Here is a 461,373-nt window from a genome sequence, read left to right as displayed (position 1 = left end):
CGCCGACAACGTGATGGATCTGTCGACCGGCAAGCACATCCACGAAACGCGCGAATGGATCGTGCGTAACAGCCCGGTACCGATCGGCACGGTGCCGATCTACCAGGCGCTGGAAAAGGTCGACGGCAAGGCCGAAGACCTGACCTGGGAAATCTACCGCGACACCCTCATCGAACAGGCCGAGCAGGGCGTGGATTACTTCACCATCCACGCCGGTGTGCGCCTCGCGTATGTGCCGATGACGGCCAAGCGCCTGACCGGCATCGTGTCGCGCGGCGGCTCGATCATGGCCAAATGGTGCCTGGCCCATCACAAGGAATCCTTCCTCTACACGCATTTCGAAGAGATCTGCGCCATCATGAAACAGTACGACGTCGCCTTCAGCCTGGGCGACGGGCTGCGCCCAGGCTCGATCTACGATGCCAACGATGAAGCCCAGCTGGCCGAGCTGGCCACCCTCGGCGAGCTGACGCAGATCGCGTGGAAGCACGACGTGCAGACCATGATCGAGGGCCCGGGCCACGTGCCGCTGCACCTGATCGAGGAAAACATGCGCCTGCAGCTGGAGAGCTGCCGGGAAGCGCCGTTCTACACCCTGGGCCCGCTCACCACCGACATCGCGCCCGGCTACGACCACATCACCTCCGGCATTGGCGCGGCCCACATCGGCTGGTACGGCACCGCCATGCTGTGCTACGTGACGCCGAAAGAGCACCTCGGCCTGCCCGACAAGGCGGACGTCAAGGACGGGATCATCACCTACAAGATCGCCGCGCACGCGGCCGACCTGGCCAAGGGCCACCCTGGCGCCCAGATCCGCGACAACGCGCTGTCGAAAGCACGCTTCGAGTTCCGCTGGGAAGACCAGTTCAACCTCGGCCTCGACCCGGACAAGGCGCGCGCCTTCCACGACGAGACCCTGCCCAAGGAGTCGGCCAAGGTGGCCCACTTCTGCTCGATGTGCGGCCCCCATTTCTGCTCGATGAAGATTACCCAGGAAGTGCGTGCCTACGCCGCCGCCAAGGGCATCGGCGAGGACGGCGCGCTGGCCCGGGGCATGGAGGAAAAGGCAATCGAATTCGTACGCGGCGGCGCCAAGCTGTACCGCGAGCTATGAACATGCTCGACATCGACCTGAATGGCGAGCCCTATCGCCTGCCGCAAGGGCAGACCCTGGACGACCTGGTGCGCGCCCTCGGCATCGGGGGGCAGGCGGTGGCGCTGGCCGTGAACCGCCAGGTGGTGCCGCGCCGGCTATGGGGAGAACGTCCGCTCGCGCAGCAGGATCGGGTGGACATCGTGCGCGCCATCGGCGGCGGCTGAGGAGGAGAACCTATGAACGAAGACCTATTGACCATCGCAGGCAAGAGCTACCATTCGCGACTGCTGGTCGGCAGCGGCAAGTACCGCGACCTGAACGAAACGCGCGAGGCCACGCTCGCGGCCGAAGCCGAGATCGTGACGGTGGCGATCCGGCGCGTGAACATCGGCCAGGACGCGAATGCCCCGAACCTGCTCGACGTGCTGCCGCCGAACCGCTTCACCATCCTGCCCAACAGCGCGGGCTGCTACAACGCGCAGGACGCCGTCTACACGCTGCAGATGGCGCGCGAGCTGCTCGACGGGCACCGGCTCGTCAAGCTGGAGGTGCTGGGCGACGAGAAGACCCTGTTCCCGCACATGCCGGAGACGATCAAGGCGCTGGATATCCTGGTGCGCGACGGCTTCGACGTGATGGTCTACTGCAGCGACGACCCGGTGCAGGCGCGCATCCTGCAGGAGATCGGCGCGGTGGCGGTGATGCCGCTCGCTTCCCTGATCGGCTCGGGCATGGGCATCCTCAACCCCTGGAACCTGGGGCTGATCATCGAGGAGGCGACGGTGCCGGTGCTGGTCGATGCCGGCGTCGGCACCGCGTCGGATGCGGCCATCGCCATGGAACTCGGCTGCGACGGCGTGCTGATGAACACGGCGATCGCGAATGCGCGGAAGCCCGTGCTGATGGCGCAGGCGATGAAGCTGGCGGTGCAGGCCGGGCGCGCAGCCTACCTGGCCGGGCGCATGCCCAGGCGCTTCGCCGCCTCGCCGTCCTCGCCGCTCGAGGGGCACATCGCGTGAACCCGCCCTGCGTGCTGGTCTTCGCCGGACTCGACCCCGGCGGCGGGGCGGGCCTGGCGGCCGACGTGCAGGCGATCGCCGCGCAGGGCGCGCACGCGCTGCCGGTGGCGACCGCGCTCACGGTGCAGGACAACGAGCGCGTACACGCGGTGCAGCCGGTCGACGCCGGTTTCGTGCTGCGCCAGGCCGAAGCGGTGGCGGCCGTGTGCGCCATTGGCGCCGTCAAGATCGGCATTCCCGGCAGCCGCGCGAACGCGCGCGCGATCGCCGGCCTGCTGCGCCGCCTGCGCGCGCACAACCCAGGACTGCCGATCGTGCTCGACCCGGTGCTCTCGAGCGGCCGCGGCGACGCGCTGGGCACGGACGACCCGGTCGAGAGCGTGGCCGAACTGCTGGCGCTGGCCACCATCGCGCTGCCGAACGAGCCGGAGGCCTGCAGTATCGGCGACCTCATCAGCGACTCAGTTTGTGCCCAGCTCCTGGTCACGGGCGGCCATGGCGAGGGCCAGTTCGTCACCAACCGCTGGTACCGCGACGGCGCCCTGGTGCAGCGCTGGCGCTGGCCGCGCCTGCCTGCGCAGTACCACGGCAGCGGCTGCACGCTGGCCGCGGCGCTGGCGGCGCGCCTGGCGCTGGGCGAGGGCATGCTCGACGCCCTCGGCGCGGCCCAGGCCTACTGCCATGCGGCGCTCGCGCAGGCCTATGCGATCGCCCCCGGGCAGCGCATTCCGCGCCGCTTTCTTCAACCGTCCTCTTAAGGAGCCCCCATGCGCGGCCTCTACCTCGTCACCCCCAACTGGAGCGATACCGACCGCCTGCTGGCCGCCACCGAAGCGGCCCTGCGCGGCGGCGCCGCCCTGGTGCAATACCGGAACAAGGACGCCGACGGCAGCCTGCGCCTGGAACAGGCCACGGCGCTGCTGGCGCTGTGCCGGCGCCACCGGCGCCGCCTCGTCGTCAATGATCACCTCGACCTGTGCATGCGCATCGACGCCGACGGCGTGCATCTAGGCGCCCTCGACGGCGCGCCGACAGCGGCGCGGCGGGCACTGGGGCAGGACAGGATCGTCGGCGTCTCCTGTTACGGCGAGCTGGCGCTGGCGCACGCGGCCGAGCGCGACGGCGCCAGCTATGCCGCCTTCGGCGGCTTTTATCCGTCGCCGGTGAAGCGTTATGATTTCGTCACGCCGCCGGCCCTGCTCGATACGGCGCGCGCACAGCTGGCGCTGCCGCTGGTCGTCATCGGCGGCATGACGGCGCAGAACGCGGCGCCGCTGGTGGCGCGCGGGGCGGACATGGTGGCGGCAATCACGGCTGTCTATGGCGACTCCGAACCGGAAGCGGCGGCGCGGCGCATGGCGGCCTTGTTCGATAAGCCAGAGATCGGGTGACTTCTCGTTGCAAGGGAGAGACAAATCGGGGTGGCGATGCACGCCGTTGTTTATTGCCTTGCGGCAAAAATATATAATCCCGGTATTCTTTTCTCTCCTACCCCCTCATTATCATGGACAACACGTTGATGAACGATGGCGTGCTCGAAGCGCTCGCCTTTAAACTCGGCAACGAGGAATACGGCATCAAGATCCTGAAAGTTCAGGAAATCCGCGGCTACGAATCGGTGACGCGCATCGCCAGCGCGCCGGAACACGTCAAGGGCGTGGTCAACCTGCGCGGCACCATCGTGCCGATCGTCGACATGCGCATCAAGTTCAAGCTGGGCGAGCCGACCTACAACCAGTTCACCGTCGTGATCATCCTGAACATCCAGGATCGCGTGGTGGGCATGGTGGTCGATTCGGTCTCGGACGTGATCTCGCTGACCGCCGACCAGATCAAGCCGGCACCCGACATGGGCGGCGCGCTGAACACCGACTACCTGGTCGGCCTCGGCACCGTCGACGAGCGCATGATCATCCTGGTCGACATCGACCGCCTGATGTCGTCGGAAGAGATGGGCGTCATCGACACCGTCGCCGCGTAAGGCACAGCCGCTTCGCACGAAACCCGTCCCCGAGGCGGGTTTTTTCATGCCCGAATTTATACCTCGATCGAGCGTGCCGCACCCGGCTTGCGCTTGTGCCTACAATGGCGCCATCGACTATTTTCCATAAAAAACCGATGCGCCTTCTCCGCCTGATCGTCCGTACCCGCCGCCACCCGTCCGCCATCCTGCTGCTGTCCCAGCTGCTGGGCATGGTGCTGTATCCCTTCCTCGAACAGACGCGTTACGGCCACGTTGCCTTCAACGCCTTCGGCATCGTGATCCTCGCCTTCACCATCCGCATGGTGCGCCGCACGCCCGGCGAAACCTGGTTCTGCGTCGCGATGTCGGTGCCGATCATCGCGCTCCTGACGGCGCAGATGCTGTTCGAGCTGCCTTACCTGCAAGCCTGGTCGTCGGCCCTGGAAGCCTTGTTCTATTTCTATGCCGCCGGCAGCCTGATCGCCTACATGATGGCCGACCGCCACGTCACCACCGACGAGCTGTTCGCCGCCGGCGCGACCTTTACTTTGCTGGCCTGGGGTTTCACCCACCTCTACCTGGTGGTGCAGGCGCTGGCGCCCGGGTCGTTCGCCGCCGCCGTCAATGCCGACCTCCCGCGCACCTGGACGGAGCTGAATTACCTCAGCTTCGCGCTGCTGTCCTCGACGGGTATCGGCGACGTCATTCCCCTGACGGTGCACGCGCGTGCGCTGGCCAGCATCGAGATGTTCGTCGGCTTGATGTATTTGGCATCCGTCGTGGCGCGTTTGATCGGGTTGACGATGCAGCCGTCGAGCAAACAATAAGACGCTGCCGGTTTGCCGAGGGCAAACGCATGGGCACCCGTGCCCACGCGTTTCACCGCATGAAACCACGCGACGTAAAAAAAGGACGCCGAAGCGTCCTTTTTTACGGTGGGCCTACAACCAAATTACATCCCGCAGCCCAGCGACTTGATCCGGTCGTAGGCAGCCTTCGCCTGCACCAGACCGAAGCCGTACTTGGTGTCGCGGCCAGCGGTGCCCAGGTCGAGCGCGCTCTTGCCCAGCGAAGCGCGGATCTGGGTGGCGGTGCAGGTCGGGAAGTAGCTCCACACCAGGGCGGCGACGGCCGAAACGTGCGGCGTTGCCATCGAGGTGCCGTCGAAGTAGGCGTAGTTCGATGCCTTGATACCGACGGTGGCGCTCTGGCCCAGCTGCGCTTTCATCGCAGTGCCGGCCGCGTCGGTGGCGGTGACCGACGGGATGCTGGTCACGACCGTGCCCAGCGTGCCGCCGAAGGCGCCTGCCACGTTGTTGTACACGACTGCGCCGACGCCGCCGCTGTTCTGGCAGTTCTGCACCTTGACCGCGAAGTCGACCGTGCCGCGCTGGATCAGGCAGACCTTGCCCGAAACGGCGGTGTTGACCTTGTCGCCGATGCCGAAATCGGCCAGCGGCGCGGTCGCGGTTTTCACCGGCGAGCCTTCCATCGCGCCCGGTGCATAGCTCGACGAACCGACCGTCAGCACGGCTTCCTGGCCGGAGCCCATCGGCACGGTCGACAGCACGCCGACGCCTGGGCCGGCCAGTTCGACCTTGCTGTTGTACTGCGAGAAGCTAGCCCAGGCCTTGTTCTCGTCGACCGCGCCGACCGAGACCACGCTGGCGTAGCCGGCAGGGTAGGAGGCACGGGTGTTGCCGTCGTTGCCGGCGGCGGCGATCGAGAGGATGCCGGCCGCTTCCAGCGAGGCGAAGGTGTTCTTCTCGGTGTTGTTCGAGACCGAGCCGCCCAGCGACATCGAGATCACGTTCGCACCCGCGGCCTTGCACTTGTTGGCGGCCGAGGCCAGGCTCGACGAATAGGCCCAGGCGTCCGCGCCGAACACTTTGACGATGTGCAGTTTGAGCTGCTTGTTGGCGTTGACGCCGACTACGCCGGTGCCGCTGTTGTTGATCGCGGCGATGGTGCCGGCGACGTGGGTGCCGTGGTGGTTCTCGTCGGTGTACCACCAGCCGGTGCCGCTGTCGTATTCGCCGGTGACGACGTTGGCCGACAGGTCTTCGTGGTTGCGGTCGTAGCCGGAGTCGATGATGCAGACCTTGCGATTGGCGGCGGCGGCATCGCTCAGCAGGTCGGCCTGCACCATCTTGATTCCGTATGGCACCAGCTGGCCGGCGGCGTAAGGGGTGCCGGTCGATGGCGAGGTCAGCGCCAGCGGATAACGCTTCGCATCTTCCTCGATGTATTCGACGTTCGGGTTGTTTTCCAGGCCTTTCAGCGCGGCGCGCGGCACTTCGACGGCCATCGCGTCCTCATTGAAGATTTCGTGCTTGACCTTGCCTTTGAGGTTGCCGACCAGGCCTTTCAGGAGGGCTTTCTGGCCTTTCTTGAACTTGACGATGACGCGGGTGGTGTCGCCGTCAACCTCGGCGGCGCTGGCGGTATTGCAGAGCATCCCGACCGCGGCTGCGACCAGGCACAGGCTGAAAGTCTTTTTCGTAAAACGAGTCGAACGTTGAATCATGTTTACTTCTCCGTATAAAAGCCTATCGAAATGCCGCGATTCTTTGCTCGCGTGCACGTTTCTATAAAACGTTTTGTTTGCCGTAAATAAAACAACTGCTGCGGCTGAGGCCAGTGTAGGCACGGGTTGTATGTATGTGCAATTGACAAATCAATCGTGCTCAGCCGTGTTGCAATGTTGCACACTCGCACGATTGAAAACGGTATGAATGATTTATTTGATGCTATATTTTTGGCCCTTGCTATTGTGCAAGTGCAGCATTTTTGCAGGGTGCATAGGCGACGTTGTTTTCCGGTGCTTGGTATGATGGCAAACCCCTCTACCTACCAAGTCACAGGAATATTCATGAAAACCAAGGCAGCGATTGCATGGAAAGCGGGTCAGCCGCTCACGATCGAAGAAGTCGAGCTCGACGGCCCACGCGCCGGCGAGGTACTGGTCGAAGTCAAGGCCACCGGGATTTGCCACACCGATTACTACACCCTCTCGGGCGCCGACCCGGAAGGCCTGTTTCCGGCCATCCTCGGCCATGAAGGCGCCGGCGTCGTGGTCGACGTCGGCCCGGGCGTGACCAGCCTGAAGAAGGACGATCACGTCATCCCCCTGTACACGCCGGAATGCCGCCAGTGCAAGTTCTGCCTGTCGCAGAAGACCAACCTGTGCCAGGCGATCCGCTCCACGCAAGGCCGCGGCCTGATGCCGGATGCGACGTCCCGCTTCTCGCTCGACGGCAAGCCGATCTTCCACTACATGGGTACCTCGACCTTCTCGAACTACATCGTGGTGCCGGAAATCGCGCTGGCCAAGGTGCGCAATGACGCCCCGTTCGACAAGATCTGCTACATCGGCTGCGGCGTCACCACCGGTATCGGCGCCGTGATCTTCACGGCCAAGGTGGAGGCGGGCGCCAACGTCGTCGTCTTCGGCCTGGGCGGCATCGGCCTGAACGTGATCCAGGCGGCGAAGATGGTCGGCGCGGACAAGATCATCGGCGTCGACATCAATCCGGCACGCGAGGAGATGGCGCGCAAGTTCGGCATGACCCATTTCGTCAATCCGACCCAGGTCGAGAACGTTGTGGACACGATTGTCCAGATCACCGACGGCGGCGCCGACTACTCCTTCGAGTGCATCGGCAACGTGAAGACCATGCGCCAGGCGCTGGAGTGCTGCCACAAGGGCTGGGGCCAGTCGATCATCATCGGCGTGGCCGAGGCGGGCGCGGAAATCTCGACCCGTCCGTTCCAGCTGGTGACCGGGCGCGAATGGAAGGGTTCCGCTTTCGGCGGCGCGCGCGGCCGCACCGACGTGCCGAAGATCGTCGACTGGTACATGGAAAACAAGATCAACATCGACGACCTGATCACCCATCACCTGCCGCTCGAGCGCATCAACGAAGGCTTCGACTTGATGAAGTCGGGCGAGTCGATTCGTTCGGTGGTCGTGTACTAAGCTTAAAATTGAGAGCGTCCGACAGGGCGCCCAAGGCAAGGCGCATTGTCGAAGACAGTACGCTAGTACGGCGAGACGATGCAACATGGCCATGGGTGTTCTGTCGGACGCTCTCGCTGCCTGTTCCGCAAAGGCGGCATTCTGTCGCACGGCGCGGGCGGGCGGCATGCGGTTCTCCTACAGTGGCTCCATCGTCAATCGACCTGGAGACCACCATGCAAGCACGCCACTCGTTCACTTCCCGCTTCAAACACGCACTCCTGCTGGGCGCCACGGCTGCCGCCTGCGCCGCGCCGCTGCTGAGCGTACAAGCCGCGCCGCCGTCCGACGGCGTGCACAAGGTACGCGCCATCCACCGCGGCGAAGGCGGCGAACCCTATGCGCTGGTGCGCGAAGGCACCCGCATCGACATGACCGGCGACCACGTCTCCGGCGCCGACATCAAGGCCCTCAAGCGCAACGTGCAGGGCGACTTCTTCTGGTTCCGCAAGGACGGCAAGGACTTCATCGTGCAGGACGTGGCTACCCTCGAGCGCGTGCGCCAGGCCTGGGCGTCGATGGAAAAAACCGGCGCCGAGATGGAAAGGCACGGCGAGGAAATGGGCCGCCACGGCAAGGCCATGGGCGACTACGGTAACCAGATGGCGATGGCCGCCGTCACCCTGAACAAGACGAAGATGGAAGCCATCGGCAAGAAGATGGAAGACGCCGGCAAGCCGATGGAAGCGCTCGGCAAGAAGATGGAAGTGCTGGGCGAGCAGATGGAAGCGCAACAAAAGGACGCCGACCGCGCCACGCGCGGCATCATCAGCGAGGCCGTCGCCAGCGGCAAGGCGCGTCCGGCCCCGCAACGCGGTTAAAAATACGTTGGCAATGGCGTACCGTAGGGTGGGCTCTCCGAGCCCACGCGTTACGGGCGTCTCCTTTTGCCGTTGGCGCCGATGCTTTATTCCCGGCCTTCTAAAAAACGCACGAGCGCGGTAACCATCCTTGCAAACGTCGGTGGGCGAGACTTCCCGGTTCCGGGCCACGGGACGCGTGCGTAACGCGTGGGCTCGGAGAGCCCACCCTACGGTGCACCGCCGCCAACGATTGAATTATTTTCCCTGCGCCGGCACGAACTCTTCCATCACCGCCTTGCGCAGCAGGCTTGGCGGCACCAGACCCTGGGCCAGCACGAAGTCGTTGAACTTCTGGCGATCGAACTTGCCGCGCAGCGCCACCTCGGCGGCCTGGCGGGTTTCCATCAGGCGCTGGTAGCCGTAGAAGTAGGAGGTGGCCTGGCCTGGCGCGCGGAAGGTGTAGCGCTGCATTTCCTGGGTTGCCATGCCTTCCGACAGGCCGACGTCGCGCATCAGGAAGCTTTTCACGCCGTCGGGCGTGATCTCGCCCAGGTTCACCATCGGGTCGAGGAAGGCGCGGGCGGCGCGCTGGGCGCGGGCCTGCAGCGCGAACAGCTGGCCGTCGAGCGGCTCGTAGGGCTGCATCTCGGCTTCCGCATACAGGGCCCAGCCTTCGACGTTGACGCTGTTGAAGGCGAACACGGCGCGCGCGGTGGAGACGCCGGTTTCGATCATCTTCGCAAATTGCAGCTCGTGGCCGGGACGCGCCTCGTGCGCCGTGAGCGACCAGGTGCCTGCCTGGTGGGTGAAGTCGTCGAAGATCAGGCGCTTGCCGCTGGCGTCCGGCGGCATGCCGGTGGTGAGCACGAATTCGCCGTATTCGCCGGTGTTGCCGATCAGGCGCGGAGGGCTCATGTGCGGCGCCGGCTGGGCCGCGTTCTCGGCCATTGAAGCCAGGCGGATCACAGCCTTGCGGCTCGGGAGCGTCACCACGCGCTGCTCGCGCACCGCCGCTTCCAGCGCGGCCAGGCGCTCGGCGTAGAGCGGCATCACCTTGTCCGCCGGGATCTGCTGCTTTTTCAGCTCGAGCATGACGGCGCGGTAGTCGCTGTCCTTGAAGCCGCGTTCCTTCGCGATCAGGTTGGCCGTGATCTGCATCTGGTTGCGGATCTCGGCGAACGAGGTCAGGGCCTTGGCGATCAGTTCCTGCGGCTTGATGTCGACGCCGAAGTTTTTCAGGTTGTCGGCATAGACCTCCGGCGGCAGTTTATGGTCGGTGCGGGCGCGCGGCAGCATCTCGGTTTTCAGGCGCGCGTTGTAGGCGGTGAGCTGCTTTTCCAGCGCGTCGAAGCGGCTCTCCCAGCCTTTCAGTTCGCTCTTGACGAGCAGTTCGCGCATGCCCTTCAGCAGGGTCGGGCCGTCATTGAGCGCCTGCTCGATCTCGCCCTTGTACGGGCCGAGCAGGTTCTTGTTGGCCTTCAGGCGTTCCTGCAGGCGTTCGTGCGCCAGCTCGGTGACCGGCCGGTAGCCCTTGGCCAGGCCGGCGTACTTGTCCAGCCGTACCAGTAGGGCTTGCTGGCGCGCCTTCGGGATGCGGGGATCGAGCGTGCCGCGCACGACGCCGAAGATCATGCCGGTGAGGTCGTCGAAGGGCATGAAGTACTTGCGCTGCAAGGTATTGGAGGTGATCTGGTCTTGCGCCTTGTCGATCAGGATCTGCAAGTCCTGCTTCACCTTCGAATCGGTCTCGGCCTTCATGCGCTTTTGCAGATCCGCGATGGCGGCGCGCAGATCCTTGTTGTTGGCCTCGAACTGGTCGCGCGACATGTCGGTGATCTGCTCGTCGTAGCCGTCCACGCCCAGCGAGCTCGCGCTTTCAGGCGAATACTTCGCCAGCACGTTCAGTAGCACCTTGGCGTTCTCGTTGCTCTTCGTGACCCAGGCGGGTTCGGCGGCAAACGCGGGCAACGACAGGGAGGTGGCCAGCAGCGTGGAGAGAACGGTCTTGACGAGGGGACGGGAAGTCGGCATTGCATTCCTTTGTGGTCGTGGACGAAAGCGCGGGCGCGAGCATTCCGGGCCGGTGTCGCGCGGGCGGGACGATTTTACCTTGCACCCGTGTAAAAAATTGCAAAGATTTTCCCGGCCCGCTGCGTGGGAACGAGGGAGCGCACGCCTCTGGAAACAAGCCGTTACCAAAAGGTCAGGATTGGAAGAATTTTTGTCTATGCAAGCATGCGACAATTGCAGCTGATCATATTCCGCAATACACGCCATCTTTCACCTTCATGCCTGCCAAATACCTCAGCGATTCCTCCGCATTTGCCGTTCCTCTCCGTCACCCCGCCAAAACGGCGATCGCGCTCGCTGCGCTGCTCGCCAGCGTCTCGGCCGCCGCCCAGCAGGCGACGCCCGCGCCGGCAACCACCGCGCCCGCGGCCACCGCGCCCGCGCCTGCGCCGGCGCCCGTGACCGAACAAAACCAGGCCACGGCAGACGCGCCGGCCACCGTCTCGGTCACCACCCGGCGCAACGCGAACCGTATCGACCGCCAGGTCTATGACGTGAAAGCCGATCCGGCCAGCTCGAACGACAGCGTGGCCGACACCCTGAACAAGGTGCCGTCGGTCGCCGTCGATGCGGACGGCGCGGTGAGCCTGCGCGGCAAGAGCAATGTGCAGATCTACGTCGACGGCAAGCCGTCGGCCATGATGCAGGGCGAGAACCGCGCCGCGGCCATCAGCGCGATCCCGGCGGCCGATCTCGATTCGGTCGAGGTCATCAACAATCCCGGCGCGCAGTTCGGCAACGAGGGCGGCGGCGGGCCGATCCTGAACCTGGTGATGCGGCGCGAGCGCACGCCGGGCGGCTTCGGCTCGGTAAGCGCGAACGCCGGCAGCAAGGGCCGCTTCAACGGGAATACCTTCGGCAGCTACACGACCGGGCGCATCAGTGCGCAGGGCGGCGTGTTCGGCCGCCACGACGAGCGCAACTCGACCGGCGAGACGGTGCGCGAACGCATCGACCCGGCCACCGGCGCCGTGGCGCGCAGCACGCAGGTGTCGAACAGCCAGACCGACACCAATTTCGTTGGCGTGAACGGCACGGTCAGCTACAACTTGGGAGAGAAGGACGTGGTCGCCGCCTCGCTGATGGCTGGCGGCAGCGACAACGAAGCCGTCTCCAGCGAACGCTACCAGGGCGCGAACTTCGCCGGCGTGCCCGACAGCGATTACCTGCGCACGGGCCGCCGCGAAGGCAGCACGCGCAACTACAACTTCTCCACCCGCTACGACCACAAGGGCGATGCGCAGGGCGAGCTGTTCAAGCTGGATCTGCGCCTGTCCGGCGCGAAGAACGAAGGCGACAGCCGCAACGCCACCGACTACACGGTGCGCCCGCCGAATGCCCAGGCCGCCAACACGCGCCAGGACAACCTGAACCAGAACCGCATCGCCGACTTCACCGGCGACTACGAGCTGCCGGGCGCGCACGGCACCTTCCGCACGGGCTTCAAGCTGGCGCGCACCAGCAGCGTGTTCGACAACGCCTATCTCGACGTCGACGCCGCCACCCTGGCCGAGCGCATCAACACCAACCGCACCAACCGCTTCGAGCTCGACGAGACGACGGCGGCGCTGTACACCTCCTACCAGTGGCGCATCAACAGCGCGTGGAGCGTGCAGGGCGGCCTGCGCGCCGAGTACACCGATGTCGACATGTTCCAGGTCACCACCAATGTCCGCGCCAGCAATAACTACCTGGACGCGATTCCGAGCGCCTTCGTCACCTACGGCTGGTCGGACGACACCACGATCCGCCTGAACTACGCGCACCGTATCCGCCGTCCGGGCGCGGGCGACCTGAATCCCTTCGTCATCTACGTCGACGAATTCAACGTCTCCTCGGGCAACCCGAACCTGCGCCCGAGCGATTCCGACTCGCTCGAACTGGGCATGGAAACCAAGCTGGGCAAGGTGGATACGACCCTGCGCTTGTACGCGCGCCGGGATACCGACCTGATCTCCGAGCGCCGCTTCTTCCTGGACAATAACGTCCTGCTGACGACGCGCGAAAACGCCGGCAGCAACAACTCGGGCGGCCTCGAGTTTTCCTTCGGCGGCAAAGTGACCGAGAAGCTGAGCCTGAACGCCAGCGGCAACCTCGGCTATGCCGAGCAGACCATCCTCGGCAGCGCCAGCGGCGACAAGCGCACGGCGACTTCGATCAACGGCCGCGCCCGCATCGGCTACCAGCTCGACCGCGAAAACCAGTTCCAGCTGATGATCAACGCGCAAGGCAAAACCCTGCTCGGCGAGGGTTACCGCGAGCCCTCGACCACAGCCGATTTCAACTACCGCCGCCAGCTGAGCCCGGCGCTGTCGCTGGTCGTCAACGTCAACGACATCTTCGATTCGCAGAAGATGGACGTGATCACCGAAACCGACCGCCTGCGCCAGACCAGCACCCGCCGCTTCGACGGCCGCACTTTCTCGGTCGGCCTGAACTACCGCTTCGGTGGCCCCGGCCAGCGTCCGGGCGGGCCAGGCATGCGCGGCCCGGGTGGCCCGGGCATGGCGCCGGGCGGCTTCGGCGGCCCTGGCCGCTGAGCTGGCTAAGCCGGCGCCTTCGCAAGCGCTCCTGTGCCAGACTGGAGGCAATCAATCCATGGCAAGGAGCGCAGCATGAATACCGAAAAACCTACCCCTGATCCGCAGGAAAACCAGGCCGGCCAGCCGGCCGCGCAGCAGCCCGCTGCGCAGTCGCCGGCCGATGCCTTCGACGGCCTGAAGGACAAGAAACCGGAAGAGCTGACGCCGGAAGAACTGCGCCTGATGGCCGATACCATGCCGGGGGAGGGGCCGGGCGACTGAATGAATTAGCCGGTGTACGCATGCGTCGCACGCGACCCGCCTAGCGCGGCTGCAGCGCAATGACCGCCATCCCCGCCAGCGCCAGCGCCGCGCCGGCAGCATCCCAGCGCGTCAGGCCGACGCCGTCCACAAAACGCAGCCACAGCAGCGCCACTGCGATGTACATGCCGCCATAGGCCGCGTAGGTGCGGCCGGCAGCGGTCGGGTGCAGGGTCAGCAGCCAGGCGAACAGGGCCAGCGACACGGCCGCCGGAACCAGCAGCCAGGGGGATTTGTCCTGTTTCAGCACCAGCCCGGGCAGGTAGCAGCCGACGATTTCGGCAAGGGCGGTAAAGGCGAAGAGGGCGGCGAGCTTGATCAGTTCCGGCATCGCGTGCTGCCTCAATGCCCGGCGAAGATGAGGTGCAGCGGATACATCGCGTACAGCATCAGCAGGACGACGCAGAGCGAACCCAGGCTGACGCGCCAGGCGCGGTTCCTGTCCGCTAGCCGGGCCCAGGCCAGCAGCAGCCACACGATGCAGGCGCCGGGCACATACAGCCAGTGCCACTGCAGCGAAAACGCCAGTGACGACCACATCGGCAGCCGGCCGTGGATGGCCATCAGCACGTCCACGAATGAGCGCGTGCCGCCGCCCCAGACCCAGTAGGCGGCGATGAGGGCCTGCAAGGCGGCGAACAGGGCGATCAGGAAAAAGGGCGTGGCGCGCATGCGGGTTCAGTGGGCGATATAAACCTGGCAAGTCTAGAGGGAATGTGTCTTGGTTGCAACTCACCGGCCTTCCATGCGCGATATTGCTTTAGCAATATTTGTATGTCAGCATGCGGGATCATTTTCCGGAACCACATCCATGCACCACCTCACCCGTCTTGCCGTCGCCGGCGCGCTCGCCTGCGCCGCCAGCCTTTCCATTGCCCAGACCTCCCAGCCGGAACGCCCGGCCACGACCTTCCCCTATACGCCCGGCCTGGACGTAACGGCGATGGACAAGCAGGCCGATCCCTGCGTCGACTTCTATCAGTACGCCTGCGGCGGCTGGATGAAGAACAATCCGGTGCCGAGCGACCAGGCGCGCTGGTCGGTCTACAGCAAGCTGGCGCAGGACAACCAGCGCTACCTGTGGGGCATCCTCGACGGCCTGGCGAAACAGAAGGACGGCCGCAGCGCCACCCAGCAGAAGATCGGCGATTACTTCGGCGCCTGCATGGACGAGGGCGCGATCGCAGGGCGCGGCGCGGCGCCGCTGCAACCCTGGCTCGACCAGATCGATGCCTTGTCCAGCAAGCGCGACCTGCCGCGCCTGCTGGCGGCGCTCCAGTTGACCTTGTCGAGCACGGACTTCTTCTTCGGCTTTTCCGCCAACCAGGACTTTGGCGACTCGACCCGCGTGATTGCGTTTGCCGACGCCGGCGGCCTGGGTTTGCCGGATCGCGACTATTACCTGAAAACCGATGCGCGCTCGAAGCGTCTGCGCGCCGCCTACCTAACGCATATGGCCACTATGTTCGGGCTGATCGGCCAGCCGCCGGCCGTGGCGAAACGCTCGGCGGCGACGGTCATGCGCATCGAGACGGCACTGGCGAAGGCCTCGCTGACGCGCGTCGAGCAACGCGACCCGTATAAACTGTTCAACAAGGCCGACCGCAAGGCCCTGCAGCGCATGACGCCAGGCTTCGACTGGGAGACCTATCTTGCCGAGGTCGGCCAGCCCGGCCTGGATACCTTCAACGTGACGCAGCCGAAATTCTTCCGCGCCTTCGGCAAGCAGCTGCGCACGAGCGAACTCGCCGCCATCAAGACCTACCTGCGCTGGCATGTGCTGCAAGCCATGGCGCCGGCCCTGTCGCCGCAGTTCGACGAGCCGCATTTCGCTTTCTTCAGCAAGACCCTGCGCGGCGTCGAGAAACAGCAGCCGCGCTGGAAGCGCTGCGTGCAGCTGGTCGACGCCCAACTGGGCGAGGCGCTGGGGCAGGAATTCGTCAGCCGCGCCTTCTCCCCGGAACTGAAGGCGAAGTCGCTGCACATGACGCGCCAGGTGGAAGAAGCGATGGCGAAGGACATCGAGTCGCTGGCCTGGATGAGCCCGGAGACCAAGAAGCGCGCCCGCGAAAAACTGGACGCCATCGTCAACAAGATCGGCTACCCGGACACCTGGCGCGACTATTCGGCCTACGAGGTGCAGCCGAACGACTTTGCCGCCAACGTCGTGCGCGGCACGCTGTTCGAGAACCGGCGCCAGCTGGCCAAGATCGGCAAGCCGCTCGACCGCAGCGAATGGCTGATGACGCCGCCGACGGTGAACGCCTATTTCAATCCGCAGATGAACGACATCAATTTCCCGGCCGGCGTGCTGCAGCCGCCGCTGTTCGATCCGAAGATGGATGACGCGCCGGGCTACGGCAACACGGGCGGCACCATCGGCCACGAGCTGACCCATGCCTTCGACGACGAGGGCCGCCAGTTCGATGCCAAGGGGAATCTGAAGGACTGGTGGACGAAAAAGGACGCCAAGGAATTCACGGAACGGGCGCAGTGCATCGTCGACCAGTACGCCCGCTACACCGTGGTGGACGACATCAAGATCAACAGCAAGCTGACGCTGGGCGAAGACGTGGCGGATCTTGGCGGCCTGATCCTCGGCTGGATGGCCTGGCAGTCGCAGATGGCCAGCATGCCGCAGCAGGCCCAGCCTTTGCGTGACGGCTTGACGCCGCAGCAGCGCTTCTTTGTCGGCTACGCACAATGGGCCTGCGAAAACGACCGTCCGGAAAACCTGCGCGTGACGGCGGTGACCGATCCTCACTCGCCGGGCAAGTACCGGGTGAATGGGGTCGTGGTCAACATGCCGGAGTTCGAGAAGGCATTCGCGTGCAAGCCGGGGCAGCCGATGGCGCCGGTGAAGCGGTGCAGGGTGTGGTGATGGCGCGATCGTTCGACATGTAGTTGGAGCGCAGTCGACACGGCAAAAAAAGCCCGCGCGCCAAATCGGCCTGCGGGCTTTTTGCTGCTAACAATACGTATCAATGCTGGTTAATCTTCCCACGCCATGCGCCCGTTTCGGCGCCGCGCTTCTCCAGCATTTCCTTGTAGTTCGACAGGTTGGCACGGGTTTCCATGCGCACTGCGCCCAGGGCGTCGCCGATGGCTTCGAGCACGCCGTCCGGCTGGTAGTCCATCTGTAGGGTCACACGGGTGACGTCGTCGGAAATCTTGTGGAAGGTCACCACGCCGGCATTGTGCACGCCGCCGATGCTGCGCCAGGCGATGCGCTTGTCGGGGATCTGCTCGGTGATTTCCGCATCCCATTCCTTGTCTTCGCCGGCGATGTTCGCCTTCCAGTGCAGGCGCTTGTCGTCGAGCTGGCGGATTTCCTTCACGCTCTTCATGAACTGAGGGAAATCTTCAAACTGGGTGAACTGGTTGTAGGCGGTACGCACAGGCACGTTGACCTCGATGGCTTCGATGATCGACGAGTCGCCGTTCTGGGTGCGGTTCTTTTTCATTTGCTTCGACAGCATCATTCCACCGACGGCAAGGGCGGCAACAGTCACGACTCGGTTCAGCATAAGTTTCTCCTTTAGCAATAACTCGGCTTGCGCGCGACAACAAGCATGGGGGCCCGACCTGAAGCGCGCACAAGCCTCCGTTGGGCTCGAAATGGTTGGGTCGTCATGGGCCACGCGACAATTCGCGTATTTGTCGTTAAGTTAAGCGAATTTCTGAACAGGGGGCGCGCGGGAGACTTATCTACGGATACTGCTGAGTTAAAAGCAGTTGCCTGCACATCGGGCAAGGTTGGCAATTTTTATGAGGAAATTGGCCGATATTCAGGCTGCATGGAATTGACGATTCCGCCGAGTTCCGAAGCGAAGAGTTTATGCCTAGCGGATTTTGGAGTGAAAGAATATTTCACCGATGCGCCGTTTATGAAATTCAATTCCAGTGCCGAACAGTTTCTAAGCGAGACTGGATGGGCATACAGTAGATCGCGGCGGTATAATGGCCGCATGAATCTCCTTCACAATCTCAATCCCGAACAATTGGCCGCGGTCACGCTGCCCTCCCAAAGCGCGCTGATCCTTGCTGGCGCCGGTTCGGGCAAGACCCGCGTGTTAACCACCCGTATCGCCTGGCTGCTCTCGACCGGACAAGTCTCGCCGGCCGGCATCATAGCGGTGACCTTTACCAACAAGGCGGCGAAGGAGATGCTGACCCGCCTGTCGACCATGCTGCCGGTGAACACGCGCGGCATGTGGATCGGCACCTTCCACGGCCTGTGCAACCGCCTGCTGCGCACGCACTACAAGGACGCCGCGCTGCCGCAATCCTTCCAGATCCTCGACTCGCAAGACCAGCTGTCGATGATCAAGCGCCTGTTAAAAGCGGCGAACGTCGACGATGAAAAATATCCGGCCAAGAACCTGATGTACTTCATCAACAATGCCAAGGATCAGGGCCTGCGCGCCGGGCAGGTGGAAGCCTACGACCCGATCGAACGCAAGATGGTCGAGCTGTACGAACTCTATGACCAGCAATGCCAGAAAGAAGGCGTGGTCGATTTCGCCGAGCTGCTGCTGCGCGCCTATGAGCTGCTGTCGCGTAACGGTCCGCTGCGCCAGCACTACCAGATGCGTTTCAAGCATGTGCTGGTCGACGAGTTCCAGGATACCAACGACCTCCAATACAACCTGCTGAAACTGCTGGCCGGCCACGGCGAGCAGGTCGGCGGCGCGATCTTCGCCGTCGGCGATGACGACCAGAGCATCTACGCCTTCCGCGGCGCGAACGTCGGCAACATGCAGGCCTTCGAGCGCGATTTCCAGGTCAAGAACCTGATCAAGCTGGAGCAGAACTACCGCTCGCACGGCAACATCCTCGACAGCGCCAACTACCTGATCGCGAACAACACCAAGCGCCTCGGTAAAAACCTGCGCACGGACGCGGGGCAGGGCGAGCCGGTGCGCATCTACGAAGCCTCGTCCGATCTCGAAGAGGCGCAGTGGATCATCGAGGAAGCCAAGAGCCTGATGGCCGAGGGCCTGGAGCGCAAGGAGATTGCCATCCTCTACCGCTCGAACGCGCAGAGCCGGGTGATCGAGCACGCGCTGTTCGCGGCCGGCATCCCCTATACGGTGTACGGCGGCCTGCGCTACTTCCAGCGCGCCGAGGTCAAGCACGCGATCGCCTACCTGCAGCTGATGGACAATCCGCACAACGATTCGGCCTTCTTGCGCGTGGTGAATTTCCCGACGCGCGGTATCGGCGTGCGTTCGATCGAGCAGCTGCAGATAGCGGCCGATACCTACGGCATTTCGCTGTACGCGGCCGTGCCCTACATGACGGGCAAGGCCGGCACCTCGCTGGGCGGGTTCGTGAAGCTGATCGAGGGCGCGCGCTTCGAGACCCAGCAGCTGGCGCTGCCGGAAATGGTGCGCGTCGTGCTCGAGCGCAGCAACTTGCTGACGCATTACGGCAACGAAAAGGAAAGCGCCGACCGCATCGAAAACCTGGAGCAGATGGTCAACGCGGCGACCCAGTTCGTGCAGGAAGAAGGGTTCGGACAGTTCGCCCCGGCCCACCTGGGCCCGCCGGCGCAGGCGCAGGCCGGCGACGCCGTCGTCTACCAGGACGGCATCGAGATCATGGATGCCGACACGCCGCTGCCGCAGGTCATGTCGCCGCTGTCCGCCTTCCTGGCCCACGCTTCGCTGGAAGCGGGCGACGCCCAGGCCCAGGCCGGCCAGGACGCCATGCAGCTGATGACCGTGCACTCGGCCAAGGGCCTGGAATTCGACGCCGTGTTCATCACCGGCCTGGAGGAGGGCCTGTTCCCGCACGAGACCAGCGCCCGCGAGGCCGATGGGGTCGATGAGGAACGGCGCCTGATGTACGTCGCGATCACGCGTGCGCGCAAGCGTCTGTACATGAGCTTTACCCAGCAGCGCATGCTGCACGGCCAGACCCGTTTTAATATGAAATCGCGCTTCTTCGACGAGCTGCCCGAAGAAGCCCTGAAATGGCTGTCGCCGCGCGTGCAGAGCCACTGGTTCGCCAAGAACAAGGCGCCGAACGCCTGGGACGACGCCGCCTTCCGCAATGCCGGCAGCGACAACAAGATCGCCCAGCAGATCACGCAGAAGTCGAGCGGCGGCTCGGGCTGGCGCATCGGCGAAGCGGTGGCCCACGCCAAGTTCGGCGAGGGTGTGATCGTGAACATCGAAGGCGGCGCCGGCGCCGCGCGCGCGCAGATCAATTTCGGCGCGGCCGGGATGAAGGTGCTGGATCTGTCCGTGGCGAAGCTGGAGCGCGTCAGCCGCTGATCATCATGGTCAACGGCTGATCGTAGGGTGGGCGCCCCGTGCCCTGCCTTATCAGGCAGGGCGCTTCGTGGGCGGGCAGCATGCTGCCCGAATTCCCCACTACGCCCCCACGCGGTACTGAGCGTGCATGCCAGGACGCCGCGTTCGGCTACGTGCTGCGATGTTCACAAGCATTGCGGTGTGCATCGGTACGACCGCGTGGCACGGGGCGCCCGGTGAAACCGTAGGCGAGGTCATTGGCCTCGCCCACCCCTATGAACTACTCCTCCGCCGCGGCCTTCCGGCTCCTCAACCAGCCCCCCAGCGCCAGCACGAGCGCGCTGAAGGCCGCCAGCCCACCACTCACGAAGCGCTGCTCGCTGTCGCTCAACGCGCTGAACAGATCGAGCAGCGCATTGCCGCCATACACGGCTGCGTACAGCCCACCAGCAGTCAGCACCAGGGCAAGGCTGACAATGAGGAAGCGCATGATGTCCCCTTACTTGTTGAGATTGACGCGCCCGGCCACCGTATCGATCGGCTTGCCGAAAATCTGCCGGTATCCCGCATACATCGCGCATTGCAGCAGCAGCACGAACAGGAAGATCAGCCACATGATCGCCACCCGCGCCAGGCTCGAGCCGCCGAGTACCAGGGCGACGACGAAGCAGACGCCGAAGAAGATCGCGAACCACGCCATCAGCAGCACGATGAACACGCGCGCGTTTTTCAGGACGGCGAAGAAGCTGTAGAAGGTCGCCTTGCCCAGGCTCATCTGCTGCCAGTAGGTGAGCGGCGCGGCAAAGGCGAGCGCGATCAGGACGGCGACGTCGAGCACGAAAATGCCGAGCATGGCCAGCAGATCGGACGCGTGCACCTGCGGCGGGTTGGCCGGGTCGACCGGCTGCGAGACCTGCTGCCAGAAGCTGGCGTCGATCGCCACCTTGGTCAGCAGGGTCAGCAGCAGCGAGGCGCCCAGATAGATCAGGCCGACCTTGCACAGGGCGGGCAACACGGGCTTCTTGAAACCGGTCAGCAGCACGGCGGGCGTGACGCGTTCGCCGTTCTCGATCATCAGGCAAGCCTTCATGAATGCCATCGAGAACGAGGGGATCAGGACGACCGCCACCATCTTGCCCAGCAGGGGCACGGCGCTGACCAGGAGGCTGAACAGGATATTCGCGAACAGCAGGGTGGTCAGTGCGGCAGGCTGTTTGCGGAACAGGCCGGTACCTTCTTTCAGCCAGTTCCAGCCGGTAATTGCGGGCATGTTATTCATTCGTTGTGGGCCAACTTGGTTGCCAACTCGGGTGCGGGCGTGGCGATGCGTTCGCGCAGGATGCGCTCGAAATGGGTGGGATCGTGCGGCGTCAGCATCTCGGCTGCGCGGGGCACGTGGTAATCGTACAGGCGCGACAGCCAGAAGCGCAGGGCCGCGGCGCGCAGCATCGGCTGCCAGGCGGCGTCTTCGTCATCTGTGAAGGGCCGCACGGCGCGGTAGCTCGCCAGCAGCGCATTCACGCGCGCCGTGTCGAGCCTGCCACTGGCGAGGTCGATGCACCAGTCGTTGACGGTCACGGCCAGGTCGAACAGCCAGGTGTCGACGCCGGCAAAATAGAAGTCGAAGCAGCCCGTCAGGCGTTCGCCGACGAACATCACGTTGTTGCGGAACAGGTCGGCGTGGACGGGGCCGCGCTGCAGGCGCGCGTACGTGCTGCTCGCGGCAAACTCGGTCTGGAAGGCGACTTCGTCCCGCAGCAGGCGCGCATTCTCGGGCGACAGGTAGGGCAGCACCTGCGGCATGGTCGCCTGCCACCAGTCGAGCGCGCGCAGGTTCGGCTGCTGCAGCGGAAAGTCGCGCGCCGCCAGGTGCATGCGCGCCAGCATCGCGCCCACTTCGGCGCAGTGGATCGGCTGCGGATCCATCTGCGAGCTGCCCTCGAGTTTGCTGACGATGGCGGCCGGCTTGCCGTGCAGGGCGACGACCAGCTCGCCTGCATGGTTGGCCACCGGCGCCGGCACTGGAATGCCGCGCTCGGCCAGGTGGCGCATCAGCTGCACGTAGAAGGTCAGTTGCTCGAAACTCAGGTTCTCGAACACGGTCAGCACGAACTCGCCGCGCTCGGTCGTCAGGAAGAAATTGCTGTTTTCGATGCCGGATGCGATGCCCTGGAGCGCCGTTGCCTGGCCGAGGGGAAACTGCTCCATCCACTGGGTGAGTTCATCCAGTGTGACTGCGGTGAAAACTGCCATTATGCGAAGGTGGGTTGAGAAGATGAGTCTGGGTGTGCGGACGCGCTGCGCCCGCCTGGCGGCTTGGTGGGCGGTTTGTTCAGCGGGTCGGTCAACGGCTCGCCGGCAGCGGTGGCGGCGGTGGAATGTCGGCCGGCTTCGTCATCGGGACGGTGGCCGCCGGTACATTGCCTGCGGGCGCCCGGGTGGCCGAGGCATTCGCCGCGGCTTTCGTCGTCGCCGGGGTGGCAGCACCGGCCGCCGCTGCGGCAGCTGCCGCTTCGGCATCCGCGGCCGCTTTCTTCTTCGCGTTCAGGTCGAATTCCATCACCTGCCATTGCGGCGCCCGGAAGGCGCTGCTCTGGGCGTCGCCCGGTACCGCATTGCCGGCCGGCTGGTTCGGTTTCAGCACGTAGCGGCTGCGGCCGCTCTGGACTTCGACCTCGGTGACTTGTCCGTTGTTGCGCTTCTCGCGGATCTGGGTGCCGCGGCGCGGTTCGATGTTGGTGGCCGGGGTTTCGCTTTCCGGCTCGATACGTTCGGTGGCCGGCGGCTGGCCGGTGCTCGTCGTCGGCGTGGCCGACGCCGGCGCCGGCGAGGTCTGTCCGGTTGCGGCCGTTTGCGCGCTCACTGCGCCGGCGCAGGCGAGCAGGGCGATCGACAGGGTCAGGCGGGGAATTGAGCGCGGCATGATGGTCACCTTGTATCGTTTGAACCATTGTAACAAACACAGTGACTCGCTGTGAAAAGTGTGCTGGTCATCGGCGCCGCCGCCCCCATATTGTCCGGGTGCACGGCTTCCCTGTTGTGCTTTGACCATGCCGGATTCTGCGATAATGAACGCCACTCTGGCTCTCATGTGGCTATTCTCGGCTTCACCCATATTCCCATGCAAAATACCCTCCTGCTCGTCGACGGTTCCAGCTACCTGTATCGCGCCTTCCACGCACTGCCCGATCTGCGCGGCCCCGACGGTCACCCGACCGGCGCCATGCACGGCATGGTCAACATGCTGCGCCGCCTGCGCGCCGACTATCCGGCCGCCTACATCGCCTGCGTGTTCGATGCGAAGGGTAAAACCTTCCGCGATGACATGTATCCGGAGTACAAGGCGACCCGCGCCTCGATGCCGCCCGATCTGTCCAAGCAGATCGAGCCGATCCACGAGGTGGTGCGCCACATGGGCTGGCCGATCCTGATGGTGGAAGGGGTGGAGGCTGACGACGTGATCGGCACCCTGGCCGTGCAGGCCGCCGCCAAGGGCATGAACACCATCGTCTCCACCGGCGACAAGGACTTGGCGCAGCTGGTCAACGACAAGGTCATGCTCATCAATACGATGAGCAACGAAAAGCTCGACGAAGCCGGCGTGCTGGCCAAGTTCGGCGTGGCGCCGAACCGCATCATCGACTACCTGACCCTGATCGGCGACACGGTCGACAACGTGCCGGGCGTAAACAAGTGCGGCCCGAAGACGGCCCTCAAATGGCTGGCCCTGCACGGCTCGCTCGACGGCGTGATCGAAAACGCCCACAGCATCGGCGGCGCCGTCGGCGAAAACCTGCGCACGGCGCTGGAATGGCTGCCGCGCGGCCGCGAGCTGATCACCGTGAAGACCGACTGCAACCTGATGGGCCATGTGGTCACCATCGAGGAAAGCCTGGTCGCCCGCCCGGAAGACACGGACGCGCTGCGCGATTTCTTCCAGCGCTACGGCTTCAAGACCATGCTGCGCGAACTGCAGCAGGGCAGTGCGCCGACCGGCCCGGCCCTGAATTCGCCGGAAGGCGCCCAGCGCTCGGACGATACGCTGCCCGGCATGCCGATCATCAAGGGCGAATACGAACTGGTCACTACCTGGGAGCAGCTCGACCGCTGGCTGGCCCTGGCGAACGCGGCCGAACTGACCTCGGTCGATACCGAAACCACCTCGCTCGACCCGATGACGGCGCAGATGGTCGGCATCTCGCTGTCGACGGAAGCGGGCAAGGGCGCCTACATCCCGGTGGCGCACCGCTACGCCGGCGTGCCGGAGCAATTGCCGCGCGAAGAGGTGCTGGAGCGCATGCGTTACTGGCTGGAAGATCCGAGCAAGCCCAAGCTCGGCCAGAACCTGAAGTACGACATGCACATCTTCAACAACCATGGCGTGAGCTTGCAGGGCATCGTGCACGACACGCTGCTGCAATCCTACGTGTTCGAATCGCATAAGCCGCACGACATGGACACGATGGCGATGCGCCACCTCGGCTATACGACGATTCCTTTCGTCGACGTGTGCGGCAAGGGCGCGAACATGATCTGCTTCGACCAGGTCGAGCTGAACCGCGCGACCGAATACGCGGCCGAGGACTCCGACATCACGCTGCGTCTGCACCAGACCATGCTGCCGCACGTGCTGGCCGACAAGGGCCTGGAATTCATCTATAAAAACATCGAGCTGCCGACCCAGATCGTGCTGCAGAAGATCGAGCGCAACGGCGTGCTGATCGACGCCGAAAAGCTTGAAGCGCAGTCGCGCGAACTGGGTGCCCGCCTGGTCGAGCTCGAAGCCAAGGCTTACGAGATGGCCGGCGGCCCCTTCAACCTGGGTTCGCCGAAACAGATCGGCGAGATCTTCTTCGTCAAGCTCGGCCTGCCGGTCATCAAGAAGACGGCCACCGGCGCGCCTTCGACGGATGAGGAAGTGCTGCAAAAGCTGGCAGAAGACTTCCCGCTGCCGAAGGTGCTGCTGGAACACCGCAGCCTGTCGAAGTTGAAGTCGACCTATACCGACAAGCTCCCGAAAATGGTGAACCCGAACACGGGCCGCGTGCATACGAACTATGCGCAGGCCGTGGCGATCACCGGGCGCCTGGCCTCGAACGATCCGAATTTGCAGAACATTCCGGTGCGTACCGGCGAAGGGCGCCGCATCCGCGAAGCGTTTGTGGCGCCGCCGGGCAGCGTGATCGTCTCGGCCGACTATTCGCAGATCGAGCTGCGCATCATGGCGCACATCTCAGGCGACGAAGCGATGCTGCGCGCCTTTGCCGAAGGCGTGGACATCCACCGCGCAACCGCCGCCGAGATCTTCGGCGTCGCGCCGGACGAAGTCGATTCCGAACAGCGCCGCTACGCCAAGGTCATCAACTTCGGCCTGATCTACGGCATGAGCGCGTTTGGTCTGGCCGCCAACCTGCAGATCGAGCGCGCCGCCGCTGCCAATTACATCGACCGCTATTTCGCGCGCTTCTCGGGCGTCAAGCAGTACATGGACGAAACCCGCGTCGCCGCCAAGGCCAAGGGTTATGTCGAAACCGTGTTCGGCCGCCGCCTCTGGCTCCCCGAGATCAACTCCCCGAACGGCCCGCGCCGCGCCGGCGCCGAACGCGCCGCCATCAATGCGCCGATGCAGGGCACGGCCGCCGACCTGATCAAGCTGGCGATGATCGCGGTGCAGGGCTGGCTGGAGGAGGAAAAACTGGCCACGCGCATGGTCATGCAGGTGCACGACGAACTAGTGCTGGAAGTGCCGGAAGCCGAGCTGGAACTGGTCAAGGCCAGGCTGCCCGAACTCATGGCCGGCGTGGCCGAGCTGAAGGTGCCACTGGTGGCCGAGACGGGCGTGGGCGCGAGCTGGGAAGCGGCGCACTAAGTCCGATCGTCGCATCGGGCCGTGTAAGGGGCTGCAAGCGCGTCCCGGAAAACGGACTCAGCAGGCTGGACGGGGCGTCGGTGCAATCCGGCCCGTATCGGCGACGACGACACCGCGTACGCCATTGCGGCCGTCCTTCTTGACTGCATACAGTTGTTCGTCCGCTGCCGCGATGAGCGCCTCGGACGAAATCGCCTGTTCGCTGTCCTGTGCCAGGATCGTGGCAATGCCGAAACTGGCCGTCGAGTGGACGATACCGCCCTCCGCAGTGGGGCTGGCGGTATTGGAAAAGGCCAGGCGGATGCGGTGGGCCATGGCATGCGCGCCGGCCGCGTCGGTCTGCGGGAGCACGACCAGGAATTCTTCGCCGCCGTAGCGGATTACCCGGTCGACCTTTTCGCGGGTCGTGCCCAACAGGATGGTGGCGAAATCGGCCAACACCTGGTCGCCGGTCGCATGGCCATGGGTGTCGTTGACGCGCTTGAAATGGTCGATGTCGCACAGGATGACCGATAGGGCGCTGTTGTAGCGCCGCGCGCGGTTCAGTTCGGCGTCTAGCATGCCTTTCTGCAGCACCCGGCGGTTGTAGCAATCCGTCAGCGGATCGCGGTCGGCGATCTGTTGCAGCAATACGGCCGCCCGGAACTGCCTGCGCTGCGCGATGTGGATGCGGCTGGATGCGATGTAGCCGAGGGCATTGGTGAGGACAAGCAGCAAGGCCAGGGTGAGCATGTCATCCGGGCCCAGTTGCCCCTGCAGCATCAGCAGCAGACCGAACACGATGCTCGAGACGATGCCGATCGCGACCGAGTACACGAAGCGGTTCGGAAAATAAATATAGGCTGCCATCACGATCAGTGCTTGTGACATCGTATTCCAGGCAAGCGCACCGGGCTGGTACCAGCACAGCACCATGAAGACAGCGAGCGCCACCACCAGGAGCGAGCAGGCCGCTGCATACGAAACGCGCGCCGATTCAGGCCGGCGCGCCACGGCGGCCCGTCCACCGAGTGCGACGATTGCGACCACGAGGCGCAATGCGACCAGTTCCCAGGCTATCCCCGTCGCGCCGAGCTCGGCGATATCGGTGGCGCCGAACAGCACGTAAAAAACAGCGGCAAACAGCAGGCTTGCCCGCAGCTGCCTGTTACGTTCGGGTAGCGCGTGCTCGACGAACCTGCGCTCGGTTTCGGGATGCGCAAATTCCGCGCGCCGGCGATCGAGCGCCAGGCGCGACGAAGGGATGTCGGAAGGGAATGGCATGGACAGCAGTGGTCAAGCGGGATGTCCCAGCTGCAGCCGCTGTGCGCCTTCTTCGAGCTGGAAAATACTCACGGTTGCACTTAGCTGGGCAGCCTGCTTGCGCAAGGACTCGGCCGCAGCGGCGCCTTCCTCGACCAGCGAGGTGTTTTCCAAGGTCATCTTATCGAGACGGGCGATGGCGCTGTCCACCTGCTCGATGTCCGAACGCTGCGAACTGGTCGCGCTGCTGATGTGACCCATGATATCCGTTACACGGTGTACCCCATCGACCACCTTGCGAATGGTTTCGCCGGCATTCGCCACGAGCACGGTACCGGTATCGACCTTGGAGACCGAGTCCTCGATCAACGCCTTGATTTCCTTGGCCGCTGCCGCGGAGCGCTGGGCGAGGTTGCGTACTTCGCCGGCCACGACCGCGAAGCCGCGTCCCTGCTCGCCCGCGCGGGCAGCCTCGACAGCCGCATTGAGCGCCAGGATGTTGGTCTGGAAGGCGATGCCGTCGATCACCGAGATGATGTCGACGATTTTCTTCGACGATTCATGAATCAGCGTCATGGTCGCCACCACTTCGTTGACGGCCTCTCCTCCTTCCACCGAGACAGACGCTGCGGTGCCGGCCAGGGTGGTTGCCTGCGCAGCGTATGCAGCATTCTGCTGTACGGCTTCCACCAGGTGCTTCATCGAGTTCGCTACCTGCGCAAGGGCGGCGGCCTGGGTTTCGGTACGGTTCGACAGCTCGACGTTGCCGACGGCGATTCCGGTCGATGCGGATTCGATCGCAGCCGTTCCATGGCGCACCTCGGTGACGATCTCCACCAGCGAGCGCCGCATCGTGGCCATTGCATGGATCATGCTCGCGGGGGCTGCGCGGGTGGCATCCACCGCGTGGTAGAGTTGTCCGCTGGCGATGGCATGGGCGATGCGGGTGGCCTGCACGGGTTCGCCGCCCAGTTGTCCCAGCAGGCTGCGCATGATGACCAGGCCGACGACCACACACAGCAACGCGGCGATGGCGCTCAGGCCGACGATCCAGACATGGGCCTGGGCAGCTTCGGCATTGGCGCGCGCAGTCGTCGCCGCATTGCGTTCCTGGAGCGCCTTCACCAGAACATCGATGTCGGCGACGATCTGCCTGCGCAAGGGGCTGCATTCTTCGACCAGGAAACGGCCGAATGCCTCCATGTCGTTGGCCGTGCGATAGGCACGCGGACGCTCGAGCGCCGCTGCCATTGTCAGCATGCCTTCCTTGACCTTGGCATACCGGGGATCGGCGCCGAGTTTCTGGTCGAGCGCGCGCAGGCTGGCCAGGTAATCGGCCTTAAACCGATCGACCAGGTCGAGTTCACGGCCGGCCGCGGCCTCGTCCTTGAAAATATAGGCGTTGCGCGCCGCGATACCGGTTTGGGCAAGCATTTCGCGAGCCGCATAAATCGGTTCGAGTTCCTCGTTGCGCACACTGTTCGCTGTCTGCAGCGCACCCTGGATGGTCGTGATGCGTGTCGCCGCAAACGTGGCCAGGAACAGCGTGATCGCCAGGACGAGTCCGAAAGCGAGGTAAAGTTGGGTAACGAGCTTGAGACGGTGTAAGGCGCGCATGGCAATTTCGAGAGTTGCTATCCAAGCCTCAATTTAATCATATTTTTCGAATAAATTTCCACAAGGGAATAAAAAATGATGATTATGTCGGTCTTGTTGTATTTACGTAACTTTACGTCCTTATTGACGCATCGGTGCACGGATGGCTAGCCGATCCCAATTGCCATGACATCGGCTCATCCGGAGTCCGGCCAGGCGTATGAGGACATTGCCGACTGGTTCGATCGGCATCGCACCCGGACGCTGATGGAACAACCCTATCTCGACCTGCTCCTGCAGCACCTGGAGCGGGGTGCCGCCATTCTCGATCTCGGCTGCGGGACGGGAGAACCGATACTGCGCTATCTGCTGGAGCGATCGTGCGCGGTCACGGGCGTGGACGCGAGCGCCGCCATGCTCGCCATCGCCGGCAAGCGTTTTCCTGGCACGCCATTCGTTCATGCGGACATGCGGTCATTGCCGTTCGGCCGCGGCTTCGACGCCATCGTCGCCTGGCACAGCCTGTTCCACCTGCCGCACGACGGCCAGCGCGCGATGTTCGCAAGGTTCGCGCGTCATTTGCACCCGTGTGGCATCCTGATGTTCACGTCCGGCAGCGCACAGGGCGAGACCTGGAGCGATAATGGTGGCGCGCTGCTATACCACGCTTCGCTGAACAGTGCCGAGTACCGCGGCCTGCTGGAAGCGAACGGCTTTCGTGTCCTGCGGCATACGCAAGACGATGCGGCCTGCGGCGGCGCCACCGTATGGATCGCGCAGTACCGACCAGGAGAGTCAGATGAAACCGCGCCGCGACTATGACACCGCCAAACTGATCGACGCCTCGATCGCTGCCTTGCGCGCGCACGGCATGTACGTGGCCGCGCGCATGCTGTGCGAACAGGGCGTGCCTTTCGAAACCGCGCACCGCGTGCTGCAGCAGCCCGACCAGCGCCGCACCTACGGCGACGCCGTCATCCACTGATCAGCGCAGATCGGCGCACAAAGCGCTTCCGTACGGCCTCAACATCGCTCAAATCCCCGCCCTGCGCATTTCATCACGTGTTTCCTGCACTTCGTCGCACGTCGATGGAGAAGGGCGAAGGCGCTTGCTAAAGTACTCCCATCGAAAGCCCGAACGCAGACGCGACAAGGGCCAATCATCCAACCGAAGGGAGCCTGAAATGAACGTCCTCAAACACATGGAAACGCTGTTCCTGGTCGCCGCCCTCGCCGTCGTCGGCACCACCTACGCCAGCGCCGAAAGCTACAAGTCGCAAGTGCGCGCCGATGCCATGGTGTCGGTGGGCAGCGAGAAGATGGCTGTGGTGAAGGTCGTCGGCAAGCGCGTGGCGCCTGCCGTGAAGGTGGCCTGAGGCGTCGAACGGGCAAGCCAAACAGCGGCAGCGAGGTGCCTGCGAAGCGGGGCAGCCTTGACCATCACCTCGTCCGTCGTCCTTGGGCCGAACGTGGCGGCGGGCGGGGTGTGAAGGTGTTGACCAGCTTCGATGCGGATCACAGGTGCTCGACGGCGTGGAGGTCGGTAACGTTCCTAGAGCTTACGTGCCGCGTTCACAGCGCGAGACGGTTGTGTAACGTAGGGTGGGCTCACCGAGCCCACGCGTTACGGGCGTGTCACACAGCCCGTAACGCAGATGTGAAAAAATAACGACGTAGATAGCGAGAGCTTAAGAAAGCCGCGAGGCGATCTTTCACCGCCAATGCAGAGTGGTAAGGTGCGTAACGCGTGGGCACGGAGTGCCCACCCTACGTGATGCGACCGCCGCAACGGACGCAGACCGGAACCTTACGTCACACATGGGCAGAAAACCCGTCCACCCTAACTCAAACGTCCTTGTACTCGTAATACGTCAACCGTGCCCAGTTCCCGCTCCAGGAACTCCACACACACCCGCAGCCTGGCCGACCCCGCCAGGCGCTGCGGGTACACCGCCCACACGTTCGCCTCCTGCGTGTACTCGGGCAGCACCGTCGCCAGCGCGCCGCTGTCGAGATAGGGCTGGGCATCCCAGCGCGAGCGCAGCACGATGCCGGCGCCGTCGAGCGCCCAGCGCAGGGCGATCTCGCCGTGGTTGGTCGAGAGCGCGCCCGACACCTTGACCGTCTCTTCCCCGGTTTTGCCGCGCAGGCGCCAGACGCCGAAGGGATGGTCGCGCTCCTTGATCGGCAGGCACTGGTGGCCGGCCAGTTCCTGCAGCGTCTTCGGCGTGCCGTGGCGCGCCAGGTAGGCGGGCGCCGCGCACAGGATGCGGCGGTTGTCCATCAGGCGCCGCGCGATCAGGTGCGGCGCGATCTCGTCGCCCACGCGCACGTCGAGATCGAAACCTTCGGCCACCGGGTCGACGAGGCGGTCGAAGACCTCGAAGCGGATCTGCAGGCCGGGATAGGCGGCGACCAGCTTGGCCACCGCCGGCGCCACCAGCTTGCGTCCGAAGCCGAAGCTGCTGCAGATGCGCACCCGGCCGCTCGGCCCGCGGCGCCGCTCGGAGACCTCGTCGACCAGTTCGTCCAGATTGTCGAGAATGGCCTGGGCGCGCGCATACACCTGCTCGCCTTCGTCGGTGATGACGATGCGGCGCGTGGTGCGCCCGAACAGGCGCACGCCGAGCGCGCCCTCCAGCACGCCGATGCGCTTGCTGACATAGGCAGGCGACATGCCGAGCGCCTCGGCGGCAGCGGCGAAGCTCGTCTTGCGTACCACGGTGACGAACACGCGCAGGTCTTCGTTCTCGATCGGATTGTTCATGAATCGTGTTCCTTGACACCACACTTTGCCCGATTATAAACGGTGCGTATTCGGTTATCCTGATGCCATCATTGTGAAAGGACTGGCCATGAAAACGCATAAAATCGCCGTCATCGCAGGCGACGGCATCGGCAAGGAAGTCATGCCCGAAGGGCTGCGCGTCGTGCGGGCAGCGGCAGAGCGCTTCGGCATCGCGCTCGAATTCACCACCTTCGCCTGGGCCGACTGCGATTACTACGCCAAGCACGGCCAGATGATGTCGGACGACTGGAAGGCGCAGCTCTCGGGCTTCGAGGCCATCTATTTCGGCGCCGTCGGCTGGCCCGACACGGTGCCCGACCACATCTCGCTCTGGGGCTCGCTTCTGAAATTCCGCCGCGAGTTCGACCAGTACGTGAACCTGCGTCCGGTGCGCCTGATGCCCGGCGTGCCGTGCCCGCTGGCGAACAAGAAGCCGGGCGACATCGATTTCTATGTGGTGCGCGAGAACACCGAAGGCGAATACTCCTCGGTCGGCGGGCGCATGTTCGAAGGTACCGAGCGCGAGCTGGTGCTGCAGGAAGCCATCTTCACCCGCCACGGCACCGACCGCATCCTGAAATATGCGTTCGAGTTCGCCCAGCGCCGCCCGAAGAAGCACCTGACCGCCGCCACCAAGTCGAACGGCATCGCCATCTCGATGCCTTACTGGGACGAACGCGTCGCCGCCATGGGGGAGCAATACGGCGACGTCAAATGGGACAAGTACCACGTCGACATCCTGGCCGCGCGCTTCGTGCTCTCGCCCGAGCGCTTCGACGTCGTGGTCGCCTCGAACCTGTTCGGCGACATCCTGTCCGACCTCGGTCCGGCCTGCGCCGGCACCATCGGCATCGCACCGTCGGCCAACCTGAACCCGGAGCGCACGTTCCCCTCGCTGTTCGAACCCGTGCACGGCTCCGCGCCCGATATCTACGGCCGCAACATCGCCAATCCGATCGCCATGATCTGGTCGGGCGCGATGATGTTCGAGTTCCTGGGGCAGGGCGACGCCACGTACACGGCGGCCCACGACGCCATCGTGCAGGCGATGGAAACCTGCCTCACGCAGGGGCCGCGCACGCCCGACATGGGCGGCCAGGCCAGCACGACGCAAGTGGGCGAGGCGATCGCAGGCTACCTGCGCGGCTGAACAAAGGTCTAGAGCATCGCCGGAGCGCAGCGCATCCGGCGAATCGTGCAGTCCGTCGCAAAATGAGCGCCGGCGCGGGCGCTTCGCCCTACGATGATCCTACTTCTTAACGAACCAAGGAATACATCATGCGCCGTCTCGCCCTCGTCCTCGCTCTCTCCGTCATCGCCGCCGGCGCCGCCCAGGCCGCCGACCAGGTGCGCGCCGCCGCGCCCTTTACCTCGATCCGGGTGCAGGGCCCGATCAGCGTGACGGTGGACGCCGGCAGCGCGCCGCAGTCGGTGCTGGTACGCGGCAGCGACAAGTTCATCAAGGGCCTGAGCAGCGAAGTCGTCAACGGCGAACTGCGCCTGCGCATGGAGGAAAAAAACCTCACCACCACCCACGAGGACCAGCGCATCGTGATCCGGATGGCGCAGTTGCGCGCCTTCGATGCCGAGGGTGCGGGCGAAATCAAGCTGAACAACGTGCGCGGCGAGCGCCTCGACGTCAGCTACCGCGGCGCCGGCAGCATGTCGGTCAACGGCCAAGTCAAGACGTTCAAAATGACGGCCGAAGGCGTGGGCGAGGTCGACACCAAGGCCCTGATCGCCAACGACGTCGACATCCGCTTCCAGGGCATCGGCGACGTCAAGGTGTATGCCAAGGACAAGCTCGACGTCAAGGTGCAGGGCATGGGCAGCCTGAGCTACTACGGCCGGCCGCGCACGGTGAACAGGTCGGTGGCGGGCCTGGGATCGGTCAGCGCGGGCGACTGAAACGCCTGCCGTTCAGTCCGGCGTTTCCTCGTCGACCGGGAAGCCGTAGTGCGGGGGCTGGTCGGTGGGTATCCAGGGCCAGTGCGCGCGCTTTGCGATACCCTCGCGTGCTGACCGGAACTGCTCGTCGGTCAGGAAGATGCCGGACAGGTCGTTGCCGCCGTAGAGCGCATAAAAACGGTGATCCGAGCCGGCCAGCCCGGCATTGACGATCTCGAAAAAGGCCACCGTGGCCAATGCCCACGCGGCGTCTTCGTCCTCCTTGTCCCAGATGTCATAGCGTTTGCCGTCGGCGAACACCGTGTAGCTCGGTTCGTCGGAATCGATCTCCTCGGCGATATCGATGGGTACGGCGTCGTACTGCCGCAACTGGGGATGCAGTTGTTCGTAGGCCTCCAGGATGCCGCCCTCGGCCAGGTCTTCGGCATCGAGAAGAATGACTTCCTCGTAATCGAGCGCATCGTCGTCGAGCGGATCGGCGCCGCCGCCGTCGGCGGAGCTGAATAAGTGCTTGAAGCGTTCAAACATGGCGGGCCATTCGGATTCCTGCTGCTGTAGATATATAAAAGATATGCTGCCGCCCGATTTTCAGGCCATCGCCGGGTCTTGGCAACTGAAATCCTCCCGCCGCGCTGTAGGCGTCCGCCTGCCCATGCATAAGCCCCCATGTCACGGTAATATAGACAGATTGACCACCACCGACGAAAGGGATGCACATGAAGGATCTCGTACAAGACGGCGACAGCCTGGTTGGCGCCAGCACGCTGGAGGACGGCGTCGACCGCCGCGTATTCCTGAAGGCTGCCCTGGGGACGGGCTTTGCGGCCGCGGTGCTGCCGGTCGAGGCGCAGACCCTGGTCAAGACCGACGTCACGGGCTTGTCCGCCGGCGACCACCTCATCGTCATCAACGGCCAGGAAGTGCCGGTCTACCGTGCCCAGCCCGAAGGCAAGACCAATCCGCCGGTGATTCTCGTGATCTCCGAGATCTTCGGCGTGCACGAACACATCAAGGACGTGGCGCGCCGCTTCGCCAAGCAGGGCTATATGGCGGTCGCGCCGGATCTGTTCGTGCGTGCGGGCGACGCCAGTAAGGTGCCGAACATCGCCGACCTGATGCGCGACATCGTCGGCAAGACCCCGGATGCGCAGGTCATGCTTGACCTCGACACCGTCGTCAACTGGGCCAGGCAGCGCGGCGGCGACACCGATAAACTCGGCATCACCGGCTTCTGCTGGGGCGGGCGCATCACCTGGCTGTACGCGGCGCACAACCCGAAGGTCAAGGCCGGCGTGGCCTGGTACGGGCGCCTGGTGGGCGAGCCGACCGCCAATTCGCCGAAGCACCCGATCGACATCGCGCAGAACCTGAAAACCCCGGTGCTCGGCCTGTACGGCGCCAAGGACACCGGCATTCCGCTCGAATCGGTGGAGCGCATGCGCGCCGCGCTCGACAAGGGCAACAGCGGCTCGACCTTCCATGTCTATGCGAATTCGGGCCACGCCTTCCACGCCGACTACCGCCCGAGTTTCAACGAAGCCGACGCGAAGGATGGCTGGCGGCGCGCGCTGGACTGGTTCCGCACGCACGGCGTGGTCTGAGTCGGGCATAAGCAGGCCGGGCACTGTACAATGCCCGGCTTGCCACGCCCAGCAAGTCCAGAACAAGAGGCTTCACATCGACCCGATTCTTTCCTCCATCCTGCTGGCGACCCTGATCGCCGGCGTCGTCAGCATTTCGGCCGCCGCAATCTTTTCGTTCACGCTGCTCTCCAAAATGGTGGAGCGGCTGGTGAGCCTGTCGGTCGGCATCATGCTCTCGACCTCGCTGCTGCACGCGCTGCCCGAGGCTTTCGAATCGGGCGCGAGCACCCATAAATTGTTCGGCACGCTGCTGGCGGGCCTGCTCGTCTTCTTCCTGCTCGAGAAGCTGGCGCTGCTGCGCCACTCGCACCACCACGAGGGCGACGGCCACCACCACGGCCACGGCCACGACGCGCGCGAGGCGGGTAAGTCGGGCTGGATGATCCTGATCGGCGACGGCATGCACAACTTCGTCGATGGCATCCTGATCGCGGCCGCCTTCCTCGCCAATCCGGAGCTGGGCATCGTCACCGCGCTGGCCATCGTCGCCCACGAGATCCCGACCGAGATCGGCGACTTCATCGTCCTGCTCAATGCCGGCTTCTCGCGCATGCGCGCCTACGTGTTCAATCTGCTGTGCAGCCTGCTGTCGGTGGCCGGCGGCCTGCTCGGCTACTACACGCTGGATCGCGCCAGCGGCCTGATTCCCTACGTGCTGGTGTTCGCCTCGTCGGGCTTCATCTATATTGCGGTGAGCGACCTGATGCCGCAGATGCAGAGGAGGGCGACGGTGAAGGAATCGGTGCCGCAGGTGCTTCTCATTGGCCTTGGCGTTATCATCGTCCTGTTCCTGACCGGGCGTTGATTCCTACGGCAGCGCCGGTCGTGTCGACGAACGGAGCCTGCCATGACCATCCGCCGCTGGATTCCCGAGCTTGGGGCCGGACTCGAACACCTGGTCGTCCACCATCACGAGGGCGCGGTCACAGCCCATGGCCTCGTGATCGGCGACGACGAGGGCGCCCGCTTCGGCGCCAGCTACACCATCGAATGCGACAGCGCCTGGCATGTGCGCCGCGTCGTGGTCGATGTCGCCGGCGGCGCCCATCTGACCCTTGTCGCCGACGGCGCCGGCAACTGGTACGACGAAGCCGGCGCGCCGCTCGCCGCGCTAGCCGGCTGCATCGACATCGACCTGACGGCCAGCTGTTTTACGAATACCCTCCCGCTGCGCCGCCTGGCGCATGTCCTGGATCGGCGCCAGGCGATCGATGTCGCCTGGGTCGCCGTTCCCGCGCTCAGCGTTGTCAAGGCGTCCCAGGCATATACCCGTCTCGATGCCGAGCGGGTGCTGTTCGAGAGCGTCGGCACCGGCTTCCAGGCCGAGCTGACGGTCGACGCCGGCGGTTTCATCCTGCGTTATCCCGGCCTGTTCCTGCGCACCGAGTAAGTGCCGCGCTCGCACAAAACCGTTCTTGAGCATTTAATGATAATGGCTTATCATTACCAAAAAGCGAGAGATGGGCCGCGGCCCGCCTCCGCGCCGCCATTTACCGACAAGGACGCCACATGCCTCTCCCGACCTGCACCCCGACTCCCCTCGCACTGGCGCTGCTGTGCGCTTTCGGCGCACCGCTCGCCCATGCCCAATCGGCCAACGCCGAAAGCGGCCGCCCGCACACCGACCCCGACAGCATCCCGACGGTCGTGATCTCGGCCAGCGCCCTCGGCCTGCTGGGCGACGACATGATCACGCCTGTGACTTCGCTCTCCGGTGGAGAGCTGGTGCGCGCCCGCGAGTCGACCCTGGGCGAGACCCTGAACAACCAGCCCGGCATCACCTCCAGCCACTTCGGCGCCGGCGCCAGCCGTCCCGTCATCCGCGGCATGGACGGCCCGCGCGTGAAAATCCTGTCCGACGGCGCCGAGATCCAGGACGCCTCGACCATCAGCCCCGACCACGCGATCGCCTTCGAGCCCGTGCTGGCCGAGCGCATCGAGGTGCTGCGCGGCCCGTCGGCACTGGCCTACGGCGGCGGCGCGGTGGGCGGTGTCGTCAACGTCATCGACCGCAAGATCCCGACCCAACTGCCCGAGGGCGGCTTCGAAGGCAGCATGGAGCTGCGCGCCAATTCGGCCGCGCGCGAGAAGACGGGCGCCGCGGAAGTCACGGGCGCGCTCGGCCGCAATCTCGCCATTCATGCGGAAGGCGTCAAGCGCGACGCCGACCCGTATCGCGTCGGCGAGGGCTGGGAAGAGGGACGCCGCGTCGGCGGCAGTTTCAAGAAGTCGGACTCGGGCAGCGTCGGCGTGTCCTGGGTGGGCGAGCGCGGCTACCTGGGCGCGGCCTTTACCAAGGAGCGCACCGAATACGGCATCCCCGGCCACAACCATGAATTCGGCAGCTGCCATCCGCATGGCGACCACCTGCATTGCGGCGGCCACGAGGGGCACGACCATGAGGGCGAAGAGCACGAGCATGAACACGAGCACGGCGCGGAAGAAGTCCCGGTCGTGAAGCTCGACAGCGAGCGCTGGGATCTGCGCGGCGAGCTGCGCAACCCGGTGGCCGGCATCACCGCCGCGCGCCTACGTGCCTCCTTTACCGACTACCGCCACGACGAGCTGGAAGAGGGCGTCATCGCCACCAGCTTCTTCAACAAGGGCCGCGACGCGCGCGTCGAATTCGAACACGCGCCGCTGGGCGGCTGGCGCGGCGTCTTCGGCGCCCAGACCTCGCGCCGCGATTTCGATACGCAGGGCGAGGAAGCCTATGTGCCGCCGACGGTCACGCACAAGCACGCCGTCTTCCTCACCGAGGAATACAAGCTGGGCGACTGGCGCTTCGAGGCCGGCGCGCGCCACGAGTGGCAGAAGATCGCCGTCGACGCCGCGCTGCCGGACACGAAAGCACGCGGCACCTCGCTGGCGCTGGGCGCGGTCTGGAAGTTCCGCCCCGAGTATTCGCTGCGCGCCTCGGTGGCGCGCAGCCACCGCCTGGCAACCGCCGAGGAGCTGTACGCGGATGGCGCCCACCTGGCCACCAGCACCTGGGAGCTCGGCAACCCGAACCTGGACAAGGAAACCTCGAACAATCTCGACCTCACGCTGCGCAAGTTCGCCGGCGCCACGACCTTCTCGCTGAGCGCCTTCCACAACCGGATGGGCGACTACATCTACGCCAACACGCTCGACAACCACGAAGGCTTCCAGCTGGTCGAGTACGCCCAGCGCGACGCCACTTTCACCGGCCTGGAAGGGGAGCTGCGCCACAAGTTCTCGTCCAGCCTGGACGCGACGCTGTTCGGCGACTACGTGCGCGCGAGGTTTGACAACCGCGTCGACAATGACAGCACCGCCGGCAGCCGCAACATCCCGCGCATCGCCCCGCACCGCATCGGCGCGCGCGTGAATGCGCACTGGCAGGCCTGGCACGGCATGGTCGAGTTCTACCGGGTCGGCACCCAGGATGACGTCGCCGCCTTCGAGACGCCGACGGCGGGCTACAACATGCTCAACCTCGGCACCCATTACACGACGCGCATCGGCGGCGTGCCGGCCCAGCTCTACGCGCGCATCAACAACCTGACCGACGAACTGGCCTTCAGCCACACCTCGTTCATCAAGCGCGCGGCGCCGCTGACCGGGCGTAACCTGACGGCCGGCGTGCGCTTCCTGTTCTGATGAGACAGTTGATCCGGTTCGCCGACTATGCCGGCATGGCGGCTTCCAGCCTGTGCCTGGTGCACTGCCTGGCGATGCCGCTGGTGCTGGCCGCCTTCCCATTGCTCGGGCTCGGGGGCGAGCACCATGCCCTGCACGACCTGCTGCTCGCCGGCGTCACCGTGCCGGTGCTGCTGGCGCTGATTCCCGGCTACCTGGCGCATCGGGACAAAGGGCCGCTGATGCTGGGCAGCGCCGGACTGGCGCTGTTCCTGCTGGCGGTGCTGGTGGCCGGCCCGACATGGGGACAGGCGGCCGAGACGGCGCTCGCCGTGGCCAGCAGCGTGTTGCTGCTGATGGCGCACCGGCGCAACCACGTGTTTTGCCGGCGCTGTCCGGCGTCGTAGGGTGGGCGGATCTTCCGCCCACGCGTTCAAATCACGGTGCTGCAGCCCGTGCGGCTATTCACATCACAACTAGCACCGCGTGGGCGGGATAACAGTCCCCCGGAATGTTATCCCCCGCCCACCCTACAATTTATGCTTTGGTGCGGCAGGCGCTGCACAAACCGTACAAGGTCAGCTCATGCGACTCAAGCACGAAGCCATCCGGCGCCAGCTTCTGCATGTCGCCCGGACAGGCGTGCACTTCATAGACGCGGTCGCAGGAGCGGCAGTGGAAGTGGTGGTGATGGCCGTGGCCGGCCAGTTCGTAGCGGTCGCCGCCGCCCGGCAGCGACACCGTCGTGATGTCGCCCGCTTCGAGCATGGCCTTGATGTTGCGGTAGATGGTCGCCATGCCGATGCCGGGCACGGCGCCTTGCGCGTGTTCGAGAATCTCTTGCGGGGAGAGCGGGCGCCCCGCATCGGCGAGGCAGTGCTGGATGGCGGTGCGTTGCTTGGTATTGCGTTCCATGAATCTGTCTCTCGTTCAGGCGGCGCCTGTGGCCACCGGCCGCGCCGGATCGCTGCTCCACTCGCTCCACGAGCCCGGATACAGGGCCGCGCCCGGCATCCCCGCCACTTCGAGCGCCAGCAGGTTGTGGCAGGCCGTCACGCCCGAGCCGCACTGCATGATCGCCTGCGACGGGTCGCCGATCAGGGCGCCGAATTCCTCGCGCAGCCGCTCCGGCGCCTTGAAGCGGCCGTCATTGTGGAGGTTGTCCTTGAAGAAGCGGTTCTTCGCGCCGGGGATATGCCCGCCCACCGGATCGATGGTCTCGTTCTCGCCGCGGAAGCGGTCGGCCGCGCGCGCGTCGACCACGGTGCGGCCTGCGCTCTCGATATTCTCCAGCACCTCGGCCACCGTCACGGTCGGCACGAAGGGCGCGCGCACGGCGATGTTGCCGGCGCTGCGCGGCTCCGGCGGATCCGACGACAGGGGCAGGTCAAGCGCCTGCCAGGCCGGCAGCCCGCCATCCAGGACGGCGGCGGCCTCGTGCCCGATCCAGCGCAGCAGCCACCACAGGCGCGCCGCGTACATGCCGCCGTGGGCGTCGTAGGCGACGACTTGCGTGGCGTCGTTCACGCCCCAGCGGCGCAAGGTGGCGGCGAGCGCCTCCTTTTCCGGCAGCGGATGGCGGCCGCGGAAGGCGCCGTCCGCGCCATGCTTGGCGCCCGACAGCTCGGTCTCCATGTCGGCGAAGACGGCATGCAGCAGGTGGCCGGCCGCATAGGCTTCGCGTCCAGAGGCGAGGTTGACGAGGTCGTGGCGGCAGTCGACGACGACCAGTTGCGGATCGTCGATGTGCCGGGCCAGGTCGGCGGCGGAAATCAGGGTCGTGTACATGGCGTCGGGCTCCTCACAATTCGCTGGCGATCGGATCGGTCTTCTTGATGGCGGCGCCTTTCGGCGTGCTCTTCGTATTGTAGAACGTCGCCGCGATGCCGGAGGCCAGGATCACGCCGATGCCGAGCCACACGTGCCAGTCGAAGCGGTCGCCCCACAGGGCCAGGCCCCACAGACTGGAAAACACGATGCCGGTGTACTGCAGGTTCGCCACCACCAGCACCTTGCCGACGCGGTAGGCGCGCGTCATGGCCATCTGCGCCATCAGCGCGGCCGCGCCGATCCCGAGCAGCAGCACGGCGCCGCCCGTGGTGTGGCCGTGGAAAGGCATGCCGCCCGGCTTGCCGTCGCCGGCCAGCACGCCGATCAGGCCGGCGATCGCCGTCGTCAGCGAAAAATAGAACACGACCCGGTACTCGGGTTCGCCCATCTGCCCCAGTTTGCGCACCTGCATATAGGCCATCGCCGAGATCACCGACGAGCACACGCCCGCCAGGCCGCCCAGCCACTGATTGCTTTCGACCGCCGGCTGCAGCACCAGGATCACGCCGAAAAAGCTGGCGCCGACGGCCAGTACCAGCGGCCACTCCGCCGCGCTTTCGCCCGATTCCGTGCGCGACCACCAGCCGGCCAGGAACAGGCCGGCCGCGATCCAGATCGGCGCCATGTAGTTCAGCGTCATGGCCGTGGCCAGCGGCAGTTTGCCGATCGCGAAGAACCACAGCCAGAGCGAGGTCACGCCGACCACGCTGCGCCACAGGTGGGCTTTCGGGAAGGGCGTATCGAAGCTGCCGCCCTGGTGGCGCACGATGGCGAACAGGATCACGGAGCCGATCAGGCCGCGGTAGAACAGCAGTTCGGAGGTGGTGTAGAACTCGGAGGCGAGCTTCACGCCGGCGCCCATGGCGGCAAACGCGAAGCTGGCGAACAGCATCCAAAGTGAAGGCATTACATTCCTGGCAAGACGAAAACTAGGTAGACGATACAGCAGCTTGCGGCGGTGCGCAGAAGAGGGGCCGAAAGTGGGAGCCGAAAAGCAGCGTGGCCCCGGTCGGGGCCACGCATCGGCTTAGCGCCTAGAGCTCGATCTTGCTGCGATACCACTCATGGAAATGCTGCATCCCGTCTTCCATCGGCGACTGGTAAGGGCCAACTTCGTTGACGCCGCGCTCGACCAGGATCTTGCGGCCGGCGTCCATGCGCTGGGCGATCTCGTCGTCCTCGACGCAGGTTTCCATGTAGGCCGCGCGTTCGGCTTCGACCAGTTCGCGCTCGAACAGGGCGATCTCTTCCGGGTAGTAGAACTCGACCACGTTGCGCGTCTTTTGCGGGCCCAGGGGCCACAGGGTCGACACCACCAGCACGTTCGGATACCACTCGACCATGATGTTCGGGTACAGGGTCAGCCAGATCGCGCCCTGTTTCGGCTCCTGGCCGCCGTTGAACTTGAGTACCTGTTCCTGCCACTTCTTATAGGTCGGCGAACCGGCCTTCTGCAGGCCGCGGTTGACGCCCACGGTCTGCACACTGAAATCGCGGCCGAACTCCCACTTCAGGTCTTCGCAGGAGACGAAGTTGCCCAGGCCCGGGTGGAAGGGCTCGACGTGGTAGTCCTCCAGGTAGACTTCGATGAAGGTCTTCCAGTTGTAGTCGACGTCGTGGATCTCGACGTGGTCGAACAGGTAGCCGGAAAAATCGAGATCCTTCGAGACCGACATCGACTTGAGCTTGTCCATCACGTCGTAGCCGTTCTGCTCGAACAGCAGGCCGTTCCAGCTTTGCAGCGTCGACTTGGCCAGGTTCAGGCAGGGCGTTTCCGCAAAATGCGGGGCGCCGATCAGCTCCCCCTTGAGGTCGTAGGTCCAGCGGTGCAGCGGGCAGACGATGGTGTTGGCGTTGCCGCGGCCGTTGAACATCAACGCCTGGCGATGACGGCAGACGTTGGACAGCACCTCGATGCCGTTGGCATTACGCACGAGCATACGGCCTTCGTTTTCGGAAGGAAGGGTGGCGAAATCGCCGGTTTCCGGCACCATCAGTTCATGGCCGACGTAGCGCGGGCCTTTCTTGAACAGCTGTTCGATTTCGCGCTGCAGCAGCGCATTGTCAAAATAAACATTTACCGGAAGCTGAGCGCAGGAGCGCGCCAGCTTGGCGTGGGTAGCCAGATCGGACATCCCAACCCCCCTTATAGAAGCATCGACCCAAAGAAGAGAAAGAATCCAAAGACCAGTATTTTTTAGCAGGAAATACGGTATTTCGGACAGAACCTGAAATTATAGCGCGTTACGAGCTCTGCCGTCCGGGGCCGTCGCGAGATTGTGGGGCTGAATGACACAGAAAGTGCCAGAAGGGCATTGTTTTCATAAAAGACGCTTGCTTGGGGCGACAAGGCTCTAGATGAGTTTCCCTAGAAAGGCGCTCGGCAATCGCGCAGGCCACCCCAAGGGTGTGGTTTGTTTTAAAATACGCGATTAGATTCCCGCGCGGCGCACCCAAGGCGCATGACGGGATCGCCGGCCCAACAGAATAAGACACTATGGCAGAGATTACTAACGCGGGAACGACCACGGCCCCGGCCTCGTTCGAACAGGCGATGGCCGAACTGGCCCAGCTCGTCGCCCAGATGGAAGGCGGCCAGTTGCCGCTGGAAGCCTCGGTCGCCGCTTATGCGCGCGGCTCGGAGCTGGTGAAGTATTGCGCGGCCCAGCTCGAGAAAGTCGAAGCCCAGGTCAAGGTGCTTGAGGGCGACATGCTCAAACCATTCAGCGCCGACGGCGCAGGCGAGGGCGGCTGATGGCCGATACGACCGAAGCCTTGCCATTCGCGGCCTGGATGGCGGGCGTCCAGGCCGAAGTCGAGGACGCCCTGTCCGACTTCCTGCCGGCCGCCCATCTGGTGCCGACCAAGCTGCATGAAGCGATGCGCTACACCGTCCTCGGCGGCGGCAAGCGCGTGCGTCCGCTGCTGGTGTACGCCAGCGGCGCGCTGTTCGGCGCCGACAGCCAGGCGCTGGCGCGCGCCGCCTGCGCGCTGGAGATGATCCATGCGTATTCGCTGGTGCACGACGACATGCCCTGCATGGACAACGACGAACTGCGCCGCGGCAAACCGACGGTGCATGTCGCCTACGACGAAGCGACCGCGCTGCTGGTGGGCGACGCGCTGCAGGCGCAGGCCTTCGAGGTGCTCGCTTCGAACGACACGCTGCCGGCAAACCGCCAGGTCGCCATGCTGCGCCTGCTGGCCGAGGCCGCGGGTTCGGGCGGCATGTGCGGCGGCCAGGCGATCGACCTCGACAGCGTCGGCATCGCCCTGAGCCTGGAACAGCTCGAGCGCATGCACCAGCTGAAAACCGGGGCGCTGCTGCGCGCCTCCGTCCTGCTTGGCGCCCTGTGCGGCAAGGATTTGAGCGCCACCGAACTCGAAGCCCTGAAGGCCTATTCGAAGGCGGTGGGCCTGGCCTTCCAGGTGGTCGACGACATCCTGGATGCGACCGCCGATTCGGCCACGCTTGGTAAAACCGCCGGCAAGGATGCGGCCGACAACAAACCGACCTATGTGTCCATCCTCGGCCTGGAACAATCGAAGGAACTGGCGCAGCAATTGCGGCGCGACGCGCATGATGCGCTGGCGCCATTTGGAGAACAAGCACTGCGGCTGCGCGAACTCGCGGATCTGATCGTGCAGCGGAAGGCCTAAATGAAACTGCTAGAAACCATCAACGACCCGTCCGACCTGCGCCAGCTCCCGCGCACGCAGCTGACGCCCCTGGCCAACGAACTGCGCCAGTTCCTGCTCGACTCGGTGTCGAAAACGGGCGGCCACCTGTCCTCGAACCTGGGCACGGTCGAACTCACCATCGCCCTGCATTACGTGTTCGAGACGCCGCACGACCGCATCGTCTGGGACGTGGGCCACCAGACCTATTCGCACAAGATCCTGACCGGCCGCCGCGAGCGCATGCCGACGCTGCGCCAGCTGAACGGCCTGTCGGGCTTCCCGAAGCGCGACGAAAGCGAATACGACACCTTCGGCACCGCCCACTCGTCGACCTCGATCTCGGCCGCGCTGGGCATGGCCGCCGCCGCCAAGCTGAAAGGCGAGCAGCGCCACGCGATCGCCGTGATCGGCGACGGCTCGATGACGGCCGGCATGGCCTTCGAGGCCTTGAACAATGCCGGCGTCGAGGAAGACTGCAACCTGCTGGTCGTCCTGAACGACAACGACATGTCGATCTCGCCGCCGGTCGGCGCGCTGAACCGCTACCTGGCGCGTCTGATGTCCGGCCAGTTCTACGCCGCCGCCAAGAACGTGGGCAAGAGCGTGCTGCCTGGCCCCGTGCTCGACCTGGCGCGCAAGATCGAGGAACACGCCAAGGGCATGGTGGTGCCGGCCACGATGTTCGAGGAATTCGGTTTCAACTACATCGGCCCGATCGACGGCCACGACCTCGACTCGCTGATTCCGACCCTGGAAAACATCAAGAAGCTCAAGGGCCCGCAGTTCCTGCACGTGGTGACGAAAAAAGGGCAGGGCTACAAGCTGGCCGAAGCCGAACCGATCCTGTACCACGGCACCGGCAAGTTCAATCCGACCGAAGGCATCATCCCGGCCACGGCGCCTTCCAAAATCACCTACACCGAAGTCTTCGGCAACTGGCTGTGCGACATGGCAGCGGCCGACTCGCGCCTGGTCGGCATCACGCCGGCGATGCGCGAGGGCTCGGGCATGGTGCGCTTCCACCAGCAGTACCCGGAGCGCTATTTCGACGTCGGCATCGCCGAGCAGCACTCGGTGACCTTCGGCGCCGGCCTCGCGACCGAAGGGCTGAAACCCGTGGTCGCGATCTATTCTACTTTTCTCCAGCGCGGCTACGACCAGCTGATCCACGACGTGGCGCTGCAGAACCTGGACGTGACCTTCGCGCTCGACCGCGCCGGCCTGGTCGGCGCCGACGGCGCCACCCACGCCGGCAACTACGACCTGCCGTATTTGCGCTGCATCCCGAACATGGTCGTCATGGCGCCGTCGAACGAGAACGAGTGCCGCCAGATGCTGACGACGGCTTACCACTACCCCGGCCCGGCTGCGGTGCGCTATCCGCGCGGCGCCGGCGTCGGCACGCCGATCGTCGAAGCGCTGACCTCGATCGAGATCGGCAAGGGCGAGATCAAGCGCCAGGGCAAGGACATCGCCATCCTCGCCTTCGGTTCGATGGTCGCCCCGAGCCTGGGTGCGGCGAACGAGCTGAACGCGACGGTCGCCAACATGCGCTTCGTGAAGCCGCTGGACGTCGAACTGCTGAAACAGCTGGCTGCCGACCACGCCTGCCTGGTGACGGTGGAAGAGGGCGCCACCATGGGCGGCGCCGGCAGCGCGGTGGCCGAAGCGATGGCGGCCGCCGGCATCGTCAAGCCTCTCCTGATCCTGGGCCTGCCTGACAAGTTCATCGACCAGGGCGACCCGGCGGCACTGCTGGCCTCCGTCGGCCTCGATGCGAAAGGCATCGCCGCCTCGATCCGCGCCCGCTTCGGCGCGGCGGGGGAGCCAAGGCTGGTGGTGAACAACACCTGAAGTGTTGAATGAAAAAGCGGTGCTCGATGCGCCGCTTTTTATTTCGTGAACGGTGGCCGTTAAATGCGTGGGCACGGGGCGCCCACCCTACACCCGCGCCAACGTCCGAGACTCCGATCTTGTAGGATGGGCGCCCCGTGCCCATGCGAACTGCGGCATCATGTTTGCGCTTGGGGCGGAACGATCACCCCGCCTTCCCAAACAACTCCTCCGCCCGCCTGAACAGAATCCACGAGGTCGCAATATATTTATCGCCGCTGACCGGCACATGCCCCTTGTGCGTATGCGTGAACCCCGCCGGCGCGATGATCAGGCGCCCCTTGCGCGCCTCCACCTTGCGCGCCTGGTACAGGAATTCGGTCTCGCCGCCTTGCGCCACATCGTTCAGGTAAAACTGGAACAGCAGCACCCGGTGCAGCGTCTCGCAGCTCGCATTCTGCGGATAGATCTCCGAATGCCAGTGGTGGTAGCCGCCGGTTCCCTGCAGATACTTCTGCAGGTTGATCGCTCCGCAGCGGTACATCGACTGCAGCAGGGCAGGCAGGTGCGGGCGGCCGCACTCGTCGAAATTCTCCAGCGACAGCGCCACCGGCGCACCAGTGGCCGGGTGCGCCACCATCGGCGCCAGCGCGCCCAACACGAGCGCCCGGTACTGGTCGATGTAGGCGGCGAGATGCTGCGCCACCGCCGCCATCATCAGGTTGCCGACGTCATGCCACTCCTTGTGCGGCCCGATGGTCAGATCCCAGCTGTCCTTCTTGCTGGTGTCGACCCCGTTCCCGGTACGCCCGCGCACGACCTTGTCGCTGCTGTCGAAACGCGCGAGGATGGCGTCGCATTGCTGGGGCGTGAGGGCGTTGTCGTAGATGCCGATGAAGTCGTTCAAGGTCGATCCTGTTGGCTGAGGTTAGGCTACTTGAGCTGCGGACGCCAGTGTAGCTCAGCCGGGACGCTTTCCAGCCGCTTTACCGTCCCCGGCAAACAAACCCATATTCGGTCACGCGGCAATCCCGCTTGACGCATTGCGCGGCGTGATAGCCGTGTTCGCGGCAGGCCTTCAAGGTGGCTTCCATCGAGGTGTCGAGGCCGGCTGGCTTCCCTGTCGCGACGGCCGCTGCGCGTGCGGCCTGGCGCACGGGCGGGCGCTCCACCGGTTTGGTCACGCGCTTGCGTTCCACGTCGGACGGCTTGCGCACTATGCGTTCCGTTCGCTTTGGTAAGGGAGGGGCCGGCTTCTGCTGCACAACCGGTTCCGCCTTCGCCGGCGGCTCGGGTTCCGCCGAATCCACTGCGGGAGGGGAGGGCGGCTCGGGCTTCGCGGCGGCAGGCGGATCGGGTTTCAGCATCACCAGAGGCGGCACGCTAGAGGCAGGACGGCTCGCCGGTTCAGGTGGCGTTACAGCCGCCTCGGCTTCCGCTCTCGGCGTCGACGTCCTTGCAGCAATCGCCGGCGCCTTCACCGTCTGCTGCGCCTCGTTGGCGATGAGCGCGAGCGAGCCGCTATCGTTGCGTTCCTGATATAGCCAATGGCCGCCCAGGGCGAGCAGCGCGACGGCAAGCGCGGACGCGCCCCAGATGGCATAGCGCCGCGACCGCGCAGGTGCAGCCGGGGCGCGCGTGAACGGATTGGCCGCCCGCTCAGGCGCCTGCGACGGCGGCAAGGGCTCCGTGAAGTCGAACAAGGGGTCGCGCGGCACCGTCGCATCCTGCGCGAACATGGGTGGCGGCGTGGGCTCGGCCGGAGGAAGGTCAGGCGCAGGGAGGGGCGCTTCCGAGGGCGTGGCGAGCACGTGTTCAAGCTCGGCCGGAACAACGGCAGGCGCCTGCTGCGCGCCTGGCGGTACATACTGCGCTTCCAGGGCTGCAAGTTCCTCTAGGACGCTTTGCAACTCGACCGGTGTCGGCTGCGGCTCTGGCTGTGGCGACGTTGGAATCACAGGCGCTGCCGCACTCTTTTTCCGCCAGACGCCCGCCGCGGTGCGCTGTCGCGCCGGCGTCGTGTTGCCTTCGGGCGCAGGCTGGTGTACCTCCTTGCGTGCTGTCGCAGGTGCGACGGGCTGAGAAGGCGTAGGCAATGATTCCGCGCTTTGGCCTATGTCTTCGAGCAATTGCGTTTTCATGATGTGCTACGACTTCCAGGTTCGGCGAAGGTAGAGCTTAACGCTTTTTACAATCCGGGCTAGCGCGCTTTGTAAGGAAATGTGAGCTGCGCGTCAGGGGCGTACTACACGGTGACCGGCGCCGGCACTGGTCTCGATTACCAGAGGTAACGTGCGGCTCGACCACAAATCACAATGCTAAGCTGGCTTTCCATGCCTGCCGCAGCGCTGGCGTGGCCTCGTTCAACCAGCGAAAGGACACCGATGAAAGCCGTCGTATTCCACGACATCGGCGATATCCGCCTCGATGACGTCCCCGAACCGAAGATCGAACAGCCCATGGACGCCATCGTCCGCATCACCACCAGCGCCATCTGCGGCACCGACCTGCACTTCGTGCGCGGCACCTTCAGCGGCATGAAGCAGGGCACCATCCTCGGCCACGAGGCCGTCGGCATCGTCGAGCAGCTCGGCGGCGGCGTACGCAACCTGTCGGTCGGCGACCGCGTGGTGATCCCGTCGACCATCGCCTGCGGCTATTGCTCCTACTGCCGCGCCGGCTACTATGCCCAGTGCGACAACGCCAATCCGGGCGGCCCGACCGCCGGCACCGCCTTCTTCGGCGGCCCGGAGGCGGCCGGCGGCTTCAACGGCTTGCAGGCGGAAAAGGCGCGGGTTCCCTTCGCCAACGTCAACCTGGTCAAGCTGCCGGACGAGGTCACGGACGACCAGGCGATCCTGCTGTCGGACATCTTCCCGACCGGTTATTTTGGCGCCGACATGGCCAACATCAAGCACGGCCATACGGTGGCCGTGTTCGGCTGCGGCCCGGTCGGCCAGTTCGCCATCGCTTCGGCCAAGCTGATGGGCGCCGGGCGGGTGCTCGCCGTCGACCATCTTCCCGACCGCCTGGACATGGCGCGCCGCCAGGGCGCCGAGGTCATCAACTTCGACGAGGAAGACCCGGTCAAGATCATCATGGAGCTGACCGGCGGCGTCGGCGTGGACTGCGCGATCGATGCGGTCGGCGTCGATGCGCAATGCCCGCACCACGGCCCTGCGGCGAAAGAGGCGGCCGGGAAAAAGGAGCAGTTCCAGCAGGAGGTCGAGAAGGTCGCGCCGGTACAGCACCCCGACGGCGACAACTGGGTGCCCGGCGACGCGCCGTCCCAGGCCCTGCAATGGGCGGTGCAGGCGCTGGCCAAGGCCGGCACCTTGTCGATCATCGGCGTCTATCCGCCCGCCGACGACAGCTTCCCGATCGGCGCCGCGATGAACAAGAACCTCACCATCCGCATGGGCAACTGCAACCATCGCAAATACATACCCGATCTGGTCGAGCTGGTGCGCATCGGCGCCATCGATCCAACCGCCATCGTCACCAGGCGCGAAGAGATGGATTCGGTGATCGACGCCTACAAGGAATTCGACCTGCGCCGTCCGGGCTGGCTGAAGGTCGAACTGATCGAATCGCGCGAAGGCCGCGTCGGCTGAGGAGGGCGGCATGGCGCAAGAAGCGAGCAAGCAGACGGTCGGCGAATTCCTGGTCGAGCGCCTTGGCGCCTGGGGCGTACGGCGCATCTTCGGCTATCCGGGCGACGGCATCAACGGCATCCTGGCGGCGCTGCACAAGCAAGCGGACAAGCCCGATCGCATCGCCTTCGTGCAGGCGCGCCATGAAGAGATGGCCGCCTTCATGGCTTGCGCCCATGCCAAGTTCACCGACGAGGTCGGCGTCTGCCTGGCAACCTCGGGCCCCGGCGCGATCCACCTGCTCAACGGCCTGTACGATGCCAGGCTGGATCACCAGCCGGTGGTCGCCATCGTCGGCCAGCAAAAGCGCGCCTCGCTGGGCGGCGACTACCAGCAGGAAGTCGACCTGGTAAGCCTGTTCAAGGACGTGGCCGGCGCCTTCGTGCAGATGGCGTCCAGCCCGGAACAGATACGCCACCTGGTCGACCGCGCCTTCCACATCGCCAGAAGCGAGCGCCGTCCCACCTGCGTGATCGTGCCGAGCGATCTGCAGACCGAAGACGCGGTGCCCAGGCCGCCGCGCGAGCACGGCAGCGTCCTGTCGGGCATCGGCATGGTCGGGCGCAGCATGGCGCCGCAGCCGGAGGCGCTGCAGGCCGCGGCCGATATCCTGAATGCCGGCGCCAAGGTCGCGATCCTGGCGGGCGCGGGCGCCCACGGCGCCGCCGCGGAGTTGATCCAGGTGGCCGACCTGCTCGGCGCCGGCGTGGCCAAGGCGCTGCTGGGCAAGATGGTGCTGCCGGACGACCTGCCGTTCGTCACCGGTTCGATCGGCGTGATCGGCACGCAGGCCAGCTTCCGGATGATGAACGAATGCGACACCCTCCTGATGGTCGGTTCCAGTTTTCCGTACTCGGAATTCCTGCCGCCGGAAGGGCAGGCGCGTGGCGTGCAGATCGACATCGACGGCAAGATGGTCAGTCTGCGCTACCCGATGGAATGCAGCCTCGTGGGCGACAGCAAGGCGACGCTGCAGGCCCTCATCCCACTGCTGCGGCGCAAGGACGAGCGCAGCTGGCGCACGCGCATCGAAGCGGCCGTGAAGGAGAGCTGGGCGCTGCTCGAGCGCAAGGCCATGAACCCGGAGGCGCCCCCGGTCAATCCGCAGCGCGTGTTCTGGGAGCTGTCGGAACGCCTGCCGGACGATGCGGTGCTCGCCGTCGATTCGGGCTCGGTGGCTTCCTGGTACGCGCTCGACATCAAGGCGAAACCCGGCATGCTCGGTTCCCTGTCCGGCGGGCTGGCCACCATGGGCTCGGCCGTGCCCTATGCCTATGCAGCCAAGCTGGCCCATCCCGGCCGTCTGGTGGTTGCCCTGGCCGGCAACGGCGCGATGCAGATGAACGGCATGAACGGCCTCATCACGATGGCGCGCGACTACAAGGCCTGGGCCGATCCGCGCATCGTGATCGTGGTACTGAACAATCGCGACCTCAGTTTCGTGACCTGGGAACAGCGCGGCATGGCCGGCGAGCCGAAGGTGGAAGAATCGCAGCCGCTGCCGGACGTCGCCTATGCCGATTACGCCAAATTGCTGGGCCTGGATGGCATGCGGGTCGAACGGCCGGAGCAGATCGCCACGGCGCTGGACGCGGCCTTGCGCGCCGACCGCCCGTTCGTGATCGACGTGATGAGCGACCCCGACATGCCGCCGCTGCCGCCCCACATCACGCGCTCGCAGGCCGAACAGTACTTCAAGGCGATCGAGGCGGGAGACGCCGACGCCGATGCGGTGCGGCGGGCGCTGGAGCTGCAGGGCGGAGATTAATGCGCAAATTGGCGTGCGCCTTGGCCGCTGCCGAGCCTTGTCCGCAAGCCAGGCCTATCCCCGTTCCTCTCGCGCTTCCATGGCAGGCACGGCGCCAGCCTCTCCGGCGGCAAGGAAGGATCGCAACGCCGCCGTCACCTGATCCGCGCCGCTGTACTGCACGGCATGGCCCCAGTAGCCGATCACGACCGGGGGCGGCGCACCCAGCAGCGTGGCCGCCTGATCGAGCCAGACCTGGGGCGCGATGAGGTCGTGTTCGCCCCGCACCAGCAGGGCCGGCGCCTGAACTTGCGGCAGCTTCGCTTCCATGGGGTAGGCCAGCATGTGGCGAAACTCCGGCAGGAAGCGCCGGCCCATGCGCAAATAATCCTTGAGCACATGCGGAATGAGCGAGGGCCGTTCGAAGACGCCGCCGATGGCCAGGCGGCCCACCTGCTGCAAGGCGTTGCGCGCCGCCGGATCCGGCACCGGGGCGATCAGCACCAGGCGGTCGATACGCTCTGGGTAGCGCAGTGCGGTCTCGACGGCGACCTGGCAGCCCATCGAGTGGCCCACCAGCGCAACCCTGGCGAGGCCGGCGGCATCCATCCAGTCGACCAGGGCCTGCACGAGTCCGGGGATATCGGGCTGGACATCGGGGCTCTGGCTGCGCCCATGCCCGGGAAGGTCGGGAACGTGGACGTCGAACTGCGTGGCCAGCCGCTCCGCCGCCGGCACGAAATAGGAACCGGAGACGCCCAGGCCATGGATCAGCACCAGCGGCAGCGTCGAGCGTGCGGGGGCGGTCGCGGCGCGGACATGCATGTGCTGCCCATCGATCCTCCACCACTGGCTATGCAGTTCACGGATCCCGCCACGCCGTAATTGGCGCTGCCTGCGCTGCCGTACATGGGCGGCGTCCAGCGCCAGCGCGGCGGCCGTGCCAAGCAAAGCATAAACCAGCCAGCGGCCGTGCCTGGCTGTCGTCATTCCCGTTCCTGTCCGGGCGGCGCCGGGCGATCCGAGTCGATCTTCGCCGCGCCGTCGTACGCGATGCCGCACGAGCGCATGAAGGCGACGCGATGCGGGTGCATCGCATCGTTCGGGTCGATCGCGTAACAGACCGTCGCCACGCCCGTGCAGCCGTGCGGCTCGTGGCGCAGCTGCTCGAACACCCTGCGGTCGTCGCCGTCGCCGGCGGCGTATGCGGCGCACGACCACAGGTGCACCACGTGCAGCAATTGCAGCTTGTCGATGGCGAGCGCGCTCGGCCGCACGAAGCCGCCGAGGCGCTGCGCAAACACGCCGCGGCCGACGCCCACGCTTTCGATCTCGTCCACGCACCACTCGCGCCCGGTATTACCGTCGGCGTAGATCGAATAGGTGTAGGCCCATTTGCGGCCTTCGATGGCGCGCAGGAGGCGTGCGCAGTGCTCTTCCTTGAACCAGTCATCATCGTCGAGATAGGCGACCACGCGCGCATCGGCCAGCATCGTCAGCGCCGAGCGCAGCGACCCGCCGTAGAACGAGGAATGCAGGCCGCCGTGGCGCTGCGAAGTCGAATAGCCGAGGTCGATCAGCGTGAGCGCCACGTTGGGCGGACATTCCGGCGCCACCGCGGCGAGCAGTTCCTGCAGGCGCCCCTGCGGATCGCAATCGACGCCGAGCAGCACCTGGATGCTGCCCTCGACTTCCCGCTGGCGAAACACCGAGCGCAGCGCCCGCGTCAGCGACGCGCGGCAGGCGGTGACGATCACCACCGCGATGGCATGGCGCGCGGCGCTCATCCGCGTGCCTCGCCGGACGCTTCTTCCCGTTCCTCTTCTTCGATCACTTTCTCTTCGATACGCCGATCCGGAATCAGCCACATCACGGCCACGCCAACATAGACCAGGAAACCCAGCCAGGCGGCGAACCAGGACAGGGCGATGCCGGCCAGGTACAGCACGAGGGAGATCTTGCCCTTGCGGTCTTCGCCGACGGCGTCCGCCAGGGTCGTGTTCTTGTCGTGATGGGCGATCAGGCGCCGCACCAGCAGCGAATACGCCGCCGCGCTCATGAACAGCACGATGCCATAGGCAATGGTCGGCCCCGTCTCAAAATGGTTCTCCCCCATCCAGGCGGTGACGAAGGGAATGAGCGACAGCCAGAACAGCAGATGCAGGTTTGCCCACAGCACGCCGCCCTCGACCTCCTCGACGGCGTGCAGGAGGTGATGGTGATTGTTCCAGTAAATGCCGATGTAGATAAAGCTGAGCACATAGCTCATGAAGACCGGCCACAAGGGCAGCAGGGCGTGAAAATCCGGGGTGTGCGGCACCTTCAGCTCCAGCACCATGATGGTGATGAGGATGGCGATGACGCCGTCACTGAAGGCTTCCAGCCTGTTCTTGCCCATGCGCGCCCCTTGCGTCGCTTATTGCGGCGGCTGTCCGTTCGAGGCCAGCAGCCCGGCATCGACCGGCAGGTTGACGCCGGTGATGAGGCGCGCGTCCTCGCTCGCGAGGAAGGCCATCGCGGCGGCGACGCCCTCCGCATCCTCGGGCGCGCCGAGCGGCATGCGCTCCTTGAACTTCGCAACCAGTTCCGGATCGCTCATCATGTCTTGCGTCATGCCGGTGTCCGTGAAGCTCGGATTGACGGCATTCACGCGTACCCCGTCCTTTGCGGCATCCATCGCCATCGCGCGCACCATGTTGCTGACGGCGCCTTTCGAGGTGTTATAGGCGAACAGGTTCCAGTCGCCGCCCAGGCCCGAGACGGAGGAGGTCATCACGATCGAGCCGCGGGTTTTGACGAGTTCGGGCATCGCCGCCTTGGCCATGTGGAAGTAACCGCCGACATTCACCGCCATGACGCGTTCGAAATCTTCCTCGCTCGTCTGCGTGATGTCGCCCTCGGTCGCCATGCCGGCGTTGTTGATCAGGATGTGCAGGCCGCCGAAGCGATCGACAGCCGTCTTGACGGCGGTTTTCGCACTCGCTTTGTCGGCCGTATCGCCGGCCAGGACGGCGATCCGATCCTGCGGCAATTCGACGGCCGCTTTCTTCAGCTTGGTTTCGTCGATATCGAGCATGACGACGCGTGCGCCTTCATCGAGAAAGCGGCGGGCGCATGCCAGGCCGATGCCGGACGCGGCGCCGGTCACCAGTACGACTTTTTCATTGAAACGGTTCATGCTTTGTCCTTCGAAATAGGCCATCGGCGCCACGGCGCGATGCGTTATCAGAATTGGAACACGACGATAGCATAGGCGTGCAATGGGAGCTGTTCGGTGCTGGCAGGCAAGCATTATGGATGCGTGTCATGATGGTAACTGTGCCGTAAACTGGGCCGTTTTGAATGTCCGTTATCGGCCAAAAGCGGACGTTGTTTGATACAAATTAGGGGGTAAGGTGGAAGGTCCAATTGATTTCGATGTTTGCTGCCGAATCGATCCAACTGCTCAAAAAGAAGCGGCCGCGTGGACTGCACACCTTTTTTCTATAAGTCTCGTGGAGGCCTATAAGGTCGCTAGTAAAGCGTCCAAGTCAGATGCCTACATGCAAATCTTTGTGGGCTGTGGCTGGGATGACGTCGCTATGCTCCGTATGAAATTGCCCAGTTTTGCGCAAGCAGACTCTGTAACGATCACGGAATCGACGTATCCTCCATCAAGTTGCACGAGTTACTGTGAAGTTCATCTGTTGAGACATGTTCAGAAATCCTGTCCCGTCTGCAAAGGCAACTACATAAGCCGCGTTGTCGAAGGGAAAAAGATCGCTTATTGCAAGAGTTGAATAGTACGAACAGCTGTACGGCCGGAGATAAATGCCACTTACATCAACGATGCCTTCTTGATGAACGGCTGCTTTGGGTCGTAAGCGGACGCTACAATACGTCTGCAACCGGCCAAGATCGGACATTGGATGGAGTCAGAATGAAGAAGCTATTGTGCGGAGTTGTTTTTGCCTCACCAGATGATGAGGAGTACGACCGCATGGCTCATGTTTGGATACGTGATGCCGAAACTGCTTACTGGTTTTCGCTATCTCGCGGGGTCAACTCTGATGTTATTGAAGTGATGGCCTCGGACCAGCGCAGCCAGACGAGCGGCGGTCTTGGCGTAATACTTTCGCCAACTGGCATTCTCGTCAGGGTGAACCATGATTTAGCGCGCGCACTCGATGGTTACTCGGAATACGCTACCGAGTTCCATCCTGAAAGTCAGGACGTGGGCTCAATTCGTGAAACACTGGAAGTCATCTTCCGGGGTAAATCAGGGCTCCTGACGAGCACTTGATGACTGATTCGGCCATGTCTGCTTTGGGTCGTAAGCGGACGTCGAGCTCGTCGGGGCGAGCTGCCAACACTTTCCCCTTTGGCAACAGTTAGGGTAGACTTATCGCTTCATTAGCGTCTGCAATCGGTTAGGAGCGTACGTGTTCCGCAGCACAAAAAAGAGGTAGCCTTGCTGTCTAGACGAAAATTTGCCCTAGCTAGTGCAATTCTTGCAACTGGAGGAATTGCTGTCGCTACTGAACGGCCGGGACTCGTGATTCTTGTCCAGTATGTTGTTAGCGAAAGGTCTGCTGGACGTGTGGAAAATGCTCTAACGACTCCGATCGAACGAACTCTGCGTGGGCTTTCGCGAGTCGTCAGTATGGCATCTGTTACGACTGGCATTTTTAGAGGCGTTGCTATGAATCTTGAGATTCATTTCGAAGGCGGGGCGACCAGCAAAGACTTACTAGCGGTCTTAAGCGAAATTGCGCAGTTAGAGATAAGTAAGGACGTCGAGCCAACTTCTGTTTCTGTACAAATTGGGCAACCGCGCATAGATGAGGAAACCGCTTTACTGTTGCGCTAAGCAATTGTCCCGAACAGGTAGATCGAATATCTCCAAAGGGGTGGTAGCGGTCGTCACCCTAATGATAGTAAAAGGATGTTACGCAGTGGCTCAGCAAACCGACTGTACGAGTATTGGCGCCCATCTTAACGAGTTGGCCCGTGCGGATCAACAAATCCGGCAAGATTGGAACTTGCTTGAGCAAGACGCCAAAACGACTGCTGCCCAGAGAGATGACTTACAACAGCGATGGCGCACTGTCGATAGTGAGAATCTTACGCAGCTCAAACAAATCGTTACGGCCTGCGGCTGGCCCAAAACAAGCAAAGACAGCCATAGTGCGTGGTTGTTGGCTCAGCATGCGGATAGCGACATTGCATTCCAACGCTTCGCAAAAGGACTTCTCGAAGTCTCTGTTAAAGCCGGTATCGCGGCGGCGCGAGATCTTGCCTATCTTGCTGACCGCATCGCTGCCAATGAGGGTCGTCCACAAGAATACGGAACTCAGGTTTCGCAAACGGATCGCTGTCATTTGGTAATAAAGCCGGTTGACGATCGACAGCTGGTAAATCGTCGACGTTTGGCTATTGGCCTGCAAAGTCTTGAGGAATATGAGGCCGAAGGGCGCCGGCGGTTTATCCCCCCTGATTGTGCAAATTCTGCAATCGAGCGGAAAATTCAATGACTGCTTCGGGTCGTTAGCGAACGATGCAATATGTTTGCAACCGGCCAGAAGCTGACAACTCAAACCGGCTTTCCACTCATGCGTCTATACACTGTTCAGCCCCTCTCGATCTATGACACGCTCTGCCGCTCAGGTATTTTCTTGTCTGAGCCGTGGAAAGATCCGGAAGAATGGATATGCTCGGATGCGCCTGCAATTAAATTGGCCTACGACTGGCTTTGCAATGAGATGATGGAGCGAGGCCTGCGCCGTCCGGCGCCTTCGATTTATCCGATTTGGGCATGGTATCGATACATGGGTGAAAAGAAGCCCAAACCAGATCTACGACACAGTGCGTATAAGAATTGTCGGCTTGACGAGCCACAGGTATTGCTAACGCTCGACGTGCCAGACAACGACGTGCTACTACACGACTATGAGGCTTGGCACTACCCGCTCAACTATTTCCACCTTGCAGCACGACGCGTGAGCGACCGCTTCGAACGCCATTGCAAAGCTGCCGGTTTTCCGTTGTACAGCGAAGTGCCCTTAAAAAATCATGCGTTGCATGCCGAAGTTCAGCGGTCTTGGCACACGATTTTCGACCTGGCTGCGTGTCGCCGGTTGTTCAAGCGTTCACGAGCCGAGCAAGCAGTTCAAGCAACGTTTTGGAGTCTCTATGCAGAGCATGTGACCGAAGCTGTAGCGTTCGGAGGCTTGCAAAAACGTTGCACGTTGCCATTGCCAGGCGCACGCAGTACGATCTGACCGCTAGCGGCCAAGAGCAGACATGGGGAAGCCCCGAAGCCGCCGCTTGTTTGACGTTACCGTACCTTATTGCGAGCGCTGTTTGAAACGGAGTTGCCCGCACTATTGCTAAGCGAGCGCCGTGTGTCTCGTGCCTGTAGCAGCGTGACCAGGGCGAGCACGATAGCGCAGGCGATCCAAGCCGACCATAGGGTATGGGTCAGAAAGTGTGCGCCGCGCATCTGCTGCATCCATCCCAACACCAGCCCCGGCGCCAGCGCGAGGCCCCATATGAGAGACGACCGTCCTGCCGGTCCAGGCAAGGACAACGTCACTAACGATACCAGCCACAGCGCGCTTGACGCGTGTCCTGCCGGCAAACAGTGACTAGGCAGAACGCCAGGTGGTAATGCTTCGAACAATCTGACATATGGTTCAGTGCCACCGTAATGCGCTAGATCCCAGGGACAATGCGCATCACTCGCCTGTTTCAGTAGACTAATCGCTATCGGTACCAGTACGGCGGATCATGCAATTACATGTAGCCGCAGCCGATTTAACGGTTTGGCCAGAGCTGTTTGCGGCCAGACAGAGTTGGCGACAGTTACTGTGAGAACCAAGACTGCGAGCACAAGCAGAACCGACTTGACAATGCTGTGGCCAAAAGTCGTTGTCAGTCAAGCTTCGCGCCAGGGGAAAGTTTTGGCGCCGCGGTCGAATAGAAGGTCAGCCAGCATTAGGTCGACGTCTGTAAATCGTCCCAGCACATAGATGAGCGGTGCTGCCACTGCGAGCGTAGCACCAAGTCGCACGCAGGCCTGTGCAGACATGAGACGTGGGATGAATTGGGGGCGTCCTTCAGCCGACACAACTTCACTGGTTTCTGCGGATTCGCACTCGCTTTTCGTATGAGTTGGGGTGCTAACTGCGTACGCAGGCATTGAACAGATCCAGTTTTGGGTTCAACACGGCGGTTTCGACGTTGAGCATGCCGAGCACCGAGTGGAACACATTGTCGTGTGAGAGCGCCTGGTCGCGACGCGCCTGCAGGCAAGTGCGGTCTATGTGGAAGCGCTGGCTGAAGCCTTCCGACATCCACAGCATCATCGGCACGTGGCTCTGCTCTTCGGGGGCCAACATGTAGGGCGCACCGTGGAGGTACATGTTTCTCTCGCCTAATGACTCGCCATGATCCGAGAAGTACAGCATTGAGGTATCGACATTTGCTTCCAACGCGGTTTTGCGCAGTAAATCGATGGTTTCGGCAAGAAAGGTGTCGGTGTAGAGGATTGTATTATCGTACGCCGCGGTGATTGAGCCGCGGCTGCAGGATTCGAATTCGCTACTTTCGCAAACCGGGCCGAACTGGCCGAAGCCAGCCGGATAGCGCCGGGAATAGGCTGGACCGTGGCTGCCTTTCTGGTGCAGCACGATGACGAGGTCTTTCGTGGAAGCGCGGATCAGCTCAGGCAGGCCATCCAGTAACTCCAGGTCGTAGCATTCATCGCCGGAACAATGCCCCTTGCTCGCGCTCGAATTCGAGACGTCGTCGAATTCGACGCGGTCGCACACGCCTTTGCAGCCAGAATTGTTGTCGCGCCAATGGACGCGGAATCCGGCGTGCTTGAGTACGTCCAGCAGTCCTTCCTGATGCGCGGCGACGCTGTCATCGTACTGTTCGCGTCCCATTGCCGAGAACACACAGGGCACCGATACAGCGGTCGCCGTGCCACAGGATCGGACTTGCGTAAAGTTGATGAGGCCATCCTCGCGCACCAGGCGCGGATTGGTGTCGCGGGCATAGCCGTTGAGCGAGAAGTTGGCGGCGCGTGCAGTCTCTCCGACTACGATCACCGTTACCGTGCGGCGCTCCTGACCTGCCCAGCGATTGCCTCTGACCGCGTCGTAGCCGATGGGTTGCAACGGTATGGAAGTGCGCCAGCGATTGCGCAGGTAGCCATTTAGGGCCTGCACCGCATTGGTTGGCGTGAGCAGGTAGCGCAGTTCGCGGTGTTCGCGAACGGTCGGTGCCAGAGTCTTGAACAGCAGGACTGTCAGCAGCGTGGCGCCTGCCAACGCAGCCGCGACTATCCCGGCGCGCTGCAGCATGCCGCGGGCGCCAGCAGGAAAGCTAACGGCAGCGCGAGCCACATACAGCGACGGCAACCCGCCCGTGAGGGCAATGAAAGCAACCAGGCGCCAGTTCAGCAGCTCTGTGGCTTCATGTAGGTCGGTCTCGAAAATGCTTTGAATGATGGCTTTGTCGATTACTACCCCATATTCATTGATGAACCACGCCGAGGCCGAGGCGGTCAGGATGAGGGCAATCAGGACCGGCTTGGCAACGAAGCGGAAGCTGAAGGGAATGAGGGAGGCATAGAACAACAGCAGGACGATCGCAAAGCTGCCTGCTAGCAGCGGTACCCGCGTTAGTGAGAGACCGCCAATGGCACGGATGAAATCTGACCAGAAGTTTAGATTAGCAAATATGGTCAGTAAAAGAGCAACGGAAAAGACAAGCAGGTTAGCGCTGATGCGCCGAGTCGGGAATTTTTGCACTTTGGTATCACTTCAGGCGCGCAACCGAAATGGCTGCGATACCATTCAAAGATACAACGTACCGCGTGAGCAACAGATCAAGAGGCAGTTAAGTTCGTGTGAATAGCATGGACTACACGGCCGGGAAGCTCAAGATGAAGCGGCTGCCGCCACCGGGGCGCGGTTCATAGGTAAAGCCGGCTCCCAAAAAATCACAGATGCGTCGGGCTAGCGCAAGACCGAGCCCCGTACCACCCGATCCACTTGACGGCGCGCCGCCGCTGCCCAAGGTAGCGACCACTGCTGGGGGCAAGCCAGGTCCGGTATCCTCGACAACGACCTGCCCCTCCAGCAGATGCACCACTACCTTGCCATGATCAGTATATTGGCAGGCGTTGCGCACCAGGTTACCAATGGCCGCGGCGCATAGTTCGCGCGGGGCGCGAACCGTTAACGGGGGGCCGTCTAGAAAGCTTAGGGTAATTGGTTTAGAGGCAACAAGAACACGGTATTTTTCGACTTCGTCTTCTGCCACAGCGTGGATGTCGACCGGCGGTAGCGTGCTCAGGGCAGGAGCACGTGCTAGAAGCAGAAGTACAGTGACGGATTCTGCAGCTTCGTGCGCTGCACGATAGATACGCTCGGCTGGGCCGCGAATAGCCGGTGCGCTTTCCTGTATCAGAATCTCCGCAGCGCCCATAATCACTGTAAGCGGGCTGCGCAACTCGTGGCTGACGTCGCCAGTAAAGTAACGTTCTCGGTCGAGGAAGGTGCGCAGTTCCGCGGTATGCGCTTCGAGCGCGCGAGCGAGCACGCCGAGCTCATCCTTGCGTCCGCTGAGCGTGGGAGGTACGTTGTCGTTGCGAACAGACTGTGCCAGCTCACTAATCGGCGTAACCACGCGCGTACCCAGAAACCCCCCGAGGAGAGAGGCCAGCAAAAGGAAGCCGACGAACACCGCAGCAAACATCGAATACACTACGAGCTCGATCTTGTCGTAATCGCTTTCATGGTCGACCAGCACCCATTGGCCTCGAGAATCCTGCCCAGCTAGCACATGTAGGCGAGTAGCGCCGACGTCGACTTTATGTACTCCCACGGACAAACCGCGTAGGGGGGCTGGGATCGCCTCGTTGCGGTGAAAACGTAGACCAGCAGGCATGTCGACGTCCAAGCCCGCGGCGTGCCGCGGCGCGGCCCAGGCCACGGTTGCTTCCAGACGCTTATCAACCAGTTGTACCTCGATGCCCTCCACCGCAATCGCTGCGATGATTGCGAAGAAGGCCGAGGCAACTAGTCCAAACAGAACGAAGGCAACAACGATGCGTCGCTTTAGGGAATCAGCGGGATGCATTATGTTGAAGGGGGACGCTTGGGATCGGTCTGGACCAGCTTATAGCCAACACCAGCTATCGTTTGCAGCATCGGTATCGCGAAGGGCTTGTCAATTGCCTGGCGCAACGCATGGATATGCGTGCGTAGCGCGTCGCTGTCTGGGCGGTCTTCACCCCATACAGCTTGTTCGAGAGTCTCGCGGGTAACGATGCGGGGCGCACTGGCGAGAAGGCAGCGCAGCAATGTATAGCCAGTCTTTGTCAGTTGTATCGGAACGCCGGCACGCGAGGCTTCCTGTGTGTCAGGGTCGTAGCTGAGCTCTCCGTAACGCATAGTCGCAGGCACTGCATGGGCAGCTCCAGAACGCCTGACCAGCGCCTTGAGCCGCACTTCCAATTCCACTAGTGAAAATGGTTTGACAAGGTAGTCATCGGCGCCGCTGTCGAAGCCCGCGACTTTGTCCGGAAGGCTGTCGCGCGCGGTAAGCATTAAGACTGGGGTAGCCTTGCCGAGTTCTGTTCGGAGCTTCTGGCACAGCTCCAAGCCGTTTAAACCAGGCAACATGATGTCGAGGACGATGACGTCGTAGTCATGCTCAGAAGCGAGCGCAAGTCCGCCGTAACCATTACGGGCAGAGTCAAGCTGGTGGCCTCTCGGTTCGAGAAAACCGTAGAGATTAGCCAAAATGTCAGGGTGGTCTTCAACGATGAGAATACGCATTGGGCTATTCTAGAGCACAGGCGAAACGGTTAGTTATTAGTCGATGTACGAGCAAGGTAGTTAGAGGCAAACTCTATCGACAAGACGCTCATGGGAACAGGCAGTTAAGGAGTCGGAGACCACAACTACTTTGCCAGTCCGTACTGCTGTTCCCTGTAGAGTAGCGAGGGCAACATGACATGTGCCATTGCTCGTTTTACAAGTCGCTCATCGGCCGCTGTTGAGTCAAGTGTCAGTTGTCTAGTGCCCGCATGATAACGGCCAGGCAACGGAGCCTGTCCGGGACGCAAGATAGTAGCCGAGGAGCCTTCAAGCCAAGCAAAGTAGTTATTAAACTGCAGCATTGCTCTACCCGGCGAAGTACTGTCGCGAACCAGGTCGCGGCCAATCATCGGATGCTGGCTAGAGACTCCAAGCAGGGAAAGCAAAGTCGGGCCGAGGTCAATCTGACTGGCCATCGTCGAAATCCGTCGCGGTTTTATGTCGGCACCGAGAATCAAACCCGGGATATGAAACTTCTTGATTGGAATCAGACTATCTCCGTACACTCGGTTATCGTGGTCAGCCACAATGAGGAACACGGTATCGCGCCAGTAATCCTGTTGCTTCGCTGCGCGGATAAATTTTCCTAGCGCATAATCCGCATACTTGACGGCATTATTGACGCTCTGTTTAGCAGGGTCATGCAGAGCAATTTTGCCGTCTGGGAATTCGAACGGCTCGTGGTTGGAAGATGTAAAGATCAGGCTGAAGAACGGTTTTTTCTCGGCATGCAGGTGGTGCAGCCGTTGCAGTGCCTTGTCGAACAGGTCTTCGTCCGAGGCACCCCAGCTACCCACGAAGCGTGGCTGCATGCTTTGCCGGTCGACTACATTTTGGAAGCCGTTGCCAGTGAAAAAAGAGCGCATGTTATCGAAGTGTGCTTCGCCCCCGTAAACGAATTCCGTCTGATAGCCCTGCTTGCCCAAACCGAGTGCCAGTGTATAAAAATTGTTCTGTGCTAGAGAGAGTTTGACCACACTCCTTGCAGGTGTCGGGGGATAACCGGCTACTACAGCCTCGATGCCGCGCACAGAGCGTGTACCGGTTGCGTACAATTGCTCGAACCACCAGCCTTCGTGCTTGAGCTTCTCTAACTCAGGCGTGACAGGAAGCCCTCCCAATGATTGCACGAAGGTTGCGCCCAAGCTTTCTTCTAACACAATGACCAGATTAAGAGGCCGATCGCGAGTGATAGCCGCTTGCTGGTGATGAAGGGTCGGACGTTCCGTTATCGGATACCGATAGTCTCGAAGCCACGGCGCGGCAGCAACTTCCGCCAGGATCTCTGCGCGGGCCATCTTGCCATAGATTTCCGATGAGTTAGCTTCCTTGCGAAGTGAGCTAATTGCATCAAGCACGGACCAGGCGGAATTGATGACCAGCGAGTTAACTAAAGCATCGCCGCTTAGCGCAAAGAGTGCAGTGTTCGCCGGCCGGTGTGCAGTTGTCGAACGAATTTGCATCAATACCAGCAGCATCAAAACAGGCCAGGTAAGCAGCAGCTTTTTAGTCGGCCATATCGTCATGCGCGTTGACAGCCGTATGAGCACGCTGTGCAATGCCCAAGCGAGCATGAGAGTGCCGGTAACTGTTGTTAGCAACACAGCTCTGTAACCGTTCCATAGCGTCCCGAAGACCTCGGCGGGGTACGAAAGGTATTCAATAAAAAGGCGATTGGGACGCACATCGTACTGTAGGATGAACTGAGGTGAAGCCAGTTCCAGGAATCCGACAAAGACAAGCGCGCCCGTTGTCCACCAGAACGTCAATTTGGCCCACAGTTGCGCCGTGTGCCTGCGTGCAAGAAATGGCGCGAGTGCCAGCGGTATGATGATGAAGTAGCCGAGCAAAATTAAGTCAGCTCGAATGCCTTGCACAAATATTTCGCTGATCATGCCGGTAGCTCGAACCCGATCGCGCTGCCAGAAAACAAGTGCGACACGCGATATGGACAGAATAAGCAATCCGAAAAACAAGAGGAAAAACAAGTTGAAGTAAGGACCAAGCCGACCCCATCCATATGCGTAAGGCTGCATGGAAGGCAACTCATCCATTACTTCGTGAACATTTCTGTGATTCATATCGTCAAGGTGCCTTGAGCAGTGACTGCGTCCAACCGACGCGCCAAACTGCAAAGCTTAACAAGACTTGAATCTCGACACTGTTAAGTTGACGTTAGGTTTCCGTTAAAGTAACCAACCACGGAATCTTGTTGGCTAAAATTTGCTGATGGCTAGTAGTCGCAACTTACAACGCCATCCCATCAACCAAAAGCAAGCGCCCTATCGATTACCAGACAGTCTGGCATACATAGCGATGTCTGCAATGGGTCGTTAGCGGACGCTAATGCAGTCAGCAATTTGCCAGAAGCAGATATTTTCCTGCAAGCGCAGACGAGCCGACATGATCGCGCCATGTCTGACTAACAGACAGCCTGCAACTCATGCAGGCAGAACGATAGGACGCCCTTTGCTCTCAAGACGAAAGTTTGCCGCTGCCATGATCGCCCTTATGAGCGCCGGTACGACCGTGGCCGATGAATTGCCCCGTGTTGTACTAGTGCAGTACGTCGTGAGCGAAAGCTCAGCGACACGCGTGGACGAACTGCTGACAGGCTCGGTAGAACGAGCACTGCACACGCTGCCGCGGGTGAGCAATATCGAATCGAACACACGTGCTGGAGTAGGTAAGGTTGCAGCCGATATCGAGATCCACTTCGAAGGCGGTGCGACCAAGCAGGATATGGCTTTAGTACTGAGCCGAATCGCCCAGGCAGAGCTCGGCAACGACGTTCAGGTGACCTCTGTCGCCGTCCATCTTCGTGTTGCCCGCTATCGGCCAAAAGCGGACGCTAGTACAGCTGCCAGCTGTAACATGCTCAACTCAGAATCAGCTTGCAAACTATGAAGAATTTTTTGATTACCGTGTCGGGGACTGCGATTGGCACACTTCTCTACACTGGCTTCTTGAGCAGTGCACATGAACCTGACTGGGAACGTGCCGCATTCGTGGGTGTCTTCTGCGGCATCTGCTCCGCCCTATGGCCTAAGAAAAAGCGAGAGCGATAGGCTGGACAGTTCAACGCCTGAGGCCAGTACCTGGAACAGGTGCGGCAGTACGAGACCGGATGAACGCATTCACTGCTGCGCATGGAACGACAATGCCTGGCGTAAGCCGGGCATTGCTCATGTGCGCCGCGCTGGCAATACTCGCGCGGGGAGCCGGTTCTTAGAACTGGTAGGCGAGGCCGATGCTTACGTTCTGGGAGTCGCTGGACGGCTTCTGGAATTCCAGACGGGCCGAGATGGCCGGGTTGAAGGCGTAGCCAACACCGACGCCGACAATGCCGTTCGAGTCCGACGTCTTCACGCGCCTGCCGAGAACTTTGTCTTCCGCTTCTACACGGCTGTAGCCGAGGCGTCCCAGCAGGCTGAAGCCGTTGCTCAGTGGTAGGGTTCCCACAGCCGACAGCGACACCTGATTCAGGTCAATGTCGCCGTTAATGCCGGGCACTGCCGTGTATTCAAGGCTGGCCAGGCGGCGATAACCGGCTTCGATGGCGATATTCGAGAGGACGTTGTAGCCGACAAAGACGCCAGCGCTGGTGCCACGCCCGCTAATATCGTCTATCTTGGTGCGGCCAAGGTCAACGCCTGCGTAGAAGCTGTTTGGCTCGGCGGCAAACCCAGTGGACGAAGTGATGACTAGGATAGCCGTGGCTGCGATTTTTTTGAACATGATTGCCTTTGTTGTAGTGGGGCGCTGGGCTAAATCCCGAGCGCAGCGCGATTATTGCTTAAATAAAAACATTGAGCCACAGTGATTCTTCGAATTATTGTTTGAAGATGTAACAATATATGCATATTTTATTTGCCAAGCACCCGCTGATTCGGTTTCAATGCCTTGCCGTTGGCGCGCTTGCCTGCATGCGTCAATTATCCAGCGCAAGCGTTTTAGTAGTTAGCAAGTGCATGGCATCAAACATCAATGTGTTGCCGAAATCGGTTCAGCTATTAGGCGGGTACCCCATATGGTTCAACCTAACGTGCCCTCGGCGATTCCTCACGGATTGCTTATGAAATTCAAAGTTATTGCAATTTTCCTAGGGCTTCTGTGTTCTAGCTCTTTTGCCACGCCGCCGCCAGCGCCGAATATTTCGCCTTGATTAAAGCAAGCATTATGAAATTTGGATTTTAATTATTCATGATGAACACCGATGGAAGGCGATATCGGCAGGAGTGAAGCGGATTTAATGGAACGTGGTCTACTCTAAGTGAGAAGCAGACGTCGAAGCGCGCTGTTTAAATTGCAATGACAACGACTCAATTTGACTGATCGCCTAATTGTCCGCAATCGGCCAGGAACCGCCATTAGAACGCATGACTAATCGGAAAAGAGATGGATGACATAAAGCCGCACTTTCAATGTGCGAGTTGTCTCCGTGGCGTCCTGAACAGGAGCGCAGAGAAATGCTTATTCTGCGGCGCTATCCTTCCTCCAGGAGTGCGGCTAAGTGCGCAAGAAATTGCATCGCGCAAGGCAATTGACGCGTTGGCGCGGGAGAAAGCGCGACGGGATTGGCTTCAGCCCTATCCACAATCGACATCGAGGAATCTCGATGGACTCGGAGACGTCATCGATTTTTTAGGGGACATATAGACCCGTCGGATCGTTACCGAAGGGGGATGCATACGAAATATGAACGTCCCCGTCAAGTCGAGAACGGACGCTCAGGTCGGTCTACAAGCATCCAGGAGCGGGCCTACCCGCTCCTGGCAGTTTCGCTGTTTATTTCTTCGGCGTCAGCATCAGAAGCCGGCCGCGCGAACCGTCCTCCAGCAGCCAGAGCGCGCCGTCCGGCCCGGTGCGCACGGCGCGGATGCGTTCGCCCATGTCCCAATGGTCTACCTTGCTCGCATTCTCACCGTCGAGGGCGATGCGATCCAGCGACTTGCCCGAGAGGCCGGTAATGAAGAGGGAATTTTTCCACTTCGGGAACAGATCCGCATCGTAATAGGCGAGGCCGCCTGGCGAAATGGCTGGATTCCAGGACACTTTCGGGGCTTCGAAGCCGTCGCCGGGCGCATGGTCGGGGATGTCGCGGCCGTCGTAGTGGCTGCCGTTCGATGCTTTCGGCCAGCCATAGTTGAGGGCCGGCTTGATCAGGTTGATCTCGTCGCCATGGCGCGGCCCCATCTCCATTTCCCACAGGCGCCCCTGCCGGTCGAAGGCGATGCCCAGCAGATTGCGGTGGCCATACGACCAGACGCCGGCATGGAAGCCCTTGGCTGCGAGCGGGTTGCCGGCAGCCGGTGTGCCGTCGAGGTTCAGGCGCAGCACCTTGCCCAGCGTCGACTTGGGATCCTGCGCCGGATCGAACAGTTGGCGGTCGCCGCTGGTGAAGAAGAGATATTTTCCATCGGGCGAAAAGGCGATACGGCCCGAATAGTGCCCGCCGGTCGACGCGTCGTTGCCGCGGAAAATCACCTTCGTGTCCTTGAGCGCGCCGCCTGCCTGATCGAATGTCGCAGTGGCGAGCACGACCCGGGTATCGGCGCCGGAAGCCGCTTCGGAGTAGCTGAAGTAGAGCAACTTGCTGGCCGCGAAATCGGGCGCGGGCACGACGTCCATGAGCGCGCCCTGGCCCTTGCTGCTGACGGCGGGTGTGCCGGACACCGTCCGCCTGCTACCGCTTGCGGGATCGAACAGGATCAGCGTCCCTTCCTTTTGCGTCACCAGCATGTTGCCGTTGGGCAGGAATGCCATGGCCCATGGGCTATTGAACGTGCCGACCGGCTTGACTTCGAAAGGCAGGCCCTTGGTTGCGCTTGCATTGGCCTGCGCGTTCGCGGGCGCCGGGGCGGCGACGGATGCAAGCAGCGTGAGCGAAAAAGTGGTGGCGAGGCCGAGCATGTTCACATTCATGTTTTGCAGATCTCCATTCGCGGATTGTTGCCAGGTTGTCGAGGCGGTGCGCACCCGTTGCCGCGCGCCGCGAAGGATGCGTCGGCGCTGGCGGTGCACGGTGGCGGTAGGAAGTGTAGAGCAAAACGCCCGTTGCAGCCGCTGCGCTGTCGGGGGCGGCGCGTTGCGACGCAATTGTTCCGGAAAGTGGAAGGTCGAGGGCGGCATGTTCGCCGACAAATCACGGGAACGAATGAGCAAGATGCCGAATGCCAGTATATTGCGGCATAGCCCTTGTGTCGCCGCAGGCCGGGCGCCAACCTCAATCAGGAACTTCATGCTAGCCCTCGACAAGAAAACCGGCCAAGCTGCCACTGTCCCTTTTACCGGCTACCAGAAGTTCGTGGCCGGCCTGCTCGCTTTCCTGCAATTTGCCGTGATCCTCGACTTCATGGTGATGGCGCCGCTCGGCGCCGTGATCATGCCCTCGCTCGGCATTTCGCCGACGCGCTTCGGCATCGTGGTGTCGGCTTACGCGTTCAGTGCCGGCCTGTCCGGCTTGCTCGCAGCCGGATTTGCCGACCGTTTCGACCGCAAGAAACTGCTGTTGTTCTTCTATACTGGTTTTATCTGCGGCACGCTGTGGTGCGGCCTGGCGCGTTCATTCGAATCCATGCTCGCCGCGCGCATCGTCACCGGTATCTTTGGCGGCGTGATCGGCTCGGTCTTGCTGGCCATCGCGACCGACCTGTTCGCGCCAAATCTGCGCGGCCGGGTGATGGGCATCATTCAGACCGCATTCGCCGCAAGCCAGGTACTGGGGATCCCTGTGGCGCTGTATTTGTCGAACCATTTCAACTGGCATGCACCGTTCTTTCTCATCGTCGGCATCGGTGCGATCGGCGGCGTCGTGCTTGCCTGGCGCCTGGAACCGGTCGACGCCCACCTGAAAGGGCAAGCACGCTCGAACGCATTGCAGCACCTGATCGCCACCGTGACCGACCGGCGCCACCTGCCTGCGCTGGCCACCACCTGTCTGCTCGCCACCGGCGGCTTCATGCTGATGCCCTTCAGTAGCGTGTTTACCGTCAATAACCTCGGCATCGGCCTGGATCGCCTGCCGACGATTTATCTCATTACGGGGCTATGCACGATTTTCGCAGGGCCGCTCATTGGCAAAATGGCCGATCGGTTCGGCAAGATGCCCGTGTTTTATTTCGGTACCGCGGTCACGATCCTGATGGTGTTGACCTACACGCACCTGCCGCCTGTGCCATTGCCGGTCGTTATCGTCATCAATGTGGTCATGTTCGTCGGCATTTTCTCGCGCATGATTCCGTACCAGGCCTTGGCGGCGTCGGTTCCCGAGCAGCATATGCGCGGCTCGTTCAATGCCATCAGCTCGTCGCTGCAACAATTGTCCGGCGGCTTGGCCGCAATCGTCGCCGGTCACCTCGTCAGCACCGGCGCGGATGGCAAGCTGCAAGGCTTTCCGAATGTCGGCTACGTGGTCGTCGGTACCACCATCGTCGCCGCGTTCCTGGTCACGCAAGTGAACAAGGAGCTCCAGGCGCGCTCGGCCGCGGCAGCATGAGCTTGGCGCTAAGGGGCGCTGTATTCCGTCCCAAGAACGCGATTGCGCCCACTGCGCTTGGCCGCATACAACTGCTCGTCGGCGCGCGCGATCAGGGCCTGGCCGGGGACGCCCGGCAACCGGGACGAATAGTGTGCGCTGACGACGCCGAAGCTCGCCGTGGCGCGGATCGGCACCTCCCCGTGCCGGATGCTCGCTTCGGCAAGGCGTAGACGCATCCGCTCGGCGAGGGCGTGGCCGTCGGCCAGGCTGGTATTGGGCAGGATCAGCAGGAATTCTTCGCCGCCGTAGCGCACGACCGTGTCGGCGCCGTCGCGGGTCATCGACAGTAGCAAGCCGGCGAATTCCTGCAACAGGGTGTCCCCGGCCTGGTGGCCGTGGGTGTCGTTGATGGCCTTGAAACTGTCCAGGTCGCACATCACGACCGTCAGCGGGGCTTCCTCGCGGCGGGCGCGCTCGATCGCATGCTCGAGCAGGCCGGCGTTCAGGTGGCGCCGGTTGAAGGCGCCCGTGAGCGGATCGCGGACGGACTGGTTGATCAGCGTTTGCTGGGTCCAGTATTGCCGGCGCGACGCACGGGCGTCGCGGAGGGCGGCAATGGCGCCGAACAGGTTCGCGAGCAGCAGAAGCATCGTCATGGTCGACAGATGGCGCGCGCTGACCGTGCCGGAGAGGTAGACGAGCGCCAGGAATCCCGCACTCGCGGCCAGTGCGACGATGCTTGCGTTGACGAGACGGTTTGGAATGAACAGATAGACGATGATCAGCATGATGGCCATCGACATGCCATGCAGGAGCGGCTCGCCCCGCGAATAGGCAACCACCAGGAAGGACAGCATCGAGAGGGTCGAAAATGCGGTGGCTGCGCGGTAGGCGGTGCGCCCTGGATCGGCGCTGCGGCGGGTCAGCACGATGCTGGCCAGGGCCACGCCCGCGATGGCAAGGCGCGCCACGAACAAGGCGAGTGTCCGGCTGCTCTGGCCAAGGTGGGCGATATCGGCAAGGGCGAAGCCGAGGTAGAAAATTGCACAGAATGTGAGCGAGCGCGTCAGTTCGTGGCGGATGATGCCGCCCTGGTCGCGCAGGAAAGCCGATTCGGTAGCGGCGGACGTGAATTCACCGCGCCAGCGTGCGATGGCGCCGGGGGACTGCAGATTGGACATGGGGAGGGCAGGAACGAGGAAGAGCCCGACTGTAAAGACTAATTGGATTGCTGTAAAGAAATTTAACTAGTGGTCAGTACAATCTTGCATCGATGTCACTTGGGTTCATCGCGCACGCCCTATTTGATTCTCGAGGTGCTGTCGCTCGGCACGCAGATGGCCGATAGGGCATAGGAGGGCCGGGGCGCCGACCGGTCGGACTTCGCGTCCGCCGCAAGCATGTCGGCCTTCCAGGCGGCCGCGGCCTTGCGGCAGGCCGGTTCGTCCCGGAACTCGAGCGTCTGCATCGAGGAAGACGGGTTGCCGCCGCCGGCGTCCTGTCGCCAGAGGGCCATCGTCAGGATCAGGTAGTACATCCATTCTCTCCCGGCGGCCGCCATTTTTCGAAAACAGGGTTTCGATATTTCGGAGACTGCTTGTAACGAAAAAGTTCCGTCCACTGGAGGTGGACGGACAAAACCTTGAAAAGGACATTGGAGTGAGCGCACTTTAATTCGTCAACATGTCAGGCTGATGACAGCGACGTCTGGACGAGCGGCCGCGCCCGGCCGTGGCAAGCCGGGTCGCCGCGCTCTTCACCGCGAGCGCGTACAAAACCACACCGCCGCCCCCGTCGCCGCAAAGCCCGCCAGCGTCAGCGCATTCAGGGTCTCGCCCAGCACCGCGAAGGCCATCAGCGCCGTCACGCCCGGGATCAGGTAGAACAGGCTCGCCACCTTGCCCGCTTCGCCCTTGCGCATCAGGACTAAGAGCAGGCTGGTGGCGCCGATCGAGTTCACGATCGAGAGCCAGCCGGAGGCGAACACCATGGTCGGCGTCCAGCGCACATCGAAACTTTCCAGGCCGAGCGCGAGGGGCAGCGCGACCAGCGTGGCGACGAACAGCTGCACGAAGCCGCCGGTGCGCAGATCCATCCCGGCGCAGTATTTTTTCTGGTACAGCGTGCCGAGCGCGATGCCGGCCAGCGCCACCACGGCGCAGGCATAGGCGCCGATGCCCGCCGTGCCGGTGCCGAGCTTGTGCCAGACCACCAGCAGCACGCCGAGCACGCCGCCGGCCATACCCAGCCACTGTTTGCCGCCCGTGCGTTCACCCAGCATCAGCGCCGCGCCCAATGCCGTCAACACCGGCATGGTGCCGACGATGAGCGCCGATTCGCCGGCCGACACGCCCCATTTGAGGGCCGTGTACAGGCCGGAGAATTGCAGCGCCTGGATCAGGAGGCCCACCACGACCAGATGGCCGAGCGCGCGCCATGTCGGCGGCCAGGGCGCGCGCGTCGCCAGCGCGATCAGGAGCAGCAGTGCCGCGCCGAGGCCGAAGCGCAGCGTCAGCAGCGTGAACGGCGCGGCATAGGGCACGGCGAGCTTGCCGACCACATAGCCCGAACTCCACATCGCAATGAACAGCAGGGGCAGGGCGATGCCGCCCACGCTGGTGAGTGCTGGTGCTGGAAGCCTGATCGTCGTCGTCATCGCTGTCTCCGGTAAATGGTTAGGCCAGCTTAGGCCGAACACACCTGCGCTACAATCCACCAAAACGATGACTGATTGTTTCCGAAAGCGATACGATGAGCGAGATGCAGCCACGCGATTTCACCGATGTCTGGGCCTTCGTCCGGGTCGTCGAAACCGGTTCCTTTTCCGAGGCGGCGCGCCAGATGGGCACGACCAAGGCCAACATCAGCAAGGCGGTAGCGCGCCTGGAAAAGACGCTGCGCGCCAGGCTGCTGAACCGCTCCACGCGCAAGCTCGGGCTGACGGAAGCGGGCACCGCCATCTTCCAGAACGCGCTGCGCATGCTGGAAGAAGCGCGTGCACTGGAAGCCACGGCGGCCGGGCTGCAGGCGGGGCCGAGCGGCATGCTGCGCGTGAGTGCCTCGCTCGCCTTCGGCAACACCTGGCTGGCTGGCCTGCTGCCGGAATTCATGGCGCGCTATCCGGAGATCCGCGTCGTCCTCAGCATGACCGACCGCTATGTCGACCTGGTCGAGGAAAACATCGACGTCGCGCTGCGCATGGCGCCGCGCGTGGACATGCTCAGTGCGGTGGCGCGGCCGATCGCGCCGATTCGATACGTGCTCGCCGCATCGCCGGCCTACCTGGAACGGCACGGCACGCCGACGCGCATCGAGGAACTGGCGACGCACCGCTGCCTGGTCTTCGGCAGCGGCGCGCCAGTCAGCTGGGAATTCGAGCGGGCGGATGCGGAGGACAGCGTCAAGCCGAACATGGTCATGAGCGCCAACAGCAGTCCGGCGCTGCGCCTGGCGATGCTGCGCGGCGGCGGCATCGCGCTACTGCCGACTTATGTGGTGGGTGAGGATCTGCGCCGCGGCGAGGCCGTGCGCGTGCTGCCGGACTGGGTGCCGCACGGCGCCCACGGCGACCGGCTGTTCGCGGTCTACCTGGAGAACCGCTTCCTGCCGCCGAAGGTACGCGTGTTCATCGATTACCTGGTCGAGACCATCGGCGAGCAGCCAGAATGGGACGCCCCGCGCTAACGCAGATGGGCGTCGACGTCGCGCGGGTCGGTCAGGGTGAGCAGGCCCTTCGAGATGGTCAGCACGATCAGGATGCCGGCGATATCGCCGACCATCATCACCAGCAGCGCCGCCCAGTCCAGCGTCCCGGTATGCACCCAGACGAAGGCGTGGTTCAACACGGGACTCACCACGCCGCACAGCAGCCCGGTGAACAGCAGCCGCCCCAGGGTCAGGTTGCGCAGGCGCGGCCCCAGGTCGAACCAGTGTTTCGCGAACAGGTAGGCGAGATAGGGGCCGGCCGCCGCCGCGACGGCGCCGCTCAAGGCACGCACCTCCTGGAAGGCGAAATGGTGGAAGTTCAGGTAGAGGCTGGCCAGCAGCAGGCCGATGAAGCCGGCGAAGCCGAACAGCAGGGTCGCCAGCAGGCGGATGCCGGCTGGGAGAAACACCCAGTTGACGCCGCTGCCGTGCTCGAACCGGAGGAAGAAGGCCTCGTTAATCCAGTTCAACCCGATGAACGCGACGATGGTGATGGCGACGTAGCCGAGCTGCTGTTTCGCGTGTTCTGTCAGGCCGGTCATAAGGGTTGCGAAACATCCGCTGGATTGCGTGTCGTTGCATTTTAGTAATGATGCATTGTAACCGCAAGGATGCCGGCCACGCTCAGCCTTCCCGATCCATGGAGCCGGAGGGGATGCTCAAGCTGGTGCGCGGAGCCCGTTCAGGCACCAGCCACAGCAGCGCCAGCAACACATGCACCACCGCCCCCAGCGGCGGATGCATCAGCGACAGTCCGATCGCCAGCGCGTACAGCACGATCGACACCCGGTTCTTGCGGCTGCCCCATGCGGCTACGTGGTCAGGGTCGGTCTCTCGTTGCAGGCGCCAGGACAGCAGCATGAAGGAGACGGAGCACAGCAGCAGCAGCACGCCATACAGCGCCACCGGCACCGGCGCCATCGGGTTCTCGCCGGCCCAGGCGGTCACCCAGGGGATCAGCGACATCCAGAACAGCAGGTGGAGGTTGGCCCACAACAGCGCGCCGTCGACCTTCGCCACGCGCTCGACCAGGGCGTGATGGTTGACCCAGTAGATCCCCACGTAGACGAAGCTCAGTGCATAGCGCAGCCAGCCGGGCAGTACCTGCGTCAGATCGGCGAGCGCCGTGCCCTGGGGCGGCTTCAGTTCCAGCACCATGATCGTGATGATGATCGCGATTACGCCGTCGCTGAAGGCCTCGAGCCGGCCCTTGCCCATCACCGCGTTCACTGCGCCGCCTGCGGTTCGGACAGGAACAGGTGCCAGACCAGGATCGCGTTCGGTACGGCCAGGGCGAAGAAACCGAAGGCGCGGTAGGCGAATGCGGAGGCCACGCAGCCCAGGGCAAAGGCGAACACGGGCCAGAAGAACTTGGCGCAGCGGGCGCGGGTGGCTTCGTCGGCGGCGCCGCGCAGGCGGTCGACGGTGTCGATCACGAGCTGGGTGACGTTCCCGGTCATCATCGAGGTCGGCGCCAGGTTCGTCAGCAGGAGTTTGCTGGCCGCGCTGTGCGCACCCATCGCGGCCGCACCCAGCAGGCCGGCGGCAAAGGCGAACGATCCGGCCGTATTTCCGACCGGTTCGTCCAGCATGCCGCACACCATGAAGCCCAGCAGCAGCACCAGTTGCAGCAGGTAGACCGGGCGCGTGGCCCCCGTCTCGCGCCCTTCGTAGCGCGCCACCACCAGCCGCGCCGCCGCCACGCCCAGGATAAAGGCGGGGAAGGCGAGCAGCTTCAGCAGCGATGGCGTCTGCGCCGGGTCGGCCAGCGCCGCCGCGATCAGCACGAAGTTGCCGGTGACGTGGGCGGTGAACAGGCCGAACAGGGCGATGAAGCCGAGGGTGTCGACATAGCCGGCCAGGAAGCCCATGCTGGCGCCTTGCAGACGCTGGAAGTGTGCGTTCTTCATGTGCGTCTCCCGTTCAGAAGGCGAAGCAGCTGCAGCCGAGGGCGCCCCAGAAGCCGCCGAAGTTCGACACCGGCACGCTCGATTGACGGGCGCGGTCGTGGCTGTGGGCGTGCACGCCGCAGGGACCGCTGCACTGGTGGGGCAGGGCGATTTGCTGCTGTGGCTGCGGCGCGGCCTTGCGCCAGTGTCCCGGCACCTTGGCGACCGGCGACCATTCCGGCAGCACCGGGATCGGCGGCGGCCCCAGACTCGTGAACTCGGCGGCGCCGTAGACCACGTTCCCGCCGACCACCGTCAGCACCGATTCGATCGATTTAATGGCTTCTTCCTCGACCGTGAAGAAGTCCTGCGACAGGACGGCGAGGTCGGCCAGCATGCCTGCGCGGATCTGGCCCTTGCGGCCCTGTTCGTTCGAGAACCAGGCGCTGCCCGACGTCCACAATTCCAGCGCCGTAGTGCGCGGCAGCAGGCCGTTGTCGCCGTACAGCGGCAGGCCGCCGACGGTGCGGCCGGACACCAGCCAGTACAGCGCCGTCCACGGGTTGTAGCTGGCGACGCGGGTGGCGTCGGTGCCGGCGCCGACCGGCACGCCGGTCTCCAGCATGCGCTTCACCGGCGGCGTGGCGCTCGCGGCCACCTTGCCGTAGCGGTCGACGAAGTACTCGCCCTGGAAGGCCATGCGGTGCTGGATCGCGATGCCGCCGCCCAGCGCTTTCACGCGCTCGATATTGCGCTCGCTGATGGTCTCGCAGTGGTCGAACATCCAGTGCAGGCCGTTGAAGGGGATGTCGCGGTCGACCTTCTCGAACACGTCGAGCATGCGTGTGATCGATTCGTCGTAGGTGGCGTGCAGGCGGAACGGCCAGCGGTTCTCGATTAGGTGGCGCACCACTTTTTCGAGTTCGTCCTCCATGCCGGCGGCGAGCTCCGGACGTGGCTCGAGGAAGTCCTCGAAGTCGGCCGCCGAGAACACCAGCATCTCGCCGGCGCCGTTGTGGCGATAGTAATCGCTGCCTTCGCCCGGTTTGACCATGCCCGTCCAGCGCTGGAAGTCTTCCAGTTCCTGGCCCTTGTTCTGGGTGAACAGGTTGTAGGCGATGCGGATCGTCAGCTGTTTATTCCGGTCGAGTTCCTCGATGACCGCGTAGTCGTCCGGGTAGTTCTGGAAGCCGCCGCCGGCGTCGATCGCGCTGGTCAATCCGAGCCGGTTCAGTTCGCGCATGAACTGGCGCGTCGAATTCACCTGCAGGTCGTAGGGCAGCGTTGGGCCCTTGGCCAGGGTGGCGTACAGGATCATCGCGTTCGGACGGGCGATCAGCATGCCGGTCGGGTTCCCTAGCGCGTCGCGCTGGATCTCGCCGCCCGGCGGATTCGGCGTGTCCTTGCTGTAGCCGACGGCGCGCAGCGCGGCGCGGTTCAAGAGGGCGCGGTCGTACAGGTGCAGGATGAAGACGGGCGTGTCGGGCGCGGCGGCGTTGATCTCTTCCAGCGTCGGCATGCGCTTTTCCGCGAACTGGAATTCGTTCCAGCCGCCGACCACGCGCACCCACTGCGGGTGCGGGGTGCGGTCGGCCTGGTCTTTCAGCATGCGCAGCGCGTCGGCAAGGGAGGGCACGCCTTCCCAGCGCAGTTCCAGGTTGTAGTTCAGGCCGCCGCGGATCAGGTGGATGTGCGAATCGTTCAGGCCGGGGATCACGGTGCGGCCGTTCAGGTCGATGACCTCGGTGGCGGCGTCGCGGTGGCGCATCACGTCTTCCAGGGCGCCGACGGCGAGGAAGCGGCCGTCGCGGATGGCGACCGCACTGGCCTGCGGCTGTTCGCGGTCGAGGGTGGCGAAGTTGCCGTTGGTGAGGATGAGCGTCGCGCCCTGGCTGGCCTGTGCTTGCATGGTGTTCTCCTGGTTGTTCCGATTCGCCCGGCGGCGTTGGTGATGGTGGGCGATCCGCCGTGGCGGCGGATCGCGGGGACGCTTTAACGGATCGGCGCAGAAACGGGAGCGAGCACCTCGTTCTGCCCCCCGTTGCGGGCGGCCGCCTTGTGCACCATCGTGTAGGCGTAGTCGACACCCATGCCGTAGGCGCCGGAGTGCTCGGTGACGATCTTCATGACGGCGTCGTAGGTCTCGCGGTTCTTCCAGTCGCGCTGCCATTCGAGCAGCACCTGCTGCCAGGTGACGGGCACCACGCCGGCCTGCACCATGCGCTGCATCGCGAAATCGTGCGCATCTTTCGACGTGCCGCCCGAGGCGTCGGCCACCATGTAGATCTCGTACTCGCCTTCGAGCATGGCGCACAGGGCGAAGGTGGTGTTGCAGACTTCCGTCCACAGACCGGCGACGATCACCTTTTTCTTGCCGTTCTTCGCCAGGGCGTCGCGCACTTTCTGGTCGTCCCAGGAATTCATCGAGGTGCGCTCGAGGATCGGGTGATCCGGGAACACGTCCAGGATTTCCGGGTAGGTTTTACCGGAGAAGGAATCCGTCTCGACGGTGGTGATGATGGTCGGGATGCCGAAGGCTTTCGCCGCCTTGGCCAGGCCCACCACGTTGTTTTTGAGGGTCTGGCGATCGATCGACTGCACGCCGAAGGCCATCTGCGGCTGGTGGTCGATGATGATCAGCTGCGAGTTTTGCGGGGTCAGGACTTCGAGTTTGGCGTTGTTCATGGTGTTCTCCTCTGTCGTTGGTTCAGGTTGGGTTGGCGTTCACTGCACGGATCATCGAATGTATCGAAGCTTCAGCTCGGCCCTTTGCTGTCGGGCTTGCCTTGTTGTCGATGCGATGGAGCCATTATGCGTGGCTCGGAAGCAGATGAAAAACGGAATATTTACGGATTAACAATCGAAATTTTCGATCGTCTATCGAGAAAGGAGGGTATATAAGGCGGGATGCCGGCCTAGCAGCCTGGTGGCCGGCCTTGGGCTTCTAGAGAGCGTCGGGCGAGGAGCTCGCCACGGCGTGGCGCAAGTTCAGGCGCGCCTGCCGATCGAAACGGGCATGCAGTGCCGGCGTCGTGTAGAGCGCGGGCCGATTCAGGAAGGAGAGCAGCACCGCACGGCGCTTTTGCCGGTACACGTCGAGCGGAACGGCGGCGTACTCGGCGCGTACCTGCTGGTCGTACTTCGCAAAGCGCGCCGGCGCGGCCCCGAGGATGGCCAGGTCGATGTCGACGACGAGATGCGCGTCGCCGTCCGGCGGCGCGCCGTGGTGGCAGGTGGCCATGATCAGCGTCTCCACCCGCGCAACGACCGCCGGATCGGCGCCGGCCGCGCGCAGCGCCTCGCGCGCCCATTGCGCACTGCGCGCCTCGTTGTCGCGCGCCGTCGGGACATAGACCGCGTCGTGAAACCACAGGGCGAGGGCGACTTCGCCGGGATGCGCGGCCAGATGCTCTACCTGCGCACAGAGTTCCAGGCATTCGGCCAGGTGCTGCAGCGTATAGTAGTGGCGCCCGGGTTCGGCATAGCTTGCGAGCAGGCGGTCGCGCCAGGCGGCGTCTGCGTGCAGGCCGAGGCGGGCCCAGTCTGCAGTCCAGCGCTGCACGAAGTCGATCATGGTGCTACTTGTGCTGCTCCGGCAAATGAATCGACCGCGCCAGCAAATGCCCGGCCAGCCAGCCGCCCACTAGCCCGCCAATATGCGCCGCATTGTCGGTGTGCGGATACACGAAGCCCATCCACAGGCTGAACAGCAGGAAGGGAATCAGGGAGGCGCGCAGTTCGCTCACCACGGTCGGCGGCACGCCGCTGTTGGCGCGGCCGAGGAAGGCGAGCAGGCCGCCGATGATGCCGAAGATGGCGCCAGAGGCGCCGACGCTGTTGACGTGCGGGTTCCACAGCACGCTGGCGACGCTGCCGCAGATGCCGGCGATGAAGTACAAGGCGACGAAGCGCGTGCTGCCGAAGATGCGTTCGGTAAGCCGCCCGACCTGCCACAGCGCCAGCATGTTGAAGACCAGGTGCAGCAGGCTCCCGTGCAGGAACATCGAGCTGACCAGGCGCCACCACTGTCCGCCGCGCGTCAGGCGGCCGACGTTCGAGCCCCATTCGACCAGCTGCTGCGCGTGCAGCATCGCCTCGGCCTGCGGCTGCAGCGCGAACAGCAGGCGCAGCGGCCCCACCAGCTGGGACTGGAAGTGTTTGATGGCCAGCCACATCAGCGCGAAGATGCCGATATTCGCCGCCAGCAGGCCCCAGATCACCGGCGTCGACGGGCTCCAGTAGTCGATCCGGTCGTGGAAGACCTCGTTCTCTTCGTGCTCGCGCGTAAAGGCTTCGGTCTGGCGCGTCGGCAGCAGGGCGACGATGCGCGCCGCCGTCTCGCGGTCAAGCGCCGAGAAACCCACCGTCACCGTTTCCTTGACGCCGATGACGTCGAAGCGGACGTCCTGGCCGCTGGCATAGGCATTGACGATGTCGACGCGGCGCAGCGTATGCTCCTCGCGGCGCGGCATGCGGAAGGAGCGCTGGCTGCTGCCGCGCACGATGACGAAATCGGCCTGCACCTCGAGCGTGCCCGGGCCGCGCAGGCGGAACGGGTTGCCCGGCCACTTGCCGCCGGCCGTGTAGAAACGGACGTCGAACAGCGTACTGCCTGTCATGGTGTCCTTAGCCGCGCTGGCGTTCGTGGTTCCAGAGCACGTCGCTGCCGCCCGCGAAGCGGTTCAGCACGCGCGCCAGCACGAACATCAGGTCCGACAGGCGGTTCACGTATTGACGCGGCTGCGGATTGATCGTGTCCTCTTTCGAGAGGGCGACGATGGCGCGCTCGGCGCGGCGGCAGACGGTGCGGCAGACGTGGGCCGTGGAAGCCGCGCGCGAGCCGGCCGGCAGGATGAACTCCTTCAGGATCGGCAGGTCGGCATTGTATTTTTCGAGCAGGCCGTCCAGGCGCGCGACGTGTTCGTCCTTGATCATCTGGTAGCCGGGGATGCACAGCTCGCCGCCCAGGTCGAACAGATCGTGCTGGATCGAGACCAGTTCCTCGCGCAGGTCTGGCGGCATGTCTTCGCACAGCAGCAGGCCGACGAAGGAATTGAGTTCGTCGACTTCGCCCAGGGCGTGAATGCGGGCGCTGTCCTTGCCGGTGCGGCTGCCGTCGCCGAGGCCCGTGCTGCCGTCGTCCCCGGTACGCGTGGCGATTTTGGAAAGTCGATTACCCATGATGATGCCCAGCCCATAAAAAAAGATAGCCCGAGGATACGACAAATCGATGTGATTGTGGCTACAATCGACGCCATGTCCGCCCCTCTCCACGTCTCTCCAGAGCGCCGCCAGCAGGTCGCCGCCGCCTTGCGCGCGAAGCTTCCCGATGGCGCCGTCCTGTCCGATCCGGAAGACACCCGGCCCTACGAATGCGACGGCCTGGCCGCCTACCGCCAGCTGCCGATGATCGTCACCCTGCCCGTGAACGAGGAGCAGGTGCTGGCGATCCTGAACGTCTGCCGCGAATTGCAGGTGCCGATCGTGCCGCGCGGCGCCGGCACCGGCCTGTCGGGCGGGGCGCTGCCGATCCATGACGGCGTGGTGCTGTCGACTGCCAGGTTGAACCGCATCGTCCGCGTCGACGACTACGCGCGCACGGCCGTCGTTCAGCCGGGCGTGCGCAACCTCGCCATTTCGGAGGCGGCGGCCCGGTACGGCCTGTATTACGCGCCCGATCCGTCCTCGCAGATCGCCTGCACCATCGGCGGCAACGTGGCCGAGAACTCGGGCGGCGTGCACTGCCTCAAATACGGCCTCACCGTGCACAACGTGCTGCGCGTGCGCGTGGCCACCATCGAGGGCGAGATCATCGAGCTGGGCGGCGAGGCGCTGGACGCGCCGGGCCTGGATCTGCTGGCCGTCTTCATCGGCTCGGAAGGCATGCTCGGCATCGTCACGGAGGTGACCGTCAAGCTGGTGCCGAAGCCGGCCGTGGCCCAGGTGATCATGGCCAGTTTCGACGACGTCGTCCTTGGGGGCAATGCGGTGGCCAGCGTGATCGCGGCCGGCATCATCCCGGCCGGCCTGGAGATGATGGATCGCACTTCGGCGCGCATGGTCGAACCTTTCGTGCACGCCGGCTACGACACCGACGCTGCCGCGATCCTGCTGTGCGAGGCCGATGGCACGCCGCTGGAGGTAGCCGAAGAAATCGAGCGCATGACGCAGGTGCTGCAAGGGGCCGGCGCCAGCGCGATCGCGGTCTCGCAGAACGAGGCGGAGCGGATGAAGTTCTGGTCGGGCCGCAAGAATGCCTTCCCGGCGGCGGGGCGCATTTCGCCCGATTACTACTGCATGGACGGCACCATCCCGCGCAAGCAGCTGGCTCACGTGCTGAGCAGCATCGAGGCGATGGAAAGCACCTACGGACTGCGCTGCGCCAACGTGTTCCACGCCGGCGACGGCAACATGCACCCGCTGATCCTGTTCGATGCGAACACGCCGGGCGAATTCGAGCGTGCCGAAGCCTTTGGCGCTGCCATCCTGGCGCTGTGCGTGGAAGTGGGCGGCACGATCACGGGCGAGCACGGCGTCGGCATGGAGAAGATCAATTCGATGTGCGTGCAGTTCGCGCGTGCCGAACTCGACGCCTTCTTCGCCGTCAAACGGGCGTTTGACGCGCCAATGCTGCTCAATCCGGACAAGGCGATCCCGACGCCGCACCGCTGCGCCGAATTCGGCAAGCTGCACGTGCATCACGGCCAGGTGCCGTTCCCCGAACTCCCGCGCTTTTAAAGATAACGATGATCGAACACTTCAGGGAGCAGATCCGCGCGGCCGCAGCTCGCCAACAGCCGCTGCGCATCCGCGGCGGCGGCAGCAAGGACTGGTACGGCGGCGCGCTGCTAGGAGACATCCTCGACACGCGCGGCCACAGCGGCGTCGTCGACTACGAGCCGACGGAACTCGTGATCACGGCGCGCTGCGGCACGCCGCTGGCCGAGATCGAGGCCGTGCTGGCCGCGCAGAACCAGATGCTGGCCTTCGAGCCGCCGCATTTCGGCGAGGGCGCAACCTTCGGGGGCGCGGTCGCGAGCGGCCTGTCCGGCCCGCGCCGCGCCAACAGCGGCGCCGTGCGCGATTTCGTGCTGGGCGCCCAGCTGATGGACGGAAAGGGCGATGTCCTGAACTTCGGCGGCCAGGTCATGAAGAACGTGGCCGGCTACGACGTCTCGCGCCTGCTGGCGGGCTCGATGGGCACGCTCGGCCTGATGCTGCAACTATCGGTCAAGGTGCTGCCGCGCACGGTGGCGGAGACGACGCTCGTGTTCGAGACGGGCGAGATCGAGGCGATCCGCATGCTCAACGTCTGGGGCGGCCAGCCGCTGCCGGTCTCGGGCAGCTGCTGGCATGCGGGCAGGCTGGCGCTGCGCCTGTCCGGTGCGCGCGCGGCGGTGGACGCGGCGGTGAGGACGCTGGGCGGGCAGGAACTGCCTGACGCATCGAGCTTCTGGACGGAGCTGCGCGAGCAGCGCCATGCCTTTTTCGCGGGCGACATGCCGCTCTGGCGCCTGTCGGTGCCGCCGACCACGGGCGCCATCGTCCTGCACGGCGAGCAGCTGATCGAGTGGGGCGGGGCGCAGCGCTGGCTGCGCGCGGCCGCGAGCGACGCCGCCACGATCCGCAGCGCCGTGCGCGCGGTCGGCGGCCATGCGACCCTGTTCCGCGGCGGCGACAAGGGTGTCGGCGTGTTCCAGCCGCTGGCACCAGGCGTCGCGCGCATCCACGAGCGCCTCAAGTCGGCCTTCGACCCTGCGCAGATTTTCAACCCCGGACGACTGTTCTAGCATGCAAACCAACCTGGCCGATTTCATCAAGGGCACCGCCGAGGGCGAGGAGGCCGAAGCGATCCTGCGCGCCTGCGTCCACTGCGGCTTCTGCACCGCCACCTGCCCGACCTATCAGCTCTTGGGCGACGAACTCGATGGCCCACGCGGGCGCATCTACCTGATCAAGCAGGTGCTGGAAGGCGCCGAGCCGACCCGCAAGACCCAGCTGCACCTGGATCGCTGCCTCACCTGCCGCAACTGCGAATCGACTTGTCCTTCGGGCGTGAAATACGGACGCTTGGTCGATATCGGCCGCCGCGTGGTCGAGGAGCGCGTGCCGCGTCCCGCCGCCGATCGCGTCAAGCGCACGCTGCTCAAGGAATTCCTGCCGAGGACGCACCTGTTCAAGCCGGCGTATGGCCTCGGCACGGCCCTGCGCCCGCTGCTGTCGAAAGAAATGCAGGACAAGGTGCAGCGTCCGCGCGCAGCCGGCCACTGGCCGACGCGCACGCACGCGCGCAAGATGCTGGTGCTGGACGGCTGCGTGCAGCCGGCGATGGCGCCCAACATCAACGCGGCGACCGCGCGCGTGCTCGACGCCCTGGGCGTGCAGTTGGTTGTGGCGCCGAAAGCCGGCTGCTGCGGCGCCGTACGCTACCACCTGAACGACCAGGCCGCGGGCCTGGACGACATGCGCCGCAACATCGACGCCTGGTGGCCCTATGTCGAGCGCGAGGAAGTCGAGGCGATCGTGATGACGGCGTCCGGCTGCGGCGTCACGGTCAAGGAGTACGGCCACCTGCTGGCCCACGACCCGGAATACGCCGCGAAAGCGGGGCGCATTGCGATGCTCACGCGCGACCTGTCGGAGATCCTGCCGGCTTTCGAGGAGCAGTTGGCCGCCCGCCTGCGCGGCAAGATCACTGAGCGCGTTGCCTTCCATCCCCCTTGCACGCTGCAGCACGGCCAGCAGATCCGTGGCAAGGTCGAGGGGGTACTGCGCGCGGCCGGCGTCGATGTCGTGCTGTGCGCCGACAGCCACCTGTGCTGCGGTTCGGCCGGCACCTATTCCGTGCTGCATCCGCAGATCGCCCACGAACTGCGCGACCGCAAACTGGCCACGCTGGAAGCGACCGGCGCCCGCGAGATCGTCTCGGCCAACATCGGCTGCATGACCCACCTGCAGTCGGGCACCGCCACCCCGGTCACCCACTGGATCGAACTGCTGGATCGGGCATTGGCAGCCCCCTGAGCAGGCCGCCCACGGCGGCGCTTTCATACCCTGGGCGCCCATGAGGGCGCATTCTCTTTTTACGGCAAAGGCAGTGCGTTCATCCGCAGCTGCCAGGCCGGCGTATATGCATGTCGTGAGCAATAATTGAGTTTTAGAAACAGAGGTTCGATGAATATTGTTCAGCCGTGTTGTCTAGTGGTAACAAAATGTATCTAATTTACGACGGAAGTCACACTATTTAACGAGTTGGTAATTTTTTTCTGTTCTGAACTTTGCTAGGCATCAATGTTGTGTAACAGTATTTATGCACGTTGTCTGTATGGGTCGTCGATCGATCCTCATCAAGACGACGCGAGTTGTCAAAATAAACATACCATTCGGGAGTCGTTGTGAAGCACAAGAGTACTTTGAATAAAAGCGCCATTGCACTGGCAGTAACCCTGGCCTACCCGGCCTTCGCCCTGGCACAACAGCAGCCGACCGAGCCAGCTGTCAAGATGCAACGCGTGGAAGTGACCGGTTCCAGCATCAAGCGTACCGAGGCTGAAAACGCCGGCGCGCTGCAGGTGCTGACCCGCGACGACATCGAACGTACCGGCCAAACGACGGTTCTCGGCGTTCTCCTGAGCACGGCTTCGATCGACACCAACCTGAACGTGGCAACCGCCAGCTCGGGCAGCTTCGCTACCGGCGCGTCGGGCATCACCATGCGCGGTCTGGGCAAGGTCGGCACCCTGGTGCTGGTCAACGGCCGCCGCATCGCGTCCTACGGCCTGGCCGACGGCGCGCAGGAAAACTTCACCAACGTCGACGCCATCGCCAGCGATGCGGTCGAGCGTATCGAAATCCTGAAAGACGGCGCATCGGCAATTTATGGCTCCGACGCCATCGCCGGCGTGGTCAACATCATCCTGCGCAGCAACTTCCAGGGCGCGCGCGTGCGTACCCACTACTCGGAAAAGCAGAATTTCTCGGAAGACCGTACCCGTAACGTGTCGGCGATCGTCGGCTTTGGCGACATCGAAGAGAACGGCTACAACACCTACCTGACCGCCGAAGCCTACAAGCGCGACGGTTACACGACCGGCGACCTGGCCCGTCACTACCCGGCATGGCACCGCCAGTCGCCAGGCCGTTCGACCTGGGATGCGAAGAGCACCTTCTCGCCGACCGGTAACTACTTCATCAACAACCAGCTGGTGCGCGCACCTGGCTGCCCGGCCGCCGACATCGATCCGACCGACAACCTGTGCAAATGGGATGTCCTGCCGTACAGCGGCGTGACCACCGACAACCAGCGTTACGCGGTTGCCAGCGTCACCAACTTCAAGATCGGCCAGTCGGTCAACGCCAAGTTCGAGATCACCCACGCTGCCGCGGAAAGCGATTACATCGTCGCTCCGTTCAACGTCAGTAACGGCAGCTCGACCACCGCGGCCAGCATCTGGTACAACGCCCGCGAAGGCAAGCTGGTCGGTCCGTTCACCTACCCACGCCTGCCGGTCGGCCACCCGAACAATCCATACACCGTGCCGGTCGAACTGCGTGCCCGTATGATGGACACCGGCAACGGCTTCAACTTCAACACCACCGAATCCGACCAGCAGCGCGTCATGCTGTCGCTGGAAGGCAGCCTCGGCGCCTACGACTGGCGCTCGGCCGTCGGCGTGCTGCGTTCGTCGGCAGTGAAGGCCACCCGCGCCGTCCACGCGACCAACTACACCAACGCGATCCGCAACGCCACCTACAAGTTCGGCCAGCAGAACGACGCGGCCCTGCTCGAGTCGATGTTCCCGGTGCGTACCACCGAAGGCGAATCGGACGTCAAGTTCTTCGACGCCACCCTGAGCGGCACCGTGATGCAACTGCCGGCCGGCCCGCTGCGCTTCGCAGTCGGCACCGACATCCGCAGCAACAGCTACTGGATGTCGAGCTCGGAAAACGTCCTGCGCGGCGAACTGGTGGGCGTGTTCGGCCTGCAGGTCGACGACAAGGTCAACCAGTACGCGCTGTTCACCGAAGCCTACTTGCCTGTCACGAAGAGCATCGACGTGGAAGCCGCCGTGCGCGCCGACCAGACTTCCGGTTTCGATGCCCACATCTCGCCGAAACTGGGCGTGAAGTGGCGCGCCATGGACAACCTGCTGCTGCGCGCTACGGCAGCCGGCGGTTTCCGCGCACCGAACATCGTCGAAACGGGTAACGGCCTGGGCCGTAGCTCGGTTGCAACCAGCGTCAACGACGTGCGCCGCTGCCCGACCGCCAACGCGCTCAACGCCCTGGTGCAGAACGCTCCTGGCGCGACGACCTCGGACAAGGCCCTGGCCAACTCCTTCCGTAACTCGGACTGCCTGGCCAACCTGCCAAGCTTCGTGTCGGCCAACAAGGATCTGGAACCGGAAACCTCGCGTACCTTCACGGGCGGTATCGTGTTCCAGCCGACCAAGAACTGGTCGATGGCCCTGGACTACTACTTCATCGAGCGTCGCAATGAAATCGGTACCCGTGCGGTCACCGACATCCTGCGCGGCGAAGCCTCGCTGCCGGCCGGTCAGCTGATCCGTGTCGACAGCACCGCCAACGACAACGAGTTCCTGGCACTGGTGCGCAAGTACGCGCCGAACAACACCGTCAACTACGGTGGCGTCGGCCAGCTGGGCCTGGTGTACAACCCGTACGTCAACAGCGGCCGCACCCGCGTGTCGGGTCTGGACTTCGATGCGAACGGCCGCTTCAAGGTCGGCAGCTACGACGTGCGCGTCAAGCTGGACGGCAGCTATGTCCTGAAATACCAGGACTACAGCGTCGCCAACCAGGCTTACCTGGACAACATCGTCGGTACCTACGACTTTGGCCCACGCATGCAAGCCAAGCTGCGCACCTACGTCAAGCAGGGCGACTTCGACCACGGCGTGACCGTGAACTGGAGCAGCGGCTACAGCAACCTGAGCCTGTCGTCGCCGAACTACTGCACGACTTCGGCTGTGAAGCCGGAATTCATGGCGACCTGCGAACACACCGGCAGCAACACCACGGTGGACTACAACCTGTCGTACTCGGGCTTCGACAAGATCAAGCTGAGCCTGTACGTCGACAACGTCTTCCAGCAGGAAGCGCCGATCGACTGGCGTTCGGGCTTCAGCTCGCAGTTCCGCCGTTTCGGCGTGGCCGCAAGCTACACGTTCTAAGCTGAACGCTTGAAGCACTAAGGCTGTAACGAAAGACCAGGCTTCGGCCTGGTCTTTTTTTTTCGTCCGCAGGAGCCCTCTGCAGGGCCGGTAAGGCCGTGATAGCATCCTCTGCTTTCGAAAACCTGCAAGAGACAACCATGAGTTTCGTATTCCGCCTCGTGCGCGAGGAGGGCGGGCCGGAGCCCGTCGTCGTGTTCGAGGATTCGACCAGCCCCGGCTTCGTGCCGTTGTGGGAAGAGGTAGGGGTCTATGATGCGCTGTACAACAGCGACGGCAAGACCGGGCGCGAGGTCTCGCGCCTTACCGCCTATGGGCTCGACCGCGTGAGCGAGGACAGCGCGCTGGCGCGCCTGATCCCGTCTTCGCTGTCGCAGGGCGAAGCGATCCGCTTCCTGGAGAACGTCAACCGCGCCTGCGTGGTGCACGCCACGGCCCAGGTCGAGACGCGCTGAGCATGGCGCGTCCCACCTTCACCATTAGCGGCGAGCGCATCGACCGCGCCCGCATGGAAGCGCTGTTGCAGGGCGGCGCCATGCTCGTCTTCGAGGACTGCGATTTTTCCGGGGCCGACCTGTCCCGCCTCGACCTGCAGGAAACCGGCTTTCGCAACTGCGCGCTGCCGGGCACCGTGTTCTATGCGGCCAATCTCTCGCGCACGCGCTGGCAGCGCTGCCGCGCCGGTCACGCCGATTTCGAATCCGCCGACCTGGTCGACGCCCGATTCGATGCCTCGGATCTGAACAACACAGGCTGGCGGCGCGCCAAGCTGGCCTCGTGCAGCTTCCGCAGCTGCAAGCTCACCGGCGCCGCCTTCGAGGAGGTGAGCTATCTCGGCCTGGCTTTCGAGGACTGCCTGCTGATCGGCGCCGACTTGCGCCGCATGTCGTTCCGCAAGATGACGCTCGCCGGGCTCGATTTCGCCGACGCCGATTTGTCAGGCTGCGATTTTCGCGAGGCCGTGTTCGAAGGCGGCAGCCTGCGCGACGCCCATATGAAGGACACGCGCTTCGACGGCGCCGACCTGCGCGAGGCCGATCTTGGCGGACTGAAGCTGATCAATGCGAAGCTGTTCGCAGGCGCGACGATCTCGCCGCGCCAGGCGGCCGAAATCGTGCGCGCGATGGGCCTGAATGTGGCCTAGTGTGTGACGGAGGCGGCGGGCGCCAGTCCCGCGAAGGCCTCCGGCTCGCCCTTGAACCAGCGGACTAAACGCGCGAGGAAGGGCTTCAGCTCCGACCCACCCGGCGTTCCCAGGCCGTGATTGGCTCCTGCGAATTCGAAGAAGCGGAAGTCGGCCTGCGGACGCGCGGCGAAGTAATCCCGCAGCAGGCGCCCCGATTCGATCGGCACACTGTCGTCCTTTTCTCCCATCGCCACCACGATCGGGATGTTCAGTTTTGCGTACGAGGCCAGCGGGTCGTAGGACAGGCGCGCACCCCAGAACGCATGGCTGTGGCCGAAAAAATGCTTGTCGAGCGCCGTGGGATGCCTGGCGATGTCCGCCAATATCTCCTCGTTGACGAGCTGGGCATACGGCTGCACGCCGCGCGCGGCGAACAGCAGGAACTCGTCGCGCTGCCGCATGCCGCCAGCGCCGATCACCGCCAGCCATCCGATCTTGCGGCTCGCAGCGGCCACCTGGGGCGCAACGGCGCCGCCGTCCGAAAAGCCGAGCAGGGCGATCGAACGCGCGCCGGCGGCTTTCAGGCGCGGCTCCCGCTCGAGAAACTGGACGATGTCGGCCACCCGCTTGTCGAGGCGGTCGGCACCTTCGAACGCGGCGGAGCAGCGCTGCGGCTGGGCCGGGGCATCCGGCGCGACATGGGGTTTTTCCAGGAAATACAGATCGAGCTTGCCGCCATAGGCCTCGAAAAAGCTTGGCAGGCGCGTGCTGAACTTGCCGCAGCCGGAGCCGTCGATCAAAACGATGAGGGGGCCGTCGTTCGCGGCGGCGCCGTCGTGCAGGTGGAAATAGCGGCGGCGTTCGCCGTCGATGTCGATGCTGCCCTCGTCGAGCACGCGTGCCGCGAAGGCCGGCTGCACCAACGCGGCGAGGATGAGAAGGGCGGTGGACAACCTGGATAGAAGGCGCATGGACGGGCAGGGCTGTTGTGTTACCCGCCATGGTAACTGCCGCTGCCGCCTTATGAAATATTCATTTCCTTACTTGTAAGCAAATGCCAGGAATGTAAGCGATTGTTAAGTTCGTCAACAGGATGGTTTCGCGCGCCGTTGATGGTTCAGTGACATGCAGAATGTGCACTAAAGACAACCACTGAGACACCAAACCGAGGAGCTGCACCATGAAGAAAATCACCGCCACCCTGATCGCCGGCCTGTTCGCTACCGCTGCCTTCGCACAAACTTCGGCGACGCCAGCCACCCCTGCCACCCCTGCCACCCCGGCGACCCCTGCCGCGCAGGCGGATGCAAAAACCGGCGTCCTGGTGGATAACAAGGATCTGAAAGCCGGCGCAACCGCTGACGGCAAGGTCGTCCGCGAAGCCACCAAGGCCGACACCAAGGCAGCGAAAGCCGCCGCCAAGGACGTCAAGGCCGCAGCGAAAACCGATGCCAAAGCCGACGGCAAGGATGCCACGGGCGCCGTCAAGTCGGACGTCAAGGCCTCTACCGACAACCACGGCGCGCACGTCTCGACGACCGCGACCACCAAATAATCACGCAAGTAACTGTTTCGGAAGCCCGTGCACCGCGCGGGCTTTTTTCATTGGGCGAGCAGGGCTTCGATGTCGCTCGCGATGGCTTCGGGCTTGGTCTGCGGCGCGTAGCGTTTTACGACCTGCCCGTCGCGCCCGACCAGGAATTTGGTGAAGTTCCACTTGATGCGCTGGGTGCCGAGCAGGCCGGGCGCCTCGCGTTTCAAATGCTGGAACAGCGGATGGGCGCTCTCTCCGTTGACCTCGATCTTGGCGAAGAGCGGAAAGCTGACGCCGTAGTTCTTTTCGCAAAAGGCGCCGATCTCGGCCTCGCTGCCGGACTCCTGCTGGCCGAACTGGTTGCAGGGGAAGCCGAGCACTTCCACGCCGCGCTCGCGGAACTGGCCGTACACCGCTTCCAGCCCCTTGTATTGCGGCGTGAAGCCGCAGGCGCTGGCCGTGTTGACGATCAGGAGTACCTTGCCGCGGTAGCGCGACAGGTCGATGGGAGCGCCGTCGAGGGCGGTGGCGGAGAAGTCGAATACGTTCATGGGGCCGATGATACCAAAAGAGCAACGGGCATCTCAATGAACAAATCCTTGTGCCACATCAAACGTGATCCTTGACGCGGGCAAGCTGCCGCAAAAACGACATAAGCTGGATCGGTGATGGCCGTCCGTCCGGACGGCTGCGCGTCATCTGTCACGGCGTCAATTCGCACAGCGGCCAGTATGGCTGGACGGCGGGCCAGCTGACGGCTAAAGGCTGCGCCGTGTATGCCCTTGATCTGCGCCGACGAGCGCCTGGAGAAGGAATTCCAGCTCATTACGCTGCCGGTCTTCGTCATGCACGGCACGGTCGACCGCGACAGTACCGGCCGGCAGCCAGTTCTTCTACGACACCGTCGGCTCGCGCGACAAGACCCTGAAACTCTACGAAGGGCATTACCACGACCTGTTCAACGACTACGGCAAGGACGAGGTGATGGCCGATACGACGGCCTGGATCAACCGCCACCTGCCCGCGGCCGGGATGGCGCCACGGGCATAAGCGCGGCTCAGATCAGCCCAAGGTGCTCGGTGCCGCTCGAGAAATCGCGGTCCTTCGCGTTCTTGCTGTTGAGTTTGATGTTCAGGCGCAGGTCGTTGACCGAGTCGGCATTGCGCAGCGCGTCCTCGTAGCTGATCGCATTGCGCTCGTACAGGTCGAACAGGGCCTGGTCGAAGGTCTGCATGCCGAGTTCGCGCGACTTCTTCATGATCTCCTTGATCTCGTGGACTTCGCCCTTGAAGATCAGGTCGGAAATGAGCGGCGAGTTGAGCATGATCTCCATCGCCACCACGCGGCCCTTGTCTTCCTTTTTCGGGATCAGGCGCTGCGAAATCAGGCCGCGCAGGTTCAGCGACAGATCCATCAGCAGCTGCTGGCGGCGCTCCTCGGGGAAGAAGTTGATGATGCGGTCGAGCGCCTGGTTGGCGCTGTTCGCGTGCAGCGTGGCCAGGCACAGGTGGCCGGTCTCGGCGAAGGCGATCGCGTGTTCCATCGTTTCGCGGTCGCGGATCTCGCCGATCTGGATCACGTCCGGCGCCTGGCGCAGCGAGTTCTTGAGGGCCGCCTCGAAGCTGTCGGTATCGACCCCCACTTCGCGCTGCGTGATCACGCAGTTGCGGTGCGGGTGGACGAATTCGACGGGATCCTCGATCGTGATGATGTGCCCGTAGCTGTTCTCGTTGCGGTAGCCGACCATGGCCGCCAGCGTGGTCGACTTACCGGAGCCGGTGGCGCCGACCATGATCACCAGGCCACGCTTGGACATGACCACGTCCTTCAGCACGTTCGGCAGCGCCAGGTCTTCGAACTTCGGGATCTGCGTCGTGATCGTGCGCAGCACCATGCCGACGCTGCTCATCTGGACAAAAGCCGAGACGCGGAAGCGTCCCAGGTCGCCCGGGCTGATCGCGAAGTTCGCTTCGCGCGTGGTCTCGAAGCCGGCGGTCTGCTTGTCGTTCATGATCGAACGCGCCAGGTCGGCCGTGTGCGCGGCGGTGAGCGGCTGGCTCGACACCGGCGTCATGCGGCCGTCGATCTTGATCGCCGGCGGGAAGCCGGCCGTAATGAAGAGATCCGAGCCGCCCTTGCTGACCATCAGGCGCAGCAGGTCGAACATGAATTTGGAGGCCTGGTCGCGTTCCATGTCCTGTCCTTAACCCGGGAAGTTTTCGGGAATTTTCGCCGCCGAACGAGCGGCCGCACTCGAAATGACGTTGCGGCGGACGAGATCCGTCAGGTTCTGATCCAGCGTCTGCATGCCGACATTGCTGCCGGTCTGGATCGCCGAATACATCTGCGCGATCTTCGCTTCGCGGATCAGGTTGCGGATTGCCGGGGTGCCGAGCATGATCTCGTGCGCGGCCACGCGGCCCGAACCATCCTTTGTCTTCAAGAGCGTCTGCGAGATGACGGCCTGCAGCGACTCGGACAGCATCGCGCGCACCATCTCCTTTTCTTCGGCCGGGAACACGTCGACGATACGGTCGATGGTCTTCGCCGCCGACGAGGTATGCAGGGTGCCGAACACGAGGTGACCGGTTTCGGCGGCGGAGAGGGCGAGACGGATGGTCTCGAGGTCGCGCAGTTCGCCGACCAGGATCGCGTCCGGGTCTTCGCGCAGCGCCGAACGCAGCGAATTACTGAAGGAGAGCGTATGCGGGCCGACTTCGCGCTGGTTGATCAGGCATTTCTTCGAGTCGTGCACGAATTCGATCGGGTCTTCGATCGTCAGGATGTGGCCGTACTCGCTCTCGTTGAGGTGATTGATCATCGCCGCCAGCGTGGTCGACTTGCCGGAGCCGGTCGGGCCGGTCACCAGCACCAGGCCGCGCGGTTTCAGGGCCAGTTCGCCGAAGATCTTCGGGGCGTTCAGTTCTTCCAGCGACAGGATCTTCGAGGGAATCGTGCGCAGCACGGCCGCGGCGCCGCGCTCCTGGTTGAAGGCGTTGACGCGGAAACGGGCGAGACCGGGAATCGCGAACGAGAAGTCGCATTCGAGCATCTCTTCGTACTGCTTGCGCTGGCCGTCGTTCATGATGTCATAGATCATGGCGTGCACGTCCTTGTGCTCGAGCGGCGGCAGGTTAATCCGGCGCACGTCGCCATGCACGCGGATCATCGGCGGCAGGCCGGCCGAGAGGTGCAGGTCGGAGGCTTTGTTCTTTACCGAGAAGGCGAGTAATTCCGAGATGTCCATCTATAATCCTTAAGCCGTGAAAGAGAAGCGCCGGCATGCATTGCGCATCACTCGAATATTTCCCATAGAAAACGATTATGTCCACAATCGCCGCCAACTTGCAAGCTGTCGAAGCGACAATCGCCGCCGCCGCGCAGGCCGCGAACCGGCCTGTTTCGAGCGTGCGTTTGCTGGCCGTGTCGAAGACCTTCCCGATGGAAGACGTGCTCGAAGCGATGGCCGCCGGGCAGCGCGCCTTCGGTGAAAACTACCTGCAGGAAGGCGTCGAAAAGATCGCCGCCGTGGCGCGCGCGCAACCGGATACTGCAGTCGAATGGCATTTCATCGGCCCGATCCAGAGCAACAAGACACGCCCCATCGCCGCTAACTTCGCCTGGGTGCACACGGTCGAACGCCTGAAGATCGCCCAGCGCCTGTCCGAACAGCGCCCGCCGGAAATGGGCCCCCTGAACATCTGCCTGCAGGTGAACATCAGCGGCGAAGCCACCAAGAGCGGCGCCACCCCAAGCGAACTGCCCGAGCTGGCGCGCCAGGTGGCGGCGCTGCCGAACCTGGCCCTGCGCGGCCTGATGGCGATTCCCGAAGCGCAAACCGATCCGGCGCTGCAGCGCGCGGCGTTTGCGAAGCTGCGCACGCTGGCCGACAGCCTGCGCGCGGCCGGCCTGCCGATCGATACCCTGTCGATGGGCATGTCGGGCGACATGGCGGCCGCGATCCTCGAAGGCGCGACCATCGTGCGCGTCGGCAGCGCCATTTTCGGCGCCCGCAACTACGACTAGACGACGATAAGGACAACATGAAGATCGCATTCATCGGCGGCGGCAATATGGCCACCGCCCTCATCGCAGGCCTGGTCAAGGATGGCGGCGCCAGCGTGCAGGTACACGTGGTCGATCCGAACCCGGATGCGCTGGAGCGCATGGTGACGCAGTACGGCGCCAGCACGTCCACCGTCATCGATGCGGCCGTGGCCGAGGTCGACGTGATCGTGCTGGCGGTGAAGCCGCAGCAGATGCGCGAGGTGGCAACCACCTTGGCGACCGCGCTGGCGCCGCACCTGGCCGCCGGCCCGCTGGTGCTGTCGATCGCGGCCGGCATCCGCGGCGCGGATCTTTCGCGCTGGCTGGGCGGCTACGGCGCCATTGTGCGCACCATGCCGAACACGCCGGCCCTGATCGGCATGGGCATCACCGGGATGGTGGCATTGGAGGGCGTGAGCGAGAGCCAGCGCGCCGCGGCCGACAATGTGCTGCGCGCGGTTGGGCAGACCGTGTGGCTGATTGATGAGGCGCTGATCGATCCGGTGACGGCGGTGTCGGGCAGCGGGCCCGCTTACGTGTTCTATTTTCTCGAAGCGATGCAGGCCGCGGCGGTGGAGATGGGGCTCAGTGAAGAGCAGGGCAAGCAGCTGGCGCTAGCCACCTTTGCCGGGGCGACGGAGCTGGCGGCGCAGTCGGGCGATTCGCTTGCCGTATTACGCCAGCGCGTGACTTCGAAGGGTGGGACGACGCATGCGGCGATCAGCAGCATGGAAACGGCTGGTGTGAAGGCGGCGATCGGAGAAGCCATGAAAGCGGCCGCAGCGCGCGGGCGCGCGTTGGGGGATGAGTTAGGGGCCGATTAGGGTGTGCGTGTCCGAGCGATGCGCAGTAAGCGCGTGGGCACGGGGCGCCCACCCTACCGTAGGGTGGGCGCCCCGTGCCCACGCGGTACGAACGTCAATCCAGGCCGGCGACGGAAAACAATCGCCCGCCACCCATCCGCAGTCCGCTACTCCAGATGCCCCTGCAAGCGCGCCCGCACGATTGGCAGCACACGCTGCACCGCCGGCATCATCCGCTGTACCAGCGGCAGCGCGCGCTGCCCGAGCTGCCAGAGCGAAGCCCCCGCCGCGAGCACGGCCAGCACCGGCTTAGGACGCGCGATCAGCACGCCCAGCGCGACGCCGGCGCCGGCCAGCACCGACTTGCGGTGTTCACGTAAAAAATCCGCCGCGCCGTTGACGCGTTCGACCGGCGCCTTCAGCAGATTCAGCTGATCGGCCATGTCGCCGCGCTGGCGCGCGCATTCAGCGACCAGGTGGGCGCGCCGCACCGCCAGCGGTGTCTTTTCACTGTTCATGCTGCGCTCCCGTGCCCTTGATGAAGGCGATGTCCTTGCCCAGTTCGGCGCGCGTGGCGGCCAGCATCGGGGCGCGGGCGGCGAAGCCGGCGCGTACCTTCGCCAGGATGGCCGCGGCGGCAAGCAGCAACACGCCGGCCATGGCGCCGATGGCGGTCAAGCGGTGCTCGTCCCAGAACAACACGATGACGAACAGGGCGGCCAGCATGAAGGCGAAGGCGCCGAGGAAGGCCGCCAGCAGCGTCCAGGCGGCGTAGCCCAGGATCGCCTGCGTTTCCTCGCGCGCCTCGACGGCTGCCAGTTCCAGGCGCGTGCGCGCCATGGAGACCAGGTTGGTGCCGATGCGGCCGATTGTCTCGGTGATGACCATTCGCGCCGCGATCAGCGACGGTTGATCAGCATGCCCAGCACGACGCCGACGGCGGCGCCGATGCCAACCGCCTTCCAGGGATTGTCCTTGACATAGGTGTCGGTGGCTTTCGCGGCCGCTTTCGACTTCTCGATGACTTCCAGGTTCGCCAGACCCTCTTTGGCGCCGGCGATGGCGCCTTCGAACTTGGCCTTCGCCTTGGTCAGCTCTTCGCCGGTCAGCGAGCTGCCGTGGCGCAGCCAGGCTTCGGCGTCCTGGATGACGGTTTTCAGGTCGGCCAGCAGCTGGTCACGGGCGCCGGTCTGGGTCGGGATTTTTTCCATCATGGGGAGTCCTCTTCATGTAAGTGTGAGATGCGACCGCGTCCATGCAAGGAACACTGCATGACGGGTCGTGCATTTCGGACAATATTATCCTAATGCATAGTCTAACGCGACACCGGCAAAAAGTGCCGCACCCAACCAATTGTTGTGGCGGAAGGCGGCGAAGCAGCGCATCCGGTCGCGTTCGCGGATCAGGGTGTAGTGGTAGAGGGCGATGCCGGCGGCCACCGCCACGCCGCCCACGAACCACCAGCGCAGGCCCAGCATCCAGCCGCAGACCAGGTCGATGCCGAGGGCCACGCCGTAGCACAGCATGACCGCGGCGACGTCGAAGCGGCCGAAGGTGATGGCCGAAGTGCGGATGCCGATTTTCAGGTCGTCGTCGCGGTCGACCATCGCGTATTCGGTGTCGTAGGCCACGGCCCAGAACACGTTCGCCACCAGCAGCCACCAGGCCACGGAAGGCACGGTGTCCTGGACGGCGGCAAAGGCCATCGGAATGCCGAAGCCGAAGGCGATGCCCAGATAGGCCTGGGGAATGGCGAAGAAGCGCTTGAAATAGGGATAGGTGCCGGCCACGATCACGGCCAGCACCGACAGCTGCTTGGTGAGCGTGTTGAGCGGCAGGATCAGCAGGAAGGAGACGATGGCCAGCACCGCCGCCACCATCAGCGCTTCCCAGCCCTTGATCCGGCCGCTCGTCAGGGGCCGGTCGACGGTGCGCTTGACGTGCTTGTCGAAGTCGCGGTCGGCATAGTCGTTGATGGCGCAGCCGGCCGAGCGCATCAGCGCGGTGCCGAGCACGAAGATGAGGACGATGACGGGATCGGGCTCCCCGCCGGACGCCATCCACAACGCCCACAGGGTCGGCCACAACAGAAGGAGGATGCCGATCGGCTTGTCAGCGCGGATCAGCCGGAAATAGAGCGCCAGCTTGGTCATGGTTCGCTTCTTGTCGCGCAAGAATTATTGTGTGCAAGACAGCGATTTTACCGGGTTTGCGTAGGGTGGACGGGTTCTCCCGTCCACGCGTTCAACCGGCGGATGCGAATCGATTCGTGACCGTCAATGCGAACGTGCGTTGCACGCGTGGACGGCGGAACCGTCCACGCACCATCACGCGGCCTTGTCGAGCGCGAGCATGTCGACGCCCGGCAAATCGCACTGCGCCACTGCATTGCACACCGCCTCGATCGCCGCGCGCCGCGTAAAACTCTTGCGCCAGACGATCACCACGCGGCGCGAGGGCGACGGGTTGGTGAAGGGGACGAAGGAGAGCATGCCGTTCGGGTCCTCCATGTCGCGCACCGAAGCGCGCGGCAAGACTGTCAGGCCGATGCCGCTGGCCACCATATGGCGGATCGTTTCCAGCGACGAGCCTTCGAAGGTGCGTTGCATGCCGTTGCCTGGCGAGGAAAAACGCGCCATTTCCGGGCAGACTTCCAGCACCTGGTCGCGGAAGCAGTGGCCGCTGCCCAGCAGCAGCATGGTTTCCGCCTTCAGATCGTCGGCCGGGATTTCGCGGCGCTTCGACCAGGGATGGGTACGCGGGGTGGCGACGACGAAGGGTTCGTCGTACAGGGTCTGCATCAGCATGCCGTGGTCGGGCAGCGGCAGCGCCATGATGGCGGCGTCGAGCTCGCCCTGGCGCAGCAATTCCAGCAGCTTGACCGTGAAATTTTCCTGCAACACGAGCGGCATCTGCGGCACGTTGTCGATCAGGTTTTTCACCAGGGGCGGCAGCAGATACGGCCCGATCGTGTAGATCACGCCCAGGCGCAGCGGGCCGGCCAGCGGATCCTTGTTCTGTTTCGCCAGTTCCTTGATCGCGGCGGTCTGTTCCAGCACCCGTTCGGCCTGGGCCACGATCTGGGCGCCGACCGGCGTGACCGAGACTTCCGAGCCGCCGCGTTCGAACAGGGTGACGCCGAGCTCGTCTTCGAGCTTCTTGATGGCGACCGACAGGGTGGGCTGGGCGACGAAGCAGGATTCGGCGGCGTGGCCGAAGTGTTTGGCACGCGCGACGGCGACGATGTATTTCAGCTCGGTGAGTGTCATAGGAAAATGGTCAGTCGAATTGCACTGATGCAATAATAAAGCTGCCATGGCCCGGCATGGCTGGCCGAGAAATAGTATTTACCCGAGAATCTTAGTCGATATAATTGCCCGGCGGGCGATATCGGCAGTGAATAATTGTCCGGCAACCGCACCAAGACACTCGAAAGGCACGCATGTCCACCACGTTTGGCCCGGCCGAAGCGCTGGCCTATATCCAGAAGCTGCTCACCGTGATGCACCAGCAGGGCGGCTCGGATCTGTTCATTTCCGCCGATTTCCCTCCCAGCATGAAGCACCAGGGCGCCATGAAACCGATGAGCCAGCAGCGCCTGACGGGCGAAGTCACGCGCGCGCTCGCCCTGTCGCTGATGAATGAGCGCCAGCGCGCCGAGTTCGAAGCGCAGATGGAATGCAATTTCGCGATCTCGCTGCCGAACGTGTGCCGCTTCCGCGTGAACGTCTTCGTGCAGCAGCAGAGCGTGAGCATGGTGGTGCGCACGATCGCGTCCGAAATCCCGAACTTCGAAAAGCTCGAGTTGCCTGAGGTGCTGAAGGAGGTCGTCATGACCAAGCGCGGCCTGGTGCTGGTGGTCGGCGGCACCGGCTCCGGCAAGTCCACCACGCTGGCGGCGATGATCGACTACCGCAACAGCCATTCGGCCGGCCACATCATCACGGTGGAAGACCCGGTCGAATACGTCCACAAGAACAAGAACTGCCTGGTCACGCACAGGGAGGTCGGCGTCGACACCCATTCCTGGCACAACGCCCTGAAAAACACGCTGCGCCAGGCGCCGGACGTGATCCTGATCGGCGAGATCCGCGACACCGAGACGATGGAACACGCCATCGCCTTCGCCGAGACCGGCCACCTGTGCCTGGGCACCCTGCACGCGAACAACGCGAACCAGACGATGGATCGCATCATCAACTTCTTCCCGGAAGAGCGCCGCAGCCAGCTGCTGATGGATCTATCGGCCAATCTGCGCGCCATCGTCTCGCAGCGCCTGGTGCGCACCGAGGACGGCAAGGGCCGCAAGGCCGCCATCGAAATCCTGCTGAATACCCCGACCATCGGCGAGATGATCCTGAAAGGGAACTTCCACAGCATCAAGGAGATCATGCACAAGTCGCGCGAGCTGGGCATGTGCACCTTCGACCAGGCGCTGTACGAGCTCTATAACAACGGCCACATCAGCTACGACGAGGCGATCCGCAACGCCGACTCGGCCAACGGCCTGCGCCTGCAGATCAAGCTCTCGGGCGAGCGGCGCGAAGCAGACGAGGGCGGCGGCAAGGCCTCGCCGCTGTCGATGATGCTGGAAGAAGAACCGCAAGACCCCACTCCACAATAAAACCATGCCGAATTTCGAAACCAAGATCTGCTCGCGCGCCGAGCTCAAGGCGCGCGTCGCCGCCCTCCCGAAACCCGTGGTACTGACCAACGGCGTGTTCGACATCCTGCACCGCGGCCACGTCACCTATCTGGCGCAGGCGCGCGAACTGGGCGCCTCGCTGGTGGTCGCCGCGAACACCGACGCCTCGGTAAAGCGCCTGGGCAAGGGCGACGACCGCCCCCTGAACACCCTGACCGACCGCATGGCCGTTCTGGCCGCGCTGGAATCGGTGAGCCTGGTGGTCGAGTTCGATGAAGACACGGCGCTGGAAACCGTGCTCGAAGCGCGTCCCGAGATCTACGCCAAAGGCGGAGATTATGCCATGAGCGCGATTCCCGAAGGACAGGCCGTGCTGGCCTACGGCGGCCAGGCGGTCGCCATCGACTTCGAGCACGACCGCTCGACGACCAAGCTGCTGACGAAAGTACGTGCCGGCTGAGGCGCCGGGCGCTGGCAGGGCATGCAGAAAACTCTGGGCTTCCTGCTGGTGCTGGTACTCGTCCTTTACCTGGGCGCCTGCCTCGCCCTGTTCCTCGTCCAGCGCTCGCTGATCTACTTCCCGCCGGCCCAGGCCGCGATCGCGGCGCCCAAAGTCTCGACCCTGAGCGTGCCGGACGCCATGGTCAAAGTGTCTGAACGTCCCCATCCGGGGAGGCAGGCGCTGATCTACCTCGGCGGCAACGGCGAGGACGTCAGCATGAGCCTGCCCCAGCTCGACGCGGCTTTTCCGGAGCACGCGCTGTACCTGCTGCACTACCGCGGCTACACGGGCAGCACGGGCAAACCGAGCGAGGCGGCGCTGGTGGCGGACGCCTTGTCCCTGTTCGACCGCGTCGCCGCCGGGCATCTGGAAATAGTGCTGGTCGGGCGCAGCCTCGGCACCGGCATCGCGCTGCAGGTGGCGAGCCGGCGACCGGCGCAGAAGCTGGTGCTGGTCACGCCCTACGACAGCCTGGCGGCGCTGGCCGCCGGCCAGTTCCCGTTGTTCCCGGTGCGCTGGCTGCTGCGCGACCGCTACGAATCCCTGCGCCATGCACCGCAGGTAAAGGCGCCGACGCTCGTCATCCGGGCCCAGCACGACGAAGTCATTCCCGCGGCGAGCACGGCGCGGCTGTTGGCCTCGTTCGCTGACGGCGTCGCTGCCGAGGTCGTGATCGCCGGGGCCGGCCACAACACGATTTCGGAGAGCCCCGGCTACCTGCAGGCGTTGGCGTGGGCACGACAGTAGGCGTTATGCACCGCATTCATAATCCAGAGCCGGATTACTTATTTCATGCATAACGCATCAGCCCGACAGTTGTTGCCCGCCCACGCATTCGTTCAAGAGACTATTTCCTAACGGAATGAACTGATAAACTCCTCTGATTCACGCCCAATCAAAAGATGTGTTGATTTAAATTAAACACACAGTGGGCAGGCGCCACAACCAGGCGTCGTATGTCCACATAAAACAATCAGGGGAAAGCATGTCCAACCGCCAGGTTCGGTCGAACCATTTGTCGTTGGCGGTTGCCGTCGCGGGATTCGCCTGGAGCGCCGCCGCGCCGGCGCAGGAAGCAGACGCCGCCGGCCAGCTCCAGGAAGTCGTCGTCACCGCCCAGCGCACCAGCAGTGCCGAATCGAAGACGCCGGTCTCGGTGGCCGTCGTCGACGGCGCCGCGCTGGCCGCCGCCGGACTCGAACGCCCGTCGGACATCGGCGCGCGCCTGCCCGGCATCGCGCTTGGCGGCGCGGCCGACGGCCTGAGGATCACGATCCGCGGCGTCTCGAATGCCGACGCCACCGACAAGGGCGAGGGATCAAGCGCCTTCATGCTCGACGGCGTGTACATCGCGCGCCCGCACGGCCAGAACCTGGACTTCCTCGACGTCGAACGCATCGAAGTGCTGCGCGGCCCGCAGGGCACGCTCTACGGACGCAACACGACGGCCGGCGTCGTCAACGTGATTTCGCGGGCGCCGACGGCGCGCTTCGAGGGCGAAGCCGGCGCCGAGATGGGCAAGCACGGCAGCCGCAAGCTCGACGCCATGCTCAACGTGCCGGTGAACGAGGCCCTGGCCCTGCGCGCCGCCGTCTCGGCCAGCGGCCGCGACAGCCTGCTGCGCAACGAACAGGGCACGCCGCATACGCTCGGCCTGGATCGCGACAACCGCTCGGCGCGCCTGTCGGCCAGGCTGGCGCTGGGCTCGGCCAAGGCGCTGCTGCGCTTCGACCGCAGCGTCCAGCGCGACAACAACGACGTCATCGTCCCCGACACGAATTTCTATCGCGGCATCGAGACCGGTACCCCGGCCCCGTTCGACGCCGGCACGAGCGCGCGCCTGACCAACGGCTTCATTGCGCCCAACGGCGTGCCGGAGCAGGGCCACAGCCGCCGCGCCAGCACCGGGCTCGGTCTCGATCTGGCCTGGGATCTGGGCCCGGCCACGCTGCACTATCTGGGTTCGCGCCGCCGCTTCGACCACGATTTCCTGGTCAACTACTATTACCGCATCATGCCGGGCTTCGCGCTGGGCGTGCGCCAGGACTTCGACGGCGCCTACACCCAGGACTCGCACGAGCTGCGCCTGGCGACCAAGGGCAGCGGCCCGGTCTCGGGCCAGGCCGGCGTCTACTGGTTCCGCGAGGAGATGGAACAGCTGGCGGTCTTCCGCGACCTCGAGCCGATCGGGCTGCCGCCGTATTACGTGTTCCCCTTGAACCCGGCCGTCTCCAGCAGCCGCGCCGTCTTCGGCCAGCTGACCTGGCGCGCTGTCGACCACCTGCGCCTGACCGTGGGCGCGCGCCGCACCGAGGACCGCAAGTCGCGCTACGGCGCCACCAACCTGCAGGGGGAAGCCGTCTTCAATCCCGCCACCGACCTGACGCTGCCGAACGCAGCGACGCTGGCGACCAGCAAGACCACCTGGCGCCTCGGCGCCGAGTTCGATCTCGCGCCGTCGACCCTGCTGTATGCCACCGTCTCGACCGGCTACAAGGCGGGCGGCTTCAACGACGGCTGCCTGGCCGGCACCAGCGCACTCGGCGTCGCCTGCCCGGACATGCTGGCCGTGCCCGAGTCGACCCTGGTCTACCGTCCCGAAACCCTGACCGCCCACGAAGTCGGCCTGAAAAGCCGCTTCTGGCACAACCGCGCCAGTTTGAACCTCAGCGCCTTCCGCTACGCCTACGACAATTTGCAGCTGTCGGGCGTGGCCATCATGCAGGGCGTGCCGCGCTTCTTCACCAGCAATGCCGGCGCCGCCAGCGTCAAGGGGCTGGAGATCGAAGCGGCCTTCAAGCCGACGACGAACGGGCGCCTGGACGCCACGCTGGCCCTGCTTGACGCGCACTACCTGGCCTACAGCCCGGACGGCGTGCATTCCTGGGCCGGCTACCAGCTCGATCGCGCGCCGCGTACCGTGCTCACCCTCGGCTACGAGCATGGCTTCATCCTGCGCGACGGCCGCCTGAGCGCCGGCGCCTTTACGCGCATCGGCAGCGACTGGACGCTCGGCGTGCCGAACCAGCTGCTGCGCTACCGCATCCCGGGACGCAGCGAGACGGAATTGAAACTCGGCTACCAGCCATCGAACTCGCCCTGGAGCGTGCTGCTGCGCGTGAAAAACCTGGAGAACAAGGTCGAGCCGGTGAACATCGACAGCTTCGGCATGACCGTGCCGAGCGAGCCGCGCGCGCTGGCGCTGCGCGTCGATTACCGGTTCTGAGGGCGGGGACATCAGCGACATGCGCGAGCTTTCTAAAGACATCATCGATCCCGCCGCCGCCGATCCGCGCCTGCGCGCCGATCCGCTGGCCGACCTGGCGATCAGCCGCATCCTGGGCGCGTGGCGCGACGGCACACCGTCCGTGACGCGCTGGGAAGCGGTCGCCCTCGTCGAACGTGCGCTGGCGGGCTGGGACAGCAACGGCGCCTTGGCAAGCTGGCGTGCCGATGCGGCGACGCCGGCGCCGATCGCCGCGGCGCTGGAAGACTACGTGCGCGCAGCGCGCCAATTGCCGGCCTGGCTGGACGCCGGCAAGATCGGCTGCGCCGAAGGCGTGTTCGCGGAGGCGGGCATGCTCGCGCCCACGCTGCTGGCCTGCGCCATCCTGCCGGAACTGGATGCGGCGGTCGATCCGCTGGCGCAGCCGGCCGACGAACGCCTGCGTGCGGCCGCAAGCCTGCTGTTCGCGGCGCTGCTGCCGGGCGGCCTGCTGGAACCCGGCGGCGCCGGCCTGGCGCAGCTGCTGCGGCTGCGCCTCACGCATGCGCTGATCCGCCACCTGGTCGTGCGCGGCAACCCGGCCGAGGCCCTGGCGCACGGCGCCGCGGTGCCGGCCCTGCGCCCCGAGGGTGACGAGCGCTACCGCACTTTGTTCGCGCGCGGCTGGGACGTGCGCGCCAACGGCCTACCGCGCAACCAGGAAGAGCTGGCCTACTGGCTGCTGACCTGGCAGCACGTCTTCCCGCACGGCCTGCGCCGCCTCGGCGCTCCTCTCGCCAGGCAGGAAGCGGGCGCCTGGCTGCATGCCTGGAACGTGATCGGCTACCTGCTCGGCATCGAAGAGGCCTTGCTGACGGCATCGGCCAAGGAAGCGGCGGCGAGCTTCGCGCGCATGCAACAGGTGGCGCGTGCCGGCGCCGAGGCCCGCTATGCGGGGCCCGCGCGCAAGGGCACGGCGCCCGCCTTCGGAAAAGCGATCGACCCGCGTCCGGCGATGGGCGCGGCCCTGGAGCGCATGCTGCAGGACGAGCGCGGCTCGGCTGCCTTCCCGCTGCTGCTGGCGCGGCGCCTGTGCACGCCCGCGAGCCTGCGCGCCCTGGGCCTGGACGGCCGCCCGCCGCTGCGTGCGCGCCTGCTGTTCGCGTTGGCGCGCGCTGCCGACACGGTGACAAGGCCGCTCTCGCGCCGCTGGTCGCTCCTGCGTCTGGGCGCACGCGTCCTCGGCCATCGGCTAGCGCAGCGCTTCCTTGCCGACCCGGCCCGGCCGCTCGATCTGCCGGAGGCGCAGCGGCGCCAGCTCGACGACACCGTGAACGACTGGGAGCGCGATGCCCAGGCGCCGCGCTGGCTGCACGCCATCGAACGGCGCTGGAGAATGCGGCGCTCCGGACGCGGCGGTGAGGCGCGCGCATGATGCTATCGCTCCGCTCCGGCTTATGTGCAAGCGCGCGCGCGGCCTGCCTCCTGGCCGTGCTGGCGCTGCTGCTCGTCTGGATGCCGCGTGCCGGAGCGGCCGGAGCGGATGGAGCGGCGCCGCTGCTGCTCGACGAGCGCAGCGGCAGCATCGAGGCCTGGCCTGTACTCACCATGCTGGCCGACCCCGGCGGCAAACTCGACATCGGCGGCAAACTCGACATCGGCGCCGTGCTGGCGGCGCCCGGGCGCTTCGCGGCGCCGGCATCCGGCCACGCGACGCTCGGCGTGCGCAGCGAGCCGGTCTGGCTGCGCATCCCGGTCAGTGTTCCGGCCGACAGCAAGGCAACCTGGATCCTCGAGATCGACTATGCGGTGCTGAACAAGGTGGAGCTGTTCGTCGTCCAGGATGGGCGGGTGCGCCAGCATGCGCTGGCCGGCAACCTGCAGCCGGTGGCGGCGGGCGCGCAACGGGTGCGCACGCCGGCCATGCTGCTGGATCTCGCGCCGGGCGGGCGCCACGACCTCTACCTGCGCGTCGAGAACATCGGCGCCCTGGTGCTGCCGATCCGCTTCTCGCTGCCCTCCGTCTTCCATGCGCATTCCGTCGACGAGCAGATGCTGCAAGGCCTGCTGCTCGGCCTGTCCCTGTGCCTGCTGCTTTACAGCCTGGCCCAGGCCGTACACCTGCGCGAGCCGCTGTTCGCCAAGTACGCGCTGATGATCCTCGGCACCACGCTGTTCTCGGCCGAATTCTTCGGCATCGGCAGCCAGTATGTGTGGGGCGCCAACGCCTGGATGAACATCCACGCCGGCGGCCTGTTCGCGCTGATGTCCTCTTGCGGCGCCTACCTGTTCGTCGAGCAGGCGCTGGCCCGGCCCGGCCAGGATCGCGTCTTCAGCCGGCTGATGAAAATCGGCGCGGCGCTCGCGGCCCTCGCGGCTTTTGCGTTTGCGCTCGACCTGATCGGCGTCGGCCAGCTGGTGCTGGTCGTCAGCACGCTCGGCGTCCTGCCGATGCTGCTCGGCCTGCCGGGTGCTTTCCTGCGCGCGCGCCGCGGCGACGTGGTGGGCGTGTACTTCCTGCTCGGCTGGGCGCTCAGCTTCGCCGGTTCCATCGTGCTGAGCCAGATGATCGGCGGGAAGGTCGGCGCCAATTTCTGGACGATGCACGCGCTCCAGTTCACCAACGCGGTCGACATGGTGATCTTCATGCGTGTGCTGGGCCTGCGCACCGGCGCCATCCGCGACGCCATGCTGCGCGCCGAAGCAGCCACGCGCCTGAAAAGCGACTTCCTAGCCAACATGAGCCACGAGATCCGCACGCCGATGAATGCCATCATCGGCATGAGCCGCCTGGCCCTCATGGCCGACCCGGCGCCGCGCCTGCGCAATTACCTGGGCAAGATCCAGGGCGCGGGCGAGCACCTGCTCGGCATCGTCAACGACATCCTGGACGTCTCGAAGATCGAGGCCGGCCAGCTGACGCTGGAACGCGTGGAATTCGGCCTCGACGAGGTGCTGGAACACGTCGCCGATCTCACCGCCATCAAACTCGATGCGCGCCGCGTGAACCTCGCGCTGCGCGTCGCGCCCGGCGTGCCGCCGCGCCTGGTCGGCGATCCGCTGCGCCTGGGCCAGGTGCTGATCAACCTGGCCGGGAACGCGGTCAAGTTCACCGAGCGCGGCGAGATCGTCGTTGCGGTCGAGGCAGTGAAACAGACTGCGAACGGCGTCAAGCTGCGCTTCGAGGTCACCGACACCGGCATCGGCATGGACGAAGCCCAGCTGGCGCGCCTGTTCCAGTCCTTCAGCCAGGGCGACGATTCGATCACCCGCAAGTACGGCGGCACGGGCCTGGGCCTGACGATCACCAAGCAGCTGGTCGAACTGATGGGCGGCACGATCGTCGTTACCAGCACGCCGGGCGCCGGCAGCAGCTTCGCCTTTGCGGTCGAACTGGGGCAGGGCAGTGCATCCCCGATGCCGCCCGCGCCGCGCCCGAGCGCACCGAATGCGCGCGGTCTGGAGCGCCTGCGCGGCGCGCGCATCCTGCTGGTCGAGGACAACGCCAACAACCGCGAAGTGGCGCTCGACTTCCTGGCCGCCGCGCCGGTGCGGGTCGACGTCGCCCTCCATGGCGGCGAAGCCGTCGAGATGGTGCGGGACGGCGACTATGACCTGGTGCTGATGGACGTGCAGATGCGCGAGGTCGACGGCTTGACGGCGACGCGCCGCATCCGCGCCCTTGACGGCATGGGGGCGCTGCCGATCGTCGCGATGACGGCCTATGCGATGGCGGGCGACCGCGAGCGCTGCCTGGCCGCCGGCATGAACGACCACATCGCCAAGCCGATCGATCCGGACGTGCTGCTGCGCACGCTGCTGGCCTGGATCGATCCGGTGCGCCTGGCTGGCCGCGCTGCGCCGGAGGTATCGCAGCAGGCGCCGTCCACCGCGGCGGTGCTGCTGCCGGCGGTTGCCGGCATCGACTGGGAAGCGGCGCTGGTGCGCGTGAACCACGAGCATGCGCGCCTGGTGAAACTGGTGCGCGGCTTCGCGCGCGAGTACGGCGCCGCGCCGCGCGCGCTGGCCGCGGCGCTGGCGGCGGGCGACGACGCGCCGCTGCAGAAATTCACCCATAACCTGAAGTCGAGCGCGGCCTATATCGGCGCGCACGCACTGGCCGCCAGCGCGCGCCAGGTCGAAGACGCGCTGCGGGCCGGCGAACCTGCGCGGGCAGCCGCCCTGGCGCCGGCGCTAATTGCCGCGCTCGAGGCGGTGTTGGCGGGCATCGCGCCGCTGGCGAATGCCGGCGTTGATCCCGCGCCGCTGCCGGAAGCGCTGCCGGCGTTGGTCGAACGCCTGGCCGCCTACCTGGCCGCGGATGACGCCCGCGCGCGCGACACGCTGGCGCAACTGCAGGCGCTGCTGCAAGAGTCCGGGTATGCCGCGCCGCTGGCCGCGATCGCGCAGGCGGTCGACGAGCTGGAATACGAGGCCGGCCTGGCGCCGCTGAAGGCGCTGGCGCGCCAGCTCGGCCTGAACATGGAGGAAGTGGCATGACGCCCGCCGAACCACAAAAAGTCCTGATCGCCGACGACGATGCGATCAACCGCGACGTGCTGTGCGAGCTGCTGCAGCCCGAGTACACGGTGCTGCTGGCAAAGAACGGCGCCCAGGCCGTGGAACGGGCCACGCGCCACGTGCCCGACCTGATCCTGCTCGACGTGATGATGCCCGACATGAGCGGCTTCGACGTGCTGCGCCGGTTGCGCGCGGCGCCCCAGACCGAGCACATCGCGGTGATCTTCATCTCGGGCCTGAACCGGCCGGAAGACGAGGCGGCCGGCCTGAAAATGGGCGCCGCCGACTACATCACCAAGCCCTTCAACGCGACCGTGGTGCTGGCGCGCGTGGCGCTGCACCTGCAGCTGGTGCGCCAGCGCCGCCTGCTCGAACACCTGGCCCACGTCGATGGCCTGACCGAACTGGCCAACCGGCGCCGCTTCGACGAGGTCTACGACCTCGAATGGCAGCGCGCACGCCGAGGCGGGCGGCCGCTGTCGCTGGCCCTGCTCGATATCGACTCCTTCAAGCAGTTCAACGATTTATATGGCCACCCGGCCGGCGATCGCGCGCTGCGCGCCGTGGCCCGCCTGGCCAGCGCCCACATGCGCCGCCCGGCCGACCTGGCGGCGCGCTACGGCGGCGAGGAACTGGTACTGCTGATGCCGGAGACCGATGCCGACCAGGCGCTGCGCATCGCCCAGGCCCTGCGCGAAGAGATCGCCTACCTGAACATCGCCCACGCCGGTTCCGCGGCGGCTTCCTGCGTCACCGCCAGCATCGGCGGCGCGACCCTCGATCCGGCGCGCTCGGAAAGCTCGGCGGCGCTGTTCGAGGCGGCCGACGTGCAGCTGTACCGGGCCAAGCAGGGCGGGCGCAATCGGGTGATGTGGAGAAACGAGGCAGACTAGTTGCCGCACCTTGCCGCGCGGTTTGAATCTTTCGGGATGTAGGGTGGGCTCTCGAGCCCACGCGGTACGGTGCATGCAGGTTAAAGCGTAACACGCGGTCTTAAGCTTTTAATAAGCGTAAAGGTAGGCAAGCGCATGACCGCGTGGGCTCGAGAGCCCACCCTACGTACTCGTATCAGGCATTCCCGCGTTTGGCGGGCTTCGATTCAAGCCCCGCCCGCGTAGCCGTTCTGGCGCCAGGCCTCGTACACCACCACCGCCACCGTGTTCGACAGGTTCAGGCTGCGGTTGTCCGGCATCATCGGCAGACGGATGCGCTGATTCGGCGGGAAGGTCTCGCGGAAGGCGGGGGCCAGGCCGCGCGATTCGGGGCCGAAGACGAAGACGTCGCCCGGCTGGAAGGCGGCATTCGCGAAGGGCGCCGAGCCGTGCGTCGTCAGCGCGAACATGCGCGCCGGATCGGGCCGGGTATCGGCCATGAAAGCCTCCCAGTTCTTGTGCACCTTCATCGTCGCGTAATCGTGGTAATCGAGGCCGGCACGGCGCATCTTGGCGTCGTCGAGCGGAAAGCCGAGCGGCTCGATCAGGTGCAGCTGCACGCCGGTATTGGCGCACAGGCGGATGACGTTGCCGGTGTTCGGCGGGATTTCGGGTTCGACCAGTACGACGTGAAACATCAATTCTCCTTAAGGAACCCGATTAGCCTACTGCGCGTCGGATTGTTGGCCTGCGATGCTCGCTGTACCTCCGTACAGCTGCGCTTCTCGGTCAACACTCCTTCCGCTCGCTACGGCTTCTCGGGCTCCTAATTAATGTGGTGGCGTGCGTGCGAATACGAGATTCGAGACGCGCGCCGCGCCCGCCGCCTTTAGCGTGGCGGCCAGTTCGTTCAGGGTGTGCCCACTGGTCATGACGTCGTCGACGACGCCGACATGCCGTCCTTCGACCAGCGGCACCATTTCCGCTTCGATCGCGAAGGCGCCGCGGATGTTACCCGCACGTTCGCGCGGGGCCACGCCCGACTGCGCCGCCGTCTCCAACGTCCGTCTTGCCAGACGCGGCTGCAGGGCGACGCCGAGCATGGCGGCCAGCGGCCGGGCGATCTCGAGGGCCTGATTGAAGCCGCGCTCACGCAGGCGGGCCGGTCCCAGCGGCACAGGGCAGAGCAGATTGGGCAGGGGCCAGCCCGGCTGCGCCAGTACGGCGTCGCGCATGCGGGCCGCGAACCAGGGCGCCAGCGGCAGGCGCCCGCCGAATTTCAGTCCCAGCACGAGGCCGTCGAGCGGCGCCGCATAGTCGCTCGCGGCCAGCGTGGCGTCGTAGGCGGGGGCGCCGGCCAGGCAGGCGGCGCAGGTTTGCCCCGCCGTCTCGCCGGCGCCGAGCGGGTTGGCGCAGCAGGGGCAGCGCGCGCCGTCCAGCCCCGCGTAGCCGAGCGTGCAGTGCGCGCAGACCGGCTCGGCGGCCAGTTCGCCGCACAGCGCGCAAGAGCAGGGCAGCAGCGCATGCACCAGTCCACGCGCCAGGCCACGCGGCCGGCGCAGCGACAACAACCCCATGCGTTCGACCAGCGATGCGCTCATCTGCTCCCTCATCTGCTCCAGCGTCCGCAACCATGTACACTCCCGCCATTATCTCATTTGAACGCAACAGAATCATGGCTTCTCCCTCGTCCCCATCGAAAATGAGCGCACCGATTGACGCGGAGCGCGTGCGTGCGCTGTTCGCGGAACCGCAGCGCGTGGCGCCTGCCGACTTCCTGCGCCGCGAGATCGCCGCGCGCATGCACGAACGGCTCAGCCTGGTCAAAATCGTGCCCCAGCGCGTGATCGACGCCGGCTGCGGCGCCGGGCCCGACCTCGGCACCCTGCAAAAGACCTATCCGGCGGCCCAGATCGTCGGCATCGACGCCTCCCCGGCCATGCTGGAAGGCGCCAAGGCGCCGGCGGCCCCCATGCGTTCGCTCAACGGCATGCTCAGCCGTCTGATGCCGGCCAAGGCCGGCGTCGATCTTCTTTGCGGCGACTTCGGTAGCCTGCCATTCGGCCCGAACTCGGTCGACCTGGTGTGGTCGAACCTGGCGCTGCACTGGCATCCCCAACCCGACCGCGTGTTCGCCGAATGGCGCCGCGTGCTGCGCGTGGACGGACTGCTGATGTTCTCGAATTTCGGCCCCGATACCTTCAAGGAGCTGCGCACCGCTTTTGCCGCGCTCGACGAGACGCCGCATACATTACCGTTCGTGGACATGCACGACTTCGGCGACCAGCTCGTCGAAGCGGGTTTCTCGACGCCGGTGATGGATGCCGAACGCATCACGGTCACCTATGGCACGGTGGCGGCGCTGCTGGCCGACGTGCGCGCGATCGGCGGCAATCCGCTGGCCACGCGCCGGCGCGGGCTGATCGGGCGCGCGGCCTGGCGGCGCATGGTCGATGCGCTGGAAGCCATGCGCGGTGCGGACGGCAAGATCGGGCTGAGCTTCGAGGTGATTTACGGCCATGCGTTCCGGCCGGTGCCGAAGACGACGGCGGCGGGGGAGGCGATCGTGCAGTTCCGGCCGCGCAAACCGTGATGTGAAAAGCGGTAACGTCACGGCGGTTGCGTAACGTAGGGTCGGCATGCCCACGCTCGTACCGGAAGCAACCCGAGCGCTAGCATGAACCACTCCCAGCAGCAAGCCCCAAGCGGCAAGAATTGATGCTTTAATGCACGAAATAACACAGCCTTAGCGGCAATTTTCCTTGAATAAAAATTAGCGATTTGAGTATAATCAATGACTATTTTTTCGCCCAGCGCCTCGTAAACGTTGAAAAACGGGAGGGAATGGGAGAAGAATTAGAAAATTGAAAAAGCAGCATCCGCAAGTTTCGCGCCCGTCAGTGTGTTTTGCAGTTGCTGGTGGACGCGTATGGTTCAAGCCGTTATGCGTCTACACGCCATGCCGCCGGGAACCGACTTGCAACTGGTTTCGGAGCGGCGGCGGTTCGTTCATGGAATTGCTGACCGTTTAAAAATATTCTTATTTTGGGTGGTTGGGGACAATTCATGACATATGCAAAGCGACTTCACGCCATGGTGCTCGGTCTCGCAGTATGGACCAGTATCCCGGCACTGGCTGCGCCGGAGATCACGGGGCGGCCGGTGGAACACCAGTTGAACATGCAACCTCCGGTGACTGGGATCGGCGCTGACATCTACAGCTTGCACAACTGGATGATGCTGATCTGCCTCATCATCTTCATCGGCGTCTTCGGCGTCATGTTCTATTCGGTGTTCAAGCACCGCAAATCCCTCGGCCACAAACCGGCCACCTTCCACGAATCGACCGCTGTCGAAATCGCCTGGACCGTCGTTCCCTTCCTGATCGTCATCGGCATGGCGCTGCCCGCCACCAAGACCGTCGTCGACCTGAAAGACACCTCGAACGCCGACATCACCATCAAGGCGACCGGTATGCAGTGGAAATGGGGCTACGACTACCTGAAGGGCGAGGGCGAAGGCATCAGCTTCCTGTCGAACCTGTCCACCCCGCGCAGCCAGATCGGCGAGCCGGGCGTCGCCAACACCGAGCCGCGCGGCGAAAACTACCTGCTCGAAGTCGACAACGAAATGGTCGTCCCGGTCGGCAAGAAGATCCGCATGGTGCTGACCGCCAACGACGTGATCCACGCCTGGACGATTCCCGCCTTCGCCATCAAGCAGGATGCGATTCCCGGCTTCGTGCGCGACGGCTGGTTCAAGGCCGACAAGATCGGCGTCTACCGCGGCAACTGCGTCGAACTGTGCGGCAAGGATCACGCCTTCATGCCGATCGTGGTGCGCGTGGTCTCGGCCGAGGATTACACGGCCTGGGTCGCCGGCGAGAAGAAGAAAATGGCCGCCCTGGCCGACGATCCGACCAAGGTCTGGACCATCGACGAACTGAAGACCAAGGGCGAAGCCGTCTACGCCGCCAACTGCGTGGCCTGCCACCAGGCCAACGGCAAGGGCGTGCCGAACGCCTTCGCGCCGCTCGACGGTTCGCAGGTGGTCAACGGCGCCAAGGCGCACCAGATCGACGTGCTGCTCAACGGCCAGGACACCCCGGCCTACGCCTCGGCCATGCCGGGCTGGAAGCAGCTGTCGGACTCGGACATCGCAGCCGTCATCACCTACACCCGCAATACCTGGTCGAACAAGGCCGCGGAAAACATCGTTCAACCGGCCGAGGTTCTGGCTGCGCGCAGCAAGTAACGTAGTAAAGTTTTCAGGACACTGACATGACTACCAGCACTCTCGACCATACGCACGACGACCACCACGGCCATGACCACGCGCACGACATGCCGACCGGCGCCCGCCGCTGGCTGTTCGCCACCAACCACAAGGACATCGGTACCCTGTACCTGTGGTTCTCGTTCATCATGCTGCTCTCGGGCGGCGTGCTGGCGCTGATGATCCGCACCGAGCTGTTCCAGCCCGGCCTGCAGTTCTTCCGCCCCGAGTTCTTCAACCAGCTGACCACCATGCACGGCTTGGTGATGGTGTTCGGCGCGATCATGCCGGCCTTCGTCGGCTTCGCCAACTGGATGATCCCGCTGCAGGTGGGCGCGTCCGACATGGCGTTCGCGCGCATGAACAACTTCTCGTTCTGGCTGCTGCCGCCGGCGGCCTTGCTGCTGGCCGGTTCCTTCTTCTCGCCGGGCGGCGCCACCGCCGCCGGCTGGACGCTGTATGCGCCGCTGTCGACCCAGATGGGCCCTGGCATGGACATGGCGATTTTTGCCATGCACATCATGGGCGCCTCGTCGATCATGGGTTCCATCAACATCATCGTCACCATCCTCAACATGCGCGCGCCCGGCATGACCCTGATGAAGATGCCGATGTTCTGCTGGACCTGGCTGATCACCGCCTTCCTGCTGATCGCCGTGATGCCGGTGCTCGCCGGCGCCATCACCATGACCCTGACCGACCGCCACTTCGGCACCTCGTTCTTCAACGCCGCCGGCGGCGGCGACCCGGTCATGTACCAGCACATCTTCTGGTTCTTCGGCCACCCCGAGGTCTATATCATGATTCTGCCGGCCTTCGGCATCGTCTCGCAGATCCTGCCGGCCTTTGCCCGCAAACCGCTGTTCGGCTACGCCTCGATGGTCTACGCGACCGCCTCGATCGCCGTGCTGTCCTTCATCGTCTGGGCGCACCACATGTTCACCACCGGCATGCCGGTGACCTCGCAGCTGTTCTTCATGTACGCCACCATGCTGATCGCGGTGCCGACCGGCGTGAAGGTGTTCAACTGGGTCGCCACCATGTGGAAGGGCTCGATGACCTTCGAGACGCCGATGCTGTTCGCCGTCGGCTTCATCTTCGTGTTCACCATGGGCGGCTTCACCGGCCTGATCCTGGCCGTGACCCCGATCGACATCCAGGTGCACGACACCTATTACGTGGTGGCGCACTTCCACTACGTGCTGGTGGCCGGTTCGCTGTTCGCGCTGTTCGCCGGCTTCTATTACTGGGCGCCGAAGTGGACGGGCCACATGTATCCGGAAGGCCGCGGCAAGATGCACTTCTGGCTGTCGCTGATCACCTTTAATATCACCTTCTTCCCGATGCACTTCCTGGGCCTGGCCGGCATGCCGCGCCGCTATGCGGACTATGCTGTCCAGTTCACCGACTTCAACATGATCGTCTCGGTGGGCGCCTTCGGCTTCGGCCTGTCGCAGGTGTACTTCCTGTTCGCCGTCGTGCTGCCGACCATCAAGGGCGGCCCGAAAGCCGATGCGAAGCCATGGGAAGGCGCGGAAGGCCTGGAGTGGACCGTGCCGAGCCCGGCGCCGTTCCACACCTTCGAGAACCCGCCGCTGGTGAAGTAAATGAATACCCGTAAGAAGCCGAACAACGGCAAGACGGCCCTGATCCTGTGCGTGATCGCGGCCTTCTTCTTCGCGGCGGTGATCGTCAAGCGCATGTGGTTCATGTAAATGAGTTACACGGCTAAAGAGCGCCTGCGCCTGAACCGCTCCACCCTCGGCAAGCTGGTGGTGGTGGCGGTGGCGATGTTCGGCTTCGGCTATGCGCTGGTGCCGGTGTATCGCCAGATGTGCGAGGTACTCGGCATCAACGTGCTGACCCAGCAGGACGGCACGGTCGAGCGGCCGGAAAACACGCAGGTCGACAAGACGCGCCTGATCACGGTGGAACTCGACGGGAATGCGCAGGGGCCGTGGCGCTTCCGCCCGACCACGCGTTCGATCCAGGTGCATCCGGGCGAACTGGCCACCGTCGTGTACGAGGTCGTGAACACGCAAGGGCGGGCGGTCAAGGCCCAGGCGATTCCGAGCTACGCGCCGCAGGTGGCGACGCCGCATTTCAAGAAGGTGGAATGCTTCTGCTTCCGCGAGCAGCTCATGAAGCCGAACGAGGCGCGCCAGATGCCGGTGGTATTCTTCATCGATCCAAAGCTGCCGAAGGAAGTGAAGAACATCACGCTGTCGTACACCTTCTTCGAAATATCCGGCGCGGTGGCGGCGAACTGATGGAACCGGGTTGATGGAACCGACCCAGCGCAGCAGGAAGGCCTCGTTTTTGGCCTCGATGAAGGCGGTGTTCTGGTCCTTCTTCGGGGTGCGCAAGCGGCGCGATTATGAGGACGACGCGGTGAACCTGAACCCCTTCCACGTGATCGTGGCGGCGCTGCTGGGCTTGGCGATATTTATCGGTGTGCTGTTGCTGCTGGTGAGGATGGCAGTCTCATAGAAACAAGTTTCAGGCATTTCAATTCAACGCATTAGAACAACGATCCAGGAGATGAAGATGAGTGTGTCAAAGACCGCGCCGCATTATTTCGTGCCGGGCCCCTCGATGTGGCCGATGGCCGGCGGCATCTCGATGCTGGTGACCATGCTGGGCGCGTCCGGCTGGGTCAACAGCGCCTCCTGGGGGCCGGCCGTCTGCCTGGCCGGCATCGTCGCGATGCTGACCGTCCTGTACTTCTGGTTCGGCGACGCCATCAAGGAGTCGGAATCGGGCCAGTACAGCCGCAACATCGACCTGTCCTTCCGTTGGTCGATGAGCTGGTTCATCTTCTCCGAAGTGATGTTCTTTGCCGCCTTCTTCGGCGCGCTGTTCTATGCGCGCGCGATCTCGATGCCCTGGCTGGCCGACCTCGACCACAAGGTGCTGTGGCCCGACTTCGCCGGCAACTGGGGCAACACCGGCCCGGCCGGCACGGTCGACGCCTTCAACACCATGGGCCCGTTCCCGATCCCGACCATCAACACGGCCTTGCTGCTGCTCTCGGGCGTGACGCTGACGATCTCGCACCACGCGCTGCGCGCCGGCCACCGCCGCAACACCGCGGTCTGGCTGTTCGCCACCATCCTGTTGGGCGCGGTCTTCATGGGCTTCCAGGTCTATGAATACATGCACGCCTACCAGGAACTGAACCTGAAGCTGACCTCGGGCATCTACGGCTCGACCTTCTTCATGCTGACCGGTTTCCACGGCTTCCACGTGACGATGGGCGCGATCATGCTGTCGGTGGTGCTGTACCGCGTGCTGCGCGGCCACTTCACGGCCGATCACCACTTCGGTTTCGAAGGCGCGGCCTGGTACTGGCACTTCGTCGACGTGGTCTGGCTCGGCCTCTACGTCGTGGTGTACTGGCTGTAACCAGTCGGCAGGCTGGCATAAGGGGGACAGCCTGACCGGCTGTCCCTTGTCACATCTACGGCCGAGCTCAGCGGATGCCGGTGGGCTGGATCCAGCCCATCTTGTAGGAAGCGAGCAGGATCAGGAAGAGGGTGATCGACAGGCCCACGCGCATCGCCAGTGCCTGCACCGTGCGGTTGCTGCGGCCCTTGTCCTTCATCAGGAAGAACAGCGCCGAGCCGAGGCTGGCGATGATGAGGATGAAGGCGATGGCGACAAAGATTTTCATGTGCAGGCCGGCGGTATCGAGTAAGGGTTCATTGTAATGCGTTTGGCGTTCCGGTTTAGGGTCATTCCGTTCGTGGCAACGGTGGTGCTGGTGGTGCTCGGGATCGTGCTGGGCAATTGGCAGACGCGGCGGGCGGAGGAGAAGCTTGGCGTTGCTGCGAAGCTGGCCGAGCGTGGTGCGGCCGCGCCTCTGGTGCTTGGGGACGGTGGTAGTGTGCTTGGGCACGAACGCGTGGGCACGGGTGCCCACCCTACGGTGCGCGGCGAGACAGGCAGCGTGCCGGCGCCCGGGGATATCGAATACCGGCGGGTGCGTGTCACCGGGCAGTGGGTGGCGGAGTGGCCGCTGTTTCTCGATAACCGGCCGCTGAACGGGCGGGCCGGATTCATCCTGGCGATGCCGTTTAAAATAGCGGGTTCGGAACAACATGTGCTGGTGCTGCGCGGGTGGTTGCCGCGCGATGCGCAGGATTATGCGCGCTTGCCGGCATTTCAAACGCCGCCGGGCACGGTGACGATCGAGGGCGTGGCCACGCTCAGCGCCGGCAAGCTGATGCAGCTCGGCGGCGCTGCCGATCCGAAGCCGGGCACGCGCGTGCAGAACCTCGACATCGAGACGGTGGCGCGCGCCAGCGGCGTGGCGCTGCAGCCCTTCTTCGTGCAACAGGCGGGAGCAGGGCAGGACGAGGGCCTGGTGCGCGAGTGGCCGGCGCCGGACTTCGGCGTCGACAAGCACCGCGGCTACGCATTCCAGTGGTATGCATTGGCGGCCATGGCGGCCCTATTTTTCGTGATGACAGGATTTCGAAGTGGAACAAAACAAGCAGTCTGAAGTCGCCGCAAGGGAGGCAAACAAGGCCCGCTGGAATGGCCGCCTGAAGCTGATCGTACTGTTGCTGGTGTGCGCCGCGCCGATCATCGCCTCGTATGTCACCTATTACATCATCAAGCCGGAAGGGCGCACGAACTACGGCGCCTTCATCGACCAGCGCGCGCACCCGATGCCGAAACTCGCCAGCACGACCCTCGACGGCCGTCCGGAGACGCTCGAGCAACTCGCCGGCAAGTGGATCATGGTGAAGGTCGGCGGCGGCGCCTGCCTTGACGCCTGCCAGAAGCAGCTGTTCGCGATGCGCCAGCTGCGCACCATGCAGGGCAAGAACATGAGCCGCGTCGAGCGCGTCTGGCTGATCACCGACGACGCGCCGATCGACACCATGCTGATCCGCCAGTACGACGACGTGCACATGCTGCGGGTGCCGCGCGAGCAGCTCTCGCGCTGGCTGCCGGTCGAGATCGGGACGACGCTCGACGACCACATCTTCCTGATCGACCCGCGCAGCAACGTCATGATGCGCTTCCCGAAAGACCCGGATCCGCGCAAGGTACACAAGGATCTGGCCAAGCTCCTGAAGGCCTCGGCGATCGGATGACGGGATCGAGCAAGCAATGAACATGAACGCATCGACCCTGTTCCAGCTGGCCCTGATGGGCATCTTCATCGCCAGCATCCCGCTGACCATGGTCTGGCTGTCCTCCGACGCCAACAAGTACCGCAAGCTGGTCTGGGTGATGGCCTTTCTCACCTTCGACCTGATCGTCTTCGGCGGCTTCACCCGGCTCACCGATTCCGGTCTGGGCTGCCCGGACTGGCCGGGCTGCTACGGCGCCGCCAATCCCTTTATCGCGCACGAGCAGATCGCCGCGGCCGAGGCCCTCATGCCGACCGGGCCGGTCACCAAAGTCAAAGCATGGATCGAGATGATCCACCGCTACCTGGCGATGGGCATCGGCGTGCTGATCATGGCGCTGATGTTCCAGTCGATCCGCCAGTGGCGCAAAACGCACCAGCAGGCGTTTGCCCCGGCGCTGCCGGTGGCGCTGTTCGTCTTCGTCTGCATCCAGGGCGCCTTCGGCGCCTGGACGGTGACCCTGAAACTGCAGCCGGTCATCGTCACCATCCACCTGCTGCTCGGCATGGGCTTGCTGGCGATGCTGGCCTGGCTGGGCGGACGCGAGGATTTCCTTTTAAAGCCGCCGGCGCCGAGCCGCGACCTGGCCGGCCTGCGCGCGCTGCGCACGCTGGCGCTGGTGGCGGCCGTGGTGCTGGTGGTGCAGATCGCGCTCGGCGGGTGGGTGAGCACTAACTACGCGACCCTGGCCTGCGACGAATTCCCGCTCTGCGACGGCAAACTGGTGCCAGAAATGGACTTCGAGCATGGCTTTACCCTGTGGCGCGAACTGGGCAAGACGGCGGCCGGGCACTATTTGCAATTCTCGGCGCTGGTGGCGATCCATTGGGTGCACCGCAATTTCGCCATTGTCGTGACCCTGGTGCTGGGCCTGACCGCATGGCACGCGGCGCGCCAGCCGGCGCTGCGCCGCACGGGTCAACTCATCGGCGCGGTACTGCTGGCCCAGCTGTTCACGGGCGTGGCGACGGTGTTTTTCGACTTCCCGCTGGCCATTGCTGTGTTGCATAACGCAGGGGCGGCACTCCTCGTCCTGCTGGTGACCATGTTAAACTACAAGGTGGAGCACCTGCTCGACGTGTCGCAGCGCACCCCCGCGAATGCCGACGTTCCTGCGAACTCGTATCGATGACCACCCAGACCGCCCTCCGACCCACCAGCCGCATCTCCCAATACTGGACGCTGACCAAGCCCCGGGTAACCCAGCTCGCCGTTTTCTGCGCCATCATCGGCATGTTCCTGGCCACCGACGGCTTTCCCGGCTGGCGCGTGCTGATCGCCGGGACTGCCGGCATCTGGCTGCTGGCCGGCGCCGCTTTCGCCGTCAACTGCCTGATCGAAGCCGAGATCGACGCGCGCATGGCCCGCACCGCCCGCCGCGCCACCGCGCGCGGCGAACTGACGCGCAACCAGACCATGGTCTTTTCCGCGATCATCGGCGGTCTCGGCATGTGGGTGCTGTACGCCTTCGTCAACGCGCTCACCATGTGGCTGACCTTCGTCACCTTCGTCGGCTACGCCGTGATCTACACCATCTACCTGAAGCCGGCGACGCCGCAGAACATCGTCATCGGCGGCCTGTCGGGCGCGATGCCGCCGGCGCTGGGCTGGGCGGCCGTGGCCAACGAAGTACCGATGCAGGCCTGGTTGCTGGTGTTGATCATTTTCGTGTGGACGCCGCCGCATTTCTGGGCGCTGGCCATGTACCGGCGCGAGGACTATGCCCGCTCCGGCCTGCCGATGCTGCCGATCACCCACGGCATGGCCTATACCGGCCAGCAGGTCTGGCTGTATTCGCTGGCGCTGGCCGCGACCACCTTGCTGCCCTACGCCGTGCGCATGAGCGGCCTGATCTACCTGGCGGCGGCGATCGTCCTGAATGCCCTGTTCCTGCGCCACGCCTGGCGCGTGCACAAGCACTACAGCGACCAGACGGCGCGCCGCGCCTTTGCCTACTCGATCCTGTACCTGTCGCTGCTGTTCGCGGCGCTGCTGGTCGATCACTATTTTAAGTTCTGACATGAAAAGACTGATCACCGCGGCCATGGTCGCCGTCGCCTTGCTGAGCGCCGGCTGCGACAAGCTGTCCTCGAAACCGGCCGCCTTCCAGAACACGGATCTGACCGGGCTCGATTATGCCAAGGGCTTTTCGCTGACCGACCACACGGGCAAGGCGCGTACCCTGGCCGACTTCCGCGGCAAGCTGGTGGTGCTGTTCTTCGGCTATACCCAGTGCCCGGACGTGTGCCCGACCACGATGGCCGAGATGGCCGCGGTGATGAAGGAACTCGGGCCCTCGGCCAATGACGTGCAGGTGCTGTTCGTCACCCTCGATCCGGAGCGCGATACCCAGGAACTGCTCGCGTCCTACGTGCCGGCCTTCGACACGCGCTTCCTCGGCCTGCGCGGCACGCCGGAGCAGACCGCGCAGACGGCCAAGGAATTCAAGGTCTTCGTCTCGAAAGTGCCGGGCAAGGAGCCGGGCAGCTACACGGTGGATCACACGGCCGGCAGCTATGTGTTCGACAAGGAAGGGCGGGTGCGCCTGTTCCTGCGCCACGGCCAGGGCCCGGCGCCGATCGCCCACGACCTGCGCCAACTGTTGTAGATGGAAGCCTGATAAACCTACTGCGCGTCGTAGCTTAGGCCTGCGATGCTCGCTGTACAATTGTACAGCTGCGCGTCTCAGCCAAACCTCTTCCGCTCGCTACGGTTTCTCAGGCTTCTGTTACGTTGACGGGGACACATGGAAAAGCCAATCGGCAGAAACTACACCCGCATCGCCACGGTCGTCCTGCTCACGCTGGGCTGCCTGTTCGTCCTCAAGCCCTTCCTGCCGGCGATCCTGTTCGCGGTCGCCGTCGTCATCTCGTCCTGGCCCTTGTACCTGCGCCTGCTGGCCGCCATGCACGGGCGGCGCACGCTGGCCGCGCTGACGATGACGCTGTCGCTGACCCTGCTCGTCATCATCCCGCTTGCCACCGTCGCCTACAACCTGGCCGACGACGTCGCCACTACCTTCGGCCAGATGCGCTACGCGCTCGAGCATGGCGAACTGCTGCCGCCGCAATGGATCCGCGAGCTGCCCTTCCTCGGCGAAGTCATCGACAATTACCTGCGCCAGCTGGTCGCCAGCCGCGAGCAGATGCTGGCCCTGGCCCAGCGCATGGTCGAGCCGGCGCGGCGCTACCTGATGGCGGGCGGGCTGATGCTCGGCACCGGCGTCGTGCAGATGAGCCTGGCCGCCTTTGTCAGCTTCTTCGTCTACCGCGACGGCCATGCGCTGATCGCCGTCACGGGCAGCATGATGAACAAGGTGATGGGGGAGGGCGCCGAATCAGTTACCGACATCATCAGCCAGACCACGCGCGGCGTCATGTACGGCCTGCTGGGCACGGCGCTGGCGCAGGCGCTGGTGGCGGCGATCGGCTTTTCGATGGCCGGGGTGCCGGCCGTGCCGCTGCTGTCGATCCTGGTCTTCGTCATCTCGCTCGTGCCTTTCGGCCCGCCGCTGATCTGGGGCGGGGCGGCGATCTGGCTGTTCGCCCAGGGCAGCACGGGCTGGGGCATCTTCATGGTGATCTGGGGGACGGTGCTCATCAGCGGCGTCGACAACGTCGTGCGCCCGATGCTGATCAGCCGCGGCACCAGCCTGCCCTTCCTGCTCACCCTGCTCGGCGTACTGGGCGGGGTGATCGCCTTCGGCGTGGTCGGCATGTTCATCGGGCCGGTGCTGCTGGCGGTCGGCTATTCGCTGGTGAGCGAGTGGACGGGGACGCGCGATCCGATCGTCAGGCAGAAGGGGGACTGAGCCGGATTTAATTATGCGACGGCATTGTCGATAACTCGATATGCTTTCGATAATAAAATCCATTGATAAGGCCTTCCATGTCTTCTGTGTCCACGGCCACCCCGGCCTATCGCAGCCCGCCAGGGCCGCTCCATACGATCCTGCTTGCAGGAACGGTGCCCCTGTTCCTGGGTACCTTGCTGAGCGATATCGCCTACCACAATACCTACCAGATCCAGTGGAGCAATTTCGCCTCCTGGCTGCTGGCGGGTGGTTTGCTCTTCTCCGGGCTCGCCTTGCTGTTCGCCTTGGTCGCGCTGCTGCGGGCGCCGCGCAAGTCGGGCCAGCCGCTGATGTACTTCGTGCTGCTCCTGGCAACCTGGGTGCTGGGCCTGGGGAACGCCTTCCAGCACGCAAAGGACGCCTGGGCCGTCATGCCAGCCGGCCTGGTGCTGTCGATCATCGTCACCATCATGATCCTGGTGACGGCCTGGATCGCACTGAAGCCACGCGTGGGAGGTGTGCAATGAAACGCGCGAACACATTGGCATTGCTGGGAATGGCGCTGCTGCTGGGCGCCTGCAGCGACGAGGGAAGCAAGACCCTGGCGCACGGCCCCGATCCGAAGCTGCCCGCGCCCCAGCGCGGCCTGCTGCCCGACATGAAGATCGCCGAGCCGGAAGCCTGGGGCGAGCGCAAGCCGGTCGTGCCGCAGGGGTACACCATCACGGCAATCGCAACCGACCTGCAGATTCCGCGCCAGACCCTGGTGCTGCCGAATGGCGATATCCTGGTGGCCGAAGGCCGCGGCGGCAGCGCGGCCAAGCTGAAGCCGAAGGACGTCATCGCCGGCTATATCAAGGCCAAGGGCAATACCAAGGTCAAGAGCGGCAACCGCCTGACCCTGCTGCGCGACGCCGACAAGGACGGCCGCTACGAGCTCAAGACCGTGTTCGCCGACAAGCTGAACGCCCCTTACGGCCTGGGCTTCGCCAACGGCAAGCTGTATGTCGCCAACCAGGATGCCCTGGTCAGCTTCGATTACCAGGAAGGGCAGACCACGGCCGCGGGCGCGCCGAAGACGATCACGCAACTGCCGTCCGAGATCAACCACCACTGGACAAAGGCGATGACCATGAGTCCCGACGGGCGTTTCGCCTATGTCGGGATCGGCTCGAACAGCAACATCACCGAGCGCGGCATGGAAGCGGAAGTCGACCGCGCGATGGTGTGGCAGATCGACGTCAACACGGGCGCCTATAAACCCTTCGCGACCGGCCTGCGCAATCCGACGGCACTGGCGATCCAGCCGGAGACCGGGCAGCTGTGGGCGGTGGTCAACGAACGCGACGAGATCGGGCCGGATCTGGTGCCCGACTACCTGACCTCGGTGCGCGAGGGCGGCTTCTATGGCTGGCCGTACAGCTACTGGGGCCAGAACGTCGACACGCGGGTCAAGCCCGGCAATCCGGAAAAGGTCGCCGCCGCCATCAAGCCCGATTACAGCCTGGGTGCGCACGTCGCGGCGCTGGGCGTGGCCTTCTCGTCGCCGGTGATGGGCGACGCCTTTGCCAGGGGCGTCTTCGTCGGCGAGCACGGCAGCTGGAACACGAAGAATCCGGTCGGTTACAAGGTGGTCTTCGTGCCGTTCGCAAACGGGCGTCCGGCCGGTGCGCCGGTCGATTTCGTCAGCGGCTTCCGCGATGCGGATGGCAAGACGCGCGGGCGGCCGGTCGGCGTGACCGTCGATCCGCGCGGGGCGCTCATCGTGGCGGATGATTTGGCGAATACGGTGTGGCGGGTGACGCGCAATCCGTGAGCGAGGGCGGGACGGGGCCGAATGCCGGCCCTGGCCCTGTTTGCGCAGTACTGCGTGGAGTCAGGACTCCACCCTACAATCAGCGCGGTTCGTAGGGTGGAGTCCTGACTCCACGCATTTTCAGCACCGTAGGGTGGGCTCCCCGAGCCCACGCGTTCCAACATGTGCGTTGCCGCGGCCTCACGCCCCCGCCAACAACGCTCGCAACTTGTCGAAATCAATCGGCTTCGTCAGATGATGATCGAAGCCCGCATCGAAGGCCAGCCGCTTGTCCGACTCCTGGCCCCAGCCGGTGGCCGCCACCAGCAGCATGTCCGCGCCGCCGGGCAGCAGGCGCACGCGGCGGGCGAGTTCGTAGCCATTCATGTCGGGCAGGCCAATGTCGAACAGGGCCACTTGCGGCGTGAACCCTTCCAGCACGCCGAGCGCCTCGCCCGCCGAGTGCGCGACGCGCGCCTGGCAGCCGGAGAGTTCCAGGAACATGAGCAGGGTCTCGGCGGCGTCGACGTTGTCGTCCACCACCAGCACGCTGGCCGGCTGGACGGCATCGGGCGCGGACTGGATCGAGGCCGGCGTCGCCTGCACCGGCGCCAGCGGCAGGCGCACGGTGAAGGTGCTGCCGCGGTTCTCTCCCTCGCTGTCGGCCCGGATGCTGCCGCCGTGCAGGGCCAGGATGCCGCGCACCAGGGCCAGGCCGATACCGAGGCCGCCCTTCGAGCGATCCAGGGCCGGCTTCAGTTGCGAGAACATGTCGAATACGCTGCCGAGGGCGTGGGCCGGGATGCCGATGCCGGAATCGCGCACGGCGATCACGGCTTCCTGGCCTTCGGCCGACAGGGTCAGGCTGATGGCGCCGCCGTTGGGGGTGTATTTGCAGGCGTTCGTCAGCAGGTTGACCACGACCTGGAACAGGCGCGTCGGGTCGGCATCGACCACCGCGTGCGGCGCCGCGATGGCGACCGAGAACGTGTGTCCGGCCTCGCGCACCATGGCCGCGACGTCGTCCGCCGCGTCCTGCACGATGTCGGCCAGCACGACCTGTTCGCAGCGCAGTTCCATGCGGCCCTGGGTGATGCGCGAGACTTCCATCAGGTCGTCCACCAGGTGCGTCAGGTGGTGCAGCTGGCGGTCGAACACGTCGAGCAGGGGCCGCTTCTCGGGACTTCCGCCGGCGGCGTGTTCGAGCTTCAGGATCTCAAGGGCGCTGCGCATCGGCGCCAGCGGGTTGCGCAGCTCGTGCGAGAGCGTGGCAAGGAATTCGTCCTTGCGGCGGTCGGCGTCGGAGAGGGCGTCGTTCAGGGAGCGCAGCTGGGTCTCGGCCTCGAGCCGGGCCTCGAGCGCGTGCTCTGCGCTCTTGCGCGCCGCCACCAGCTCGCGTTCGTAGGAGCGCCGTTCGTTCACGGCGAACATGGCCCACTCGTCGAACACCTCGCCGTCGACCGTGCGCCGCACGATGTTGACCAGCACCGGCACCCGCTGCCCGGCGCTGTCGCGGATATCGACCTGCATCTGCGCCACCGAACCCTGCACCTGCAGCAGGGGCAGGCAATGGGTCTGGTGGAACAGCCGCGCGCCGACGGGAAAGCGGTCGAGGATGCGCACCTTGCCGATCAGCGCGGTGGCCGAACAGCCCAGCCAGCGGCACAGGGTCGCATTCACGCGCAGGATCAGCCCGGCGGCGTCGGTCAGCAGGAGGCCGCAGGCGGCGTGCTGGTACAACGCATCGTCGCCAGGCAGGCGGGTCACGCGGGCTGCCCCAGGCTGGCGAGGAATTCCTTGGTGAAGTGCACGCATTCCTCCGGCGCGCTCATGTGGGGGCAGTGGCCCACATTGCGTACCCGGCGCAGCACGCTGCCGGCCAGTCTGCGATGCAGGTAGTCGCCCACTTCAGCGGGGGCGATCAGGTCGTCGCTGCATTGCAGGATCAGCGTCGGCACGGTGGCATGTTCGAGGTCGGCGCGGTGATCGGCGAGGAAGGTCACGCGCCCGAAGTGCTTGGCGATGTCGGGATCGTTGCGGCAGAAATTATTCGTCAGCTCGACGCCCAGCTGCGGCCGATTGGGCGCGCCCATGATCACCGGGCCCATGCTGCTCGACCAGCCGAGGTAGTTCGCATCCATGGTCTCGAGCAGCTCCTCGATGTCGCCGCGGCTGAACCCGCCGTGGTAGCCGGCATCGTCGACGAAGCAGGGGGAGGGCGCGATCATCACCTGGGCCAGGAAGCGCGCGGGCGCCTTGATGCCGGCCAGCAGGCCGATCATCGTGCTGACCGAATGGCCGACGTACACGACCGGGCCGCCGCCGAGATCGTCGATGATCTCCAGCAGGTCGTCGGCATAGGCGTGCAGGCTGGCGTAGCGCTCGCGGTCGTAGGCGGTCAGGTCGGAGTTGCCGCTGCCGACCAGGTCGAAGACCACGACGCGGTAGCGCGCTTCGAAGGCGGGCGCCATGAAGCGCCACACGACCTGGTCGCAGCCGAAACCGTGGGCGAAGACGATGGTGGTGGGCCCGGAACCGGAGACGGTGACGTTGTTACGCAGACGCACGCTCATGGGGGCCTCACTGTGAACTATGGGAATTTCCAAAGAAACATTATACCCATGCAAACAGAAAACCGGTTTCCCGGTTTGTAACACCAATATAGCCCGATAACTCAGCCGTTATCGTCGTGATCTTCACCGCGTTCCAACTGCGGAATCACCTTGACCAAGAGGATACGCGGCCCGTTGGTCTTCTTGACGACCACGTCGAACTTCGGAAACTCGATGCGCTGCCCCTGCTTCGGGATGTCGCCCAGCTTCGCCATCAGGAGCCCGCCGACGGATTCGACGTCGTCCAGGCCCATCTCCTCGTTGTCGATGTCGATCCCGAGCAGGCGTTCGAGCGAATAGATCGGCAGCGACGCCTTGCCGATATAGGTGCCGTCCGACTGCGGCAGCCAGTCGTTTTCGTTCATCCGGAATTCGTCGCGGATCTCGCCGACCATCGCACCCAGCAGATTGTCGAGCGTAATAAAACCGACCGGGCGCTTGCCCTTTTCGCCGATCAGGGCGAAGTGCGGGGCGCCGGTACGGAAGCGGCGGAAGATGTCCTGGGCCGGCGTGCGCGCCGAGATCGTCTCGACCGGGCGCAGGTATTGCGACAGGTCGCTGATGTCCTTGCCCGACTGCTGGGCGAAGAACAGATCCTTCAGGTGGATCACGCCCAGCACCTCTTCGCCTTCCTCGTCGAAATACGGGTAGCGCGAGAAGCGGTTGCGGCGCACCGTATCCAGGTTTTCCTCGATCGACAGGTCTTCGTGCAGCGCGATCACTTCGTTAATCGGACGCATCAGGTCGGACACGGCCATCTCCGAAAACTCGAGCGACTGCGCCAGGATGTGGCGCTCGTCGTGCGTGAATTTTTCTTTCCCGGTGCTGGTATTCGTGCGCAGGATCAGCTTCAGCTCGTCGGTCGAATAATGGGTGTCGTGGCTGCCGGCCCCGGCCAGGCCCGCCAGGCGCAGCACGCCATTCGCGCTCTTGTTCAGCAGCCAGATCGCCGGGTACATGGCCCAGTAGAAACCATAGAGGGGCAGGGCGCACCACAGCGCGACGACTTCGGGAATGCGGATCGCCAGCGATTTCGGCGCCAGTTCGCCGACCACGATGTGGAGGAAGGAGATGACGCTGAAGGCGACCACGAAGGAGACGCCGTGGATGATTTGCGGCGAGGTGACGCCGACCAGGGCAAACAGCGGTTCGAGCAGGCTGGCGAACGCCGGTTCGCCGACCCAGCCCAGGCCGAGCGAGGCGAGGGTGATGCCGAGCTGGCAGGCCGACAGGTATTCGTCGAGCTGGCCGTGCACCTTGGCCAGGATGCGCCCGCGCAGGCCGGTGGTTTTCGCGATGGCGCGCACGCGGGTCTTGCGCAACGTGACGATGCCGAATTCGGCCGCCACGAAGAAGCCGTTCAGGGCAACGAGGAAGAGTGCCAGAACGACAAATAAAATATTTTCCATATAAAAGCTGAGTTGATAAGAGGCACAACGATGAGCATTGTACAAGCTGGCCGGGCTCAACCGCCGCCGAGCATGCCGTGGTGCACCGATGCGAGGATCGCCTCGACCGCCGGATGCTGGATCTTGCGCTCGTTCGAGATCGCATAAAACTGTTCGCGCACCTCGGACACCCGGCCCACCAGCACCGCCTGCAATTGTTCAGCCAGGTCGGTCGCCAGCGCCGCCGGCGCAAAGAACAGCCCCAGGCCGCGCCGGCCGAAGGTGTTGAGCAAGGCGTTATCCTCGAACTCGCCGACCACGTCCGGATGCACGCCCTGCAATTCGAACCATTCGTCGATTTTCACGCGCAAGGCATTATTGCGTGTCGGTAGCAGGAAAGGCGCGCCATTCAGTCTCTGCGGGAAGTCCTGCGCGTATTGGGTGGCAAGTGCCGCCGTGCCGACCACCGTCATCTCGCTCTCGAACAGCATATGGCTGAACACGCGCAGGGTGCTGCCTGAGGGCAAGGCGCGGTCGGTCAGCACGACGTCAAGCTTGTGCAGGGCGAGGTCGGCCAGCAGGGCCTCGTAGGAATCCTCGGAGCACACCAGGCGCACCGGCGTACTCAAGCGCGTGGTCGCCTCCAGTAGGCGGTAGGCGGTCAGTTTCGGCAGCGAGTCGGAAATGCCGACCGACAAGCGGGTGCGCAAGGTGGAACTCTGGTCAAGCGCGTCCTGCATCTGCTCGCCCAGCAGAAAGATCTGGTCAGCATAGGTGAGCGCCAGGCGGCCCGCCTCGCTCAGCACGAGGCGACGGCCCTGCTGGGTGAACAGGGATTTGCCGACGGCCTGCTCGAGCAGGGTGATCTGGCTGCTGACGGTCTGTACGGCAAGTCCCAAACGCTCGGCGGCGCGTGTAATACTTCCCTCTTTGGCAACGACCCAAAAATAATACAGGTGGCGGAAATTGGTGCCTGCGTTTTTCATCTCTTCTGTTTTTTCGAAGTAATGCTTCGATTATCTTCGCTTTTTCAATAGTCTGCACAGCCGTACACTGCGTTCCATCAATTCAACATTGAGAGGGATTTAAGATGAAACAAATTTTCTATAAGGGGAAACCAACATGAAGCACTTCCGAGGATCATTCCTCGTCACGATCATCTGTCTGGCATTGGCGGGATGGTGGGGTTACGAGCATGGCGGCGTCTCCGGCGCGCTGACGGCAATCGGTATCGCGACCATCCTGTCGGTGATGGAAGTCTCGCTGTCCTTCGACAACGCCGTGGTGAACGCCTCGGTGCTCAAGGGCTGGGACGAGTTCTGGCTGAAGCTGTTCCTGGGCCTCGGCATGATCATCGCCGTGTTCGGTATGCGTCTGGTGTTCCCGATCGTCATCGTCGCGGTGGCGGCCGACCTGGGCCTGACCGAAGTCTGGAATCTGGCCATCAACGATCCGAAATCGTTCTCCGGCCACCTGACGGCGCACCATGCGGAAGTGGCGGCCTTCGGTGGTATGTTCCTGCTGCTGGTCTTCCTGAACTTCCTGCTGGACGATGAGAAGGAAACCCACTGGCTGGGCAATTTCGAGAAGAAGCTCGGTTCGCTGGGCAAGGTCTCCTCGATCTCGGTGATGATCTCGCTGGCGGCCCTGCTGTTCGCATCGACCTTCGTTGCGGATGCTCAAAGGATGATCGTTCTGGTCGCAGGTATCTACGGCATTCTGGTCTACGTCGGCGTGGACATGATCAGCAGCCTGCTCGAGAAGAGCGAGTCGGATGAAAACAGCAACGTGGGCGACATGGTCAAGCGCGGCGGTATCGGCGGCTTCCTGTATCTCGAAGTGCTGGACGCATCCTTCTCCTTCGACGGCGTGATCGGCGCATTCGCGATCACCTCGGATGTCGTGATCATCATGCTGGGCCTGGCGATCGGCGCGATGTTCGTGCGTTCGATGACGGTCTACCTGGTCAAGAAGGGCACGCTGGACGAGTTCGTGTACCTGGAACACGGCGCGCACTACGCGATCGGTATCCTGGCGGTGATCATGCTGGCAAGTATGCATGTCCACGTGCCTGAGCTGGTGACGGGTCTGACCGGTGTGGCCTTCATTGCGGCTTCGCTGTGGTCGTCGATCCAGTACAAGAAGAAGCATGCCGCTCTGGAAGGGCATGGCGCCAAGGAATTGGCGTAAGCAGGACGGGCGGTGGCGGTAGGTTGCCACCGTCCCGGATGCGGGAACGTTGCAAACGCGGGCATGCCCGCCCTACGTTACGCAACCGCCAACGGTGCATGATCTTGCTACGCACGGTTGTGCACCGTATGGGGTCATTGAGGCCAATGGCCTCAATGACAGGTTCACCGGGCACCCATGCCCACGCGTTACAAGGCAAGCACAGCAGCACAGGATTTCGCGCAGCGCCCATCAACGCTGCGCAGCACGAACCGCACGGCGAGCGGCAGAACACCAGCTCGCTGCGCGTGGTAAAACCCGGTGTTCAAAAAAGTAGTCCATCCACTAAGGAGATACACATCATGGCAATCAGTCTGCAAAAAGGCGGTAACGTCAACCTGTCGAAAGAAGCCCCTGGCCTGACCAACCTGAAGGTCGGCCTCGGCTGGGATACCCGCGCCACCGACGGCGCCGCCTTCGACCTCGACGGCGCAGTGTTCATGCTGAACTCGTCCGGCAAAGTCCGCTCCGACGCCGACTTCATCTTCTACAACAACCTGAAGTCGGCCGACGGTTCGGTCGTTCACTCGGGCGACAACAAGACCGGCGAAGGCGCGGGCGACGACGAAGTCGTCTCCGTCGACCTGACCAAGGTGCCGGCCGACGTCGACAAGATCGTGCTGGCCGTGACCATCCACGACGCCGACACCCGCCGCCAGAACTTCGGCATGGTCGGCAAGGCCTTCATCCGCTGCATCAACGCCAACGGCGATGCGGAAATCGCCCGCTACGACCTGTCGGAAGACGGCTCGACGGAAGCTGCGATGATCTTCGGCGAGGTGTATCGTAACGGCGCCGACTGGAAATTCCGCGCCATTGGCCAGGGCTTCCAGGGCGGCCTCGGGCCACTCGCCAAGAACTACGGCGTCAACGTCTAACTAACAGGTACGCGGTCTCCGCGCAGGAGACCGCTCTCAACTAGGAAGCCAAAACAAATGCCAACTTTTACCGTGACCGGGGATGTCGATCCCTTCCTGCATGTGTCGATGCGTCAGGGCGAAACCATCTATTGCGAATCCGACGCGATGGTGATGATGGAATCGACCCTCGACCTGAAGGGCAAGATGCGGGGCGGGCTCGGCAGTGCACTGATGCGCACCTTCGCCAACGGCGAATCGTTCTTCCAGCAGCACATCGAAGCGACGCGCGGGAACGGCGACTGCCTGCTCTCGCCGACGCTGCCGGGGGCGATGCAGATCGTCGACTGCGGCCCGAACCAGTACATCATCAGCGACGGCGCCTTCGTCGCCGCCAGCTCCGGCGTCGAACTGAAAGTGCGCACCCAGAACCTCGGCAATGCGCTCTTCGCCAACAGCGGCGGCTTCTTCGTCACCGAGACGGGCGGCCAGGGGCAAGTGGTGGTGTCGGGCTTCGGATCGATGTCGATGCTGGACGTCGAGCCGGGCAAGGACGCGATCATCGACAACTCGCACGTCGTGTGCTGGGACAGCACGCTGCGCTACGAGATCTCGATCACGACCGGCACCAGCGGCGGCTTCCTGGGCAACCTGATCAACAGCCAAACCAGCGGCGAGGGCATGGTGCTGCGCTTTTCGGGCAAGGGCAAGGTCTACGTGTGTTCGCGTAACCGCGCCGCTTTCAAGGCCTGGATGCAGGCACCGGCCCGCTAAGCGTCGCTTCCCGCGACGCCCACAACTAGGAGTAACGCAATGTCAGTCAGTCTGCAAAAAGGCCAGAAAATCTCGCTCTCGAAAGAGGGCGGCGGCGCACTCACCCGTGTCACCATGGGCCTGGGCTGGGACGCCATCAAGACCAAGGGCTTCCTCGGCTTCGGCGCCAAGACCGAAAGCGTCGACCTCGACGCCTCGGTCGTCATGTTCGACGAGTCGAACCGCCCGGTCGACGTGGTCTGGTTCCGCCAGCTGAAAAGCAAGGACGGCAGCATTGTCCACACCGGTGACAACCGCACCGGCGCCGGCGACGGCGACGACGAGCAGATCAACGTCGATCTCTCCGCCGTGCCAGGCACCGTGAAATCGCTCGTGTTCACCGTGAACAGCTTCACCGGCCAGAACTTCTCGCAAGTGCAGAACGCCTACTGCCGCCTGCTCGACGCCTCCGGCAACAAGGAAGTGGCGCGCTACGACCTGTCGGTGCAGGGCGCCCACACCGCCCAGGTGATGGCCAAGCTGTACCGCCACAACGGCGAGTGGAAGATGCACGCCATCGGCGAAAACGCCAGCGGCCGCACCTTCGATGACCTGATGCCGTCGATTACGCCGCACCTGTAATCGCAGCGCTTGTCGGTGTTCGATGAAAACCGGGGACACGTCCCCGGTTTTTTTTCGTCGGTCGTAGGGTGAAGGGCTTTGCCGGCCACAGCGATCCATGTTCTGCAACCAGCCACGCTGCTATGATGCAATTCACGATCAATGCTTATCCAGAACCGCGCGATGAACGCTTCAATGTGCGCCAGGCTACTCGCCACCACGCTCGCCTTGTCATGCACCGTCTTTGGGACGGCGGCCCAGCCCGTGCAGAACACGGCACACCGATCCGACATCGAGGCAAGCCTGGTACGGGTCGAGCGTCAGCGTGCCAACGCGATCCTCAACCGGAATACGTCGGCGCTGCGCATGCTGATGGATCGTTATTATCGTCACGTGGAAAGCCGGGGCCGGGTGCGCAGCAAGACCGAGCTGATCACCGCACTGGAACGGGGCGACTTCCGTTTCGAGCTGTACGAGAACGAATCGACCGAAATCCAGGTGCTCGACGGCGGCAAAACCGCAGTCGTGGCGGGCGTTTTCAAAAGCCGCCAGCCGGGGAGCAAACTGTTCCGCGGCCGGTTCGTGCGCGTCTGGGTGAAGACACCGGAAGGATGGAAGAATACTTTCCATCAGGGGACGGAGATCAAAACCGACAAGACCGATTGCGAGTGCAACTGATGCAGCTTGTCCAAGCCAGCTAGACCAATAAGCGAAGGAAAAACAGTTGAAACCCATTCTGCCGGCAATGCTCGCCCTGGCGCTGAGCGCCATCTCTTACGAGGCCGCGGCACAGGCAGCGGCCAGCGCGCAGTGGTCGCGCACCGCCGACGCCACCATCGCGCGGCAGGAGATCTATCCCGCCGTGCTCGGCGACAGGATCATCGTGGCAGGCGGCGTGCTCTCGCAGGCGCCGGGCTTTACCGAGCATGTCGAAGCTTATGACGTGAAAACCGGCCGCTGGGCCACGCTCGCGCCCTTGCCGGAAGGGCGGCACCATATCGCCCTGGCCGAGGCCGGCGGCAGGATCTACGGCATCGGCGGCTTCTCCGGCGCGATTCCCGACTGGCGCGCGCATGCGACGGTGTTCGTCTACGACGCCGGGGCGAACCGCTGGTCGCCCGGCCCGGCGCTGCCGCAGGCGCGGGCCGAAGGCGTGGTCGCCTCGGTCAAGGGGAAGATCTACTTCATCGGCGGGCGCGTCCCGAACAGCGCCACTGCGGCGCACATCAGCCAGCACACGGATACCGCACGCGGCGAGGCGCTCGATCCGCGTTCCGGCCGCTGGGAGCCCATCGCCGACGCGCCCACCGCACGCAACAGCGCCGCCGCGGCTGTCATCGACGGCAAGATCTACGTGGTCGGCGGCCGCCAGATGGTGACGCAGGCCGACGGCCGGCAGCGCCCGGTCAACCTGGCGACCCTGGAAGTCTACGACCCCGCCGCCAACCGCTGGGAGACGAAGACGGCGCTGCCCCAGGCCCAGGGCGGCCTGGCCGCGGCTGCCCATGACGGCAAGCTGTACGCCTTCGGCGGCGAGCAGTTCGTCCCGAGCAGCAAGGTGTTCGCCGATGCCTGGGTCTACGATCCGAAGACCGACCGCTGGTCGGCCCTGCCGCCGATGCCGACGCCACGGCATGGACACGGTGCTGCCGCGGTCGGCAAGCGCATCTTCCTGATGGGGGGCGGCGAAAAGGTGGGGGTGGCTGCGAGCCGGGTGCAGGAAGTGCTGGAAATCCCGGGCAACTAGCTGTCGAGAATCCATTGATTCCGGCCTGAGAAAATAAAGGAACACACATGGTCACCCGCGCATGAGTACGACACACGCCATGACGGAAGCACGCGTAGCAGTCCTGGTCGACTGCGACAACGCCAGCCCGGACATCCTGGATTTTGCGCTGCGCATGTCGTCCCAGTTCGGCCGCGTCGTCCTTCGCCGCGGATACGGCAACCACGCCACGCTGGCGAGAACCTGGCAGGACGCGCTCGTCGAGCGCGCGTTCACGCCATGCCTGCAGTTCCAGTACGCGGCTGGAAAAAACACCTCGGATATCGCACTGGCCCTCGATGCGCTCGAAGCGATGTTCGACGGCCGCGCGGAGAAGTTTTGCATCGTCACCAGCGACTCCGACTTCGCCTATCTCTGCCGCAAGCTGCGCGAACGTGGCGCGAGCGTCGCGATCGTGGGCGAGTCGAAGACACCCAACGCGCTGCGCCATGCAAGCGACCAGTTCTTCGAGTGGATTCCGGAGCAGGCGACGCCGGCAAACGAGGACAGCAGCAAGCCCTTGCCGGAGAAATCCGGAACGTCAGCGGTCAAGCGGCGGCCAAGGTTCGTGGTCGAGGCCGTTTCGCTACTGGCGGGTGCCAGTACCGACGGCCAGGTTCATTTGAGCGGGCTGGGCCAGTATCTCAAGCGAACCGACCCCGCGTTCACACCTGCCATTTACGGACACTCCGGCTTGTTGGACATGTTGAAAACCTACGACCTTCTCGTACTGACGAAGGCGGAGAAAGGGCACTATACGGTCGGGCTCGCGTCTGGTGGTCTTTAAGAGCGTTTGACAAGGCTGCGTGATTGCCCTGATGGCGACAAGCTCCGACACTGAGCCCTACGAACCGTTCCCTTTCGGCCGGGAGCGGACGCAGCGGGCTTCAGGTCGAAACCGGAAGCGCCCGGCCCGGACGGCCGATGGAGCGATGGTCTCGAAATGGATAGGAAAACACAGGTCGAGAATGACGCTTGGACGGTGATTGCTATAGGGACGATATGAAATATCGATGGATTGGCCTGGTCTGCATACCCCTCGCTATCAATTCAGCAAGGGCAATTGATATACCAATGAACCGTAACCTTGCAATGGACAGACTGGATTCAAAGACTTGCTATGGCACAGTCATGAGCAGGGGACACCTCACAGGATACGAGTTAGCCGCGGGCCTCATTGTCTCTTCGTCCGGGAAATTGATTGAACTCAAACCAGTGGGCGGCAGCAGTGTCAGCACGGGCAAACCCCGGCGTTACATCGGCCATGGAATAGGAATAAAAATTATTCCTCAGAAAGTGATGAGTCATGAGGATGAGGGAGCACCTCTCTCTATCGTCTTGGAAGAAGGCTTCGCCATTGTCAACGACAATGGTAGACGGAAGCGGCTCCCAATCAAGGTTCGAGAAGTCTGTACGTCGTAAACGCTTGAACCATCACACTAGAAAATTTCCTAATGACGAGGGCGAAAAGCCCAGGGCGGCCGCCAGCCTGATGCTCGAAGTACTGGAACGCGAAGCCCGAGAACGCTCGCCTTGAAAGCAATAATTCGATAGTTTCTGCGCGGAATAAACTGTTATCGTATTGTATTTAGTACCGCGCTAGTTCCATGTTCAAAACAGTTCTCCGGTCGGCCGCCGACAACGCCAAGCGGTTCATGATCGTCTGGCTGCTTATCCTGATCGCCAATCAAGTATTCGTATTCGGGGCATGCTTCGCGCCCTATTGCCTGGCGGCGGCCTTGCCGCATACGCTGGTACTTGCCTTGCTCATGAATACCTTCGGCTTCAAGCGCGAGGAAAGCGAGAAGGACGTTTCAACCCCGGCACAGCCGAAACCACCCAGATCCGGCGCCCCGTATGCAGCCCTGTTGGCGCTGATACCGGTTGGGATCATCGTGGCGATTACCCTGGCATTGTCCGGACGTAGTTCGGAGCCCGCTTCCCCGACGATCGCGCACGTCGAGGCGTCGGTCGATGAAGAGCGCTTCTCCGCTGAAGACGCCGGTGAACGCTCGGCTGACCTGGACGATGATGATGAATTCGATGTCAACGACATCGAAACCTACGAACGAGTCACCGGGACAAGCTACGACGGACGCACAAGGTACAGCAAGCTTGAAGCCGCCAGGGAAGCCGACGCCATCGAACAAGCCGAAGCGCTCGAAAGACTTCCATTCGCACACAGAAAAGCGGGCGGGGCTCCTGGCCGTCCCCCACAAGGAGCGCCGGCGCAACAGGCCTATCAATGCGCGAATTCATCCGGCAAACCCGGCACCGGCACCGGAAGACCATCGCAGGAAAGCGAATATTCACCCTTCCTGGGAAAAACGGTACGGGCAGGGGAGTTCGTGGTTTTCCGGTACGGCGGCGCCGGCAAAGAATACTGGTTCAAGATGTCGAACTGCGTTCGTCTCGGCTGACTCTTCCTGCGCACTACCCCAGCTTCGCCTTGAAGAACGCCACCGTGCGCCCCCAGGCCAGCTTTGCCGCCGCCTCGTCGTAGCGCGGCGTCGTGTCGTTGTTGAAGCCGTGCTCGGCGCCTTCGTAGACGAAGTGCTGGTAGTCGATTTTGTGTTCCTTGAGCGCCGCCTCGTAGGCTGGCCAGCCGGCCAGAATGCGCGCATCCTTGGCGGCGTCGTGGATCATCAACGGCGCGCGGATCTTCGGCACCTCGGCGGCGTTCGGCTGGCTGCCGTAGAAGGGTACCGCCGCGCCCAGGTCGGGCAGGACGGTCGCCAGGTAGTTGGCAATCGCTCCGCCGTAGCAGAAGCCGACCACGCCGACCTTGCCGGTCGATTGAGGCAGTCCCTTCAGGGCGCCCGCCGCGGCGACGAAGTCGGCCCGCGACTTGCCCTGATCGAGCGTCTGGAACAGGGTGCGCGCCTTGTCTTCGTCGCCCGGATAGCCGCCCAGCGGATGCAGCGCGTCGGGCGCGAAGGCGATAAACCCTTCGAGCGCCAGGCGGCGCGTGACGTCTTCGATGTGCGGGTTGAGGCCGCGGTTTTCGTGGACGACCAGGATCGCGGGCAGCTTGCCCTTGGCGTTGGCGGGAACGGCCAGGTAGCCGCGCACCGTGCCGTAGCCTTGCGGAGAAGGGAAGTCCTGGTAGCGCGTTGTCAGGCGGCTGTCGGACGCGGGCACCAGGGGCGCGGCAAACGACGGCGACAGCTGCGCCAGCAGGCCCGCCGCCGTCATGCCGCCGGCCGCATAACGCGAGGCGCGGGACAAGAATTCGCGGCGCGACAGGCGCCCGTGCACGTAGCCGTCGAACAGCTGCAGTACTTCGGGATCGAAATCGTTTGCCGTCAGTCGGGTCATGGTCGTCTCTCGGAGTAGTTTGCGCCATAGCATACGCCTGATGGGCTGTATCAAGAACGGATTTTCTTGTTGACATCGCCACACATTGTGTCTACTGTATTAATCAACTAATACACTAGACGCCATGGCCACCCACACCGCCCAGCTGTTTTCGATCACCACCGGCTCTCCCGAGCCGATCTACCGCCAGCTCGTCGAGCAGGTGCGGCGCCTGATCGCCGCCGGCCAGATGGCGCCCGGCGACGGCATGCCTTCCGTGCGCGAAGTGGCGCAGGCGCTGGCGCTGAACCCGATGACCGTCTCCAAGGCTTACAGCCTGCTCGAGATGGAAGGCCTGCTCACCCGCAAGCGCGGCATGGGCATGAGCGTGGCCGAACGCGCGCCCAGCGGCCACAGCGCCGCCGAGCGCGCCGAACTGCTGCGGCCCACGCTCGAACGCGCGGCCCTGGAAGCGCGCCAGCTCGAACTCGATCCCGACACCGTCCTCAACCTCTTCACCCTCATCCTGAAGGAACAAGCATGAACACCCCGATCGTCCAGCTTTCGTCGATCAGCAAGAAGTTCGACAGCGCGCCCGTATTGAATGGCCTCGACTGGCAGGTGATGCCGGGGCAGGTGATCGGCCTGTTGGGGCGCAACGGCGCCGGCAAGTCGACCCTGCTCGAATGCCTGCTCGGGGTGCGCGAACTGGACGCCGGCAGCGTGCATATCTACGGCGAGGAGGTGCGCAACCTGTCGGATGCCACCCGCGCCCGCATCGGCTACGTGCCGCAGAAATCCGACCTGTTCGACTGGATGACGCCGCGCCAGATGCTGGCCTACTTCAAGGCTCTGTACCCGCGCTGGAACGACGCCAAGGTGAACGGCCTGCTCGAGCGCTGGGGCTTCGACCAGCTCATGCAGAACAAGGCGATCGCCAAGCTTTCCGGCGGCGAGCAGCAGCGCCTGTCGATCATTCGCGCGCTCGGGCCCGATCCGGAACTGCTGGTGCTCGACGAGCCGGTCTCCGCGCTCGATCCGGTCGGCCGCCGCGACTTCCTGCGCGAGCTGATCGACGGCGTCATCGAATACGGCACCACGGTGGTGTTCTCGACCCATATCCTGTCCGACCTCGAACGTGTGGCGCTGGACGTCGCCTTCCTCAAGGATGGCAAGATCGCGCTGCAGGGCCAGCTCGACGAACTGCTGGAAGGCGCGCGCCGCGTAGTCGGCCCCGGCGCCGTGCTCGACGGCATGAAGCTGGCCGGTGAACTGCGCCGCCAGCGCTCGCGTGACGGCTCGGTCAGCGTGGTCACGCAGGGCGCGGCGCTCGGCACGATCGGCGCCCAGCCCGGCGTGCGTGTGGAGAGCCTGAGCCTGGAAGACCTGTTCATCGAGGTGACGCAATGAAGCCCGTACTGCGCGATTTCGCCATGCTGTGGCGCGCGGGGCTGACCATCCGCCCGGGACGCGTGCACCTCGTGCTGGCCGGCCTGACGCTGCTGGCCATGCTCGTCTTCGGCTTGCTGGCCTGGGTCAAGACCTCCGATCCGTTCGAAGTGCTCGCCAATTGCCTGCGCGCTGCCTTCGCCGTACCGGCCATCGGTTATCTAGGATATTTCGTGCCGACCGCCGTCCGGCTCAACACCCCGGCGAATGCGGCCCTGGTGCCGCGCATGCGCCGCCGCCTGATCCAGCTGACGGCGCTGGCATGGCTGGTGACGGCGGCAGTGAGCGCCTTGCTGGCCGCGGGCACCACGCTGCCGATGCGCTGGCCTTTCCTGTTTGTCGGCTTCTGGCTGATCGCGGTCGGCCTGATCGCGAGCGGCCATCGTGCCGGCATGGTGCTCCTGTTCGGCTTCCCGATGCTCTCCGTGTTTAACCGGGCGATTCCCGATGCGTGGCTGGCGCTGCTCGCCACGACGCCGGGCCTTGTGGTTGCCACCTTGCTGCTGCTGGCCGTGGCCGCCTGGACGCTCGAGACCATGTTCCCGCCTGGCGGCGACCGCCATTTCAAACTGCGCGCGGCGCAGAAGCGGGCGCTGGAGCGGCGCACCATGGGCGGGCAGGCGCGCCAGCCGGGTATCCAGGAGATGGCGCGCTCGGTGTACAACGTGGTCTTGCGCCGCGCCAGCGCCCGGCGCGACAGCGGCGCGCTGATGATGCACGTGCTGGGCCCGGTCGCCCATCCGATGCAGCTTGCCGTGCAGGTACCGCTGATCCTCGCCGGCGCGGCCGTCGTGATGTTCCTGCTGCGCCACCAGGCGAACGCCGATATCCTCGAGGCCGTCGCGCAAGGCAGCTGGACCGGCGTGTCGTGGGCGCAGCTGCTCCTGCTGTTCTATCAGGAACGCCGCCTGGCGCGGCTCGACACCACCCGCGGCGAACAAAGCCTGGTGAAGCTGGCGCCCGCACTGCCTGGCGGCGCCGCTGCGTTCAACCGCCTGTTCAACCGCCGCCTGCTGGGCGCGGTCATGGGCGAATGGATCGCCATCTCGGCGCTGATGCTGGGCATCCTCGTCATCACCGGCGCCTCGGCGGACATCTTCTGGCGTCAGCTCTGCTTCTGCTGCCTGAGCTTGCCGGTGCTGGCATCGGCCCTGCGCGACCACGCCCGCCGCAGCGTCAGTGCCATCAGTAGCGGCGTGCGGCTGTTCCTGGGGCTGGCAGCGTCGACGGCCGTTTCCTTCGCGGCGGCCTTCGTCGCCAGCCGCGTCCTCGGCACGCCGCTGCTGCCGACGGCCGCGCTAGTATCGGTGCTGCTGGCCGTGCTGGCGACGGGCTGGCGCTGGCGCGCCCTGGCCGATGCGCCGCACGCCTTTCCGGTGGGGCGCCTGGCTTGAACCCAAACGCGCTCAGTGCGCGCGTTTCTGCACCAGCGCGCTGCCGACCCCGTGACGCCGGCCTTCGCTCACCGCCGTCACGGTGCCGTCGGGATTGAAGACGATCGCATTCGCCGCGCCGATCTCCTCGGGCGGCGTTTCCCATCCGTGGCCGAATCCTTCCAGCGCCTTGGACTGGCCTGAACCGGCAAACCCCGGTTCGACCGAGGTAAGGGCGCCGTTACGCTGCGACAGGCGCGGCGCATTGATCGCCGCATCCATCGGCATGCCGAAGTCGACGTGGTTGACGATGGTTTGCAGCACGGTGGTGATGATGGTCGAACCGCCCGGACTGCCGATGGTGAAGGCCGGCTTGCCGTTCCTGAGGACGATGGTCGGCGCCATGCTGCTGCGTGGGCGCTTGCCGGCTTCCGGCACGTTCGGGCGCGGACCCGAGAAATCGAAATCGGTCATCTCGTTGTTGAGCAGGAAGCCGTAGCCCGGCACCACGATGCCGCTGCCGCCCCAGGACTCGATGGTGAAGGTGTAGGAGACTACATTGCCGTCCTTGTCGGAGACGGTGAAGTGGGTCGTGTGCGCGCTCTCCTTGCCCAGCGCCCGTTGCGGACGCGCTTGCGGGCGCAGCGGGATACTCGGATCCTGCTGGAAGGCGTAGGGGTCGCCGGCGGCCACCTCCATCGCCGCGCGTTTAGTATCGATCTGGCTGCGGCGCTGGGCCGCGAATTGCTTCGACAGCAGGCCCGCCACCGGCGCATCGACGTATTCCGGATCGGCCAGATAGGCATTGCGGTCGGCAAAGGCGAGGCGGCTCGCTTCCAGGTAGAGGTGCTCGGCGTTCGCACGCGGCATCGCTTTCAAATCGTAGCCTTCGAGGATGTTCAGCGCTTCGGCGACGGTGACGCCGCCGCTGCTCGGCAGCGGCATGCCATACAGTTCATAACCGCGGTAGGTGCTGACGACCGGCTGGCGGATGCGCGCCTCGTAGTTGGCGAGGTCGGCCAGCATCATGCTCCCGCCGCGTACGCTGCTGCCCGCGGCCACCGGCGGGCGCTGGACGGCGTCGACGATGGCACGCGCCATCGGCCCTTCATAAAAGGCGCGCTGGCCGCGGGCGGCGATTTCGCGGTAGGCCTTGGCCATGTCCGGATTGCGCAGCAGGGTGCCGGGTTTGACCGCCTTGCCGTCCCGCAGATACAGCGCGCTGGTGGTCGCGAACTGCTGGAATTTCCTTTCATTTTCGCGCGTCAGTTGAGAAAAAATTCCACTGACCTTGAAACCCTTGTTGGCGACGTCGATGGCGGGCGCCAGCACCTGTTTGAAATGCATGGTGCCGTAGCGCTCCAGCGCCTCGTGCCAGCCGCGCACCGTCCCCGGCACGCCGACGGCCGCGCCGCTCGCCACCGCTTTCTCGAAATCGATCTCCTTGCCGTTCTCCAGGAAGGCCGCCGGCGTGACGGCGGCCGGCGCCGTTTCGCGGTGGTCGATCGTGATCACGCGCTTGTCCTTGGCCAGATAAATCACCATGAAGCCGCCGCCGCCGATGCCGCAGCTGAATGGGTCGGTCACGCCCAGCGTGGCCGCGGCGGCGACGGCGGCGTCGATGGCATTGCCGCCCTTGTTCAGGATGCTCATGGCCGATTGCGAGGCCTGTTCGCTGATGGTGGCGACGGCGCCGCCGCTGCCGGTGGCGACCGGCGTCTTGGCAAGCGCGAGCGGCGCGTGGAGGATGATGGTGAGGGAGAGGGTGAGGGCGGTCGCGGTGCGGGTCATGGAGTTTTGGGCGGGGTGGAAGAATCGGGCGCGGTGAGGGTGAGGGTGAGGATGGCGCGGTGGCGCGCGCTCTTGCCTTCGGCGGCGGGCGCGGAAATGGCATCAGCGTCGAGCACGATACGGCGCCCGTTCAGCGCCTTCGGTGCAGCCTCGGGCTGTGCCGGCGAGAGGGTGAACTCCTCGAGGGCGGCGCCGTCCTGGCGGATGCTGAAGCGGTAGACCAGCTTGCCGGCCCAGACGCAGCGCACGCCGGGCGGGCAGCGGCTGTCGTCGGCGGCGTCGAAGCTGAGCGTGAGGCCGGGCATGACCTCGGCCGACCCGCCCGGTTCGAGCGTGAACGGCCCCGCCGAGGGCAGCACGCCGGGCGCGCCAGCGCAGGCGGCGAGGGTAATGCAGGCGACGGGGATGAGGAGCAGGTGGCGCATCGCAAATCAGAGGTGTCGGTGTGCGCAGCATAGCAAGTTTGCCCGGCCGCGGGCGCGTGGTACGGCGTCAAACGGCGTCAAACGGCGTCATACAGCCGTCATATTCGCTGGCTAGACTGCCCGCATCACTTACCCACCCTGAGCTAGAAAAAATGAAAATCAAGCACATGTTCAAAACGATGATCGCCGGTGCCGCTGCTGCGATGGTGATGTCCTCTTCCTTCGCCGCCGATGTGACCGGCGCCGGCGCGACCTTCCCGTACCCGATCTACGCCAAGTGGGCCGAGATGTACAAGGCCGCCACCGGCACCGGCATGAACTACCAGTCGGTCGGCTCGGGCGCCGGCATCAAGCAGATCAAGGCCAAGACCGTCGACTTCGGCGCCTCGGACATGCCGCTGAAAGCCGCTGAACTGGAAGAAGCCGGCCTGATGCAGTTCCCGGCGATCATGGGCGGCGTAGTCGCCGTCGTCAACGTCGAGGGCGTTGCCCCGGGCCAGCTGAAGATGACCGGCCCGGTGCTGGCCGACATCTACCTCGGCAAGATCACCAAGTGGAACGCGCCCGAGATCGCGGCCTTGAACCCGGGCGTCAAGCTGCCGGCCGACGACATCACCGTCGTCCACCGCGCCGACAGCTCGGGCACCTCCTTCCTGTTCACCGACTACCTGTCGAAGGTGAACCCTGAATTCCAGAGCAAGATCGGCGCCGGCACGGCCGTGAAATGGGCGACCGGCGTGGGCGGCAAGGGCAACGAAGGCGTCGCCGCGAACGTCCAGCGCATCAAGGGCTCGATCGGCTATGTCGAGTGGGCCTACGCCAAGAAGAACAAGCTCTCGCACACCCAGCTGAAGAACAAGGACGGCCAGTTCCTGCAGCCGGACGACGAGAACTTCAAGGCTGCTGCCGCCAGCGCCGAATGGACGAAGACCCCGGGCTTTGCCGTCGTCCTGACCGACACCGCCGGCAAGAACAGCTGGCCGATCACCGGCGTGTCCTACATCCTGATGCACAAGGCCCAGGCTGACGCCGCCAAGGGCAAAGAGGTCGTGAAGTTCTTCGACTACGCCTACAAGAACGGCACCGCCGCCGCCGCCGAGCTGGACTATGTGCCGATGCCGGCATCGGTCGTCAAGCTGGTGCAGGGCGCATGGAAGGTGCAGCTGAAGGACGCGTCGGGCGCGGCGATTTATTGATATGACGCGGGCACGAGGCCTGCGCAAGCTGGAGTAGGGTTAGCGGCGGTCTTCACAGGGATCGCCGCTTTTTTTATGCGTGTGTTTCGCAGCTGTCTCGTTATTAATACATTCACCACGTTTTCCCCACACCGGCGGTGACGGATGATATTGTTGCCAGAATAAAACTAATTCTGCCAACCCCGTGAAACGCAAATTCCTCTACTACGTCGCCGGCGTCGCCGCCCTGGCCGGCGCCGCCGCCGGCAGCCTGATCGTCGGCACCCGCTCGCCCGCACCTGCTTCCGCACCCGCGCCCGCGCCAGTCCCCGCCAATGTCGCCGCGAAGCCCGCTACCGACACCAGCGCCGTCACAGCCGACATGCGCGCGCTGCTGGACGCCTACCGCAAGATCATCGTGCTGACCCAGGACGAAGCGACGCTCTCGAGCGAGGAAAAGGCGCAAGCCAACCGCGTTGGCCAGCAGCTGTTCCACGAAAACCAGGCGCGCATCGGCCAGCTCGACGAGGCGCTGGCGCGGCTGCTGGCCGTGAACGATCCGGGGCGCTTCGAGGCCATCGGCACGGTGCTCGATTACGTCGAATCGGGCGAGGGCCTGTACGACGCCGACCGTCTGGTCTTCCGCGAAGTGATGAGTTCCCTCCTTGGCCACGTGGCGAAGGATTCCTCGCTGCCGGCGATCAAGCTGCACAAGCGGATATCGGAAGACCTCGATGCACTGGCCGAGATCGAACGCAATTACGAAAAGGAGATCCGCGCCGTGTTCGGCCGCTTCGAGTCGCGCGCGATCACGCTCAAGCGCGAGAAGTGGGACAGCTATGTCGCCTACCTGAAGACGATCTACCAGCGCGAGCGCATCCTCAAGGATTACGGCGTGGTGCTGCCTTATCCTTCCAAGCCCGAGGCCGCGCAGCCGCCGGCGCAGGCCGGCCGCGAGGAAGAGGAGATCTTCGGCCGCACGCTGCCGAAGAAGACCATCGTGCTGACCTTCGACGACGGCCCGCACCGCCGCTACACCGACGAGATCGCCGCCATCCTCAAGCAGTACAACGCGCCGGCGATCTTCTTCAGCGTGGGCCGCAATATCGGCGCGCTCGACGCCCAGGGCAAGACGACCCTGAACGGCGGCGCCCAGGTCAGCCGGCGCCTGAAGCAGGCCGGCTATGTGCTGGCCAACCACAGCTTCTCGCACGTGCAGCTCTCCAAGCAGACGGGCGAAGGACTGAAGGCGGAGATCCTGCATACCGACGCCTTGCTGAAAGCGGTCGACCCGGAACGGTCGCCGCTGTTTCGCTTCCCCTACGGCGCGCGCAACAAGGAGGGCATGCAGGCGCTGGAGAACGCCCACCTGAAGTCGGTCATGTGGAACATCGATTCACTCGATTGGGCCGATCCGGTGCCGTCCTCGATCGCCGAGCGCGTGCTGCGCACGGTCGACAAGGAAGGACGCGGCATCGTCCTGTTCCATGACATCCACGAGCGTACCGTGAAGGCGCTGCCGGCCATTCTCGACCGCTTGACGGCCGAGGGCTATCAGTTCGCCGGCTGGGACGGCCAGTCCTTCAAGACGGCGGGCAGCGCCGCGCCGGCCGCCGTACCGCGCGCGGCCGCCACCGGCTATGCCAATTCGTGGGCGATCGTGGTCGGCATCGACAAGTACCAGAAATGGCCGCAGCTGCAGTATGCCGTGCGCGATGCCGAAGGTGTAGGCCAGATGCTGGTGCAGAAGTTCGGCTTTGCGCCCGAGCGCGTGCTCACCCTGAAGAACGAGCAGGCCACCCGCAACGGCATCCTGGCCGCCTTCCACGACCGCCTGGCGCACAGCAAGCTGCAGCCGAACGACCGCCTCTTCGTCTTCTTCGCCGGCCATGGCGCGACGCGCAAACTCAGTTCCGGACGCGACCTCGGCTACATCGTCCCGGTCGACGCCGATCCGGACAAACTCGCCACCGACGCGATCCCGATGACCGAAATCCAGAACATCGCCGAGAGCCTGCCGGCCAAGCACGCGCTGTTCGTGATGGACGCCTGCTACAGCGGCCTGGGGCTGACGCGCGGCGCTGCCAATGGCGCCTTCCTGCGCGATAACGCGCGCCGCCTGGGCCGGCAGATGCTGACCGCCGGCGGCACCGACCAGCTCGTGTCCGACGGCGGCCCGAACGGCCACTCGGTGTTCACCTGGACGCTGCTGCAGGCGCTCGGCGGCAAGGGCGATTTGAACGGCGACGGCCTGATCACGGGCACCGAACTGGCGGCCTATGTGGCGCCGGCGGTGTCGAGCGTGTCGCAGCAGACGCCCGCCTTCGGCAGCCTGCCGGGGTCGGAGGGCGGCGAGTTCGTGTTCGAACTGCCGGAGGAAAGCGAGTTCCTGAATACCGCCACGACGCAGTTGTCGAACGATGCGATCGCGCTGAACACCAAGCTCGATGCGCAGGCCTCGGCGCCTGTCGTCGTCGTCAAGGATCTGCAGGGCGGCGAGACCCGGCTCACCGCACCGGCCGCGATTCCCGTGTCGGATCGCCGGAAAGCGCAGCGGGCCAACGACCAGGGGCTGCTGCTGTACAAGGAAAAGCAGTACGCGCAGGCGGAGGCGCAGTTCACCGAAGCGCTGAAGCTGCGGCCGAACTTCGCGCTGGCGGCGAACAATCTCGGCTTCGTGTTCTACAAACAGGAGAAGTATGCCGAGGCGGCGCGCTGGTTCGAGAATGCCGTCAAGATGGATCCGTCGCGCGCGATCGCGTACATGAACCTGGGGGATGCGTATTTCAGGGCGGGGAACAAGGAGAAGGCGAGGGGGGCGTACAAGACCTATCTGGAGTTGACGCCGAATGGGGCGGGGGCGGGGTATGCGCGGGAGCAGATGGGGAAGACGTAATTATTGCGGCGGCCGCGGGGGGGGGGGACGAGCGTTCGTAACGCGTGGGCTCGGGGAGCCCACCCTACGTTACGCATCTGCCGAGACAAAACAGCGATAACGATGGTCGACCGACGTAACGCGGGCATGCCCGCCCTACGGTACACCGCCGTCGCAAGTTCCATCGTTGGCCGTTGTGTAACGTAGGGTGGGCTCTCCCGAGCCCACGCGTTGCGGCATTAAGTCAGCCCACGGCCAACGATAGAACACCGTAGGGCGGGCATGCCCGCGTCAACCCGTCGCCACCACGCGGCCCAATTCACGTGCCATTCAAATTCAACACATTCCCATCCGGATCCTTCAACCACGCCGCCTTCATCCCGTCGGCAACATGAATATCGCCCTCCAGGCGCATCCCCGGCATGTCGTAATGCTCGAAGCGCACCCCCTTGGCGGCGAGCGCGGCGACGACGGCGGCGAGATCGCTGCCGAGATCCCAGGTAATCGCCGTCGCCTTGTTGGTTCCCGCATAGTCCGACTGATACACCTGCACCCGCGTGGCGCCGCTACGGTAGGTAAGGAAATCAGGGTAGCTGCTGCGCTCGCTATCTTCCCGCAGCGCCAGCACCTCGCCGTAGAATGTGCGTGCAGCAGCCATATCGCGTACGCCGACCGTCGCGATCGCATCCGTGTTTGCCAGCATGTCCGCCTCCATGAAGTAGAGATCCCACGCTACGCCCACTCTGCCGCGTGCAGCGCGCGCTTGCCGCACAAAAAAAAGCGGCCCTCGCGGGGCCGCTGTGTACTGCTAGAAACGCCTGGCTGCTTACACGTAGGCCGCCAGCGCGCCCTTCATTTTCTTCAAGGCCGCCGACTCGATCTGGCGGATGCGCTCGGCCGACACGCCGAACTCCTCGGCCAGCGTGTGCAGGGTCGCACCCGAACCGTCGTCGTTCGCCAGCCAGCGCGCTTCGACGATGCGGCGCGAACGCGGGTCGAGCTTGCCCAGCGCCGTTTCCAGGCCTTCGGACTGCAGGCGCGTGACCTGCTCGGCCTCGAGCACGCGGGTCGGCTCCTGCTGGTCGGACGACAGGTAGGCGATCGGTGAGAACTTATCGTCCTCGTCGTCGGTCGGCGCTTCCAGGGCGATATCGCGGCCCGAGAGGCGGGTTTCCATCTCGATGACTTCCTCGCGCTTCACGTCCAGCAGTTTTGCCAGGTCGTCGACCTGGGTCGGGGTCATCGCGTCCAGCCCTACTTTATTGCTACGCAGGTTGAAGAACAGCTTGCGCTGGGCCTTGGTAGTGGCGACCTTGACCAGGCGCCAGTTCTTGAGGATGTACTCATGCATCTCGGCCTTGATCCAGTGCATTGCGTACGACACCAGGCGCACGCCCTGGTTCGGGTCGAAACGCTTCACGGCCTTCATCAGGCCGATATTGCCTTCCTGGATCAGGTCGGCGTGCGGCAGGCCGTAGCCGAGATAGCCGCGCGCAATCGACACCACCAGGCGCAGGTGCGAGAGCACCAGCTTTTGCGCGGCGTCGAGATCGTTCGCTTCCCGCAGCCGCTTTGCCAGCGAGACCTCTTCCTCGTGGGTCAACATCGGCAGGCGATTGACGGCGGAAATGTACGCGTCGATATTGCCGAGATTGCCGGTGAAACCGAGGTTCAGGGCACGATTGCTAGCAGGAACCAATGCGGATTGTGCGGACATCATATTTTTCCCCGTAGAGTAACTTGCTACACCGTCAAGCCGCCGGGACATCCCGGAGGCTGCTGCACGCCGACTGCGTACAGGATGCGATCAGACCTTGTTTACCTTCACTTGAGAACATATATTAGCACTCCCCATGTGAGAGTGCCAGCGACCCTCCCATTCCGGCAAGGCGTTTAAGTTTCATCAAAGTATTTCTAAAAAGAATCAAAAAACGGCTGATTTACTGTAGAGCAGAATCTTGCATAATTGTTGAGATAACTCAACGATGCTGGGCTTGCGGTAGCGATCAGAAGGCCAGATTACGGGCAGCGAACTACCGTTTTCTGTTAATTGGCGCACGAAAGAACGGCTTCAAAGCCCACATGCGCCGATATCCGGCGTGGCGGCGGCATGCATGCCTACAAGCCAAGGCGTGAAAAATCGCAGGGCGGCGCCATATCGTGCAACTCTTGCAAGACAAGGCGATGTACCGGTGACCCAAGCAAAAACGGGTGACAGGGCCTGGCCCTGTCACCCGTTTCGTTTCCCTGGATAAAACTCAGCGCAGGCGCGCCAGGTGCCGCTGTACCGACAGCATGGCCCCGATCAGGCCCAGCCCGGCGCTGATCGCCAGCAGGCCGCCGGCTTCCAGCACGCCGAGCGGCGCCAGCTGGAATTCCGAGGCATACAGCCGCGCAAACTCGGCAATCGCCGCGTTCAAAGGATTGAGCGCCAGCAGCACCGCACCCAGAGCCACCCCGCCCGCACACAGGCCGAGCAGGGCGCCCGTGTAATAAAACGGGCGGTGGATGAAATTGTCGGTCGCGCCCAGCAGCTTGGAGACGGCGATCTCCTCGCGCTGGGTCAGCACCTGCAGGCGGATCGTGTTGAACACCACCGCGATCACGACCACGCCAAGGGTGATCGCCAGCAGCAGCAGCGCCAGGCGCAGGATGCCGAGCAGGGCGGCCAGGCGCTTCACCCAGGCCGAGTCCACCTGCACCGTGTCCACCTGCGGCAGGGCCCCCATCTGCTCGACGATGCCGTCGATGCGGTTGGCGTCGAGCGCACTGGAAAAGCCCTGCAGCTTCATCACATAGCTGTCCGGCAGCGGATTGTCGCCCAGCGTGTCGAGCGCGTCGGACAGGCCGCTGCGCTCCTTCAGCTCTTCCAGTGCCCGTTCGCGCGGCACGAAATCGATGCGGGCCTGGCTGCCCTGCAGGATCTGGCGCAGCTGCGGTTCGAGCGCCTGCGCGTCCTCGCGCGTGGCGGTCGGCTTGACGAACAGGCTCACCTCGGGCTCGACCGAGAGCTGCTCGGACATCGGCCGCACGTTGTCGAGCAGGGTGATGCCGGCGAAGGGCAGGGCCAGCGCGACCGCCACCACCAGCACGTTGAACAGGAAACTGCCCGGCGCCTTGCGCAGGGTCGAGAGCGCCGAGCCGAGCGCGAAGCGGTGCTCGCGGATCCACGGGCTCATGCTGCACCTCCCGTACGATCCGAAGAAACAAGTTGACCGTTCTCCAGCCGGATCACGCGCGCCGCGCCGTCGAGCACCTGCTCGTCGTGGGTCGAGATCAGGCAGGTCACGCCGACCGAGTGGAAGGCGCGCAGGGCATCCAGAACCTTGTCGGCCGCGACGCGGTCGAGGTTGGCCGTCGGTTCGTCGGCCAGGATGATCTGCGGGCGGTTGACGATGGCGCGGGCAATGGCCACGCGCTGCTGCTCGCCGCCGGACAATTCCAGCGGCAGGGCCGCGGCGCGTTCCAGCAGGCCGACCTTGTCGAGCGCGGCGCGGGCGCGCTGCTCGGCGCCGGCCCGGGGCGCACCCGTGACCAGCAGCGGCAGCATCGTATTGGCCAGGATATTCCGGTCGTTCAGCAGGCGCTGGTGCTGGAAGATCAGGCCGAGCTTGCGGCGCAGGAAAGGCACGCCCGCTTTACCGAGCTTGCCGATGTCCTGCCCGAACACGACCACGCGGCCGCTGCTCGGACGCTCGATGGCGGCGATCATCTTCATCAGGGTCGACTTGCCGGCGCCCGACGGCCCGGCCAGGTAGACCAGTTCGCCCTTGTTGATGTTCAGGGACACCTCGCGCAGGGCGGTGGCGTCGACGGAATACTTCTTGGAGACGGAGTGGAATTCGATCATCGCGGGTCGGTTTCTCGTTTAACCCAGCAGCGCTTCGACAAACTCTTCGGCATCGAAGGGCTGCAGATCGTCGAGCTTCTCGCCGACGCCGATGAAGTACACCGGCACCGGACGCGTACGCGCGATCGCGGCCAGCACGCCGCCCTTCGCCGTGCCGTCGAGCTTGGTGATCACCAGGCCCGTCAACTGCAGCGCGTCGTCGAAGGCTTTCACCTGCGCCAGCGCGTTCTGGCCGGTATTGCCGTCGATGACGAGCAGGGTTTCGTGCGGCGCGCCGTCCATGCCCTTGCCGATCACGCGCTTGATCTTCTTCAGTTCTTCCATCAGGTGCAGCTGGGTCGGCAGGCGGCCGGCCGTATCGACCATGACGACGTCGACGCCGCGCGCCTTGCCCGACTGGACGGCGTCGAAGGCCACCGCGGCCGGGTCGCCCGAGGCTTGCGAGATCACGGTGACGTTGTTGCGCTGGCCCCAGACCATCAACTGCTCGCGCGCGGCGGCGCGGAAGGTGTCGCCGGCGGCCAGCAGCACGGACTGATCCGAGCGCTGCATGTGCTTGGCGAGCTTGCCGATGGTGGTGGTCTTGCCGGCGCCATTGACGCCCGCGATCATCATCACCAGCGGCTCGTGGCGGCCCAGTTCCAGCGGCTTTTGCAGCGGCGCCAGCATCTCGATCATCAGCACCTTCAGCGCCGCTTTCACGGCGGCGGCGTCGAGCAGCTTGTCTTCCTTGACCTTGCGGCGCAGGGCGTCGAGCAGGAACTGCGTCGCGTCCATGCCGGCGTCCGACATCAGCAGCGCGGACTCGAGTTCCTCGTACAGGTCTTCGTCGATGCGCGCGCCGACGAACAGCAGCGAGAGGTTGCTGGAGGTTTTCGACAGGCCGGCTTTTAGGCGCGTCATCCAGGATTTTTTCTTTTCCGCTTCCGTAGTCGGGCGCTCGGCGGTTTCCTCGATGAAGAGATCGGCTTCGGCGAGGACTGGCGGGGCCGCGGGCGTCAAGATCGGCGCAGGGGCGGGAGCCGGGGCCGGTTCGGGGATCTGGGTGGCGGGGGCCGGCGCAAGCTCGTTCGGCGCCGGCGTGTCAGGAGCGGCTTTTTTTCTTTTGAAGAAACTAAACATGGGTTCAGTAAAGGAGGGTAGTGCATGCACATGCCGGCTTGCTGCACCGGCACGACGAAAAGGGTCGCGCGTATTTTACCAGAGGGACGTACTGACGAATCGGCAACGAACTGGGCCGGGTGCGACCGTGCCGGCGTGCGCAAACGCGACAGTTCGGCGGCAGGGTGCGGGCATGGTTCGACAGCCTGAAACGGGCAAAACCTGGGCCAGGCGTGCGCACTGGCGAGCATGCCTGCGCAGGGCTAGAGTAAGGCGAATTGCTGACCTGAGCCAGGAGAAGACCGATGAATGTCCGGAAGCTGATCCAGCGGCTGCGCGCAAGCGGCTATGTCCCTGGTTCCGCGGCCACGCTGCGGCAGGCCATCGCCTGGGCTTTCATCGCGCTGGTCGCGCTCTTCCTCACGCATCCGGCGGCCGAGCAGCGGGGCGCGTCCGATGCGCCGCTGCCGGCCGAACGCACCCCGCAGCCTGCGGCGCGGTAGATCGTGCCGCGCTTATCGTCCTTGCCGCTCTTTGTCCTTGCCGCTTATTGTCCCTGTCGATTACGAGCCCACCAGTTGCCCTTCTTTTCCGGCGCCACCGGCGTCAGGCGCCAGGCGCCGTAGGGATTGTTGAACAGCGAGCCTTCGCCGTAGTCGATCGCCTCGACCCGTTCGACCCGGTACACCGGCTTGCCTTCGCTGACCGAGAACGTGTGGCCGTCGGCCAGCTCCGGCGCGTGTTCCAGCAGGTAGCGCGTGAAGAAGCGCAGCATGTCGGCCGCCTGCGCCTTGTCGCCGCCGCTCGTGATCGCTTCGGGCAGGCCGAAGTTGTGCATGCCGCAGGAGTAGACGTCGTTGCCGGCCACGTACACCACCAGGGCGCGGTGCGCGGTCAGCTGCTCGAGCTGATCGCTCATGTCCGTCCAGTAGGCCGGCGCATGGGCGATGCCGGTGCTGTCGACCTTCACGCCGAGCCCGCCCGCATCGATCAGGGCCGTCCCGGCGCGCATCATCGCATCGGCCGCCGCGCGCGAGCCGCCCGGCCCGATCAGGTAGGCCACCGTCCGGTGCAGGTCGATGTCGGCCATGGCCTCGGTCTTCGCCCAGTGCGGGCCGGCCTTGGCGAAATCGGCCACCAGTTCCGGGTCGGCCCCCTGCAGCACGAGTTCGCAGGCGAAGCCGGTGTCGGGTTCGCGCAGCAGCTTGCCGTCCAGGACATAGCCGGTGCCGCTGGCGGCGATCTCGTCGCGCAGGACGCTGCTGTTTTCCCATGGGCCGGGAATGCACAGTACCAGTTCTGGGGTGATGCTCACGTTGCTCGGTCTCCTCGTCTTGTTATGGGGCCTCGCGCAGGCAGTGCACGATGGCCTGCGCTGGACAGTCCCTCAGTCGGACAGCATAGCCTGTTCGGGACAATGCTGCGTTTCGCAAGCGAAACAAGCGTGCATGGGTACGCGCGGCGGGTAGGCACAGCTCCGCCATCGGCAGGCGGGTAGTTACGGCGGTAGTTACGGCGGTAGTTACGGCGGTAGTTACGGCGGTAGTTACAGCTATACTTTGATGATGGAAACGACCACGCGCAAGCGATCCGCAGTCACCCGCCTGCTCCTCTGGTGCGTGTTCTTGTCCGCGCTGGCCGGCCGCGGCGTACAAGCCGGCGACGGCATGCCGTCGGTCAGCCTGCACCCCGTCGGCCATCCACAACTCGCCGCCGCGGTGGTCTGGAACAGGGGGGAGGACCACGACGGGCTGATTCGCCTCGACCGGGAGTCGGGGCTGTTCGAGGCCGCCGCCACTGACGGCTCGTCGCCGCTGCTGTTGCACGTGCGTGCGCAGCCGGGCGCGCGGGTGGCGGTGCGGCAGCGCTCCGTCACTTACCTGAACGTGGGTGACGAAGGCCCGCATGTCGACGTGCCCGGCACCGAACAGCGCGGCGCCTGGTCGCCCTTGGACGCGGCGGCCCATGGCGTGTTCCGGGTGCGGGAGCCGGTCACCCAGCCGCTCGCCATGCGGCGCGCGCATATCGCCAAGGCGCTGGCCGATGATGCGCGCTGGCGCGATCTCGCGGCGGCCTGCCCGGGGCCGGACGCGGGCGCCTGCTATACCGTGACCGATCCCGAATTCGAGATCACGTTTACTGCCCCGACTGGCACGGTGCGGCGCGCGATCGTGCGCGTCTTTTTTCCGAACGGGTGCTGAGGGCGGGATCGGTTGCCCATAAAAAAAGCCCCTGCAAGACAGGGGCTCGTTTCCCAGCCGCTGACGCTCAGCCCGCCTTGGCCGCCTGCGCCGCCTCGCGCATCGCCTCCAGGGTCAGGTTCGGCGTGATCAGATTGCCGTCGTAGCGCAGTTCGATCAGGGCCGGCAGGTTCTTGCCGTTCGCGTGCTCCAGCGCGCGCGCCAGGGCCGGTGCGAAGTCCGCCGTCTTCTCGACGATCTCGCCATGCGCGCCGTAGGCCTGGGCCAGCGCCGCGAAGTCTGGATTGTGCAGGGTGGTGCCCGAGACGCGCCCCGGATAGGTTTTCTCCTGGTGCATGCGGATGGTGCCGAACATGCTGTTGTTGAAGACGACGATGACGACGCCGGCCTGGTACTGCACGGCGGTGGCCAGCTCCTGGCCGGTCATCATGAATTCGCCGTCCCCGGCAAAGGTGACGACGCTGCGCTCTGGATGGACGATCTTCGCCGCCACGCCCGAAGGAACGCCGTAGCCCATCGCCCCATTCGTCGGCGCCAGCTGGGTGCGCATGCCGCCGTAGCGGTAGAAACGGTGCGCCCAGGAGGCGTAATTGCCGGCGCCGTTGGTGATGATGGCATCGCGCGGCAGCACGGCCATCATGTCCTGCACCACCTGCCACAGGTCGAGCGGCGCCAGGCCGTCCTTGAAAATCGGCGGCTGCTGCTGGAAAGCGGCCAGTTCGGCTTTCGCTTCTTCGACCGTATGGCGCCAGGCGCCGGCATCGACCGGTTCCATCGCGGCCAGCATGCTGGTGATGTGCGGCGCGCCGCTGGCGATCATCAGTTCGGCCTGGTAGACGCTGCCCAGTTCTTCCGGATCGGCATGGATGTGGATCAGGCGCTGGCTCGGCACCGGCGAAGCGAGCAGGGTGTAGCCGCCGGTCGTCATCTCGCCCAGGCGCGGGCCGATGGCGATGATCAGGTCGGCGTTCTTTACGCGCGCGGCCAGCTTCGGATTGATGCCGATGCCGACGTCGCCGATGTAGTTCGGATGCGCGTTATCGAGCAGATCCTGGAAGCGGAAGGTGCAGGCCACCGGCAGCGCGTTCGCTTCGGCAAAAGCCTGCAGGTCGGCGCAGGCCTGCGCGTTCCAGGTGCCGCCGCCGAGCAGCACGACTGGGCGCTGTGCTTCAGCCAGCATCGTGCGCAGGGTGGCGATCTGCGCGGCGGAGGGCGCTGCCTGCACCGGCTGGTAGCGGCGGGTATCAGGCACTTGCGCGGTCTCGACCAGCATGTCTTCCGGCAGCGCCAGCACCACCGGGCCCGGACGGCCGCTGGTGGCGACCTGGAAGGCGCGCGCGATGTATTCGGGGATGCGGTCGGCGCGGTCGATTTGCGCCACCCATTTCGCCATCTCGCCGTACATGCGGCGGTAGTCGATTTCCTGGAAGGCTTCGCGGTCGATGAAGTCGTTGCCGACCTGGCCGATGAACAGGATCATCGGCGTGGAATCCTGGTAGGCCGTGTGCACGCCGATCGAGGCATTGGTGGCGCCCGGGCCGCGCGTGACGAAACAGATGCCGGGCTTGCCGGTCAGTTTGCCGTAGGCCTCGGCCATGAAGGCCGCGCCCCCTTCCTGGCGGTTGATGACGAAGCGGATGCTTGAGTCGTGCAGCGCGTCGAGCACGTCGAGATAGCTTTCGCCAGGCACGCCGAAGGCGGTGTCGACGCCGTGGACATGCAGTGCATCGACCAGGATCTGGCCGCCGGTGCGAAGAGGGTGCGTCATGTGTCGGTCATCCGTTTAGTTGGGCATCGTGGCATTCTATGCAATCGACCGACCTCGGGCTTTTGAAATGGCGACACCGATTTTCAGAAATGACGGCACCCAGACTATCGTAGGTTACAATGCTGCCCGTGAAGCAGGCCAGACAGCCGCTGGCTGGTATCGCAAGGTACCGGCGGGAGGAAGGTCCGGACTCCACAGAGCGGGGTGACGGTTAACGGCCGTCCGCCGAAAGCCAGGCGCAAGCCTGGTATAAGGCGAGGAATAGGGCCACAGAGACGAGCGTATTCAGTTACGGTGAAACGCGGTAACCTCCACTCGGAGCAATTCCAAATAGGCACGCGTTGATGTTGCTCGCGGAGCGTGCGGGTAGGAAGCTTGAGCGCCGGAGTAATTCGGCGCCTAGAGGAATGGCTGTCATAGGGGCGTCCCGCAAGGGAGACCACTACACAGAATCCGGCCTATCGGCCTGCTTTACACTGAATTTTCAATCCGCTGCCTTGGTTCCGGGACGGAGGTGCAACTTGCACACTGCCGACGCACAAAGCACGTCAATGGGCTGCGGACTGAATGGAAGCGCCTGCATCTGCCAGGCGCCGTCGTCGACCTTGAACTCGATGGCGTCGGCGCGCGAACGCAAGCCGATCATGATCGGGCTGCCCACTTCGAAGCCGCCTGCCATCGGCACACTCGACATCAGTGCCTTGCCTTTGTACAGATTCCTTTTGACCTGTAGTTCTGTGCCGTCGGCGTGACGCCGTTCAACGTAAATGCAGGCGTGATGATCCGAAGCGCCGCTGCTCACGCATACGCCGCCGCGCGGTCCAAATCGTGGGTGCGTGTTGATTCGCTTGATCGTCAGTTCAACAGTCATGTCAAGCGGGGCATCGATGGTGTCGGTCTTAAATTGATGAAAGGCACCACCTGGAGCATTGATCAAGAGGACTGTATCGTCGGGTGCTGGAATAGCGAGAAAGGTCGAGTCACGGACATACTCGGAAAGCGTCGTTGCGCCGCTGGCTTCCAGCTGTTGACGGGTAACGATCGCAACCGGCCGCGCTCCGGTCGTTTCTTGCGGCGCTGCGGGGCTGATTGGCGTGCTCCCGCAGCCAGTGAGCGACAACAGCAGAATACAGGACAAGGTAAGACGTAGACCCATGGTAATCTGACAAGTCGCAAATGGCGCATTGTAAGGTTTTATTGCCATAAAGAAAACAACCGCCTGAAAAAATAGACTCTGGCTACAATGCATCGGCGCCAGTAGCCGGCAGGCGCCCATGCAGGCTTCTTGCGGAGACATCGATGCCCCAATACGTCCTCGCCCTGGATCAGGGAACGACCAGTTCCCGCGCCATCCTGTTCGACCGCCAGGGGCAGGTGTTCGCCTGCGCCCAGCAGGAGTATCCCCAGCATTTCCCGCAGCCCGGATGGGTCGAGCACGATGCCCTCGACATCTGGAACAGCCAGCTCGCCTGCGCGCGCAAGGTCATCTCCGACAGCCGCGTGCCGGCATCGCAGATCGCCGCTATCGGCATCGCCAACCAGCGCGAGACCACCGTCGTCTGGGATCGCGCGACCGGAGCACCCATCGCGCGCGCCATCGTCTGGCAGGATCGGCGCACCGCCGGCGCCTGCGACCGCCTGCGCGAAGCGGGCCATGCACGCCAGATCGCGCGCAGCACCGGGCTCGAGCTGGACGCCTATTTTTCCGCCACCAAGCTGCAATGGCTGCTGGAGAACGTGCCCGGCGCGCGCGAACGGGCCGAGCGCGGCGAATTGTGCTTCGGCACCATCGACAGCTGGCTCGCCTTTAAACTTTGCGGGCGCCATGTCACCGACGTGAGCAATGCGTCGCGCACGATGCTCTACAACATCCATACGATGCGCTGGGATCCGGCGCTGCTCGAGCTGTTCGGCGTGCCCGAGGCGATGCTGCCGGAAGTCGTGCGCAGTTCGGGCCAGGTGGGCAAAGTCCATAGCGAATGGTTCGGCGCGCCGATTCCCCTGTCCGGCATCGCCGGCGACCAGCAGGCGGCGACCTTCGGCCAGGCCTGCTACGACAAGGGCATGGTCAAGAACACTTATGGCACCGGCTGCTTCATGCTGATGCATTCGGGTTATGTGCCGCCGGTCTCGCGCAACCGCCTGCTGGCCACCATCGGCTGGAAGGTCGACGGCCGCACCGACTACATGCTCGAGGGCAGCGTCTTCATGGGCGGCGCCACGGTGCAATGGCTGCGCGACGGTCTCGGCATCATCAAGGACTCGAGCGAGGTCGAGGCGCTGGCCACCTCGGTGCCGGATGCCGGCGGCGTGATGCTGGTGCCGGCCTTTGTCGGCCTGGGCGCGCCGCACTGGGATGCGTATGCGCGCGGCACTATCGTCGGCATGACCCGCGGCACCACCGCCGCCCACATCGCGCGCGCGGCGGTGGAAGCCATCGCTTACCAGAGCGCGGAACTGCTGGCGGCGATGCAGAAGGACGCGGCCTGTCCGGTGATGGAAGTGCGCGCCGACGGCGGCGCCGCACGCAACGATTTATTGATGCAGTTCCAGGCCAATCTGTTGGGCGTGCCGGTGGTGCGCCCGCTCGTCACCGAGACGACGGCGCTGGGCGCGGCCTACCTGGCCGGGCTGGCCGAAGGCTTCTGGCGTTCGCGCGAAGAGATCCAGGCCCTGTGGTGCGCCGAGCGCCGCTTCGAGCCCGACATGCCGGCCGAACTGCGCGCCGAGTTGCGCGCACGCTGGGCGCGGGCGGTCGAGCATGCCAAGGGCTGGGTCGAGCATTGAACGGCGCCACTACCTTTGCGGTTCCCGCAGTGGCCGACCTCGTGTACTGGACGGTGTTCGCCATTGCCGTGTCGGTGGTGGCCGCGCCGCTGCTGGTGCGGCGCCGCGATGGCCCCGCGCTTACCCTGCGCAATATCGGCCTGGCGACGATCCTGATCGTGCCCCTGACGGCGGCGCTCGCCTTCACGATGTCGGACAACGAACTGCGCCTCGACGGCGACCGGATCGTGCTGCACGCGGCGCACTTCTACCAGGCGGAGCGGCCGCTGGCGGAGTTCGACCTGGCACGGGCGCGCAGCGGCCGCTACGACGCGATTCCCGAAGCCCGGCTTGGCGTGCGCACCAACGGCATCGGCCTGCCTGGGTATGCGGCGGGCTGGTACACCGCACGCGATGGCGGCGCCATCGTGGTGTTGCTGACCGACCGCGAGCGCGTCGTCTACCTGCCTGCGCGCAGCGGCCCGGCGCTGCTGATCAGCGTCGAGCAGCCGGAGCGATTTCTGGCGGCCCTGCGGGCGGCGCAGACGGGGCGCTAGGCCGGTCAAAAGGGCGCATGCGCCCCTGCGTGCTTACTTCTCGACGATCTCAAGATCGAACTCGTCGACCCCCGCCACTTCGCCATGCACCCGGTCGCCCGGCTGCAGGGCGCCGACGCCGCCCGGCGTGCCCGTGAAGATCAGGTCGCCCGGCGCCAGCGTCACCAGGCGCGACAGGTGGCTGATGATGTCGGCGATCGGCCAGATCATCTCGTCCAGGCAGCCGTCCTGGCGCACTTCGCCGTTGACCAGCATGCGGATGCAGGCATTCTCGGTGGGATGGCCGAAGGCGCTGACCGGACGCAGCGGCGTGCAGGGCGCGGAGGCGTCGAAGCCTTTCGCCATGTCCCACGGGCGGCCCGCTTCCTTGGCCACCGCCTGCAGGTCGCGCCGGGTCAGGTCGATGCCGACGCCATAGCCCCACACCTTGCTCAATGCCTCGTCGGCCGGAATGTCGGCGCCGCCGGCGCGCAGGGCGACGACCAGTTCGATCTCGTGGTGCAGGTCGCGCGTTGCCGGCGGATAGGGCAGGGCGCCTTCGGCCGGCACCACGGCGTCGGCCGGCTTGGTGAAGAAGAAGGGCGGCTCGCGATCCGGATCGCTGCCCATCTCGCGCGCATGGGTCGCATAGTTGCGGCCGACGCAGAAGACGCGGCGGATCGGGAAGCGGGCGCTGCTGCCGAAGATGGCGAGCGAAGGCGTGGCGGGCGGAGTGAAGGCGAACTCGGTCATGGGGCTCTCTGGTTGAAGTGATGGCTTCATTCTAGCGCTGCGTGGTGTTTGGTGGCTGACGCTCACGGGCGCGATCGGGTGGGGACGCGTATCGCCGCGTGGGCTGCGCTCGCTTTTCGATGATTTTTCCTGTACGGGTGGAGCAGCCCGGTGAAACCGTCATCGCGGCCATTGGCCACGATGACCCCTACGGTATCAGGGGTTTTCGAATCGAGATAAGCGTAGGGTGGGCGGCTCCATCGTGGAGAAAGCGTCAGCGAAAAGCGTGCGCCGCCCACGCGGTGATACGCGCCGCCCGAGAACCAATGAACGCTCCCGCACCCAGCGGCTAAAACCCGATCCGCGCCCGCCCCGGCAGCGGCCGCAGCCGCACGTCTTCAGGCGTCACGTGCCCGCGCCCATCGGCCACCGCATACCCCAGGCTGTCGAGCAGGACTTTGCGCAGGTCGCGCGGGGCGACACCGGCCAGCTTGTCGAGCACCGCATCCGCCAGGCGCGCGTCGAAGCCGGACAAATTCAATTCCACCAGCAGCGCCGCAACCATGCGCTGGGCGATGCCGGCGGCCTGCTCGGGCGTCGGCGCCGGCACTTCGTAGACGGCCATCCGGTTCAGCAGCGGCGCCGGGATGCCCTCGGTCGAATTCGCCGTCAGCACCCAGAAGATCTGGCTGGCGTCGATCTCGACGTCGATGAACTCGTCGCGGAAGGCGCGCGCCGTTTCCGGTTCCAGCAGCTGGTAGAGGGCGGCCAGCGGATCGGACTGCGAGGAGCCGCTTGCCTTTTCCACTTCGTCGAGCACGACGACGGGATTGGCATACTGGCCGCGCACCAGGCGCTCGGCCACCTTGCCGCATTTGGCGCCGCGCCAGCTGGCCGAGCTTCCGGTGATGACGAAGCCGGCCGAGAGCGCGTTCATGCTGATCAGCTCGCAGTCGGTGCCCATCACGCGCGCCAGGCGCTTGGCGAAATGGGTCTTGCCCACGCCCGGCCCGCCCAGCAGCAGGATCGGCATGACATTGAAGCCCTTGTTGCCGGCATGGGCCAGGCGCAGGTAGCGCGCCAGGTCGTCCAGCACGCTGTCGAAATTCGGGCATTCCTCGAACAGCGGATCAAGTGCGTCGGTCGAGGCGGGGGTGGTGACGAAACGTTCGGGCCCGGCCCCCAGCATGCGTTCGTAGAAGGCTTCGAGCTCGGGCGAGCGGCCGCGGCTGCGATCGAGGGCATCCTGGACGTCGAGCAGGTCGTAGACGGTGCGGGTGCGGGCGATGGTCAGGCTCAGGTGGAGGCTCAAGTTCATCTCCTTGCGATTACGACAACATCAACGCCCGGGTTCGCCGAACTGCCGGGCGCTGAGAAATCCTAATCCTTCCCGCATGAATCTGCAATTTCCTGCTGTGCAGTGTGGGTTGTAGCTGCGCATAAGAGAAGAGCCGTCTTTACAGAAAAATTTTCTATAAAGCAACGGTGTAAGCAACCTGTCTAGATGAGGTAAGACTTTCACACTTTAAGCTAAGTGCTTAATTTTCCGAGAGATTTTGTCTTGACACTGCTTGAGCGTTACGCGCTAAGTCCTTCATTTCATTAACAAAATCCGGATTTTTCCTACCGGAATTCGCTTGACCAGTAACAACGCTTCCTCTAAAGTGGGAAACGGTGTGAAAAAGTGCAGTTTTGTGGGAGAAAATGAATTCTCCCGGCGCGCAAAACAACTAAACTGAAAACTCTCCAAGCTAGGTATTTACGTGTTTCAAGGCGCGTCAGCGATCAATCTCGATGCGAAGGGCCGGATGTCGATTCCGGCAAAGCATCGTGACGCCCTCGCGCTGCAATGCGAAGGCCGCCTCACGCTCACCCGCCACCCGCACGGCTGCCTGTTGTTTTTCCCCCGTCCCGTCTGGGAAACCCACCGCGACCAGATCGCCGCCTGGCCCATGTCGGCGCGCGCCTGGCAGCGCATTTTCCTTGGTAACGCCTGCGATGTCGAGATGGACAGCGCCGGCCGCGTCCTGATCTCGCCCGAACTGCGCGCTGCCGTCGGCCTGGAAAAAGAAGTGATGATGCTTGGCATGGGCACCCATTTCGAAATCTGGGACGCCGCCAAGCTGGCCGCCGATGAAGCATCCGCCGTCGCCGGCGGCATGCCCGATGTACTTTCCAATTTCTCTTTCTGAGGCACGGATGACGATTGCCACTCCGGTGCCCGAATTGCAGCATCGCACGGTGCTGCTTGACGAAGCGGTCGATGCGCTCGACCTGGCCGGCGTTCGCGCCGACGGCATCTATATAGACGGCACGTTCGGCCGTGGCGGCCACAGCCGCCTGATCCTGTCGCGCCTGGGGCCGAACGGCCGCCTGGTCGCCTTCGACAAGGATCCGATGGCGATCGCCACCGCCGAGCAGATCCACGACCCACGATTCTCGATCGTCCACGACAGCTTCGCCACCATGGGCTCGGCCTTGGCCGCCCGGGGCGTGGCGCAGGTGGACGGCATCCTGCTCGACCTGGGCATCTCTTCGCCCCAGGTCGACGACGCCACACGCGGATTCAGCTTCCGCAACGACGGCCCGCTCGACATGCGGATGGACACGACACGCGGACTTTCGGCCGCCGAATGGGTAGCCACGGCGACCGAACAACAACTGGAAAAGGTTATACGTGATTATGGGGAAGAACGGTTTGCTTTTCAGATTGCAAAGGCGGTTGTTGCTCGCCGGGCAATCGAGCCAATTTCAAGCACACGCCAGCTTGCCGCAATCGTGGCAGACGCGGTCAAGACTAGGGAAAAAGGCAAGGATCCGGCCACCCGTACCTTTCAGGCTATCCGGATTTTCATCAATAAAGAGCTTGAGGACCTCGAGGCAGGGCTGACGGCTGCCTACGCCATGCTCGCGCCAGGCGCGCGCATGTCGGTGATCAGCTTCCACTCGCTCGAAGACCGCATGGTCAAGCAATTCCTGGCCAGCAAAGCCAAGGTGGCGCAGCCGGACCGCCGCCTGCCGATCCGTGCCGTCGACCTGCCGCAGCCGCAGATGAAGCTGATCGCCAAGATCAAGCCGTCCGATGCGGAAGTCGACGCCAACCCGCGCGCCCGCTCGGCGGTGCTGCGCGTGGCCGAACGCCTCGACGACGTGGCGAAGGGCACGGCGAAATGAGCAACAAGCTCAACATCGTGCTGGCGGCCGGCCTGATCGCCTGCGGCCTGACGCTCGTGAACGCGCGCTACCAGGCGCGCCACCTGTTCATCGAGCTCGAGCGCCTGCAGCAGACGGGACGCCAGCTCGACATCGACTGGGCCCAGCTGCAGCTGGACCAATCGACGCTGGGTAAAAGCGAACGCATCGAACAGATTGCCCGGACCGAATTGAATATGACTCCGCTGACCCCGGCCCGCACCCAGTACCTGACGGCGGAGGGCGCGCAATGAAGCGCGACAAGCCGTTTACGTCCAGCCGCACGGGGCGCGTCGCCGCCGCCAAGGGCATGGCCTTCTCGAAGAGCCCGGTGCTGGCCGTGCGCCTGCCCGACTGGCGCTCGCGCGTCGTGCTGTTCGTGCTGTTCGCAGCCTTTGCCGCGCTCGGCCTGCGCGCACTGTGGCTGCAGGCCATGTCGACCCAGTTCCTGCAAAAGCAGGGCAAGAGCCGCTACGAGCGCACGCTCGAACTGCCTGCCACGCGCGGCAAGATCATGGATCGCCACGGCCAGGTGCTGGCATCCTCGCTGCCGGTGAAAGCCGTGTGGGCGATCCCCGAAGACGTGCTGGCCTCGCCGCCGGAAAAGCTGGCGGAACTGGCGCGCCTGCTCGAGATGCCGGAATCCGAACTGCGCAAGAAGCTCGATTCCGACCGCACCTTCGTCTACCTGAAGCGCCAGGTCGAGATGGACGTCATCGCCAAGATCGACAAGCTGAAAATCAGCGGCCTCGACACCCGCAAGGAATACAAGCGCTTCTACCCGCAGGGCGAAGTCATGACCCACATGGTCGGCTTCACCAACGTCGAAGACGTGGGCCAGGAAGGCATGGAGCTGGCGCAGCAGAAGTCGCTGGTCGGCGTGCCGGGCAGCCGCAAGGTGATCAAGGACCGCCTGGGCCGCATCGTCGAAGACCTGGGCCTGTCGCGCGAGCCGCATGACGGCAAGGATTTGACCCTGTCGGTCGATTCCAAGCTCCAGTACATCGCCTTCACCAGCATCAAGAACGCGGTCGAGAAGTTCAACGCCAAGGCCGGCGCCGCCGTCGTGCTCGACGTGCACACGGGCGAGGTGCTGGCGCTGGCCAACTACCCGACCTACAACCCGAACGACCGCAAGAAGCTCACCGGCGAACAGCTGCGCAACCGCGTCATCACCGACACCTATGAGCCGGGTTCGATCATCAAGCCGTTCACGGTGGCGCTCGGCCTGGAAAAGAAGATCATCACCCCGAACACCGTGTTCGACACCGGCTCCGGCCGCATCACGGTGGGCGGGCGCACCATGCGCGACTCGCACCCAAAGCCGATGCTGACCACCAGCGGCATCATCCAGAAGTCGTCGAACGTCGGTGTGGTCAAGATCTCTCAGATGATCCCGCCGCAGGAAATGTGGGAGCTGTACACCAAACTCGGCTACGGCCAGGCGCCGCGCTTCGGCTTCCCGGGCCCGGCCGCCGGCCGCGTGCGTCCATGGAAATCCTGGCGTCCGGTCGAATACGCGAACATGTCCTTCGGCCACGGCCTCTCGGTCTCGCTCTTGCAGATGGCGCGTTCCTACATGGTCTTCGCCCGCAATGGCGACATGATCCCGCTCTCGTTCGTGAAGCTCAACGAAGAGCCGGTCGGCCAGCAGATCATCTCGCCGAAGACCGCGGCCCAGGTGCGCACCATGCTCGAATCCGTCGTGAGCCCGGAAGGCACGGCTTCGCGCGCCCAGGTCGCCGGCTACCGCGTCGGCGGCAAGACCGGCACAGCGCAGAAGATCGTCGACGGCCGCTATTCGCATACGAGCTATGTCGGTTCCTTTGTCGGCATCGCGCCGATGTCGAAGCCGCGCTTCGTGATCGCCGTGATGGTCGACGATCCGAAAGGGGCCGTCCACACCGGCGGCGGCGTTGCGGCGCCTACTTTCGCCGACCTGGCAGCGAGCGCGCTCAGGGCGGACAACATTCCACCGGATTCGTCGGTCACCGACATCATCATTCCGGAAATGCCACTCGAGGAGAGCGTGGATGGCGCTTAGCATGAACGAGATCTGCAAGTGGATCGTTGCCGCCGCACCGGGCGGCAAACTCGTTTCCGACTCGCGCCAGGTGACGCCGGGCGACGTGTTCTTCGCCTATCCGGGCGAAACCGCGGACGGCCGCCGCTTCATCGCGCAGGCCGTGGCCAATGGCGCCGCCGCCGTCGTCTTCGAGGAACGCGATTTCGCCTGGGACGACGCGCTCGCCGTGCCGCACCTGGCCGTGCCCGGCCTGAAACCGCAGGCCGGCCTGATCGCGCACGCCGTCCTCGGCCAGCCCGACGCCGACATGTTCACCGTCGGCGTGACCGGCACCAACGGCAAGACTTCCTGCGCCGTCTGGCTCGGCCAGGCCTTCGCCAAGCTGGGCGAGACCGCCGCCGTGATCGGCACCCTGGGCGTGGCCATGTACAGGAAAGGCAGCGAACCCGAGTTCGCCGTCACCGGCTACACCACGCCGGACGCCGTGCTGCTCGCCAGCCGCCTGTCCGCCGTGCGCGAAGCGCGGGCGCGTTCGCTGGCGATCGAAGTGTCCTCGATCGGCCTGGTGGAAGGGCGCCTGGCCGGCCTGCATTTCGACGTCGCCATCTTTACGAACCTGACGCGCGACCACCTCGACTACCACGGCACGATGGAAGCCTACGAGGCGGCCAAGATCCAGCTCTTCGAATGGCCCGGCCTGCAAACCGCCGTGATCAATCTGGACGATCCGGCCGGCCAGCGCCTGGTGGCGCACCTGCGCGCGACCCGGCCCCAACTCGCCATCACCGGCTACACGCTGGACGATGAGGCGGCGCAGCCGGCCATCGAAGGCGTGGCTATCCTGCGCGCCTCGAACAAACGCAGCCGCCCGCAAGGCAGCGAATTCCAGTTGACGGCGCCGCAAGGCGGCGCGCTGGTGAAGACGCAGCTGGTCGGCCACTTCAACATCAGCAATGCGCTGGCGGTGCTGGGCGCGCTGCTGGCCAAGGGTGTCGAATTGCCGCGTGCGGTCGAGGCGATCGAAGCGCTGCTGCCGGCCCCGGGCCGCATGCAGCAGGTCGGCGGTCAGGACGCACCGCTGGTCGTGATCGACTACGCGCACACGCCGGACGCGCTGGAAAAAACCTTGCAGGCGCTGCGCCAGGTGGCGAACGAGCGCGGCGGCCAGCTGTGGTGCGTGTTCGGCTGCGGCGGCGACCGCGACCCGGGCAAGCGTCCGCAGATGGGCGCCGTCGCCCAGATGGCCGACCAGGCCATCGTCACCAGCGACAATCCGCGCAGCGAGGAACCCGGCGCGATCATCGCCCAGATCCTGGCCGGCATGAATCAAGAAGGCGTGCAGGCGATCGAGGATCGGGCCACTGCGATCCTGGCCGCCGTCAAGCAGGCTAACAAGCAGGACGTGATCCTGCTGGCGGGGAAGGGCCACGAGCCCTACCAGGAAATCAAGGGCAAGAAGCTGCCGTTTTCCGACGCCGACCACGCCGCGCTGGCCTTGAGCGCGCGGCTCACCATGATGAGGACTCACTAGCATGCGCGGTACGCTCGCAACTTTGATTGCGTCGATGCCCGGCGCGCAGCTCACCGCTGACGCGCCTTTCGACAAGGTCTCGACCGACAGCCGTACGGCGAATGCCGGCACGCTGTTCGTCGCATTGCGCGGCGACATCCACGACGCCCACGACTTCCTGCCGCAGGTGGCCGCCAACGGCGCCGCCGCGGTCATCGCCGAGCGCCTGCCCGCAGGCTGGACGCTGCCGGCCATCCTCGTGCCGAACACCTTGACGGCCCTCGGCCAGATCGCCAACCACTGGCGCCGCCAATACGCGATTCCCCTGATCGGCGTCACCGGCAGCAACGGCAAGACGACGGTCAAGGAAATGATCGCGTCCATTCTGGCCGCCGCCTTCGGCGAACAGGCGCGCCTGGCCACGCAGGGCAACCTGAACAACGAGATCGGCGTGCCGCTGACGCTGATGCGCCTGGAAGCGTCGCACCGCGCCGCCGTCGTCGAACTGGGCATGAACCATCCGGGCGAGATCGCACGCCTGGCCGCGATCGCGCAGCCGACGGTCGCCATGGTCAACAACGCCCAGCGCGAGCACCAGGAATTCATGCACACGGTGGAAGCGGTGGCGCAGGAAAACGGCTCCGTGTTCGCCGCGCTGCCGGGCGACGGCGTGGCCGTCTATCCGGGCGACGACACCTATACGGCGCTCTGGCAGGGCTTGGCCGCACATTGCCGCAGCCTGACCTTTGGCATGCTGGACACCTGCGACGTGCACGCGTCCTATGCCAGCAACGGATTCGGTAACAAATTGAAAGTAACGGCGCCGGGCGCCACGTTTGAACTGACACTGGCGGCCGCGGGCGAGCACAATGTGCGCAACGCGCTGGCCGCGATCGCCTGCGCGCTGGCCGCCGGCATCGGGCACGACGTGATCGTGCGCGGCCTGGAAGCCTTTGCGCCGGTGGGCGGCCGCCTGCAGCGCAAGCAGGCCGCCAACGGGGCGCTCGTCATCGACGACACCTACAACGCGAACCCGGATTCGATGCGCGCCGCGATCGACGTGCTGGCCAGCTATCCGGCGCCGCGCATCCTGGTGGTCGGCGACATGGGCGAAGTCGGCACGCAGGGACGCGAGTTCCACGAAGAGATCGGCGCTTACGCGCACAACCGCGGCATCGAGACGGTGCTGGCGACGGGGGAACTTTCGCGGCACATGGCCGCATATGGCACCCGACATTTTGAGCAGTTTGAGGATGTTTTGGCAGCACTGGACAAGCAACTGGGCGGCAATTCTGATGCAACTGTGTTGGTGAAAGGCTCGCGCTTCATGAAGATGGAGCGCGTCGTCAATCACCTGATCGGATCCACACACACTGGCAAGGACGCCCACTAATGCTTCTCTGGCTTGCACAATACCTGCAGGACTATATCGGTCCGATGCGTGTCTTTAACTTCATCACCTTCCGTGCGGTGTTCGCCGCGATCACCGCGATCGCGCTCGGCCTGATCACCGGGCCGGCCGTGATCCGCAAGCTGACCGAGATGAAGGTCGGGCAGGCGGTGCGCACGCAAGGCCCGCAGACCCACCTGAAGAAACACGGCACCCCGACCATGGGCGGCGTGCTGATCCTGATCGCGATCGCGATTTCCACGCTGCTGTGGTGCGACCTGTCGAACCGCCTGATCTGGCCGGTGCTGATCGTCACGCTAGGCTTCGGCGCCGTCGGCTGGGTGGACGATTACCGCAAGGTGGTCTACCAGGATCCGGAAGGCATGCGCTCGCGCGAAAAATACTTCTGGATGTCGCTGGTCGGCCTGGCCGCTTCGCTGTATCTGGCGTTTTCGGTGTCCGAGAAGACCCCGTGGGGCGTGGCCCAGCTGTTCTGGGCCTGGGTGCAGTCCGGCTTCTCGCTCGACCTGCCGCCCAAGGCCGACCTGATCGTCCCCTTCTTCAAGACCATCAGCTATCCGCTGGGCGTCTGGGGCTTCATCGCGCTGACCTATTGCGTGATCGTCGGCACCTCGAACGCGGTCAATTTCACCGACGGCCTCGACGGCCTGGCCATCATGCCGACCGTGATGGTGGGCGGGGCGCTGGGCCTGTTCGCTTACCTCACCGGTAACGTCACGTATGCGAAATACCTGTTCATTCCGCACATCGAGGGCGCCGGCGAGCTGCTGATCTTCTGCGGCGCGATGGCGGGCGCGGGCCTGGCCTTCCTCTGGTATAACGCGCACCCGGCGCAGATGTTCATGGGCGACGTCGGCGCGCTGGCGCTGGGCGGCGCGCTTGGGACGATTGCCGTCATCGTGCGCCAGGAAATCGTCCTGTTCATCATGGGCGGCGTGTTCGTGGCCGAAACGCTGTCGGTGATCATCCAGGTGACCTGGTTCAAGTACACCAAGAAGCGCTACGGCACCGGCCGCCGCGTCTTCCTGATGGCGCCGCTGCACCACCATTTCGAACAGAAGGGCTGGAAGGAGACCAAGGTCGTGGTGCGCTTCTGGATCGTGACGATGGTGCTCGTCCTCGTCGGTCTCTCTACACTGAAACTTCGTTAAAGCTGCACTGATGAACTACGACGGCAAACTCGCCCTAATACTGGGGCTCGGCGAATCCGGGCTCGCGATGGCGCAATGGCTCGCCCGCTGCGGTGCGCGCGTGCGCGTGGCCGATACGCGCGCGCAGCCGCAGCGCCTGCCCGCGCTGCGCGAAGCGGTACCTTCCGCGGAATTCGTCGCCGGTGAATTCGCGGCCAGCCTGGTCGAGGGCGTCGACTTCGTGGCCGTCAGCCCGGGCCTGGCGCCGAACAAGGAACTGGCCGCCATCGCGCCGGCCGCGTTTGACAAGAACATCCCCGTCTGGGGCGAGATCGAACTGTTCGCGCAAGCCCTGGCCGCCCTGAAGGCGGAGCGCGGCTATGCGCCGAAGGTCATCGCGATCACCGGCACCAACGGCAAGACCACGGTGACGAGCCTGACCGGCCTGCTGTGCCGCCGCGCCGGCTTCGACACGCGCGTGGCCGGCAACATCAGCCCGGCGGCACTGGACGTGCTGCGCGAAGCCATTAATGAGGACAAGCTGCCGCAGGCCTGGGTGCTGGAACTGTCCAGCTTCCAGCTGCACACCACCTTCAGCCTGAATGCCGATGCCGCCACGGTGCTCAACATCACCCAGGATCACCTCGACTGGCATGGCGACATGGCCGCCTACGCGGCGGACAAGGCGCGCATCTTCGGGGCCGATACGACGCGCGTGCTGAACCGCGACGACGCCATCGTCATGGGGATGGCGGCGCCCGGCATCCCGCAGCTGAGCTTCGGCACAGGCGAACCGCAGGAAGCGGGCAGCTTCGGCATCGTCAACGAACGCGGCGTGCTGTGGCTGGCGAATGCCGTCGCCGGCGAAGCGAGCGAAAAGAAACTCAGGAAAGGCGAAGTCGCCGAGCCGGTCGAGGTGATCGTCAACCGTCTGATGCCGGCCGACGCCCTGAAAATCCGCGGCCTGCACAATGCGTCGAACGCGCTGGCCGCGCTGGCCCTGTGCCGCGCCGCCGGCCTGCCGCTGGCGCCGCTGCTGCACGGCCTGCGCGAATACGCGGGCGAGCCGCACCGCGTGGAACTGGTCGGCAGCATCGAGGGCATCGATTACTACGACGACAGCAAGGGCACGAACGTCGGCGCCACCGTCGCCGCGCTGCTCGGCCTCGGCAAAGCCTTCACGGGCGAAGACCAGCAAATCCTCCTGATCGCCGGCGGCGACGGCAAGGGCCAGGACTTCACGCCGCTGGCCGAGCCGGTGTCGCGCTATGTGCGCGCGGTGCTGCTGATCGGGAAGGATGCGCCGGCGGTCAAGGCCGCGCTGGAACCGTCCGGCGTGCCGTGCTTCGACCTCGACGACCTGCCGCAGGCGGTGCGCCGCGCCGCCGGCCTGGCGCGCGCGGGCGACAGCGTGCTGCTGTCCCCGGCCTGCGCCAGCCTCGACATGTTCACCAACTACGCGCACCGCGCGCAGGTGTTCGTCGATACGGTGCGCGAGATCGCACTGGACAAGGGAATGGAGATCTGATGGCCTTCCAGCTTCCCTTCAAGTTCTCCGGTTCGAGCAGCGATGCCGCCATCGCCGAGCGTTCGCGTCCCTCGAAGATGATGGACTACGACCAGCCGCTGGTCTGGATCACCCTGATCCTGATGCTGTTCGGGATGGTGATGGTGTATTCCGCCTCGATCGCGCTGCCGGACTCGCCCAAGTTCGCCTACCTGGAAGGGCGCCACGAATACTTCCTGTACCGCCAGATGTTCTTCATCGTGGCCGCGATCATCGCCGCCTGGATCACCTTCCGCATCCCGGTCGCCGTGCTGCAGAAGCTGGCGCCGATGATGTTCGTGGCCACCCTGGTGCTCTTGATGCTGGTGCTGATCCCCGGCGTCGGCGTGGTGGTGAACGGCGCGCGGCGCTGGCTGTCGCTGAAAGTGTTCAACCTGCAGCCGTCGGAGATGATGAAGATCGTCGCCGTGCTCTACGCCGCCGACTTCACGGTGCGCAAGCAGCAGTACATGCACAAGCTGACCAAGGGTTTCATGCCGATGGCGGCCGCGATCGGCGTGGTCGGCCTGCTGCTCCTGCTCGAGCCGGATCTGGGCGCCTTCGGCGTCATCGTCTGCATCGCCATGGGCATCCTGTTCCTGGGCGGCTTCAACATGATCTGGTTCGGCGGCATCGGCGCCATCCTGGTCGTGATCTTCACGTCGATCATCGCGCTGTCGCCGTTCCGCCGCGCGCGCATGTTCGCCTACCTCGACCCGTGGCAGGAAGACAATGCACTCGACAAGGCCTACCAGCTGACCCATTCCTTGATCGCTTTCGGGCGCGGCGAGATCGGCGGCGTCGGCCTCGGCAACAGCGTCGAGAAGCTGCACTACCTGCCGGAAGCGCATACCGACTTCATCATGGCCGTGATCGGCGAGGAACTCGGCTTGGTCGGCGTGCTGGTCACGCTGGCGATGTTCTACTGGCTGGTAAAGCGCGCCTTCGACATCGGCCGCCAGGCCATCGCGCTCGACCAGTTCTTCGCCGGCCTGACCGCGAAGGGCATCGGCATCTGGATCGGCGTGCAGACCTTCATCAACATGGGCGTGAACCTGGGCCTGCTGCCGACGAAAGGCCTGACCTTGCCGCTGATGAGCTATGGCGGTTCGGGCGTCGTCATCAACTGCGTGGGCCTGGCGATCCTGCTGCGCATCGACTACGAGAATCGGGTCTTGATGCGAGGAGGGCGGCTATGAATAAGCCTGTGAAACGCTTGATGATCATGGCCGCCGGCACCGGCGGCCACATCTTCCCCGGCGTGGCCATCGCCCAGACCATGCGCGCGCGCGGCTGGAGCGTCACCTGGCTCGGCACCGCGCACGGAATGGAACGCGAGTTCGTGCCGAAGCACGGCATCGAGATGGACACCATCGACTTCGCCGGCCTGCGCGGCAAGGGCATCAAGCACACGGTGACGGGCGCCTTCAAGATGGCCGCCAGTTTCGGCGCCTGCCTGCGTTATCTCGGCCAGCGCAAGCCCGACGTCGTGCTCGGCATGGGCGGCTACGTGACGGTGCCGGGCGGCCTGATGGCGCGCACGCGCGGCATTCCGCTGGCGCTGGTGAATGCCGACGCGGCCCTGCTGCTGTCGAACAAGACCCTGACCCCGCTCGCCAGCCGCGTGCTGTTCGGCTTCCCGGCCGACTTCGGCAATGCCGCGGGCAAGGCGGTCGTCACCGGCAACCCGGTGCGCCAGGCGATCCTCGACCTGCCGGCGCCCGCCGCGCGTTTCCTCGGGCGCAGCGGCCCGCTGCGCGTGCTGGTCGTGGGCGGCAGCCTGGGCGCCAAGGTGCTGAACGACAGCGTGCCGGCCGCGCTGGCGCGCATCGACGCGAATGTGCGTCCGCTCGTAACCCACCAGTCGGGCAAGAAGAACATCGACGCGCTGCGCGCGGCATACAAACAGGCAGGCGTGGAAGCGGACGTGGTCGACTTCATCGACGACATGGCGGCCGCGTACGCGCAGGCCGATCTCGTGATCTGCCGCGCCGGCGCCATCACCGTGTCGGAATTGACGGCGGCGGGCGTGGCCAGCGTGCTGGTGCCCTTCGTGGCCAGCACCACCAGCCACCAGCGCGACAACGCGGTCTGGATGGCGGGGCAGAAAGCGGCGGTTCACCTGGCGCAGGGCGAGCTGTCGGCCGAGCGCGTGGCGCAACTGTTGATGTCGACGAGCCGCGCCGATTGCCTGGCGATGGCCGAGGCGGCGCACGCCGTGGGGAAGCGCAATGCGAATGAAGCGATTGCAGACGTGCTGGAACAGCTGGCCAACAAGAACAAATAAGACAAAGAAGAACAATGAAACACAAGATCAAACACATTCACTTCGTCGGCATCGGTGGCAGCGGCATGAGCGGCATTGCCGAAGTGCTGCTCAACCTCGGTTATAAAGTGTCGGGCTCGGATCTGGGCAGCAATGCGGCCAGCAACCGCCTGAAGGATCTGGGTGCGCGCGTCTATCTCGGCCACGCGGCCGACAACATCCTCGGCGCCGATGCGGTGGTCACCTCGACCGCCGTCGTTGAGACCAATCCGGAAGTCATGGCCGCGCGCAGCGCCCAGATCCCGGTGGTGCCGCGCGCGATCATGCTGGGCGAACTGATGCGCCTGAAGCGCGGCATCGCCATTGCCGGCACCCACGGCAAGACGACGACGACCAGCCTGGTCGCCTCGGTGCTGGCCCAGGGCGGCCTCGATCCTACTTTTGTGATCGGCGGACGCCTGAACAGCGCCGGCGCGAACGCCAAGCTCGGCACCGGCGACTACATCGTGGCCGAGGCCGACGAATCGGACGCCTCCTTCCTGAACCTGACGCCGATGATCGAAGTGATCACGAACATCGACGCCGACCACATGGAAACCTACGAGCACGACTTCGAGAAGCTGAAGGCCGCGTTCGTCAACTTCACCCACCGCCTGCCGTTCTACGGCCGCGTGATGATGTGCATCGACGATAAGCACGTGCGCTCGATCCTGCCGCAGGTGACCAAGCCGGTGACGACCTACGGCTTCGCGGAAGACGCGCAAGTGCGCGCGCTCGACGCCTATGCCGACGGCGTGCACATGCATTTCACGGTGCGCCAGGACGGCTACCCGGACACCAAATTCGTGCTGAACCAGCCGGGCATGCACAACGTCCTCAACGCCTGCTCGGCCATTGCGATCGCGCGCGAGATCGGCATCGACGACGCTGCCACCGCCCAGGGCCTGCTGGAATTCCGTGGCGTCGGCCGCCGCTTCACGCGCTATGGCGAAGTGAAGCTGGAGGGGGGCGGCAGCTTCACCCTGGTCGACGATTTCGGCCACCACCCGGTCGAGACCGAGGTGACCCTGGCTGCCGCGCGCGCCGCCTACCCGGGCCGGCGTCTGGTGCTGGCCTTCCAGCCGCACCGCTACAGCCGCACGCGCGACCTGTTCGAGGACTTCGTCAAGGTGCTGTCGACGCCGGACGTGCTGTTGCTGGCGGACGTGTATCCGGCTGGCGAAGCGCCGATCGTCGCGGCCGACGGCCGTGCGCTGGCGCGCTCGCTGCGCGCCGGCGGCAAGATCGAACCGATTTTCGTGGAAACGATTGCCGAGATGCCGGCCGCGATCCTCCAGGCGGTACGCGACGGGGACGTCGTGCTGACCATGGGCGCGGGCTCGATCAGCGGCATCCCGGCGCAATTAACCGAGCAACTCACCACTCAAAAGGCTGCATCGTGAGCGACGCAAATACCAACATCGTTACCAATTTCGGCAAGGTCGGCGTCCTGTTCGGCGGCCGTTCGGCCGAGCGCGACGTGTCCATCATGTCCGGCACCGGCGTGCTGCAGGCGCTGCAAAGCCGCGGCATCGACGCCCATGGCTTCGATCCGGCCGAGCGCACGCTGGCCGAACTGGCCGCGGAAAAATTCGACTGCGTCTTCATCGCGCTGCACGGCCGCTACGGCGAGGACGGCAGTCTGCAGGGCGCGCTCGAACAGCTGGGCATTCCCTACACCGGCAGCGGCGTCATGGCCTCGTCGGTCGGCATGGACAAGATCACGACCAAGATCATCTGGCTGTCGAAAAACATCCCGACCCCGCGCTACGCCACCGTGGTGCCGGGCGACGACCTCGACGCCATCGTGGCCGACCTCGGCCTGCCGCTGATCGTCAAGCCGCCGCTCGAAGGCTCGACCATCGGCATCACCAAGGTGGAGAAGGCCGAGGAATTCGAGGCTGCCGTCGCGCTGGCGACGGGCTTCGACGAGATTGTGCTGGCCGAGGAATTCGTCACCGGCCGCGAGTTTACCGTCGCCGTGCTCGGCAGCGGCAAGCATGCGCGCGCGCTGCCGATCGTCGAGATCGTCGCGCCCGAAGGCAATTACGACTACCAGAACAAGTATTTTACGGACGACACCCAGTACCACTGCCCGGCAGACCTGCCGGCCGAACTGACGGCCGAGATCCAGAAGCACGCCGTGGACGCCTACCGCGCGCTCGGCTGCGAGGGCTGGGGCCGGGTCGACGTGCTGGTGCGCGAGAGCGACATGCGCCCCTTCCTGCTCGAGGTGAACACCTCGCCGGGCATGACGGGCCACTCGCTGGTGCCGATGGCGGCGCGCGCGGTCGGCATCGGTTATGAAGACCTGTGCATCGAGATCCTGCGTTCGGCGCGCTGCAAGATGGTGAAGGCACAAGGCTGAATGTATGTGGCATGACGTACGCGCCCTCAACGCCACCGCCAGCACGCTGCTGGCGGCGACGCTGCTCGCCGGTATCGCGAGCGGCGTGTGGTGGCTGTCGCAGCGTCCGATGTTCACCTTGCGCGAGGTACGGGTCGAAAGCATGTATCGGCTCGACCTCAAGCACGTGAACGAACTGACGGTGCGCAACAGCGTGTTGGGGAAAATCCGCGGCAACTTCTTCACGACCGACCTGGAGCAGGTGCGCAGCACCTTCGAGGCCGTGCCCTGGGTGCGCCGCGCAACGGTCAGGCGCGAGTGGCCCAACGGCCTGATCGTGGAAGTGGAAGAGCACGAGGCGCTCGGTACCTGGGGCGAGGGACGCCTGCTGTCGGTGAAGGGCGATGTCTTCACCGCCAACCTCGCCGAGGCCGACGACGACCACGAGCTGCCTGCTTTCGTGGGGCCGGCCGGCAGCGAGAAGGACGTGCTGGCGCGCTTCTCGGAACTGCGTTCGTGGTTCGCGCCGGTGAAACTGGTGCCGCAACAGCTGTCGCTGTCTTCGCGTTACGCATGGACGGTCAGGCTGGACAACGGCATGAGCGTGGAGCTCGGCCGCGAGCAGGACAAGAACACCGTCAAGGCGCGCGTGCAGCGCCTGGTCGGGGTCTACCCGCAGCTGGTCGCCCGGCTGCAGGAAGGCCGCATCGATACGATCGACATGCGCTATCCGAACGGGCTGGCGCTGTCTTCCGCGGCGCTGACGGTGCCGGCGGATGCCACCAAGCCTGTGAAGGCCGCGGCGAAGAAGAAAACAAAAACTCCGACTAACAAGACAACAAAGAACATCTAAGCAGGCGAGCAATGACAAAAGACGCGAAAAACCTGATCGTCGGCCTCGACATCGGCACCTCGAAGGTGGTGGCGGTGGTGGCCGAAGTGATGTCCGACGGACGCCACGAGGTCATCGGCCTCGGTCAGCACGAGTCGAAGGGATTGAAGAAGGGCGTCGTGGTCAACATCGAGGCCACCGTCGAATCGATCCAGCGTGCGCTCGAGGAGGCCGAGCTCATGGCCGACTGCAAGATCCGCAATGTCTACGCGGGCATCGCCGGCAGCCATATCCGTTCGTTCAACTCGCGCGGCATGGTGGCGATCAAGGACAAGGAAGTCACGCCGACCGACGTCGCGCGCGTGATCGAGACGGCCAAGGCCGTCAACATCCCGACCGACCAGCAGCTGCTGCACACGGTGCCGCAGGAATTCATCGTCGACAGCCAGGAAGACGTGCGCGAGCCGATCGGCATGAGCGGCATCCGCCTCGAGGTGAAGGTGCACATCGTCACCGGCGCGGTGTCGGCGGTGCAGAACATCGTCAAGTGCGTGCGCCGCTGCGGCCTGGAAGTGTCCGACCTGATCCTGCAGCCGATGGCCTCGGCCGACGCCGTGCTGACGGTCGACGAGAAGGAGCTCGGCGTCGTCATCATCGACATCGGCGGCGGCACCACCGACATCGCGGTGTATTCCGAAGGCGCGATCCGCCACACGGCCGTGATCCCGATCGCCGGCGACCAGATCACCAGCGACATTGCGATGGCGCTGCGCACGCCGACCGGCGAGGCCGAGGAAATCAAGCTGCGCTACGGCGTGGCCAAGCAGGTGATGGCCGATCCGGGCGAAACGCTCGAGGTGCCGGGCCTGGGCGACCGCGGCCCGCGCGCGCTCTCGCGCCAGGCGCTGGCCGCCGTCATCGAGCCGCGCGTCGAAGAGCTGTTCGCCATGGTGCACCAGGTGCTACGCGAGTCCGGCTACGAAGACGTGCTGTCCTCGGGCGTGGTGCTCACCGGCGGCACCTCGATGATGCCGGGGATGATCGAGATGGCCGAAGACATGTTCCTGAAACCGACGCGCCTGGGCACGCCGGACTACCGCGGCCAGCTGGCCGACGTGGTGCGCAGCCCGCGCTACGCGACGGTGCTGGGACTGTTGATGGAAGCGAAAAAGCAGTACATGCGCGGCTACACCGTGACGCGTCAGGACAGCTCGGTGAAGGCGGTCTGGCAGCGCATGAAGGAATGGTTCTTGGGTAATTTCTAAACAGTTTCTAAGCGGTAATGCAGGCGTGTTCAAGAAGCGTCTTTGATTCGATACAAAACACATATTTTTTATAATACTTAGCAGTATCCATGCGCTAGGCCTGATACCCTTATGAGGTTTGGTGCATGGATATAGCACTTTGAAAATTAGGAGTCACATCATGGAGTTCGATATGGTCGATAACGCAGCACTGGGAACGGTGATCAAGGTCGTCGGCGTGGGTGGTGCAGGCGGTAACGCCGTGCAGCACATGATCAACAAAGGTGTGTCGGGCGTCGAGTTCATCGCCGCCAACACCGATGCCCAGGCGCTCGCCGTTTCGAGTGCGAACAACATCATCCAGATCGGCGAGTCCGGCCTGGGTGCAGGCATGCGTCCTGAAGTCGGCCGCCAGCTGGCCGAACAGACCCGCTCGCGCATCGAGGATTCGCTGCGCGGCGCGCACATGGTCTTCATCGCCGCCGGCATGGGCGGCGGCACCGGCACCGGCGCCGCACCGATCGTGGCCGAAGTGGCCAAGACGATGGGCGCGCTGACCGTGGCCGTGGTCTCCAAGCCGTTCTCGTACGAAGGCAAGAAGTGCATGGACGTGGCCGAAGCGGGCCTGGAAGAGCTGTCGAAGCACGTCGACTCGCTGATCATCATCCTGAACGAAAAGCTGGAAGAGATCTACGAAGACGAATCGATGCTCGACTGGATGAAGCACGCCGACGACGTCCTGAACAACGCCGTCGCCGGTATCGCCGAGATCATCAACGTGCCGGGTCACATCAACGTCGACTTCAACGACGTGAAGACCATCATGAGCGAGCAGGGCAAGGCCATGATGGGCACCGCCACCGCTTCCGGCGTCGACCGCGCGCGCATCGCCGCCGAGCAGGCCGTCGCTTCGCCGCTGCTGGACGGTATCGACCTGTCGGGCGCCAAGGGCGTGCTGGTCAACGTCACCGCCAGCCGCGGCCTGAAGGGCCGCGAGATCAAGGAAGTCATGGCCGCCGTGCGCGCCTTCGCCGCCGCCGACGCGTCGATCGCACAGGGCATCGCCTACGACGACGAGATGGGCGACGAGATCCGCGTGACCGTCGTTGCGACCGGCCTGGGCAAGGCGCAGAAGATGCAGCTGGTGCAGCCGCAGCAGGTGCTGCGCACCGGTACCTACAATGCGCCGATGATGTCGGGCACCGCGGCCGTGACCGCCGGCGTCCACATGGGCCACGCTTCCGCCGGCGACGTCGGCATGAAGCAGCCGGCCGTGTGGCGCCGTGAGCAGGCATCGGAACAGGTGCAGGCAATGCAGCGCAATGGCGTCGAGACCTACGACATTCCGGCCTTTCTGCGCAAGCAGGCCGACTAAGCTTCTCGAAGCTTGAATAGAAACCGGGTTCGGGGCGCAGGCTCCGAACCCGGTTTTTTATATGCCCGGCTTTTGCCGCGCGCCCTCACGTAAACTGAGACGATGTTGATCACTTCCGCCGTCTTCTCCTCCTGGCGTTCCTTCTGGACGTTGCGCAAGCACCATGACGGGCCGGCGTGGGCGCGGGTGCTGATCGCCAGCCTGCTGGCCCTGCTCGCCTGGGGCGCGCTGTGCCTGCTGGGCATGTCCGGGGTGGTGGCGGTGCAGGTGCCCGATCCGGCCTTCCTGCGGCGCCTGGCGATCGGCGTGCTGCTGCTGTTCCAGGTCATCGCGCTGTCGATCCTGGCGCTGGTGCGCCTGGCCGAATGGTGTCTGCCCGAGGCGCGCCTGGCGATGCTGTCGCCGGTGCGCGACTGGCGCTCGGCGGGGCTGGTCAGCCTGCTGCTCGTCGCCGGCATCATGACCGGCAACCTGCTCGGCAGCCTGGTGCTGGCCTGGGTCTATCCGGAGAGCGAGCTGTTCACGTCCTCGGTACTGGGGCGGCAACTGCGCTTCCTGCAATTCCTGCCGTTCCTGGCGGTGGTCGGCGCCCTCGTCTGGCGCGTGCGCCTGCAGCGCTATGCCTTGCAGGCCCAGGCCGCCGAAGCGCAGCTGCGCCTGCTGCACGCGCAGATCGAGCCGCACTTCCTGTTCAACACCCTGGCCAATATCGAGAGCCTGCTCGAAACCGACACCGACCGTGCGCGCGCGATGCTCGAAGCCTTTTCGGATCACCTGCGCGCCGGGCTGACGCAATTGCGCGCGGCCGAGACCACGCTGGGCGCGGAACTCGACATGGCCGCCAACTACCTGCGCCTGCTGCAGATCCGCATGGGCGCGCGCCTGCGCTTTTCGGTGGAGGCGGACAAGGAGGCACGCGCCGCGCGGCTGCCGCCGCTGCTGTTGCAGCCCCTGGTCGAGAACGCGATCCGCCACGGGCTGGAGCCGAAGGTCGACGGCGGCTGCGTGCGCGTGCACGCCTGTGTCGAGGACGGCCGGCTGCGCATCCGCGTCGACGACGACGGGCTCGGGTTCAACGAGCATACTGAATCGAAACCCTCCCTGCGCGCCGGCAGCGGCATGGCGCTGGCGAACATCCGCGCCCGCCTGCAGCACCGTTACGGCGAACGCGGCCGGCTGACCCTGGCCGGCGCCGGCAGCGGCGGCGCCAGCGCCGGCATCGAACTTCCTTATCGGGCCAACCCATGACACGTGCACTCATCGCCGACGACGAACCCCATCTTGCCCAGCATCTGAAACAACTGCTGGAGCGCCTCTGGCCCGAACTCCAGACCGTGCGCGTGGCCGCAAACGGCATCGAGGCGGCCGCCGCCATCGCCGAACTCGAACCGGAGCTGGCCTTCCTCGACATCCGCATGCCGGGCCTGTCGGGCCTGGAGGTGGCGCAGGGGATCGAAGGCGCGACGCGGGTCGTGTTCGTCACCGCCTACGACGAATATGCGATCGAGGCCTTCGAGCACGCGGCCCTCGATTACCTGCTCAAGCCGCTGCGCGCCGACCGTCTCGGGCGCACCCTGGAGCGGGTGCGGCGTTCGCTGGCGGCCCCGAGCGCGTCCGGCGACGCGACCCTGGCCCAGACCATGCGCCGCCTGATCGAGCAGGCCGCGCCCGCGGGCGAGCGCCTGCGTTACGTGCGCGCGGCGAAGGGCGGCATGGTGCACAACATCGCCGTCGACGAGATCCTGTTCTTTCAGTCCGACGACAAGTACACGGTGGTGCGCACCGCGGGCGACGAATACCTGATCCGCAGTCCGGTGGCCGAGCTGGCCGCCCGGCTCGACCCGGATCACTTCTGGCAGGTGCACCGCTCCACCATCGTCAACCTGGCCCACCTGGCCGGCACCCGCCGCGACGACGCCAGCCGCCTGTTCCTGCGTATGCGCGGCCATGCGGCCGAGCTGCCGGTGAGCCGCGCCTACGTGCCGCTGTTCCAGGCGATGTAGCGCGCTTCCTTGCCAATCGTCGGCGCCATTGTCGAACCGTCGCAGTGGAATCGCCGCCGGGCTGGCCTGCGGTCAATCTGTGGACATGCAGGGACGGCATATCGCCGTCCCCGATCTCCACGACAACGCAAGGAGCCCCGAATGAAGCAAGCCATCGTTTTCCTGTCCCTCGCATGCGCCGCACTCGCCGTGCAGGCCGCCAAGCCGGGCGCTGCACCCATCGTCCCGCCGATGGTCACCATTCCCGCCGGTTCGTTCGCGATGGGCAGCAGCGAGCCGCGCATCGGCGACGGCAGCCATAATCCGGGAGAGAGGCCGGTGCACACCGTCACGGTGCCGTCCTTCCGCATGGCGAAGTACGAGACGACAGTCGGCCAGTTCCGCCAGTTCGTCGCCGCGACCGGCCACAAGACCCAGGCACAGTGCTGGCAGTACGACAGGGCCGAAGGCATCAAGCTGGCCGACACCGCATGGGACGCGCCCGTGCACGCCCCGACCGAGTTCCATCCGGCGCTGTGCGTGACCTGGGAAGACGCGAACGCCTATGTGGCCTGGCTGTCGCAGCAGACCGGCCGGCGCTTCCGGTTGCCGAGCGAGGCCGAGTGGGAATACGCGGCGCGCGCCGGCAGCACGAGCAAATACCCCTCGGGCGACGCGCCCGAGCGCCTGTGCGAGGTCGCGAACATGAAGGATCGCCGCTTCCGGGCCGCCGCCAAGCGCGACTTCGGCCTCGACATGCTGGTGACCGACTGCGACGACGTCGCCGAGTACACGAGCGTGGTCGGCATGTACCAGCCGAACGCCTTCGGCCTGCACGATGTGATGGGCAACGTCGCCGAATGGGTGGCCGACTGCCAGCACCCGGACTACGAAGGCGCACCCATCGACGGTTCGGCCTGGACGCGCGGCTGCGAAACCGAGGGCGACTATTTCATCACGCGCGGCGGCAGCTATTCGTCCTCGCGCCAGGTGCTGCGCAGCGCGGCGCGCGGGCATGGTGGGCGCACCAATGCCAGCAGCCTGGGCGAGGGCTTCCGGATCGCCGAGGACATCGGCGCCTGCACGGCAAAGGCCTGCGCTGTGCCGGACGCCGGCTTCGTCGCGGCGCTGGCGCGGGCGCAGGATCAGGAGCGCGATCGGCGCTCACTGGCGGCGCAATAAGCAACGCAATAAGCAACGCAATAAGCGGGCGGGGCGACTGTCCTAGTCGCCGCCGCAGCCTCCGCCGCAGCTGCCGCCATCGCCCGATGCGCCGCCACTGTCGCCGCTCGCGCCATCATCCGCGCAGTCCGCGGAGCGGCCGCCAGCCTGCGTCGCCAAGGTGCCGCATGCTCCGTCCGGCTGCGCGCCCGGATCCTCGCGCCGGCGCGCGGCCATGATCGAGCCGAGCTCGTATTCCGCTTCGCTGATCAAGCCGGCGGCGAACAGGCCGTGCGGCGCCAGCTGGTCGACGTGGCGGGCCGGCTCCTGCGGCAGGCCGGCCTTGTCGAGCCGGGCAAAGGCCACCGCGCCCTGTTGAAGCGTGTAGCCGAAACCGAGCGGCATGCGCAGCGCACGGTCGAGTGCGAACAGCCGGGGCAGGGTGGACGCCGCCGGTGCCTGGCGATCGAGCTTGCGCGCTTCGACCAGGCAGACGGCAAGCGCGCCGCCCATCTGTCCCGCCATGTCGCCGGAGGCCACATGCGCAATCGTCCGCCCGAAATGGTGCCGGCAGAATCGCTCGAGGCCGTCGGGATCCAGCCGCAGCCAGGCATGCCAGACGGAGTCCGCCGCGCTCGATGGCAGGCCGCAGGGCCGGCGCGCGCGTGACGCGCAATCGAAAAAGCTCAGCAGGGCTTCGAGGGAGCGGGCATAGAAACGTGCGTAGGGCGGGATGCCGGGGAATTCGTCGGGCGCCGTCTCGCGCCAGAAGGGAAGGAGCGCCGGCGGCACGTCGCGCAGGGCGTCGGCGTAGCGGGAGCGCCTGTTGACCGCGCGGATCGTGCGCGCGTCGAGAATGGCAAGCACGGCATGGCGCATGGTCGGTTCCAGTGATCTCGTGGCGAGTGAATTATCTGGCGGCAATAGTAGCATCCTGGCCGTCCCGTGCAAGGGCGCGCCGCATCAGGCATACTGGCGGGATTCCAAAACAACACTAGAGGAAGACTGCATGACCATCAAGATTGGCGACCGCCTGCCGGAAGGCACCCTGGCCGAATTCATCGAGACCGAAACCGAAGGCTGCGCGCTCGGCCCGAACACCTTCCAGGTGAGCGAACTGGCGAAGGGCAAGAAGATCGCCATCTTCGGCCTGCCGGGCGCATTCACGCCGACCTGCTCGGCCAAGCACGTGCCGGGTTACGTCCAGCACGCCGACGCGCTGAAGGCCAAGGGCGTCGACGAAATCTGGTGCATCTCGGTGAATGACGCCTTCGTCATGGGCGCCTGGGGCCGCGACCAGAAGTCGACCGGCATCGTGCGCATGATGGCCGACGGGAACGCCGCCTTCTCGAAAGCCCTGGGCCTGGACGCCGACTTCTCGAAGCACGGCATGGGCACGCGCTCGCAGCGCTACTCGATGGTCGTCGAAGACGGCGTCGTCACCCAGCTGAACGTGGAGCAGGGCGGTTTCGACGTCTCGAGCGCCGAAACGATGCTGTCGCAACTGGGCTGATCTTCGCTTTCTCGTTCTACCCGACGGCGCCACGGCGCCGTTTTTGTTCCCGTCGCCATGCATAACGCCCATCCCCGCTCCGGCAACCTGCGCAGCATCTACGCGATGCTGATCGCCGTCCTCATGTTCTCCCTGATGGACACGGCCATGAAGCTGCTCGCCGCGCACTATCCGGCGATGCAGGTGGCGTCCCTGCGCGCGCTCTCTTCGCTGCCCTTGGTGTGCGCCTATGTCGCCTGGCGCGGCGGTTTCGGCACCATGCTGCAGGTGAAGCCGGGCCTGCACCTGCTGCGCGGCGCGCTCGGCATCGGCATGCTGGCGCTGTTCGCGTATGGACTGAAGCAGCTCAGTCTCGCCGAAGCCTATTCGATCTTCTTCATCGCGCCGGCCCTGATCACGGCGATGTCGGTGTTCTTTTTAAAAGAGACCGTCAACCTGGCGCGCTGGATCGCGATCGTCGTCGGACTGGGCGGGGTGCTGGTCGTGCTGCGTCCGGAAGGCGAGGGCATGCTGACCCTGGGCGGGCTGGCGATCCTGGCCTCGGCCGTCTGCTATGCCGTGTCGGCGATTGCCGCGCGGGTACAGGCGCGTACGGACAGCACGCGCCAGATGATGTTCTGGCTGATGCTGCTGATGGCGATCGGCGCGACCACGCTGGCCGCGCCCAACTGGGTGGCGCTGGATCCGGCCCACGTCTGGCTGCTGGTGGGCCTGGCGATTTCCGGCTTCTTCGGCCAGCTGGCCATTACCGAAGCCTTCAGCCATGGGGAAGCCTCGGTGGTGGCGCCCTTCGAGTATTCGGCGCTGGCCTGGGGCGTGGCGATCGACTGGCTGCTGTGGCAGGCACTGCCGGATAAGTACACGCTGATCGGGGCGGCGATCATTATCGGCAGCGGGATTTATCTCGTGCGCCATGAGAAAGTCCACGCTGAATCCGAACACCCTTGACATTTCAATAAGTCGAGGCTAGAGCCCGGCACCGATTTTCAAGCGCAGATATAATCGCGCCATGCTCAAACAACGAACCATCAAAGAACTGGTGCGCACGACCGGCGTCGGGCTGCACTCGGGCCGCAAGGTCGAACTGACGCTGCGCCCGGCCGCACCGGACACGGGCATCGTGTTCCGCCGCGTCGACCTCGACCCGGTGGTCGAATTCCCGTCCAGCGCCGACGTGGTCGGCGACACGCGCATGGCCTCGGTGCTGATCAAGGGCGGCGCGCGCGTCTCCACCGTCGAACACCTGATGTCGGCCTGCGCCGGCCTGGGCATCGACAACCTGTACATCGAAGTCACGGCCGAAGAGATTCCGATCATGGACGGGTCGGCCTCGTCCTTCGTGTTCCTGCTGCAGCAGGCGGGCGTGCAGGACCAGCCCGCGCCGAAGAAATTTATCCGCGTGCTGAAGGAAGTGGAAGTACGCCAGGGCACGGGCAACAACGAGAAGTGGGCGAAACTCAAACCCCACGACGGCTTCAAGCTCGACTTCTTCATCGAATTCAACCACCCGGCGGTGGACGGCACCATGCAGAACGCCACGGTCGATTTCGCCCAGGTGTCCTACGTGCACGACGTGGCGCGGGCGCGCACCTTCGGCTTCATGCAGGACGTCGAGAGCCTGCGCGGCATGGGCCTGGCCCGTGGCGGCTCGCTGGAAAACGCGATCGTGATGGACGAATACCGCATCCTCAACGCGGACGGCCTGCGCTACGACGACGAATTCGTGCGCCACAAGATTCTCGATGCGATCGGCGACTTGTACCTGGTGGGGCATCCGCTGCTGGCGGCCTACGAGGCGCACAAGTCGGGACATGCGCTGAACAACGACTTGCTGCGCGCTTTGCTGGCGCGGCCGGATGCGTACGAGATCGTGTCCTTCGACGAATTGAAGAGCGCGCCGGCGTCGTACGTGAAGCAGATGCAGCAGGAGTGGGCGCAGACGTAGCAGGTGTTCAAGCGCCGTTACGCGGGCATGCCCGCCCTACGGTGCACCACCGTCCGTTGCAAGTTCATGGAACCGTTGTGTAACGTACGGGGTCATTGATGCCAATGGCATCAATGACGGGTTCAAGGGGCATGCCCGCGTTCACCGTTCGATCACCCGCCGCGCCGCTTCGCGGCCAAGCGCTTGACCGCCGCCACCAACGCCGCATTCTGCGGCGTATCCGGCAAACTCTCCCCCAGCTCCTCGAACGCATCCACCGCCGTCGGCGGCAGTTCGAGCACGCGCGTTTCCACCCGCTGCGGCATCGCCCGCGTCACCTGCACTTTCAGCCGCGTCGCATTCACCTGCCAGCCGCGCGCGAGCAGGGTGCTTTGCAGCTTCGGCAATTGCTGCTTCAGGCGCGCCGCGACGGCCGAGCTGGGCACGGCCAGGGTCAGCACGCCTTCCTGGAAAGAAAGCACGTCGCAATTGCCCGCGATCGCCGGCAGCGCCATGCCGACGTCGCGCTGCAGGTCGGCCATGCGCATCGCCGCCGGTAGCAGGCTGGCCATGCGCTCGTTCGAACGCAGGAAGCTGGTCGCCTCGAAGGACGTGGGACGGTTGCGGGTGCCGTAGATGTGCATCGGAGGGGGAAAAGAATGGGGTCTTGAAGGCCGCAACATACCATAAGCGCCTTAGAGCGCCTAACAAAACTGCCATGGCTGCGTTGCAGCGCCTTGCCGTACCTTTTTACTGTCTTCGGCGCTGCGCCTTGCCCTGACAGTTTTGTTAGGTGCTCTTAAGCGCGTGCCAATCCGTCGCGGGCAAGGCAAAATGGCAACATTCTTTCGGGCACGATACTTGTTATCCTGCCTATCATCCCCAAGTGTGGCCGCATCGCATGATAAAATCATTCGCTTTATGCCACCGTCGGTCTTAGGTAGGTATCTTTTTTGATACATTCCGGGCTCTTTTTTGCGGCGTCTTTTTAAGAAACTTAGCATGTCATTACTGACCCAGATTTTCGGTAGCCGCAATCAGCGGCTGCTCAAGCAATATCAAAAAACCGTACGTCAGATCAACGCGCTCGAGCCGCAGATGGAAGCGCTGTCCGACGCCGACCTCCAGGCCAAGACTCCCCAATTCAAGGATCGCGTCGCCAAGGGCGAGACGCTCGACGCCATCCTGCCGGAAGCCTTCGCCGTCTGCCGCGAAGCCGCCAAGCGCGTCCTCAAGATGCGCCATTTCGACGTCCAGATGATCGGCGGCATGGTGCTGCACGAAGGCAAAATCGCCGAGATGGGCACGGGTGAAGGTAAAACCCTGATGGCAACCCTGCCGGTCTACCTGAACGCGCTGTCCGGCAAGGGTGTGCACGTCATTACCGTCAACGATTACCTGGCGCAGCGCGATGCCGACTCGATGGGCCGCCTGTACGGCTGGCTCGGCTTGACCACCGGCGTCAACCTGTCGCAGATGGATCATGGCACCAAGCAGAGCGCCTACGGTTCCGACATCACTTACGGTACCAACAACGAATTCGGTTTCGACTACCTGCGCGACAACATGGTCTACGAGGCGCGCGAACGCGTGCAGCGCGGCCTGAACTTCGCCGTGGTCGACGAGGTCGACTCGATCCTGATCGACGAGGCACGTACCCCGCTGATCATTTCGGGCCAGGCCGAGAACCACACCGACCTGTACCACCGCATGAACGAAGTGCCGCCGCAGCTCACCCAGCAGATCGGCGAGGAAACCCCGGACGGCAAGGGCAAGATCGAAGTCCCGGGCGACTACATCAAGGACGAGAAGGCGCACACGGTGCTGCTGACCGAGGCCGGCCACGAGAACGCGGAAGCGATCCTCACCAAGATGGGCCTGCTGCCGGAAGGCGCCTCGCTCTACGACGCGGCCAACATCACGCTGATCCACCACCTGTACGCGGCGCTGCGCGCCCACGTCCTGTACCACAAGGATCAGCACTACGTGGTGCAGAACAACGAAGTCGTGATCGTCGACGAATTCACCGGCCGCCTGATGACGGGCCGCCGCTGGTCAGACGGCCTGCACCAGGCCGTGGAAGCCAAGGAAGGCGTGCGCATCCAGAACGAGAACCAGACCCTGGCCTCGATCACCTTCCAGAATTACTTCCGCATGTATACCAAGCTGTCCGGCATGACCGGTACGGCCGATACCGAAGCCTACGAGTTCCAGGAAATCTACGGTCTCGAGACCGTCGTCATCCCGCCGAACCGTCCGTCGCAGCGCAAGGATCGCCAGGATCAGGTCTACAAGTCGGCGCAGGAAAAGTACAACGCCATGCTGCTCGACATTAAGGACTGCTACGAGCGCGGCCAGCCCGTGCTCGTCGGCACGACCTCGATCGAGAACTCGGAACTCCTGTCGGGCATCCTGACCGGCGCCGGCCTGCCGCACAACGTCCTGAACGCCAAGCAGCACGCCCGCGAAGCGGAAATCATCGCCCAGGCGGGCCGCCCGAAGATGATCACCATCGCCACCAACATGGCCGGCCGCGGTACCGACATCGTCCTCGGCGGTAACGTCGAGAAGCAGATCCAGATCATCGAGGCGAACGACGCCTTGTCCGAAGCGGAAAAGACGCTGCAATCGCAGCAGCTGCGCGACGAATGGCAATCGCTGCACGACCACGTGGTCGCGGCCGGCGGCCTGCACATCGTCGGCACCGAACGCCACGAATCGCGCCGCGTCGACAACCAGCTGCGCGGCCGTTCGGGCCGCCAGGGCGACCCGGGCTCCTCGCGCTTCTACCTGTGCCTGGACGACACGCTGCTGCGCATCTTCGCCGGCGACCGCGTGCGCGCCATCATGGAACGCCTGAAAATGCCGGAAGGCGAGCCGATCGAGGCGGGCATCGTCACCCGTTCGATCGAAACCGCCCAGCGCAAGGTCGAAGCCCGCAACTTCGACATCCGCAAGCAGCTGCTCGAATACGACGACGTCGCCAACGACCAGCGCAAGGTGATCTACACCCAGCGTAACGAACTGCTGGAAGCGGCCGACATCTCGGAACTGATCGCCTCGCTGCGCACCGGTACCTTCACCGACGTGGTGCGCACCTATGTGCCGGCCGAATCGGTCGAAGAGCAGTGGGACGTCAAGTCGCTGCAATCGGTGCTGGCCGCCGAATGGGCGCTGGACGTGCCGCTCGAGCAGATGCTGGTGGACGAGCCGAACCTGAACGACGACGACATCCTGGAAAAGGTGCTGGCCGCGGCCGACGCCTCCTACAACAGCAAGATCGAGGTCGTCGGCAAGGAATCCTTCGGCGGCTTCGAGCGCAACGTCATGCTGCAAAGCGTCGACACCCACTGGCGCGAACACCTGGCCGCGCTGGATCACCTGCGCCAGGGCATCCACCTGCGCGGCTATGCGCAGAAGAACCCGAAGCAGGAATACAAGCGCGAAGCCTTCGAACTGTTCGGCAGCATGCTGGATCAGATCAAGAACGAGGTCATCCGCACCGTGATGACGGTTCGTATCCAGTCGCGCGAAGAAGTCGAGGCGGCGGAAGCGGCCATGGCAGCGCAGGCGGCGCACCTGGAAAACCTGAACTTCCAGCACTCCGAGTTCAACCCGTCGGCCGCACCGGAAGAACTGCTGGCGCCGGTCGCCACCCCGGGCAGCACGCCGCAGGCGTCCGAAGACCACAGCACCTACATGGGCGTGAAGGTCGGCCGCAACGATCCATGCCCTTGCGGCAGCGGCAAGAAGTTCAAGCAGTGCCACGGCAAGCTGGCATAAGCCTGCGTTGTTCGTGACGAAGACGGCCGGATATTCCGGCCGTTTTTTTTGCCGGTTTAGAGCGCCTAACAAAACGTCCATAGCAGCGTTGCAGCTCCTTGTCGTACATTCGTACTGTCTTCGTCGTCGGGCCTTGCTCTGAACATTTTGTTAGGCGCTCTTATCTGCGTAACCATGCGCGGCGGGTCATTTGGCGCATCCCCGAATCGTGCGCAGATAAACGCCTTTAGAATGCTGGGCATTATCCACCGCCGCCTGGCCGCCAGGTTATTCACGATGAAATACGCTTTTGCTTCCCGCTGTATTGCCGCCGTTTTTATTTTGTCCGCCGCCATGGCGGTATCGGCGGCGCCGCCCCTGAAAGACATCAAGGGCGGCAAGGATCATCCGCTGCTGTCCCGTTATCAGGGTTCGCTCCTTTACAGTTATGGCGAAGTCCCGCTGGCGCCGGTGCAAATCGTCGACCGCGAAAAGGACAAGCCGGTGCTGCGCCGGATCGAAGGAAAGGTCGCCAACCGCATGTATTGGGTGCCCGAAGGCGGCAGCGCGCTCGAGATTCACCGCAATTACGTGCATGCCCTGCAGGCGGCCGGCTTCGAAACGATGTTCAGCTGCGAAACGGCGCAATGCGAAAAACTCGGCGTCCAGAGAATGGTGAAGGATTTCCCGGAACAGACCAAATGGGCCATGTTCGACGCACGGGTCTCCTCGATTTTCAATAGCGGCAACCAGCCGGCTTTCCACTACATCAGCGCGCGCAAGCAAGTCGGGGCAGGGTACACCCATGTCCAGGTCGCCCTCGCGGGCAATGGGCGCGTGGAGCAGTTCGTCCAGATCGTCGAGCCGGCGCAGGCGGCACTGGGCAAGGTCACGGTCGACGCCAAGGCGATCGGCGCCGGCCTCCAGCGCGACGGCAAGATCGCCCTGTACGGGGTGCATTTCGATACCAACAAGGCGGTGCTGCGCGAGGACTCGGCGCCGCAACTGCAAAGCATGGCGGAGGCCCTGAAGGCCGAGCCGGCGATGAAGGTGCTGATCGTCGGTCATACCGACAACCAGGGCGATATCGACGCCAACCTGGCGCTGTCGCAAAAGCGCGCCCAGGCCGTCGTGGAAGCGCTGAGCGGCAAATACGGCGTTCCCGCCGGCCGGCTGAGCGCGCGCGGCGTCGCCAGCTTTGCGCCGGTCTCGGCCAATACCAGCGAAGAAGGGCGGGCCAGGAACCGCCGGGTGGAACTCGTCGTTCGTTAATCCGTTTTTTTGAATATCGAAGCCGCGTTAAACCGCGGCTTTTTTTATGCCTGCACCTTATCTGCTGTGCCGATTCATTCAAAACACACCTATCAATACACCATATGCGACCACATCGGCCTTGTTACATTCTCTCGAATTGTCACTTTTATGGCTGAGATTCGATGTTTTTCCATGCATGTCGCTTAGGCCGCGCACCATTGACAATGCGATTTAATTCACATTGTTGTGCAAATAACACGGAAAACGCATCTTTTTTACATTGTAAATTCCAGAAAGAAAATTTCCTATATAAAACTCTTGTTCAGATAAAACAAGAATTCGGCCCGCAATTGGCTAGTTGCTGCCTTGTTTTCATAGGAAAGTGCTGAGTATCCTAGGAATAATCCTAGATTCGCCTCGGAAATATTAATCGATTACCGCTGAGTTATTAATAAAAACAAACAGTCGGGAAATCGAAATGTGAAATTCTCACGCGCCCTTTGTCGATAACATTCTCCCGTGTCGAGCTAGTCGGTACGACAAAACCCACCATCCTATTTCGTGAGCGAGCGTGAAATGAAACGATTTCCATATCAAAGGGGCCAGGGAATGATGGAGTACGTGATCATCGTCGCCCTGATCGCAGTGGCGGCAATCGGTATCTATTCCGCTTTCGGCCGCACGGTGCGCGTCCAGACCGCCGGCATGGCCCAGGAAATTTCGGGCACCAAGGCATCGACCGAAAAAGCGCTCGACGCCGCCAATGCGGCCGCTGGCCGCGCCAACGATCCGAAGAAACAGGGCATGGCCGGATACGCCTATGCCAATGACCAGGAAAAGAGCCAGGCGTCGCAATAAACAGCAAGGATTAACAGCGGGAGCCGAACCAGGACGGGCGGTCTCCCGGTTAATGCAGTGTCCATCGTCCAATCAAAGGAGAACTTCATGCAATTCAATTTCAAACTCAAACGCAAACAACGGGGCCAGGGGATGATGGAATACGTCATCATCGTCGCCCTGATCGCCGTGGCCGCCATCGGCGTCTACAGCACCTTCGGCCAGACCGTCCGCAACCAGACCGCCGGCCTGGCCAAGGAGATTTCGGGTAACGACGCCAAGGATCAGGTTGCCGCAGCGGGCAAGGCCTCGGGCGATTCGGCGACCCGTGCGGACAAGGTCAAAGGCATGTCGGCCTACAACAAGGAAAACGATCAGAGCGCAGGCGCTGCCGGCGGCGGCGGTGCTGGTGGTGGCGGCGCGGGCGGCGGCGGCGCCGGCGGCTGATCGATGGGAATCGTGGTTCCAGGCAGTGGCGGCATGAAGACGGCAATCGCAAAATCCGGTGGACAGGCACTCATCCTGTGCCTGCTCCTCGCGGGCGCCGCGGCCCTGGCCTGCCTGCTGCTGTTCAACAGCGGCATGCTGGCCAACACCAAGACCCAGCTGCAGAACGCGGCCGACGCCGGCGCCTACAGCGGCGCCGTGATGCTCGCCCGGGACCACAATTTCTCCGCCTATGCCAACCGCGCGATGGTGGCCAACCAGGTCGCCGTCGCGCAGCTGATCAGCCTTCAATCCTATCTCGAGGATGCGGCCAGCACCCGCAACCGCATGAACGACCGCGTGCAGTCGGATCAGGCCCGGATCCCCGTGGCCGCTCCCGCCTGGTTCGCGATCAGGGCGATCCCGCCGCCGCTCGCGATCACCTCCGTCAACACGGCCTACCGCCAGATGTCGGCGACCGCCGTCCAGTCCATCGATAAACTGATCCGTGCGTTCGAAAAGGCGCAGCAGACCCACCATGCGGTCACGGCCGACAGCGTCATGCTGGTGGTCGACGACGTCGTCAAGCAGAACGATGCACAAGCAGGCGTGAGCACCGGCGCCTTCCAGCTCGGCACCACCGTCGCCCAGCGCGACAAGTGGCGCAACGATTACACGAAAGAGCATTCCGCCAACGACAACTCGAACGCCGCCAACCGCTTCGCCAACGTCGTCGTGAACGCCGAATCGACCGACGAATTCGTCCGCGACCGCCGCTCGACGCCGCTGCCGCGCTGGACAAGCGCGACCAAGGCCTCGTACTGCAAGGGCGGCCGCCCGCTGTGGACCACATTCAGCTTCAAGCACCGCGGCGGCACGCTCCTGAGCGCCGACAAGAAGCGCTGGCTGGCGCTCGACGCGACCCAGGGCAGCGGCAGCTACGGCTGCCTGTACATGATCGGCAAGGTGCCGGTGCCGGTGTTCCGGAGCCTGCGCGATCCGAGCCGTACCCACGGCCAGGGCGGATCGGGCGGCGCCGTCGCGGGAAGAGGCGGCCCTTACAACGACCGCAACGGTTTCTCCGGCAATCCGGCGGCGGCGCGCCAGTACGGCGGCGCCCTGACGGGCGTGCCGACACCGGCCGGCCGGCGCTACCGCAACGGGCCGGGCACGACGCTCGATGCGCAGGGCGGCCTGCAGCCGACCTACCGCGACATCGCCGACTTCATCAAGCCCGCGAACCAGTCCTTCGAACTCAATGGCGGCCAGATGCCGCTCACGATCGAGGTCGAGCGCGGCCAGGCCAGCGTGCGCACCTCGTCGACCTTCCTCGGCGGCGCCACCAATATCCGCCTCGACCCGCAGATGAAGGGCAGCAGCATGCGCACGCTGTCTTCGGCGCACGCCTTCTTCTACCGGCCGAACCGGGACTCGAGCGCCTTTACCCGCACCGGCTGGAAGCGCGCCGACAACCGCACCGAAATGGCGAGCCTGTTCAACCCCTACTGGCAGGCGCGCCTGCGCGACCGCACCGAGGGCGAACGCAACGCCTCCCAGGGAGCACAGTAAATGAGAAACCACGGATACAAGCGCCGCCAGCGCGGCCAGGCCCTGGTCGAGATGATCGTCGCCGGGCTGTTCTTCCTGGTGCCGCTCTTCCTCGCCGTGGTCGCCCTTGGCAAGTTCCTCGACGTCCAGCACACCACCAACATGGGTTCGCGCTACGCCGCCTGGGAACGCACCGTCTGGTACGAGGGCGGCGGCCAGTTCGACACCATCAATGCGCCGAACCGCAAGAGCGCCAGCCAGATCCATGCCGAACTGGCGATGCGTGTCTTCAACGACCGCTCGCGCAATGTCAGCGTGATCGCCGACACCGACAAGAACGCCACCACTTTCGCCAACGGCACCGACCCGCTCTGGCACGACAACGCGCATGTTCCCTTCCTGCGCCAGTTCGACCAGGCCAGCACCGGCATCGCCAACAGCCGGCCCCCGCGCGACGCCTCGGGTACAGCGCTGGACGTGATCGGCGCAGTACCGCTGCCGCCTTCGATGACCGGCAGCCTGGTGCCGCCGGTGCCGTCCGACACCATGGCCGTGGCCACCGTGTCGCTGCGCGAGGTCGCGCGCGACAGCCAGGCCTACCAGCGCCTGTGGCCGCGCGACGGCGTCTGGATTGCGCAGTGGCGCGGGCTCGATTTCAAGGCGACCGGCGGCATCGTCTCGAATACCTGGGGCGCCAACGGCTCGCGCGGCACGCGCGACATGGTCGCGCAGTCGGTGCCGACGGCCCAAGGGCTCGGCAAGGCGATCGACCGGGTGGTCGGCGCCGGCATCAAGGCTTGGGACACGGACGTGCCCGACGTCGAACTGGGCAAGATCGCGCCCGATGTCGTGCCGGGGGATCGCCTGCGATGAACAAGGTTCGACTGATCCCCGTCCTGTCCGCCTTCCTGCCGCTGCTGGCCGGCGCCTGCCCGGAACGCGTTCCCGCCGGCCTCAAGCCGACCGTCGTCGGCGAGGGCGTCCGCGTCGACAGCATGAACCTGTCGATCCTGATGGTCGAAGGTGCCGAACCCGCCGCGGCGGTGCTCGACCGCGTCGAGCGCACCTGGCGGGAAGAGGGCTTCGACGTCAAGCGCAACCGCGCCGGCAGCTGGAACATCGTCTCGGCGCTGGGCGAGCGCTGCCTGGCCACGCTGCAGCTGGCCGACAGCGGCAAGGCCAAGGGCTTCTTCGCGGTCAATCCGCTCAAACCCGTGGCCGTCCGCGCGCCGCTGGCGCCGCCCGGCGCGCGCGTGCTCTCGAGCGTCAGCAGCCGCGAGGACGACGGCCGCCGCGGCACGATCGCCGCCCTCGTCTCCAGCCAGCCGGTCGAGGCCCTGCGCGCCTTCTACATGCGCCGCCTGCAGGACGACAACTGGAGCAGCGTGCGCGCCGACGCCGCGCCTCGCAGCGGACGCGAGAACGCCATGGTCGTCAGCGCCCAGCGCGGCCGCGAGCGCATCGAGGTCGTCCTCTGGCGCGACATGGAGACCCATATCGTGGTCAACCAGGCGGAGAGCCTGTGAAGGCGATGCGCGGCCAGGCCTCGACCGAGTACCTCGTGGTGCTCGCGTTCTGCGTCGTCGTGCTGGTGGTGAGCGCCTTCGGGCCCGCGCCGGTGGTCGAGGTGATCCAGGCCATCAAGGATTATTTTGCAGCGTATTCGTACGCGATTTCCGTCACACCGTAACGTCAAGGAGTTTCATGGCACCCCCCCATACCGTCAACCGGGTCAAGTCCGGGCTCAAGAATCCGCTGGTTCTGGTGATGATCGCCGCCGTGCTCGCCGGCGGCGTCGCCTGGATGGCATTGAAGTACCTGCAGCAGCGCGAAGCGGCAATGAAGGCCGAAATCGCCGCCAGCGGCAAGAGCGGCGGGCCGCGCCTGGTGCAGGTGGCCGTGCCGATGGCCGACGCGCCGGTCGGCACCGTGCTCAGCCTCGACACCTTCGTCTCGCGCCCGGTCGAGGAAGACCTCGTGTATCCGGACACCGTGCTGGCCTCGGACTTCGAATCGATGCAGGGCATGAAGCTGGCGCGGCCGGTGATGCGCGGCCGTCCGCTGCGTGTGACCGACCTGCAGATGCCGGAGGTGCGCGACGTCGCCACTGTACTGCCGGCCGGCCAGCGCGCGCTGACGATCGACATCGACAACGTCAACTCGATCGCCCAGACCTTGCGGCCGAACCACCGCATCGACATCTACCTGCTCAGCAAGGCCGACGGCAACAGCGAACAGGTCAGCCTGTACATGCAGGACATGGTGGTGCTCGCCACCGGCACCGAGTTCTACGACGTGACCCGCAGCGACGGGCCGGCGCTCGACAAGATGGTGCGGCCGGGCGAGGTCGACGGCCGCGAGCGCGGCTACGACACGGTCACGCTGCTGGTGACGCCGCAGCAGGCGGCGCGCCTGATGATGGGCCAGAAGCTCGGCTCCTACCGCGTCGTGCTGCGCGGCGGCCAGGATCGCGCCACCATCCGCCAGGCCACGCTGCGCGGCCCCGACGTCATGGGCGGCGGCGGCCTGCGCCGGCGCGATGCCGGCATCGAGTTCATCGTCGGCGGCAGGGGCGACAAGATCGTCTCCGAACTGGCGGTGCCGCCGTCGCAGGATCCGGGCGCGGCCCTGGAACGCGTCGCCAAGCTGGCCCAGGCGGCGGAAGCGGCCCAGGCCGCCCAGGCCGTCCAGGCGGCGAAACCGGCCGAACCAGGGCGTACCTCGATCACCATCAGCGCGCCGACTACCCGGGGCGACCAGATCATCTCCCAACGCAAGCAATAAATTCAAAAGAAAAACCGACAAAGCGACTTATGCACCGACTTCCCCTGTTCCTGGCGCTGCTGTGCGCCGTCCTGTACTCCTCCGTCACCATCGCCGCCGATGTTCCTCCCGCCCCGGTTCCGGCCACCGCCGCGGTAGCCGACGGCGCCGCCGCGGCCGCATCCGTCTGCCCCACGGCGCCGCCGGCCGTCGCCTGCGCGCGCCCGGCCGTGGCACGCCCGGCCGCGCGTCCGGCCATGCGCCGCGTCGCTGCACGGCCGGCGCCGGCGCCGACCGCCGTCAGCTATGGCCCCGCCCAGAACCTCATCATGGCGCTCGGCGAGGTCAAGCTGCTGCCGATGCGCGCCAAGGTGCGCCGCGTCGCGCTCGGCAGCGGCTCGGTCGTCAGCGCGACCACGGTCGACCAGAACCTGCTGCTGATCGGCGAGCAGGTGGGCGACACCTCGCTGCTGGTCTGGACGGGCTCCACCGTGCAGACCTACAAGGTGCAGGTCGTGCCGCGCGAACTCGCGGCGGTGCGCGCCAAGCTCGAAGCGCTGGTGGGCGAGGAGAAGGGCATCAAGATCGACCAGGTCGGCGCCGAGCTGGTGCTGTCGGGGATCGCGCACAAGGCCGTGCTCGACAAGCTGGCGGGCGCGCTCGAGAACACCCCAGGCGTGGTCAACAACATCCAGGAAGACCAGGGCCTGGCCTACACGCGCTCGGTGCTGTTCCGCCTGCACTTCGTCGAGATCAACCGCTCGCTGCTGGAAAACATCGGCGTCAACTGGGACAAGGAAGCGATGGGCCCCTCGCTCGGCCTGACCGGCGTGGCCAAGAACACCGGCATCTACAAGAACATCCCGCCCGACGGCGGCAGCGGCAACCTGCTCGATCCGAACCCCGGCTTCACCACGCGTAACGGCGCGACCGGCGGCATCTTCCTCGGCCTGGCCACCACCATCGGCTCGCGCCTGCGCCTGGCCATTTCCGACGGCGACGCGCGCGTGCTGGCCACGCCCGAGCTGACCGCGCGCAGCGGCGGCAAGGCGCGCCTGCAGGTGGGCGGCGAAGTGCCGATCCCGCTGGCCGGCGCCTTCGGCAGCACCGCCGTCGAATTCAAGCCCTACGGCATGCTGTTCTCGGTCGAACCGCACATCGACGCCAACAACGTCATCACCGCCAAACTCTCGACCGAACTGTCGCAGATCGACCCGTCGGTGACGGTGGGCGGCATCCCCGGCTTCATCACGCGCAGCACGGCCAGCGAAATCAGCGTCAAGCCGGGCGAGGTCGTGGCCTTGTCGGGCCTGGTCAACAGCGAACTGTCGAGCGCGATCGACCGGGTGCCGGCGCTGAGCCGGATCCCGCTGTTCGGCCGCCTGTTCCGCTCGGACGACTTCCGCAACCGCAAGACCGAACTGATCGTGTTCGTCGAGAGCGAAATCATCAACGCCGGCGACGGCCTCGCCGCCGCCCTGCGCGAGCGCGGCGAGAAGGGCCGCCGCGAATTCGAAGAGAAGGTCAACAAGGCGGCGCAGCCGTCGGGAGAGTAGTCATGATCCATGTTCAGTTGTTCAAGCGCGACGAGATGGTCGGCGAAGCGACCTCCGAAGGCCTGTCCTGCTTCCTCGGCAAGGACGACGACAGCCTGCTGCCGCTGGCCGGCTGGCGCATCGGTCGCCGCCAGGTGCAGCTCGAAGTGCGCGACGGCGGCCTGTTCATCAGCGATGGCGGCGGCATCTCGCCGATCCGCATCAACGGCAATGCGATCAACGAATACGGGCCGCTGGCCACGACAGACGTGGTCGAGGTGGGCGACTACACGCTGCGCCTGCACCTGGTCGAGCAGTTGCGGGTGGTGGCGCCGGTGCAGCCCCTGCGCGCCGAGCCGGAACGCGCGGTGCACATCGCCAAGCCCGCGCTGGAACTGGCGCCGCTGGAGACGCCGGAAGGCATCGCCTCGCGCGCGGCCCTGCACAAGAAGCTGATCGCCGCGATGGATCTGCGCCGCGTGAACGTCTCGCGCATGGGCGACGCCGAGCTGCGCGTGGCGGTGCAGAAGATCATCGAGGAACTGGTCGACACCGACCCGCTGTTCGCGCCGATGCGCCCGGTGCGCGATACCCTCTGCTCGGTGGTGCTCAACGAGGTGGTCGGCCTGGGCCCGCTGGAAGAGCTGCTGGCCGACGATTCCGTCAGCGAGATCATGGTCAACCGCCACAACGACATCTTCATCGAGCGCGACGGCCAGCTGCAGCGCTCGAACGTGACCTTCTCGAACGATGCCTCGGTGCTGGCCGCGATCGAGCGCATCGTCTCGCCGCTCGGGCGCCGCATCGACGAGAGTTCGCCGATGGTCGACGCGCGCCTGAAGGACGGCTCGCGCGTGAATGCGATCATCCCGCCGCTGGCCATCAAGGGCCCGAGCGTGACGATTCGTAAATTCGCACGCCGCAAGCTGACCGTCGAGGACTTGATCGCCTTCGGCGCCATCAGCCGCGAGATGACGGAATTCCTGAAAGTGGCGGTCGAGCGCCGCGCCAACATCGTGATCTCGGGCGGCACCGGCTCCGGCAAGACCACGCTGCTCAACGTGCTGTCTGGCTTCATCCCCGACGACGAGCGCATCGTCACCGTCGAGGATGCGGCCGAACTGCAGCTGTCGCAGCCGAACCTGGTCTCGCTCGAAGCGCGCCCGGCCAACATCGAAGGGCGCGGCGCGGTGACGATCCGCGACCTGGTCAAGAACTGCCTGCGGATGCGGCCCGACCGCATCGTCGTCGGCGAGTGCCGCGGCGGCGAGGCGCTCGACATGCTGCAGGCGATGAACACCGGCCATGACGGCTCGCTCACCACCGCCCACGCCAACAACCCGCGCGACTGCCTCTCGCGCCTGGAGGTGATGACCCTGATGAGCGGCCTGGACATCCCGATGCAGGCGATCCGCGAGCAGATCTGCTCGGCCGTGAACCTGATCGTCCAGCAGACCCGCTTTTCCTGCGGCACCCGGCGCGTGACCCACGTCACCGAGGTCACCGGCATCGAGCACAGCGTGATCGCGATGCAGGACATCTTCCGCTTCGAGCAGGACGGCTTCACGCCCGAGGGCAAGGTGCGCGGACGCTGCCTGCCGACCGGCCACGTGCCCGAGTTCTACCAGGATCTGGTGCGGCGCGGGATCGAGGTCGACATGTCGATCTTCGGCCGCGAGCCGTCGATGGCGAACCACGGCTCGATGCGCAAGGTGGCCTCATGACCAGTCCGATGGTGCTGCTGGCCGCGTTTTTCCTGTCCGGCTTCGGCCTGATCTGGATGGCCCTGCATTTCGGCAGCCGCTGGGTGGCGCGCCGCCAGAGCCGCGACGCCAAGAGCGCGGCCTCGGAACTGGAAGGCATGTTCATCTTCACCGGCTCGAACCGGATCATGACGATCAACCTGGCCGTCCTCATTTCGCTGCCGGTGCTGGCCTGGCTCGCCACCGGCAACCTGATCCTGGTGGCCGGCTGCGTGGTGCTCGCCTTTGTCGCGCCGCGCTACGTGGTGCGCTATATCGCGCGGCGGCGCCTGCGCCAGTTCGAGGAACAGCTGCCGGACGCGCTGCTGATGGTGACCGGCGCCCTGCGCGCGGGCGCCAGCCTGATGATCGCGCTCGAAAGCGTGGCGGCCGAAGGCAAGCCGCCGGTGTCGCAGGAATTCGACCTGCTGCTGCGCGAGCTGCGCCTCGGCACGGACTTCGGCGTCGCCCTGCAGAACCTCGAGCGGCGCGTGCCGCTGCCGGATCTGATGATGGCCACCTCGGGCATGGCGCTGGCGCGCGAGGTCGGCGCCAACCTGGCCGAGACGCTCGAGTCGGTCGCACGCACCATCCGCGCGCGCCTGCAAATGGAGGGCAAGATCCGCAGCCTGACCGCGCAGGGCAAGATGCAGGGCCTGGTGATGTCGGCGCTGCCGCTGTTCCTGGTGCTGATCCTGCGCGTCATGGAACCGGAAGCGATGGCGCCGCTGTTCACCGAATGGTACGGCTGGTGCACGCTCGCCTTCATCCTGCTGGCGGTGGGCGTGGGCTACCATTTCATCAGCAAGATCACCAACATCGATGTGTGAGGAAGCATGCAGCAGATCCTGATTGCCGTCCTGATCGGCCTGGCCTTCGTCGCCTTTGCCGGCAGCGTCATCTACAGCGCGGTACGCCTGACCGACGAGGTGCCGGACGAAGACCGCGAATACCTCGACCCGCTGCCGCGCGGCCTGCGCCTGCTCTGGCCCCTGCTGCGGCTGGTGGATTACCACGTCTGCCAGCGCCTGCCGGCCAGCCTGACGGCCGACGCCGCCGACAAGCTGCGCCTGTCGGGCCTCCTGTACCTGATGAGTCCGACCCAGTTCGTGGCCCTGTGCGTGGTCTCGCTGGCCGGCTTCGCACTGCTCGGCGCGGTTCTGCTCCCGGCCGCCGGCATCGAGGACGGCGGCTTCTACATCGCGGCGGCCTCGCTGTTCGGCTGGATCTATCCGCGCATGTGGCTGAAGGACTCGCTCAAGCGGCGCCAGAAGATGGTGGTCAAGGCGCTGCCGGCCTATCTCGATTTTCTGACCATGGGCGTGGAGGCGGGCCTGAACATGGCCGGCGCCATCGGCCAGGCCGTGGCCAAGGGGCCGGACGGCCCACTGAAGAACGAGTTCGCCTATGTGCTGCGCGACCTGCGCTCGGGCCTGACCCGCGCCGACGCCCTGCGCCGCATGGACGAACGCGTGAAGGTGCCGCAGGTGACGAGCTTTATTAACGCCGTGATCCAGGCCGAACGCATGGGCGCGAGTTTGGGCCCGACCTTCCGTGCCCAGGCCGACCAGCGCCGCACCGAGCGCTTCCAGCTGGCCGAGAAGATGGCGATGGAGGCCCCCGTCAAGCTGATCTTCCCGCTGGTGGCCTTCATCTTCCCGGTGACTTTCGTGGTGCTGATGTTCCCGATCGCCGTCAAGTTCATGCAGTCCGGCGCGTTTTAAGGGAAACGATATGCGACACCTGAGCATCGACGTACCCGACACGGAAGCGGGCCGGCTCGAGCTGATGATCGCCACCTCGAGCATCGAGCGCATGCGCGGCCTGCTCGGACGGGCAGCGCTCGGCCCGCGCCAGGGCATGCTGCTGCCGAAGTGCGGCATGATCCACACCTTCGGCATGGCCTATCCGATCGACGTGGTCTATCTCGACCGCCGCAACCGCGTGCTGAAGGTCAGCCCGGCGCTGGCGCCGCGCCGCATGGATGGCCACTGGCGCGCGCGCAGCGTGCTGGAACTGGCGGCCGGCGTGGCCCAGGCCTGCGGCATCCGGCCCGGCTGCGCGCTGGCGCTGCCCGGGGGAGGCGGCCGATGATGGGGCGACACGAGGCAGGGCAGGCCAGCACCGAATTCCTGGTCGCGCTGCCGCTGCTGATCCTGCTGCTGTTCGGGATCGTCCAGTTCTCGCTGATCTACCAGGCGCGCTCGACCCTGAACCACGCGACCATGCTGGCCGCGCGCGCCGCCGCCCTGCACCACGGCGACAGGGTCAAGATGCGCGACGCGCTTGCCTCCGGCCTGGCGCCGCTGTTCGCCAAGCAGCCCTCGATCCTCGCCTACAACCAGGCCGTGGTGGACGCGAAGACCGATCTGCAGGGGCCGGGCAGGGCGACGCTATTGGTGCTCAATCCGACCCGCGCCGCGTTTACCGATTTCGCCCAGGCGCGTCTGGACGGGAAGGGCGGGCGCGAGCTGCCCAACGACACGCTCAACTACCGCAACACCAGCCGCGGCACGGCCTCGCGCATCTCGGTGCAGGACGCGAACCTGCTGCACCTGCGCGTGACCTGGTGCTACCGCCTGATCGTGCCGGTCGTCGACCGCGTCATCTACGCCACCGTGAATGCGCTCGGGCCCGGCGACGCGGCGCTGTCGGCCAACGGCATGGCCGATCCCTTCGGCACCGGCGGCGCCACGCCGGCCAACCGCCCCTGCGTCAAACCGCGCATCGAGATCCGCAGCGAGGCTTTCGTGCGCATGCAAACACCGTTTTACGAGTCCAATCTATGAACATGCAATTCCTTTGCGCCGCACTGGCCTGTCTGGCCTGTTCCGCCGGCGCGGCAAGCGCCCAGCAGGCGCCGGCCCAGCGCTACATCGACGCCCAGGGCGTCGAGATCATCCAGAACCGCGACGCCGCGCGTCCCGCCCAGGCCGCGCAGCCGCGCGCCGGCGCCGTGCGCACGGCGCCCGCAGCTGCGGCCGCGGCAGCCGATCCGAAATTGCAGGTGAGCGCCGCCGAGCAGTCGGCGCGCGACCTCGACCGCGCCGCGATCCTGCGCGAGGAACTGGCGCAGGAGATGCGCAAGTTCGAGGCTGCGAGCAAGGCCCTGGTGCAGGGCGAGCAGGAGGCCCGCGCCCAGCCCCAGGCCGGGAGCGCGCTGCCGCGCCTGAAGGAGATCCTGCACACGCACCAGCAGAACATCGAGGCGATCAGCGCCGAACTGCGGCGCGTGCCGCGCTAACAGCAATGCCCTAAACGTTTTACGATGCCGGGCGTATGCGCGCCGGCTGTTTTTGTCACACCAGGAGAAGGTATGAAGCAGCAGATGGTCATCAAGCAGTACACCCTCGCCGGCGCCCTTGCGCTGGGTCTCGTTTCCAGCATTGCCGGCGCGGCGCCGGAACCGGCCTACCTGCCGCCGCCAGGGCTGTACCAGATCGACGTGGTCTCGGATCGGGTCAGCCACAGCCCCGGCGGCAAGACGACGACACGCGAGACGGTGGATGGCGCCACGGGCGCCCAGAAAAGCCAGTTCCGCCGCAGCGAAGGAAAAACGGGCAGCCATGCCACGGCCGGCGCCGGCCCGAACCGGATCTGCCTGGGGCCGACCGCGCCCGGCGCGCTGCCGAAGAACCTGAAAGTCGACGGCTGCAATGCCAGCAAGGGCCAGGTGATCGGCGGCCAGATGGTGGCGACACACAGCTGCCCCTGGGGGAACATCAAGCTCAGCATGCGCAAGGTCGACGCCAAGACCTGGGAGACGACGACGGAGATGACCGAAACCTCTCTCCCGAGCGGGAATAACCGCGTGCACCCGCTGCGCGACGTGTACGAGGAAATGGCCCGGAGCAAGGATCCGAAGGTGCGCGCCGAGGGCAAGGAGATGCTGGCCGAAGCGAAAAAGGCCGAGGAAGAGCTGAAGGACGCGCCGCTGGACGACCTGCCGATGGAAGGCGCCGCCATGCGGGGCGCCCCCCTCGAGCAGCAGAAATCGGTCATGCGCATGACCCGCCTGGGCGATTGCAAGGCCTGACTGCCGAGGGCGGCGAGCCGGCATTGATCTTCGAGACAAGAGAAACCATGAAAGACAGCATGAACATCATCGCCGGCGCCCTGGCGCTGGCCCTGGGCGCCGGCGGAGCCAGTGCGGCGGACACGCGTTACCTGCTGCCGCCCGGCCAGTACCAGATCGAGACCGTGTCCGATTCGAGCCTGGCTAATCCGGCCGGATCGGTCGGCGCGCGCACGGTCACGGACGGGGCGACCGGCAATATCCAGGCGCAGGTGCGGCGCGCGGACGGCAGCCGCGGCAGCTACGCACTGGCCGGAGACGGCGCGCAGCAGGTCTGCATCCGCCCCGTGAAAACCGTCGACATTCCGAAGGAACTGCTGGCCGACGGCTGCACCGCCGGCAAGGGGCAGGTGGTCGGCAACCAGATGGTCTCGGTGAACAGCTGTTCGTGGGGCCAGGTCAAAACCTCGCTGCGCCAAGTCGACGCCAAGACCTGGGAGTCGACCACGGAATCGGTGTTCACCGGGCCGCCCACGCGCGCCGATACGGCCGGCGGCTTGGCCTTCATGCGCGCCATGGCCGAGAAGATGGCGAAGGAGGGCAACGCCCAGGAACGTGCCGAGGCCGAGCGCTCGCTGGCCCTCTTCAAGCAGATGCAGGCCGGCGCGAAGGACTTGCCACCCGCGCCAATGGCGGCGATGAAGACGGGCGGCGCCGGTGCGGCGACGCAGAAGACCACCCAGCGCCTGACGCGGCTGGGCGACTGCAAGGGTTGACGAAAAACGGCCCGGCACTGGAGGCGCCGGGCCGTACTATCCAGCCCGCGCCGCACGCGGGCCAATGCCTTACCAGGCCATCTTGCTCCAGGTGTTGTCGCCGACGATGCCGTCCACGCCCAATCCCTTCGACGACTGGAAGCTGCGCACCGCCGTGTTGGTGCCGGCGCCGAAGATGCCGTCCACCACCAGGCCGTAACCGCTTTCGTTCAGCTGGCTCTGCACGGCGCGTACCTTGGCGCCCGAGTCGCCCTGCTGGGTGACGATGGTGAGCGCGGGCCAGGTGGCGTTGCCGACCGCGCCGTCGGCGCCGAGGCCCTGCGAGGACTGGAAGTTCTTCACCGCCGTTTGCGTCGCCGTGTCGAAGCTGCCGTTCACCGTGAGCGAATAGCCCCATTGCTGCAGCAGGTACTGGATGGTACGAACGCGCTCGCCCGTGTTCCCGTACTGGACGAGGGGCCAGGTGAGGCCGGCATCGCTGCCGCCACCGCCGCTCGTGCCGCCCGCGACCAGGGTTTTATAGCGCGCCCAGTCCCAGCCCGAACCCGGGTCGGTATGGCTCTGGCTGGCGAAGTTGACGTGGCCCTTGACGTTGTAGAGCGAGTCGGATGGCACCGCGTTCCAGCCGCTGCTGCCGTCATACACCTTTTGCGACAGCCCGCGCGAGGCGAGGATGTCGCGCGTCAGCGCCGCAGAGGCGTTGTACATGGCGCTGGTGTACCAGGTGCTCGGGGCGTTGATATAGCCCTCGTGCTCGATGCCGATGGTGTAGCCGTTCGAATTACCGACGTGCCAGGCCTTGTCCGACTCGCGCACCATCTGCGTCACCTGGCCGTCCGAGGAGCGGATCACGTAGTGGGCGCTGACGCCGGCCTGGCAGTTCTGGAACCAGGAAATCGAGCCCGCGTAGGAGCCCTGCGTGGTGTGTACGGTCACGTGGCTGATGGCCGCCGTGCGCGCCGAGTAGTTGCAGCTGGCGGCCGGGTTCCAGATCGCCGGCGGATAGTCGGTCGACGCGCGCGCCGGGAGCGTCTGCAGGCCGAGGGCGGCCAACATCAGGCCTGCGAGCAGGCCGTTCGTATTCTTCTTCATGGATTGGTCTCCGCAGTCTGGTTATTTGGTCTTGGCCGGTGCATCGACGAAATCGGGCACCGAGATCTTCGGATCGGGCACGCCCGTCTCGACCGTGATGCGGCGCGCGGACAGCTTTTTCAGCTTGTCCTTGCCGTAGACTTTTTCCATCTCCACGTGGCGCTGGTTGATCTTGAAGCCTGCGCCTTCGCGGCCCTGGCGGATAGCGGTCAGGATCTCATAGGTGTAGATCTGGGCGATCTCGGGCTGCGGGATGCCGGAAAAGCGCGCCACGGCGCCTTCCCAGTCCTCGAGCGGGAAGTTCCTGGTCTTGCGCGCGCCGTACTGGGAGAGCAGGGCGGCGGCGGCGCGGATGTTGCTGCGCACATCGGTCATGACGACCTCGGGCGAGACCCGGATCAGCGCGGCGCCCTGCGTCAGCGAGGTGCCGAAATAGGTGTCGTTGCGCAGCCCCATGATGCCGTAGCTGGGCGGCATGCCGTGGTGCGGATCGGGATCGATCTCGATCTCCGGCTCGCCGTTCTTCTTCAGACGGCCTTTCGGCACGTGCGAAGTCCAGCGCGTTTCGGCATAGGCGATCGATTCCAGCAGTTCGACCGGGACGTCGAACTCCTTCGCCGCTTCCTTGAAATACTGCTGGTACAGCTTGGCGGACGCCGTCAGCTGGCGCGGCTGGCCATCGGCGAACGCGGCGGGCGCGGCGGCAAGGCCGGCACACAGCACGGCGAGCAGCCGCGCTTTGGTGGTGAACTTCATTTTCCGTCTCCTGATTCTGGTTATGGTCGCCCCCCGTCGACAAGTGAGGAAAGGGCACGTGCCCGGCCATGAACAGGTTGTGAACCGGGCTCGATCGAGTATAGGGATGTTGCCCTCGCGCACGATTGCACTGATGTATTTTGTTAACTCTATAAATGCTCAGTTGACAAGCTTTGGGGAATGGTGCTTGTGGCAGGCGCAGGGGAGCGCTGAAGAAGGGGAATGAACCCGACACTACGGGCGGTTACTAGGCGAGGGAAATTTGGAGCGCATCGTTCGGTCTTCCCGAGGCGCCACTGCAATGAAGACTCAAAGAGTCTTGAGGAGAAGTGCTTGAGCTTTGGCACTACGCCGTTTGCGAACACGGGCGCTGTCGCATTGCTCGAACTGCCCAATGTATGTCCACTATCGACTCATTGCAGATGTTCTGCGCCCGCACCTCATGCGGAAAAGTAGCCCGACATCCCAATCCCGACCGTAGAAAAGTAAGGGGCTTCGTTGTCATCGTTGTCCGGCCTCCAGAAAGCTAGCTCAAGAGAGGGGAAGATGTAGCTGTACCCGAGTTCTGGATCGGTTTCATCAAGTTTGGAATGACGTCCGACTTCACGGATCAGGATCGGCGTTGTCGTCGAAAACACCGGCAGCCCGAACAAAACCGCCTCAAAGTCGTAGCCTTCGGACAGCTCAATATACGCGACCATTGGCTGTTCGCCTTCGTAGAACACCTGGAATCCATTCCCGAACCAGGCATCCGTTGGGTATCTTGAGTCTGGCGTTTTATAGAAGCTTGCCGTTGGTGTGCCAAGAGCAGCAATGACCGCTTCTCGACTCGCGCCAAGGCTAACGGGGCCAACGCCGTTTATCGGGTTGAGAACAAATTCCTGTTCCATCAATAACTTTTTTCTAGAGATTTGTAGGCGCCACTTAGAGTCCGCTTCTGGCCGAAACCGCACATCGCGGTACGCGTAATTGGCTACCCTGCGGCCACCAAAGCAATGTCAGGATCGATACCAAACCCGTATCGAACAGCAGCTGCAGCTATACATCCCCCAAATATTGAAGATGTAGCGGTGTCAGACGGACACAATCACTTGTGGGATTGTTTCCATCTCGTTCAGACTCGATACTAGTTTTTGTAAAGGACGCTTTTGACCGGTTGCAGACGTAGTGTAGCGTCCGCTTTCGACCCGTGCGGACGCTACAGAAAGACGGTTGTAGCCGCGAGCCGACACTCAAAATGCTCAGTGAACGAGGACATTCTTTCCACCGGCAGCGTTCTTCTTAGTTACTGTAGTCGCTTCCGATTTGCGGAACCTGATCCCTTGAGCAGTGGCTGTACTAAGCAGTCGCCTGGAGTCATTCTTTATAGTCTAGTACGATTTTATGGTGTCGGAATCTTTTACATGTTTTTTCAGGAAAATCTTAACGCACTGAATTAAATCACATTTTCTATGTGGCATGGTTATTGCTCTTGAATAATTACTGAAAGTTAACTTGAGAAGGTAACTCCACATGGGAAGCGGAAAAATTTTTAACGTTTTGTGGAATGCGATGCGCCAACAGGTGGGTGAAGCTCTTCGAACCCAACCTGCCGTCCGAGATGCGGCTATCAAGGTAGAAACCTGGATGTTGAGGCAACAACATTCGGTTGGAAGGATTGCTCCTTCGGTAATTCGACCAAGTCCCCATCTGATCATGCTCGCTTTAACAAGTTATTGCAATTTGCGCTGCCAGGGTTGTAAATACGGCCGGGATTTCATGGCAGGTTCGCAGTTGAGCTGGGAACACATCCAGGACGTGCTCGACGATGCCAAAGAAGCAGGCATCTACAACGTCCGGCTCTACGGCGGCGAACCTCTACTTCACCCGGATCTTACAAAGATTGTCGCCTATTGCAAAGAAATTGGGCTTTCGCCTATGGTAACCACCAATGCGATCGTCCTCTCCTCTCGAATCGACGAGCTGTATGCGGCAGGGCTGAGAGACCTGTCCATCGGTTTTTACGGAGTTGGCGCTGAATACGACGAATATACCCAAAGGCCGGGGCGCGCCAAGCGAATGGAGGCGAGTATTGCCGATGTCAGGCAAAAGTATGGCAATACAGTCAAGATGCAGCTCAACTGGTTACTGCGGCGCCAAACCTGTAATCGGGAATCTCTTCGTGAGGCATTCGAATTTGCGCGCAAGTACAATACGACCTTGCAGGTCGATATGGTGCACTACTCCCTGCCGTACTTTACGGAGGGTCCGGATCGCGAACTTCAATTCCGCGATGAGGACAGGGAAGCGATTGATGTCGTTATCAATGAATTGCTGACGTTAAAAGAACAGTACCCCGAGATGATTCGTCACACACCTGAAGCGATTCGTTCGATGCCGGATTGGTTGCTGCTCGGATCGAAAATGAAGGTTCCCTGTGCCGCGCGTGAAATGATCTGGGTGGGCGCAGATGGTACGGTGCAGCTGTGCTACGTCACGTTCAAGCTTGGAAACTTGCATGACATGCGACTGCGCGACATGCTGTACACGCCGACACATGCTGCAGCTTCACGTGCCGCATTTTCGGTTGACTGTCCAAACTGTCATTGTGGCGCCGGTGATCGGATCATGCGGGATGCACGATCCGTTGGTAAATATAGGGCGTAAGGCGCCAACTGCGCAATATGGCGATGTGGCGAAAAAATAAAACGGCTGAACAGACAAGAACCATCCGAGCAAGGACAGGCTTGCCCGATGCTGCATGGACGGATGCGCCGCTTATCGTGCACGTCATATACCGGTTCGATTTTGGTGGACTGGAAATGCTGCTTGCTGAGTGTGTCCGCCGCATCCCTCGACAGAGATATCGCCATGCTATCATCTGCATCAGCGGATATTCCGCTTTTGTGGACAAAATCGAGGGCACCGGCACCCCTGTCTATAGCCTCAATAAACCAGCCGGTCTGGGCCTTTCTGCGCACCTCAGACTCTGGAAACTGCTCAGAACGCTACGTCCAACAATCTTGCATACCTACTGCATAAGCGCCGTCGAATATACGGCAACTGGAATGCTCGCAAGCGTGCCGATCCGCTTCCATTCCGAACATGGTCGTAATCTGAACGAAGCAGACGGACGTAATCTCAAGTACAACGTATTACGCCGTGTGATGGCACTGCTGATGCATTCCTGCATTGCGGTGTCCAGTGACTTGCAAAGCTGGCTTGCAGACGTCGTTCGCGTACCCCGGTCGAAAATCTCCTGTATTTCAAACGGAGTCGATACGGACAAATTCTCACCAGGTTCGACGCAGCTTCCCCCAAGGCCTGTACACGCCTCCCAGCCAAACCGTTTCGTGATCGGGACGGTAGGTCGTGTGTCTGAGGTGAAAAATCAGGCCGCCCTTGTCGATGCCTTTGTCCTTTTGCTAGACCGATTTAGGGGGAGCAGGCAGGAACTGTCACTCACCATTATTGGCGATGGGCCGCTGTTGACGCCATTGAAGAAAAAAATATCCGCCTTGGGGATTTCTCATCTTGTATCTATCCCAGGGGCTCGCAATGACATCGCGGAAATTATGAAAACATTCTCCGTGTTTGTACTGCCGTCACTCTCGGAAGCAATGCCCGTAGCGGTGCTGGAAGCGATGGCAACCGGAGTGCCGGTAATTGCTTCCCGTGTGGGCGGACTTCCCGATATCGTCAAGGAAAACATTACCGGTATGTTGCTAGAATCTCCATGTCCCACGTATCTCGTAGAAGCAATTGCTGAGTATGTTCAGAAACCGGATATGGGAAAACGGCATGGCGCAGCCGGCCGCAAGTTCGTCGAACAACACCATGGTATTGACCGGATGGTAAACCAATACTTGGCTCTTTACGATGCCGCTGCGCGACACAATTAATGAGCTAAGTTCGTTTGTAATGGCTACAACTGTCATTGATGTAAGTTCCGCATTAATGCGGGCACGCTTTCGACCCACCGTGCATTCGGTGAACAGGCACAACCAGCTGAGTTACAGCCCTTAACTAGCGTACGTTCCTATAGCAACCAGCGGCACTGCGATTTACAGACCGGCTAAATCCGATGTGGCAATTGGCCAACACGATGCTCCGCAATGCTGGGCTGATGACTGCTATGGGCCGATTACAGACCTTTTGTAGCGTCCGCTTCCGACCAATAGCGGATCTTCGCGATTCAACGATGAGCAGACTCGGCATTCGCGAGGCGTCTTGTCAGCACGGTTAGCCCAATCGCTATCAGCACCGCAATTAGCGCAAACCAGAAGCCAGGTACATCCTTCAGCGCGGTATCGATATAGTCTTGCTGCTCCTGTGAGCACCGCCAATTGCGATAGTCGAAGCTGCCGTGCTCCACATCGAGGCACGCTTCTGGTGCCCAATATGCCCTAAGAAATTTGCTTAAAGCATAGATCGCAACACCCCAAATACACGCGATGGCCGCTGAACGGAGGAGCCAGGTGACCCGCGTATTCCTAGGGGTAAAATTAGCCAATTTCTCGTCCTTTCTTGGTTCATCCATCGTATTTGCTCCGTTTACCTCCGCTGCTATGCAATGACCGCTTCTGACCGGAACCAGACGGTCATGTAGTCACTTATCGTAATGCCGTGCAATCTATTGCGACCGTGAATTGACTCGTAGAATAAGGCGAAAGAAGCGTACCACTTCAACACCCCAAGGTGGGATCTTCACTGAGAGCTCGTTGAGTTAGAAAGTTCCCAGTTATTAACGATACATATAAGAAAGTCACTCATCCATCTGCAGTGCACGGAATTTGTTGTGGAAACGTTAAAAGCGTACTGAAGGATAGACGCCGCGTTCCTGCGCCCGTCCTGCCGCGCGCGCAGTACAATATCGGATTCGAAATCTTTCCAATGAGACCACCATGGCCGTGAATTCCCCCCTGCCTGTCGCCGCCGACCTGAAACCGGTCGCCGGCATCGAGATCGGCTTCGCCCAAGCCGGCATCAAGAAGCCCAACCGCAAGGACGTCCTGGTGATGCGCCTGGCCGATGGCGCCACCGTGTCCGGCGTGTTCACGCTGAACCGCTTCTGCGCGGCGCCGGTGCAGGTCAGCAAGGCGAACCTGGCGGCCGTGCAGAACGGCGGCAAGCCGATCCGCGCGCTGGTGGTCAATACCGGCAATGCCAATGCAGGCACGGGCGAACCGGGACTGGCCAACGCCCAGGCCACCTGCGCCGAAGTGGCGAAGCTGCTCGGCTGCGATGCGCAGCAGGTGCTGCCGTTTTCCACCGGCGTGATCCTGGAACCGCTGCCGGTCGCGAAGATCGTCGCCGGCCTGCCGGACGCGATCGCCAATCTCACGGCCGACAACTGGTTCAACGCGGCCGAAGCGATCATGACCACCGACACCCAGCCGAAGGCGGCATCAACCACGGTGACCATCGGCGGCCATACCGTCACCATGACCGGCATCAGCAAGGGCGCCGGCATGATCAAGCCGAACATGGCGACCATGCTCGGCTACCTGGCCTTCGACGCGAAAGTGGCGCAGCCGGTGCTGGACGAACTGGTGAAGTATGCGGCCGACCGCTCCTTCAACAGCATCACCATCGACGGCGACACCTCGACCAACGACTCCTTCATGCTGATCGCCACCGGCGCCGGCAGCCTGGTCGTCAACGAAGCGTCTGGCGCCGACTACGAGGCGCTGCGCGATGCGGTCACTGATATCTCGCGCAACCTGGCGCAGCAGATCATCCGCGACGGCGAAGGCGCGACCAAGTTCATCACGATTACCGTGGAAGAGGGCCGTTCGCTGGAAGAGTGCCGCAAGATCGCCTACGCGATCGCCCACTCGCCGCTGGTGAAGACCGCCTTCTTCGCCTCCGACCCGAACCTGGGCCGCATCCTGGCCGCCGTCGGCTATGCCGGGGTGGACGACCTCGACGTCAGCAAGCTCGATCTCTACCTGGACGACGTCTGGGTCGCCAAGGCGGGCGGGCGCAATCCGGACTACCAGGAAGCGGACGGCCAGCGCGTCATGAAGCAGTCCGAGATCCTGGTGCGCGTGACCCTGGAACGCGGGGACGCCAGCGCCACCGTCTGGACTTGCGACCTGTCGCACGACTACGTCAGCATCAACGCCGACTACCGCTCGTAATCGCAGATAGCGCATGACGCCGCTCGAACAGTTCCTGCACCGCGCCGAGGGGCTGCTGGCGCGGGTCGAGGCGATCCTGCCGCCGGTCGCACGCGAGCCGGACTTCCGGCGCGCCTTCGCCTTCCGCTGGCGCCGGCGCGCCGGCGGCGGCGCCTTCCTGCAGCCGGTGCTGCACGCGTCCAGCATCTCCTTCGACGACCTGCAGCACGTCGACGCCCAGAAGCGCGCGATCGAGCAGAACACGCGCCAGTTCGTGGCGCGCCGGCCCGCCAACAACGTGCTGCTGACGGGCGCGCGCGGCACCGGCAAGTCCTCGCTGATCAAGGCCTGCCTGAACGGCTTCGCGGAACAGGGCCTGCGCCTGATCGAGGTCGACAAGGCCGACCTCGCCGACCTGCCCGACATCGTCGACCTGGTGGCGGCGCGTCCCGAGCGCTTCGTGATCTTTTGCGACGACCTCTCCTTCGAGGAAGGGGAGGCCGGCTACAAGGCGCTGAAGGTAGCGCTGGACGGCAGCGTCGCCACGCAATCGGACAACGTGCTGATCTACGCCACCTCGAACCGGCGCCACCTGATGCCCGAGAAGATGTCGGACAACACGGGTTATAAACATGGCGACGACGGCGAGCTGCATCCGGGCGAGGCGGTCGAGGAAAAGATCTCGCTGTCGGAGCGTTTCGGCGTGTGGCTGTCGTTCTATCCGTTCCGGCAGGAGGATTATCTCGGGATCGTGGCGCACTGGTTGGCGAGTTTCGGCTGCACGGCGGAGCAGATCGCGGCGGCGCGTGGCGAGGCGCTGCAGTGGGCGCTGGGGCGCGGGTCGCGTTCCGGGCGGGTGGCGTGGCAGTTTGCGAAGGATTACGCCGGCAAGCTCGGCACGGACTCCGAACCGCGATAGAGTAGGATGGGCTCTCGAGCCCACGCGGTGCGGCGCACGCATGTCGAAATAAGGTTTCGACATCTTCACCGTGCCATACCGCGTGGGCACAAGTGCCCACCCTACGAGCCTTGATTGAACCTTCCGATATCATCCCCGTCGACACCCCATTCCCGGCGGTTATCCCACCCCGCATTTTTGTAAGGCCTGTTACCACACTGCCCATGCTTTAAGCATCAGCCTGGCGTACAATATCGGCTTTTCCGGACGAACCCCCTGATGCAGCAAGCGATAACCCGGCCGATCGATGTGGCGGTCGGCATCCTGATGCGCCCGAACGGCGACGTGCTCCTCGGCCAGCGACCGGCCGGCAAACCGTATGCCGGCTACTGGGAATTCCCGGGCGGTAAAGTCGATCCGGGCGAAACCATTTTCGAAGCGCTGCAGCGCGAATTCGTCGAGGAACTGGGCGTGCATATCGAGAGCGCTACCGAGTGGTGCTGCGTCGAACACGTCTACGAGCACGCCCATGTGCGGCTCCATTTTTATATCAGCCGCGACTGGCGCGGCGAACCGCAAAGCCTGGAAGGCCAGGCCTTTGCGTGGCAAGGGACAGTTGGCCTTACCCCGCTGCTGCCCGCTACCATCCCCCTGCTTGCGTGGCTCGATCAGCTGCGCTATGCGGGGTAAAAAAAGCAGTCAACCAATCTGTTGAAGGATCCCTGTGAAAATCATCGTCTTGGGTAGTGGTGTCATCGGCACCACCACGGCGTACTACCTGGCCCAGGCCGGGCACGACGTCACGGTCATCGACCGCCAGCCGGCCGCCGGCATGGAAACGAGTTATGGCAACGCGGGCGAGATCTCGCCCGGTTACGCATCCCCGTGGGCCGGCCCCGGCGTGCCGATGAAGGCCGTCAAATGGCTGGCGATGCAGCACAGCCCGCTGGTCGTGCGGCCGAAACTCGATCCTGTCCAATGGCGCTGGATGCTGCAGATGCTGGCCAACTGCAATCACAAGAGCTACGCCATCAACAAGGGCCGCATGGTGCGCCTGGCCGAGTACAGCCGCGACGTGCTGGTGCAGCTGCGTGCCGACACCGGCATCAGCTACGACGAGCGCAGCCAGGGCACCCTGCAGCTGTTCCGCACCCAGAAGCAGCTCGACGGCGCCGCGACCGACATCGCCGTGCTGCAGCAGTATGGCGTGCCGTACAAGGTTCTCGATCCGGCCGGCTGCGAAGCTTACGAGCCGGCGCTGGCCAAGGTGCGCGGCAAGTTCGTGGGCGGCCTGCTGCTGCCGAACGACGAGACCGGCGACTGCTTCAAGTTCACCCAGAAGCTGGCCGAGATGGCCAAGGAACTGGGCGTGAAATTCCGCCACGGCGTCGAGATCAAGCGTCTCTCGATCGAAGGCGACAAGGTGGTCGGCGTGGTCACCTCGCAGGGCGAGCTGAAGGCCGATTCCTTCGTGCTGGCGCTGGGCAGCTATTCGCCGATGGTGCTGAAGCAGATCGGCATCCACATCCCGGTCTATCCGGTGAAGGGTTATTCGATCACGGTGCCGATCACCGATGCGGCCGGCGCACCGGAATCGACCATCATGGACGAGACCTACAAGGTGGCGATCACGCGTCTGGGCGACCGCATCCGCGTCGGCGGCACGGCGGAAATCGCCGGCTACGACCTGAGCCTGCACCAGGCGCGCCGCGACACGCTGGAGCACTCGGTGACCGACCTGTTCCCGCAGGGTGGCGACGTCTCGAAGGCGGAGTTCTGGTGCGGTCTGCGTCCGATGACGCCGGACGGCACGCCGGTGGTCGGCCCGACCCCGTACCGCAACCTGTTCCTGAACACCGGCCACGGCACCCTGGGCTGGACGATGGCCTGCGGCTCGGGCCGCGTGCTGGCCGACATGGTCTCGGGCCGCCAGCCGGAGATCGGCCTGGAAGGCCTGTTCATGGATCGCTACGGCCGCCGCAACAAGCCGGTGCTGGTGCCGGGCGGGATCACGGTCACGGCGTAGGCCGCTTGCGACGATCGTTCGATGCATGTGAATCAAGCGTCGCTGTTGTAGGAGTGGGCGATGCCAATGGCATCGCTCACGGTTTCACCGGGCGCCCCGCGCCCACGCGGTACGGGCGCAGGCATTCACCACGTGCGGTGAATGATCGCTCGTGAACAATGCGCGAAGCCGCATAGCTTGATTCGGCGTTTGCGAACGGCCAGTCACCGCTTCGGGCCGAAGGACGCGTGCGTAACGCGTGGGCTCGGAGAGCCCACCCTACGTGTACTGCTCGTCCTTCTTCTTCCTATCGGCCGACGTCGAACCGTCGCACGAGCAGCTGCTGCAGAGGAAGTCGCCGACGCAGCGGCTGATGCCCGAGCCGCTCGGCATATCCGGCAGACAGTCCGCACCACAGCCCGGATCGCAATCCCCATGCTGGTAATGCAGCACCGGATTGCGCACCAGGGGAGGTCTGTGATGGGTCTCCCCGCATAGCCGCAACCTGCGCCACAGCAGCCGCAATCCGGCCATCAAACCGAAGCGTTCGATCACCCGATATCCATAGCCGGAACAGCCGTCGCGCCCGGTCGCACAGCGGTAGGCGCAATGAAAGCCTTTATGGGGAGAGAGGTGGCGCTGGTAGCCGCGGATCGCGTATAAAGCCAGGCTGGCAAGCAATCCAGGGCGGCTGTCCAAGATCAGTGCTTGTCTTCGTCCAGCGGGTTGTCCTGCGACTCGTTCGGCGCAGCGGCGGGGATGGTGTATTTCTCTTCGGCCCAGGCGCCCAGGTCGATCTGTTTGCAGCGCTCGGAGCAGAACGGACGGTACTTGTTCTCAGGCGTCCATTCGACTTTCTTGGCGCAGGTGGGGCAGGCTACAACGGTCATGGCAGTACTTTAGAAATTACAGAGGGTCAGCTCGAAGGGCACATCCTCTTCCAGCGACTTCGGTTTCAGGTCGCCGCCCTGGGTGGTGAAGCGTACCCACAGCATGTATTTATTCGCCGAGATCTCGGGAATCGCGCCGAGCGACTCGTCCAGGCCCAGGCGCAGCATGTGGTACACCTTCCCCTGCAGCATTTGCTGATAGCTGCCGGCGGTGGCGATCATTTTAGTCGGACGGCCCGAATCGCGCAGCAGGCGCAGCACCAGGGCGAGGGCGTCGCACAGCGGCATCAGGGGGCCAAACCAGCCCATGATGTCGGCATAACGCTGTTCGGTCGGGCGCTTCTGCCAGGCGTAATAAGAAGGTAAATCGAATTCGCAGGCGCCGCCGGGGATGATGGTGCGGCCGCGGATGCTCATCAGCCATTCGTTGTCGCGTACGTTCTGGCCGGTCTTGCCCTGGCTGGCCACGAGGGCGCTGCTGACCTGGTCGAGTTCGGCGAGGACGGCGTCCAGGGCCTCGGGGGCGACGTTCGGGTTGCTGCGGTAGGCCAGCAGGCTTTGCTTCTGGCGTTCGAGTTCCTGCAGCAGGTCGGACTTCAGGTCGGCGCGTCCGGCCACTTCCAGCATGTCGAAGATCGTCGAGAGCGCGACATGGTGCTGCATCGCGTGCTCCTGGCGGACAAAGAACTTGAATTTCTCGTACAGGTCTTCCAGCCGCAACAAGGTGCGAATGCGCTCGTTGAAAGGATATTCGTAAACGATCAAAGTGACATTCCCCTGAATGTGGGCTGGCGAGCAACTGCGTGATTCTGAACCATGCGGAGCAAAATTACAAACCCCGCATGGTTGAAGCGCTTATCCATGCGTTATTCGCTGGCTTTGCTCCATATAGAACGCGTGCAGCCGCTCCACCTGGGGCCGCAAGGCCTCGAGCCCGTCGTCGTTGAGGACGACGTCGTCGGCGTTCGCCAGGCGCTGCGCGCGCGTGACCTGGGCCGCCATGATGGCGCGCACCTGCGGCTCGGTCAGGTTGTTGCGGGCCATGACGCGGGCCACCTGCGTCTCCTCGCTGCAATCGATGGCGAGGATGCGCGTGACCCGCTCGCGCCAGGTGCCGGACTCGATCAGCAGCGGCACCACGAAGATCGTGTACGGCCCGGTGGCGAGGGCGGCCGCGGCGGCGGTCGCTTCGCGGATGCGCGGGTGCAGGATCGCTTCCAGGCGCGCCCGCGCGCCCGGATCGGCGAAGACCAGTTCGCGCATTTTCGCGCGGTCGAGGGCGCCTTCAGGCGTGGCGAAGCCGGCGCCGAATTCGGCCAGGATGGCCGGCATCGCCGCCCCATGCGGCGCCGTCAGCGCGTGGGCGATGGCGTCGGTGTCGACCAGGGAAGCGCCGAGCGCGCCGAACATGTCGGCCACGGTCGTCTTGCCGCAGCCGATGCCGCCGGTCAGGCCGACGGAGAATGCGGGGGTGTGGCCCTGTTCCATGGCTTAAGCGATGATGCCCTGGAAGATGCCGCTCACCTGGTCGCCGAACAGCAGGGCGATCACGCCGGCGGCGGCGAGATAGGGGCCGAAGGGGATCGGCTTGTCGCGGCCGCGGCGCGCGAACACGATCAGGCTGATGCCGACGATCGCGCCGACCACCGAGGACAGCAGGATGATGGTCGGCAGCATGGCCCAGCCGAGCCAGGCGCCCAGCGCCGCCAGCAGCTTGAAGTCGCCATAGCCCATGCCTTCCTTGCCGGTCGCCAGCTTGAACAGCCAGTACACCGCCCACAGCACCAGGTAGCCGGCCACCGCGCCGATGACGGCGTCGCGCAGCGGGACGAAGGTGCCGTCCAGGTTGACCAGCAGGCCCGCCCACAGCAGCGGGAAGGTGAGATCGTCGGGCAGCAGCTGGGTGTCAATGTCGATGAAGGTCATCGCGATCAGGAGCCAGGCGAAGAGCAGGGTGGCCATGCCGGCCACGCCCGAACCGAAGGTCCAGACCAGCAGGGCGGACAAGGCGCCGGTCAGCAGTTCGACCGCCGGATAGCGCGCCGAGATCGGCGCCTTGCACTTGCGGCACTTGCCGCGCAGCGCCAGCCAGCTGATCACCGGGATGTTTTCCATGGCCGTGATCTGGTGGCCGCAGTGCGGGCAGGCGGAGCGGGGCACCATCAGGTTGTAGCGATCCGTGTGCGGCAATTCCTTGCCGCTCTCATGGGCCACGTAATTGTCGGATTCGCGCTGCATCATCTTCGGGATGCGGTGGATCACCACGTTCAGGAAACTGCCGATCAGGAGGCCCAGCAGGGCGGCAACCAGGGTAGGGCCGAGCGAACCGGGTGCGGCGAAGAGTAAAGTATCCAATGCAGGCTTCCGAGATGAGTGAAATGGTTCCGTAGATCAACCTATTTTAGGGTGTTTCGTCTGAATTTGCGAAGGAAGCTTATATATTCTCCCCGTGCGGAGCCCGTGGATGTTGCTCCTCTGTAGCAAGCGCTACCTGGCCAAGGGCCTTGATCGGCGCCAGCACGGCATCTGGCATAAAGCGGTTATATGGGTTAGTATGAAGTCATTCCATCCAATCTAATCTCAGCAGGAGGCAATATGCGTGTACTGGACTACGACGTGGCCGGTATTTCGACCCTTGCCGGCAAACCTGGAGAGGTCAGCAAGGGCCTGGACGGTTCCGACGCCGAACAGGTGGTGGCGGTGACGATCGCCCATGCCACCCCGCGCGAGGCGCAAGCGATGGCGCAAACCTTCGCCAGCATCGCCGAGTTCGTGAAGACCCTCGTCGAGACGCGCCACCGCGAATCGCTCGAAGCGATCGTCGAGGCGCTGGTGCCGAAGGTGCCGCCCACACCGAACGAACTGAAGGAAGCGGCCATGCTGGCGCGGGCGCGCACCGCCGTGATCGACAGCGGCGACTGGATGACGGCCGCCGAGATCGCCGTGGCGGCGGGCTTCAGTGCCAGCAACCCGAGCGCCCAGCCCAATAAATGGAAGCGCGACGGCGCCATCTTCGCCATCCGCCACAACGGCATCGATTATTTCCCCAGCTATGGCCTCGACCCGCAGGCCGGCTACCGGCCGCGCAAGCCGCTGGCCCAGATCCTCAGGATCTTCGGCGAATCCAAGGACAGCTGGGGCCTGTCCTACTGGTTCATGTCCGCCAACAGCTACCTGGGCGGCAAGACGCCGCGCGAATTGCTGGCCAGCGCGCCAGAACGCGTGATCGCAGCCGCCGCCGACGAATGCGAAGGCGTGCTGCATGGTTAAGCCGCCGGCCGCGAGGCCGGACGCCGCTCCAACTCCAGGCGTCGCCTTCGCGCCACCGCCTGTCCTGCACATCACGACCACCACCTGGCCGCGCGCCGCGATCCTGCACCGCGTCCATCACCTCGACTACGGCGCGGTGCAGTTCAATCCCGGCCCCAGGGGCAATGCGCGCTTCAGCCCCATCGCCGATGCGGCCGGACGGGCCATCCACACGCTCTACGGCGGCTCCAGCTTCGCCTGCGCGGCGATGGAAAGCGTGTTCCACGACGTGCCCTTCGGCGCTGGTTTTAAAACCTACGACAAGAACAAGCTGATGGGGCAGGGCCATTCGCAGTTCAGTGCGGCCCGCGATCTGCTGCTGGCGGACCTTGGCAGCAAGGCCTTGCGTAAGCTCGGCGTGCCGCGCAACTGCCTGATCGATACCGAGAAAGACCAGTATCCCGTCACGCGCCAGTGGGCCGTCGCCATCCACGCCGGCTTTCCGCAAGTGCAGGGCCTGTGCTGGATCTCGCGCCAGGACGACAGCGCGCGCGCCGTGGTGCTGTTCGGCGACCGCATCGATCCTGGCGTGCTGGCCCCTAGCGCGCCGACGCGCAGCCTGGTCGGCGATCCGGCGGCGTACGGCGAACTGCTGGCGCTGGCCGAGCAGATCGGCGTCGACATCGTGCCCGGCCGCGTTTAGAAAGACGCCGGCCGCCAGCCGGGATGGCGCCGCCCATATACAATCTTCGCTTCACCGCCGCATCCGACACGCCACCATGAAAATCTCGCAACGCGCCCAATCGGTCGATCCCTTCTTCGCCATGGAGTTCGGCAAACGCGCCGCCGCCCTGGAAGCGCAGGGACACCAGGTCATCAAACTCAGCCTGGGCGAACCCGATTTCGGCCCGCCGCCGGCCGTGCTGGAAGCGGCGCGCGCCGCTATCGATGGCGGCGCGCTGCCCTACACCGCGGCCCTCGGCACGCCGGCCCTGCGTGCGGCGATCGCGAAGTTCTATCTCGACCAGCATGGCGTGACGATCACACCGAACCGGATCATCGTCACCGCCGGCGCCTCGGCGGCGCTTCTGCTGGTGACGGCGGCCCTGGTTGATCCGGGCGACGAGGTGATCGTCGGCGACCCTTCGTATCCGTGCAACCGCCAGTTCCTCAGCAGCTTCGGGGCGCAGGTCAACCTGGTCGCCACCGATGCGGCGAGCCGCTTCCAGCTCGACGCCGCCAGCGTGCGCGCCAACTGGACGAGCGCCACGCGCGGCCTGATGATCGCCACGCCCTCGAACCCGACCGGCACCTCGGTGCCGCCCGGCGAACTGCGCGCGATCTGCGACTGGGCGCGCGAACACGGCGCCTGGCGCCTGGTCGACGAGATTTACCTGAACCTGGGCGACCACGATGCGAACGGCCAGCCGCCGCAGACGGTGCTCGCCTTCGACGACGACGCCATCGTCATCAACAGCTTCTCGAAATACTTCGGCATGACTGGCTGGCGCCTGGGCTGGGCCGTGGTGCCCGAGGCGCTGGTGCCGACCATGGAACGCCTCGCGCAAAATTACTATATCTGCGCCTCGAACCTGTCGCAGCAGGCCGCGCTGGCCTGCTTCATGCCGGAGTCATTGGCCGTGTGCGAAGCGCGGCGCGTCGAGTTCGCGCGGCGCCGCGACATCGTGCTGGCGGGTCTGGCCGGCATCGGCCTGCCGGTGCCGGTGCCGCCGGACGGCGCCTTCTACGTCTACTTCGACGTGGCCGGCACGGGCCTCACCGCCTGGGAGTTCTGCGAGCGCGTGCTGGACGAAGCGCACGTCGCGCTCACGCCTGGCAAGGACTTCGGCCATGCGGGCGCGGATCGCTACGTGCGCCTGTCCTACGCGGCCAGCGCCGAGCACCTGAACGAGGCGATCCGGCGCCTGGGCGCGTTCATGGATCGCCTGGCCCAATAAGCGCTTTCAGACGAGGGCTTCGGCGCGCAGCGTCCGGGCCGCCGCCACCATGTTGCGCAGGGCCGGCAGGACTTCAGCCCACTGGCGCGTCTTGAGGCCGCAGTCGGGATTGACCCACAGGCGCGCCGCCGGAATGCGCTCGGCCGCCTTGCGCATCAGCCCGACGATGTGTTCCTCGCTCGGGATGTTGGGCGAATGGATGTCGTAGACGCCGGGGCCGATCTCGTTCGGATAGCTGAAACCCTCGAAGGCGTCGAGCAGCTCCATGCGCGAGCGCGAGGTCTCGATCGTGATCACGTCGGCATCCATCCCGGCAATCGCCGCGATGATGTCGTTGAACTCCGAGTAGCACATGTGGGTGTGGATTTGCGTTTCATCCTGCACGCCATTGGCCGCGATGCGGAACGATTCCACCGCCCAGTCGAGGTAGTGGCGCCACTCCGAGCGGCGCAGCGGCAGGCCTTCGCGCAGCGCCGCTTCGTCGATCTGGATGATGCGCACGCCGGCCCGTTCCAGATCGAGCACCTCGGCGCGGATCGCCAGCGCCAGCTGCTTGCAGGAGACTGACCTTGGCTGGTCGTCGCGCACGAACGACCAGTTCAGGATCGTGACGGGGCCGGTCAGCATGCCTTTCATCGGTTTCGTTGTCAGCGACTGCGCGTAGGCGATCCATTCCACCGTCATCGCGCGCGGGCGGCTGATGTCGCCGAACAGGATGGGCGGCTTCACGCAGCGCGAGCCGTAGGACTGCACCCAGCCGGCCTGGCTGAAGGCATAGCCGTCGAGCTGCTCGCCGAAGTATTCGACCATGTCGTTGCGCTCGGCTTCGCCGTGCACCAGTACGTCCAGTCCCAGGGTTTCCTGCTCGCGCACGCTGCGTGCGATCTCCGCCCGCATCGCCGCTTCGTAATCGGCCGCGTCGAGCGTGCCGGCTTTATGGGCGCTGCGCGCCTGGCGGATCTCGGCCGTCTGCGGGAAGGAGCCGATGGTCGTGGTCGGGAAGGAGGGCAGGGCCAGCCGTGCCGCCTGCACGACGGCGCGCTCGGCATAGCCGCTCTTGCGCGCGCCGAGGTCGGCGTCGATCGCCGCCACCGCCGCCTGCACGGCCGGATTGGTCACACGCGGCGAGGCCCGGCGCGCGGCCAGCACCGCGGCATGTGCGGTGAGGGTCTCCTGCACCGCTGCGCGGCCTTCGCGCAAGGCCCGCGCCAGCAGCTGCAACTCGTCGAGCTTCTGCACGGCGAAGGCGAGCCAGGAACGGATCTCGGCATCGAGCTTCGGTTCGTTCGCCAGGTCGACCGGCACGTGCAGCAGCGAGCAGGACGGCGCCAGCCACAGCCGCTCGCCCAGGCGCGTGGCTACCGGTTCCAGCCAGTCGAGCACGGCGTTCAAATCGGTCTTCCAGATGTTGCGGCCATTGATGACGCCCAGCGACAGCACCTTGTGGTCGGGCAGGAGGTTCAGCAGCGACAGCACGTCTTCCTGGCCGTGGGTCGCGTCCACGTGCAGGCCGGCGACCGGCAGGTTGGCCGCCAGGTAGCGGTTTTCCTTCAGCTCGCCGAAATAGGTGGCGACCAGCAGCCTGGGACGGCAAGCTTTCAACTGATGGTAGGCCAGGTTGAAGGCGTGCTGCCAGTCCTGGTCGAGTTCCGTCACCAGGATCGGCTCGTCGACCTGCACCCAGTCGACGCCCTGGTTCGCCAGGGTTTCCAGCAGCTGCGCGTAGACGTCGAGCAGTTGCGGCAGCAGGGCGAGCTTGTCGGAAGCGTCGATGGCCTTAGCGAGCGCCAGATAGGTGACGGGGCCGATGATCACCGGTTTAGCCTTGATGCCTTGTTGGCGCGCCTCGCCCAGTTGCGCGAGCAGGCGCGTGCCGTCGAACTTGAAGATGGTCGCGGCGCTCAGCTCCGGCACGATGTAGTGGTAGTTGGTGTCGAACCACTTGGTCATCTCGCCGGCCGCGACGCCGCCGCAGCAGCCGCCATGCGCCTCGGCCGATTCGGCCGAACGCCCGCGCGCCACCCGGAAGTAGTTGTCCAATGCCTCGCCATGGAAGCCGCGCACGCGCTCGGGCAGGTTACCCAGGGTGACGCTCATGTCGAGCACCTGGTCGTAGAACGAAAAATCGCCGACCGGCACCAGGTCGAGCCCGGCCTGCTGCTGCCAGTGGCGGGTCCGCAGCTCGGCGCCGAGCGCTTCCAGTGCGTCGCGGCTGCTCGCTCCCTTCCAGTAGGATTCGAGGCCGAATTTCAGTTCGCGCTGCGCGCCGATGCGCGGGAAGCCGAGGTTGTGGATGGTGGTCATGGCGTGCTCTTTCAGGATTGTCGATATGGCCATGCTAGAGCTCAGAATTGATGAAGTAAAATGGTCATTTCTCACATATCCATCGATTTCATTCATATCATGCTCGAGCGTATCCACCTGCAGATTCTCGTTGAGCTCAAACGCCTGGGATCGGTGACGGCGGCGGCGCAAGCGCTGAACGTCACCCAGTCGGCACTGAGCCATAGCATGCGCAAGCTGGAAGGGCTGATCGGCACCGAGATCTGGGTGCGCGAAGGGCGCAGCCTGCGCCTGACCCAGGCCGGCGACTACCTGCACGCCGTCGCCCAGCGCCTGCTGCCGCAACTGCTGCTGGCGGAAGAGCAGCTGCTGCAGTTCGCGCAGGGCCAGCGCGGCACGCTGCGCATCGGCATGGAATGCCACCCCTGCTACCAGTGGCTGTTGAAAGTGGTCGCGCCGTATCTGGCGGCGTGGCCGCTGGTGGACGTGGACGTGAAGCAGAAATTCCAGTTCGGCGGCGTCAAGGCGCTGCTCGGCCACGAGATCGATTTGCTGGTGACGCCCGATCCCGTCCTGCGGCCGGGGCTACGCTTCGAGCCGGTGTTCGGCTACGAGCAGGTGCTGGTGGTGCACAAAGAGCACCGCTGGGCGAATCTGGAGGAAGTGCGGCCGGAGCAGCTGGCCGAGGAAGTGTTGATCACCTATCCGGTGCCGATCGACCGCCTCGACATCTACAACCTGTTCCTGCTGCCCGCGAAGTGCGCGCCGCGCAGGCACAAGACGATCGAGACGACCGACATCATGCTGCAGATGGTCGCCAGCGGCCGCGGCGTGGCGGCGCTGCCGAAATGGCTGGTGACGGACTACGCGCCGCAGCTGGAGTTGCACACCCTGCGGCTGGGGCCGGGCGGCATCCAGAAGCACATTCACCTGGGCGCGCGGGAAGCTGACTGGGAGGTCGAATTCCTGCATGCGTTCGTCGCGCTGGCGCGGCGAACCGGCCAGTAAGCGAGCACTGCCTCGGCTAGTCCCCAAGTCGGTTTCCCTCTCCGATCCATCGCCACACTTCGCTTTTCCGCGTTCGCTTTTACGCCTTCTTTACGCCGTCCGGCCTAATCTTTAGAAAATCTTTATGGCGCGCTTGATACGCTCCTTCATCGATTGACGACGATGAAGGAGTGGCGATGCCATCAACAACTTCCCTACTTTTTTCATTGTCGCCGCCTGCCGTGCCCGCAGGCAGGGCGCGTTGCGCGCATCGCGCCGATTCCTGTTTCGCCCTTTTACTTCGCTTCGTAGAAAGAATCACGATGAAAACAAGCATCCTGGCCGCAGTCCTGGTCGCCACCTTCATTTCCAGCGCCGCGCGCGCCGGAGAGGCGGCACCTGCTGAACTGAGCTTCAACGCCGCCGTGACCAGCGACTACCGCTACCGCGGCATTTCCCAAACCCGCCTGCAGCCGGCGCTGCAGGGCGGCGCCGACCTGGTGCACGCCGCGTCCGGCTGGTATGCGGGAGCATGGGCCTCGACCATCAAATGGACGAAGGATGCCGGCGGTGCCGGTTCGGCCGAACTCGACCTGTACGCGGGCAAGCGCGGCGAACTTGCGCCTGGCTTCGGCTACGACGCCGGCGTGCTGACCTATGTGTATCCGTCAAACGGCCTCAAGGATGTCCCCGGCTTCGTCACCGCCAATACCACCGAGCTGTACGCGCAGTTGTCGTACGGCCCGGCAGTGGTGAAGTATTCGCACGCCGTGACCGACCTGTTCGGCTTCGTCGACAGCGAACACAGCGGCTACCTCGACCTGGCCGCCAACCTGGCCGCCGGCGACAAGCTGGTCGTGAACCTGCACGCCGGCCGCCAGCGCGTTGCCCACCATGCGGCTGCGAGCTACACCGACTGGAAGATCGGGGTGACGCGCGACGTCGGCCTGGTGACCGCGGCGCTGGCCTATGTCGGCACGAACGCCGGCCGGGCGGCTTACGCATCGCCTGCCAACGGAAAGTTTCTCGGCAAGTCGGCGCTCGTCCTCAGCGTCAGCAAAACCTTCTGATTTTTACGCCTTGTTTACGGCACGGGCGGCAGTGTTTACAAAATTTTTAGGCGGCGGGCGCTACCCTTGCCGCTTCAAAAACCAGCATGACAACAAGGATGATATGGATGCGATCTACATCGGGACAATGGTGCTGTTCTTCGCACTGACATGGGCTTTTGCGCACGGCTGCGGCAAGCTGGGAGGCAAGTGATGGAAACCTGGCACATTGGCGCACTGGCCGCCGCGGGCCTGCTGGTCTACCTGATTCGCGCCCTCTTGACCGCGGAGGAGCTGTGATGACGGCACAATCGCTGGCGCTGCTGGGCGCCTTCCTGGCCGTACTGATCGTGCTGGCCTGGCCGCTCGGTCAACTCCTGGCCCGCGTGGCCGACGGCGGCGCCGTGCCCGGCCTCGGTTGGCTCGCGCCCGTCGAGCGTCTGCTCTACCGTGCCGGCGGCGTCTCGCCCGGATCGAGCATGGGCTGGAAGCGGTATGCCCTCGCACTGCTCGTCTTCAATGGCATCGGCGCACTGTTCGTGTTCGCGCTCCAGCGGCTGCAGGCATGGCTGCCGCTGAATCCCCAAGGGCTTGGCAACGTCAGCCCGGACTCGTCGTTCAACACGGCGATCAGCTTCGTGGCGAACACCAACTGGCAGGGCTACAGTGGCGAACAGACCATGAGCTACCTGACGCAGATGCTGGCGCTGACCGGCCAGAACTTCCTGTCGGCCGCCACGGGCATCGCCGTCGTCTACGCCCTGATCCGCGGCTTCACCTCGCGCTCCGGGGAGGGCATCGGCAATTTCTGGGTCGACCTGACCCGTTCCACCCTGTACGTGCTGCTGCCGCTGTCCTTGCTGCTGGCAGTATTCCTGATGGGGCAGGGCGTGATCCAGAACTTTGCGCCTTACCAGGAAATCCAGCTGATCGATCCAGTGCGATATTCGACTCCCTCGCTTGGGGCGGATGGCCAGCCGCTGATGAATGCACAAGGCGAAGCCGTCATGCGGGAGGCGGCGGCGCGCACCCAGACGATCGCGATGGGCCCGGTGGCTTCGCAAGAGGCGATCAAGCTGCTCGGCACCAACGGCGGCGGCTTCTTCAACGTCAATTCGGCCCATCCCTACGAGAATCCGACGCCGCTCTCGAATTTCGTGCAGATGCTGGCCATCTTCCTGATCCCGGCCGGCCTGTGCTTCGCCTTCGGACGCCTGGTCGAGGATGAACGCCAGGGTGTCGCGTTGCTGGCGGCCATGAGCCTGATCTTCGTCGCCGCCACGCTGGTCGTGATGGGCGCCGAGCAGGCGGCGCATCCGCAGCTGGCTGCGCTCGGCGTCGACCAGGGCGTCAGTGCGCTCCAGGCCGGCGGCAACATGGAAGGCAAGGAGACCCGCTTCGGCATCGCGGCGTCGAGCCTGTTCGCCGCTGTCACCACGGCCGCCTCCTGCGGCGCCGTCAATGCCATGCACGATTCGTTCTCGCCGTTGGGCGGCGCGGTGCCGATGCTGCTGATGCAGCTGGGCGAGGTCGTGTTCGGCGGCGTCGGCTCGGGCCTGTACGGCATGCTGGTGTTCGCCATCCTGGCCGTCTTCATCGCCGGACTCATGATCGGCCGCACGCCGGAATACCTGGGCAAGAAAATCCAGAGCCATGAAATGAAACTGACCTCGATCGCCATTCTGGTCACGCCAGTGCTTGCCCTGGCCGGCACCGCGCTTGCCGTCACCGTCGACGCCGGCAAGATCGGCATTGCCAACCCCGGTGCCCATGGCTTCTCTGAAATCCTGTACGCCTTCAGCTCGGCCGCCAACAACAACGGCAGCGCCTTCGCCGGCCTGTCCGCGAATACGCCTTTCTACAACACGATGCTGGGTATTGCGATGTGGTTCGGCCGCTTCGCCGTGATCGTACCGGTGCTGGCCATCGCCGGCGCACTCGCCGCCAAGCCGCGCCTCGCGGCCAATGCCGGCACGATGCCAACCCATGGCCCGGTCTTCGTCGGCCTGCTGATCGCCGTCGTCGTCCTCGTCGGCGTACTGAACTACGTTCCCGCGTTGGCCCTGGGCCCGGTCGTCGAGCACCTGCAACTGTATCCGCAGTAAAGCGTAAGTCCCTATCCAAGGATCCGGAGTCCACGATGTCCCAAGCAAAAGCACTACCGCCGCTCCCCGCGCCACGCGCGCCACTGACCCTGTTCGACGCCAGCCTGGCCTGGCCGGCCCTGCGCGACGCCTTCGTCAAGCTCGATCCGCGCATCCAGGCACGCAGCCCGGTCATGTTCGTCGTCTATATCGGCAGCATGCTCACCACGCTGATGGCATTCCAGTCCTTCGCCGACCCCGCCGCGACCGACAGCGGCTTCATCCTGGCCATCTCGGTATGGCTATGGTTCACCGTCCTGTTCGCCAACTTCGCCGAAGCCCTGGCGGAAGGACGCAGCAAGGCGCAAGCGGCTTCGCTGCGCGGCCTGAAGCAGACCGTCATGGCGAAGAAGCTCGCCACCCCGAAGTACGGCACGGGCTGGCTGCCGGTGCCGGGCGGCGACCTGCGCAAGGGCCATGCCATCCTGGTCGAAGCGGGCGACGTGATCCCGATCGACGGCGAAGTGATCGAAGGAGTCGCCTCGGTCGACGAGAGCGCCATCACGGGCGAATCGGCGCCGGTCATCCGCGAGTCAGGCGGCGACTTCTCGGCCGTCACCGGCGGAACCCGCATCCTGTCCGACTGGCTGGTGGTGCGCGTGAGCGTCAATCCCGGCGAGACCTTCCTCGACCGCATGATCACCATGGTCGAAGGGGCGAAGCGCCGCAAGACGCCCAACGAGATCGCGCTGACCATCCTGCTGGTCGCGCTGACCATCGTGTTCCTGGTCGTGACCGTGACCCTGCTGCCATTTTCACTGTTCGGCGTGGCGGCGGCCGGGAGCGGCGCACCCGTCAGCATCACCGTGTTGATCGCCCTGCTGGTCTGCCTGATCCCGACCACGATCGGCGCTTTGCTCTCCTCGATCGGCGTGGCCGGCATGAGCCGGATGATGGGCGCGAACGTGATCGCCACCTCCGGCCGCGCGGTCGAGGCGGCCGGCGACGTCGATGTCCTGCTGCTCGACAAGACCGGCACCATCACGCTGGGCAATCGCCAGGCCGCCGCATTCTTCCCGGCGCCGGGCGTGACCGAACGGCAGCTCGCCGACGTCGCCCAGCTGGCTTCGATGGCCGACGAGACGCCGGAGGGCCGCTCCATTGTCGTGCTGGCCAAGCAGCGCTTCGATATCCGCGAACGCGAGTTAGGAACGCTGCAGCCCGTGTTCCTCCCGTTCAGCGCCAACACCCGTATGAGCGGGGTTGATTTGGGGGCGCGGCAGGTGCGCAAGGGCGCCGCCGAAGCCGTGCGCAAGCATGTCGAAGCCATGGGCTTGCCCTATCCGCCGGAAGTGGCGCGCCTCGCCGAGGAGGTGTCGCGGCGCGGCGGCACGCCGCTGGTGGTGGCCGACGGCGGGGACGTCATGGGCGTGGTCGAACTGAAGGACATCGTCAAAGGCGGCATCAAGGAGCGTTTCGCCGAGCTGCGCCGCATGGGCATCAAGACAGTCATGATCACGGGCGACAACAGGCTCACCGCCGCCGCGATCGCCGCCGAGGCCGGCGTCGACGACTTCCTGGCCGAAGCCACGCCGGAGGACAAGCTCAAGCTGATCCGCGGCTACCAGGCGCAGGGCAGGCTGGTCGCCATGACCGGCGACGGCACCAACGACGCGCCGGCCCTGGCCCAGGCCGACGTGGCGGTCGTGATGAACTCCGGTACCCAGGCCGCCAAGGAGGCCGGCAACATGGTCGACCTGGATTCGAATCCGACCAAGCTGCTCGAGATCGTCGAGATCGGCAAGCAGATGCTGATGACGCGCGGTTCGCTGACCACCTTCTCGATCGCCAACGACATCGCCAAGTACTTCGCGATCATTCCGGCCGCCTTCGCCGGCACCTATCCCGAACTGGCCGCGCTCGACGTGATGGGCTTGACCAGCCCGGACTCGGCGATCATGTCGGCCGTGATCTTCAACGCCCTCATCATCATCGCACTGATCCCGCTGGCGCTGAAGGGCGTGCGCTACCGGGCGATCGGCGCGGCGGCCCTGTTGCGGAGGAATATCCTGGTCTATGGCGTCGGCGGCATCGTGCTGCCCTTCGCCGGCATCAAGCTGATCGACATGATCCTGTCGGCCCTACACCTCGTATGAAAGACACTGCCATGCATTCCACACTCCGTCCTGCCTTCGTCCTGTTTGCCGCGCTGACGCTGCTGGTCGGCGTCCTCTATCCCGCGGCGGTGACCGGCATCGGCAAGCTCGCTTTCGCCGAGCAGGCGGCGGGCAGCCTGATCGTCAACGGCGACAGGGTCGTCGGTTCAAGGCTGGTCGGCCAGTCGTTCTCGTCGCCGCGCTACTTCTGGGGCAGGCCATCGGCGACCGCCCCGATGGCCAACAACGGCGGCGCCAGCGGCGGTTCCAACCAGGGGCCGCTCAACCCGGGGCTGGCCGATGCGGTGCAGGGCCGGATCGCCGCGCTGCGCGCGGCCGATCCCGCCAATAACGCGCCGGTGCCGGTCGATCTCGTGACGGCGTCGGCGAGCGGCCTCGATCCCGAGATCAGCGTCGCCGCGGCCAGGTACCAGGCCGCACGCGTGGCCACGGCGCGCCGGCTGGAGCCTGGCCGTGTCGACGCGCTGATTTCCGCGCATACTGTCGGGCAAAGCCTGGGCTTCTTCGGTGAAGCCAGGGTCAATGTGATGGCGCTGAATCTGGCCCTCGACGCCGAGGCGCAGGCAAAACGCTGAATATTCAGGAACACAGGAAACACGGTTCGATGGTTTCAAACGAAAGTACGCGCCCGCATCCGGATGCGCTGTTGATCCGGATGCAGCGCCAGGAACGCAGGGACGCGCGCGGGCGCCTGCGCATCTATTTCGGCGCGTCGGCCGGCGTCGGCAAGACGTACGCGATGCTGGTTGCGGCCCGCAAGCTGCGGGCCGAGGGCGGGGCGCCGCTGGTCGGGGTGGTCGAAACCCACGGGCGGGCCGAAACCGGCGCCTTGCTCGACTCGCTCGACCTGCTGCCGCCGAAGCTGATCGGCTACCGCGGCAAGACGCTCGCCGAGTTCGACCTCGATGCGGCGCTGGCGCGGCATCCGGCGCTGATCCTGGTCGACGAGCTGGCGCATTCGAACGCTCCCGGCTCGCGCCACCCGAAGCGCTGGCAGGATGTCGAGGAGCTGCTCCAGGCCGGGATCGACGTGTTCACCACCATGAACGTGCAGCACCTGGAGAGCCTGAATGACGCCGTCGGCGGCATTACCGGCATCCGCGTCGCTGAAACCATACCCGACACCATGTTCGACGCGGCCGACGAAGTCGTGCTGGTCGACCTGCCGGCCGACGAACTTCTGGCCCGCCTCAAGGCCGGCAAGGTTTACCAGGCGCCCCAGGCCGAGCGTGCCGCGCAAAACTTTTTCCGGAAAGGGAACCTGATTGCCCTGCGCGAACTGGCGCTGCGGCGCACCGCCGACCGCATCGAAGAAGACGTGCGTGCCTACCGCGTGGAGAAGTCGATCGACACGGTCTGGAAGACCGGCGGCGCACTGCTCGCCTGCGTCGGCGCGCGGCCGGGCAGCGAACATGTCGTGCGCAGCGCCGCGCGCCTGGCCGGGCAACTGGGCGTCGACTGGCACGCGGTGTATGTGGAAACGCCTGCGCTCCAGCGCCTGCCCGCGCCGCAGCGCGAACGCATCCTGCTGGCGCTCAAGCTGGCAGAGAGTCTGGGCGCCACGACATCGGTACTGGCCGGCGGCGACATCGCCGGCGCCATCGTCAACTACGCGCGCGAGCACAACCTGTCCAGGATCGTCATGGCGCGGGGCCGCGGGGGGCGGCTATGGCGTACCCCGCACATCCGACGTATCGCGGCGCTGGCGCCCGATATCGACCTGGTCGACGTCGGCGCCCCTACGCACAGGCCGATGCCCACGGTATCCGAAGGTTCAGCTGCCCGGGCCTCCAGCCAGGGCGGTAGACGATGGCTGTCGTATGCGCTGGCCGCCGCCAGCAGCATTGGAACGGCGCTGCTGGCAATGCCCTTGCTGCCCTTCCTCGACCTGGCAAACATCGCGATGCTGTTCCTGCTGGTGGTCGTGATGGTCGCGGTGCGCCTGGGGCGCGGCGCCTCGGTTGTGGCAACCTGCGTCGGCGTGGCATGTTTCGATTTTTTCTTCGTGTCGCCGCGCTTCTCCTTTGCCGTGTCCGACCTTCAGTACCTGGTGAGCTTCTGCGTGATGCTCGCCGTGGGTCTGGTCACAGGGCACCTGACGGCGGGCCTGCGTTTCCAGGCCCGGGTCGCGGCACATCGCGAGCGACGCTCGCGCGCGCTGTACGAGTTCGCGACCGAACTGTCGGGCGCGCTGCAGACCGAGCAGATTTTCGACACCACGCGCCAACTCCTCCAGCGCACCTTCCGTGCGCAAGCCGTCCTGCTGTTGCCCGACGGTGACGACCGGCTGCAGGCGCCTGTGCAGGCCGAAGGCGCCGACAAGGTCGACCTGGGCATCGCGCAGTGGGCCTATGACAAGGCCGAAAGCGCCGGCCTGGGCACCGATACCCTGCCGGCCAGTCCGTTTTTCTATCTGCCGTTGGTGGCACCGATGCGCACGCGCGGCGTGCTGGCCATCGCGCCCGAGCAGCAGCGCTGGATCCTGATCCCCGAGCAGCGCGCACAGCTCGATACCTTCGCCGCGCTTGCGGCCATTGCGATCGAACGAGTCCATTACATCGAGGTGGCACAAGCGGCCCTGGTCAGCATGGAGACGGAACGCTTGCGCAACTCCCTGCTGGCGGCCCTCTCGCACGACCTGCGCACGCCGCTGACCTTGCTGGTCGGGCTGTCCGAATCCCTGGCGCGGTCGAAGCCGCCGCTTCCCGCGGCGCAGCTGGAACTGGCACGCGGCCTGCACGAGGGAGCGCTGCGCATGAGTGCATTGGTGGCGAACCTGCTGGATATGGCGCGCCTGCAAAGCGGCGAAGTCCGCCTCAAGCTCGAGTGGCAGGCTCTGGAAGAGGTGGTGGGCACTGCCCTGCGGCTGAGCGGGCCGCTGCTGGAGAAGCACACGGTCACGACCCACATCCCGCCAGACTTTCCGCTGCTGCGTTTCGACGCCATCCTGCTCGAGCGCGTGCTGTGCAATCTGTTGGAGAATGCCGCAAAATACACGGCGCCTGGAGCGCGCATCGACATCTCGGCCGCGCTGCACGGTGGGAGTGCGGCCCTGACCGTCGCCGACGATGGCCCCGGCATCGCGCCTGGCCGCGAAGAAGAGATGTTCGAAAAGTTCACCCGCGGCGAGCGCGAGTCCGGACGGGGCGGCGTCGGTCTGGGCCTGGCGATCTGCCGCGCCATCGTCGAGGCGCACGGCGGCAGGATCCGCTATGCCGGATCCGAGCTCGGCGGTGCGGCCTTTGTCGTCACGCTGCCGCTGGAGCAGCCGCCCGCCGCCCGGGATCCTGACATGGAATCGAGGAATCACGCATGAAAGAAACCGCGCCGCTGGCCTTGCTGGTCGAAGACGAGCCGCACATCCGCCGTTTTGTTCGCGCCGCGCTGGAGGAAGAAGGATGGCATGTGCACGAAGCGGCCACGATCGGGCGCGGCCTGAGCGATGCGGGAACGCGCGCGCCCGATCTGGTCGTTCTCGACCTCGGTCTGCCCGACGGCGACGGCATTGGCTTCATCCACGACCTGCGCAAGTGGTCGGGGGTTCCGGTGATCGTGCTCTCGGCGCGCACGGCCGAGGAGCAGAAGATCGCCGCGCTCGATGCCGGGGCCGACGATTACTTGACCAAACCCTTCAGTGTCGGCGAGCTGCAGGCGCGCGTGCGGGCAACGCTGCGGCGCCAGCGGCAGTCAGGCAATGGCGATGCCGCACCGATCCGATTCGGCGATGTGGCGGTCGACCTCAAGGACAGGCGCGTGCTGAAAGGCGGCAAAGGAGTGCACCTCACGCCGACCGAGTACCGGCTGCTGGCGCTGCTGGTGGCGAACGCAGGGAAGGTCGTGACGAATCCGCAGCTGCTGCGCTCCGTCTGGGGGCCGTCGCATGTCGAAGACGGGCATTACCTGCGCATCTACATGGGCCATCTGCGCCACAAGCTCGAAGACGACCCGGCCCAGCCCCGCTACCTGCTGACGGAAACCGGCGTTGGCTACCGCTTGCTGACCGGCCCTGCCTGACGAAGGGGCAGAACCCCTGCGGCGAGCGTCTTACACCACCGAACCGAGCTTGAAGATCGGCAGATACATCGCCACCACCAGCCCGCCGATCAGCACGCCCAGGATGACCATGATCATCGGCTCCATCAGCGAAGACAGCGCGGCGACCGCTTCGTCGACCTCGTCCTCGAAGAAGTCGGCCACTTTGCCGAGCATGCCGTCGAGCGCGCCGGATTCTTCGCCGATGGCGACCATCTGCGTCACCAGGCTCGGGAACACGTTCACGTTCTGCATCGCCACCGTCAGGCTGGTGCCGGTCGAGACTTCGGTCTGGATGCGCCGGGTGGCGTCCAGGTAGACCGCGTTGCCGGAGGCGCCGCCGACCGAGTCGAGCGCTTCGACCAGCGGCACGCCGGCCGCGAACATGGTGGCCAGGGTGCGCGTCCAGCGCGCGATGGTGGCCTTGCGGATCACGTCGCCGAAGACCGGCAGGCGCAGCAGCAGGCGATCCATGGCCTGCTGCATTTTCAGCGAGCGGCGCCAGGACTGGAAGAAGAAGTAGATCGAGCCGAAGACCGAGCCGAAGATCAGGTACCACCATTCGACGAAGAACTCCGACATGTTCATCACGATCAGGGTCGGTGCCGGCAGGTCGGCGCCGAAGCTGGAGAACACGGACTTAAAGGCAGGCACCACCCAGATCATGATCACGGCGACCACGATGAAGGCAACGGCTAGGATGGCGATCGGGTAGGTGAGGGCGGACTTGATCTTCGACTTCAGCGCCAGCGTCTTTTCCTTGTAGACGGCCAGGCGGTGCAGCAGGTCTTCCAGGATACCGGCCTGTTCGCCGGCGCCGACCAGGTTGCAGAACAGCGGATCGAAATAGCGCGGGTACTTGCGGAAGGCGTTATTGAGGCTGGTGCCGGTCTCGATGTCGGCGCGCAGGTCGAGCACGAGTTTCGACATCGACGGATTCGCGTGGCCCTTGCCGACGATGTCGAAGGCCTGCAGCAGCGGCACGCCGGCCTTCATCATCGTCGCCAGCTGGCGCGTGAACATCGTCAGATCCTTGTCGGTGATCTTCTTGCCGCTGCGGTAGACGCGCTTCTTGACCTTGGTGACCATGATGCCCTGGCGGCGCAGGGTCACGTTGACGATCGCCTCGCCGCCCGCGCGCAGTTCGCCGCGCACGGTCTTGCCGGACTTGTCCTTGCCTTCCCAGGCGTAGACCGCTTCCTTGATTTGCGCGCCGCCGCGGCTGCGGGTGGTGAGGGAGGTTGCCATGTTCAATCGCCTATTCGTTGGTACAGCCGAGCACTTCTTCGAGGCTGGTGAGCCCCTGTTTCACTTTCATCAGGCCGGAGCGGCGCAGCGAGTTGACGCCGTCCTTTTCGGCCTGGGCCGCGATCTGCATCGAGTTGCCGTGGGCGAGGATCAACGCCTCGATCGCCGGCGAGATCGGCATGATCTGGTAGATGCCGACGCGGCCCTTGTAGCCGGAACCGAGGCAGCGTTCGCAGCCGACCGGGCCATACGGCTTCCAGTCGCCTTCCAGGTCGCCTTCGCGGTAGCCGGCCGCCAGCAGGGCCTCGCGGCTCATCTCGAGCGGCTGCTTGCAGGTGCACAGGCGGCGCGCCAGGCGCTGCGCGGTGATCATGATCACCGAGGAGGCGATGTTGAAAGGCGCGACGCCCATGTTCATCAGGCGCGTCAGGGTCGAAGGCGCGTCGTTGGTGTGCAGGGTCGAGAAGACCATGTGGCCGGTCTGCGCGGCCTTGATCGCGATGTCGGCCGTCTCCAGGTCGCGGATCTCGCCGACCATGATGATGTCGGGATCCTGGCGGAGAAAAGACTTTAGCGCGACCGGGAAGGTGAGGCCGGCGCGGTCGTTCACGTTGACCTGGTTCACCCCCGGCAGGTTGATCTCAGCCGGGTCTTCCGCGGTCGAGATATTGATGCCGGGTTTGTTCAGCACGTTCAGGCAGCTGTACAGCGAGACGGTCTTGCCGGAGCCGGTCGGCCCCGTCACCAGCACCATGCCGTAAGGACGCGTGATCGCATTCAGCAGCAGCTCGCGCTGGTCGGGGTCGTAGCCGAGCGAGTCGATGCCCATCTGCGCCTGGGTCGCGTCCAGGATACGCATGACGGTCTTCTCGCCGAACAGCGTAGGCAGGGTGCTGACGCGGAAATCGATGGTGCGCGTGGCCGAGAGGATGAGGCGCATGCGGCCGTCCTGCGGCACGCGCTTTTCCGAGATGTCGAGCTTGGCCAGCACCTTGATGCGCGAGACCAGCTTGTCGCGGATGGACATCGGCGGCATCGCGTGGTCGCGCAGCACGCCGTCCACGCGCATGCGGATCCGGTAGTATTTTTCGTAGGGCTCGAAGTGGATGTCGGAGGCGCCCAGCTGTACGGCGTCCATCAGGATCTTGTTCAGGAAACGCACGATCGGCGCGTCTTCCACTTCGTTGGTCGCTTCCAGCGGCGCGGCGGCCGGTTCGTCCTCGGCGAACTCGATCTCGCCCTCGTCGCCTACCATGTCGTTCAGGCTTTGCTCCGAACTCTTGGTGAGGTTCGCCAGCAGCGCCAGCAGGGCATCGTGCGCGACCACCACCGGTTCGACCGCGGCCTCGCTCTGGAACTTGATCTGATCCAGGGCCTGCGTATTGGTCGGGTCGGAAATCGCCACCGACAGCCGGTTGCCGCGCTTGGCCAAGGCCACTACGCGCTGGGCCGCCATCAGCTTGGCGTCGATGGCGCCGGCCGGCAGCGCATCGATGCTGAAAGTCGACAGGTCGAGCAGTGGGTACCCGAAGGTCTCGGCGCAGAAGGCGGCCAGGCTGGCGCAATCGATCGCCTTGTCGGCGATGATCGCGTCGATGAAAGCGGTGCGGTCGCCGGCGGCTTTCTTTTGCAGCGCGTCGGCCTGGGGCGCGGTCAGGCGGCCGGCCTGGACGAGCGCGCGTGCAAGCGCCGACATCTGGGCGGACATCGGTGTGCCTGAGGGCGCGTTCGGGAGGACTGCTGCCATATGAGCCGTGGGATTAGAGGAAAGACACGAGGGCCGCGCGAGGCTGTTTCGGGGCGGCGAACCCCTCGGATGATGCCTACAGGCATCAGTTTTGTAAAGCGTTTCAACACGTCGAAGATGCGTGCGCGCCACGTAGACGAAATACCATGACGCCCCGTGCGACGCCGTTTGTTGACGCCCTGCCAATAGGTATTGTCGGCTTGCTCAGACCCGGCGGTCACTGTCGGGATAATTTACATCTTATGTGCGCGAGCGTACATATAAATACGTAAACTCTTGATTACAAAAGACGGATTACCATGGCACGCAAAATGCATAGCTGGCTCTGCCGTAAATACGGCAATCCATCACACCAATCGGGAGAAAAATAATGCATCGTTTGCTGCGCAACATCGTGTTGCCTGTCCTTCTGGGAATGTCCGCGCTTTCCGCGCACGCCACCACCGTCACCGTGTTCGGTTCGCTGCAGGACGGCCTGAGCAACTACAACGACGTCATCCAGGACGCCGGCGCCACCGCCACCCACGACAAGCTGCAGAACCTCGTCTCCGGCACCAGCATCAACCGTGGGGGCTACGCCATCACCCGCAACAACGGCGGCTTCATCTCGCCCACGACCTACGGCAACCTGACGGGCCAGGTGATCGACATCTCCCCGTCGGGAACGCGCGGCATCGGCGCCATCGGCAGCGGCGTGACCCTCACCTTCAACGCAGCCGTGAATGCGATCGGCTTCGAAGTCGGTGACTGGGGCACCTGCTGCCAGCCGTCGTCGCTGTTCATCTCTTTCGACGATGGCGCGCCGATCCTGGTCGGCCTGTCGCAGACCTCGGGCGACGTGTATTTCGATGGCGAACCGGAAGTCTTCATCGGCGCCTTCGACGACAGCTCGGGCTTCAGCAAAGTCCAGTTCTGGGGCGACGGCGTCGGCGAATACCTGGTCTTCGGCGGCACCATCCACTACGCGCTGCTCGACACGGGCACGCTGCCGCCGGGCGACGTGCCGGAGCCGGCATCGCTCGCCCTGCTGGGCATGGGCGCGCTGGGACTGGCGGGTGCGCGCCGCCGCCGCCGCACTGCCTGAGCGCCTGAATGACAAACGGCGCGGCCTGCAAAATGCAGGACGCGCCGTCGCAGGGCAGGGGCCGCGCGAGCGGCTTTTTTTTAGCGCAGGGCCAGCGGCGCCGGGCGGGTGCGCAGGGTCGCGGTCTCGCCGCCGTCGGCCAGTTTGAACACCGACAGCGCGCCGGTCAGCTGGCCGGTCTGCTCGGTCAGCGATTCGGCCGCGGCCGAGGCTTCCTCGACCAGGGCCGAGTTCTGCTGCGTCATTTCGTCCATGCTGTCGATGGCGCGGCCGATGTCTTCGATGCCTTCGCTCTGGCGCTGGCCGGCGGCGCTGATCTCGGCCATGATGTCGTGCACTTTTTTCACCGAGTCGACGATCTGGCCCATCGTCACGCCGGCCTGGTCGACCAGCGCGCTGCCGGCGTTGACCTTCGAGACCGAGTCGCCGATCAGTTCCTTGATTTCCTTGGCCGCCGCCGCCGAGCGCTGGGCCAGGCTGCGCACTTCGCCGGCCACGACCGCGAAGCCGCGGCCCTGTTCGCCGGCGCGCGCCGCTTCGACCGCCGCGTTCAGCGCCAGGATGTTGGTCTGGAAGGCGATGCCGTCGATGACGGAGATGATCTCGACGATCTTCTTGGCCGAGGTGTTGATGTCGCCCATCGTGCTGACCACGCCGCCGACCACCTGGCCGCCGCGGGTGGCGATGTCGGTGGCCGAGACCACCAGTGCGTTCGCCTCGTTGGCGTTGGCCGCGTTCTGGCGCACGGCGCCGGTCAGTTCGTCCATGGCGCGCGCGGTGCGCTCCAGGCTCGATGCCTGCGATTCGGTGCGGCCGGCCAGGTCGGCGTTGCCGCTGGCGATTTCGGCGCTGGCCACGGCGATCGTCTCGGCCGAGGTCTTGATCTCGGCGACCATCGTCGCCAGGCGCGCGCGCATGTCCTTCAGCGCGACCAGCAGGCTGGTGCTGTCCTTGGCGTCGGTATGGATGTCCATCGCCAGGTCGCCGGCGGCGACGGCGCGGGCGATCTCGCGGGCATATTCAGGCTCGCCGCCGAGCTGGTGCCAGATGGCGCGCACCACGAACCACGACACCACGGCCAGGCTCAGGACGACGACCAGCGCGGTCAGGATCATGGTCCACAGCACGCGGCGCACGTTCGCTTCGCTGCCGGCAATGCCCGCTGCGAACTGTTCCTTGGCTTTTACTTGCGTCTGCTCGAGATCCTTGGTCAGGGTAGCCAGGGTGCTCTGCATCTTCGGCACCACGGCTTGCGGGTCGCCCTGCTCGAGTTCGAGCATGATGCGCGCGGCCGACAGCGCCGGCGCGTAGTAATCGTTGAATTCCTTGAGCAGGCGCGCGCCGTTGGCGGCCTGGCCTTCGATCTGGCCGAAGGACTTCAGGTGGGCGCGCACCTTCTCGGCCTGCTGGCCGACGGCGTCGATGCGCTCCTTGTCGCCTTCGGTAACCGCGTCGCGCAGGCCGGCGGTGATGTCGCCGACTTCGAGCGTGAGCGTTTTGGAGGCGTCGAGCACCGGATAGTCGGTGCGTTCGGTGGAATTGATCGACTTCAGGGCATCGTTCGCGATGGTCGCGGAGATGCCGACGCCGAGGCCGAAAATCAGGGTCGAAATGACCGGGAGTGCCCAAATCCTGCGTTTGATGCTCATGTTCGTATCTCTCTCGACTCGCTGCTGACGATGCGCTGTTGACAATGGTGACCGGTGCTGCCTACCTCTTCAGCTAAAAAGCCCTGCCGGCTGGAGAGCGGGCAGGGCTGCTTCGGGACATAAGTCCTGTGGCTAAGCTTGTTTACGGCGCGGTATGGACAACCTTGACACTTGCGTCGACAGCGCTTTTTTCCATGTAGCCGATCGCTTTCGGGTTGGCGGCGACGGCGGCCTTGACGGCGGCGCTGTTGGCGACTTCCTTCGGCATCGTGGCCTTGCCGGTGAAGACCAGCTTCGACCACAGGGCCTTGGCCTGCGAGGCTTCCTTGTCGGTCACCTTCTTGTAGAACTCGGCGCGGATCGGCGCGTCTTCAGGCTGGTCGATCGGGGTCATGCTGCTCGACTTACCGAGGAAGAACTGGGCGACCTGGTCTTTCGTCATGGTCGCTTCGGCGGCCTTCGGGTTCACCACCACGACCACTTCGGCCAGGGCCGGCACCGAGGCGGTCAGCACGGCTGCGGCGATGGCCGCTTTCAGAAATTTGTTCATGGCGTGTTCCTTAGAAGACGAAGTCGATGGCGACGGCGCCGACGGTGACATCTTTATTGAAGCCGTTGGTCGGGTTCAGCATCAGACCGCTGCCGATGGCCGGCTTGACGCGGTCGATCTGCGCCTTGAATGCCAGCGAGCGGTAGAAGTCCCAGCGCACGCCGATCGAGGTCGTGCTCTGTTCGCCCTGGCCGATACCGGTGTACGGCAGGCGGGCGGCGCCGGCGCGCAGGGCGGCCAGCTGGCCGCAGACGGTCGGGCTGGCGACCGGGCAGACGGCCGGGACGACGTTGGCCGGATGGCCGTCGATCTTGACCTTGCCCTGGATGACGTATGGCAGCACCTTGCCGATGCGGTAGCCGCCCATCACGTAGTACGAGGTGCTGTCGTTGACGTAGGTATCGGTCTTGCGCTTGGCGAACTCGGTCTGGACGATGATGTCGTTCCAGTCCATGCCCAGGCCCACCGAGGTGAACGAGGCTTTCTTTTCCTTGGCTTCGAGCTGGTCGGCCATGGTGGTCAGCTGCGGAGCACGCAGGGCGGTGCCGAAGGTGCGCAGGCCGCCGAGCAGGGTGGCCAGGCTGGCCGAACCGTCGATCGAGATCTTGGCATCCACGCGGCCGAAGCGGGCGGTGAACGGGCCGTGTTCGGCCACCAGGTTCAGGGCGATCATTTTCTTGCCCGTGGCGGTCAGGCCGCCGGCAATCGGGGCTTCGCCGCGGCCGAAGGCCAGCTGGCCGGTGACGTTGGTGTCGCCGAAGCTGTGCTGGTAGGTCGCGTCGATACCGTCGAGGCTGTTGAACGGCACTTGCGAGTACATCTCGACCGGCGGACGCAGGAAGTTGTTGGCGTAGCCGACGTTGCGGTAGTCCGAGATCATGAAGGCCGGCAGGCCGATGCGGCCGACGCGCACGCTGGCCTGGTCGTTGAGCTTGGCCTTGGCGAAGGCCCAGCCCAGTTCCGCACCGTAGTCGTCTTCGGCGTCGCGGCGCACCAGACCCTGGGCGGTGAACGAGAGCCAGCTGTTGACGCCGACGTCAGCCTGCAGGCCGAGGTTCGAGTCGACGCCGGTACGTGGGTTTTTCTTGGCGCCGGTGGCCTGGTTCGGACGGCCGAACTCGGCCTGGTCGGTATTCGTCCAGGTGAGGGCGCCAGTGCCGAAGCCACTGATCTTGACCGATGGGCCTTGCGCTTCTTGCGCGAAGGCCGACGAGAGTGCCAGCGGCAGGGCCAGTGCGGCGACGGCGATAATCTGCTTATTCATAAGACAACCTGTAACAGATACTGCGGTTATAAGATTTACTTCTTGAGATTTACTTCTTGCAATTTACTTCTTGCTATTTACTTCTTTTTTTCGAAAGCACTCACGCTGAAGCGTGAAGTGACGGAAATGATTCTATCCACACGGCAAAAGTGATGACAAGAAAAAGCGCGCCATGCGGAACAAATACTGTCCTTGCAAGGCGCGCTGTTGTTTTACCGAAACAGTAGAAACGGTAATCGTTAGCTTATTTGTAAGGTTTGTCTAATATCAAAGACAAGTTCAATTCCACCAGTGCGAAGTGGCGCCCATTTCTGGCAAACGGGCCTGCACGGCTTCATGGATCAGCCCGGCGCACACCGCTTGTTCGGCCGTGTAGATGCGGGCATTACCGAACAGATGAGGGCGGATGTCGTGCGCTTCCGGCGCGCCCTTCGTGGCCTCGTCGAAAATCGCCGCATAGCGTTCGGCATCGAAATCGAGGCATTCGCGCCACTCGGAAATGCGCGAATGGTCGGCCGCCACCAGGCTGCCGAAGCCCCAGTGCAGCGGGTGCACCAGGAAGCGCGCACCCGGACAGGCATAGCGTTTCGTTCCCGCCAGGAAGATGACGACCCCGACCGACTCGACGCTGCCGATATTGAAGGTGGTCAGCGGTATCGGCAGGGACTTCAGGAAGAAGTAGAGGGCGAAGCCGGCCGTCATGTTGCCGCCTTCGGTCGACATGTGCAGCTCGATCTCGGTCGCCCCGTTCTGCAGCGCCTGCAGGCACAGGTTGCGCACGGCGCAGGCCGAGTTATGGTTGATCGGCCCGATGAAATGAACAATGTGCAAAGCCATCTGCCCTCCTGTCGTGAGTGCTCAGGATAGCAATTTTTTCAGTGCAAAGGCGTCCCGTTCCGGTGCCGGCGGGTGCAGCGCTCAGCTGCCGCGGTAGGTCGAATACGACCAGGGCGTGACGACCAGCGGCACGTGGTAGTTCTGGGCCGGGTCGGCCACGCCGAAGGCAATGCTCACGCGATCGATGAAGCGCGGCTCGGGTAGCGCCACGCCTTGCGCAGCGAAATAGTCGCCCGCCGCGAACACCAGTTCATAGCAGCCGGCGCGCAGGGACTCGCCTTCGAGCAGCGGGCCGTCGCAGCGGCCGTCGGCATTCGTGCGGGCGTTTTTCAGCAGCGTGCGCCCTGCGCCGTCCACGGCATACAGGGCGATGGCGACGTTGGCGGCCGGGCGGCCGTGCGCGGTATCGAGGACATGGGTACTGAGCTTGCCCATCGCTTCTCCTATACGAAGGTGATGAAAATGGATATCTATCGGATCATATACCGATGCCGTTCCGTCAATATATGATCGCCGATATACCTCTCATCCTCGAGCTCCCCATGGATTCAGCTTACCCGCGCGACCTGATCGGCTACGGCCGCACGCCACCCCACGCTCGCTGGCCCGGCGGGGTGCGCATCGCCCTGCAGTTCGTGCTGAACTACGAAGAGGGCGGCGAAAACTCCACTTTGCACGGCGATCCGGCTTCGGAGACTTTTCTATCCGAAATCATAGGCGCGCAGGCCTTCCCCATGCGCCATATGAGCATGGAGTCGCTCTACGAGTACGGCTCGCGCGCCGGACTGTGGCGCCTGCTCCGCATGTTCGAGGAGCGCAAACTGCCGCTGACCGTGTTCGGCGTGGCGATGGCGCTGCAGCGCAATCCGGACGCCGTCGCCGCCTTCCGCGAACTCGGCCACGAGATCGCCTGCCACGGCCTGCGCTGGATCTCCTACCAGAACGTCGACGAGGCCACCGAGCGCGCGCACATGGCGGAGGCGGTGGCGATCATGCGCGACCTGACCGGGGAAGCGCCGCTCGGCTGGTACACCGGGCGCGATTCGCCGAACACGCGCCGCCTCGTGGTCGAGCACGGCGGCTTCGCCTACGACGCCGATTACTATGGCGACGACTTGCCGTTCTGGCAAAAGGTCGCGCACACCGGCCCGGACGGCGCGCCGCGCCAGACCCCGCACCTGATCGTGCCCTATACCCTCGACACCAACGACATGCGCTTTGCCGCGATGCAGGGTTTTAATTCCGGCACCCAGTTCTTCGACTACCTGAAGGACGCCTTCGACGTACTGTATGCGGAAGGCGACCCGCAAGGCCTGAACGCGCCTAAAATGCTCTCGATCGGGCTGCATTGCCGCCTCGTTGGCCGCCCGGCGCGCGCCGCGGCGCTGGCCCGCTTTCTTGACTACGTGTTGCAGCACGAAAAAGTGTGGATAGCGCGCCGCATTGATATCGCCGAGCACTGGAGAAAGACCCATCCGTGCGCTGGCTGATATATTGATCGGATGATAATCAAAATCAATCTTGGAATATAGTTGGAGGAGGTCGGGACAGGGTATCCTGCACGCTGCTACCAATCCGAGACAAGCATGGCCGAACCCATCCGCTTTTATTTCCGCAACGCCGTCCACGAAGTGACGAGCGTGGCGCCGACGCAAACCATCCTGCAGCACCTGCGGGAGGATTTGCGCTGCACGGGCACCAAGGAAGGCTGCGCCGAAGGCGACTGCGGCGCCTGCACGGTGGTGCTCGGCTCGCTGGAGAATGGCGAACTGGAGCTCAAGGCCGTGAACTCCTGCATCCAGTTTACGCCCACGCTCGACGGCAAGGCCCTGTTCACGGTGGAAGACCTGCAGCTGCCCGATGGCCGCCTGCATCCGGTGCAGCAGGCGCTGGTCGAATGCCACGGCTCGCAATGCGGCTTCTGCACGCCGGGTTTTGCGATGTCGCTGTGGGGCATGTACCTGAAACAGGAAGGGCAAACCCCCTCGCGCTGCCAGATCGACGACGCCCTCTCGGGCAACCTGTGCCGCTGCACCGGCTACCGGCCGATCATCGACGCGGCCCAGCGCATGGTCGAACTGCCGCGCGCCGAGTTCGACCGCGCCGCGGTGGCCGAGCAGCTGCGCGCCTTGCAGCGCGGGGCCGGCACGACTTATACCTTCGAAGGCCGCCATTTCCACGCGCCGCGCACGCTCGACGAGCTGGTGGCGCTGCGCGCGGCCAACCCGCAGGCGCTGATCCTCGCCGGCTCGACCGACGTCGGCCTGTGGGTCACCAAACAGATGCGCGAGCTGAACGACATCCTCTATATCGGCAACGTGCTTGAACTGAAATCGGTGCGCGAAGCGGGCGGCATGCTCGAGATCGGCGCCGGCGTCACGCTGCAGGATGCCTATGCGGCCGTCTGCCGCCACTATCCGGATGAACTGGGCGAGATGTGGCAGCGCTTCGCTTCGCTCCCGATCCGCAATGCCGGTACGCTGGGCGGCAACGTCGCCAATGGTTCGCCCATCGGCGATTCGATGCCCTGGCTGATCGCCCTCGGTGCGCGCCTGGTGCTGCGCGGCGCGCACGGCGAACGCGAACTGGCGCTGGAAGATTTCTATCTCGGCTACCAGCAAAAGGATTTGCAGGCCGACGAATTCGTCGCCGCCCTGCGTGTGCCGCTGGCGCGCGAAGGCGTCCGCTTCCGCACCTATAAACTGGCCAAGCGCTTCGACCAGGACATCTCGGCCGTCTGCGCCGCTTTTGCCTTTACGCTCGATGGCGACATCGTCACGGAGGCGCGCATCGCCTTTGGCGGCATGGCGGCCACGCCCAAGCGGGCGGCGGCCGCCGAAGCGGTGCTCACCGGCCGCGCCTGGAACGAGGCCGCGCTGCAAGAGGCGATGGCCGCACTGGCCCGGGATTACGCGCCCTTGTCCGACATGCGCGCTTCCAGCGGCTACCGCATGAAGACGGCGCAGAACCTGCTGCGCCGCTTCTGGCTCGAGACGCGCCTGGACAATCCGCTGCCGCCAAGCGCAGTCAACGCATTCGCAGCCACGGCGTAAGGAGAATCACATGAACGACGCAGGCGCACCAGCAATCAAGCAGGCGGCGTGGGCAGCGGTCGGCCGCGCCCGCCCGCACGAGTCGGCCACGCTGCACGTGCTCGGCCAGGCCACCTATACCGACGACATCGCCGAAGTAGCGGGCACGCTGCATGCGGCGCTGGGTTTATCCAGCAAGGCCCACGCCAACATCCTCTCGCTCGACCTGGCGCCCGTGCGCGCCGCGCGCGGGGTGGTCTCGGTGCTGACGGTAAAAGACATCCCCGGTACCAACGACTGCGGCCCGATCATCCATGACGATCCGATTCTCGCCGACGGCAAGGTCGAATACGTCGGCCAGCCGATCTTCATCGTCGTCGCCGATACGCACGACAACGCGCGCCGCGCCGCGCGCCTGGCCAAGGTCGCGTACGAAGAGCTGCCGGCCATCCTCACGCCGCAGGAAGCCCACGCCGCCAAGTCCTATGTCGTGCCGCCGATGCGCCTGGCGCGCGGCGACGCCGAAACGGCCTTTGCGCATGCGCCGCACAAGGTGGCCGGCAAGCTGTTTGTCGGCGGCCAGGAGCAGTTCTACCTGGAAGGCCAGATCGCCTATGCGATTCCGGGCGAAGACAAGGGCATGCTGGTGCAGTGCTCGACCCAGCACCCGAGCGAGATGCAGCACGTGGTCGCGCACGCGCTCGGCCTGCATTCGCACCACATCGTGGTCGAGTGCCGCCGCATGGGCGGCGGCTTCGGCGGCAAGGAATCGCAGTCGGCCCTGTGGGCGGCGGCCGCCGCCATCGCAGCAAGCAAGCTGAACCGTCCCGTGAAACTGCGCGCGGATCGCGACGACGACATGCTCGTCACCGGCAAGCGCCACTGCTTTTACTATGAATACGAAGTCGGCTACGACGAGACGGGGCGCATACTGGCCGCGAAAGTCGACATGGTCTCGCGCGCCGGCTTCTCGGCCGACCTGTCCGGCCCGGTCGCCACGCGCGCCGTCTGCCACTACGACAACGCCTATTATCTGTCGGACGTCGACATCCGCGCCGCCTGCGGCAAGACCAATACCCAGTCGAACACGGCCTTCCGCGGCTTCGGCGGCCCGCAGGGCGCGATCGCGATGGAATACGTGTTGGACGAGATCGCGCGCACCCTGCAGGTCGATGCGCTCGACATCCGCAAGATCAATTTCTACGGCAAGACCGAACGCAACGTCACACCCTACGGCCAGGCCGTGGTCGACAACGTCATCCACGAGCTGGTGGCCGAACTCGAGACCTCGAGCGAATACCGCGCGCGGCGCGAGGCCATCGATGCCTTCAACGCCAGCAGTCCCGTGCTAAAAAAAGGCCTGGCGCTCACGCCCGTCAAATTCGGCATCGCCTTCAACGTCACCCACTTGAACCAGGCCGGCGCGCTGGTGCACGTGTATGTCGACGGCTCCATCATGGTCAACCATGGCGGCACCGAGATGGGGCAGGGCATCAACACCAAGGTGATGCAGGTCGTCGCGCACGAACTGGGCGTGGACATGGACAATGTGCGCGCCACCGCCACCAACACCAGCAAGGTCGCCAACACCTCGGCCACGGCGGCGTCGACCGGCGCCGACCTGAACGGCAAGGCCGCACAGGATGCGGCGCGCCAGATCAAGGAGCGCCTGGCGGCCTTCGCGGCGAAGGAGTACGGCGGGGAGGCGGCCGACGTGCGCTTTGCCGCCGATACCGTGTTCGTCAACGCGATGGAAGTGCCGTTCCCGCACCTGGTGCAGAAGGCCTACCTGGCGCGGGTGCAGCTCTGGTCGGACGGTTTTTATGCGACCCCGGGCCTGTCCTGGGACGCCAAGACCATGAACGGCCGGCCCTTCTCCTACTTCGCCTACGGCGCGGCCGTGGCCGAGGTCGTGGTCGACACGCTCACGGGCGAATGGAAGCTGCTGCGCGCCGATGCGCTCTACGATGCCGGCAACTCGCTCAACCCGGCGATCGACATCGGCCAGGTGGAAGGCGCCTTCATCCAGGGCATGGGCTGGCTCACCACCGAGGAACTGTGGTGGAACGCGGGCGGCAAGCTGATGACGCACGCGCCCTCGACTTACAAAATTCCGGGCGTGTCGGACTGCCCGCAGGATTTCCGCGTGCGCCTGTTTAAGAACCGCAACGTCGAAGACAGCATCCACCGCTCGAAGGCCGTGGGCGAGCCGCCGTTGCTGCTGCCGTTCTCGGTCTTCTTCGCGATCCGCGACGCCATCTCGGCGGTCGGCGGCCACCGCGTCAATCCGCCGCTGAACGCGCCGGCGACGAGCGAGGAAATCCTCGACGCCATCGCTTTCGTCGAAGCAGCTGCTTCCCGCGCGTGATGGACGACTGGCTGACAGCCGCGCTGCGTGCGCCGGCCGTGCTGGTCACGGTCGCCATCGTCGAAGGCTCGGTGCCGCGCGAAGCGGGCGCGAAGATGCTCGTCATGGCGGACAGCTTCGCCGGGACGATCGGCGGCGGGCACCTGGAACATCGGGCGATCGAGATCGCGCGCACGATGCTGGAGGAGGGCGGGGCGCCGAGATTGGAGCGCTTCGCGCTGGGGCCGAGTCTGGGACAGTGCTGTGGCGGCGTTGCGCATCTCGTGTTCGAGATCGCGGACCGGGATCAGATGGCGCTGCTCGATGGGCGGCGCAGTGTCGACACTATCCGGGTGCTTGCGCTGGCTGGACGCGTGGACGGGAAACCCGTCCGCCCTACGTGGGCGCTCGTCGACGGATCTGGGCGGCACATCGCCGGCGCCCCTGTCCCCGCCTTTGACCGCTTGCTCGGCACCCACGTCTTCACCGATGCCGACGGCCATCGCTGGCTGGCCGACGCCGTGCTCGCCCCGCGCGCCCACCTGATGCTCTTCGGCGCCGGCCACGTCGGCGCCGCCATCGTGCGCGCGCTGGCCGACTTGCCTTGCCGCGTCACCTGGGTCGACGAGCGCGAGGATCTGTTCCCGCGCGACTTGCCGGCCAACGTGACGATCGAGGCGACCGACATCCCCGAGGCGCTCGCCGAAGGCGCGGCGCCCGGCACCACCTTCCTGGTGATGACGCACAGCCATGCACTTGACCTGCGCCTCTCAAACGCGATATTGTCGCGTCCCGCCGCCGACTGGTTCGGTTTGATCGGATCCGACACCAAGCGCCGCCAGTTCGAACACCGCCTGCGCGAGCGCGGCATCGCCAACGAGCGCATCGACGCCATGGTCTGCCCGATCGGCCTGCCCGGCATCGCCGGCAAGGCGCCGGCCATCATCGCCGCGTCTTGCGCGGCCCAGCTATTGACCGTCTGGGAGGCGTTCGAGAACGCCGCCAGCCACCCCCAAGTTTCTTCGGAATCCAACTGATGTCCACCGCGACCCCAACCGTGCAAGCCTACCGTGCGAGCTTGCTGCATTTTCACGCCGACCCCGCCTTTAGCGCCGACGCCTATTCCTGGTTCGAGGACGGCCTGCTCGTCGTCGAGGACGGCCGCGTCAAGGCTGCCGGCGACTACGCGCAACTGGCGCCGGCGCTGCCCGCCGGCCTCGTGCCCGTCGACTACCGCGGCCAGATCATCACGCCCGGCTTCATCGACACCCACCTGCATTATCCGCAGACGGACATGATCGCCTCGCCCAGCCCGGGCCTGCTGCCCTGGCTCGAGACCTATACCTTCCCGACCGAGCGCCAGTTCGCCGACCCGGCGCATGCGCGCGCCACCGCCGAGTTCTTCCTCGACGAGCTGACCCGCTGCGGCACCACCACGGCCGTCGTCTACTGCACCGTGCACCGCGAATCGGTCGACGCCTTCTTCGAGGCCAGCGAGGCACGCAACCTGCGCATGGTGGCGGGCAAGGTGCTCATGGATCGCAACTGCCCCGACTTCCTGCGCGACACCGAAGGGCAGGTGGGCGAGAGCGAAGCCCTGATCAACAAGTGGCACAAGCACGCGCGCTCGCTGTATGCGATCACGCCGCGCTTCGCACCGACTTCCAGTCCGGCCCAGCTGGGCGCCATCGCCGAACTGGCCAAGGCCTATCCCGACACCTTCATCCAGACCCACGTCTCGGAAAACCAGGACGAAGTGAACTGGGTGCGCGAACTGTATCCGGATGCGCGCAGCTACCTGGGCGTCTACGACGGCTATGGCCTGATGCGCCCGCGCGCCCTGTTCGGGCACTGCATCTGGCTCGACGACGAGGACTTCGCGCGCATGGCGGCCACCGGTTCGGCGGCGTCCGTCTGCCCGACCTCGAACCTCTTCCTCGGCAGCGGCCTGTTCGATTTCGAAAAGGCCGACGGCGCCGGCGCCAAGGTCACCCTGGGCACCGACGTCGGCGCCGGCACCTCGTTCTCGATGCTGCAGACGATGAACGAAGCCTACAAGGTGGCGCGCATGAAGGGCAGCTACCTGCCGGCGCTGCGCATGTTCTATCTCGCCACCCTGGGCGCGGCGCGCGCGATGGATCTGGAGGGGACGATCGGCAGTTTTACCGTCGGCGCGGAGGCCGATTTCATCGTGCTCGATCCGACATCGACGCCGCTGCTGGCGCGGCGCAGCAGCCATTGCAATTCGCTGGAAGAGCAGCTGTTCGCGCTGGCCTTGTTGGGCGACGACCGGGCGATCCGGGCGACGTATGCGGCCGGGGCGAAGGTGCACGAGCGCAGCGGGACGGTTGATTGATACGTTAGCGGTGTGTTGGATCTGCACGCGGGCATCCCGCCCTACCTTACGCATCAGTCAACAATGTTCGATGTTGGCGGCCGTGCACCATAGGGCGGGCATGCCCGCGTGGGTTTACGCACATTGCCAACAATGCACGAAGCCGTTAAAGTTGCGCGGCCCCGTCACCCAACAAGAAAGACCCCCATGCAGACCATTTTCAGCCGCAGCCTGCTGATCGCCCTGGCCGTCGCGGCCGCACCGGCGGCGCTGGCCAAGGAACCGGCCACCGCATCGCGCCTGGCCAACGAAGCCGCGACCAGCCGTCATTACGCCGCGCTCATCGCTGGCCAGGAGCCGAAGCTGGCCGAGCTGACCATGTTCTTCACGCAGATGCCCAAGGGCGGCGACCTGCACCACCATTACTCGGGCGCGATCTATGTCGAGCAATACCTCGACTTCCTCGACCGCCAGGGCCTGTGCGTGAACAAGCAGACCTACCGCATCGAGACCGACAAGGCCGTCATCGCAACCGAGCGCGCCAAGCCGGCCAAGGAACGCACTTGCCTCAACAGCGCCGAAGTCTATGCCGACGACCACACCTGGCGCGAGCTGGTGCAGCGCTGGTCGAACAAGGACTTCGACAACCACGGCGTCCTGAACCCGCCGCCGGATCGCCTGTTCTTCCAGACCTTCGGCTACTTCGGCCCGGTCTCGAACGCCAACTTCGCCGAAGGCCTGCAGGAGCTGAAAAAACGCGCCATCGCCGAGAACGTCAGCTATATCGAGACCATGTTCAAGATGGCGCCGGCCATCGCCAACGCCGACTTCGACGCCAAGGCCTGGCAGTTCGCCAACGACGACGCCAGCTTGAACCTGGAATTGCGCAAGGCGATGGAAGCGCTCGAGCGCGACCCGGCCTTCGGTAAGTCGATCGCCGACTTCGTGGCCAAGATCGACCAGGCCGCGGCCGGCATCGACGACGAGCGCTTCACGATGCGCTACCAGACCTATGTGCTGCGCCTCCTGAATCCATCGCAGGTGTTTTCCTCGATGGTCGCCGCCTTCAAGTCGGCCGCCATGGGCGGCAAGGTCGTCGGCGTGAACATCGTCGGCCAGGAAAGCACCCATGTCTCGATGCGCGATTACGCGCTGCACATGAAGATGTTCGGCTTCCTGAAGAGCGTCTACCCGCAGGTCAAGGTGGCGATGCACGCGGGCGAGCTGGCGCTGGGCGACGTGCCGCCGGAAGGGCTGAAGTTCCACATCGACCAGGCCCTGGTGGTGGCCAAGGCCGACCGCATCGGCCACGGCATCGACCTGGCGCACGAGTCGAACGCCGCCGCCATCCTGCGCAAGATGCGCGCGGACGATATCCCGGTCGAGATCAACCTGACCTCGAACGGTTTTATCAGCGGCATCAAGGGCGAGAACCATCCGGTGACCCTGTACCGCAAATATGGCGTGCCGTATGTGATCTCGACCGACGACGCCGGCGTTACCCGCCACACGCTGTCGCAGGAATACGTGCTGTTCGCCAGCCGCTACAAGCCGGACTACGCGGAAATGAAGAAAACGGCGTACAACAGCATCCGCTACGCCTTCCTGCCGGCTGCCGACAAGGCACGCCTGACGCGCCGGCTCGACGCCCGTTTCGCCGCATTCGAAGCGGAGGTGGCAGGACTGGCCAAGACCGCCGTCGGCGCCAAACCCAAGCGCTGAACAAGGCACTGAAAAACGCGCTGAAAGACGCGCCGGAAAGCAGCGCGGCATTGCATAAAAAACAAGGCGAGATGTTGAGAAACATCTCGCCTTGTTGCATTTTTGAATGGATTTCCAGGCGCGTGTGGCCTCGGCGCTACACATTCTCACCCCGCACGGGGCATTTCAAAAAATAGTTGCCACTTTTATTTCCAGCCAGAATGCCTCCTTTATAATCGCCGCCGTAGCGTAGACAAGCGAAAACCGGCCGTAAAGACGGGTTTTGCGGTTCTGGCAGCCGGATTTATTCAGGCAACGTATCAATTCCCAAGGGAATCGGTATTTGTCTTGGTGGTGGGAGGCGTGCATAGTTTCTTGGTTGACAGGAAAGAAAGTCAATCGAGCAACTTTGCGGCAGTCTCCAGTTCGGGTGAGCGAGTGAGTAGGCTGAGTAAGCCGGCTGTCATCAGCGTGACACACGACACCCCTATAGTACCGTGCCCGTGCAGCAGGAACCCGTTCCCTACGTATGCCGTCATGCAGGTTCAAGCTTGCAGCTGAAAATTTTTAAACACTCTAGGAGTTTTGAATGCAATCCGCTTTGATTCAACAACCGAAGTTGCGCCTGAGCCTGATCGCTCTGGCATGCCACGTGGCATGTGTCGGCGTCGCCCACGCTCAGGAAACGACGACGACGACGGCTTCGGACGCTCAGCCGACGCGCCAGGTGATCATCACCGGCAAGAAGCTCGGCATGGGCCTGATGGTGACGGAAGACGCACCGAAAGCGCGTTCGACCGTGACCGCGGAAGAGTTGGAAAAGCAGCGTCCAAGCGGCAATGCGTACGAAGCCCTGGAAATGCTGCCGTCGGTGAACAGCTACAACCATGACGCAACCGGCCTGTTCGGTGGCGGCCTGACCCTGCGCGGCTTCAACAGCGACCAGATCGGCGCAACCATCAACGGCGTGCCGGTCAACGACTCTGGTTCGTTCGCTGTCTACCCACAAGAATACGTCGACCAGGAAAACACCTGCTCGCAGTTCGTGACCCAGGGTTCGACCGACGTCGACTCGCCACAGGTCGGCGCGACCGGCGGTAACTTCGGCATCGTCACCTGCAACCCGGAAAACAACCGCCGCTGGCGCATCATGCACACCATGGGCCAGCTGAACATGTACAAGACCTTCGTCCGCTTCGACAGCGGCAAGTTCGCCGATGGCCGTTCGAAGTTCTTCATCTCGGGCTCGAAAGCCAAGACCGACAAGTGGAAGGGCAAGGGCGTCGCCAAGCGCGAGCACATCGATGCCGGCTTCAACTACGACTGGGACAAGTTCAACTACATCCACGCCACCGTGCTGTGGAACGAAGCGCTGAACAACAGCATCAACAACCTGACGCTGACCGAAATCCGCAACTTCGGCTACTTCTACGACACCAGCCCGACCTACCCGACGCAGCCGACGCCAGTGCGCGGCACCGCGCAGAACGCCGTCGTGCCGTCGCCGCTGTACTACGACCTGTACATCAACCCGTTCAAGAACGCGATCGCCTCGGCTGAAGCGAAGTTCCGCCTGAACGACGACCTGACCCTGAAGATCGTGCCTTACTTCTGGTACGGCTTCGGCAACGGCGGCCTGCAGCAGCGCCTGGCCTTCGAAAGCCCACGTCCACGCGTCGCACCAGCGACCGGCACCGATGCCACCTTCATGGATCCGGCCACCGGCACCCTGACCGGCCGCGTCGACCTGAACGGCGACGGCGACACCCTGGACAGCGTGATCATGGCCAACGCCAGCGTCACCAACACCAAGCGTCCTGGCCTGACCTCGTCGCTGACCTTCAACTGGGGCGATCACCAGATCCTGGGCGGCTTCTGGTGGGAGCGCGCGCGTCACCGTCAGACCGGCACCATGGTGCCTGTGACGGCCGAAGGCAAGCCAGTCGATCCATACCTGCAAGACCAGGCGGTGCGCCGCTCGGATGGCTCGCTGTTCCAGAGCCGCGACTGGGATACGGTCTCGACCGCCTACCAGGCGTTCATCCAGGACACGATCAGCTTCGCCGACAACAAGGGCCAGATCAACGTCGGTATCCGTACCCCGTTCATCGAGCGTGACTTCACGAACTTCCGTAGCGAAGCCAACCTGCGTCCGACCTACAACATCACCAAGAAGTACAAGGACATCCTGCCGCAACTGGGCGCGCGTTACCGCGTGACCAACGACGACCAGTTCTTTGCCTCGGTCGCGAAGAACATGAAGGCGCCGCCGAACTTCGTGTTCAGCAACTTCGGTTCGAACGTCAACCTGGTCAACGGCGTGGCCACCCTGCGCGGCGACGTGAAGGAAGAGACCTCGTACAACACCGACATCGGCTACCGTCACCAGGACAACAAGTTCATCGCCACGGTGACCGTGTTCAACGTCGACTTCCGTAACCGTCAGGCGACCGCGTTCGACCCGATCACCAACACCAGCAGCTACACCAACGCTGGCCGCGTGAGCACCCGTGGTTTCGAACTCGAAGCAGGTAACACCCCGATCAATGGCTGGTCGTTCTACGGCTCGTTCGGCTACACCGACAGCGAGATCAAGGACAACCTGCGCGTGACCGCAACGGCTACCCTGCCGACCGCCGGCAAGGAAATGCCGCTGACCCCGAAACTGAAGGCCGGCCTGTCGGCTGAATACCAGACCGGCGCCTTCTGGACCCGTCTGAAAGCCAAGTCGACCAGCAAGCAAGCTGCAACCCTGGTCAACGACGAATGGGCACCTGGCTACACGACCTTCGGTATCGATGCTGGCTACACCTTCGCCAACTACGGTATCTTCAAGCGTCCTAAGCTGACCGTGAACCTGAGCAACATCACGAACAAGCAGTACCGCAACCCGTCGTCGAACAGCATCAACAACACGACGGCACTGCCAGGCATCTCGGCTGGCACCCTGCGTTACTACCTGGGCGCGCCACGCTTCGCGTCGTTCACCCTGTCGGTCGACATCTAAGTCGCCGCATGTCCGCCGCGCTCGCGTGGCGGACAGCAGGAGCACCACCAGAAACAGGCCTTCGGGCCTGTTTTTTATTGAGGACGTGCTGCCGGCGCGGGGCCCTGTAAAGATGGCCGTGCGCGATCTTGCATGCAATAATTCGGAGCGCCGCAGGCGCCCGTGTTCATCAGCGAAAGACCTCCATGATTGTTTACCCGCGCGTCCGCGCATCCCTGACCCTCCTGACCCTGGCGCTGGCCGCCGCCGGCTGCACGACGCCGCCCCAGGGGCCGGTCACCCTGAACCTGGTCGCGATCAACGACTTCCACGGCAACCTCGAGCCGAGCAAGTACACCTATACCAGCGCCGCGACCGGCAAGACCGAAACCCTGCGCGCGGGCGGCATCGAAGCCCTGAGCGGCGCACTGGCGGCCTGGCGGAAGGAAGACAAGGAGTTGCTGTTCATCGGCGTGGGCGACCTGATCGGCGCCAGCCCGGCGCTATCCTCGATGTGGGCCGACGAGCCGAGCATCGAGGCGATGAACCTGCTCGGCCTGCGCCTGTCGTCGGTCGGCAACCACGAATTCGACGCCGGCGGCAAGGAACTGCTGCGCCAGCAGGCCGGCGGCTGCGATTCGCCGCGCCCGGCCAAGGCCTGCAAGCTGCTGCCGAACTACGGCGGCGCGCGCTTCACCTATCTCGCCGCCAACGTGCTCGACAAGGCAACGGGTAAACCGTTCATGCCGGCCTACCGCGTGGAAAGCGTGAAGGGCGTCAAGGTCGGCGTCGTCGGCGCCGTGCTCGAAGGCACGGCCTCGGTCGCCGTGGCCTCGGCCATCGCCGGCCTCGACTTCATCGACGAAGCCGACGCCATCAACAAGGCGCTGCCGCAGATGCGCGCCGAGGGCGCCAAGGTCTTCGTCGCCCTGATCCACGAAGGCGGCCGCACCGACGAATCGCCGGATCAGCCGGGCTGCAAGGGCCTGACCGGCGGCGTGGTCGACATCGTCAAGCGCCTGGATCCGGCGATCCGCCTGGTCATCACCGGCCATTCGCACCAGGGCTACCTGTGCACCGTCGACGGCCGCGTCGTCACCCAGGCCGATGCGGCGGGGCACCTGCTGTCGCGCATCGCCATGAAGGTCGATCGGAAGAGCGGCGCCATCGCCGACATCGACGTCAAAAATGTCGTGATGAACCCGGAACTGTTCCCGGCCGACCCGAAAGTGTCCGCCTACCTCGCCACCGTGAAAGAGCGCAGCCGCGCGGCGCTGGCGCGTCCGCTCGGCAAACTCGGTAGCGCCACCGTCGCGCGCAAGGCCAGCGAGGCGGGCGAGTCGCCGCTGGGCAATCTGATCGCCGACGCCGTGCTGGCCGCCACCCGTGCCCAGGGCGCGCAGATCGGCTTCATGAACAATGGCGGCATCCGCAAGGATCTGGAAACTTCGGATGCCGCGCTGACCACCAATTTCGGCCATGCCCAGGCGGTACTGCCTTTCGGGAATACCCTGGTCGTGCTGGATCTGACCGGCGCGCAACTGCGCCGCCTGCTGGAACAGCAGTGGCAGCGCCCGAGCGCGTCCGGCGCCACGGTGCTGCAGGTCTCGCAAGGCCTCACCTACACCTGGGACGCGGCGCGTCTGGTCGGCCAGCGCCTGGTGCCGGGCAGCCTGAAGTTCAACGGCGCCCCGGTCGAGGACAACAAGACCTATCGTGTGGTCGCCAACAACTTCCTGGCCGAAGGCGGCGACAATTTCCCGGAATTTGCCAAGGGTACGAATCGCGTCGACACCGGCATCGTCGACCTCGACGCCCTGAGCGACTACATCGCCAAAAATCCCGGCGCCGGCGGCACGCAAGCCGGCCTGGCGCCCACCACCCGCATCGACAAAGTGCGCACGACCAAATAACGCAGTACCGCTCTCACAACGGAGAATCCATGAAAAAACTAGCCTGTGTCCTCGCGCTTGCCGGCGCCTTCGCATCGACCAATGCCCTGGCCTGGGGCGGCGACGGCCACCGCGCGGTCGGCGCCATCGCCGATAAACTGCTCAAGGGCACGAACGCCCAGAAACAGATCGCCGCCTTGCTGCTGCCGGGCGAAACGCTCGAATCGATCGCCAACTGGGCCGACTGCGTGAAGGGCACCTATTGCGGCCCGCAGTCGCAAGAAATGATCGACTACACCACGGGCAATCCAAAGCACAGCGAGTACCACTACACCGACGTGCCTTTCCAGCTCGAGCGCTACCATGACCATGGCGTCGGCACCAGCGAAGTCGACATCGTGCAGACCCTGAAGCAGTGCATCGCCGTCCTGCAAGGTAAAACCGATCCGGCCCTGAATCCGCACAAGTTCACCAAGCGCCAGGCGCTGATCCTGCTGACCCACATGACCGGCGACATCCACCAGCCGCTGCACGTGGGCGCGGCCTTCGTGTCCAAGGACGGCAAATTCGTCGTGCCGAAGACCCATGCGGAAGTCGACGAGACCGCGATCTTCGATTCGCGCGGCGGCAACAACCTGCTGCTGGACGACCAGAAGCTCACCGAGCTGTCCGCGGGCCTGATTCCGCCGGGCGAGCCGAAGCCGATCCGCGAAGGCGTGCCGAAGGCGCTCACAAAACCCTTCCACTCGTACTGGGACAGCACGACGGTCGACTATGCCTTCCGCCGCGTGCAGACCAAGACGCCGGAACAGTTCGCCCAGTTCGCCATCGACAGCAAGCCGGCAATCAAGGCCAACAGCGGCGATCCGGCGACCTGGCCTTACCAGTGGGCGGACGACGCGCTGGTGGTGTCGAAATTCGCCTATGCCGACGTGGTGCCGGGCAAGATCACGGCACAGACCAGCAAGAAGGGCGAGACCTATTACACCTTCGCCCTCGAGGTGCCGGCCAACTACCCGGTGCCGAGCTCGCAGATCGCCAAGGAACAGCTGATCAAGGGCGGCTACAAGCTGGCCGAAGTGCTGAAAGCCATCTACGGCTGATCCTTCGTCGCTGATCGTCCGACACGAAGCCGCAGCGTCATCGCTGCGGCTTTTTTCATAGCCGCCTTCCATATGTGCGGCTGGGCTGGGCCGCGCGCGGCTAGAATGGCGCTTCCGGCGCGCCGCGCCGCCTTACCTTCGGACACCGCATGAACCGCTACCACCTGGCCGGCATCGGCCTGGCTTGTCTCGCCGCGACCTCGGCCCAGGCGCAGACCGGCGCACCCGCCCAACCGCTGTGGGAACTGGGCCTGGCCGCCGGCGCCGTCAGCACGCCTTCGTATCCGGGCGCCGACGACCGCGAGACGCGCGGCCTGGCGCTGCCGGTCATCATCTACCGTGGCAAGATCTTCCGTTCCGACCAGGGCGGCATCGGCGCACGCGTGTTCAAGACCGACACGGCCGAACTCGATATCGGCCTGGCCGCTTCGCTGCCGGCGCGCTCGGACGACGTCGAGGCGCGCGCCGGCATGCCGGATCTGGGCGCACTGGCCGAATTCGGCCCGCGCCTGAAGTTGCGCCTGGCCCGCTTCGACGCCCGTTCCGGCCTGCGCGCCGAACTGCCGCTGCGCGCAGTGATGGAGGTACGCAGCGGCCTGCGCCACCAGGGCTATACCTTCGAGCCGCGCCTGGTCTACGAGCGCCGCAGCGCCGACGGCAAATGGCTGTTCGACACCCAGCTCGCGGCGGTGGTCGGCGACGCCAAGATCAACCGCTATTTTTACGAGGTGCGCCCGCAGCACGCGACCGCCAACCGCCCGGCCTACGCGGCCGACGCCGGTTTGATCCTGGTGCGCGCCGGCGTGTTCGCGGCGCGCGTGATCAACCCGGATCTGCGCGCCTATGCCTTCCTGCGCGCCGAGAACTATGGCGTCGGCAAGAACGACAAGAGTCCGCTGCACTTGCGCGACAATGGGGTCTCGGCGGGCTTTGGCTTGTCATGGACGATCAAGCGATCTGTGGCTTTGGCGAGCGATTAAGGGCGCTGCATAGCGACTTCCAGAGAGACTTTGTTCGTACGCAATCCACATGGATTGCGACGCGGAAGAATGGACTGTTGTCACTTCTTCCGACGAGACGAACATGCGCCTGCGAGCCTGGTATCTCTGTTACTGCGTTTCCGTGCTTGGCCTGCTGCTGGCGGTGCCGGCCGCCGTCGTTGCTGCCACCTCCGCGCCCGATCCTTATCTCGACCACAACGGCAGCCTGCCCGCGCGCGCCGACTATGCCGGGCCGCTGTTCAAGCTCAGCCACGATTATCCGGCCGGCGTGCCGGCGCCCCTCATGCCATGGCGTACGGCGATCGGTAACCAGCCGATCAGCACTGCAACCGCGGCCGCCTACACCCAGGCGCTGAAGGATTACGTCGCGCGCGACATGGTGGCGCTGCTGGCGAACGATGGCGAGTGGAACGCCGGCCGCGCCGGCTGGTACAACGATCCCTGGCTGGGCACGCAGCGCGAGGCGATCAAGGGCCTGCTGGTCGGGAACGAGCGCATCGACGACAGCCTGTTCCCGAAGAGCGGCCTCGCGAAACCCTTCACCACCTATGTGATCACCTATTACAACCGCACGGCGGGGCAGACCCTGGGCGCGATCTGGCGCGATCCGCATGCGCCGCGCCTCGACAACGGCGCCACCCAGTATGCCGAGGGCGCGGTTACCGTCAAACTCGCGTTCACGACGGCGGGGCCCGCCGAGTGGCCGGCGATGCGCGGCGCGCTCGCCTGGCCGATGATGCTGACGGCGAATGCCACCACCGGCCAGTTCGACCGCGCCAGCTTCGGCAAGGGCTACCTGATGCAGGTCGACATCGTGGTCAAGGACACGCAATCGGCGCCGCAGACGGGCTGGGTGTTCACCAGCCTGGTCTACGACCGCGCGACGCGTCCGGGCAGCCGTGGCGTCTGGGATCAGATGGTGCCGCTGGGCGCGCAATGGGGCAACGATCCGCGCGTGGACAGCGCCGCGCAGCCGAACGCGCCGCTGCAGGAAAGCTGGGTCAACCCGCACGCGCCGCCCTACGCCCTCGAGACCCTGGGCTGGGGAGGGCGCCTGTCGGGGCCGAACGACCATGGCGTCAACGATATCTCGGTCGTCAGCGCGGGCAAGCGCAGCCTGTTGCGGCGCGCGCCCAATTCGTCCTGCCTCAGCTGCCACGGCGCCTCGCAATGGAACCCGGCCAATCCGAAGAAGGGGATGGCTTCCTTCCTGATGCCGCTGGCGCCGCCCGAGCCGGACGGCGCGCCGAACGCCGGCTCACCGTATCTGAACTCGCCGGCGCCCGGGTCGGCAGGGTGGCTGCGCTGGTTCCAGAACCGCGCCGGCACCGAACCGATGGACGCCGGCAGCATCCCCGGCGACTACGACCTGGCGCTGACCTTCCGCGTGCTACCGGCCTGGTTCGAAGCGATGAGCGGGAAAAAGCACGCGCTGCAGAAGATGGATGCGGGTGGGCAGATGCTCAAGCCGGAGTGATGGCGACGCGAGGTTTCATCTGGCGGTTGAACGCGTGCATCGCGCGCATGCATAAAAAAGGGCGACCCGCAGGCCGCCCTCCATTCGACGCGAAGTGCCGCTTAGCGCGACTTCACGAACGGCTTGCCCACCGCCTTCGGCGCCACCGACTTCGCCATCAAGCCGGCCAGCACGATCACGGTCACGACATACGGAATCATCTGGATCAGCGAGCCCGGAATGCGGCCGACCACCGGCAGGTCGACGCCTTCGATCTGGATCTGCACGGCCGAGAAGAAGCCGAACATCAGGCAGCCGAGCACGGTCTGCAGCGGACGCCAGTTACCGAACACGAGAGCGGTCAGCGCCAGGTAGCCGGCGCCGGCCGACATGTCGCGCAGGAAGAAGCCGCTCTGGACGATCGAGAGATAAGCGCCCGAGAACGAGCACAGCACGCCGGCGACCAGCATCGCCATGTAGCGCGTCTTTTCGACCGAGACGCCGGCGGCGTCGGCCGCGTGCGGGTTCTCGCCGCAGGCGCGCAGGCGCAAACCGAAACGGCTGTGGTAGACCACCCAGTGCACGAGCGGTAGCAGGGCAAACGCGAGGTAGACCAGCGGCGAGTGCCCGCCGATCACGTTGCCGTAGAACCAGCCGAGGAAGGGGATGTCGGCCAGGGCGGCGGTGCCCGGCAGGACGACGTCAGTCAGGCGCGCCGAACCCAGATCCGGCGTGCGTCCGCCTTGCTGAAAGATGTACTGGGCGACCACGAAGGTCAGGCCGCTCATGGCGATGTTGATGGCGATGCCGGCCACCAGTTGGTTGCCCTTCTGGGTGATCGAGACGAAGGCCTGCACCATCGCGAGGGCGACCGAGACGGCGATGCCGGCGGCGACGCCGGCCCACGGGTTTTGCGTGGTGTAGCCGACGGCGGCCGAGACGAAGGCCGAGGCGAGGATCTTGCCTTCGAGGCCGATGTCGACCACGCCGCTGCGTTCGGCGAAGAGACCCGCCAGCGCTGCGAACATCAGCACCGGCGCGTTGCGGATCGTCGAGACGACGATACTGGCGATATGGAAGTCTTCCATGGCTTAACCCTTACGTGTTGCGTTGATCAGTTTCAGGACTGCCGGGGCGTAGAAATTCTCCATCGCGCCGCAGAACAGGATGATCAGGCCCTGGATGAAAACGAAGGTCTCGACCGGGATGTTCGGTTTTTCCAGCGACAGGTCGAAACCGCCCTGGATCAGCGCGCCAAACAGTACCGAGGACAGGAAGATGCCAACCGGATGCTGGCGCCCCATCAGCGCGATCGCGATGCCGACGAAACCGGCGCCGGCCGGGAAGTTCAGGCTCAGGTAGTGGGTCGAGCCCATCACCGAGTTCACCGCGGCCAGGCCGGCCAGGGCGCCCGAGATCAGCATCGCGACGATGATCATGCGGCTGATGCGCACGCCGGCGTAGTGGGCCGCGTGCTGGTTCAGGCCGGTGGCGCGCAGCTGGTAGCCCCAGCTCGAGCGCGAGACCATCACGCCGTAGATGACGAGCGCCACGATCGCGATCGGGAAGCCGATGTTCAGCGGGGTGTCGCCGAAGAAGGGGAACCAGGTGTTCAGGGTCGGCAGCGCGGCCGAGTCGGCGAACACGCGGCTGGCCGGATTCTGCTCGCCCTCGGGGATGAGGTACTTCACGATGATGAAGTTCATCAGGCTGGCGGCGATGAAGTTGAACATGATGGTCGTGACCACCACGTGGCTGCCGCGTTTCGCCTGCAGGTAGCCCGGCAGGAAGGCCCACAGGGCTCCGAACAGGGCGCTGCCGATCATCGCCAGCGGGATCAGCAGCCAGGGCGAGAGCGTCGCATCGAAGGCCAGCACGGCCAGGGTCAGGCCCAGGCCGCCGAAATACATCTGGCCTTCGGCGCCGATGTTGAACAGGCCCGCCTTCATGGCGATCGACACGGCCAGGCCCGTGAAGATGAAGGTGCTGGCGTAGAACAGCGTATAGGCCAGGCCTTCGGGATTGATGACGGCCGAGTCGATCAGGATCTTCATCGATTCGACCGGGCTTTCGCCCAGCAGGTGGATGACGAGCGCGGCGACCAGCAGCGCCGACAGCAGGTTCAGCAGCGGCAGGACGATCCCTGTCGCCCAGCGTGGCAGTTCGGTGAGTTTCATCTGTTTCATGACTTGTGCATCCCGCCCATCAGCAGGCCGATGCGGGTGGTGTCGAATTCATCGACATTCAGTTCGCCCGTGACGCGGCCGCCCGACATGACCACGATGCGGTCGGCCAGCGCGCGCACTTCTTCCAGTTCGACCGAGACCAGCAGGATCGCCACGCCCTCGTCGCGCAGGCGCAGCAGCTGGGTGTGGATCGATTCGATGGTGCCGATGTCGACGCCGCGGGTCGGCTGGCCGACCAGCATCAGCTTCGGCGCCGCCGAGACTTCGCGCGCGATCACGACTTTCTGCTGGTTGCCGCCCGAAAGAAGGCCAATGCGCAGATCCGGATTGTTCGGACGCACGTCGAAGGCCTGCAACAGGTGCGCGCAGCGCTTGGCGATCGCATCGAAGTCGAACAGGCCCCAGCGGTTTTTTACACGTTCCTGGTAGCCGAACACGGTGTTCTGCATCACCGAGAAATCCTTGATGACGCCGTCGCGCAGCCGGTCTTCCGGCACGTGGCCGATGCCGAGGTTGCGGAAGGTGGCGGGCAGGCCGTCGGCATTCGTGCGGCGGCCGTAGGGCAGGGCCTTGCCTTCCAGCTCGACCTGGCCGGAGGTCGGCAGGCGCATGCCCGCCAGGATTTCCATCAATTCGCTCTGGCCGTTGCCCGAGACGCCGGCAATGGCGACGATTTCGCCGGCGCGCACGGTGAGGTCGATGTCGGCCAGCAGCTGGACGCCGTTCGCATCCTTCAGCTGCAGCTTCGACACCTTCAGCACGGCGGCGCCCGGATTGAAAGGCTTGCGCGGCAGGTTGCCCTCGATCGGGCGGCCGACCATCATGTTGGCCAGCTGCTCCTTCGAGGTGTCTTTCGTCGCGACCGCTCCCGACACGCGGCCGGCGCGCAGCACCGTCACCTGGTCGGTGATGTCCATGATCTCCTGCAGCTTGTGGGTGATCAGGATGATGGTTTTGCCCTGATCCTTGAACAGGCGCAGGATTTCGAACAGCGAGGCCGTTTCCTGGGCGGTCAGCACGGCGGTCGGCTCGTCCAGGATCAGGATCTCGGCGCTGCGGTAGATCTGCTTGAGGATCTCGACACGCTGCTGGGCGCCCACCGACAGGTCGTGGATGGTCGCGAGCGGATCGACGTCGAGGCGGTAGCGCGTGCAGATCTCGCGCAGCTTGTTTTCCACTTCCTTGCGCTTGGCGGCCAGCTTGAAGCCGCCTTCGGCGCCGAGCATCACGTTGTCGAGCACGGTCATGTTCTCGACCAGCATGAAGTGCTGGTGCACCATGCCGATGCCCAGATCGATGGCTTCCTGGCTGTTGCGGATCGCACGCGCCTGGCCGTCGATCAGGAGCTGGCCGCTGTCGGCATGGTAGTAGCCGTACAGGATGCTCATCAGGGTGGATTTGCCGGCGCCGTTTTCTCCGATGACGCCGTGGATGGAACCCTTGGCGATCGTGAAGCTGACGTCAGCGTTCGCTTGCACCCGCCCGAAGGCCTTGCTTATGTTGCGAAATTCTACGGCTGGCTGCATAGCGATGAGTAGTCAATTAGGTGATTCATTTATTCAAAAAGCGCGCCGGGCCGGAAAACCGGCGCGGCGCGCTCTTGGTTGATGCGTTGTAGTTAGACTGGGCAGCTGCCCGCGGCGCGGTAGTCGATGACCTTGACCTTGCCGTTGATGATGTCGGCTTTCACGCCGTTGACGCGCTTTTCGATTTCGGGCGAGACGACCTTGCGGTTGTCCTTGTCCAGTACCCAGTCGACGCCGCCTTCCTTCAGGCCTTTATAGGTGGTGCCGGCCTTCCAGGTGTTGTTCTTGACTTGCATGAACGAGTCATAGACGGCCAGGTCGACGCGCTTGACCATCGAGGTCAGCATCGAACCCGGGTGCAGGTAGTTCTGGTTCGAATCGACGCCGATCGCCAGCTTGCCTTTTTCCTTGGCCATCTGCAGCGCGCCCATGCCCGAGCCGCCGGCAACGGCGAACACGACGTCGGCGCCGCGGTCGAATTGCTGGCGTGCCAGCTCGCCGCCCTTGGCCGGGTCGTTCCAGGCCGCGCTGGTGGTGCCGACCATGTTCGACATGATCTCGACCTTCGGCAGCTGGGCCTTGGCGCCTTGGCTATAGCCGCAGGCGAAGGCGCGGATCAGCGGGATGTCCATGCCGCCCACGAAGCCGATCTTCTTGGACTTGGAGGCCATGGCGGCGGCGACGCCGACCAGGTAGGAGCCTTCCTGTTCCTTGAACATGATCGAGTTCACGTTCGCGCCCGGCGCGATCGAGTCGATCAGGACGAATTTGACTTTGGGGAATTCCTTGGCGACCTTGGCCACGGCCTGGGTCTGCGAGAAGCCGATCGCGGCGATCATGTCGAGCTTCTTGCGCGCCAGGCCGCGCATCACCTGCTCCGCTTGCGTGTCGCTGTTGGCCTGGACTTCGATGTAAGGGATGTTCGTCTCTTTCTTGAAGCGCTCGGCGCCTTCGAAAGCGGACTGATTGAACGACTTGTCGAACTTGCCGCCGGCATCGTAGACGATGCCCAGCTTGGGTGCACCCGCCGGCGCTTGCGCCATGGCGCTGCCCGCGATGAACAATGCCGCAATCGTGGTGCTGAGTTGCTTGAATTTCATGAATGAGCTCCTGGAATTTCGATATTGTACCCGGCGCAACGGCTGCGTTGGGAGGGACGACCTAGAGGCAAGGCTCGGCGCGCCATCGCAGATGAGTGCGGGCGCGGCCATGATGCCGTGCGGATTGTGTCAGCCCCGGACGTTTCATGGGGTTACGATTTGTATCGGAACCTTTCCCCCAATGCTAGACATAGGCGCGAATGTTGCGTCATCGCAACAGCGCGTACTCGTTCGAATCCTGGGGGGAGGGCCGGCCATGCGCCGCGTGGTTCGGACTAGCGAATTCCAGCGCAGCTCAACCTGTCAAATATGCATCAGTCCGTCGATGCAAGGCAAATACGATTTTACTTGGCAATTTATTCGATGGAAATATAAATGCCGATAAGTTTCGGCATTTTTTTCCATTTTCCTGCCTACGCCACAGTTTGGATGAGCTCGGGAGGGGGGGGCGGCTGGCTGAAGCGCTGGGCCAGGAAACCGGCGATGCGGCTCTGGGTCGCTTCGAGATAGGGGATGTTCATGTGATCTGAGCCGGGCACCACGTCGTCGAGGATCAGGTTGGCGAGCTTTTCGCACAGCTGGTCGGTATGCGAATGCGGCACGATGTCGTCGCTCTCGGCGCGCAACACATAAGTCGGCACCTTCAGCGAGGGCGCGTGCTTGATCGACTCGAAGCGGTGGCGCAGCATGTACTCGATCGGCATCGCGCGGAATTTTTTCTTGGCGATCGCCAGGATCGAATCGTAGGGCGTGATCAACACCACCGAGTGCGCGGCGCGTTCCTTCGCCACCTGCACCGCCACGCCCGAACCGAGGCTGCGCCCGACCACCGCGATACGGCGCGCGTCGACCTGGCCCAGGGCGGCCAGCCAGTCGAACAGGGTGCAGCCGTCTTCGACGAGCAGGGTTTCGTCGGGAATGCCGTGCGAATTGCCATAGCCGCGGTAGTTCAGGGCCAGCACCGTCATGTTCGGGAACAGGGAGCCGGCATCGCGCACGACCCAGGAGACCTCTTCAGAGCGGCCGCCGAAATACAGCACGGCCGGATGCGGGCCGGGCGTGCGCGGCGTCATCAGCCAGCCGCACAGGCGGGTGCCGTCTTTCGCGCGCAGGACGATCGGGCGGGTACGGTGGCCGCTGCTGCGCGGGCTGTTCACTTCGGGGACGATGGTCGGATTGAATACCAGCCGGCGCTGGTTCGCGGCGACCGCGGCCGTGAGCCCCAGCCACAACACGCTGGCGAATCCCGCCATCCCCGCCGCCATTTTTTTCGATGTATTCATGCGCACAGTCTACCTCGTCGGTAAGAATTGTTCTGTGCGCCAAATCGCCATGCATTGCAGCATGAAAGATGGTCGTCGGGGGAGTGTGCTTTTTGCTACAGGGGATGGATCGATGATGCATGCTTGGGTTGAACGCGTGGGCGGCATTCGAGGCGCGTCGACGCACGCAGTCAGGTATAGCCGCCCACCCTACCTCCTGCCGCCTGTTTTTGCGAGAACGATGGCACCGATCCGTAGGGGGGGCGGCTCCACCCGGGAGCAAAGATGCCACGCGGCCGCGACGCCGCCCACGCGTTCAGACGGCGGATGCAAGCCGCACCGGTGTTTCAGGCGGACGTGGCGTGTGCCGCATCTGCATCGGGTACTATGGCCGCAGCGTTTTGCCAATCCATCAATGAAGGAAACCCCGTGCATTTCCTGCTCACCTATGATCTCGCGCCCGATTACCTGGAGCGCCGCGCAGAATTCCGCAATGCCCACCTGAAGCTGGCCTGGGAAGCCCAGCAGCGCGGCGAGCTCGTGCTGGCCGGCGCCCTCGACGATCCGGCCGACCGCGCCCTGCTGGTCTTCAGCTGCGACAGCCCGGAAACGCCCCAGCTCTTCGCCGCCACCGATCCCTACGTAACCCACGGCCTGGTGCGCGCCTTCCACGTGCGGCGCTGGAATACGGTCGTGGGCGATCTCGCGGCCACCCCCGTGCATCCCGAACAGGACTAGCGCGGCACCACCTTCAGCACCAGGTTCTGGACGCTAACCGCCAGCGCTCCCGCACCGAAGGCCGTAATGCCGCGCGGCGCGTTCAACCCGCCAGGCAGGGGGCCGAGCACATTGTTCTGGTTGCCGGGAACGCCGATCACGGTGCTGACCTTGTTCGAGATGTCGATGCGCCGGATCGTGCCGTTGCCGGTATCGGCCACGAACAGGCTGCCTGCGCCATCGAGCGCGAGTCCGGCGGCGCGGCACAGGCGGGCATTGTTCAGGGTGCCGTCGGCACTGCCGCACTGGCCGGCCGCCCCGGCGATGGTGCGCACCTCGCCCGCGGGCGAGATTTCGCGGATCGTCGAATTGGCCGTATCGGCCACGTACAGGAAGCCGGCGGAGTCGACGTCGATGTCCTGAGGCTCGCAGAAGAGCGCGGCCGCCCCGCGCCCGTCGGTGCTGCCGCAGGAACCCGCGGTTCCGGCGATCGTGGTGACCACGTTCGCGCGGTCGATGCGTCGGATCGTGTGGTTCAGCGTGTCGGCCACATACAAATTTCCCTGGCGGTCGAGCGCAATGCCCTGCGGCGAGCAGAAGCGGGCGTTGCGCGCGTCGCCGTCGGCGCTGCCGCACTGGCCCGCGGCGCCGGCCAGGGTGGTGACGGCACCTGCCGCGCTGATGCGGCGGATGGTCGAGTTGCCGGTGTCGGTCACGTACAGGTTGCCGTCGGCGTCGGCCTCGATCCGGGTCGGCGAATTGAAACGCGCGCCGGTGCCGGCGCCGTCCAGGCTGCCGATTGCGCCGGCGCTGCCGGCGAAGGTAACGGCCACGCCCTGCGGCGAGACCCGGCGGATGGTGGCACTGTTCTTCTCAGTGACATACAGGTTGCCGTCGGGCGCGGTGACGATGCCTTCAGGGCCGTCGAAGCGGGCGTTCGAACCCGAGCCGTCGAGCGAGCCGCCGCAGTTCGGGCAGAGGCCGCCGGCCACCAGGAAGATACCCGGCTCGCCCGCGGGCGGAGGGGGATTGTCCGGCCGGTCGTGGTGGTCGTCGTCGTAGTCGGAATAGCCGAAGCCGATCGCCACGCCGCCACCGCAGGCGGCCAGCGCGCCGCACAGGACAAGGGGCCCGAGACGCCTGGCCAGGCGCCGCAGGGCGAGCGAAAACACGTGCAACAGGTCGGGCAGGCGCATGGTGTCTCCTTATGGATGGCAGCGTTGCCGGTGATGCCCCGAGAGTAGTGGCCGGTCGTGCTGTGCGTATGAGCCTAATCAAGCGTGCGCAGGTGCGCAAGCGCTTGCCGGCCGCGTGCGGCGGCCGCGCCACAGACTGTCGGGCAGGCCGTCGGCGGGGCCGCGCAGGATGTTTCGTCTACGCAAGCTCGCTTCGGTTACACTCGCTGCGCCGAATCGTTCAGCCAACTACCAAGCCGGAGAGTGCATGCAAACCGCCGTCAACCTGTGGCCGCTGCTGGGCGTGGCCGTCATCGCCGCCGGCTTCCTGCTGCGGGCCAATCCCGTGCTGGTGGTCGTTGCCGCCTGCGCCGTCACCGGGGCCGCCGCCGCGATGCCCGTCATGCACGTGCTCGAGTCGCTCGGCACCGCCTTCCTCAAAACGCGCAACCTGCCGCTGGTGCTGCTCCTGCCGCTGGCGGCGGTCGGGCTGCTCGAACGCTTCGGGCTGAAGGAGCATGCGATGGCGAGCATCGCGAAGATCCGCTCGGCGACTTCCGGGCGCCTCTTGATCGTCTACCTGTTCCTGCGCGAAGTGTCGGCCGCGGCGGGCCTGACCAGCCTGGGCGGCCAGCCTTCGATGGTGCGCCCGCTGGTCGCGCCGCTGGCCGAGGGTGCGGCCGAGGCGCGTAATGGCAGCATCTCGGAGGCGCTGCGCTACCGCATCCGCGCCATGGCGGCGGCCACCGACAACGTCGGCCTGTTCTTCGGCGAAGACATCTTCGTCGCCTTCGGCGCCATCGTGCTGATGCAGACCATCCTGCGCGCCGAGGGGATCGAGGTCGATCCGCTGCACATGGCGCTGTGGGGCATCCCGACCGCGGTCTGCGCCTTCGTCATCCACAGCTGGAACCTGCGCCGCCTCGACGCCGCCATCCGCCGCGAAGGAGCGGGCAAGTGATCTTTTCGCTGCATCTTCTATATCTGCTGGTCGGCCTGCTGCTCGCCTTCGTCGCGCTGCTCACCGCCTTCGACCGCGATCATCCGCGCCGCATCACCTCCGCGCTGTTCTGGGGCCTGTATGCGACCGTCTATCTGGCGGGCGACTTCATGGCCCCGGCCGTGGCCGGTGCCGTCATGATCGCGATGGCGCTGCTGGCCGGCTGCGGCCTGGTCAAGCCGGGCAAGCACGGCACGCTCGACGAGGGCGCCCGCCGCGCCAGCGCCGCCCGCCTGGGCAACCGCCTGTTCCTGCCGGCGCTGGTGATTCCGCTGGTGACGGTGCTGGGCGCGACGCTGCTGAAGGACGTGCACATCGGCGAATTCGCCCTGTTCGACAAGGCGCACCTGACGCTCGCCAGCCTGGGTCTGGGCGCCTTGCTGGCCCTGGGCGCGGCCTGCTGGCTGACGCGCGCCAGTCCGGTGCAGGGCCTGCGCGAGGCGCGGCGCCTGGTCGACGCCATGAGCTGGGCGGTGACGCTGCCGCACATGCTGGCCGTGCTCGGCCTGCTGTTCGCCGAGGCCGGCGTCGGCAAGGCGGTGGCGCAGGTGACGACCGCCTGGTTCGCCGTCGATTCGCGCTTCGCCGCGGTGGCCCTGTATTGCATCGGCATGGCCCTGTTCACCATCATCATGGGCAATGGTTTCGCCGCTTTCCCGGTGATCGCCGGCGGCATCGGCGTCCCCGTCTTGATTGGACAGTACGATGCCAATCCTGCTGTAATGGCTGCCATCGGCATGTTCAGCGCGTATTGCGGCACATTAATGACGCCGATGGCAGCGAACTTTAATATCGTCCCCGCAGCCTTGCTGGAGTTGCCTGACAAAAACGCGGTGATCAAGGCGCAAATCCCGACGGCGCTGCCCTTGCTGGCGGCGAACATCGTCCTCCTCTACTTCCTCATGAATAGATAATCATGAAAAAAACTGTGCTGCTGACAGGTTTCGAGCCGTTCAATGGAGCGACGATCAACCCGGCCTGGGAGGCGGTGCGTTCGTTCAAGGGCTGGATCGACGAGGATTACATGGTCGAAATCCTGCAGCTGCCCTGCGTCTTCGGCCAGGCCAACCGGGTGCTGTGCGGCGCCGTCGACGAGATCCGGCCCGACATCGTGATCTGCGTCGGCCAGGCCGGCGGGCGTCCCGATCTGACGGTCGAGCGGGTGGCGATCAATGTCGACGACGCGCCGATCGTCGATAACGGCGGCCAGCAGCCGATCGACGCGCCGATCGCCGAGGATGGCCCGGCCGCTTATTTCGCGTCCCTGCCGGTAAAAGCCATCGTGGGCGCGATGCGCGAGCGCGATCTGAAGGCGTCGGTATCGCAGACGGCGGGCACCTTTGTCTGCAACCACGTGTTCTATGGTTTGATGCATCACCTGCGGGACAAACAGGTGATGGGCGGATTCATTCACGTGCCGTATTTGCCGGAGCAGGCCGCAGCGTTCGCGGGGGCGCCGTCGATGGCGTTGGACGACATCATCGCCGGGTTGAAGGTGGCGATGGAAGTGGCGGTGCGGGGTGGTGAGGCCGTAGTCGAAGCAGGTGGAGCTACCCACTGACGTAGGGTGGGCTCTCGAGCCCACGCGGTACGGCGGTTAATAGCCCATTACGTTTGAAAACAGCCGGTTTGCACACGTGACCGCTTGGTTTAGTGGCGCCGCATATCAACCCGTGATCCCGCGTGGGCACGGAGTGCCCACCCTACGTACCCCCATCCGGCTTTAAAATTTTCAAAAACGCCCGCACCACCGGCGCATCGTCCTGGCTGGTGTAGGTAATATACAGATTCGCCGACGGAGTATTCGTCCTGATCGGCACGAACACCACCCCCGGCCAACCGATGCGGCTGGTCGTCTCCGGCATCAGCGCCACGCCAAGGCCGGCACCGACCATCGCCAGCAGCGTCTGCGGCTCGGCCGCCTCCTGGAAGATCGTCGGCTGGAAGCCGGCGTTGACGCAGCACTGGATCAGGTAGCGCGGCTCGGCCGACTGGCTCAGGTGCAGGGTCAGCATCGGTTCGTTGGCGATGTCGACCAGGTCGATCGCCTCGCGCCGCGCCAGCGCGTGGCCCTTGTGCACGGCCACGCAGACGTTCTCGCGGAAGCACAATTCCTGGTGCAGGTGCGCGCTTTTCAAGGCTTCCTCTTCCAGGCGCGGCTCGCGCCAGAAGCCGACGTCGATCTGCTTCGAACGCAGCGCCTCGAACTGCTCGTCCGGCCCCAATTCGTGCAGTGTCCAGGTCACCTTCGGGAACTCGCTCTGGAAGCGCTCCAGCAAACTCGGGATCGGCCCCCACATCGCCGAACCGACGATGCCCACGCGCAGGCGCCCGACTTCGCCGCGGTCGATCTGGCGGATGGTGTCGATCGTCATGCGCATGCGGCCCAGCAGATCGGCCGCTTCCGCCATCAGCGCCTTGCCCGCCACGGTCAGCTCGAAGCTGCGCGTGGTGCGCGCGAACAGGCGCACGCCGAGTTCCGCTTCCAGCTTCATGATCTGCTGGGAGAGCGGCGGCTGCGAGATGTGCAGGCGCTCGGCGGCGCGGCTGAAGCTTTTTTCTTCGGCGACGGCGAGGAAGTATTTCAGCTGTTTCAGGTCGATCGACATGGTTGCTTCAAGCGGTAGCGTTCAAAGCCACGGCCAGGCGCGCGCCGACCAGGGCGTTGTGCTCGACCAGCGCGATGTTGGTGGCCAGGCTGCGGCCTTCGGTCAGCTCCTTGATGCGCGCCAGCAGGAAGGGCGTGACCTTCTTGCCCGTCACGCCCTGTTCGTCCGCTTCGCGCAGCGCCTGTTCGGTGATGCGGTCGATCTCTTCCTTCGGCATTGCGGACTGCTCCGGCACCGGATTGCTGACGACGACGCCGCCTTGCAGGCCGAGCTGCCATTTGGTGCGGATGAAGCTGGCCTGCTGCTCCGCGCCGTCGATCCGGAAGTCCGCATTGAAGCCCGATTCGCGGGTGAAGAAGGCGGGGAAGCCGGGCTGGCCGACGCTCACCACCGGCACGCCGTGGGTCTCCAGATATTCGAGCGTGAGGCCGATGTCGAGGATCGATTTCACGCCGGCGCAGACCACGGCAACGCTGGTTTGCGCCAGCTCCTGCAGGTCGGCCGAGATGTCGAAGCTGGTCTCGGCGCCGCGGTGCACGCCGCCGATGCCGCCGGTGACGAAGACCTCGATGCCCGCGAGCTGGGCGCAGATCATGGTCGCGGCCACGGTGGTCGCGCCCAGCAGGCGCTGCGACAGCACGTAGGCCAGGTCGCGCCGGCTCACCTTGATCGCATCGGGCGCGGTGCCGAGCTGTTCGAGCTGTTCGTCGGAGAGGCCGATGCAGATGCGGCCGTCCATGATGGCGATGGTGGCCGGCACGGCGCCGGCATCGCGGATGATCTGCTCGACCTTGCGCGCGGTCTGCACGTTCTGCGGGTAGGGCATGCCGTGCGAGATGATGGTCGACTCGAGCGCGACGATAGGACGGCCGGCAGTGCGTGCGGCAGCGACTTCGGGGGAGAACAGCAGGAAGGAGTGCATGGTAATTCCAATCAATCGTGAAGGAGGGCGCCGAAGGTTTCGGGCGTCAGTTGCGGACAGACCGTCTCGCGGCAGCCGATGGTGAGGCTGGCCAGCTGCAGGCCGCGGCGGCAGGCCAGCGCCAGGTCGGCGCCGGCATCCTGCAGCGACAGGCACACGGCGGCGGCAAAGGCGTCGCCGGCGCCGGTGACGTCGACGACCTCGGCCGGCGGCGCGTCCAGGTGCGCGACCCCGTCGGCGGTGGTGAACAGGACGCCGCGCGCGCCGAGCGTGACGACGACGTCCTGCGCGCCCTGCGCCTGCAGCTCGGCGCAGGCAGCGGCCAGGTCGGCGTCGCTTGTCAACGCGCGGCCCACGCGCGCGGCCAGTTCGCCCGCGTTCAGGATCAGCAGGCGCAGGCCCTGCAGCGAGGGCGGCAGGCGCCCCATCTTCGGTTCCGAGACGGCGACGATGACCAGCATGACGCCGTCGGCGGCCGCGTCCCGCCGGAGCGTCGCGATCGCGTCCTGCGGCAGGTTCAGGTCGGCCACGATCAGCGAAGCGCTGGCGCGCTGCTGGCGGCGCAGGTCGAGGAAGGCCGGGGTGATGCGGTCGTAGAGCGCCATGTCGGCTAGTGCGACCGCCATCTGGCCGTCGGCATCCAGCACCGCGGTATAGGTGCCGCTGCCGGCGTCGTCGAGTTTCAGCGCGCCGCGCGTATCGATGCCGGCGCCGGCGGCGTGGTCGAGCAGGGCGCGTCCCGAGGAATCGTTGCCGACCGCCGTGACCAGGCTGACGGCTGCGCCCATGCGCGCCAGGTTCTCGGCGATGTTGCGCGCCACGCCGCCGAAAGATTCCACGGCGCTGGCCGGGTTCGAGGTGCCCATCATCAGCGGGCCTGATGCGCGTAGCTTGCGGTCGAGATTGGCCGCGCCGACGCAGACGATCGGGCGCTCGCCGGCCAGCACGTAGGCGCGCCCGAGCAGGCGCCGTTCGCGCACCAGGCTGGCGATATAGCCGGCCACGGCCGAGCGCGACAGATTCAGTTCGGCGGCGATGTCCTGCTGCGCGATGAAGGGATTGGCGCGGATCAGCTCGTACAACTGTTCTTTTTTCGAGGTGTCGGTCACGGAGTCGGTGATCTAAACAAATGTTTGTCCATCCTAAACAAATGTTTGGCTCGGGTCAACCGTTAATGGCGAACAGCCAAGTTGTCGCGGAAGGCCAACGAGAACCGATGCACCGGCGCCGATTTAGTCGTCCTTCATATAAATGGGCAAGAGAAATGGTATTTGCCCTACATATCCACGATAATGCATAGTTATAATAATTTTTGGCTTATCTGCGCCCCTTCCGTGGCGCCGGGCCGCTTCCCCGCCAGCCCGCACGACCGCCTCTCCATCCCAGCTTTTAAGATTCCATAGAAGGAAAGACCATGTCCAGCAATACCCCATTCGAAGCCGCAGAGATCATTCGCGCCCGTAAGCCGGGCTTCGAGCCGCGCGTGGCGATGATCCTCGGTTCCGGCCTCGGCGTGCTCGCCGAGCAGATGACGGACGCGGTCTCGATCAGCTATGCGGAACTGCCGGGCTTCCCGATCAGCACCGTGCACGGCCACGCCGGCGAACTGGTGCTGGGTACCCTGGCCGGCGTGCCGGTCGTCTGTATGAAGGGCCGCGGCCACTTCTACGAAGGCTATGGCGCGAATGTCATGACCTCGGCCGTGCGCACCTTCAAACTGCTCGGCTGCGAGATGCTGCTGGTGACGAATGCCGCCGGCTCGCTGCGCACCGAAGTCGACGCCGGCAGCGTCGTCGTCCTGACGGATCACATCAACCTGCTGCCGGGCAGCCCGATGGCCGGCCCGAACGACGACCGCTTCGGCCCGCGCTTCTTCAGCATGGCCAATGCCTACGATGCCGACCTGCGCGCGCTGGTCAAGGAAACCGCGGTTGCCAAGAACATCACCGTCGCCGAAGGCGTCTACCTGGCCGCGCCGGGTCCGAACTTCGAAACCGCCGCCGAGATCCGCGCCTTCCGCACGCTCGGCGCCGATGTCGTGGGTATGTCGGTGGTGCCGGAAGTGATTTCGGCCCGCCACTGCGGCCTGAAAGTGGTCGGCATCTCGGCCATCACGAACCTGGCCGAAGGCCTGTCGCCGTTCCCGCTGTCGCACGAGCAGACCCTGAAGTACGCGGCGATCGCAGCGAAAGACCTGGTCACCCTGATCCATTCGTTCACCGAGCGCCTGGGCTCCATCCCGCGCGCAGAAGCTTAATTCACGTCGAGGACTTCCATGTCACGCGCATTCATCCTCCTGCTTGACTCCTTCGGCCTGGGCGCGCTGCCCGACGCCGACAAATACGGCGACGCCGGCACCAACACCTTCGGCCACATCGCCAAGTGGGCGGCAAATGAGGGCAAGCCGATGTCGCTGCCGAACCTGGAGCGCCTTGGCCTGGCCGCCGCCGCCCATAAAGCCAGCGGCGAATGGGCTGCCGGCTTCGACCAGCGCGATGGCTTCACCGGCGCCTGGGGCGTCGCACGCGAGCAATCGACCGGCAAGGACACGCAGAGCGGCCACTGGGAAATCGCCGGCGTGCCGGTGCTGTTCGACTGGGGCTACTTCCCGAAGACGGTGCCGTCCTTCCCCAAGGAGCTGACGGACAAACTGCAGGAGCTCACCAAGGTTCCCGGCTGGCTCGGAAACTGCCACGCTTCGGGCACGACCATCATCGACGAGCTGGGCGACGAGCATGTCGCCACCGGGAAACCGATCCTGTACACCTCGGCCGATTCGGTGCTGCAGATCGCGGCGCACGAAGAACACTTCGGCCTGGATCGTTTGTACGAAGTCTGCGAAGCGGCCTATGAACTGGTCAAGCCCTACAACATCGGCCGCGTGATCGCGCGTCCTTTCCTGGGCGCGAACGGCAAGTACAAGCGCACCAGCAATCGCCACGACTACGCCGTGCCGCCCACAAGCCCGACGCTGCTCGACCACGTCAAGAACGACGGCGGCGAAGTCATCGCCCTCGGTAAGATCAGCGACATCTTCGCGGCGCAGGGCGTGACCCAGCTGATCAAGGGCGCCGACAACATGGCCCTGTTCGACCGCCTGCTCGAAGTGGCCGACACTGCCCCGGAAAAATCGCTCAGCTTCGTGAACTTCGTCGACTTCGACATGCACTTCGGCCACCGCCGCGACGTCGCCGGCTATGCGAACGCGCTGCACGAGCTGGACGCGCGCCTGCCCGAATTTATGGCGAAACTGAAGGACGGCGACCTGGTCGTGATCACCGCCGACCACGGCTGCGACCCGACCGCGCCGGGCTCGGATCACACCCGCGAACACATCCCGATGATCTTCTTCGGCCCGAACGTGCCGGCGCAGGAACTGCCGATTGCGTCGACCTTCTCCGACATCGGCGCCACGCTGGCCAACCACCTCGGCGTCAAACCTCTCTCCAACGGAACCGCATTGCTATGACCCAGAACCTGGACTTCAAACGTAACACCGCCGTCGGCCTCGACCTCGGCTGGGTGAACAACATCAAGGTCAACCGCAATGCGGCCGACCGCCGCGCCGCCAGCCTGGCGAACCGCCGCACGGTGAAAAAGGAATACCAGGCCGCCTGGCTGATCCGCGCCGTGCAGTGCATGGACTTGACCACCCTCGGTGGCGACGACACCCCGGGCCGCGTCGAGCGCCTGTGCATGAAGGCGATGCGCCCGCTGCGCGCCGACCTGATGCAGGCACTGGGTCTGGAATCGCTGACCACCGGCGCCGTCTGCGTGTACCACGAGATGATCACGCCGGCCGTGAAGATCCTGCAGGGCCGCCTGCCGATCGCCGCCGTGTCGACCGCGTTCCCGGCCGGCCTGTCGAGCCTCGAAACCAAGCTGCGCGAAATCGAACTGTCGGTCGCCGCCGGCGCCACCGAGATCGACATCGTCATCACCCGCCAGCATGTATTGACCGGTAACTGGCAGGCCCTGTACGACGAGATGGTCGCCTACCGCGCCGCTTGCGGCGAGGCCCACGTGAAGGCCATTCTCGCCACCGGCGACCTGGTCACGCTGGACAACGTGGCGAAAGCCTCGTGGGTCTGCATGATGGCCGGCGCCGACTTCATCAAGACCTCGACCGGCAAGGAAGGCGTCAACGCCACCATCCCCGTGTCGCTGGTGATGACCCGCGCGATCCGCGAATACTACGAGCAGACCGGCTTCCAGGTCGGCTACAAGCCGGCCGGCGGCGTGTCCACCGCGAAGAGCGCACTGCAATACCTGACCGTCATGAAGGAAGAGCTGGGCAACGACTGGCTGCAGCCGCACCTGTTCCGCATCGGCGCCTCGAGCCTGATGACCGACATCGAGCGCCAGCTCGAGCACTACGTGACCGGCGCCTACTCGGCCGCACACCGCCACGCGCAACCTTAAATACCGAACGGATTCGTCATGCCAACAATTAAAGAGATTCTGCAAACTATGGATTACGGCCCCGCACCCGAGAGCACCAAAGAAGCGCAAGCGTGGCTGGAGCAGCACGGACGCCGTTTTGGACTGTTCATCGACAACGCGTGGACGGAAGGCGTCGAGACCTTCGCCTCGAACAACCCGGCCGACGGCTCGGAACTGGCGCAAGTCACGCAAGCGTCCAACGAGGACGTGGAGCGCGCAGTTGCGGCCGCGCGCCGCGCGCAGCCGGGCTGGGTCGCGCTGGGCGGCCATGGCCGCGCCAAGATCATGTATTCGATCGCGCGCCTGCTGCAAAAGCACTCGCGCCTGTTCGCCGTGCTCGAGACCCTCGACAACGGCAAGACCATCCGCGAAACCCGCGATGCCGATCTGCCGCTGGCCGCGCGCCACTTCTACCACCACGCCGGCTGGGCCCAGCTGCAATCGGAAGAATTCGCCGACTACCGTGCCGTGGGCGTCGTTGGTCAGATCGTGCCCTGGAACTTCCCGGTGCTGATGCTGGCATGGAAAATCGCGCCGGCCCTGGCTGCCGGTAACACCATCGTGTTCAAGCCGGCCGAGTACACCTCGCTGACCGCGCTGCTGTTCGCCGAGATCTGCCAGCAGGCCGGCGTGCCCGCGGGCGTCGTCAACATCGTCACCGGCGACGGCCGCGTCGGCGAAGCCATCGTCAACCACCCCGGCATCGACAAGCTGGCCTTCACCGGCTCGACCGAAGTCGGCCGCATCATCCGCAAGGCCACTGCCGGCAGCGGCAAGAAGCTGTCGCTGGAACTGGGCGGCAAGTCGCCCTTCATCGTGTTCGACGATGCCGACCTGGATGCCGCCGTCGAAGGTCTGGTCGACTCGATCTGGTTCAACCAGGGGCAGGTTTGCTGCGCCGGTTCGCGCCTGCTGGTGCAGGAATCGGTCTACGACCGCTTCATCGCCAAGGTCAAGGTGCGCATGCAGAACCTGCGCGTCGGCTCGCCGCTCGATAAATCGAACGACATCGGCGCCCTGGTCGATCCGGTGCAGCAGCAGCGCATCCACGGCCTGGTGGAAGCCGCCCGTGCCGAGGGCTGCGAGATCTGGCAGCCGGCCTGCGAAGCGCCAGTGGCCGGCTCGTGGTTCCTGCCGACCCTGATCACCGGCGCCTCGACCTCGGCCGCCGTGGCCCAGACCGAAATCTTCGGCCCGGTGCTGGTCGCCATGAGCTTCCGCACCCCGGGCGAAGCGGTGCAGCTGGCGAACAACACCGTGTACGGCCTGGCCGCCTGCGTGTGGTCGGAATCGATCTCGCTGGCGCTGGACGTGGCGCCGCAGATCAAGGCCGGCGTCGTGTGGATCAACACCGCGAACCAGTTCGACGCGGCCTGCGGTTTCGGCGGCTACAAGGAATCTGGCTTCGGCCGCGAAGGCGGCAAGGAAGGCATGTACGAATACCTGACGCCGCTGTCGGAAGACGCACGTCCGAGCGCACCGCTCAAGCCTGAACAGGGCAAGGTGCGCGCGTCGGAAGGCGGCAGCCCGTTCGCCGTCGACCGCACCGCCAAGCTTTACATCGGCGGCAAGCAGGCCCGCCCCGACGGCGCCTACAGCCGCGCGATCAACGGCGCCAACGGCGCCTTCCTGGCCGACGTCGGCGAGGGCAACCGCAAGGACATCCGCAACGCCGTGGAAGCCGCGCACAAGGCTGCCGGCTGGTCGAAAGCCACCGCACACAACCGCGCGCAGGTGCTGTACTACATCGCCGAGAACCTGGCGATCCGCGCCGAGGAATTCGCGGCGCGCCTGGCCGCCATGACCGGTGTGCGTGACCCGCAGCGCGAAGTCGCCGCTTCGATCGAACGTCTGTTCTACTGGGCCGCGTGGTGCGACAAGTACGACGGCCAGGCACACCAGCCGCCGATGCACGGCATCACCGTCGCGCTCAACGAACCGGTCGGCGTGATCGGCGTGATCTGCCCGAACGAAAACCCGCTGCTGGGCTTCATTTCGCTCGTCGCTCCAGCGCTGGCGCTGGGCAACCGCGTCGTCGCGGTGCCGTCGGAAGCCTATCCGCTGTCGGCCACCGACCTGTACCAGGTGCTGGATACGTCCGACCTGCCGGGCGGCGCGCTGAACATCGTCACCGGTAGCGCTGACGAGCTGGCGCGCACGCTGGCGACCCATGGCGACATCGACGCCGTGTGGCGCCACGACGGTTCGGCCGAGGGCTGCGCCGAAGTCGAGCGCCTGTCTTCCGAAACGCTGAAGCGCACCTGGGTCGGCGGCGGCAAGGGCCGCGACTGGTTCGATGCGAAGCAGGCTTGCGGCCGTACCGTGCTGCAGCACGCGAGCCAGGTCAAGAACGTCTGGATTCCATACGGCGTCTGATTGATTTTGTAGGGTGGGCACTCCGTGCCCACGCGGTGATACGTAACGGCTCCGGTTTCGTGCTGGGGCCGACATACGTTAACGATCACCGCGTGGGCACGGGGCACCCACCCTACGTCGTTTTCGGCGTGACCGATACGGTCGCGTCCAACACTGAACAACATTGAGAGGCGAAAGCATCATGTTCCTCCCCCAAGAAATCATCCGCAAAAAGCGCGACGGCGGCATCCTCAGCGCCGAAGAAATCAAGTTTTTTGTCCGCGGCATCCCCGGCGGTGAAGTCACCGAAGGCCAGATCGCGGCCCTCGCCATGGCCGTCTACTTCAACGACATGACGATGGACGAACGCGTCGCCTTCACGCTGGCGATGCGCGATTCCGGCCAGGTGCTGGAATGGAAATCGATGAACCTGCCCGGCCCCGTGGTCGACAAGCACTCGACCGGCGGCGTCGGCGACGTGGTCTCGCTGATGCTCGGGCCGATGATCGCGGCCTGCGGCGGCTTCGTGCCGATGATCTCGGGCCGCGGCCTCGGTCACACCGGCGGCACGCTCGATAAATTCGATTCGATCCCGGGCTACAGCACCGTCCCTGATCCTGAACTGTTCCGCACCGTCGTCAAGGATGTGGGCGTGGCCATCATCGGCCAGACCGCGCAACTGGCGCCAGCGGACAAACGCTTCTACAGCATCCGCGACACGACGGCGACCGTCGAATCGGTGGCGATGATCACCGGCTCGATCCTGTCGAAGAAGCTGTCGGCCGGCCTGGACGCGCTGGTGATGGACGTGAAGGTGGGTAACGGCGCCTTCATGCCGACCTATGAAAAATCGGTCGAACTGGCCGAGAGCATCGTCAGCGTCGGCAACGGCGCCGGCACCCGCACCTCGGCCATCCTCACCGGCATGGACGAGTCGCTCTGCCACGCCGCCGGCAACGCGGTCGAAGTGCGCGTCGCGATCGACTACCTGACCGGCAAAGCGCGTCCGGCACGTCTGCACGAAGTGACGATGGCGCTGTGCGCCGAAATGCTCGTCATCTCGGGCCTTGCAACGAACGATGGCGAAGCGCGCGCCAAGCTGCAGGCGGCGCTCGACTCGGGCGAGGCGGCCGAACGCTTCGCACGCATGGTGAGCGCATTGGGCGGCCCGGCCGACCTGATGGACAAGCCGGACGCCTACCTGGAAACGGCGCCCGTCATCGTGCCGGTGCCGAGCCTGCAGGCCGGCTACGCCAGCGCCGTCGACACCCGCGGCCTCGGCCTGGCAGTCGTCGCCCTGGGCGGCGGCCGCGTGCGCCCGCAGGATGCGATCGACTTCGCCGTGGGACTGACCGGCCTGGTCGAACTGGGCGACGCGATCGCCGTCGGCCAGCCCCTGGCCATGGTGCATGCGCGCACCCAGGAAGCGGCCGAGCAGGCCGTGCGCCAAGTGCAGGCTGCTTACCAGATCAGCGCCGAGAAGGCAGTTGCCGCGCCGATGATCCACCGTACCATTCGTCCAGCATAAGGAACGAGCATGAAATACGAAAAACTGATCGACGAAGCCCGCGCCGCACGCGAGCTGGCCTATGTGCCTTACTCGAAATTCCAGGTCGGCGCCGCCCTCGAATGCAAGGACGGCCGCATCTTCCACGGCTGTAACATCGAGAACGCCTCCTACGGCCTAACCAATTGCGCCGAGCGCACCGCCTTTTTCAGCGCGCTCGCCCACGGCTACAAGCCGGGCGACTTCACGGCCCTGGCCGTGATCGGCCAGACCGACGGCCCGATCGCCCCTTGCGGCGCCTGCCGCCAGGTCGTCCTGGAACTGGGCGGCAACGAGTTGCCGGTCGTCCTGACCAACCTGAAGGGCGACATCCTCGAGACGACGGCGGCGGCGCAACTGCCGAACGCATTCGGGAGCTGGGATCTGAACAAATAAGGAGCAAATAAGTCCTGCGTTCCGGATTTGCCGGACATCGAAAGCGCTGCCACGGGTCGACCGTCGCGGCGCTTTTTATTTTGTAAATCGGAGCAGTCCGAATCGAACTTTCCTACTTCCCGAATGCAATGTGGCGTTAATGGCGCATCGCGTGCTCGGCAGCAAGCGGCCTGATCCTGCTCAACAGCAAAGGGGGCATCTCGACGTGTAATCGCTGGGTTCAGTTGCGCGCGCGCATGACCGACCGCGCCGCCGCCCGACTTTTGCCGCGTTCATGGGAGAGATCAATGCCGGAGCAACTCGACGCCGCCAGCCTGCTCGCGTCGTTCAAGCGTTTTACCCAGGACACAAGGCTGATCTGGCTGACGACGCCCGCCGGGGGCGACTTGCTGGCGGAATGCGTGCGCGGCGAGGAGGGCCTCAGTGCCGGCTTCTCGTTCCGGATCGACGCCTTGTCGATGGATGCGCACCTGCCTCTAAAACGACTGCTCGGCCAGCCGGCACTGCTGCAATTGCTGACCGCCACCAGTTACGACACGCCGCGGCCCTTCCACGGCCACATCACTGCCGCCGAGATGACGGGCGCGAACGGCGGCTTCGCCCGCTACGTGCTGACGCTCGAACCCTGGACGCGCTTCCTCGCACTTGGCCGCGATAGCCGCGTCTTCCAGGACATGACGGTGCCCGACATCCTCGATGCCGTGTTCCGCAGCTATGCCGGCCGCGGTACGCTGGTGCCAAGCTGGCGCTTCGCGCTCGCCGACCGCAGCGTGTACCCGAAACGCAGCCTGACGACGCAATACCAGGAAAGCGACCTGGCCTTCGCCGAGCGTCTGATGCACGAGGAAGGCCTGTTCCACTTTTTCGAACACAGCGGCGAATCGGACGGCCCATTGCTGGGCAGCCACACGCTGGTCATCGGCGACCACAACGGCGCTTTCACACCGAACACGCAAGCCCACGTCGAATTCACGCAGCCGGGCGCCGTCATGAAAGCCGACAGCATCGACCGCTGGCGCCTGGAATCGCGCCTGTCGACGGGTGCAATTGAACTCGGCAGCTGGGACTACCGCACCGTGCGGCAGCGCCAGGCCGGCATGGCGGCGCCATATTCCGACGCCCCCATGTTGAGCAGCCGCGACGCGCCGGGCGTCTACGCCTGGCCGACGCGCGCACACGCCGAACGTATCGCCCGTAACCAGCTCGAAGCATTGGAAGCGGCGCAGCACGTCCACACGGCCGCCGGCACGGTGCGCAGCTTCGCGCCCGGCACCACGTTCACCCTGCACGGCCATACGGTATTCGATGAGTTGGACAACGACGATGCGCGCACGTTCGCGATCGTCCGTGTGGTACACCTGATGCATAACAACCTGAGCGCCGACGTCCTCGGTAGCGTAGCCAAGCTGCTGGGCAAGGGCACTGTCGCGCTGGCTGCTGAGAACGATGCCGCCCTGCGCACCTTGCGCTCGCCGAACGAGGATCGGCCGCTGTACCGTAATCGCATCGACGCCATTTCCGCTAGAACCCCTTATCGCAGCAGCGGGGCCGATGAACATGGTCGCCTTCTGCATCCGCGTCCGACCGTACACGGCCAGCAGACGGCGATCGTCGTCGGCCCGGCAGGCGCCGTCATCCACACCGATCGCGATCACCGGATCAAAGTACAGTTTCACTGGCAGCGCGGCGCTGCCAGTCATAGCCGTATGAACCATCCTTATCCCGGCGGGCATACCGGTGCGCCCGGCGACGACACGGCCGGCACCTGGGTACGGGTGGCGACGCCGCTCGCCGGCGCGAACTGGGGCAGCAACCTGCTGCCGCGTGTCGGCCAGGAAGTGCTGGTCGATTTCCTGGACGGCGACATCGACCGCCCGGTCGTCATCGGCAGCCTCTACAACGGCCGCGGGCAGCCAGATGCCCAGCACAACGGAGTTGGACACGGCGCCGGCGCCGCGACCGGCAACGCATCGCCCTGGTTTCCTGGCGAGAGCACCGGACACGCGCATCCGGCCGTGCTATCCGGGATCAAGAGCCAGGCCATGCAATCGAGCCAGGACGGCAGCGGCGCCTACAGCCAACTGGTGTTCGACGACAGCCCTGGCCAATCGCGCCTTGCCCTGCAGCGGCACGCGAAAGCGCACGACGGTACGGCCGAACTGAACCTGGGCCAGCTGCGGCACCAGAGCGATAACGCGCTCTTGGGCACGGGCGGCTTCGGCGCCGAATTGAAAACCGCCCACAGCGCGGCACTGCGGGCGGGGCAGGGGCTGCTCCTGTCCTCCGACAAGCGCAATGGCGGCACCGGCCACCAGCTCGATGCGCGCGAAGCGGTGGCGCAGATCGAGGAGAGCGTGCAGTTGCAAACCAGTCTGCCGACGCAGGCCCAAAAGCACAATGCAAAGCTGAAAGACGAGTCCGAGCCGGCCGAGCTTCCGGCAGCAAAGGGGATGACGCACAGCGTCAAGGTGCTCGAGGAGGCCGACACGAACGCGACCGCCTATGCGGAGCCCCAGCTCCAGTTGTCGAGTCCCGCAGGCATCGTCGCCACCACTCCGGCCGATGCGCTTCTCGCCGCAGGCACAAGCACCAGCATCGTCGCCGGCCAGGACATCAACCTCGTCTCACAAGCCAGCGCGGCAATGGCGGTCGCCAGCGGTATCGGTCTTTTCACCTACGGCAAAGCCAGCAACAAGACAAAACCAAACCAGGAAACCGGCATCAAGTTCCACGCGGCTACCGGCAAGCTCAGCAGCCAAAGCCAGTCGGGCACGAGCTCGCTAATTGCGGACAAGACGGTCACCGTCGCCAGCGTGACGAAGACGGTCGCGGTCTCGGCGCCGAAGAAGCATGTGCTGCTGACGGCGCAGGGGGCGTATATCAAGCTGGAGGGCGGGAATATCGAGGTGCATGCGCCGGGGAAGGTGGAGTTCAAGGCGAGTGCGGAGGAATTGGCGGGGCCGGTCAGTGCTCCAAACCTTGACATCGCGATGAAAATTTCCGAGCTCAACATCAAGCGCGATCTGGAAATCGAATATGTGGATGCAGATGGGAACGCGCTTACGGATGAGCCGATCGAAATTTCATTTTCAGGGGGCGTCGAAAAGAAAATAACACTCGACGGCAGCGGGAAGACAATTCTCAAGAGCGTTCCAATGGGATCCTTCCGTTCGAAGCAACCGAGACGTAAATAAAAGGAGAATTCATGGCTTCGGCGAAACCAAAACAAAAAACTCCCACGACACAACAGAAACTTTGTATCGATCTACCCGGTGAGCAAGTGCAGTGCTGGCGCTCAAGCGAAAACGTTCAGGTGATCCTGCGAAAACATCGCGACGTCATTTTTGACCTGAGACTTACACAGAATCGAACGTATACGGTCGAGTCAGCGGGTTCCGACTTCTACAACGCTGATGAAAAAAAGCTAATCCGTGGTAAGGGCGAGGGACGTGTTTCTTTCGCTGATGGGGATAAACTGCACCTTTGGATTGCCCGTGATTTTAAAGGCGAATTTGTTTTGAAATCAGCAGGAAAGATAGTCTTAAAGTTCGAGCCGGGGAAGCTCGACGCTCAGCAATATAACGATGATCCAAAGACCAAGCCGGTTCCGATCATTATTACCCTAGGTAGCCCTTCTCAGTCATCCGAACAGCGCATGAAAAATACGATTAATGAATTGAAAACACTACAGGCTCGCGCCTCCCTTAAGAATATGGAGCCTATGGCTGCGCCAATTGATGAGGTTTGCAATTTGGTTTGTTGTAGAGGGTACATCGGATGGAATTCCCGCTGAGGTGTGGAATCTCCTGAAAAAAGGCGGCGGGGATTCTGGATTGGCGGAGCTAGATCCAAATAATATAGCAACGCGTAACTGGCTGTTGGGGCAACTGGCCGGCGTATCTGCATACGTTGGCGATAATTGGAAATGGCTGAGAGCTAGCTTGGACAGCAAGACACATACTGGTTTCCGGTTTGTAAAAGCAAAAATTCATCGTGTAAATGGCAAAATTCGATATTATTTCTCAGGCTATAGTAAATCTAATTTAGTTTTCGGCCCAGGAGGATTTGGCCCAGGACATGACCGGATAATGAGTATTTTTGGAGGCGCAGGCAAAGCAAACAGCGCGTTTAAAGCTACTGCTGCAGGGGTAGTGGGAACATTTAAAGGAAATGCTCTTATAAGTTTTATTTTTGGGAGCGCTAGCGCAATGGCCGAATGGCAGGACGATGTTTCCAAGGACGGTTACGACTTGGCCGCATCGTTACTGACAACCATCGTCAAGTCAATATTCAGCGCTGCTGTTACAGTAGTTATAGTAACGTGCTTAGTGCTATTAATAATGTTGGTGTTTGGCGCGAGTATGTCAGTTGTAGCAGTCGGAGCTTTGACTATCGGTGTAGGGGTAGCGGTGAGCTATGGCACTGACTACTTGGACAAAAAACTGGGAAAGATGGTAATGGGGGAGTCACATAACGATGGTTTGGCCGCAGTCTTAGCAGAACATATGCGGCAGAGCGTTCACTACCATTGGAGTTATCTCAAGAAAAAGCTGTTGTGGAATTATGAGGAGGCAGTATTTTGAGAAACCTTGATAATCTCAATCCGGACATATTGCGGCCCTCCAAATTGGCGGGCATAAGTGTTGTCACTTCATTTGCTTTAACTCTTCTGAGTATCCCCTTGGCCGACGGCGCCGCACCGAACATTCCAATTAGCGAGAATCTTATTTTATTTGTAATCTTTATAATCTTTGGAATGTCAGCGCTACTGGCGTTGGCTTCTCTAATTTTCAGGTGGGGGTGGAAAGCGAAGCATTATGGTATTCCTTTTTTATCTTTCGCTAGTGTGTCATATCTCGGAATCGTGCCTTGCTTGGCTGTGGTGTTATATAGCCATGCGCCTTATTGGATAAGGGGAATTACTTTATTGGTTTATGGTGTCAGCCATTTTTTTTGGTGTAGAAAATTTACTCTTTTATATGCGCGCGCTTTTAGCGATGCGATCCTTCGGGCTTCAATCTACGAAGAGGAATCAGACGCGGTCTATTATATGCGGCGGGGCGATGAATTTCTTCTGGAAAAATACTTTAAATTTTCTCAGATGCCGCAAGATCGCTATTTTGCGTTTTTCATTGTCGTTGGTATCGCGATGATTCCTTTGATGAGTTCTGTACGCACTCTTATAGGACTCCCGTTTGTGCATATTTTCCTATTGGTTGCAATGTTGCCCGTCAGTTGGATGGGTATCGGTTTTGCGGTCAGAGGCTTCCTAATATTTTATCTATATCCAACGAGAATAAAAAAAATGACGGGTAAAGATGTTTACGTGGATCTGGTCAATAAACCCCGTTGCCGTCCTGTCAAGCCGCGCTAGCATCCATCTCCATCATCCCAAAGATATTCCCATCCGGATCCTTGAAATAAGCCAGCCACCCAACCCCAGGAATCGCCACCTTCGGCACACAGAGCACACCCCCGCCGCCCTGCGCCTTCGCCAGCGACGCATCCAGATCCTCGACATCCACGGTGATCACGAACGCATTCGGCGACGCCATCGGCCCTGGTGCCGGCCCGGGGCGCGGCACCAGGCCGCCGTTGATGCCGGGCTGGCTGTCCGGCCCGGTGTGGATCATCCAGTACTCGCCCGTCGGGAATTTGGTAAACGTCCAGCCGAACAGGCCAATATAAAAATCGATCAGCTGCTGCGGATCGTTTGCGTGGATTTCGAAATGCACTGCGCGTGACATGCCAGCTCCTTTCGAGGGTGGATCAAGAACGCATGCACCCGCGCGGCCGGCATCACATCTGCTGGAACAGGTGCGAATGGTTCCGGCTCACTTCCAGCTCCTGCGGATAGTTGCGCACCTTTAGCATCTGCCGGCCGCGCAGGTCGCGCGTCACTTCAGCGATCGCGTCCACCCGCACCAGGGTCGAGCGGTGGATGCGCCAGAACTCGTCGGGATCGAGTTCGTCGGCCAGTTCTTTGAGCGTTTTACGGATGAGAAGTTCGGCGGTGGCCGTCTGCACCCGCGTATATTTTTCGTCTGACTGGAAAAACAGGATTTCGCGCGTGCTCACCATGCGCAGGCTGCCGCCCACTTGCGCCTGGATCCAGCGCAGGTAGGAGCGCTTCGGCGGCGCGCCTTGCTGCAGCATGCTGCCGAGTTGCGCGAGCTGGGCGCCGATGTCCTGCGGCGCTTGTTCCATGCGCCGGCGCAGGCGCTCGCAGGTGGTGGCCAGACGTTCGCTGGTGACGGGTTTCAACAGGTAGTCGATGGCGCCGTGCTCGAAGGCGTCGACCGCGTACTGGTCGTAGGCAGTGGCGAAGACGATGTGGCAGCGGTCGTACAGCTGGCGCGCCGCTTCGATGCCCCCCATGCCGGGCATGCGGATGTCGAGGAAGGCGATCTGCGGCTGGTGGCGTGCGGCCAGCTCCACCGCTTCGATGCCGTTCGAGGCGAGGGCGACGATTTCGAGGTCGGGCCAGACTTCCAGCAGGCGCGCGTGCAATTGTTCGCGCATGGCTGCTTCGTCGTCGGCGATCAGGGCGGTGACACGCCCGGTCATGTTGCTCATGCTCCCTCCATCATCTGGTATGGAATGCGCACCGAGGCGCAGGCGCCGCCGCCGGGAGGCGCTTCGATCACGAGTTCGGCGCGGGTGCCGTACAGCAGCTGCAGGCGCTCGCGGATATTGGCCAGCCCAACGCCGTCGTCCGCATGCAGGTCGATGCCGATGCCATCGTCGCACACGTCCACCACCAGGATCGCGCCATCGACCCGGGCCCGCACCGTAATCGTACCGCCCTCGATCTTCGGCTCCAGCCCGTGCTTGATGGCGTTCTCGATCAGGGTCTGCAGCATCATCGGCGGGAAGGGCGCGCTGCCGAGGAAATCGGGCACCTCGAAACGTACCTGGAGCCGTTCCTTCATGCGCGCCTGCATGATGGCGAGATAGGCGCGCGACAGTTCCAGCTGCTTGCCAAGGGTGGCGCCGCCGCTCGAGCGCATCTGCGGCAGGCTCGAACGGAGGTAGGAAATCAGATGGGCGTGCACCTTGGCCGCTTCCGGCGGGTCGGTCTCGATCAGGCGGCCGATCAGGGCCAGGGTATTGAACAGGAAGTGCGGCTCGACCTGGGCCTGCAGGGCCGCCATCTGCGCTTCGGTCAAGCGCCGCTCTAGCGTGGCGACCTCGGCCTTCAGGGTCGCGTCCTTCGCCACCAGTTCGGCGCGGCGCTTGCCGCCGGCCAGCACCTTGATGCCGAACGACAGGAAGAAGTACCAGACCGCCGGCTCGGGCGTGTTCATCATCCCGAAGAAGACAAAGGCAAGCAGCCAGGTGACGGCGAGCTTGCGCCAGTCGACCACCGCGACCCAGTCGAAAAACGCCCACCATACCTTGCTCACTTCGATGAAGGTTTCGCGCATGAGATCGAGGGCCCGGTTGATCTGGCTGGCTTGCATGGTTCAGTCCTCGAGTGGCGTGGTCTTATCGCCGTTGATGGCCAGCACCGCGTACTTGATCGCGAGGAAGATCGCGAACAGCACCAGGGCGGTCGGTATGACGGCGATCGCGCAGGCGGTCAGGATCGCCGCCAGCAGCAGCGCCGGCCAGGGCAGGGCCGAGAAGGTGCGCAGGCCGCCACGCAGAACGCGCATGCCGCGTTCGGCGGCATCTTCGAGTTCGGCGGCGAAGGATCGGAAGGTCGTCGTTTTCATGAGTGTGCTCCTTGTGTTGAAGTCGATGGAGACACTTTAACGCTGCCGGAATAGCCCGGCGAGGCCTGTCCGACGAAGCGCCATTTTCATGGGCTAACCGGCAGCGTCGACCGACGAACGGGACAGCAGGCGCTCGTTCCAGTAGCGCCGCAGCAAGCCGTAGAAGGCGGTATCGGCGAATTCTCCATGGACGAACCAGCGTTCCGGCATGGTGCCCTCGAAGCGGAAGCCCAGCCGCTCCAGCAAGCGCGCCGAGGCCTCGTTGCGGGGATCGATGTCGGCCTCGATGCGGTTCATGTCGAGCGCCGAGAAGGCGTGGCCGAGCAGGGCCTCCAGCGCCTCGAAGGCATAGCCGCGGCCCCAGTGGGCGCTGCCCAGCGCATAGCCGAGTTCGCAACGGCGGTTCTGTTCGAAAAAGCCGCGCAGGTTGCAGATGCCGATCAGCTCGTCGGTCTCGGCGAGGGCGATCGCGTAGCGGCTCAGGCCGCCTTCGCGGTAGGCCTGCAGGGTTTCCTCGATCATCTTGCCGGCCTGGGCCATATCTGTCCAGGCGCCGTTCGACCAGAAGCGCACGACCTCTTCGTCCGAGAACACGCGGAACAGCGCGGCGGCGTCGTCCTGCGTAAAGGCGCGCAGGCGCAGGCGGGCGGTATTCAGGACGGGCGGCAAGGTGTCGGGCATGGCAGTTCTCCATCAGCATCACGATCCCTTACCCGCGATGGCTGAGTTTGCGTTAGATCAAAGGCGTTGGCATTCTCATACTGGCGGCATGCCGGCTGATTTAGCATGCTCGTTTTGCCGCCGCAGACCGGCCGTTGAGTTCATCGTGTTGAGTTCGTCTCATTGAGTTCGTCTATATTCGAATTGATATGACGGCATCACGGCGTCCGTTTATATTACCGGATCGGCAGGTTTTTTTGCATTTTTGCAACGCGCCCGGCCCAGTCCGGCAACTGCGCGGGCGCCCCGGCTTTACATTCGGGACGCGGGCGCGCACATTGTTATCATTGCCTCATCGTTTTGCCATTCAAACCAGAAATTGGCCGCAAACTAGGGAGAGCCTGCATGAACGAGTCCAGACCAGAATCGATGTCCGCCTTCTGGATGCCTTTCACGAACAACCGCGACTTCAAGGCCAATCCGCGCCTGCTGGCGTCGGCCGAAGGCATGTACTACAAGGATGTGGACGGCAACCAGATCCTCGACGGCACCGCCGGCCTGTGGTGCGTGCCTTGCGGCCACGCCCAACCGAAGATCGTCAGTGCGGTCAGCGAGATGGTCAAACAGCTCGATTTCGCGCCGACCTTCCAGATGGGCCATCCGGCGGCATTCGACCTGGCCGAGCGGCTGATGGACTACACGAACCACAAATTCGGCCACGTCTTCTACACCAACTCTGGTTCCGAGGCGGTCGACACCGCCCTGAAAATCGCGCTGGCCTACTACAAGGCGCGCGGCGAGGGGGGGCGCACCCGCCTGATAGGACGCGAGCGCGGCTATCACGGGGTCGGCTTCGGCGGTTTGTCGGTCGGCGGCATCGGGCCCAACCGCAAGCATTTCGGTCCGCTGCTCACTGGCGTCGACCACTTGCCGCACACGCATAACCTGCTCAAGAACGCTTTTTCGCGCGGCGAGCCGGACTTCGGCGTCGAGCTGGCGGACGAACTCGAACGCCTGGTCGCGCTGCACGACGCCTCGACCATCGCCGCCGTCATCATCGAGCCGGTCTCCGGTTCCACCGGCGTGCTGGTACCGCCGAAAGGCTACCTGAAGCGCCTGCGCGAGATCTGCACCAAGCACGGCATCCTGCTCATTTTCGACGAAGTCATCACCGGCTTCGGACGCCTGACGACGCCCTTCGCCGCCGACTATTTCGAGGTCGAGCCGGACATGATGACGACCGCCAAGGGGCTGACCAACGGCGTGATTCCGATGGGCGCGGTGTTCAGCAAGAAGTTCATTCACGACGCTTTCATGGAGGCGCCGGCCGGCATCGAGCTGTTCCATGGCTACACCTACTCGGGCCACCCGGTCGCCTGCGCCGCGGCGCTGGCAACGCTCGAGGTGTTCCGCGAGCAGCAGGTGCTCGAACACGCCAGGGGCATCCAGGCCTACTGGGAAGACGCGGTGCATGCCTTGAAGGGGCTGCCGCATGTGATCGACCTGCGCACCATCGGCCTGATCGCGGGCATCGAGCTCGAACCGATTCCCGGCAAGCCGGGCGCGCGCGCCTACCAGGCCCTGAAAAAAGCCTTCGCCGACGGCATCCTGATCCGCACGACGGGCGACATCATCGCGCTGTCGCCGCCCCTCATCCTCGAAAAACAGCATATCGACGAATTGTTCGGCAAGCTGGCCAACGTATTGAAGAACCTGGACTAGAAGAGACACACATGAATCAACTTGAAATCATTGGCCACTTCATCGGCGGCCAAGTCGTCGACACGGCGGGCGAGCGCTATGCCGACGTGTTCAATCCGGCCCTGGGCGAGCCCTGCGCGAAGGTGACGCTGGCGAGCGTGGACGAAGTCAACGCCGCCGTCTTCGCCGCGCAGGCCGCCTTCCCGGCCTGGTCGGCCACGCCGCCGCTGGCGCGTGCACGCATCCTCTTCAAATACCTGCAGCTGTGCCAGCAGCACACCGACGAATTCGCGGCCATGATCACGCGCGAGCACGGCAAGACCTTCAGCGACGCGCAAGGCGAAGTCGCGCGCGGCATCGAAGTCGTCGAATTCGCCTGCGGCATTCCGCATTTGCTGAAGGGCGAATTCACCGACCAGATCGCGCGCGGCATCGACGCCTGGTCGATGCGCCAGCCGCTGGGCGTGGTGGCCGGCATCACGCCGTTCAATTTCCCGGTGATGGTGCCGATGTGGATGTTCCCGGTGGCGCTCGCCTGCGGCAACACCTTCGTGCTGAAACCGTCGGAACGCGACCCGTCGCCCTCGCTGCTGCATGCGCGCCTGCTCAAGGAAGCCGGTCTGCCGGACGGTGTCTTCAACGTGGTGCAGGGCGACAAGCTTGCCGTCGACGCGCTGCTCGACAACCGCGACGTGCAGGCCATCAGCTTCGTCGGCTCGACCCCGATCGCCGAATACATCTACGCCCGCGGGAGCGCCAACGGCAAGCGCGTGCAGGCCCTGGGCGGCGCCAAGAACCACATGGTCGTCATGCCCGACGCCGACATGGAGATGGCTGTCGACGCCCTGATCGGGGCCGCCTACGGCTCGGCCGGCGAACGCTGCATGGCGATCTCGGTGGTAGTCGCGGTCGGCGACGCCGGCGACAAGCTGGTCGCCACGCTGGCCGAGCGCACCAGAAACCTCAAGATCGGCGAAGGCCTGAGCCAGGGCGCGGAGATGGGCCCGGTCGTGACGCAGGCGGCGCGCCAGCGCATCGAGCGCCTGATCGGCGAAGGCGTGGAGCAGGGCGCGACGCTGGTGGTGGACGGCCGCGGCCACAAGGTAGCGGGTTACGAGAACGGCTTCTTCGTGGGCGGCACCCTGTTCGATCACGTGAAACCCGAGATGAGCATCTACCAGGAAGAGATCTTCGGCCCGGTGCTGTGCGTCGTGCGCCTGCCGGACGTGGGCAGCGCGGTCGAGCTGATCAACGCCAACGAGTACGGCAACGGCGTCGCGGTGTTTACCCGCGACGGCGGGGTGGCGCGCGAATTCGTGCGCCAGATCCAGGTGGGCATGGTCGGTGTGAACGTGCCGCTGCCGGTGCCGATGGCCTTCAACAGCTTCGGCGGCTGGAAGCGCAGCATGTTCGGCGACCACCATGCCTACGGGCCCGAAGGCGTGCGCTTCTACACGCGCCACAAGGCGGTGATGCAGCGCTGGCCGAATACGGCGAGCGCCGGCGTGGAGTTCGCGTTCCCGCAGATGAAATAATTACCGTCGTAGGGTGGGCGCCCCGTGCCCACGCGGATGCGTCGTGATGCATCCGAGCCAAGGGCAGGTAACACCGCGTGGGCACAAGTGCCCACCCTACAAAGGCAGGGTAGCAAGCAGTCGAACACCAGCACTCCAACAATAACCAGGGATGCACATGATCGAGACTCTCCAGCACCTGCCGCCGGCAGCCGACTCGCACGGCGCGCTCGCGGCCCAGTTCACCGACCTGGCGCCGCCGCTCACCAGCCGCCAGGCGGCCATCGAAGCCGCGCGCTGCCTCTACTGTTACGACGCGCCCTGCATGCGGGCTTGCCCCACCGGCATCGACGTCGCCAGCTTCATCCGCAACATCCACGACCAGAACATCAACGGCGCCGCCATCGGCATCCTCAAGGCGAACATCTTCGGCGGCAGCTGCGCGCGCGTCTGCCCGACCGAGATCCTGTGCGAGAGCGCCTGCGTGCGCAACCACTACGCCGAGCGCGAGCCCGTCAAGATCGGCCTGCTGCAGCGCCATGCAATCGATAACGCCAGCTTCGCCGGCCATCCGTTTACACGCGCCCCGGCCACCGGCAAGACGATCGCCGTCGTCGGCGCCGGCCCCGCCGGCCTGGCCTGCGCGCACCGCCTCGCCATGCTCGGGCACGATGTCGTCGTGTTCGAAGCCAGGCCGAAGGCGGGCGGGCTGAACGAATACGGCATCGCCAAGTACAAGCTGCCCGGCGAATTCGCCCAGCAGGAGGTCGATTTCCTGCTCCAGATCGGCGGCATCGATATTCAATATGGCCAGGCGCTGGGCGAGAACCTGCAGCTGCGCGACCTGCACGCGCGCTTCGACGCCGTCTTCCTCGGCCTGGGCCTGGGCGCCAGCCGCCGCCTGGGGCTGACCGGCGAGGATGCGCCCGGCCTGATGGCCGCCACCGACTACATCGCCGCGCTGCGCCAGGCGGACGATCTCTCGACGCTGCCGGTGCCGCGCCGGGCCATCGTGATCGGCGCTGGCAACACGGCCATCGACATGGCCGTACAGATCAAGCGCCTGGGCGCCGACGAGGTGACCCTGGTCTACCGCCGCGGCTTCGACGCCATGAGCGCCACCGCCCACGAGATCGAGATCGCCAAGCTGAACTTCGTGTGCATCCGCACCTGGGCTTCGCCGCTGGAAGTGCTGCTCGACGACGCGGGCCGCGTGGCCGGCATGCGCTTCGAGGAGACGCGCATGGAGGAAGGGCGGCTGGCGCGTACCGGCGCCTTCGTCGAGATCGCGGCCGACGCCGTCTTCAAGGCCATCGGCCAGGCGATGGCGCCGCCGTCCGAATTCGACCTGGTCGCCCAGGACTTGTGGCAGGACGGCGGACGCATCGCCGTCGACGGTGCGCTGCGCACGAAAGTGCCCGGCATCTATGCCGGCGGCGACTGCGTCGCGCTCGGCCAAGACCTGACGGTGCAGGCAGTCCAGCACGGCAAGCTGGCCGCGCTGGCGATCCACAACGACATCGTTTCGGAGGCAGCATGGCCGACCTGAGCATCGATTTCTGCGGCATCAAGTCCCCCAACCCCTTCTGGCTCGCTTCGGCGCCGCCGACCGACAAGGCCTACAACGTCGTGCGGGCTTTTGAAGCCGGCTGGGGCGGCGTGGTGTGGAAGACCCTGGGCGAAGATCCGCCGGCCGTGAACGTCTCCTCGCGCTACTCGGCCCATTACGGCAAGAACCGCGAAGTCATCGGCTTCAACAACATCGAGCTGATCACCGACCGCAGCCTGGAGATCAACCTGCGTGAAATCACCGCCGTGAAAAAGGCCTGGCCGGATCGCGCGATGATCGTCTCGCTGATGCTGCCCTGCGAAGAGGCGCCGTGGGCGGCCATCCTGCCGCTGGTCGAAGCGACCGGCGCCGACGGCATCGAACTGAACTTCGGCTGCCCGCACGGCATGCCCGAGCGCGGCATGGGTGCGGCCGTCGGCCAGGTGCCGGAGTACGTGCAGATGGTCACGAGCTGGTGCAAGAAGCACACGCGCCTGCCCGTCATCGTGAAACTCACGCCGAACATCACCGACGTGCGCGCCCCCGCGCGCGCCGCGCTGGCCGGCGGGGCGGATGCGGTCTCGCTGATCAACACCGTCAATTCGATCACCCATCTCGATCTCGACCGCATGGTCGCTTTCCCGCAGGTGGGCGGCGCCAGCACCCACGGCGGCTATTGCGGTTCGGCGGTGAAGCCGATCGCACTGAACATGGTGGCCGAGATCGCGCGCGATCCGATCACGGCCGGCCTGCCGATTTCCGGCATCGGCGGCATCGGCAACTGGCGCGACGCGGCCGAATTCATCGCCCTCGGCGCCGGCTCGGTGCAGGTCTGCACGGCGGCGATGCTGCACGGCTTCCGCATCGTCGAAGAGATGAAGGACGGCTTGTCGCGCTGGATGGACGAGAAGGGCTACGCCAACGTCGCCGCTTTCTCGCGCAAGGCCGTGCCGAACACGACCGACTGGAAATACCTGGACATGAACTACCAGGTGATCGCCCACATCGACCAGGACAAGTGCATCGGCTGCGGCAAGTGCTTCGTCGCCTGCGAAGACACCTCGCACCAGGCGATCGCGCAACTGGTGCTGGAGAACGGCGCGCGCCGCTATGAAGTGATCCGGGGTGAATGCGTCGGCTGCAACCTGTGCGAAATCACCTGCCCGGTCGAGGCCTGCATCGCGATGGTGCCGCAGGAAACCGGCAAGCCGTACATGAACTGGACGCAGGATCCGCGCAATCCGCGCGCGGAGATCCCGCCGGCGCCGGCGGTGCTGGAAGCGGTCGCTGTCATCGAAACGGCCTGAACCGGCGAGGGCGCTCGGGGCGGCTGGCCGCTCCAAGCGCCCGCAGCCGTCCATACGTTTGCGCTACACTGGGTCGCATCGAGTAACCCGCCTGGAGAGACCCGTTTGGAGAATTCTAACGTGACGCAACACCCCGTCAGCAACGAACTCTGGAACCACGACCTGGCGCCCACCAGCGCCGCCCAGCGCACCTGGCGCTGGTACCACTTCGCCGCCCTCTGGGTCGGCATGGTGATCAGCATTCCCGCCTACATGCTGGCCTCGAGCCTGATCGAAAGCGGCATGTCGGCCTGGCAGGCCGTGGTCACGGTCTTCCTCGCCAACGTGATCGTGCTGCTGCCGATGCTCCTGATCGGCCATGCCGGCACCAAATACGGCATTCCCTACGCGGTATTGGCGCGCGCTTCCTTCGGCACCCGCGGCGCCCGCCTGCCGGCCCTGATGCGTGCGATCGTCGCCTGCGGCTGGTACGGCATCCAGACCTGGTTCGGCGGCAGCATGATCTACACGCTGCTGGGCGTGCTGCTCGGCAGCCCGATCGGCGGCGACAATCTCCCCGGCCTGGGCATCAATGCCGGCCAGCTGGCCTGCTTCCTGGCCTTCTGGGCGATCCAGATGTATTTCGTCGTGCACGGCATGGAATCGATCCGCAAGCTCGAGACCTACACCGCGCCCCTGAAGATCGCGATCTGCTTCGTGCTGCTCTGGTGGGTGTATGACAAGGTCGGCGGCTTCGGCCCGCTGCTCGATCAGCCTTCGCAGTTCGTCGAAGGCGGCGCGAAAGCCGGCCTGTTCTGGAGCGTGTTCTGGCCTTCGCTGACCGCCATGATCGGCTACTGGGCCACGCTGGCGCTGAACATTCCCGACTTCACCCGCTTCGCCACCAGCCAGCGCGACCAGGTCATCGGCCAGTCGCTCGGTCTGCCGCTGCCGATGGCGCTGCTGGCGGCGCTGGCGGTCACCGTCACCTCGGCCACGATCGTCCTCTACGGTAAAGCCTTGTGGGATCCGGTTGACGTCGCCAGCCGCATGACGGGCGTGGCGGTGCTGGTGGCCTTGCTGATCCTCCTGATCGACACCGCCAGCGTCAACCTGGCCGCCAACCTGGTCGGGCCGGCCTACGACTTCTCGGCGCTGTCGCCGCAACGCATTTCTTACCGGGTCGGCGGCTACATCACGGCCGGCATCGCGCTGGCGATGATGCCCTGGAAGATCCTGGAGACGACCCAGAACTACATCTTCATCTGGCTGACCGGCTATTCGGCGCTGCTCGGGCCGATCGCCGGGATCATGATCGTCGACTACTACTTCATCCGCAAGACCGAACTCGACGTCGACCAGCTGTACCGTGACCGCAGCGTCTATGCCTACCGCGGCGGCTGGAACATCGCCGCGCTGGTCGCCTTTGCCGCCGGCGTGCTGCCGAACCTGCCGGGCTTCCTGAACGCGGCGTTGCCGAACGCCTTCCCGAACGTGGGCGAGGCCTTCAAGACGATCTATACCTATGCCTGGTTCGTCGGCGTCGTCATTGCGGCCATCGTGTACGGCCTGATGATGAAGGGCCGCACGGTGCCGGCGGTGCGCGCCGCAGCTAATTTCCCTACTTGACCTGATTGACAAGGAGTGTCCATGACGACGATTATCCGCGGCGGCACCATCGTGAACGCCGACCGCGCCTTCCGCGGAGACGTGCTTTGTTTCGGCGACAAGATCGTGGCCGTCGGCGAGGGGCTGGATGCGCCCGCGAACGCCACCGTCATCGACGCGGGCGGGCAGTACGTCATGCCGGGCGGGATCGACACCCACACCCACATGCAGCTGCCCTTCATGGGCACGGTCACCGCCGACGATTTCTTCACCGGCACCGCGGCCGGCCTGGCCGGCGGCACGACCACCATCATGGACTTCGTGATTCCCGATCCGCAGCAGCCGCTGATGGACGCCTACCGCACCTGGCGCGGCTGGGCGCGCAAAGCCGCAGGCGACTACACCTTCCACGTCGCCGTCACCTGGTGGGACGACTCGGTGCATGCCGACATGGGCACCCTGGTGCGCGAGCATGGCGTGAACAGCTTCAAGCACTTCATGGCCTATAAAAACGCGATCATGGCCGACGACGAGACGCTGGTGAAAAGCTTCCGGCGCGCGCTGGAGCTGGGCGCGATTCCGACCGTGCACGCGGAGAACGGCGAGCTGGTCTTCCAGTTGCAGCAGGAGCTGCTGGCGCGCGGCATCACGGGCGCGAAGGCGCACCCGCTGTCGCGTCCGCCGGAGGTCGAGGCCGAAGCCGCGAACCGGGCCATCGCCATCGCCAACGTGCTCGGCACGCCGGTCTACATCGTCCACGTCTCCTGCGCCGAATCGCTGGAAGCGATTGCCCGCGCCCGCGCCAAGGGCCAGCGCGTGTACGGCGAGGCGCTGGCGGGCCACCTGGTGATCGACGACAGCGTGTACGCCAGCGATGACGAGAATTTTGTACGCGGCCACGTGATGAGCCCGCCGTTTCGCAGCAAGCACCACCAGGGCGCGCTGTGGCAGGGCCTGCGCGGCGGCAACCTGCACACCACGGCCACCGACCACTGCACCTTCTGCGCCGAGCAGAAGGCGGCGGGCGCCGATAACTTTACGCGCATCCCGAACGGCTGCGGCGGCGTCGAAGAGCGCATGGCCGTGGTCTGGGACGCGGGCGTGAATGCGGGCATCCTGACGCCCTCCGAATTCGTGCGCGTCACCTCGACCAACGCCGCCCAGATCTTCAACATGTACCCGAGGAAGGGCGTGATCGCGGTCGGGGCCGACGCCGACATCGTCGTCTGGGATCCGCACGGCAGCCGTACGATTTCCAGTCAAACCCAGTTCGCCAAGGGTGGCTTCAACGTCTTCGAAGGCCGCACCGTGCGCGGCATCCCGACCCATACCGTCGCCGCCGGCAAGCTCGTCTTCGAACGCGGCGACCTGCGCGCGGAAGAGGGCGCCGGCCGCCACATCGACCGGCCGGCGTTCACCACGCAGACCGCCTGAATCGAGGACGGAAACGTACACCATACATGTAGAGGGCGGCGAGGCCAGTGGCCTCGCTGCCAGATTCACCGGGCGGATCTTCCGCCCACGCGTTCAACGAACCGTAGCAAGCCGGGTAGCAACCAAACAACGCTGCCTACGTATATCAGCCTGGAGACCAACCATGCCCGACACCCTGCGCATCAACGGCCAACGCCTGTGGAACTCCCTGATGGAGCTCGCCCAGATCGGCGCCACTCCCAAAGGCGGCGTCAAGCGCCTCACCCTGACCGACCTCGATCGCCAGGGTCGCGACCTCGTCGTCGGCTGGGCCCGCGAAGCCGGCATGTCCGTCACGGTCGACAAGATCGGCAACGTCTTCATGCGCCGCCCCGGCCGCGACGACAGCCTGCCGCCGATCGTCACCGGCAGCCATGTCGACACGCAGCCCACCGGCGGCAAGTTCGACGGCAACTACGGCGTGCTGGCCGGCATCGAGGTCGTGCGCACGCTGAACGACCACGGCATCGTTACCGAAGCCCCGGTCGAAGTCGCCTTCTGGACGAACGAGGAAGGTTCGCGCTTCGTGCCGGTGATGATGGGCTCCGGCGTGTTCTGCGGCGCCTTTAGCTTAGAGACCGCCTACGCCGCGAAGGACGTGGACGGCAAGACCGTGCGCGAGGAGCTCGAGCGCATCGGCTACCTGGGCGAGGAGGAGCCCGGCCGCCACCCGATCGGCGCCTATTTCGAAGCCCACATCGAGCAGGGCCCGGTGCTGGAAGACGCCGACAAGGTGATCGGCGTGGTCCCGGCGGTGATGGGCCTGTCCTGGTACGACTGCACGGTCAGTGGCATGGAAGCCCACGCCGGCCCGACGCCGATGGGCCTGCGGCGCGACGCGCTGCAGGTGGCGACCACGATCATGCAGGAGGTCGTGGCAATCGCCAACCGCTACCCGCCTTACGGACGCGGCACCGTCGGCATGGTGCAGGTCTTCCCGAACAGCCGCAACGTGATTCCCGGCCAGGTGAAGTTCAGCATCGACCTGCGCAACGTGAACGACGAGCTGCTCAATACGATGCACGAGGAGATGCTCGCCTTTGTCGCCCGCACGCGCGTCGAGACGGGCCTCGGCATCGAGATCGAACGCGTATCCTACTACCCGCCGTGCCCCTTCCATCCGGATTGCGTGGATGCGGTGCGCGCGGCGACCGCGAAGCTGGGCTATTCGACCATGGACGTGGTCTCGGGCGCCGGCCACGATGCGATCTATACCGCGCGGGTGGCGCCCTCGGGCATGATTTTCGTGCCTTGCAAGGACGGCATCAGCCACAACGAGATCGAGGACGCCCAGCCCGCGCACCTGGAGGCCGGTTGCAATGTGCTGCTGCACGCGATGCTCGCGCGCGCCGGCCAGGTGGAACAGGAGGTGATCGCGCAGGAGGCAGCGGACGCCTAGGGTGAAAGGGGAAGAGGGGCAGGAAGCACGGGCGTGCACTGGGCTCGCGAAAACGCGGCTAGAATGCCCGCATGCCGAGCAAAACTCCTACCTTTCCCGGGCCCCTGACCGCCCGCGGCGCCGTGCTGGCGGTGCTGTTGTCCGACGAAGACCAGACCGGCGCCGAGCCGCTGCGCGGACGCGTCACGCTGGCGGCCATCGTCCGCACCCTGAAACGCAAGTACAACTGGCCGATCGAAACCAGCAGTTTTCCGTCGAACGGGGCGGATGGCCGCGCCACCTGGGCCACGGTCTACAGCCTGCCGCCGACGGTGGTCGCCCGCGCCCTCAACGCGGGCGGGCGCGACTGGCTCAAGAGCCGGGCCAGTGCGCGGCGTGCACTGCTGGCCGAGGCCGAGTGAGCGCCGCGGCAGGGGCTTCCCGCCGCGCGCGCGACAGCACAGCATCGGCCTCGATGACTCCTAGCTTACGCGACCGCTGACAGGAAGGGCGGGTGTTGCATCCAGTCGCTTTTGCATGAACACCGAGGGAATGTCCACGCCCGACCGGTGCGGATACATCTCCTCCCGAATGGCGACGAAACCGGCGCGCTCATAAAACGGCACCGCATTGAGGGAAGCCGACAGGAACAAGCGCTCGCATCCCGCGGCGCGCGCTGCGGCGTCGAGCGCCTCCATCAACAGCGCTCCGATCCCGCGTCCATGGTCGGCCGGTTCGACGAACACGGCGTCCACCTCGCCACTGACGGCATCGAGCACGGCATAGCCAAGCATCCGGCCCGCTTTCTCGGCGACGATCCCGCCGCCCCGAGCGACCAGTTCCCGCACGCGCTCGGGCAGAGGCGCGGCCAGCCACGCAGCCAGCACGTCCGCGTCGTAGTGGGCTGCGCACGCATACGCGACGGCGCGCGTGCGCAGTGCCCAACAAGGGGTAAGATCTTCCAGGCTGGCCGGTCGAAGTGCGATCATGACGAATCCCGTAGATGAATGCCGCTAACGTTTCCCAATGACAGCGATCAGGGCAACGCTGCTTCAGGCGCGTAAGCTCTCCTGCGTATTACATCACATCGGCCCGCAAGCGATGGAGGAGCGAACATGGACATGGTCTTTTGCCCTGGGTGTGCCGGCGACGCGCAAGCGGATCTGGAAAGCGGGACAGCGGCCTGCCCGGTCTGCGGCGCGCCGCGCGCCGCCTGCGCCGCGCCCGGCGCGCGCCGCAATCCGTTCAGGCTGATCGCGCTGTGCCTGCTGTGGGCCGTCGGCTTCTGGGTGGCCGGCCTGTTCCTGGCCGCCGCGCTGGCGCTGCCGCAGCACGAGGTGCCGGGCGGTCCCTTGCTGCTCGCGGCGATCGGCCTGTCCATCGTGCTGACCGTGCGCGGCAGCCTGCCTGGCACAGCCAAGCCGCTTCTTTAAACGGCGTAGCTGCGCAGGAAATCGAGCAGCACCTGGGCCGCCAGTTCCGCATCGTCCGCCGTCATCGTCTCCAGCGGGTTGTGGCTGATGCCGCCATTGCCGCAGCGCGTGAACAGCATGGCGACCTCGGTGAGCTGCGCCATCTGCATCGCGTCGTGGCCGGCGCCGGAAAGCAGGTCGAAGCGCGGCAGGCCCTGACGCTCGATCGCCGCGCCCAGCGCATCCATCAGGCGCGGCGCGCAGGGCGCCGCTTCCGCTTCGACGATCTTCCACAGCTTTTCCTCGATGCCGCGCCGCGCGCAGATGGCGCTGATGCCGGCCAGGATGTCGTCGACCGCGGCCAGGCGCACCGCGTCGTCGGCAGCGCGGATATCGAGCGAGAGCCGGCAGGCGCCGGGGATCACGTTGACGGAACCGCCCGGCACTTCGAGCTGGCCGACGGTGCCCACCAGCGCCGGCACGCCGGTGCAGCGCCCTTCGACCAGCAGCACGATCTCGGCGGCGGCGGCCGCGGCGTCGCGGCGCATGCCCATCGGCGTGGTGCCGGCGTGGCTGGCCACGCCCGCCAGCTCGACCAGGTAGCGCGAACTGCCGGCGATTGCCGTCACCACACCCAGCGGCAGGCCGCGCTCGAGCAGCACCGGGCCTTGTTCGATGTGGACTTCGACGAAGCCGAGCAGGTCTTCACGCTTGCGCGCAATGGCGGAAATCGCGCCCGGAATCGCAGACAGTTCGTGGCCGGCGGCCACGATCGCCTCGCGCAGCGTGATGCCGTCCGCATCGACGGCATCGAGCAGCGCCGCGTCGAAGCGCCCGGTGATGGCGCTGCTGCCGAGGAAGGTGCTCCTGAAGCGCACGCCTTCCTCTTCGGCGAAGCCGACCACGTCGAGGTGAAAGGGCAGGCGCTCGCCGCGCGCGTGCAGGTGGGCTGCGATGGCGATCGGCAGCAGGATGCCGAGGCGCCCGTCGTACTTGCCGCCGTTGCGCACGGTGTCGTAGTGTGAGCCCGTCATCAGGGTCTTCGCCTGCGGGTCGTTCGACGCATAGCGGCCGGCCACGTTGCCGACGGCGTCGATGTGGACAATCATGCCCGCTTGGCGCATCCAGTCGGCGATCTGGGCGGCGGTGCGGCGGTGCGCCGGCGTCAGGTAGGCACAGGTGAGGCCATTCTCATCGTCGCTCCAGGTGCCGATGGTTTCGCACCAGTCCATCACCTGCGCGCCCAGCGCCGGCTCGGTGCCGAGCAGGGCGTTGAGGCGGATCTCGGCGATGCGGTGCACCTGGCGCAGGGCTTCGGCGAATTCGTCGGCGCGTGTATTTTTCAGGCGCCGCGCGAAGGTCTCGATGATGGCGCCGCGCGTGAGGCCGCGCCCGGTCGGGCCTTTCACGGCCAGGATGAAGGGAAAGCCGAACTTGTCGTTGTAGACGGCATTCAGTTCCTGCAGGCGCGCGTATTCCTCCGGGCTGCACAGGTTCAGGCCGGAGGCCTTTTGTTCGCTCGTCGATTCCTCGGTGAGTTCGCCGGCGATCGCCGCCTTGCCCGCCAGTTCGGGGTGAGCGCGCAGCAGGGAAAGCTGCTCGTCCTCGGCGGCGCTGTCGACTACCTCGCGCAACGCCAGCTTGAGTGCGGCCGGCGTCGCGAAGGGACGGCGCGGCGCGGCGCGCTCGGCGATCCAGGGCGAGTGCTCGTAGATGCCGGTCAGGGCCGCGGCAAAGGCAGCGTCGTCGAGCGTGTTGAGGCTGAAAAGCGTGGTCATGGTCGGCCTTTTGTCATCAAGCGTTCGATGATAAATCTTGCGTGCGGTTCGCTCATAAGCCACCGCATATACCCGTTACTTCTGCACCAGCGCCCGCGCCGCCTGGCTCACCTGGTCGCGCAGCCACTTGTGTTCCGGCGACTGGTGCACGCGCTGGTGCCACAACTGGTAGAAGCGCATCGGCGGGAACTTCAGGGGCATGGTGAAGGTCTTGAGCGGCAGCGTCTTCTCGTACGAGCGCATGAACTGGCGGCCCGTCGTCAGCACCAGGTCGGTCTGGGTCAGCATGTAGGGGATCAGCCCGAAATAGGGCGACTCGACCGCGATCTTGCGCTGCATGCCCTGGCGCGCGAGGAAGGAATCGATCACGCCGTGGTAGCCGGGCAGGGTCTGCGAAGGCGCCACGTGCGGCAGGCTGAGGTAGTCTTCGATCGTCATCGCATCGATCTCCGTCCTACGCGCATACGGGCTGTCGGCGCGCATGGTGCAGACGATCGGGTCTTCGAACAGTTTCGAAATGTGCAGGTGCGCGGGCGGCTCGTCCCAGTTGGCGATGACGAGATCCATTTCGCCGTCGGACAGCATGCGCAGGTAGTCGGCGCCGGCGCCCATGCCGTGGATCGCGACCCGGCTGTTGGGCGCGCCGCGGCGCACGGCGGCCACGACGTTGGGCAGGAACTGGGTGTCGAGGTAGTCGGGCGCGGCGATGTGGAAGGTGCGCGCCGCTTCCTCGGGCACGAAGGCGGACTTCTTGACGAACAGGCTCTCGGTCTCGTCGAGGATGCGCTTGGCGGGCTTGAGCAGGCTCTCGCCGTGCTGGGTCGGCACCATGCCGCGCGCGCCGCGCACCAGCAGCGGATCGCCCGTCAGCTCGCGCAGTTTGCGCAGCGAGGCCGAGATCGAGGGCTGCGGCTGGTTCAGTTTCAAGGCCACCCGCGAGACGTTCTTCTCCACCAGCAGCAGGTAGAGGATGCGGATCAGGTGGATGTCCAGGTGCTGGGGCAGGGCGGCCATGGCGTGTTGTATATGGAATCGGGTATGTCGAATATACGCCTAATTTCATGTTGTACAAAATGAAATCGGTTTATCTTCGGTGGAAGATCCTTACAAGGAATATGCATGGACGTGTTCGCCTCCTACGGCCTCGAATGGCTCAACCTGCTCGTACGCTGGCTGCACATCATCACGGGCATCGCCTGGATCGGCGCCTCCTTCTATTTCGTCTGGCTCGACAACACGATCAAGCCGCCCGCGCCGGGTTCCGACCTGGCGAACAAGGGTGTGGCCGGCGAGCTCTGGGCCGTGCACGGCGGCGGCTTCTACAATCCGCAGAAATACCTGGTCGCGCCGGCCCAGCTGCCCAAAGAACTGCACTGGTTCAAATGGGAGGCGTATTCGACCTGGCTGTCGGGCTTCGCGCTGCTGTTCATCGTCTACTACCTGAACGCGCAGGCGATGATGGTCGACCGCAGCGTGGCCGACCTCTCCAGCCTGCAGGCGGTCGGCATTGGCCTCGGCAGCCTGGTGGTCGGCTGGCTGGTCTACGACCTGCTGTGCAAGTCTCCCCTCGGCCGCCACGACCTCGCTTTCGGGCTGGTGATCTTCGCCTTCCTGGTCGCCAGCAGCTATGTGCTCACCCACCTGCTCAGCGGGCGCGCGGCCTACCTGCACATCGGCGCGATGATCGGCACCATCATGGTGGCGAACGTCGCCCACGTGATCATCCCCGGCCAGCGCCGCATGGTGAACGCGATGATGGCCGGTGAAAAGCCCGATCCCGTCTACGGCATCCGCGCCAAGCAGCGCTCGGTGCACAACAACTACTTCACGCTGCCGGTGCTGTTCCTCATGATCAGCAACCACTACGCGATGACCTACCGCCACGCGCATGCCTGGGCGGTGCTGGCCGTGATCATGGCGGCCGGTGTGCTCATCCGCCACTTCTTCAACCTGCGCCACAAGGGCCGCATCGAGTGGAAGTATCCGGCGGCCGGCGTCGCGCTGCTGGCGCTTCTGGCAGTGCTGATCGCGCCGCGGGCGCCGCTGGCGCAAGCGCCGGGCGTCGACACCGCCGCCCAGTTCACGCAGGTGAAAACCATCGTCGACCAGCGCTGCGTCAGCTGCCATGCCGCCAAACCCACCCAGCCCGGCTTTGCCGCCGCGCCGGCCGGCGTGATGCTCGATACGCCCGAACGCGTCGCCCAGCACGCAGCCCAGATCTACCAGCAGACGGTGCAGCTGAAGGCGATGCCGCTGGCGAACCTGACCCAGATGACCGATGCCGAACGGGCGCAGGTCGGCGCCTGGTTCGAAGCCGGCGCAAAAACAGACAAATAGGCGGACACGCATATGGACACCCAACAGCAGCAGCTGCTCGACTGGATCGACGCCCACTTCGACGAAGAAGTCGCCTTCCTGCAGTCGGTCGTGCGCATTCCCACCGACACCCCGCCCGGCAACAACGCGCCCCATGCGGAAGCGGTCGCGGACATGGTGTCGCGGTTCGGCTGGCAGGCCGAGCGCCACGCGGTGCCGGCCGAGGCCGTGCGCGACTACGGCATGGAGAGCATCACCAACCTGATCGTGCGCCGACCCTATGCTGCGGGCGGCCCGACGGTCGCCCTGAACGCCCATGGCGACGTGGTGCCGCCCGGCGAAGGCTGGACGCATCCGCCCTACGGCGCCGAGGTGGAAGACGGCTACCTGTACGGGCGCGCGGCGGCCGTGTCGAAGAGCGACTTCGCCACCTATATCTTCGCCGTGCGCGCGCTCGAGGCGCTCGGTGCGCCGCTGAAGGGCGGGGTCGAACTGCACTTCACCTACGACGAGGAATTCGGCGGCCTGCTCGGCCCCGGCTGGCTGCTGGAACAGAAGCTGAGCGCGCCCGACCTGGTGATCGCGGCCGGCTTCAGCTACCAGGTCGTCACCGCCCACAACGCGTGTTTGCAGCTGGAAGTGACGGTGCATGGCAAGGCCGGCCACGGGGCCATGCCCGAGACCGCGCACGATGCGCTGCAGGCCGCCACGCGTATCCTGAACGCGATCTACGGCCAGCTGCCGGAACTCAAGAAGATCAAGTCGGGCGTGCCCGGCATCGATTCGCCGACCATGCTGGTCGGGCGCATCGATGGCGGCACCAACACGAATGTCGTGCCGGGCAAGGTGGTGCTCAAGATGGATCGGCGCATGATTCCCGAGGAAGACCCGGCGGCGGTGGAAGCGGGCGTGCGCGCGCTGATCGAGGATGCGGTGGCGGGACTGCCCGGCATCCGCGTCGAGATCCGCAGGCTGCTGCTGTCGCAGGCGCTGCGCCCGCTGCCGGGATCGGAGCGGCTGGTGCAGAGCCTGCAGCGCCATGCGCAGACGGTGCTGGGCGAGCAAATTCCGGCCGTCGGCACGCCGCTGTATGCGGATGCGCGCCTGTACGGCGAGCGCGGCATCCCGGCCGTGATGTACGGCGCCGGGCCGCGCACGGTGCCCGAATCGAATGCGAAGAAGGCGGACGAGAAGCTGGCGCTGGAAGATTTGCGCAAGGCGACCAAGGTGGTGGCATTGACGCTGCTGGATCTGCTGTCGGTGTAGATACTGTCGAGACCCGTAGGGTGGGCGGCGTCCAACGCACCGTGAGGGCCTACACCAGGGTATAGCCGCCCACCCTACATCCTGTCGAAATCGTTACGGCTGACCGACTCCATTTGCCTTGCCCAGCGATTCCGTCATCCGCACCAGCTTGACGAATTCGGCGCGGTAGCCGTCAAGGTCACTGCCGCGCGCGCCGTTGGCCAGCTCGGCGATGTCGGCATAGCTGTAGTCGGCCACCTGCGGCTCGCCGCGCAGGCGCTGGCCGAAGGCGGCGACGGCGACGGCGAAGCGCTGGTCGGCCGGCGCCGAAGCGAGCGCTTTGCGCGCCGTGCCTGCACGCACAGGCTGTTCGGCCAGGCGGCTGCTCGATTCGCCCGGCAGCTTGTAGCGCACCCGCACGAAGCACAGCTCGTCGCCCTTGGCCTTCGCGCTCGCAGCAGCCTTCTTGCCGGCGCCGTAGCGCAGCGGATCGACCAGCGCGCCGGCCGCCGCGGCCCGCGTGATCTCGTAGATCGCCGTCACCGTGTGGCCCGCGCCCATGTCGCCGGCGTCGACCTTGTCGTCCTTGAAATCCTGGCGCGCCAGCATGCGCGTTTCGTAACCGATCAGGCGGTAGGCGGCCACCTGCGCCGGATTGAATTCGACCTGCATCTTGACGTCGTTCGCGATCGGGAACATGGTCGAGCCGAGTTCCTCGCCCAGCGCCTTGCGCGCTTCGAGCAGCGAGTCGATGTAGGCCGCATTGCCGTTGCCCGACTGCGTCAGGCGCTGCATCAGCGCGTCGTTCAGGTTGCCGGCGCCGACGCCGAGAATCGAGAGATACACGCCGCTCTTGCGCTTCTCGGCCACGAATTTCTCGAGTTCGCGCGGGTCGCGGATGCCGACGTTGAAGTCGCCGTCGGTGGCGAGGATGACGCGGTTGACGGCGCCCTTGTCGAAGTGGCGCTCGGCCATCGCATAGGCGCGCTGCAGGCCCTCGCTGCCGGCTGTGGCGCCGCCCGCGCCGAGGGCGTCGATGGCGTCGAGGATCTTGCGCTTGTCCTGGCCCGTGGTCGGCTCGAGCGCGACCGCGGTGCCGCTGGCATAGGTGACGATCGCGACCCGGTCTTGCGGCCGAAAGCCGTCGGCGAACAGGCGGAAGGATTGCTTGAGCAGCGGCAGGCGATCCTGCGGCCCCATCGAGCCGGAGACGTCGACCAGCAGCACCACGTTCATCGGCGGCCGCTCGGCCTTTTCGATGTCGAAGCCGCGCACGGCGATGTGCAGCAGCTGGTTCCCGGCTTTCCACGGGCTCGGCATCACCTCGGTCGTCACCGCGAAGGGCTGGGTGCGGCTGGCCGGGCGCGCATAGGTGTAGGGGAAGTAGTTGACCATCTCTTCGACGCGCACCGCCGCCGCGGGCGGCAGGCGGCCGGCGTTGAGCTGGCGCCGCACGAAAGCGTAGGACGCGGTGTCGACGTCGCTGCTGAAGGTGGAGACGGGCTGCTCCTCGACCAGGATCGCCTTGTTCGCCTGCGCCTCGGGGAATGTATCGGCGCCGGGCGGCTGGAAGACCCAGGGGCCCGGATAGACGGAAAGCGGCGCCCGCGCGTACCCGTGCGGCGCGCTGACCGAAGAGCCGGTCACTTCCACCCGCTGCGACATCCTGGACGCGACCGGCGGCGCCGGCGGGGCGGGTGCGGCGGCGGGCGCCTGCGCCACCGATTCTGCTTTGTAGTCCGGCGTGCTGCAGGCGGCGAGGACGAGGGAAGCGGCAGCCAGGGCAGGCAGCGCGGCGCGGGACGGTCTCATGGTCGAACCCTTGTGAAGTTATTATTCCCACAAGATGCGCCGGCGGCTGCGGCGATGCAATCGCTCTTACAAGTTGTAATTATTTTCGCGGTACGACCGCGAACTGCGGGCCCTCGCCATAGTCCGGTTTCACGCTGCGCCGCATGAAGACTTCCCAGGCCTTGCGTCCACGTTCGCCGCCGGCGTCGACGGCGTAGGCCAGGGCCGGCTGCATGTTCGAGGGGAAGCCGGTGACGGCGGCCGCATACCCGCCCATGTCGCCCGGACTCTGCTTGAGCGCCGACGCCAGCTCGCCGCCGGTGCAGGGCAAGGCCGCCCGCTCCGGCCCGACCGTGGCGGCATAGGCTTCGCCGATCGTCGCGAAATAGGGTGCGCTCGCGCTCGCGCGCACGGTATAGGTGTAGTTGGCGCCCACCAGCCAGCAGGCGCCGTCGCCCACCATCCGCTCGACCGGAAAGCGCAGCTTCCATTTCAGGAGCGGCTCGGCATCCTTGAAACCCAGCTCCGCCACGTGGCCCACGGCGGCCGTGAAGAAATCGTCCTGCCAGGGCGCGAGCGCCGTCCTGTCCTTGTAAAGCACGGCATAGCCGTCGACGACCGCGCCCAGCTTGTTGGCCGACGGGTTGTGGCTGTAAGTCGTGTTGTACCAGTCCAGGTTGCTGTCCAGGATGGCGTTGAAGTGGCGCTTGAGCGGGTGGCCGTCGGGCGTGATGTAGGCGGCCTGGCCCAGCGTGCGCAGGCTCCAGGCCTGGCCGCGCACCTGGTCGGTCGCCAGCAGGCCCTGGATGTTCCTGCGGTAGCCGGGATTCGAGGAGAACACGTTGAACATGCTCCAGAACTGCAGCTCTTCCAGGTAGTAGTGGTCGCCCGTGACGAGATAGGGCAGGTAGGCGAAGCCCGGCTGGTGCGAGGTGTCGGGATTGTTGGGCGACTTGCACTGCTCGCGTGGGCAGGGCGGAAAGGCTTCCTGCTTGCCGGTCTTCGGATTGCGGGTGTCGGTGTTGCGTCCGAGGATGGTCATGTACGGGTAGTCGAGCAGGCTGACCGGCAGGCCGGTGCGCTTGTCGCGGTAGTGCGTCGGCCAGCTGCCGGCGAGATCGGCGGTGCCGAGCGTGACGAGCTTGGCGCGCGCGTCCATGCTGAGCAGGTAGGCGGCGGCCCAGCCGGGCAGCAGGCCGATGTCGGCGCGGCCGCCGGGCCCCGGCATGTGCGGCGCCGCCAGGCCCACGCCCATCGGCTCGGTCTTGGCGCCGTTCCAGCTCGAGGCCAGCGCGGCCAGCGCGCGCTCGTGCATGACGACGCCGCGGTCGTAGTTCGGCAGCGCGCGCGAAGCGATCAGGTAGGCGCTGTCGTGGCGCAGGTGCAGGGCCGGGGCTTCGCCCGTCCAGGCCAGGGTGCGCCAGCGCGCGTGGTGGTAATGGGTCAGGCCGCGCTTCTCGAACACGCGCTTGCCGCCCGCCGTGATCGTCACGTCGTAGGTGATGTTGCGCGGGTCGGGCTCGTAGGCCCAGTCGTTCTCGACGACGACATCGACCCGCGCCTGCTTCGCCGCGCCATACCAGCGGATCGCAAAGCGCGCCGCCAGGTGCGGATGTTCCTCGCCCTTGGCGTCGACCAGGGGGCCGGCCACCTGCAGTTCGGTCACGACGGGGCCGTGCAGCCAGACCTGCGGGCTCTGCGCCTTCAGCAGGGACGCGCTCGACGCGGTATAGCGTGCACCGTCGACGACGATGGCGACCACCGTGTCGGCGCCCACGCCGGGTTTTGGTGCGCCCGCAGCGGCGGCCTGCTTCGTGTTTTTCGCCAGGGCCAGGCCGAGCGCCTTGCCGGCGCCCAGTTTCGGCAGCAGCGCCGAGACGACGGCGTGGCGCACCGAGCCGTCCGGGTGGCTCGCCTTGACGTCGAGCTGCAGCGGCAGGGGCGTACCGTCGGCCAGCTTGCCGGCCAGTCCCGCGCCGCGCGGCAGGTCGCCGGGGGCAAAGACCTGGCCGAAGGAGAGCGGCACCGCGGTCTGGTCTTCGCTCGCGGTGCTTTCGATGACGACGCCGGTGATGCCGCCGGCGGGGATGGGGGGCGCTTTCGGACGCGCACGCGTTTCCGCTTTGGTCGCCGGCTCTTCCTTGTCGCGGGCTCCATCCCCATGGCGCTCGCTCAGGACGCGGCCGGCATCGAGCTGACCGGTGACGGGCAGGCCGACGAAGCCGGGCGCATCGGCGGCGCCGCGCGGCTGGGCGTGCAGGGCGCCGCAACAGAAGGCGGCGAAGAAGGCGAGAGGGAGGCGCAACGGCAGGCGATAAGGCGTCATGAACATCGTCGGAAGCAAGGTACAAACCGAACAGTAAAACAAAAGGCGCCCCGCGGGGCGCCCGTTTAGGCCAGGCCGGGTGCCGGCCTTACTGCTTGAGCGTGCGCTCGAACAGTTTGAAGATGCGGCGGTACTGGTCGAACCAGCTCTCCGGCTGGGTGTAAGCGTGGCGCTCCAGCGGGTAGCTGGCCAGTTCCCAGTTGTCCTTCTTCAGCTCGATCAGGCGCTGGGCCATGCGCACCGAGTCCTGGTAGAACACGTTGTCGTCGACCATGCCGTGGGCAATCAGCAGGTTCCCCTGCAGCTTGTCGGCGTACTCGATCGGCGACGAAATCTTATAGGCCTGCGGATCGACGTCCGGCGTGTTCAGGATGTTGGCCGTGTACTCGTGGTTGTAGCTCGTCCAGTCGGTGACCGGGCGCAGGGCCGCGCCCGACTTGAACATCTCCGGTGCGCGCATCAGGGCCATGAAGGTCATGAAGCCGCCGTAGCTGCCGCCGTAGATGCCGACATTGGCCGCGTCGCCCTGGTGGTTCGCCACCATGTACTTCACGCCGTCCTGGTAGTCCACCAGTTCCGGGTGGCCCATCTGGCGGTAGATCGCCGTGCGCCAGTTGCGGCCATAGCCCTGCGAGGCGCGGTAGTCCATGTCGAGCACGACATAACCCTTCTCGACCAGGAGGTTGTGGAACATCTGCTCGCGGAAGTAGACCGGGAAGCGTTTATGGGTGTTCTGCAGGTAGCCGGCGCCGTGGACGAACATCACGATCGGGTATTTTTTACCCGGCACCATGTTGGCCGGGCGGTACAGCTTCGACCACACCGGGTCGCCGCCGTCGCTCGAAGGCACGGCCACGAATTCGGGCTGGATCCAGGTACGCGCCTTGTACTCGGGCGTGCGGGTATCGGTCAGCTTGACGGCCGCGCCGCCGCTGGCGGGCACGGTGGCCAGCTGGGCCGGCGTGTAGCTCGACGAATAGTGCACCAGCAGCTTGCGGCTGTCCGGCGACAGCGTGAAGCGCTCGACGCCTTCCAGGTTCGTCACTTCGCGCGTGGCGCCATCCTTCGCATCCACCGCGCAGACCTCGTAGGTGCCCGGGTTCTTGCGGTTGCAGAGCATGTAGGCGGTGCCGCCGTCGACGCTCCAGCGCACGTCGCCGGCTTCCCACTTGCCGCTCGTGAGGGCGCGCGGGCGCGCGTTCGCCGCCTGCGTGTACAGGTGGGCGTAGCCGCTTTCTTCCGACACGTACCACAGGGTCTGGTTGTCCGGCAGCCAGCCGAAGTCGCTGTTGTCGTAGTTGACCCAGGCTTCGTCCGAGAGGCGGTGCTGCGGCACCAGCTTGGCCGCGCTCAGGTCGAGGGTGGCGATCCAGCGATCCTTGTTGTCGACGGCGCGCAGCATGACGGCGGCGCGCTTGCCGTCCAGGCTCCAGCGTACGGCGTCGGCGCGGTCGGCGATGCGCAGCGGGCGGTTACCCTTCAGGGGATCGAGTTTGGCGTCGGCGCGCAGCTTGGCAAGCGGATCGACGGCGATACCGGGCAGGCTGTCGAATGCCAGATCCTGCACCTTGCCGCTTGCGAGCTCGATCAGTTTGAGCTGGTGCGGCACGGGATTGGCGCGGCCGACGCGGGTGCGCTCGTCGTCCATCTCCTCGTAGCCCGATTCGGTGACGTAGCGCGGCATCTTGCCGACGCGGCCCTTCTCGGCGCCCTTGGCGGCGGTGACGACCACCAGCCAGCGGCCGTCGGGCGACAGCGCGCTGCCTTCGATCGTGACCTTCTCGCCCAGGTAGATTTGGGCAGGGGCGCGGGTGGCGTCGGAGCGGCGTTCCTCTTCGGTACGGGTGCGGGCGGCGTCGCGGTCGTCCTTGGCGCGTTTCAATGTCGTCATCAGGCGCAGCTGCATGTCGCGCAGGGCATCCGGCTCCTGCATGGCCGGATCCTTGGCGGCGCGCGGCAGGGCCAGCGGCGCCTGCAGGCGGCTGGCGCGATCCCAGCCGAACCAGTCGTGGCCGACGCGGAACTGCACCGCGCGCTCGTCGCTGGAGTACTGCGGATCCTCGGCTTTCACGCCGCGCGTGATCTGCACCAGCGCGCCGCTCTTCAAGTCGCGCTCGAACAGGTCGCCATTACGCACCATAATGGTGCGTGTATGTGCGCGGTCGTAGACCACGGCCGGACTATCCAGTTTGGCCAGCTCGCTGTCGGCGACTTTCTGCGGCCCCTTCGCGGTCGCGAGGAAGGTATCGCGCAACTGCGAACCGGTGCGCTTCTGCTTGAAATACACGTCCTTGCCGTTCCAGCCCCACCATGCCGCTTCGACCGGATTGCCGATCCAGTCGGGATGGGACATGGCCTGGTCGAGCGTGATGGGCGTGGGGGCGGCCGCAGCCGGGAGCGCGAGCAGCGCACAAAGCGGCGCGGCAAGGAAAGTCAGTGCAGGAAGTCGCATCGTGGAGTCTGGTGAGTGGAAAAAATAGCTTTCTGGCTAGAAAAACGCGAATGCATTCTAGCGCAGCCACTCTGCGACAGGTGAGGGTGCCGAACAATTTATCCGGCAAGGGGAACCGGCGTGCGCCCTGTATGTACGGGGCGCCTTGGTCATTGCTGCTTAGTTCGCCTGGCTTGCCGACTTCTGCAGGCGCGGCAGGAACATGGCGATGCGGGCGACGACGGCAAGTACGGCGAGGCCAACTGGGAGCATTTCGAGAACGGTCATGGTGGATCTCCTGGTAAATACTGCGTAGTGTTGCGATGCAGTATAGAGCGGTCCCGTTCATCAACAAACTTTCGGTTCATGATGTTGGCGATTCGTTTGATGAATGGCCTCTTGCTGTGTCCGCATAGTGGATATTTCCGTCACAAATATCCCGGCGGCGAGCCGATCCTGGTGGATGGCGCGCTTCTTGCATCGACTACCACATGACACCAACCGCTCCATCACGCAAGCTGCGCATCGTCGTCGTCACCGACGGCGACACGCACGTTGGCGATACCCAGGCTGGAGACGCGCAGGCCTTCCGTAGCGCCGCGCTGCGCGTCGGCCTGCTCGAGTCGGGCTACGACATCGTCGCCTCGCTGCCGCCGGACATCTACCTGCCCGAGCGCATCGGCCAACTGCAGCCCGACCTGATCATCGTCGACAGCGAATCCGACGCGCGCGACGTGCTCGAACACATCGTGATCGCCACCCGCGAGGCGCGGCGGCCGATCGTGCTCTTCACCGAGGACGACAGCCCGGCGGCGATGGAGGCGGCGGTGGCGGCGGGCGTTTCGGCCTATATCGTGGCGGGGCTGCGCGCCGAGCGCGTGCGGCCCGTTCTCGACGTGGCGCTGGCGCGCTTCCGGCGCGAACAGAAACTGCTGGGCGAACTGGCCGACACGCGCCAGAAGCTGGCCGAGCGCAAGCTGATCGACCGCGCCAAGGGCGTGCTGATGGCGCGCCACCAGCTCCAGGAAGACGAAGCCTACGGCCGCCTGCGCAGCCTGGCGATGAACAAGAACATGCGGCTGGCCGAGATCGCGCAGCGCATTCTCGACGTCGAGGATTTGCTGGGATGATCCCGGCGGAAGGAGGACACATGACAGGGTTTCAGGGCGCCGGATCGGACGGGCCGGAAAAAGAGACACTCCGTATCGGTTTCATGCCGCTGGCCGATTGCGCGCCGCTGGTGATGGCTTCCGTGCTCGGCTTCGACGACAAGTACGGCATCAAGCTGGTGCTGGAAAAGCAGCACTCCTGGTCGGCCATGCGCGACCGCCTGACGAGCGGCGCGCTCGATGCCGCCCAGGTCTTGTATGGCCTGCTGTACGGCCTGCAGATGGGGATCGGCAGCCCGGCGCGCGACATGGCCGTGCTGATGAACCTGAACCAGAACGGCCAGGCGATCGTGCTCGCGCGCGCCATCGCGGCGGCCGGCGTGCGCGACGGCGCGGGCCTGGCCGCCCTGATGCGCGAACAGCCGCGCCGCTACACCTTCGCCCACACCTTCCCGACCGGGAACCACGCGATGTGGCTGTGCTACTGGCTGGCCGCGGCCGGCATCGATCCGCTGGCGCAGACCCGGCTCGTCACCGTGCCCCCTAGCCAGATGGCGGCCAACCTGGAAGCCGGCCACATGGACGGCTTTTGCGCCGGCGAACCCTGGAGCCGGCGCGCCGTGATCGAGGCCAGCGGCGTGCTGGTCGCGCCCAGCAGCCAGGTCTGGCCCCAGCACCCGGGCAAGGCGCTCGGCACCCGCGCCGACTTCGCCGCCCGCCACCCCCACACCTGCCGCGCGCTGGTGGCGGCGCTGCTGGAGACGGCGCGCTGGCTCGACGCCTCGCCCACCAACCGCGAGGCTGCCGCCGAGGTGCTGGCCAGCCCGGCCTACGTCCACGCCGACGTCGGCCTGCTGCGCAGCTGCCTGCTGCCGCGCCGGGGCGACTTTCCCGGCCTGCGCTTCTTCGGCGACGGCGAGGCGACCTTTCCCTGGCTGTCGGACGGGATGTGGTTTTTGACCCAGCAGCGCAGGTGGGGCTTGCTGCGCGAGGAGCCGGCGTATCTTGACGTGGCGCGTTCCGTGAATCGGGTGGCCTTGTACCGCGAGGCGGCGCTGCTGGCTGGGGTGGCTGTGCCGTCGAGCGATATGCGCAGCAGCCGGCTGATGGATGGCCGCGTGTGGGATGGCAGCGATCCGGCCGGGTATGCGGCGTCGTTCGCGATCCACCAGCGCGACGCGGTACGCCTGGAACTGGTGAGCTGACCCGTAGGGTGGGCGGGAGACCCGCCCACCCTACGGGTCAGTGCATAGAACTCCACACCATCACAGTGCGCTGTTTTGCATCGTCAACGCGCATTGTGCACCGCAATAGAGCGCTTTCATTTCAACCCCCACCAGCCACGCCCCGGACGGCTTCTGGCACGCCTCTTGCAATCCTTGACACCAGGATCAACGGCGATCCCTTCACGACACTGAGCCCATCCAACGCTGGATCGGCTCCAACCGGACAACGGCGTCCGCCTCCCTGGTAGCCACCACGGGATGCGGACGCCTTTTTGTTTTCACGACGAGGGACGACATGGCCAGCAAAGCAAGCAGCATCACCTTGACCGACTTCCACACGCCGCAGATGCGTGCCTTCCACCTCACCTGGGTCGCCTTTTTCATCTGCTTCTTCGCCTGGTTCGCCTGCGCGCCGCTGATGCCGGTCATCAAAGGCGAATTTGGGCTCTCGACCGCGCAAATCGCCAACATCAACATCGCCGCCGTCGCCATCACGATCCTGGTGCGCCTCGTCGTCGGCCCCCTGTGCGACCGCTACGGCCCGCGCAAGACCTATACGGGCTTGCTCGCACTGGGCGCGATCCCCGTGCTCGGCGTCGCCTTCGCCCAGAGCTACGAGAGCTTCCTGCTGTTCCGCCTCGGGATCGGCGCGGTCGGCGCCAGCTTCGTCATCACCCAGTACCACACCTCCGTGATGTTCGCGCCGAAAGTCGTCGGCACCGCGAACGCCGCGGCCGCCGGCTGGGGCAATGCCGGAGGCGGCGCGGCGCAGGCGCTCATGCCGCTCTTGCTGGCGGCGCTGCTGATGGCGGGCGTGTCCGACACCCTGGGCTGGCGCGTGGCCCTGATCGTGCCGGGCGTGGCGATGCTGGTCATGGCGGCCGTCTACTGGCGCTATACCCAGGACTGCCCGGCCGGTAACTTCAGCGACCTGCGCGCAGCCGGCGTACCTGTCGAGAGCGGCGGCAAGGGCGGCTGGGCCAGCTTCAAGGCCGCCTGCCGCAACCACCGCGCCTGGCTGTTGTTCGTCACCTACGGCGCCTGCTTCGGCATCGAGATCTTCATCCACAACATCGCCGCCGTGTATTACGTCGAGCAGTACGGCCTCTCGCTCGGCGCGGCCGGCCTGGCGGCGGGCAGCTTTGGCCTGCTGGCGCTGTTCGCCCGCGCCCTGGGCGGCTGGCTGTCGGATCGCAGCGCAAGCCGGGGCGATTTGAACAGCCGCGTCACCGTCCTGTTCGTGCTGATGGTGGGCGAGGGCCTCGGCCTGCTCCTGTTCGCCAACGCCGACGGCGTCGCCTTTGCGCTGCTCGCCATGCTCTGCTTCGGCCTGTTCACCCACATGGCCTGCGGCGCGACCTACGCGCTGGTGCCTTTCGTGGCGCCGCAGGCGCTGGGCGGCGTGGCGGGCATCGTCGGCGCCGGCGGCAATGTCGGCGCGGTGCTGGCCGGCTTCCTCATGAAGGGCACGGGCGACCTGCGCCAGACCCTGATGATTCTCGGCGGCCTGGTCGTCGTATCCAGCCTGTGCGCGCTCGGCGCCCGGTTCGGCAGCACAGCAAGCAGCGCCGCAGCCGCGCGCGCATAAGGAGAACAGCATGAACATCATCGTCATCGGCCACGGCATGGTGGGCCACAAGTTTGTCGAATCGCTGGCCGCTGCGGCGCCCAACATGCACATCACCGTGCTCGGCGAGGAGCCGCGCCCGGCCTACGACCGCGTGCACCTGTCCGCATTCTTCGCCGGGAAGACGGCCGAGGAGTTGTCGCTGGTCGCGCCAGGCTTTTTCGAGCGCGCGAACCTCGACCTGCGCCTGAACGCGAAGGTCGTCGCCATCGACCGCGCCGAACGCACGGTCACGCTGGCCGGCGGCGAGGTGCTCGCCTACGACAGGCTGGTGCTGGCCACCGGTTCCGCTCCCTTCGTGCCGCCGGTGCCGGGGCGCGAACGCGCCGGCTGCTTCGTCTACCGCACGATCGAGGATCTGGAAGCGATGCGCGCCTGGGGCGAGCATGCCCGCAGCGGCGTCGTGGTCGGCGGCGGCCTGCTGGGGCTGGAATGCGGCAAGGCGCTGCGCGACCTCGGCCTGCACGCCCATGTCGTCGAATTCGCGCCGCGCCTGATGGCGGTGCAGGTCGACGAACCCGGCGCGCGTGTGCTGCGCGGACGTATCGAGGAACTTGGGGTCACGGTACACACCGGGAAGAACACGCTGGAGATCGTCGACGGCGAGGACGCTACCCACCGCATGCGCTTCGCCGACGGCAGCGTCCTCGACACCGACATGATCGTGTTCTCAGCCGGCATCCGTCCGCGCGACGAACTGGCGCGTGCCTGCGGCCTGGCGCTGGGCCCGCGCGGCGGCGTCGCCATCGACGACGACTGCCTCAGTTCCGACCCGCACATCTACGCCGTCGGCGAATGCGCGGCCTGGCGCGGCCAGCTCTTCGGGCTGGTGGCGCCGGGCTACGACATGGCGCGTACCGCGGCCCGCCACGTCCTGGGCGCGCCGGGCGGCTTCGCGGGCGCCGATCTCAGCACCAAGCTGAAACTGATGGGCGTGGATGTCGCCAGCATCGGCGACGCCCATGGCACGAGCGCCGGCAGCCGCAGCGTGCAATACCTGGACGAGCGGCGCCAGACCTATAAAAAGCTGGTCGTCAGCGCCTGCGGCAAGCGTTTATTGGGCGCGGTGCTGGTGGGCGACGCGGCGGAATACGGCACGCTGCTGCAGATGGCGCTGAACGGCATCGACCTGCCCGACGCGCCGGAAAGCCTGATTTTGCCGCAATCGAGCGCTTCGCCGAAGCAGGGCGTCGGCATCCATGCGCTGCCGGATGCGGCCCAGATCTGCTCCTGCAACGACGTCTCGAAAGGGGCACTCTGCGCGGCGGTGCGGGACGGCGCCGCCAGCATCGGCGCCCTGAAAAAATGCACCGGCGCCGGCACCGCCTGCGGCGGCTGCGTGCCGCTGGTGACCCAGGTGCTGAACGCCGAGCTGGCGCAGCAGGGCGTGGCCGTCAGCCGCGCGCTGTGCGAGCACTTCGACCACTCGCGCCAGGAGCTGCATCACCTGGTGCGCGTCGGGCGCATCAAGAGCTTCGGCGAACTGCTGGCGAAACACGGCGAGGGCCTCGGCTGTGACATCTGCAAGCCGGTCGCCGCGAATATCCTGGCCTCGACCTGGAACGATTTCGTATTAAAACCCGAGCATGCGAGCCTGCAGGATTCGAACGACTACTTCCTCGGGAATATCCAGAAGGACGGCACCTACTCGGTGGTGCCGCGCATGCCGGGCGGCGAGGTCACGGCTGACGGCCTGATCGCGGTCGGCCAGATCGCCAAGAAGTACGGGCTGTACACCAAGATCACGGGCGGCCAGCGGGTCGACCTGTTCGGCGCGCGCGTCGATCAGCTGCCACCGATCTGGGAAGAGCTGATCGCGGCCGGCTTCGAATCCGGCCACGCCTACGGCAAGTCGCTGCGCACGGTGAAATCCTGCGTCGGCTCGACCTGGTGCCGTTACGGCGTGGGCGACAGCGCCGGCTTCGCCATCGCGCTGGAGAACCGCTACAAGGGCTTGCGCACGCCGCACAAGGTGAAGTTCGGCGTCTCGGGCTGCACGCGCGAATGCGCGGAAGCGCAGGGCAAGGACGTCGGCCTGATCGCTACCGACAAGGGCTGGAACCTGTACGTGTGCGGCAACGGCGGCATGAAGCCGCGCCACGCCGAGCTGATCGCATCCAACCTGGACGAAGCGGCCGTGGTGAAGCTGGTCGACCGCTTCCTGATGTTCTACGTGCGCACGGCCGACCGCCTGCAGCGCACCAGCACCTGGCGCGAGCACCTGGAAGGCGGGCTCGATTACCTCAAGCAGGTCGTGGTCGACGACAAGCTCGGCATCGGCGCCGAGCTGGAAGCCGACATGCAGCTCGTTGTCGACAGCTATGCCTGCGAATGGAAGAACGCCGTCGAAAACCCGGAGGTGCGCAAGCGCTTTCGCCATTTCGTCAACAGCGCCGCGCAGGACGACAACGTCGTCTTCATGCCCGAGCGCGGACAGGTGCGGCCGGCCACGGTCGAGGAACGCCGCCGCACGATTCCGATCGCAATCAGCCATTGAGGAGAAAGCCATGCACCGAGATATCCAACTCCATCACTGGAGCGCCGTCTGCGCCGTCGACGAGATCGTGCCCGACACCGGCGTGTGCGCACTGCTGAACGGGCGCCAGGTGGCCGTGTTCCGGGTTGGCCCCGACCGCCTGTTCGCGATCGATAACTACGACCCGAACGCCAACGCCGCCGTGCTCTCGCGCGGCCTGGTCGGCAGCCTGGGCGAGCGCATCGTCGTGGCCTCGCCCATCTACAAGCACCATTTCGATCTGCAGACGGGCGAATGCCTGGAGGCGCCCGCGCATTCGGTGAGCAGCTTTCCGGTGCGGGTCGAAGACGGCACGGTCTGGGTCGCGGCATGAAGCCAAGGCTCGTCGTGGTCGGCAACGGCATGGCCGGCATGCGCACGGTCGAGGAGCTGCTCAAACTCGCTCCGGATCTGTACGACATCACCGTGTTCGGCGCCGAGCCGCACGGGAACTACAACCGTGTGCTCCTGTCGCCGCTGCTGGCGGGCGACAAGGGGGTCGACGAGATCATGCTGCATCCGCGCGCCTGGTACGACGAGCACGGCATCGCCCTGCATACGGGCGACCCGGTCGTGCGCATCGACCGCATACGCCGGATGGTCATTGCGCAATCGGGGAGGGAGGCCCATTACGAGCGCCTGCTGCTGGCCACCGGTTCCACGCCCTTCATGCTGCCGGTGCCGGGCGCGACGCTGCCCGGCGTGGTCGGCTTTCGCGACCTGCACGACGTCGACACCATGCTGGCCGCCGCGCGCCGTGGGGGACGCGCGGTCGTCATCGGCGGGGGCCTGCTCGGACTGGAAGCGGCGCATGCCTTGACACGGCGCGGGATGGCCGTGACGGTCGTACATGTGGCGGCGAGCCTGATGAACCAGCAGCTCGACGGCGAAGCCGGACTCCTGCTGAAGGAATCGCTCGAACGCGCCGGCCTGCGCATCCTGCTCGGCGCCGAGACCAGTGCCATCGCAGGCGAGGGGAGGGTCGAGGAAGTGCGCTTCGCCGACGGCAGCGCACTGCCGGCCGACCTGGTCGTGATGGCGGCCGGCGTGCGCCCCAACGTGGCGCTGGCACGAGAAGCCGGCTTGCATGTCGAGCGCGCGGTCGTCGTCGACGACACCCTGCAGACCTACGACCCGCGCATCTACGCGGTGGGCGAATGCGTGCAGCACCGGCGCGCCACCTTCGGCCTGGTGGCGCCGGGCTGGGAGCAGGCCCGGGTCTGCGCTGCCCACCTGGCCGGCGCCGGCCACCGCCGCTACGTGCAGGCGGCGCTCGCCACGCGCCTGAAGGTGACCGGCATCGATTTGTTTTCGGCCGGGGACATCGCCGGCGGGCCCGGGAGCGAGGAGCTGGTGCTGCGCGACCGCTTCAACGGCGTCTATAAACGCCTCGTGCTCGAAGGATCGCGCGTCACCGGCGCCGTCCTGATGGGCGACTGCAAGGACGGCCCCTGGTATTTCGACCTGATCCAGCGCGGCACCGACATCTCCCCCTATCGCGACCGCCTGCTGTTCGGCCAGGCGCTGTGCGCCACCACCTGAGGAAGCACCACCATGGACATGTCCCTTCCCGCGCAGACCGTGCGCACCACCTGTCCATACTGCGGCGTCGGCTGCGGCGTCACGGCGACCCTGCGCCCCGGGTCGATCCCGATCATCGCGGGTGATGCGCAGCACGCCGCTAGTGCGGGGCGCCTGTGCGTCAAGGGCGCGGCGCTGGGCGAAACGCTCGATCTCGACGGGCGCCTGCTGCACCCGATGCTGCGCGAGCAGGGCGAATTGCGCCGCGCAGGCTGGGACGACGCCCTGGATCGCGTGGCTGACGGCTTCGCGCGCATCGTCGCCGAGCATGGCCCGGACGCGGTGGCGCTCTACGTCTCCGGCCAGCTGCTGACCGAGGACTACTACGTCGCTAACAAATTCATGAAGGGCTATGTCGGCAGCGCGAACATCGACACCAACTCGCGCCTGTGCATGTCGTCCAGCGTGGCCGGTCACAAGCGCGCCTTCGGCGAAGACCTGGTGCCCGGCTGCTACGAGGACTTCGAACTGGCCGAGATGATCGTGCTGGTCGGCTCGAACACGGCCTGGTGCCATCCGACCCTCTTTCAACGCATCCTGCGCGCGAAGGAGGCGCGGCCGTCCTTGCGCATCGTTGCGATCGACCCGCGCCGCACGGCCACCTGCGAGCTGGCCGACATCCACCTGCCGATCAAGCCCGGCACCGATGTCTGGCTGTTCAACGGCTTGCTCGCTTACCTGGCGCGGCACGGCGCTGCCGACAACGGCTTCGTTGCGGCCCATACCGAGGGGCTGGAGGCGGCGCTGGCGGCCGCCGATGCCGATTGCGCCGACCCGGCCCAGGTCGCCCGCATCTGCCGCGTCGACCCAGGCGCGCTGCTCGCCTTCTACGCGGTCTTCGCGGCCACGGGCAAGGTCGTCACCGCGTATTCGCAGGGCGTGAACCAGTCTTCGAGCGGCACCGACAAGGTCAATGCCATCATCAACTGCCACCTGTTCACGGGCCGCATCGGCCGGCCCGGCATGGGACCGTTCTCGCTGACCGGCCAGCCGAACGCGATGGGCGGGCGCGAAGTCGGGGGACTGGCGAACACGCTGGCCGCCCACATGGAGCTCGACAACCCGGCCCAGCGCGAGGCCGTGCGCAGCTTCTGGGACGCGCCGCGCATCGCCGACCGACCCGGCCTGAAAGCGCTCGACCTGTTCCGCGCGGTGGAGGAGGGCAGCGTCAAGGCGGTGTGGATCATCGCCACCAATCCCCTGGTCAGCCTGCCCGACGCCGAGCAGGTGCGGCGCGCGCTGGATAAGTGCGAGCTGGTGGTGGTGAGCGAGATCGTCGGCCGTACCGACATCACCGAGTACGCCGACGTGCTGCTGCCGGCGCTGGGATGGGGCGAGAAGGATGGGACAGTCACCAATTCCGAGCGCTGCATCTCGCGCCAGCGCGCCTTCCTGCCGGCGCCGGGCGAGGCGCGCGCCGACTGGTGGGCCTTGTGCGAAGTGGCGCGGCGCATGGGTTTCAAAGGTTTCAATTACGACGGCGCGCACGCGATCTTCGACGAGCACGCCCGCCTCTCGGGGTGGCGCAACGGCGAGGCGGGCCGGCGCGTGTTCGATATCGCGGGCCTGGCCGGCATGACGCGCCAGGACTACGACGCGCTGGAGCCGGTGCAGTGGCCGCTGCCGGCCGGCGCCATCGGTGCCACGCCGCGCCTGTTCGGCGACGGCCGCTACGCCCATGCGAACGGCCGCGCGCGTTTCGTTCCCACGCCGCCGCGTGCGCCGCTGCATGCGCCCGACGAGGACTATCCGCTGATCCTGAACACCGGCCGCGTACGCGACCAGTGGCATACGATGACGCGCACCGGAAAGTCGCCGCGCCTGGCGGATCACACGCCCGAACCCTTCGTCGATCTGCATCCGCACGACGCCCTGTTGTGCGGCGTGCGCGAGGGCGAACTGGCGCGCATCGTCAGCCGCTGGGGCGCGATGGTGGCGCGCGTGACGCATGGCGGCGGCATTGCGCGCGGCAGCGTGTTCGTGCCGATCCACTGGAACGGCCAGACGGCATCGGACGCCCGCGTCGGTGCCGTGGTCAATCCAGTGGTCGATCCGGTGTCGGGCGAGCCGGAGTTCAAGCACACGCCGGTGCGTGTGGAGCCCTTCGTGGTGGAGTGGCAGGCATTCGTGCTGTCGCGCGCAGAATTCGAAGTGGAGAAGGTCGCGAACTGGACGCGCGTCCAGGGCGGGGGCTTCGTGCGCTACGAACTCGGTGGACGGGGAGGAGTGCACGCCGATTGGGCGCGCATGTTGCTGGGCGTGGATGCGCAGGCCGACTGGATCGAATACGAGGATGCCGGCGCCGGCGTCTACCGCGCTGCGCATTTCATCGATGGGCGCCTGCAGGCCTGCGTGTTCGTGGCGCGCCGCACGGCGCTGCCGCCGCGCCAGTGGCTGGCCGGCCTCTTTAAACAGGAGACGCTGGCGCCGGGCGAGCGGGCGACCCTGCTGGCCGGACGCGCACCGACGCCAACTTCCGATCCGGGGCCGACCGTCTGCTCCTGCTTCGGGGTAGGGCGCAACACGATCTGCGCAGCGATTCGGGAGCGCCGCCTTGAGACGCCGGCGCAGGTGACGGCCTGCCTGAAGGCGGGCGGCAATTGCGGTTCCTGCCTGCCGGAGATCGGCAAGCTGCTGGCGCTGGGCCGGCATGGCGAAGAAGCGATGCAATAAGGGGAGGGTACTGCAACCCGGGGCGCGGCGGGCGCCGGCGCCCCGGGTAGGGGAGGGAGGTTTGCGTTCCGGTTGCCGCTGGAAGGCGGCGATAGCCGGAGCGCGAGATCCTGCGACTACAACAACTAACTACAACTAACTACGACTGCTTAGCGGTTCGCCAGCCAGCGCAGTTCGGCGGCCAGGTTCGGCGAGTGCTTTTCGGCGTCGGCAGCAAGGGCAAATAGCTCGGCGCGGCCGGCGCGTTCCGATACGACATACGACGCCTGGCTTGCGCGGGCCTTGCGGGCTGCGATCCAGCCGCCCTGGGCGGCGAACAGCTGCTCGGCAAAGTTGCGGATGGCTTCGAAGGCGCCGCGCGAACGGGCGTCCTGTGCCTGGGTGATCGTTGCTGCGTTCATGAGTCGCTCCAAGTAAATACTGTGATGTTGCGGTGCAGTATAAGTACCTTGGATCAATAAATATACTTTCAGTTCGTGATGTCCACGATAAGCCAGCCGTATATGTGTCAGTACGTCAAGACCTGTTCGATTCTTTGTACATTGCATTTCGTCCTACGCGAAGCGCCATCGCATGACCAATGCACAAATCGCTGTGAACGGCTTGGCAACGCACTCCTCCACAGATGTGCCATGTCACGAATACAATAAATCACATTGATTTATTTAATAATAAAAGACTATACTCGACGTCTCCTGTCGATGTTCCTTTTTGTCCGCATGCCGCCTCCTTCTGATTCCCTCCCTCCGCTTACCGATGCTGCAGCGCCGCAACACATGTCGGGTTCGAACCAGAACGGCATGCGCGAATTCAACGAACGCGTGGTGCTGCACGCAATCCGCCTGCACGGCAGCTTGCCGAAAGCCGAGCTGGCGCGCCTCACCAGCCTCAGTACGCAGACGGTGTCGGTCATCATCAACCGCCTGCTCGACGAAGGCTATGTGGTCAAGCGCGATTCCTTGCGTGGGAGGGTGGGGCAGCCGTCGCAGCCGATCGCGCTGAACCCCGAGGGCGCTTTTTCGATCGGCGTGCAGATCGGCCGGCGCAACCTGGACGTGGCGCTGATCGACTTCACCGGCGCACCGCGCTACCGCAAGTCGATCGTGTACCGCGCGGCCTCGCCGGACGCGGTGTTCGGCGAAATCGGCGAGCATCTGGAACGGATCGAAGACCAGCTGGGACAGGAAAAGATGGCCCGCGTGAGCGGCATCGGCCTGGCAGCGCCGCTGGCCTTCGGCGGCTGGCGCGAACTGGTCGGCCTGTCGCCGCAGGACGCCGACGCCTGGACGCGCACCAACATGCGCGAGCGCCTGCAGGGCATGACGCACTTGCCGGTGGCTTTTGCCAAGGACACGGCGGCCGCCTGCGTCGCCGAGCTGGTGGCGGGGCGCGGCCGCCACCTGAAGAATTACCTGTACGTGTTCGTCGACACGCTGCTCGGCGGCGGCCTGGTGATCGGCGGCCAGCCGCATGCGGGCGTCTACGGCAATGCTGGTGCGATCGGTTCGATGGCCCTCGGCGTCGTCGACAGCAGCCGCCCCGGCGGCGTGCAGCAGCTGCTCACTGCCGCCTCGCTGGCGACGCTCGACGACATGCTGGCCGAAGTCGGCCTGGACAGCCTGCCGCCGGGCGACGCGCGCCTGCTGCAGGCGCCCTGGGCGCCGGTCACGCGGCGCTGGCTGGACAACGCCGCCAGCGCGATCGCCTTTTCGATCAACACCTCTTCCTGCCTGCTCGACCTGGACGCCGTGATCGTCGACGGCGCCCTGCAGGCGCCCGTGCTGGACGCGCTGATCGAGGCCGTGCGCGCGGCGCTCGGGCAGTACAGCTGGCAGGGCATCATGCGGCCGGAGATCATTCCGGGTGCGATCGGGCGCGATGCCAAGGTGATCGGCGCGGCCTATCTGCCGCTGCACGCGCATTTCGCGCCGGGACGGGAATCCTTCCTGAAGCCGGGCCGGGGCCAGGGCGGCTAGCCGGTATCGCCTCCGTAGACGGTCGGCCCGTCGGCGTGTGCGCTCGATGCCAGGAAACGTTCGTAGGCGGCATGGCCGAGAGGTTCGCTGTAGTAGTAGCCCTGGCCCACCTGACATCCCGACTGCAGCAGGAAGTTTTCTTCTTCGACGGTCTCGATGCCTTCGGCGACCACGACCAGCGACAGGCTCTTTGCCAGCGTCAGGATCGCATGCAGCAGGGCCTGCTGCCGGGTGCCGGCCGCATCGATCCTGTGGATGAACGAGCGGTCGATCTTGAGCACGTCGATTGGAAAATCGGCCAGGTAGCTCAGGCTCGAGTAACCGGTGCCGAAATCGTCGAGCGCCAGGGACACGCCAAGTTCCTTCAGCTGGTTCAGGTACTTGCCGGCATGATCGACGTTCTGCATCAGCACGGACTCGGTGAGCTCGATCTGCAGCCGTTCCGGGGCGAGGCCGGATGTCGCCAGGCCATTGCGGATGTAGGCGACAAAATCCGGATGACGCAGTTCTTCGGCCGATATGTTGATGGCGATGCTGCCGAATTCTATGCCGGCGTTTGTCCAGGACTGCGCCTGCCGCAGCGTTTCATCGAAGACCCATCTGCCCAGCGGGCCGATCAGGCCCGAGGCTTCGGCGCAGGGAATGAAGCGGGTCGGCGCGACCCATCCCCACACGGGGTGCTGCCACCGCAGCAAGGCCTCGCAGCCAGCGGCCTTGCCGTCGGCAAGTCGGATCTTCGGCTGGTAGAACAGGCTCAGGCTGCCGTCCGTTAAGGAAGCGAGCAAGCCGTCCTCCATGAGCCGGCGCTCCAGGGTGCGCGCATGCAGCTCTTCGGTGAACACGCACCAGCCATTTCTGCCGTTCGCCTTGATGTTCTGCAGCGCGACGTCCGCATGGTGCAGCACGAGTTCGGCCGTGCTGCCATGCTGCGGGTAGACCGCGATGCCGACGCTGCATCCGATCCGCACCTCCTCCCCGCCGATCAGGTAGGGCTTGGCGAGCGCCTGGATGATGCGCGCACTGGCGAGTATCGCATCGTCCGCGCTCGATCCCGGCGCCATCACCACGATGAATTCGTCGCCGCCCTGCCTGCCGACCAGGTCGATCAGCCGGAAACAGGCGCGCAAGCGTTCGGCGACGCTGACCAGCAGCTTGTCGCCGCTGCCGTGTCCCAGGGTGTCGTTGATGAGCTTGAACTTGTCCAGATCCAGGCACAGCACCGGTATCTGTTGGTGATAGGTCAGCGCATGCGAGAAACTTTCGTCCAGGTGCTTGTGAATCGCGAAGCGGTTGGGCAAACCGGTCAGGAAATCGTGCCAGGCAAGGTGGTCGACCCGGGCCTGCATCTCATAGGCCTCGGTCGTATCGTGGAAGACCATGACGACGCCCTGGAGCACCCCGGTATCGCTGACGATGGGTGCGCAGCAGTCTTCGATCCGGATTTCGGTGCCGTCGTGCCGGATCAAGACCGTTCCGGCGGCGATCCGCACGGTGTGCAGCGTGGTGATCACCTGATGCACGGGATGCGTCATCGGCGCCCGGTTGCCGCCCGTCTGCATCGTCATGAACTCGGTGACCGGGCGGCCGATGATCTGGTCGTCGGGAAAGCCCAGCAAGCGGCGCGCGGCCGAATTCAGGAAAGTGATGCCGCCCCGGCTATCCGTGCAGATGACGCCGTCCGCGATCGCCTCCAGCGTCACCGCGGTTTCCTTGTCCGTTTGCTGGCTGAACAGCCGGGCTTGGGCTTGGCGGGCGATGATGGCGAAGATCTGCAACATGACATCGGACGCCGCCATTGCATCATGGAGGTGTCCGGCCGCCCCTGACGGCGCTGAGTCGGAAGGCGACTTCGCCTGCGGGCCGGTCGTCCAGAGCATGACGGGATACGGAGCCAACGACGCGATTGCGCCGGCCAGGGCGGCCTGCTCGCCGGCATCGCTTGCTGCAGTGTCCAGGATGATCAGATCGACAATGTTCTCGGCAATATATGCTTTTGCGATGGCAAGATGTGCGACAAGGATTAGCTGTAAACACGCGCTTGTCGAAGAGCAATTCTTTAGCTGGTTCGAGAACGCAAGAAAACGTGTTTCATCCGCGGTGACGACCAGTACGGCATGTCCATCCACTGCCTTCTCCCTGCGCCCAAGCGCTCTGTAAATACTAGCACTCTGTAACGAACTGCAGGGAAATATTATGCAAGATGATTAATGCCTGCAGATTCCAGGAAATAAATCCTGATGGAATTGGAATTGGAATTGGAATTGGAAGGGCGGGGAAGAGAGGGCCGTGTGTCGGCGGGGCGCCTGGCGGCCGGAAAAAAAATAGCGGATGGAACATCCGCTTTGCTGAAGCTGCCTGGTCGGGGTGAGAGGATTCGAACCTCCGGCCTCTACGTCCCGAACGTAGCGCTCTACCGGGCTAAGCTACACCCCGACTAATTTGAGACGCCAGAGAAGACGTCTCGGGAAGCATTAATATAAATTTGCTCAGTGGTTCCTGTCAACAGCGAAACGGCAGAGCTGCAACAGGCTGTCTTTATAGAGACTGTCGGGCAGGTCGGCGATGGCTTCGCTGGCGCGGCGGGCAGCCGTTTCGGCTTCGCGGCGGGTGTAGTCGAGGGCGCCGCTGGAGGTGACGGCGGCCAGCACGGCGTCGAAATGCTGCTCGTCGCCTTGCTCGATGCAGGTGCGCACCAGTTCGCGCTGGGCCAAGGTGCCGTGTTCCATCAGGTAGATCAGGGGCAGGGTCGGTTTGCCTTCGCGCAGGTCATCGCCGACGTTCTTGCCGATTTCGGCGGCGTCGCCGGCGTAGTCGAGCACATCATCAATCAGCTGGAACGCCGTGCCCAGCGAGCGGCCGTATTCGCCGGCCGCGGCCACTTGCGCGTGGCTGGCGCCGGCGACCAGGGCGCCGAGTTCGGCGGCCGCTTCGAACAGCTTGGCCGTCTTCGAGCGGATCACCGTCAGATAGCTTTCATGGCTGACGTCCGGGTCGTGCATGTTCAGCAGCTGCAGCACTTCGCCTTCGGCGATCACGTTGGTCGCGTCCGACAGGATCTGCATGACGCGCATGTTTTCCAGGCTGACCATCATCTGGAAGGAGCGCGAGTACAGGAAGTCGCCGACCAGCACCGAGGCCGCATTGCCGAACAGGGCGTTGGCGGTCTGGCGGCCGCGCCGCATCGAGGACTCGTCGACGACGTCGTCGTGCAGCAGCGTGGCGGTGTGGATGAATTCGACGACGGCCGCCAGTTCGTGGTGCGCCGTGCCCTTGTAGCCATACGCATTGGCCAGCAACAGCACCAGCACGGGGCGGATGCGCTTGCCGCCGGCGCTGATGATGTACTCGGCGATCTGGTTGACCAGAGGGACTTCCGAATGCAGGCGCTGGCGGATCACCGTATTGACCGCATCCATGTCGGCGGCGATCGATTGGGTGATGGTGTTCTGGGCGTGGGGGGTAGCGGCGGACAAGGCGAACCTGCTGTAGACGTTGAGAATGCGCTGGTATGCGGGAGTGGCGATTATACGACATGCAAGCATGAGGCGTGCCATTTGACCAAGCCTCAGCCGTGCGCCGGGTTTTCCCTACGGCGCGATCGACGTTGCCGGGATGCCACGTCGATCGGAGGCCGACCCCGGCTTTTGACGCAAGAGATTGAACCGTGTATAATTCCCTGTTCCCCGGCACCAGAGAAGCGCAGCGCGGTCAGTGACCAGTCGCCGCCGCAGGGATTTTTATTAAACAATTGATGAGGTTTTCAATCATGTACGCGGTCATAAAAACCGGTGGCAAGCAGTATAAAGTTGTCGCTGGCGAAAAACTTAAAGTAGAACAGATACCGGCAGACATTGGTTCCGAACTCACGATCGATCAGGTCCTCGCCGTTGGCGCGGGCGAAAGCATCAAGTTTGGTGCTCCTCTGGTCGAAGGTGCGACGGTGCTGGTGAAGGTCGTTTCCCATGGTCGCCACGACAAGGTTCGCATTTTCAAAATGCGCCGTCGTAAGCACTACCAGAAGCGTCAGGGCCACCGCCAGAACTTCACCGAAATCCAAGTGGTTTCGATCAACGGCTAATTGCCCCTCTCTTCAAAGTCATCAAGGAGTACTTAAATGGCACACAAAAAAGGCGGCGGCACTACCCGTAACGGCCGCGACTCAGAAAGCAAGCGCCTCGGCGTGAAGGTGTACGGCGGCCAGGCGATCAACGCCGGCGGCATCATCATTCGTCAGCGCGGCACCCCAGTGCGTCCTGGCGTCAACGTTGGCCTGGGCAAGGATCACACCCTGTTCGCGCTGGTCGACGGCACTGTCAAGTTCGTCAAGCAAGGCGTCGGTTCGAAGCAGTACGTGACCGTCGTTGCTAACGCTGCAGTTGCTGAAGAAGCAGTCGCTGCTTAATAAAGCATGCAAGCGCCGCCCGGAGCGGCGCACTTTGTAAGGCGCAAGCCTTCCATCGAAAGGCTCTGCCCCCTGGTAGGGCCTTTTTAGTTTTTTGGCGGTCAAAAATGAAGTTTATCGACGAAGCAAGAATTGAAGTCATTGCGGGCGACGGCGGCAACGGTTGCGCCTCGTTCCTGCGCGAGAAGTTCCGCCCCTTCGGCGGTCCGGACGGCGGCGACGGCGGCAAGGGCGGCTCGATCTGGGCGGTTGCCGACCGAAACATCAACACCCTGGTCGACTTCCGTTATTCGAAAACCCACCATGGCCGCCATGGCGAACCAGGCCGCGGCTCCGACTGCTACGGCAAGGGCGCCGACGATGTTTATCTGCGCATGCCGGTCGGCACGCTGATCATCGATAACGTCAACGGCGAAATCATCGCCGACCTGACCGAACACGGCCAGACCGAACTGCTCGCCAAGGGCGGCGAGGGTGGCTGGGGCAACATCCATTTCAAGACCTCGACCAACCGCGCGCCGCGCCAGAAGACCGAGGGCAAACCAGGCGAACGCCGCGAGCTGCGCCTGGAACTGAAGGTGCTGGCCGACGTGGGCCTGCTGGGCATGCCGAACGCGGGCAAGTCGACCTTCATCACGGCCGTCTCGAACGCCAAGCCGAAGATCGCGGACTATCCGTTCACGACCCTGCATCCGAACCTCGGCGTGGTGCGCGTGTCGCACGCGAAGAGCTTCGTGATCGCCGATATTCCGGGCCTGATCGAAGGCGCAGCCGAAGGCGCGGGCCTCGGCCACCAGTTCCTGCGCCACCTGGCGCGTACCGGCCTGCTGCTGCACATCGTCGACCTGGCGCCGTTCGAGGACACCGTCGATCCGGTCAAGGAAGCGAAAGCCCTGATCAAGGAACTCGAGAAGTACGACGAAGACCTGCTCAACAAGCCACGCTGGCTCGTGCTCAACAAGCTCGACGTGGTGCCGGAAGAAGAGCGCAAGAAGCGCGTCAAGGATTTCATCAAGAAGATGGCCTGGAAAGGCCCGGTCTTCGAGATCTCGGCCCTGAACCGCGAAGGCTGCCAGGAACTGATCAACGCGATCTACCTGCACCTGGAAGAAAAGCGCGCGCTCGACGTGCGTGTCGACGAGTCGGCGCAGATGACCGAAGAGGCACGCGGCATCGTCTCGATCGATCCGGACGATCCTCGCTTCAAGATCCTTGAAGACTAAGGGTTTTCAGTACACGCGTGCCTGGGCACGCGGCCAGCTCTTGCAGCTGGTGGCCACCGCCAGTTCGCTGGCGGCGCTCATTGCCATGCTCGACCCCGACCGGGTCGCGACCGCAATGGGCCTGTTTCTCGTTGGCGTGAACGGCTACAGCCAGTTCTACGCCATCTATGTCGGAGTCCGTCTCGCCACCGCGGGACTGGCTATGCTGGCGGCAAGGCGGGGCGACCAGCCCATCCTCGGCGATCTCGTTGCATTATTCCTGCTGGCCCAGCCCGCCGGGCGCCTGGTCGCCGCTGTCGCGATCGGCCTGCCGAGCGGGGCCTTGTTTGTCGTGAGCGGGATCGAGCTGCTGGCGGGCCTGGCCCTGCTGGCGCTGCGGCCGCGCGCGCATCGACTCGCACCGTGAGACTTCCGCCATGAACTCCGTCGCAATCCAGTCCGTCATTCAACAAGCCGGCCGCATCATCGTCAAGGTCGGCTCCTCGCTCGTCACCAACGAAGGCCGCGGCCTCGATCACGAGGCCATCGCACGCTGGGCTGCCCAGATTTCGGCCCTGCGCGCGCTCGGCAAGGAAGTCGTGCTGGTCAGCTCCGGCGCCATCGCCGAAGGCATGCTGCGCCTGGGCTTCGCCAGCCGCCCGCATGACATCCACGAGCTGCAGGCCTGCGCCGCCTGCGGCCAGATGGGCCTCGCGCAAATCTACGAGTCGAGCTTCAAAGCATATGGGGTCAAGACCGCACAAGTCTTGCTGACCCATGCCGACCTGGCCGACCGCGAACGCTACCTGAACGCGCGCGCGACCCTGACGACCCTGCTGCGCCTGGGCGTCGTCCCGATCATCAACGAGAACGACACCGTCGTCACCGATGAAATCAAGTTCGGCGACAACGACACCCTCGGCGCCCTGGTCGCCAACCTGATCGAAGCCGACGCGCTGGTGATCCTCACCGACCAGCGCGGCCTGTACTCCGCCGATCCGCGCAAGGATCGGAGCGCCTATCTGATCGAACGCGCGCAGGCGGGCGACGCCAGCCTGGAAGCGATGGCCGGCGGCGCCGGCAGCAATATCGGCAGCGGCGGCATGCTGACCAAGGTGCTGGCCGCACGCCGCGCCGCCCGTTCGGGCGCCCACACCGTCATCGCCTGGGGCCGCGAGCCGGAGGTGCTGACGCGCCTGGCCGCCGGCGAGGCGATCGGCACCGAACTGAACGCCCCGACCACGCGCCTGACCGCGCGCCGCCAATGGATGGTCGACCACCTGCACACGGCGGGCGAGGTCGTGCTCGACGCCGGCGCCGTCCAGAAGCTCACGCAGGAAGGTAAATCGCTCCTGCCGATCGGGGTCGTCGCCGTGAAAGGCGAATTCGGACGCGGCCAGCTGATCACCTGCGTCAGCGAGGCGGGCAAGCCCGTCGCGCGCGGGCTCACCAGCTACACCAGCAGCGAAGTGCGCCGCATCATGCGCCACTCATCGCACGAGATCGAAGCCATCCTCGGTTATATCGAGGGCCCCGAACTGCTCCATCGCGACAACCTCGTCCTCCTCTGATTCCCATGCCGACTCTCGATCCCGCCGCCGTGGTGCAGGCCCAGCTCGACGCCTACAACGCCAAAGACATCGACGCCCTGATGCTGACCTATGCGCCGGGCGCGCGCCAGTTCACGCTGCACGGTCCGCTGCTGGCCGAAGGCTACGACGCCATCCGCCCGCGCTACGTGGCGCGCTTCGCCGAGCCGGATCTGCACGCGCGGCTGCTCAGCCGCACGGTGCTCGGGAATTTCGTGACCGACCTCGAAGTCGTGACGCGCAATTTTCCGGAAGGGCTGGGAACGGTGGAGATGCTGTGCGTGTATGAAGTCGTCGAGGGGCGGATCCAGACGGCGTCGTTTGCGGTAGGCGCGACGATGCTGGTCGGGCGTTAATGGGACTGTCGCCTGCCTTGCTAAGGGTCTTTGAAACCTCACGCGGGCATGCCCGCCCTACAAGACCCGCTACGTGGCCGGTGTTGTAGGGCGGGCATGCCCGCGGGGGTGAAGATGCGATCCATTGTCACCCCGTCCACTCCCTTTTCATAAACGCATTCACTTCCAATAACTGTGTTGTTGCCGGTCGACAACCCAATCATCACGCACGTCCCAACCCAGGCTTTTCGTTGCCGTACGGCTATACCTCACGCTAGACTGGTTCGAAATTCCGATGCCTTTCCGCCCCTTGCCGGCGCCTGATTCCCGACCGACCATGAAACTGAGCCGTAAACTCCCCCTTTGCTTCGCCGCCGTGGCCCTGGTGGTTGCCTGCGCCGGTTTCTTCGGCATGCGCGAGCTGAACCAGTCGATCACGACCTATCACGCCGCGGTGACCAGCTACAGCCAGGCCCAGGGCGTCGAGACCCTGCTGTCGACCTTCAAGACACAGATCCAGGAGTGGAAAAATACCCTCCTGCGCGGCAAGGACGCGGAGCAGCGCGCCAAGTACTGGAAGGCTTTCCAGGAAGCGGAAAACAGCGTCAACGGGCAGACGCGCGATCTGATCGCCGCGCTGCCGGCCGGCGCCCAGCGCGACCTGCTGGCGCAATTCGACCGTGCCCATACCCAGATGGGCCAGGACTACCGCCAGGGCTATGCCGCGTTCGAGGCGGCCGGTTTCGATCCGCACGCCGGCGACCATGCGGTCAAGGGCAAGGACCGGGCGCCATCCGAACTGCTGGTGCAAGCGCGCGAACAGATCGTCGCCGCCACCACGCAGAGCGTGCAGCAGGCCGACGCGAGCAGCGAGCGCGCGACCATGCTGAGCATCCTGGCGATGCTGCTCGGTTCGGCCGCCGCGATCGCCGCCGGCTTCATGCTGTCGCGCTCGATCGTCCGTCCGCTCAACCACGCGGTCAAGGTGGCCACCACCGTCGCTGCGGGCGACCTGCGCGCGCAGATCGAGGTCAATTCCAACGACGAGACCGGGCAATTGCTGGGCGCGCTGAAAGCCATGAACGGCAGCCTGGCGCAAATCGTCACCAAAGTGCGCAGCGGCGCGGAAACGATCGCCGTCGCCTCGGGCGAGATCGCCCAGGGCAACCTGGACTTGTCGGCGCGTACCGAGCAGCAGGCCGGCGCGCTCGAGGAAACCGCCTCGTCGATGGAAGAACTGACCTCGACCGTGCGCCAGAACGCCGACAACGCGCGCCAGGCCAAGGTGCTGGCCGACAGCGCCTGCGAGGTCGCCGTCAAGGGTGGCGACATCGTCGAGCGCGCAGTCGGCACCATGGCGTCGATCAGCGAATCGTCGAAGCAGATCGTCGACATCATCGGCGTCATCGACGGCATCGCCTTCCAGACCAATATCCTGGCCCTGAACGCGGCCGTGGAAGCGGCGCGCGCCGGCGAGCAGGGCCGCGGCTTCGCGGTCGTCGCCTCCGAAGTGCGCAACCTGGCGCAGCGCTCGGCCACGGCCGCCAGGGAGATCAAGACCCTGATCGGCGGCTCGGTGGCGCGCGTGGAAGCGGGCAGCGCGCTGGTCAACGAAGCCGGCGCCACCATGAGCGACATCGTCGCCAGCGTCAAGCGCGTGATGGACATCATGGCCGAGATCAGCGCGGCCACCACGGAACAGGGCGCCGGCATCGAGCAGGTGAACATGGCCGTCACCGAGATGGACAGCGCGACCCAGCAGAACGCGGCCCTGGTCGAGGAAGCGGCGGCCGCGGCCCAGGCGCTCAACGAGCAGACCGTGGCCCTGAATGGCGTGGTCAGCGTCTTCAAGCTCGAGGGCGACACGGACGCGGCCAACGATGCGCCTGCCATCGCCACCATGGAGCCGCGCGTCTTGCTGGCCGGCGTCCGCCGCTGAGCGGCACGAAGATTACCTTTTGCAGCCCGCGCCGGCGAAAGCCGCGCGGGTTTTTTTACGCCTGTTCGTCCTGGAGCGCGGGCGCGATCACCGGCGGCACCGGCGCCGGAGCGATCAGGCCGTCCGGCGCCGGTGTCTTCTGGCGAAACTCGCACAGGTCGTTGATGAGGCAGTTCCAGCATTTCGGACGGCGCGCCACGCAGGTGTAGCGGCCATGCAGGATCAGCCAGTGGTGGGCGTCGTGCAGGAAATCCTTGGGCACGAACTTCAGCAGCTTCATCTCGACCTGGTCGACGTTCTTGCCCGGCGCGATGTTCGTGCGATTCGAGACGCGGAAGATATGGGTGTCGACCGCCATGGTCGGCTCGCCGAAGGCGGTATTGAGCACCACGTTCGCCGTCTTGCGGCCCACGCCCGGCAGGGCTTCCAGGGCCTCGCGCGCGCGCGGCACCTCGCCGCCGTGCTGGTCGACGAGGATCTGGCAGGTGGCGATCACGTTCTTGGCCTTGTTGTTGTACAGGCCGATGGTCGAGATATAGGTCTTCAGTTCGTCGAGGCCGAGGTCGAGGATCTTCTGCGGCGTGTTCGCCACCGGATACAGGCGGCGCGTGGCCTTGTTCACGCCGACGTCGGTCGACTGCGCCGACAGCAGCACGGCGATCAGGAGTTCGAACGGCGTCGTGAATTCCAGTTCGGTGGTCGGATGCGGATTAGCGGTGCGAAAGCGCGTAAATATTTCTAAACGTTTGGCCGGGTTCATTAGTCGGGCTTATTTGTTGGTGCGCCGGCAGCGCGCAGGCGCGCGCGTTCCATGGCGGCGGCGATGATGGCGCGCTTGCGCTCCTTCTCGGCCAGCTCTTCGGGCGTGTTGGTCGCCTCGGCTGTCACTTCGCGCATCTTCTCGACCGCCTTGGCGGCCAGGCGCGCATCGTTTTCCGCGCGTTCGCGCTGCAGGCGCTCGCTGCGGAAGTCGTGGCGGGCGCGCGCCGCGTCGGCGGCGGGCTGCGACCAGGCGGCCCAGCCGGTGGCCTCACCCGTCACGGGCACCATGCTGATGCAGTCGACCGGGCAGGGGGCCACGCACAGGTCGCAGCCGGTGCACAGGCTCGGCAGGATCGTGTGCATCTGCTTGGCTGCGCCGAGGATGGCGTCCACCGGACAGGCCTGGATGCACAGCGTGCAGCCAATGCACAGCGCCTCGTCGATAAAGGCGACCGGACGTGGGCGCTCGACGCCGTTGGCCGGGTTGATCGGAATGACCTTGCGCCCGGTGACGGCGGCCAGGCGCGCCACGCCCTCGATGCCGCCCGGCGGGCACTGGTTGATCTCGGCTTCGCCCCGGGCGATCGCTTCGGCATAGGGCCGGCACGCCGGATAGCCGCACTTGGTGCATTGCGTCTGCGGCAGCTGGTCTTCGATCAGGTCGGCAAGGGTCTTGGTCACGGCGCGGGGAGGACGGAGGTAGCGGTGAAAGGCGTCATTATCCAATAAAAAGCGCGACAACAGGCGGCATACCCCGGCGGGCGCCGCTCTGCGTGGGGAAGCGTACAGAAACTGGCGCGAGGACATGGCCTACTGGACACCTCGCCGGTTTCCTAACCGGCCCCAACCACGGGAGAAACCCCATGAAGAAGAAGACCATTGCACGGGCGATGATCGCCGTCATGCTTGCCTCGAGCCTGCCGGCCATCGCCCAGGATCGCGGCTATTACCAGGATCGCGCGCAGGAGCGCCGCGAAGAACGCCGCGAAGATCGCCGCGAATTTCGTGAGGAGCGCCGCGAAGACCGCCGCGACGCCCGTGACGACCGCCGCGACCAGCGCCGCGCCTACCAGGACGGCTACCGCGACGCCCGCCGCGGCGCCGGCCCGCGCCACGACCTGTACCGCGGCCAGCGCCTGCCGGCGAATTACCACAACCGCCAGTACGTCGTCGACAACTGGCGCGCGCACCGCCTGAGCGCGCCGCCGCGCGGCCACCACTGGGTACAGGTCGGTAACGACTACGTGCTGGCGGCGATCGCCACCGGCGTCATCGCCAGCATCTTCCTGGGGAACTGACAGGGCCGAAAGAAGGGTGGCGGCGGGTCTTAAGTGGCGTATCGAACAGATGTCCTCGGGCGGTGCATGGCTTAATGGGCCATGCGCCGCAAGACGCGGCCGACACCAACAGGAGAAGCTATGAACGAATGGATTATTGCCCCCTTGCTCGCCCCTGACCCGACCGGCATCGTGTCGCATCGCCCGAGCGGCAACGAGGAAGCAGGCGGCGCGCCGCAGGAAGAGGCCGGCGACCGCCGCCACGGCGACCGCCGCGACAATCACGACGAGGAAGCCGACCCGGACTTCGCGCGTGGAGAAGATCGTCGCGAAGACGCAATGTAAGCGCGCAGACCGAGCGGCCTGATGCGGACGTAAAAAAGCCACGACATCGTCGTGGCTTTTTCTTTTCGACCCCGCAGGATCAGCCGAATTCGCGGATGAACTCGCCGATCTTCGGGCAGATCGTCTCGCGCCAGCGGCGGCCCGAGAAGATGCCGTAGTGGCCCGCTTTCGGCGCCACGTAGTCGCGTTTCATGTTGTCCGGGATGCTGCTGCACAGTTCGTGCGCGGCCTGGGTCTGGCCGGCGCCGGAGATGTCGTCGAGCTCGCCTTCGATGGTAAGCAGGGCGACGTTCTTGATGTCCTGCGGACGCACCAGCTTGCCGCCGACTTCCCAGGTGCCCTTCGGCAGGCGAAATTCCTGGAACACGGTCTTGATGGTGTCGAGGTAGTACTCGGCCGGCATGTCGAGCACGGCATTGTATTCGTCGTAGAACTGGCGGTGGCTCTCCGCCGACTCGTCGTCGCCGCGCACGAGGTGCTGGTAGAACTCGCGGTGCGACTGGGCGTGGCGGCCCGGGTTCATGGCGATGAAGCCGGCGTGCTGCAGGAAGCCCGGATAAACCTTGCGGCCATAGCCCGGATAGTTGCCCGGCACCGCGTAGATGACGGTGTTCTCGAACCAGGAGAATGGCTTTTCGGTGGCCAGGTCGTTCACTGCGGTGGGCGACTTGCGCGGGTCGATCGGGCCGCCCATCATCGTCATCGTTTTAGGGAGCTTCGGATCGTTGTCGCTGGCCATCAGCGAGATCGCGGCCAGCACCGGCACGGTCGGCTGGCAGACGGAAATCACGTGCACGTCCGGGCCGAGGGCGCGGATGAAGTCCTGCACATAATAAATGTAGTCGTCCAGGTGGAACGGGCCGGCGGAGAGCGGCACCATGCGCGCATCGATCCAGTCGGTGATGAACACATCGTGGTTCGGCAGCAGGGCGCGCACCGTGTCGCGCAGCAGCGTCGAGTGATGGCCCGAGAGCGGGGCGACCAGCAGCACGGTCGGCTGCGCCAGCTTTTCGAAAGCGGCGTCAGACAGGTTTTTCTTGAAATGCACCAGCTTGCAGAACGGTTTCGTCACATGCGCATGCTCGATGATGCCGACGGCCTCGCCCTCGATGGTGACGGTGTCGATGCCGAATGCCGGCTTTTCGTAATCCTTGCCGAGCCGGTACATCAGCTCGTAGCCGGCGGCGATACGTTGGGAAAACGGCGTGTGGGCAAACGGGGAAACGGGATTGGAGAACAGCTTCGACGACGCATCCGCCCATTGCATCAGCGGGGTCAGGAAGGAGCGTTGCATTTCATGCAGTTGATAAAGCATAGTAATTCCTTCGTGTGGTGCGTGTTGCCAGGACGCCTAGTCCAGGCCCTTGCGCCGGCATGATTGGCCGTGTGGGCGTCATGCCTGGTGCGCGAAAATTCATCAGTCAATTATAGGATAAGTTGCTTGACTGTTGGAAATATCCGTTTCCGTCACATGTTTATTCGACCCACGTTCAAGTTGGTTATACACCTCATTTTGATAGGCCGTCGGTGATGCGGCACACATAAAAACAAATGCCCCGGAGGGCCGGGGCATTGTCGTATTTCGGAAACTGAACGGTCGTATTAATCGAAGACCGGGGTCTCGACGCCGAGGATCTTGTGCAGCTTCGGCGAGGTCGTCGTGTACTGCATGTGGATCTTCTTGTCCGGGAAGATGTAGGGCGCCGCGCCGAAGGCGGCCAGGGCCGCTTCGTGGAAGCCCGACAGGATCAGCTTCTTCTTGCCCGGATAAGTGTTGATGTCGCCCACGGCGAAGATGCCCGGCACGTTGGTTTCGAACTTCTCGGTGTCGACCACCTTGAGCTGCTTGCGCTCGATGTCCAGGCCCCATTCGGCGATCGGGCCGAGCTTCGGCGACAGGCCGAAGAAGACCATCAGCATGTCGAGCGGCACGCGGCGGGTGACGCCGTCGGCGCCGGTGACTTTCACTTCGGACAGCTTGCCGTCCTTTTCGTCGAAGCCCGTGACCTGGCCGGTGATCAGCTGCATCTCGTACTCTTCGCACAGCTGCTTCATCTTGGCGACCGAAGCAGGGGCGGCGCGGAAGTCGTCGCGGCGGTGCACCAGCACGACCGATTCGGCCTTGCCGACGAAGTTCAGGGCCCAGTCGAGGGCCGAGTCGCCGCCGCCGCAGATGACCAGGTTCTTGCCTTCGAACAGGCTCGGATCCTTGACGCGGTAGTGCAGCTGGCTGCCTTCGAACTTGTCGATGCCTTCGACCTTGATCGTGCGCGCCTGGAAGGAACCGACGCCGGCAGCGATGAAGATGGTCTTGGTGATGAACTGCGTGCCGGCCGAGGTCTCGACGTTGAAGCGGCCGTCTTCGCGGCGCTGCACGGTGGTGACTTCCTGGCCCAGGTGGAAGGTCGGCTCGAAAGGCTCGATCTGCTTGAGCAGGTTGTCGGTCAGTTCCTGGCCGGTACACACGGGCACGGCGGGGATATCGTAGATCGGCTTGTCCGGATACAGTTCGACGCACTGGCCACCGACGGCGGCGAGCGAATCGATCACGTGGGCCTTGATCTCGAGCAGGCCGAGTTCGAAGACCTGGAACAGGCCGACCGGGCCCGCGCCGATGATGACGGCGTCGGCGTCGATGGCGCCGGCGAACGAACTGTTAGGGGCGATGCTGCCCGCATCGTGGGTGGCACTGATAGTCATGCGCAATGATCCTGTTGATTTTGAGTGAAGCGGGCGACGCGATGGCCGCTAGTGTGCCATGGATGACGCGCGCTTGCTGACGGCGGTGAAAACCGGCGCCAGCAAGCGCTGAAACGAAGGCTGCGTTCCCGCGCTTAGCGGGCCAGCTGTTCCAGCTTGTTCTTGACGTCTTTCCACTCTTCCGCGTCGGGCAAGGCCGGTTTGGTCTTGGTGATCGATGGCCAGAAGCGCGACAAGTCGGCGTTGATCTTGATGAATTGCTGCTGGTCGCCCGGCACGTCTTCCTCGGCATAGATCGCATTCACCGGGCACTCGGCCACGCACACTGCGCAGTCGATGCACTCGTCAGGGTCAATCGCGAGGAAATTCGGGCCTTCCCGGAAACAATCGACCGGGCATACATCGACGCAGTCGGTATACCGGCAGCGGATGCACGATTCGGTGACAACGTGGGTCATAACAGTCCTATCTATGGTGGGGTGCCGCGGCCATCAGCGCAAGGTAGGGCCGCCAACATGGCAAAGCACTGTATTTTAGGGCAATTCGTCTTTTCCGACAAATTAGGTTTAGACACAATATACATATGCAAATACATTGGATGACGCGCGATTTGTCCCGCGGCGCTCTTCTCGGATTCCCGAACCGTGCCCTGGAAGCCCGGGGCACTGCCCCGGGGGACGTTCGCGTCATGGCGGCCGCAATCGAAGCCTTTTACGATCCGGTTGTCTCCAACACCAACTCCTCGCCCGCCGGGCTGTTGCGGCCGCGATCGGCGCACCAGCGCGCCAGTGCTTGCGCTTCGGCATCGAGCACGCGTTCGATGTTGTAGTACTCGGCCAGGTTCATGGTGCCGCAGCAGGCGCGCCGATCCTGCTGGGCGCCGGGAGCGTCGCAGACCGCCGCCTTCAGGCGCTGGTAACAAGGCGCGGCCGTGGCGCTGGCGGTCTCCGCCGGCTGGACGGGCATGGGCGTTTCCGCCGGCGCTTCCGGCGCGCCGACGACTTCGCGGATCGTGAACTGGTGCCGGATCGCATCGACATAAGCCTGCGGCTTGCCGTCCTCGACAGTAAGACGCAGCATTTCGTTGACCACGTCGGCATAGGTGGCGGCGATCTCGGGCGCGGCGAGCAGGGCGCGCAACACCAGTCCGCGCAGCCAGGCGGCGACCCGGTGCAGCACGGCGGCGTCGTCCTCGAAAGCCGGGTTGCGTTCCAGGGCGAAGATGTCGGCCAGCACGTCGTACACGCCACCGGTGAACACTTGCGAAATGGCATGCACTTGCGTGCCGGCCTGCGACAGTGTCAGGTCGTTGTCGGCATTCCTCAGGCCCGTGGTGCCGCCGAGCGCCAGGCCGAACTGCTCGGCGATGTCGGCCAAGAAGGTTTTATCGTGCAGGCGCGCCTTGGTCTGCGCCACCACGGCTTCGCACTGGTCGAGCTGGGACAGCGCCAGGAAGATCGCGGTGAGGTCGCCGAAGGCTTCGTGCAGGCCGCCCGTCTGCGGCGGCGCATCGGCAAGCAGCCAGTGCGGTTTCAAGCCATCCAGCACGGCGTGGCCCGTCTCGTGGGCGACGATGTCGAAGGAGCGGCAAGTGAACACGCGCTCCTTCTGGCCCGAGGGCACGAAGTCGCCGAACTTCAGGCAGTTCTGGCTGCGGCTGTAAAAGGCGTTCATCACGTTCGGCAAGCCGTAGGGGAAGATCTGCAGCGGCGCCGTGTCGATGCTGCTGTTCCATTGCCAGGGCAGGGGCATCGCAGAGCCGCTCGAGGACAGCGAGCGCTGGTACATGGTCAGCGTCTGGCGTACCACGGCGAAGGTGTGGACGGCGTCGAACTGCGGCGTGTCCGGCATGGTGACGAAGTCGCCGAAGGCGTTCGGCTCGACCGGGCTGATGCCGGGGTCGCCGGACGCGATGCGGGCGTCGCGCGGGCCAGCCAGCACCACGCCCGGCAGGAAAGCCTTGCGGGTGCCCATGTCGGCCACCGCGGGATCCTGCTTCCACATCAGCACGCGCGCGCCGAAGGCATAGGGCAGGGGCACGCTGGAGTCGGGCGGGGTGTCGACCGCGCGCGGGGCGCCGGGCTGGTCGAGCAGCTGGGCCGCCTTGCGGTGCTGGCGGTAGGCCGCGCTCGGGGTTGGAATGAAGGCGACCGGGGGCTGGTCGCGTTCGAAAGTGATCGGGTCGTCGGGCAGCAGGGCTCGTTGTTCCATGGCGCAATCCTCAGGTGAATGGGCGTTTGCTTGACTTAGCTCATTCGATACTCGCGCCCTCCACGGAACCGGTTTTGACTACGATCAATTGCACTGCGGACTGGCATCCGCGCGATGCAACTGGCATCATGGCGGATTGTCTCGCGCATTTTGTAGAAGAAAGGAATCACATGGCCGACATCCAGATCGTCCAGGAACACAACCTGAGCCCGGAGCGGGCACGCGCTGCGGCGCAACAGGTGGCCGACAAGGTGGCCGCCGAATTCGGCATGCAATGGCGCTGGGATGGAGATGTGCTGCGTTTCGAGCGCAGCGGCGTCGAAGGCGCGCTGACCCTGGGCGAGCAGCGCGCGGCGCTGCGGATCAAGCTGGGAATGCTGATGAGTGCGTTTCGCCCAGCGATCGAGGCGAAGGTGACGGACAAGATGCGCCGGGTGTTCGCGGCGGCGTGAAGTCGGGTTGCTATTGCCGTTGACTTTGTAGGGTGGACTCCCGAGTCCACGCGGTACGGCCCGCAGGTTGCAGCGGGCGAGGGCGCATCGCGCACCCGCCCGCAAACATCAGCCCTTCAGCTCTTCGATTAGATCGATGTACTGCTGCATGGCTTCTTCCTGCGACGTGCCCTTCAGGCCATCCCACGCATCGAACTTGGCGCGGCCGACCATGTCGGTGAAGCCAGGACGATCGCCGGTGGCGTCGCCGCTCGACGCCTGCTTGAACAGGGCGTAAATCTTCAGCAAGGTCATGTTGTCCGGACGTTCCGGCAGGTTCTTTGAATCGGCCTGGGCCTGGGCGAATTGGTCTTGCAAGCTCATAAAAACTCCTGTGGTCTGATTGCGCGATGGTGCATAAACAAGGTGCATTGACGAGGTGGCAATGCGCGCGGCCATCTTAGCGCAGCGTGCGCAAGATCGCGTGGTTTAGCGAGGTATTTTAGAGGGGATGCTCGATGGGCGGACGCCGCGAGTGGCCCTGCAACGCCGGAGCGCCGCAGGGCAGGGAAGAACTTAGACGTTCAGCAGTTCGACGTCGAAGATCAGCGTCGCGTTCGGCGGGATCACGCCGCCGGCGCCGCGGGCGCCGTAGCCCAGGCTGGCCGGGATGGTCAGGCGGCGCTGGCCGCCGACCTTCATGCCCTGCACGCCTTCGTCCCAGCCCTTGATCACATGGCCGGCGCCCAGCGGGAACTGGAACGGGTCGTTGCGGTCTTTGCTGGAGTCGAACTTGGCGCCGGCGGTGCCGTCGTCGTTGCGCAGCCAGCCGGTGTAGTGGACGGTGACGTAGGCACCGGCTTTCGCCTCGGCGCCTTCGCCGACGACGGTGTCTTCATACTGCAGGCCGGAAGCGGTGGTGGTAGTGGACATGTTGTTCCCTCGATAATCTGTGAACGGCGATTGTAGTGCATGCACCCACAAACCGCCATTCGCCTCCCTGAGACGCTCCGTGTTCTACAATGCGTTTTTGACATCGGGGAGTCGCGCCGCCATGCAAGCACCTGTCCAATCCACCCGCCGGAGCCGGCCATGAACGGCGTCGCCACCGCCTGGGCCCGTGCCCTGCGTTCGGGTTTTTCCCCGCGCATGATGCTATTGTCGCTGGTGCCGCTGCTGCTGTCGCTGCTGGTCTGGGGCGGGCTGCTGTGGGCCTTCGGGCCGGCGCTGTTCGACTGGCTCGACGCCACCTTCCGCGAATACGGCTGGTTCCAGACGAGCGGCAGCTGGCTCTCCACGCTGGGACTCGGGATGCTGAAGGTGGTCGTGGTGCCGCTGGTGGCGATCCTGCTGCTCCTGCCCTTGATGATCGCCTCGGCCCTGCTGTTCATGGGCATCTTCGCCATGCCCGCGATCGAGCGCCACGTCAGCCGGCGCCAGTTTCCCGCACTCAAGCAGAAGGAGGGCGGCAGTTTCGCCGGCAGCGTCTGGATGAACCTCACCAGCGTGCTGGTGTTCGCGCTGCTCTGGATCTGCACCATCCCGCTGTACGCGCTGCCGCCGGTTGCGGTGGCGGTGCAGGCGGCGCTGTGGGGCTGGGTGTCTTCGCGCGTGATGAGCTACGACGCGCTTGCCGCCCACGCCAGCGCCGCCGAACGCAAGGCGATCATGCAATCGCGCCGCTGGCCGCTGCTCGGGATCGGCATGGCCTCGGGCGTGCTCGGCGCGCTGCCGGGCATCGCCTGGATGGGCGGCGCGGTGCTGGCGGTGGCGCTGTTTCCTTTCCTGGCGATCCTGTCCGCCTGGCTATATGTCCTGATTTTCCTGTTCACGGGCCTCTGGTTCCAGTATTACTGCCTGCAGGCGCTGGAAGAGCTGCGCGCGGCGAACGCGACCGCGCCGGCGGCCGCGTAAATCGAAGCTGACTACACTGTCATCAGGCCGAAATCTGAGCCTTGTAGGATGACAATACCGATGCTTGTAGGCATCAGTGCCATCCCGATAACTCTGCCGTTGTTTTTTTGCGAAAAAAATCCGGGGAGGTCAAATTTGTTGAACAGGGCTTCGTGCAAAACCTGTTGATGTGGTGGAATGATGGCTTGGGCGCCGACACAATTCGCATGAAATCCGGCCCCAAAAAATGAACAACAACGACCACCTCAATTACTCGAACAGACCGGCAGCACGGATGGCGAGCAGGTTGACAGGGATTGCAGGAACATTGATTCACACCGGTTGAGCCATCATGGAAAGCACCCGCCGTTTCAAACGGCCCCGTAACGTATTTCGCGCCTTGCGCGGTCAAGCCGAGGGCAATGCTGCGCCCGCCATCGATGCGGCCGCGCAGGAAGCACCCTTGCCCCATCTGTCCCTCGTCACCGAGGCCGCCGACGGCGCTGGCGATGTGCCGGGCACCACGCCCGAACCCGAGCACGAAGGCGAGCCGCCCAAGGGCAAGGGCCGCGGCAAGCTGATCCTGTTCGGCCTGCTGCTCGTGGTCGTGGCTGCCGGCTCGGCCTATGCGGTGTACGAAACGCGCACCTCGACCCTGCAGGCGAAGATCTTCGCCGGCATGATGAAGGACGTGCACTATCGCGTGGAGAAGGGCCCGAGCAATGCGATCCGCTTCCCGGCCGAGAGCCCGTACGACGCCCGCCTCGGCTACTCGCACCTGCCCGCCTTCCTGAACAAGCTGCAGACGCGCGACTACCTCATCGAGGCCCAGGCGCGCATGTCGCCCAAGATGCTGGAACTGGCCGACCGCGGCCTGTTCGCGACCTACAGCGAAAAGACCCGCACCGGCCTCGAGATCCTCGACTGCCGCAGCCAGCCGCTGTTCGCCTCGCGCTTCCCGGAACGCTTCTACGAGCGCTTCGACGACACGCCGCAACTGCTGGTGCAAAGCCTGCTCTTCATCGAGAACCGCGAGCTGCTCGACCCGGCTTACCCGAAACGCAATCCGGCCGTCGAATGGGATCGCTTCTCGAAGGCCGTGTTCGACAAGTCGCTGTCGGCCATCGGCATCAGCGGCGGCGGCCGCGTGGCCGGCGGCTCGACCCTGGCCACCCAGATCGAAAAATACCGCCACTCGCCGGAAGGCCGTACCGCCTCGCTGGAAGACAAGCTGATCCAGATGGCCTCGGCCACGCTGCGCGCCTATCGCCATGGCGAAGACACCACCGGCGCCCGCCGCCAGATCGTGCTCGACTACCTGAACACGGTGCCGCTGTCGGCCAAGCTCGGCTACGGCGAAGTGAACGGCATCGGCGACGGCATGTGGGTCTGGTACGGCCGCGATTTCCAGAAGGTGAGCGAGACCCTCAAGGGCCGCATGGACACCCCTGAAGCCGTCCTGGTCTACAAGGAAGCGCTGTCGCTGATGATCGCGCAGCGCCGCCCGGCCTACTACCTCGGCGCCGGCGAAGCCGACCTCGAGACCCTGACCAACAGCCACCTGCGGGTGCTGGCGCAGGCGGGCGTGATCACGCCGCAGCTGCGCGACGCCGCGCTCGCCGTCAAACTGAAACCGGCGCTCGGCTCGGGCGTCGAACCGCCCGCCGCCAACGCTTTCGTGTCGCGCAAGGCTTCGAACGCGGTGCGCAACCACCTCGGCTACCTGCTGGGCGAGCCGCGCCTGTACAACCTCGACCGCCTCGACATGTCGGTGGTCTCGACACTTGATTCGGACGCCCAGCAAGCCGTCACGGCCGCGCTGCGCCGCCTGACCACGCCGGAAGCGGCGGAGGAAGCCGGCCTGACCGGCAAGGGCATGCTCGGCAACGGCGACCCGTCGAAAGTGATCTACAGCTTCACGCTGATGGAGCGCGGCGACAACGTCAACTACCTGCGCGTCCAGACCGACAACTACGACCAGCCGCTCGACATCAACGAGCAGGCCAAGCTCGACCTCGGCTCGACCGCCAAGCTGCGCACCCTGGTGACCTATCTCGACATCGTCGACCAGCTGCACAAGCGTTATGGCGAGATGGATCCGAAGGCGCTGCGCGAGGCGCGCATCGATCCGAAGGATCGCCTGAGCCAGTGGGCCGTCGAGTACTTCCAGGCGCTGCCGGCGAACGCAGACCGCGGCCTGGCGCCGATGCTGGCGGCCGCCATGGAGCGAAAATACTCGGCCAATCCGGGCGAGGGCTTCTTCACCGGCGGCGGCCTGCATTACTTCGGCAACTTCAGCAAGCTCGACAACAGCAAGATCATGACGGTGCAGCACGCGCTGCAGCAGTCGACCAACCTGGTCTTCGTGCGCATGATGCGCGACGTGGCGCGCTACTACATGTTCCAGCTACCGGGCTCCTCGGCCGCGCTGCTGGCCGACGCCGACGATCCGCGCCGCGCCGAATACCTGGCCCGCTTCGCCGATGCCGAAGGCAAGACCTTCCTGGCCAAGTTCTGGAACAAGTACAAGGGCAAGACCTATCCGGAAGCGCAGACGCTGCTGCTGGCAAGCGTGCGTCCGGCCGCCTCGAAGCTGGCCGCTGTGCACCGCACGATCGCGCCGAACGCGACGCTGCAGGAATTCGGCGCCTTCATCAACGCCTCGCTGCCGACCAACGAAGTCGACCAGGAACGGATCGAGAAGCTGTACGAGCAGTTCGACCCGGCCAACATGTCGCTGGCCGACCGCGGCTATGTCGCTTCGACCCACCCGCTGGAACTGTGGCTGGTCGGCTACCTGCGCAACCATCCGAAAGCCGGCTGGAGCGAGGCGGTCAAGGCGAGCGTCAAGGAACGTCAGGAAGTCTATTCCTGGCTGTTCAAGACCAACCGCAAGAACGCCCAGGACAAGCGCATCGCCGGGCTCTTGGAAGTCGAATCCTTCCTCAAGATCCACGCACAGTGGAAGAAGATGGGCTACCCCTTCGATTCGCTGGTGCCCTCGTATGCGACGACCCTGGGCGCCTCGGCCGACCGGCCCGCCGCGCTGGCCGAACTGATGGGCATCATCATCAACGGCGGCGTACGCAAACCCGTCGAGCGCATCGACTCGCTGCACTTCGCCAAGGGCACGCCTTACGAGACTCTGGTCAAGCGCGCGCAGAAGGTCGAGCATGAAGTCGTGCTGGCGCCGGAAGTGGCGCGCGCCGTGGCCGATGCGATCCGCGGCGTGGTCTCGGAAGGCACCGCCAAGCGCGCCAAGACGGCGTTCACGACGGCCGACGGCGGCGTGGTCGCAGTCGGCGGCAAGACCGGTACCGGCGACCAGCGCTTCGACGTCTATGCACGGGGCGGGCGCCTGATCGAATCGCGCTACGTGAACCGTTCGGCCACGTTCGTCTTCAACATCGGCGAGCGTTTCTTCGGTTCGATGACGGCCTATGTGCACGGCCCGCAGTCGGAAAACTACGACTTCACCAGCGCACTGCCGGTGCAGCTGCTGACCTCCCTGGCGCCGAGCCTGATGCCGATGATCGAGCCGCCGCAGGGCAGCGTGGCCAGCCAGCGCGCGTGCGTGCGTTGAAGGCAGGTGACAAGGCGCGCCAGGCAAGCCGGCGCGCCGTTTCGCGCATCCGCAATTTCAGTTTCGTCTCGCTGCGCGACCTGCTGGTTGCCTCGGGGCCGACCATCATCCTCGTCACCGCGGCCATCGTCGCCGCCTACCTGCTGGTCGATCCGGCGCCGCCGCGTCAGGTGCGCCTGGCGACGGGACAGGAAAACAGCGCCTACGAAGCCTTCGGCGCGCAATATGCGAAGGCCTTGCAGAAGGACGAGATCCGCGTCACGCTGCTGCCGACCTTCGGTTCCCAGGACAACCTCGAACGCCTGCGCCGCGGCGAGGCCGACATCGCCTTCGTGCAGAGCGGCTCCACGGCCGAAGCGCAGGCCAACAAGCTGGGCCTGGAATCGCTGGGCAGCCTGTTCACCGAACCGGTATGGCTGTTCCTGCGCGAGGGCGTCAAGACCAGCAGCCTGACCGGCCTGCGCGGCCTGCGCATCAACCTGGGGCCGGAAGGCACGGGTGTGCCCAACCTGTTCCGCCAGGTGCTGGCCGTGAACGGAGTCGAACCGGACGAGCTCACCATCAGCGCCCTCGGCAACACGCCAGCCACGGTCGAACTGCTGGCCGGCCGCATCGACGGCCTCGTGTTCAGCTCGGCCCCGGAAGCGCCGCTGATCCAGATGCTGCTGCAGACGCCCGGCATCCGCCTCTTCAATTTCAGCCAGGCCGAAGCCTATACCCGGCGCTTGCCCTTCCTCACCCACGTGACCCTGCCGCGCGGGATCGTCGACCTCGGGCGCGACATCCCGGCCCAGGATTACCACCTGATCGCGCCGACGGCGACGCTGGTCGCGCGCGAAGATCTGCATCCGGCCCTGATCGACCTGTTCGTCAAGGCGGCCGGCGAGATCCACGGCGGGGCAGGGTGGTTCCAGCAGCAGGGCCAGTTCCCCTCGCCGAAATTCACCGAGATCCCGGTGGCCGACGAGGCCGCGAAATACTACCGCGACGGGCCGCCCTTCCTGCAGCGCTACATGCGTTTCTGGCTCGCGAACCTGTTCGAGCGGCTCTGGGTCGTGGTGGTGGCGCTGGCCGCGCTGGTGATCCCGCTCTCGAAGATCGTGCCGCCGCTGTACGTGTGGCGCGTGCGTTCGCGCGTCTACCGCTGGTATGGCGAATTGCGGGCGGTGGAGCAGGCCTGGGAAGCCGTTCTGGAGGATCAACGTGAAATCGTCCGTAACGACTTGCTGAAGCGCCTCGACGAGATCGAGGAGCAGGTCAACCACGTGTCGGTGCCGCTGGCCTATGCCGACGGCCTATACGGCCTGCGCGGGCACATCAACATCGTGCGCCAGCGCCTGCAGGCGACGAGCATGGCGGGCGGCAGCTTGCCCGAATAGCAATTCTGTTCGGAATCGGATTACACTGGCGGCCCCGTGCAATCGCTTCCGAAAGAATTCACCATGCGTCGTCCTTTGTCTCCCCTCGTGCTGAGCCTCCTGCTGGCCTTTGGCGCCGGCCCCGTCCTCGCGGCCAACACGGCGGCGGCCGATGCGCCCGCGGCCAAGCGCGACCTGCGCGCCACCTACACCAAGTACGAATACCGCATCCCGATGCGCGACGGCGTCAAGCTGTTCACCGTCGTCTACGTGCCGAAGGACGCCAGCCGCAGCTACCCCTTCCTGATGCAGCGCACGCCCTACAGCGCGGGCGTGCACGCCGAGGGCGAGCTGCGTTATGGCGTCGACTGGATGCCGGCCGCGATCGGCCCCTCGCGCGAGTTCGAGGACGCGGGCTACATCTTCGTCAAGCAGGACGTGCGCGGGCGCTTCATGTCGGAAGGGAAGTGGCAGGAGATGACGCCGCACGCGTCCGCCAAGCGCGCCGCCGGCGAAGGCGTCGAGAGCCAGGACATGCACGACACCGTGGCCTGGCTGCTGAAGCACGTCCCCAACAACAACGGCAAAGTGGGCATCCACGGCATCAGCTATCCGGGCTTTTATACGGCGGCCAGCATCATCGATTCGCATCCGGCGATCAAGGCCGCCTCGCCGCAGGCGCCGATCGCCGACCTCTACATGGGCGACGATTCGTACCATGGCGGCGCCTTCATGCTGGCGGCGAACTTCGATTTCTATGCCGCCTTCACCGAGGCGCAGAACCCGACGCCGCTGCCGAAGACGCGCGCCGAATTCGACTACGGCACCACCGACGGCTACGACTTCTTCCTGCGCCACCGCACCCTGTCGAACATCGCCGCCAGCATGAGCGCCGAGCAGCGCGCGCTCTTCATGCCCAACATCGAGCACGACACCTACGACAGCTTCTGGCAGTCGCGCGCCATCGCGCCACACCTGAAAAACGTCAAGGCCGCCGTGCTGACCGTGGGCGGCTGGTTCGACGCGGAAGACCCGCAGGGGCCGTTCAGTATCTACGGCGCCATCGAAAAGCAGAACCCGGGCATCGTCAACAGCCTGGTGATGGGGCCCTGGGTGCATGGCGGCTGGGCGCGCGGCGAGGGCGCGCGCCTGGGCCACGTGCGCTTCGACAGCAAGACCTCGGAATACTTCCGCAAGGAGCTGCAGTTCCCCTTCTTCGAGCAGCACCTGAAGGGCGTGAAGCCGCAGCAGGCCATCGCCGAAGTCACGGCCTTCGAGACCGGCAGCAACGCCTGGCGCCGCCACAGCGCCTGGCCGCCGGTGCAGGCGAAACCACGCACCCTGTACTTCGGCGCCGACGGCAAGCTGACGTGGCAGCAGCCGGCGACATCGAACGCCACGTTCGACGAATACGTCGCCGACCCGGCCAAGCCGGTGCCCTTCATCGGCTATCCGGCTACCGGCGTGCCGCAGGAATACATGGTGTCCGACCAGCGCTTCGCCGCGACCCGGCCCGATGTGCTGGTCTACCAGAGCGAGGTGCTGGAAGAGGACGTGACGATCGCCGGCCCGGTCACGCCGAAGCTGTTCGTCTCGACCACCGGGACGGACGCCGACTGGGTGGTGAAACTGATCGACGTCTACCCTGCGGCCTATCCTGCGGCGGCGCAGGAACGGGAGGGCAGCGACGTGCCCGCGCCCGCGCTGGCGTTGGGCGGCTACCAGCAGCTGGTGCGCGGCAATCCGCTGCGCGGCAAGTTCCGCAACAGCTACGAGAAGCCGGAAGCCTTCGTGCCGGGCAAGGTGGAGGCGCTCAGCTTCCCCATCGGCGACGTGAACCACACGTTCCGCCGCGGCCACCGCATCATGGTGCAGGTACAGAGCTCGTGGTTCCCGCTGGTCGACCTGAATCCGCAGACCTTTACCCACATCCCGAAGGCGAAGCCGGAAGACTTCAAAAAGGCGACCCAGCGCGTGTACCGTGCACCGGAGACGGCGTCGGGCGTGCAGGTGCTGGTGCTGCCGGCGAATTGATGAAAGATGTAGGGTGGTCGGCTCCACCCTGAGCGCTGCACGGACGCTGCGTTGGCGCCGCCCACGCGTTCAAGCAGCCCAAGACCATTCGCGCTTGATCAAGCGTGCGTTGAACGCGTGGGCGGCGCACATGGCGGCGAGGTTCATACGATAGGGTGGAGCCGACCACCCTACATCATCGGCTTACGCCCCGATCCAGGGCAAGCCTGCTTTGCACCACCCACCCACCGTCTTGCGGTGCCCGTCGCCATCCTTGTCGCCTTCGAAGCCTTCGAGGATGTCGAACGCGTTCTCGTAACCGAGTTCGGTCGCCACGCGCGCGCTGTGGCGCGAGCGCACGCCGGAACGGCACAGGAACAGCAGGATCTCGTCCTTGCCCGCCATGCGTTCGAGCTGCGCGCCGAACTGGGGATTGGGCTGGCCGCCGGGATAGGTCGCCCATTCGACGGCCAGGTGCTGGTCTTCGGGCACCACGACACGGCCCACCCAGTCGCGCTCGGCATTGGTGCGCACGTCCACCAGCTTCACGTTCGGAGCCGCCTGCAGCAGCATGAAGGCCTCGTCGGGCGTGACCGCACCGGCGTAAGGCTGGCCGGGTGCGCGTTCACGGGCCGCTTCCAGGATTTCCTTGGTCGTTTTCATACTGTCCTTGTCGTGAGCGCACCGTGTCGGCGCACGCTTGCCCAAATGGTGCGGCGTGCATCAGAATGGTGCGTTTATGGTTGTCTGCACCAATATGGTGCAAATGTTCAATTTGGGTGCACGATTGAAGCATTCCCGGTTGCTGGAGATTTTATGGTTAAACTCGCGGCTTTCCAAAGAACGAATGCGTATTAGATCATGCCGCAAAGGCTGGCATGGTTCCTGCATAGATTCCTGCAAGCACGTCGACAAGAGCTGATGGCGCGAAACGCTCCCGCCTCGTCGACGACAACGATTTCATTTAGGAGAAACGCATGGCAAAGACCGCCGCAGATGTGATGCAGATGGTGAAGGACAACGAAGTCAAGTTCGTGGATTTCCGCTTTGCGGATACCCGCGGTAAAGAGCAGCACGTCACCGTTCCTGTGTCGCACTTCGACCTCGACAAATTCGAGTCGGGCCACGCCTTCGACGGTTCGTCGATCGCCGGCTGGAAGGGCATCGAAGCCTCGGACATGATCCTGATGCCCGATCCGACCACCGCCAACATCGACCCCTTCATGGAAGAGACGACGATGTTCATGCAGTGCGACGTGATCGAACCGTCGGACGGCAAGGGCTACGACCGCGACCCGCGCTCGATCGCCAAGCGCGCCGAAGCCTACCTGAAGTCGACCGGCCTGGGTGACACCGCCTTCTTCGGCCCGGAGCCTGAATTCTTCATCTTCGATTCGGTGCGCTGGAAAGTCGACATGTCGGGCTGCTTCGTCAAGATCGATTCGGACGAAGCCTCGTGGTCGACCGACGCGAAAACCGAAGGCGGCAACAGCGGCCATCGCCCGGCGGTCAAGGGCGGCTACTTCCCGGTGCCGCCGGTCGACAGCTTCCAGGACATGCGCTCGGAAATGTGCCTGATCCTCGAATCGCTCGGCATCCCGGTCGAAGTGCACCACCATGAAGTGGCCGGCGCCGGCCAGAACGAAATCGGCACCCGCTTCTCGACCCTGGTCGAGCGCGCCGACTGGACGCAGAACATGAAGTACGTGATCTGGAACGTCGCCCACAGCTACGGCAAGACCGCCACCTTCATGCCGAAGCCGATCAACGGCGACAACGGCTCGGGCATGCACGTGCACCAGTCGATCTGGAAGGACGGCAAGAACCTGTTCGCGGGCGACGGCTATGCCGGCCTGTCGGAGACGGCGCTGTTCTACATCGGCGGCATCATCAAGCACGCCAAGGCCCTGAACGCGATCACCAACCCGGGCACCAACTCGTACAAGCGCCTGGTGCCTGGCTACGAAGCGCCGGTGAAGCTGGCCTACTCGGCCCGTAACCGTTCGGCCTCGATCCGTATCCCGCACGTGGCCAACCCGAAGGGCCGCCGCATCGAAGTGCGCTTCCCGGATCCGCTGGCCAACGTCTACCTGTGCTTCGCCGCGCTGCTGATGGCGGGCCTGGACGGCATCCAGAACAAGATCCACCCGGGCGAAGCCGCTTCGAAGGATCTGTACCACCTGCCGCCGGAAGAGGACAAGCTGATCCCGACGGTCTGCTCCTCGCTGGAAGAAGCACTGGAAGCCCTGGACAAGGACCGCGAGTTCCTGACCCGCGGCGGCGTGTTCAGCGACAGCATGATCGACGCCTACCTGGAACTGAAGATGAACGAAGTGCAGCGCCTGCGCATGACGCCGCATCCGGCCGAGTTCGACATGTACTACTCGGCTTGACGGCTTGATCAGACCGTTGCGCTGCGGCATCAAAAGCTGTAAGCGCAGGTAACAAACGCGGGGCGGGCCAAGGGCTTTCCCCGCGTTTTTATTTGGATGCGGTATATTCGGCGCAACGATACCCGCGCACGCTCCCGTGCAGCTCTCTACTGATGCGAATGACAACCAGCGTCACCCGCCGGGGTGCACAACTTGTTCTGGCCGCCGGCGTCCTGCTCTGCGCTACGGCCCAGGCCCAGACCACGGTCTACAAATGCGTCGATGCGCAAGGGCGCGTCGAATTCACCGATACCGGCAAGAAGGGCTGCAAGGCGCTCGACCTGCCGGGCTATATCCCGGCGCCGCCGCAGCGCCAGGGCCCGGCGCCGAGCGCCCTCCGCCCCAGCAATGCGCCAGCGGCCGCACCTGCGCCCAGCCCGTCAAACTTCCCTCGCGTGGACACCTCGCAGCAGCGCGCCCGCGACGACGACCGCCGCGGCATCCTGAACGAGGAGCTGCGTGCCGAGGAGCAGAAACTGGCCGAGCTGCGCAAGGTCTTCAACAACGGCGAGCCAGAACGCCAGGGCAACGAGCGCAACTACGCCAAATACCAGGAGCGCGTGGCCGGGATGCGCGACGACATCAGCCGCACTGAGCGCAACATCGAGGCGCTGCGGCGCGAGATCGCCAACATACGATGACCGATCCCGACAGCGCGCAGCCGTCCCGCTTTGCCGGCCTGGAACTGCTCGCCTCCAGCGTGCTGCTGGTCGACCCGCAGGATCGGGTGCGCTATGCCAATCCGGCGGCCGAGAACATGCTCGACGCCTCCATGAAATCGCTCTCGCGCCAGACCCTGGGCGCGCTGTTCTCGAACGGCGAAGAGCTGGCCGCCCTGTGCGAGCAGACCCGCGCCCACCAGTATGCGGATCTGCGCCAGGATCTGACCCTGGATCGTCCGGGGCGCGAAACCCTGCACGTGCATTCGATCGCCAGCAGCCTCGATGACGGCGACGTCCTGATCGAGCTGCGCGAGAACGTCCAGCAGCTCAAGCTCGACCGCGAGGAGCGCTTCCTCGACCAGAGCCAGGCCAACAAGGAACTGATCCGCAACCTGGCGCATGAGATCAAGAACCCGCTGGGCGGCATCCGCGGCGCGGCCCAGCTGCTCGAACTCGAATTGCCGCCGCTGCACCTCGGTGAGCTGAAAGAGTACACGCAGGTCATCATCAAGGAAGCCGACCGCCTGCAAACCCTGGTCGACCGCCTGCTGGCGCCGCACAGGAAGCCGCATATCGTCGGCGACGTCAACATCCACGAAGTCTGCGAGCGCGTGCGCTCGCTGGTGCTGGCCGAATTCCCGAATGGCCTCACGATCCGCCGCGACTACGACGCCTCGATTCCCGAGTTCAGGGGCGACAAGGAACAGCTGATCCAGGCCGTGCTGAACATCGTCCACAATGCCGCGCAGGCGCTCGCAAGCCGCATTGCCGCGGGCGAGGCCGAGATCGTCCTGCGCACCCGCGTGGCGCGCCAGGTCACCCTGGCCAAGGTGCGTTACGGGCTGGCATTAGACTTGCATATCATCGACAATGGACCGGGCATCGCACCGGAGATCCGCGACCGTATCTTCTACCCGCTGGTGTCGGGCAGGGATGGCGGCAGCGGCCTGGGGCTGACGCTGGCGCAAACCTTCGTGCAGCAGCACCTGGGCATGATCGAGTGCGAAAGCCGGCCTGGACTGACGGATTTCCGGATCCTGCTGCCGCTGCACTGATGCGGCAGCGGCCGTGATTTCCGCCTCTGTCCGACGACGAATTTATTGCGGAAAGCACGACCTACATGAAACCAATCTGGATTGTCGACGACGACGCATCGATCCGCTGGGTGCTCGAAAAAGCCCTGGCGCGCGAGAATCTCGAGACGCGCAGCTTCGCCAACGCGCGCGACGCACTGGCCGCGTTCGAAACCGACACACCGCAGGTGCTGGTCTCGGACATCCGCATGCCGGGCGAGTCCGGCATCGACCTGCTGCAAGCGGTCAAGGCCAAGCACCCGGGCCTGCCGGTCATCATCATCACCGCGTTTTCCGACCTCGACTCGGCCGTCGCCTCCTTCCAGGGCGGCGCCTTCGACTACCTCGCCAAGCCCTTCGACATCGACAAGGCCGTCGCCCTGATCCGCCGTGCGCTCGAGGAAAGCCTGCGCGAGGCGAGCGTGGAAGCGGCGCCCGCCGAGACGCCCGAGATCCTCGGCCTGGCGCCGGCGATGCAGGAAGTCTTCCGCGCCATCGGCCGCCTGTCGCAGTCGAACGTGACGGTCTTGATCACGGGCGAATCGGGCACCGGCAAGGAGCTCGTCGCGCGCGCCCTGCACAAGCACAGCCCGCGCGCGCAGCAGCCCTTCATCGCCCTGAACACGGCGGCGATCCCGAAGGATTTATTGGAGTCCGAACTCTTCGGCCACGAGCGCGGCGCCTTCACGGGCGCACAGGCGATGCGGCGCGGCCGCTTCGAGCAGGCCGAGGACGGCACGCTCTTCCTCGACGAGATCGGCGACATGCCTTTCGACCTGCAGACGCGCCTTCTGCGCGTGCTGTCGGACGGTCACTTCTACCGCGTCGGCGGGCACCAGCCGGTGAAAGCGAATGTGCGCGTGATCGCGGCGACCCACCAGAACCTGGAACAGCGCGTGCGCGACGGCCTGTTCCGCGAAGATTTGTATCACCGCCTGAACGTGATCCGCCTGCGCCTGCCGAGCCTGCGCGAACGCAGCGAGGACATCCCGCTGCTGGCGCGCCACTTCCTGGTGCAGAGCGCACACCAGTTGGGCGTCGAACCGAAGCGCATGAGCGACAGCGCGATGCGTTTTCTCAGCAGCCTGGAATTGCCCGGCAATGTGCGCCAGCTGGAAAACCTGTGCAACTGGATCACCGTGATGGCGCCCGGCCAGACGGTCGAGGTCAAGGATCTGCCGCGCGACCTGACGCAGGCGCCGCCGGCCGGAGCGGTGGCGTTCGCGGCGCCCCTGGCCGAAGGCGCGGTGCCGGCGCCGTTGACCTTGCCGCCGACGCCCGATGGCTGGATCGGCCTGCTCGAACTGCAGGCCGCGAGCATGCTCAGCGCCGGCCAGTTCGAGGTGATGGACACGCTCGGCAAGCAGTTCGAGTCGGCCCTGATCAAGACGGCGCTGAAGCATACGCACGGCCGCAAGAACGACGCGGCCATGCGCCTGGGGATTGGCCGCAATACGATCACGCGCAAGATCGTTGAACTCGGGATCGACGGCGCGCGCGAGGAGTAGGGGTGGTCGAGGCCAATGGCCTCGACCACGGTTTCACTGGGCGGCGCATGAACGTCGCGCCATCTTGGCCGTGGTTTGATGGAGGGATGGTGTAAGCTCTGGCTTCGCTGCCCCATCCATTTACACCATGCTGATCAACTGCGTCGCCTACCAGGAAGGCAAGAAACTATCCGATATCCCGGTCGAGGATATCAGCGAATACCTGAAAATGCCCGGCTGCTTCGTCTGGGTTGCGCTGCGCGATCCCGAGCCGGCCGAACTGGCCACCATGCAGGAGGAGTTCACCCTGCACGAACTGGCCGTGGAGGACGCCTCGCGCGGCCACCAGCGTCCAAAGCTCGAGGAGTACGGCGATTCCGTCTTTGCCGTCGTCCGCACGGTCAACCTAAACGGGGACGAGATCTGTTCGGGCGAGGTCGCCATTTTCGCCGGCTCGAACTACGTGCTCTCGGTACGGCGCGATTCGGCCCAGGGTTTTCTCGGCGTGCGCGCGCGCACGGAGCGCGATCCGCAAATGCTCAAGATGGGCTCCGGCTTCGTCCTCTATGCGCTGATGGACGCCGTCGTCGACCGCTACTTCCCGATCGTCGACAAACTCGAATCCGATCTCGAATCGATCGAAGACCGCATCTTCGGCGGCCAGGGCGCCCAGCGCGACAACATCGAACGCCTGTATGACCTCAAGCGCAATACGCTGGTACTGCGCCATGCGGTCATTCCGCTGATGGATGCCGTCGGCCGCCTGCATGGTGGCCGGGTGCCGCCCGTCGCCTGCCAGACCCAGGATTATTTCCGCGACATCCACGACCATCTGCTGCGCATCGCCGGCCGCCTCGACACCATCCGCGACACCATCGCCACCGCGATCCAGGTGACGCTGTCGATGGTCGCGATCGAAGAAAACGATGTGAACAAGAAGCTTGCCTCCTACGCCGCGATCTTCGCGGTGTTCACCGCCTTCGCCGGCGTCTGGGGCATGAACTTCGAGTTCATGCCGGAGCTGAAATGGAAGTACGGGTATCCGATCGCGGTCTGCGTGATGTTCAGCGTGTGCGGGTACCTCTACTACCGCTTCAAAAAGTCGGGCTGGCTCTGAATCGCGCGCAATCAACCCGATGCGGCGTCACACATGCTCGCAAGGCAGCCAGCCTTGCTGCGCTTTGTTCCTTGCCTCGGGCTGATTGCGCGCGATTCAAGACATCGAGTCAGCCCCGCCCGGCGGTCGCCGCGCTGCCGGCCGTGGCCAGCACGATCATCCCGATCGCCAGCCACTGCGTCGTGGTCAGCACTTCGCCGAGCACGAAGAAGCCGGCCAGCGCGCCGACCGCCGGCCCGGCGCTGACCAGGATGCCGAACACGCGGCGCGGCAGGCGCGAGAGCGCCATCATTTCCAGCGAATAGGGCAGGATCGAGGAGAGCAGGGCGACCATCAGGCCGCCGAGCAGCACCGGCGCCGCGAACAGGGCGCTGCCCGCCTGGGCGATCCCGACCGGCACCGTGCACAGCGCAGCCACCAGCATGCCCCAGGCCACCACGTGGCCGCCCTTGAGCGTCGAGACGCGCTTGCCGAAGACGATGTACATGGCCCAGCAGAAGCCGGCGGCGGCGGCGGCGGCGACGCCGACCGGGTCGAGCGCGGCGGCGTCCGTGCTGGTCGGCGCCAGCAGCCACAGGCCGAAGGCGGCGCAGCCGACCCAGGCGAAGTCGCGCAGGTGGCGCGACGACCACACCACCACGGCCAGCGGCCCGATCACTTCGATGGCGATCGCGACCCCGATCGGAATGCGCGCGAAGGCGGCGTAGATCAGCAGGTTCATCATGCCGAGCATGAAGCCGTAGATCGCGACATTGACGGCGTCGGCCCGCGCCAGCGGCGCGCGCCACGGACGCCAGAAGGCCAGCAGCAGGATGCTCGCCAGGCCCACGCGCGTGGCGGTGATGCCGGCGCTGCCCACCAGCGGGAACAGGCCCTTGGCATAGGCCGCGCCGACGTTCACCGAGATCAGCGAACCGACGATGGCAAGGACGGGCGCCAGGATGCCGGCGCCGGCGCGGCCTGTGCTCGCGGGCGACGTCACGCGGCTCAGTCCTGCAGCGCGGGTACGGGCACGCCCATGGCCATGGCCACGGCTTCCGCCACGCGGATACCGTCCACCGCCGCCGACATGATGCCGCCGGCATAGCCCGCGCCTTCGCCGGCCGGGAACAGACCGCGCGTATTCAGGCTTTGCAGGTCGTCGTCGCGGCGCTTGATGCGGATCGGCGAGGAGGTACGGGTCTCGACGCCGGTCAGCACCGCGTCTTCCTTGTAGTAGCCCTTGATCTGCTTGTCGAAGGCGACGAAGGCTTCGCGCAGCGCGATGATCGCATAGTCCGGCAGCGAAGGCGCGAGGTCGGTCAGGTGTACGGCCGGCTTGAACGAGGGGATGACGGAACCGAATTCTTTTGACGCCACGCCGCGCACGAAGTCGCCCATCAGCTGGCCCGGCGCATCGTAGGTGCTGCCGCCCAGCAGGAAGGCACGCGACTCCAGTTCGCGCTGGAAGGCGATGCCCGCCAGCGGGTGGCCAGGATAGTCTTCCGGCGTGATGCCGACCACGATGGCGCTGTTGGCATTTCTCTCGTTGCGCGAGTACTGGCTCATGCCGTTGGTGACGACGCGGCCTTCTTCCGACGAAGCCGCGACCACCGTGCCGCCCGGGCACATGCAGAAGCTGTAGACGGAACGGCCGTTCGAGGCGTGGTGCACGATTTTATAGTCGGCCGCGCCCAGGATCTTGTTGCCGGCGTTCGGGCCGAAACGGCAGACGTCGATCAGGGACTGCGGGTGCTCGACGCGGAAACCGATCGAGAAGGGCTTGGCTTCCACATACACGCCGCGGTTATACAGCATCTCGAAGGTATCGCGCGCGCTGTGGCCGACCGCCATCACCAGGTGGTTGGTGGCGATCTCCTCGCCATTGGCCAGCACCACGCCGCGTACCTGGCGCACGCCGTTCGTTTCGCTGACGCGGATGTCGTCCACACGCGTTTCGAACCGGATTTCGCCGCCCAGCGACAGGATCTCGGCGCGCATCTGCTCGACCATCTTCACAAGACGGAAGGTGCCGATGTGGGGTTTACTGACATACATGATCTCTTCCGGCGCGCCGGATTTCACGAATTCGGTCAGTACCTTGCGGCCGTAGTGTTTCGGATCCTTGATCTGGCTGTAGAGCTTGCCGTCCGAGAAGGTGCCGGCGCCGCCCTCGCCGAACTGCACGTTCGACTCGGTATTGAGTTTGCGCTTGCGCCAGAAGCCAAAGGTGTCGACGGTGCGCTCGCGCACGACCTTGCCGCGCTCGAGCACCAGCGGGTTCAGGCCCATCTGCGCCAGGATCAGCGCCACGAACAGGCCGCAGGGGCCGGTGCCGACCACGATCGGGCGCGGCGTGCCGGCGGGCGGACGCGCGGCGTCGACGAATTTGTAGCCGGTGTCGGGGGAGGGCACGATGTACTGGTCACCCTGCAGGCGCTTGAACACCGCCGCCTCGTTCTTCACTTCGACGTCGATCGCGTAAATCAGGACGATCGCCGCTTTCTTGCGCGCGTCGTAGCTGCGCTTGAAGACATTGAAATCGACCAAGTCGTTGGTGTCGATGCCCAGGCGCTTGAGTATGGCGTCGCGTAGCGCGTGGTCGGGGTGGTCGAGGGGGAGCTTGAGTTCGTTAATTCGCAGCATGGGAAGTCCAGATGAGCGGTGGCGCAATGCCGCGCGCATAGAGGCGGCCGGCAAACGCGTATTTTAACCCGGCAGTGGCCGCGGATCACAGGGATCGCTGGCGCGCCGCGTTTGGATGTAAAGACGCACCCCGAATTTTATTGCGTTGCAATATGCATGTCTCGATTTCTCATGCTTGAATTCGCGTGATCGCCGGAAATAAGCGAATTTAAAAAACGCACGCTTATGGTGCGGCACGCCTGTTTTACGGGGCATTTTTTCGCTGCAGCGCATCAGTTTGGTGAAGATTTTTTGTTATTAAAAATTTAATCTTATTCGAGTGTTGTATATATGCACGTCTGGAAATGTTGATCGTTGACATTGGCACTTTTGCTATGGTTTTATGGTTCGATCAGATAACGCTTGAAGGCTTTCAATCGCGATTTGAGGCCGACTTATTTATCGGCCAACCAGTGGCAAAACGACGTACTACCCAGCTTGATAAAAACTTTAACAGGGAGAGTTATGTTGCATACGGTGAAACAAACTTCGAGGGCAGCAGGTTTGCGCCGCTCGGCCATTTCGGTGGCAATCGGCATGTGCTTCATGGGCGCTGCACTTGCTGCCGAAACCGGCGGCCTGCGGATCTCGATTACCAACCCGCAGGGCGCGCCGGTTGCCGGCGCCACGGTGCGTATCAGTTCGCCAAGCAGCCTGGTGACCAAGACGGCCACCACCGAAGCGGACGGCACAGTGCGCGTTGCCGGCCTCGATCCGGCAACGGACTACAAGGTTGAAGTGATCGCCCCCGGCTACTCGAACTTCACCGCCACCGAGGTCGCGGTCGTCAGTAACCAGAACCCTATCGTCGCGTACACCCTGGGCGCTCCGGCAGCCGCGGGCGCCGCGGCAGGCGCTACCGCCGGCATGCAGCAGGTCGTCGTTTCCGGTTCGCGCGTGGCGCGCGTCGACACCACCTCGGCCACCGTCGGCACCATTCTCAACCTGGGCGTCGTGGAATCGCTCCCGACCGGCCGTAACTACCAGAGCTACCTGCAGCTCGTCCCTGGCGTCAAGCCTTCCTCGGGCGGCAACCCGTCCTCGAAGTCGGGCGTGAACTATTCCGACATCGACGGCGCCACGGGCACCTCGTCCGACAACGTCTACATCCTCGACGGCGTCGACGTCACCGACCCGAGCACCGGCACCTTCGGTTCCAACATCAACTCCGAGATCATCCAGGAACAGCAGATCCTGACCGGCGGCATCCCTGCCGAGTACGCGGGCGGCTCGGGCCTGGTCTCGAAGGTCATCACCAAGTCGGGCAGTAACGAATTCCATGGCTCGGTCAACTACTACTTCCAGAACGACAGCCTGGTCGCCGACAGCAAGAACGCCACCGCGTCCGGCTTCTCGACCTACGATGCGGCCGTCACCCTGGGCGGCCCGATCATCAAGGACAAGCTGTGGTTCTTCGGTTCCTACCAGAAGAAAAACCGCGACACCGACGTCCTCAACGAAGACACCAACCAGTTCATGCGCGCCGTGAATCGCGAAGACCAGCTCGGCTTCCTGAAGCTGACCTGGCAGGCGACCGAGAACGACCGTCTGGTGGCTTCCTTCTTCAACGATCCGACCGAGACTACCGGCACCACGCTGCCCGGTACGCTGAACAACCGCGACCAGCGCCGCAAGCAGGGCGGCGACAACTACAATCTCTCGTACACGCGTGACATGGGCAACCTGCGCCTGAACGCCTACGCCTTCCGCCACATCGGCGAAGTGTCGGACTTCGCGGCCAGCCAGGAGCCACGCAATACCGTCGCCTTCTTCAACCGCACCAGCATCCCGCTAGCGGAAGTCCAGCTGGGCGGCTTCGGCGTCGACACCGTTTCGGAGCGCAACCGCGACGAAGTCGGTTTCAACACCGAATACTTCCTCGAAACCGCGAACGCCGGCACCCATACGATCAAGGGCGGCTTCCTGATGTCGAAGAATACCTACTACGAGGATGCCCAGTACACCGGCACCGGCAAGGCGCAGTACACCTCGCTGGCTGCCCGCCACGCCGGCTTCACCTTCGACCAGATCGTCGCGGCTCCCGCCACGGGCGGCTGGAGCAACCAGCCGATTTCGGCCCCCGACCTGTCGCGCGTCGTCGCCGCCATCAACGGCGCCGCCGCCGCGGATCGCGCCGCCTTCAATGCGCGCCTTGACGCCAACGGCAACGGCAGCGTCTCGGAAGCGGAACTGCGCGCGCTGCAGTTCACCAGCAACACCGGCAACCCGGGCGGCCAGATCAACCTGTACCGCAGCGTCGAAACCGTCGCTTCGCCGTACAGCGTGGAAGCCACCGGCAAGGCCGCCTACCTCCAGGACACCTGGACCAAGGACAAGCTGACCATCACCGCCGGCCTGCGCGCCGAGGAGTGGAAGCACGACGACTCGAAGGGCAACCAGTCGGCCAAGTTCGAATGGAAGGTCGCGCCGCGCCTGAGCGTCGTGTACGACCCGGCCGGTGACGGCCGCAGCAAGGTCTGGGCCTTCCTGGGCCGCTACTACGATCCGATCCGTACCAACATGTCCGACTTCGCCGGCAACCTGACCGGCCCGGTGCAGGAAGAGCAGGCCTTCATCGGCGACCGCTGGGTGACCTACCGTACCCGCGGCGGCGAGAAGACCCCGGATGCGCTGTTCGCGCCGTCGACCAAGACGCCGTTCACCGACGAGTTCATGCTCGGCTATGCGACCAACCTGGGCCGCGACTACACCGTGTCGGTGGCCTATACCAAGCGCCGTACCCGCGACATCCTGGAAGACTACGACCTGCACCTGTATTCGGATCCGACCAACACGCCCGATATGGTGGGCTACGCGGCCCCGAGTTCGGTCTTCTACCTGCCGTATTCCTACTTCGGCTACTCCTCGGCGCCGAATTCGAACTACGTGCTCGGCACGCTGGCAGGCGGCAAGCGCGACTACCAGGGCGTCGAACTGAGCCTGACCAAGGCCAAGCGCGACAACTGGCAGGGCGCCGTCTCGTACACCTGGAACGAAGCCAAGGGCAATACCAACTCGGACAGTAACGCCGACTTCCAGGGCGACTGGATCGCACTCGATCCGCGCGCCCCGAACGCCTACGGCCCGCAGCCCGGCAACATCAAGCACCAGTTCAAGGGCTACGGCACCTACTACTTCACCAATGGCTTCGCCAGCGGCCTGGAGCTGAGCGCCGTGTTCAACTGGAACAGCGGCCTGCTCTACAGCCGCGCCCAGCTGGTGCAGCGCCGCTACCTGCCGGTGATGGACGACCCTTATGTCTTCGGCAATACCCTCGATTCCTGGATCACCCCAGGCACCGTCGGCAGCCAGACCGGCCCGTCCTACTACACCTTCGACATGCGCCTGAAGTACTCCTACAAGCTGGCCGGCAGCCAGAAAGTCGAGTTCTTCCTCGACCTCTTCAACGTGCTGGACAAGCAGTCGGGTACCGCGGCGCAGGCCCTGGCGGTCGGCACCGGCAAGTACCAGTTCGGCCAGGCGAACGCCTTCGTCGAACCGCGCCGCCTTTACGTCGGCGCCCGCTACTCGTTCTGATCGACGCGTATCGGCAAACGAAAACGGCCCCGAGGGGCCGTTTTTTTTCGACTTGCCTATCGATGAACGTCTAGCCTTCCCACACCGCATTCAGCGCCGCCACCGCCGCAATGCCCGCCGTCTCCGTGCGCAGCACGCGCGGCCCCAGCGACAGCGCCAGCGCGCCGGCGTCGATCGCCGCCTGCTCTTCTTCCGCACTGAAGCCACCCTCCGGCCCGATCAGCAGCGTCAGCGCCTGCGGCCCCGCCGCCCGCGCCCAATCGGCCAGCGACTGGGTGGCGCGCGGCGAGAACAGGAGGCGCGGCGCCGTGTCCCCCTTAGCGAGGTAGCGCTCGAACTCCGCCAGCGGCGCCAGCTGCGCCAGCCGGTTGCGCCCGCACTGCTCGGAGGCGGCCACGATCACCCCTTGCCAGTGCGCGTGGCGCTTGTCGAGGCGCTCGCCCGACAGACGCACGACGCTGCGCCGCGCCGCCAGCGGCTGCACTGCCGCCACGCCCATCTCGACCGCCTTTTCGATGATCCAGTCCATTTTCGACCCCTCGGGCAGGCCCTGCGCCAGCGTGATCGCATAGGGCAGCTCGGCCTCGCGCGCCTCGTGTTCCCCGACCTGCGCGCTTGCGCGCTTCTTGCCGCTGTCGAGCAGGCGGGCCTTATATTGCCCGCCGCGGCCGTCGAACAGGGTCAGCGCGTCGCCGGGCTGCATGCGCACCACGTGCAGGTGATGTGCCACCGCTTCCGGCAGGTCGACGATGGCGCCCGCGGCAAGCGGCTGGGGACAATAAAAACGGGGCATGGAATTCCTGCGCATGAATGAGGGAAGGGCGCAATTGTAAAGCGCCGGCAGGGCGCGGCCAACCATGCGCCAAGCATGCATATTTGAATTCTTCGTAATACATATTTTGCAGTTGTTGTATTTACGAAAAAGTCATTCTTCGTGTATTGACAGCCGTCAATACAAAATGGTCATATCTCCTAAGCAAAAATATGTATGCGGCAATTTATTTGCTACATGCCGGAGCCATTTTGCGTTGGGAGCGGCGCGCCGACCCTACCCGGATCGACCGCGTCGATGTTGTTCAATTCGAGGAACTATAATAATGACTAAAGAGAAAGTTTTATCGCGATCCGTCCGCCTGATGTTTTCCGGCGCCGTACTGGCCGGCCTGAGTGCGGGAGCCTGGGCCCAGGAACAGAAACCGGCGGTGGTCGAAGTAACGGGTACCCGCCTGACGGCGCCCGGCTTCAATTCGAACAGCCCGATTTCGTCGGTGACCGCGGAAGAGATCCGCTCGACGCAGCCGGTGGCAGTGGAAGAGTTCTTCAAGTCGCTGCCGGCCGCCGTGCCGGCCATCGGCCCGGCCACGAACAACGGCACCGCGGGCGCCGCAACGATCGACCTGCGCGGCCTCGGCACCAACCGCACCCTGGTGCTGGTCAACGGCCGCCGCCTCGTTCCCTTCAGCCTCGGCGGCACGGTCGACACCAATTCGGTGCCGATGGCGCTGCTCAGCCGTGTCGATATCCTGACGGGCGGCGCCTCGGTGGTGTACGGCGCCGACGCCGTCGCCGGCGTGGCCAACTTCAACCTGCGCCGCAATTTCACCGGCGTGGACGTCACCACCTCCTACGGCATGACGGCCGACCAGCACGACGCCAAGCGCCAGCGCACCGACGTCACCATGGGCGCCAACCTCGACGGCGGCCGCGGCAATGTCGTGCTGAGCATCGGCAAGACCAAGGCCGATCCGCTGACCCAGGGCGAGCGTCCTTACGGCATCACCAGCCTGAACTCGGTGACGGGCGCACCGACCGGTTCGGGCACGACCGTGCCCGCCGCGTTCTCGACCAGCGCCGGCACCGCCGGCAACCCCGACGTGCTGTCGGGCTCGTGGCAGATCGACCCGGCCACCGGCCGTCTGGTGCAGCCGGCGCAGCTCTACAACACCAATCCGCCGAACTACTATGTAACCGGCCTGAACCGCACCCAGGCGACGGCGATGGCGAACTACAAGATCAACGACTACGCGGAAGCCTATACCGAAGTCTTCGCCACCAACAGCAAGGTCGCCTCGGCCCTGGCCTCGACCGGCACCTTCGGCAACACCTTCAATGTCCCGATCGGCAATCCGTACATCCCGCAGGCCGCGCGCGAGCAGCTCTGCCAGCGGCGCGGCATCCCGGCCGCCAACTGCGTGGCCGGCAACGCCACGGTCGTGCCGCTGCTGGTCAACCGCCGCTTCACCGAACTCGGCCCGCGCTTCAACGACTTCGACAACAAGACCCTGCAGTACACCATCGGCCTGAAGGGCGACATCGCCTACGACTGGACGTATGACGCCTACTGGAGCCGCGGCACCGCCGACCAGGCCCAGCAGCGCCGCAACTGGGGTTCGCTGGCCAAGGTCACGCAGGCGCTGAACGCGCTCAACACGACCACCTGCGTCAACAACACCAACGGCTGCGTGCCGCTGAACGTGTTCGGCGCCGAAGGCTCGATCACCCCGGCCCAGGCCGCCTTCATCAACAACAGCGCGCTCCTGAACCAGAGCGTCAAGCAGGACGTGGCCTCCGTGTCGCTCTCGGGCAACCTGGGCGCCACCGTCCGCAGCCCGTTCGCGCAGGATCCGATCAGCATGTCGCTGCTGGCCGAGCAGCGCAAGGTCACGGCCGGCACCCAGTCGGACGCGGCCTCGCAGCTGCAGGGCGAAGTGCTGGGCACCGGCGCGCCGACGCCTGACCGTTCGGGCCGCTTCTCGCTGAAGGAATATGCCGTCGAGATGCTGATCCCGGTCGCACGCGACCTGCCGTTCGTCCGCACCCTGAACATGGAACTGGGCTACCGCCAGACCGAGTTCTCCACCGCCACCGCCAAGAACGACTACGGCAGCTGGAAGGCAGGCGGCGAGTGGGCGCCGATCGACATGTTCCGCGTACGCGGCATGGTGCAGAAGGCCACCCGCGCGCCGAACGTGAACGAGCTGTTCGCACCGGCCGTCACCGGCCTGTCGAACCTGGCCACCGACCCGTGCCAGGGCGCGAACATCAACAAGGCCGATGCGGCCCGCGCCGGCACGCTGTCGAACCTGTGCGTGCAGACCGGCGTGCCGCTGAGCGAAGTCGGTGCGCTGCCGGCGCCGTCCTCGGGCCAGATCAACAACCTCAGCGGCGGCAACCCGGCCCTGGGGCCTGAATCGGCCAAGACCAAGACGATCGGCTTCGTGCTCGAGCCGCTGCCGCGCCTGGCGCTGTCGGTCGACTACTACGAGATCGACATCAAGGACGCCGTCTCGTCGCCGTCGACCACCGACATCCTGGATCGCTGCTACAACGCCGGCCAGAATCCGAACTTTGCCGTCAACGAGTTCTGCGGCATGGTCGGCCGTAACACGATCAACGGCACCTTCAACGGCAACGAGGCGCGCGGCGTGTCGACGCCACTGTCGAACCTGGGCACCCAAAGCACCAGCGGCGTGGACGTCAACGTCTCCTACCGCCTGGCCGCCAACAAGCTGGGTCTTGACACCCGCTACGGCACCTTCGACATCAGCCTGGGTGCCAACCAGGTCAACAGCTACAAGTTCCGCGCGACCCCGACGGCCGTCGAACGCGATTGCCTCGGCTATTACAGCGTGGCTTGCAACAACATCGTGTCGGCGCCGGTCTACAAGCGCAAGTTCAACCAGCGCACCAACTGGACGGTGGGCGCCTTCTCGGTCGGCTACAACTGGCGCTATGTCAGCGGCGTGATCGAGGAGCCGGGCGGCACCAACTTCCTGCCGGCCTTCGCCAGCATCGATGCCTACCACTACATCGACCTGAACGCGAACTGGAACATCAACAAGAACGTGCGCGTGAACCTGTCGGTCACCAACGCAGCCAACAAGAAACCGCCGATCGTCGGCGGCTCGATCGGCGGCACCGGCCCGAACAGCGGCAACACCTTCCCGCAAAGCTATGACGCGGTAGGACGTTACGTGACCCTGGGCGCCTCGTTCAAGTTCTAAACATTGGCCCTGCCGTAAAGACGATGGCGGACTTCGGTCCGCCATTTTTCGTGGCGCTGTTCGCATTAAGTGTGGAATCTCCTGGCAAGGCTGCGGTCAAAGCTCATCCATACCGAGCCGGAGGCGCCATGCAAGCACGCAAGTTCGAGCAAATCCTCACCGACCTGAAGGCGCTGACCCGACGACAGCGCGAGCGTTTGTTGGCGCTGTTGCGGCCGGCGGTGGAACTGGACAAGGCGGTCGGCCTCATCGAGAGCGCAAGGGCACGTGAACTGGCGTGCGCGCATTGCCAGTCGCGGCAGCTCTACCGGCACGGCCGAGCCCACGGCCTGCAGCGCTATCGCTGCAAGAACTGCGGGCGCACCTGCAACGCGCTCACCGGTACCGCCCTGGCGCGCCTGCGCCACAAGGGCCGCTGGCTCGACTACCTGGGCGGCATGCTCGATTCGCGCAGCATCCGCCGCAGCGCCGCCGACCATGGCGTGGCCGGCGCGACCAGTTTTCGCTGGCGCCACCGCTTCCTCGATGTCAGCAAGCACGACCGCCCGCAGTGCCTGGCGGGCATTGCCGAAGCTGACGAGATGTATATGCTCGAATCGCACAAGGGCTCCCGCCAGCTCGACCGTGCTCCACGCAAGCGCGGCGGTAAAGCGACAAAACGCGGCATCTCCAATGAACAGATGTGCATCCTGGTGGCACGCGACCGCACCGGACAAACCCTCGACTGGATACCGGGTAAAGGAGCGCTGACGCATGCGCAATTGCACCAGCACCTGTTGCCACGCCTGGAACGCGACGTGCTGCTGGTGAGCGATGCCCACGCGGCGTACCGCAGCTTCGCCCGCCGGGCGGGCATCACGCACGAAGCGGTCAATTTACAAGCCGGCGTGCGGGTGCGCGGCGCGATCCACGTGCAGAACGTCAACGCCTATCACAGCCGGCTGCGCGGCTGGCTGCTGCCGTTTCGCGGCGTGGCCAGCCGCTATCTGAGCAATTACCTGGGCTGGCGCTGGGCGCTCGACGGCGGCCGCATCGCCACGCCGGAGGATCTGCTGCGCGCGGCCTTGGGTGCGGGGCGTTCGGTACGATTCCACACTTAACGCTAACAGCGCCTTTTCGTTTGCAGCACACAATTTTGCGATAACGCTTTTTTATTAGGCAGCACGGCTCTGGTAGAATATCGGGTTACGGCCTGTTCAAGGCTCACCGCCTCCCATTCCAGACTTACCGATCATGACATCTATGCAAACCACGACCCTGATGGCCAACGCAATCCGCGCGCTGGCAATGGACGCCGTCCAGAAAGCCAACTCCGGCCACCCGGGCATGCCAATGGGCATGGCGGAAATCGCAGTCGCCCTGTGGGACAAGCATTACCGCCACAACCCGGCCAATCCCGGCTGGATGAACCGCGACCGCTTCCTGCTCTCGAACGGCCACGGCTCGATGCTGCATTACGCGCTGCTGCACCTGGCCGGCTACGACGTGTCGATGGACGACATCCGCGACTTCCGCCAGCTGCACTCGAAGACCCCGGGCCACCCGGAAGTGGGCATCACCCCGGGCGTGGAAACGACCACCGGCCCGCTGGGCCAGGGCATCGCCAACGCCGTCGGCATGGCGCTGGCCGAGTGGCTGCTGTCGTACGAATTCAACCGTCCGGGTTTCGAGGTCGTCGACCACTACACCTACGCCTTCCTGGGCGACGGCTGCCTGATGGAAGGCATCTCGCATGAAGTCGCCTCGCTGGCCGGCACCCTGCGTCTGAACAAGCTGATCTGGCTGTACGACGACAACGGCATCTCGATCGACGGCCGTGTCGAAGGCTGGTTCACCGATGACACCCAGAAGCGTTTCGAGTCCTACGGCTGGAACGTCATTCCAAAAGTGGACGGCCACAACGTGGAAGCCGTGTCCGCCGCCATCGCGCAGGCGAAGACCTCGGATCGTCCGACCCTGATCTGCTGCAAGACCATCATCGGCAAGGGCGCCCCGAACCTGGAAGGCGGCGACAAAGTCCACGGCGCTCCGCTGGGCGACAAGGAAATCGCGGCCGTGCGCCAGCACCTGGTGTGGGATCCGATCCCGTTCGACATTCCTGGCGAAATCTACCAGGCCTGGGACGCGAAAGCGCGCGGCGCGGAAGCTGAAAACAGCTGGAATGCGATGTTCGCCGCCTACCGCGCCGAGCACCCTGAGCTGGCCGCCGAATTCGAGCGCCGCATGAAGGGCGAGCTGCCGGGCAATTTCAATGAAGTGCTGGAAGCGGCAATTGCTACCTGCATCGACAAGAAAGAAACCATCGCCACCCGCAAGGCATCGCAGAACGCGATCCAGGCCCTGGCCCCGATCCTGCCGGAATTCCTGGGCGGCTCGGCCGACCTGACCGGTTCGAACCTGACGAACTGGAAAGAGATCGTCGCCGTGCGTTCGGGCATCCCGGGTAACCACATCAACTACGGCGTGCGCGAATTCGGCATGGCCGCGATCCAGAACGGCGTCGCCCTGCACGGCGGCTTCATCCCGTTCGGCGCGACCTTCCTGACCTTCTCGGACTACAGCCGCAATGCCCTGCGCATGGCGTCCTTGATGAAGATCCGCTCGCTGTTCGTGTTCACCCACGACTCGATCGGCCTGGGCGAAGACGGCCCGACCCACCAGTCGATCGAGCACGTCTCGTCGCTGCGCCTGATCCCGGGCCTGGACAACTGGCGTCCATGCGACACGGTCGAATCGCAAGTGGCCTGGGGCGCGGCAGTGCAGCGCAAGGACGGCCCGTCGACCCTGATCTTCTCGCGCCAGAACCTGCCGTTCATGGAGCGCGATGCCACTGCCGTGGCGAATGTCGCCAAGGGCGGCTACGTGCTGCGCGACGCGGCCGATGCGAAAGTCATCCTGATCGCCACCGGTTCGGAAGTCGAACTGGCGATGAAGGCGGCCGATGCGTTGGCGGGCGAGGGCATTGCCGCGCGCGTGGTCTCGATGCCGTCGACCGACGTGTTCGAGCGCCAGAGCGCAGACTATAAAGCGTCTGTCCTGACCCGCGGTATTCCACGTGTGGCCATCGAAGCCGGCGTCACCGACTTCTGGTACAAGTACGTCGGCCTGGAAGGCGCCGTCGTCGGTATCGATACCTTCGGCGAATCGGCCCCGGCGCCGGTGCTGTTTAAGCACTTCGGCTTCACGGTCGAGAACGTCGTGGCCAAGGCCAAGGGCGTGATCGCTGCGTAATGTTGTATAAGGCTGCCTGCGGGCGGCCTTTTTCCATATGAGCAGGTCGAAAAAAGTTTTTTTCTAATCAGGAGCTAAGCAATGACGATCAAAGTTGCCATCAACGGCTACGGCCGCATCGGCCGTAACATCCTGCGCGCCTTCTACGAAGGCGGCAAAAAGCAAGACATCCAGATCGTGGCGATCAACGACCTCGGCAACGCCGAATCGAACGCCCACCTGACCCGCTACGACACCGCCCACGGCAAGTTCCCCGGCACCGTCACGGTCGAAGGCGACAACATGATCGTCAACGGCGATCCGATCCGCGTGTTCGCACAGCGTAACCCGGCCGAAATCCCATGGGGCGAGCTGGGCGTCGACGTCGTGCTGGAATGCACCGGCTTCTTCACCACCAAAGAGAAAGCCTCGGCCCACCTGAAGGGCGGCGCCAAGAAAGTCATCATCTCGGCACCGGGCGGCAAGGACGTCGACGCGACCATCGTCTACGGCGTGAACCAGGACGTGCTCAAGTCGAGCGACACCGTCATTTCGAACGCATCCTGCACCACCAACTGCCTGGCCCCGCTGGTCAAGCCGCTGCACGACGCCATCGGCCTGGAAACCGGCCTGATGACCACCGTCCACGCCTACACCAACGACCAGGTGCTGACCGACGTGATGCACGAAGACCTGCGCCGCGCCCGTTCGGCCACCCAGTCGATGATCCCGACCAAGACCGGCGCCGCCGCCGCGGTCGGCCTGGTGCTGCCTGAGCTGAACGGCAAGCTGGACGGCTTCGCGATCCGCGTGCCGACCATCAACGTCTCGATCGTCGACCTGACCTTCATCGCCAAGCGCGACACCACCGTCGACGAAGTCAACGCGATCATGAAGTCGGCCTCGGAAGGCGCCCTGAGCGGCGTCCTGACCTACCAGACCGAACCGCTGGTCTCGGTCGACTTCAACCACAACCCGGCATCGTCGAACTTCGACGCCACCCTGACCAAAGTCTCGGGCCGCCTGGTGAAGGTCTCGTCGTGGTACGACAACGAGTGGGGCTTCTCGAACCGCATGCTCGATACCACCGTCGCACTGATGAACGCGAAGTAATCCTTCGCCTTCCAGGCAACATGAAAACCCGCCGCAAGGCGGGTTTTTTTTCGTCCATTTTTCACCTGGTCGGCGTAACAGCAGCCTTGACGAAAGTCAACGAACGGAAACTTACTTGTCTATAACACTGTTACCAAATCGCAACTAACTAGTGAAAATTTTCGCAAATTTACAAATGATGCTCAATTCATAACTAGTTCCTGTCAGAATCAAAATGTATGCATTCATACATACATTAAAACATCGTCAAAAATATAAATAGGGACACAACAGTGAATAAGCACTTCGTAGTCAAGCGCGGCGTTATCGCCGTCGCGCTCGCCTTTGGCAGTACCCATGTTCTGGCACAGACGACGCCGGCCACCCCGGCTCCCGCGCCGGAAATGCAGCGCGTGCTGGTGACCGGTTCGAACATCAAGCGCATCGATGGCGAGACCGCCTCGCCGGTTACCGTGCTGCGCCGGGAAGACATCAAGGCGACCGGCGCCAACACCGTGCGCCAGGTGCTCGACACCCTGACCGCATTCGACACGGGCACCCTGCGCGACGACGGCAGCTCGACCAGCTTCGCCCGCGGCGCTTCGGGCGCGTCGATGCGCGGCCTGGGCAAGGCTGCCACGCTGGTGCTGGTCAACGGCCGCCGCGTTTCGAACTACGCCTTTGCCGACGGCGGCAAGGAAGTCTTCGTCAACGTCGACGCCATCCCGGCCGACATCATCGAGCGCGTCGAAGTGCTGAAGGATGGCGCCTCCGCCGTCTACGGTTCGGACGCGATGGCTGGCGTCATCAACATCATCACCCGCACCACCTTCGAAGGCGTGCGCCTGAGCGCCAACGTCGAGCGCAACCAGAGCCACGATTTCGGCGGCCAGGACACGGCCGCCATCGTCGGCGGTTTCGGCGACCTCGAAGAAGACGGCTACAACGTCTTCGCCACCGTCGAAGCCTACCGCCGCAAGGGCTACATGCAGTCGGACGTGATCCGTTACTACCCGGCCTGGCACCGCCAGTACGTGAGCCCGGCCTTCGGCGATCCGAGCCTGCTGTCCTTCCCGGGCAACCTGAACGAGCCGGCAGCGGGCGGCCGCGCCGCCGTGCGCCAGGCCGTGGCCAGCTGCCCGAAAGAGCGCATCAACGCGGGCGGCCTGTGCACCAGCGACCTGACCGGCATCACGCCCTGGTCGGATCCTGCCGAGCGCGTCAACTTCTTCAGCCAGGCCCGCTTCAAGGTCGTGCCCGGCATCAGCGGTTTCGCCGAAGCGTCCTATTCGCGCACCGAGACCACCTACCGCGGCCTGCCTTACGCAAACTCGGCTGGTTCGCCAACGAACTGGTTCGACGGCAATACCAAGACTTCGCAGTCGGTCAACAAGCCGAAGCTGGCAGTGGGCAACCCGGCCAACCCATACAGCTTCCCGGTCGGCATCGACTACCGCTTCATGGACGACCTGGACATGTGGGTCAGCCCGTCGGTCGCCAACCAGTACCGCGTAATGGCCGGCCTGCAGGGCAGCTTCGCCAATGGCTGGGAATGGGAAGTCGCGGGCGGGCGCATCGGCGCCGACGCCGAGTCGCGCGACCGCGGCGCGCACCGCACGGCGATGCCGAACGCGGTGGCGAGCGGCGAGTACAAGATCGGCGGCCCGAACAGCCAGGAACTGCTGGCGCGCATGTTCCCGCAGATCGGCACGAACGCCGACCTGTCGCAGAACTTCGTCGATGCCAAGCTCAGCGGCTCGCTGATGCAGCTCGGCGGCGGCCCGCTGTCCTTCGCCCTCGGCGGCGAAGTGCGCCGCGAGAACATGTACATCCGCTCGACCGACAACGTCGTCAACGCCGAGATCATCGGCCGCGGCTCGCTGTGGATCGACGGCGCGCGCACCATGCAAGCCGTGTACGGCGAACTGGAAGCGCCGCTGACCAGGAAACTGACGCTCGAGGCCGGCGTACGCCTGGACAAGAGCGAAGGCTTCGATTCGCACGTGTCGCCGAAGCTGGGCGTGCAATACCGCGCGATTCCGCAAGTGCTGCTGCGTGGTACCGCTGCCGGTGGTTTCCGTACCCCGAACATCCCGGAAACGCTGGGCAAGGTCGGCCTGACCGGCTTCTTCAACAGCACCTTCGATCCGAAGCGCTGCGACGCGGCCATCGCGATCCGCGACGCGCTGCGTACCGGTAACACCAACGACAGGAACGATGCGACGACCGCCTATAACTCGGGTTGCCTGACCTCGGTGCCGGCGATGATTTCGTCGAGCCCGGATCTGGAACCGGAAACCTCGCGCAGCCTGACTGCGGGCTTCGTGCTGGAGCCGACCAAGAACATCAACGTCGCGGTCGACTACTGGAAGATCGAACGCCGCGACGAGATCGCCTACCGTGCCGTCTCGTACGTGCTGCAGCGCGAGGACACGCCGGAATACCAGGCGCTCATCGTGCGCAACCCGGTCAGCGATACCGACCGCCGCCTGGCCGCGCGCGCCAACGAACTGCGTCCAGGTGCGAACCTGGGCTTCACGGCGGGTAACATCCAGTCGCTGCTGCTCAACTACGAGAACTTCGGCAAGACCGAAACCTCGGGTGTGGACGTCGACATCGCCACCCGCTGGAACTGGGGTAGCTGGGGCACCTTCAATCTGGGCCTGATGAACACCTGGGCCCTGAGCTATCGAGCCTGGGACGTGAGCGCCGGCAAGTACCGCCCGAACACGGTCGCCCTGCGCGGCACGCCGCGCCTGGTGTCGGTGCTGAGCGCACTGTGGAAGAAGGGCGATTTCGCCACCTCGGTGCGCGTGCACCGCAGCTCGGAAACCCAGCTGAACTTCGACGAGACCGACGTCGCGACCTGGAACCAGGCCGGCTGCCAGTCGCGCATCAAGCCGACCGGGGAATTCCCGTGCTGGCGCCGCGACGACGTGCGTACCGACCTGAACCTGACCTACACCGGGATCAAGAACCTGCGCCTGTCGATGAACGTGCGTAACCTGCTGCTGGCCTCGGGCCCGGTCGACCTGCGTGGCGGCTATGCGCTGCGTCCGCGTTCGATCAAGCTGTCGGCGGAATACGGCTTCTGATGCCCGCGTAAGCGTAGCGGCATGAAAAAAGGCGGGTGCCAATGGCACCCGCCTTTTTTTATCGACCAATCAGCGAGACGATCAGAAGCGGTATTCCGCGGTCAGGCGCAGGCTGCGGCCCTGCACGTCTTCGTAGCTTTGCGGGATCACGCCGCCGCCGCCGCTCGAGAAGCTGCGCAGGTCGACCGGTGGACGGTGGTCGAAGATATTGCGCACGAAGGCGGTCAGGGTCCAGCCCTTCAGGCCACGGTAGGCCAGGGTGTAATCCCAACGCACGTACGAACCGACACGGCACTCCGATTCGGCCCAGCCGCGATCTGCGCAACCTTCGACGGTGTAGCTGTCGTCGAAGAAGTCGCCGCGCAGTTGCGTGCTCTTGTTGTAGCTGGCGCGCAGGGCGTTCGAGAAGTTGCCCGAGTCCAGCGAGACGGTGGTGTTGGCCACGATCTTCGGTGCGCCGTAACGGCCTGCCAGGTTGTCGCCATAGCCGCCTAGCGTGGTGCTGTAGAAGCGCAGGTCGGTCAGGAAGGTCGCGTTGGCGTCGACGTTGACACGGCCGTAGGCGGTGCGGAAGCGCGCCGAACCGGTCAGGTCGAAACCGCTGGTCTTGGTCTTGGACACGTTCTCGAACATGCCCGAGGTGCCGACCAGCGAACCGGTGGTGACGCCGTATTGCGCCTGTTCGGCAGCGGTAAAGGTCTTGTCGCTGGACAGGGCCGCACGCTCGATGACGCCGGCAGGCTGATCCGCTTCGGCGGCCAGCAGGTCGTCGGTGCTCTTCAGGCCGATCTCGTCCTTGCGCTCGATGCGCCAGTAGTCGAAGGCGACGCTGTAGCCCTTGACCGGCTCGAAGACCAGGCCCAGCGTGGCGCTGCGCGAGGTTTCCGGCGCCAGATCCGGGTTGTTGCGGACGTTGCTGAACACGCCGGCGGCGCATTCATCGCCTTCGACGGTGTCGGCGCGGGCGTTGAGCAGGGCGTAGTTCGGATCGCTGCTGGCGAGGCCACCGGCACGTGCGCGCAGATCCTTGGCCAGGGCCAAGGCTTGCGGGCAGCGGCGTGGGTCGACGACGCCGTTATCGAAGGCGAACTTGCTCGACTGGGCGCTTTCGGTCAGGTTCGGTGCACGGAAGCCCGATTCGACGGTACCGCGAACCAGCAGCTGCTTGCTCGCTTCCCAGCGGAAGGCCAGCTTCGGCGACACGTGGGCGTCGAAGTCCTCGTACTTGTCGAGGCGGGCGGCGCCGGTGACTTCGAAGGTCTTGGTCACAGGGATGTTGACTTCGGCGAAAGCCGCACCGGTCATGCGCTTGGCATCGGCCGTGGCCGAACCGTTGCCGACGATGTCGCCGGCGAGCAGGTTGGCGGTCGGGCTGATCTCGAACTTCTCGTGGCGCAGTTCGCCGCCGACTGCGGCGCTGATCGAACGGTCGCCCCACTTGGCGACTTCACCGCTGATCTTGCCGTCGATGAAGGTCTGGGTGATCTTGCCGTCGTAACCGTATTCAGGGAACAGGGTGTTGAGCACTTCCGGCGAGTTCTGGCCGCCGATCACGTAGCCGCGGTTGAAGAAGTTCGGGTCGAGCGGGGTGTAGTCGGCATCGTACTGCGAGTAGTCGCCGATGACTTGCTTGAAACCGCTGGCACTGAAGGTGCCGCGGCCGCGCGACTTGGTGCGGCTGCCCATGACGCCGACAGCGGTTTCCCAGTCGTACTGGTTCAACGAGCCCTTCAGGCCGGTCAGGGCGCGGTATTGCGAGCTCTTGACGGCTTCGCTGCCGCCGGAATCGGCGAAGCGGTAACGCAGGCCGGCCGGTTCGCCCAGGGTATTGAGCGGATGGGTAGCCGGCAGCGACAGCGACGTGAAGCTCAGGCGTTCGCCGGTGACCGGGTTGCCCCAGACGGTGTCGGCGGCGGTCGAGTCGTAGGTCGGGAAGGCGCTCTGGTAGGTGGTCTTGGTGCTCGAAAGCAGGACTTCGGCGAAGGCGTCGACCGTGTCGCTGATGCGCAGCTTGCCCGATACCAGGGCATTGACGCGCTCGGCTTCAGGGATGGCCTGGAAGCGCGAGAAGCGGTCATATTGGCACAGGCCCGCAGCCACCGTGGTGCAGCCAGGCACCGGGCCGCCGCCGCCGGCGTAGCCGAGGATGTTGCCTGGGTAGCTGAACGAGGACGGTGCGCCGCGGTCGCCGAACATGCGGCCGCTGCCCGGTGCGACGGTGCTGAACTTCTCGCCGTAGGCCGGGTTGATGTCGTCGACGACCGAACGCCACATGACCGGATCGCGCTTGAACACTTCGACGTTGGCCAGCACGTTGTAGCCGTCGCTGCCGAAGTCGCCCAGGCCGCCGGTGATGCTGGCGCTGCGGGTGCGGAATTCGCTGTTCTTGAGCGACTGGTCCTGGGTGGCCTTCAGCTGCACGCCCTGGAAGTCGCCGCGGGTGATGATGTTGATGACGCCGGCGACGGCGTCCGAGCCGTACACGGCCGAGCCGCCGTTACGCAGCACTTCGACGCGCTCGATTGCGTCCAGCGGCAGCGAGTCGAGGTTGGTGAAGACTTCGTTGTAGTCGGCCAGGGCGTAAGGCGCCACACGGCGCGAGTTCAGCAGCACCAGGGTCGACTGCTTGCCCAGGTTGCGCAGCGACGCCGAGGAGGCGCCGCCGGCGAACGAGTTGCTGCCGCCGATGTCGGTCAGGCTGCCGGTCGACGCGGTCAGGGTGTTGAGCAGTTCGGTGACCGAATTGGCGCCGGTGCGCACGATGTCTTCGCGGCGCATGACGGTGACCGGCATCGCGGTTTCGGCATCGATCTTGGCGATGTTCGAACCGGTGACCAGCACCTTCTGGATCGGTTGGTCGGCCGCAGGCTGTTGCTGGGCCTGCGCCATGTGCGCGCACGCCAGCGTCACAGCGACGGCCAGCGCGGTTTTGTTACAAACACGATGTAGTTTCAAAATATCTCCGATTTCATTGATGAACCATCTTGGCAAAGCTTGAGCTTGCAACATGTCTCAATAGTCAATTTGAATGTTGAGATTGTCACAGTCAAGTCACACAATTCATTTACGAAAAAAAATGTTCATTTGTATAGATTAAACAACTAATCCTTAGAAATATGTAAATTGAGGAAAGTTGCGCTGTATATACATGTAGAAGAGAACGTATTGACGTAAAGACGGAGATTTTGAAGGACGCGCGTCTGGACAATTGTTAAATCCTGGACGGCAGGAAATACGGGAAAGCGGGAGGGGGAGGGCGCCGCGAGCGCGGCGCCGGCAGGGACGATCAGAACAATAATAGAAAAATCAGCGCGGCCACGGCGTCAGGATTTCGAAGCCGTTGGCGGTGACGGCGATCATGTGTTCCCACTGGGCCGACAGCGAGCCGTCGCGCGTGACCACGGTCCAGCCGTCATCCAACTGGGCCACTTCGTCGTCGCCGGCGTTGATCATCGGTTCGACGGTGAAGGTCATGCCTTCCTTGAGCAGCAGGCCCGTGTTCGGGCGGCCGTAGTGCAGCACCTGCGGGTCTTCGTGGTAGACGCGGCCGATGCCGTGGCCGCAGTAGTCGCGCACAACCGAATAGCCGGCAGCCTCGGCCAGCTTCTGGATGGCATGGCCGACGTCGCCCAGGCGCGCGCCGGGACGCACCGTGCGGATACCGGCCATCATGCATTCGTAGGTGGTGTCGACCAGGCGCTTCGCTTCAGGGCTGGGAGTGCCGGCGTAGTACATGCGGCTGGTGTCGCCGTGCCAGCCGTCCTTGATCACGGTGACGTCGATATTGACGATGTCGCCATCCTTGAGGATTTCCTTGTCGCTCGGGATGCCGTGGCAGACCACGCCATTGACCGAGGTGCACAGGGTCTTCGGGAAGCCGTGGTAGCCGACATTGGCCGGCGTTGCCTTCTGCACCTTGCGGATGTACTCGTGGCAGCGGCGGTCGAGTTCTTCGGTGGAGACGCCGGGAACGACGAATTCCCCGATCATGTCCAGTACCTCGGCGGCCATTTTGCCGGCCACGCGCATCTTCGCGATGTCCTTGTCGTTCTTGAGTTTGATTGCCATAGTCGATTCACATGAGCGCGGAGGAACCGCGCGAATCGTGCATGATACCCGAGGCGCTTCGCCGCCACCTTCGCATACAGGAAACTGCGTCGAATCAATTGAAAAAGCCCGCAGGCGGCAAGCATGCCGGCCGCGGGCCGTGGTGTCGTGCAACCGGGATCATCCGCGCAGGGCGGTCGCCGCCGTCTCCAGGTCGGCCGGCGTGAAGTTCTCCGCCACGCTGATCAGCTCGACCACGTGCTTCGTGGCGATGCGCTCGGCTTCGGTGAGGTGCGGATTCCAGCAATCCATCAGCAGGATGATGCGCTGGCGATCCGAGCGGTTCCAGGCTTCGTGTTCGAAGGTGTCGTCGAACATCATCGGCTCGCGCTCGCGCCAGACGTGCTCGCCGCCGCCCCGCACGTTCAGCGCGCAGCCGGGCGGCACCACCAGCGGCAGGTGCAGCACCAGCCGGGTGTTGGTCACGCCGTGGTGCGGCAGGATGTCGGTGCCGGGCTGCAGCACCGAGAAGCACACTTCCGGCGCCTGGCCGGCGACTTCGCACAGCTCGATGCTGTCGAGCAGCTTCGACGTCACCGGGCAGCGTGCGTGGTTCTCCTCGTAGCGCTTGCCGTGGCGGTAGAAGAAGAACGCGTCCCAGGAAGGCTTGCTGCCGGCGCCGCCGAGATAGCCGGCGCGGCTCTGGCCGGGAGCGAACTGGAGGAATTCCTCGATGCCGGCGTCGGCCTCGAGCACCGCCAGCGCCTCGGCGCGGATGGCGTCGAAGCTGTCGACCAGGCGGCTCGTCCATGGATGCAGGAAGGGATCGTGGTAGGGGCCTTCCGGCAGGCCGGGGAAGTAGAGGAATTTCGGCTTCTGGTGCGGATTCTTCGGCCCGTCCTGGCGCGCGCCGAGATACACCGCGAGCGCGTGTTCCAGGCGGGTCAGCTCGCTGGCGCCGAACTGCGCGCGCATGCGCTCGAAGCCGGCGATGGCCGGCCCGTACAGCTCGGCGTTGACCTGGGCGATGATCTGCTGGATCACCGGACGGAAGGCCGGCGGCGTGCTGGCCATGCCCATCAGCTGGCCCGCGGCCTGGCCGTGGCGCAGGCCCTGCGACCAGGCGCGCAGGGCCAGTTCGTGGCGGCCCGCCACCTCGAAGGCCTGGCCCAGCAGCAGCCAGCCGACGTATTGCTTCGGCTGGCGCGCCAGCAGCTCGGCCAGGGTGGCGACGGCGTCCTGCGGCTCGCCGGACGCCAGTTGCAATTGGGCGCGCTGCAGCGCGACCGCCGCCACGCCGGGAGCATGGCGCGCGGCGGCGTCGATGCACTCGCGGGCGCGCGCGGTGTCGCCGCGCCCGCCCGCCAGTTCCGACAGCAGCAGCCAGGCTTCGGCGCAGTCCGGCGCCTGCTCGACCACGGCGCGCAGTTCCAGCTCGGCCGACAGGACGTTGCTGTCGGCCAGGTGCTGGTGGGCGCGCGCCAGCGCGGAACGCACCGCGGCGGCGCTTCCAGGAGCGGAGTATGCGTTCACTTGCCGGCCTTGATCGCGGTTTCGTCGTCTTCGCGGAAGCGGCGGCTGCCGCATTCGCTGGCCCACTTGCTGCGCGAGGCGGACAAGGCCTGCTCGTCGGCGGCCAGGGCGGCGCTCTTCTTGTTCCATTCGGCCTTGCCGCCGTCGCCCTGGGACAGCTGGGCGTTGGCTTCCTTGACCGAGGCCTCGTAGGCGGCGATCGCGGCCTCGCGCTCGGCCAGGAGCTGCCCTTCGTCCTTCTTGAGCGCGATCTGCTCCTGCTTGAGCACTTCGCGGCGGCGGTCGGCGTTGCGCATTTCTTTTGCGCGCGCCTCGAATTCGGCCATGCGCGCATTCCAGTCCTCGACCTTCTTGCCATAGGCGGCATAGGCGGCGTCGGCCTGCTTCACTGCGGCCAGCTTGACGTCGACCGCGGCGCGCGCCTCCGCACCAGGTGCCGGTGCGTTCACCAGCGCCTCGCGTTCCTTGTCCAGCTCGGACTGGCGGCGTTCGATTTCCGTGGTGCGGGCCTCGTTGCTGTCTTTCAGGCGCATGCAGGCGCGCAGCTCGTCTTTCGTCATGATGCGGTCGCCCTTGCCGCGGCGCTTGGCGTCGTCGTTGACGGGGCCGGACTTGACGGCGGCGCCCTTGGCGGGGGCCGGGCTCGACTGGCCTGCGGCATGGACGGCGCCGAGCGGCAGGGCGCAGGCGAGGACGAGGGAGGCGAGGCGGGACAGGGTGGTGTTCATGTGGTTCCTTTTCTACAGGGGGAGGGCGGCGCGCCCTCGTGAGGCGCGCCGCCGTAAAGCACTATTCTATTTCAGGTTCTTGCCGAGGAAGGTTTCTACACGGCTCCAGAAGTCGACCTTGTTCTTCAGGAGCATCCAGCCGTGGCCCTCGCCCTCGTATTCGACCCATTCGACGTTCTTGTTGCCGCTCGCAGCCAGGGCATTGCGCAGCTTGGTGCCGTGCGGCAGCGGCACGCGAAAGTCGAGCTCGCCATAGGCCATGAGCACCGGTTGGGTGATGCGCGCCGCCTGCTGCAGCGGCGAGGTAGTGCGGAACTGCTCGGCGTCGCGGGTCTGGTGGCCGATCAGCCGTGGCATGCCGAATTCCATCCATTTGCTGCCCATGAAGTCGCCCCAGCCGATCTCGTACATGAGGCCGATGTCGGTCACGCCGACCCAGTTGATGCCGGCGCGGTACAGCGCCGGTTCCTTTACCAGGCCCATCATGGCGGCATAGCCGCCATAGCTGGCGCCGGCGATGGCGATCCGTTTCGGGTCGGCCAGTCCCTGGGCGATGGCCCAGCGGGTAGCGTCGGTGACGTCGTCCTGCATGGCCAGGCCCCACTGGCGCCAGCCGGCGCGGAATAGGGCGTTGCCGTAACCCTGGCTGCCGCGGAATTCGGGCTGGATCACCAAGTAGCCACGCGAGGCCAGGAACTGGGTGTCGGGCGCGAAGCCCCATTCCTCGCCGCGCACGTTCGGGCCGCCGTGCACCAGCACCACGGTCGGCCACGGGCCCTTGCCCTGCGGGCGTGTCACCAGCACCGGGAACTCGAGGCCGTCGCGTGCCTTGATGCGCACGAAGTCCTGCTCGGCCATTTTGGCCGAATCGAGCCAGGGGCGGCTGGAGGCGATCAGCTGCAGCTTGCGGGTGGCGCGCTCGTACAGGAAATAGACCGGGCTCTGGCGGTCGGAATAGGAAGTGACGACGAAGTGGCGCGCGCTGCTGCAGGAAGGTGCGCAATCGAACAGGTTGACGGTGCCGTCGAGCTGCTTGTCGATCGCTTCCTGGTCGGCGCGCAGGGCCGGATCGAACCAGGCCGCGCCTTTCGCGTCGGACGTGTAAATCACGCCCGAGGTCTTGCGGGTGGCGGTGTCGAACAGGACTTCGCCGTCGAAATCATAGCCGGCAAGGCGCAGGATCGGCTCGGCCGGCAACTTGGCGCCGTCTTGCAGCTGCATCCGGAACAGGGCATCCGTTTGGGCGTCGCCGCTGGCCGGATCGGTGGCCACGGCGAACAACTGGCCGTCGAAGTCGACCGCCAGCGGTTCGTAGCTGGTGCCGTTCGGTTCGTATGATTTGTTGGTGGCGATCTTGACCCAGGCGTTGGTGGCCGGGTTGCGCCAGTAGATGGTCTGTTCGGCCTTCTGGCTGCCGGCGACCGCCACGCGCGGCTGACCGCTCTGGTCGATGATCCAGGTGGCGACACCCGAGGGGGAGCCGACCGGTGTGATGTTGCGCGCGTCCCGCGTCTTCGTGTTCACGCGCAGCAGCCTGCTGTCGAGCGGCAGGCCTTGACCGACCCACTCGTAATGCTGGACGAAGACGTCGTCGCTGCCGTCGTTGGCGGCCTGGAGGAAAAGATGGCGGTCGCCCTGGAGTGCGCGGCTGACGTTGACGGGGCGGTTTTCCTCGCGCTTGCGCTCGATCACCTTGGCAAACGCACTGCCGTCGGCATCGACTGCGAACAGGCCGTTGCCGAGCTGGTCACCGGCGGTGGCTTGCTGGTCGATGGCGTCGAACCAGAGCCGGTTCTTGTTGATCCAGCCGAAGCGGTTGATATCGGCGTCGCCGAAGTGGGCGATGCCGGTGAAGCGGGTCGGCGTGGCGATGTCGGCCACGGCCAGGGTCGTGCGGCCATCGGGGGCCGGGATCAGGAGCGCGATCTTGTCGCCGTTCGGGGACAGGCGCGGCGTGACGGCGGCGGCGGGACGGAAGAAATCCTGGACGGGAATCGGGGCGGCGGCGGCGGGAGCGGCGGCGGCGAAGGCGAGCGCGGCGGCGGCCGTGTGCAACAGGCGTGAAATGGTCATGGCAGCGATGAAATCGGCAACGGGAAAGACATTAAAAAAGCCGCAGCGAAAAAGATCGCTGCGGCTTGTCAACTCAGGGACGATGCTGCCTGTCCCTGCTGTTTCTCAGGCCGAAACCTTAGAACTTCTGTTCCAGACGGAAGTAGACCTGACGGCCGTATGCGTCGAACAGATCGTAGTTGAACGGCTTGGTGTCGTCGGTGACCAGGGTCGGCAGACGGCCGCCGACGTTGACGGCACCGATGCTGGCCTTGAAGCCCTTCAGGAACGATGGAGCGTAGGTCAGCTGGACGTCGTGGGTGACATAGCTGCCGACGCGCAGTTCTTCGTCTTCCTTGCCGTTCTTGCCGATGACGTTGATGTTGTACGAGAAGTCGATGCCCGACAGGCCCATCGCACTCACAGCCCAGCTGTTGTTCAGCGTGATACGCTGCTTCGGCTGGCCGAAGTCGCCGTTGAAGTCGACGCCGTTGGTCTCGGCCTTCAGCATGCGCGAGATCTGCAGGTCGTGACGGAAGCGGCCCAGGGTGGCGTAACGGTGGGTGAAGGTCGCGGCGGCGTCGATACCCGAGTACTTCAGGATACCTTCGTTGGTCGTGCCGCTGACCACCTGCAGGATGGTGCCGTTGGCAGCGCGGCGAACCGACAGGCCGGCCGGGACTGGACGCGAATCTTCGCCGTTGTCGCGGTTGACCAGGGTCTGGGCATCGATGAACGACAGGACGTCGGTGATCTCGGTGTTCCAGTAGTCAGCCTTGATGGTCAGCGCGTTGCTCACGTCCCAGGCGCCGCCGAAGCTGAACTGCTTCGATTTTTCCGACGTCAGGTTCGGGTTGGCGATACGCAGGCCGTTGATCTGGAACGGCTCGGTCACGCACTCGGCGGCGGTGTAGCCACCGTCAGCCAGGCAGTGGCGCTCGTCGATCACGGCATCTGCCGAGAACGATGGCTTCGAGGTGATCAGCGGCAGCGATGGCGCAGCAAAACCGCGGTTGACCGAAGCACGCAGGGTGATCGTACGGGTTGGCGCCCAGCGAACCGATGCGCGTGGCGAGAAGTCGCTGCCGTAGTCCGAGTATTTCTCGTAACGGGCGGCCAGGTTACCCTCGATGGTCTTGGTGAACGGCAGGGTCCATTCGGCCGAGACGGCGTCGACCTTGCGGTCGCCCGATGCCGAGTTACCCGACGAACCCAGGACTTCGCCGGCTTCGCTCAGCGAGTCGTAGATGTCGGCATAGACTTCCTTGCGGTGCTCGGCGCCCACATACAAGGCCGAGGTGCCGCCGGCCATCGCGAACAGGTCGTGGGTGGCGGTTGCGTAGATTTCCGACTGGGCGAACTTCGAGTCACGGCCGGTGGTCGTGGTGATCGAACGCAGCACCTGTTCGCTGTTCGCGAACGGGTTGGCGATGTTGTAGGCGCCGCTGTTGATGGCGGTGGTTGCCAGGCCCTTGACGACGAAGCCACGGCCGGTTTCGACGATCTTCGAGACGGTGCGGCGTGCGCCGACGTCGACGTCGAAGCCTGCGACCGTGCCCTTGATGCCGACGGTCATGTCGGTCAGGTTGCCGTCGGTGCTGGTGTCGCGGTTGCCGGCGGCGGCGAAGCGGTGCGCCAGGTAGACGTCCTGATCAGGGGTGCGCGAAATGTTGCCTGGGCTGCCTGCATTGACCAGGATCGAATCCGGCACCGGCGCGAAGCGGCCGAAGCTGGTGTTGTTGGTGTTCGACGCGTTCAGGTAAGCGGTGAAGTCCGGCGAGATGTTGTACTCGGCGCGGGCGAAGACCGACTTGGTCGCGGTGGCGGCTTCATCGGCTGCAACCAGGTTGAAGTCGTAGACGCAACGGCCGTTGGCGGCGACATAGAAGCCGCGCTCGGCGTCGGTACATGCACCGGCATTGCCGCGGAAGCCCGCTGCCGAAATGTTCGGGAAGGTGCCGCCGGCGCCGTCGTCGGCAGCCGCGTAGAAGGCGTTGCCGTACGAGGATGCGCCCTTAGCCGCGCCCCATGGGTAGTTGCGCACGTAGATGATGTCGCGCGAGGTGCGCGATGCGCCGGCGATGAAGCGGCCTTTTTCGCCGGTCAGGCCGAACAGCACCGATGCTTCTTCACGGTCGCCGCCGGTGATCTCAGGGTTGGTCTTGCCGACCATGGCGTAGACGCCGTCGAAGTCCTTGCGCAGGATGATGTTGATGACGCCGCCGATCGCTTCCGAACCGTAGATCGCCGAAGCGCCGTCGGTCAGGATTTCGATGCGCTCGACAGCAGCCATCGGGATCGAGTTCATGTCGGCTGCATCACCGACGTTCGGTGCCTTGGCGACGCGACGGCCATCGACGAGCACCAGGGTACGCGAGCTGCCCAGACCGCGCAGGTTGGCGCCGGACCATGCCTGAGCCGACGAGCCCGACTGTGGACGGAACTGACCGGTGGTCGAGAAGGTCGAGGTACGGATGAATTCGGCGAGGGTGGTCTGGCCGCTGTCTTCCAGCTGTGCGCGGGTGACGACAGTAATCGGCAGCGAGCCTTCAGCGGCTGCGCGCTTGATGCGCGAACCGGTGACTTCCACTTTCTGCATAGAGTCGGCGGCTGGTGCTGCCGAGACTGGTTCGGCGGTCTGTGCGAAAGCCGACATCGCGCTCATGGCCAGGGTGACGGCTACGGCGATTTTAGTACGTTGATGCATGAATTCTCCAATGGAAAAATTTTCTGGTGTCGTCTGCGGCATATCTCATACAAACAACGTCCCACGCGATAACGCTACGTGGGACGTGAGAGTTCGCTGAAGTATTGATGTGTTCGGCGAGACTTGCACATAAGACACTCTCATTCGCTTGGTGTCAATTGTATAGACCGTAAATATGTTGCATAAAGCATACAATTGAACAAACAATGTTAATTGCTGCACTGCAATGGATTTTGTTCAGGTAAATACGGCCCTGCTCGCGGGGTGCAATGTGCACCCGCAGCATTTATTCCGGAAGCAGGACGCGAAAAAGATTTACGAAAAAATGCTCGTCCACAAAGCCGTCACATGTTCACGCTGGGTGGACAGTTGCGCCGGTGGTACGCGCGGGAGATCCATGCCCTGCAGGCGCAGCTGGTGCTGGCGCTTGCGCATGGTGCGGTAGGCGTCGGCTGCGCCGGCGGCCAGGCTCGGGTCGATCAGCCCCAGACCGGCGCTCCGGTGCAGCAGGGCGATGTTGCCGACGTTCGCCGTCAGCTCGGGATGCTGGCAGGAATAGCGCAGCACCAGGTACTGGACGATGAATTCGATGTCGATCATGCCGCCCGCATCCTGCTTCAGGTCGAACAGGGCGGTGCGGTTCGGGTAGGCCTCGTGCATGCGCTGGCGCATCTTGAGCACTTCCGCCTTCAATTCCTCGGCCTGGGTAGCGCGGTCGCGCCGCAGCACGGCTTCGCGGATGGCCTCGAAGCGGGCGCCGATGGCGGCGTCGCCGGCGCAGAAGCGGGCTCTTGTAAGGGCCTGGTGCTCCCAGACCCAGGCCGCGTTGTGCTGGTAGCGCTCGAAGGCGGCGAGCGAGCTGACCAGCATGCCGCTGGCGCCGTCCGGGCGCAGCGCGGTGTCGATGTCGAACAGGATGCCGGCCGGGGTATGCGCCGTCATCCAGGTGATGAAGCGCTGGCCCAGCTTGGCGTAGTTCGAGGGCGCCATGTCGTCCTCGTCGTCGTACAGGAAGATGACGTCGAGATCCGACACATAGCCCAGTTCCTTGCCGCCTAGCTTGCCGTAGGCGATGACGGCGAAGCGCGGGTCGTCGCGGTGGCGCGTGGCCACCGTCTTCCAGGCCCAGCGCACGGTGGCGGCGACGATGACGTCGGCCAGCGCCGACAGGTGGTCGGCCAGGCGCTCGACCGTCAGTTCGCCGGCCAGGTCGAGGGCCAGCAGCCGGAACTGCTGGGCGTGGTGGGTCTCGCGCAGGATGTCGAGCTGGCGTTCGGTATCGCCCACGGCTTCTTCCAGCTTCGCGTCGAGGCTGGCCGACAGCTGTGCCGGCTCGTCGATGCCGCCGCGGTCGTCGAGCAGCTCGTCGAGCAGGATCGGGTGCAGGGTGAGGAAGGTGGCGGCCCAGCCGCTGGCATGCATCATGCGGATCACGCGCTCCAGCGTGTGCGGGTATTCCGACAGCAGCGCCAGGTAGGCCGAGCGGCGCGCGATCGCTTCCAGGAAGTCGAGCAGGCGTCCCAGCGTCGCCCCGTGGCTGCCGACACCGGCCTCCTGTACGACGGTCGCCACCAGCGGCAGCGCCTGGTTGACCAGGGCCAGCAGGCGCGCGCGGCTGGCATCGGGCAGGCTTTGCAGGCGCGGTGCGCCCCAGGTCGCGGCCAGGCGGCGCGCGTTGGCGGCCGGCTCCTCGAAGCCGAGGGTCGTCAAGTGAGCGGCGATCGCGGCCAGCGCCTCGGGATCGGCGGCGATGGCGTCGAGTTCGGCGCGCTCCTCGCCTGGCGGCGCGCTCTTGTCGGCGAACATGTCGTCGAACTGCGCGGCGACGAAGGCGCGTTGTCCCTCGAGGCGGGCGAGCAAAGTCGGCACGTCCGCCAAGCCCATCATGCGCGCCACCAGCAGGCGGTCGGCCTCGTTCGCCGGCAGGGTGTGGGTCTGGGCGTCGTCCAGGTATTGCAGCCGGTGCTCCAGGTTGCGGAGAAAAGTATAGGCGGCCAGCAGGCGCTCGACCGTCTCCGCCGTCATCAGCTCGCGCTCGGCCAGCAGGCGCAGGGTGAGGCGGGTCGAGCGTTCGCGCAGGGCCGGATCGCGCCCGCCGCGGATCAGCTGGAACACCTGGGCCAGGAATTCGATTTCGCGGATGCCGCCGCGCCCGAGCTTGACGTTGTTGCTGCGATCCGGATGCAGGCGTTCCTGGCGCTTCACTTCGGCGCGGATCTGGGCATGCATGTTGCGCAAGGCGTCGATCACGCCGAAATCGAGGTAGCGCCGGAACACGAAGGGCCGCACGATGGCGTCGAGCGCGGCGATGTCCTCGGGCGCCCCGGTTACGGCGCGCGCCTTGACCCAGGCATAGCGCTCCCATTCGCGGCCCTGGACGATCAGGTATTCCTCGACCATGTTGAGGCTGGCCGCCAGCGGCCCGGAATTGCCGTTCGGGCGCAGGGCCATGTCGACCCGGAAGGTGAAACCGTCCTCGATCACTTCCGACAGCGCGCCGATCAGGCGCCGTCCAAGCCGGACGAAGAACTCGTGGTTCGACAGTTCGCGCTGGCCGGGGCCGGCCGCCGTCTCGCCGTCTTCCGGGTAGACGAAGATCAGGTCGATGTCGGACGAGACGTTCAGCTCGCCGCCGCCCTGCTTGCCCATGGCCAGCACCATCATCTCCTGGGGACGGCCCGATTCGGCGCTCATCGGCATGCCGTGCGCCGCCACCAGTTCGCCCATGAGGTCGGCCAGGTGGGTGCGGATGGCGAAGTCGGCCAGGCCGGTCATGGCGCTGACGACCTCGTCGAGGCTGGCGAACCCTGCCAGTTCGCGACGGATCAGGGCGGCCAGCAGCAGGTTGCGCAGGCGCCGCATGGCGCGCGGCAAGGGAATGCCGGCGGCCAGCTCGTGCTCCAATAACGCGCCGAAATCCGGACAGGCCAGCGATAATTGGGCCAGCTGGGCGACGCGCTCTTCACGCCCGGGGGCTGCGTCGATCCAGCGTTGGTAGAAGCGCGAAGTGTTGGCTGGGCATGCGGAGGAGGGTTCGGTCATCGGGTGGTTCGGCACGGGTGTAAAAGCGTTCCTACGAGCAGCATGCGGTAGAATTGCCCGCCGTGTTGCCCGGTCGGCACGATGTAAGGGAGACGCCGCAATCCTAGCATGCGCACTTCGAGCACCTGACAAAACAGCCTGGCTGTTTTGTCAGGTGCTCATATTCAAGAATCAATTAACGACGGCGAGCCTTTTTTATTAGCACCTTGATGCACAATCCGGAACCACAGGCGCCACCGGCGGCGCCCGTGCCGCTGGCCGAGCGCTGGCGGCGGATGCGTGCCGCCTACCGCTATGCCAACCTGGCCTCGCATCACCTGCTCGGTTTCGCCGTCAAGCTGGCGTTGCTCGTGTATTTCGGGCTCGGCATCCTGTTCCTGGCGCTGCGCTACGCCATCCTCCCGAACATCGACCTGTACAAGGACGACATCGAGCGCGCCGCCAGCCATGCGCTCGGCAACCAGGTCGCCATTGCCCGCATCTACGCCACCTGGAGCGGCCTGCATCCGGCCCTGTTCCTGGGCGACGTCACCCTGACCGACAAGGCGGGGCGCCAGGTACTGGCGCTGCCCTCGGTGTCGGCCACGTTTTCCTGGTGGAGCCTGTTCGCCGCCGAGCCGCGCTTCGAGTCGCTCGAACTGATCCGGCCGCAGCTCGACGTGCGCCGCGGCGCGGACGGTGTGATCCAGGCGGCCGGCATGCGCATCGACCCGAACGACCAGGACAAGGGCGGCCCGGGCGGCGACTGGGTGTTCCGCCAGCGCGAGATCCTGATCCGCGAAGGCCGCATCGACTGGACCGATGCGCAGCGCGGCGCGCCGACGCTGTCGCTGGGCAAGGTCGGCTTGGTGCTGCAAAACCACTGGACGACGCACCGCCTGGCACTGACCGCCACGCCGCCTGCCGAACTGGCCCAGCCGCTCGACGTGCGCGCCCATTTCACCCATCCGCGCTTCGGCGGCCGCGCCTCCGACATCGCCCTTTGGCGCGGAGAACTCTATGCCAACCTGCGCGAAGCCGATCTCGCCGCCTGGCGCCGCTACCTCGACTATCCGTTTTCTCTGACCCAGGGACGCGGGTCGCTGCGCGCCTGGATGACGCTCGACCAGGCGCGCCTGGCCGGCTTCACCGCCGACCTGGCCTTGTCCGGCGTGGCCGCGCGCGTCAAACACGACTTGCCGGAACTGCGCCTGGGCAGCGTGGCCGGCCGCCTGTCGGCGCGCGAAACCCTGCTGCCGGGGCGCAAGGACGGCAAGCCGACCTTCGGCGCCAACGGCCACACGGTCAGCCTCGACAATTTCCGGGTGACGACCAGCGATGGCCGCGCGCTGCCGCCGGCCACGCTGGTCGAAACCTTCACGCCGGCGCGCGCCGGCCAGCCGCAGCGGGTGGCCATCCAGGCGCGCCAGGTCGACCTGGCGGCCCTGGCCGAACTGGCCGCGCAGCTCCCTCTGTCCGATTTCCAGCGGCGTGCGCTGGCCGACTTCGCGCCGCGCGGGCGCCTGCTCGATTTCTCCGCTTCCTGGGATGGCCAATACCCGAACCTGGCCGGCTACCGTGTCAAGGGCCAGGTCGCCGGCCTTACCCTGCAGCCGCAGGCGGCGCGCGCGGCCCTGGCCGGCGGGCCCGGCGTGCCCGCGCAGGCGGCGATGCCGGCCCTGCCGGGTTTCGAGAACCTGTCGGGCAGCATCGACGCCACCGAGAAGGGCGGCAGCATCACCATCGACTCGAACGCGCTGGCGCTGCGCATGCCGGCCTGGTTCGCCGAGCCCTCGATGCCGCTCGACCGGCTGGCGCTGGGCGCGCGCTGGACTTACCAGGCGCAGGAACAACTGCTGGTCGAAGTGGACAAGCTCGAATTCGCCCAGGGCGGCCTGCGCGGCAGCCTGTCGGGCCGCCACCTGCTGCCGCTCGGCCCGAATCACGGGCCCGGCGTGGCCGACATCGAAGGCAGCCTGGATGGCTTCCAGATCGCCCAGGTGGGCCGCTTCCTGCCGCTGGCCACGCCCGAGGGCCTGCGCGGCTGGCTGAGCACGGCGCTACAGGGCGGCATGCTGAACGACGTGCGCCTGCGCCTGCGCGGCGACCTGGCCGATTTCCCCTTCCGCGCCGACAACGCGGCCCAGCGCGCGCGCGGCGAGTTCCGCGTCGCCGGGCGCCTGGCCAACGCCGTGCTCGAATACGCGCCGGGCCACCGCCTGCCGGACAACAAGGTGCAATGGCCGCTGGCGGAAAGCATCAACGGCAGCATCGTGTTCGACCGCGCGCGCATGGAAATCCACGGCGAGACGTTGCGCACGCTGGGCTTGAACCTGACCAATGTGCGGGCCGTCATCCCGAACCTCGGTTCGCACGAGATGCTGCTCGATATCGACGGCAGCGCCGCCGGCGCCCTGCAGGACTTCCTGCGCTATGTCGCGGCCAGCCCGGTGCTGGGCTGGATCGGCAACTTCACCGAAACCACCCGGGGCACGGGGAACGCGCGCCTCGGCCTGAAGCTGCAGATGCCGCTGGCGAATCTGCACGAGACGAAAGTGCAGGGCGCGCTGCAATTGCAGGACAACGACGTGCAGCTGTTCCCAGATCTGCCGCCGCTGCAGGCCGCCAATGGCAAGGTCGAATTCACCGAGCATGGCGTAAACCTGAACGGCATCGGCGCCAACTTCCTCGGCGGGCCGGTGGCGCTCTCGGGCGGCACCCAGCGCGACAATGCGATCGCGATCCGCCTGGCCGGCACCCTGTCGGCCGAAGGCATGCGCCGCAGCACGCAAACCCCGGCGATCGCGCGCCTGGCCACCCGCCTGTCGGGCAGCACCCGGTACGCCGGCGCGATCACGGTGCGCGACCATCAGCTCAATATCGCGATCGACTCGAACCTGGCCGGCCTCGGCATGGAATTGCCGGCGCCGCTGAACAAGCCGGAGCCTGACGCGCTGCCGCTGCGCTTCGTCCTGAATGGCGCGCCGACGGCGGCCGACGGCAGCGGGCGCGACGAACTGCGCCTGGCGCTGGGCAATGCAGTGGCCGCGCGCTACGTGCGCAGCCATGCCCCACGCGGACCCTGGACGGTCGAGCGCGGCGGTATCGGCGTCAACCTGCCGGCGCCCGAGCCCGACGAGGGCATGATGATCAACGTCGACATGAAGTCGCTCAATGTCGACGCCTGGCTGGCCACGGCGCGCGCGATCGCCGGCGAGGGTGGCGCCGGCAGTGCCGGCGGCGCTGCCGGCCCGAATTTCGCCCAGTACGTCATGCCGACCACGATCGCCGCGCGCGCCTCGGAACTGTTCGTCGGCGAACGGCGCATGGCCGACGTCGTCGTCGGCGCCTCGCACCGCGGCGCCGCCTGGCAGGCCAACATCCATTCGCGCCAGGCCTCCGGCTACCTCACCTGGAGCGAAGGGCAGGGCCCGGGCGTGGGCAAGGTGACGGCGCGCCTGGCTTCGCTCGTGATTCCGGAATCGCAGGCGGCCGAGGTGAAGGAGCTGCTGGAATCGAACCGCGGCGCCAGCGCTTCGATTCCCGCGCTCGACATCGTCGCCGAGCGCTTCGAACTCTTCAACAAGCAGTTCGGCCGCCTCGATCTGCAGGCGAGCAACGTGCAGGCGCTGGCCGGCAAGGAGTGGCGCATCGACCGGCTGTCGCTGACCAATCCGGACGGCCAGCTCAAGGCGACCGGGCGCTGGCTGACCAAGGACGGCAAGAGCAATACCGGCATGAACTTCACGCTCGACATCCTCGATGCCGGCCGCCTGCTCGACCGCCTGGGCTTCCCGGAGACCCTGCGCCGCGGCAAGGGCAAGCTCTCGGGTGACATTTCCTGGAGCGGCCTGCCATATGCGCTCGACATTCCGAGCCTGTCGGGCCAGATCGAGCTGAACGTGGGCGGCGGCCAGTTCCTGAAGCAGGATCCGGGTGCGGCCAAGCTGCTCGGCGTACTCAGCCTGCAGGCGCTGCCGCGCCTCCTGAAGCTCGACTTCCACGACATCTTCTCGGAAGGCCTGGCTTTCGACGGCATCAGCGCCAACGCCATGATCACGCGCGGCGTGGTGAAAACCGAGAACCTCAAAATGCACGGTGTGGCCGCCACGATCCTGATGGAAGGCACGGCCGACATCGCCAACGAGTCGACCGACCTGCGCGTGGTCGTGATTCCGGAATTTAATCTCGGCACTGGCCCGCTGGTGTATGCGCTGGCGGTCAACCCTGTGGTCGGCCTGGGTTCCTACCTGGCGCAACTGTTCATCCGCGCGCCGGTGATGAAGGCGCTGACTTACCAGATGCGTGTAACCGGCCCCTGGAAATCGCCTACCATTATCAAACTCGACAACCCGCCGCCCGCCGCGGCCGCCAAAGCAAAGGAATGACGATGACCCGCGTTGCCGCAGTCCAGATGGTGTCCACCCCCGACGTCGACCAGAACCTCGCCACCGCGCGCCGCCTGGTGGCGCAAGCCGCCGCCACCGGCGCCACCCTGGTCACCTTGCCCGAATACTGGCCGATCATGGGCATGAGCGACGGCGACAAGGTGCGCCATGCCGAACCCGAGGGCAGCGGCCCGATCCAGGACTGCATGGCGCAGCTCGCGCGCGAACACGGCATCTGGCTGATCGGCGGCACCTTGCCCCTCGTCTCCCCGGAATCGGGCAAGGTGCTCAACACCACCCTGGTCTACGACCCGCAGGGCGCCTCCGTCGGCCGTTACGACAAGATCCACCTGTTCGGCTTCAACAAGGGCAGCGAATCCTACGACGAGGCGCGCACCATCGTGCCCGGCGAGGCCGTGGGCAGCTTCGAGGCGCCGTTCGGGCGTGTCGGCCTGTCGGTCTGCTACGACCTGCGCTTCCCCGAGCTCTACCGCGCCATGGGCGAGTGCGCCCTGATCGTGGTGCCGGCCGCCTTTACCCACACCACCGGCAGCGCGCATTGGGAAGTGCTGATCAGGGCAAGGGCGATCGAGAACCAGTGCTACGTGCTGGCCTCGGCCCAGGGCGGCACCCACGCCAACGGCCGCCGCACCTTCGGACACAGCATGCTGGTCGATCCCTGGGGCGAGGTGAAGGACGTGCTGCGCGAAGGGGAGGGCGTGGTGTCGGGCGAACTCGATCCGGCCTTCCTGGCTTCGGTGCGCGAGAGTTTGCCGGCCTTGAAGCATCGGAAGATGTAACTACGCGGGTTTCCGCGGCTGCTTGAACGCGTGGGCGGCTATGCCGGTGATGCGTGAATCGCCGCACCATTGCTGCCGCCCACGCGTTCAACCGGCCAATGCGTGGCGCCGACGTTTCCACGTACCCAACACCGCGTCGCCAACACCCGCGTCCGCATCGGTACGATCCTGTCGGATATGGCACAATGCCCCATCCAACCGAGACACGAACGCAAAATGACCCCATTCGAACCGAACCTCTCCTCCCTGGCTGTCGCGCGCGATGTGCTGCTGACGCCGTTTGGCCTCGACGAAGGCAAGTTGCTGACCACGCTGGGCACGATGTTCACCCACAAGGTCGACTACGCCGACCTGTATTTCCAGTTCACCAAAAGCGAGGGCTGGAGCCTGGAAGAAGGCATCGTCAAGACCGGCAGCTTCTCGATCGACCAGGGCGTGGGCGTGCGCGCTATCTCGGGCGAGAAGACGGCCTTTGCCTATTCCGACGAGATTTCCGAAATCGCCCTGCTGGATGCGGCGGCGGCCACGCGCACCATCGCGCGCGCCGGCGCCGGCCGTGTGAAAGTGGCGCGCAGCACGACGCCGACCGGCGGCCGTTCGCTCTACCTGCCGCGCGACCCGCTCGCCTCCTTGGATGCCACCGCCAAGGTGCGCCTGCTTGAACGCGTCGAAAAGATAGCACGCGCCAAGGATCCGCGCGTGGTGCAGGTGATGGCGGGCCTGGCCGGCGAATACGACGTGGTGCTGGTGGTGCGCAGCGACGGCGTGCTGGCCGCCGACATCCGCCCGCTGGTGCGCGTGTCGGTCACCGTCATCGCCGAACAGAACGGCCGCCGCGAGACCGGCTCCTCGGGCGGCGGCGGACGTTTCGACTATGGATATTTCGACGACGAGATCCTCGAGCGCTACGCCGACGAAGCGGTGAAATCGGCGCTGGTGAACCTCGACGCGCGTCCGGCCCCGGCCGGCCCGATGACCATCGTGCTCGGCCCTGGCTGGCCCGGCGTGCTGCTGCACGAGGCGGTCGGCCACGGCCTTGAAGGCGACTTCAACCGCAAGGGTTCCTCGTCCTATGCCGGCATGATCGGCCAGCGCGTCGCCGCCAAGGGCGTGACCGTGGTCGACGACGGCACGCTGCAGGATCGCCGCGGTTCGCTCAACATGGACGACGAGGGCAATCCGACCCAGTGCACGACCCTGATCGAGGACGGCATCCTGAAAGGCTATATCCAGGACACGATGAACGCGCGCCTGATGAAGATGCCGATCACCGGCAACGCGCGCCGCGAATCCTTCGCCCACCTGCCGATGCCGCGCATGACCAACACCTACATGCTGGCCGGCGACAAGGATCCGGCGGAGATCCTGGCCTCGGTCAAGAACGGACTGTACGCGGTGAACTTCGGCGGTGGCCAGGTCGACATCACGAACGGCAAGTTCGTGTTCTCGGCCAGCGAAGCCTACATGATCGAAGACGGCAAGATCACCTACCCGGTGAAGGGCGCGACCCTGATCGGCAACGGCCCGGAAGTCATGAACCGCATCTCGATGATCGGCAACGACATGGCGCTCGACTCTGGCGTGGGCGTGTGCGGCAAGGAAGGGCAGAGCGTGCCGGTCGGCGTGGGACAGCCGACGCTGCGGATCGATGGCGTGACCGTGGGCGGTACCGCATAAGGTCTGCCAGCGCGATGAAAAATTGCCCGGCTTGCCGGGCAATTTTTTTTGACGACGTATCGCGAACGGATGAGCTCGGTAGGGTGGGCGCCCCGTGCCCACCAGAAGCATGCACCGCGTTAGCGCATCGTTATGGTGGGCACGGGGCGCCCGGTGAAACCGTGGGCGATGCCATTGTCATCGCCCACCCCTACTAGAACTTGTAGGTCAAGCGCGCATACACCGTCCTGCCGAGCGGATCCGTGTAGCGCGGATCGTAGCCCAGCTGGAAGTTGGTGATCTGGTTCGTGAACGGCGGCTCCTCGTCGAACAGGTTCTTGATGCCGGCCGTCAGTTCGAACATCTTGTTGCCGGTGAAGGTCGTCGACAGCGACCAGGTCGAGTAATGCCCCACGTTGTTGGCGAACTCGGGTGCGACGGCCGTGTTCTGGTCGACGTAGTGCGACATGTAGCGGTTCGAGAGGTTGAAGGTGTAGTCGCCGCGCACCAGGGGCAGCAGCAGGTTGTGGCGCCAGCGGAAGACCGGCGTGGCGTCGGCATAGCGGCCGGCGTTTTCGGTGAAGGAGCCGCCGCGCTCGTTCTGGTAGTCGTACTTGTTGACATAGGTGCCGTCGATCGAGAGGCTGAGGTTGCCGAAGGGATTGCGCGGCAGCCGGTACAGCACCGACAGGTCGAGGCCGCGGGTACGCACCTCGCCCAGGTTGCTGGTGATGTCGAGCACGTAGTTCAGGCGCGTGCCGGACGCGTCGTACACGAACAGGTCGCGGTACTTGGCGAAGTCGGCGAAGATGGTCTGCTCGGCCAGGGCGCTGATCTGGTCTTTCAGGCGGATGTTCCAGTAGTCGGCCGACACCGTCAGCGAGGGCAGGGGCTCGAACACCAGGCCGGCGCTCCAGGTGCGCGAGCGCTCGGGCTGCAGGTTCGGATTGCCGCCGCCGCGCACGTTCTGCTGCTGGTCGCAGACGATGTTCGGATTGGCGCCGGGGATCGGCGTGCCGTTCGGGCACAGCAGCGGGTCGTTGTAGGTGTCAGAACTGTTGGTCGTCGTCTGCGGGCCGAACAGGTCGAACAGCGTCGGCGCGCGGAAGCCCTTGTTGAAGGAGCCGCGCACCAGGAGCTGGCGCACCGGCTGGTAGCGCAGCGACACCTTCGGATTGAAGCTGCCGCCGACGTCGCTGTAGTGGTCGTAGCGCGCCGCGAAGTTCAGTTCCAGATCCTTGATCACCGGCACGTTGAGCTCGCTGAAGATGGCGCCGATGCTGCGCTGGCCCGACTGGTCCTGGGCATCGGCCGACCCCGAGCTCGAGGCCTGCGAGGCCAGGGCGCGGTTGACGAAATACTTGGCGCGGTCGCGCCGGAACTCGGCGCCGATGGCGAAGCCGAGCGGGCCGGCCGGCAGGGTCATCAACTCGCGGCTGGCGCGCGCGTCGACCGCGCTGCTGTTGATGCGCGCGTGCAGGTATTCGCCCAGCAGGAGCGAGTTCTGCAGGTAGGCGGCGCCTTCCGGGCTCTGCGGCCCGAAGGGATTGAGGATGCCGGCGCCGACCCCGTCGATGATGCGCTGGTCGATGACATAGCCCGCGTCGAAGATGCTGCGCGCCCGGCCCAGCGAATGCGAGATGCCCGCGTTGTAGTCCCAGCCGGCAAAGCTGCCTTCCAGGCTGGCCAGCACGCGCACGGTGCTGCTGGAATCAAAGTTGATGCGGCCGCCCGTCTCGGTCGGGCGCCAGCTGATGTCGAGGTTTTCGCCGGTGAGGCCGGGGAAGGCGGGAACGATGCCGGCGCCCGGATAGTAGGGGCTGGCGGAGGTCATGGTCACGCCGATGTTCGACAGCGGCGGCGGGGCGACGCGCGCCTCGTTGGTGCTGCGTCCGAACACGAATTCGATGCTGGCCAGGTGATCCGGCGTGAGCTGGCGGTTGAACTTGCCCATGGCGCTGTACTGGCGCGTCTTGGGCACGTTGTCGACATACTGCGTGAAGTCGAATTCGCACACCGGTTCGTCGGTGGCGGGCGCCGTGTCGGGCGGGCGGCAGCCGCTGGCGAAATAGGGGTTGCCGGCCACGCCGAGATCGGAAAAGAAGTTGGCAGGGAAGGTCGTGCGGCTGACTTCGTTCATGCCGCGGTCGGGCCGCACGCCGGTGCGCGAGAAGCTGCGGTCGGTGGCGCGCAGCGCGCTGTGCTGGTGGTAGTCGAGCACGCCGAACATGCTGTAGCCATCGCGGCCGAGGTCGCCCAGGCCGCCGGAGATGTTGATGCGCTGCTCGTTGCCGCCGCCGCGCCGCAGCGGCTCGTAGCCTTCGACCGTGAGAGCATTGCCCTTCACCGAGCGGCGGGTGATGAAGTTGATGACGCCGCCGATGGCGTCGGTGCCGTAGATGGCCGAGGCGCCGTCGCGCAGCACCTCGACTCGCTCGAGGGCGGCGATCGGGATGATGTTGAGGTCGACCGTGTCCGCAAAATACGGGTGGTTCGCCAGGCGCCGGCCGTTGAGCAGCACCAGGGTCTTGTCGCCGCCGAGGCCGCGCAGGTCGGCGCTCGAGCGTCCGCCGGTGCCGGAACCGACCGCCGACGAGCTGACCGTCTGGGTCTGGTTCATGGGAATCGTGTTGAGCACATCCTGCGCCGTGGTCAGGCCCTGCTTGGCGAAGTCGGCGGCGCGGATGGTCGTGATCGGCAGCGAGCTTTCCGCCGCCAGCCGCTTGATCGAGGAGCCCGTCACTTCGACGCGCTGGATCGGCTGGCCGGTTGTGTCCTGCGCCGCCGCCGGCAGGCAGGCCAGTAGGCCCAGGCCCGCGATGGCGCCGCCGGACAGCCGGCGCAAAGAATGGGACAAGATGGTTTCGTTCATGTTGTCGCTCCTCGGTTCGGGTTACTTGCTCCTTTTTAGCCGCTGCATTGCCCGAACAGATCAACATGCATCGCGCGAGACATTGATCGCGAGCAGACACAAATGACGGGCGCCGGATAGTCAAATCGAGTCTTGCACCCCGATGCGTGTTTCGGCTGACAGCACGCAAAAAAAACCGGGCTTCGCCCTGCGCGTGGACTGCGGCAGGACGGACTGTTTGCGAGAGCGTGACGTGAACACAACACGGCACGCCGGAGCGGAATGGAAGCCGGCCGCCTGCTGCCAGCGGCCGAACCTGGTGTGCATCAGCCACGCCCGGCAAGCTGCACCGGGCGTGGCCGCCGCTCAGAACGTATAGCGCGCGCCCACGCTGAAGGTGCGTCCGACCGCGCCCGCATAATCCAGCGGGTTGTAGGCCTGGGCGCCGTAGGTCAGCGGATCGAGCGGCGCCACCTTGTCGAACAGGTTCTCGATCGTGCCGAACACTTCCCAGCCAGGACGTGGCTTCCAGCGCGCCACCAGGTCGAAGGTCGTGAACGAGGCCAGCTGGCAGCCGCTCGGCGCGTCCTGTCCGTTGGCGAAGTGGCTGGCGCAGCCATCCGGGTCGCCCTTGAACAGCACGTTGTCGATCGGCCCGCGGTAGTTGGCGTTCAGCGACACGCGCCAGTCGCCGCGATCCCAGGCGGCGCGCAGATTGAGGCGGTGATCCGGCGTGCCGATGCAGTTGGTCACGTCGCAGTTGCCATGGGTGCCGGCGAAGTCGCGCGAGCTGCCGTCGCGCTCGGTGCGCAGCCACTTGTCGAGGTAAGTCCATTTACCGTCGAGCAGGAGGTTGCCCCAGCCATCGGGCAGGCGCATCGTGTAGCGGGCGTCGATGTCGATGCCGCGCACCTTGGTCGAGGCCGAGTTGACGTAGTTCGCCAGCACCGCCGTGATGGCGCCGGGGTCGCCGGGGATGCCCGCCTGCGCCGTGCTCGGGTCGCGCGCCACCTGGCCGCGGGCGATGGCGTCGTCGGTCAGCTCCTGGTTGATCTCGTTCTTGCGCTTGATCTGCCAGAAGTCGATCGAGATGCTGGTGCGCGGCAGCGGATCCCAGATGATGCCGAAGTTGTAGCTCTTCGAACGCTCGGGCGACAGCGCCGGGTTGGGCGAGGTGATGACGGCGATCGCGGCCGGATCGCAGGCGAGGGTCACCCCCAGGCTGCAGCGCAGCGGATCCTCGGCGGTGGAGAAGGCGGCCAGGCCGCCGACGCCGTTCTCGGCCGCGCTCGGGGCACGGAAGCCGCGCGCGAACGTGCCGCGCAGGGCCAGCTGGCGCGAGGGCTGCCACTTGACGCCGACTTTCGGCGTATAGGAGTCGCCCACGTCGGTGAAATGATCCCAGCGCATGGCGCCGGTGATCTCCAGGCCGGGCAGCACCGGCGCCAGCGCTTCGCCATACAGCGCGAACACGTTGCGCGCACCGGCATAGGCCGAATAGCCCAGGCCGATCACGTTGCCGCGCTCGGTGCCGGTGGTCGGCTGCAGCTCGGTTTCCTCGCGCCGCCATTCGGCGCCGACCGCGACCCCGATGGCGCCGCCGGCCAGCTTGCCGAACTCGCGTGTGGCTTTCACGTCGCCCTGGACGATCTTGGTCTGGGCGTCGTTGGCGATCATGGGCGCGATCGCCGCGTACACGCCGGGGCTGTTGAGGCCGGTGTTCTCGCCGATGCGCCAGACCGTGCCCGGCGGCAGCGCCGCATAGGCCGGGCTGGTGGCCAGCGCCGCCGCGACATTCGCCGCGCTCGGATCGAGCATGGCGAAGGTGACGTCGCGCTGCAGGTAGCCCATGCGCTCGTTCGATACCTTGCTGCGCGAGAACAACAGCGAGGTGTCGACCTCCCAGCCGGCCAGGGTGCCGCGCACGCCCGCCAGGGCGCGGATGAAGAAGGAATCGATGTTCGAGATCCGCGGCCCGACGTCGCCGGCCAGGTAGCGCAGGCGCGCCGCCGTGCCGAAATACGGGTTGTCGGGGTGCCCGGCGCCCAACTGCACGCCGGCATTGCTGACCGGGCCGCCCGGGAAGCCGACGTTGGCGCTGACGGTATTCGGCGTGGTCGACGAGGAGGTCTGGCTCGAGTACAGGTTCAGTTCGCTGTAGGCCTCCATGTCGCCGGCCAGGCGCCAGGTGCCGCGGCCGAACAGGCTGTAGTTCTCCTGCTCGGGCTGCATCTGGTTGTAGACCAGGGTCGAGTCGATCAGGCAGCCGCCGCCGGGGTCGCCCTGCGGGTGGCTGGTGAAGTTGGAACAGGCCGCGCCGGGGAAGAGGCGGGTGAAGCCGGTCGTGGCCGCATCGAGGTTGCCGCGGTTGTAGTATTCGTTCGTGGCCGGGTTGCGCACGTTGCCGTTGATCGCGCTGCCGGCTGCATTGTTGCCGGTGATCGCGCCGGTGCCGCCCAATGCTTCCTGTGCCGAATAGCCCCAGTTGCGCAGGTCGATGCGGCCGATGTAGCGGCGGTCGGCGCGGTCGCGCAGCCAGATGTCGTTCTGGCGCTTGAACTCGAAATTGAGCAGCACGTTGTAGCGGTCGGTCTCGAGGTCGCCGAAGCCGTGGGTGACGGCGAAGTTCTGCTCTTCGCCGTCCCATTCCTTCGAGATGCCGAGCAGGCCGCGCACGGTGGTGCCCTTGAAGTCGCGGCGCAGGATGATGTTGACCACGCCGGCGATGGCGTCGGAGCCGTAGATGGCGGAGGCGCCGTCCTTCAGGATCTCGACGCGTTCGACGGCGTCGGTCGGGATCACGTTCAGGTCGGAGAACACCTTCTGGCCGTCGTCGGCCAGGCCGTAGGGCGCCATGCGCCGGCCGTTGAGCAGCACCAGGGTCGAGGCCGTGCCGAGGCCGCGCAGCGAGATGCCCGAGGCGCCCGCCGCGAAGCCGTTGCCGAAGCTCGTAGGCACCGAGCCCTGGTTGTCGACGGCCAGGGTTTGCAGCAGCTCGGCCACAGTGCTCTTGCCGGAGCGCTCGATGTCGGCCCGATTGACGGTCAGCACCGACGAGGCGGTTTCGGCTTCGGCGCGGCGGATGTTACTGCCGGTGACGACGACACGCGCGATGGGCCGTTCGGCCGCTTCCTGCGCATGCGCCTGCGGCGCCACGAGCAGCTGGGCCAGCAAGATCGGACCGATGGCGCCGGCGCCCGCGAAGAGCAGGCGCACCGATCGGGATAACAGGGTTTCAGTCATTTCCGGACTCCCAGATGTGTAGAGATCCCAGTCCGCGTGCTTGCGCTTGGCCTTGTCTCAAGTACTAGAGCTAAAGAAACTGATCTAGGGCAAAGAAACCGACTGGCCGGACGGGGGCTTGTCGTGACTTTTGCATTGAAGGCAACAGGCTGTCTGATATCTCTCAATCGTCATCCGGACGTTCGAAATGCTGTCTGTTTCTCGCAACCGCTTGCATATGCGCCTCCGTTTAGCCTGCAAATGACGCACTGCGACAAAACTCTTGCCAATATTCATAGCCAGGGGTTATAGTCATTTCGACCTTTTTCGGATCTTTCATGCGCAACGCTGCCTTCTTTACCTGCTATTTTTGGTTTAGCCATTCCAGCCTTCAGGCGGTGGAGTAGCGGCAGGTTCACGCAACGAGCGACCAGACCGAACGACACGAAACCGCCAGCGATGGCGGTTTTTTCATTTGCAGCCCAGACAAACGAAACGGAGTACCGCATGCCTCGCACCGACGACCTACGCATCCGCGAAATGAAGGAACTGACGCCGCCCTCGCACCTGATCCGCGAGTTTCCGGTGACGCCCGCGGCCGAGGAAACCGCGTCCGGCGCGCGCGTCGCGCTGCACCGCATCCTGCACGGCCAGGACGACCGCCTGATGGTGGTGATCGGCCCCTGCTCGATCCACGATCCGAAGGCGGCCCTGGAGTACGCGCGGCGCCTCGCCGAGCAGCGCCGCCGTTTCAAAGGCGAGCTGGAGATCGTAATGCGCGTGTACTTCGAGAAGCCGCGCACGACGGTGGGCTGGAAGGGAATGATCAACGACCCCTACATGGACAACAGCTTCCGCATCAACGACGGCCTGCGCATGGCGCGCGAGCTGCTGCGCGACGTCAACGAGATGGGCCTGCCGGCCGGCACCGAATTCCTCGACGTGATCAGCCCGCAGTACATCGCCGACCTGATCAGCTGGGGCGCGATCGGCGCCCGCACCACGGAGTCGCAGGTGCACCGCGAGCTGGCCTCCGGCCTGTCCTGTCCGGTGGGTTTCAAGAACGGCACCGACGGCAACATCAAGATCGCGGTGGAAGCGATCAAGGCCGCCTCGCAGCCGCACCACTTCCTGTCGGTGACCAAGGGCGGGCACTCGGCGATCGTCTCGACCGCCGGCAACGAGGATTGCCATATCATCCTGCGCGGCGGCAAGACGCCGAACTACGACGCGGCCAGCGTCGACGACGCCTGCAAGCAGATCGCCGCCCTCGGCCTGGCCTCGCGCCTGATGATCGACGCCTCTCACGCCAACAGTTCGAAGAAGCCGGAAAACCAGGTGCCGGTGTGCGCCGACATCGCGCGCCAGATCGCCGGCGGCGACGAACGCATCGTGGGCGTGATGATCGAATCGCACCTGCTGGCCGGACGCCAGGATCTGGTGCCGGGCAAGGAACTGGCGTATGGGCAGTCGGTGACGGACGGCTGCATCGACTGGGAGACCAGCGTCGGGGTGCTGGAGGGGCTGGCGGCGGCGGTGCGCCAGCGGCGTCTGCGCGAGGAATAAAAAAGCCCGGCCGAAGCCGGGCAGATTTTGTAGGGTGGGCGGCTCGCAATTCAGGCCATTGGCCTGACTTGCCCCACGCGGTGATACGTGGCGGCGAGATCGTCGAGCACGACGTCGGAGCCGGTGCGTATCACGCGTGGGCATGCCCACCCTACGGTACGCGGGTGCCAACGAATAAACCCGGCCGAAGCCGGGGAGGGTTTGTAGGGTGGGCACTCCGTGCCCACGCGGTGATACGCGGCGGCGAGATCGTCGAGCACGACGTCGGAGCCGGTGCGTATCACGCGTGGGCATGCCCACCCTACGGTGCGCGGCGGCTAACGAAAAAGCCCGGCCGAAGCCGGGCTTGAACTCAGGCCGAAGCCACGCTAGCGTTTAGAACTGATACCGCGCGCCCAGCTTGAAGTAGCGGCCGATGGCGCCGCTGGCGTCCATCGGGTTGTAGCTCAGGCCGCCGTAGGTCAGCGGATCGAGCGGCGCCACCTTGTCGAGCACGTTGTTGATCGACGCGTACAACTGCAGGTTCGCGTTGACGTTGTAGCGTGCCGACAGGTCGAGCGTGGTGAACGAGCCTAGGCGGCAGCCGTTCGGGGCGGGGCTGCCGTTGGCGAACTGCGAAGCGCACAGGTCGCCGGCGAAGGCCACGTTCTGCATCTCGCTGCGGTAGTTGGCCGTCGCGGTCAGGTTCAGCGCCTCGCGATCCCAGGAAGCCACCGCGCTGATCTTGTTCTTCGGCGTACCGGCGCAGTTCGAGGTGTCGCAGTTGCCGTGGGTGCCGGCGTACTGGTAGCGCACGGTGTCGGACTCGGCGCGTTCCCACGACGAGATGTGCGTCCAGGTCAGGCCCACCGTGGCGCGGCCGTAGGCGCCCAGGCGGAAGCGCTGGCGCATGTCGAGGTCGATACCCTTGACTTCGGTGAAGCTCGAATTGCGGTACGGTGCGCGCGACAGCAGCAGGCTGCCGGTGTTCGGCACCACGACGCCATTGACGACCAGGTTGTTATCCGAACGGATCGCGTCCGGCAGGGCCGCCGCTTCGTTGTACGGCATCGGGTTGATCTCGTTGCTGCGCTTGATCTTCCAGGCGTCGAGCGCGATGCTGGTGCCCGGCAGCGGATCCCAGACCACGCCCAGGGTCACGCCCTTCGAGGTTTCCGGCTCCAGCGCCGGGTTACCGATCTTCACCGCACCGACCGCGACCGCGCAGTCGGCCAGGGTCGCGCCGCCGGCGGCCGGCACGCCGCCCGGGCAGCGAATCGGATCGCGCGCGGTGGCGGTGCCGGTGCTCTGGCTTTCGACGCCCGATTCCGCCGGGCCCGGCGCACGGAAGCCTTCCGAATAGGTACCGCGCAGGGCGAAGGTCGGGATCGGCGTCCATTTCGCGCCGACTTTCGGCGTGGTCGAGGAGAAGTTCTCGTAGCGGTCATAGCGCAGCGCGCCGTTCAGTTCGACGCCTTTCAAGACCGGCGCCGCGACTTCGACGAAGACCGCCTTGATGTCCTGGTCGCCGCGCGCGGCCACGTAGGAGGCGTTGATCGAGCCGTTCTCGGTGCCCGACAGCGACGGGTTGTCGAGCTTTTCGCGGCGGTATTCGGCGCCGAAGGCCACGCCCAGGGCGCCGCCCGGCAGCTGCATCATTTCACGCGAGGCCTTGAAGTCGAGGATGTCCAGGCGCGTGGTCGAGTGCGAGGTCGCGCTGCGCGCCAGGGCCGCGTACAGGGCTGCCGGATTGCGGCCGGCCTGGTTGCCGATATAGTAGGGGAACAGCGGGCTGGCCGGGTTGCCGAGCGCGGCGGCCAGGGCCGGCATGTTCAGCATGTTGCTGTAGTCGAGGTCGAGCGTCGAACGCGAGTGGACGTAGGCCGTGTCATAGTCCCAGCCGGCCGCCTGGCCGCGCACGCCGGCGACGACGCGCATGAAGGCGTTGTCGGCCGAACGGGTCGATGGGCCGATGTCGAAGGCGGAGTAGCGCAGGCGCACCGGCACCCCGTACGGGTTCTGCGGATGGTTCGCGGCCAGCACGATGGCTTGCGGGCCGGTGCCGTAGTTGATGACGCCGGTAGGGAAAGAGGCGTTCGGCGGGAAGGCGACCGTCGGCGAGACCGATGGCGGAACCAGCGTGAATTCGGTGTCGCGGCGCGAGTAGCCGGCTTCGGCGTACGCTTCATGGCCGCCGGAGAGGCGCTTGGTGAAGCGGGTGTAGACGTTCAGGCCGCTGATCTCGGGCTGCATCGAACGGAATTGATCCTGGTACCAGAGGCAGCCGCCGGCCGGATCCTGCGCGGTCGTGGCCGACAGGGACGAGCAGCCCGGCAGCGAGACATAGTTGCCGGTGACCGGGTCGCGCAGGGCGCCGGTCGGGGTCGCGCTGGACGCGCCTGGGGTAATGAAGCCGGCCGCGAACTGGGTGTTCTGCGGATAGCCCCAGCGGCGGATGTCGCCGGCGCCGATCCAGTCGCGCTCGGAACGATCCTTGTTCATCAGCTCCTTGTTCGAGTAGGACTCGATGTTCAGGAGCACGTTGTAGCCTTCTTCGTCGAGTTTACCCAGGCCCCAGGTCAGCGAGCCCTTGGCCATTTCGCCGTCGCGGTAGCGCGACTGGCCGACTTCGGCCTTGGCGATCAGGCCCTCGAAATCCTTGCGCAGGATGATGTTGACGACACCGGCGATCGCGTCCGCGCCGTAGGTCGAGGAGGCGCCGTCCTTCAGGATCTCGATGCGCTCGACGGCTTCCATCGGCACGGTCGAAAGGTCGGTGAAGCTCTTCTGGCCATCGTCGGCGCGCGCGAACGGCGCCATGCGGCGGCCGTTGAGCAGCACCAGGGTCGAGGTCGCACCCAGGCCGCGCAGCGAGATCGCGGTCGAACCGGCGGCGAAGCCGTTGCCGAAGCCGGTCGGCAGCGAGCCGGCGCCGTCGGCGGTCAGGGTCTGCAGGTATTCGGACACCGTGCTCTTTCCGGACTTGGCCAGGTCTTCGGCGGTGACCACCTGCACCGGCGACGCGGTCTCGGCGCTGGCGCGCTTGATGCTCGAGCCGGTGACTTCGACGCGGGCGATCGGCGCCTCGGCCGTACCCGATACCTGCGCAAAAGCGGGCAGGGCAAACGCGGTGGCCAGCGCCATGGAAACGGCCTGGGACATCAGTGTACGTTTATGCATCTCTACTCCAAAATAGCCAATGGGAAATTTTCATATAGAATATGTATATTACCTTCGAGAAAATATTGGTGTAAATGTTCTCTCTTCGGTATATGCATATCCAATACATATTGTTATGACTCGGAATGTAGTCAGTTCATTCCGATGCTTTTTATAAAAACATGTGCAGAATGCAACGTCAAGACAGCACACGATATGCATGACACGGAAACAACAGTCGGCTTCCTCTAACGTGTGGCCCTTGACAAGATGCTGCCTGGACACTGAACAGCGCTTGTGCAGTGCAGCAGAATCCGCCTGCCGGGGCTCGGCGATTTAGGCTATCGTTACGCCTTTTGGATACGGCCGGGTGCGCGCAGGCTGGCGGCGCGCCGGAAGGTCGAGGGAAGATTCATGCTGGCTTACATATTCCGGCGGCTGTGGCAGATGCTGCCGACGATGGCGGGCGTCATCGTGCTCGTCTTCGTGCTGTTCAACTGGGTCGGCGGCGATCCGTCGTATCTGCTCGCCGGCAAGATGGCGGACGAGGCGGCGATCGCCAACATCCGCGCCCAGCTCGGCATCGACCAGCCGTATTCCGTCCAGCTCTGGATCTTCGTCAAGCAGATCCTGACTTTCGACTTCGGCAACGCCTGGAGCACCGGCGAGCCGGTCTCGCACATCATCGCCAGCCGGCTCGGGCCTTCGCTCACGGTGCTGGTGCCGCTGACCATCCTCGAGACCTTCTTCGGCATCGCGCTGGCGCTCGGCATCGCCTTCGTGCGCGGCTCGCTGACCGACCGCGCGGTGATGGTGGCCTGCACGGTCGGCATGTCGATTTCGATCCTGGTCTACATCATCGTCTTCCAGTACTTCTTCGCCTACAAGCTGGGCCTGTTCCCGGTGCAGGGCTGGGGAGAGAGCCTGGGCGAAAACCTGCTGCGCTATGCGCTGCTGCCGATCATCATCGGCCTGGCGGTGTCGATCGCGCCGACCCTGCGCCTGTACCGCAGCTTCGTGCTCGACGAGGTGCACCAGGACTATGTGCGCACGGCCCGCGCCAAGGGCTTGCCGGAGCGGCGCATCGTCTGGGTGCACGTGCTGAGGAATGCCGCGATCCCGATCATCACCCACGTGATGGCCAACCTGCCGGCGCTGCTGATCGGGGCCTTCCTGCTGGAGCGCTTCTTCGGCATTCCCGGCATCGGGCGCGAGGTGATCCTGGCCGTCGAGCGCAGCGACTTCCCCGTCATCAAGGCGATCACCGTGTACGTCGCCGCCGCGACCATGGTGTTCAACCTGCTGGCCGACCTGCTGTACGGCGCGGTCGATCCGCGCGTGCAGCTGAAATGAGGGCGCGATGACGACGATGAATCACGCCGGCTCGCCCGGCCTGTGGACGCTGGCCTGGCGCCGCCTGCGCGCCGACCGCATCGCGATGGCGGCCCTCGGCGTGGTAGGCGCCTTTCTCGTGCTGCTGATGCAGTCCACGACCGGACTGGTGGCCGCCGACTGGGAAGAGGAAGTGGCGGTGAATTACGCGCCGCCCGGTTTCGTCGGCCCCGATGCGGCAAGCGTCGCGCTGGCGCAGCCGCAGGCGCCGGTGCCGCCGAACGTCTTCGATCCGCTGGCGGAAGAAATCGCGCAGCTGAAGGCCGAGCTGCAGGCCACGCACCCGCCGCGTCCCAAGGCCCTGACGCTGCCCTTCGGCGCCGACAAATGGGGCCACGACATCCTGAAAAAAACCATCAAGGGCGGCGAAACCTCGATCGTGGTGGGCCTGGTGGCGGCCTTTGTCGCGGTCGGACTCGGCACCCTGTTCGGCGCCGTCTCCGGCTTTTTCGGCGGACTGGTCGACGACCTGTTCAACTGGTTCTACAGCATCTTCACGTCGATCCCCTCGATCCTGATGATCCTCACCGTGGCCGCCGTCCTGCAGCAGAAAGGCGTGACGACCATCGTCCTGATCCTGGGCCTGACCGGCTGGACGGGGCCCTATCGCCTGGTGCGCGCCGAATACATCAAGCACAAGGCACGCGAATACGTGATGGCGGCCGATGCGATCGGGGCCTCGAGCTGGCGCAAGATGTTCTCGCACATCTTCCCGAACGTCTCGCACGTGGCGCTGGTGCAGCTGTCGATCCTGGTGGTCGGCTTCATCAAGGCCGAAGTCATTCTGTCCTTCCTCGGCTTCGGCGTGCCGGTCGGTACCGTGTCCTGGGGCAGCATGCTCAACGAAGCGCAGAACGAACTGATCCTCGGTAAATGGTGGCAGCTGGCCGCCGCGGCGGGGGCGATGGCGATCCTGGTGACGGCTTTTTCGCTGTTCACCGATGCGCTGCGCGATGCGCTCGATCCGAAGCTGAAATGAGGCCGCATGACGATTGAATCCCAAGCTGAACCCCAAGTGCTGCTGCGCGTGCGCGACCTGCGCATCGCCTTCCGTGTCGACCGCAAGACCACGGTGGAAGCGATCAAAGGCATTTCCTTCGACGTGCCGCACGACGCCACCGTGGCCCTGGTGGGCGAATCGGGCAGCGGCAAGTCGGTCAGCTCGCTGGCCGTGATGGGACTGCTGCCGCCGGAGACGACGCTGGTCGACCCGCAATCGAGCGTGCAGTTCGAGGGGCGCGAGCTGCTGCATCTGTCCGTCGCCGAACGGCGCGCCCTGTGCGGCAAGGACATCGCGATGATCTTCCAGGAGCCGATGTCGTCGCTGAACCCGGTGTTCACGGTGGGCTTCCAGATCGGCGAAGTGCTGCGCCGGCACATGGGCATGAACAAGAAGGAAGCCCGCGCGCGCACGCTGGCGCTGCTGGAGGAAGTCGGCATCCCCGATCCGGCAACTAAAATCGACGCCTATCCGAGCCAGATGTCGGGCGGGCAGCAGCAGCGCGTCATGATCGCGATGGCGATCGCCTGCGAACCGAAACTCCTGATCGCCGACGAGCCTACTACGGCGCTCGATGTGACGATCCAAAAGCAGATCATGGAGCTGATCGCGGCCCTGCAAAGAAGGCACCGCATGGCCGTGCTCTTCATCACCCATGACCTCGGGCTGGTGGGCGAGATCGCCGACCGCGTGATCGTGATGCGCCATGGCGAAGTACGGGAAGAGGGCAGCGCCGGGCAGGTGTTCGGCGCGCCGCGCGACGCCTATACGCGCGCCCTGCTGCATTGCCGCCCGACGCTTGACAGCCGCCCGGTGCGCCTGCCCGTGATCGACGACTACCTGAGCGGACGGGGCGACCCGCTGGCGGCGCTGCCGCAGCGTACGCGTGGCTACGCGCCGGACGACGAGAATGTGCTGGTCGTGAACAATCTGGCGAAAAGTTTTACGCTGCGCGAGGGCCTGTTCGGCAAGCGCGTCTTCCACGCGGTGAAGGACGTGTCGTTCACGCTCCCGCGGGGGAAGACCCTGGGCGTGGTCGGCGAATCCGGGTCAGGCAAGACCACGGTCGGCCTGACCCTGCTGCGCCTGCACCGCGCCACCGGCGGCAGCGCCATCTTCGACGGGCGCGACCTGTTCGCACTGTCCGAGCGCGAGTATGCCGCGTATAAGCGGCGCATCCAGATCATCTTCCAGAATCCGTATGCCTCCCTGAATCCGCGTTTCACGGTCGGACAGATTTTGCTGGAGCCGATGCGCATCCACGGCATCGGCGACGATGACCGCGAACGCACCAGGACGGTGCATGCGCTGCTGGAACGGGTCGGCCTGCCGGCCCAGGCCTTTCACCGTTATCCGCACGAGTTCTCCGGCGGCCAGCGCCAGCGCATCGCGATCGCGCGCTGCCTGACGATGAAGCCGGAGATCCTTGTCTGCGACGAATCGGTCTCGGCGCTGGACGTGTCGGTGCAGGCCCAGGTCTTGAATCTGCTGCAGGATCTGCAGGACGAGTACAAGCTGAGCTACATCTTCATCTCGCACGACCTGTCGGTGGTGCGCTACATCGCCGACCGGGTGATGGTGATGCATCACGGCAGCGTGGTCGAAATGGCCGATTCGGATACGCTCTACCGCGATCCGCAGCATCCGTACACGCGGTCGCTGCTGGCGGCGATTCCGCGCCTGGCGTGAGGTTTCTGCGCGTTCGGCAAAGCGTTGCGTAAAGGAGTCATACCCCAGCAGCCAGCCGCCAGCCGAAAAGGGGGAATTCGGCTACCATGAACGGATGTCCGAGCTTACTCTCCTGATCCAGAACTACGGCGTCTTCCTCGTCTTTGGCACCGTGCTGCTGGAGCAGTTCGGGCTGCCGATTCCTGCCTTTCCCGTGCTGGTACTGGCCGGCGCGATGGCGATGGAGGGTGGGGCCAGCTGGCAGCTGTGCCTGGCGGCCGTGCTGCTCGCCTGCCTGATCTGCGATTTCTTCTGGTTCCGCGCCGGCCGCTTCTACGGCAAGCGCGTGCTGCGCCTGCTGTGCCGCATTTCGCTCTCGCCCGATTCCTGCGTCAACCAGACCGAAGACCGCTTTCGCCGCTACGGGCCGAAGTCGCTGCTGGTCTCGAAATTCGTCCCCGGCTTCAACACCATCGCGGCGCCGATGTCGGGCGCGCTCGGCACGGGCGCCGCAACCTTTCTCGGCTTCGCCGGCACCGGCGCCTTGCTCTGGGGCGGCACCGGCATCGCGCTCGGCGCCATCTTCCACGACAGCGTCGACAATGTGCTGTCCACCCTGGAAACCATGGGCAGCGCGGCGCTGATGGTGCTGGGCAGCCTGCTGGCGCTGTTCGTCGCCTATAAATATGTGGAGCGGCGCCGGCACCGGGCCACGCTGGCCGTGCCGCGCATCGCGATCGGCGAATTGAAGGCCCTGATGGAAGGCGGGCACGACCCCTTGATCGTCGACGCGCGCAGCGTCACCGCCCAGGCGCTCGAGTCGGCCATTCCGGGCGCCGTGCTGTTCAACGACTGCGAGCCGGGCCAGCTCATGGCCAGCCTGGACAAGGATCGCCACATCGTCGTCTACTGCTCCTGCCCGAACGATGTCACGGCGGCCCAGGTCGCCAAGCAGTTCCTGGCCAATGGCTTTCACCGGGCGCGGCCGCTGCACGGCGGACTCGATGCCTGGCAGGCCCATCATGCGCCAGCTGGAGAAGAGGCAACACAGATGCGCAGCGCGTAGTCGTACTACTTGAACTGACCGGAATTGTTGGTGCGATCACCGCACCTTTGTACCTAAACTACAGATTGTTCTTGTAAGTCCGCAAAGAAATCCAGTAAGCTTGGGCATCCCCAGCCTGATGCCCTGCAATGACTGCTTCCTTGCCCGTCCACGTTTCCTCTGCCGCCCAGTTCGATCGCCCGCGCCTGCTGGCCGATGTCGGCGGCACCAATGCGCGCTTCGCCCTCGAGCTGGCGCCGGGACGGTTCGACGCGGTGCAGGTGCTCGCCTGCGGTGACCATGCGACGTTTGCCGACGCCATGCGCGCTTACCTGGCCTCGCCTGTGGTCGCCGCGTTCGGATCCGTCGCCCATGCCGCGGTGGCGATCGCGAATCCGGTCGACGGCGACCAGATTCGCATGACCAACCACCACTGGCAGTTCTCGATCGAGGCGGTGCGCCGCGAGGTCGGGCTCGACACGCTGTTGGTAGTCAACGATTTCTACGCCCTGGCGCGCTCGCTGCCGCACCTGGCCGACACCGACAAGGTGCAGGTCGGCGGCGGAGCTGCGCGTGCCGGTGCGCCGCTCGGCCTGCTGGGCGCGGGCACCGGCCTGGGCGTGTCGGGCCTGATCCCGGCCGGCCCAAGCTGGACGGCACTGAACAGCGAGGGCGGCCACGTCACCTTCTCGCCCGCAAACGAACTCGAAGTCGCGGTGCTGCAATACGCCTGGCGCGAGTTCGAGCACGTCTCGGCCGAGCGCTTCCTGTCGGGCGCCGGGGTCGAGCTGATCTACCGCGCACTGGCGCATGTGCAGGGCGTCGCGTCGGAGAGCCTGTCCGCGCCGGAAATCTCGCGCCGCGCACTGGCCGGCGAATGCGCGCTGTCGAACCAGGTGCTCGACGTGTTCTGCGGCATGCTCGGCACGGTTGCCGGCAACCTGGCCGTGACTCTCGGCGCCCAGGGCGGCGTGTACATCGGCGGGGGCATCGTGCCGCGTCTGGGCGAGCGCTTCGCCGCCTCGTCCTTCCGCCAGCGCTTCGAGCAGAAGGGCCGGTTCGCTTCCTACCTGGCCCAGGTGCCGACCTACGTGATCACCGCCGAATATCCGGCTTTCCTTGGCGTGTCCGCCGTTTTAGCGGAAAAACTGTCGGCTTGAAGCCAAAGCGCTGCGCACCCCTTGCGCAAGTGGCCGTTCTTGTGTTTTATCGGTTACAATGGCCCGCAGTTGAAGAAACGATGTCGATTACTGCATGGCGCGCCCACCGAGCCTTCCAGCCTCCAGGCCGCATGCCAGATCCGCGTTTCGCTGAATAATCATCTGTAGGCTGCCCGCCTTGCACGCGTGCAGCCCTGTGGCCGGGCCCGGTTCCGCCACGTTATTGCGCCCGCCGCGTCCAAGCGCGGGCCATTGATTCCTGTTTCAACGAGCTGAGTTGCGAACCCGCGTTGGCGATATGGCTTGCGCTGTGCCGTTTCCGGCCAGCGATGCGCGTTGTTGGCGGCTGTGATTGCGCTTATTTGTTTGAACGTTTCCAGGCTTGCGAGCCCTGACGACATCGAGAATGAAGACTGATGAGGCCAAGCGGGTACTCGAGACCGCCTTGTTGTGCGCGCGCGAGCCGATGTCGCTGCACGGCATGAAAAAGCTGTTCGCCGACGTCGACGCGAACGGACGCGTGCTCGGAATCGGCGTCGGCACGGACACCATCAAGCTGCTGCTCGAGGAATTGCGCCACGACTGGAAAGACCGCGGCATCGAGATCGTCAGCCTGGCATCGGGCTGGCGCTTCCAGAGCCGTCCCGAGATGAAGCCGTATCTCGACCGGATCACTCCGGAAAAGCCGCCGAAGTATTCGCGCGCCACGCTCGAAACCCTGGCGATCATCGCCTACCGCCAGCCGGTCACGCGCGGCGACATCGAGGAGATCCGCGGCGTCGCGGTGAACTCGCAGACGATCAAGATGCTCGAAGACCGGGGCTGGATCGACGTCGTCGGCCACCGCGAAGTGGTGGGCCGGCCGGCCCTGCTGGGGACGACGAAGCAGTTCCTCGACGACCTCGGTCTGGCATCGCTGGGGCAATTGCCTCCGCTAGATAGTATTGCCGACGCCCAGGACGGGCGCAGCCTCGAGGCGCTGGAAGCGGCGCTGCAACAGAATTTTGACAAGGCGGACGCCCAGGCGGCCGCCGAAGAAGAACAAGTTACTTCACCCGTTGAAGTCCTGATACACGACCCGCAACCGGCCTTCGGCGTGGACAGGGTCAACAACAACGAAACGAACAATGAACCCAACTGACACCGATACCACGCCTGCCGCGCCAGGCAAGGACGAGGCGGCCAAGCCGAAGCGCCGCACCAAGGCCGCTGCTGCCGTGGAGGCCGCTGCGCCTGCCGCCGCCGCAGCCGAAGCGCCGGCCGCTGCGAAGCCGAAGCGCCGCACCAAGGCTGCCGCTGCGCCTGAAGCAGCCGCACCTGCGGCCGCCGAGAGCGCCGCCGCGCCAAGCGCAGCCGCTGCGCCCGCGGCCGATCCTGCGCCGGCCCGCGTCTCCGTGCGCAAGCCGCGCGCCGCCAAGGCCAAGCCGGCCGAAGCGCCTGCGCAGGCGATGGAAACCTGGCCGCAGCCGGCCGCCGTCGCCAATCCGGCGCCGACGGTCGACAACATGGCCGCCGCCGATGCGCCGCGCCAGGGCCAGGCGCAAGCCGACGGCCAGCGCAAGCCGCGCGGCCCACGCCAGATGCGCGAACAGCGCGCCGTGCGCGAGGCGAACAAGCCGGCAATCGCACCAGCCGCCGCGCCGGAAGCGCAGGCAGCCGCGCCATCGGCCGATGTTGCGCCGGCACAGGGCGAGCAGGGCGGCGACGCCCGCCGCGAAGGGCGCCAGGGTAAGAATAAACAGCAGAAGAACGTTAAAGGCCAGCGCGGCGCACAGCCGAACGTGCAGCAGAATGGCCAGGGCGGCCGCGGCCAGGGCGGCAAGCCTAACGGCAAGGGCAAGGGTGGCGGCAAGCCGAACGACGCCGACGCCGTGTTCTCCTTCGTCACCTCGGACGCCTTCGACGCCAACGACGGCGGCCGCGGCCAGCAATCGAAGCAGGTGCGCCGCGACCTGACGGCCGACGACGACGCGCCGAAGCTGCACAAGGTGCTGGCCGAAGCCGGTCTCGGTTCGCGCCGCGACATGGAAGACCTCATCGTCGCCGGCCGCGTGTCGGTGAACGGCGAACCGGCCCACATCGGCCAGCGCATCCTGCCGACCGACGCCGTGCGTATCAACGGTAAGCTCATCCAGCGCAAGGTGCACAACAACAAGCCGCCGCGCGTGCTGGTGTACCACAAGCCAGCCGGCGAGATCGTCAGCCACGACGATCCGGAAGGCCGCCCATCGGTCTTCGACCGCCTGCCGACCATGAAAACCGGCAAATGGCTGGCCGTCGGCCGCCTCGACTTCAACACCGAAGGCCTGCTGCTGTTTACGACCTCTGGCGACCTGGCGAACCGCTTGATGCACCCGCGTTACAACATCGACCGCGAATACGCCGTGCGTACCTTGGGCGAGCTGGAAGAAGGCATGCGCCAGAAGCTGCTGGCCGGCGTCGAACTCGACGACGGCATGGCGAACTTCACCAAGATCGCCGACGGCGGCGGCGAAGGCATCAACAAGTGGTACCGCGTGGTGATCGGCGAAGGCCGTAACCGCGAGGTGCGCCGCATGTTCGAGGCGGTCGGTCTGACCGTCTCGCGCCTGATCCGTACCCGTTACGGCGCCATGACCTTGCCGTCGGGCCTGAAGCGTGGCCGGTGGGAAGAGCTGGAAGAAAACGACGTGCGCAATTTCATGGCCGCGTTCGGGATCGAGAAGAAGGGCGCTTCCGGCGGTGATGCCAAAGGCAAGGGCAAGGGCGGCCAGCAGGCCGATCCGCGCCGTTCGGACGGCAACCGCATCGACCGCGCCGACGCGAACCGCAACGTCGATCCGTTCGGCCCGCCGGTGGCGCGCGTCGGCGTGCCGCCGCGCGGCGGCATGGCGGCGCCGATGGGCCGTCCTGCGGGCGGCGGCAAGGGCCGTGGCGGCAATGCCGGCGGCTTCGGCGGCGGCGCATCGGGACGTCCGGGCAGCGGCGGCGGCAGCGGCCGTCCAAAGCAGCCTGATCCGCTGCAGACCACGTTCGGCTTTGCCGGCACGGGTGGCGGTGGACGCCGCGGTGGCCAGGGGCCGCGCGGTTCGGAGCATGGCTTGCCGCGCCGCGGGCGTCGCGGGTAAGTTTCTCACTGCCGCGGCCGTCTTAGCACCGCGGCGTTATTTAGGTGGCGAACGCGTGGGCTCGGGGAGCCCACCCTACGTTACGCGGCTGCCAACAATCTGATGATGGCCGTCATATGCCGTAGGGTGGGCTCTCCGAGCCCACGCGTCATCATCGCTTGAATCGCGGCATAGCGTCCTCATGTAGGGAGCCCGGGAGTCACGCTGCGTCTGCTCAACCGGGCGAAACACGCGGGCATGCCCGCCCTACGTTACGCAGCCGTAAGCGGTAAAAATTCGGTCGGCAGCGCATTGCGATCACTACCACATCAGTTTTTGCTTTGATAACGTGCGCGGCCGTTGTTGCCTTGCTCATAAAATGGTATGTCGATTGCAGCGTGCCCTCGAATACGTTATAATTTGCAGCCTAATCGAAGTCCTTCCCCAGTATTAATTTGGTGCAAGTGCTTTCATCTGGTTGGGTTGTAAATACAAAAGATGGGCAGATGCCCATTTTTTTTTTGGTAAAACGTTTTAACGCCCTTGGAGAAGTGTCGTGCAGCAGTTTGATTTGATCGCCAAGACAGTCGGTGGCCTGGGCTACGAGCTCGTTGATGTCGAACGGGGCGAGCGCGGGGTGCTGCGCGTGTTTATCGATTTCCCGGCTGCCGTCGCGGAAGAGAAGGGCCCGATCACGGTCGAGGATTGCGCAACGGTGAGCCACCAGTTGTCGCACGTACTGACCGTGGAGAACGTCGATTACGAACGTCTCGAGATTTCGTCGCCCGGGCTGGATCGCCCGGTGCGCACCCTGGCCGATTTCGAGCGCTTCGCCGGCCACGAATGCACGGTGAAGCTGCGCGTTGCCATGCCGGGCACCGCGAACCGGAAGACCTATACGGGCATCCTGGTCGCGCCGGAAGGCGACAAGATCGGTCTGGAATTTGAAGGCAAAGATGGGCCGGCGTTGTTGGAATTTACGCTGGCCGAATTGGACAAGGCACGTTTGGTGCCGCAGGTGGATTTTAGGAGTCGCAAAGCATGAGTCGCGAAATTTTGTTATTGGTTGATGCGCTCGCGCGCGAAAAAAACGTCGATAAGGAAGTGGTGTTCGGGGCGCTCGAGTTCGCCCTGGCCCAGGCCACCAAAAAACGCTATGAAGGCGAGGTCGACATTCGCGTGAGCATCGATCGCGACAATGGCGAATTCGAAACCTTCCGCCGCTGGCACGTCGTGCCCGATGAGGCCGGCCTGCAGCTGCCGGATCAGGAAATCCTGCATTTCGAAGCAAAAGAACAGATCGCCGACATCGAAGTCGACGAATACATCGAAGAGCCGGTGGAATCGGTCGACTTCGGCCGCCGCTTCGCCCAGGACACGAAACAGGTCGTCCTGCAGCGCGTGCGCGATGCCGAGCGCGAGCAGATCCTGCAAGACTTCCTCGAGCGCGGCGATTCGCTGGTCACCGGCACCATCAAGCGCATGGAACGCGGCGACGCGATTGTGGAATCGGGCAAGATCGAAGCGCGCCTGCCGCGCGACCAGATGATCCCGAAAGAGAATCTGCGTATCGGCGACCGCGTCCGGGCCTACATCCTGCGCGTGGACCGCAATATGCGCGGCCCACAGGTGATCCTGTCGCGTACCGCGCCGGAATTCATCATGAAGCTGTTCGAACTGGAAGTGCCGGAAATCGAGCAAGGCCTGCTGGAGATTAAATCCGCGGCCCGCGACGCCGGCGTGCGCGCCAAGATCGCCGTCTTCACCAGCGACAAGCGCATCGACCCGATCGGTACCTGCGTCGGCATGCGCGGTTCGCGCGTGCAGGCCGTGACCGGCGAACTCGGCGGCGAGCGCGTCGACATCGTGCTGTGGTCGGACGATCCGGCCCAGTTCGTCATCGGCGCCCTGGCGCCGGCGAACGTGTCGTCGATCATGGTCGATGAAGAAAAGCACGCGATGGACGTGGTGGTCGACGAAGAAAACCTGGCGATCGCGATCGGCCGTTCGGGCCAGAACGTGCGCCTGGCGTCGGAACTGACCGGCTGGAAGATCAACATCATGACGGCCGAGGAATCGGCCAACAAGGTGGCCCAGGAAACGGCGACGATCCGTACGCTGTTCATGGAAAAGCTGGACGTCGACCAGGAAGTGGCCGACATCCTCGTCGAGGAAGGTTTCTCGAGCCTGGAAGAAATCGCCTACGTGCCGATTTCGGAAATGCTGGAAATCGAATCCTTCGACGAAGAGACCGTGAACGAACTGCGTACCCGTGCCCGTGACGCCCTGGTGACCGAAGCAATCGCTTCGGAAGAGGGGCTGGAAGGCATGGAAGAGGAACTGGTCAACCTCGAAGGCATGGACCGTACGACTGCCGGCAAGCTGGGTCTTGCAGGCATCAAGACGGTCGAGGCTTTCGCTGGACTGGCGTACGACGAATTCGGTGCCATCCTGGCCCTGTCGTCGGACCGCGCCCGTGAACTGATCAAGAGTGAATTTAATGATGTGACCGACGATGAGATGAAGCTGGTCGACAGTAAATATGATGACCGCGCCAAGGCGCTGCAGGCGAAAGCCTGGAGCCTTGCAGAAACGGCCAAGGCATAATTTGCAAATCTTTATCATCTCCGCGACACATAGAAAAGAGGACTGAATGGCGAGTAACAACGTAGCCCAATTTGCCACCGAACTGAAGATGCCTGCAGATTTGCTGCTGACGCAGCTGCGTTCTGCCGGCGTCGACAAGAGTTCGACGTCAGATCCCTTGTCGAAGGATGATAAGGATAAGCTGCTGAATCACCTGCGCCGTACCCATGGTGCGGGCGAATCGACCGAGAAGAAGAAAATCACGGTCACCCGCAAGGAAACCAGCGAGATCAAGCAGGCCGATGCGTCGGGCAAGTCGCGCACGATCCAGGTCGAAGTGCGCAAGAAGCGCACCTTCGTCCAGCGTGACGACCCGGCACCAGCTGCCGCTTCGGCCGCACCGGCCGAGCCGGTGATCGACGCCGCCGAAATCGCACGCCGCGAGGAAGAGGCACGCCGTCACGCCGAGCTCGTCGCTCGCCAGGAAGCGGATCTGCGCGAAAAGCAGGAACGCCTGGCCAAGCTCGAGTCCGAGCGCGCCGAGCAGGCCAAGGCTGCGGAAGAGCAGGCCAAGCGCGATGCAGCGGAAGTCGCCAAGCGCGAAGCCGCCGCGACCGCCGCCGCCAGTTCGGCTGCCAACGAGCAGGCCAAGCAGGCGGTCGCCGACGAAGCCAAGGCCAAAGCTGCCGAAGCCGCGAAGGAAGCCGCCGAACGCGCTGCCGCCACCGAGCGTGCACGCAAGGCCGTGGCCGACGAAGTGGCCCAGATCAAGCTGATGATGGCGCAGCCGCGCCGTGTCATCAAGGCACCTGAACCGGTTCCGGCGCCAGTCGTGGCCAAGCCGGCCGCACCTGCCGGCACGCTGCACAAGCCTGCCGACAAGAAGCCGGCCGACGGCACCGCCGCCAAGCCGGGCGACAAGAAGCCGGGCGACAAGAAGTCGATCAAGTCGGCGAACGTGTCCTCCACCTGGTCGGACGACGCCAAGAAGCGTGGCGCGCCTGGTGGCGGCAAGGGCCGTGGCGCCCCGAGCGCACCGAGCGGCCGTGACGGCTGGCGTGCGGGTGGCCGCAGCGGTGGCCGCCGCGGTTCGCATAACGACGACCGCGAAACCAACTTCCAGGCGCCGACCGAGGCGATCGTCAAGGACGTTCACGTTCCTGAAACGATCACCGTGGCCGAACTCGCCCACAAGATGTCGGTGAAGGCGTCGGAAGTCATCAAGCAGCTGATGAAGCTGGGCCAGATGTGCACCATCAACCAGGTGCTGGACCAGGAAACCGCGATGATCGTGGTGGAAGAGATGGGCCACAAAGCCTTCGCTGCCGCCGAGGACGATCCGGAAGCGATCCTGGCCGACCAGGGCGAACACGCCGAGTTCGAATCGACGGCGCGTGCGCCGGTCGTGACCGTCATGGGTCACGTCGACCACGGTAAAACCTCGCTGCTGGACTACATCCGCCGTGCGAAAGTGGCAGCTGGCGAAGCCGGCGGCATTACCCAGCACATCGGTGCGTACCACGTGGACACCCCGCGCGGCATGATCACCTTCCTGGATACCCCGGGCCACGAGGCGTTCACTGCCATGCGTGCCCGCGGCGCCAAGGCAACCGACATCGTCATCCTGGTGGTGGCGGCGGACGACGGCGTGATGCCGCAGACGAAAGAGGCGATTGCTCACGCAAAAGCCGCCGGCGTACCGCTGGTCGTGGCGATCAACAAGATCGACAAGCCGGGTGCGAACACCGACCGCGTCACGCAGGAACTGGTGGCCGAAGGCGTCGTGCCGGAAGAATACGGTGGCGATTCGCCATTCGTACCGGTGTCGGCAAAAGTCGGTACCGGTATCGACGACCTGCTCGAGCAAGTGCTGCTGCAGGCCGAAGTGCTGGAACTGAAGGCGCCGGTCGGCTCGCCGGCCCGTGGCCTGGTGGTCGAATCCCGTCTGGACAAGGGCCGCGGCCCGGTCGCGACGATCCTGGTGCAATCGGGTACCCTGCGCCGCGGCGACGTGGTGCTGGCCGGTTCGGCTTACGGCCGTGTCCGTGCGATGCTGGACGAGAACGGCAAGGCAATCGCCACCGCCGGTCCGTCGATCCCGGTCGAGATCCAGGGCCTGACCGAAGTGCCGGCTGCCGGCGAAGAAGTCATGGTCATGGCCGACGAGCGCAAGGCGCGTGAAATCGGTCTGTTCCGTCAAGGTAAGTTCCGCGACGTGAAGCTGGCCAAGCAGCAGGCGGCGAAGCTGGAAAACATGTTCGACCAGATGGGCGAGGGCGAGGTGAAGAACCTGCCGCTGATCATCAAGACGGACGTGCAGGGTTCGCAGGAAGCGCTGGTCGGTTCGCTGCAGAAGCTGTCGACCTCGGAAGTGCGTGTGCAGATCGTGCACGCCGCCGTCGGTGGCATCACGGAATCGGACGTCAACCTGGCAACCGCCTCGAAGGCAGTCATCATCGGCTTCAACGCCCGTGCCGACGCCCAGGCGCGCAAGGTGGCCGAAGCCAATGGCGTCGACATCCGTTACTACAGCATCATTTACGATGCGATCGACGAGATCAAGACGGCACTGTCGGGCATGCTGGCACCGGAGAAGCGCGAGACCATCACCGGCCAGGTCGAGATTCGCCAGGTCATCCTGGTCTCGAAAGTCGGCGCGATCGCGGGCTGTCTGGTCACCGATGGCGTGGTCAAGCGTACCTCTTCGGTTCGCCTGCTGCGCAACAACATCGTCATCTGGACGGGCGAGATCGACTCGCTCAAGCGCTTCAAGGACGATGCGAAGGAAGTGCGCGCCGGCCTCGAGTGCGGCCTCTCGCTGAAGAACAACAACGAGATCCAGGTGGGCGACGTCCTGGAAGTGTTCGAAGTGACCGAAGTGGCTCGTACGCTGTAATTTTTTCAGCGCAAGTCGAAAGCGCCATCCGCCGGGCTCACGCCCAGCCGATGGCGTTTTTTTTGGGCCGCGCCCGTACGCCCCCCAATCTGCAATCGATGTACCATCGTCAAAAAATATAAAGCAATCACCATGGCAAAACACAGCAAAACCATCCCCCAGCGCGGCCTGCGCGTCGCCGACCAGATCCAGAAAGACCTGTCGGAACTGATCGCCTTCGAGCTGAAGGATCCGCGCGTCGGCATGATCACGCTGACCGAAGTCCAGCTCACGCCCGACTACGCCCACGCCAAGATCTATTTCACGCTCCTGAAAGACAGCAAGGAAGAAGTGAAGCAGACGCTCGAGGGCCTGAACAAGGCGGCCGGCTACCTGCGCAACATGCTCGGCAAGCGCCTGCACATCCACACGCTGCCGGCGCTGCATTTCATGCACGACACCTCGACCTCGCGCGGCCTGCAGATGTCGGCCCTGATCGACCAGGCCAACGCCGTGCGCGCGGCCGACTTCGACGACGGCAGCGCCCCGGGCGCGAGCGAAGACGATCCGAAGTGAACGCCCGCCCGCAAAAAAAGCCGCGCGACCTGGTCGACGGCGTCCTGCTGCTCGATAAACCGGTCGGCCTGTCCTCGAACGACGCATTGATCCGCGCCAAGCGCGTGATGAATGCGAAAAAGGCCGGCCACACCGGCACCCTCGATCCCTTCGCCACCGGTTTGCTGCCGCTGTGCTTCGGCGAGGCGACCAAGTTCTCGCAGGACTTGCTGGAAGCGGACAAGACCTACGATGCGACGGTTCACCTCGGCATCATGACGACCACCGGCGACACCGAAGGCGAAGCCATCGAGACGCTTCCGGTCGACGTGACGATTGCGCAGATCGAGGCGGCGCTGGCGCGCTTCCACGGCCCGATCCTGCAGGTGCCGCCGATGTACTCGGCCCTCAAGCGCGACGGCAAGGCTTTATACGAATACGCGCGCGAAGGCATCACCCTGGAACGCGAAGCGCGGCCGGTGACGATCCACGGCCTGGAGCTGATCTCCTACGAGGCGCCGATGCTGAAGATCCGCGTCACCTGCAGCAAGGGCACCTATGTGCGGGTGCTGGGCGAGGACATCGGCGCCGCACTCGGCTGCGGCGCCCACCTGAACGCGCTGCGCCGCATCCAGGTCGGCGCGCTCACTGCCGCGACCATGATCACGCTGGAAGATCTGCAAGGCCACGCCGAGCCGCTGTCGCTGCTGGCGCCGGTCGACGCGCTGCTGTCGACCTTCCCGGCGGTCGAGCTGACACCCGAACTCGCCAAGCGTTTCCTCAACGGCCAGCGCCTGGCGCTGGGCAAGGAATCGGTGCTGGTGCCGCAGGAACTGGGCCGGGTGCGGGTGTATGCCGAAGGCAAGTTGCTGGGGACGGCGAACTTGCAGGAGTATGCGATTCTGGCGCCGGAGCGCCTCATTGCGGCATCCCAGGGCTGACGACGTCGCTAAATCTTTATTAAATTGCAAGACTGCGCTAGCATTCTTGCTTTCTAAGAAAGGATTTGCAATGCGTGCACTGTTGGGAATACTACTGGCGGGCGCCTGCTGCCTTGCCACGGCGCAGGATGGGAAGACGGCGGCGGCGACCCGCCTGGCCGAGATGATGCAGATCGACGAGGCCTACGGCGAGACGAAGAGCGTCTGCGTCGGCGGCGCGGACGCCGCTGCCCAGGCGGCCCATTCCTACGCCGCCAACCGCGAGGTCTTCAGCGGGATCTCCCCGCGCTCGGCCTACTGGCCCGAGGTCATCGCGCTGTTCTCCCGTTTTCGCGAAGATACCTGTGCCGCGCATGATCCTGGGGCGGCCAAGCGCGCCTACGTCAAGATGTATGTCGAGCGCCTGTCTCTGACGGAACTGCAGGCAGCCATCGCCCACATGGAGTCGCCGGCCGGCCGCGCCGTCCAGGCCGCCAACCGCGATGCCGTCCGTGTCCTCGCCAGCCTGCACAAGCAGGAACAGGATGCCGCCACTGCGGCTGCAGGCAAGCGCTATACGGCGAACCTTGCCCAGCTGGTGGCGCGTTTCAAGGCGCAGCCGCGCTGATGCGATGATGACGTGGGGTGGACGGCTGTGCCGTTACGCGTCCGAGTCGAGAGAGCTCGACGTGATCGGCTTTATATCGCTTGTTGAGCGCGCGGGCGGCGGACGGGCCGCGTGGTCAGGCAGTCCGAGGTATAGCCGCACACCCTACGGCCTGCTGCCTGCGTCTTCAGTGCTCATCCAAAAACACGCGAAAAGCTGCTGAAAACCGTTAAGAACACAGCAAGCCGTTGAAAATACGGGCCTTTTCACGAAGCGGTCACATGAAACCTGCTATACTACGCGGTTTCCGAAATTGGCTGTATCGGACACCTCCGCGAGTTCATCCGCACCATCACGCAAATCACGCTGAAACTACATGTCAAATACCAAACGCGCAATTCGTAATATTGCAATCATCGCCCACGTTGACCACGGCAAGACCACCCTGGTCGACCAGCTGCTCCGTCAGTCCGGCACCTTCCGTGAAAACCAGGCGGTGGATACCCGCGTGATGGACTCGAACGACCTCGAAAAAGAACGCGGCATTACGATTCTGTCGAAGAATTGCGCGGTCGAGTACGAAGGCACCCACATCAACATCGTCGACACCCCAGGCCACGCCGACTTCGGCGGCGAGGTCGAGCGCGTGCTGTCGATGGTCGACTCGGTGCTGCTGCTGGTCGATGCGCAGGAAGGCCCGATGCCGCAGACCCGCTTCGTGACCCGCAAGGCGCTGGCCCTGGGCCTGAAGCCGATCGTCGTCGTCAACAAGGTCGACCGTCCAGGCGCGCGCGCCGACTGGGCCATCAACCAGACTTTCGAACTGTTCGACAAGCTGGGCGCGAACGACGAGCAGCTGGACTTCCCGATCGTCTACGCCTCGGGCCTGAATGGCTACGCCGGCCTGACCGAAGACGTGCGCGAAGGCGACATGAAGCCGCTGTTCGACGCCATCCTGAAGTACGTGCCTGTGCGTGACGACAATCCGGACGGCCCGCTGCAGATGCAGATCACCTCGCTCGACTATTCGTCGTACGTGGGCAAGATCGGCATCGGCCGCGTCAACCGCGGTACCGTCAAGACCGGCCAGGACGTACTCGTCATGAACGGCCCCGACAGCACGCCGATCAAGGGCCGCATCAACCAGGTGCTGAACTTCAAGGGCCTGGAGCGCGTGCTGGTGGACTCGGCTGTTGCCGGCGACATCTGCCTGATCAACGGTATCGAAGAAATCGGCATCGGTTCGACCCTGTGCGCGGTCGACACGCCTGAAGCGCTGCCAATGCTGACCGTCGACGAGCCGACCCTGACCATGAACTTCATGGTCAACAACTCGCCGCTGGCCGGCCGCGAAGGCAAGTTCGTCACCAGCCGCCAGCTGCGCGAACGTCTCGAGCGCGAACTGAAGGCCAACGTCGCACTGCGCGTCTCCCCGACCGACGACGACACCGTCTTCGAAGTCTCGGGCCGCGGCGAACTGCACCTGACGATTTTGCTGGAAAACATGCGTCGTGAAGGCTTCGAGCTGGCCGTGTCGCGTCCACGCGTCGTGTACAAGATGGTCGATGGCGTGCGCCACGAGCCATACGAAAACCTGACCGTCGACGTCGAAGAAGTCAACCAGGGCGGCGTCATGGAAGAACTGGGCCGCCGCCGTGGCGACCTGCAGAACATGGAATCGGATGGCAAGGGCCGTGTCCGTCTGGAATACCTGATCCCGGCACGTGGCCTGATCGGCTTCCAGGGCGAATTCATGACCCTGACCCGCGGCACCGGCCTGATGAGCCACGTGTTCCACGAGTACGCACCGGTCGACAACACCAAGGGCGAACTGGCCGGCCGCCGTAACGGCGTGCTGATCTCGCAGGACGACGGCGCCGCCGTCGCCTACGCGATCTGGAAACTGCAGGACCGCGGCCGCATGTTCGTCGAGCACAACACCCCGGTGTACGAAGGCATGATCATCGGTATCCACTCGCGCGACAACGACCTGGTCGTCAACCCGATCAAGGGCAAGCAGCTGACCAACGTGCGTTCGTCGGGTACCGACGAAGCCGTGCGCCTGGTGCCGCCGATCCAGATGTCGCTCGAATACGCCGTCGAGTTCATCGAGGACGACGAGCTGGTCGAGATCACGCCGAAGTCGATCCGCCTGCGCAAGCGCTACCTGAAAGAGCACGAGCGCAAGAAGGCTTCGCGCGAAGCGTAATGCCGACGCGGGATGTTCACTCCCGCGTTCTGCGGAAAACCGCTGTCACCGCATGCGAATGCGGGGCAGCGGTTTTTTTATGGAGGGTGGGCACAGGCTCATCCGTGTGCGTCGCTTCCCGAGGGGTTGCTAAGATGCCTCCATGCGCATCCTCTGGATTTACCTGCAACCCCACTGGCGCCTCGGCCTGCTGGCCTTGCTCTTCGCCGGCACCGCCCAGGTGCTCGCTCTGGTCGATCCCATCATCTTCGGCCGCATCATCGACCATGTGACGCAGCGCCAGCCTGGTGACGAAGATCCGATGCCGTACGTGATGCGCCTGCTCGGCCTGGCCGTGCTGGTCGCCGTGCTGTCGCGGCTGGCGAAGGCACTGCAGGAATACGTGACGCGCCTGGTGGTGCAGAAGCTGGGCGTGGCCATCTTCAACGACGGGCTGCGCCACCTGCTGCGATTGAAATTCCAGGAGTTCGAGGATTTGCGCAGCGGCGAGATGCTCTCCCTGCTGCAGAAGGTGAGGGCGGACAGCGAGCGCCTGATCAACACCTTCATCAACACGGCCTTCGCGGCCCTGGTCGGCGTGACTTTCCTCGCCTGGTATGCGGTGACCAAGCACTGGCTGCTGGTACCGGTGTTCCTGGTCGGGGTGCTGGTGCTGGGCGGGCTGACCGGGCTGCTGAGCCGCGAGATCAAGACCCAGCAGCGCTCGATCACGCGCGAGACCAACCGCAATTCCGGCTTCATCACCGAGTCGCTCCGGAATATCGAGCTCATCAAAAGCCTGGGGCTGACCTTTCCCGAGATCCGCCGCCTGCGCAGCCAGACCGACGCGATCTTTGCGCTGGAGATGGAGAAGGTCAAGCGCATCCGCCTGCTGTCTTTCCTGCAGGGTTCGACGTTGAGTTTGCTGAAACTGGCGATCCTGTTCGCGCTGCTGTGGCTGATCTTCCGCGACGTCCTCAGCACGGGCGAACTGATCGCGATGCAGTTCATTTCGGTGTCGATCTTCGCCCCGCTGCAGGAACTGGGCAACATCATCCTGGCCCACCGCGAAGCCGAGGCCTCGCTCACGAACTTCAAGACGCTCATGGACAAGCCGGTCGAGAAGCGTCCTCCCGACCCGGTCGAGATCGGGCCGATCAGCGAGTTGCGCTTCGACGCGGTGCGCTTTCGTCACAAGGGTGCGCCCGAGGATGCGCTGGCCGGGGTGTCGTTTGCGGCCACGCTGGGACAGACCGTGGCCTTCGTCGGGCCTTCGGGTTCGGGAAAATCGACTTTGGTGAAGCTGCTGGTGGGCCTGTACACGCCGTATCAAGGCGAGGTCTCGTACAACGGCGTGCGCACGACCGACCTGCGCTACAACCGGGTGCGGCGCCAGATCGGTTTCGTGACGCAGGAAACCTATCTGTTCGCCGGCACCATCCGCGACAACATCCGCTTCGTGCAGCCCGACGCCAGCGACGAGGAGATCGTGGCAGCGATGCGCCAGGCCGCCTGCGCCTACCTGCTCGAACGTTCGCCCGAAGGGCTCGATACCGTGATCGGCGAGCGCGGGATGAAGCTGTCGGGCGGGGAGAAGCAGAGACTATCGATCGCGCGGGCGCTGGTGCGGCAGCCGGCGCTGCTGATTTTCGACGAGGCGACGTCGGCGCTCGATTCGATCACCGAGGAACAGATCACGAATACGGTGCGCGAGATATCACGCAGGGCGGCGCAGATGACGGTCTTGATCGCGCACCGGCTCTCGACCGTCATGCATGCGGATACGATCTTCGTGCTGGAGAAGGGGACGGTGGTCGAGAGCGGCACGCATGCCGAGCTGCTCGAGATGCGTGGCTTGTATTACGCGATGTGGCGCCAGCAGATCGGCGAGCGCCCGGTGCCGGTGGCGAAGGAGGCTTAGGCTTACGCGTGGGCACGGGGCGCCCACCCTACAAGGTCGGGCTTTCGTAGGGTGGGCGCCCCGAGCCCACAAGGATTAGGCGAAAATTTAACGCATCCCCAGCAGCGCCAGCACGCGCTCGCGGCTGACGCCGACCAGGGCCGAGGTGATCGCCAGCAGCGACTCGTAGTCGTGGCTGGCGGCGGTCGAGGCGAAGTCCTGGGCGCTGATCGCCAGATCCGCGGGCGTCAGTGCCGATTGCGCGGCGCGCAGGGTGGCGGCGCTGAGGGCGGCGCTGGCGGCGTCCTGCGAGCGGCGCACCCGTTCGAGCGCCTGCACGACTTCGCGCAGGCTCTGGCGCAGGGCGTCGGCGTTGCCGAGCGCGAGCGACTCGAGTTTGGCATCCGGCGCCACGCTTTCGGTGGTGGCGCGGCCGCGGCCGGAGATGGCGATGCTGTCGCGCACGGCAGGCCAGTTCGCTTCAGGGGTCGTGAATTCGATGCGGCCCTGGCGGTCGAGGCCGGCGCGCAGGCCGACCGGGGCGAGGGTGCGATCCAGGCGACCGGCGATCTGCTCGGGCGTCATCTCGGGGTCGAAAGAGGCGGCAAGTTGCGGGCCGCCGATGCCACCGACCGAGAATGACAGCGACAGGGGAGCGGCCGCCTGCAGCGTGGCGACGTCCAGTCCCGTGATGCGGAAACGCTGCTGGGCCGGCTCGCCGTCGGAAAACTCGAGCTGGGCATTGACCGAGCCGCCGGCCTGGCTGCTGCGCGCAGCGATGGTGGCGCCGAGCTGGCGCGCCTTGGCTTCGAGGTCGCGCGCGCCGCTCTTCATGCCGGCGATCTTGGCCGACAGGGCCGCTTTCACCGATTCGAGCTGGCTGGCGACGCGATCGAGGTAGTCACGGGCTTGCTGGGCGCTGGCCACGTCGCTCTGCAGGCGGGTGTCGAAGTGGGTGCGGGTGCGCTGGGCCGGCGCATGCGGGGCGAGGCGTACGGGCGCGCGCAGTTCGGGCGCGCTCAGTTCGGATCCGACTTCCTGCGACGGCTGGGTGCGCACGGGCGCCGGCGCGCCCTTGGCGGCGCCGACGCCGGTGCCAATGTTGGTGCCAGTATTGACTGGAAGCGGGGTCGTGGCGGAACGAAGCGTGGTGTCCATCGATTACAGTGCGGAGAACAGGGACAGCGTGCCGATCCGGCTATACGCCTTGTAAGTAGCCTGCAGGGCCGTCGAATAACCGTTCAATTCCGTTGCGGCGACGCCCATGTCGAGCTGGCCGATGTCGGTGATGGCCATCTGGTTCGACAGGCTGACGTTACCATGATTCGCGTCGAGCGTGTCGAGGATGTTCTGCTTGCCGCCGAGGACGGCGATCTTGCCGCTTACCAGGTCGAGGGCGCCGTCGAAGCCGGTCAGGTTCGCTTCCAGCACGCTGCGCGTGGCCGGATTGTTGACGTCGAGCGTGGGGCTGGCCAGCGCCGCGATGGTGGCGTCCAGGCGGTTGAGCAGCTGCTCCATGCCCTTGATGTTGTCGTTGGCGACTTGCGTCAGGCCGTTGCCGACCACCACGCGCTGCTCGTTGGTGTTGCCGGAGTAGCTGTAGCGCGCACCCGGCGCGGCGCTGGCGTTGTAGGCCATCGGCGCGGTGCCGGTGTTGGTGCCGGAGAAGACGTAGCGGCCTTCCTGGTCGACCGAGTTGGCGCTGAAGAGCAGGCTGTCGCGCAGCGCCTGGAGCGGGCTGACCATCGCCTTCAGGTCGGCCGGGGTATTGCCGCCGTCCAGGGCCCAGACGATCTGGTCGCGGCCGGCGGTGATGTCGTTGATCATGCCGCCGAGGTAGCCTTCGTTCTTCGACAGGCGGATCTTGGTCGCAGCGATGTTGTCGCGGTACTGGGTGAGGGCCGCTTCCTCGCGCTGCAGGCGCGACAGGCGCACGCTGTCGACCGGATCGTCCGAAGGCAGGCCGATGCGCTTGCCGCTGGCCATCTGCTGGGTCAGCTTGCTGAGGCGCTCCTGGTTCAGCTGGAGCGACTGGTTCATGTTCGACTGGTACTGGGCGGTGGCGATGCGCATGATTTGATCCTTAACCCATCATCGCCAGCGTGGCGTCGAACAGGGCGTTGGCGACCGACATGACCTTCATGTTGGCCTGGTACATATTCTGGTATTCGACGAGATTGACGGCTTCCTCGTCCTGGTTGACGCCACTGGTGGCTTGCCAGTCGTCGACCGCGTGGGTACGCATGGTCTCGGCGGTGGCGAGGGCGGCCTGGTTCTGCTGGCTGAGCACGCCGAGCTTGCCGACCAGCTGGGTGTCGGCGTCCGACAGCAGCACACTGCCGAGGCCGGTCACGCTCACCGACTGGCCGTTGATGCCGACCAGTTTCAGCAGGTTGCCGGTATCGCCCTGGCTACCGTCGCTCGAAAACGCCAGGCCGGTCGGTTCCATGCCGGCGGCGACGTTGAGCATGTTGGTCGCGCCCGCGGCGAAGACGAACAGGGGCTTGCCCGCCGTGCCGTCCATCGCATAACCCTGGGTCAGCTGGGTGTTGACCTTGTCGGCGAGCTGGCGCGCGATATCCTCGGTGCCTTTCTGCATCGGGCGCAGCATGTCCTGTTCGTAGACCGTCAAGCCGCCGAGCTGGCCGCCGAGCTTGGCGGCGTCGAGGCCGAAGGTGGTCGAGGCGAAGGTGAGAGTAAAACTCTGGGCGCCGACGCCGCCGACGGCCTTCAGTTCGCCGGCGACGTTGCCGATGACCAAGGCCTGGCCGGTCTTCAGCGAAACGTCGCGCACGCCGCCTGGCTGCTCCGACACTTCCAGCGCCATCTGGCCGGCCAGCTCGTCGATTGCCAGGTCGCGCGCGTCGATCAGGCTCGAGGCCGGCGCGCCGACCGCGTTGGCCTGGGTAATGCGCGCGTTCAGGGCGGCGATCTTCTCGATGTTGGCATTGGCCGAATCGACGATCGCGCTGCGCTGCTGGCTGACCGACTGCTGCTGGGCGTTGTAGACGTTGTTCAGGCTGTTGAAACGCTGGGCCAGCAGGCCGGCGGCGGTCAGTACCTGCTGGCGCAGCGGGGTCGAGGTGGCGTTGTCGCCGGCGACCGCGTTGAGCGAGGAGAAGAACTGGTCGACCGCGACCGACAGGCTGGCCGTGTCGTCGCCCATCACGCGCTCGAGCTGGGTGAGATAGGGCTGGGTTTGCGAGTACTGGCCGGTCTCGGCCGCCGCGCGCCACATCTGCTGGCTTTTATAGCCGTCCGAGAAACGCAGCAGCGAGCTGACCGCCACGCCATTGCCGACGGCCTTGCCGCTGGCATCCGCACCGACCGCCGTGAGCAGCGCCGCCTGGCGCGTATAGCCTTTGGTTTGCAGATTGGCGATGTTCTGGCTGGATGCCGACAACGCCATCTGCGAAGCGAGCGCGCCCGACAGGGCGTTGGTCATGATGGTCATGGAGGTCTTTCGTGGAAAACGGGGGCCTGATTTGAACAGGCGACCGTTTTTCTGAAGTAATTAAGTGTTGCCGGGAGTAATTTTTGCAGGCAGCAGCTGGCGCAGGATCGCGTCGGCCACGCCAAAGGCGCGCTGACCGGCCATTTGCTTGGAGAGGAGGCCGTCGGCCATGTCCTGCATGTCCTGGTTGACCTTGTCCTTGAAGACGCTGTCCTCGTCGGCCATTTCGCGCGTGGTCGAGCGCATGTCCTTGAGCATCTGCGAAATGAAGAAGCTTTCGAACTCGACCGCGGCCTTGGTGGCCTGGGCGACGTGGGCCGCATCGGCGGCTTCCGCGGCAGCGGCCGGGCTCACGGCTTCAGGCTTGCTCACGCCGGCGCGCGGCAGCAGGGGATTCAGGGGCGTGGCGCGGTCCATCAGATCACCACCAGTTCGCCTTCGATGGCGCCGGCCTGGTCGAGCGCCTGCAGGATCGCCATGATGTCGTCCGGCGACGCGCCCAGGCTGTTGACGACGTCGATGATGGTCTGCAGCTTGGCGCCGCCCGGCCACTTGAACATCTGGCGTCCGCCGCCCTGGTCGACCGACAACTGCGACTGCGGCGTGACCGCGGTCTGGCCGCGCGAGAGCGGGCCCGGCTGGCTGACGTTGGAGCTTTCCGAAATCACGACCTTCAGCGAACCGTGGGTGACGGCGGCCGATTTCACGCGCAGGCCGTCGGCGATCACCACCGTGCCGGTACGCGAATTGAAGACGACCTTCGGCACCTCGACGCCGGCTTCGACCGACAGGTTCGACAGCTTGGCGACAAAGGCGACGCGCTCGGTCGGATTGGTCGGGGCGACGACTTCGACGCTGGTGCCGTCGGCGGTAGTGGCGACCTGGCCGAAGCGGCGGTTGATCGCTTCCACGACATTGGTGGCGGTCTCGAAATGGGGCTGGCGCAGGCGCAGCAGCACTTGCGGGCGGGTGGCGAAATCGGTGGCGATCTCGCGCTCGATCATGGCGCCGTTCGGGATGCGGCCGGTGGTCGGAGTGTTGACCGTCACCGAGGAACCGCTCTTGCCCGAAGCCGACAGGCCGCCGACCACCAGGTTGCCCTGGGCCAGCGCATAGGTTTCGTTGTCGGCCGCGCGCATCTGCGTCATCAGGAGCGTGCCGCCGCGCAGGCTTTTGGCGTCGCCCAGCGAGGAGACGGTGACGTCGATCGCCTGGCCGCGGCGGTAGCCCGGCGGGAACACGGCCGAGACCATGACGGCGGCGACGTTCTTGTTCTTGGCGTCCTGCCCTTCAGGCAGCTTGACGCCGAATTGCTTGAGCATGTTCACGACCGACTGGCTGGCGAACTTGACCTGGGTCGAGTCGCCGGAACCGTTCAGGCCGACCACCAGGCCGTAACCGACCAGTGGATTTTCGCGCACGCCCTCGATGCTGACCAAGTTGCGTAGCGCCTGGGCGGCCTGCGCGGGTGCGACTGCGGCGAGACCGACCGCAGCGGCAAAAATGATACGGGAAACGAAGGCAGTGCGACGAAACTGAATCATGTTTTTCCTAAATCAAAAAGGCATCAGCGGGCCGGTGAAGAAGCGCGTCAGCCAGCCTGCCGAGTTGGCATCGGCCAGCACGCCTTTGGCCGAATAGGCGATGCGGGCATTGGCCACGCGCAGCGAGGACACCTGGTTGTCGGCATCGACGTCGGCGGCGCGCACATAACCCTTCAGGCGGACGAATTCCTCGCCCTGGTTCAAGGTCATGTTCTTTTCACCCGCCACGCGCAGCAGGCCGTTCGGCAGCACTTCCTGCACGATCACGGTCAGCGCGCCGGAGAGGGCGTTCTGCTGGGTGCTCGTCGAGTCGCCCGAGAAGCTGCGGTCGGCCGAGATGTCGACGCCGGTCTTGCCGAAGGTTTTACCCAGCACGCCGAGTGGGGTCACGCCCACCGACGAACCCTTGTTGAAGCTGGTGCCGGCGCGCTTGCTGGCCTGGGTGGTTTCCTGCAGGATCACGGTGACGACGTCGCCGACGCGGTAGGCGCGCGCATCCGAAGTCAGCGACAACGCGTCGCTGCTGAACACGCCGCCCGAGACGCCGCGCTGGACGGTGCGTGCAACCGGGATCGGATCTTCTTCCGGCGTCGCAGCGACCGGTGCGCGCGAAGCGCAACCGGCGAGCAACATCAGCATGATAGTTGCCGCAAGGCTAGAACGGATCATTATCGGGCCGCCTGCGCCAGGTATTGCAGCATATTGTCAGCCGCCGACAACACTTTGGTGTTCATCTCATAAGTACGCTGTGCGGCGATCATGTCGACCATTTCTTCGACGACCTGCACGTTCGAACCTTCCAGCGCGCCTTGCTTGAGCTTGCCGAGGGCGCCGTCGCCCGGACGGCCTTCGGTCGGCGCGCCGCTCGCGGCCGTTTCCGAGAACAGGTTCTCGCCCAGGGCCAGGAGCCCGGCCGGATTGACGAAGCCGGTGAGGGTCAGTGCGCCGATTTCGGTCGGTGCGGCCTGGCCGGGAACGGTGGCCGAGACGGTGCCGTTTTCGGCGATGGTGATCGCGGTGGCGTTGTTCGGGACGGTGATCTGCGGCACCAGGGGCAGGCCCGCGGCATTGGTCAGGGTGCCGTTGGCGTCGACCTGCAGCTGGCCGGCGCGGGTGAAGGCGGCATCGCCGTTCGGACGGCGCACCTGCAGGAAGCCGTTGCCGGAGATGGCGACGTCGAGCTGCTGGCTGGTGGTCTGGATCGAACCGTTGGTGAACACTTTCTGGGTGCCCACCAGGCGCGTACCGTTACCGAGCTGGACGCCGTTGGAGACGGTGTTGTCCGCGCTCTGTGCGCCCGGCTGGGCGTCGACCTGGTAGTGCAGGTCTTCGAAGACGACGCGGTCGCGCTTGAAGCCGACGGTGTTGACGTTGGCCAGGTTGTTGGCGATGGCCTGCAGCTTGGCGTCTTGCGCCTGCACGCCGGTCTTGCTAATCCACATTGCTGGATTCATATGATTCTCCTTGGTTGCGGCATCTGATTCACCGCCTAAAAGTTTCCGGACGTAATCATGCCGGACTGCGCGCGGGTTTTAAGCGCCGAGAAGACGGTTACCTGCCTCGTTCATCTTGTCACCGGCCTGGAACAACTTCATCTGCAATTCGAAGCTGCGGTTCAGGGCCATGGTCGCGACCATCTCTTCGACGGCCGAGACGTTGCTGCCTTCCAGCGAACGGCCGCGCACGGTGACATTGGCGTCGGCTTCGAGCTGGTCGCCGTTGCGGGAGACGATCAGGCCCGCCTCGTTCTTGGTCAGCTCGGAACCTTCGGCGTTCACCAGGCGCAGCTTGTCGATCACCTGCATCGTGGTCGCGCCTTCTGCCATCACAGAGATCGTGCCGTCGGTGCCGACTTCCACCGCCGAGTGCGGCGGCAGCACGATCGGGCCGCCTTCGCCCAGGATCGGGCGGCCCGCCACGGACAAGGCGCCATTGGCGTCGATGTCGATCGAACCGGCGCGGGTATAGGCTTCGCCGCCGTTGAACTCGACCGCGAAGTAGCCGCTGCCGGTAATGGCCACGTCGAGCGGACGGCCGGTTTCGCGCACGATGCCCGGCTTGGTCGAAATGGCGTCGGCCTGGGTGCGAGCCATGTGCACGTCGTCGTAGCCGTAGTTCGTTTTCGCACCGAGCGACTGCGTCGTCACCAGTTCCAGGTTGGCGCGAAAGCCCGGCGTGTCCATGTTGGCCAGGTTGTTCGCGTGTACCTGCTGGGCACGCAGCGTGTGCTCGGCGCCGGAGACGGCGGTGAAGATCAGTTTATCCATCGTGGGTCAGTCCGTTCTTACAGGGCTTGCATCAGGGCTTGCATCATCTGGTTCTCGGTCGTGATGACCTTCGAGTTCGCCTGGTAGTTACGCTGCGAGGTCATCAGGCCGACCAGTTCCGAGGTGATGTCGACGTTCGAGCCTTCCAGCGCGCCCGTATTGAGCTTGCCGGCCAGGCCTGCGCCCGGGGTGCCGAACAGGGCCAGGCCCGATGCGGCGTTGGCCTGCCAGCTGGTGTCGCTGGTGGCGGTCAAGGCGCCTTCGTTGCCGAAGGTGGCCAGGGCGATGGTGCCGACGGTCTGCTTCTGCTCGTTGCTGTAGCGCGCCACGACCGAACCGTCCGCTGCCAGCTCGACGCCGACGTAGGTGCCCGAGGCATAGCCGTCGGTGCTGTTGGTGGTGCTGGTGGCTTCGCCGGCGAACTGGGTGGTGCCGGTGTAGTCGACCGAGAAGTTGATCGGGGCCGCACCGTTGGTCGGGGTCAGGGTCAGGGCGCCGCTGGTGGTTGCCGCCGGCAGCTGGCCGAGGGCGTCGAAGGTGAGCGCCTTGGTCGCGGTCGGCGCGGCACCGTCGAAGCCGTAGTGCACGGTGACGCTGTTGCTGCCGGTCTTGACGAAGTATTGCGACACGGTGTGCTGGGTGCCGAGCGAATCGTAGAGCACCGACTGCTTGACCATGTTGTAGCTGTCGGGCTTGGTCGCGTCGAAGGTGGTGTTGGTGGGTTTCTGCCAGTCGGCCGACAGGTTGCCGACGAAGTTCACGCCGGTCGAGGCCTTGGCCGCGATCTGGCCGGTCGGGATCTGGATGTCGCCCATGGTGCCCAGGGTGCCGTTGACGGTCGGGCCATAGCCCTGCACCTTGCGGCCGGCGGCGTCGACCAGGTTGCCGGCGTTGTCGGCCGCGAAGATGCCGACGCGGCTGTATGACATGGTGCCCTGCGAATCGCGGGTGACGAAGAAGCCGCGGCCTTCGATGGCGGCGTCGAGCGAGCGGCCGGTCGATTCGACCGAACCGTTGGTGCCGATGTTCTGGGTCAGCGAGCCGACCGAGACGCCGTTCGCCTGTTCGCCCGCGTACATGGCGGAGAAGTTGGCGCGGCTGCTCTTGAAGCCGTAGGTGCTCGAGTTGGCGATGTTGTTCGATACGGCTTCCAGCTGCTCGTTGATGGCCTGGATACCGGAGAGGGCGATGTTAAAGCTCATGACTTGATCCTTGAATTAGTTGGCGGCGACCTGCGAGGCCTTGCCGTTGAAACCAGTAATGGCGGACGGGTCGACGTCGCCGACGCCAGCCACCTGCAATACGACGGCACCCACGCCCGACATCCTGACGGCGTCGACGCGGCCGGCGATTTCGACGGGCACGCGGGCACCGTCGGCGGTCTGGGCCGAGATCGAGTAGCTGCCCGGCGCCAGGCCCAGCGCGCTCGGGTCGATCGTGAAGCTCTGGCTGCCCGCCGAATGGAAGGGCAGCGATACGGTATGCGCCTGGCCATCGGCACCGGTCAGCACGAGATTGGTGGCGCTGCTGGCCGACGGCAGGTTGACGCTGCCGCTGACCGGCGAGCCGTCCAGGCGCAGGCGGTCGGTGGACACCGACACCTGCGAGCCGACCTGGCCGCCCATGGCGAGCACCTGCAGGCTTTGCAGGACGCTGGCGCTGGCGCTGGTGGTCTTGCTCAGGCTTTGCAGCGCTTCGGTCTGCGACAGCTGCGACAGCTGGTTCACGAACTGGCTCGGATCGGACGGCGCCAGCGGATCCTGGTTGCGGATCTGGGCGACGAGCAGCTTGGTGAACATGTCCTTGTTGGCCGAAACGTCGGCGCTGGTGGCGACGGCGTCGGTCTTGGCGCCGGCGCTGGTGCCCGGGCTTGCGAGAGAATTATTGGTCAGCATCGGCTCAGCCTTCGCCCAGTTTCAGCAGCGACTGCTGCATCGATTTGATCCGGCCCAGCACCTCGACGTTGGTCTCGAAGGCGCGCGAGGCGGACATCATGTCGGCCATTTCGGCCACGGAGTTGACGTTCGAGTAGACGACGTTGCCTTCGGCGTCGGCCAGCGGGTTGCCCGGCTCGTAGACCTTGCGCACCGGGTCGGCGCTCTGCACGACGTCGAGCACCTGCACGCGGCCGCCCGCATCGTTTTCCATGACGGCGGCGAAGACCGGCTTGCGGGCGCGGTAGGCTTCGGCTTCCGACGGCGCGGCGGTATCGGCATTGGCCAGGTTCGAGGCAATGGTATTGAGGCGCACCGATTGCGCCGTCATCGCCGAGCCCGCGATATTGGAGATGTCCTTGAAACTCATAGGGGTTGTCCTGCTTATTGACCGCTGATTGCTTTTTGCAGACCGCGCAGCTTCATGTTGATGAAGGTGAGGCTGGTCTGGAAGTCGGAGGCGTTCTGCGAGAACGCGGCCTGCTCGACGCCGATCTCGACGGTGTTGCCGTCGGCGCTGGGGTGGAAGGGCACGCGGTAGAGGGTCTCGGCATCCAGCATGGCCATCTCGCCGTTCTCCAGGTCGGCACGTTCCTGCAGCATCGCGCCGAAGTCGACATCGCGCGCCTGGTAGCCAGGCGTGCTTTCGTTGGCGATGTTCGCGGCCAGCACCTTGGTGCGCTCGGCGCGCACATGCAGCGCGTCGGCGTGAACTCCCAGTGCGTCCTTAAAATTAATCGTCATGTTCGATCTCCGTCGTGAACTGCAATGTGTTTCGTTAGAATGGGTAAATCTTTGATGCCGGGGTTTGTTGCAATGACTGTCCGTACCGCTCGCTTCGTTTTCCTGCCCGTTCTTTTCGCCGCGCTGCCCGCGCTGGCCGCGCCGTCCATCGTCAGCCAGGTCGAGGAGGCCGCCCGCGCCCAGCTGGAACAGCAGGCTTCTGCCTCCGGCCTGACCGACGCCCGCTTCGAGCTGACCGTCGTGCCGCCGCGCGTCGCGCCGACCTGCGCCGGGCCGGTGGAGGTCGATACCCTCGACACACGGCAGGCAAACCGGATGCGCTTCGCGGTGCGCTGCCCCGGGCCCGGCACCAGCCGCGCGGAGTACATCGTGCGGGCGCGCATTTCGGCATCGGTCGTGATCACTACTACAAATGTCGCCGCCAATGAAGTCCTCACAGACGCTCATCTTACCGTAGGGCAACGAGACATTACCACCATTACGGATCCTGTGATCGCTCCAATTGATGCTGTAGGGCAAACCAGCCGCAGATTGTTGCGGGCGGGCGACGTTCTGCGTAACAGTTCGCTATCGGCCCCGGTTTTGGTCAAGCGCGGGGACGCCGTCGTGATGATTGCGCGGATCGAGGGGATCGAAATCAGCACCGCTGGCGAAGCGCTCGACGCCGGTGCGAAAGGTGCAACGGTTCGGGTGCGAAATGCCACCAGCGGTCAGACCTTGCGGATGCGCGTGGTCGCGCCGGGCATGGTCGAGCCGGTCGATCTGGCTCGAATCAACCGTTAATGCCCTGCAGCTTGCCCGCCAGGCGCGCCAGTTTGGCGGCATAGGCCGGGTCGGTCGCGTAGCCACCCTTGGCCAGGCCCTGGGCGAAGGCATTGGCGTCGTTGCCGGCGCCGATCGCGCCCTTGTAGCGCGGGTTATCGAGCAGCATCTGAGCATAGTCGCGGAAGGCGGCAGCGCCGTCCGGATAGGCGCGGAAGCGTTCCTTCGTCTTGACGGCCGCGCCGCCGACGTATTCGGTGGTGGCCGATTCGGCCACGGCGCCGTCCCATTTGCCGGTCGCCTTGATGCCGAACAGGTTGTGACTGCTTTCGCCGCCCGCGTTGCGGATCGGACGCTGGCCCCAGCCCGATTCGAGCGCGGCGTGGGCCTGCACCAGCTCGGGCGCAACGCCCAGCTTGGCAGCCGCTTCCCTGGCCCAGGGCGCGATGTTGTCGAGGAAGGCCTGCTGGTCGTCGCCCGTCGATCCACCCTCGGCTTCCGGTGCGGCGATGACTTCGGCGGCGCTGCGCGCACGCCACATGCTGCCCTCCGGACTCAGCTCGGGAGCGGAGGCGCCGCCGCCGTTCTGGATGAAGTCGGCGACGTCTCCCTGCACCTCGGCAAAGGCGCGGCCGAAACCGCTGCCGCCGCCGATCGCGGCGGTCGGCCGGGTCGGGGCCGTCGGCAGGGTGGCGGAAATGGCCGTCGTCGAAAAATCAGCGTGGCGCATAGGTGCCGTCTCCGCCGTGCAGCACGCGCTGCATCACTGTAAATTGTTCAGCCAACAAGTTGCCGTTGCGCGTAGTGGCCGCCTTGCAGGCGACGACCAGGCGTTCCAGCTCGCTCCAGGCGGCCGCCAGTTTCGCGCGGCCCGGTTCCGGCTGGGCGGCGATGAAGCCGCCCATGCTGCCGTCGGCGCCATGCAGGGCGCGCACCAGCGTCACGCGCTGGCGGCGGCGCGCATCCATCGCGTCCAGGGCAGGAGCGAGTTCCTCGGCAAGGGCGCCGATTTCGGCGCCCTTGTGGCGCAATGCGGCCTGGAACTGGCGCTCCAGCAAGCCATGGATGGCTTGCGCGGCAGCCAGATCCTGCTCGACGCCGTCGACCAGGGCAGCAACCGCCTGCTGGCGCGTCATGCGCGGGGACTGCTGGCTCATCAACGCCCTCCGTGGAAGCGCTGGATCAGGCCGGCAAGGCGCGCCGGGTCGAAGGGCAGTTCGCCCTTGGCCAGTGCGTCGCGCAGTTCGGCCACGCGGGCGGCGTCGAAGTCGGGCAGGGCGGCGAGCGCCTTGGCTGCGGGCTGCAAGACTTCCGATTGCAGGGGAGAAGAGGTGCTGGCCGCGGGCGCCGAAGGGGCAGCCGGGGCGGCAGCGGCAGCGGTAGCAGCAGAAGCGCCACCAATCGCAGGCGTCATGGTCGGAGCGCCGGTTCCAGTGATTTTCATGCGGTTACCTCGGGTTTTCGATTGAATCGTCATAATTACTTCGCCAGTTGGCCACGCAGCGAACTCGCTTCGCTCGTTTTCTGCGCGCCGGGAGCGCTGACGGACACGCCGTCGAGCAACGCTTCGGTTTCGCCCGGTGCGCCGAACATGGCCGCCACCGAGCGCGACTGGGCGCGCGTCAGGATCATCAATTCGATGCGGCGGTTGATGCCGGCATCGGTACGCTTGGCGTCGAGCGGGGCGCGGTCGGCCATGCCGACCACCTGCAGCACGCTGTCGTTGCGCATGCCGCCTTGCAGCAGCTGCGCACGGGCGGCCATCGCACGGTTCGAGGACAGCGCCCAGTTCGACATACCGGTCTTCTCGGCGAAGGTGTATTGCACCGAGTCGGTGTGGCCGACGATCAGCATCTGGTTTTCCATCTGCGCGAACAGCGGCGCCATCTTTTGCAGCAGGCGCGCGAAACGCCCGGTCGGCAATGCGCTGCCGCGCATGAACATACCCTGGCGATCGGTATCGTGCAACATTACGCGCAATCCGTAAGGCGTGATTTCCGATTGCAGGTTGGCGGACAGGCCCGCGTCCTCGCTCATTTTTTCCAGCTTTTTCGACAACAGGTTGAGGTCGGCCGGCGAGTCGTAGGAAACGCGCGCTTCGCTGGTGGCGCCGGCGTCCTTGCTCGGGCCGGTGCCGTCGTGCAGCGTCGGGAAACGTTCGATCAGGCTGCCGCGCGGCGCGGTGGCGATTTCCGGACGGTTGCCCGGGCCTTCCAGCTGGCCGGCGGCGGCGTCCTTCGTCATGCTCTGCACCGCTTCCTTTTCACGTGCGGCCATCAGCCACAGCACCAGGAACAGCGACAGCAGGGCGAGGCAAAAGTCGGCGAATGCGACTTTCCAGGCGCCGCCATGCTCGTCGTGGTCGTGCTTGCCGCCGCCACGCTTGATGATGGTCTGTTCGTGGTGCTTGTCGTTCGGCTTGGACACGGCTTACCCCGTCATGCGGTCGCTCGTGCGGCGCCGCTTGTTCTGCGATTCGTCTTCGCCGCCCATCGCGTTGATCCATTGCTCCAGCTGGGCGAAGCTCGGCTTCGTGTTCAGCTGGATCAGGCGGCGGCCGGCGTCGATCGCCAGCAGGGCAGGCTTGCCGGCCACGTGGGTGCACAGCACGACCTTGACGGTTTCCATGGTCGACGCTTCGCCGTTGACGAGCTGCTTCATCATGTTCGACAGCGGATCGAGCAGGCCGTAGCAGAAGAAGATACCGATGAAGGTACCGACCATCGCCGCGCCGACCTTCTCGGCGATCGCGCCCGAATCGGCGCCTTCGGCCACCGAATACATGGCCATCACGATGCCGAGAACGGCGGCCAGGATGCCGAAGCCCGGCATGCCTTCGGCGATCTTGTGCAGCGACTTGGAGGGCTGCGTCAGTTCTTCGTGGATCGCGTCCAGTTCCTGCTCGAGCACGCCTTCCAGTTCGTGGGCGTTGATCTTGCCCATCGCCATCAGACGGAAGTTATCGACGATGAAAGCCAGCAGCTTCGGCTCGTCCAGGATGCGCGGGTAGCGCTGGAAGATCGCGCTGTCCTTCGGCGCCTCGACGTGGGCGTCGAGGGCTTTGAGGCCGCCGGCGGCCAGTTGCAGCAGTTCGTACATCAGCAGCAGGAGCTGGCGCTGGAATTCCGAGTCGTGCTTCTTGCGCGAGGCGATCTTCTTGAGCTGGTGCGCCATTTCGGTCAGCACGTGCTTCTCGTTGCCGATTACCAGGGCGCCGAATGCCGCGCCGACGATGATCAGGATCTCGATCGGGTGCCAGATCGCCGTGACCGTACCGCCCATCAGCGCAAAGCCGCCGAACACGCAGCCGAGCACGATGAAAATACCTAGGAATTGCTGCATGACAGGCCTTTCTGGATGAGGAACATGGTTGTTTCCTTAATTATTTCTATTGTTAGCGGGCGCCGATGGCGGCCTTCATCTTGGCCAGCGCGCTCTTGTTGAGCTGGCAGACGCGGGCGTCGGACAGGTCGAGCACGGCGGCGATTTCCTTGTAGCTGAGCTCGAACTCGTAGATCATCTGGATCACGCGCTGCTCGCGCTCGGTCAGCGCGCCCAGGGCCTGCTCGAGACTGCGCCGCACCATGAAGCTTTCCTCCGGGCCGGGCGTGCTGTTGGCATTCTCGGTGGCTTCCTGCAGCACTTCGTCGAAGCTCATCATCTCTTCGGCGCCGTCGTCCAGCAGGTGCTGGTAATAGGCTTCCTGGGTGATGCCGAGCGAATCGGCCGCTTCCTGCGGGGTCGGCTCGCGGCCCAGCGTGCGGGTGAGGGCGCGCAGGCCGTCGCGCACGCGGTGGGCGTCCTGGCGCACGGCGCGCGGACGCCAGTCCTGGCGGCGCAGCTCGTCGAGGATGGCGCCGCGGATGCGCAGCGAGGCGAAGCTGCCGAAGCCGGTGTCGGGCGCGCCGTAGCGGCGCAGGGCTTCGAGCAGGCCCATCAGGCCGATCTGTTCCATGTCCTCGCGCGACATCGTGCCGGACACTTGCGAATTCAACTGGCGCACGATGCGCTTCACCAGCGGCGCGTAGGCCACCAGGTGCTGCTGCTCCTCGCGCGCGCTCATGCCGGCGGCAGCGGCTGCCTCCTGGTATCCGCCGGCGCACGAAGTATCGGCGTAGTCACCGTAATTGTCTGAAAAGGCCACGTGGTCCCCAGGCGTTATTCGACGATCAGCTTGCCGATCATGACTTCGCCGAACGGCTTGTCCCGTTCTTCGCTGGCATAATTGGCATCGAAGGTCTTGTTCAGCTGTGCGGCAACCTGCTCGACCGTCATGGTCGAGGCTTGCGCCAGCGTAAAGCTCGACAGCGAGCGCACGGCGATCGCGCGCAGCAGCGGCAGGTGTTCCTTGGTCGGCTTTTCACCCTTGGCGTCGGTCGCCAGCACCAGGTCGGTCGACAGGTAGTGCGTCGTCGTCTCGTTCGGCGCGCGGCGCAGCATCACGATCACCTTGTCGAGCGTGACGTACTTGGCCGGGGCATCCGACTTTTCCTTTTTCGGCGGCGCCTTGGCCACTTCGGCGCCGTGCGGCGCTTCCTGCGACTTCATCCACCACATGGCGCCACCGGCCGCGCCCGCACTCACGAGCACGACGGCGAACACGCCGATCATCATTTTCATCTTGCTGTTCATTGTTCGTTTTAGTTAATTAGCGGAAGCTTTTCAGCCGCGCCCGTTCAAGGAGAACGGGGAATGTCCGTGATTTGCTTCGGCCAGGGCATTGCCTGGCTCTTGTTCCTGCTGGCGCCCGTCCTGCTGGCGGCCACGGCCATCGCCGCCGGCGAACATCGGCGCCGCGTTGGCGCCGCGCGGCGCCGGCGCCACATTGACCGACACGTCGGTGAACTGGCGCTGGGCCAGGTCGCTGCGCAGGTTTTCGCTGACCGTCTGCAGCTGGCGCAGCACTTCGCCGTGCGTCGCCGAGATATGCACCTCGAGCGAACCGGCGCTGTGGCGGATCGCGATCTCGACCCGGCCCAGCATCGGCGGCTCGAGACGGATGACGGCCTGCTCGGCTTTGTTGCCGACTTGCAGTTGCAGACGATCGCCCAGCGCTTCCTGCAGGGTCTGGCGCCATGCCGTCGGCGGGCCTGCCAGCGTGACCGTGTCGGCCGTGCGCTGGGCTCCGCCCGTCGCCGGGGCGCTCATGCCGACGGTGTTGGCGGCGCCGCGTTCGGTCAGCGGCGCAGCCTGGTCTTGCGGAGCATCGCTGTTCGCGGCCAGCATGTCGGCGCCTGGTGCCGCTGGTGCCGCAGCAGGCTTCGCCGCAGCGGACGGCGCTGCCTGGACTGGCGTCTCGGCCAGCGGCAGCGCTTTCGCCACTGCCGGCAGGGCTGCCAGTTCGACACCGCCTTCGCGGCCCGACGACGTGTTTCCATGCGGCATCGAAACTTCGGTATCGGCGGCTGGAGCGGATTCTTTAGGGGCCGGCACACCCGGCAACGCGGCCGCGACGGCCGCCAGCGTCGCCTGGGCGACCGGCATCAGCGGCATTGACATCGCCATCGCGCCAAGGAGGGGCGTATCGGCATTCTGTTGTTGCTCTTCCGGCGCAGCTTCGGTCTCGGCCGGCACGCCGTCGAGCACAGGCGCGACAGCTTCCGCGGTCACCGGCGCCATGCCGTCCAGGCCGAGCCATTGGGCAAACGCCAGCGCCGGCTGGGCTGGCGCCAGCTGTGCTGCCTCAGGCGCCTGCGCGCTGCCAGCGACCGCTGCCGTAGCAGCATCGAGCGTTGCCGGCGCGGAGGCGTCGTTCGCCGCGGGTGCTGCGTTCTTGGCGGAGGCGGCCGGCTGGTTCAGGTTCGTCAATGTCAGGTTCATTCTTGGTGTCCGGCAAAATCCGTGTCGCTGGAGAGTGCATACGCGATCCAGCCATCCTTGTTGTTACGCATGTCGGCAAGCCGCGCGCCGAGGGTGTCGAGCGCTTCGCCGCAGGCAGCAGCGGCAGCATCGTGGGCGGTGCGCAGTTGCGTGAGCGCAGCCAGCTCGTCGCGGTTCCACGCGCCGCGCTGGCCGAGCTGTGCCAGCTGCGGGCCCAGTGCGAGGGCCAGCGTATTCAGGCGTTCCCAGTCGCGCGCCGCGTGCGCTTGCGCAAACGCGGCGCCCAGCTTGCCGATCGCAACGCTTCTAGGCATTGCGGGCCTGCACGCCTTGCCAGCCCTGGCGGATCGTCGTCAACACGCCGACCACTTCGTCGACCATGGCGGGATCCATCTTGATGCCGGCACTTTGCAGCCGCGCCGAGCAGAATTCATACAGGTTGGCCAGGTTGGCGACGGTTTCGCCGCCGCTCTCGAAGTCGAGCGAGCTCGACAGGCCGTTGATGATTTCGCAGCATTTGTCGATGCCGGCGGCTTTCTGTTCGTAGCGCTTGCCGACGATGTGGCCGCGCACGCGGGCGAGTTCGTCGAGCAGGCCGTCGGTCAGCAGCAGGACGAGTTCGACCGGGGTCGCGCGCGAGGTTTGCGAATCGAGATTGACAGCTTGATAATTGCCGTAGGCTTCTTGATAGGACATGGCTATGAGTTTAGTCTTTAGCGCTGCTGAACAAATTGTCGAACAGCGAGGTGTTATAGGACATATTGCTTTGAACGGACTGCAGTTGGGTGAACTGCGCCAGGTAGCGCGAATACGCGCCGTCGTACTGTTTGTCGAGTAAAGTTTGTCGTTGCGCCAAGTTATCCTGCAGCTTGCTGACGGCATCCTTGCGGCTGCCGATCTGGCCGTTGGTGCTGCTCGTCCACAGCTTCAGGTAGCTGTCGAGCTGGCCGGCGATGCCGCTGGAGCCGGTGGCCGCGCTGCTGCCGATCAGCGTATCGAGGCCGGTCGGGTTGGTCGCCAGCGCTTTGTTCAGGCGGGTGCTGTCCAGGGTCAGCGTACCCTGGCGGTTGGCTGTGATACCGAAGTTGGCAAGGCTGGTAGTGCCGCTGCCACGCAGGACGCTGACCAGGCGGTCGCGCAGGGCGCGTATGCCGCTGTCGCCGGCAAAGGCGCCGGGTGCGCCGCCGCTTTTCGGGTCGCCCGGGCTCACTAGGGCGTCGATTGCCGTTTTCAGCTTGTTGTAGGCATCCACGAAGGCCTGGGCGTTCGCCGCCGTCTTCGATGCGTCCGACGCCACCGTCAGCGTGACCGGCGCGCTGCCGGCCGTCTGCGCTTTCGTCAGGGTCATGGTGACGCCGTCGATCACGTTGAGGGTATTGCTGGCCTGGCGGATCTCGGTACCGGTTTCGGAACCCACGCGTACAACAGCGTCGAGCGCCTGCGCCAGCGTGTTCGGCGCGGCGCCGAGCTTGGCCGCGAGGCCTGCATCGACGCCGGTGCTGCCGACGCTGATCGTGTTGGCGGCGCCGGTCGTCTTCGAGGTCAGCACCAGTTCCGAGGTGGAACCGGTGGTCACGACCGAGGCCGACATGCTGGTATTGCCGGTGGCGCCGTTGATCGCCGCCGCCAGTTCGCGCACCGTCCACGTCGGCTTGGTGCTGAGGTCGACCACGAAGGAGCTGGCGCCCACGCCCAGGGTGAGCGAGCCGCCGCCGGCGAAGTCGGTCATGCCGCCATACGACACCTTGTGCGCGCTGGCGACCTGTGCGACGAAGAAGCTGTAGGTGCCGGCCGCGGCGGTGGCCGTCGCGGTGGCGCTGGCAACGGCGGTGTCGCTGAAGACGGCGCTGCTGGCGGACATCGTCTTGTTCAGGCCCGTCAGCGTGGCCAGGCTGCCCTGGAAGGCGGTCAAAGCCGAGCTAAGGGTACTCAACCCTTTTTCGGTGGCGCTTGCCTGCGTGGTCTGGCGCGTCAGGATCGTCTGGCGGCCGGACGTGAAGGCTTCGGCCAGCGCTTGCGCAGTACTCGCCGGATCGTAAGTGGTGGAAATGCTTGCCATCGTTGTTCTCCTTGATCTCCGGGATTCAGGCCCGGCCCGCCAGCCACGACTGGGTGGCGATTTCATCTTCGCGCTTGCGTGCGGCGCGATCCTGTTCGCGTGCCAACGCGTCCTGCTGCTGCTCGAGCACCTTGCCGAGCAGTTCGCGGCGCGTCCAGGCTTGCGCCAGGTTCCGCTGCGAGACCGCCATGTTCGCCTCATGCAGCTGGAGGTCGGTACGGTGGGCGTCGACCAGCGCGAACACGGCCTGCTTGTACTGGCCGCAGTTGAGCGCCAGCGCCGGCGCCAAGGTTCCGGCTGAACCCTTGCCGGATGCGCCACTGCCTTCGGCCAGCGAATTCAGCCGGGCGAGGTTGGCCTGGTAGCGTGCGCGCGTCGCTTCCTGGCGCGCCAGCTCGGTCTGCAGCTTGTCGACTTCGCTGCTGCGCAGATGGACGAGCGTGTCCAGGCTCTTGATTTGTTCGCGCCGGTTCATTGCATCATTCCTTGCAGTTGCGGGATACAGTCGGCCAGCGGCGCGCCTTCGCGCGTGCCCTGGCACAGGAAGGACTCGATGTGCGGATGCAGGCGTACGGCGCGGTCGGTCTCCGGATCGGCGCCCGGCGTGTACGCGCCCAGCGGGATCAGGTCGCGCACCCGTGCATGCTTCGCCAGCGTAGCCTTGAGCTTGCGGGCCGCGTTCGAATGCTCCGGCGTGACCACCTGGGCCATGCAGCGGCTGATCGACTGGGCGACATCGATCGCCGGATAGTGGCCGCGCTCGGCCAGTTCGCGCGTCAGCACGATGTGGCCGTCCAAAATTGCGCGCGCCGTGTCGACCACCGGGTCCTGCTGGTCGTCGCCTTCGGCCAGCACCGTATAGATGGCGCTCATGCTGCCGTTCGGGTTCTCGCCATTGCCGGCCGATTCGACCAGCTGCGGCAGGTTCGAGAACACCGATGGCGGATAGCCGCGCGTGGCCGGGGGTTCGCCCAGCGACAGCGCCACTTCGCGCAGCGCCATCGCGTAGCGGGTGAGCGAGTCGCACAGCAGCAGCACGTTCTGGCCGCGGTCGCGGAAGTGCGCCGCGATCGAGTGGCACAGTTCGGTCGCCATCACGCGCATCATCGGCGACTCGTCGGCCGGCGCCACGACCAGCACGGCGCGTTTCAGGCCTTCGGGGCCGAGCGACTTCTCGACGAATTCGCGCACCTCGCGGTTACGCTCGCCGATCAGGCCAACCACGACCACGTCGGCCACGGTCTGGCGCGTGATCAGGCCGAGCAGCACCGATTTACCGACGCCGGAACCGGCCATCAGGCCGACGCGCTGGCCTTTACCCAGGGTCAGCATCGAATTGATGGCGCGCACGCCCACGTCGAGCGGCTCGTCCACGGGCGTCTTGCGCAGCGGGTTGACCTTTGGCGGCGTGAAGTTCAGGGGCTGGTCGCCGCCGAGCTTTCCGAGGCCGTCGATCTCTTCGCCGAGACCATTGACCATGCGGCCCAGCCACGACGGGCCGATCATCAGGCTGGCGGCGTTTTTCTCGGGCAGCACGCGCGCGCCGGTCGCCAGACCATTCGCCTTCTTGAACGGCATCAGGTATGAGACCTTGTCGCGGAAGCCCACGACCTGCGCGTCGAGCCAGCCGCCGTCATTGAGTTCGACGCGGCAGCGCTGGCCGGTGTGCAGCTTGCAGCCGACCGATTCCAGCAGCAGGCCTTGCGCGCCGACCAGGCGGCCGGTGGGCGTCGCGACCGGCACGTCGCCGATATCGAGCGAACGCAGGGTATCGAACAGCGCCGTCATGCCGCGTCTCCTTCGGTGCCGGCGACGGCGTCGCGCACCTGCTCCATGCAGGCGGCAAGGCGGCCCTGGCAGCCGGCGTCGACTTCATGGTCGCCCGCTTTCACGCGGATCTCGCCGGCGTCGAGCGACGGGTCGGCGAGGAGGTTCCACTTTTTGGCACGTTTCGGATCGAGTTCGGTCACGCGTTTCAGTTCTTCCGGGTTCATCAGGACTTCGACGGTGTCGCGCGCCGGCGGCATCGCGGCCAGCGCTTCATCGACCAGGGCCAGCAGCTGGGTCGGCTGCAGCGCCAGCTCGGCGCGGATCACCTGGCGCGCGATCTTGCCGACCAGGTCGACCACTTCCTTGCGCTGGGCGGCCTTGAAATCGCTCTTGAGTTTTTTCAGTGCCTTGAGGGCGGCGTCGACCGGCTTGCCGATCTGGTCGAGGTGCGCCAGCGCCTGGGCGCGGCCTTCTTCCAGGCCGCGTTCGAGGCCTTCGGCCTGGCCGCGGGCAAAGCCTTCGGCGCGCGCGGCCTCGAAGCCGGCATCAAAGCCATCCTGCTGGCCCTGGCGGTAGCCTGCGGCCAGTGCGCTGTCCCAGTCTTCCTGTAGCGGTGCTTCGGTGCCCGACAGGGTGCCGCTCGCGGCGCGCACCTGGTGCAGGGGCGGAAAGTGAAAAGGCCGGAACTGCTTCATTCAGCGGTGGCCTCGGCAAACAGCTGCACGTCGATCTCGCCGGCGTCGGCCAGCGCCTTCACGGCAACCATGATGTCCTTGCGCGTCTGCTCGATGCGCGACATCGGCACCGGACCCGAACGGCGCATCAGGTCTTCGAACGACTGCGCCTGGCGCTTCGGCATCGCCTGCAGGATCGCGTCGCGCAGGGCCGGCTCGGCGCCTTTCAGCGCGATCGCCCACTGCTCGAGCGGAATGTCGTCGAGCAGGCGCGTGATGACCTGTTCGGTCTGGCGCGACAGGATGAAGAAGTCGTACATCGACATCTCGATCTGGGACACGACGTCCGGATCGTGGGCGCGCAGCAGTTCGACCATGCCGGCACGGTTGTTCGGCAGGCGGTTCAGGATCTCGGCGACCTGGCGCACGCCTTCGACGCTTGCGCTTTGCGTGTCGAGCGCGGACAGGCAGCGGGTGACCAGGTCTTCCAGTTCCTGCAGCAGGTCGCGGTCGATCTCGTCCAGGCGGGCCAGGTTCAGCAGCACCAGGTCGCGGCTGTTTTCAGGCAGCCCCTCGATGATCTGGCCGGCCAGGCTCGGGGCCAGGAAGGCGAGGAACACGGCCTGCATCTGCACGTGTTCGTGCGAGATGAATTCGGCCAGCCACTTCGGCGAGGCGTACTGCAGGCGCGCCATCATCGGACGGATCGCATCGCCGTAGATCGTGTTCAGGACACTGTTGGCGATGTCGCTGCCCAGGGCCAGATCGAGCGAGCGCTTCAGGTAGGTACGCGAGGCGCCATGCAGGCCGCTCTGCTCGCGGTAGTCGTCGAAGAAGTTCTGGACGGCGTACTTCACCGAGTCGACCTTGATGCCGCTCATGCGCGACATCACCTGGGTCAGTTCGATCAGTTCGTCGCGCTCGAGGCAGCGCAGCACGGCAGCTGCCGGCTCTTCGCCGATCGACAGCAGGACGATTGCAGCTTGCTCAACCGGGGTCAGCACCGCGCCCTCGGCGTTATTGTTCAGTTCGGCCATGTTTTTTCTGCACCCATTGTTTGACGACTTCGGCAACGCGCTCCGGCTCTTTACCGGCAAGCACTTTGAGGTGATCGACCATCACATCGACGGCGGAACCGGCGGGCGGCAGATCATAGTTTTCGAGCAGCGGCACGACGGCGGCGACACCGGTGCCGGCCGCTGGCAGGGCCGCAGCCGTACCAGCTGCCATCGCGGTTGCCGGCGCGGCAGCAGCAGCGGCATTCGGCAGCGCGGCGGCTGGTGCCGAACCCGGTGCCGGCAGGGCAGGCGTCAGGCGTGCCGTGACGGTGCGCAGCATCGGACGGGCCAGCAGCAGGTAGCCGAGCAGGGCGCCGACGATCCAGAGGCCGTAACCGGTGGCGTCGACGATGGTGTCGCGCTCCTGCCACCATGGCTCGACCGGAGCGGCCGCCGGGAAGCTCAGGCTCGAGACTGCCAGCACGTCGCCGCGGGCCTGGTCGATCCCCAGACCGCCGCGCAGGATCTTGTCGATGTTCGCCAGTTCGGCAGGCGTATAGCCGACCTTCGCGTTCGCGGCGCTGGCATTGTTCAGCACTACGGCAACCGACAGCTTGCGCAGGCGGCCACGCGAACGCTTGATCTGGGTGATCGCGCGGTCATAGGCGTACTGGCGGGTGGTCGCATTCTTGCGCGAGTTGTTGTTGTCGTTGGCCTTGTCCGCGGCCGGTGCGCCGTCGGCGGCAGGAGCTGCGCCGTCGGCCGGCTCGGCAGGCACCGGAGGACGGTTCGACAGCGTGCCCGGCACACCCATCGCGAGGCGGCTCTTTTCCATCTCTTCGCGCATCGCTTCGCTGGTGACCTTCGGCGCTTCGCCGTACTTCTCCTGGGTCTCTTCGATCTTGTCGTTGTCGATGTCGGCGGTGACGCTGACCTTGAAGTTGTTCGCGCCCAGCACTGGCCCGAGCAGCTCGTTGACGTTGGCGCGCACTTCGTTCGAGACGCGCTGCGCGGCGGCGTCGCCCTGCGACGCGCCATCGAAGCCTTCGCTCAGGTCGACGCGCGAGGACAGGTAGTTGCCGGCCTGGTCGACCAGCGACACGCGCGCCGGCGAGAGGCTGGCGACGCTGCCCGAGACCATGTTGACGATGGCGGCAATCTGCTCGTTGCCGAGCTGGCGGCCGGGCTTGGTCGCGATCACGACCGAGGCCGAGCTCTGATCCGAGGCACCGGCGACGAAGGAATTCGATTTGGCGATGGCCAGGTGCACGCGCGCCGACGCGATCGCGTCCAGCGTCAGGATGCTCTGTGCCAGTTCGCCTTCCAGGCCGCGGCGGAAACGCACGTCCTGCACGAACTGCGACACGCCCAGCGGATCGTTCTTGTCCATCAGCTCCAGGCCGGCCGGCAGCTGCGCGGTCACGCCCTTGGCGGCGAGCAGCATACGCACCTTGCCCAGTTCGTTCGACGGCACCATCACCTGGCCGCTGTCCGGATGGATGCGGTAAGGGATCTGCTCGGCCTCGAGCACGGTCATCATGTCGCTGGCGGCGACCTTTTCGCGGGCGCCGAAGACCGGCTTGTAGTTGGCCTGATCCTGCCACATGAACATCATGACGGCGGCCGTGATGACCACGGCCAGCACCAGCAGCGGGGTCAGGTTATTGCGGAGCAGGGGAGGCAGGCCGGGCATCGCGCCGAGCTTGTCGCCCGAGAAGGCATTCTTGAGTTTCGAAATCACGTTGGGCTTTTCCGTTTTTCCGTTAAATCAGACCGGGAGCTTGATCAGTTCGTCCATCGCGCCCATGACCTTGTTACGTACCTGCATGAGCATCGAGAAGGAGAGGCTGGCTTCCTGGCTGGCGAGCATCGCACCGACCAGATCGTCGCTTTTACCGCTGTCGACATCGGCCATCTTGACCGCCGCTGCCTGATCCTGCGCATCGACGCTCTGGAGCGCATTCTTCATCGTCTGGGCGAAAGAGAAGTCGGTCTGAGCTGCAGGCGTTGCCAATTCGACAGAGGGTGCAATCGCCAGGCGCTGCGCTTCGTTTGTCAGTGCAGCAAGGTCGGCTTTGATCTGGCCGGCTAATTCAATTCCCATTTGTTAAATCCTATGCGTTCGATGTTGCGTGTGGGTGACAGGCTGAGTAGCTTTTCTGCGACATTTGACGATTAAAATCTAGCTTCACAAGGTCAAATGTTAAATCTTGCGCATGTAAAACCTGCATTAAACCGTGCTTCAAAACCTGGCAGATTTCACGCTTTTCCCTCGTGAGACTGTGTTTTGTCCTAGGAAGCGGCGCAAATGAAGATACGATCTTACCGTAGGGCAATGGGGAATTCAAAGAGGAATATCAAGCGACCCGAAACATCTAAGCAGGTATAATTGTTGCCTTCGGGAATGAAATAAAAACACGTCCCATTTGATCTCATCAATTCGTCCTCATTTTTGTTATCCATGTCGATTAACAATTCAACCGTTCAAGCGCGACCGCATCAGGTGCTCGATCCGACCCTGCTGGGCCGGCCCGTGCATTTGCTGCCGGCGTTTGCGGATGCCTTTGGCGAAGACCTGATGGCGATGCTGTCCGCGCCAGGCTGGCGCCGTTACTGGAGCAGCTTCGAACTGGCCCAGGTCGTCTTCGAACGTGCGCCGGAAGCGGGCGCTTTGCGCTGGCTGAGCATGGGCGGGCCGCAGGGCGTCGCCGCCGTCGCATTCGAGCGTGCCCTGCTGGTGGGGCTGCTGGAAGCGCGCTATAGCGGCAAGGCCGCGGCCAAGCCGCTGCGCGACCCGGCAGGGGAACGTGTCACGGCCACCGAAGAGCGCCTCGCGCTGACGCTGACGCAGCAGCTGTTCGAAGTGCTGGCGATGCGCGTGCGGGTGGCCGCCAGCGCGGCTGGCGTGGAAGTCGAACGGCGCGCCGCGAACTCGGGTGCAACGGCCCCGGTGCCGGCCCCCGTGCCGGCGAAAAACGCCTGGGTGCTGGCCGTGACGCTGCGCGAGCCGCACGGCGGCAGCACGGCGCGTTGCTATATTTCGCCGGATGCGCGCATGATGGGCCTGATTCTGCAGGCGCTGCAGCCGGAGCGCCCCCAGCGCGCGCAGCGCCAGGGCGAATCGATCGGCGCCAGCCTGAAGGTCAAGCTGGACGGCCGCCTCGTTACGCACGAGATCACGCTGGAAGCGCTGTTCGCCCTGAAGGTAGGCGATGTGATTCCGGTTTCCGTCGGCCGCGCCGACGTTCTGCTCGACGAAGCCCGCCTGTTCACGGCGGCGGTGGCCGAGCACAAAGGCAAACTGTGTTTAACCTCTTTTGAAGACGCTGAATAAATGGACATGAATCTCAACGACCAACTGGCCGACGACCTCCTCATCGACGACAACGTCGAGGTGGGCGCCCCTGCACGCAATCCACGCTTGCCGCAGATGATGCGCCGTATCCCTGTCACGCTGACGCTGGAAGTGGGCTCGGCCCGGATCTCCCTGCAGGATCTGATGGATCTGGGCCCGGCGAGCGTGCTGCCGCTGGACGCGGTGGCCGGCGAGCCGCTCGTCATCAAGGTCAACGGCGCCCCGATCGGCCGCGCCGAAGTCGTGGTGGCGGGTGAACAGTACGGCTTGAAAGTGATCGATCTCGACGGTCTGAACCTGGACTTGATCACGGCATGATTGTATTCAAGAGCGGCGCCATCTCGCGCCGCGGCGCTGCCACCTTCGGGTTGGCGGGCGCCGCTCTTCTATTGTGTGCTTCATCCGCGCATGCCCAGGATCTGATGGCAGGCGTCATCCCCGGCGCCAACACCGGCCTGAGCGTGAAGTCGCAAATCCTGGTCTTGATGACGCTGCTCGGGCTGCTGCCCGTGCTGGTCATGATGACCACCAGCTTCACGCGCTTCGTGATCGTGCTGTCCCTGCTGCGCCAGGCCCTGGGCCTGCAGCAGGGCCTGCCGAGCCGCGTCGTCACCGGCATCGCGCTGATCCTCACGCTGCTCGTGATGCGCCCGATCGGCGTGCAGGTCTGGAACGAAGCCTTCCTGCCCTACGACCAGAACAAGATCGGCCTGGAGCAGGCACTCAAGACGGCCGAAGTGCCGCTGTCGCGCTTCATGCTGGCGCAAACCAGCAAGAGCGCCCTGGCCCAGGTCGCGCACTTGGCCGGCGAGGCGCCCACCCTGAAGCCCGAACAGCGTGCCTTCACCGTCAAGCTGGCCGCCTTCGTGCTGTCGGAACTGAAGACCGCGTTCCAGATCGGCGCGATGCTGTTCATTCCCTTTCTGATCATCGACCTGGTGGTGTCGTCGGTGCTGATGGCGATGGGCATGATGATGCTGTCGCCGCTCGTCATTTCGCTGCCGTTCAAACTGCTGCTGTTCGTGCTGGTCGACGGCTGGACGCTGACCGTCAACACGCTGGTCGGCAGTATCCACGGCTATTAGGAGGTTGTGTCAATGAGTCCCGATGTTGCGGTCGACCTGGTCGCCGAAGCCCTGCGCGTGGTGATGCTGCTGGTGATGGTGCTGGTGGTGCCGGGCCTGTTGATCGGCCTGGTGGTGGCGCTGGTGCAGGCCGCCACCCAGATCAATGAACAAACCCTGAGCTTCCTGCCGCGCCTCCTGGTGACGCTGGTGGTGCTGATCCTGGCCGGCCACTGGATGACCGGCTACCTGATGGATTATTGCGTGTCGGTGTTCCAGCGCGCCGCCACCATCGCGAGCTAGATGGATTTCGTCAGCTATCTGCTGCCGCTGATCGGTGCGCTGTGGTGGCCGTTCTGCCGCATCATGGCGCTGCTGTCCTCGGCGCCGGCGATCGGCGACGGCAACGTGCCGATTCCCGTGCGTGCGCTGCTGTCGCTGGTACTGGCCTTCCTGATGCTGCCGCTCACAAAGAACATGGCGATGCCCGACCCGTTCTCGCTGGCCGGCGTGGTCGCCATGTTCGAGCAGGCGGTGATCGGCGGCGTGATCGGCTTCGCGCTGCAGTTCGCCACCTCGGCCATTTCGATGCTGGGCTTTCTGGCATCGAGCCAGATCGGCTTTTCGATGGCGCAGATGAACGATCCGGTCAACGGCCAGCAGTCCGACGTCATTTCGAGCCTGCTGGCGCTGGTGGCGATCTTCATCTTCTTCGCCATCGACGGCCACCTGGTGCTCACCAGCGTGCTCGGACAGAGCTTCCACGCCTGGCCGGTGGGGCAGGGCCTGGGGTCGATGACGCTGCAGGCGGTGGCGCTGAACCTGGGCTGGGTGTTTGCCGCGGCGATGCTGCTGGCGCTCCCGATCGTGTTCTCGACGATGGTGGTGCAGATCGGCTTCGGTTTCCTGAACCGCGTCGCGCCTTCGCTGAACCTGTTCTCGCTGGGCTTTTCGCTGGTGACCATCTTCGGGCTGCTGATGCTGGTGCAGCTGGTGCGCTTCATCCCGGAACACTATATCCAGGTGACGAACGCGGTATTGGAAATGCTGCAGCAGCAGATGAGGGCGGCCCGTGGCTGAGAACGGCGACAAAACCGAAAAGGCCTCGGCGCAGAAGCTGAAAAAGGCGCGCGAGGAAGGGCAGATCGTCCGCTCGAAGGATCTGTCGACCGCGATCGGCATCCTGGTCAGCCTCAAGATGTTCACGCTGATGCTGCCCGATTACATGGAGTCGTTCCGCTCGCTGTTCCGGCTCGTCTTCGTGCCGCTCGGCGAGACGGGCGCGATCGAGAATGCCATGTCGGTGGTCTTCATGGCCGCCGCCACGCTGTTCGTGAAGATGGTGCTGCCCCTGGCCGTGGTGCCGGTGGCGATCATCATCGGCGGCCTGGTGCCGGGCGGCTGGATCATGTCCGGTAAAAACCTGATGCCGAAGATGGATCGCCTGAGCCCCATGAAAAACCTGGGCAACCTGTTGACGCAAAAGCACGCGATCGGCTTCGCGACCTCGGTGGCCAAGGCCGTGGTGCTGGGCTTCGTGCTGGTGCACGTGACGCAATCGAGCATCGCCAGCTATGTCGACCTGCAGCGCCTGCCGCTGGGCGACGCCATCGTGCGCGGCGGGACGATGATGTTCGACGCCCTGTTCGCGCTGGTTGCCGTGTTCGTGATCTTCGCCGTGCTGGACGTGCCGATCCAGGCCTTCCAGTTCGCGAAGAACCAGCGCATGAGCAAGCAGGAACAGAAGGAAGAGCACAAGACCAGCGAGGGCAAGCCCGAGGTCAAGGGGCGCATCCGCCAGCTGCAGCGCCAGCTGGCCCAGCGCAACGTGAACAAGACGGTGCCGACGGCGGACGTCGTGATCGTCAACCCCGAGCACTATGCGGTCGCCCTGAAGTACGATACGAACCGCGCCGAGGCGCCCTTCGTGGTCGCGAAGGGCGTCGACGAAATGGCGCTCTACATCAAGAGCGTCGCCGCGAAACACAAGATCGAGACCGTGTCGCTGCCTCCGCTGGCGCGCGCGATCTATAACACCAGCCAGGTGCAGCAGCAGATTCCGGCCCAGTTGTACCAGGCCGTGTCGCAGGTGCTGAACTATGTGCTGCAATTGAACGCTTTCCGTGACGGCCGGCGCCAGGCGCCCCCACGGTTCCCTAACGAGGTGGCCGTGCCATCTCATTTGAGCGAGGTATCCGCTTCATGAATTCGTTGAACGCTTTTGTCGCCGAACTGCGGCGCCAGAAATACGCCGCCCCAGTCTTCATCCTGATGCTGCTCGGGATGATCATGCTGCCGCTGCCGCCGATCCTGCTCGACGTCCTGTTCACCTTCAACATCGTGCTGTCGCTGATCGTGATCCTGGTCGCGGTGAGTGCGAAACGTCCGCTCGACTTCTCGGTCTTCCCGACCGTGATCCTCGGCACCACGCTGATGCGCCTGGCGCTGAACGTGGCGTCGACGCGCGTCGTCCTGCTGCACGGCCACGAGGGCACGCACGCTGCCGGTAACGTCATCGAATCCTTCGGCAACGTCGTCATCGGCGGTAACTTCGTCGTCGGCCTGGTGGTGTTCATCATCCTGATGATCATCAACTTCGTCGTGGTGACGAAAGGTTCGGAACGTATTTCCGAAGTGTCGGCGCGCTTCACCCTGGACGCGCTGCCGGGCAAGCAGATGGCGATCGACGCCGACCTGAACGCGGGCCTGATCAACCAGGAAAAGGCGACCCAGCGCCGCAAGGACGTCGCCGCCGAAGCCGACTTCTACGGCGCCATGGACGGCGCCTCGAAGTTCGTGCGCGGCGACGCGGTCGCCTCGATCCTCATCCTGATCATCAACCTGATCGGCGGTATCGCCATCGGCGCGCTGATGTACGACCTGCCGCTGGGCGACGCCTTCCGCGTCTACGCGCTGCTGACCATCGGCGACGGCCTGGTCGCACAGATCCCGGCGCTGCTGTTATCGAGCGCCGCCGCGATCCTGGTGACCCGCATCGGCGAAGCGGGCGATCTCGACAAGCAGGTCGGCGGCCAGCTGCTGGCCCAGCCGCCAACGCTGTTCGCCGCCGCCGGCGTGATGGTGATCCTCGCCCTGATCCCGGGCATGCCCTTCTTCACCTTCGCCATCTTCGCCGCCGCCCTGGGCTATGCCGGCTATCGCCTGCATACCCGCGTGGTGCCGGCCGATACGAGCGGCGTTGCCGCGATCGAGGCGGCCCTGCGCGACGACCGCGCGCCGGAACTGGACTGGGAACAGCTGCCGGTGGTGCAGCCGATCTCGGTGGCGGTCGGCTACAAGCTGGTCGGCATGGTCGACAAGGCGCAGGGCGAGCAGCTCACCAAGCGCATCAAGGGCATCCGCCAGAGCCTGTCCGAATCGATGGGCGTGCTGCTGCCGGCCATCGGCGTGCGCGACGACCTGGCATTGCGCCCCTCGCAGTATTCGGTCAGCCTGTCGGGCGTCATCGTGGCCGAAGGCGAAGTGCATCCCGAGCACCTGATGGCGATCCCGTCGCCGAACGTGTACGGCGAACTCGATGGCATTCCCGGCCTGGAGCCGGCCTTCGGCATGGCCGTGACCTGGATCACGCCCGACCAGAAGGGCCATGCGCTCGGCCTGGGCTACCAGGTGGTCGAGGTGCCGAGCGTGATCGCGACCCACTGCTCGAAGGTGATCCGCGACCACCTGCACGAACTGTTCCGCCACGAAGACGTGCCGGCGCTGATGGAACGCCTCACCGCCCTGTCGCCCAAGCTGGCGGGCGCGCTGGAAAAGGCGCTGAACCACACCCAGCTGCTGCGCGTGTTCCGCGTGCTGCTGGCCGAGGGCGTGTCGCTGAAGGACATCGTCGTCATCGGCACCACGCTGCTGGACTCCTCCGAGACGACCAAGGATCCGATCCTGCTGGCGGCCGAAGTGCGCTGCGCGCTGCGCCGCCAGATCGTCTCGACCCTGTTCGGCAAGAAGAAGGACATGCCGGCCTTTAACCTGTCGGCGGAACTGGAGAACATGCTGCTCGGTTCCCTGAACCAGGCACGCCAGAGCGGCGGCGGCAAGGTCGCGCTGGACAACTACCCGATCGATCCGCAGCTGCTGTCGCAACTGCAGATCAACATGCCGGTCGCGCGCGAGCAGATGAAGGGCCAGCATACGCCGCCGCTGCTGCTGGTGCTGCCGCAGGTGCGCCCGCTGCTGGCGCGCTACGCCAAGCTGTTTGCGCCGGGGCTGAACGTGCTGTCGTATAACGAGATTCCCGAGAACCGGGAAGTATCGATCGTGGGAACGGTCGGGTAATCGAGTCAGTGCAATGAAAACGGGGCGATGAAATATCCTTTCATCGCCCCGTTTTACATGAAATAAAATTTCACCCCTGCGCCGGCAGCATCAAGGCCAGCTCCGCCACTGCCCGGAACACGGGCAGCGTCAGCACCTCCGCCGCATCCTCCGCCGCCAGCGTCGCATGCGCCGAGCCGGCCGGCACGATCCCCGTCCTGAAATTCCAGCGCACCACAAGCAGTCCGGCACGTCCCACGGCCGCCTCGAGCGCCGGCTGCAGCGCGCGCAGGCGGGCCTGCGTGGCCGCATCCGGCGCCGCCATCTCGATCGCGACCCCGCCCGGAGCCGGCTCGACCTGCACCGCGACATGGGTGCCGTCCGCCAGGGCGAGATCCAGCCGCAGCGCCGCGCGCGGACGGCGGCGCCGGCCCGATCCGCCATCGGCGCCCTTGCGCAGCACCTGCAGGTGCTGGGCCTGGGTGCTGCCCGCATGCACGGTGAAGCGCCAGGCGTCGGCCGGCAGCTGGCCGTCGAGCGGACGGCCGGGCGTCCGGCCTTCCTGCCCGGCGAGGAGCAGGGCCGGGGGCAGGGCGTTCGCGCGGCTACGCAACTCGCGCTCGATCAGGCTCGCGCCATAGTTGCCGACCATCGAACGCCAGTTGCCGGCCAGGGTACGGCCGTCGGCCTGCGGGAAGACCATCTGGCGCGACATGAACACCTGGTCGGGACGCATCGCCGCGCCGTCCTGGTGTTCGGCGCCGGCGGCTGCAGCCTGCGGATTGGCCAGCGGCTGCGAGTGCGGCAGCGGCAGCTCGGCCTCGGCCGCGGCGAAGGCAACCGGCGCGATGGCGGCAACCGCATTCGCCAGCAGGGGCGGCGTGGTGGGGGGCGGCAGGGGAGCGGAGAGCGAGAGCGGGTTCATGGCACGGTTCCGACGACACTACGGGCGAAAAAAAGGCCAGCCGATAAAACATGGCTGGCCGATGATACTACCGGCTGAGTTCAGCCGGCGGTCGCCGTGATTACTGCAGGAGCGACATGACCATCGACGACATCTGGTTGGTCTGCTTGAGCATCGCGGTACCGGCTTGCATCAGCATCTGGTTCGAGGTCATCTTCGCGCTTTCCGTTGCGAAGTCGACGTCCATGATGCGGCCGGCGGCAGCTTGSGTGTTGGTGCTGATGTTCGACAGGTTGTTGTTGACGTGATCSAGGCGGTTCGACACGGCGCCGATCTTCGAGCGCAGGGTGCTGACCGCGTCGATTGCCTGCGACAGCTCRTCGATCGTGGCATTGGCGTTGGTYGCGCCCAGGGCGTCGGTCGTGCCGCTGATGTCGGTACCAGTGGTGGTGGCGCCGACTGCGGTGCCGCCCGAGAAGCGGGCGCTGGTGGCGCCGACCTTGGTGTGCACGGCGGTCAGTTCGGTCGTGAAGTCGCCGGCCATGGTTTCGGCCTTGTCGGCGCCGATCTGGAAGGTGACCGAAGCGGCCAGNGCCGACCTTGGTGTGCACGGCGGTCAGTTCGGTCGTGAAGTCGCCGGCCATGGTTTCGGCCTTGTCGGCGCCGATCTGGAAGGTGACCGAAGCGGCCAGCTTGCCGTTTTCCTTGTGCAGCAGCGCGGTGCCGCCGAACTTGGTGTTCTTCATGATGTTGCCCAGCTCGTCAGCCAGCGAGTCGTACTCGGCTTGCATCGCGGTGCGGTCGTCCTTCGACGACGAACCGTCGGCTGCCTGGGTGGCCAGGTCTTTCATGCGCACCAGGATGTTGCCGGTTTCGCTCAGCGCGCCTTCGGCGGTCTGCAGCATCGAGATCGAATTCTGGGTGTTGCGCATTGCGACGGCCATGCCGCTGGTCTGCGACTTCAGGCGGGTGGCGATCTGCAGGCCGGCAGCGTCGTCGCTGGCCGAGTTGATGCGGAAGCCGGTCGACAGGCGGGTCATCGAGGTCGACAGTTTGTTCTGGGTGTTCGACAGCGAGTTCTGTGCGGACAGGGAAGCAGCGTTGGTGTGAAGGCTCAGCATGGTTGGCTC

At 65.0% G+C, this 461,373-nt stretch carries 403 protein-coding genes, 1 tRNA gene, 1 other RNA gene and 2 pseudogenes (1 of these 407 only partly in view); 239 read left to right on the top strand and 168 right to left on the bottom strand.

From position 1 onward, the window contains the following. From thiC to ASF77_RS10620, 7 genes are all read left to right on the top strand, one after another. Nucleotides 1-1,117, top strand: partial view of a phosphomethylpyrimidine synthase ThiC gene (gene thiC / locus ASF77_RS10650; RefSeq protein ID WP_056338809.1) — the 3' portion only. Its footprint begins 797 nt before the window's first position; only the last 1,117 of its 1,914 coding nucleotides appear in the window; its start codon lies off the left edge, out of view; its stop codon occupies nt 1,115-1,117. A 2-nt stretch (nt 1,118-1,119) separates the two neighbouring features. Further along, on the top strand, nt 1,120-1,323 hold the full coding sequence (thiS, locus tag ASF77_RS10645) for a sulfur carrier protein ThiS (RefSeq protein WP_056339054.1): 204 nt from the start codon (nt 1,120-1,122) through the stop codon (nt 1,321-1,323). A gap of 12 nt (nt 1,324-1,335) precedes the next feature. Beyond that, nucleotides 1,336-2,118 carry a thiazole synthase gene (locus ASF77_RS10640; protein WP_056338807.1) on the top strand — a complete coding sequence of 261 codons (783 nt, stop codon included), beginning with the start codon at nt 1,336-1,338 and terminating at the stop codon, nt 2,116-2,118. After that, nucleotides 2,115-2,876: a hydroxymethylpyrimidine/phosphomethylpyrimidine kinase gene (locus ASF77_RS10635; RefSeq protein WP_056338806.1), complete on the top strand. Its 762-nt coding sequence runs from the start codon at nt 2,115-2,117 to the stop codon at nt 2,874-2,876. Before ASF77_RS10640 ends, ASF77_RS10635 begins: the two co-directional genes overlap by 4 nt. Nucleotides 2,877-2,885: 9 nt before the next feature. Next, nucleotides 2,886-3,509, top strand: coding sequence for a thiamine phosphate synthase (thiE, locus tag ASF77_RS10630; protein WP_056338804.1), 624 nt, complete (start codon nt 2,886-2,888; stop codon nt 3,507-3,509). 113 nt (nt 3,510-3,622) lie between these two features. Then, on the top strand, nt 3,623-4,099 hold the full coding sequence (locus tag ASF77_RS10625; protein WP_056338801.1) for a chemotaxis protein CheW: 477 nt from the start codon (nt 3,623-3,625) through the stop codon (nt 4,097-4,099). A gap of 137 nt (nt 4,100-4,236) precedes the next feature. Further along, nucleotides 4,237-4,908 (top strand): ion channel, encoded by a 672-nt coding sequence (locus ASF77_RS10620; protein WP_056338799.1) that lies wholly within the window; start codon nt 4,237-4,239, stop codon nt 4,906-4,908. A 125-nt stretch (nt 4,909-5,033) separates the two neighbouring features. Here ASF77_RS10620 and ASF77_RS10615 read toward each other — a convergent pair whose 3' ends face one another. Beyond that, nucleotides 5,034-6,608, bottom strand: a complete 1,575-nt coding sequence (locus ASF77_RS10615) for a S8 family serine peptidase (protein ID WP_082493700.1) — start codon at nt 6,606-6,608, stop codon at nt 5,034-5,036. A 345-nt stretch (nt 6,609-6,953) separates the two neighbouring features. Between ASF77_RS10615 and ASF77_RS10610 the strand changes: the two genes are divergently transcribed. Both ASF77_RS10610 and ASF77_RS10605 read left to right on the top strand, forming a co-directional pair. Next, nucleotides 6,954-8,060: an S-(hydroxymethyl)glutathione dehydrogenase/class III alcohol dehydrogenase gene (locus tag ASF77_RS10610; RefSeq protein WP_056338797.1), complete on the top strand. Its 1,107-nt coding sequence runs from the start codon at nt 6,954-6,956 to the stop codon at nt 8,058-8,060. Between the two features lie 215 nt (nt 8,061-8,275). Next, the gene (locus tag ASF77_RS10605; protein ID WP_056338796.1) at nt 8,276-8,920 is read left to right on the top strand and encodes a hypothetical protein; all 645 of its coding nucleotides are present in this window, start codon (nt 8,276-8,278) and stop codon (nt 8,918-8,920) included. A gap of 237 nt (nt 8,921-9,157) precedes the next feature. Here ASF77_RS10605 and ASF77_RS10600 read toward each other — a convergent pair whose 3' ends face one another. Further along, nucleotides 9,158-10,933, bottom strand: coding sequence for a DUF885 domain-containing protein (locus ASF77_RS10600; RefSeq protein ID WP_056338793.1), 1,776 nt, complete (start codon nt 10,931-10,933; stop codon nt 9,158-9,160). Nucleotides 10,934-11,190: 257 nt separating this feature from the next. Between ASF77_RS10600 and ASF77_RS10595 the strand changes: the two genes are divergently transcribed. After that, on the top strand, nt 11,191-13,512 hold the full coding sequence (locus tag ASF77_RS10595; protein WP_082493699.1) for an outer membrane beta-barrel family protein: 2,322 nt from the start codon (nt 11,191-11,193) through the stop codon (nt 13,510-13,512). Between the two features lie 75 nt (nt 13,513-13,587). Beyond that, complete coding sequence (locus ASF77_RS10590) at nt 13,588-13,776, top strand: hypothetical protein (protein WP_056338791.1); 189 nt, start codon at nt 13,588-13,590, stop codon at nt 13,774-13,776. Between the two features lie 40 nt (nt 13,777-13,816). On the opposite strand, the gene ASF77_RS10585 is transcribed toward ASF77_RS10590, so the two are convergent. Beyond that, a complete protein-coding gene (locus ASF77_RS10585; protein WP_056338789.1) occupies nt 13,817-14,146 on the bottom strand; it encodes a YnfA family protein in 330 nt (109 codons plus the stop codon). A gap of 11 nt (nt 14,147-14,157) precedes the next feature. Beyond that, nucleotides 14,158-14,487: a hypothetical protein gene (locus tag ASF77_RS10580; RefSeq protein WP_056338787.1), complete on the bottom strand. Its 330-nt coding sequence runs from the start codon at nt 14,485-14,487 to the stop codon at nt 14,158-14,160. Nucleotides 14,488-14,626: 139 nt separating this feature from the next. Between ASF77_RS10580 and ASF77_RS10575 the strand changes: the two genes are divergently transcribed. Next, a complete protein-coding gene (locus ASF77_RS10575; protein ID WP_056338785.1) occupies nt 14,627-16,696 on the top strand; it encodes a M13 family metallopeptidase in 2,070 nt (689 codons plus the stop codon). A gap of 100 nt (nt 16,697-16,796) precedes the next feature. Here ASF77_RS10575 and ASF77_RS10570 read toward each other — a convergent pair whose 3' ends face one another. Beyond that, a complete protein-coding gene (locus tag ASF77_RS10570; RefSeq protein WP_082493698.1) occupies nt 16,797-17,342 on the bottom strand; it encodes an SRPBCC family protein in 546 nt (181 codons plus the stop codon). A 441-nt stretch (nt 17,343-17,783) separates the two neighbouring features. Between ASF77_RS10570 and ASF77_RS10565 the strand changes: the two genes are divergently transcribed. Then, on the top strand, nt 17,784-20,096 hold the full coding sequence (locus ASF77_RS10565) for a UvrD-helicase domain-containing protein (protein WP_056338783.1): 2,313 nt from the start codon (nt 17,784-17,786) through the stop codon (nt 20,094-20,096). A gap of 259 nt (nt 20,097-20,355) precedes the next feature. On the opposite strand, the gene ASF77_RS10560 is transcribed toward ASF77_RS10565, so the two are convergent. The 4 genes from ASF77_RS10560 to ASF77_RS10545 all read right to left on the bottom strand — a co-directional run bounded on the left by ASF77_RS10560 (nt 20,356) and on the right by ASF77_RS10545 (nt 22,998). Then, the gene (locus ASF77_RS10560) at nt 20,356-20,565 is read right to left on the bottom strand and encodes a hypothetical protein (protein WP_056338781.1); all 210 of its coding nucleotides are present in this window, start codon (nt 20,563-20,565) and stop codon (nt 20,356-20,358) included. A 9-nt stretch (nt 20,566-20,574) separates the two neighbouring features. After that, entirely contained in the window at nt 20,575-21,345 is a 771-nt protein-coding gene (locus tag ASF77_RS10555) for a BPSS1780 family membrane protein (protein WP_229445375.1), read from the bottom strand. Nucleotides 21,346-21,350: 5 nt separating this feature from the next. Continuing rightward, a complete protein-coding gene (locus ASF77_RS10550) occupies nt 21,351-22,328 on the bottom strand; it encodes a homoserine kinase (RefSeq protein ID WP_056338776.1) in 978 nt (325 codons plus the stop codon). Between the two features lie 91 nt (nt 22,329-22,419). Next, entirely contained in the window at nt 22,420-22,998 is a 579-nt protein-coding gene (locus ASF77_RS10545; protein WP_156648836.1) for a DUF2782 domain-containing protein, read from the bottom strand. A gap of 198 nt (nt 22,999-23,196) precedes the next feature. On the opposite strand from ASF77_RS10545, the gene polA reads away from it, so the two are divergent. Next, nucleotides 23,197-25,944: a DNA polymerase I gene (polA, locus tag ASF77_RS10540; protein WP_056338773.1), complete on the top strand. Its 2,748-nt coding sequence runs from the start codon at nt 23,197-23,199 to the stop codon at nt 25,942-25,944. A 57-nt stretch (nt 25,945-26,001) separates the two neighbouring features. On the opposite strand, the gene ASF77_RS10535 is transcribed toward polA, so the two are convergent. Next, nucleotides 26,002-27,207, bottom strand: coding sequence for a diguanylate cyclase (locus tag ASF77_RS10535; RefSeq protein ID WP_056338771.1), 1,206 nt, complete (start codon nt 27,205-27,207; stop codon nt 26,002-26,004). A gap of 12 nt (nt 27,208-27,219) precedes the next feature. Next, nucleotides 27,220-28,803, bottom strand: a complete 1,584-nt coding sequence (locus tag ASF77_RS10530; RefSeq protein WP_056338769.1) for a methyl-accepting chemotaxis protein — start codon at nt 28,801-28,803, stop codon at nt 27,220-27,222. Nucleotides 28,804-28,968: 165 nt separating this feature from the next. On the opposite strand from ASF77_RS10530, the gene ASF77_RS10525 reads away from it, so the two are divergent. From ASF77_RS10525 to ASF77_RS10515, 3 genes are all read left to right on the top strand, one after another. Continuing rightward, the gene (locus ASF77_RS10525; protein ID WP_056338767.1) at nt 28,969-29,604 is read left to right on the top strand and encodes a class I SAM-dependent methyltransferase; all 636 of its coding nucleotides are present in this window, start codon (nt 28,969-28,971) and stop codon (nt 29,602-29,604) included. Continuing rightward, on the top strand, nt 29,582-29,767 hold the full coding sequence (locus ASF77_RS10520; RefSeq protein ID WP_056338765.1) for a hypothetical protein: 186 nt from the start codon (nt 29,582-29,584) through the stop codon (nt 29,765-29,767). The genes ASF77_RS10525 and ASF77_RS10520 overlap by 23 nt, the downstream gene beginning before the upstream one ends. 199 nt (nt 29,768-29,966) lie before the next feature. Then, the gene (locus ASF77_RS10515; RefSeq protein WP_056338762.1) at nt 29,967-30,158 is read left to right on the top strand and encodes a hypothetical protein; all 192 of its coding nucleotides are present in this window, start codon (nt 29,967-29,969) and stop codon (nt 30,156-30,158) included. A gap of 464 nt (nt 30,159-30,622) precedes the next feature. Here the strand turns inward: ASF77_RS10515 and ASF77_RS10510 are convergent, their stop codons facing one another. Further along, nucleotides 30,623-31,549, bottom strand: coding sequence for a LysR substrate-binding domain-containing protein (locus ASF77_RS10510; protein ID WP_056338760.1), 927 nt, complete (start codon nt 31,547-31,549; stop codon nt 30,623-30,625). Nucleotides 31,550-31,637: 88 nt separating this feature from the next. Between ASF77_RS10510 and ASF77_RS10505 the strand changes: the two genes are divergently transcribed. Next, a complete protein-coding gene (locus ASF77_RS10505; RefSeq protein ID WP_056338757.1) occupies nt 31,638-32,720 on the top strand; it encodes a tartrate dehydrogenase in 1,083 nt (360 codons plus the stop codon). 128 nt (nt 32,721-32,848) lie between these two features. After that, a complete protein-coding gene (locus ASF77_RS10500) occupies nt 32,849-33,478 on the top strand; it encodes a GIN domain-containing protein (RefSeq protein ID WP_056338754.1) in 630 nt (209 codons plus the stop codon). Nucleotides 33,479-33,490: 12 nt separating this feature from the next. Here the strand turns inward: ASF77_RS10500 and ASF77_RS10495 are convergent, their stop codons facing one another. Further along, nucleotides 33,491-34,006: a hypothetical protein gene (locus tag ASF77_RS10495; RefSeq protein WP_056338751.1), complete on the bottom strand. Its 516-nt coding sequence runs from the start codon at nt 34,004-34,006 to the stop codon at nt 33,491-33,493. A 188-nt stretch (nt 34,007-34,194) separates the two neighbouring features. Here ASF77_RS10495 and ASF77_RS10490 point away from each other — a divergent pair, with 188 nt between their 5' ends. The 5 genes from ASF77_RS10490 to ASF77_RS10470 all read left to right on the top strand — a co-directional run bounded on the left by ASF77_RS10490 (nt 34,195) and on the right by ASF77_RS10470 (nt 39,131). Beyond that, entirely contained in the window at nt 34,195-35,079 is an 885-nt protein-coding gene (locus ASF77_RS10490; RefSeq protein WP_056339046.1) for a dienelactone hydrolase family protein, read from the top strand. A 148-nt stretch (nt 35,080-35,227) separates the two neighbouring features. Next, nucleotides 35,228-35,926, top strand: a complete 699-nt coding sequence (locus tag ASF77_RS10485) for a ZIP family metal transporter (protein ID WP_229445391.1) — start codon at nt 35,228-35,230, stop codon at nt 35,924-35,926. Between the two features lie 42 nt (nt 35,927-35,968). After that, the gene (locus tag ASF77_RS10480; RefSeq protein WP_056338748.1) at nt 35,969-36,511 is read left to right on the top strand and encodes a putative glycolipid-binding domain-containing protein; all 543 of its coding nucleotides are present in this window, start codon (nt 35,969-35,971) and stop codon (nt 36,509-36,511) included. A 119-nt stretch (nt 36,512-36,630) separates the two neighbouring features. After that, complete coding sequence (locus ASF77_RS10475) at nt 36,631-38,745, top strand: TonB-dependent receptor domain-containing protein (protein ID WP_056338745.1); 2,115 nt, start codon at nt 36,631-36,633, stop codon at nt 38,743-38,745. After that, nucleotides 38,745-39,131: a MerC domain-containing protein gene (locus tag ASF77_RS10470; protein ID WP_056338742.1), complete on the top strand. Its 387-nt coding sequence runs from the start codon at nt 38,745-38,747 to the stop codon at nt 39,129-39,131. The genes ASF77_RS10475 and ASF77_RS10470 overlap by 1 nt, the downstream gene beginning before the upstream one ends. A gap of 130 nt (nt 39,132-39,261) precedes the next feature. Here ASF77_RS10470 and ASF77_RS10465 read toward each other — a convergent pair whose 3' ends face one another. The 4 genes from ASF77_RS10465 to ASF77_RS10450 all read right to left on the bottom strand — a co-directional run bounded on the left by ASF77_RS10465 (nt 39,262) and on the right by ASF77_RS10450 (nt 42,689). Continuing rightward, the gene (locus ASF77_RS10465; protein WP_056338739.1) at nt 39,262-39,639 is read right to left on the bottom strand and encodes a Fur family transcriptional regulator; all 378 of its coding nucleotides are present in this window, start codon (nt 39,637-39,639) and stop codon (nt 39,262-39,264) included. Nucleotides 39,640-39,654: 15 nt separating this feature from the next. Then, a complete protein-coding gene (locus ASF77_RS10460) occupies nt 39,655-40,512 on the bottom strand; it encodes a sulfurtransferase (protein ID WP_056338736.1) in 858 nt (285 codons plus the stop codon). Between the two features lie 13 nt (nt 40,513-40,525). Continuing rightward, a complete protein-coding gene (locus tag ASF77_RS10455; protein ID WP_056338733.1) occupies nt 40,526-41,461 on the bottom strand; it encodes a DMT family transporter in 936 nt (311 codons plus the stop codon). Between the two features lie 127 nt (nt 41,462-41,588). Beyond that, complete coding sequence (locus ASF77_RS10450; RefSeq protein ID WP_056338730.1) at nt 41,589-42,689, bottom strand: aromatic ring-hydroxylating dioxygenase subunit alpha; 1,101 nt, start codon at nt 42,687-42,689, stop codon at nt 41,589-41,591. Between the two features lie 362 nt (nt 42,690-43,051). Here ASF77_RS10450 and ASF77_RS10445 point away from each other — a divergent pair, with 362 nt between their 5' ends. Genes ASF77_RS10445 through dxs form a run of 3 tightly spaced genes read left to right on the top strand, consistent with a single transcriptional unit; the run spans nt 43,052 to nt 46,089 of the window. Next, a complete protein-coding gene (locus tag ASF77_RS10445) occupies nt 43,052-43,309 on the top strand; it encodes an exodeoxyribonuclease VII small subunit (RefSeq protein ID WP_373961830.1) in 258 nt (85 codons plus the stop codon). Continuing rightward, the gene (locus ASF77_RS10440; protein WP_056338728.1) at nt 43,309-44,214 is read left to right on the top strand and encodes a polyprenyl synthetase family protein; all 906 of its coding nucleotides are present in this window, start codon (nt 43,309-43,311) and stop codon (nt 44,212-44,214) included. Before ASF77_RS10445 ends, ASF77_RS10440 begins: the two co-directional genes overlap by 1 nt. Beyond that, entirely contained in the window at nt 44,215-46,089 is a 1,875-nt protein-coding gene (gene dxs, locus ASF77_RS10435) for a 1-deoxy-D-xylulose-5-phosphate synthase (protein ID WP_056338724.1), read from the top strand. A 184-nt stretch (nt 46,090-46,273) separates the two neighbouring features. Here dxs and ASF77_RS10430 read toward each other — a convergent pair whose 3' ends face one another. Together ASF77_RS10430 and ASF77_RS10425 are read right to left on the bottom strand one after the other, a co-directional pair. Further along, nucleotides 46,274-46,975 carry a 2OG-Fe(II) oxygenase gene (locus ASF77_RS10430; RefSeq protein WP_056338723.1) on the bottom strand — a complete coding sequence of 234 codons (702 nt, stop codon included), beginning with the start codon at nt 46,973-46,975 and terminating at the stop codon, nt 46,274-46,276. A 79-nt stretch (nt 46,976-47,054) separates the two neighbouring features. Continuing rightward, nucleotides 47,055-48,209, bottom strand: coding sequence for a hypothetical protein (locus ASF77_RS10425; protein ID WP_156648835.1), 1,155 nt, complete (start codon nt 48,207-48,209; stop codon nt 47,055-47,057). A gap of 243 nt (nt 48,210-48,452) precedes the next feature. Between ASF77_RS10425 and ASF77_RS10420 the strand changes: the two genes are divergently transcribed. Next, complete coding sequence (locus ASF77_RS10420) at nt 48,453-49,682, top strand: zinc-dependent alcohol dehydrogenase (protein ID WP_056338718.1); 1,230 nt, start codon at nt 48,453-48,455, stop codon at nt 49,680-49,682. 10 nt (nt 49,683-49,692) lie between these two features. Beyond that, the gene (locus tag ASF77_RS10415; protein ID WP_056338714.1) at nt 49,693-51,489 is read left to right on the top strand and encodes a thiamine pyrophosphate-requiring protein; all 1,797 of its coding nucleotides are present in this window, start codon (nt 49,693-49,695) and stop codon (nt 51,487-51,489) included. 54 nt (nt 51,490-51,543) lie between these two features. On the opposite strand, the gene ASF77_RS10410 is transcribed toward ASF77_RS10415, so the two are convergent. The 4 genes from ASF77_RS10410 to ASF77_RS10395 are packed head-to-tail and all read right to left on the bottom strand — an operon-like array spanning nt 51,544 to nt 54,646. Next, nucleotides 51,544-52,458 carry an alpha/beta fold hydrolase gene (locus ASF77_RS10410; protein ID WP_082493696.1) on the bottom strand — a complete coding sequence of 305 codons (915 nt, stop codon included), beginning with the start codon at nt 52,456-52,458 and terminating at the stop codon, nt 51,544-51,546. Then, entirely contained in the window at nt 52,455-53,255 is an 801-nt protein-coding gene (locus ASF77_RS10405) for a hypothetical protein (protein ID WP_056338708.1), read from the bottom strand. The genes ASF77_RS10410 and ASF77_RS10405 overlap by 4 nt, the downstream gene beginning before the upstream one ends. After that, nucleotides 53,252-53,866, bottom strand: coding sequence for a TMEM175 family protein (locus ASF77_RS10400; protein WP_056338704.1), 615 nt, complete (start codon nt 53,864-53,866; stop codon nt 53,252-53,254). The genes ASF77_RS10405 and ASF77_RS10400 overlap by 4 nt, the downstream gene beginning before the upstream one ends. Nucleotides 53,867-53,884: 18 nt before the next feature. Further along, a complete protein-coding gene (locus ASF77_RS10395; protein ID WP_082493719.1) occupies nt 53,885-54,646 on the bottom strand; it encodes an SDR family NAD(P)-dependent oxidoreductase in 762 nt (253 codons plus the stop codon). A 741-nt stretch (nt 54,647-55,387) separates the two neighbouring features. On the opposite strand from ASF77_RS10395, the gene ASF77_RS24265 reads away from it, so the two are divergent. The 3 genes from ASF77_RS24265 (at nt 55,388) to ASF77_RS23630 (ending at nt 57,728) form a co-directional block, all read left to right on the top strand. Next, nucleotides 55,388-55,750 (top strand): hypothetical protein, encoded by a 363-nt coding sequence (locus tag ASF77_RS24265; protein ID WP_156648834.1) that lies wholly within the window; start codon nt 55,388-55,390, stop codon nt 55,748-55,750. A gap of 652 nt (nt 55,751-56,402) precedes the next feature. Beyond that, entirely contained in the window at nt 56,403-56,981 is a 579-nt protein-coding gene (locus ASF77_RS24260) for a DUF6624 domain-containing protein (protein WP_156648833.1), read from the top strand. 30 nt (nt 56,982-57,011) lie between these two features. Beyond that, a complete protein-coding gene (locus ASF77_RS23630) occupies nt 57,012-57,728 on the top strand; it encodes a DUF3841 domain-containing protein (protein WP_082493695.1) in 717 nt (238 codons plus the stop codon). Between the two features lie 56 nt (nt 57,729-57,784). On the opposite strand, the gene ASF77_RS24900 is transcribed toward ASF77_RS23630, so the two are convergent. The 5 genes from ASF77_RS24900 to ASF77_RS10370 all read right to left on the bottom strand — a co-directional run bounded on the left by ASF77_RS24900 (nt 57,785) and on the right by ASF77_RS10370 (nt 64,396). After that, nucleotides 57,785-58,216 carry a phosphatase PAP2 family protein gene (locus ASF77_RS24900; RefSeq protein ID WP_373961841.1) on the bottom strand — a complete coding sequence of 144 codons (432 nt, stop codon included), beginning with the start codon at nt 58,214-58,216 and terminating at the stop codon, nt 57,785-57,787. Between the two features lie 412 nt (nt 58,217-58,628). After that, nucleotides 58,629-60,266: a phosphoethanolamine transferase gene (locus tag ASF77_RS10385; RefSeq protein WP_082493694.1), complete on the bottom strand. Its 1,638-nt coding sequence runs from the start codon at nt 60,264-60,266 to the stop codon at nt 58,629-58,631. A gap of 112 nt (nt 60,267-60,378) precedes the next feature. Continuing rightward, a complete protein-coding gene (locus tag ASF77_RS10380) occupies nt 60,379-61,599 on the bottom strand; it encodes a HAMP domain-containing sensor histidine kinase (RefSeq protein WP_056338695.1) in 1,221 nt (406 codons plus the stop codon). Further along, entirely contained in the window at nt 61,599-62,300 is a 702-nt protein-coding gene (locus tag ASF77_RS10375) for a response regulator transcription factor (protein WP_056338692.1), read from the bottom strand. The genes ASF77_RS10380 and ASF77_RS10375 overlap by 1 nt, the downstream gene beginning before the upstream one ends. Before the next feature lie 125 nt (nt 62,301-62,425). Continuing rightward, on the bottom strand, nt 62,426-64,396 hold the full coding sequence (locus ASF77_RS10370; protein WP_200934160.1) for an LTA synthase family protein: 1,971 nt from the start codon (nt 64,394-64,396) through the stop codon (nt 62,426-62,428). A 445-nt stretch (nt 64,397-64,841) separates the two neighbouring features. Here ASF77_RS10370 and ASF77_RS24255 point away from each other — a divergent pair, with 445 nt between their 5' ends. Beyond that, complete coding sequence (locus ASF77_RS24255; RefSeq protein ID WP_156648832.1) at nt 64,842-65,249, top strand: hypothetical protein; 408 nt, start codon at nt 64,842-64,844, stop codon at nt 65,247-65,249. A gap of 321 nt (nt 65,250-65,570) precedes the next feature. On the opposite strand, the gene ASF77_RS10365 is transcribed toward ASF77_RS24255, so the two are convergent. Both ASF77_RS10365 and ASF77_RS10360 read right to left on the bottom strand, forming a co-directional pair. After that, nucleotides 65,571-66,080, bottom strand: coding sequence for a porin family protein (locus ASF77_RS10365; RefSeq protein WP_056338689.1), 510 nt, complete (start codon nt 66,078-66,080; stop codon nt 65,571-65,573). A gap of 1,050 nt (nt 66,081-67,130) precedes the next feature. Further along, the gene (locus tag ASF77_RS10360; RefSeq protein WP_229445373.1) at nt 67,131-68,585 is read right to left on the bottom strand and encodes a PQQ-dependent sugar dehydrogenase; all 1,455 of its coding nucleotides are present in this window, start codon (nt 68,583-68,585) and stop codon (nt 67,131-67,133) included. 64 nt (nt 68,586-68,649) lie between these two features. On the opposite strand from ASF77_RS10360, the gene ASF77_RS10355 reads away from it, so the two are divergent. Next, nucleotides 68,650-69,840, top strand: coding sequence for an MFS transporter (locus tag ASF77_RS10355; protein WP_229445371.1), 1,191 nt, complete (start codon nt 68,650-68,652; stop codon nt 69,838-69,840). 8 nt (nt 69,841-69,848) lie between these two features. Here the strand turns inward: ASF77_RS10355 and ASF77_RS10350 are convergent, their stop codons facing one another. The 3 genes from ASF77_RS10350 to ASF77_RS10340 form a co-directional block, all read right to left on the bottom strand. Next, nucleotides 69,849-71,003: a diguanylate cyclase gene (locus tag ASF77_RS10350; RefSeq protein WP_056338684.1), complete on the bottom strand. Its 1,155-nt coding sequence runs from the start codon at nt 71,001-71,003 to the stop codon at nt 69,849-69,851. Between the two features lie 119 nt (nt 71,004-71,122). Next, nucleotides 71,123-71,359, bottom strand: a complete 237-nt coding sequence (locus ASF77_RS10345; RefSeq protein ID WP_056338681.1) for a hypothetical protein — start codon at nt 71,357-71,359, stop codon at nt 71,123-71,125. A 219-nt stretch (nt 71,360-71,578) separates the two neighbouring features. Continuing rightward, nucleotides 71,579-72,478 (bottom strand): DMT family transporter, encoded by a 900-nt coding sequence (locus tag ASF77_RS10340; protein ID WP_056338678.1) that lies wholly within the window; start codon nt 72,476-72,478, stop codon nt 71,579-71,581. 95 nt (nt 72,479-72,573) lie between these two features. On the opposite strand from ASF77_RS10340, the gene ASF77_RS10335 reads away from it, so the two are divergent. Next, nucleotides 72,574-73,506 carry a LysR family transcriptional regulator gene (locus tag ASF77_RS10335; protein ID WP_056338675.1) on the top strand — a complete coding sequence of 311 codons (933 nt, stop codon included), beginning with the start codon at nt 72,574-72,576 and terminating at the stop codon, nt 73,504-73,506. On the opposite strand, the gene ASF77_RS10330 is transcribed toward ASF77_RS10335, so the two are convergent. The 8 genes from ASF77_RS10330 to ASF77_RS10295 form a co-directional block, all read right to left on the bottom strand. Further along, nucleotides 73,503-74,069 carry a hypothetical protein gene (locus tag ASF77_RS10330; RefSeq protein WP_056338672.1) on the bottom strand — a complete coding sequence of 189 codons (567 nt, stop codon included), beginning with the start codon at nt 74,067-74,069 and terminating at the stop codon, nt 73,503-73,505. The genes ASF77_RS10335 and ASF77_RS10330 overlap by 4 nt on opposite strands. Nucleotides 74,070-74,151: 82 nt before the next feature. Further along, nucleotides 74,152-74,757 (bottom strand): TMEM175 family protein, encoded by a 606-nt coding sequence (locus ASF77_RS10325; protein WP_307180793.1) that lies wholly within the window; start codon nt 74,755-74,757, stop codon nt 74,152-74,154. Next, nucleotides 74,754-75,437, bottom strand: a complete 684-nt coding sequence (locus tag ASF77_RS10320; protein ID WP_056338669.1) for a YoaK family protein — start codon at nt 75,435-75,437, stop codon at nt 74,754-74,756. Before ASF77_RS10320 ends, ASF77_RS10325 begins: the two co-directional genes overlap by 4 nt. 13 nt (nt 75,438-75,450) lie before the next feature. Beyond that, on the bottom strand, nt 75,451-77,325 hold the full coding sequence (locus ASF77_RS10315; protein ID WP_056338666.1) for an amidohydrolase: 1,875 nt from the start codon (nt 77,323-77,325) through the stop codon (nt 75,451-75,453). 83 nt (nt 77,326-77,408) lie between these two features. Continuing rightward, entirely contained in the window at nt 77,409-78,101 is a 693-nt protein-coding gene (locus tag ASF77_RS10310) for a hydrolase (RefSeq protein WP_056338663.1), read from the bottom strand. 259 nt (nt 78,102-78,360) lie between these two features. Continuing rightward, complete coding sequence (locus tag ASF77_RS10305; protein WP_056338660.1) at nt 78,361-78,990, bottom strand: hypothetical protein; 630 nt, start codon at nt 78,988-78,990, stop codon at nt 78,361-78,363. Nucleotides 78,991-78,994: 4 nt separating this feature from the next. After that, nucleotides 78,995-80,035, bottom strand: coding sequence for a rhomboid family intramembrane serine protease (locus ASF77_RS10300; protein ID WP_056338658.1), 1,041 nt, complete (start codon nt 80,033-80,035; stop codon nt 78,995-78,997). Between the two features lie 7 nt (nt 80,036-80,042). Continuing rightward, complete coding sequence (locus ASF77_RS10295; protein ID WP_056338655.1) at nt 80,043-80,597, bottom strand: cob(I)yrinic acid a,c-diamide adenosyltransferase; 555 nt, start codon at nt 80,595-80,597, stop codon at nt 80,043-80,045. 66 nt (nt 80,598-80,663) lie between these two features. Here ASF77_RS10295 and ASF77_RS10290 point away from each other — a divergent pair, with 66 nt between their 5' ends. From ASF77_RS10290 to ASF77_RS10265, 6 genes are all read left to right on the top strand, one after another. Next, a complete protein-coding gene (locus ASF77_RS10290; protein WP_082493718.1) occupies nt 80,664-82,154 on the top strand; it encodes an FAD-linked oxidase C-terminal domain-containing protein in 1,491 nt (496 codons plus the stop codon). A gap of 8 nt (nt 82,155-82,162) precedes the next feature. Then, a complete protein-coding gene (gene glcE, locus ASF77_RS10285) occupies nt 82,163-83,206 on the top strand; it encodes a glycolate oxidase subunit GlcE (protein ID WP_056338648.1) in 1,044 nt (347 codons plus the stop codon). Nucleotide 83,207: 1 nt separating this feature from the next. Continuing rightward, a complete protein-coding gene (gene glcF / locus ASF77_RS10280) occupies nt 83,208-84,440 on the top strand; it encodes a glycolate oxidase subunit GlcF (RefSeq protein ID WP_056338645.1) in 1,233 nt (410 codons plus the stop codon). A gap of 371 nt (nt 84,441-84,811) precedes the next feature. Further along, complete coding sequence (locus tag ASF77_RS10275) at nt 84,812-87,610, top strand: TonB-dependent siderophore receptor (protein WP_229445367.1); 2,799 nt, start codon at nt 84,812-84,814, stop codon at nt 87,608-87,610. Nucleotides 87,611-87,750: 140 nt separating this feature from the next. Continuing rightward, nucleotides 87,751-88,065 carry a hypothetical protein gene (locus tag ASF77_RS10270; protein WP_056338640.1) on the top strand — a complete coding sequence of 105 codons (315 nt, stop codon included), beginning with the start codon at nt 87,751-87,753 and terminating at the stop codon, nt 88,063-88,065. Between the two features lie 2 nt (nt 88,066-88,067). Next, the gene (locus ASF77_RS10265; protein WP_056338637.1) at nt 88,068-88,754 is read left to right on the top strand and encodes a pentapeptide repeat-containing protein; all 687 of its coding nucleotides are present in this window, start codon (nt 88,068-88,070) and stop codon (nt 88,752-88,754) included. Here ASF77_RS10265 and ASF77_RS10260 read toward each other — a convergent pair. After that, nucleotides 88,751-89,689, bottom strand: a complete 939-nt coding sequence (locus ASF77_RS10260; RefSeq protein ID WP_229445365.1) for an alpha/beta fold hydrolase — start codon at nt 89,687-89,689, stop codon at nt 88,751-88,753. The genes ASF77_RS10265 and ASF77_RS10260 overlap by 4 nt on opposite strands. Before the next feature lie 227 nt (nt 89,690-89,916). Here ASF77_RS10260 and ASF77_RS10255 point away from each other — a divergent pair, with 227 nt between their 5' ends. Next, nucleotides 89,917-90,291, top strand: coding sequence for a hypothetical protein (locus tag ASF77_RS10255; protein ID WP_056338633.1), 375 nt, complete (start codon nt 89,917-89,919; stop codon nt 90,289-90,291). A 47-nt stretch (nt 90,292-90,338) separates the two neighbouring features. Here ASF77_RS10255 and ASF77_RS10250 read toward each other — a convergent pair whose 3' ends face one another. Then, nucleotides 90,339-90,821 carry a glutathione peroxidase gene (locus ASF77_RS10250; protein WP_056338630.1) on the bottom strand — a complete coding sequence of 161 codons (483 nt, stop codon included), beginning with the start codon at nt 90,819-90,821 and terminating at the stop codon, nt 90,339-90,341. Between the two features lie 71 nt (nt 90,822-90,892). Here ASF77_RS10250 and ASF77_RS25235 point away from each other — a divergent pair, with 71 nt between their 5' ends. Together ASF77_RS25235 and ASF77_RS25230 are read left to right on the top strand one after the other, a co-directional pair. After that, nucleotides 90,893-91,198, top strand: a complete 306-nt coding sequence (locus tag ASF77_RS25235) for a serine aminopeptidase domain-containing protein (RefSeq protein WP_156648830.1) — start codon at nt 90,893-90,895, stop codon at nt 91,196-91,198. Beyond that, a pseudogene (locus ASF77_RS25230) lies at nt 91,150-91,320 on the top strand (serine aminopeptidase domain-containing protein); the annotation flags it as partial. The gene ASF77_RS25235 and the pseudogene ASF77_RS25230, both read left to right, overlap by 49 nt. 7 nt (nt 91,321-91,327) lie before the next feature. Here ASF77_RS25230 and ASF77_RS10245 read toward each other — a convergent pair. Both ASF77_RS10245 and ASF77_RS10240 read right to left on the bottom strand, forming a co-directional pair. After that, nucleotides 91,328-92,464, bottom strand: coding sequence for a PilT/PilU family type 4a pilus ATPase (locus ASF77_RS10245; RefSeq protein WP_056338628.1), 1,137 nt, complete (start codon nt 92,462-92,464; stop codon nt 91,328-91,330). A gap of 9 nt (nt 92,465-92,473) precedes the next feature. Then, nucleotides 92,474-93,517: a type IV pilus twitching motility protein PilT gene (locus tag ASF77_RS10240; RefSeq protein WP_056338625.1), complete on the bottom strand. Its 1,044-nt coding sequence runs from the start codon at nt 93,515-93,517 to the stop codon at nt 92,474-92,476. A gap of 77 nt (nt 93,518-93,594) precedes the next feature. On the opposite strand from ASF77_RS10240, the gene ASF77_RS10235 reads away from it, so the two are divergent. Next, entirely contained in the window at nt 93,595-94,296 is a 702-nt protein-coding gene (locus tag ASF77_RS10235; RefSeq protein ID WP_056338622.1) for a YggS family pyridoxal phosphate-dependent enzyme, read from the top strand. A gap of 17 nt (nt 94,297-94,313) precedes the next feature. Beyond that, a complete protein-coding gene (gene proC, locus ASF77_RS10230) occupies nt 94,314-95,141 on the top strand; it encodes a pyrroline-5-carboxylate reductase (protein WP_056338618.1) in 828 nt (275 codons plus the stop codon). Between the two features lie 146 nt (nt 95,142-95,287). On the opposite strand, the gene ASF77_RS10225 is transcribed toward proC, so the two are convergent. The 5 genes from ASF77_RS10225 to ASF77_RS10205 form a co-directional block, all read right to left on the bottom strand. Continuing rightward, on the bottom strand, nt 95,288-95,638 hold the full coding sequence (locus ASF77_RS10225; protein ID WP_056338614.1) for a YqjK family protein: 351 nt from the start codon (nt 95,636-95,638) through the stop codon (nt 95,288-95,290). Then, on the bottom strand, nt 95,628-96,008 hold the full coding sequence (locus ASF77_RS10220; protein ID WP_056338610.1) for a phage holin family protein: 381 nt from the start codon (nt 96,006-96,008) through the stop codon (nt 95,628-95,630). The genes ASF77_RS10225 and ASF77_RS10220 overlap by 11 nt, the downstream gene beginning before the upstream one ends. A gap of 11 nt (nt 96,009-96,019) precedes the next feature. Further along, nucleotides 96,020-96,334 (bottom strand): YqjD family protein, encoded by a 315-nt coding sequence (locus tag ASF77_RS10215; protein ID WP_056338607.1) that lies wholly within the window; start codon nt 96,332-96,334, stop codon nt 96,020-96,022. A gap of 84 nt (nt 96,335-96,418) precedes the next feature. Beyond that, a complete protein-coding gene (gene ubiA / locus ASF77_RS10210; protein WP_056338604.1) occupies nt 96,419-97,273 on the bottom strand; it encodes a 4-hydroxybenzoate octaprenyltransferase in 855 nt (284 codons plus the stop codon). A 174-nt stretch (nt 97,274-97,447) separates the two neighbouring features. Beyond that, entirely contained in the window at nt 97,448-98,389 is a 942-nt protein-coding gene (locus ASF77_RS10205; RefSeq protein ID WP_056338600.1) for a hydrogen peroxide-inducible genes activator, read from the bottom strand. 173 nt (nt 98,390-98,562) lie between these two features. Between ASF77_RS10205 and ASF77_RS10200 the strand changes: the two genes are divergently transcribed. The 7 genes from ASF77_RS10200 to ASF77_RS10170 all read left to right on the top strand — a co-directional run bounded on the left by ASF77_RS10200 (nt 98,563) and on the right by ASF77_RS10170 (nt 108,886). Continuing rightward, entirely contained in the window at nt 98,563-99,744 is a 1,182-nt protein-coding gene (locus ASF77_RS10200) for a PilT/PilU family type 4a pilus ATPase (RefSeq protein ID WP_056338596.1), read from the top strand. 4 nt (nt 99,745-99,748) lie between these two features. After that, nucleotides 99,749-100,225, top strand: a complete 477-nt coding sequence (locus ASF77_RS10195) for an adenylyltransferase/cytidyltransferase family protein (RefSeq protein ID WP_056338590.1) — start codon at nt 99,749-99,751, stop codon at nt 100,223-100,225. A gap of 21 nt (nt 100,226-100,246) precedes the next feature. Further along, the gene (locus tag ASF77_RS10190; RefSeq protein WP_056338586.1) at nt 100,247-101,014 is read left to right on the top strand and encodes an alpha/beta hydrolase; all 768 of its coding nucleotides are present in this window, start codon (nt 100,247-100,249) and stop codon (nt 101,012-101,014) included. A 238-nt stretch (nt 101,015-101,252) separates the two neighbouring features. Then, nucleotides 101,253-103,493 carry a TonB-dependent receptor gene (locus ASF77_RS10185; protein ID WP_082493692.1) on the top strand — a complete coding sequence of 747 codons (2,241 nt, stop codon included), beginning with the start codon at nt 101,253-101,255 and terminating at the stop codon, nt 103,491-103,493. 19 nt (nt 103,494-103,512) lie between these two features. Then, entirely contained in the window at nt 103,513-104,907 is a 1,395-nt protein-coding gene (locus ASF77_RS10180; protein ID WP_056338583.1) for an oxygenase MpaB family protein, read from the top strand. Further along, nucleotides 104,904-107,972, top strand: coding sequence for an ATP-binding protein (locus ASF77_RS10175; protein ID WP_229445361.1), 3,069 nt, complete (start codon nt 104,904-104,906; stop codon nt 107,970-107,972). Before ASF77_RS10180 ends, ASF77_RS10175 begins: the two co-directional genes overlap by 4 nt. Beyond that, nucleotides 107,969-108,886: a diguanylate cyclase gene (locus tag ASF77_RS10170; RefSeq protein ID WP_056338580.1), complete on the top strand. Its 918-nt coding sequence runs from the start codon at nt 107,969-107,971 to the stop codon at nt 108,884-108,886. The genes ASF77_RS10175 and ASF77_RS10170 overlap by 4 nt, the downstream gene beginning before the upstream one ends. A 206-nt stretch (nt 108,887-109,092) precedes the next feature. Here ASF77_RS10170 and trmL read toward each other — a convergent pair whose 3' ends face one another. Continuing rightward, the gene (gene trmL / locus ASF77_RS10165; RefSeq protein ID WP_056338577.1) at nt 109,093-109,563 is read right to left on the bottom strand and encodes a tRNA (uridine(34)/cytosine(34)/5-carboxymethylaminomethyluridine(34)-2'-O)-methyltransferase TrmL; all 471 of its coding nucleotides are present in this window, start codon (nt 109,561-109,563) and stop codon (nt 109,093-109,095) included. A gap of 132 nt (nt 109,564-109,695) precedes the next feature. Then, complete coding sequence (locus ASF77_RS10160) at nt 109,696-110,466, bottom strand: ComF family protein (RefSeq protein ID WP_229445359.1); 771 nt, start codon at nt 110,464-110,466, stop codon at nt 109,696-109,698. 101 nt (nt 110,467-110,567) lie between these two features. On the opposite strand from ASF77_RS10160, the gene ASF77_RS10155 reads away from it, so the two are divergent. From ASF77_RS10155 to ASF77_RS10130, 6 genes are all read left to right on the top strand, one after another. Then, nucleotides 110,568-111,458, top strand: coding sequence for a methyltransferase domain-containing protein (locus ASF77_RS10155; protein WP_082493691.1), 891 nt, complete (start codon nt 110,568-110,570; stop codon nt 111,456-111,458). Between the two features lie 473 nt (nt 111,459-111,931). Then, nucleotides 111,932-113,119, top strand: coding sequence for a cytochrome c oxidase subunit II (gene coxB / locus ASF77_RS10150; RefSeq protein WP_082493690.1), 1,188 nt, complete (start codon nt 111,932-111,934; stop codon nt 113,117-113,119). A 26-nt stretch (nt 113,120-113,145) separates the two neighbouring features. Next, complete coding sequence (gene ctaD, locus ASF77_RS10145) at nt 113,146-114,747, top strand: cytochrome c oxidase subunit I (protein WP_056338568.1); 1,602 nt, start codon at nt 113,146-113,148, stop codon at nt 114,745-114,747. Nucleotides 114,748-114,855: 108 nt separating this feature from the next. Further along, nucleotides 114,856-115,410, top strand: a complete 555-nt coding sequence (locus ASF77_RS10140) for a cytochrome c oxidase assembly protein (RefSeq protein ID WP_056338566.1) — start codon at nt 114,856-114,858, stop codon at nt 115,408-115,410. A 13-nt stretch (nt 115,411-115,423) separates the two neighbouring features. Continuing rightward, nucleotides 115,424-115,630, top strand: coding sequence for a DUF2970 domain-containing protein (locus ASF77_RS10135; RefSeq protein WP_056338563.1), 207 nt, complete (start codon nt 115,424-115,426; stop codon nt 115,628-115,630). Between the two features lie 57 nt (nt 115,631-115,687). Continuing rightward, nucleotides 115,688-116,545: a cytochrome c oxidase subunit 3 gene (locus ASF77_RS10130; RefSeq protein ID WP_056338560.1), complete on the top strand. Its 858-nt coding sequence runs from the start codon at nt 115,688-115,690 to the stop codon at nt 116,543-116,545. A 67-nt stretch (nt 116,546-116,612) separates the two neighbouring features. On the opposite strand, the gene ASF77_RS10125 is transcribed toward ASF77_RS10130, so the two are convergent. Further along, on the bottom strand, nt 116,613-116,813 hold the full coding sequence (locus ASF77_RS10125; protein ID WP_056338558.1) for a twin transmembrane helix small protein: 201 nt from the start codon (nt 116,811-116,813) through the stop codon (nt 116,613-116,615). A gap of 36 nt (nt 116,814-116,849) precedes the next feature. On the opposite strand from ASF77_RS10125, the gene ASF77_RS10120 reads away from it, so the two are divergent. The 8 genes from ASF77_RS10120 (at nt 116,850) to ASF77_RS10085 (ending at nt 123,893) form a co-directional block, all read left to right on the top strand. Further along, nucleotides 116,850-117,644, top strand: coding sequence for an SURF1 family protein (locus tag ASF77_RS10120; RefSeq protein ID WP_056338555.1), 795 nt, complete (start codon nt 116,850-116,852; stop codon nt 117,642-117,644). After that, entirely contained in the window at nt 117,622-118,245 is a 624-nt protein-coding gene (locus ASF77_RS10115; RefSeq protein WP_056338553.1) for a hypothetical protein, read from the top strand. The genes ASF77_RS10120 and ASF77_RS10115 overlap by 23 nt, the downstream gene beginning before the upstream one ends. Before the next feature lie 22 nt (nt 118,246-118,267). Beyond that, nucleotides 118,268-119,416, top strand: a complete 1,149-nt coding sequence (locus tag ASF77_RS10110; RefSeq protein ID WP_082493716.1) for a COX15/CtaA family protein — start codon at nt 118,268-118,270, stop codon at nt 119,414-119,416. Next, complete coding sequence (gene cyoE / locus ASF77_RS10105) at nt 119,413-120,303, top strand: heme o synthase (RefSeq protein WP_056338548.1); 891 nt, start codon at nt 119,413-119,415, stop codon at nt 120,301-120,303. Before ASF77_RS10110 ends, cyoE begins: the two co-directional genes overlap by 4 nt. 1 nt (nt 120,304) lies before the next feature. Then, nucleotides 120,305-120,892 carry an SCO family protein gene (locus ASF77_RS10100; protein ID WP_056338544.1) on the top strand — a complete coding sequence of 196 codons (588 nt, stop codon included), beginning with the start codon at nt 120,305-120,307 and terminating at the stop codon, nt 120,890-120,892. A gap of 138 nt (nt 120,893-121,030) precedes the next feature. Continuing rightward, nucleotides 121,031-122,095 (top strand): AI-2E family transporter, encoded by a 1,065-nt coding sequence (locus tag ASF77_RS10095; RefSeq protein WP_056338541.1) that lies wholly within the window; start codon nt 121,031-121,033, stop codon nt 122,093-122,095. 77 nt (nt 122,096-122,172) lie between these two features. Beyond that, nucleotides 122,173-122,604, top strand: a complete 432-nt coding sequence (locus tag ASF77_RS10090) for a DUF2231 domain-containing protein (RefSeq protein ID WP_056338539.1) — start codon at nt 122,173-122,175, stop codon at nt 122,602-122,604. After that, a complete protein-coding gene (locus tag ASF77_RS10085) occupies nt 122,601-123,893 on the top strand; it encodes a sorbosone dehydrogenase family protein (protein WP_056338535.1) in 1,293 nt (430 codons plus the stop codon). The genes ASF77_RS10090 and ASF77_RS10085 overlap by 4 nt, the downstream gene beginning before the upstream one ends. A 180-nt stretch (nt 123,894-124,073) precedes the next feature. On the opposite strand, the gene ASF77_RS10080 is transcribed toward ASF77_RS10085, so the two are convergent. From ASF77_RS10080 to nhaR, 4 genes are all read right to left on the bottom strand, one after another. Continuing rightward, nucleotides 124,074-125,639 (bottom strand): ATP-binding protein, encoded by a 1,566-nt coding sequence (locus ASF77_RS10080; protein ID WP_229445358.1) that lies wholly within the window; start codon nt 125,637-125,639, stop codon nt 124,074-124,076. Continuing rightward, on the bottom strand, nt 125,636-126,445 hold the full coding sequence (locus tag ASF77_RS10075) for an alpha/beta fold hydrolase (protein WP_056338530.1): 810 nt from the start codon (nt 126,443-126,445) through the stop codon (nt 125,636-125,638). Before ASF77_RS10075 ends, ASF77_RS10080 begins: the two co-directional genes overlap by 4 nt. 101 nt (nt 126,446-126,546) lie before the next feature. Then, on the bottom strand, nt 126,547-127,893 hold the full coding sequence (locus ASF77_RS10070) for a hemolysin family protein (RefSeq protein ID WP_056338527.1): 1,347 nt from the start codon (nt 127,891-127,893) through the stop codon (nt 126,547-126,549). Between the two features lie 56 nt (nt 127,894-127,949). Next, nucleotides 127,950-128,858 (bottom strand): transcriptional activator NhaR, encoded by a 909-nt coding sequence (gene nhaR, locus ASF77_RS10065; RefSeq protein ID WP_056338524.1) that lies wholly within the window; start codon nt 128,856-128,858, stop codon nt 127,950-127,952. A gap of 136 nt (nt 128,859-128,994) precedes the next feature. On the opposite strand from nhaR, the gene ASF77_RS10060 reads away from it, so the two are divergent. The 8 genes from ASF77_RS10060 (at nt 128,995) to ASF77_RS10025 (ending at nt 136,517) form a co-directional block, all read left to right on the top strand. Next, the gene (locus tag ASF77_RS10060; RefSeq protein ID WP_056338521.1) at nt 128,995-130,062 is read left to right on the top strand and encodes a DUF475 domain-containing protein; all 1,068 of its coding nucleotides are present in this window, start codon (nt 128,995-128,997) and stop codon (nt 130,060-130,062) included. Between the two features lie 341 nt (nt 130,063-130,403). Beyond that, nucleotides 130,404-130,979: a TerD family protein gene (locus ASF77_RS10055; RefSeq protein ID WP_056338520.1), complete on the top strand. Its 576-nt coding sequence runs from the start codon at nt 130,404-130,406 to the stop codon at nt 130,977-130,979. A 57-nt stretch (nt 130,980-131,036) separates the two neighbouring features. Next, the gene (locus ASF77_RS10050; protein ID WP_056338518.1) at nt 131,037-131,732 is read left to right on the top strand and encodes a TIGR00266 family protein; all 696 of its coding nucleotides are present in this window, start codon (nt 131,037-131,039) and stop codon (nt 131,730-131,732) included. 39 nt (nt 131,733-131,771) lie between these two features. Beyond that, nucleotides 131,772-132,353, top strand: a complete 582-nt coding sequence (locus ASF77_RS10045) for a TerD family protein (RefSeq protein ID WP_056338515.1) — start codon at nt 131,772-131,774, stop codon at nt 132,351-132,353. A gap of 141 nt (nt 132,354-132,494) precedes the next feature. Next, nucleotides 132,495-133,010, top strand: coding sequence for a nuclear transport factor 2 family protein (locus ASF77_RS10040; protein WP_082493689.1), 516 nt, complete (start codon nt 132,495-132,497; stop codon nt 133,008-133,010). A gap of 46 nt (nt 133,011-133,056) precedes the next feature. After that, the gene (locus tag ASF77_RS10035; protein WP_082493688.1) at nt 133,057-134,079 is read left to right on the top strand and encodes a kelch repeat-containing protein; all 1,023 of its coding nucleotides are present in this window, start codon (nt 133,057-133,059) and stop codon (nt 134,077-134,079) included. Between the two features lie 61 nt (nt 134,080-134,140). Then, nucleotides 134,141-134,884 carry an NYN domain-containing protein gene (locus tag ASF77_RS10030; protein WP_056338505.1) on the top strand — a complete coding sequence of 248 codons (744 nt, stop codon included), beginning with the start codon at nt 134,141-134,143 and terminating at the stop codon, nt 134,882-134,884. Between the two features lie 820 nt (nt 134,885-135,704). After that, nucleotides 135,705-136,517 carry a hypothetical protein gene (locus tag ASF77_RS10025; RefSeq protein WP_056338503.1) on the top strand — a complete coding sequence of 271 codons (813 nt, stop codon included), beginning with the start codon at nt 135,705-135,707 and terminating at the stop codon, nt 136,515-136,517. Nucleotides 136,518-136,530: 13 nt separating this feature from the next. Here ASF77_RS10025 and ASF77_RS10020 read toward each other — a convergent pair whose 3' ends face one another. Beyond that, nucleotides 136,531-137,415, bottom strand: a complete 885-nt coding sequence (locus ASF77_RS10020; RefSeq protein WP_056338501.1) for a dienelactone hydrolase family protein — start codon at nt 137,413-137,415, stop codon at nt 136,531-136,533. 124 nt (nt 137,416-137,539) lie between these two features. Here ASF77_RS10020 and ASF77_RS10015 point away from each other — a divergent pair, with 124 nt between their 5' ends. Genes ASF77_RS10015 through ASF77_RS10005 form a run of 3 tightly spaced genes read left to right on the top strand, consistent with a single transcriptional unit; the run spans nt 137,540 to nt 140,237 of the window. Next, complete coding sequence (locus tag ASF77_RS10015; RefSeq protein ID WP_056338498.1) at nt 137,540-137,938, top strand: GntR family transcriptional regulator; 399 nt, start codon at nt 137,540-137,542, stop codon at nt 137,936-137,938. Continuing rightward, on the top strand, nt 137,935-138,804 hold the full coding sequence (locus ASF77_RS10010; RefSeq protein WP_056338493.1) for an ABC transporter ATP-binding protein: 870 nt from the start codon (nt 137,935-137,937) through the stop codon (nt 138,802-138,804). Before ASF77_RS10015 ends, ASF77_RS10010 begins: the two co-directional genes overlap by 4 nt. Further along, nucleotides 138,801-140,237 (top strand): hypothetical protein, encoded by a 1,437-nt coding sequence (locus ASF77_RS10005; protein ID WP_056338489.1) that lies wholly within the window; start codon nt 138,801-138,803, stop codon nt 140,235-140,237. Before ASF77_RS10010 ends, ASF77_RS10005 begins: the two co-directional genes overlap by 4 nt. A 12-nt stretch (nt 140,238-140,249) precedes the next feature. On the opposite strand, the gene ggt is transcribed toward ASF77_RS10005, so the two are convergent. After that, nucleotides 140,250-142,007 (bottom strand): gamma-glutamyltransferase, encoded by a 1,758-nt coding sequence (gene ggt, locus ASF77_RS10000; RefSeq protein ID WP_056338486.1) that lies wholly within the window; start codon nt 142,005-142,007, stop codon nt 140,250-140,252. Continuing rightward, nucleotides 142,004-142,432 (bottom strand): hypothetical protein, encoded by a 429-nt coding sequence (locus ASF77_RS09995; protein WP_056338483.1) that lies wholly within the window; start codon nt 142,430-142,432, stop codon nt 142,004-142,006. Before ASF77_RS09995 ends, ggt begins: the two co-directional genes overlap by 4 nt. A gap of 152 nt (nt 142,433-142,584) precedes the next feature. Here ASF77_RS09995 and pstS point away from each other — a divergent pair, with 152 nt between their 5' ends. Together pstS and ASF77_RS09985 are read left to right on the top strand one after the other, a co-directional pair. Then, nucleotides 142,585-143,628, top strand: a complete 1,044-nt coding sequence (gene pstS, locus ASF77_RS09990) for a phosphate ABC transporter substrate-binding protein PstS (RefSeq protein WP_056338480.1) — start codon at nt 142,585-142,587, stop codon at nt 143,626-143,628. Between the two features lie 184 nt (nt 143,629-143,812). Then, nucleotides 143,813-146,503 (top strand): polysaccharide deacetylase family protein, encoded by a 2,691-nt coding sequence (locus ASF77_RS09985; RefSeq protein ID WP_056338479.1) that lies wholly within the window; start codon nt 143,813-143,815, stop codon nt 146,501-146,503. 298 nt (nt 146,504-146,801) lie between these two features. Here ASF77_RS09985 and ASF77_RS09980 read toward each other — a convergent pair whose 3' ends face one another. The 5 genes from ASF77_RS09980 to ftsY form a co-directional block, all read right to left on the bottom strand. Next, the gene (locus ASF77_RS09980; protein ID WP_056339026.1) at nt 146,802-147,185 is read right to left on the bottom strand and encodes a VOC family protein; all 384 of its coding nucleotides are present in this window, start codon (nt 147,183-147,185) and stop codon (nt 146,802-146,804) included. Between the two features lie 123 nt (nt 147,186-147,308). After that, complete coding sequence (rpoH, locus tag ASF77_RS09975; RefSeq protein ID WP_056338476.1) at nt 147,309-148,202, bottom strand: RNA polymerase sigma factor RpoH; 894 nt, start codon at nt 148,200-148,202, stop codon at nt 147,309-147,311. Nucleotides 148,203-148,740: 538 nt separating this feature from the next. Next, complete coding sequence (ftsX, locus tag ASF77_RS09970; RefSeq protein WP_056338474.1) at nt 148,741-149,661, bottom strand: permease-like cell division protein FtsX; 921 nt, start codon at nt 149,659-149,661, stop codon at nt 148,741-148,743. Continuing rightward, a complete protein-coding gene (locus ASF77_RS09965; RefSeq protein ID WP_056338471.1) occupies nt 149,658-150,332 on the bottom strand; it encodes a cell division ATP-binding protein FtsE in 675 nt (224 codons plus the stop codon). The genes ftsX and ASF77_RS09965 overlap by 4 nt, the downstream gene beginning before the upstream one ends. Nucleotides 150,333-150,350: 18 nt before the next feature. Continuing rightward, nucleotides 150,351-151,454, bottom strand: a complete 1,104-nt coding sequence (gene ftsY / locus ASF77_RS09960; RefSeq protein ID WP_056338468.1) for a signal recognition particle-docking protein FtsY — start codon at nt 151,452-151,454, stop codon at nt 150,351-150,353. Nucleotides 151,455-151,738: 284 nt separating this feature from the next. On the opposite strand from ftsY, the gene ASF77_RS09955 reads away from it, so the two are divergent. Further along, nucleotides 151,739-151,936 (top strand): hypothetical protein, encoded by a 198-nt coding sequence (locus tag ASF77_RS09955; protein ID WP_056338466.1) that lies wholly within the window; start codon nt 151,739-151,741, stop codon nt 151,934-151,936. 44 nt (nt 151,937-151,980) lie between these two features. On the opposite strand, the gene ASF77_RS09950 is transcribed toward ASF77_RS09955, so the two are convergent. Beyond that, complete coding sequence (locus ASF77_RS09950; protein WP_056338463.1) at nt 151,981-152,748, bottom strand: DUF4261 domain-containing protein; 768 nt, start codon at nt 152,746-152,748, stop codon at nt 151,981-151,983. 247 nt (nt 152,749-152,995) lie between these two features. Here ASF77_RS09950 and ASF77_RS09945 point away from each other — a divergent pair, with 247 nt between their 5' ends. Continuing rightward, nucleotides 152,996-153,634, top strand: coding sequence for a hypothetical protein (locus ASF77_RS09945; protein WP_056338458.1), 639 nt, complete (start codon nt 152,996-152,998; stop codon nt 153,632-153,634). A 67-nt stretch (nt 153,635-153,701) separates the two neighbouring features. On the opposite strand, the gene ASF77_RS09940 is transcribed toward ASF77_RS09945, so the two are convergent. After that, entirely contained in the window at nt 153,702-155,402 is a 1,701-nt protein-coding gene (locus tag ASF77_RS09940) for a thiamine pyrophosphate-binding protein (protein WP_056338455.1), read from the bottom strand. 130 nt (nt 155,403-155,532) lie between these two features. Between ASF77_RS09940 and rnpB the strand changes: the two genes are divergently transcribed. Next, an RNA gene (rnpB, locus tag ASF77_RS11180) (RNase P RNA component class A) lies at nt 155,533-155,879 on the top strand. A gap of 7 nt (nt 155,880-155,886) precedes the next feature. On the opposite strand, the gene ASF77_RS24240 is transcribed toward rnpB, so the two are convergent. Next, on the bottom strand, nt 155,887-156,699 hold the full coding sequence (locus ASF77_RS24240) for a hypothetical protein (protein ID WP_156648829.1): 813 nt from the start codon (nt 156,697-156,699) through the stop codon (nt 155,887-155,889). A gap of 2 nt (nt 156,700-156,701) precedes the next feature. On the opposite strand from ASF77_RS24240, the gene glpK reads away from it, so the two are divergent. Continuing rightward, the gene (gene glpK / locus ASF77_RS09930; RefSeq protein ID WP_056338448.1) at nt 156,702-158,189 is read left to right on the top strand and encodes a glycerol kinase GlpK; all 1,488 of its coding nucleotides are present in this window, start codon (nt 156,702-156,704) and stop codon (nt 158,187-158,189) included. Continuing rightward, nucleotides 158,186-158,725, top strand: coding sequence for a PH domain-containing protein (locus ASF77_RS09925; protein ID WP_156648828.1), 540 nt, complete (start codon nt 158,186-158,188; stop codon nt 158,723-158,725). Before glpK ends, ASF77_RS09925 begins: the two co-directional genes overlap by 4 nt. A 33-nt stretch (nt 158,726-158,758) precedes the next feature. On the opposite strand, the gene ASF77_RS09920 is transcribed toward ASF77_RS09925, so the two are convergent. Both ASF77_RS09920 and ASF77_RS09915 read right to left on the bottom strand, forming a co-directional pair. Then, a complete protein-coding gene (locus ASF77_RS09920; RefSeq protein WP_056338442.1) occupies nt 158,759-159,457 on the bottom strand; it encodes a fumarylacetoacetate hydrolase family protein in 699 nt (232 codons plus the stop codon). Nucleotides 159,458-159,785: 328 nt separating this feature from the next. Next, nucleotides 159,786-160,748: an AAA family ATPase gene (locus ASF77_RS09915; protein WP_229445355.1), complete on the bottom strand. Its 963-nt coding sequence runs from the start codon at nt 160,746-160,748 to the stop codon at nt 159,786-159,788. Nucleotides 160,749-161,199: 451 nt separating this feature from the next. Between ASF77_RS09915 and mraZ the strand changes: the two genes are divergently transcribed. The 18 genes from mraZ to ASF77_RS09825 all read left to right on the top strand — a co-directional run bounded on the left by mraZ (nt 161,200) and on the right by ASF77_RS09825 (nt 181,518). Beyond that, entirely contained in the window at nt 161,200-161,628 is a 429-nt protein-coding gene (gene mraZ, locus ASF77_RS09910) for a division/cell wall cluster transcriptional repressor MraZ (protein ID WP_056338436.1), read from the top strand. Between the two features lie 7 nt (nt 161,629-161,635). After that, nucleotides 161,636-162,610: a 16S rRNA (cytosine(1402)-N(4))-methyltransferase RsmH gene (gene rsmH / locus ASF77_RS09905; protein ID WP_056338434.1), complete on the top strand. Its 975-nt coding sequence runs from the start codon at nt 161,636-161,638 to the stop codon at nt 162,608-162,610. Further along, nucleotides 162,607-162,882: a cell division protein FtsL gene (gene ftsL / locus ASF77_RS09900; protein ID WP_056338431.1), complete on the top strand. Its 276-nt coding sequence runs from the start codon at nt 162,607-162,609 to the stop codon at nt 162,880-162,882. The genes rsmH and ftsL overlap by 4 nt, the downstream gene beginning before the upstream one ends. Continuing rightward, a complete protein-coding gene (locus ASF77_RS09895; protein WP_056338427.1) occupies nt 162,879-164,672 on the top strand; it encodes a penicillin-binding protein 2 in 1,794 nt (597 codons plus the stop codon). Before ftsL ends, ASF77_RS09895 begins: the two co-directional genes overlap by 4 nt. Nucleotide 164,673: 1 nt before the next feature. Then, nucleotides 164,674-166,185, top strand: a complete 1,512-nt coding sequence (locus tag ASF77_RS09890) for a UDP-N-acetylmuramoyl-L-alanyl-D-glutamate--2,6-diaminopimelate ligase (RefSeq protein ID WP_373961827.1) — start codon at nt 164,674-164,676, stop codon at nt 166,183-166,185. Nucleotide 166,186: 1 nt separating this feature from the next. Further along, nucleotides 166,187-167,557: a UDP-N-acetylmuramoyl-tripeptide--D-alanyl-D-alanine ligase gene (gene murF / locus ASF77_RS09885; protein ID WP_056338421.1), complete on the top strand. Its 1,371-nt coding sequence runs from the start codon at nt 166,187-166,189 to the stop codon at nt 167,555-167,557. After that, nucleotides 167,557-168,726 carry a phospho-N-acetylmuramoyl-pentapeptide-transferase gene (gene mraY, locus ASF77_RS09880; RefSeq protein WP_056338418.1) on the top strand — a complete coding sequence of 390 codons (1,170 nt, stop codon included), beginning with the start codon at nt 167,557-167,559 and terminating at the stop codon, nt 168,724-168,726. The genes murF and mraY overlap by 1 nt, the downstream gene beginning before the upstream one ends. 10 nt (nt 168,727-168,736) lie before the next feature. Then, the gene (gene murD / locus ASF77_RS09875; RefSeq protein ID WP_056338415.1) at nt 168,737-170,233 is read left to right on the top strand and encodes a UDP-N-acetylmuramoyl-L-alanine--D-glutamate ligase; all 1,497 of its coding nucleotides are present in this window, start codon (nt 168,737-168,739) and stop codon (nt 170,231-170,233) included. After that, entirely contained in the window at nt 170,233-171,450 is a 1,218-nt protein-coding gene (ftsW, locus tag ASF77_RS09870; protein ID WP_056338412.1) for a putative lipid II flippase FtsW, read from the top strand. Before murD ends, ftsW begins: the two co-directional genes overlap by 1 nt. Next, the gene (gene murG, locus ASF77_RS09865) at nt 171,447-172,538 is read left to right on the top strand and encodes an undecaprenyldiphospho-muramoylpentapeptide beta-N-acetylglucosaminyltransferase (protein WP_056338409.1); all 1,092 of its coding nucleotides are present in this window, start codon (nt 171,447-171,449) and stop codon (nt 172,536-172,538) included. Before ftsW ends, murG begins: the two co-directional genes overlap by 4 nt. Before the next feature lie 14 nt (nt 172,539-172,552). Beyond that, the gene (gene murC, locus ASF77_RS09860) at nt 172,553-173,959 is read left to right on the top strand and encodes a UDP-N-acetylmuramate--L-alanine ligase (RefSeq protein WP_056338406.1); all 1,407 of its coding nucleotides are present in this window, start codon (nt 172,553-172,555) and stop codon (nt 173,957-173,959) included. Beyond that, complete coding sequence (locus ASF77_RS09855) at nt 173,956-174,924, top strand: D-alanine--D-alanine ligase (protein ID WP_056338403.1); 969 nt, start codon at nt 173,956-173,958, stop codon at nt 174,922-174,924. Before murC ends, ASF77_RS09855 begins: the two co-directional genes overlap by 4 nt. A 4-nt stretch (nt 174,925-174,928) precedes the next feature. Continuing rightward, complete coding sequence (locus tag ASF77_RS09850) at nt 174,929-175,756, top strand: cell division protein FtsQ/DivIB (RefSeq protein ID WP_056338400.1); 828 nt, start codon at nt 174,929-174,931, stop codon at nt 175,754-175,756. An 11-nt stretch (nt 175,757-175,767) separates the two neighbouring features. After that, complete coding sequence (gene ftsA / locus ASF77_RS09845) at nt 175,768-177,000, top strand: cell division protein FtsA (protein ID WP_056338397.1); 1,233 nt, start codon at nt 175,768-175,770, stop codon at nt 176,998-177,000. A 160-nt stretch (nt 177,001-177,160) separates the two neighbouring features. Then, the gene (gene ftsZ / locus ASF77_RS09840) at nt 177,161-178,354 is read left to right on the top strand and encodes a cell division protein FtsZ (protein ID WP_056338393.1); all 1,194 of its coding nucleotides are present in this window, start codon (nt 177,161-177,163) and stop codon (nt 178,352-178,354) included. Nucleotides 178,355-178,456: 102 nt separating this feature from the next. Then, on the top strand, nt 178,457-179,602 hold the full coding sequence (locus ASF77_RS09835; RefSeq protein ID WP_056338391.1) for a sensor histidine kinase: 1,146 nt from the start codon (nt 178,457-178,459) through the stop codon (nt 179,600-179,602). Further along, nucleotides 179,599-180,357, top strand: a complete 759-nt coding sequence (locus tag ASF77_RS09830; RefSeq protein ID WP_056338388.1) for a LytTR family DNA-binding domain-containing protein — start codon at nt 179,599-179,601, stop codon at nt 180,355-180,357. Before ASF77_RS09835 ends, ASF77_RS09830 begins: the two co-directional genes overlap by 4 nt. Nucleotides 180,358-180,498: 141 nt before the next feature. After that, nucleotides 180,499-181,518, top strand: coding sequence for a formylglycine-generating enzyme family protein (locus tag ASF77_RS09825; protein WP_056338385.1), 1,020 nt, complete (start codon nt 180,499-180,501; stop codon nt 181,516-181,518). Between the two features lie 42 nt (nt 181,519-181,560). Here ASF77_RS09825 and ASF77_RS09820 read toward each other — a convergent pair whose 3' ends face one another. Continuing rightward, a complete protein-coding gene (locus tag ASF77_RS09820) occupies nt 181,561-182,376 on the bottom strand; it encodes a hypothetical protein (protein ID WP_056338382.1) in 816 nt (271 codons plus the stop codon). 130 nt (nt 182,377-182,506) lie between these two features. Here ASF77_RS09820 and ASF77_RS09815 point away from each other — a divergent pair, with 130 nt between their 5' ends. The 3 genes from ASF77_RS09815 (at nt 182,507) to lpxC (ending at nt 184,955) form a co-directional block, all read left to right on the top strand. Continuing rightward, nucleotides 182,507-183,010 (top strand): peroxiredoxin, encoded by a 504-nt coding sequence (locus tag ASF77_RS09815; RefSeq protein WP_056338379.1) that lies wholly within the window; start codon nt 182,507-182,509, stop codon nt 183,008-183,010. Nucleotides 183,011-183,115: 105 nt separating this feature from the next. Beyond that, on the top strand, nt 183,116-183,958 hold the full coding sequence (locus ASF77_RS09810) for a DMT family transporter (RefSeq protein WP_056339024.1): 843 nt from the start codon (nt 183,116-183,118) through the stop codon (nt 183,956-183,958). A gap of 61 nt (nt 183,959-184,019) precedes the next feature. Next, nucleotides 184,020-184,955: a UDP-3-O-acyl-N-acetylglucosamine deacetylase gene (gene lpxC / locus ASF77_RS09805; protein ID WP_056338377.1), complete on the top strand. Its 936-nt coding sequence runs from the start codon at nt 184,020-184,022 to the stop codon at nt 184,953-184,955. Between the two features lie 152 nt (nt 184,956-185,107). On the opposite strand, the gene ASF77_RS09800 is transcribed toward lpxC, so the two are convergent. Next, nucleotides 185,108-185,578 (bottom strand): DciA family protein, encoded by a 471-nt coding sequence (locus ASF77_RS09800; RefSeq protein WP_056338372.1) that lies wholly within the window; start codon nt 185,576-185,578, stop codon nt 185,108-185,110. Nucleotides 185,579-185,936: 358 nt separating this feature from the next. On the opposite strand from ASF77_RS09800, the gene secA reads away from it, so the two are divergent. The 18 genes from secA (at nt 185,937) to ASF77_RS09715 (ending at nt 203,592) form a co-directional block, all read left to right on the top strand. Next, nucleotides 185,937-188,717: a preprotein translocase subunit SecA gene (gene secA, locus ASF77_RS09795; RefSeq protein WP_056338370.1), complete on the top strand. Its 2,781-nt coding sequence runs from the start codon at nt 185,937-185,939 to the stop codon at nt 188,715-188,717. A 276-nt stretch (nt 188,718-188,993) separates the two neighbouring features. Next, a complete protein-coding gene (locus ASF77_RS09790; protein ID WP_162244846.1) occupies nt 188,994-189,968 on the top strand; it encodes an OmpA family protein in 975 nt (324 codons plus the stop codon). Nucleotides 189,969-190,526: 558 nt separating this feature from the next. Then, nucleotides 190,527-190,808, top strand: coding sequence for a Flp family type IVb pilin (locus tag ASF77_RS09785; RefSeq protein WP_056338364.1), 282 nt, complete (start codon nt 190,527-190,529; stop codon nt 190,806-190,808). Between the two features lie 87 nt (nt 190,809-190,895). Further along, complete coding sequence (locus ASF77_RS09780; RefSeq protein WP_056338362.1) at nt 190,896-191,234, top strand: Flp family type IVb pilin; 339 nt, start codon at nt 190,896-190,898, stop codon at nt 191,232-191,234. 33 nt (nt 191,235-191,267) lie between these two features. Next, entirely contained in the window at nt 191,268-192,782 is a 1,515-nt protein-coding gene (locus ASF77_RS09775) for a pilus assembly protein TadG-related protein (protein ID WP_056338358.1), read from the top strand. After that, nucleotides 192,783-193,634, top strand: a complete 852-nt coding sequence (locus tag ASF77_RS09770; protein WP_056338355.1) for a pilus assembly protein — start codon at nt 192,783-192,785, stop codon at nt 193,632-193,634. Beyond that, nucleotides 193,631-194,287 (top strand): hypothetical protein, encoded by a 657-nt coding sequence (locus tag ASF77_RS09765; protein WP_056338353.1) that lies wholly within the window; start codon nt 193,631-193,633, stop codon nt 194,285-194,287. The genes ASF77_RS09770 and ASF77_RS09765 overlap by 4 nt, the downstream gene beginning before the upstream one ends. Then, the gene (locus ASF77_RS24235) at nt 194,284-194,451 is read left to right on the top strand and encodes a hypothetical protein (RefSeq protein ID WP_156648826.1); all 168 of its coding nucleotides are present in this window, start codon (nt 194,284-194,286) and stop codon (nt 194,449-194,451) included. The genes ASF77_RS09765 and ASF77_RS24235 overlap by 4 nt, the downstream gene beginning before the upstream one ends. 14 nt (nt 194,452-194,465) lie before the next feature. After that, nucleotides 194,466-195,545 carry a Flp pilus assembly protein CpaB gene (cpaB, locus tag ASF77_RS09760; protein WP_056338350.1) on the top strand — a complete coding sequence of 360 codons (1,080 nt, stop codon included), beginning with the start codon at nt 194,466-194,468 and terminating at the stop codon, nt 195,543-195,545. Between the two features lie 29 nt (nt 195,546-195,574). Then, nucleotides 195,575-197,080 (top strand): type II and III secretion system protein family protein, encoded by a 1,506-nt coding sequence (locus tag ASF77_RS09755; protein WP_056338347.1) that lies wholly within the window; start codon nt 195,575-195,577, stop codon nt 197,078-197,080. A gap of 2 nt (nt 197,081-197,082) precedes the next feature. Continuing rightward, a complete protein-coding gene (locus ASF77_RS09750) occupies nt 197,083-198,783 on the top strand; it encodes an ATPase, T2SS/T4P/T4SS family (RefSeq protein WP_056338344.1) in 1,701 nt (566 codons plus the stop codon). Next, entirely contained in the window at nt 198,780-199,631 is an 852-nt protein-coding gene (locus ASF77_RS09745) for a type II secretion system F family protein (protein WP_056338341.1), read from the top strand. Before ASF77_RS09750 ends, ASF77_RS09745 begins: the two co-directional genes overlap by 4 nt. A 6-nt stretch (nt 199,632-199,637) precedes the next feature. Further along, nucleotides 199,638-200,525, top strand: a complete 888-nt coding sequence (locus ASF77_RS09740; RefSeq protein WP_056338337.1) for a type II secretion system F family protein — start codon at nt 199,638-199,640, stop codon at nt 200,523-200,525. A 10-nt stretch (nt 200,526-200,535) separates the two neighbouring features. After that, nucleotides 200,536-200,895, top strand: a complete 360-nt coding sequence (locus tag ASF77_RS09735; protein WP_056338334.1) for a DUF192 domain-containing protein — start codon at nt 200,536-200,538, stop codon at nt 200,893-200,895. Beyond that, entirely contained in the window at nt 200,892-201,590 is a 699-nt protein-coding gene (locus tag ASF77_RS09730; RefSeq protein WP_056338331.1) for a TadE/TadG family type IV pilus assembly protein, read from the top strand. The genes ASF77_RS09735 and ASF77_RS09730 overlap by 4 nt, the downstream gene beginning before the upstream one ends. Then, nucleotides 201,587-202,045: a hypothetical protein gene (locus ASF77_RS09725; RefSeq protein ID WP_056338327.1), complete on the top strand. Its 459-nt coding sequence runs from the start codon at nt 201,587-201,589 to the stop codon at nt 202,043-202,045. The genes ASF77_RS09730 and ASF77_RS09725 overlap by 4 nt, the downstream gene beginning before the upstream one ends. A gap of 72 nt (nt 202,046-202,117) precedes the next feature. Continuing rightward, the gene (locus ASF77_RS09720; protein ID WP_056338324.1) at nt 202,118-202,837 is read left to right on the top strand and encodes a DUF3617 family protein; all 720 of its coding nucleotides are present in this window, start codon (nt 202,118-202,120) and stop codon (nt 202,835-202,837) included. 47 nt (nt 202,838-202,884) lie between these two features. Beyond that, the gene (locus ASF77_RS09715; protein WP_056338321.1) at nt 202,885-203,592 is read left to right on the top strand and encodes a hypothetical protein; all 708 of its coding nucleotides are present in this window, start codon (nt 202,885-202,887) and stop codon (nt 203,590-203,592) included. 69 nt (nt 203,593-203,661) lie between these two features. Here ASF77_RS09715 and ASF77_RS09710 read toward each other — a convergent pair whose 3' ends face one another. From ASF77_RS09710 to ASF77_RS09700, 3 genes are all read right to left on the bottom strand, one after another. Beyond that, nucleotides 203,662-204,684 carry a peptidoglycan-binding protein gene (locus tag ASF77_RS09710; RefSeq protein ID WP_056338318.1) on the bottom strand — a complete coding sequence of 341 codons (1,023 nt, stop codon included), beginning with the start codon at nt 204,682-204,684 and terminating at the stop codon, nt 203,662-203,664. A 21-nt stretch (nt 204,685-204,705) separates the two neighbouring features. Next, the gene (locus ASF77_RS09705; protein WP_056338315.1) at nt 204,706-205,440 is read right to left on the bottom strand and encodes a hypothetical protein; all 735 of its coding nucleotides are present in this window, start codon (nt 205,438-205,440) and stop codon (nt 204,706-204,708) included. A 440-nt stretch (nt 205,441-205,880) separates the two neighbouring features. Beyond that, complete coding sequence (locus tag ASF77_RS09700) at nt 205,881-206,330, bottom strand: hypothetical protein (protein WP_056338312.1); 450 nt, start codon at nt 206,328-206,330, stop codon at nt 205,881-205,883. 622 nt (nt 206,331-206,952) lie between these two features. Between ASF77_RS09700 and ASF77_RS09695 the strand changes: the two genes are divergently transcribed. Further along, entirely contained in the window at nt 206,953-208,086 is a 1,134-nt protein-coding gene (locus ASF77_RS09695; protein ID WP_082493685.1) for a radical SAM/SPASM domain-containing protein, read from the top strand. Between the two features lie 17 nt (nt 208,087-208,103). Beyond that, a complete protein-coding gene (locus tag ASF77_RS23620; protein WP_229445353.1) occupies nt 208,104-209,321 on the top strand; it encodes a TIGR03088 family PEP-CTERM/XrtA system glycosyltransferase in 1,218 nt (405 codons plus the stop codon). A 293-nt stretch (nt 209,322-209,614) separates the two neighbouring features. On the opposite strand, the gene ASF77_RS24230 is transcribed toward ASF77_RS23620, so the two are convergent. Further along, a complete protein-coding gene (locus tag ASF77_RS24230; RefSeq protein WP_156648824.1) occupies nt 209,615-209,959 on the bottom strand; it encodes a hypothetical protein in 345 nt (114 codons plus the stop codon). Between the two features lie 364 nt (nt 209,960-210,323). Between ASF77_RS24230 and argJ the strand changes: the two genes are divergently transcribed. The 4 genes from argJ to ASF77_RS09675 all read left to right on the top strand — a co-directional run bounded on the left by argJ (nt 210,324) and on the right by ASF77_RS09675 (nt 214,465). Beyond that, entirely contained in the window at nt 210,324-211,562 is a 1,239-nt protein-coding gene (gene argJ, locus ASF77_RS09690) for a bifunctional glutamate N-acetyltransferase/amino-acid acetyltransferase ArgJ (protein ID WP_056338306.1), read from the top strand. A 13-nt stretch (nt 211,563-211,575) separates the two neighbouring features. Further along, nucleotides 211,576-212,460, top strand: coding sequence for an ATP-binding protein (locus tag ASF77_RS09685; protein WP_056338303.1), 885 nt, complete (start codon nt 211,576-211,578; stop codon nt 212,458-212,460). A 258-nt stretch (nt 212,461-212,718) separates the two neighbouring features. Beyond that, complete coding sequence (locus tag ASF77_RS09680; protein WP_056338300.1) at nt 212,719-213,129, top strand: NUDIX domain-containing protein; 411 nt, start codon at nt 212,719-212,721, stop codon at nt 213,127-213,129. A gap of 34 nt (nt 213,130-213,163) precedes the next feature. Continuing rightward, nucleotides 213,164-214,465: a D-amino acid dehydrogenase gene (locus ASF77_RS09675; RefSeq protein ID WP_056338297.1), complete on the top strand. Its 1,302-nt coding sequence runs from the start codon at nt 213,164-213,166 to the stop codon at nt 214,463-214,465. Between the two features lie 258 nt (nt 214,466-214,723). Here the strand turns inward: ASF77_RS09675 and yidD are convergent, their stop codons facing one another. The 5 genes from yidD to ASF77_RS09655 form a co-directional block, all read right to left on the bottom strand. Next, nucleotides 214,724-215,143 carry a membrane protein insertion efficiency factor YidD gene (gene yidD / locus ASF77_RS23615; protein ID WP_229445352.1) on the bottom strand — a complete coding sequence of 140 codons (420 nt, stop codon included), beginning with the start codon at nt 215,141-215,143 and terminating at the stop codon, nt 214,724-214,726. A 2-nt stretch (nt 215,144-215,145) separates the two neighbouring features. Then, a complete protein-coding gene (gene yacG / locus ASF77_RS09670) occupies nt 215,146-215,334 on the bottom strand; it encodes a DNA gyrase inhibitor YacG (RefSeq protein WP_056338293.1) in 189 nt (62 codons plus the stop codon). A gap of 9 nt (nt 215,335-215,343) precedes the next feature. Then, a complete protein-coding gene (zapD, locus tag ASF77_RS09665; RefSeq protein WP_056338290.1) occupies nt 215,344-216,099 on the bottom strand; it encodes a cell division protein ZapD in 756 nt (251 codons plus the stop codon). Between the two features lie 90 nt (nt 216,100-216,189). Further along, nucleotides 216,190-216,822 (bottom strand): dephospho-CoA kinase, encoded by a 633-nt coding sequence (coaE, locus tag ASF77_RS09660; protein WP_056338287.1) that lies wholly within the window; start codon nt 216,820-216,822, stop codon nt 216,190-216,192. 3 nt (nt 216,823-216,825) lie between these two features. Continuing rightward, nucleotides 216,826-217,689: an A24 family peptidase gene (locus ASF77_RS09655; protein WP_056338283.1), complete on the bottom strand. Its 864-nt coding sequence runs from the start codon at nt 217,687-217,689 to the stop codon at nt 216,826-216,828. A 240-nt stretch (nt 217,690-217,929) separates the two neighbouring features. Here ASF77_RS09655 and ASF77_RS09650 point away from each other — a divergent pair, with 240 nt between their 5' ends. From ASF77_RS09650 to ASF77_RS09640, 3 genes are all read left to right on the top strand, one after another. Further along, on the top strand, nt 217,930-218,604 hold the full coding sequence (locus tag ASF77_RS09650) for a hypothetical protein (RefSeq protein WP_056338280.1): 675 nt from the start codon (nt 217,930-217,932) through the stop codon (nt 218,602-218,604). Then, nucleotides 218,597-219,286 carry an RES family NAD+ phosphorylase gene (locus ASF77_RS09645; protein WP_056338277.1) on the top strand — a complete coding sequence of 230 codons (690 nt, stop codon included), beginning with the start codon at nt 218,597-218,599 and terminating at the stop codon, nt 219,284-219,286. The genes ASF77_RS09650 and ASF77_RS09645 overlap by 8 nt, the downstream gene beginning before the upstream one ends. A gap of 76 nt (nt 219,287-219,362) precedes the next feature. Further along, complete coding sequence (locus ASF77_RS09640) at nt 219,363-220,541, top strand: pyridoxal phosphate-dependent aminotransferase (protein WP_082493684.1); 1,179 nt, start codon at nt 219,363-219,365, stop codon at nt 220,539-220,541. Between the two features lie 6 nt (nt 220,542-220,547). Here the strand turns inward: ASF77_RS09640 and metE are convergent, their stop codons facing one another. Beyond that, nucleotides 220,548-222,845, bottom strand: a complete 2,298-nt coding sequence (gene metE, locus ASF77_RS09635; protein ID WP_056338270.1) for a 5-methyltetrahydropteroyltriglutamate--homocysteine S-methyltransferase — start codon at nt 222,843-222,845, stop codon at nt 220,548-220,550. A gap of 99 nt (nt 222,846-222,944) precedes the next feature. Here metE and ASF77_RS09630 point away from each other — a divergent pair, with 99 nt between their 5' ends. From ASF77_RS09630 to kdpE, 9 genes are all read left to right on the top strand, one after another. Continuing rightward, entirely contained in the window at nt 222,945-223,832 is an 888-nt protein-coding gene (locus tag ASF77_RS09630) for a LysR family transcriptional regulator (protein WP_056339023.1), read from the top strand. A gap of 302 nt (nt 223,833-224,134) precedes the next feature. Next, nucleotides 224,135-224,881: a TorF family putative porin gene (locus tag ASF77_RS09625; protein WP_056338267.1), complete on the top strand. Its 747-nt coding sequence runs from the start codon at nt 224,135-224,137 to the stop codon at nt 224,879-224,881. Nucleotides 224,882-224,912: 31 nt separating this feature from the next. Next, the gene (locus ASF77_RS24225) at nt 224,913-225,074 is read left to right on the top strand and encodes a hypothetical protein (RefSeq protein WP_156648823.1); all 162 of its coding nucleotides are present in this window, start codon (nt 224,913-224,915) and stop codon (nt 225,072-225,074) included. After that, nucleotides 225,071-225,160, top strand: a complete 90-nt coding sequence (locus ASF77_RS24220) for a potassium-transporting ATPase subunit F (protein ID WP_200934159.1) — start codon at nt 225,071-225,073, stop codon at nt 225,158-225,160. The genes ASF77_RS24225 and ASF77_RS24220 overlap by 4 nt, the downstream gene beginning before the upstream one ends. Beyond that, nucleotides 225,160-226,965 carry a potassium-transporting ATPase subunit KdpA gene (gene kdpA / locus ASF77_RS09620; RefSeq protein WP_056338264.1) on the top strand — a complete coding sequence of 602 codons (1,806 nt, stop codon included), beginning with the start codon at nt 225,160-225,162 and terminating at the stop codon, nt 226,963-226,965. The genes ASF77_RS24220 and kdpA overlap by 1 nt, the downstream gene beginning before the upstream one ends. A gap of 35 nt (nt 226,966-227,000) precedes the next feature. Then, nucleotides 227,001-229,100: a potassium-transporting ATPase subunit KdpB gene (gene kdpB / locus ASF77_RS09615; RefSeq protein WP_056338261.1), complete on the top strand. Its 2,100-nt coding sequence runs from the start codon at nt 227,001-227,003 to the stop codon at nt 229,098-229,100. Between the two features lie 11 nt (nt 229,101-229,111). Beyond that, nucleotides 229,112-229,696, top strand: coding sequence for a potassium-transporting ATPase subunit KdpC (gene kdpC, locus ASF77_RS09610; RefSeq protein WP_056339020.1), 585 nt, complete (start codon nt 229,112-229,114; stop codon nt 229,694-229,696). A 29-nt stretch (nt 229,697-229,725) separates the two neighbouring features. After that, nucleotides 229,726-232,437: a two-component system sensor histidine kinase KdpD gene (gene kdpD, locus ASF77_RS09605; protein ID WP_056338258.1), complete on the top strand. Its 2,712-nt coding sequence runs from the start codon at nt 229,726-229,728 to the stop codon at nt 232,435-232,437. After that, on the top strand, nt 232,434-233,135 hold the full coding sequence (gene kdpE / locus ASF77_RS09600; RefSeq protein ID WP_056338255.1) for a two-component system response regulator KdpE: 702 nt from the start codon (nt 232,434-232,436) through the stop codon (nt 233,133-233,135). Before kdpD ends, kdpE begins: the two co-directional genes overlap by 4 nt. Nucleotides 233,136-233,165: 30 nt before the next feature. Here the strand turns inward: kdpE and ASF77_RS09595 are convergent, their stop codons facing one another. Both ASF77_RS09595 and pilB read right to left on the bottom strand, forming a co-directional pair. Further along, on the bottom strand, nt 233,166-234,401 hold the full coding sequence (locus tag ASF77_RS09595) for a type II secretion system F family protein (RefSeq protein ID WP_056338253.1): 1,236 nt from the start codon (nt 234,399-234,401) through the stop codon (nt 233,166-233,168). 10 nt (nt 234,402-234,411) lie between these two features. Continuing rightward, nucleotides 234,412-236,148, bottom strand: a complete 1,737-nt coding sequence (gene pilB, locus ASF77_RS09590) for a type IV-A pilus assembly ATPase PilB (RefSeq protein ID WP_056338251.1) — start codon at nt 236,146-236,148, stop codon at nt 234,412-234,414. Nucleotides 236,149-236,518: 370 nt separating this feature from the next. Between pilB and ASF77_RS09585 the strand changes: the two genes are divergently transcribed. After that, nucleotides 236,519-237,232 (top strand): PEP-CTERM sorting domain-containing protein, encoded by a 714-nt coding sequence (locus ASF77_RS09585; RefSeq protein ID WP_056338248.1) that lies wholly within the window; start codon nt 236,519-236,521, stop codon nt 237,230-237,232. 80 nt (nt 237,233-237,312) lie between these two features. On the opposite strand, the gene ASF77_RS09580 is transcribed toward ASF77_RS09585, so the two are convergent. The 5 genes from ASF77_RS09580 to uraH form a co-directional block, all read right to left on the bottom strand. After that, a complete protein-coding gene (locus tag ASF77_RS09580; RefSeq protein WP_056338244.1) occupies nt 237,313-238,881 on the bottom strand; it encodes a methyl-accepting chemotaxis protein in 1,569 nt (522 codons plus the stop codon). A 142-nt stretch (nt 238,882-239,023) separates the two neighbouring features. Continuing rightward, nucleotides 239,024-239,431 (bottom strand): hypothetical protein, encoded by a 408-nt coding sequence (locus tag ASF77_RS09575; RefSeq protein WP_056338241.1) that lies wholly within the window; start codon nt 239,429-239,431, stop codon nt 239,024-239,026. Between the two features lie 10 nt (nt 239,432-239,441). Next, complete coding sequence (locus ASF77_RS09570; protein ID WP_056338237.1) at nt 239,442-240,695, bottom strand: hypothetical protein; 1,254 nt, start codon at nt 240,693-240,695, stop codon at nt 239,442-239,444. A 279-nt stretch (nt 240,696-240,974) separates the two neighbouring features. Then, nucleotides 240,975-241,532, bottom strand: coding sequence for a ClpP family protease (locus ASF77_RS09565; protein ID WP_056338233.1), 558 nt, complete (start codon nt 241,530-241,532; stop codon nt 240,975-240,977). An 81-nt stretch (nt 241,533-241,613) separates the two neighbouring features. Next, the gene (uraH, locus tag ASF77_RS09560) at nt 241,614-241,967 is read right to left on the bottom strand and encodes a hydroxyisourate hydrolase (protein ID WP_056338230.1); all 354 of its coding nucleotides are present in this window, start codon (nt 241,965-241,967) and stop codon (nt 241,614-241,616) included. 107 nt (nt 241,968-242,074) lie between these two features. Between uraH and puuE the strand changes: the two genes are divergently transcribed. From puuE to ASF77_RS09505, 11 genes are all read left to right on the top strand, one after another. Beyond that, nucleotides 242,075-243,022, top strand: a complete 948-nt coding sequence (gene puuE, locus ASF77_RS09555) for an allantoinase PuuE (RefSeq protein WP_056338226.1) — start codon at nt 242,075-242,077, stop codon at nt 243,020-243,022. A gap of 96 nt (nt 243,023-243,118) precedes the next feature. After that, nucleotides 243,119-244,585 (top strand): xanthine dehydrogenase small subunit, encoded by a 1,467-nt coding sequence (gene xdhA / locus ASF77_RS09550; protein WP_056338223.1) that lies wholly within the window; start codon nt 243,119-243,121, stop codon nt 244,583-244,585. Nucleotides 244,586-244,595: 10 nt separating this feature from the next. Next, complete coding sequence (gene xdhB / locus ASF77_RS09545; protein ID WP_056338220.1) at nt 244,596-246,932, top strand: xanthine dehydrogenase molybdopterin binding subunit; 2,337 nt, start codon at nt 244,596-244,598, stop codon at nt 246,930-246,932. Then, complete coding sequence (xdhC, locus tag ASF77_RS09540; RefSeq protein WP_056338216.1) at nt 246,932-247,948, top strand: xanthine dehydrogenase accessory protein XdhC; 1,017 nt, start codon at nt 246,932-246,934, stop codon at nt 247,946-247,948. The genes xdhB and xdhC overlap by 1 nt, the downstream gene beginning before the upstream one ends. Next, complete coding sequence (gene guaD, locus ASF77_RS09535) at nt 247,948-249,267, top strand: guanine deaminase (RefSeq protein WP_056338214.1); 1,320 nt, start codon at nt 247,948-247,950, stop codon at nt 249,265-249,267. Before xdhC ends, guaD begins: the two co-directional genes overlap by 1 nt. Before the next feature lie 186 nt (nt 249,268-249,453). Next, nucleotides 249,454-250,968: an adenosine deaminase gene (locus ASF77_RS09530; protein WP_056338211.1), complete on the top strand. Its 1,515-nt coding sequence runs from the start codon at nt 249,454-249,456 to the stop codon at nt 250,966-250,968. Nucleotides 250,969-251,536: 568 nt separating this feature from the next. Beyond that, entirely contained in the window at nt 251,537-253,954 is a 2,418-nt protein-coding gene (locus tag ASF77_RS09525) for a TonB-dependent receptor (protein ID WP_056338207.1), read from the top strand. 185 nt (nt 253,955-254,139) lie between these two features. Next, the gene (locus ASF77_RS09520) at nt 254,140-255,846 is read left to right on the top strand and encodes a bifunctional UDP-sugar hydrolase/5'-nucleotidase (protein WP_056338204.1); all 1,707 of its coding nucleotides are present in this window, start codon (nt 254,140-254,142) and stop codon (nt 255,844-255,846) included. A gap of 29 nt (nt 255,847-255,875) precedes the next feature. Then, nucleotides 255,876-256,928 carry a S1/P1 nuclease gene (locus ASF77_RS09515; RefSeq protein WP_056338201.1) on the top strand — a complete coding sequence of 351 codons (1,053 nt, stop codon included), beginning with the start codon at nt 255,876-255,878 and terminating at the stop codon, nt 256,926-256,928. Between the two features lie 149 nt (nt 256,929-257,077). Further along, nucleotides 257,078-257,908 carry a MipA/OmpV family protein gene (locus ASF77_RS09510; protein WP_056338198.1) on the top strand — a complete coding sequence of 277 codons (831 nt, stop codon included), beginning with the start codon at nt 257,078-257,080 and terminating at the stop codon, nt 257,906-257,908. A 103-nt stretch (nt 257,909-258,011) separates the two neighbouring features. Continuing rightward, on the top strand, nt 258,012-259,406 hold the full coding sequence (locus ASF77_RS09505) for a hypothetical protein (protein ID WP_056338193.1): 1,395 nt from the start codon (nt 258,012-258,014) through the stop codon (nt 259,404-259,406). 101 nt (nt 259,407-259,507) lie between these two features. Here the strand turns inward: ASF77_RS09505 and ASF77_RS09500 are convergent, their stop codons facing one another. The 5 genes from ASF77_RS09500 to ASF77_RS09480 form a co-directional block, all read right to left on the bottom strand. Further along, nucleotides 259,508-260,473: an ABC transporter permease gene (locus ASF77_RS09500; RefSeq protein ID WP_056338190.1), complete on the bottom strand. Its 966-nt coding sequence runs from the start codon at nt 260,471-260,473 to the stop codon at nt 259,508-259,510. A gap of 3 nt (nt 260,474-260,476) precedes the next feature. Continuing rightward, nucleotides 260,477-261,562, bottom strand: coding sequence for an ABC transporter permease (locus tag ASF77_RS09495; protein ID WP_056339019.1), 1,086 nt, complete (start codon nt 261,560-261,562; stop codon nt 260,477-260,479). A 5-nt stretch (nt 261,563-261,567) separates the two neighbouring features. Next, complete coding sequence (locus tag ASF77_RS09490; RefSeq protein ID WP_056338187.1) at nt 261,568-263,097, bottom strand: ABC transporter ATP-binding protein; 1,530 nt, start codon at nt 263,095-263,097, stop codon at nt 261,568-261,570. Between the two features lie 92 nt (nt 263,098-263,189). Next, the gene (locus tag ASF77_RS09485; protein ID WP_056338184.1) at nt 263,190-264,197 is read right to left on the bottom strand and encodes a BMP family protein; all 1,008 of its coding nucleotides are present in this window, start codon (nt 264,195-264,197) and stop codon (nt 263,190-263,192) included. Nucleotides 264,198-264,610: 413 nt separating this feature from the next. Further along, nucleotides 264,611-265,480, bottom strand: a complete 870-nt coding sequence (locus tag ASF77_RS09480) for an alpha/beta hydrolase (RefSeq protein WP_056338181.1) — start codon at nt 265,478-265,480, stop codon at nt 264,611-264,613. A gap of 408 nt (nt 265,481-265,888) precedes the next feature. Between ASF77_RS09480 and ASF77_RS09475 the strand changes: the two genes are divergently transcribed. Then, nucleotides 265,889-266,197: a YciI-like protein gene (locus tag ASF77_RS09475; protein ID WP_056338178.1), complete on the top strand. Its 309-nt coding sequence runs from the start codon at nt 265,889-265,891 to the stop codon at nt 266,195-266,197. Here the strand turns inward: ASF77_RS09475 and ASF77_RS09470 are convergent. Next, the gene (locus ASF77_RS09470) at nt 266,194-267,372 is read right to left on the bottom strand and encodes an SMP-30/gluconolactonase/LRE family protein (RefSeq protein ID WP_056338174.1); all 1,179 of its coding nucleotides are present in this window, start codon (nt 267,370-267,372) and stop codon (nt 266,194-266,196) included. The two genes, ASF77_RS09475 and ASF77_RS09470, sit on opposite strands and share 4 nt — an antisense overlap. A gap of 247 nt (nt 267,373-267,619) precedes the next feature. On the opposite strand from ASF77_RS09470, the gene ASF77_RS09465 reads away from it, so the two are divergent. The 3 genes from ASF77_RS09465 to pcp are packed head-to-tail and all read left to right on the top strand — an operon-like array spanning nt 267,620 to nt 269,912. After that, entirely contained in the window at nt 267,620-268,312 is a 693-nt protein-coding gene (locus ASF77_RS09465; protein WP_056338172.1) for a DUF969 domain-containing protein, read from the top strand. After that, the gene (locus tag ASF77_RS09460; protein ID WP_056338170.1) at nt 268,309-269,265 is read left to right on the top strand and encodes a DUF979 domain-containing protein; all 957 of its coding nucleotides are present in this window, start codon (nt 268,309-268,311) and stop codon (nt 269,263-269,265) included. Before ASF77_RS09465 ends, ASF77_RS09460 begins: the two co-directional genes overlap by 4 nt. A 2-nt stretch (nt 269,266-269,267) precedes the next feature. Continuing rightward, nucleotides 269,268-269,912 (top strand): pyroglutamyl-peptidase I, encoded by a 645-nt coding sequence (pcp, locus tag ASF77_RS09455; protein WP_056338168.1) that lies wholly within the window; start codon nt 269,268-269,270, stop codon nt 269,910-269,912. 142 nt (nt 269,913-270,054) lie between these two features. On the opposite strand, the gene ASF77_RS09450 is transcribed toward pcp, so the two are convergent. From ASF77_RS09450 to ASF77_RS09440, 3 genes are read right to left on the bottom strand one after another with little or no spacing between them, the layout of a single operon-like run. Next, nucleotides 270,055-270,960: a LysR family transcriptional regulator gene (locus tag ASF77_RS09450; protein WP_056338165.1), complete on the bottom strand. Its 906-nt coding sequence runs from the start codon at nt 270,958-270,960 to the stop codon at nt 270,055-270,057. A gap of 7 nt (nt 270,961-270,967) precedes the next feature. After that, nucleotides 270,968-271,882 carry a pseudouridine-5'-phosphate glycosidase gene (locus ASF77_RS09445; RefSeq protein WP_056338162.1) on the bottom strand — a complete coding sequence of 305 codons (915 nt, stop codon included), beginning with the start codon at nt 271,880-271,882 and terminating at the stop codon, nt 270,968-270,970. A gap of 11 nt (nt 271,883-271,893) precedes the next feature. Beyond that, a complete protein-coding gene (locus ASF77_RS09440) occupies nt 271,894-272,991 on the bottom strand; it encodes a carbohydrate kinase (RefSeq protein WP_056338160.1) in 1,098 nt (365 codons plus the stop codon). A gap of 305 nt (nt 272,992-273,296) precedes the next feature. On the opposite strand from ASF77_RS09440, the gene xapA reads away from it, so the two are divergent. From xapA to ASF77_RS24205, 10 genes are all read left to right on the top strand, one after another. Continuing rightward, a complete protein-coding gene (xapA, locus tag ASF77_RS09435) occupies nt 273,297-274,139 on the top strand; it encodes a xanthosine phosphorylase (protein WP_056338157.1) in 843 nt (280 codons plus the stop codon). Nucleotides 274,140-274,157: 18 nt separating this feature from the next. Further along, on the top strand, nt 274,158-275,351 hold the full coding sequence (locus tag ASF77_RS09430; RefSeq protein WP_056338155.1) for a phosphopentomutase: 1,194 nt from the start codon (nt 274,158-274,160) through the stop codon (nt 275,349-275,351). Further along, nucleotides 275,348-276,304, top strand: a complete 957-nt coding sequence (gene deoC / locus ASF77_RS09425; RefSeq protein WP_056338153.1) for a deoxyribose-phosphate aldolase — start codon at nt 275,348-275,350, stop codon at nt 276,302-276,304. Before ASF77_RS09430 ends, deoC begins: the two co-directional genes overlap by 4 nt. Before the next feature lie 18 nt (nt 276,305-276,322). Further along, complete coding sequence (locus tag ASF77_RS09420) at nt 276,323-278,701, top strand: aldehyde dehydrogenase family protein (protein ID WP_373961826.1); 2,379 nt, start codon at nt 276,323-276,325, stop codon at nt 278,699-278,701. A gap of 181 nt (nt 278,702-278,882) precedes the next feature. Continuing rightward, the gene (gene deoA, locus ASF77_RS09415; protein WP_056338147.1) at nt 278,883-280,208 is read left to right on the top strand and encodes a thymidine phosphorylase; all 1,326 of its coding nucleotides are present in this window, start codon (nt 278,883-278,885) and stop codon (nt 280,206-280,208) included. 9 nt (nt 280,209-280,217) lie between these two features. Further along, entirely contained in the window at nt 280,218-280,622 is a 405-nt protein-coding gene (locus ASF77_RS09410) for a cytidine deaminase (protein ID WP_056338144.1), read from the top strand. 287 nt (nt 280,623-280,909) lie between these two features. Next, nucleotides 280,910-283,816 carry a type VI secretion system Vgr family protein gene (locus ASF77_RS09405; protein WP_056338141.1) on the top strand — a complete coding sequence of 969 codons (2,907 nt, stop codon included), beginning with the start codon at nt 280,910-280,912 and terminating at the stop codon, nt 283,814-283,816. Nucleotides 283,817-283,827: 11 nt separating this feature from the next. Beyond that, nucleotides 283,828-284,415 (top strand): hypothetical protein, encoded by a 588-nt coding sequence (locus ASF77_RS24215; protein ID WP_156648822.1) that lies wholly within the window; start codon nt 283,828-283,830, stop codon nt 284,413-284,415. 1 nt (nt 284,416) lies between these two features. Continuing rightward, nucleotides 284,417-285,205: a hypothetical protein gene (locus tag ASF77_RS24210; protein WP_156648821.1), complete on the top strand. Its 789-nt coding sequence runs from the start codon at nt 284,417-284,419 to the stop codon at nt 285,203-285,205. After that, nucleotides 285,202-285,996, top strand: coding sequence for a hypothetical protein (locus tag ASF77_RS24205; RefSeq protein ID WP_156648820.1), 795 nt, complete (start codon nt 285,202-285,204; stop codon nt 285,994-285,996). The genes ASF77_RS24210 and ASF77_RS24205 overlap by 4 nt, the downstream gene beginning before the upstream one ends. On the opposite strand, the gene ASF77_RS09395 is transcribed toward ASF77_RS24205, so the two are convergent. The 5 genes from ASF77_RS09395 to ASF77_RS09375 all read right to left on the bottom strand — a co-directional run bounded on the left by ASF77_RS09395 (nt 285,983) and on the right by ASF77_RS09375 (nt 289,021). Continuing rightward, a complete protein-coding gene (locus ASF77_RS09395) occupies nt 285,983-286,369 on the bottom strand; it encodes a VOC family protein (RefSeq protein ID WP_056338134.1) in 387 nt (128 codons plus the stop codon). The two genes, ASF77_RS24205 and ASF77_RS09395, sit on opposite strands and share 14 nt — an antisense overlap. 52 nt (nt 286,370-286,421) lie before the next feature. Beyond that, nucleotides 286,422-287,198 carry a LytTR family DNA-binding domain-containing protein gene (locus ASF77_RS09390; protein WP_056338131.1) on the bottom strand — a complete coding sequence of 259 codons (777 nt, stop codon included), beginning with the start codon at nt 287,196-287,198 and terminating at the stop codon, nt 286,422-286,424. Then, complete coding sequence (locus ASF77_RS09385; protein WP_056338128.1) at nt 287,195-288,085, bottom strand: sensor histidine kinase; 891 nt, start codon at nt 288,083-288,085, stop codon at nt 287,195-287,197. The genes ASF77_RS09390 and ASF77_RS09385 overlap by 4 nt, the downstream gene beginning before the upstream one ends. Before the next feature lie 3 nt (nt 288,086-288,088). Then, complete coding sequence (locus ASF77_RS09380; RefSeq protein WP_056338126.1) at nt 288,089-288,340, bottom strand: hypothetical protein; 252 nt, start codon at nt 288,338-288,340, stop codon at nt 288,089-288,091. A 93-nt stretch (nt 288,341-288,433) separates the two neighbouring features. Continuing rightward, nucleotides 288,434-289,021 (bottom strand): GNAT family N-acetyltransferase, encoded by a 588-nt coding sequence (locus ASF77_RS09375; protein ID WP_056338122.1) that lies wholly within the window; start codon nt 289,019-289,021, stop codon nt 288,434-288,436. A 384-nt stretch (nt 289,022-289,405) separates the two neighbouring features. Between ASF77_RS09375 and ASF77_RS09370 the strand changes: the two genes are divergently transcribed. The 8 genes from ASF77_RS09370 (at nt 289,406) to ASF77_RS09335 (ending at nt 299,931) form a co-directional block, all read left to right on the top strand. After that, a complete protein-coding gene (locus tag ASF77_RS09370; protein WP_056338117.1) occupies nt 289,406-290,722 on the top strand; it encodes an aspartate aminotransferase family protein in 1,317 nt (438 codons plus the stop codon). Nucleotides 290,723-290,733: 11 nt separating this feature from the next. Then, nucleotides 290,734-292,236: a CoA-acylating methylmalonate-semialdehyde dehydrogenase gene (locus ASF77_RS09365; RefSeq protein WP_056338115.1), complete on the top strand. Its 1,503-nt coding sequence runs from the start codon at nt 290,734-290,736 to the stop codon at nt 292,234-292,236. Nucleotides 292,237-292,393: 157 nt separating this feature from the next. Continuing rightward, nucleotides 292,394-293,764 carry an NAD(P)-dependent oxidoreductase gene (locus tag ASF77_RS09360; RefSeq protein WP_056339017.1) on the top strand — a complete coding sequence of 457 codons (1,371 nt, stop codon included), beginning with the start codon at nt 292,394-292,396 and terminating at the stop codon, nt 293,762-293,764. Continuing rightward, nucleotides 293,752-295,071 (top strand): NAD-dependent dihydropyrimidine dehydrogenase subunit PreA, encoded by a 1,320-nt coding sequence (gene preA / locus ASF77_RS09355; protein ID WP_056338113.1) that lies wholly within the window; start codon nt 293,752-293,754, stop codon nt 295,069-295,071. The genes ASF77_RS09360 and preA overlap by 13 nt, the downstream gene beginning before the upstream one ends. A 120-nt stretch (nt 295,072-295,191) precedes the next feature. Then, the gene (locus ASF77_RS09350; RefSeq protein ID WP_056338112.1) at nt 295,192-296,679 is read left to right on the top strand and encodes an NCS1 family nucleobase:cation symporter-1; all 1,488 of its coding nucleotides are present in this window, start codon (nt 295,192-295,194) and stop codon (nt 296,677-296,679) included. Between the two features lie 21 nt (nt 296,680-296,700). Beyond that, a complete protein-coding gene (hydA, locus tag ASF77_RS09345) occupies nt 296,701-298,092 on the top strand; it encodes a dihydropyrimidinase (protein WP_056338108.1) in 1,392 nt (463 codons plus the stop codon). 163 nt (nt 298,093-298,255) lie between these two features. After that, nucleotides 298,256-299,530 (top strand): Zn-dependent hydrolase, encoded by a 1,275-nt coding sequence (locus tag ASF77_RS09340; protein ID WP_056338105.1) that lies wholly within the window; start codon nt 298,256-298,258, stop codon nt 299,528-299,530. A gap of 71 nt (nt 299,531-299,601) precedes the next feature. Next, nucleotides 299,602-299,931: a hypothetical protein gene (locus tag ASF77_RS09335; protein WP_056338103.1), complete on the top strand. Its 330-nt coding sequence runs from the start codon at nt 299,602-299,604 to the stop codon at nt 299,929-299,931. 60 nt (nt 299,932-299,991) lie between these two features. Here ASF77_RS09335 and ASF77_RS09330 read toward each other — a convergent pair whose 3' ends face one another. Next, nucleotides 299,992-300,498: a GNAT family N-acetyltransferase gene (locus ASF77_RS09330; RefSeq protein ID WP_056338100.1), complete on the bottom strand. Its 507-nt coding sequence runs from the start codon at nt 300,496-300,498 to the stop codon at nt 299,992-299,994. Between the two features lie 126 nt (nt 300,499-300,624). On the opposite strand from ASF77_RS09330, the gene ASF77_RS09325 reads away from it, so the two are divergent. Next, nucleotides 300,625-300,942 (top strand): hypothetical protein, encoded by a 318-nt coding sequence (locus ASF77_RS09325; protein WP_056338097.1) that lies wholly within the window; start codon nt 300,625-300,627, stop codon nt 300,940-300,942. Here ASF77_RS09325 and ASF77_RS09320 read toward each other — a convergent pair. Further along, nucleotides 300,939-302,699 (bottom strand): allantoate amidohydrolase, encoded by a 1,761-nt coding sequence (locus ASF77_RS09320; RefSeq protein WP_056338094.1) that lies wholly within the window; start codon nt 302,697-302,699, stop codon nt 300,939-300,941. The genes ASF77_RS09325 and ASF77_RS09320 overlap by 4 nt on opposite strands. A 75-nt stretch (nt 302,700-302,774) precedes the next feature. Beyond that, complete coding sequence (locus tag ASF77_RS09315; RefSeq protein ID WP_056338091.1) at nt 302,775-303,713, bottom strand: LysR substrate-binding domain-containing protein; 939 nt, start codon at nt 303,711-303,713, stop codon at nt 302,775-302,777. Nucleotides 303,714-303,818: 105 nt separating this feature from the next. Here ASF77_RS09315 and ASF77_RS09310 point away from each other — a divergent pair, with 105 nt between their 5' ends. Then, the gene (locus tag ASF77_RS09310; protein ID WP_056338088.1) at nt 303,819-305,036 is read left to right on the top strand and encodes a urate hydroxylase PuuD; all 1,218 of its coding nucleotides are present in this window, start codon (nt 303,819-303,821) and stop codon (nt 305,034-305,036) included. A 12-nt stretch (nt 305,037-305,048) separates the two neighbouring features. Next, on the top strand, nt 305,049-306,281 hold the full coding sequence (locus ASF77_RS09305) for a M20/M25/M40 family metallo-hydrolase (RefSeq protein WP_056338085.1): 1,233 nt from the start codon (nt 305,049-305,051) through the stop codon (nt 306,279-306,281). A 93-nt stretch (nt 306,282-306,374) separates the two neighbouring features. On the opposite strand, the gene ASF77_RS09300 is transcribed toward ASF77_RS09305, so the two are convergent. The 3 genes from ASF77_RS09300 to ASF77_RS09290 all read right to left on the bottom strand — a co-directional run bounded on the left by ASF77_RS09300 (nt 306,375) and on the right by ASF77_RS09290 (nt 312,829). Next, nucleotides 306,375-308,072: a VWA domain-containing protein gene (locus ASF77_RS09300; protein ID WP_056338081.1), complete on the bottom strand. Its 1,698-nt coding sequence runs from the start codon at nt 308,070-308,072 to the stop codon at nt 306,375-306,377. Nucleotides 308,073-308,151: 79 nt separating this feature from the next. Beyond that, the gene (locus ASF77_RS09295) at nt 308,152-310,377 is read right to left on the bottom strand and encodes a hypothetical protein (protein WP_229445351.1); all 2,226 of its coding nucleotides are present in this window, start codon (nt 310,375-310,377) and stop codon (nt 308,152-308,154) included. A gap of 88 nt (nt 310,378-310,465) precedes the next feature. Continuing rightward, nucleotides 310,466-312,829, bottom strand: a complete 2,364-nt coding sequence (locus ASF77_RS09290; RefSeq protein WP_056338078.1) for a S9 family peptidase — start codon at nt 312,827-312,829, stop codon at nt 310,466-310,468. Nucleotides 312,830-313,299: 470 nt separating this feature from the next. Between ASF77_RS09290 and ASF77_RS09285 the strand changes: the two genes are divergently transcribed. The 7 genes from ASF77_RS09285 to ASF77_RS09255 all read left to right on the top strand — a co-directional run bounded on the left by ASF77_RS09285 (nt 313,300) and on the right by ASF77_RS09255 (nt 323,539). Then, nucleotides 313,300-313,938, top strand: a complete 639-nt coding sequence (locus ASF77_RS09285) for an ANTAR domain-containing response regulator (protein WP_056338076.1) — start codon at nt 313,300-313,302, stop codon at nt 313,936-313,938. Between the two features lie 20 nt (nt 313,939-313,958). Then, the gene (locus tag ASF77_RS09280; RefSeq protein ID WP_056338072.1) at nt 313,959-315,122 is read left to right on the top strand and encodes a CmpA/NrtA family ABC transporter substrate-binding protein; all 1,164 of its coding nucleotides are present in this window, start codon (nt 313,959-313,961) and stop codon (nt 315,120-315,122) included. Between the two features lie 316 nt (nt 315,123-315,438). Next, complete coding sequence (locus ASF77_RS09275) at nt 315,439-316,731, top strand: MFS transporter (protein WP_056338068.1); 1,293 nt, start codon at nt 315,439-315,441, stop codon at nt 316,729-316,731. 10 nt (nt 316,732-316,741) lie between these two features. Beyond that, a complete protein-coding gene (gene nirB / locus ASF77_RS09270; protein WP_056338065.1) occupies nt 316,742-319,267 on the top strand; it encodes a nitrite reductase large subunit NirB in 2,526 nt (841 codons plus the stop codon). Between the two features lie 10 nt (nt 319,268-319,277). Continuing rightward, a complete protein-coding gene (gene nirD, locus ASF77_RS09265; protein WP_056338061.1) occupies nt 319,278-319,619 on the top strand; it encodes a nitrite reductase small subunit NirD in 342 nt (113 codons plus the stop codon). After that, nucleotides 319,616-320,827, top strand: a complete 1,212-nt coding sequence (locus ASF77_RS09260; protein WP_056338057.1) for an NAD(P)/FAD-dependent oxidoreductase — start codon at nt 319,616-319,618, stop codon at nt 320,825-320,827. Before nirD ends, ASF77_RS09260 begins: the two co-directional genes overlap by 4 nt. 12 nt (nt 320,828-320,839) lie before the next feature. Beyond that, the gene (locus ASF77_RS09255; protein ID WP_056338053.1) at nt 320,840-323,539 is read left to right on the top strand and encodes a nitrate reductase; all 2,700 of its coding nucleotides are present in this window, start codon (nt 320,840-320,842) and stop codon (nt 323,537-323,539) included. Between the two features lie 149 nt (nt 323,540-323,688). On the opposite strand, the gene ASF77_RS09250 is transcribed toward ASF77_RS09255, so the two are convergent. Then, a complete protein-coding gene (locus ASF77_RS09250; protein WP_056338049.1) occupies nt 323,689-323,940 on the bottom strand; it encodes a hypothetical protein in 252 nt (83 codons plus the stop codon). 375 nt (nt 323,941-324,315) lie between these two features. On the opposite strand from ASF77_RS09250, the gene ASF77_RS09245 reads away from it, so the two are divergent. Then, nucleotides 324,316-325,515 (top strand): ROK family transcriptional regulator, encoded by a 1,200-nt coding sequence (locus tag ASF77_RS09245; protein WP_056338048.1) that lies wholly within the window; start codon nt 324,316-324,318, stop codon nt 325,513-325,515. On the opposite strand, the gene ASF77_RS09240 is transcribed toward ASF77_RS09245, so the two are convergent. From ASF77_RS09240 to ispB, 3 genes are all read right to left on the bottom strand, one after another. Then, on the bottom strand, nt 325,512-327,641 hold the full coding sequence (locus ASF77_RS09240; RefSeq protein ID WP_156648819.1) for a bifunctional diguanylate cyclase/phosphodiesterase: 2,130 nt from the start codon (nt 327,639-327,641) through the stop codon (nt 325,512-325,514). The genes ASF77_RS09245 and ASF77_RS09240 overlap by 4 nt on opposite strands. Nucleotides 327,642-327,871: 230 nt before the next feature. Further along, nucleotides 327,872-327,948, bottom strand: a tRNA-Pro gene (locus ASF77_RS09235). A gap of 53 nt (nt 327,949-328,001) precedes the next feature. Continuing rightward, nucleotides 328,002-328,988: an octaprenyl diphosphate synthase gene (ispB, locus tag ASF77_RS09230; RefSeq protein WP_056338041.1), complete on the bottom strand. Its 987-nt coding sequence runs from the start codon at nt 328,986-328,988 to the stop codon at nt 328,002-328,004. A gap of 293 nt (nt 328,989-329,281) precedes the next feature. Between ispB and rplU the strand changes: the two genes are divergently transcribed. The 7 genes from rplU (at nt 329,282) to ASF77_RS24885 (ending at nt 334,982) form a co-directional block, all read left to right on the top strand. Then, the gene (gene rplU, locus ASF77_RS23610) at nt 329,282-329,593 is read left to right on the top strand and encodes a 50S ribosomal protein L21 (protein ID WP_082493710.1); all 312 of its coding nucleotides are present in this window, start codon (nt 329,282-329,284) and stop codon (nt 329,591-329,593) included. Nucleotides 329,594-329,629: 36 nt separating this feature from the next. Continuing rightward, nucleotides 329,630-329,917, top strand: a complete 288-nt coding sequence (gene rpmA / locus ASF77_RS09220; RefSeq protein ID WP_056338035.1) for a 50S ribosomal protein L27 — start codon at nt 329,630-329,632, stop codon at nt 329,915-329,917. A gap of 107 nt (nt 329,918-330,024) precedes the next feature. Next, on the top strand, nt 330,025-331,140 hold the full coding sequence (obgE, locus tag ASF77_RS09215; protein ID WP_056338032.1) for a GTPase ObgE: 1,116 nt from the start codon (nt 330,025-330,027) through the stop codon (nt 331,138-331,140). Next, nucleotides 331,130-331,546, top strand: coding sequence for a hypothetical protein (locus tag ASF77_RS09210; RefSeq protein ID WP_056338030.1), 417 nt, complete (start codon nt 331,130-331,132; stop codon nt 331,544-331,546). The genes obgE and ASF77_RS09210 overlap by 11 nt, the downstream gene beginning before the upstream one ends. Before the next feature lie 25 nt (nt 331,547-331,571). Continuing rightward, on the top strand, nt 331,572-332,690 hold the full coding sequence (proB, locus tag ASF77_RS09205) for a glutamate 5-kinase (RefSeq protein WP_056339012.1): 1,119 nt from the start codon (nt 331,572-331,574) through the stop codon (nt 332,688-332,690). Between the two features lie 5 nt (nt 332,691-332,695). Next, on the top strand, nt 332,696-333,064 hold the full coding sequence (locus tag ASF77_RS09200) for a nuclear transport factor 2 family protein (RefSeq protein WP_056338028.1): 369 nt from the start codon (nt 332,696-332,698) through the stop codon (nt 333,062-333,064). Nucleotides 333,065-333,380: 316 nt separating this feature from the next. Continuing rightward, on the top strand, nt 333,381-334,982 hold the full coding sequence (locus ASF77_RS24885) for a methyl-accepting chemotaxis protein (RefSeq protein ID WP_056338025.1): 1,602 nt from the start codon (nt 333,381-333,383) through the stop codon (nt 334,980-334,982). A gap of 55 nt (nt 334,983-335,037) precedes the next feature. Here ASF77_RS24885 and nth read toward each other — a convergent pair whose 3' ends face one another. Together nth and rsxB are read right to left on the bottom strand one after the other, a co-directional pair. After that, complete coding sequence (gene nth / locus ASF77_RS09190; RefSeq protein WP_056338022.1) at nt 335,038-335,742, bottom strand: endonuclease III; 705 nt, start codon at nt 335,740-335,742, stop codon at nt 335,038-335,040. Next, nucleotides 335,742-336,425 (bottom strand): electron transport complex subunit RsxB, encoded by a 684-nt coding sequence (gene rsxB / locus ASF77_RS09185; protein ID WP_056338019.1) that lies wholly within the window; start codon nt 336,423-336,425, stop codon nt 335,742-335,744. Before rsxB ends, nth begins: the two co-directional genes overlap by 1 nt. 182 nt (nt 336,426-336,607) lie before the next feature. Between rsxB and ASF77_RS09180 the strand changes: the two genes are divergently transcribed. Both ASF77_RS09180 and ASF77_RS09175 read left to right on the top strand, forming a co-directional pair. Then, a complete protein-coding gene (locus ASF77_RS09180) occupies nt 336,608-337,042 on the top strand; it encodes an RcnB family protein (RefSeq protein WP_056338015.1) in 435 nt (144 codons plus the stop codon). A 120-nt stretch (nt 337,043-337,162) separates the two neighbouring features. After that, nucleotides 337,163-337,366, top strand: a complete 204-nt coding sequence (locus ASF77_RS09175) for a hypothetical protein (RefSeq protein WP_056338012.1) — start codon at nt 337,163-337,165, stop codon at nt 337,364-337,366. Nucleotides 337,367-337,445: 79 nt separating this feature from the next. Here ASF77_RS09175 and ASF77_RS09170 read toward each other — a convergent pair whose 3' ends face one another. The 4 genes from ASF77_RS09170 to ASF77_RS09155 form a co-directional block, all read right to left on the bottom strand. Then, nucleotides 337,446-338,681: a polyhydroxyalkanoate depolymerase gene (locus ASF77_RS09170; RefSeq protein ID WP_056338009.1), complete on the bottom strand. Its 1,236-nt coding sequence runs from the start codon at nt 338,679-338,681 to the stop codon at nt 337,446-337,448. Between the two features lie 287 nt (nt 338,682-338,968). Further along, the gene (locus tag ASF77_RS09165) at nt 338,969-340,066 is read right to left on the bottom strand and encodes an NAD(P)/FAD-dependent oxidoreductase (protein ID WP_056338007.1); all 1,098 of its coding nucleotides are present in this window, start codon (nt 340,064-340,066) and stop codon (nt 338,969-338,971) included. A gap of 134 nt (nt 340,067-340,200) precedes the next feature. Continuing rightward, entirely contained in the window at nt 340,201-340,524 is a 324-nt protein-coding gene (fdxA, locus tag ASF77_RS09160) for a ferredoxin FdxA (RefSeq protein WP_056338004.1), read from the bottom strand. Nucleotides 340,525-340,777: 253 nt separating this feature from the next. Beyond that, a complete protein-coding gene (locus ASF77_RS09155; RefSeq protein ID WP_056338001.1) occupies nt 340,778-342,277 on the bottom strand; it encodes a hypothetical protein in 1,500 nt (499 codons plus the stop codon). A gap of 170 nt (nt 342,278-342,447) precedes the next feature. Here ASF77_RS09155 and ASF77_RS09150 point away from each other — a divergent pair, with 170 nt between their 5' ends. Continuing rightward, the gene (locus tag ASF77_RS09150) at nt 342,448-342,729 is read left to right on the top strand and encodes a polyhydroxyalkanoic acid system family protein (protein WP_056337998.1); all 282 of its coding nucleotides are present in this window, start codon (nt 342,448-342,450) and stop codon (nt 342,727-342,729) included. Nucleotides 342,730-342,837: 108 nt separating this feature from the next. Here ASF77_RS09150 and ASF77_RS09145 read toward each other — a convergent pair whose 3' ends face one another. Together ASF77_RS09145 and ASF77_RS09140 are read right to left on the bottom strand one after the other, a co-directional pair. Beyond that, nucleotides 342,838-343,092, bottom strand: coding sequence for an acyl-CoA-binding protein (locus ASF77_RS09145; protein WP_056337995.1), 255 nt, complete (start codon nt 343,090-343,092; stop codon nt 342,838-342,840). 192 nt (nt 343,093-343,284) lie between these two features. Beyond that, complete coding sequence (locus tag ASF77_RS09140; protein WP_056337992.1) at nt 343,285-343,641, bottom strand: FKBP-type peptidyl-prolyl cis-trans isomerase; 357 nt, start codon at nt 343,639-343,641, stop codon at nt 343,285-343,287. A 159-nt stretch (nt 343,642-343,800) separates the two neighbouring features. Between ASF77_RS09140 and ASF77_RS09135 the strand changes: the two genes are divergently transcribed. The 4 genes from ASF77_RS09135 to ASF77_RS09120 all read left to right on the top strand — a co-directional run bounded on the left by ASF77_RS09135 (nt 343,801) and on the right by ASF77_RS09120 (nt 351,576). Next, a complete protein-coding gene (locus ASF77_RS09135) occupies nt 343,801-344,622 on the top strand; it encodes an EI24 domain-containing protein (protein WP_056337989.1) in 822 nt (273 codons plus the stop codon). A gap of 331 nt (nt 344,623-344,953) precedes the next feature. Then, the gene (locus ASF77_RS09130) at nt 344,954-348,184 is read left to right on the top strand and encodes a transglycosylase domain-containing protein (RefSeq protein ID WP_056337985.1); all 3,231 of its coding nucleotides are present in this window, start codon (nt 344,954-344,956) and stop codon (nt 348,182-348,184) included. After that, complete coding sequence (locus tag ASF77_RS09125; RefSeq protein WP_373961825.1) at nt 348,172-349,563, top strand: TAXI family TRAP transporter solute-binding subunit; 1,392 nt, start codon at nt 348,172-348,174, stop codon at nt 349,561-349,563. Before ASF77_RS09130 ends, ASF77_RS09125 begins: the two co-directional genes overlap by 13 nt. A 63-nt stretch (nt 349,564-349,626) precedes the next feature. Then, nucleotides 349,627-351,576: a CocE/NonD family hydrolase gene (locus ASF77_RS09120; protein ID WP_056339010.1), complete on the top strand. Its 1,950-nt coding sequence runs from the start codon at nt 349,627-349,629 to the stop codon at nt 351,574-351,576. Between the two features lie 183 nt (nt 351,577-351,759). Here the strand turns inward: ASF77_RS09120 and ASF77_RS09115 are convergent, their stop codons facing one another. Further along, nucleotides 351,760-352,218: a rhodanese-like domain-containing protein gene (locus ASF77_RS09115; protein WP_056337975.1), complete on the bottom strand. Its 459-nt coding sequence runs from the start codon at nt 352,216-352,218 to the stop codon at nt 351,760-351,762. A gap of 314 nt (nt 352,219-352,532) precedes the next feature. Here ASF77_RS09115 and glnA point away from each other — a divergent pair, with 314 nt between their 5' ends. From glnA to corA, 5 genes are all read left to right on the top strand, one after another. Then, on the top strand, nt 352,533-353,948 hold the full coding sequence (gene glnA, locus ASF77_RS09110) for a type I glutamate--ammonia ligase (RefSeq protein WP_056337973.1): 1,416 nt from the start codon (nt 352,533-352,535) through the stop codon (nt 353,946-353,948). Nucleotides 353,949-354,106: 158 nt separating this feature from the next. Next, nucleotides 354,107-354,628: a DUF4124 domain-containing protein gene (locus ASF77_RS09105; protein ID WP_056337965.1), complete on the top strand. Its 522-nt coding sequence runs from the start codon at nt 354,107-354,109 to the stop codon at nt 354,626-354,628. Next, nucleotides 354,625-355,704: a nitrogen regulation protein NR(II) gene (glnL, locus tag ASF77_RS09100; RefSeq protein WP_056337956.1), complete on the top strand. Its 1,080-nt coding sequence runs from the start codon at nt 354,625-354,627 to the stop codon at nt 355,702-355,704. The genes ASF77_RS09105 and glnL overlap by 4 nt, the downstream gene beginning before the upstream one ends. Nucleotides 355,705-355,769: 65 nt before the next feature. Continuing rightward, nucleotides 355,770-357,230 carry a nitrogen regulation protein NR(I) gene (gene ntrC / locus ASF77_RS09095; RefSeq protein ID WP_056337950.1) on the top strand — a complete coding sequence of 487 codons (1,461 nt, stop codon included), beginning with the start codon at nt 355,770-355,772 and terminating at the stop codon, nt 357,228-357,230. Nucleotides 357,231-357,357: 127 nt separating this feature from the next. After that, nucleotides 357,358-358,326 (top strand): magnesium/cobalt transporter CorA, encoded by a 969-nt coding sequence (corA, locus tag ASF77_RS09090; RefSeq protein WP_056337943.1) that lies wholly within the window; start codon nt 357,358-357,360, stop codon nt 358,324-358,326. A gap of 109 nt (nt 358,327-358,435) precedes the next feature. Here corA and ASF77_RS09085 read toward each other — a convergent pair whose 3' ends face one another. Both ASF77_RS09085 and ASF77_RS09080 read right to left on the bottom strand, forming a co-directional pair. Then, nucleotides 358,436-359,308, bottom strand: coding sequence for an EamA family transporter (locus ASF77_RS09085; protein WP_056337940.1), 873 nt, complete (start codon nt 359,306-359,308; stop codon nt 358,436-358,438). Nucleotides 359,309-359,313: 5 nt separating this feature from the next. Further along, complete coding sequence (locus ASF77_RS09080; RefSeq protein WP_056337938.1) at nt 359,314-360,951, bottom strand: NAD(P)/FAD-dependent oxidoreductase; 1,638 nt, start codon at nt 360,949-360,951, stop codon at nt 359,314-359,316. Between the two features lie 585 nt (nt 360,952-361,536). Here ASF77_RS09080 and ASF77_RS09075 point away from each other — a divergent pair. Next, nucleotides 361,537-364,527: a TonB-dependent receptor gene (locus ASF77_RS09075; RefSeq protein WP_200934157.1), complete on the top strand. Its 2,991-nt coding sequence runs from the start codon at nt 361,537-361,539 to the stop codon at nt 364,525-364,527. 70 nt (nt 364,528-364,597) lie between these two features. On the opposite strand, the gene ASF77_RS09070 is transcribed toward ASF77_RS09075, so the two are convergent. Further along, entirely contained in the window at nt 364,598-365,320 is a 723-nt protein-coding gene (locus ASF77_RS09070) for a 16S rRNA (uracil(1498)-N(3))-methyltransferase (RefSeq protein ID WP_056337932.1), read from the bottom strand. A gap of 304 nt (nt 365,321-365,624) precedes the next feature. Here ASF77_RS09070 and ASF77_RS09065 point away from each other — a divergent pair, with 304 nt between their 5' ends. From ASF77_RS09065 to ASF77_RS09045, 5 genes are all read left to right on the top strand, one after another. Then, on the top strand, nt 365,625-368,531 hold the full coding sequence (locus tag ASF77_RS09065; protein WP_200934156.1) for a TonB-dependent receptor domain-containing protein: 2,907 nt from the start codon (nt 365,625-365,627) through the stop codon (nt 368,529-368,531). A gap of 128 nt (nt 368,532-368,659) precedes the next feature. Next, nucleotides 368,660-369,631 carry an IS1595 family transposase gene (locus ASF77_RS09060; protein ID WP_056337927.1) on the top strand — a complete coding sequence of 324 codons (972 nt, stop codon included), beginning with the start codon at nt 368,660-368,662 and terminating at the stop codon, nt 369,629-369,631. Nucleotides 369,632-369,764: 133 nt separating this feature from the next. After that, nucleotides 369,765-371,762 carry a transketolase gene (tkt, locus tag ASF77_RS09055; protein WP_056337925.1) on the top strand — a complete coding sequence of 666 codons (1,998 nt, stop codon included), beginning with the start codon at nt 369,765-369,767 and terminating at the stop codon, nt 371,760-371,762. Nucleotides 371,763-371,843: 81 nt separating this feature from the next. Continuing rightward, entirely contained in the window at nt 371,844-372,854 is a 1,011-nt protein-coding gene (gene gap / locus ASF77_RS09050; RefSeq protein WP_056337923.1) for a type I glyceraldehyde-3-phosphate dehydrogenase, read from the top strand. A gap of 272 nt (nt 372,855-373,126) precedes the next feature. Next, complete coding sequence (locus ASF77_RS09045; protein WP_056337913.1) at nt 373,127-375,928, top strand: TonB-dependent siderophore receptor; 2,802 nt, start codon at nt 373,127-373,129, stop codon at nt 375,926-375,928. An 81-nt stretch (nt 375,929-376,009) separates the two neighbouring features. Here ASF77_RS09045 and ASF77_RS09040 read toward each other — a convergent pair whose 3' ends face one another. From ASF77_RS09040 to glnE, 7 genes are all read right to left on the bottom strand, one after another. Continuing rightward, nucleotides 376,010-378,883 carry a TonB-dependent receptor domain-containing protein gene (locus tag ASF77_RS09040; RefSeq protein WP_162244845.1) on the bottom strand — a complete coding sequence of 958 codons (2,874 nt, stop codon included), beginning with the start codon at nt 378,881-378,883 and terminating at the stop codon, nt 376,010-376,012. 351 nt (nt 378,884-379,234) lie between these two features. Then, a complete protein-coding gene (map, locus tag ASF77_RS09035; RefSeq protein ID WP_056337909.1) occupies nt 379,235-379,996 on the bottom strand; it encodes a type I methionyl aminopeptidase in 762 nt (253 codons plus the stop codon). A gap of 159 nt (nt 379,997-380,155) precedes the next feature. Continuing rightward, entirely contained in the window at nt 380,156-381,508 is a 1,353-nt protein-coding gene (locus ASF77_RS09030; protein WP_162244844.1) for an aspartyl/asparaginyl beta-hydroxylase domain-containing protein, read from the bottom strand. Further along, on the bottom strand, nt 381,505-382,236 hold the full coding sequence (locus ASF77_RS24525; RefSeq protein WP_056337903.1) for a hypothetical protein: 732 nt from the start codon (nt 382,234-382,236) through the stop codon (nt 381,505-381,507). Before ASF77_RS24525 ends, ASF77_RS09030 begins: the two co-directional genes overlap by 4 nt. Before the next feature lie 66 nt (nt 382,237-382,302). Beyond that, nucleotides 382,303-384,309, bottom strand: coding sequence for a S9 family peptidase (locus ASF77_RS09020; RefSeq protein WP_056339008.1), 2,007 nt, complete (start codon nt 384,307-384,309; stop codon nt 382,303-382,305). Nucleotides 384,310-384,427: 118 nt separating this feature from the next. Further along, nucleotides 384,428-386,995: a TonB-dependent siderophore receptor gene (locus ASF77_RS09015; RefSeq protein ID WP_162244843.1), complete on the bottom strand. Its 2,568-nt coding sequence runs from the start codon at nt 386,993-386,995 to the stop codon at nt 384,428-384,430. A gap of 315 nt (nt 386,996-387,310) precedes the next feature. Further along, nucleotides 387,311-390,037 (bottom strand): bifunctional [glutamate--ammonia ligase]-adenylyl-L-tyrosine phosphorylase/[glutamate--ammonia-ligase] adenylyltransferase, encoded by a 2,727-nt coding sequence (glnE, locus tag ASF77_RS09010; protein WP_056337898.1) that lies wholly within the window; start codon nt 390,035-390,037, stop codon nt 387,311-387,313. 209 nt (nt 390,038-390,246) lie between these two features. Between glnE and ASF77_RS09005 the strand changes: the two genes are divergently transcribed. From ASF77_RS09005 to tldD, 3 genes are all read left to right on the top strand, one after another. Further along, the gene (locus tag ASF77_RS09005; RefSeq protein WP_056337896.1) at nt 390,247-394,404 is read left to right on the top strand and encodes a YhdP family protein; all 4,158 of its coding nucleotides are present in this window, start codon (nt 390,247-390,249) and stop codon (nt 394,402-394,404) included. Between the two features lie 2 nt (nt 394,405-394,406). Beyond that, entirely contained in the window at nt 394,407-395,204 is a 798-nt protein-coding gene (locus ASF77_RS09000; protein WP_373961824.1) for a carbon-nitrogen hydrolase family protein, read from the top strand. A gap of 216 nt (nt 395,205-395,420) precedes the next feature. Further along, nucleotides 395,421-396,881 carry a metalloprotease TldD gene (gene tldD, locus ASF77_RS08995; protein ID WP_056337891.1) on the top strand — a complete coding sequence of 487 codons (1,461 nt, stop codon included), beginning with the start codon at nt 395,421-395,423 and terminating at the stop codon, nt 396,879-396,881. A 193-nt stretch (nt 396,882-397,074) separates the two neighbouring features. Here tldD and ASF77_RS08990 read toward each other — a convergent pair whose 3' ends face one another. The 3 genes from ASF77_RS08990 to ASF77_RS24200 form a co-directional block, all read right to left on the bottom strand. Next, the gene (locus ASF77_RS08990; protein ID WP_056337888.1) at nt 397,075-399,732 is read right to left on the bottom strand and encodes a TonB-dependent receptor; all 2,658 of its coding nucleotides are present in this window, start codon (nt 399,730-399,732) and stop codon (nt 397,075-397,077) included. Between the two features lie 345 nt (nt 399,733-400,077). Beyond that, entirely contained in the window at nt 400,078-402,954 is a 2,877-nt protein-coding gene (locus ASF77_RS08985; protein WP_056337886.1) for a TonB-dependent receptor, read from the bottom strand. 272 nt (nt 402,955-403,226) lie between these two features. Further along, complete coding sequence (locus tag ASF77_RS24200) at nt 403,227-403,442, bottom strand: hypothetical protein (protein WP_156648818.1); 216 nt, start codon at nt 403,440-403,442, stop codon at nt 403,227-403,229. Here ASF77_RS24200 and aroG point away from each other — a divergent pair. Beyond that, nucleotides 403,441-404,499 (top strand): 3-deoxy-7-phosphoheptulonate synthase AroG, encoded by a 1,059-nt coding sequence (gene aroG, locus ASF77_RS08980; RefSeq protein ID WP_056337885.1) that lies wholly within the window; start codon nt 403,441-403,443, stop codon nt 404,497-404,499. The genes ASF77_RS24200 and aroG overlap by 2 nt on opposite strands. 375 nt (nt 404,500-404,874) lie before the next feature. Here aroG and ASF77_RS08975 read toward each other — a convergent pair whose 3' ends face one another. Then, nucleotides 404,875-407,658, bottom strand: a complete 2,784-nt coding sequence (locus tag ASF77_RS08975; protein ID WP_056337882.1) for a TonB-dependent receptor — start codon at nt 407,656-407,658, stop codon at nt 404,875-404,877. A 393-nt stretch (nt 407,659-408,051) separates the two neighbouring features. Between ASF77_RS08975 and ASF77_RS08970 the strand changes: the two genes are divergently transcribed. The 15 genes from ASF77_RS08970 (at nt 408,052) to ASF77_RS08900 (ending at nt 428,640) form a co-directional block, all read left to right on the top strand. Continuing rightward, entirely contained in the window at nt 408,052-408,990 is a 939-nt protein-coding gene (locus ASF77_RS08970; RefSeq protein WP_056337879.1) for an ABC transporter permease, read from the top strand. Nucleotides 408,991-408,997: 7 nt separating this feature from the next. Further along, a complete protein-coding gene (locus ASF77_RS08965) occupies nt 408,998-410,008 on the top strand; it encodes an ABC transporter permease (RefSeq protein ID WP_056337871.1) in 1,011 nt (336 codons plus the stop codon). Between the two features lie 6 nt (nt 410,009-410,014). Continuing rightward, entirely contained in the window at nt 410,015-411,718 is a 1,704-nt protein-coding gene (locus ASF77_RS08960) for an ABC transporter ATP-binding protein (RefSeq protein WP_056337869.1), read from the top strand. A 94-nt stretch (nt 411,719-411,812) separates the two neighbouring features. Beyond that, nucleotides 411,813-412,763, top strand: coding sequence for a DedA family protein/thiosulfate sulfurtransferase GlpE (locus ASF77_RS08955; protein ID WP_056337867.1), 951 nt, complete (start codon nt 411,813-411,815; stop codon nt 412,761-412,763). 128 nt (nt 412,764-412,891) lie between these two features. Beyond that, entirely contained in the window at nt 412,892-413,902 is a 1,011-nt protein-coding gene (locus ASF77_RS08950; RefSeq protein ID WP_056337865.1) for a glucokinase, read from the top strand. A gap of 406 nt (nt 413,903-414,308) precedes the next feature. Further along, the gene (gene scpB / locus ASF77_RS08945) at nt 414,309-415,043 is read left to right on the top strand and encodes an SMC-Scp complex subunit ScpB (protein WP_056337863.1); all 735 of its coding nucleotides are present in this window, start codon (nt 414,309-414,311) and stop codon (nt 415,041-415,043) included. Continuing rightward, nucleotides 415,030-417,009, top strand: a complete 1,980-nt coding sequence (gene rluB, locus ASF77_RS08940) for a 23S rRNA pseudouridine(2605) synthase RluB (protein WP_056337860.1) — start codon at nt 415,030-415,032, stop codon at nt 417,007-417,009. The genes scpB and rluB overlap by 14 nt, the downstream gene beginning before the upstream one ends. Nucleotides 417,010-417,544: 535 nt before the next feature. Beyond that, nucleotides 417,545-418,033 carry a ribosome maturation factor RimP gene (gene rimP, locus ASF77_RS08935; protein ID WP_056337857.1) on the top strand — a complete coding sequence of 163 codons (489 nt, stop codon included), beginning with the start codon at nt 417,545-417,547 and terminating at the stop codon, nt 418,031-418,033. After that, the gene (nusA, locus tag ASF77_RS08930) at nt 418,030-419,595 is read left to right on the top strand and encodes a transcription termination factor NusA (RefSeq protein WP_056337853.1); all 1,566 of its coding nucleotides are present in this window, start codon (nt 418,030-418,032) and stop codon (nt 419,593-419,595) included. The genes rimP and nusA overlap by 4 nt, the downstream gene beginning before the upstream one ends. Before the next feature lie 46 nt (nt 419,596-419,641). Then, on the top strand, nt 419,642-422,470 hold the full coding sequence (infB, locus tag ASF77_RS08925; RefSeq protein WP_056337850.1) for a translation initiation factor IF-2: 2,829 nt from the start codon (nt 419,642-419,644) through the stop codon (nt 422,468-422,470). A 132-nt stretch (nt 422,471-422,602) separates the two neighbouring features. Then, nucleotides 422,603-423,025, top strand: coding sequence for a 30S ribosome-binding factor RbfA (rbfA, locus tag ASF77_RS08920; protein ID WP_056337847.1), 423 nt, complete (start codon nt 422,603-422,605; stop codon nt 423,023-423,025). Further along, complete coding sequence (gene truB, locus ASF77_RS08915) at nt 423,022-423,945, top strand: tRNA pseudouridine(55) synthase TruB (protein WP_056337844.1); 924 nt, start codon at nt 423,022-423,024, stop codon at nt 423,943-423,945. Before rbfA ends, truB begins: the two co-directional genes overlap by 4 nt. 70 nt (nt 423,946-424,015) lie before the next feature. Then, complete coding sequence (locus ASF77_RS08910) at nt 424,016-424,552, top strand: hypothetical protein (protein ID WP_156648817.1); 537 nt, start codon at nt 424,016-424,018, stop codon at nt 424,550-424,552. A gap of 355 nt (nt 424,553-424,907) precedes the next feature. After that, nucleotides 424,908-426,740 (top strand): translational GTPase TypA, encoded by a 1,833-nt coding sequence (typA, locus tag ASF77_RS08905; protein ID WP_056337840.1) that lies wholly within the window; start codon nt 424,908-424,910, stop codon nt 426,738-426,740. 142 nt (nt 426,741-426,882) lie between these two features. Then, the gene (locus ASF77_RS08900; protein ID WP_056337838.1) at nt 426,883-428,640 is read left to right on the top strand and encodes an ABC transporter ATP-binding protein; all 1,758 of its coding nucleotides are present in this window, start codon (nt 426,883-426,885) and stop codon (nt 428,638-428,640) included. An 87-nt stretch (nt 428,641-428,727) separates the two neighbouring features. Here ASF77_RS08900 and ASF77_RS08895 read toward each other — a convergent pair whose 3' ends face one another. The 12 genes from ASF77_RS08895 to flgB form a co-directional block, all read right to left on the bottom strand. Then, nucleotides 428,728-429,777, bottom strand: coding sequence for a hypothetical protein (locus tag ASF77_RS08895; RefSeq protein ID WP_056337836.1), 1,050 nt, complete (start codon nt 429,775-429,777; stop codon nt 428,728-428,730). Between the two features lie 3 nt (nt 429,778-429,780). After that, nucleotides 429,781-430,692: a flagellar hook-associated protein FlgL gene (gene flgL, locus ASF77_RS08890; protein ID WP_056337833.1), complete on the bottom strand. Its 912-nt coding sequence runs from the start codon at nt 430,690-430,692 to the stop codon at nt 429,781-429,783. A 10-nt stretch (nt 430,693-430,702) separates the two neighbouring features. After that, the gene (gene flgK, locus ASF77_RS08885; RefSeq protein WP_056337829.1) at nt 430,703-432,073 is read right to left on the bottom strand and encodes a flagellar hook-associated protein FlgK; all 1,371 of its coding nucleotides are present in this window, start codon (nt 432,071-432,073) and stop codon (nt 430,703-430,705) included. Between the two features lie 60 nt (nt 432,074-432,133). Then, nucleotides 432,134-432,490, bottom strand: coding sequence for a rod-binding protein (locus ASF77_RS08880; RefSeq protein ID WP_082493677.1), 357 nt, complete (start codon nt 432,488-432,490; stop codon nt 432,134-432,136). After that, nucleotides 432,490-433,617 (bottom strand): flagellar basal body P-ring protein FlgI, encoded by a 1,128-nt coding sequence (locus ASF77_RS08875; RefSeq protein WP_082493676.1) that lies wholly within the window; start codon nt 433,615-433,617, stop codon nt 432,490-432,492. Before ASF77_RS08875 ends, ASF77_RS08880 begins: the two co-directional genes overlap by 1 nt. A 12-nt stretch (nt 433,618-433,629) precedes the next feature. Then, nucleotides 433,630-434,286, bottom strand: coding sequence for a flagellar basal body L-ring protein FlgH (gene flgH, locus ASF77_RS08870; protein WP_056337826.1), 657 nt, complete (start codon nt 434,284-434,286; stop codon nt 433,630-433,632). Next, nucleotides 434,286-435,071, bottom strand: coding sequence for a flagellar basal-body rod protein FlgG (flgG, locus tag ASF77_RS08865; RefSeq protein WP_200934155.1), 786 nt, complete (start codon nt 435,069-435,071; stop codon nt 434,286-434,288). Before flgG ends, flgH begins: the two co-directional genes overlap by 1 nt. A 78-nt stretch (nt 435,072-435,149) precedes the next feature. Next, entirely contained in the window at nt 435,150-435,884 is a 735-nt protein-coding gene (locus ASF77_RS08860) for a flagellar basal body rod protein FlgF (protein ID WP_056337817.1), read from the bottom strand. Between the two features lie 17 nt (nt 435,885-435,901). Beyond that, nucleotides 435,902-437,086: a flagellar hook protein FlgE gene (locus ASF77_RS08855; protein ID WP_056337815.1), complete on the bottom strand. Its 1,185-nt coding sequence runs from the start codon at nt 437,084-437,086 to the stop codon at nt 435,902-435,904. Between the two features lie 15 nt (nt 437,087-437,101). Beyond that, nucleotides 437,102-437,779 carry a flagellar hook capping FlgD N-terminal domain-containing protein gene (locus ASF77_RS08850; protein ID WP_056337810.1) on the bottom strand — a complete coding sequence of 226 codons (678 nt, stop codon included), beginning with the start codon at nt 437,777-437,779 and terminating at the stop codon, nt 437,102-437,104. Between the two features lie 4 nt (nt 437,780-437,783). Next, nucleotides 437,784-438,188, bottom strand: a complete 405-nt coding sequence (gene flgC, locus ASF77_RS08845) for a flagellar basal body rod protein FlgC (protein WP_056337807.1) — start codon at nt 438,186-438,188, stop codon at nt 437,784-437,786. A 14-nt stretch (nt 438,189-438,202) separates the two neighbouring features. Next, nucleotides 438,203-438,562, bottom strand: coding sequence for a flagellar basal body rod protein FlgB (gene flgB, locus ASF77_RS08840; protein WP_056337805.1), 360 nt, complete (start codon nt 438,560-438,562; stop codon nt 438,203-438,205). A 72-nt stretch (nt 438,563-438,634) separates the two neighbouring features. Between flgB and flgA the strand changes: the two genes are divergently transcribed. Continuing rightward, nucleotides 438,635-439,345, top strand: coding sequence for a flagellar basal body P-ring formation chaperone FlgA (gene flgA / locus ASF77_RS08835; RefSeq protein ID WP_082493707.1), 711 nt, complete (start codon nt 438,635-438,637; stop codon nt 439,343-439,345). On the opposite strand, the gene flgJ is transcribed toward flgA, so the two are convergent. The 17 genes from flgJ to ASF77_RS08750 are packed head-to-tail and all read right to left on the bottom strand — an operon-like array spanning nt 439,335 to nt 452,749. After that, nucleotides 439,335-440,054 carry a flagellar assembly peptidoglycan hydrolase FlgJ gene (gene flgJ, locus ASF77_RS08830; RefSeq protein ID WP_056337803.1) on the bottom strand — a complete coding sequence of 240 codons (720 nt, stop codon included), beginning with the start codon at nt 440,052-440,054 and terminating at the stop codon, nt 439,335-439,337. The genes flgA and flgJ overlap by 11 nt on opposite strands. Continuing rightward, complete coding sequence (gene flgN, locus ASF77_RS08825) at nt 440,041-440,481, bottom strand: flagellar export chaperone FlgN (RefSeq protein WP_056337799.1); 441 nt, start codon at nt 440,479-440,481, stop codon at nt 440,041-440,043. The genes flgJ and flgN overlap by 14 nt, the downstream gene beginning before the upstream one ends. Beyond that, on the bottom strand, nt 440,481-440,768 hold the full coding sequence (flgM, locus tag ASF77_RS08820) for a flagellar biosynthesis anti-sigma factor FlgM (protein WP_056337796.1): 288 nt from the start codon (nt 440,766-440,768) through the stop codon (nt 440,481-440,483). The genes flgN and flgM overlap by 1 nt, the downstream gene beginning before the upstream one ends. Before the next feature lie 35 nt (nt 440,769-440,803). Further along, nucleotides 440,804-441,751 carry a flagellar motor protein MotB gene (locus ASF77_RS08815; protein WP_056337793.1) on the bottom strand — a complete coding sequence of 316 codons (948 nt, stop codon included), beginning with the start codon at nt 441,749-441,751 and terminating at the stop codon, nt 440,804-440,806. A gap of 3 nt (nt 441,752-441,754) precedes the next feature. Further along, entirely contained in the window at nt 441,755-442,666 is a 912-nt protein-coding gene (motA, locus tag ASF77_RS08810) for a flagellar motor stator protein MotA (RefSeq protein WP_056337790.1), read from the bottom strand. A gap of 52 nt (nt 442,667-442,718) precedes the next feature. Next, a complete protein-coding gene (locus ASF77_RS08805) occupies nt 442,719-443,468 on the bottom strand; it encodes a FliA/WhiG family RNA polymerase sigma factor (RefSeq protein WP_056337786.1) in 750 nt (249 codons plus the stop codon). Nucleotides 443,469-443,482: 14 nt separating this feature from the next. After that, nucleotides 443,483-443,944, bottom strand: coding sequence for a flagellar basal body-associated protein FliL (gene fliL, locus ASF77_RS08800; protein ID WP_056339001.1), 462 nt, complete (start codon nt 443,942-443,944; stop codon nt 443,483-443,485). 42 nt (nt 443,945-443,986) lie between these two features. After that, complete coding sequence (locus tag ASF77_RS08795; protein ID WP_056337782.1) at nt 443,987-445,144, bottom strand: flagellar hook-length control protein FliK; 1,158 nt, start codon at nt 445,142-445,144, stop codon at nt 443,987-443,989. Continuing rightward, a complete protein-coding gene (locus ASF77_RS08790; RefSeq protein WP_056337779.1) occupies nt 445,141-445,458 on the bottom strand; it encodes a hypothetical protein in 318 nt (105 codons plus the stop codon). Before ASF77_RS08790 ends, ASF77_RS08795 begins: the two co-directional genes overlap by 4 nt. After that, nucleotides 445,451-445,840 carry a flagellar export chaperone FliS gene (gene fliS / locus ASF77_RS08785; RefSeq protein WP_056337776.1) on the bottom strand — a complete coding sequence of 130 codons (390 nt, stop codon included), beginning with the start codon at nt 445,838-445,840 and terminating at the stop codon, nt 445,451-445,453. Before fliS ends, ASF77_RS08790 begins: the two co-directional genes overlap by 8 nt. A gap of 10 nt (nt 445,841-445,850) precedes the next feature. Continuing rightward, the gene (gene fliD / locus ASF77_RS08780) at nt 445,851-447,203 is read right to left on the bottom strand and encodes a flagellar filament capping protein FliD (RefSeq protein WP_056337773.1); all 1,353 of its coding nucleotides are present in this window, start codon (nt 447,201-447,203) and stop codon (nt 445,851-445,853) included. A 25-nt stretch (nt 447,204-447,228) separates the two neighbouring features. Next, complete coding sequence (gene fliJ, locus ASF77_RS08775) at nt 447,229-447,678, bottom strand: flagellar export protein FliJ (protein ID WP_056337770.1); 450 nt, start codon at nt 447,676-447,678, stop codon at nt 447,229-447,231. Beyond that, nucleotides 447,675-448,991 (bottom strand): flagellar protein export ATPase FliI, encoded by a 1,317-nt coding sequence (gene fliI, locus ASF77_RS08770; protein ID WP_056337767.1) that lies wholly within the window; start codon nt 448,989-448,991, stop codon nt 447,675-447,677. The genes fliJ and fliI overlap by 4 nt, the downstream gene beginning before the upstream one ends. Beyond that, a complete protein-coding gene (gene fliH, locus ASF77_RS08765) occupies nt 448,988-449,668 on the bottom strand; it encodes a flagellar assembly protein FliH (protein ID WP_056337765.1) in 681 nt (226 codons plus the stop codon). The genes fliI and fliH overlap by 4 nt, the downstream gene beginning before the upstream one ends. Further along, nucleotides 449,665-450,684, bottom strand: coding sequence for a flagellar motor switch protein FliG (locus ASF77_RS08760; RefSeq protein ID WP_056337762.1), 1,020 nt, complete (start codon nt 450,682-450,684; stop codon nt 449,665-449,667). Before ASF77_RS08760 ends, fliH begins: the two co-directional genes overlap by 4 nt. Continuing rightward, complete coding sequence (gene fliF / locus ASF77_RS08755) at nt 450,665-452,386, bottom strand: flagellar basal-body MS-ring/collar protein FliF (protein WP_373961823.1); 1,722 nt, start codon at nt 452,384-452,386, stop codon at nt 450,665-450,667. Before fliF ends, ASF77_RS08760 begins: the two co-directional genes overlap by 20 nt. 27 nt (nt 452,387-452,413) lie before the next feature. After that, a complete protein-coding gene (locus ASF77_RS08750; protein ID WP_056337759.1) occupies nt 452,414-452,749 on the bottom strand; it encodes a flagellar hook-basal body complex protein FliE in 336 nt (111 codons plus the stop codon). 399 nt (nt 452,750-453,148) lie between these two features. Here ASF77_RS08750 and ASF77_RS08745 point away from each other — a divergent pair, with 399 nt between their 5' ends. The 7 genes from ASF77_RS08745 to ASF77_RS08715 are packed head-to-tail and all read left to right on the top strand — an operon-like array spanning nt 453,149 to nt 459,360. After that, nucleotides 453,149-453,979 carry a FliM/FliN family flagellar motor switch protein gene (locus tag ASF77_RS08745; protein WP_229445347.1) on the top strand — a complete coding sequence of 277 codons (831 nt, stop codon included), beginning with the start codon at nt 453,149-453,151 and terminating at the stop codon, nt 453,977-453,979. After that, a complete protein-coding gene (locus ASF77_RS08740) occupies nt 453,980-454,318 on the top strand; it encodes a FliM/FliN family flagellar motor switch protein (RefSeq protein ID WP_056337752.1) in 339 nt (112 codons plus the stop codon). It abuts the gene before it with no gap. Continuing rightward, nucleotides 454,315-455,085: a flagellar type III secretion system pore protein FliP gene (gene fliP, locus ASF77_RS08735; protein ID WP_056337749.1), complete on the top strand. Its 771-nt coding sequence runs from the start codon at nt 454,315-454,317 to the stop codon at nt 455,083-455,085. Before ASF77_RS08740 ends, fliP begins: the two co-directional genes overlap by 4 nt. Nucleotides 455,086-455,097: 12 nt before the next feature. Continuing rightward, the gene (fliQ, locus tag ASF77_RS08730) at nt 455,098-455,367 is read left to right on the top strand and encodes a flagellar biosynthesis protein FliQ (protein ID WP_056337746.1); all 270 of its coding nucleotides are present in this window, start codon (nt 455,098-455,100) and stop codon (nt 455,365-455,367) included. Continuing rightward, nucleotides 455,368-456,144, top strand: coding sequence for a flagellar biosynthetic protein FliR (gene fliR, locus ASF77_RS08725; protein WP_056337743.1), 777 nt, complete (start codon nt 455,368-455,370; stop codon nt 456,142-456,144). Continuing rightward, nucleotides 456,137-457,270, top strand: coding sequence for a flagellar type III secretion system protein FlhB (gene flhB, locus ASF77_RS08720; protein ID WP_056337740.1), 1,134 nt, complete (start codon nt 456,137-456,139; stop codon nt 457,268-457,270). The genes fliR and flhB overlap by 8 nt, the downstream gene beginning before the upstream one ends. Next, nucleotides 457,267-459,360: a flagellar biosynthesis protein FlhA gene (locus ASF77_RS08715; RefSeq protein WP_056337737.1), complete on the top strand. Its 2,094-nt coding sequence runs from the start codon at nt 457,267-457,269 to the stop codon at nt 459,358-459,360. The genes flhB and ASF77_RS08715 overlap by 4 nt, the downstream gene beginning before the upstream one ends. 70 nt (nt 459,361-459,430) lie before the next feature. On the opposite strand, the gene ASF77_RS08710 is transcribed toward ASF77_RS08715, so the two are convergent. The 3 genes and pseudogenes from ASF77_RS08710 to ASF77_RS24875 all read right to left on the bottom strand — a co-directional run. Continuing rightward, nucleotides 459,431-460,264, bottom strand: a complete 834-nt coding sequence (locus ASF77_RS08710) for a hypothetical protein (RefSeq protein WP_056337733.1) — start codon at nt 460,262-460,264, stop codon at nt 459,431-459,433. A 100-nt stretch (nt 460,265-460,364) separates the two neighbouring features. Then, nucleotides 460,365-460,787: a flagellin gene (locus ASF77_RS24880; protein WP_307180880.1), complete on the bottom strand. Its 423-nt coding sequence runs from the start codon at nt 460,785-460,787 to the stop codon at nt 460,365-460,367. A gap of 49 nt (nt 460,788-460,836) precedes the next feature. Further along, nucleotides 460,837-461,364 (bottom strand): annotated as a pseudogene (locus tag ASF77_RS24875) (Lateral flagellin); the annotation flags it as partial. Nucleotides 461,365-461,373: the final 9 nt, after the last annotated feature.

The sequence above is a fragment of the Massilia sp. Leaf139 genome (assembly GCF_001424165.1).
Lineage (GTDB): Bacteria > Pseudomonadota > Gammaproteobacteria > Burkholderiales > Burkholderiaceae_D > Telluria.
This window is presented reverse-complemented; position numbering and strand designations above follow the sequence as displayed.

Excerpts from the sequence above, each read along its gene's own strand:
- motA (WP_056337790.1), bottom strand. The coding sequence starts at position 442,666 with ATGCAGCAATTCCTAGGTATTTTCATCGTGCTCGGCTGCGTGTTCGGC.
- murG (WP_056338409.1), top strand. The coding sequence starts at position 171,447 with ATGAATAAGCCTGTGAAACGCTTGATGATCATGGCCGCCGGCACCGGC.
- ASF77_RS09495 (WP_056339019.1), bottom strand. The coding sequence starts at position 261,562 with ATGAAACTCACCGAACTGCCACGCTGGGCGACAGGGATCGTCCTGCCG.
- ASF77_RS10020 (WP_056338501.1), bottom strand. The coding sequence starts at position 137,415 with ATGACCCGACTGACGGCAAACGATTTCGATCCCGAAGTACTGCAGCTG.
- glnL (WP_056337956.1), top strand. The coding sequence starts at position 354,625 with ATGACCGATCCCGACAGCGCGCAGCCGTCCCGCTTTGCCGGCCTGGAA.
- ASF77_RS09330 (WP_056338100.1), bottom strand. The coding sequence starts at position 300,498 with ATGATCGCACTTCGACCGGCCAGCCTGGAAGATCTTACCCCTTGTTGG.
- ASF77_RS10270 (WP_056338640.1), top strand. The coding sequence starts at position 87,751 with ATGAGTTTCGTATTCCGCCTCGTGCGCGAGGAGGGCGGGCCGGAGCCC.
- ASF77_RS09575 (WP_056338241.1), bottom strand. The coding sequence starts at position 239,431 with ATGAACAAATTTCTGAAAGCGGCCATCGCCGCAGCCGTGCTGACCGCC.
- ASF77_RS08710 (WP_056337733.1), bottom strand. The coding sequence starts at position 460,264 with ATGAACCCGCTCTCGCTCTCCGCTCCCCTGCCGCCCCCCACCACGCCG.
- ASF77_RS08860 (WP_056337817.1), bottom strand. The coding sequence starts at position 435,884 with ATGGATAAACTGATCTTCACCGCCGTCTCCGGCGCCGAGCACACGCTG.
- ASF77_RS10445 (WP_373961830.1), top strand. The coding sequence starts at position 43,052 with ATGGCAGAGATTACTAACGCGGGAACGACCACGGCCCCGGCCTCGTTC.
- ASF77_RS09320 (WP_056338094.1), bottom strand. The coding sequence starts at position 302,699 with ATGACCACGCTTTTCAGCCTCAACACGCTCGACGACGCTGCCTTTGCC.
- ASF77_RS09980 (WP_056339026.1), bottom strand. The coding sequence starts at position 147,185 with ATGCTGGCAAACACGGATGCGATCGCGACGGTCGGCGTACGCGATATG.
- ASF77_RS09000 (WP_373961824.1), top strand. The coding sequence starts at position 394,407 with ATGACCCGCGTTGCCGCAGTCCAGATGGTGTCCACCCCCGACGTCGAC.
- ASF77_RS09515 (WP_056338201.1), top strand. The coding sequence starts at position 255,876 with ATGAAAAAACTAGCCTGTGTCCTCGCGCTTGCCGGCGCCTTCGCATCG.
- ASF77_RS08955 (WP_056337867.1), top strand. The coding sequence starts at position 411,813 with ATGTCCGAGCTTACTCTCCTGATCCAGAACTACGGCGTCTTCCTCGTC.
- metE (WP_056338270.1), bottom strand. The coding sequence starts at position 222,845 with ATGACCACCATCCACAACCTCGGCTTCCCGCGCATCGGCGCGCAGCGC.
- ASF77_RS23630 (WP_082493695.1), top strand. The coding sequence starts at position 57,012 with ATGTTTGCAACCGGCCAGAAGCTGACAACTCAAACCGGCTTTCCACTC.
- ASF77_RS10215 (WP_056338607.1), bottom strand. The coding sequence starts at position 96,334 with ATGATGGAAAAAATCCCGACCCAGACCGGCGCCCGTGACCAGCTGCTG.
- cpaB (WP_056338350.1), top strand. The coding sequence starts at position 194,466 with ATGGCACCCCCCCATACCGTCAACCGGGTCAAGTCCGGGCTCAAGAAT.
- cyoE (WP_056338548.1), top strand. The coding sequence starts at position 119,413 with ATGACCACCCAGACCGCCCTCCGACCCACCAGCCGCATCTCCCAATAC.
- ASF77_RS10600 (WP_056338793.1), bottom strand. The coding sequence starts at position 10,933 with ATGCCGACTTCCCGTCCCCTCGTCAAGACCGTTCTCTCCACGCTGCTG.
- ASF77_RS10585 (WP_056338789.1), bottom strand. The coding sequence starts at position 14,146 with ATGCCGGAACTGATCAAGCTCGCCGCCCTCTTCGCCTTTACCGCCCTT.
- ASF77_RS09275 (WP_056338068.1), top strand. The coding sequence starts at position 315,439 with ATGGCCAGCAAAGCAAGCAGCATCACCTTGACCGACTTCCACACGCCG.
- ASF77_RS09625 (WP_056338267.1), top strand. The coding sequence starts at position 224,135 with ATGAAAACAAGCATCCTGGCCGCAGTCCTGGTCGCCACCTTCATTTCC.
- glcF (WP_056338645.1), top strand. The coding sequence starts at position 83,208 with ATGCAAACCAACCTGGCCGATTTCATCAAGGGCACCGCCGAGGGCGAG.
- polA (WP_056338773.1), top strand. The coding sequence starts at position 23,197 with ATGCAAAATACCCTCCTGCTCGTCGACGGTTCCAGCTACCTGTATCGC.
- ASF77_RS09520 (WP_056338204.1), top strand. The coding sequence starts at position 254,140 with ATGATTGTTTACCCGCGCGTCCGCGCATCCCTGACCCTCCTGACCCTG.
- ASF77_RS10495 (WP_056338751.1), bottom strand. The coding sequence starts at position 34,006 with ATGTTTGAACGCTTCAAGCACTTATTCAGCTCCGCCGACGGCGGCGGC.
- fliL (WP_056339001.1), bottom strand. The coding sequence starts at position 443,944 with ATGAAAATGATGATCGGCGTGTTCGCCGTCGTGCTCGTGAGTGCGGGC.
- ASF77_RS10490 (WP_056339046.1), top strand. The coding sequence starts at position 34,195 with ATGAAGGATCTCGTACAAGACGGCGACAGCCTGGTTGGCGCCAGCACG.
- ASF77_RS08900 (WP_056337838.1), top strand. The coding sequence starts at position 426,883 with ATGCGCATCCTCTGGATTTACCTGCAACCCCACTGGCGCCTCGGCCTG.
- ASF77_RS10560 (WP_056338781.1), bottom strand. The coding sequence starts at position 20,565 with ATGCGCTTCCTCATTGTCAGCCTTGCCCTGGTGCTGACTGCTGGTGGG.
- ASF77_RS09290 (WP_056338078.1), bottom strand. The coding sequence starts at position 312,829 with ATGCGACTTCCTGCACTGACTTTCCTTGCCGCGCCGCTTTGTGCGCTG.
- murD (WP_056338415.1), top strand. The coding sequence starts at position 168,737 with ATGAACTACGACGGCAAACTCGCCCTAATACTGGGGCTCGGCGAATCC.
- ASF77_RS10595 (WP_082493699.1), top strand. The coding sequence starts at position 11,191 with ATGCCTGCCAAATACCTCAGCGATTCCTCCGCATTTGCCGTTCCTCTC.
- ASF77_RS10575 (WP_056338785.1), top strand. The coding sequence starts at position 14,627 with ATGCACCACCTCACCCGTCTTGCCGTCGCCGGCGCGCTCGCCTGCGCC.
- kdpC (WP_056339020.1), top strand. The coding sequence starts at position 229,112 with ATGCATTCCACACTCCGTCCTGCCTTCGTCCTGTTTGCCGCGCTGACG.
- ASF77_RS09820 (WP_056338382.1), bottom strand. The coding sequence starts at position 182,376 with ATGCGCCATGCCGTGCTTGCCATTCTCGACGCGCGCACGATCCGCGCG.
- ASF77_RS10515 (WP_056338762.1), top strand. The coding sequence starts at position 29,967 with ATGAACGTCCTCAAACACATGGAAACGCTGTTCCTGGTCGCCGCCCTC.
- ASF77_RS10095 (WP_056338541.1), top strand. The coding sequence starts at position 121,031 with ATGGAAAAGCCAATCGGCAGAAACTACACCCGCATCGCCACGGTCGTC.
- ASF77_RS09480 (WP_056338181.1), bottom strand. The coding sequence starts at position 265,480 with ATGAATACATCGAAAAAAATGGCGGCGGGGATGGCGGGATTCGCCAGC.
- ASF77_RS09630 (WP_056339023.1), top strand. The coding sequence starts at position 222,945 with ATGCTCGAGCGTATCCACCTGCAGATTCTCGTTGAGCTCAAACGCCTG.
- ASF77_RS10330 (WP_056338672.1), bottom strand. The coding sequence starts at position 74,069 with ATGACCGGCCTGACAGAACACGCGAAACAGCAGCTCGGCTACGTCGCC.
- tldD (WP_056337891.1), top strand. The coding sequence starts at position 395,421 with ATGACCCCATTCGAACCGAACCTCTCCTCCCTGGCTGTCGCGCGCGAT.
- ASF77_RS09375 (WP_056338122.1), bottom strand. The coding sequence starts at position 289,021 with ATGCCCGACACCTTGCCGCCCGTCCTGAATACCGCCCGCCTGCGCCTG.
- ASF77_RS10620 (WP_056338799.1), top strand. The coding sequence starts at position 4,237 with ATGCGCCTTCTCCGCCTGATCGTCCGTACCCGCCGCCACCCGTCCGCC.
- nhaR (WP_056338524.1), bottom strand. The coding sequence starts at position 128,858 with ATGAAAAACGCAGGCACCAATTTCCGCCACCTGTATTATTTTTGGGTC.
- ASF77_RS24215 (WP_156648822.1), top strand. The coding sequence starts at position 283,828 with ATGGCTTCGGCGAAACCAAAACAAAAAACTCCCACGACACAACAGAAA.
- ASF77_RS09295 (WP_229445351.1), bottom strand. The coding sequence starts at position 310,377 with ATGACGCCTTATCGCCTGCCGTTGCGCCTCCCTCTCGCCTTCTTCGCC.
- ASF77_RS10125 (WP_056338558.1), bottom strand. The coding sequence starts at position 116,813 with ATGAAAATCTTTGTCGCCATCGCCTTCATCCTCATCATCGCCAGCCTC.
- deoA (WP_056338147.1), top strand. The coding sequence starts at position 278,883 with ATGTTCCTCCCCCAAGAAATCATCCGCAAAAAGCGCGACGGCGGCATC.
- ASF77_RS09755 (WP_056338347.1), top strand. The coding sequence starts at position 195,575 with ATGCACCGACTTCCCCTGTTCCTGGCGCTGCTGTGCGCCGTCCTGTAC.
- ASF77_RS10225 (WP_056338614.1), bottom strand. The coding sequence starts at position 95,638 with ATGAACAGTGAAAAGACACCGCTGGCGGTGCGGCGCGCCCACCTGGTC.
- trmL (WP_056338577.1), bottom strand. The coding sequence starts at position 109,563 with ATGTTTCACGTCGTACTGGTCGAACCCGAAATCCCGCCGAACACCGGC.
- ASF77_RS10050 (WP_056338518.1), top strand. The coding sequence starts at position 131,037 with ATGCCAACTTTTACCGTGACCGGGGATGTCGATCCCTTCCTGCATGTG.
- ASF77_RS08855 (WP_056337815.1), bottom strand. The coding sequence starts at position 437,086 with ATGAGCTTTAACATCGCCCTCTCCGGTATCCAGGCCATCAACGAGCAG.
- ASF77_RS10175 (WP_229445361.1), top strand. The coding sequence starts at position 104,904 with ATGATGCTATCGCTCCGCTCCGGCTTATGTGCAAGCGCGCGCGCGGCC.
- ASF77_RS09565 (WP_056338233.1), bottom strand. The coding sequence starts at position 241,532 with ATGGCTTTGCACATTGTTCATTTCATCGGGCCGATCAACCATAACTCG.
- nirD (WP_056338061.1), top strand. The coding sequence starts at position 319,278 with ATGCACCGAGATATCCAACTCCATCACTGGAGCGCCGTCTGCGCCGTC.
- ASF77_RS10300 (WP_056338658.1), bottom strand. The coding sequence starts at position 80,035 with ATGACAGGCAGTACGCTGTTCGACGTCCGTTTCTACACGGCCGGCGGC.
- ASF77_RS09120 (WP_056339010.1), top strand. The coding sequence starts at position 349,627 with ATGCGTCGTCCTTTGTCTCCCCTCGTGCTGAGCCTCCTGCTGGCCTTT.
- ASF77_RS10400 (WP_056338704.1), bottom strand. The coding sequence starts at position 53,866 with ATGGGCAAGAACAGGCTGGAAGCCTTCAGTGACGGCGTCATCGCCATC.
- ASF77_RS10205 (WP_056338600.1), bottom strand. The coding sequence starts at position 98,389 with ATGACACTCACCGAGCTGAAATACATCGTCGCCGTCGCGCGTGCCAAA.
- ASF77_RS10130 (WP_056338560.1), top strand. The coding sequence starts at position 115,688 with ATGAGTGTGTCAAAGACCGCGCCGCATTATTTCGTGCCGGGCCCCTCG.
- ASF77_RS09260 (WP_056338057.1), top strand. The coding sequence starts at position 319,616 with ATGAAGCCAAGGCTCGTCGTGGTCGGCAACGGCATGGCCGGCATGCGC.
- ASF77_RS10475 (WP_056338745.1), top strand. The coding sequence starts at position 36,631 with ATGCCTCTCCCGACCTGCACCCCGACTCCCCTCGCACTGGCGCTGCTG.
- flgJ (WP_056337803.1), bottom strand. The coding sequence starts at position 440,054 with ATGCGCCACGCTGATTTTTCGACGACGGCCATTTCCGCCACCCTGCCG.
- ASF77_RS09105 (WP_056337965.1), top strand. The coding sequence starts at position 354,107 with ATGACAACCAGCGTCACCCGCCGGGGTGCACAACTTGTTCTGGCCGCC.
- ASF77_RS09890 (WP_373961827.1), top strand. The coding sequence starts at position 164,674 with ATGAACGAGATCTGCAAGTGGATCGTTGCCGCCGCACCGGGCGGCAAA.
- gap (WP_056337923.1), top strand. The coding sequence starts at position 371,844 with ATGACGATCAAAGTTGCCATCAACGGCTACGGCCGCATCGGCCGTAAC.
- ASF77_RS10160 (WP_229445359.1), bottom strand. The coding sequence starts at position 110,466 with ATGAGCGCATCGCTGGTCGAACGCATGGGGTTGTTGTCGCTGCGCCGG.
- ASF77_RS10590 (WP_056338791.1), top strand. The coding sequence starts at position 13,588 with ATGAATACCGAAAAACCTACCCCTGATCCGCAGGAAAACCAGGCCGGC.
- murF (WP_056338421.1), top strand. The coding sequence starts at position 166,187 with ATGCGCGGTACGCTCGCAACTTTGATTGCGTCGATGCCCGGCGCGCAG.
- ASF77_RS10365 (WP_056338689.1), bottom strand. The coding sequence starts at position 66,080 with ATGTTCAAAAAAATCGCAGCCACGGCTATCCTAGTCATCACTTCGTCC.
- ASF77_RS08990 (WP_056337888.1), bottom strand. The coding sequence starts at position 399,732 with ATGAACGAAACCATCTTGTCCCATTCTTTGCGCCGGCTGTCCGGCGGC.
- flgG (WP_200934155.1), bottom strand. The coding sequence starts at position 435,071 with ATGAATCCAGCAATGTGGATTAGCAAGACCGGCGTGCAGGCGCAAGAC.
- pstS (WP_056338480.1), top strand. The coding sequence starts at position 142,585 with ATGAAAATCAAGCACATGTTCAAAACGATGATCGCCGGTGCCGCTGCT.
- yacG (WP_056338293.1), bottom strand. The coding sequence starts at position 215,334 with ATGACCGTTGTAGCCTGCCCCACCTGCGCCAAGAAAGTCGAATGGACG.
- thiS (WP_056339054.1), top strand. The coding sequence starts at position 1,120 with ATGCTCGACATCGACCTGAATGGCGAGCCCTATCGCCTGCCGCAAGGG.
- ASF77_RS10015 (WP_056338498.1), top strand. The coding sequence starts at position 137,540 with ATGGCCACCCACACCGCCCAGCTGTTTTCGATCACCACCGGCTCTCCC.
- ASF77_RS09825 (WP_056338385.1), top strand. The coding sequence starts at position 180,499 with ATGAAGCAAGCCATCGTTTTCCTGTCCCTCGCATGCGCCGCACTCGCC.
- ASF77_RS09815 (WP_056338379.1), top strand. The coding sequence starts at position 182,507 with ATGACCATCAAGATTGGCGACCGCCTGCCGGAAGGCACCCTGGCCGAA.
- ASF77_RS09525 (WP_056338207.1), top strand. The coding sequence starts at position 251,537 with ATGCAATCCGCTTTGATTCAACAACCGAAGTTGCGCCTGAGCCTGATC.
- ASF77_RS24255 (WP_156648832.1), top strand. The coding sequence starts at position 64,842 with ATGATCGCCCTTATGAGCGCCGGTACGACCGTGGCCGATGAATTGCCC.
- ASF77_RS10420 (WP_056338718.1), top strand. The coding sequence starts at position 48,453 with ATGAAAGCCGTCGTATTCCACGACATCGGCGATATCCGCCTCGATGAC.
- coaE (WP_056338287.1), bottom strand. The coding sequence starts at position 216,822 with ATGGAACAGGGCCACACCCCCGCATTCTCCGTCGGCCTGACCGGCGGC.
- ftsX (WP_056338474.1), bottom strand. The coding sequence starts at position 149,661 with ATGAGCCCGTGGATCCGCGAGCACCGCTTCGCGCTCGGCTCGGCGCTC.
- ASF77_RS08970 (WP_056337879.1), top strand. The coding sequence starts at position 408,052 with ATGCTGGCTTACATATTCCGGCGGCTGTGGCAGATGCTGCCGACGATG.
- deoC (WP_056338153.1), top strand. The coding sequence starts at position 275,348 with ATGACCCAGAACCTGGACTTCAAACGTAACACCGCCGTCGGCCTCGAC.
- ASF77_RS10295 (WP_056338655.1), bottom strand. The coding sequence starts at position 80,597 with ATGGGTAATCGACTTTCCAAAATCGCCACGCGTACCGGGGACGACGGC.
- ASF77_RS09750 (WP_056338344.1), top strand. The coding sequence starts at position 197,083 with ATGATCCATGTTCAGTTGTTCAAGCGCGACGAGATGGTCGGCGAAGCG.
- ASF77_RS10190 (WP_056338586.1), top strand. The coding sequence starts at position 100,247 with ATGCAGAAAACTCTGGGCTTCCTGCTGGTGCTGGTACTCGTCCTTTAC.
- ASF77_RS10010 (WP_056338493.1), top strand. The coding sequence starts at position 137,935 with ATGAACACCCCGATCGTCCAGCTTTCGTCGATCAGCAAGAAGTTCGAC.
- ASF77_RS09365 (WP_056338115.1), top strand. The coding sequence starts at position 290,734 with ATGAATCAACTTGAAATCATTGGCCACTTCATCGGCGGCCAAGTCGTC.
- ASF77_RS09465 (WP_056338172.1), top strand. The coding sequence starts at position 267,620 with ATGCAAACCGCCGTCAACCTGTGGCCGCTGCTGGGCGTGGCCGTCATC.
- ASF77_RS10025 (WP_056338503.1), top strand. The coding sequence starts at position 135,705 with ATGTTCAAAACAGTTCTCCGGTCGGCCGCCGACAACGCCAAGCGGTTC.
- ASF77_RS08790 (WP_056337779.1), bottom strand. The coding sequence starts at position 445,458 with ATGCCTAGAAGCGTTGCGATCGGCAAGCTGGGCGCCGCGTTTGCGCAA.
- ASF77_RS10380 (WP_056338695.1), bottom strand. The coding sequence starts at position 61,599 with ATGCATCCCGCTGATTCCCTAAAGCGACGCATCGTTGTTGCCTTCGTT.
- ASF77_RS09430 (WP_056338155.1), top strand. The coding sequence starts at position 274,158 with ATGTCACGCGCATTCATCCTCCTGCTTGACTCCTTCGGCCTGGGCGCG.
- fliR (WP_056337743.1), top strand. The coding sequence starts at position 455,368 with ATGGATTTCGTCAGCTATCTGCTGCCGCTGATCGGTGCGCTGTGGTGG.
- ASF77_RS09725 (WP_056338327.1), top strand. The coding sequence starts at position 201,587 with ATGAACATGCAATTCCTTTGCGCCGCACTGGCCTGTCTGGCCTGTTCC.
- ASF77_RS10120 (WP_056338555.1), top strand. The coding sequence starts at position 116,850 with ATGCGTTTGGCGTTCCGGTTTAGGGTCATTCCGTTCGTGGCAACGGTG.
- ASF77_RS09580 (WP_056338244.1), bottom strand. The coding sequence starts at position 238,881 with ATGAGCATCAAACGCAGGATTTGGGCACTCCCGGTCATTTCGACCCTG.
- ASF77_RS09570 (WP_056338237.1), bottom strand. The coding sequence starts at position 240,695 with ATGAATAAGCAGATTATCGCCGTCGCCGCACTGGCCCTGCCGCTGGCA.
- uraH (WP_056338230.1), bottom strand. The coding sequence starts at position 241,967 with ATGGGCAAGCTCAGTACCCATGTCCTCGATACCGCGCACGGCCGCCCG.
- ASF77_RS10005 (WP_056338489.1), top strand. The coding sequence starts at position 138,801 with ATGAAGCCCGTACTGCGCGATTTCGCCATGCTGTGGCGCGCGGGGCTG.
- ASF77_RS09310 (WP_056338088.1), top strand. The coding sequence starts at position 303,819 with ATGGACGTGTTCGCCTCCTACGGCCTCGAATGGCTCAACCTGCTCGTA.
- ASF77_RS10070 (WP_056338527.1), bottom strand. The coding sequence starts at position 127,893 with ATGGAAAATATTTTATTTGTCGTTCTGGCACTCTTCCTCGTTGCCCTG.
- ASF77_RS09505 (WP_056338193.1), top strand. The coding sequence starts at position 258,012 with ATGCGCCTGCGAGCCTGGTATCTCTGTTACTGCGTTTCCGTGCTTGGC.
- ASF77_RS09790 (WP_162244846.1), top strand. The coding sequence starts at position 188,994 with ATGAAATACGCTTTTGCTTCCCGCTGTATTGCCGCCGTTTTTATTTTG.
- ASF77_RS09450 (WP_056338165.1), bottom strand. The coding sequence starts at position 270,960 with ATGTCGATCGACCTGAAACAGCTGAAATACTTCCTCGCCGTCGCCGAA.
- ASF77_RS10185 (WP_082493692.1), top strand. The coding sequence starts at position 101,253 with ATGTCCAACCGCCAGGTTCGGTCGAACCATTTGTCGTTGGCGGTTGCC.
- ASF77_RS10335 (WP_056338675.1), top strand. The coding sequence starts at position 72,574 with ATGAGCGAGATGCAGCCACGCGATTTCACCGATGTCTGGGCCTTCGTC.
- flgC (WP_056337807.1), bottom strand. The coding sequence starts at position 438,188 with ATGAGTTTCAAGGACATCTCCAATATCGCGGGCTCGGCGATGACGGCG.
- ASF77_RS10615 (WP_082493700.1), bottom strand. The coding sequence starts at position 6,608 with ATGATTCAACGTTCGACTCGTTTTACGAAAAAGACTTTCAGCCTGTGC.
- ASF77_RS10180 (WP_056338583.1), top strand. The coding sequence starts at position 103,513 with ATGCGCGAGCTTTCTAAAGACATCATCGATCCCGCCGCCGCCGATCCG.
- ASF77_RS09005 (WP_056337896.1), top strand. The coding sequence starts at position 390,247 with ATGCACAATCCGGAACCACAGGCGCCACCGGCGGCGCCCGTGCCGCTG.
- ASF77_RS10555 (WP_229445375.1), bottom strand. The coding sequence starts at position 21,345 with ATGCCCGCAATTACCGGCTGGAACTGGCTGAAAGAAGGTACCGGCCTG.
- kdpD (WP_056338258.1), top strand. The coding sequence starts at position 229,726 with ATGGTTTCAAACGAAAGTACGCGCCCGCATCCGGATGCGCTGTTGATC.
- ASF77_RS09115 (WP_056337975.1), bottom strand. The coding sequence starts at position 352,218 with ATGAAAACGACCAAGGAAATCCTGGAAGCGGCCCGTGAACGCGCACCC.
- pilB (WP_056338251.1), bottom strand. The coding sequence starts at position 236,148 with ATGGCAGCAGTCCTCCCGAACGCGCCCTCAGGCACACCGATGTCCGCC.
- ASF77_RS10440 (WP_056338728.1), top strand. The coding sequence starts at position 43,309 with ATGGCCGATACGACCGAAGCCTTGCCATTCGCGGCCTGGATGGCGGGC.
- ASF77_RS10315 (WP_056338666.1), bottom strand. The coding sequence starts at position 77,325 with ATGCAAGCACAGGCCAGCCAGGGCGCGACGCTCATCCTCACCAACGGC.
- nirB (WP_056338065.1), top strand. The coding sequence starts at position 316,742 with ATGAACATCATCGTCATCGGCCACGGCATGGTGGGCCACAAGTTTGTC.
- ftsL (WP_056338431.1), top strand. The coding sequence starts at position 162,607 with ATGAGCAACAAGCTCAACATCGTGCTGGCGGCCGGCCTGATCGCCTGC.
- ASF77_RS09065 (WP_200934156.1), top strand. The coding sequence starts at position 365,625 with ATGACTAAAGAGAAAGTTTTATCGCGATCCGTCCGCCTGATGTTTTCC.
- flgN (WP_056337799.1), bottom strand. The coding sequence starts at position 440,481 with ATGAGCCAGCAGTCCCCGCGCATGACGCGCCAGCAGGCGGTTGCTGCC.
- lpxC (WP_056338377.1), top strand. The coding sequence starts at position 184,020 with ATGCTCAAACAACGAACCATCAAAGAACTGGTGCGCACGACCGGCGTC.
- ASF77_RS09140 (WP_056337992.1), bottom strand. The coding sequence starts at position 343,641 with ATGTCCACTACCACCACCGCTTCCGGCCTGCAGTATGAAGACACCGTC.
- ASF77_RS09800 (WP_056338372.1), bottom strand. The coding sequence starts at position 185,578 with ATGCACATCTACGGCACCCGCAACCGTCCCACGTCCTTCGAGGCGACC.
- ASF77_RS09080 (WP_056337938.1), bottom strand. The coding sequence starts at position 360,951 with ATGCTGCGAATTAACGAACTCAAGCTCCCCCTCGACCACCCCGACCAC.
- rpoH (WP_056338476.1), bottom strand. The coding sequence starts at position 148,202 with ATGATGTCCGCACAATCCGCATTGGTTCCTGCTAGCAATCGTGCCCTG.
- ASF77_RS09485 (WP_056338184.1), bottom strand. The coding sequence starts at position 264,197 with ATGAAATTCAAGCAACTCAGCACCACGATTGCGGCATTGTTCATCGCG.
- ASF77_RS08750 (WP_056337759.1), bottom strand. The coding sequence starts at position 452,749 with ATGGGAATTGAATTAGCCGGCCAGATCAAAGCCGACCTTGCTGCACTG.
- infB (WP_056337850.1), top strand. The coding sequence starts at position 419,642 with ATGGCGAGTAACAACGTAGCCCAATTTGCCACCGAACTGAAGATGCCT.
- ASF77_RS09490 (WP_056338187.1), bottom strand. The coding sequence starts at position 263,097 with ATGCAGCCAGCCGTAGAATTTCGCAACATAAGCAAGGCCTTCGGGCGG.
- flgH (WP_056337826.1), bottom strand. The coding sequence starts at position 434,286 with ATGATCCGTTCTAGCCTTGCGGCAACTATCATGCTGATGTTGCTCGCC.
- ASF77_RS10235 (WP_056338622.1), top strand. The coding sequence starts at position 93,595 with ATGTCCACAATCGCCGCCAACTTGCAAGCTGTCGAAGCGACAATCGCC.
- ASF77_RS09645 (WP_056338277.1), top strand. The coding sequence starts at position 218,597 with ATGGTTAAGCCGCCGGCCGCGAGGCCGGACGCCGCTCCAACTCCAGGC.
- ASF77_RS09245 (WP_056338048.1), top strand. The coding sequence starts at position 324,316 with ATGTCGGGTTCGAACCAGAACGGCATGCGCGAATTCAACGAACGCGTG.
- ASF77_RS09770 (WP_056338355.1), top strand. The coding sequence starts at position 192,783 with ATGAGAAACCACGGATACAAGCGCCGCCAGCGCGGCCAGGCCCTGGTC.
- ASF77_RS10085 (WP_056338535.1), top strand. The coding sequence starts at position 122,601 with ATGAAACGCGCGAACACATTGGCATTGCTGGGAATGGCGCTGCTGCTG.
- ASF77_RS09730 (WP_056338331.1), top strand. The coding sequence starts at position 200,892 with ATGATGGGGCGACACGAGGCAGGGCAGGCCAGCACCGAATTCCTGGTC.
- ASF77_RS09380 (WP_056338126.1), bottom strand. The coding sequence starts at position 288,340 with ATGAAAACGACGACCTTCCGATCCTTCGCCGCCGAACTCGAAGATGCC.
- ASF77_RS09775 (WP_056338358.1), top strand. The coding sequence starts at position 191,268 with ATGAAGACGGCAATCGCAAAATCCGGTGGACAGGCACTCATCCTGTGC.
- ASF77_RS09200 (WP_056338028.1), top strand. The coding sequence starts at position 332,696 with ATGCCGACTCTCGATCCCGCCGCCGTGGTGCAGGCCCAGCTCGACGCC.
- ASF77_RS09165 (WP_056338007.1), bottom strand. The coding sequence starts at position 340,066 with ATGACTATCAGTGCCACCCACGATGCGGGCAGCATCGCCCCTAACAGT.
- ASF77_RS10480 (WP_056338748.1), top strand. The coding sequence starts at position 35,969 with ATGACCATCCGCCGCTGGATTCCCGAGCTTGGGGCCGGACTCGAACAC.
- ASF77_RS10350 (WP_056338684.1), bottom strand. The coding sequence starts at position 71,003 with ATGTCCAATCTGCAGTCCCCCGGCGCCATCGCACGCTGGCGCGGTGAA.
- ASF77_RS09250 (WP_056338049.1), bottom strand. The coding sequence starts at position 323,940 with ATGAACGCAGCAACGATCACCCAGGCACAGGACGCCCGTTCGCGCGGC.
- ASF77_RS24265 (WP_156648834.1), top strand. The coding sequence starts at position 55,388 with ATGAAGAAGCTATTGTGCGGAGTTGTTTTTGCCTCACCAGATGATGAG.
- ASF77_RS10250 (WP_056338630.1), bottom strand. The coding sequence starts at position 90,821 with ATGAACGTATTCGACTTCTCCGCCACCGCCCTCGACGGCGCTCCCATC.
- flgL (WP_056337833.1), bottom strand. The coding sequence starts at position 430,692 with ATGCGCATCGCCACCGCCCAGTACCAGTCGAACATGAACCAGTCGCTC.
- ASF77_RS23620 (WP_229445353.1), top strand. The coding sequence starts at position 208,104 with ATGGCGATGTGGCGAAAAAATAAAACGGCTGAACAGACAAGAACCATC.
- ASF77_RS24525 (WP_056337903.1), bottom strand. The coding sequence starts at position 382,236 with ATGAACACCACCCTGTCCCGCCTCGCCTCCCTCGTCCTCGCCTGCGCC.
- ASF77_RS10530 (WP_056338769.1), bottom strand. The coding sequence starts at position 28,803 with ATGCGCGCCTTACACCGTCTCAAGCTCGTTACCCAACTTTACCTCGCT.
- ASF77_RS10255 (WP_056338633.1), top strand. The coding sequence starts at position 89,917 with ATGAAGAAAATCACCGCCACCCTGATCGCCGGCCTGTTCGCTACCGCT.
- ASF77_RS10040 (WP_082493689.1), top strand. The coding sequence starts at position 132,495 with ATGCTTATCCAGAACCGCGCGATGAACGCTTCAATGTGCGCCAGGCTA.
- xdhA (WP_056338223.1), top strand. The coding sequence starts at position 243,119 with ATGGCCGAACCCATCCGCTTTTATTTCCGCAACGCCGTCCACGAAGTG.
- ASF77_RS10310 (WP_056338663.1), bottom strand. The coding sequence starts at position 78,101 with ATGAACAACGCCAAACTCGAAGTCCTGACCCCGCAAAACTCGCAGCTG.
- obgE (WP_056338032.1), top strand. The coding sequence starts at position 330,025 with ATGAAGTTTATCGACGAAGCAAGAATTGAAGTCATTGCGGGCGACGGC.
- fliD (WP_056337773.1), bottom strand. The coding sequence starts at position 447,203 with ATGGCAAGCATTTCCACCACTTACGATCCGGCGAGTACTGCGCAAGCG.
- kdpB (WP_056338261.1), top strand. The coding sequence starts at position 227,001 with ATGTCCCAAGCAAAAGCACTACCGCCGCTCCCCGCGCCACGCGCGCCA.
- ASF77_RS09680 (WP_056338300.1), top strand. The coding sequence starts at position 212,719 with ATGCAGCAAGCGATAACCCGGCCGATCGATGTGGCGGTCGGCATCCTG.
- ntrC (WP_056337950.1), top strand. The coding sequence starts at position 355,770 with ATGAAACCAATCTGGATTGTCGACGACGACGCATCGATCCGCTGGGTG.
- ctaD (WP_056338568.1), top strand. The coding sequence starts at position 113,146 with ATGACTACCAGCACTCTCGACCATACGCACGACGACCACCACGGCCAT.
- ASF77_RS09745 (WP_056338341.1), top strand. The coding sequence starts at position 198,780 with ATGACCAGTCCGATGGTGCTGCTGGCCGCGTTTTTCCTGTCCGGCTTC.
- fliQ (WP_056337746.1), top strand. The coding sequence starts at position 455,098 with ATGAGTCCCGATGTTGCGGTCGACCTGGTCGCCGAAGCCCTGCGCGTG.
- flgK (WP_056337829.1), bottom strand. The coding sequence starts at position 432,073 with ATGACCATCATGACCAACGCCCTGTCGGGCGCGCTCGCTTCGCAGATG.
- ASF77_RS09470 (WP_056338174.1), bottom strand. The coding sequence starts at position 267,372 with ATGCGCCTGCCCGACCTGTTGCACGTGTTTTCGCTCGCCCTGCGGCGC.
- coxB (WP_082493690.1), top strand. The coding sequence starts at position 111,932 with ATGACATATGCAAAGCGACTTCACGCCATGGTGCTCGGTCTCGCAGTA.
- rsmH (WP_056338434.1), top strand. The coding sequence starts at position 161,636 with ATGACGATTGCCACTCCGGTGCCCGAATTGCAGCATCGCACGGTGCTG.
- ASF77_RS08910 (WP_156648817.1), top strand. The coding sequence starts at position 424,016 with ATGCGTGCACTGTTGGGAATACTACTGGCGGGCGCCTGCTGCCTTGCC.
- ASF77_RS10565 (WP_056338783.1), top strand. The coding sequence starts at position 17,784 with ATGAATCTCCTTCACAATCTCAATCCCGAACAATTGGCCGCGGTCACG.
- ASF77_RS09780 (WP_056338362.1), top strand. The coding sequence starts at position 190,896 with ATGCAATTCAATTTCAAACTCAAACGCAAACAACGGGGCCAGGGGATG.
- ASF77_RS09740 (WP_056338337.1), top strand. The coding sequence starts at position 199,638 with ATGCAGCAGATCCTGATTGCCGTCCTGATCGGCCTGGCCTTCGTCGCC.
- ASF77_RS10090 (WP_056338539.1), top strand. The coding sequence starts at position 122,173 with ATGTCTTCTGTGTCCACGGCCACCCCGGCCTATCGCAGCCCGCCAGGG.
- ASF77_RS10370 (WP_200934160.1), bottom strand. The coding sequence starts at position 64,396 with ATGGATGAGTTGCCTTCCATGCAGCCTTACGCATATGGATGGGGTCGG.
- ubiA (WP_056338604.1), bottom strand. The coding sequence starts at position 97,273 with ATGACCAAGCTGGCGCTCTATTTCCGGCTGATCCGCGCTGACAAGCCG.
- ASF77_RS10055 (WP_056338520.1), top strand. The coding sequence starts at position 130,404 with ATGGCAATCAGTCTGCAAAAAGGCGGTAACGTCAACCTGTCGAAAGAA.
- ASF77_RS10605 (WP_056338796.1), top strand. The coding sequence starts at position 8,276 with ATGCAAGCACGCCACTCGTTCACTTCCCGCTTCAAACACGCACTCCTG.
- xapA (WP_056338157.1), top strand. The coding sequence starts at position 273,297 with ATGTCCAGCAATACCCCATTCGAAGCCGCAGAGATCATTCGCGCCCGT.
- ASF77_RS08895 (WP_056337836.1), bottom strand. The coding sequence starts at position 429,777 with ATGGACACCACGCTTCGTTCCGCCACGACCCCGCTTCCAGTCAATACT.
- ASF77_RS10460 (WP_056338736.1), bottom strand. The coding sequence starts at position 40,512 with ATGTACACGACCCTGATTTCCGCCGCCGACCTGGCCCGGCACATCGAC.
- ASF77_RS10170 (WP_056338580.1), top strand. The coding sequence starts at position 107,969 with ATGACGCCCGCCGAACCACAAAAAGTCCTGATCGCCGACGACGATGCG.
- ASF77_RS09175 (WP_056338012.1), top strand. The coding sequence starts at position 337,163 with ATGAACGAATGGATTATTGCCCCCTTGCTCGCCCCTGACCCGACCGGC.
- ASF77_RS10345 (WP_056338681.1), bottom strand. The coding sequence starts at position 71,359 with ATGTACTACCTGATCCTGACGATGGCCCTCTGGCGACAGGACGCCGGC.
- ASF77_RS10305 (WP_056338660.1), bottom strand. The coding sequence starts at position 78,990 with ATGATCGACTTCGTGCAGCGCTGGACTGCAGACTGGGCCCGCCTCGGC.
- ASF77_RS08875 (WP_082493676.1), bottom strand. The coding sequence starts at position 433,617 with ATGATTCAGTTTCGTCGCACTGCCTTCGTTTCCCGTATCATTTTTGCC.
- glnE (WP_056337898.1), bottom strand. The coding sequence starts at position 390,037 with ATGACCGAACCCTCCTCCGCATGCCCAGCCAACACTTCGCGCTTCTAC.
- kdpE (WP_056338255.1), top strand. The coding sequence starts at position 232,434 with ATGAAAGAAACCGCGCCGCTGGCCTTGCTGGTCGAAGACGAGCCGCAC.
- ASF77_RS10535 (WP_056338771.1), bottom strand. The coding sequence starts at position 27,207 with ATGCCATTCCCTTCCGACATCCCTTCGTCGCGCCTGGCGCTCGATCGC.
- ASF77_RS10240 (WP_056338625.1), bottom strand. The coding sequence starts at position 93,517 with ATGGACATCTCGGAATTACTCGCCTTCTCGGTAAAGAACAAAGCCTCC.
- ASF77_RS09705 (WP_056338315.1), bottom strand. The coding sequence starts at position 205,440 with ATGAAGTTCACCACCAAAGCGCGGCTGCTCGCCGTGCTGTGTGCCGGC.
- ASF77_RS09060 (WP_056337927.1), top strand. The coding sequence starts at position 368,660 with ATGCAAGCACGCAAGTTCGAGCAAATCCTCACCGACCTGAAGGCGCTG.
- ASF77_RS10340 (WP_056338678.1), bottom strand. The coding sequence starts at position 72,478 with ATGACGACGACGATCAGGCTTCCAGCACCAGCACTCACCAGCGTGGGC.
- ASF77_RS10045 (WP_056338515.1), top strand. The coding sequence starts at position 131,772 with ATGTCAGTCAGTCTGCAAAAAGGCCAGAAAATCTCGCTCTCGAAAGAG.
- dxs (WP_056338724.1), top strand. The coding sequence starts at position 44,215 with ATGAAACTGCTAGAAACCATCAACGACCCGTCCGACCTGCGCCAGCTC.
- ASF77_RS10220 (WP_056338610.1), bottom strand. The coding sequence starts at position 96,008 with ATGGTCATCACCGAGACAATCGGCCGCATCGGCACCAACCTGGTCTCC.
- hydA (WP_056338108.1), top strand. The coding sequence starts at position 296,701 with ATGACGACGATTATCCGCGGCGGCACCATCGTGAACGCCGACCGCGCC.
- ASF77_RS09385 (WP_056338128.1), bottom strand. The coding sequence starts at position 288,085 with ATGCAAGCCAGCCAGATCAACCGGGCCCTCGATCTCATGCGCGAAACC.
- ASF77_RS08760 (WP_056337762.1), bottom strand. The coding sequence starts at position 450,684 with ATGGCCGAACTGAACAATAACGCCGAGGGCGCGGTGCTGACCCCGGTT.
- ASF77_RS09420 (WP_373961826.1), top strand. The coding sequence starts at position 276,323 with ATGCCAACAATTAAAGAGATTCTGCAAACTATGGATTACGGCCCCGCA.
- xdhC (WP_056338216.1), top strand. The coding sequence starts at position 246,932 with ATGGACGACTGGCTGACAGCCGCGCTGCGTGCGCCGGCCGTGCTGGTC.
- ASF77_RS09695 (WP_082493685.1), top strand. The coding sequence starts at position 206,953 with ATGGGAAGCGGAAAAATTTTTAACGTTTTGTGGAATGCGATGCGCCAA.
- corA (WP_056337943.1), top strand. The coding sequence starts at position 357,358 with ATGCTGATCAACTGCGTCGCCTACCAGGAAGGCAAGAAACTATCCGAT.
- ASF77_RS10425 (WP_156648835.1), bottom strand. The coding sequence starts at position 48,209 with ATGAAAACGCAATTGCTCGAAGACATAGGCCAAAGCGCGGAATCATTG.
- rluB (WP_056337860.1), top strand. The coding sequence starts at position 415,030 with ATGAACCCAACTGACACCGATACCACGCCTGCCGCGCCAGGCAAGGAC.
- ASF77_RS10135 (WP_056338563.1), top strand. The coding sequence starts at position 115,424 with ATGGAACCGACCCAGCGCAGCAGGAAGGCCTCGTTTTTGGCCTCGATG.
- ASF77_RS09335 (WP_056338103.1), top strand. The coding sequence starts at position 299,602 with ATGCCGAGCAAAACTCCTACCTTTCCCGGGCCCCTGACCGCCCGCGGC.
- ftsY (WP_056338468.1), bottom strand. The coding sequence starts at position 151,454 with ATGTTTAGTTTCTTCAAAAGAAAAAAAGCCGCTCCTGACACGCCGGCG.
- ASF77_RS09835 (WP_056338391.1), top strand. The coding sequence starts at position 178,457 with ATGTTGATCACTTCCGCCGTCTTCTCCTCCTGGCGTTCCTTCTGGACG.
- puuE (WP_056338226.1), top strand. The coding sequence starts at position 242,075 with ATGGATTCAGCTTACCCGCGCGACCTGATCGGCTACGGCCGCACGCCA.
- ASF77_RS09315 (WP_056338091.1), bottom strand. The coding sequence starts at position 303,713 with ATGGCCGCCCTGCCCCAGCACCTGGACATCCACCTGATCCGCATCCTC.
- ASF77_RS10200 (WP_056338596.1), top strand. The coding sequence starts at position 98,563 with ATGTCCACCACGTTTGGCCCGGCCGAAGCGCTGGCCTATATCCAGAAG.
- ASF77_RS10610 (WP_056338797.1), top strand. The coding sequence starts at position 6,954 with ATGAAAACCAAGGCAGCGATTGCATGGAAAGCGGGTCAGCCGCTCACG.
- glcE (WP_056338648.1), top strand. The coding sequence starts at position 82,163 with ATGATCGAACACTTCAGGGAGCAGATCCGCGCGGCCGCAGCTCGCCAA.
- nth (WP_056338022.1), bottom strand. The coding sequence starts at position 335,742 with ATGAACCCGGCCAAACGTTTAGAAATATTTACGCGCTTTCGCACCGCT.
- proC (WP_056338618.1), top strand. The coding sequence starts at position 94,314 with ATGAAGATCGCATTCATCGGCGGCGGCAATATGGCCACCGCCCTCATC.
- ASF77_RS09595 (WP_056338253.1), bottom strand. The coding sequence starts at position 234,401 with ATGGCAACCTCCCTCACCACCCGCAGCCGCGGCGGCGCGCAAATCAAG.
- ASF77_RS10195 (WP_056338590.1), top strand. The coding sequence starts at position 99,749 with ATGCCGAATTTCGAAACCAAGATCTGCTCGCGCGCCGAGCTCAAGGCG.
- ASF77_RS09255 (WP_056338053.1), top strand. The coding sequence starts at position 320,840 with ATGGACATGTCCCTTCCCGCGCAGACCGTGCGCACCACCTGTCCATAC.
- ASF77_RS09410 (WP_056338144.1), top strand. The coding sequence starts at position 280,218 with ATGAAATACGAAAAACTGATCGACGAAGCCCGCGCCGCACGCGAGCTG.
- xdhB (WP_056338220.1), top strand. The coding sequence starts at position 244,596 with ATGAACGACGCAGGCGCACCAGCAATCAAGCAGGCGGCGTGGGCAGCG.
- ASF77_RS10520 (WP_056338765.1), top strand. The coding sequence starts at position 29,582 with ATGAAACCGCGCCGCGACTATGACACCGCCAAACTGATCGACGCCTCG.
- ASF77_RS08715 (WP_056337737.1), top strand. The coding sequence starts at position 457,267 with ATGAATTCGTTGAACGCTTTTGTCGCCGAACTGCGGCGCCAGAAATAC.
- ASF77_RS09170 (WP_056338009.1), bottom strand. The coding sequence starts at position 338,681 with ATGCTTTATCAACTGCATGAAATGCAACGCTCCTTCCTGACCCCGCTG.
- scpB (WP_056337863.1), top strand. The coding sequence starts at position 414,309 with ATGAAGACTGATGAGGCCAAGCGGGTACTCGAGACCGCCTTGTTGTGC.
- ftsZ (WP_056338393.1), top strand. The coding sequence starts at position 177,161 with ATGGAGTTCGATATGGTCGATAACGCAGCACTGGGAACGGTGATCAAG.
- typA (WP_056337840.1), top strand. The coding sequence starts at position 424,908 with ATGTCAAATACCAAACGCGCAATTCGTAATATTGCAATCATCGCCCAC.
- ASF77_RS08975 (WP_056337882.1), bottom strand. The coding sequence starts at position 407,658 with ATGCATAAACGTACACTGATGTCCCAGGCCGTTTCCATGGCGCTGGCC.
- ASF77_RS09685 (WP_056338303.1), top strand. The coding sequence starts at position 211,576 with ATGACGCCGCTCGAACAGTTCCTGCACCGCGCCGAGGGGCTGCTGGCG.
- ASF77_RS09130 (WP_056337985.1), top strand. The coding sequence starts at position 344,954 with ATGGAAAGCACCCGCCGTTTCAAACGGCCCCGTAACGTATTTCGCGCC.
- fliP (WP_056337749.1), top strand. The coding sequence starts at position 454,315 with ATGATTGTATTCAAGAGCGGCGCCATCTCGCGCCGCGGCGCTGCCACC.
- ASF77_RS09785 (WP_056338364.1), top strand. The coding sequence starts at position 190,527 with ATGAAACGATTTCCATATCAAAGGGGCCAGGGAATGATGGAGTACGTG.
- ASF77_RS09700 (WP_056338312.1), bottom strand. The coding sequence starts at position 206,330 with ATGGAACAGGAATTTGTTCTCAACCCGATAAACGGCGTTGGCCCCGTT.
- ASF77_RS08950 (WP_056337865.1), top strand. The coding sequence starts at position 412,892 with ATGACTGCTTCCTTGCCCGTCCACGTTTCCTCTGCCGCCCAGTTCGAT.
- ASF77_RS09145 (WP_056337995.1), bottom strand. The coding sequence starts at position 343,092 with ATGAGCTTGCAAGACCAATTCGCCCAGGCCCAGGCCGATTCAAAGAAC.
- ASF77_RS10140 (WP_056338566.1), top strand. The coding sequence starts at position 114,856 with ATGAGTTACACGGCTAAAGAGCGCCTGCGCCTGAACCGCTCCACCCTC.
- ASF77_RS09830 (WP_056338388.1), top strand. The coding sequence starts at position 179,599 with ATGACACGTGCACTCATCGCCGACGACGAACCCCATCTTGCCCAGCAT.
- ASF77_RS09500 (WP_056338190.1), bottom strand. The coding sequence starts at position 260,473 with ATGGAAGACTTCCATATCGCCAGTATCGTCGTCTCGACGATCCGCAAC.
- ASF77_RS10060 (WP_056338521.1), top strand. The coding sequence starts at position 128,995 with ATGAAGCACTTCCGAGGATCATTCCTCGTCACGATCATCTGTCTGGCA.
- ASF77_RS09075 (WP_200934157.1), top strand. The coding sequence starts at position 361,537 with ATGGGCGCTGCACTTGCTGCCGAAACCGGCGGCCTGCGGATCTCGATT.
- fliJ (WP_056337770.1), bottom strand. The coding sequence starts at position 447,678 with ATGAACCGGCGCGAACAAATCAAGAGCCTGGACACGCTCGTCCATCTG.
- ASF77_RS08740 (WP_056337752.1), top strand. The coding sequence starts at position 453,980 with ATGGACATGAATCTCAACGACCAACTGGCCGACGACCTCCTCATCGAC.
- ASF77_RS09445 (WP_056338162.1), bottom strand. The coding sequence starts at position 271,882 with ATGCACTCCTTCCTGCTGTTCTCCCCCGAAGTCGCTGCCGCACGCACT.
- ASF77_RS10395 (WP_082493719.1), bottom strand. The coding sequence starts at position 54,646 with ATGAACCGTTTCAATGAAAAAGTCGTACTGGTGACCGGCGCCGCGTCC.
- ASF77_RS09135 (WP_056337989.1), top strand. The coding sequence starts at position 343,801 with ATGAACGGCGTCGCCACCGCCTGGGCCCGTGCCCTGCGTTCGGGTTTT.
- ASF77_RS09715 (WP_056338321.1), top strand. The coding sequence starts at position 202,885 with ATGAAAGACAGCATGAACATCATCGCCGGCGCCCTGGCGCTGGCCCTG.
- ASF77_RS09640 (WP_082493684.1), top strand. The coding sequence starts at position 219,363 with ATGAAAATCTCGCAACGCGCCCAATCGGTCGATCCCTTCTTCGCCATG.
- ASF77_RS10570 (WP_082493698.1), bottom strand. The coding sequence starts at position 17,342 with ATGCTGAACCGAGTCGTGACTGTTGCCGCCCTTGCCGTCGGTGGAATG.
- ASF77_RS10320 (WP_056338669.1), bottom strand. The coding sequence starts at position 75,437 with ATGAAGAACGCACACTTCCAGCGTCTGCAAGGCGCCAGCATGGGCTTC.
- ASF77_RS08960 (WP_056337869.1), top strand. The coding sequence starts at position 410,015 with ATGACGATTGAATCCCAAGCTGAACCCCAAGTGCTGCTGCGCGTGCGC.
- ASF77_RS08850 (WP_056337810.1), bottom strand. The coding sequence starts at position 437,779 with ATGCTGACCAATAATTCTCTCGCAAGCCCGGGCACCAGCGCCGGCGCC.
- ASF77_RS10470 (WP_056338742.1), top strand. The coding sequence starts at position 38,745 with ATGAGACAGTTGATCCGGTTCGCCGACTATGCCGGCATGGCGGCTTCC.
- ASF77_RS09305 (WP_056338085.1), top strand. The coding sequence starts at position 305,049 with ATGGACACCCAACAGCAGCAGCTGCTCGACTGGATCGACGCCCACTTC.
- ASF77_RS10455 (WP_056338733.1), bottom strand. The coding sequence starts at position 41,461 with ATGCCTTCACTTTGGATGCTGTTCGCCAGCTTCGCGTTTGCCGCCATG.
- ASF77_RS10465 (WP_056338739.1), bottom strand. The coding sequence starts at position 39,639 with ATGGAACGCAATACCAAGCAACGCACCGCCATCCAGCACTGCCTCGCC.
- ASF77_RS10110 (WP_082493716.1), top strand. The coding sequence starts at position 118,268 with ATGAACGCATCGACCCTGTTCCAGCTGGCCCTGATGGGCATCTTCATC.
- ASF77_RS09280 (WP_056338072.1), top strand. The coding sequence starts at position 313,959 with ATGACAGGGTTTCAGGGCGCCGGATCGGACGGGCCGGAAAAAGAGACA.
- ASF77_RS09965 (WP_056338471.1), bottom strand. The coding sequence starts at position 150,332 with ATGATCGAATTCCACTCCGTCTCCAAGAAGTATTCCGTCGACGCCACC.
- ASF77_RS10500 (WP_056338754.1), top strand. The coding sequence starts at position 32,849 with ATGCGCCGTCTCGCCCTCGTCCTCGCTCTCTCCGTCATCGCCGCCGGC.
- ASF77_RS10580 (WP_056338787.1), bottom strand. The coding sequence starts at position 14,487 with ATGCGCGCCACGCCCTTTTTCCTGATCGCCCTGTTCGCCGCCTTGCAG.
- ASF77_RS10265 (WP_056338637.1), top strand. The coding sequence starts at position 88,068 with ATGGCGCGTCCCACCTTCACCATTAGCGGCGAGCGCATCGACCGCGCC.
- ASF77_RS09850 (WP_056338400.1), top strand. The coding sequence starts at position 174,929 with ATGTGGCATGACGTACGCGCCCTCAACGCCACCGCCAGCACGCTGCTG.
- ASF77_RS09360 (WP_056339017.1), top strand. The coding sequence starts at position 292,394 with ATGATCGAGACTCTCCAGCACCTGCCGCCGGCAGCCGACTCGCACGGC.
- ASF77_RS09810 (WP_056339024.1), top strand. The coding sequence starts at position 183,116 with ATGCTGATCGCCGTCCTCATGTTCTCCCTGATGGACACGGCCATGAAG.
- ASF77_RS10505 (WP_056338757.1), top strand. The coding sequence starts at position 31,638 with ATGAAAACGCATAAAATCGCCGTCATCGCAGGCGACGGCATCGGCAAG.
- ASF77_RS24200 (WP_156648818.1), bottom strand. The coding sequence starts at position 403,442 with ATGCGGTACTCCGTTTCGTTTGTCTGGGCTGCAAATGAAAAAACCGCC.
- ASF77_RS09015 (WP_162244843.1), bottom strand. The coding sequence starts at position 386,995 with ATGCATCAACGTACTAAAATCGCCGTAGCCGTCACCCTGGCCATGAGC.
- ASF77_RS10075 (WP_056338530.1), bottom strand. The coding sequence starts at position 126,445 with ATGAGCGTGCGTCTGCGTAACAACGTCACCGTCTCCGGTTCCGGGCCC.
- ASF77_RS10625 (WP_056338801.1), top strand. The coding sequence starts at position 3,623 with ATGGACAACACGTTGATGAACGATGGCGTGCTCGAAGCGCTCGCCTTT.
- kdpA (WP_056338264.1), top strand. The coding sequence starts at position 225,160 with ATGACGGCACAATCGCTGGCGCTGCTGGGCGCCTTCCTGGCCGTACTG.
- ASF77_RS09285 (WP_056338076.1), top strand. The coding sequence starts at position 313,300 with ATGACACCAACCGCTCCATCACGCAAGCTGCGCATCGTCGTCGTCACC.
- ASF77_RS24240 (WP_156648829.1), bottom strand. The coding sequence starts at position 156,699 with ATGTCTCCGCAAGAAGCCTGCATGGGCGCCTGCCGGCTACTGGCGCCG.
- ASF77_RS09150 (WP_056337998.1), top strand. The coding sequence starts at position 342,448 with ATGGCCGACATCCAGATCGTCCAGGAACACAACCTGAGCCCGGAGCGG.
- ASF77_RS09020 (WP_056339008.1), bottom strand. The coding sequence starts at position 384,309 with ATGACCATTTCACGCCTGTTGCACACGGCCGCCGCCGCGCTCGCCTTC.
- map (WP_056337909.1), bottom strand. The coding sequence starts at position 379,996 with ATGGCAATCAAACTCAAGAACGACAAGGACATCGCGAAGATGCGCGTG.
- aroG (WP_056337885.1), top strand. The coding sequence starts at position 403,441 with ATGCCTCGCACCGACGACCTACGCATCCGCGAAATGAAGGAACTGACG.
- murC (WP_056338406.1), top strand. The coding sequence starts at position 172,553 with ATGAAACACAAGATCAAACACATTCACTTCGTCGGCATCGGTGGCAGC.
- ASF77_RS24230 (WP_156648824.1), bottom strand. The coding sequence starts at position 209,959 with ATGGATGAACCAAGAAAGGACGAGAAATTGGCTAATTTTACCCCTAGG.
- ASF77_RS10245 (WP_056338628.1), bottom strand. The coding sequence starts at position 92,464 with ATGGAACGCGACCAGGCCTCCAAATTCATGTTCGACCTGCTGCGCCTG.
- ASF77_RS10415 (WP_056338714.1), top strand. The coding sequence starts at position 49,693 with ATGGCGCAAGAAGCGAGCAAGCAGACGGTCGGCGAATTCCTGGTCGAG.
- ASF77_RS09155 (WP_056338001.1), bottom strand. The coding sequence starts at position 342,277 with ATGGAACAACGAGCCCTGCTGCCCGACGACCCGATCACTTTCGAACGC.
- ASF77_RS09370 (WP_056338117.1), top strand. The coding sequence starts at position 289,406 with ATGAACGAGTCCAGACCAGAATCGATGTCCGCCTTCTGGATGCCTTTC.
- guaD (WP_056338214.1), top strand. The coding sequence starts at position 247,948 with ATGTCCACCGCGACCCCAACCGTGCAAGCCTACCGTGCGAGCTTGCTG.
- ftsW (WP_056338412.1), top strand. The coding sequence starts at position 170,233 with ATGGCCTTCCAGCTTCCCTTCAAGTTCTCCGGTTCGAGCAGCGATGCC.
- ASF77_RS09735 (WP_056338334.1), top strand. The coding sequence starts at position 200,536 with ATGCGACACCTGAGCATCGACGTACCCGACACGGAAGCGGGCCGGCTC.
- ASF77_RS09765 (WP_056338353.1), top strand. The coding sequence starts at position 193,631 with ATGAACAAGGTTCGACTGATCCCCGTCCTGTCCGCCTTCCTGCCGCTG.
- ASF77_RS24885 (WP_056338025.1), top strand. The coding sequence starts at position 333,381 with ATGAAACTGAGCCGTAAACTCCCCCTTTGCTTCGCCGCCGTGGCCCTG.
- ASF77_RS10640 (WP_056338807.1), top strand. The coding sequence starts at position 1,336 with ATGAACGAAGACCTATTGACCATCGCAGGCAAGAGCTACCATTCGCGA.
- ASF77_RS09510 (WP_056338198.1), top strand. The coding sequence starts at position 257,078 with ATGAACCGCTACCACCTGGCCGGCATCGGCCTGGCTTGTCTCGCCGCG.
- ASF77_RS09940 (WP_056338455.1), bottom strand. The coding sequence starts at position 155,402 with ATGACGCACCCTCTTCGCACCGGCGGCCAGATCCTGGTCGATGCACTG.
- rbfA (WP_056337847.1), top strand. The coding sequence starts at position 422,603 with ATGGCAAAACACAGCAAAACCATCCCCCAGCGCGGCCTGCGCGTCGCC.
- ASF77_RS09710 (WP_056338318.1), bottom strand. The coding sequence starts at position 204,684 with ATGAAGAAGAATACGAACGGCCTGCTCGCAGGCCTGATGTTGGCCGCC.
- ASF77_RS10375 (WP_056338692.1), bottom strand. The coding sequence starts at position 62,300 with ATGCGTATTCTCATCGTTGAAGACCACCCTGACATTTTGGCTAATCTC.
- ASF77_RS08795 (WP_056337782.1), bottom strand. The coding sequence starts at position 445,144 with ATGAACCTGACATTGACGAACCTGAACCAGCCGGCCGCCTCCGCCAAG.
- fliI (WP_056337767.1), bottom strand. The coding sequence starts at position 448,991 with ATGACGGCGCTGTTCGATACCCTGCGTTCGCTCGATATCGGCGACGTG.
- ASF77_RS10100 (WP_056338544.1), top strand. The coding sequence starts at position 120,305 with ATGAAAAGACTGATCACCGCGGCCATGGTCGCCGTCGCCTTGCTGAGC.
- ASF77_RS10450 (WP_056338730.1), bottom strand. The coding sequence starts at position 42,689 with ATGTCCGATCTGGCTACCCACGCCAAGCTGGCGCGCTCCTGCGCTCAG.
- ASF77_RS09995 (WP_056338483.1), bottom strand. The coding sequence starts at position 142,432 with ATGCGCCACCTGCTCCTCATCCCCGTCGCCTGCATTACCCTCGCCGCC.
- glpK (WP_056338448.1), top strand. The coding sequence starts at position 156,702 with ATGCCCCAATACGTCCTCGCCCTGGATCAGGGAACGACCAGTTCCCGC.
- ASF77_RS09530 (WP_056338211.1), top strand. The coding sequence starts at position 249,454 with ATGCAGACCATTTTCAGCCGCAGCCTGCTGATCGCCCTGGCCGTCGCG.
- rpmA (WP_056338035.1), top strand. The coding sequence starts at position 329,630 with ATGGCACACAAAAAAGGCGGCGGCACTACCCGTAACGGCCGCGACTCA.
- ftsA (WP_056338397.1), top strand. The coding sequence starts at position 175,768 with ATGACAAAAGACGCGAAAAACCTGATCGTCGGCCTCGACATCGGCACC.
- ASF77_RS10155 (WP_082493691.1), top strand. The coding sequence starts at position 110,568 with ATGAGCGCACCGATTGACGCGGAGCGCGTGCGTGCGCTGTTCGCGGAA.
- fliH (WP_056337765.1), bottom strand. The coding sequence starts at position 449,668 with ATGAAGCAGTTCCGGCCTTTTCACTTTCCGCCCCTGCACCAGGTGCGC.
- ASF77_RS10405 (WP_056338708.1), bottom strand. The coding sequence starts at position 53,255 with ATGAGCGCCGCGCGCCATGCCATCGCGGTGGTGATCGTCACCGCCTGC.
- fdxA (WP_056338004.1), bottom strand. The coding sequence starts at position 340,524 with ATGACCCACGTTGTCACCGAATCGTGCATCCGCTGCCGGTATACCGAC.
- ASF77_RS09895 (WP_056338427.1), top strand. The coding sequence starts at position 162,879 with ATGAAGCGCGACAAGCCGTTTACGTCCAGCCGCACGGGGCGCGTCGCC.
- ASF77_RS09955 (WP_056338466.1), top strand. The coding sequence starts at position 151,739 with ATGAATGTCCGGAAGCTGATCCAGCGGCTGCGCGCAAGCGGCTATGTC.
- ASF77_RS09720 (WP_056338324.1), top strand. The coding sequence starts at position 202,118 with ATGAAGCAGCAGATGGTCATCAAGCAGTACACCCTCGCCGGCGCCCTT.
- ASF77_RS08965 (WP_056337871.1), top strand. The coding sequence starts at position 408,998 with ATGACGACGATGAATCACGCCGGCTCGCCCGGCCTGTGGACGCTGGCC.
- ASF77_RS09300 (WP_056338081.1), bottom strand. The coding sequence starts at position 308,072 with ATGAGACCGTCCCGCGCCGCGCTGCCTGCCCTGGCTGCCGCTTCCCTC.
- flgM (WP_056337796.1), bottom strand. The coding sequence starts at position 440,768 with ATGAAAATCACTGGAACCGGCGCTCCGACCATGACGCCTGCGATTGGT.
- ASF77_RS09180 (WP_056338015.1), top strand. The coding sequence starts at position 336,608 with ATGAAGAAGAAGACCATTGCACGGGCGATGATCGCCGTCATGCTTGCC.
- ASF77_RS09585 (WP_056338248.1), top strand. The coding sequence starts at position 236,519 with ATGCATCGTTTGCTGCGCAACATCGTGTTGCCTGTCCTTCTGGGAATG.
- ASF77_RS10525 (WP_056338767.1), top strand. The coding sequence starts at position 28,969 with ATGACATCGGCTCATCCGGAGTCCGGCCAGGCGTATGAGGACATTGCC.
- rplU (WP_082493710.1), top strand. The coding sequence starts at position 329,282 with ATGTACGCGGTCATAAAAACCGGTGGCAAGCAGTATAAAGTTGTCGCT.
- ASF77_RS09340 (WP_056338105.1), top strand. The coding sequence starts at position 298,256 with ATGCCCGACACCCTGCGCATCAACGGCCAACGCCTGTGGAACTCCCTG.
- flgB (WP_056337805.1), bottom strand. The coding sequence starts at position 438,562 with ATGACGATTAATTTTAAGGACGCACTGGGAGTTCACGCCGACGCGCTG.
- ASF77_RS09920 (WP_056338442.1), bottom strand. The coding sequence starts at position 159,457 with ATGACCGAGTTCGCCTTCACTCCGCCCGCCACGCCTTCGCTCGCCATC.
- ASF77_RS10030 (WP_056338505.1), top strand. The coding sequence starts at position 134,141 with ATGAGTACGACACACGCCATGACGGAAGCACGCGTAGCAGTCCTGGTC.
- ASF77_RS10550 (WP_056338776.1), bottom strand. The coding sequence starts at position 22,328 with ATGGCAGTTTTCACCGCAGTCACACTGGATGAACTCACCCAGTGGATG.
- argJ (WP_056338306.1), top strand. The coding sequence starts at position 210,324 with ATGGCCGTGAATTCCCCCCTGCCTGTCGCCGCCGACCTGAAACCGGTC.
- ASF77_RS08880 (WP_082493677.1), bottom strand. The coding sequence starts at position 432,490 with ATGGACCGCGCCACGCCCCTGAATCCCCTGCTGCCGCGCGCCGGCGTG.
- mraY (WP_056338418.1), top strand. The coding sequence starts at position 167,557 with ATGCTTCTCTGGCTTGCACAATACCTGCAGGACTATATCGGTCCGATG.
- ASF77_RS09390 (WP_056338131.1), bottom strand. The coding sequence starts at position 287,198 with ATGAGCAACATGACCGGGCGTGTCACCGCCCTGATCGCCGACGACGAA.
- ASF77_RS09070 (WP_056337932.1), bottom strand. The coding sequence starts at position 365,320 with ATGCCCCGTTTTTATTGTCCCCAGCCGCTTGCCGCGGGCGCCATCGTC.
- ASF77_RS10360 (WP_229445373.1), bottom strand. The coding sequence starts at position 68,585 with ATGAAGTTCCTGATTGAGGTTGGCGCCCGGCCTGCGGCGACACAAGGG.
- glnA (WP_056337973.1), top strand. The coding sequence starts at position 352,533 with ATGGCAAAGACCGCCGCAGATGTGATGCAGATGGTGAAGGACAACGAA.
- thiE (WP_056338804.1), top strand. The coding sequence starts at position 2,886 with ATGCGCGGCCTCTACCTCGTCACCCCCAACTGGAGCGATACCGACCGC.
- tkt (WP_056337925.1), top strand. The coding sequence starts at position 369,765 with ATGACATCTATGCAAACCACGACCCTGATGGCCAACGCAATCCGCGCG.
- flgA (WP_082493707.1), top strand. The coding sequence starts at position 438,635 with ATGACTGTCCGTACCGCTCGCTTCGTTTTCCTGCCCGTTCTTTTCGCC.
- ASF77_RS09325 (WP_056338097.1), top strand. The coding sequence starts at position 300,625 with ATGGACATGGTCTTTTGCCCTGGGTGTGCCGGCGACGCGCAAGCGGAT.
- pcp (WP_056338168.1), top strand. The coding sequence starts at position 269,268 with ATGAAAAAAACTGTGCTGCTGACAGGTTTCGAGCCGTTCAATGGAGCG.
- ASF77_RS10545 (WP_156648836.1), bottom strand. The coding sequence starts at position 22,998 with ATGCCGCGCTCAATTCCCCGCCTGACCCTGTCGATCGCCCTGCTCGCC.
- ASF77_RS10410 (WP_082493696.1), bottom strand. The coding sequence starts at position 52,458 with ATGACGACAGCCAGGCACGGCCGCTGGCTGGTTTATGCTTTGCTTGGC.
- ASF77_RS09650 (WP_056338280.1), top strand. The coding sequence starts at position 217,930 with ATGCGTGTACTGGACTACGACGTGGCCGGTATTTCGACCCTTGCCGGC.
- ASF77_RS09945 (WP_056338458.1), top strand. The coding sequence starts at position 152,996 with ATGATGGAAACGACCACGCGCAAGCGATCCGCAGTCACCCGCCTGCTC.
- nusA (WP_056337853.1), top strand. The coding sequence starts at position 418,030 with ATGAGTCGCGAAATTTTGTTATTGGTTGATGCGCTCGCGCGCGAAAAA.
- ggt (WP_056338486.1), bottom strand. The coding sequence starts at position 142,007 with ATGACCCGCACCGCGACCGCCCTCACCCTCTCCCTCACCATCATCCTC.
- ASF77_RS09405 (WP_056338141.1), top strand. The coding sequence starts at position 280,910 with ATGCCGGAGCAACTCGACGCCGCCAGCCTGCTCGCGTCGTTCAAGCGT.
- ASF77_RS08985 (WP_056337886.1), bottom strand. The coding sequence starts at position 402,954 with ATGACTGAAACCCTGTTATCCCGATCGGTGCGCCTGCTCTTCGCGGGC.
- ASF77_RS09395 (WP_056338134.1), bottom strand. The coding sequence starts at position 286,369 with ATGTCACGCGCAGTGCATTTCGAAATCCACGCAAACGATCCGCAGCAG.
- ASF77_RS10510 (WP_056338760.1), bottom strand. The coding sequence starts at position 31,549 with ATGAACAATCCGATCGAGAACGAAGACCTGCGCGTGTTCGTCACCGTG.
- secA (WP_056338370.1), top strand. The coding sequence starts at position 185,937 with ATGTCATTACTGACCCAGATTTTCGGTAGCCGCAATCAGCGGCTGCTC.
- fliS (WP_056337776.1), bottom strand. The coding sequence starts at position 445,840 with ATGTCCTATCAAGAAGCCTACGGCAATTATCAAGCTGTCAATCTCGAT.
- preA (WP_056338113.1), top strand. The coding sequence starts at position 293,752 with ATGGCCGACCTGAGCATCGATTTCTGCGGCATCAAGTCCCCCAACCCC.